Here is a 451027-nt window from a genome sequence, read left to right on the forward strand (position 1 = left end):
TGCCCGTGCGGCCTCCACCGAGGCATTGAGTGCCAGAAGGTTGGTCTGAAAGGCAATGTCGTCGATCAGCCCGATAATGCTCGATATCTTGGACGAAGACGTCTCGATCGCAGTCATGGCCACGGTCGCCTGCCCCATGACCGCCCCGCCATCACTGGCACTGCCCGACAATTGCCGCGCCCGGCCGCTTGCCGCCACCGCGCGCCTCGCGTTTTCGGCCACCGTTTCCGTCAATTGCTCAACAGCGGCCGACGTCTCTTCAATCGTTGCGGCCTGGCGCGTCGTACGTTCGGAAAGGTCATTGGCCCCGGCCAGGATTTCCCCCGTCGCCACGCGCAGTCCCTTGGCGGTGCGGCGCAGATTGTCGACGATGGTCTGCAACTGGCCCAGTGAGGCGTTGAACGCCTGCCTCAACTGCTCGTACTGGCCACTAAAGACAGTGTCGATATGACCGCCCAGGTCGCCATCGGCCATTCGCGCCAGGCTGGCCGTCAATTCGGAGAGGATGCGCTCGCCGCGCTTGCGTTCGCTGATGTCGGTGGCGAACTTGACCACCTTCACCGGCCGTCCGCCGGCATCGAAGATGGGGTTGTAGCTGGCCTGTATCCACACTTCCTTGCCGTTCTTGCCGAAGCGCTGAAACTCGGCTGCCACATATTCCCCGCGCCGCAACTGTGCCCAGAACTCTCTGTAGTCGGCGCTCTTGGCATAGGCGGGATCGCAGAACATGGAGTGGTGCCGGCCGGCAATATCGCCCAGCGCGTAGCCGACCGTAGCCAGAAAATTCTCGTTGGCCGTGATGATGGTGCCATCGAGGTTGAAAGAGATCACCGCCTGAGCCCGCTCGATAGCCGCGATCTGCGCCTGGTGGTCGGCGGCGCGCAGCGTTTCCGCCGTGATGTCGGAGGCCACCTTGATAACGCTGACCGGGCGCCCGGCCCGATCCAGAACTGCGGTATAGCTGGCCTGTATCCAGACCTCGCGACCGCCCTTGGCAAGGCGCTGGAAGATACCGGTATGAAACTTCCCCCGGCCAAGCTCGGCCCAGAACTGCTGGTACTCCGCCGTTTCCGCCCAGCCCGGCAAACAAAACATCGAATGATGCTGACCCACGACTTCGTCCGGCTCGTAGCCCATCGCATCGAGGAAATTCTTGTTGGCCGTCAGGATCCGGCCATCCAGTGTGAACTCGATCACGGCCTGGCTGCGCAGGATGGCCGCGTGCTTGGCCTCGATCGTGCCATACCGTCCAGACCGCCCCACCGCGAAGCTGTGCATCGCTTTGTTCCCGCTTCATTGCCCTAATGGCAAGGCTGCGCCGTCTGCGGTTAACAATGTGTTACCGTTTAAGTACATATGCCACGAACACAGCACACGTTGGCGCAAGGCAACTATGCGTTTCTGCGTACGCACTATAATAAAGTCATTCTCGGAAGTTATTGTTGATTTATTTCGTTCCGATCGCGAACAATTTCTTGAAACCGGTACCGGGGCAATAAAAAAGAGGGCGCATGCGCCCCCTTTTTGGACCCTGAGCTAAAGCTCGATCAGAATTCTGACCAGTCCGTCGCTACCGCCGCATTGCCCCGGCTGAGATAGGATCGCGCCGCTTGTTTGACCTTGTCCGCCGGACCCAGGCTCTCATTGCGTTTCGGCGCCGCTGGCTCGCGCCGCGCGGCTGGCATCTCTTCGGCCCCATCTATGGTGAAGATGGCGATCACGTCGTCCAGTTCGCTGGCCTGTGTCTCGGTCTGCTCGATGGCAGCGTTGGTTTCCTCCACCAGTGCCGCATTGTGTTGGGTCATTTCGTCCAGCGTGCGCACCGCGACATTGACCTCATCGATAGACGCGGCCTGCTGTTTGCTGGCCCGGGCAATGGCTTGCATCTGCTCGGCATTCTGGGTGATCGCACCCAGGATTTCCCGCAGTTGCGAGGCGGCGTCGGACACAAGACCCGACCCAGTCCGCACTTCTGCCGCGCTGGCGTCAATCAGGGCCTTCACCTCCGACGAGGCTTCCGCCGCGCTCTGGGCCAGCCGACGGACCTCCACCGCGACCACAGCAAAGCCCTTGCCTGCCTCCCCGGCCCGCGCCGCTTCCACCGAAGCATTGAGCGCCAGCAGATTGGTCTGGAAGGCAATATCGTCGATCAGGCCGATGATGTTGGAGATCTTGGCGGAGGACTGCGTGATCCTGTCCATCGCCTGATTGGCCGATTCCATCACGTCGCCGCTGCGCCCCGCTTCACTGGATACGCGCGCCGCGCTGGTATTGGCGCTATCGGCCATGCGGGCGTTCTCGGCGACCGTACTCGCCAATTGCTCCATGGCCGCAGAGGTTTCCTCGATCGTCGCGGCCTGCCGGGTGGTGCGCTCGGACAGATCATTGGCGCCGGAAAGGATTTCGCCGGTTGCAGTCTTGAGAGCACGAGAGGTGACCCGGAGCTTGCCGATCACTTCGCTCAGCTTGTCGGCCACCGCATTGGTGTCGGTCTTGAGCTTGCCGAACGCCCCGTGATACTCGCCCTGCATGCGCTGCGTCAGATCGGCCTGTGCAAGCGCCGACAGCACATCGCCGGTTTCGGAAATGCCTCGGTCGACCGTTTCCACCAGCCGGTTGACGCTGCCCGCCAGGCTGTTGAGTTCCGGATCGGGGAACTGGGCATGTACGCGCTTCGAGAAATCGCCGGCGATAGCCGCATCCACCACCTCGCCAAAGGCAGCCTGCAGCGCCACCATCATGTCGGTGCGTTCAACACGGCGGCGCTGTGATGCGGCCCGCTCTTCCTCGGTCATCTCAGCGACCTTGAGCCCATTCTCGCGGAACACTTCGACAGCCCTGGCCATTTCGCCGACCTCATTGGTCCGTTCCACATAGGGCACCTCGGTTTCAAACGCGCCCTGGGCGATGGATTTCATCGTGCCCGCCAGTTTCGGAACCGGCGACAACAAAAGCCGCGCAGCAATGAACCCGGCGCAACCCAGCACCAGCAGGGCGGCAGCACCGACCGCTACCAGCAGCAGCAGAATGGAGGTTACGACGCTCTCGACGGCCGCGCGGTCGACACCGACATAGAGCACGCCGACGGCTTTGCCGGTCTGATCGACAATGGCCTGGTAGGCGGTGAGATAGGGATGGCCCTGGATGACGGCATCACCAAAATAGGCCTGCCCCTGCATTACGGCTTCGAAGGCCGGTGATTGCTGACCCAGCGTCGTGCCAACGATGCGCTCACCCTGGGGATCGGTGATCGTCGTGGTCATGCGCACGAAGTCCTGCTGGGCCTCGTCCCATCCGAAAATGGTCGCCGATTCTCCGGTCAGCCGCACCACGGAGTCGACGATGTCATGGTTGAGAAACTGCCGGGGCATGGCCCAGGTGGAGATCGACTGCAATTCGCCCTGCTCTCCCCAGGTCACCTCGGCGCCGGGCAGATTGCTGGCCAGGATCGTAGCCGCGGTCTTGAGGTTGGCGACCTGTCGCGTCTCGGCCTGTTGGCGAAGTTGCGAGCTCAAATTGAAGTAGATCGCACCCGATACGAGGGCCACCGACAACAGAATCGCGGCAACTACCAGCATGACGATACCGGTTGTAACCTTCATGTTCGCAAACATGCGGGACGGTCGCCTGATCATCTTTCATTTCCCCACTCAGACGTCATGCACTTTTGGCGCGACGTTACTTCAGTAAATCCTACCATCGCCCGCTTAATCGATTGTTATCCGTACGGGCGTGCAAAGGCCCGCGCCGTTGCCGGACGCGGGCCTTGCCTCATGATAGCCGGCTATGGCTCAGAACTCGTCCCAGTCCGGAGCGAGGGCGGCATTGCCTCGGCTTTGCAGACTGGGTCCGGCGGCCCGCAGCTTTTCCTGCTGTGCCTGCACGCCCTGACCGGCCGGGGCCGCACTTGTCGCTTCCACCCGGAACACATCCACGATGCGGTCCAGTTCGATCGCCTGTGCCTCGGTCTGCTCGATGGCCGCATTGGTCTCTTCAACCAGCGCCGCATTGTGCTGGGTCATCTCGTCCATGGTCCGAACCGCCGCCGAGACCTCCTCGATCGCCGAGGCCTGCTCGCGGCTGTCATTGGCAATGGCTTCCATCGAGGCGGTATTTTCGCGGATCGAGGCCAGCATCGAGCCGAGCTTGCCGGCCGCTTCCCCAACCAGCTTGGAGCCGGAGGTCACTTCCCCGGCGCTCTGTTCGATCAGCGCCTTGACCTCGGAAGAGGCCTGCGCCGCCGACTGCGCCAGGCGCCGCACTTCCACCGCCACAACCGCAAAGCCCTTGCCCGCTTCCCCGGCGCGCGCCGCTTCCACCGACGCATTGAGCGCCAGAAGGTTGGTCTGGAAGGCGATGTCGTCGATCATGCCGATAATGTTGGAGATCTTGGACGAGGACGAGGTGATCCGCTCCATCGCCTGATTGGCCGCATCCATGACCTTGCCGCCATCCTCTGCGGTCCGGGTCACCTGGCTGGCATTGGCGCTGGCCTCGCGGGCCCGCTCCGCATTGCGCAGAACAGTGGATGCCAGCTGCTCCATGGCCGCAGACGTCTCCTCGATGGTCGCTGCCTGCCGCGTGGTGCGCTCGGACAGGTCATTGGCGCCCGACAGGATCTCGCCCGTCGCCACCTTGAGCGAACCAGAAGTGTGGCGCAGTTGCATGACCACTTCGCTCAGCTTGTCGGCCACCGCATTGGTATCGGCCTTGAGCTTGGCAAAGGCGCCTTCGTAGTCCCCGGTCATCCGTTGTGTCAGGTCGGTATTGGCCATGGCACCCAGCACCCCGCCAATCTCGTCGACACCGCGATTGAAGGTGGTGACAAGATTGTTGACGCCGCCGGCCAGGGCATTGAGTTCGGGATCGGGGAACTCGGCGGTGACCCGGCGGGAGAAGTCGCCGGCAACGGCGGCATCCACCACCTCGCCGAACGCACTCTGCAACTCGCTCATCATCCGCTTGCGGTTTTCCTGATCAGCCACGATCCGGGCCGCTTCCGCTTCCGTCATCTGGCTCACGCGCAGGCCGTTCTGCCGGAACACCTCCACCGCACGCGCCATGCCGCCAACTTCGTTGCCCAGCTCCGTATAGGGCACATCCGTCTCGTACTGACCCTCCGCAATCGCATCCATCGCACCTGCCAATTGTGGAATCGGACGGGTCAATAGGCGCGACACGACGAGGCCGATGGCCCCCATGACCAGCAGCAGCACGCCAGCCATGGCCGCAAGTCCAGGCAGAGCTTCGCGTGCGGCGGCATCGGCCAGCGACGCATCCTTGCCAACCCAGAAAGCACCCAGAAGCGTTCCATCCAGCTTGTATATCGGATGGGCGGCCGCGTTGAACGTCTTACCCTCAAGCGCCATCTCGCCGAAATAGGCCTGACCGGCATTGAGCGCCACCGCCGGCGCATCGGCCGGATCAAGCACGAAGTCGATCACCCGTTTGCCGTCGTCGGTTTCAAAACTCGTGGACTTGGCGATGAACCGGCCCTCGGCATCGAGGCTGAACACAATGGTTTCGCCGCCCGTAACCCGGGTTACCGAGTCGACCGCGCCGGTATCGTAGAAGTTCGGAATGGAATAGGTCGTGAAGCTGACAATGCTGCCATCGTCCTCGTTCCAGGTCAGAACCGATCCGGACAGGCGCTTTTCATAAACTGTAGCCGCCGTCTTGAGATCGGCGTCCTGCTGGGCGATGGCCTGACCCACGGCCTGTCCCCGCAGGCTGAAATAGGTGCTTACGCTATAGGCTATGACGGTTACGCCAATACTGGCCAGCATCAATACCGCAATGGCGGCCGTCAGCCGCACATGTCGCAAGCCTGCAAAGATAGTCATCATTCCCCCCAACTCCGGCCCTGTGGCTGCTCGATCCTCTGCCACGATATACCGGAGCGCTTAACGCAAGCTTGCTCTTGTATGGTAGTTGTCTGGGTACGAAAAAAGGGGCGCCGTCAGGCGCCCCATGTTTCTGCTCAGAACTCGTCCCAGTCCGGAGCGAGGGCGGCATTGCCTCGGCTTTGCAGACTGGGTCCGGCGGCCCGCAGCTTTTCCTGCTGTGCCTGCACGCCCTGACCGGCCGGGGCCGCACTTGTCGCTTCCACCCGGAACACATCCACGATGCGGTCCAGTTCGATCGCCTGTGCCTCGGTCTGCTCGATGGCCGCATTGGTCTCTTCAACCAGCGCCGCATTGTGCTGGGTCATCTCGTCCATGGTCCGAACCGCCGCCGAGACCTCCTCGATCGCCGAGGCCTGCTCGCGGCTGTCATTGGCAATGGCTTCCATCGAGGCGGTATTTTCGCGGATCGAGGCCAGCATCGAGCCGAGCTTGCCGGCCGCTTCCCCAACCAGCTTGGAGCCGGAGGTCACTTCCCCGGCGCTCTGTTCGATCAGCGCCTTGACCTCGGAAGAGGCCTGCGCCGCCGACTGCGCCAGGCGCCGCACTTCCACCGCCACAACCGCAAAGCCCTTGCCCGCTTCCCCGGCGCGCGCCGCTTCCACCGACGCATTGAGCGCCAGAAGGTTGGTCTGGAAGGCGATGTCGTCGATCATGCCGATAATGTTGGAGATCTTGGACGAGGACGAGGTGATCCGCTCCATCGCCTGATTGGCCGCATCCATGACCTTGCCGCCATCCTCTGCGGTCCGGGTCACCTGGCTGGCATTGGCGCTGGCCTCGCGGGCCCGCTCCGCATTGCGCAGAACAGTGGATGCCAGCTGCTCCATGGCCGCAGACGTCTCCTCGATGGTCGCTGCCTGCCGCGTGGTGCGCTCGGACAGGTCATTGGCGCCCGACAGGATCTCGCCCGTCGCCACCTTGAGCGAACCAGAAGTGTGGCGCAGTTGCATGACCACTTCGCTCAGCTTGTCGGCCACCGCATTGGTATCGGCCTTGAGCTTGGCAAAGGCGCCTTCGTAGTCCCCGGTCATCCGTTGTGTCAGGTCGGTATTGGCCATGGCACCCAGCACCCCGCCAATCTCGTCGACACCGCGATTGAAGGTGGTGACAAGATTGTTGACGCCGCCGGCCAGGGCATTGAGTTCGGGATCGGGGAACTCGGCGGTGACCCGGCGGGAGAAGTCGCCGGCAACGGCGGCATCCACCACCTCGCCGAACGCACTCTGCAACTCGCTCATCATCCGCTTGCGGTTTTCCTGATCAGCCACGATCCGGGCCGCTTCCGCTTCCGTCATCTGGCTCACGCGCAACCCGTTCTGCCGGAACACCTCCACCGCACGCGCCATGCCGCCAACTTCGTTGCCCAGCTCCGTATAGGGCACATCCGTCTCGTACTGACCCTCCGCAATCGCATCCATCGCACCTGCCAATTGTGGAATTGGACGGGTGATGACGCGAGAGGCGATGAAGCCGATAATGCCCATGGCGGCAGTGACAGCAAGTCCGGCAATGGCGATCAAGCCCAGCACGCTGTTGGCTGCAGCTTCGACCTGGCTCATCGGCGTCCCGACGAATATGGCGCCCATGATCTCGCCGCTCATCTTCTCGATGGGCTGCAGGGCGGCGTAGTAAGCAACACCCTTGATGTCGATGGGGCCCAGATAAGGTTCACCGGCCATGACGGTCTCGAAGGCCGCGCTGTCGGGCCCGAGGACCAGGTCGGACATCCGCGTGCCATCCTCGGCCAGAAGGCTGGTGGTCTTGACCAGCATGGTGCCGCTGGCGCTGTCGATCACATAGATCGATGCATCCTGCTTGGTCACGCGTGTAACGGAGTCGATGATCTCGGTGTCGTAGAAGGGCGGAATGGCCCAGCTCTGGAAGGCTTCGATGCTGCCGCCTTCGCCCCATTTGAGCACCGAACCGGAAATGCGGCGTTCCAGGATGGTGGCGGCAACGCCCACATTGGTCGCCTGTTGCGTATTGCTGTCGGCCATCGCCCGCGCGTGCAGGTTGAGATAGATCGTGGCGGACACGATCGCGATCGAGCCGATGATGGTGCCCAGCACCAGAACCAGAATAGTGGTGGTCATGCGGACATTGCCGAGCATGCGCGCCAGCGTCTTCATGGAAGTTCCCCCCGAACAGTCGGATGCGCCGGAGGAGCCCATCCTCTGGCCGATATGAGGGAAGACGCTAATGGTAAACCGGTTACTGAAAGTTGTACGGAAATCCACGCAATCGATTTCGGAAGCTCGAAATCTGATCACCTTCGCACTTTTTCGCGTCAAGCTGCCGGATTTTTGCGCATCGACGGCCTTGCCAACCCCAGGTCCGACGGACCCGTTGATCAATCGGCGCCGCCATTTTCAGGCGAAACAACAAGGGGCGCACAGTGGCGCCCCTGCCCCGAAATCGCGTGGATCAGAATTCGCTCCAGTCTGCATCCACCGCGGCATTGCCCCGCGACAGATAGGACTTGGCGGCGCTGGTCAGTTTCGATTGAAGTCCGCGCGCGCCGGCAGCCATCGTCTTGATCGGGCCGGCTGGTGCCTCCGGCGGCCGGGCGGCAGTGGCCTGGCCCGGTTCCAGGGCGAAGATATCGACGATGCGGTCGAGCTGGCTTGCCTGAGCCTCGGTCTGCTCGATGGCGGCATTCATCTCTTCGACCAGAGCGGCATTGTGCTGGGTCATCTCGTCCATGGTGCGGACGGCCGTGTTGACCTCTTCGATCGAGGCAGCCTGCTCGCGGCTTTCGCGGGCAATGCCATTCATCAGTTCGCTCGACGAGCGGGCCGAATCGAGGATTTCCTGCAACCGCGACGCGGCGTCGGCCACGAGGCGCGAGCCGCCCCGGACCTCGTCAGAGCTTTGCTCGATCAGAGCCTTGACGTCCGAAGATGCCTGCGCGGCAGATTGTGCCAGACGCCGCACTTCCACCGCGACCACGGCAAAACCCTTGCCCGCCTCGCCGGCGCGCGCCGCTTCCACCGAGGCATTGAGGGCCAGGAGATTGGTCTGGAAGGCAATGTCGTCGATCATGCCGATAATGTTGGAAATCTTGGACGAAGACGCCGTTATGCGCTCCATCGCTTCGGTCGCCTGGCCCATGACCTGTCCGCCGGTTTCGGCCGTCTGCGTCACGCCGGTTGCCACCGTGCTGGCTTCCCGCGCCCGGTCGGCATTCTGCAAAACCGTCGAGGCCAATTGCTCCATGGCGGCCGACGTTTCCTCGATGGTGGCGGCTTGCTTGGTGGTACGTTCGGACAGATCATTGGCGCCCGACAGGATCTCCCCGGTCGCTACCTTGAGCAGGCCGGAGGTTTCGCGCAACTGACCAACGATATCGGTCAGTTTGTCGGCCACCGCGTTGGTGTCGGCCTTGAGGCGGGCAAAGGCACCCTGATAGTCGCCCTGCATGCGATGGGTGAGGTCGGTCCGCGCCAGTGACGCCAGCACCGAACCGGTCTCCGAAATCCCGCGATCCACCGTTTCCACCAGACCATTGACCGAGCGGGCCAGGGTATTGAGTTCGTCGTCGGGGAATTCGGTATCCACGCGCCGCGAAAAGTCCCCGGCAATGGCGGCATCAACCACCTGCCCGAAGGCGCGTTGCAGGTCCTGCATCATGGCGGCGCGTTCGGCTTGCGTGGCGACAATTCGGGCCGCCTCGGCCTCTGTCATTTCCGCGACCTTGAGACCGTTCTCACGGAACACCTCGACCGCCCGGGCCATGGCGCCGATCTCATCATGGCGCCCCGCGCCCTTGACCTCGGCCGACAGGTCACCGCTTGCCAGCGTCTCCATAGTCTGGGTCAAACGGCCGATCGGGCGGCTGATCGATCGCGCGAAAATCAGGCTGACCACGGCGGCGATCGCCAGAAGGATGGCCCCCACCATGATCGTCATATTGCGCATGCTGACGACCGGGGCAAAGGCCTCCTCTTCCGGCTGCACTGCGGTGACAGCCCAGGTGACATCGCCGACGCTGACAGGCTGCGCCCGCACCACCATGGGAGCGCCGCGGTAATCGGTGGAAATGCCCTCGCCCGAAACACCCGAAAATGCCCCCGCAACCACCTCAGAGGTGAGAGTTGTCGTCAACACGTCAGCTTCTTCGGTCCGCGGGGATTCGCTGCGCAGTAAACCATCCTGGCCAACCACGACAACTTCCCCGCTCTGGCCCATGCCGGCCAGGCTGGACACGCGAGCACTCATGGCCTCCGGCGAAATCGCCAGCACCATGACGCCGGTCTTTTCGTCCTTGTCATAGACCGGCATGGCCATGAAGCTCTCCGGTATTCCGGACATGGCATAAAGACTGAAATCGATGAAGGCGGCAGAGCCGTCGGGCAGGTCCTTGGCGGCGGCAAAGGCCTGGCCCAGGCCGGATGCGGCCATGTCAGCATCGCTCACCACATTGGTCACGAAATCGGGGTTCTTGACCACCGAATAGACGACGTCGCCTGCGGCCGAAATCATCAGGACGTCTGAATAGCCGCGTTCGAGCTTGAGGGTCCGGAAACCGGGGTGGTAGCGCTTGTGTACCGGATCATAGCTCGCGCCCATGGCGCCGACGCTGTCGACCGCGGCGCGATCTTCCTTGTTGGGACTATCGGTGACATAGGCGGTCTGCAATTGCAGCGCGGCTCGTTCCTTGAGGCCCATGCGCAACTCGTCCAGGGCGCGCGTCAAATTCTTCATCGCCGTCACCGTGTCGGACCGCTGGACGAAGAGCCTGAGGTCAACCTCGGCGCTTGAAAAGTAATCGACGACTTGGGACGAGGCCGTGTTCAGCGATGCCTGCATCGACTGGTCACGCTGTTCCTGCACCGTATTGAGGCCAATGAAATAGCTGGCAATGCCGACGCCTGCGCTGACCACCAGGGCCGAGCCGACAAGCGCCAGTGGCAGCTTCTGGGCAATCTTGAGGTGCGGAAACAACTTCATGAACAGGTACCTTCCTCGACACCGCGCCCCATGCCGGAAATCAGCCGGTCCTCTGCGCGCGGGCTCCCCCCACTGACCATGACGGTCAAAGTTCCGGAAACGATACACTTGGCCGATTAACCAATCCCTACGGGATGATACCGAGGCGCTGGCAAGACGTTATCTGCAAACGAAAACACCCCCGCCGATGCGAGGGTGTTGCGAGTCTCGCGAACTGGAAATCAGGAAAGCGCGCCAATCACCGCCTCGATACGCTTCTTCATGGTGGAAGCGTCGAATGGCTTGATGATGTAATTGTTCACCCCGAAGGATATGGCTTCCTTGACCTGTTCCTTGTCGGAACGGCCGGTGGCCATGATGAATGGCATGTGCTGGGTGCGCGGGTGCTTGCGGATGACCTTGAGCAGCGTCAGCCCGTCGATGTCTTCCATGTTCCAGTCGGAAATGATGAGGTCGACATTGGATTTTTCGAGCTTGCCCAGGGCATCGCGGCCCGACTTGGCTTCAAGGATGTCCTTGAACCCGAGCTGGGTGAGGATGTACTTGCAGATGCCGCGCATGGACTGCTGGTCATCAACGACGAGAACGCTGACTGCGCTTGCTTTTGGCATGTTCGTTCTTACCCTTTACGCGCCGCCGCTGACTTGGCCCGCCTGAGCGAAATCTATCAGTCCAAGCGTTACAATTCTCTCAATCCGGCCATCGGCATCCGCACGATCGCTCATGCGGCCGACTTCAGTTTCACCAATGCGCTGGCGAGCCGCGCCGCCACCTGCTCGATGGCAGCCTGCTCGACCACGGCCCCTTCCTCGAAGGCCACGCGCGGCATGCCATAGACCAGCGCCGAAGCCTGGCTCTGTCCGATCGTATGGGCTCCCGCTTCGCGCATGAGCTTGAGGCCGCGTGCGCCATCGCGGCCCATGCCGGTCAGGATCGCACCGACCGCCAGCGGACCCACGGTGCGCGCCACGGACTCGAACAGCACATCGACGCTGGGCCTATGGCCGCTGGTCAACTCGTCCTGCTGCAGACGACACTTGAGTTGGCCCGAAGACCGCTCGACGCGCAGATGATAATCGCCACGCGCCACATAGGCGTGCCCCGGCTGCAACGGCATACGATCTTCGGCTTCCACGACCTTGATGGCACTGAGTTCATCCAGGCGCGCGGCAAAGCGCCCGGTGAAACCGGCCGGCATATGCTGGGCAATGACAATGGGCGGGCAATCGGTAGGAATGCTGGTCAGAACGGTCCGGATGGCTTCGACACCACCGGTGGAGGCACCGATGGCGATCAGGGCGCCATCGGGGGCGGCCGCGCTGCGCACCGGCACCTTGGGCTGTTCGACCCGGCTGGCCCTGGCGCGCACATCCGAGCGCGCCGCGGCGCGGATTTTTTCGCGCAGGCCGACGCCGAAGGCATCCAGCCCGCCCTCGAACTCGGCGCTCGGCTTGGCGACGAAGTCGACGGCGCCCAGTTCCAGCGCCAGGAGCGTTTCGCTGGCCCCCTTTTTGGTCAGGGTCGACACCATGACCACCGGCGTCGGCCGCAGCCGCATCAGCCGTTCGAGAAAGGCCAGCCCGTTCATGTTGGGCATTTCAATATCGAGCGTCACCACGTCCGGGTTCAGCGACTTGATCTTTTCGCGTGCATCGATCGGATCGGTCGCCGTGCCCACCACGCTGATATCGCCATCACGGGTGAGAATGCGCGCCAGGACTTCGCGGATGAGCGCCGAGTCATCGACGATCAGGACCTTGATGCTCATGCTGCAACTCGTTTGTTCGGTGTTTCGCGCATCTGGTAGATCGTCTTGCCGACGAGGCGGAAGGCATCACCCCCCGAACCCAGGTTTTCCGAATGGCCGATATAGAGGAAGCCTTCGGGCGCGACCATTTTGGCGAAGCGGCCAAAGACTTCGCCCTGTGTCTGCTTGTCGAAATAAATCGCCACGTTCCGACAGAAGATGGCGTCGAACGGGCCCTTCATCGGCCAGGGGCCAATAAGGTTGAGCGGCTTGAAGGCGACAATTTCGCGTGCTGCCGCCGGCACCCTTATGGTGCCATCGGCCTGACGTTCGAACGGCCTGGCACGATCGGCGCTCAACCCGCTGAGTTCGCTTTGCGGATATATGCCCTGGGCGGCACGCGCGATCACTGCCGTATCGATATCGGTGGCCAGAATTTTGAAATCCCAGCGCTTGAGTTCCGGGAAAGCGTCCAGGAGGTCAAGGGCGATTGTATAGGGTTCCTGGCCCGTCGAGCATCCGGCGGACCACAGGCGCAGCCGCGAACCTCGCGGCTTGCCGGCAATCAAGCTGGCCACATGGGTCCGCAGATGGTCGAAATGGTGATCCTCGCGATAGAAGCGGGTGAGATTGGTGGTCAGCGCATTGACGAAGTCCTGCCCGTCCTTGCTCGATCCCCCGCGTTCGAGAAAGTCGACATAGGCATCGAAGCTGGGCAGATTGAGCGCGCGCACGATCTTGCTCAGACGCGACACGACCAGGGTGCGTTTTGCATTGCTGAGTGAAATTCCGGCGACGTCGTAGACACGCGCCTTGATGCGCGTGAACTCCCGCTCGCTCAGGGTGTACTCCCCCTGTTCCATGCGACCTTCCCCTTCTGTGTCGGCCGATCAGCCGGCAGCTCGCCGCGCTGGCTGGTCCCCCTGCCGGCCGGGCCCGAACCCAGCCGCAACTTCAGAACGTTTCGCACCTTCTGGCGCGTGAAATCCCCCTGAACTCACCGGAATACTGGCAGCATCATTGCTTAGATTGCGTAAATTATGCTCAAGGGCGCCGATTAATTCTTGCAGTTGCGCGGCCTCCTCCATGCCGGTGCGCGCCTGGGCGCGTCCCTTGTCCACGATGACGCGGATATCCTTGGCGGATCGATTGGTAATCTGGGCGAGCTGGCGGACTTCGTCGGCTACGACTGCAAAGCCGGCACCCTTTTCTCCGGCACGCGCGGCCTCCACCGCCGCATTGAGCGCCAGGAGATTGGTCCGGAAGGAGACGTCCTCGATGGCGGCGGTGATGGTATCGACTTCGGCGGTCATGCGATCGATCTCGCCGACCAAGGCCTGGGTGCGCCGCGCAGCCAGTTCAGCATCTCCGGCCAGCTTTTCGGCGTCGCGACCCTGGCCACGGGCATGATGCAACTGCTTCTTGAGGTCTTCGACCTGCTGCATCCCGGCCCGCAATGCCTCCTGGCCGGTCGCGGCCCGGGCCTCCAGTTCGGCGGCCCGTTGCTCGAATTGCTCAAGCAGTTGCTTGACCGAAGCCAGCCGCATCTCAAGTGCCTGGCGGTCGAGGCCATGATCCCGCCGCGAGGCGGCCCCCTCGTCCAGAATTTGCCCGACGCGGCCGATTTCCTCGGCAAAGGCCGCCCCAATTGTCTTTTGGTCGATGACCCGCCCTTCGAGCACGTGACGCAGGGCCTGCCGGGCGGCGTCTAGACGCCCCAGCCCATCATTGAGCGCCGCAAGGGCCGGATTGTGCGCGGAGGCCTCGCTGGCAAAACGGAAGCCGGTCTGGCCCGCTGAAAGAGCACCAACCAGCGCATCGAGATCGTCGTCTTCGAGATATTGTCCGGCCGGCCGCAATTCCAGCAGGTAGCGCTCGGCGGGCAGCCCGTGCCGATGCACGGCAAGGCGTTGACCGCGCAGCGCAATCAACGCCTCCTCAGGAGCACCACCCCCGGCCTCGACATAGCCCTCGCCGAACAGGCGATCGAGGCTTTCTCCGTCCCTGGCCTCTGGCGCCCAGGTTTCCAGACCATGGCTGGCCACCAGGATCGTGCCATCCTTGTCGACAACCAGAGCCGGAGCATCCATCGCGGCAATGGCGGCGCGGAAATGATGGGCCCGATCAAGCCGCCTGCCGAGACGCTCGACAATGCCGCTCATGGTCAGCGATTCACCGGGCCGGTCCTGAAGGCCCACTGCATGGGCCATCGCCCCCAATGTCCGGGCAGCACGGCGATCAGCCAGATGGCCGATGACTGCCGAGCCTGCAAAGGCCAGTCCGGCAAGGCTCCCCAGCACCGCCAGCCAGCTTGGACCCGGCCCCATGGTGAGCAACAGCCCCCCGGCCAGTGCCAGGGCGCCAAACCACAACCCGGACACAACCAGAGTAAGGCGCAGCCCAGCCTCGGGCAGGCGCGAATCACCGATATTGATGGAGCGGTCGGGCATGATCTGACCCTATCCGCGCAATGGTTAATCAAACCTGTAGAACAGGCCTGCCCAGTAAGAGTTCGGAAAGACTATCTTTCCGAGTGCTAAAACAACTCGATATCGTCCACCGGCGCCGGCACAATGACTTTCTTGCGCGCCAGGGCCAGTTCTTCGCGCGCCACGCTGGCACCCAGGTCGCTATCCAGGCGCTTGACGAATGCCCGGCCCGTGTGGGGTTTGAACAGGACACGACGTGCATAGGTCCCACCCAGATCCTCGCTGGCCGCGACATAGCCTTCGACGCTCAGAAACTGCCGGACAAACTCGATATTCTTGGCACCGACATCATCCAGCGCCGAATTGATCTTGCCGCCTCCGAATATCTTGATCTCGAGATTGGCCTTGTTTCCCGTCCCCTGGGTCAGGACCTTGTTGATCAACTGTTCCATGGCAAAGGCGCCGTAGCGCGCCGAGGCGCCGTAGCGGTCCTTGGCCGAACCGGACTGCTCGGCCAACAGAAAGTGGTTCATGCCGCCAACGCTGGCGACACGATCACGCACGCAGGCGGAAATGCAGGAGCCCAATACGGTAGAGAAAGTGACATCGGCAGCATTGGATACGTGACAGTCGCCCTGATGGACCGTCGTTACCACCCCCCGGTCGAATTCGGGCGGCAGGGAAGAAATTTGGGGCATAGTTTCTTCATAGACCTCTACGGGCGATTTGTTCGGATCGTAGCGGAAAACTCGTTAGCCAATTGCTAACCACAACTTGTGACGGAGCCGGACCGGGCCAAAACGGCAAGGAGAGGTTTAGATTTTCCGCGATAGGGTGGCTAGAACGGGGGCTAGGGTTTTATCAATGTCACTACAGAAACTCGCACGGGAACTGGATGAGACGGCGCGGCAAACCGCGTCCATGCTCGAAGGCATATCCGAAGCCCTCGAGTTGCTGGCCGAGAAGCAGCTCAGCAAGGACCCCACGGTCCATGAGGCTGTGCAGTTGATCATCACCGCCCTGCAGGGACAGGACCGTATCGAGCAGCGTTGCCACAATATGGCGCTGGCGGTCCGTCAGTTTGCCCTCCTGCCGCCAACGGCCCCGGACAGTGTCTATGACGAGATCTGGGCCAGCCTTACGCTTGACGAATTGCGGGTGCCCTCGCTGTCGGGAATTGCTGCCCACCAGGTACACGGGGAAGCCGAGCTCTTCTGACGCTCATGGCGTAGTCGTTCAACCGGGGCGCTTCGGCGCCTTTTTCGTTATGGCTCGTCGTCACCGAGCAGAATATCGAAACTGTCCGGAAGCCGCGTCATGGCAAAGTAGTGGTCCTCGGCACGATGCCACTGCCGCTCCCATGGCCCGATTTCGCCTTCACGGGCCACCAGCCGTTCGATGCGCCGCGCCTCGCTCACGTGAACGAGCAGGCTGAGATCAACTAGGTCTGCCAGTTCCGGCCGTGCCGAATAGACACCCTCAACCAGGATCACCGGCGATGTCGCAAGCGTGGTCCAGTCGGACTGCAGCGATCCGTCGAACGCATCCCAGTCAAAAGCCTGGTATTGGGCCCGCCCTGTCGTCAGAAGGCTCTCGATCACGCGCCGCTGGCGGCGCCAATCGATGCAGGTGCCGGCTAGGTCCGCAGCCGTAGCCGTGCTGATGCCCGTGGTCCCAGCGAAGAAATCGTCGCCCGGCACCACGCATGCACCAATGCGCCGCGCGATGATGTTGGCAAGGGTCGATTTGCCTGCACCGCTCCGCCCGTCAATGGCAACGACCAATGGCGTATCGCGACCTTTCGACCGCGCTTCGATTGCCGCGACTACCGTTTCGATTGTGCTGCCCAAAATCCTGACCCGAAACAAAAAGGGCGCCACTGGCGCCCTTGACGTGTCCTCGACCTGTCCGGCCTCAGGCGTCCATCTTGGCGCCCATGACCACGGAGTGCAGATCGATCAGCCCGACCATGCGGCTCTCATGGGTGACGATGCCGTTGAGCAGTTCGGTGTCGATCGAATTGCCTTCCGGCACATTGTGAATTTCGTCGCGATTGACCGTCAGGATATCGCTGACCGCATCGACCAGGATCCCGACCCATTTGTCGCCGACGCTCATCACCACCACGACATGGTTCTTGGTGGGCGATGTCTGGCCGTCGCCGAAGCGCGCCCTGAGATCGAAGATTGGCACGATCGTGCCGCGCAGGTTGATGACACCGCGGACATAGGCGCGTGTGTTCGGCAGCGGGGTCGCACCGTTCCAGGCGCGAATCTCGCGCACAGTGGTGATTTCCACGCCATAGGTCTGTTCGCCGATGGAGAAGGCGATCAGCTGCAGGGTGTTCTGCCCCGCCAGTGCCGACTTGTCGCCGATATCGTCGCGCAGGCTCAACGCTTCCATGGTACTCGCCTTTCTGCCGCCCGTTCTGGGCCTACTCGCATCCTACCGCGTCAGATGACGCCAATTTCTTAACGCTGGTCCGCCAACTCAAGCGGCATTCTGATGGATATGGGTGGTGCGCAGACCCTGTACGTCCACGATCAGTGCCACATTGCCGTCGCCCAGAATGGTGCCGCCGGCAATGCCGTCGACCCGTTCGAAGTTTTCCTCGAGCGACTTGATGACCACCTGCTGCTGGCCAATGATGTCATCGACGACCAGAGCCACTTTCTGGCTGCCCTCGGCCTCACACAGGACCACGAACTGATCGTCCGGCGCATTGGCCGGGACCATGCCGAAGCGCTGGCCGAGGTCGATGACCTGCACATACTCGCCCCGCACCTGCAGCACGCGGCCACCGGACGGTACGCGCTCGAACGCGGCACGCGAGCATTGCATGGTCTCGACAATGGACGAGAGCGGCACCACATAGGGATTGTCGCCAACCTTGACCAGCATCACGTCGAGTACGGCCAGGGTCAGCGGCAGGCGCAAGGTCATGCGGCAGCCCTTGCCGGTCCAGGACCGGACATGGACCGAGCCACCGATCTTCTTGATATTGGACAGCACCACGTCCATGCCGACGCCGCGACCCGAAATGTCGCTGACTGCTTCGGCCGTCGAGAAGCCGGGGGCAAAGATCAACTGGTCGATCTGCTCGTCCGTCGGCGTGATATCGGGCGCCACGATGCCCTTGTCGCGCGCCAGCCGCAGCACCCGCTCGCGATTGATGCCGGCGCCGTCGTCTTCAACAACGATCAGAATATTGCCGCCCGCCTGCTCCGCCGAAAGGCGGATCGTGCCGGTTTCCGGCTTGCCGGCGGCCAGACGTTTGTCCGGTCCCTCGATGCCGTGATCGGCCGAATTGCGGATCATGTGGGTCAGGGGGTCGGACAATTGCTCGATGACCGTCTTGTCGATCTCGGTATTCTCGCCGATCGTTTCGAGCTTGATCTTCTTGGAGGTCTTGGTCGCCAGTTCCCGCACAAGTCGCGGCATGCGGCTGAAGACGGATTTGACCGGCTGGGCCCGGATGGCCATCACCGAATCCTGGAGTCCGCGCGTGGTCTGCGCGAGGACTTCGAGGCCACGTACCAGTTCGGTGTAGCGGGCCCGCAGGGTCTCGTCCATCTGCTGGGTCAGCATGGACTGGGTGATCACCAATTCACCCACCATGTTGACCACGCGGTCGACCTTGTCGAGATCGACCCGGATTGACTGTACACCGACCGAGCCGCGTCCGGCATCATCGCCTTCTGCGGGCGCTGCCGCTTTGGCCGGCGGCATGCTGGCCACCGGGCGCGCTGGCTCGGCAGCCTTGACCGGAGCGGGAGCCACAGTCGGCTTGATCTCGTCGGCGAGTGCCGCCAGGCTCATCCCAGGCGCATCCTCGAACTGGTCCTGTGCTCCGGCGGGTTCCGCCTCCGGCTCGGCCGCGAACTCCGCCGGCTGCGCCATCTCGTCCTCGGTCAGGGCAAGCAGGCTCGACAAGTCCATCTCGGCGTCGGCCGCAGCGGGCGCCTCGGCGGCTTCGCGCACCGGTGCCACAGCGCCGGCATCGCCCAAACGGGCAATGACGATGTCACAATCGCCATCGACGAATTCGAACACTTCCCGGATCGCCTCTTCCGTCAGCGTCGGCGAGATCAGGGTGATTTCCCAGGCGCAATAGACCGCAAAGGGCTCAAAGTCGGATAGCGGGGGCACTTCACCCAGGTGCGCGCGCACCTGCATCTGGCCCAGCGCGGCCAGTTCGCGGAACAGCAGCAGCGGATCATTGGCACGGGCATAGAGGGCGCGGTGCGGTGTGAAACGAACTTCCCACTGTTCGGGCACGCTGGCGACGGGGGAGGCCTCGAACACATCGTCCACAGGCGCTTCTCTACGCCCATGCTGATCGTCCAGGTTGACCATGACCGGGGTAAAGTCGATATCGAAATCCTCGACGATCTCCCCGCCTTCGTCGCCGCTATCCCCGGAATCGGCCGCTTCGGAATTGGTTTCGCCCCGCGCGATGGCATCGAACCGCGCCTTTTCCTCGGCGCCGTAATTGGCCGGCAGGTCTTCGCCCGACTGGGCGGCATTGACGTGATCGGCGACGATATCATTGGCGCGGATGCACAGGGTCACCACATCGTCGGTAAGCTCAACGCGGCCGTCGCGTACGAAATCGAGCAGGGTTTGATAGGCATGGGCAAAGCCCACCAGGGCCGAAAAGCCAAAGGCGCCGGCGCCACCCTTGATCGAGTGGATAGCCCGGAACACGGCGTTGAGCCGTTCCCGGTCGCGCTCGCCCGCCTCGATGGCCGCGAACTGCTCCTCGAGCTCGGTCAGCAATTCCGAGCATTCGTCGAAATAGGTGGCTTTGAAGTCGTCGAGGTCGCTCATTGCGGCGCACCCGCCCCCTGCATGTTGTCGGCTAGTGTACGACCCGGTGGATGACCGAGATGAGTTTTTCCGGATCGAAGGGCTTTACGATCCAGCCCGTACCGCCCGCGGCCTTGCCCTGATCGCGCTTGTCCTGGCTGGTCTCGGTGGTGAGGATCAGAATGGGGAGCGAATTGTGCTGCCCGCTGGCCCGCACATGCTTGATGAACTCGATGCCATCCATCACCGGCATGTTGATGTCGGTGATCACCACATCAACCTCCTGGGCCTTGAGGACATCCAGGCCCTGCTTGCCGTCTTCGGCCTGCAGCACCTCGAACCCGGCATTGGAAAGCGTGTGGTGCAGCATGGCCAGAATGGTTCGCGAGTCATCCACCGTGAGAACGCGCAGCGTCATTGTTTCATCATCCCCGAAAACTGGGCCGTCAGGCCCAGCCGCTCGATTGCGGCACCCATGGCCGCGCTCGGTGCTTCAATGGCAAAATCGAAATGGTGTCTCCGGGCCGTTTCGGCCGCGCTGATCAGCAGCATCAGGGCATTGGTGGACACACGTTCCACCCCAGACGCGTCCACGCTCACCGGCCCGCTTTCCAGCGCGTCGATCAACCTGTCCCGGATGCCGTCGATTGCATCGAGATCGATGACAGCTGGCAGGGCCACTGTCTCGTTGGTCTGCTTGGCCATGGTGTAGGCGAACCCCCGGAGTCTTCTCCTCGGGTCATATTCATCTTGAACGGTTTAAGAAGTGCTAACTATGACTTGTCCGTATCTTGACCCGGCGCTTCAGATGCTGGTGCCGGCGGCCATGCCTGGATGGTCGGAAACCCTTGCCCCCGTCTGCATGGGGGGGTAATCGCATGGCCGAGAACTGATTGGACCGCCCCATGCCCGCCAAGATCGCCCTTACCGGCATTGCCCGAGACCTTGCTGCCCGTGCTGAAGCGGGCAAGACCATCCGGGTCGGCGTCATCGGATCGGGTGAAATGGGAACTGACCTCGTCACCCAGATGAGCCTGATGCAGGGCATCGAAATGGCCGCGATCGCCACCCGGCGCCCGCATACCGCGCTCGATGCCATGACCATTGCCTATGGTGAAAATTCCATGGGCAAGGTGGTCGACAGCCCCAGCGCGGCAACTGCGGCCATCGAGCAGGGCAAGATCGCCATTACCTCGGCGGAAACGCTCGTCACCACGCCCGGAATTGACGTTGTCATCGACGCCACCGGCAAGCCGGGCGTTGCGGCCGACTATGACCTCATGGCCATGGAGCACGGCAAGCATCTGGTGATGATGAATGTCGAGGCCGACGTGACCATCGGGCCTTATTTGAAGGCTCAGGCCGACCGGCTGGGCGTGGTTTACTCGGTCGGGGCGGGGGACGAGCCCAGCTCCTGCATGGAACTGATCGAATTCGTCACTGCGCTCGGGCTCGATGTCGTCGCTGCCGGCAAGGGCAAGAACAATCCGCTGAAGCACGATGCCGTGCCCGATGACTATCGGGCCGAGGCCGAACGGCGCAACATGAACCCGCGCATGCTGGTGGAGTTCGTCGACGGCTCGAAAACGGCCGTGGAAATGACCGCCATTGCCAACGCGACCGGCCTTGTGCCCGACATTCCGGGCATGCACGGTCCGGCCACCAATCGCGACGACATGGCCAAGGTCCTCATCCCCAAGGCTGATGGCGGCATTCTCAACGGCTCAGGCGTCGTTGACTTCACCATCGGCAAGGGCGTCGCACCCGGCGTCTTCGTCATCGTCAAGGCCACCCATCCCCGCATCATCGAGCGCATGGATGATCTTCATATCGGCCATGGTCCCTATTATGCATTCTTCCGGCCCTATCATCTGACGAGCCTGGAAGTCCCGCTCACCTGTGCGCGCATCATGATGCAAGGGCGGCCCGACATGGTTCCCTTGCCCCGTCCCGTCGCCGAGGTTTGCGCGGTCGCAAAGCGCGATCTGAAACCCGGAGAGAGCCTCGATGCCATCGGGGAGACCTGCTATCGCTCCTTCGCCATGACCGTGGGGGACGCCCGCGCCGCCGGCGCGCTGCCGGTTGGCCTTCTCGAAGGCGGCACGGTCATCGCGTCGGTCAAGAAGGGCGAGTTGCTCACGACTGCCAATGCCCGTCCGGATGTTTCGACCCGGCTATATGCCCTGCGGCAGGAACAGGACAGGATGCTGGGCCTGCTCTAACGCCCCAGCGGACACGCCCTATTCCTTCTCGATTTCCTCTGCCAAGGGCAGGGGATAGCGCCGCCGTGGCGGCAGCCGGTGGACGAGTACGCCCAACGCGACCAAGAGAATACAGGCCGCCAGCAGCACCACGAACAGCGTCAGCGGATCCACCGGACCCGAATAGGTCAGGAGCGGAACGGCAGCCGCCGGCGGGTGGGTTACCCGCAGCACCAACATGGCGAGCATAGCCAGGCCCACGCACAGCGTTGCCAGCCAGAAGGGCTCCGGCACGACGCTCATGGCGAGCACCGCCATCACCGTACCGATGAGGTAGCCGGCAAAAATGTTGATTGGCTGTGCCCCGGCCGAATCCGGCTGTCCGAAGATCAGCAGCGTCGTCGGCCCCAGCGGCGCCAGCAGCAGAGGCAGGCCGGTCGTGACCGAAAGATAGCCGATCAACGTCACGCTCGCGGCCGTGGCACTTGCCGATTTGGCGTGCAGGCGCCAATCCCGACGCGGCTCGTGCCTGGCGATGAAGCGGGCGATCAGCGGGTGCATCGGCGGCCTCCTTGTTCACAAAGGGTCCTTCTTGCAGACCGGGCGATGGAAGCCCAGCCCCAACGGGAAAAACATCACGACCGCAACGCTTGCCTGACCAGACCACATGGCCTAATTGATGATCAGAAAAATCAGGATTAAGCCATGAACGACGTGATCGATCCGCGCGCGCCGCAGCGTGTTCGCCATGAAACCCGCATGCGTCTGCTGACCGCTACCGCTGTCACCGACATCACCCCGCTGATGCGCCGGATACGGTTCTCCGGCGACCTCGAGGGCTTCGCTTCTCCCGGACATGCCGATCACATCAAGGCGTTTTTCTTTCCGGCGGGTGTCGAGCCGCTGCTGCCCCCTATCGGCCCCAACGGCGCCGAGTTCCCGCCTGGCACGCGGCCGGAAATGCGCGATTACACGCCGCGATACTGGAGCCAGGAAGAGGGGTGGATCGATCTGGATTTCGTCCTGCACGGCGACGGCCCCGCCTCCGGCTGGGCCAGCCAGGCGGTGCCCGGCTCTACATTGGTCATCGGCGGCCCGCGCGGCTCGCTGGTCACGCCCATGACATTCGATTGGTACCTGCTGGCCGGGGACGAGACCGCCCTGCCCGCCATCGGCCGCCGCATTGAGGAGCTTCCGGCCGGCGCCAGGGTATTGGCCGTCATCGAGGTCGACAGCGCCTCCGAGGAGCAACGCTTCCAAACCCAGGCCGACCTGACAATGACCTATGTGCACCGCAACGGCGCCCCCGCCGGAACGACCGGCCTCGTGCTCGATGCGGTGAAGGCCACGGCTTTCCCGCAGGGCACCGCCTATGGCTATATTGCCGGCGAAGTCACCATGGCCAAGTCCGTACGGGAACACCTGACTGCCGAACGCGGCTTTCTGCCCGAATATGTCAAAGCCGCCGGCTATTGGCGTCTGGGTGTCGCCGACGCGCATGAGGATCACTAACGGGCGCATCCGCTTCATGAAAATTGGTAGCCGGGCGGCCTGATCTAGCCCGGCTGTCCGCCAAGCACCTGAACGGCCTTTGCGCCACTGACAATGCCGCTTTCAAGGCAGACATCTTGGGGTTCTCCGCGCATCAGGGCCGCAACAAAACCCGCAGCAAAGGCGTCGCCCGCTCCGGTCGTATCGGCCACATCTACGGTCGGTGCCGGCCGGTTGAGCGCAATGCCGCCCTTGCCGCCCAGGCTCGCGCCAAACCGGCCCCGCTTGATCACCACATAGGTGAATTGCTCGCCCAACCGGCGCATCTGTTGTTCGTGGTCGGCCTCGCCGCTGAGCATTTCTGCTTCGCTTTCGTTGGCGAACAGCCAGTCCGCCTCCCCGACCCAGGCGCGGAAGTTCCCGGGTCCGATCTCGGCCAGAAAGCCGACGGACGCCGGATCGATGGCAATCGCAACCTGGCGCAGACGCGCTTTTTCGAGCAGGGCCCGGACAGCGTGGCGGGGCGTCGGCGCAAAGAGGCTGTAGCCCGAAATCACCACCAGACCGATGCCGTCGAGGAGATCATCCGGCAGGTCGTCGGCGCAAAGGTTCAGATTGGCGCCACGATCGGTCAGAAAGCTGCGCTCGTTGGAGGGGTCAAGAATGGTCACCAGGACGCCCGAGGGCAGGTCCCGATCTGCAGCAAGCACCGGTATCACGCCCAGTCCGCGAAAATAGTTCTCGTAAAACCCCTTGTCTGCGGCGGCCACGCGGGCGGCAAAGGTGACCGCCACCCCCGCCCAGGCCAGCCAGACGGCCTGATTGGCCCCCGAGCCGCCGGGGCGGTTGCGGATCTCCGCCCGACGATCGGAGCCGGGCACGACCGGCCCTTCCGGCCGCACGATAATGTCGGTCATCACGTCGCCGACGACGAGTACGCCCTGCGCCATGGCTTAGGCGCGCGCCGCCAGGGCCACGGCAATGTCGCCGGCCACCTGCGCATTGTTCTTGACCAGCGCGATATTGGACACCAACGACCTGCCCTCGGTCAGCTCGAAAATGCGCTTGAGCAGGTAGGGCGTGGTGGCCTTGCCCGAAATGCCCTGGGCCTCGGCATCGGCGAGCGCTTGGTTGATATAGCGCTCGATAGCGCTGGGCTCCCAGGCGTGGCTTTCTGGGATCGGATTGGCAATCAAGACCCCGCCCATGTCGAGCCCGAACTGGATATTGAGCATCCCCGCGACAGCTGCGGCCGTATCGAACCGGTGATCGACGCCAAAGCCACTTTCACGCGCCCAGAAGGCCGGGAAGTCATCAGTGCCAAACCCCAGCACCGGCACGCCGTTGGTTTCGAGCACTTCCAGGGTCTTGGCGATGTCGAGAATCGACTTTGCCCCAGCGCAAACCACTGCGACCGGCGTGCGCCCCAGCTCCTCGAGATCGGCGGAGATGTCAAAGCTCGCTTCAGCACCCCGATGCACCCCGCCAATACCACCGGTAGCAAAAACCTTGATGCCCGCCATGGCAGCAATCTGCATGGTCGTCGCAACCGTCGTGCCGGCCACCGCCCTTCCTGCCAGAAGGGCCGCCACATCGCGCCGGCTCGCTTTGGCGGCAGCCAGACCGACCTCGGCGAGTTTCTCCAGGTCCGCATCGGTCAGCCCCACGCGCAGGACTCCGTCCATGATGGCAGTGGTCGCGGGCACTGCGCCGGTCTGGCGCACCACGTCCTCGACCTCGCGCGCCATGCTCAGGTTCTGCGGATAGGGCATGCCATGCGTGATGATCGTCGATTCCAACGCGACGACAGCTCGGCCGGCTGCCAGCGCCTCGGCGACTTCAGGCGAAAGAGATAGAACGTCATTTCGAGACATGCACGGCTCCACAATACGGGCGGCCGGTGCTTCACCCGGCCGATTTGATGCGCATTTGCGCTCTCGTTCCACCCGCGGTCAAGCCCGCTGCCCGCGTCCCCAACTATGGCTTGTCGACCCCGTCTTTTCTCGATAATTTGCCGGTACTTCGCCGAAGGAAAGGGCACTTCGCTGATTTCGCCAAGCATTGACGGCGCGCTCTTCGCGTCGCGATACACGCCCCGATCGGGGCCATTTGCAGCGAATGTCCGGACCGCCCCGTGGCGCGCCTTCGGGGCACGATTCCAAGTTTCAGTTTTTGTCATTCCGGGTTCTCAAAGATGAGCCCCCGGGGATGAGCCGCGGCTCTTTCCGCGGAAGAAGGCGCTTCTGCGTCAAACCGGCCGTCCTTCGGACGCCATTCGCCTCCACCACGGTCCCGATAGGAGCCAATCCCATGAACAAGTCGCTCGCCATTGCCCTGGGCGCCCTCCTGGTCGCAAGCCCAGCTTTCGCGCAGGAAGAAGCGGTCCTCAACGTCTATAACTGGTCCGACTACATTGCCGAGGACACCATCGCCAATTTCGAGGCGGAGACCGGCATCAAGGTCAATTACGACGTTTACGACAATAACGAGATCGTCGACGCCAAGCTCCTGGCCGGCAATTCCGGCTACGACATTGTCGTACCCTCCGGCAACTTCCTCGAACGCCAGATCAAGGCCGGTCTCATCCTGCCGCTCGACAAGTCCAAGCTGACCAATCTGGGCAATCTGGATCCTGCCGTCATGGCCACCGCCACCGCCCAGGATCCCGACAATGCCCATGCCGTGCCCTATATGATCAACACGATCGGCCTGGGCTACAATGTCGCCAAGGTCACCGAAGCATTGGGGCCGGATGCGGACCTCGAAAGCTGGGATCTGCTGTTCAAGCCCGAAGTGGTCGAAAAACTGGCCGGTTGCGGTGTTGCCGTGCTCGACAGCCCCTCTGAGGTCATGGGCATTGCCCTGCACTATCTCGGACTCGATCCCAATTCGGAAAGCGAGGAAGACCTGGCCAAGGCCGAGGAACTGATGACCTCCATCAAGCCCTCGCTGCGCTATTTCCACTCCTCGCAATATATCGATGACCTGGGCAATGGCGAAATCTGCCTGGCACTGGGCTATTCGGGTGATATCTTCATCGCCTCCGACAATGCCGCCGAAGGCGTTGAAGTGCAGTATCTGATCCCCAAGGAAGGGGCAGCGACGCTCTTCGACTTCCTGGCCATTCCCGCCGATGCCCCGCATCCGGAAAATGCCCATGCCTTCATCAATTACATCCTCGAGCCCGAGGTTGTGGCCGCGATCACCAACTACGTCTATTACGCCAACCCCAACCTGCCGGCTCTGGAGTTCGTGGACGAGGAAGTGAAGTCCAATCCGGGCATCTATCCGCCCGCCGAGACCATCGCCAAGGCCTTCGTGATGCAGGCGCATTCGCCGGACTATGAAGAAGTCTTGACCCGCACCTGGACCCGCATCAAAACCGGTCAGTAAACTGGTTTTCCAGGGGGCGGACACCGGGCCGCCCCCCACTTTCTGCTAGAGAGCGCACATGGCCAAAAAGCCCCAACTCGCCATCGACACCCGCCCCTGGCGCGACACGGCCAATCACAAGCCCTTTGTGCGCATCCGCAACGTCTCCAAGAAATTCGGCGATGTCTCGGCAGTGCACGAGGTATCGCTCGACATCTACCGCTCTGAACTGTTCTGCCTTTTGGGCGGCTCCGGATCGGGGAAATCCACACTTCTGCGGATGCTGGCCGGCTTTGAGCAGCCGACCTCGGGCACCATCGAAATCGATGGGCAGGACATGACCGACGTGCCGCCCTACAGCCGGCCGGTCAACATGATGTTCCAGTCCTATGCGCTGTTCCCGCATATGAGTGTGGAACAGAACATTGCCTATGGCCTCAAGCGCGACCACCTGCCGCGCGCCGAGATCGCCGCCCGCGTTGCCGAGCTCCTCTCCCTGGTCAAGCTCCAGGATTATGGCAAGCGCAAGCCCCACCAGTTGTCCGGCGGCCAGCGCCAGCGCGTGGCGCTCGCTCGTGCCCTGGCCAAACGCCCCAAGCTTCTGCTCCTCGATGAACCTCTGGGCGCGCTCGACAAGAAGCTGCGCGAGGAAACCCAGTTCGAACTGGTCAAGATCCAGGAGCAACTGGGTGTTACCTTCATCGTCGTGACCCACGACCAGGAGGAGGCGATGACCCTGGCGACCCGCATCGGTGTCATGAACCAGGGCGAGATCGCCATGATCGGCGAGCCCACCGATATCTATGAATTCCCCAATTCCCGCTTCGTCGCCGGCTTTATCGGCTCGGTCAACATGGTGGAGGGTGTCGTCACCGAAGACGAGCCCGACCATGTCCGGATTCGCTCGGCCGAACTGGGCTGCGACATCTATGTCGCCCACGGCGTCGACTGCGCCCCCGAACAGACCCTCTGGTGGGCCATCCGCCCCGAAAAGATGGCACTCAGCCGCGAAAAGCCGGCAGGCCGGAACGGCGCCAATGTCACCACCGGCACGGTGGAGGAAATCGCCTATCTGGGCGATATTTCCGTCTATCAGATCGCCCTTGAAAGCGGAAAGCGCATCCGCGTCAGCCAGACCAATTCGGTGCGCGGCAAGCCCGATGCGATCACCTGGGAGGAACAGGTCCATATCAGCTGGGATGACACCGCCGGCTCGGTGCTGACGGTATGACCGCCCGCGACCCCACCATTCCTCCGCCCCGGCGCCTCAAACCCTGGACCACGGTCGAGCGCGGCCTGGCCCGCGTCGGCATTACCGGCCGTATGCTGGTTCTGGCCGCGCCGGTGCTCTGGCTTCTGGTGTTCTTCCTCATCCCGCTTGCGGTCGTCTTCGGCATTTCGCTGGCCACCAAACAGTTCGGCCGCCCACCCTATTCGCCCTTGGTCACGACTGAGGACGGCATGGTGCAGCTCACCCTGCACCTGTCCAACTACCTGCGCCTGTTCACCGACAACCTCTATGTCGCGGCTTATCTCTCGTCCATCCGCATCGCCGCCATTGCGACGCTCATCACCCTTCTCGTGGGCTATCCAATGGCCTATGCCATTGCCCGCGCACCCGATCGCTGGCGCAATATCCTGCTGATGCTGGTGATCCTGCCCTTCTTCACCTCGTTCCTGCTGCGGGTCTATGCGCTCACCGGGTTCATGCGCGGCAACGGTGTCATCAACCAGTTTCTCGGTCTGTTCGGCATCGAACCGCTGGTGATGATGCAGACCGATTTCGCCGTCTATGTCGGCATCGTCTATACCTATCTGCCCTTCATGATCCTGCCGCTCTATACCACCCTGGTCAAACTAGACGTTTCCCTGTTCGAGGCCTCGGCAGACCTGGGTGCCCGGCCGATCCATACTTTCCTGTTCGTCACCCTGCCGCTTTCCCTGCCGGGCATCATTGCCGGGTCAATGCTGGTCTTCATCCCCGCCATCGGCGAGTTCGTCATTCCGTCCCTTCTGGGCGGCCCCGAAACGCTGATGATTGGCCGGGTGCTGTGGGACGAGTTCTTCACCAATACCAACTGGCCACGTGCCGCCGCCGTCGCCTGCGCCATGCTGGTCGTGGTGGTGGTCCCGATCATGCTCTTGCAACGCGCCCAGGGCGCGGTGGTGGAGAAGTAACATGCGCAAAGGCTGGTTCCTGCCCATCGCCGCCGCCCTCGGCTTCTCCTTCCTCTACGCCCCCATCGTTAGCCTCGTGATCTTTTCCTTCAACGAGAGCCGGCTGGTGACGGTCTGGCAGGGCTTCTCGTTCAAGTGGTATGGCGAGTTGTTCCGCGATCCACAGATGCTCTCGGCCGCCCTGCTGAGCCTGCAGATCGCCGCCCTTGCCGCCACCATCGCCCTGGTCCTGGGGACCCTGGCAGCCGTGGCTTTGGTTCGCTTCCGCCGTTTTCGGGGTCGCACGCTGTTTTCCGGCATGGTCTCGGCTCCCCTGGTCATGCCCGATGTCATCACCGGCCTGTCGCTGTTGCTGCTGTTCGTGGCCATGGAATCCATGCTTGGCTGGCCGCAGGGCCGCGGCATCCTCACCATTGTCATCGCCCATGCCACCTTCTGCACCGCCTATGTCGCCGTGGTTGTGCAGTCGCGCCTGTCCGATTTCGATCGCAGCCTTGAAGAGGCGGCCATGGACCTCGGCGCCAGCCCCGTCCGCACATTTTTCGACATCACGCTGCCCATCATCGCCCCGGCACTGATTTCGGGATGGCTGCTTGGCTTCACCTTGTCGCTCGACGACCTGGTTATTGCCAGCTTCGTTTCGGGGCCGGGCTCGTCGACCCTGCCGATGGTGATCTTCTCCAAGGTCCGCCTCGGCGTCTCCCCGGACGTCAATGCGCTGGCCACGATCATTATCGGCATCGTGGCATTGGGCGTTCTCGCCGCGACCATCATCCAGCTGCGCTCAAAACCCCGGAAAGCCCCTGCCTAGGGCCTTTCCCGACAGGCTCAGAACGTCTCACCGGTTTTGTGACTGGTCCATGACTTTACAGGTCTGCAAATCAGGCGCACACTCTGCCTCATGTTCAACAGCTGAAAGGAGGTGGTCCAGTGTCTTTTGAGGTTTTGGCTCTCGAGGAAGGTCTGGGTTTTCGTGTGATGGTTGGGAGTGATCTCGGCTAGAACGCACACGCCTCCCGGCCCTCGAGGCCGATAAGCTCAGGAAGGGCCGTCCGCAAGGGCGGCCCTTTTCTGTTTCTGCCGCCCGCCAATCGCACCGAGGCTTGACGGATGGCAATAAGCCATTGATACCGCTGGCCGACCAGTTTTCTTCTGGAGATACCAAGTGCCGGCCAACTTCGTCCTCACCCTGTCCTGTGCCGATCGCCCCGGGATCGTTGCCGCGATCACCACCGAGCTTGCCGCGCTTGAGGCCAATATTGCCGAGAGCAACCAGTTCTGGGATCGGGAGACGGGCCGCTTCTTCATGCGCCTGGCCTTTGCGGCGCCGGATGGATTGGGTCGCGAGGCCATCGAGAAGGCCCTCAAGGCACCAATCGAGCGCTTCGACATGAAGACCGCGCTATCGGAAGACGCGCACCGCAAGCGCATCGTTATCCTCGTTTCAAAGTTCGACCACACGCTCCTGCACCTGCTCTATCAGATCAGGGTTGGATGGCTTGATGCTGATGTGGCGGCCATCGTCTCGAACCATGAGGACGCCCGCAAGACTGCCGAGGATGCCGGCATCCCGTTCCACCATCTGCCGGTCACCCGCGACACCAAGCCCCAACAGGAAGCCCAGATATTCGATATCGTACGCCAGAGCGGCGCCGATCTCGTGGTCCTGGCGCGATACATGCAGGTTCTGTCCGACAATCTGTCGACCCGGCTGTTCGGGCAGGTGATCAATATCCATCACTCCTTCCTCCCCAGCTTCAAGGGCGCCAAGCCCTACCACCAGGCCCATGAGCGCGGCGTCAAGATCATCGGCGCAACGGCCCATTACGTGACCCCAGACCTGGATGAAGGCCCAATCATTGAGCAGGAAACGGCCCGCGTCACCCATGCCATGAGCCCGGAAGACCTGGTTGCGGCAGGGCGCGACATCGAAAGCCGGGTCCTGGCGCGCGCCGTCAAGCTGCACCTCGAAAGCCGCGTCATGCTCAATGGTAAGAAGACGGTGGTCTTCGGCTAAAGCAGGCTCAGACCGGCAGGTCATCGAGTTTGAGTGAAGCGGCCAGGCTGGTCTGGTCCAGAACCGCGCGGGTCGCCAGGGTGACCCGCTCGAACACATGGCGAATTTCGCAAGCGGCCTCGTCCTGGCAGTCGTCGCACCGGCGATAGGCAATCTTGGACAGGCAGGGAAGCGGCGCGATCGGCCCGTCGATCAACCGCAGCACTTCGCCATACATGATTTCCTCGGGCGCCTTGAGCAGGATATAGCCCCCCATGCGGCCGCGGCGGCTGGCGACGAAACCGGCCCGCTTGAGCTCGAGCAGGATCTGTTCGAGAAATTTTTTGGGGATGGCCTGCTCGCGGGAGATCTCGCCGATCATCCTGCTTTCGCCACGTCCCGCCCGAGCGAGGGACACGAGCGCCCGCAGGGCATACTTGGCTTTCTGCGAGATCATGTCCCCCCCTTCCTGGGTGCCGGCTAGCCTTTCGGTTCCGGCTCCACGGGCGGCACGGTCTCGTCCGCCTCCGGTTCCTCGTCGCCCCCAGAGCTCTCCTCGGCCGGTGACGGTTCTGTCTCCGCCTCCTGGCTCGCGTTCTCCGGCGATGCTGGGGCCTCTTCTGCCGGAACTGGGGCGATCTCGTCAATCTCCGCTGGTGGCTCGCCGATCGAAGGCGTGTCCGCATCCACGACGTCATCGGGAGCCGGTGACGCATCTGCGCCGTTCTCGACCACCTCAGCGGGCGCTTCGGCTACGGGAGCCTCGACCTCCTCGACGGGCTCCGAAACTGCGGCTTGTTCAGCAACGATGTCCGGCTCAGCCTCGGCCTGTGCGCCAGTCTCGCCGGTTTCAGTGTCTCCTTCCGGAGCCGGATTGAGGGCAGCCTCGGTCATCGCCGCGCCGACAACGGCCGTGGCGAGGATATTCTCCGCCGTCGGCAATTTGGGCTCCTCAGGCATCGTGACGCCCTTGGCATCGTCGCTGCGCAGATAGGTCAGGATGCCCTTGCCGATCTCGCGCTCGCCGCGAATGACGGTCGAGGCGCCGCATTCGCGCAGGAAGGTCTCTTCTTCCTCGGAATAGGCCCGGGCAATGATGGCGATATCCGCATTGAGCTTGCGTCCGCTTTCGCAGACGGAGCCGGCCTCGAACCCGTTGGAGATCGCCACGAGCAGACTGGTGGCCTCAGGCAGGTTGGCCAGACGCAGCGTGTCTTCGCTGGCCGCATTGCCAAAAATCACCTCGAAACCCTCGGCTCGCGCCGCCGCTACGTCGTGGTCACTGTCCTCGATGACCACGATGCCGCCGCCATCCGCTTTGATGCCGGCAGCGACGATGCGGCCGACCTGCCCATAGCCGACCAGCACCGTGTGGCCAGTCTGATGCGAGGGCTCGCCCGTATCGTCATCCGCTCCATGCTCGCCGCGATCGACGGCACTCTGGCTTGGGGCGTCGGTTACTGCCGGACCGGCGGCCGCCATGGTGGGCTCGACCGGTTCGCTGGGAACAGCTGCGGTCTCGGGCCGCCTGTGGCCATAACGCTGTTCGAGCCACGGCCGGGCCACTTCCACTGCCCAGAACACCACTGGGTTGAGCACGATCGAAATCAGCGCACCGGCCAGGATCAGGTCCTGGCCCTCAGGTGGCATGATGGCGAGCGCCACGCCCATGCTGGCCAGGATGAAGGAAAATTCACCAATCTGCGCCAGCGAGGCTGAGATGATCAGCGCCGTACTCATCGGGCGCTTGAACAGCAGCACGATGCCGAGCGCGGCAAGCGACTTGCCGATGACGATGATGAACACCGTTGCCAGCACCAATAGCGGCTGGGTCACGATGATCGAGGGGTCAAACAACATGCCCACCGACACGAAGAACAGCACCGCAAAAGCGTCGCGCAGCGGCAGCGTCTCATTGGCCGCACGATGCGACAGCTCGCTTTCCGAAAGGATCATGCCGGCAAAGAATGCGCCCAGCGCCAGCGACACCCCGAACAGCGCCGCAGAACCCATGGCCACGCCCAGAGCAATGGCCAGAACGGCCAGCCGGAACAGTTCGCGGCTGCCGGTATGGGCGGTGACATGCAGGGCCCAGGGGATAACCCGGCGCCCGACAACCAGCATGAAGCCGACAAAAGCGGCCACCTTGACCACGGTCAGGGCAAGAATGCCCCACAACCCGATCTCCATGCCGAGCATACGCGTGACGAAGGACACGAAGGGGTCGTGCAGGCCCTCGCCGCTGCCGTTGAGGCTGGCAATGGCAGGCACAAGCACCAGTGCCAGGACCATGGCCAGATCTTCCACGATCAACCAGCCAACGGCGATGCGGCCCTTTTCGCTTTCGATCAGGCGACGATCCTGAAGCGCTTTAAGAAGAACCACTGTAGAGGCGACCGACAGGGCCAGACCGAACAGGATGCTTCCGCCCAGGTCCCAACCCAGCAGCAGGCCGAGGCCCGCCCCCAATGCGGTCGCCACGCCCATCTGCGCCACGGCGCCCGGAATGGCGAGCGCCCGTACGCTCATCAGGTCCTTGAGCGAGAAATGCAGGCCCACGCCGAACATCAAAAGGATAACCCCGAGCTCGGCCAACTCGGCGCCGAGTTCCAGATCGGCCACGAAGCCGGGCGTATAGGGACCTGCAAGAATACCGGCAAACAGATACCCCACCAATGGAGGCATCTTGAACCGGTTGGCTATCATGCCGAAGATATAGGCCAGCACCAGACCCGCGACGATCGTTGAGATCAGGGGGGTGTCATGGTGCATTGGCGCCTCCGTAGCCGTTCGGGATCATGGAAAAGTCGATGAGCAGGATGGGGGAATCATCCGGTGCGCGCAAGCGCCCAAACCAGATGACATATCAGCCATTTGGCGCAGGTGATTGACGCTAAGCTCTATAAATCAGGTCAAGTTTGTCTGAACAATGGCCAAGTGCGACCCTGGCGCGGTTCAGTGCCCGCCAGAGGCGGCTAACACACGATCGTGATCCGTTCGGCGGCCCGGGTGATGCCGGTATAGAGCCAGCGCGCCCGCTCCTCGCGGAAAACGAAACTCTCGTCGAACAGGTAGACATTGTCCCATTGGCTGCCCTGCGCCTTATGGACCGTGAGGCAATAGCCAAAGGTGAATTCATCGAACTGCCGGCGTTCCGGCCAGCTCATGGTTTCCTCCTCGCCCGAGAAGAACGCCTTGTGTGTCAGGACGCGCGCTTCACCCTTGCCCTCATCGTCGGCCAGCAACAGGCTCCACTTGCCGTTGGTGCGCCGCGTCGCGTCCGTGACGATCCAGATCTGGCCGTTCAGCAGGCGCTTGCGCGGGTTGTTCCTGAGACAGACCATGCGGTCGCCGACCACTGGCTCGTGGAATGGCAGACCGCGCAATTCGCGCAGCCGGTCATTGTAGGTCAGCCGCGTCTTGTTGCGGCCCACCAGCACCTGATCGGCAACCATGACCGCATCGCGGTCGACGGTATCGCGGCCGATGACGACGCTGTCCCCATAGGTGCCGCGCTCGAGAAACCCGCCTTCGCGGACCGCCATGGACAATTGGATGATTGGATTGTCTGCCGCCTGGCGATGGATTTCGGTGAGCATGATGTCGGGGTCTTCGTTGATGAAGAACCCGGCTCCCTGCACGGGCGGCAGTTGGAACGGGTCGCCCAGCACCAGAACCTTGACGCCGAACGACAGCAAGTCGGCTCCCAGCGTCTCGTCGACCATCGAGACCTCGTCGATGACGATGAGATCGGCATCGGCAGCCGGGCTTTCCGGGTCGAGCACGAAACGCGGTTCGCCCTCCTTTTCGGAAACCAGCGTATAGATGAGACTATGGATGGTTTGCGCACCCTTGCAGCCGCGCTTGCGCATGACCATCGCCGCCTTGCCGGTGAAGGCGGCATATTTGACGTTGCGCACATCCTGCGCCAGGTGCACCGCCAGCGTGGATTTACCGGTCCCGGCCCAGCCGAACAGGCGGAAGACCTGCGGCCCATTGCGATCCTTGAGCCAGGCGCTGACCGCGACGAGTGCCGCATCCTGCTGTGTCGACCAGACCGGCGCCATCAGCTGATGGTCGTGGACACAGTGCCCACCCCGGCAATGACCCCTTCGAGCCTGTCGCCCCGCTGCACCGCCGCGACACCTGCCGGCGTACCCGTCATGATCAGGTCACCGGCCTTGAGCCGGACGTGGCGGCTGAGAAAGGCGATGGCTTCGGCCGGGCTCCAGATCTGATCGGCCAGGTCTCCGGTCTGGCGCAGTACGCCATTGACCGTCAGCGTGATGGTGCCAGCACTCGGATGGCCAATCTGCGCGGCCGGCGCGATGTCTCCCAACGGCGCCGAATGGTCGAATCCTTTGGCAAAGGTCCATGGCCTGCCGGCCTTCTTGGCCTCGGCCTGCAGATCCCTGCGGGTCATGTCGAGCCCTGCAGCATATCCGAAGACATGATCCAGCGCCTCGCCTTCGCCGATGTCTGCGCCATCACGGCCGATGGCGACCACCAGCTCGATTTCGTGGTGCAGGTCGTACGTCTGGGTCGGATAGGGCATGGCGGCACCACCGGTCAGAATCGCATCGGCGGGCTTGTCGAAGAAAAAGGGCGGCTCGCGGTCGTCATGGCCCATCTCGCGCGCATGCTCGGCATAGTTGCGGCCGACACAGTAGATGCGTCGCACCGGAAACACGCCGCCACCGCTGACGGGAACGAGGACTGGCAGAGGGGCCGGAAGAACCAGATCAGCCACGCTTGAAATCCTTCGCATAGGGCGCAATGAGGTCGAGATCCACGCCGCTCAACCGGTCCTGCGCTGTGAAGGACTGGTGCCAATAGGGATAGAGCAACGGCGGTTGGCTGACAGCGTCCAGTTGCGCCCGGTCGTCGGCACTCAGCTTGAAGTCTGCTGCCGCGATATTGTCGGAGAACTGGCGCTCATTGCGCCCGCCAATGATCGCTGAGGTCACCCCCGGGCGCCCCAGCAGCCAGGACAGCGCCACCTGAGCACCGGAAACTTTGCGGGCCTCGGCGATTGAAACGATGGTATCAATGATGTCGTAGAGCCTGTTCCAGTCATAGACCGGCGGCTCCCGGAAGCCCCCGACATGCCGGCCGCTGTCCGGATCGCCGCCGCGCCGATATTTTCCCGAAAGCAGCCCGCCAGCCAGCGGCGACCAGATGAGGACGCCAAGGCCCTGATCCTGCCCAATGGGGATCAGTTCATATTCTGCGTCCCGGCTGTGCAGTGAATAGTGGATTTGCTGCGAAATAAAGCGGGTACCGCCGCGCTCACCGGCCGCCATCAGCGCCTTGGCGATGTGCCAGCCCGAATAATTCGAGCAGCCGACATAGCGCACCTTGCCCTGGCGCACGAGATCGTCGAGAGCGGTCATGGTCTCCTCGATCGGCGTCATGCCGTCCCATTCATGCACCTGGTAGAGATCGATCACGTCGGTCTTGAGGCGCCGGAGGCTGGCCTCGGCCTGTTCCATGATGTGGTGACGGGACAGTCCGATTTCGTTTGGACCATTCCCCATCTTGAAGCGCACCTTGGTCGCCACGAGCGCATTTTGCCGCCGGCCGTTCTCGGCCAGGACCGCACCCAGCATCTCTTCGGACACGCCGGCATTATAGACATTGGCCGTATCGTAGAGGTTGATACCGGCCTCCAGGCACATGTCCACTTGCCGCGCCGCATCGACAAGGCCCGTATTGCCGATCTTCTCGCTACCGCCAAAGGTCATGGTGCCCATGGTCAGGACCGACACTTTCAGCCCCGATCGGCCGAGATAACGGTATTCCATGAGATTCCTCCTTTGTTCCGCGCTCAAGGGCTAAAGAATTCGGTGTTCGCGGTCAATCATGCTGACCGCCCGCAAGGAGCGGACGTCTATCCATGACGGCCGATGAACGGCCTGCTATGCCGTTCTGCACAGCAACAACGAGAGCCAATTGCGACAGCATCCCGTCATGATATCCGTCCTGCTGGTGACCCTGGGCATGGTCTTTACCCAGACCGGCGCCAGCTTTGCCAAGATGCTCTTCCCCATCGTTGGGGCCCAGGGCGCCACCGCTTTGCGTCTGACCCTTGCGGCGCTCGTCCTGGTCTTTGCCTTCCGGCCCTGGCGTTACAGGCTCGGCCGCAGCCAGTGGCGGGCCGTGCTGCTCTACGGTGCGGCCATGGGCGCGATGAACCTTTTCTTCTACGCCGCCCTCGAACACATTCCTCTCGGCATCGCCGTCGCTCTCGAATTCACCGGCCCGCTGGCGGTCGCCCTGTTCGGTGCACGCCGGCCCCTCGACGTCGTCTGGATCATCCTCGCCGTCACCGGCTTTGCGGCCCTTCTGCCCTGGGCCGCGAACGGCCAGGCCGACATCGCTCCCATCGGCGTTTTTCTCGCCCTTTGTGCCGGTGGCTGCTGGGCCGGCTACATCGTCTTCGGGCAACGCGCGGGCATGGGCGGAGGTCCACACATTGCGGCCCTCGGCGTCGCCACGGCCGCCGTCATCGCCCTGCCCTTCGGCGCCGCAACGGCCGGCGCTGCGCTGATTGATCCGGCTATTCTGCCTCTCGGCCTCGCGGTGGCCCTACTCTCCAGCGCCATCCCTTATGCCCTCGACATGGTAGCGCTGCCCCAGATTCCTGCGCGGCTGTTCGGCATTCTCATGTCCGGGCAGCCGGCGCTGGCGGCGGTTTCGGGCCTCGTCATTCTTGGTGAAACCATCGCCCCGCTTCAATTGCTGGGCATGGCTGCCATCATGCTGGCATCAATCGGTGCTACGCTGACCATTGCGCGGCAGAAGCCGCCACCTGTCGCCTGAACCTGCGCCGGATCGCGCGGGCTTGGCATCGCCAGGCGGGCTTGGCATAGTCGCTCTCAACCGCGTGAGGAGGAGCCCATGCTCTACGCAATTCTCTGCTATAATGAAGAAAATGTCGTGTCGACCTGGACCCCGCAGGAAGACCAGGCCTGCATGGAGCGCCTCATGGACGTCCAGTCCGGCATGAGCGCTCAGGGCAGGCTCGGCCCGGTGGTGCGCCTCTGGAACACGGACGAGGCCAAGACCCTGCGCAAGACTAGTGGCGATCCTGTTGTCTTCGACGGGCCGTTCGCCGAAACCAAGGAACAGTTTCTCGGCTTTTACGTCGCCGACTGTGCCAGCATGGACGAGGCCCTGAACTTTGCCCGCGATCTTGCCGCGGCAAACCCCGGCACCGGCTCTTATGAGATCCGACCGCTGCGCTATTTCGGCGACAACAAGCTCAGCAAGACGGAAATGCTAGGCGTCGCCGCCGAGTAACAGATTGTCGATGAGGCGCGTGGTCCCCAGATGGGCGGCCACCGCCAGAAGCGCGCCGCGCGCTCCAACGGTGGCAATGGCGCCCAGGCTCTCCGGGTCACGAACCTCCCAATATTGCGGCTTGATGCGCCCGGAGCGGGCCAGAACGTCCTGTCCGATAGCGGCCAGGGTCGCCGAATCGCGCTCTCCGGCACCAAAAGCCTTCTCGGCCGTCTTGAGGCTCTCAAAGATCAGCGGCGCTGCGGCCCGGTCTTCTGCCGACAGATAGATATTGCGCGAACTCAGGGCCAGTCCGTCGGCCTCGCGCACAATGGGTCCACGCTTGATTTCCACCGGCACGTCGAGATCGCGCACCATGCGTTCGATGACCGCGCATTGCTGCGCATCCTTCTGGCCGAAGACCGCCACATGCGGTTGCACCAGGTTGAACAGTTTTAGCACCACGGTAGTCACGCCGCGAAAATGACCGGGCCGCTCGGCGCCGCAGAGCGGCAGGGAGACCAGGTTCTCCTCGACCAGGGTCGACGCTCCTTGCGGATACATGTCCTCGACCGATGGCAGGAACAGCGCGTCCACGCCCGCCGCTTCTAGCCTAGCAATATCGGCCTCGATCGGCCGGGGATAGCGCGACAGGTCTTCGTTGGGACCAAATTGGAGCGGATTGACGAAAATCGAGGTGATGACCACGTCTGATGCGGCGCGCGCCTGCACCATCAGGCTCATATGCCCGTCATGCAGCGCGCCCATGGTCGGCACGAAGCCCAATCTTCGATCGGGCGGCAGCGCCGCGCGCCAGGATCGGAGGGCCGCCTTGTCCCGCAGGATATGCGTCATGCCACCAAATCCCAGATCTGGCGGGCGATGTCCGCCTTGCTGCCCAGGCTGAGTTCGTGGCGCTCGCCCCTGGCGCCCAGAAGCACCCCAGCATTGGTGCCAACGGCAAAGCCGGTCTGCCCTTCAGCCCCGAGCCTGCTGACTTCGTTGGCAAAGAGAAAGTCCAGCCCCTTGGCCTGCAGCTTGCCTGCGCCATGGCGCTCGACAACGTCGGTTTCGGCCGCAAAGCCAAGAAACCATTGTCCGTTTGCGGCCTGGCGCAAGGCACCCAGCACGTCAGTCGAGGGGACGAGATCAAGGGCAATGTCCGCCGAGGCGCGCTTGAGCTTGCTCACCGATGGGGTCGCAACCGAATAGTCCATCACCGCCGCCGTGGCGACGACTCCCGAAGCAGCCGGCAGCCGCTCGAGTGCCGCAGCGGCCATTTCCTCGGCCGTGCGCACCTCGACAAGGTGCAACCGGTTTTCGGAACCGCGTGGCGGTTGCGGCCGCACCACGCCCTTGTCGACACCCAGCACATAGTCCACCACCGCACCGCGCCGCAGCGCTTCCTCGGCCATGGCCGCGCCCATCCGCCCCGTCGAATGATTGGTGATATAGCGCACGGCATCGATCGCCGTGGTTGTCGGGCCAGCGGTGACCAGAATGCGCTGCCCGGCAAGGTCCTGCCGCGCCGGGAGCAAGGCGTTTTCGATGGCGAGAACGATGTCGCCAACAGCCGCCAGCTTGCCCATACCGACCTCGCCACAGGCCAGGATGCCCGAAGCCGGGGGGACCACCTGCGCGCCGCGCGCGACCAGACTGGACAGATGCTGCTGCACAATGGGCTTGTCCCACATCACCGTATTCATGGCCGGGGCAATCAGCAGCGGCGCCTCGCTGGCCAGGGCCACGGTCGATGGCAGGTCATCTGCCAGCCCCAGCGCCAGGCGCGCCAGCATATTGGCGCTGGCCGGTGCAAATACCAAGAGATCGGCCCACCGTGCCAGGTCGATATGCTCGGTTCCCGAGACGTCCGGTCCGAACAGGGCGCTGCGCGCCGGCCGGCCGCTCAGGGTTTCGAGGACCAGCGGGCTGACGAATTGCTCGGCGCTTTTCGTAAGAAGGCACTGCACCTGGTGCCCGGCCTTGCCCAGTTCGGACACCACATCGGCGATCTTGTAGGCCGAGATCGAGCCCGAAATCGCGATCAGCACATTGGCCATTACTCAGCCCGCCTCGGCAGCGGAATAGGGCCACGCTCTGCCTTGGTCTCGGCAACGTAGTCGCCAACGGCAGCACGCACCACGCTTGCGACATCGGCTCTTGGGCGGGCGAAACTGGGGGGCGGATTGACGCTGAGCCCGATGAGATCGTTGACCACCAGCACCTGGCCCGCACAATCCTTGCCCGAGCCGATGCCGATGGTGGGAATAGAAAGCATATGGGTGATCTCGCTGGCGAGCTCAGGCACGACGCATTCGAGGACGATGGCAAAGGCACCGGCCTTTTCGAGCGCCTGCGCCTCGCTGCGCAGCCGCTCGGCAGAAGCCTCGTCCTTGCCATGCATGTAATAGCCACCCATCTGGTGCACGGACTGCGGCATCAGCCCGATATGGGCGACCACAGCGATACCCTGCGCCACAAGGCGTTCCACCACCGGAACGGCGACAAGCCCGCCCTCGACCTTGACCGCCTCGACCCCGGTTTCCTTCATCACCCGCACGGCATTGGCGACTGCGACATCGGCATCGGTGACCGATCCGAACGGCATGTCGCAGACCAGCAGCGCCCGCTCCGACCCGCGCTTGACCGCGGCGGCATGGCGGATCATGTCGTCCAGCGTCACCGGCAGCGTGGTTTCGTGGCCCAGAACGACATTGCCGAGACTGTCCCCGACCAGGATCACATCGACGCCGGCCATCTCGACCAGGCGCGCCATGGTGGCATCATAGGCGGTGAGCATGGCAATCGCCTCGCCGCGCTGCCGCATTTTGGCAATGTCACGCGTTGTCAGGCGTCTAGCGGGGGTCTGGGCCGACATGGCTATTCCTCCAACCCGGCCGGATCTGCATCGATCCGGTACTCGCGCGGGAAATAGGCTATGGCGGGCCGCAATACCAGCCCTTCATTGGTGCTATGCAACAGGCGAGATGCTGGGAAGTCTAGCGCAGGGCCCGTCCACTGGCATCGAACAGGTGGAGTCCCGTCTCGGGCAGCCGAAGGTGGATGTCCTCGTGCAGATTGATGTCGGGCGCCCCGTCCAGCTTCACCGTCACCGTCGTGCCATCGGCCATTTCCACATAGGCCAGCGCATATTCGCCAAACTGCTCGATCACCGCCAGCTTGCCGCTGAGATGGGCATCCTGCGCTGTTCCCAACAAGAGATGCTCGGGCCGGACACCCAGGCTTACGGCCTCACTGATCCGCTCGTGCCGAACCGGGATGGCGCCGCCGCCCGTCAGGCGTGCCACGCCCCCCTTGACCTCGAGAGGCAGAAAATTCATCCGCTGGCTGGCAATGAAGCCGGCCACAAAGGTGTTGACCGGGTTGCGGTAGAGTTCGAGCGGGGTGCCCACCTGCTCGATATTGCCGGCATTGAGCACCACGATCCGATCGGCCAGCGTCATGGCTTCGACCTGATCATGGGTGACATAAATCATGGTCGCATCCAGCGTATCGTGCAGCTTGGCGATCTCGACGCGCGTCTGCGCCCGCAGTGCCGCATCCAGGTTCGAGAGGGGCTCGTCGAACAGGAACACCTTGGGATTGCGCACGATGGCCCGGCCAATCGCCACGCGTTGGCGCTGCCCACCGGAAAGAGCCTTGGGCATACGATCAAGATAAGGCTCGATCTGCAGGATTCTCGCCGCCTCCCGCACCCGCGCCTCCACCTCGGCCTTGGGCGTCTTGGCGAGTTTGAGGCCGAAGGCCATGTTCTCGTAGACGGTCATATGCGGATAGAGCGCATAGGACTGGAACACCATGGCGATGCCGCGCTCCGGGGAAGGCACATCGTTGACCACGCGTCCGCCGATACTGACCTCGCCGCCGCTGATCGGTTCGAGGCCGGCAATCATCCGCAATAGGGTGGATTTCCCGCACCCGGACGGGCCGACAAACACCACGAATTCACCGCTCTTGATGTCCAGATCGACCCCATGGACCACCTCGAGTGCGCCATAGGATTTGCGGACGGCCTTGAGGCTGACATCAGACATAGTGTTCTCCTCACACCTCGACCATAAGCGTCGCGATCTCGAACGGACGCAGCTTGAGGCTGATGCTGTTGTCCTTGACCGGCAATGGCTTGCCGGCGTGCTCTTCCATCAGATTGGCGACACGCACCGATTTCACCTTGAGCCCAAAGGATATGGTGGCATCGGCCCGGATATTGGCGTGTTCGAAAACCCGAAGAACCAGATGATCCGACTTTTCAGCCTTCTTGACGGTTTCGATCGTGACATTGTCCCGATCCACTGTTGCAAGGCTGAAGCGCGGGAAATCCGCCTCCGGCTTGTCCACTAGGTTGAACGCCCCAACCACCCCGATGGGATTGTTGAACCGCTCGGCCGCGCGGTGCACGCCGGCAAGGTCGGCGACGCCGTCGTGGACGAACAGAGCATAGCGAATGCGGTGCTCGCCAAGATCGGCTTCCGGGTGGGGATGGGTGGACCCGCGCACCAGGGTCAGGCGGACCGTCTGTTCGTGGCAGTCATAGGCATATTTGCTGTCATTGAGCAGGGCCACGCCGAAGTCGGCCTCGGACACATCGACCCAGCGATGCATGCTCGCCTCGAAGCGCGCCCGGTCCCATGTGGTATTGCGGTGCGTGGCGCGCGTGACATGGCCAAAAGCGATTTCCGAGCGGATTTCTGACGTATTGAGATCGAGCGGGAACAGCGCCTTTATGACCTGGGCGCGTTCCTGCCAGTCGATGAAAGTGTCAAACTCGACCTGCCGCGCGCCGGCCTCCAGCGAAATCACCTGGACGAAGCGCGACTTCTGGTAATTCCGCTCGACGCGTAGCGCCGCCCGGTGCGGGCCGGTCTCGACCACCGAAATTTCGGCCTTGCCATCGGCCAGCGGCCAGGACTGTTCCTCGAAGTAGCGGTCGATGTCCCAGGCGTCCCAGTTCATGGGTTTGTCTTCATAGGCGACCAGCTTGTTGGCCCGTGCACCCTCCGGCAGCACTTCCCGGTTTCTGGCCTTGTCGAGGATTGAGGTGATCTCGCCCTTCTTGTCGAAGCTGACGCGAACCAGGGCGTTCTCAAGGTGGGTGGTGGACACCGAAACCGCGCTCGCAGTCTTGGGCGCCTTGGCAACAAGCTGCGCGCCGGTCCAGCCCAGCGGCGCAAGTTCGGTGACCAGCGCGACACTGTCGGCCGAGCCATCCGCACGCACGATATCCTGAATCGGAACGATGCCGGTGCTTGTGGCAATGGCTTTGCCATTGGCGGCACGCTTGCCCAGATGCACGAGACCCGAACGGGCCTGGCTGGTGAAATTGATCAGCCGCAATTGATCGGCCCCGGGCTTGGTCGCGGCCTGCGCAGCGGCATGCCAGGGCCCGTTGCCCGAATCCAGGGTGGAAAAAATGCGGCCATATTCATTGTCGCTGTCGACATAGACTTCGGCAATGGAGGTACCCGGCAGGATGTCGTGGAACTGGTTGATCAACACCAGCTCCCAGAACTCGGCCAGTGTCTCGCTGGGATAGGCATGTCCCGCCGTGGCCAGCGCCAGCGCGCCGAGCATTTCGAGCTCGCGCAGGCGCCGCTCGGCATTGCGGTTATTGGCCTTGTTCTTGGCCACCGATGTCAGCGTGCCACGGTGATACTGCAGGTAGAGTTCACCATTCCAGGTCGGGAACCGCCCCGGCTCGGCATCCATGGCCTTGCCCAGCCGGTCGAGGAACGGGACGATGCCTTCCAGCTTCACCTTTGGCGCGCCGGGAATACCGCGTTCAAGGCGGGTGCCGCGCTCGATCATGGCGCGGGTGGGGCCGCCTCCGCCATCGCCATAGCCATAGGACATGACCACTTCGTCATAGGCCGCCTTGGGCTCATAGCGCTTCCAGGCACCCATGGTTTCCGAGACCGAGAGATCGCCATTATAGGTGGTGAAAATCTGCTCGCTGTCGTATTTCTGCGCGGTAATCAGTTGGGCCTTGGTCACCGTCCCGTCGATGCCGCGCCAGAAGAAGGTATCGTAAGGATGCCGGTCCGTGTCGTTCCAGCTCAGCTTGGACGTCACGAAGTATTTTAGCCCGGACTTGTCCATGATCTGCGGCAGATTGGCCGAATAGCCGAATGTGTCGGGCAGCCAGACCGTCTTGGGATCGACGCCGAAATGCTCGATGTGGAAGCGCCGGCCGCGCATGATCTGACGCACCAAGCTCTCACCTGAGGCGATGTTGACGTCCGGCTCCACCCACATGGCGCCTTCGATCTCAAACTGCCCGGATTTGATCTTCTTGAGCATGCGTTCCCAGATTTCGGGATAATCCTGCTTCAAAAAATCGAAGAGCACCGACTGATTGTACATGAAGACGAATTGCGGGTACTCCTCCATGAGGTTGAGCACCGTGGCAAAGCTGCGACCGGTCTTGTCGCGCGTATGCATGACGCGCCAGAGCCACCCGACATCCAGATGGGTTGAGCCAACCGCCGTGATCTGCGGCTGGGTTTCGGTATCGACCAGCTTGTAGATTTCCGCGGCGATTTTCTCCGCTACCGGCAGGCTGGCCGCGAACCCGGGCGTGTGGCCGTCGCGGCGGTCCAGCGCCCGCAAGGCTTGATCGACGCGCTTGAGAATGGCGTGGCGACGCGGATCGTTCTGGTAGAGCAGCACAGCGACTTCGAGCGGTGTCTGCAGATCATAGTAGAGCTTTTCCGCCCGCTCATTGCGAACGAAGAAATCGACCTCGAACCCCACCAGCGGACGGTCGAAAAAGGTGAAGGCGTTGACCATCAGCACGTGCTTGTTGCCCGGCTTGGCCTTGCGTTCGATCACAAGCTCTGTGTGATTGCCATCGAGTGCCTGGGCGATCTTGCCGTCGAGATAGGCGAGACATTGTGGATCGGTCGATCCGGGCCGCTCCTGCCATTGGCTGGTGAACCGGGCAACGAATACGCCACCCTTGGCCGCCTCGGGCACGGTGATTTCGGCCGCAAACCAGGTGTGTTCCTGATGCTTGGCCCAGACGGAATGGCGACCGAAGGTCTCCCATTTCCGCCAGTCAGCCTTGAGGGCCTCCGCCGCGGAAAACCCATCGGCGCGCTGCACATGCCATTGGAACGGCACGTCCCGGAGCGGCGTACGGATCTTCTTTTCCAGGTCCGCGCATAGGCGCAGCAGCTTGCCCTCGGTTTTCAGGTCGTCATCCAGCAAACCCAGCTTGGATGCGAGGGGATTGGAATAGGTCATCCTTTAACTCCGACACCGGCGAACCCTGTGTTCATGTTCCGCCGCAACAGAAAATAGACGCCGACCGCCGGCGCTGCGTAGATAATCGAGAAGGCGGTGAGGAAGCCGTAATTGATGGCTCCCTGCTCGCCGAATGCCGCATAGAGCCCGACCGACATCGGGAAGGCGTCCTGGACCCGGGCGAAGATCAGCGGCAGCAGGAACTCGTTCCAGGCCCCGGTGAAGCTGAAGAACCAGACCACGGCAATGCCGGCCCGCGACATCGGCAGCACGATGCGGGTGACGATCTGGAAGAGGCTTGCCCCCTCCACATAGGCGGCCTCTTCAAGCTCTATCGGCACGGTGTCGAAGAAGTTCTTGAGCAGCAGCAGCGTGAAGGGCAGGTTGAGCACCGTCAGCGCGATGATGACACCAAACTGGTTGAGCAGGCCCAGCCGCTGCGCGGAAAAATAGAGCGGCACGAGAACCCCGGCCGATGGCAGCATGCGCAGCAGCACCAGCGTCCACAGAAAGGTGTTTCGCCCGGGGATTTTCAGCCGCGACAACGGATAGGCAGCCGCGATCCCCACCACGACGCTCAGCGTCGCCGTGCCGGCGGCAATGAACATCGAATTGAGAAATTGCCGGCCGGCATTGCCGCTGATCGCCAGGCCGAAATTGTCGAGACCCACCGCCTTGGGCAGTTCGAGCTGGCCGGTGGAGAGCGGGTTGAAGGCATTGAGGATGAGCCAGGAAAACGGGCTGATCCAGATCACCGCCATGAAGGCCAGCGCAATGGCGGTCAGGCGGCTCGGTCCGGTTTCGTCCATCATTTCGGCTCCCGCAGCAGACGCAGATAAAACAGCGACAGGACACCTACGATCAACAGCATGGCGACGGAGATCGCCGAGCCAAAACCCAGATTGCCGCGTGAGAAACTCTGATTGTAGAGAAACACCGCCAGGGTTTCGGTCTGCCGGCCCGGTCCCCCACCCGTCATCGCGTAGATCAGCGGGAAATATGTAAAGGTCCAGATGGTGATGAACAGCATGTTGGTGGCGATATGCGGCCGGATGATCGGCAGTTGCACCAGCCAGATGCGCTGCATCGGCGTCGCGCCATCGACCTTTGCGGCCTCGACCACCTCACGGCTGACCGAGTCCAGTGCCGCCGAGAACAGCAGGTATGACCAGGCCGTGCCCTTCCAGATATTGGCGACCGTGACCACCGGCAGCGCATAGTCATTGATGAAATTGACCGGTGGCAGTCCCAGCGGCCGGATGATGAGCTGGTTGATGAGGCCCGTCTGGGCCGTGGTGGCAGACCACAGGAATGCCGCCACGATATCTGGCAGCAGCCAGCCCAGCATGATGCAGACTTCAACCACGCTGCGCAGGCCCGATCGCGTACCGCGCAACGCCGCCGCCAGGAGGAAACCCAGGACCGATTGCCCGACAATGGCGGAGAAGAAGACGAAGACAACGGTGGTCCACAAAGACTCGAGGAAGCCGCGCCGTGTGAACAGGCGCTCGAAATTCTCTAGCCCCACCCAGCTCCACTCAACGCTCTTGCGCCCGATCAGCGCCAGGTCGGTGAAGGAAAAGGCGAAGGCCCAGGCCGTGAAGTAGAGCAGCACGCCGATGAGCAGGATGGCGGGCAACATGCCAAGGCCCAGGACCCAGAGATTGCTGGTCAGCCACGGATTGACCTGGTTTTTCATGGGCGGCTTCTCACGGACGGGTAGCGGGCAACAATCTGGTCGATGTCATCCCGGCATGGGCCGGGACACACCGGTGATCAGAAAAATCCGGCGACGCCAGGAGGACATCAACGCCGCCGGAAGTTGGGTCGGGACTACTCGTAGGTGATGACGTTTTCCTCGCCGAACTCGTCGACGAGCGCGTCATGGTATTCCTCGACCACCTCTTCGGGAGTGGCGCCATCGAGGATGTCGGCCGTGGCCTGCTGGATCAGTGCCGAAACGGTCTGATAGCCCGGCACAGTGTCGCGCCCGGTCGTTTCAGCGGCGAGCTTTGTGGCTTCGGCAAGGAATGGATCGGACGTGTATTCGGGCGATTCCGAAATGTCTGTCCGGACCGCCATGCGATGATTGTCCAGCGTCCATTTCTTGAAATTGCCCTCGTCAAAGATCGATGTGATCAGCTTGAAGGCCATGTCCTTGTCGGCGGCATTGGCATTGATGCCGATGGTCCAGCCACCTGAGATATTGGTGGTGGCCTTGGCGCCTTCCACGCCCGAACCGGGCCATGGCGTCCAGGCCACGGTTGCATCGCGCTCCTCGCGGCTTGGCGGATTGTTGCAATCCCACAGGCACGCATCTTCCCAGGAGCCCGAGGCCAGGATACCCAGCTCGTCGGCGGCAAGTGCCGCCCGCACCGCAGCGCCAATGTCGGTCGCATAGTTCAATTCGGCCGTGTTGAGCTCGCGCTCCACATAGACCTGGTAGAAGAAATCGAAAGTGCGACGCAGGCCGGGGCTGTCACCGATCCACTGGTTGGTTTCACGGTTGAGCAGACGGTTGCGATCGCCTTCCGGCACGTCAGCGCCGAGCAGCGCCATATAGACGCCCTGCATGGTCGCAGCTTCGGCCTGCTTGGTCCCTGCGGGCAGCTGGAAGGGGTAGCGAACCCCCGCATCCTTGAGTTTCTGCGCCGCGTCGAGAACATCGTCCCAGGTCTTGGGCGCCCAGGGCGTGGCGATGCCGGCCTTCTCGAAATTACTCAGATCATACCAGAGCATGCGCACGTCCGTATCGGTGGGCAGCGCAAAGATGTCGCCCTGGTAAGATGCGACCTCGAGCAGGCCCGGCAGGTAGTACTGAAACTGTTCCCAGCCTTCGAGTTGCTCGTTGAGAGGGTGGAGATACCCCGCCGCAGCCAGCTCCGACACCATGAAACTGTCGACCAGATTGACGTCGGCAGCGGTACCGGCAGCAAGGTCGAGGGCGATGCGCCTGTCATAACCCTGGCCCGGAAGCTTGATGGCATTGACTGTTTCCCCGGTCTCGGCCTCGAAAGCCTCGATGCCCGGCTCGACCAGGGCGGCGATCCACTCCGCATACATGAACGACACTTCGGCCCGGGCCGGACTTGCGGCGGCCGTCATGGCCATCGCGGCCACGCCAGTCAGCAGGACTGATCTGAACATATTCTCCTCCCAGAATGATTGCTCTCGCCTAGCCGGCGACTGCGCATGGCTCCTCTCCAGCGCATGCCGCACCAAACCACACGTTATGCAACGTTGCAAACAAAAAGGATCGAGCGCCCAATTCGTTCGCTACGTGACATCTAACCAATTGATTTTTACAATTAAAAACAACTAATCTTGCCTGATTTGGGCCAGTTGTATCGATTGCATCGTTGCACCAAACTTGCATGTCCCGCCGCTTTTGCCTGTGCTAGAAGCAGGGTGTTGGGGAAATGAAAGCCGCATGACCAAGAACCGGACGGGGCCGGCGCGAGGACGCGTCACACTCAAGACCATTGCCGACGCGACCGGGCTGAGCCTGTCGACGGTTTCGCTGTCCCTGCGCGGCGGCACGACGCTCAAGCAGGAAACCCGGGATAAGGTCGCGGCGGCTGCCAAGTCCCTCGGCTATGTCCCCGACAGGGCCGGGGTGCGCCTGCGCACCGGCAAGACCAATGTCATTGCCCTGGTTCTCGAAAGCGCCGGCGATTCAATCGATTTTGCGCGCCACATGATCAAGGGCATAGGCCAGGCGATCAACGGCACGCGCTATCACCTGTCCATCGCCCCCGAATTTGACGACCCCGGCTCCGTCGAGACCATCCGTTATGTCCTCGACAACCGCACCGCGGACGGGTTGATCATCACCCATACTCGGCCTCGCGATCGCCGGGTTCAGCTTCTCATGGATGCCGACTTTCCCTTCGTCACCCATGGCCGGACCGAGTTCTTCACGCCACATCCCTATCACGACTTTCATGCCGAGGCCTTTCTCGAGGCCGCGGTACTGCGGCTGGCCAACAAGGGCTGCCGCAAACTTCTGCTGGTGGTGGGCGACGACAGCACCACCAATTACCACAACATTGTCACGGCCTACCGGCATGCCGCGCTGCGGCTGGGGCTGGACGGACGCGTCCTGCAATCCATGTCCTCGCGCGCCAGTCCCGCCGAGGTTCGCCGTATCGGCGAGGAGTTGGCGCATAGTCCCGACCGCCCGGACGGCATCATCAGCGATACCGAAATGCGCACCATCTCCCTTGTCGGGGGGCTGCAGGACGGCGGCGTTCGTATCGGGCAGGACCTCCACCTCATCTACAAGCAGACATCGGACATCGTACCCACCTTCTTCCCGCACCTGGACAGTGTGCAGGAGGATGTGTTCGCGGCCGGGGTGGAATTGACCAATCTGCTGCTGCGCCGGATCGGCGGGGAACCGGCCGAAAACCTGCAGACTCTGGCAGAGCCCGTGCTGCTCTGGCGCAATCCCTGATTTTATATAAACCGGATTGCATGATCCACATCAATGATTATGATGATTACGATGGCGTGCCTGGAGGAGGTGCGCCCAACCCATCATGAGCCATGACAGTTTCGAACCGCACCTGGACCGCCGACAACGGCGACGGCACCTTCACCAACCCCCTGTTCTACGAAGAGTTTTCTGACCCCGACATCATCCGGGTGGGCTCGGACTTCTATATGACCGGCACCACTATGCACACCATGCCTGGCCTGCCGGTCCTGCATTCTACCGATCTGGTGAACTGGTCGCTGCTCTGCTACGCCTTCGACACACTCGATCTGGGTCCGCAGTTTCGCCTCGAGGGCGGCGAAATCTATGGTCAGGGCATATGGGCGCCCTGCATTCGCTACAAGAACGGCACGTTCTACATCTTCTCCAACGTAAACGGCCAGAAGACACAGATTTTCACGGCCACCAACCCGGCCGGGCCCTGGACCCGCAGCGAAGCCGAATACAATTACCATGACCTCACGGTCTTCTTCGATGACGACGGGCGCTCCTATGTCGTGTGGGGCTATCGCAACCTCAAGATTGCCGAACTCGACGAGACGCTGCATCGCGTATTGCCTGGAACCCAGCGCGACCTCACGCCTGCTGATAGCCTGATGGGCGAGGGCGCCCACTTCTACAAGGTCGACGGCAAGTATCTGATCACCAGCGCCTGGTTCTCCGGCAAGATGCGCATGCCCTGCGCCCGCGCCGACCACATCGACGGGCCCTGGGAGATAAACCCCGCCATCTCCATCGATGAAGATTTCGGCATGATGGAAGGCTATAAGATCAAGGGGGCCGGCATTCCCTTCACGCTTGAGCCGCCCTTCGAGCTCGTGCCGCCCAATCCCGCCGCCAATGGCCGCCTCAATCTGCACCAGGGCGGCATTGTTGATACGGCCCAGGGCGAATGGTGGGCCTGGTCGATGATGGACTACAACTCCCTGGGCCGCCTCACCTGCCTCTCACCGGTAACCTGGCAGGACGGCTGGCCCTATTTCGGCCTGCCCGGCAATCTGGGCCGCACACCCCGGACCTGGACCAAGCCGAAGACCGACCGGCCCAGTCCGATCGCCCTGCCATGGCCCCATCGCAGCGATGACTTCGACAGTGCCGGGCTCAATCCGCTTTGGCAGTGGAACCACGTGCCCGTCGCCGGCAAATGGTCACTGACCGAGCGCGCCGGCCATCTGCGCCTGCATACGCTGCCGGCCGAGAATTTCTGGTGGGCCCGCAACAGCCTGACCCAGCGCGCCATTGGTCCGATTTCGATCGCCACGGCCAAACTGGATGCCTCAGGACTTGCTGAGGGCGACGTTGCGGGGCTCGCCCTGCTCGGCATGCCGTGGCGGTGGATCGGGTTGGCCCGCACCGCAAGCGGATTTGAACTGCGCATGGCCGACTACCAATCAGGCCAGACCCTTTCGATGCCGGCCAATAGCCCGCATGTCTGGCTCCGCGCAGACTGCAATTATCTGAGCGAAGTCACCCAGTTCTTGTGGTCCGCCGACGGCCAGACATTTGCGCCCTTGGGCGATGCGATGATCATGGTCTATCAACTCAAGACCTTCCAGGGCATTCGCTACGCGCTCTTCGCCTACAACGAACTCGGGAGCGCGGGCGGCTACGCAGACTTCGACAGCCTGGTTGTCGACGAGCCGCATCCGCGGGGCCTCATGCAGCCCATTCCCGATGGCCAGAATGGCACCCTGGTCCTGGCCAATATGCCCACAACCGGCTTCACTTCAGACCTGCGCACCGTTCATGCCGGTCCACCCATGGACTTGCGGGTCGAGGCCATCGATCACGGCCGGGTCGTGCTCCATCACGCCGACGGGCCCATGTCGGTCACCCAGGGCGGCGTGGTCACCGTCGGGGGCATTGCGGGCATGGCGACGCATTGGCAGTGGATCGAAACGCCCACCGGCGAGGTGGTGCTGATGTCGCTCGCAACCAATCGCTTCCTGCGCGTCCACCCGGACGGCTCGGTCCGCGCCGACAACCCTGGCCCCACTCCCGATGGTCTGGACGGAACCCGGTTCCGCTTCGTCGGCGCGGGAGCGTAGTTGTCCTAGACCCGCTCCAGCCCGATGGCGATGCCCTGGCCGACGCCGATGCACATGGTGGCCAGGGCCCGCCGCTTGCCGGTCAGGACCAGTTCCAGCGCCGCCGTACCAGTGATACGCGCTCCGCTCATGCCAAGCGGATGGCCCAAAGCGATGGCTCCGCCATTGGGGTTCACGCGTTCATCGTCCTCAGCAATGCCGAGGTCCCGCAGCACGGCAATGCCCTGGCTGGCAAAGGCCTCGTTGAGTTCGATCACGTCGAAGTCGTCCTGATCCAGACCCAGGCGCCCAAGCAGTTTCTTGGATGCCGGTGCCGGACCCATGCCCATGATGCGCGGAGCCACGCCGGCCGTTGCACCGCCAAGAATGCGCGCGATCGGCGTCAAGCCATGCCGGGCCGCCGCTGCTTCCGAGGCGATGATCAGGGCGGCCGCTCCGTCATTGACGCCTGAGGCATTGCCGGCCGTCACCGTGCCATTGGGGAACAGCGGCCGCAATCTGGCCAGCGACTCCATGCTGGTGCCGGCGCGCGGATGCTCGTCGGTATCGACGACAAGCGGATCGCCCTTTTTCTGCGGAATGGACACAGGGACGATCTCCCTTGCCAGTCGGCCACTCTTCTGGGCGGCGACGGCCCTGTCCTGGCTGCGCACGGCAAAGGCGTCCTGCGCCTCGCGCGACACGCCAAACTCCTGCGCCACGTTTTCGCCGGTCTCGGGCATGGAATCGACGCCATATTGCGCCTTCATCAGTGGATTGACGAAGCGCCAGCCGATCGTGGTGTCGTAGATTTCGGCATTGCGGGAAAAGGCCGTGTCTGCTTTGGGCAGCACGAAGGGCGCCCGCGACATGCTTTCCGTTCCGCCGGCGATGATCAGGTCGGCCTCGCCCGCCTTGATCGCGCGTGCAGCGGTGATCACGGCATCCATGCCCGACCCACAAAGCCGGTTCATCGTGGTGCCAGTGACACCCACCGGTAGCCCGGCCAGAAGGGCACTCATGCGCGCCACATTGCGGTTTTCTTCGCCGGCGCCATTGGCATTGCCGAAAATAACATCGTCCACGCCGTCCCAATCGATGCCGGTATGTTCGGCCATCAATGCGCGAAGCGGGATGGCGCCGAGGTCATCGGGCCGGACGGCGGACAGGGATCCGCCGAAACGGCCGATGGGCGTGCGCCTATAGGCGCAGATAAAGGCTTCGGTCATCTCACAGCTCCGGAGCGACTAGGTCGCCGATTTGGTTCGGTATCACGAGGTCAGCACCAGTCACGGCCCGCAGGTCATCAATGCTGAGGCCGGGCAGTTTCTCCCGCAGCACGAAGCGCTGGTCTTCGATGTCGATCACCGCCAGGCTCGTATAGACGCGCGTCACGCAGCCAACGCCGGTGAGCGGCAGGGTGCAGCGCTTGACGAGTTTCGGCTTGCCGTCCTTGGTGACGTGATCGGTGATAACGGCGACACGCTTGGCGCCATGCACGAGATCCATGGCGCCGCCCACTGCCGGCACCCCCTTCGGGCCGGTCGACCAATTGGCCAGGTCGCCATTCTCGGCAACTTCATAGGTTCCGAGGATCGCCACATCGAGATGCCCGCCACGCACCATGGCGAAACTGTCGGCGTGATGAAAAAAGGCTGCGCCGGGCCGAAGGGTAATGGCTTTCTTGCCGGCATTGATCAGGTCCCAGTCTTCCTCTCCTTCCGCTGGCGCTTCACCGAAATTGAGTACGCCGTTCTCGGTGTGGAATATCGCCTGCTTGCCCGGCGGCTGGAACTTGGCGACCATTTCCGGAAAGCCGATGCCGAGATTGACATAGGCTCCGTCCTCGATGTCCTGCGCCGCGCGCCAGGCGATCTGGGCATTGCTGAGCTTGGTATTCATGCGTAGGCCACTCCTTCGCGCATCAGGGCTTCTTCCTGGCGGGCATCGGCCACTTCGACCACGCGATTGACAAAAATCCCCGGGGTAATGACGGCTTCCGGATCGATGTCGCCCGGTGCGACCACCTTGCTCGCCTGCACAATGGTCAGGCGGGCCGCCGCTGCCATCAGGGGCGAGAAATTGCGCGCCGCCTTGCGATAGGTGAGATTGCCCAGCGTATCTGCCAGTTCCGCCTTGATCAGGGCCGCATCGGCCTTGAGCCAGCGCTCCTGCACATAATGCTTGCCGTCGAATTCAGCCACCGGCTTGCCCTTGGCCACGTCGGTGCCGTAACTGGCAGGCGTATAGAAAGCCGGAATGCCCGCCCCGCCGGCCCGGATGCGCTCGGCCAGCGTCCCCTGCGGCACGATTTCGAGGCCGATTTCCCCCGCCAGGTATTTCTCGGTGAAGGCGCGCGGGTCAGCCGAGCGCGGAAACGAACAGATCATCTTGGCAACCATGCCCGCATCGATCATGGCCGCCAGGCCAATGCGGCCGTTGCCGGCATTGTTGTTGATCAGCGTCAGGTTGCCGGGGCTGCCGGTCGCCTTGAACCGGTCGATCAGCGCGTGGATGAGTTCGATGGGCGCGCCCGAACCACCAAAGCCTCCGACCATCAGGCTCATGCCGTCTTCGATGCCGGCCACCGCACTGGCCAGATCGGACACCTGCTTATCCAACTTTCCGTCCTTTCGAAAACGTCCTCGGGTTTGGATTATCCAGTCGGGCACTTGGCCATCAATGCATTTTGTGCGATATGCATTATTTGTTGACATATCGCACAAATGGGATGCCATGCTGGACAGGGACATTATGGGGGGATTGGCCAAGGGCCTTTTGGCCATTGAGACCTTCACCGCCGAAAAACCGCGGCAATCCATTGCCGAAGTCTCGGCCGCCTCCGGACTGGACCGGGCCACGGCGCGCCGCTGCCTGTTGACGCTCTCCCATCTCGGCTATGCCGATTATGACGGCAAATATTTCACCCTCACGCCCCGCGTCCTGCGCCTGGGGACCGCGTGCCTTGCCACCATGCCGCTGCCGCAATTGGTGCAACCACTGCTGGATCGCCTGTCGGATCGCCTTGGGGAAAGTTCGTCCGTTTCCATCCTCGATGGCACCGACATCGTCTATGTCGCCCGGGCGGCGCAGCGAAAAGTCATGTCCATCGCCCTGATGCCCGGCTCACGCCTCCCCGCCTTTTGTACCTCAATGGGGCGGGTCCTGCTGGCCGCCCTGCCAAAGGACGAGGCTCGAATGCGGCTCGAGCGCAACACGCTGGTGCCGCGCACGGCCCACACCTGCATTGACGTTGAACGCCTGCTTGAACGTCTCGGCGCGGTGCGTCGGGATGGCTATGCCTTGATCGACCAGGAGGTCGAACTGGGCCTGCGCTCCATCGCCGTGCCCCTGGTCAATGTCCGCGGGGTCGTGGTAGCGGCGCTCAATGTCGGCGTCCCGGCAACCCAGCAATCAGTCGAGGCCCTCGTCCATGCCTATCGCCCGGCCATGCTGGACGTGCAGACCGAACTGCGCGGCCTGCTGCGATAGCGCGCGTGGCGTGCCACCTCATGCGAAATAGCGGGGGACACTTTCGCCCGGACCTGCCTTTGGCCAGTCGCACACTCCCGTGCGGGCAAAGCCGATGAGGGCCTCCGACATGGCTTGCGCGAGCGCACCTGCATGCGCATCCCCCTTGGCCAGGGGGATGTTTGAGAGATCACCGAAGACGAAAGGCTCATCGAAGCCGTGGGCTGCGCCTAGCCGCCCGCCTTCGAAGCCGGGCACCCAACCGAACTCATAGGTCCAGGCAGAGCCGCCTGCAGCGGCATGGGTCTGGGCGGTCCGTATGGCCGGTTCACGATAGATGGCGCGGGAGAGAAATATTTCTTCATACTGGGTCAGCGTCAGGCCGGGCTGCTCCTGCATCAGGCCATCGAGGGCCGCTTCCGCCGTGTCCGGCAGGAACCTTGCAATCGAGCCGACCAGGCTGGCGCGACTGGTGACCTCCGGCATCATCCCGAAGGCGTACCACATGCGGGCTTCGTCCCGCGCCCAGCCTGCCACCAGGCCATGCGCCTTGAAGCGGCCGGAGGCGAGACCGTCGATGGGGTGGCGTGCCAGGCTCACGCCATCGAGTACAATGCCGAAGGTCCGGCCGCCCGGCGCATTGCGTTCGCCCAGGTGGGTGGCAAGAACCTGATCTTGCACCGAGATTATGGTTTCGACCGGCAGCTGCTCGAGCGCTGCCCCGTCGCCGCGCCCCACCCCGCACCGATCAAGGAAGTCGTCCGCCAGCGCAGAAGCGGTGTCCTCGGAAATGATCCGGCTCGCCGGGCCGCTCATCAGCCACACCCGGCGATAGAGCTCGGCTACGCCATCGACGCCGAACAGGGCCGAGATCGTGAATGCGCCCGAGGACATGCCGGCCAGAGTGACATTGTCCGGATCGCCACCAAACGCCGCGATATTGTCCCGCACCCATTCCAGGGCGGCTATGAGGTCGAGCATGCCGCGATTGGCAGCCGAGCGTTCCTCGCCGAAGCGGTCACCAAGGCTTAAAAATCCAAGCGCGCCAACCCGCATATTGGGCCGCACCAGCACGACGCCGCTCCTGTGGGCGAACCCGGCCTCGTTGTGAAAACTGCCATGGGCCGAACCGCCCTGGAACCCACCACCAAAGGCATGGACGATCACCGGGCGGCGGGCGTCATCTGCGGCCGGCGTATAGAGATTGAGATTGAGGCAATCTTCGCCCGTCTCGAAGCCGGCGCCGCGCGGGGCCCAGTCGGGCATGGCACGCCGGGCCTGAGGCGGGGCCTTGCCGAAGGTCGTGGCATCGACAATGTCCTGATGGTCGATGGGCTCTGGCGGACGGAATCGAAGTGCGCCCACGGGCGGGCGGGCATATTGAATGCCCGTGAAGCGATCACCCGTTGCATCGCGCAGGCCGCGATAGCGTGCCCGACGGCTGGCAATCTCGATGACGAATGGGGCGCTCACGCCGCGATCGCCGTGTCGAGCAGATGGCAAGCCGCCTTCTGGGCGTTCCCGATATCGCGCATGACCGGCTTTTCGCTGGCGCAGCGCGCAAAGGCATGGGGGCAGCGGGTCCGAAAGGCGCAGCCGCTGGGCACCGCGTGGGCGCTGGGAATTTCGCCCTTGAGCCGCGCCCTTTGACCTGCCCCTTTGCCGGGCGCAGAAGCCAGGAGCGCCTGAGTATAGGGATGGGACGGCGCGCCATAGATCCGATCGCGCGGCCCCTGCTCGACAATTTCGCCCAGATACATGACGGCGATCTCGTCGCACATGAACTGCACGACACGCAGGTCATGAGAGATGAACAGCATGGTCGTGCCGTGCCGGTCCTGCAGGTCACGCATGAGGTTGAGCACCTGGGCCTGCACTGAAACGTCGAGGGCACTGACCGGCTCGTCGGCGACGATCAACTCAGGATTGGTCGACAGGGCCCGTGCAATGGCAATGCGCTGCCTCTGCCCGCCGGAAAACTCGTGCGGATAGCGATCGAGCGCGGCGCGCGGCAGGCTGACCTCACCCAGTAAGCGTTCAGCGGTCTTGAGCCGTTCTGCCGGGGAGCCGATATCGTGCACCAGTTGCGGCTCAACCAGCGCATCGCGCACGCTCATCCGCGGATTCAGTGATCCGAATGGATCTTGGAAAATCATCTGCATGTGCCGCCGCTCGGCGCGCAGGGCCTTTGCCGAAAGCGAAGCAAGATCGCGCCCGCGGAAATTGATGGTGCCGGCGGTTGGCTCCACGAGGCGCAGCACCAGCCGCGCGGTGGTCGATTTGCCCGATCCCGATTCCCCAACCAGTCCGAAGGTCTTGCCGCGCGGAATGGAAAAGCTGACATCGCGCACGGCCCTGACGGCGCGAAAGCTCTTCGACAGTCCGTCGACCGACAGCATGGGCTCGACACTCATTGGCTTGCCTCCAGTGGATGCCAGCATCGGACATCGGTTTCGCCATGGGGGGCGAGAGGTGGGTGGCTGGCGCATTTTTCCGTGGCGCGGTTGCAGCGCGGCGCAAACCGGCAACCCTCCGGCCACTGTCCGACCGGCGGAACAGTGCCCAGAATAGGCGTCAGGCGGGTCCGGCCATCGTCATGTGCCGGCACGGCATCGATGAGGCCGCGCGCATAGGGGTGCGCCGGTCGCCGCACTACATCCGCGCTCGAGCCGCGCTCCACCAGGTCTCCGGCATACATCACCACCGCCCGGTCACAGAAATCGCCGACGACTTCCAGATCATGGGTAATGAACAGCATGGCCAGGTTCAGCTCACGCCGCATGTCATCGAGCAGGTCGAGCACCTGCGCCTGGATCGTGACATCCAATGCCGTTGTCGGCTCGTCGGCGATGATCAACGAGGGCCCGCAGGAAATGGCGAGTGCGATCATCACCCGCTGGCGCATGCCGCCGGAAAGCTCATGGACATAGCCCTTGAGGATGTCGCGGGCCCGCGGAATCCCGACGCGGTCGAGCAGTTCGGCGGCGCGATCGGTCGCGGCGGCCTGGCTCAGGCCGAGATTGTGCTTGAGCGTATCGGTCATCTGCCGCCCGATGCTCAATGTGGGATGAAGCGCCGTCATCGGCTCCTGGAAGATAAAGCCCATGTGGCGGCCGCAGAGTTTTCGGCGATCCTTGGGGGCAAGGCCGGAGATGACACGGCCATTGAGCCTGATCGTTCCGCCGATTTCGGCATTGTCGGGGGCAATACCCATGATGGCGCTGGCGGTAATGGACTTGCCACAGCCGCTTTCCCCCACAAGGGCCACGGCTTCGCCGGCGCGGATGGCAAACGACACATCGGTGACGATCGGCAGGAGACCATCGGCATTGCGGAAGGAGAGGCTGAGGCCTTCGACCTCGAGCACGCTCGGCGCGCCCTGGATCGGAGCGGCCCGATCCGACAAAGCGGGGGCAAGGGGCAAAGTCATTGATAGCGTATCCGGGGATCAAGTAGGGCATAGATCAGGTCGATGGCCAGGTTGAGTACGGCCAGGACGAGCGAAATGGTCAGCACACCGCCTTCCACCAGTGGATAGTCCCTGCGGCCCACCGCTTCGACCAGCATGCGGCCAAGACCCGGCAAGGCGAAGATGATCTCGATCGCCACCGCCCCGCCGAGCATATAGCCGGCCGAAAGCCCGGCGACCGTCACCACCGGCATGGCGGCGGTGCGCATCGCATAGCGTCCGATCACCGTCTTTTCCGGCAGGCCCTGGGCCCGGGCCGTCGTTATATAGGGCTCGTTGAGCACATCGAGCATGGAGGATCGCATCATGCGCGTCATCAGTGCCGACTGCCGCACGCCCAGGGCCAGGGCCGGCAGAAAGATGGTGGCCCCAAAGGCGATCATCCCGGCCGATGGCGGATTGTAGCCGGCCACCGGGAACCAGCGCAGCGTCACCGAGAAGAGAAAGATCAGCAGCAGCGCGAACCAGAACTCGGGCAAGGAAATGCCCAGAACCGCCGTGGTCACCACGCCACGGTCGATGGGCTTGTTGCGGTTCATGGCCGAGATCAGCCCCATGGTCACGCCGATGGCGATGGCCAGGACCAGTGCAACCAGGGTCAGCAGGATCGTGACGCTGGCATAGCGCGGGATGATCTGCATCACCGGCTCGCGGAAGAAGATCGAATTGCCCAGGTCCAGCGTCACAATGCCTTTGAGCCAGATCAGGAATTGCGTCCAGATTGGCTGGTCGAGCCCCAATTGCGTGCGCAGGGCCGCAATCTGCTCGGCCGTTGCCTGGTCGCCCAGCATCATCCCGGCCGGATCGCCCGGCGACAGGCGCAAGAGAAGAAAGACCAGAATCAGCGGCACGAAAATCGTGGGCAGGATCAGCAGGAAGCGTTTGCCGAGATAGCGCAGCATGTTAGCGTCTCCGGGCCAGGCGCGGATCGAGAATGTCGCGCAGACTGTCGCCCAGAAGATTGAGGGCGAGAATGGTGAGCATGAGGGCGAGACCCGGGAACAGCACGATCCAGGGCGCCTGGGCGATATAGTTTCGCGCTTCCGTCAGCGCATTGCCCCAACTGAGTTCCTTGGGGCCGATTCCAACGCCGATGAAGCTGAGACCGGCTTCGCCCAGGACCGCGGCCGAAAAGATGAAGCTGGCTTGCACGAGGATCGGCGAGGAGACCGCCGGCAGAATGTAGCGCGTAAACATACGCATGGTCGGCACGCCGACAGCTCGCGCCGCTTCGATCATCTGCAACTCGCGCACCACCAGAACCTGCCCGCGAACGATGCGCAGCGAAGGCGCCACCAGGACGATGGAGAGCGAGGTGATGACCGTGGTCATGGATGGCCCCATGATTCCGGCGGCAGCCGTAGCCAGCACGATGCCCGGAAAGGCCATAAGCCCATCGACGAGACGCATCAACACCACATCGACCTGCCGGTAAAATCCGGATATCGCGCCCAGGATCACCGCGATCGACATGGAGATGAAGGTCACGACGAGCCCGACCAGAAGCGATGTGCGCCCGCCATGAAGCACCATATTGAACATGTCGCGGCCCAGATTATCGGTACCGAAGAAGTGCTCGGAACCTGGCGGAATGAACCGGTCGGCAGGGGCGACCCGCAATGGATTGCCCGGCGCCAGCAGTGGCGCCAGGATCGCACTGAGGGCAATCACCGAAAGAATGGCGAGGGACACCATCGCGGTGGGATTACCCAGGAGCCGCTGCCAGACCGACTTGTTGGTGGTGACGAAAACCTCTTCGTCACCACCGGTCAGGCGGTCGGGAGCTGTCGCCTGAATCATGGCCATGATCAGTTGGCCGGGGGCGGGGCGACATTATAGAAATCGCCGGCGCGAGAGGGGATGCGCGACGGGTTCCCGACGCCCTGGCGGATGCCGTACATGTTCGATTCCGTGCCGTACTTGATGAACGGGAACTGATCGTAGGCCAGCGCATGGATCTTCTCGAAGATGGCCTTGCGGGCGTCCGGGTCGATGGTCGTGGCAATATCCTGCATCAGCGCCAACTTTTCGGGATCTTCCCAGAAACCGGGATAGCTGGCGTTGAGATACGCAATCGAGGTTGGATCGACGTATGTCGGCAGGAAGCTCGAAAACGCATCCATCTGGGTAGCGTCGGCACGGGCCTGGATGTAATTGGCCATCGGCGATTCCACGATCTCGACATTGATGCCGAATTCTTCGAGCTGCTGGGCTGCGGTGATCGCGGTCAGGTAGTGCTTCTGGTACTGCTCGGACGCGACCAGCCAGCGGATCGGCTCGCCATTATAGTCCGAGGCCGCCAGATACTCCGCCACCTTGTCTGGATTGGGCGTTCCGAAACCCTCGGGAACTCCTGCCGTGGTGTACCAGAAGGAGTTCGGATCGGGGATCCAGCTCGGATCAAGCGTATAGAATTCCGGATTCCCGACCGATGCCAGCATGATCGGCTCCATCTCCAGCGCATAGTAGATGGCCCGGCGCAGATTGACGTCGGCGATAACCCCTTCCTTGGTGTTGAACACCACGGTCAGGGACTGGTTGTTGGGCACCACTACGGCCTCGGTGTTGGGGTCGTTCTGCAGCGCGTCGTAGAAATCGCTGGGCAGTTCGTTGGCGATGTCGATTTCGCCGGTGATCAGCGAGTCGCGACGGACCGAGGCTTCCGGCATCAGGCGGAAAATGATCTGGTCGGCATAGGCATGCTTCATGCCCGAAGCGCTCGAACTGGGTTCGCTGCGAGCGGCATAGTCGTCCCAGCGCGTCATGGTCACGCCCTGGTCCGGCTGGTACTCGGTGAGCGTATAGGGTCCGGTGCAGTCCAGGCCTCGGGTCGCTTCGGTCGGCGAGGCACCTTCAAGCGAAGCGCTCGACATGATCACCGCCTGCGTGCCGGCGAGCAGTCCCGGCACGATGGGGGAAGGCGAGGACATTTCAAACACGACCGTCTTGTCGTCCGGGGCGGAAATCGCGGCCACCGCGCCCTTGAAGGCGGCGCCGATACCGGCCGATTCACGGAACCGCTCCAGCGAAGCCACCACATCCGCCGCGGTCAATGCTGCACCCGAATGGAATTTGAGGCCATCGCGCAGGGTCACGGTCAGGGTCAGTCCGTCCTCGCTATAGGCGAAGTTGTCGGCCAGCATGGGTTGCGGCGTCCAGGCCTCGTCCAGCCCGAACAGGCCCTCGCAGACAACGCCGGCGGTGGCCCAGTTGACGCCGAACGTGGTGACCACCGGATCGGGCGACGGCGCCATTTGGGAAATGGCGATGCGCAGCGTTCCACCCCGCTGCAGGTCCTGCGCGAGGACCGGCTGCGCCGCCACCATCATGAGAGCCGCGCTGGACAACAGGGCCCCACGCAATACCTGTTTCTTTGTCATGTCTTCCTCCCTTTGCCCGTTAGCGGGCATTTTGCAGTGCGAGCGGCGGCAGCGCGCCGTCACCCATGTCGACGGGCACCTGAACATCCAGTCCAAGCACCAGATAGCTGAGACACTTGCCGTGGGTATCGACGCCCAGGCTCGAATTGACGCCGCCTTCCAGCGCGTCCTCGATGACGAAATTGAGCGCGGCCAGACCTGGCAGTTCGTAGCGGCGGACTTCGGTCACTCCGCGATGCGCGAACAGCGCCGCGACCCGTTCGGCCGTCACCTGCTCGACCAGCACCGGCCAGTGCCGGGAGTCGTAGGCGATGACGTTGACATTGAGCCGATTGCCCTTGTCGCCGGAACGCCCGTGGGCAATGGCATGCAACTTGGTCCGGCGCGGGGCGGCGGTCATGATTGTGTCCCCGCGAAATGGAAATCAGCTTCGACCAGGTGGCGCGGCACAAGGTGAGAGAGCGTACGCACGCGCGGGCGAACGCTCTGCCGCACACCGCCGCCACCGGCCGGGCCGCAGCAGTAGAGTGCATTGACCTCCTGCACCGCCCGCTCGACATCACGCTGCGATCCCGCGCCAAAGGCAAAACGCACGCGATAGTCGCCGGCATGACTGTCGGTCAGGTCGGCCAGCAGGTCGCCGTGGTCGGAGTCGAAGGCGCTGACCGTACCGATCACGTCGGCCCGATGCCGCACCGGCAATCCGCGCCGGATGATCCGATCATGTATCGTGGTGATGGCGAGCCGCGCACGCGCCAGCGCATTGGCACCGGCATAGGAGATTTCGGCCTCCCCCAGCCAGTCGCCATAATAGCTCACCGTTGCCTTGAGCGCTGGTGGAGCAGCATGCCCCTTCGCCCCCCGGACACGCACGCGATCCGGCCCCGCCTGTTCAAGACTGACCTGGGTAATGTCGAGCGTTACGTCCGGCGTGAGATAGGCGGCCGGGTCATGAATTTCGTAGAGCAGTTGTTCCTTGACGGTTCGCAGGTCGACAAGCCCGCCGGTTCCTGCGGCCTTGGTCAAGACGAAACTGCCATCGGCCTCGACCTCCGCGATCGGGAACCCGATATTGGCGATGTCGGGAACGTCCTTGTAGCCGGGATCGGCAAAAAAGCCCCCTGTGACCTGCGACCCACATTCGAGCAGGTGTCCGGCCAGAGTGCCGGCGGCAATGCGATCGAGATCGGCCCAGTCCCAGCCGAAATGGGCCACCAGCGGGCCGAGCACCAGCGCTGGATCGGCCACGCGCCCGGTGACCACGACCTGTGCGCCAGCCTTGATGGCGTCCGCAATGGGCCTGGCGCCGAGATAGGCATTGATGGCGATAATGTCCCCGTCCAGCTCCGGCAGCCGGCCGTCGCCATCCCACCGCTGGGTCGCGTTGAGATCGACACGTCCCAGCAGATCGTCACCGGTCACGATAGCGATGCGCAGCGGGCCCAGACCCAATCGGTCGGCAATGGCCTGTATCGCAGCAGCAGCTGCGGGTGGATTGGCCTGACCGAAATTTCCGACAACGGTGATCCCGGACGCGACGCATTGTGCGAGGATCGGCTCGATCAGGTCGTCCAGAAGCGGCTCATAACCCCTTGTGGAATCATGGCGCCGGGCAATCTGCCCAAGGGCCAATGTCCGTTCGCCGAGCGTCTCGAAGACCACGGCTCCGCCTTCTCCGGCGGCCGCGATGGCCGCCACCACCGATTGCGGTGCGTCGACGCGATCGCCTGAAAATCCAGCACCACTGCCAATGCGAAACACAACAATCCTCCCAGATCGCGATTATCATCGTTATCATTATCGATAATGTCAACGATGATTGTGTCTCTATGCGTTTTTCGCTATGGTCGATCCAACCACATCAATGGAGTCGACGCCCGCATGCGCGCCGCCAAGTCCTTGCAGGAACAATCAAAAAACTGGGACTCGGTTTACCGGGATTTGCAGCGCCAGATCATCGCCGGGCAGTTGCGACCCCGTGAGCGGCTCGTGGAAGACGAAATCATCGCCCGCACCGACGCCACCCGCCATGCCGTCCGCAAGGCCTTCGACGAGCTCGAACGCATGGGCCTGGTCATCCGGCAGCCCAACAAGGGCGTCCAGGTCCGTGATTATTCGATCAGCGAGATTGAAGAGCTCTACGAAATCCGCGACTGCCTGGAACGCCGTGCTGCATCGCGATTCTCCCAGCCCGCCGACAAGGCCCTGGTGGATCAGCTCACCGACATCGCCGCCCGCCACCGCGACGCTTCACGCGCCCAGCGTTACGCCGATGTTTTTTCGCTCAACAACAGTTTTCACGAGGTCCTCTATCGGGCCGCCGGTAACCAGCAGCTGGCCGATGCCATCCTGCAATATACCTTTGCGACCCATCCCATCCGGACCCGGGCTTTTCCCAGCGAGGAACTGCGCGAAATCGCAATCGCGGAACACTTCGAAATGATTGAGGCCATCGCGCGGGGCGAGGGGCGTCTGCTCGGCGACATCATCGGGCGCCATATCTCCGGGCCGAAGGATTTCTACCTGCGCGCTACCTATATCCAGGGCTCAATCTGACCCGGCCGGCTGCGACAGGAACCAGGCGACAAGCTCGGCCGCATTGGCCACCCCCGCCGATCGCGCCAGCCTCAGGCGATGGGCCTCGATGGTCCGCTGTGACAGATCAAGTTCTGCCGCAATGGCAGCATTGGTCTTGCCCTGCGCCACCAATGTCATGATCTGCCTCTGCCGCCCGGTCAGCCGGTACGTCGTGTCCGACACTGGCCGGCTCATCGGCTCAAAACAGTAGAGGGCCGCCGCGAAGGGATCGCTGGCATCGCGCGCCCGCCCGTTGACGCGGCACCAGAACCGCTTGCCCCCGGCCCCCGCCATGATGCGCTCATCGTGATAGACGGCCCCGCCCGGCAGGTGATGGCGCCACATGTCCCCGGTCCGCACAAAGTCGGCAATGGCCGGATAGAGCCGTGAAAAACTCGTGTCGACCACTTCCGCACGCTGGTAGCCGAACAGGGCGGCGAACTCGTCATTGCAATCACGGATGATGCGGTGCGTGGCAAAAACCATCGGCACCGGCATGTCCGCCAGGGTAAAGCCGGGCACTGTGCTCATGCCGTATAAATACGACTAACCAGCCAGACGCCGCAAGACTTAGCCTGATGGCAACGTCCGAAAATGGATGGGAGGAAATCATGCGGAAACTCCGCTCGACCGTCGCCGAGGCCCTTGAGGGCGTCCTGGCGGACGGCATGACCATCATGTCCGGAGGCTTTGGCCTGTGCGGCATTCCCGAGGCGCTGATCGAAGGCGTCGAGCGCTCGGGCGCCAGGGACCTCACGGTCATCTCCAACAATGCCGGTGTCGACGGCATCGGGCTCGGCCGCCTCCTGGCCACGCGCCAGATCCGCAAGATGATCTCGTCCTATGTGGGCGAAAACAAGCTCTTTGCCGAGCAATATCTCTCCGGTGATCTCGAACTCGAGTTCAACCCCCAGGGCACCCTGGCCGAGCGCATCCGCGCCGGTGGCGCGGGCATCCCGGCCTTCTTCACCAAGACCGGCGTTGGCACCATGATTGCCGAGGGCAAGGATGTCCGCAGCTTCAACGGCGAGGACTATGTCATGGAAACCGGCCTCGTCGCCGATGTCAGCCTGGTCCACGCCTTCAAGGGCGATGCCGAAGGCAACCTCGTCTATCGCATGACGGCACGCAACTTTAACCCGATGATGGCGACTGCCGGCCGCGTGACCATTGCCGAGGTCGAGCACCTTGTCCCCACCGGCACCCTCGATCCCGATCACATTCATACCCCCGGCATCTTTGTCGACAGGCTCGTCCATGTCCCTGCCCCGGCAAAGCATATCGAGCAACGTACCGTGCGTTCCCGTAGCGAGGAGATCGCCTGATGGCCTGGACCCGCGATCAGATGGCGGCCCGCGCCGCCCGTGAACTTGAGGATGGTTTCTACGTCAACCTGGGCATCGGCATTCCCACGCTGGTGGCCAATTACATTCCGTCCGGCATGGATGTGCGGCTGCAAAGCGAGAACGGCATGCTGGGCATGGGCCCCTTTCCCTTCGCGGGAGAGGAGGACGCCGACCTCATCAATGCTGGCAAGCAGACCATCACGGCCCTGCCCGAGACCAGCTTCTTCTCCAGCGCTGACAGTTTCGGCATGATCCGGGGCGGCCACATTGACCTGTCCATCCTCGGCGCCATGCAGGTGGCCGAGAATGGCGACTTGGCCAATTGGATGATCCCCGGAAAGATGGTCAAGGGCATGGGCGGGGCCATGGATCTGGTTGCCGGGGTCAAGCGCGTTGTGGTGGTCATGGAGCATGAAGCCAAGGGTCAGCCCAAATTGCTCAAGGCGTGCAACCTGCCCCTGACCGGCCAGCGCGTGGCCGATCTGGTCATCACCGATCTTGGTGTGTTCACCATTGCACGCCGCGGCGCGACAAATATGGAACTCATCGAACTCGCAGATGGCGTCAGCGTGGACGAAATAACTGCCAAGACCGAGGCGCATTTCACCGTCGCCCTTGGAAAGCACGCAGCATGAGCGACATCGTCATTGTCGGCGCCGCCCGCACCCCCATCGGCAGTTTCCTCGGCCCGCTCAGCGCGGTGCCAGCCCATGATCTTGGCGCCACGGCCATAACCGCCGCACTCACCCGCGCGGGCGTCGCGCCCGGTGACGTCAACGAGGTCATCCTCGGCCAGGTTCTGACGGCCGGCGCCGGCCAGAATCCCGCCCGCCAGGCCGCCATCAAGGCTGGCATTCCCGCCTCGGCCACGGCCTTCGGCATCAACCAGGTCTGTGGGTCCGGTCTGCGCGCCGTGGCCCTGGGCATGCAGCAGTTGCAAGGCGGCGACGCCGATATCGTGGTGGCGGGTGGCCAGGAATCCATGTCCCTGTCACCCCATTGCCAGGCCCTGCGCCTGGGCACCAAGATGGGCCCGGTCGGCCTGGTCGACACCATGGTCAATGATGGCCTCGTGGATGCCTTTGGCGGCTACCACATGGGCATTACGGCCGAAAACGTCGCCAAGAAGTTCGGTATTTCCCGCGACCAGCAGGATGCCTTTGCCCTGGCCAGTCAGCAAAAGGCGGCCAAGGCACAGGCGGACGGGCATTTCACCGCTGAGATCGCGCCGGTCAGCATCGAAACCCGCAAGGGTACGACCATTGTGGACGCAGACGATCACCTGCGCCCGGAAACCAGCGCGGAGGGCCTCGGCAAGCTCCGCCCCGCCTTCGACAAGGAGGGCTCGGTGACGGCGGGCAATGCCTCCGGCCTCAATGATGGCGCCGCGGCTCTGGTGCTGATGACCGAAGCCGAGGCTGTCCGACGCGGCCTCAATCCGCTGGCGCGCATTGCCGGCTGGGCCACGGCCGGCGTCGACCCATCGATCATGGGCACAGGTCCGATCCCGGCCTCGAAAAAGGCGCTGCTCAAGGCCGGCTGGTCGATCGCCGATCTCGACAGGATCGAGGCCAATGAGGCCTTTGCCGCCCAGGCCTGTGCCGTCAATGCCGGCATGGAATGGGACAGCGCCATCGTCAATGTCAATGGTGGCGCCATTGCCCTCGGTCACCCCATCGGTGCCTCGGGCGCCCGCATTCTGGTCACCCTGCTGCACGAACTGATCCGCTCTGGCGGCAAGCGCGGACTGGCCACCCTGTGCATCGGCGGCGGCATGGGCGTGGCACTCTGCATCGAGCGCGAATAGCCAGTATCGCGCCCCGCTAGAGTGCGGCCCCGGTTTGGGGATCGAAGAGGTGAACCCGCTCCGGCGCGATCTTGAGGCTCACCCGGTCCCCGGCCTTGAGCCCTGTGCGGTCGGACTGCACCAGCTGCACCGCGCCGTCGCGCGAGGTGAGGTAGGTCGCTGACCCCGTCGATTCCACCACGCCGATCTCGAGGTGGACGTCGCCAGCCGCATCAATGTCGAGATGCTCGGGCCGCAGGCCAACGACGATGTCGCGACCAGCCTCGAGCGTTCGGGACAGTTTCAACCGTCCCGCACCATCGGCCAGCACCACCTCCGCACCGTTCTCGGCCACGTGGCCAGCCATGAAATTCATGGCTGGCGAGCCGATAAACCCGGCCACGAAGCGATTGACTGGATGGTCGTAGAGGTCGAGCGGCCGGCCCTGCTGTTCGATGACCCCGTCTCGCATGACGACGACCCAATCGGCCATGGTCATGGCCTCGATCTGGTCATGGGTGACATAGACCGAGGTCGCGCCCAGCCGGTCGTGCAGCGCGCGGATCTCCTTGCGCATCTGCACGCGCAGGGCAGCGTCAAGGTTCGAGAGTGGTTCATCGAACAGGAATGCCTTGGGATTGCGGATGATTGCCCTGCCCATGGCCACGCGCTGCCGCTGCCCGCCGGAGAGTTGCCGCGGATAGCGCGACAAAAGATTTGCAAGGCCCGTCGTGGCGGCGACTTCGGCAGCCTTCTGGCGGGCCTCGGCCTTGCCGACACCGCGCAGCCGCAACGAGTAGGTCAGGTTCTCCTCCACCGTCATATGCGGATAAAGCGCGTATGACTGGAAGACCATGGCGATATCGCGGTGCCGCGGCGGCACGCCCGTCATGGTCTCGCCGGCAATCCGGAGCTCGCCCGACGTGATCGTTTCGAGCCCCGCAATCGATCGCAACAGGGTCGACTTGCCACATCCGGAGGGGCCGACCAGCGCCACGAAACTGCCCTTGTCGATCGTCAGAGACACATTCTTGAGCGCGTGGAAGGCGCCATAGTGCTTGTCGATGGCACTGAGTTCGATCTGCGGCTGTGCACTCATTTGAGGGCTCCCGAGGTAAGGCCGGAGACAATACGGCGTTGCAGGATGACGAAGGCGGCAAGGATCGGCGTCACATAGATGGCCGAATAGGCCATGATCGAACTCCAGTCGCTGGAATTGGGCCCCAGGAAACCTGAGAGGCCAACGCTGGCCGGCTGCAGACTGGGGCTCTGGATGATAGACTTGGAGTAGATGTACTCGCCAAAGGCGCTCATGAAGGTGAGGATGGCGCAGACGAGAATGCCGTTGCGGGCTAGCGGCAGGACAATGGAGAAGAAAGCTCCGACACGCGAATTGCCGTCCACCAGCGCCGCCTCTTCAAGTTCGCGCGGCACGCTCATGAAGGTCGCCCGGACCAGAACCACGAAAAACGGCATGGCCTTGGCCGCGGCGGCGAGCACCACCGCCGTGCGCGGATAGTTGAGCAGGCCCACCTGGTTGAAACCCACAAAGAGCGGCGTCACCATGACCGATGCCGGCAGAACCTGCAGCATCAGCACGCAGAACAGCCCCACATCAACCCAGACATTGCGGTAGCGCGCCAGCACATAGGCGCAGCCTGTGCCCAGCACCACGGTGATGGCAGTCACCCCGCTGGCGATGAGCACCGAGTTCCAGAGATAGACCGGCATGGTGCGGCGCGCCCAGACTTCGCCATAGACACCCGGATTGGGATCGCGCGGCCAGAAGGTGGGCGGGTTGGCGAACATTTCCGAGCCGCCCTTGAGGCTGGTGATATACATCCAGTAGAGCGGAAACAGGTAGATGGCGGCCAGGGCCAGCGCCACGGCCAGCAGAAACCACGGTGTATAGGTCCTGGTCATCCGCGCACCTCATGGCGCGTCGAGCGCACATAGACGACCGAGGCAAAAAGCACGAGCAGGAACATCATCACGGACACGGTCGCTCCCTTGGCGAAGTCGTAAAGTTGGAAGCTCAACTGCCAGGACCAGTAGCCGGCGACATTGGACGTGTTGGCCGGACCGCCTTCGGTCAGGGCAGGAAAGAGATCGAACTGCTGCAACGTTCCGATCAGGCCGAGCGAGAGCACGGCACCGATGGTCGAGCGCATCATCGGCAGGGTAATGGTCCAGAACCTCTGGAAGGCATTGGCGCCATCCAGTTCCGCTGCCTCGTAGAGGTCGCGGGGTATGGCGGCGAGGCCAACCGAAAGCAGCAGCATGTTGAAGGCCAGGCCCAGCCAGATATTGGCGATGATCACTGCCCAGATGGAAAAAGCGGGATCCGATTTCCAGAAGATATTGGCATCGATGATGCCAAGTGCCCTCAGGATCACATTGAGCACGCCGAAATCGCCGGCCAGGATCCAGCTCCAGATGGCCCCGACCACCAGGCCCGGCATGACCCAGGACACCAGAAACAGCCCGCGAATGGTGGCCGACCCTGGAAATTTCTGGGCGAAGAACAGGGCAAGCGCGAAACCGAGCACAAACTGCCCGGCCATCGATCCGAAGACGAAGATCAGCGTATTGCGCGTCACCAGCCAGAATTCGGGCTGCTGTACCACGGCGACATAGTTGTCAAAGCCGGCGAACGGGCGAATGAGCGAGCCGAGGGTGAACATATCCACCTGCTGAAAGCTCATCAGCACATTGTAGATCAGCGGGGCTCCGGCCAGGGCCATCAGAAAGACCAGGGCAGCGCCGACCAGCAGGATGTCAAATCCCACTCCGTCGCGCAGGGAACTGAGGGCCTTGAGCATCTGTGCCTCCATGCCTCATGTTGTAAAATGCCGGCCAGACACATGTCCGGCCGGCCAGGCGCTGGGAGGCGTTAGTTGACGATGCCGTCGATCGTGGCCTGAGCCTGGTTGAGGGCATCCATGGAGGACATCTGGCCGGTCAGGGCCTGTTGCATGGCATCGTAGATAGCCTTCGAAATCTTCTGCCATTCCGGATGCGGTCCGCGCGGCTGGGCGAACTGCAACTGCTCCTGGAACACCTTGAGGGCCGCGTCCTTCTTCTCGATGCCGGTCTCCGGCAGTTCGATATCGCCACGCGCCGGCAGATTGCCGAATTCAGGGAAGATACGATTGTCCTGGCTGGCGAAGAATTCGAGCAGGCGGAAGGCCTCGTCCGGGTGCTGCGTTGTGGACATGATGCCCCAGTCGAACCCACCCAGGGCCGACGAACGCTCGCCGCCTTCGGTGACTGTCGGCAGCAGCGCCACGCCCCAATCGAACTGGGCATCTTCGACCATGCGGTCGACTTCCCAGGGACCGGAAATGGCCATGGCGGCATTACCCGAGTTGAAGGTGCCGGTGGAGTCCCACTGGCCCAGGCTCAGCACGTCCTTGGAGGCCCAGCCATTGTCGATCATCTGCTTCCACAGGTCGAGCACATGGGCAGCGCCCTCGGTATTGACCTTGTCATAGCCCCCGCCCGACATCTGGATGATCGGCAGGAACTGGAACGTGCCCTCTTCGCCGGCACGCGCCGAGAAGGTCGCGCCATAAACGCCGGCGGCCGGATCGGTCAGCTTTTCGGCATATTCGACGACTTCATCCCAGGTCTTGGGCGGCTCGCTCAGACCCGCCTTGGCGAACAGGTCCTTGTTGTAGAAGATGCCGATCGTGTCGGTATATTTGGGCAGGCCGAAGATCTTGCCGTCCCAGGTCACCGAGTTCATCGGGCCCTCGAAATAGTCGGCCTGGCTCAGCACTTCTGAATTGGCGACGCGCTCGGTGATGTCGAGCATGGCACCGCGCGAGGAGAACAGGGCGAAGTCCGGATTGTCGAAGGACACGATATCGGGCGCATTGCCGGTCGCGAAGGCGCGCAGTGTTTCGTTGACCAGTTCGTCGAACGGCACGGCGCGGTATTCGACGACGATATCGTCATTGGCCTCGTCAAACTCCTTCGAATAGGTGTCGGCAATACCCGGGCGGTCATTGCCGTCGATCGACCAGACCTTGAGCGTCACCTGCGCATAGGCAGGTCCGGCCGCGACCAAAGCGCCCGCCGCCAGACCGGCGAATAGACCAAGTTTAAAAATCTGCATTATATCCTCCCTTGCGGCCCTCGGGCCGTTTGCGTGCCGCTCGGGTTCCTCTTCCCTTGCGGCTCTCCTCGCTGTCGTGGGCGGTGCAACGCCCGCGACAGCATCTCACTCTCCATGTGGTCCGGTTCCCCTCAGAACCTGGAACCACACGAACTGGTCATCTGTGGCGCAGGACCGCCACCGGGTGCGCCTCGCAGGCCCGACCCTCAGCCGGCGAGCGCCACATGGTCGCCGCCGCGCGCTGCCTTGAGATGGTTGAGCGCGTGAATTTGTCCGGTCATTTCCAGATCATCGCGATAGACCGGGTCGTGCCAGCCCTCGATATCGATCGAGCCGCTCCACCCAGCCAGCCGCAGTTCCGAAATGATGTCGGTCCAGTTGCTGTCGCCAAAGCCGGGCGTGCGCATGAACACGAATTTTTCCTTGCCGAAGATTCCGTGTTCGCGGATCACGTCCCAGCGGATGGTGGCGTCCTTGCCGTGGACGTGGAAGAACTTGTGCGCCCATTTGCGGATCTGCGGCAGCGGATCGATCAGATAGACCATCTGGTGGCAGGGCTCCCACTCGAGCCCGATATTGTCGTCCGGCGTCTCGTTGAACATCAGCTCCCACGCATCGGGATTGTGGGCGATGTTCCAGTCGCCGCTCTGCCAATTGCCATCCATGGCGCAGTTTTCAAAGGCAATCCTGACGCCCTTGTCGGCGGCGCGCTTGGCCAGTTCCGACCAGACTTGTCTATACCGCGGCAGGCTGTCGGTGAGCGGCTTGTTGCGGACGCGACCGGTAAAGCCCGCCACGCAGGTGGCGCCGAAATGATGGGCATTGTCGATGCAGTCCTTCCAGCCCTGCAGGGTCTGGCGGTCCATCTCCTGGTCTTCGAGCGGATTGCCGAACATGCCGATGGTCGAGATGGTGATGTCGCGATCCCCGATCGCGTCCTTGCAGCGCTTGCCCAGTTCGGCCAGGTCCTGGCCATTGGTCGTCTGCCAGAAGAATGGCTCGAAGCTCTCGAAACCGAGGCCCGCTATCTCGGCGATGCGCTCGGCCGCCTTGCCGGCGCTGGCGCTCACCATAGTGCCGATACGAATGGATTTTGCGGGGTCGCTCACGGGTTAACCTCAGGCTGAAATGGTGACGCGCTGGCCGGTCTTGGCGCTTTGGATGGCGGCAAAGACCATGGCCAGGCTTTTGATGTTGTCATTGCTCGCCGTCTCCGGCGGACGGCCGTTCTCGATGGCGGAGAGGAAATCGACGATGACGCTGGCATGGCCATGCGTCTGGTCAGGGTCGGTGGGTGCGGGAACATCGATATCGGCCAGATCGCGGAGGAAACCGGTCTCGCCATTGACCACGCGGGCCTGAAACTGCGCATCGCCGTCCCAGAGCAGCGTGCCCTTCGTGCCGATGATGCGCCAGGCGCTTTCCCAGCTCGTATTGGCCCCCTCGGCGGCCCAGGAACCGCGATAGTTGAAGACCACGTCGTCCTCGAACTCGAATATGGCATTGGCGGCGGCGCCGTGCCGGTACCAGGACCCTTTGGGATTGGTTTCAAGGCAGTACACGGCCCTTGGCGCCTTGCCGGCCATGAAACGGGCAGCGTCCAGGGTGTGGATGGCCATGTCGAGCAGGAGGACATTGTCCATGTCCTCACGAAAGCCACCGAAATGGGCGCCGATGAAGAAGTCGCAATTGAGACTGGTGATGTCGCCGAGCGCGCCGCTTTCGATCAGCCGGCGGATGCGGCGCACGCCGGAAATGAAGCGCCGGTTCTGGACGACGGCATGGACGCGCCCTGCGGCAGCGGCCTTGGCGACCAGGGCCCTGCCCTGTTCGATGGAAGTCGCCATGGGTTTTTCGCTCAAGACGTGACAGCCGTGGCGCAGCCCGGTCTCGACCACATTGCCGCGCGCGCCGGGCACCACCACGTCAAACAGCAGGTCGGGCTTTGTTTGTGCGAGAACCGAATCGAGATCGGAGCCAGTCAGGGCCTCTGTGAGGCCAAACTCGCCGGCACGCGCCTCGGCCATTGCCGGGTCGAGATCGACGAGCCCGACGATCCGGATGCGGCCAGCCAGTAGCGGATGCTCCGCAATGGTCGATAGCCAACCCTTGGACATGCCGCCGCAACCAGCCAGCACCGCCGTGTAAACCACGAGAGACCTCCCTCTGGACATTGCCGTGCCCTTGCCCTCTTCTGCGGCAATCGGTCAGCACGTCCCGTAAACGTTTACGACGTTAGCTTTGACAGGATTTCTCTGTCAATAGATTTCCGTAAACGTTTTTGGCGATGTTGGAGTTGTGAGCATGAGAGGGCGCATTTGATGACGGGAATCAGGCAGTTGGCGCAGCATCTCAACCTGTCCATCGGCACGGTTTCGCGCGCGCTCAACGGCAAGCCGGATGTCAACGATGAGACGCGCCGTCGGGTGCTCGACGCTGCCGCGGCCATTGGCTACGTGCCCAATCAGGCCGGCCGGTCCCTGCGCCAGGGCAATACCAATGCCATCGGGTTCATGATCGAATTGGGCGCCGATATCAACGGCAACAGTGACACCTTCTTCATGGGGGTCTTCGACGGCGTTCAATCCGTACTGGCCCGGCATCATCTCGATCTGGTGGCGCTGCCCTGCCCCACGGACGAGAACCCATCGGCCTATCTGCAGCGCATGATCGGGCGGCGGCTGGTCGACGGCCTCATCATCTCGGCCACGCATCGCAAGGATCCGCGCATCGACCTCTTGATGGGCGCCCGCATTCCCTTCGTTGCCCTTGGCCGCTCGGAAACCCCGGGCGATTATCCGTGGCTCGATCTTGATTTCGACGGCGTCGCCCGGCGCGCCATCGACCGCCTGGTGGCCGCCGGCCACAGCCGCATCGCCGCCGCCGTACCCAGTAACGATATCAATCTGGGCTTCGTCTTTCTCGATGGCTACAAGGCCGCGCTCAAGCGCCACGGCCTGCCCTTCGATCCGGGCCTGGTCATGCGCGTTCCGTCATCGGAACTGGGCGGCTATCAGCTAGGCCATGACATCCTGGCCATGGAGAATCGACCGTCGGCCATCGTGCTTCACTATGAGCTGCTGGCCCTCGGCCTATACCGGCAATTGGCCGAAGCCGGCCTCCAGCCCGGCCGCGACCTCGCCATCATCGGCTTCCGGGACAATCCGGTGTCCCGCTACATGTCGCCGCGACTGACCTGTTTCCGCTTGTCCCTGCGCGATCTCGGCATATCCCTGGCCGAGGCCCTGCTGGCCAACATGCCGGGCTATGCCGATCAATATCCCCTCGGCGTGGTGCGCCGCGTGGTACCCATGGACCTGGTCGACGGGCGGAGCGATGTGCCGCCCGCATGACCGGGTTGTCTCCAACCCCTGCTACCCCGCCGCTTCAGTTGCGGCGATTGCCGTCATGTTGACGATGCCGCGCGAGGTCACAGTGGGCGCCAGGATATGGGCGGGCTTGGCCGTGCCCATCAGGATCGGCCCGATATGCAGCCCATTATTGAGTTCCTTGAGCAGGGTCATCGAGAGATTCGCCGCTTCCAGATTGGGGAATATAAGAAGGTTCGCTTCGCCCTTCAGCACCGAATCTGGGATATAGCGTTCGCGCAGGCTTTCATTGACGGCCAGGTCGCCCTGCATCTCGCCCTCGACCACCAGGTCCGGCGCTTCGGCCTTGAGCCGCTCATAAACTGCCCGCATCTTCTGGCTGGTATCGCCATCGCGTGAGCCGAAGTTCGAATAGGAGAGCAGGGCCGCTCTGGCCTCGATATTGAAGCGCTTGAGATGGTCTCGCGCCTGCAGCGCGATGGAGACCAGTTCGTCCTCGGTCGGATCGATATTGGCATAGGTATCGGCGAGGAAAAACACGCCGCGATTGAGGATCAGCATGGAGAGCGCCGAGAGCTGCTGCGCGCCCGGCGCCACCCCGATCACCGAGTGAATGTCGCGGGCATGCTTGATGAAGCGGCCCTGGAGGCCGCAGATCAGCGCATCAGCCTCGCCGCGCCGCACCGCCAGCGCCCCGATGACCGTGGTATTGGTGCGCACGATGGTGCGGGCCGTGTCGGGGGTCACGCCCTTGCGGCCGACCAGGGCATGGAAATCGGCGACATAGTCGCGATAGCGCGGATCGTCCTCGGGGTTGATGACCTCGAAATCAGCGCCCGGACGGATGGTGAGGCCAAACCGCTCGAGCCGGGTCTCGATCACTGAAGGCCGCCCGATCAGGATGGGCTTGCCGATACCATCCTCAAGAATCACCTGGGCTGCGCGCAACACCCGCTCGTCCTCGCCATCGGCAAAGGCAATGCGCTTGCCCGAAGCCTGAGCCCGCTCGATCATCGGCTTCATCACCATGCCGGAGCGGAAGACGAAGCGCCGCAACTGGTCACGGTACGCGTCAAAATCGGCAATCGGGCGGGTCGCGACACCACTCTCCATCGCCGCCTTGGCGACAGCCGGCGCGATGCGCAGGATCAGCCGCTGATCGAACGGGTTGGGGATGAGATAGTCGGGCCCGAAAATGGCCGGCACCCCATGCGCCGTGGCTTCGAGGCCCGGCTCATGCGCCAGTTTGGCGATGGCATGGGCCGCGGCCGCCTTCATGTCTTCATTGATGATGGTGGCGCCGCAATCGAGCGCCCCGCGGAACAGGAAGGGGAAGCAGAGGACATTGTTGACCTGGTTGGGATAGTCGGACCGACCGGTGCAGACCAAAGCATCGGGGCGCGCTTCTTTCGCCAGTTCCGGCATGATCTCGGGGATGGGATTGGAGAGCGCCAGGATCAGCGGATTGGGCGCCATCTCCGTCATCATCTCCGGCTTGAGCGCTCCGGCCTTGGACAAACCGACATAGATGTCGGCCCCCGCCATCACCTCGGCCAGTTCGGTCTTGTCGGTGTCCTGGGCAAAGGCGCCGCGCCAGCGGTCCACGCTATTGTCCCGGCTTTTGGTCACGAGGCCCTTGCTGTCGGCGATCCAGATATTCTCGCGTTTCGCGCCCACCGCGATCAGCATGTTCATGCAGGCAATCGCCGCCGCGCCCGCGCCGGAGGTGACGATCTTGGCCTTGCCGATGTCTTTCTTCACCAGCCGCATGGCATTGATCACCGCAGCGGCCACGATGATGGCGGTGCCGTGCTGGTCGTCGTGAAAGACCGGGATATTCATCCGCTCGCGCAGCGCTTCCTCGATCTCGAAGCATTCGGGCGCCTTGATGTCCTCGAGATTGATGCCCCCAAAACTCGGCTCGAGTGGCGCAACGATGTCGATGAAGCGCTTGGGGTCCTGCTCGTTGACCTCGAGATCGATTGAGTCGATGCCGGCAAACTTCTTGAACAGCACCGCCTTGCCTTCCATCACCGGCTTGCTTGCCAGCGCTCCGATATTGCCCAGGCCCAGCACCGCCGTGCCATTGGAGATCACCGCCACCAGATTGCCCTTGGAAGTGTACCTATAGGCATCGAGCGGATTGGCCGCGATTTCCTCGCACGGAATGGCCACGCCGGGGGAGTAGGCCAGCGACAGGTCGCGCGTATTGGCCAGCGCCTTGGTCGGCGTGATTTCCAGCTTTCCCGGACGGGGAAACTCGTGGAAATGCAGTGCGGCCTCGCGCAGGCTGGCGGACTTGTCCTCGGTCATGGCTCTCTCCCTGATATCGACATGCAGCCGGGTCACCCGGCGCTGCCCAATCTGCTGGGAGGCTATGACACAATGGTGGCCGCACCCATCGCAAATCAGGGCCAGTGCCCGCTTGAAAGCCATACTTTCGTCGAACGCGGTGCGCCGGCTTGCGCTACCGCCTGAACAACACGCCGCCCAACCATCCGGTGGCCAGGGCGATAAGAACAGCGGCAAGGCCGTAGAGCGGGGGATTGAAGCGCGCCAGATCGGCCACATAGCGCTCGAACCCCTGCGTGCGCACCGTGAAGCGCGTCGTGGTTTCACCCAGCACCTGGCCTTTGCCGATCACATAGGCGCGGGCCAGATAGAGGCCGTTGGTGGCATTGGACTCGATCGGCACGCGCAGGGAAAACGCCGTATCGGACAACATGGTGACCCCCCGTTCCGCCTGAGAAAAACGTCCCTTCCCCTGCATCAGACGGACGAATTCGGCGTCGAAGTCACTGTTGGCGGTCAAATCGCGCAGCGAGGCCGCGAGCGCAGCAAGGTCGAACCGCGTATTTTCCGGTGCGGCGGGATCGAGCACCTGGCTCAAGGGGCTGGTGGAGAAAATGCCGTAATAGGCCGGCACCTGGTCATAGCGCGCCGAAGCCGCGTTGAGCACGAATCCGAACTGCCTCTGCTTCTCGCGCACCACCCAGTCCGTCGACGGACCCTGGACCACCACCACCACGGCATAGGGCGCATCGGCCGGCGGCGCCGGGGTAATGGAGCCAAACAGCGTCACCGCCTGGCCACGGAAGTTGGAATGCACCGCCACGACCGGGTCCGAATTGGTGAGGACGACTTCGACCTGCGCCATGGCGGCCGATGGCAGCAGGAACAGCAGGCAAATCCAGAGGATGCGATACCATTGGGCCATCATGCTTCACCAAAGCCAAGCTGGGTCAGCGTGAACGGATCGGCTGGCGCAATGACCAGCCCCAGCCCGAAGCGGATGGCGATCGCCAGGATCAACAGGGCCAGAAGCACGCGCAGCCTCTCCCCGGGCAGGTGCTGCCCCGCCGAGGCTCCGAACTGGGCACCGGCCACGCTGCCTACCATCAGGCAGAAGGCCAACAGCGTATCCACCGATTGCGTCTGCAGGGCGTGGAGGAAACAGGTGACCGCCATCACCGCCAGCAGGTGCAGCAGGGACGTCCCGACCACGACCTTGCCGGGCACGCGCAGGATATAAACCAGCGCCGGCACCAGCACGAACCCTCCGCCGATCCCCAATAGCGCACCGATGACGCCGATGCTGAAGCCGATCATCACCACGGGAATGATCGAAATATAGAGCTGTGACTTGCGGAAGCGTGTCCGCATCGGCAGGCGCTGCACCCAGGGCGCCTGTCCGGGCAGGCGGCGGCGCACTGCAGGTTTTTCCCGCCCGCTGCGCAGGATCGTGCGCACCGACTCGGCGAACATCAGCGCCCCGATCGAACCCAGCAGCACCAGGTAGCCCAGCGACAAGAACAGGTCGAGCTGACCAAGCGCGCTGAGAATGCCGAAAATCCAGACCCCGAGCGCCGACCCGAAGACCCCGCCCAGCACCAGATAGGCCCCCATCTTGATGTCCATGGCGCCGCGCCGGAAATAGGACAGCGCGCCGGACGTGGATGAGGCCACCACCTGTGCGGTGACCGAGGCGACCGCGACCGGCGCCGGCACGCCGGCAAACAGCAGCATCGGGGTCAGCAGGAAACCGCCGCCGACACCGAACAGGCCCGAAATGAACCCGATCGCCGCCCCGATCCCCAGAAGGAAGAACAGATCGACGGAGAGCTCGGCGATGGGCAGGTAGATCGGCATGGCGTGCCAGTACAATAGGGTTGCGCCCCGCCCCGAGGGACGCGGACCTGTTGCGGTCAGGACAGGTCGTGGCGCACGGCCAGCGGCCTGGAGCTTTTCTCGTTCTGATAGATTGAGAACGAGCGCTCCAAGTCCTTGGTTGGTCGCGTTTTCGAACCAGAAAAGTGGTGTCCGCTTTTCTTGAAAACGCTCTAAAGATCGTAGGCGACGCGGAACCCGACATTGCTTGCGGCACTGTCCGGCGACAGCGCCATGCGGGCGGCAATGCGATAGCGGTAGCAATAGGAAATATGGCAGAGAAACGAGCCCCCCTTGAGCACCTTCTCGGAGTGCTCTAGGGCCTGGGCATTGCGCAATCGCGCCTGTCGGGACAGCGACCGCACCTTGAATGCGTCTGCCGTCCATTCCCAGACATTGCCGGCCAGATTGTAAAAACCCAGAGCACTGGGCGCGAAGCTCCGCGCCGGCGCCGTGCGCTCATAGCCATCGGCAAGCGTGTTGCTGTACGGAAACTGACCCTGCCAGATATTGGCGTGAATGAGGGCATCATCGGGCTCGGCTTCACCCCAGGGAAACCGCCGGCGATCCGCGCCACCGCGCGCCGCGTGCTCCCATTCGGCCTCGGTCGGCAGGCGTCCGCCCACCCATTCGGCAAAGGCGCGGGCATCGGCCCACGACACCTGGGTGACCGGGTGATCCAACCGATCGTCCACCGTACTGCCCGGCCCCTCAGGCTGCCGCCAGTTGGCCTCGTCGATGCTGTGCCACCAGGGCAGCCGCGATCCGGCGGCCCGCGCCGCCGACAGATGCGGCTCGTCTCCAAAGAACACCGCCGTCCAGCCGAACCGCTCGGCCTCGGTCACATAGCCCGTGGCCGCAACGAAGGCCGCGAACCGGTCCACCGTCACGGTCTGGGCTTCGAGGCCGAAATCAGCCAGGGTGATGGCCCGCTCCGGCCCCTCGCCGTCCTGCGCAATTTCCGGACTATTGGTCCCTACGAACGAGCGCCCGCCGCGCACGCGGATCATCTCATGCGCCGCGCCACCCCGGCCGGCCGCTGGCGGGTTCGCTGGCGCCGGCACAGAGACGGCGGCGCGGGATGGTCCGCAGCAGCCACTCATGGCCGCATGACCAGCTTTTCGGGCAGGATGACGGTTTCGGTGCTGAGCATGGTTTCGGCATCGGTGCCGATCAACACCTGGTATGACCCTGCCTCCGCGACCCAGCACCCCGATGCCGTGTCGAAATAGGCGAAGGCGCGCGCGTCGAGTTCAAGCTCGACCTGACCGGTCTCTCCGGGCCCCAGAGCAAGCTTGCCGAAGGCCTTGAGCTCCTTCTTGGGGCGGCTGACCACCGCGGCGGCCGGAGCTACGTAGAACTGTACCACCGTTGCGCCGGCGCGGTCGCCGACATTGCGAACCTGGATCGTCGCGCGCAGGGCACCCGTGGCCAATCCGGATCGATCGAGCACCGGGGCGCCATGGTCAAAGCGGGTGTAGCTCAACCCGAAACCGAAAGGAAACAGGGGCTGGATGCCGTGCTGCTCATAGTGGCGATAGCCGACAAACACCCCTTCGCGATATTCCACTTCACCATCAAGTCCGGGATAGACCCGCTTGTCCTGGCTGAAGGCCGGATTGTCGGACCAGCGCTTGGGGAAGCTCTGCGCCAGGCGCCCGCCCGGTTCGGTTAGGCCGGTCAGCACATCGGCAATGGCGTTGCCCGTTTCCTGTCCCGCATACCAGGCCTGGACCACGGCCGAGACGCTGTCAAGCCAGGGCATTTCAACCGGCCCGCCGGTCTGCAGCACAACCACCGTGCGCGGATTGGCACGGGCCACCGCGCGGATCAGGTCGTCCTGGCGGCCCGGCAGGACGATGTTTTCGAGGTCACTGCCCTCGGTATCCCATTCGCCATTGCGGCCAACCAGCACCACGGCGACATCGGCCTGACCGGCCAACGTCGCAGCCTCGGCGATTTCCGCGTCGCCCATCGGCCGCCCGATACCCATGCGGAAGGCCGCCAGGCCCAGAACCCCATGCTCCTTGGCGGCAAATTCGATGGTGATCTCGACAGGCCTGCCGGCTTCAAGCTCCACCGCACCGACAACCTCGTCACATCCTTCCTCGAAGAAGGTGCGGCCCTTGGTCCAATGGGTCCAGGCGTCGGCGACCAGCTTGCCATTGACCAAAACTTTCGCCAGCCCGGCCGAGGCAATGCCCACATGGTGCAGGCCCGAGCGCTCCGGCGTATAGCGGCCGGAAATGCGGGCTGAGAAATCGGAAGTGGACAGTTTGCCGCCAGCGACCATGCCCAGCCAGAAGGTTTCGGCGGCATCGAGCGTCTCGGTGCCGATAACCGGACCGGACAGGGTCCGATTGGCAAAGAACTCGACCGTGAGCGGGCCCGCAAGGAGCGGCTGGAACCGGTCATTGCCACAGCCCGGCGCATAGGAAAGTGCGTCCACACCAAGAGCTGCTGTCAGCCCGTCCCATGGGCTGACCCGATAGTGCGGATTGATCTGGGACGAGCCGCCGCCCATGATCTGGGCAATCCTGGCGTTGGGCCCGATCACCGCCACCTTGGGGCCCTGCGCCAGCGGCAACAGGCCATCGTTCTTGAGCAGAACCATGCCTTCGGCGCCGGCCCGGCGGATCAGCGCCCGCGTTTCGGCGCGATCATCGGCGATTTCCTCGAATGGCCGCCTATCGGTCAGCGCGCCGGTCCATTCCATGACGGAAAGGATGGCACGCACGCGGGCCGCAATGGTTTCGCGCGACACCTCGCCGGCTTCGACCGCAGCAATCAGCTTGGCCCCGCGATCGCGGGGCGGCCCGGGCATTTCCATGTCCAGTCCGGCATTGACGGTGGGCGCCGTGGAATGAGAGCCGAACCAATCGGACATGACGAGGCCATCAAAGCCCCATTGGCCGCGCAACACGTCGGTGATGAGCCAGTTGTGCTCGGAGGCAAATGTGCCATTGACCTTGTTATAGGCGGTCATGACACCCTTGGTGCCGCCTTTCTTCACCGCCATTTCGAACGGAACGAGATAGACTTCGCGCAGGCTCCGCTCGTCGATCACCGAGCTCATGCTCGTGCGCTCGATTTCCGATTCATTGCCGGCAAAGTGCTTGACGGTCGCCGAAATGCCCTGGCTCTGCAGACCCTGGATATAGGCCGCACCCAATTCGCCGGTGAGGATCGGGTCTTCCGAAAAGCACTCGAAATTGCGGCCATTGGTGACCGAGCGCTGAATATTGACCGTGGGCGCGAGCAGCATGTGCGCGCCCTTCGACTTGGTCTCGTGGGCGAGCGCCACGCCAACCTCACGCAGCAGGTCCACATTCCAGCTCGAACCGAGACTGATGCCGACCGGAAATGCCGCCGCCTTGACGCCGCCCAGCAGCCCGCCGCCACCGCGCGCGCCATTGGGGCCATCCGAGACGCGCAACTTGGCAATGCCGAGGCGCTCGACGGCCGGCAGCGACCAGAAATCCTCGCCCGAGAGCAGGCTGACCTGCTCCTCAAGGGTCATGGCTGCGATCAGGTCTTCAATTCTCATCTTGGTCTCTCTTCGTCAGGCCGAAAGCCCGGCCAGAACCGCGGCGCTGTCGTGTTCGGGAACATCGCCAATCGCGGCCATTCTGCCATCCAGCTTGCCCAGCATATCGCGGAAAATGCCGGCATAGGCAGGGTCCGCCGCAATATTGGTTAGTTCGTGCGGGTCATTTTCACAATCGAACAGTTCCCATTCCGGCGCTGCCCCGTTTGGCCTGGCGCCCAACTGGCCCAGGTCGTCATTGTACCAGTAGATCAGCTTATAGCGCTGGTCGCGCACGCCATAATGGGCCCAGCACTCGTGGATCTCGTCATTGTGCATCCAGTAGCGGTGATAGGTGAGCTGGTCCCAGTCCCCGGGAGTCTTGCCCTCGAGCACCGGCCGCATGGAGCGGCCCTGCATGTAACTGGGGATCGGCAGGCCCGCATAGTCGAGGAAGGTCGGGGCGAAGTCGACATTGCAGGCGATATCGGCGCTGGTTGTGCCCGGCTTGATGGCGCGGGGAAAGCGCGCGAGGAACGGCATCTGCAGGCTTTCCTCATACATGAAGCGCTTGTCGAACCAGCCATGTTCACCCAGAAAGAAACCCTGGTCCGAGGTGTAGATGACGATTGTATTGTCCGTGAGGCCCTTCTCGTCGAGATAATCGAGCAGCCGTCCCACATTGTCGTCGATGGATTGAACCGTGCGCAGATAGCGCTTCATGTAGCGCTGATACTTGAACTCGGCGAAAGCCTGAGGGTCGGTGAAGGTGAAATTCTCGCCGGTTTCGGCGCAGATCACGGTGATGCTTTCCCCCTCGTGCAATTCGGGGACCTTGCGCATGAAGGGGATGAAATCGAGCATCAGCGACCCGGTTTTTTCTGCGGGACCAGAAGGGGTTACGAGACCAAGATCCTCGTAATTCATGTCCGAGCGAATGCGCATCTTCGCGGCTGCCGCGGCGGCAGCACGGTTGGAATAGTCGTCGTTGAAGGTCTCTGGCAGCGGAATATCTTCGTTTTCCCAGAGGTGATTGTATTTCGGATCGGGCTCGAAATTGCGGTGCGGGGCCTTGTGGTGGCACATCAGGAAGAAGGGCTGGTCACCCGATTTCTCGATGAAATCCAGGCTCATATCGGTAATGATATCAGTGGCATAGCCCGGAATGCGGCGGCGCGAATTGTCCGGAAAAATGAACTTGGGGTCCCAGTAGTCGCCCTGCCCCGGCACCACCGCCCAGTCATCGAAACCGGTGGGATTATGCGCTGGCCCCTCGCCCATATGCCACTTGCCGAACATGCCGGTGCGATAGCCGCCGGCCCGCAAGTGCTTGGCAACATTGGGCAAACGGTTGTCGATTTCGGTATAGAGCGTGGTGACGCAATTGACGTGATTGTAGGTGCCAGTGAGGATGGCGGCGCGGCTGGGGGTGCAGATCGAGTTGGTGACATAGGTCGCGTCGTGACGCAGGCCTTCCTTGGCCAGTCGATCCAGGTTCGGCGTTGCATTGAGCCCGGCGCCATAGGCCGAAATGGCCCGCGCCGCATGGTCGTCACTCATGATGAAAATGATATTCGGACGCATGGTAAAGTCCTGTAATATATAGCTATTCAGCGGGAACAATGGATTGCAGAGAGGCCTCGATCTGCTCGAGGCGCGTCCGGTCGAGATGCGGCACCATGCCGGCGATCTCGAGTACGGTCTTGTCATTGAAGATGGGCGGGACGGCCTTGCCGCCAAGCGCCGGCAGCGCGTCAACCAGGATTGACCGCGCATGTGAATTGGCTAGCAGACTGTTGACATCAACAGTCGCAATGACAGCATCGCGGGCAAAATCGTGCACAGTCGGTCCACGACGCTGGCCGAGCAGGACCTGCGCCCACTGTTTTTCGATCAGGAGGTGGTCCTGGGTGACCTCGCCCTCGACCGGCAGGCCCAGCCGTTCGAACTGGCTGGGCGGTGCATCATTGTCGCGCATGAGGCCGACCAGCTTCTGCGCCATGACCAGTTCGAGCGCCGCATCGCGCAGCGGCTGGGTCTGGCCTGGATCGGTCTTGAGATCATAGAGCAGCGTGCCGAACTCGGATGGGCCGCGCATGGTCCAGCCGGGCATGCGCATGACCGGAGCACCCTTGGTGAAGGAGAAGCCGGGCATCATCTCGGCCGCGGCAAATTCCTCCGGCGCAAAGCGGCTGCGCATATGCGTCGGCATCAGTGTGTGCTCAAGCAGCGGGCGGTTGGCCGGATCGGCAGAGGAACGCATATAGACATAGCGCCCGTCGGTGACGCTGACATGGCCGCCGAAAATTCCGAACAGGCCGGCTTCGCGCACCGGGCGGTCTTCCGCCACCGCATCGCCCAGGGGGCGCCCACCCATGTCCGGCGTCGGCTCCAGCCCGAAGAAGTCGAGCAGCGTCGGAGCGATGTCGATGGTCTGCACCAGGGATTGGCGCCGCGCCCCGGCCACGCCCGAGCGCGGGTCCCAGACGAAGAACGGGGTGTGAATGGTCTCGTCATACCAGGGCATGACCGACTTGCCCCACCAGCCCCGCTCGCCCAGCATATAGCCATGGTCGGTGCAGACGATGAGCATGGTGTCTGCCCACATGTCCTTTTCGTCCATGAGGTCCAGTACCCGGCCCAGATTGGCGTCGCACATCGAGAGCAGCGCCAGGTAGCGGTTCCTGGCCTGATCGACCTGGGCCCTGGCTTCGGTGACCCTCGCATAGGGCGGCCAGTCGAAATCGGCTTCATTGCCGGCCTCGCTCTCTGGATAGAGGCGATGATACTGCTCGTAGCTGAAGAAGGGCTCGTGCGGATCAAACGTCTCGAGCTGCAGCATCCAGTTGTCGGCATCCGCATTGGTGTCGATGAATTCGAGCCCCGCATCGAACGTCAGCGTCTGGGGATGATCGGCCTCGTCCTCGAGATAGCTGCGGTTGATCCCGTCCTGGTTCTGCATCCGGTAGAGGATGTCCTTGAGGCGGCCGGTATCGTTCCTGTTGACGACCCCCTTCCACAGATCGCCTTCCTGGCCGCGAAAGAACTCATAGCTCGAATAGCGGTTGTGATAGGTCGCCCCGCCATCTTCCCAATAGTGCTGATGATCGGTGATCAGATGCGTATAGACGCCATTCCTGCCCAGGATTTCCGGCATGGAATCGTCGAAGGGCTCGATGGGGCCCCAGGAGCGGTGGAGGAAATTGTAGCGCCCCGTATGCATTTCCCGGCGCGCCGGCATGCAGGGCATAGAGCCGGCATAGCAATTCTCGAACGTCGCCGTGCGCGCCGCCAGCCGCGCGAAATTGGGCGCATGGCTCTGCGTGTCGCCATAGGGCGGCAAGAGGCGGCGGTTGAGGCTGTCGAACATGACGATGATGGCGCGCATTTCAGGCTCCGGTGGTCTGGTCTTTTCCGGCGTCATCCCCGCCAGGGCGGGGACATCCGTTTTTGTGCAACAGGGGTTCCAGCTTTTGCGGGAGTGACCCGGAGGACATCAGCGCCCATCACGACACGCCGCCATTGAGGGCGCGCAGGGCGGCGCGGCGTTCGGCCTGGCGCACCGGGTCCGCGACGGGGGCCGCCAGCAGCAGGCGCCTGGTGTAGTCATGGCGGGGATCGGCGGTGACCTGGTCGCAGTCGCCGAACTCAACGATCTCGCCGCCGCGCATCACCGCGACCCGATGGGAAATGTGCCGCACCACCGACAGGTCGTGGCTGACGAAGAGATAGGCGACGCCGGTCCGCTCCTGGATTTCGACGAAGAGATCCAGCACGCGCTGCTGGGTCGATAGATCCAGCGCCGAGACCGGCTCATCGCAGACAATCAGATGCGGCGAGAGCGCCAGGGCCCGGGCAATGGCGATCCGCTGGCGCTGGCCGCCGGAAAATTCGCGCGGATAGCGATAGGCCGCGTCGCTGGGCAGGTTGACCTGCTCGAGCAGGGTACGCACCCGCGCCCGCGCCTCTTCGGCGCTGGCCTGGCGCCGGGCCACGATCGGCTCGACCAGGATGTCCTCGATGGTCATGGACGGATTGAGCGAGGTATAGGGGTCCTGGAACACGGCCTGGATCGAGGCCGCCTTGCCCTTGCGGTCGCGCGGGGCGACGCCGGCAATGTCCTGCCCCTCGAACAGGATACGGCCGGAACTGACCGGGCCGATGCCGAGGATGGCCCGCCCGAGCGTGGTCTTGCCCGAACCGCTCTCCCCCACCAGGCCCACCGTTTCACCCGCACGCACGGTCAGGTTGACGTTCTTGAGGACGTGGTGGGCACCGAACCTGGTGTTCACATCGATACATTCAACGATCAGATCGTCGCTCATGCCGAAACTTCCTTGAGCGTGCGGGGGCGGTAGGTGCGGGGGGTGACATCGTCGAGCACGGCGCCGAGCAGCATCTTGGTGTAGTCGTGCTGCGGGTCGGCAAAGAGCGCCTTGACCTCCGCGGTCTCGACCACCTTGCCGTCCTTCATCACCGAGACGCGGTGGCAGATATCGGCCACGACACCGAAATTGTGGGTGACGAGGATGACGGACATGCCCATTTCGGCCTGCAGGTCGCGCAGCAGCTCCAGCACTTCGGCCTGGACCGTCACGTCGAGTGCAGTGGTCGGCTCGTCGGCGATCAGCAGATCGGGATTGCAGGAAATGGACCGGGCGATCAGCACGCGTTGCGCCATGCCGCCGGAAATCTGGTGCGGATAGGCCTTGAAGGTGCGCATCGGGTCGGGCATGCCCACCTTGGCAAGCAGTTCCAGTGCCCTTGCCTCGGCCTGGGCCCGCGACAGGCCCAGCACCGTCATCATCGGTTCGGTCAACTGGAAGCCGATGCGGAAGGCCGGATCGAGATTGCTCATCGGCTCCTGCGGCACATAGGCGATATGCCGGCCGCGCAGCCTGCGCATCTCGTCTTCGGGCAGGTTGGCGATGTCCTTGCCATCGAACCAGATCGAGCCGGAGAGAATGCGCCCGCCGGTGGACAACAGCCCCAGGACCGCGAAGGCCGTCTGGGTCTTGCCCGAGCCGCTTTCACCCACGAGCCCCAGCACCTCGCCGCGCCGCAATTGCAGCGACACGCCCTTGACCACTTCGGTCCAGCCGGCCTTGCCGGGATAGCCAACCACGAGATCCCGCACGTCGAGCAGGATATCGGTATCGCTGGGGGCGGAACCGGCTGGACCGGCCGCCACAGCGGGCATTTTCGAGACCGCAGGAGCACGATCGCCCTGCTGCAGCCGGTCGCGGATGGCATTGGCCAGGAGCACGAAGGAGGCAACGGTGATGGAGATGGCCAGGCCCGGCCACAGAATGGCGGTGGGCACCACGAACATATTGGCAAAGGCATCCTGGAGCATGCCGCCCCAGGTGGGCACGGATGGATCGCCGAGGCCGAGGAATTCGAGGCCCGCCTGGATGACGATGGAAATACCGGCCACGATCGAGGTCTGGATGATCACCGGCGCCCGGATGACCAGCAGGATGTGCCGGGCGATGATCCTGAGGTCGGTGAGCCCGGACACGCGGGCGGCATCGACATAGAGCTCGTGCTTGACCCCGTTCACCAGGTTCCGCGTCAGCCGGTAGAAACCGGGCGACAGCATGATGCCGAAGATCACCATCGAGACCTGGATGGACGAACCGAGCGACTGGTAGAAGGCCAAGAGCACGATCAGGGCCGGCAGGGCCATCAGCCCGTCGGCGATCCAGCTCATCACCACTTCGCGCCGGCCGCCGAAATAGCCGGCGAACAGGCCCGCAGTGACACCGATGGCCGCCGCGACACTGAGTGCGATCAGGGCCCCGATCAGGGTATTGCGGGCGCCATAGACCAGGCGGCTGAAGATATCGCGGCCCGATCCGTCGCCGCCCAGGAGGTAGCCGTCGCCGGGCGGCGCATTGATCTTGAAGATCTGCAGGTCGCCGGGGGCAAAGGGGGCGATCAGCGGCGCGAACACCGCCGTCAGCACCACTACCAGCAGCAGCACAGCAGCGGTGAGGCCGAGGGGATTGGTGAGGACCGAGCGCAGGATGCTTTCGCGACCGGAGGCGGTCTGGGTCGGGCCGGAGCTTGCAGCGGACATCAGAGGCGCACCTTGGGATTGACCCAGGCATTGGCCAGGTCGATGAGGATGTTCACGATGACGACGAGGATGATCATGGTGACGACGACGCCCATGAGGATGGGGATGTCGCCGGACAGGGCCGCCTGCACCGTGATCGAGCCGAGGCCGGGAATGGCAAAGACGCGCTCGATGATGGCGGCACCGCCCAGGAGCCCGATGAACTGCAGCGAAAGGACGGTCAGGGCCGCCGGCATGGCATTGCGCAGCGCGTGGCGGAACAGCACCGAAGAGGGCTTGATGCCGCCGGCCCTGAGGGTGCGCACATAGTCCTGGCGCAGGGCATCGATCATGGCGCCGCGCACCTGCTGGGAGGCCGAGGCGATGCCCGACAGCACCAGCGCAGCCACCGGCAGGGTCAGGGAGGCCAGCCAGCCCACGGGCGAGGTGGAAAAATCGGTATAGCCGGTGGCCGGCAGCCAGCGCAGGTTGAGCGCAAAAACCACGACCAGGATCAGGCCGAGCCAGAAATTGGGCAGCGAGAACCCGACGACGCTGATCAGCTGGATCACCCGGTCGGCCCAGCCGCCGCGCACCGCCGCGGCAATGCCGAGCAGGGCCGAGATGATGCCGATGATCGAAACCGCCAGGATCACCATGGAGAGGGTCACCGGCAGGCGCCCGGAAAGGATTTTCGAGACACTCTCGCCCAGCGTCCAGGACTGGCCGAGATCGCCGCGCACCGCCTTGGACACCCAGTCGGCATATTGCACATAGAGCGGCCGGTCGATCCCCAGCTTCTGCTCGAGCGCCACGATCTGCTCGCTGGTGGCGTTGTCGCCCAGAATGTTCTGCGCCACATTGTCGGCCCCGCCGAACACCATGGCAAAGGTCAGCGTGGTGACCAGGGCCAGAAGAACCAGGCTCGAGGCCAGGCGCTTTGCGACATAGCTAAGCATGTAAGCGTTCCCCCGGGCGGGCTGCCGGAAAGGGGCCCGGCCGAACGGCCGCGCCACATTGGCAAGTTGCGATCATGATGGTCCTCCGCCGCCCGCATTGTTCCGGGCTGTGTCTAGGGGCAGATTTAGCAGTTGCAGCGATACGCCGATAATGCAAAAAAATCCCCGAGCGATAACCTGAGTGCATCAATATGCTGGACCAGATCACGCATCTTTTTCGCCTGCGCACCATTCTCGACGAAGGCAGTCTGCGGCGGGCCTCCGAGAAGCTCAATGTGACCCAGCCGGCCCTGTCGCGCTCGCTGGCGCAGCTCGAGCAGTATTTCGGCCAACCCCTGGTGACGCGCCATGCGCGCGGCGTCGTGGCCACCCCCTTCGGCCAGAGGGTGCTCTCGGTATCCAACCGCATCGAGCGCTATTGGGAAATCGCCGAGCACGAGTTGCGCAACGAGGCCATGCAGGAAAAGGCCGTCATGCGGGTGGGCGGCGGCCCGATCTGGCGTTCGGGCATCCTGTCGGGCGTGCTCAGCGAATTGCAGAAGCGCTATCCGCGCCTCGTCATCGAGTTCACCACCCTGGTCTATGGCAAGACCGTGCGCGATCTCGACGAGGGGCGGCTGGACGTCGCCTTTGGCGGGGTCTTCAACGACAGCGGATCAAGCCTGCGCATGGAACGGATCAGGCTGACGCAGGTGCACAACCATGTCATGGCCCGCGAGGACCATCCCCTGTTCACCACCGGGCAGGCGGGCAGCAAGCCCGATCTCAAACGGCTCGGCGACTATCCCTGGATCGTCTATTCCGAACTGCCGACCTATCGCGAAATGACCGAGCACGCCGTGACCGAGCATATTGGCAGCCGGCCGGAAATCCGCTTCGTGTGCCAGAACCTGCTTTCGGTGCTGACCATGCTGCAGCACAGCGATTGCCTCTGCGTCCTGCCGGACCTGTCGGTGGGTGCCTTCTCGGCGCCGCGCATCGTTCCCATTCCCGGCGCTTTCGGGCCCAGCACCGCCGAGGTCGGCATGATTTTCCGGACCGAGCTCAATGACTGGGCTCCGCTCAAGACCCTGGTCGCCCTCAGCCGGGAACGGTTCGGTATCAGCGAACCCGGCTGACCCTGCGCGGCGGCACCTCAACTCCGGACGTAGCGGTCGAGAAAGGCGAGAACCGGCGGCATGACCGCCCCCAGATCGCCGCCGACAAAGCAGTGATCGGCATGGGCGACAGGATGCCATTCGGCAACCGCCCCGGCATCGACAAGCGCCTGATAAAGCGTTTCCCCCTGCCCCGGCGGCACGACGGAATCGAGCAGTCCGTGCTGAATGAGGACCGGGACTGCCCCCGCGCTCACCCAGGAGATCGGGGACGCGGCCTCGGCCGCTGCCGGCCAGTCCGAAATCCTCCCGCCGATGAGACGCCCGGAGGCCGAGACCTCGCTGTCATGCACGAAACGCGCCGTGGGCAGCGCCTGGGCATCGAGGCGCTTGAGGTCGGTGACGCCATACCAGTCGACAACGGCGCGCAATCGCGGCGTGGGGCCGGCAATGCCCTCGCTCCCCTTGAAGTGATCCGGCGTCTCCAGCCCCAGAAGCAGGGCAAGGTGCCCGCCCGCGCTTTCGCCCAGGGCCGCCATCCGGTCCGGATCGATGCCGAACCGGTCGGCGTGATGGGCGAGATAGCGCAAAGCGGCGCTGCAATCCTGGATCTGGGTTGGAAACCGCCCCTCCCCGGACAGCCGGTAGGAAATCCGGGCCACCGCATAGCCGGCCACCAGAAGGTGATCGACGAAATTGATGCTGGCCAGATTGGGATGCATGGAGTGGGGGTGCCCCTGCATCCAGCCGCCGCCGTGAATATAGACCACGACCGGATGCGGCCCGGGACCGGCCGGCACGGCCAGCGACAGGGTCAGCGCGCGGAAACCGAAGGGCTGGGCATAGAACAATTCGCGCCAGACGCGCCCGCCGCCCGGCAGGCTGTCGACACGCTCGAGGCAGACATCGAGCTCCTTGCGCGCGGCGGCGCGGGCATCGTCGGACATGGCTTCCTCGATCAGTAGCGCGCGTCTTCGAGACCACAGAACGGGTCGACGGGCGAGTTGCCGGCAAAGGGTTTCAGGCCCATCATGCAATCCAGCGCCGCCGCCTGCATCTCGTCGGAGGTGCAATAGGCGTTGACATAGGCCGGCATGCGCGGCGCGTCATAGAGGTAATAGGGATAGCCGAACGACACCATGGCCGTCGGCACCTCGTGCCAGGGCCGCTTCATGGCCATGCGGAAATCGCCCATCAGGCGCAGCCAGTCGAGGAAGATGCGGCCCCGCGTGAGCAGGGTCTCCTCGCCCAGGGCGTAGAGGACGAGATCATAGCCCTCGGCAAAGCCCTTGTTGTCGGGGGCATGGACGTCGACCGCAAAGCCGCGCTGGCGCATCAACTCGGGCAGGACCATCGGTGTTGCGGCGCCGTGGAGCGGCGAGACCACGCCGGTGGTGACGAACAGCACCTTGCGGTGCCGCTCGGGGGACAGCGGAAAGACGCCCTGAACATCCTTGACCAGGGTTGGCGCGCGCTCGAAGGCGCTGGTCGCGGTGGCTGTGGCCTGCGGCTGGCGCAGGGTGGCAAGACGCTGGTCGAGAGGCGGACGCGCCTTCTCATGCAGGCCGAGCGCCGCTTTGAGGCCAAGCACCCGCCACAGCGCCTCATCAAGCCGCTCGCGGCTGAGGCGGCCGGCCGCCAGCGACGCCTTGATGCCCCCCAGGTCGCGGTCCATGTCACTGGAAAACAGGATCATGTCGCATCCGGCCCGCAGCATTTCGGCCTTGGCCTCACCGGGCGCCATGAAGGCGGTCACGCCCGCCATTTCCGACGCATCGGAGACGATGAGCCCGTTAAAACCAAGCCGGTTGCGCAGCAGTTCGGTGGTGAGCGGATGCGACAGCGAGGCCGGCCGGAAGGCCTCGAGGCCCGCCTCCGGATCGAGCCCGCGCACAAAACTGGGCAGGGCGATATGGGCGGACATGACCGACAGCACGTCCTGGGCAAATGCGTCGCGATAAAGCCGTCCGAACCGCTCCTCCCAGTCATCCATGGACAGGGGATTGACCGTGGTCAGCAGGTGCTGGTCGCGATCATCGAACCCTTCGCCGGGCCAGTGCTTGACGCAGGCGGCGACACCCGCCTCCTGAAAGGCGCGGGCCTGGGCCAGGGCATGGCGGCCGATGCGATCGACATCGGAGCCATAGCCGCGCGTGGCGACGATGGGAGAGCGGAAGGCGGCATTGATGTCGAGAACCGGCGTATAGGACCAGTTGACCCCGATGGCCCGGGCCTCCCCGGCCATGATGCCGGACACATCGGCGGTGAGCGCGACGTCGTCGACGGCGGCCAAAGCCAGGGGGTTGGGCAGGACGGTGCCGAAGGCCAGGCTCATGCGCGAGCCTTCGAGATCGGCGGACACCAGGAGCGGAATATCGGCTTCGTCCTGCAGGCGGTCGAGCAACCGGGCCTCGGCCGGACCGTCGGCGGAAAAGAACCGCATCACCCCGCCCGGCTGCAGGCGGCTGATCTGGTCGCCATCCCAGGCCGCGACCGGACCATGCATGCCGATGACGAAGAGCTGCAGGATGCGCGCATCGCCCTCGAGCCTGGCCGCCGTTTCGGACACCCAGGCCATGGCCGCGTCATCAAGGTGAAAGGGCGCGCTGCGCAGGAAGTCGGGGGCGGCTGGCTGAGACATGGAGTGGTCCAGTTCCGGATAGGGGTGCGAAAAAGGGCGGCCATTGCGGGCCGCCCTCGGGGTCGATCGTCTTGGGAGGACTATTCGGCCTTGGAGTAGTTCCGGATCGGGGGGACCACATTGGTGGTCTGCAGATCGACAGCCACTTCCTTGTTGGTCAGATAGATCGTGTCCCGGCGATACATGGGGGCGAAGAAGGCATTCTCCACCATGTAGCGATTGACGTCCTGGAACAAGGCCGTCTGGGCCTCGCCGGTGGCGTATTGCGCCTTGTCGAGCAGTTCGAGCAGGCCCTGATCGGCCACTTTGGACGGGTTCCACGGCGACTCGGGATAGCCGAACTTGCGGAACTCGGACCAGGTGCCCTGGTAGCCGAACTGGAACAGGAACGCGGGGTATTTGCCGGACCGCAATTCGGTGATGGTGGCGTTGGGCGCGACCTTTTCCCACTTCACGGTAATACCGATATCCTTGAGATATTTCTCGATGATCGGATAAAAGGCCGCAAAGCCATTGGTTTCGGGCATCAGGAGCTCGAAGCCGTCGGGATAGCCCGCCTCGGCCAGCAGCGCCTTGGCCCCCTCGGGATCGAACGGATAGCGGTCGTTGAGCTCGGCCACATAGCCTTCGCTGGTCTCGGGGAAAATCTGGTCCGACAGCTTGCCGAAACCGAGCTCGACGAATTCGAGAATGGACTTGCCGTCGAAGGCCATGTTGAGCGCCTGGCGGACACGCGGATCGGCCAGGGCCGGCGTGATCTTGCCTTCGCGATCGGCAATGGTGAGGCCGAACCAGTCGACATCAACGCGATTGACCACAAGGCCATTGGCTTCGGCATCGGCCACGGCGCGGGCCTCGCTCATGCCGGCATCGATCTGCCCCGATTTCAGCGCGTTGAGACGGGCCACCTGGTCGTTGATCGGGGTGATGGTAATGCGCTCGAAGTCGAAGGCCTCGGCATTCCAGTAGTCGGGATTGCGCACATAGACATATTGCTGGCCGATACGGGAATTGGCCGCATCATAGGTATAGGGGCCCGAACCGACGGGATTGCCCGCCGAACCCTCGACACCCAGGGTCGCCGGCGAGGCCATGGCGCCGCCAACCACGGCCAGGTTCTGCAGCAGCGCCGGATCGGGCTCACTGAGATGCAGCTTGACCTCGGTGGCCGAGACCACTTCGACCTCGGACACGGCCGCGACCATGAAGCTGTTCTGCCCGCCGCCATTCTTGAGATATTCGATATTGGCCTTGACCGCCTCGCCATCGACCGGCGTGCCGTCGGTAAAGTTGACGCCCTCGCGCAGGACCAGGGTCAGTACGCTGTTGTCGGCATTGTAGGTGAATTCGGTCGCCAGGTTCGGGTTGATATCGCCATTGGCTTCGCGCACCAGCAGGGTGTCGAAGACCGGCGACCAGAACTGCATGATATTGCCGATCTGCAGCTGCGCCCGGTCGAAACTGTTGTTGTCGATCACGGCTGCGAGCGCCAGGGTATCGGCATCATTGGCCACCTGCGCCATAGCGGAGGTGGACACGCCAAGCATGAATGCCGCTGCGAGCAACGGCGCAAAGACAGATTTGTGCAACTCTTCATCCTCCCGCCGCCGTCCGTTCATTCGGGTCAGGCGGCCAGCCCGCCTTGCCGGGGACCGTTGCGCATGATGTAGCAAACCAGCGATACGCCGAATAATGCAAAGAACCCCAGGAACGATAAGGCGATTTTATCGGTCCGCAGAAACGGGAACGGCTTTGCCCGGCGGCCCTGCGGTTCACCCCAATGGAGCCCCAACGGCCGGTCCACCCGGCACGAATGTGCCAAGACGCGACCAAAATTCGAAAAATTTATCCCCGGATGGAAGAAATCCCGGCTTGTGTCCGTATACATGGCGTGTGAAGTCACACGCCATGTATTTTGCAGTATTCGCGCAAATGGAATCGGCCCGGACCGGCGCGAAACCGGCTCATTTTCAGATAAACTCCGCCCTGTCTCCCAATTTGGACAGTTTCAAGGCCGGCGCGACAATTGCGCTCCTGACGAAACTGGGATTTGGTGTGCGCCAAGCCTTCCAAGACTACTCCGAGAAGGCGCTATTCAGGAATGGAGAGAACACTGATGCACACTTCACTGACCCGCATTGCCGCTGCGCTCGTCGCCTCGACAATGCTTGCCGGTGTGGCCAATGCCGAGACCATCCGCTGGGCGCGCTCGTCTGACGCCCTGACGCTGGATCCGCATTCGCAGAACCAGGGCGTCACCCATACTTTTGCGCACCACATCTATGAAACGCTGCTGGGCCGCGACAATGACGGCAATCTGACGCCGCGCCTGGCCACCGAATGGGCCCTCAAAGAGGGCGACGACACGGTCTGGGTGTTCAAGCTGCGCGAAGGCGTCAAGTTCCACGACGGCGCCGACTTCACCGCCGAAGACGTGGTCTTCTCGCTCGACCGCGCCCGCTCGGAAGGCTCGAACATGAAGCAGCTTCATGCCGAAGTGGCTTCCGTGACCGCCGTTGACGACCTGACCGTCGAAATCCAGATGGTGGGCCCGAGCCCCCTCTATCCGAACAACGTCACCAATACCTTCATCATGGACAAGACCTGGTCGGAAACCAACGACCTGCAGGACGTCCAGGATTTCGGTGCCGGCGAGACCAATTATGCGGTGCTCAACACCAATGGTACCGGCCCCTATTCGCTGACCTCGCGCGAAGTCGACGTGCAGTCGGTCCTTACCGCCTTTGACGGCTGGTGGGGCGAAGCGCCGGCCGTGACCGAAATCGTCTATCTGCCGATCGCCGACAACGCCACACGCGTTGCCGCCCTGCTCTCGGGCGACGTCGATATCGTTCAGGACGTCCCCGTCCAGGATATCGAGCGCCTGCAGAACACCGCCGGCTTCAAGGTCGAGACCGGCCCTGAAAACCGCATCATCTATTTCGGCTACAAGTTCGGCGAAGAGCCGCTGAAGTCCTCCAACATCACCGACAGCAACCCCATCAACAATCCGCTGGTGCGCGAGGCCATGGAACTGGCGCTCGATCGCGTCGCCATCCAGCAGGTGGTGATGCGCGGCAATTCCATCCCCGCCGGTGTTGCCACCCCGCCCTTCGTCAATGGCTGGACCGAAGAACTCGACGCCTTCCCGGCGCCCGATGTCGAAAAGGCCAAGGCGCTGCTGGCCGAAGCCGGCTATCCGGATGGCTTCTCGATCACCCTCGACACGCCGAACAACCGCTATGTCAATGACGAGGCGATTTCGACTGCCTTTGTCGGCATGCTCGGCCAGATCGGCATCCAGGTGACCCTGGCCTCCCGTCCGGTGGCCGAACACAGCCCGGTCATCCTCGCCAATGAGAGCGATTTCTACCTGCTCGGCTGGGGCGTCCCGACCTTCGACAGCGCCTATATCTTCAACGATCTGGTGCACTCCAAGACCGACACCCACGGCACCTACAATGTGGGCCTCTACTCGAACCCGGAACTGGACGAGAAGATCATCTCGCTGGGTACCGAGACCGATTTCGACAAGCGCAATGCGACCATTGCCGAAATCTGGGAAGTGGTGAAGGCCGATCGCGTGCTGCTGCCGGTGCACAACCAGGTGCTCGCCTACGCCATGCGTGACGGCATCACCCTGCCGGTGCAGCCCGAGAACCAGCCGAACATGACCACGGTCGTCTTCGAGTAAGCGTTACGCCAATCCCGAGCCGTCGCGCCCCCGGATATTCCGGACGGCGCGGCGGTTCTCAAATTCTGGGGGGATCGGCACTATGCTGGCCTTCATCGCGCGACGCCTCGGCCAATCGGTATTGGTCATGCTGGTCGTCGCCTTCATTGCCTTCATGGTCTTCCGCTATGTCGGCGACCCGGTCTCGTCCATGCTGGGCCAGGACTCCAACATGGCCGACCACGAGGCGCTTCGCGAGCGCCTGGGTCTCAACGAGCCATTCTACGTCCAGTTCTATCATTTCGTGGTCAATGCCCTGCAGGGCCAGTTCGGCATCTCCTATCGCCTGCAGCAGCCGGTGACCCAACTGATCATGGAGCGCCTGCCCGCCACGATCGAGCTGGCCGTGGCCTCCTCGCTGATCGCGGTGGTCGTCGGGGTCGTTCTGGGCATCTATACGGCCTTGCGGCCGCGCGCCATTTCCACCGCCGTCATCATGACGCTGTCCCTGGTCGGGGTGTCGCTGCCAACCTTCCTGATCGGCATCGGGCTGATCTATATCTTCGCCGTGGAGCTTCAGGTCCTGCCCTCTTTCGGACGCGGACAGGTGGTGAACCTGGGCTGGTGGCGCACGGGCCTGCTGACCGAATCCGGGCTGCGTTCGCTGATCCTGCCGGCCATTACCCTGTCGCTGTTCCAGCTGACGCTGATCATGCGCCTGGTGCGGGCGGAAATGCTCGAAGTGCTGCGCACCGACTATGTCCGCTTTGCCAGGGCGCGCGGGCTTTCCCAGCGGGCCATCAATTTCGGCCATGCCCTCAAGAACACCATGGTCCCGGTGATCACCATTACCGGCCTGCAGCTCGGCTCGGTCATCGCCTTCGCCATCATCACCGAAACCGTGTTCCAGTGGCCGGGCGTCGGCTCGCTCTTCGTCAATTCCGTCGCTGTCGTCGACGTGCCGGTCATGGCCGCCTACCTGGTGTTCGTGGCGCTGGTCTTCGTCGTGATCAATCTGATCGTGGACATCCTCTATTTCATCGTCGATCCGCGGCTGCGCGACGGCGCCAAGACCGGGAGGTAGCATCGTGACCGATCTGCCCCATTCCCCCGAGCAGCCCGTCGTGGCTGCCAAGACCTCGCGCTGGAAGACTTTCCTCAAGTCCGACATCGTCTGGTCCTACCGCCATTCGCCGGTGACCATCGTCGCCTCGATCATCGCGGCGCTGCTGGTGCTGATGGCTGTGTTCGCCCCCTGGATCGCGCCCTACAATCCGTTCAATCCGGCCACGCTCAACCTGATGGACGGCTTTACCGCCCCCAATTCGAGCTCCTTCTCGGGCAAGTACTTCCTGATGGGCACCGACAATCAGGGCCGCGACGTGCTGTCCTCGATCATGTACGGCTCCCGCGTCTCGCTGTTCGTGGGCCTTCTGGCGACGCTCTTCGCCATGGTCATGGGCGTCGGTCTGGGCCTGGTGGCTGGCTATGTCGGCGGGGTCGTCGATGCCATCATCATGCGCGTCGCCGATGTGCAGCTGAGCTTTCCGGCCATCCTCATTGCCCTGTTGATCTTCGGGGTGGCCCGCGGTCTCATTCCCCCCAACCAGCAGGAAGGCGCCGCCGTCTGGGTGCTGATCCTGGCCATTGGCCTCGCCAACTGGGCCCAGTTCGCCCGTACTGTGCGCGGCGCCACCATGGTTGAGCGGCAGAAGGACTATGTCGCTGCCGCCCGTATCCTTGGCGTCAATCCGATCATCGTCTTGCTGCGCCATGTTCTGCCCAATGTGCTGGGCCCGGTTCTGGTTATCGGCACCATCGGGCTGGCCCTGGCCATCATCGAGGAGGCGACCCTGTCCTATCTCGGTGTCGGCGTTCCCCCGACCCAGCCGTCGCTGGGCACGCTGATCCGCATCGGGCAGCAGTTCCTGTTCTCCGGTGAATGGTGGATCCTGTTGTTCCCCGCCGTCACCCTCGTCCTGCTCGCTCTGTCGGTCAACCTTCTGGGTGACTGGCTGCGCGATGCCCTCAATCCGAAGTTGCGCTGATGAGCGAACCTGTTCTGTCCATCAAGGACCTGGTCGTCGAGTTTCCGTTTCGCGACGACGTCTTCCGCGCCGTTGACGGGGTCAGTTTCGACATCATGCCCGGCGAAGTCGTCGGCGTGGTGGGTGAATCGGGCGCCGGCAAATCCATGACCGGTTCGGCCGTCATCGGCCTGATCGAGCGTCCCGGCCACATCGCCGGCGGCGAAATCCGGCTCAAGGGCGAACGCATCGATACCCTGCCCGAGGCGGCCAAGGCCAAGCTGCGCGGCAAGCGCATCGGCATGGTGTTCCAGGATCCGCTCACCAGCCTCAACCCGCTCTATACGGTGGGCGAACAACTGGTCGAGACCATCCGCACCCATCTGCCGCTCTCCGAAGCCGAGGCGCGCCAGAAGGCCATCGACCTCTTGTCCGAGGCCGGCATCCCCAAGGCCGCCGAGCGCATCGACAGCTATCCGCACCAGTTCTCGGGCGGCATGCGCCAACGCGTCGTCATTGCCCTTGCCATCGCTGCGGAACCGGAACTGATCATTGCCGACGAGCCCACCTCGGCGCTCGACGTCTCGGTCCAGGCCCAGATCATCAAGGTGCTGAAAAAGCTCTGCGCCAATCACGGCGCGGCCGTCATGCTGATCACCCACGATATGGGCGTCATCGCCCAGACCGCCGATCGCATGGTGGTGATGCATCGCGGCAAGGTGGTCGAGACCGGGACGGTCGGCGACATCATCCGCCGCCCGCGCGAGCCCTATACGATCAAGCTCATCGACTCGATCCCCACCATCCAGCGCCAGGGCGATGCGCCAGCGCCAGCCGAAGCCGCCAATGACGACAGCGCCTATGTGCAGGTCAAGGGCCTGGTGCGCGACTTCGAGATCGGCGGCGGCAGCTTCACCCGGCTCCTGCCCGGCAAGGTCGAGGTCTTCCGGGCCGTCAACGATGTCAGCTTCACCATTCCGCGGGGCGAAACCTTCGGCCTTGTGGGCGAGTCCGGATCGGGCAAATCCACCTGCGCCAAGATGATCGTGGGCCTCCTGTGGCCAACCGCCGGCACCATCAGTGTCGACGGCCACGATATCTGGGCCGGCGGCAAGGGCCACCAGGAACGCCGCAAGCGCGTGCAGATGATCTTCCAGGATCCCTATGCCAGCCTCAATCCGCGCTGGCGGGTCGCCGATATCATCGCCGAACCCATGCGCACCCTGGGCCTTGCCCGCAACCGCGGCGAAGTCGACGACCGGGTCGCCGAACTGCTGCGGCGCGTGCGGCTCGATCCTGCCGTCATGCGCAAGTTTCCGCATGAATTCTCCGGCGGGCAGCGCCAGCGCATCGCCATCGCGCGGGCACTGTCCAGCCAGCCCGAATTCATCGTCTGCGACGAGCCCACCTCGGCGCTCGACGTCTCGGTGCAGGCCCAGGTGCTGGAGCTGATGAGCGAATTGCAGTCCGAATTCGGGCTGACTTACCTGTTGATCAGCCACAACCTGGCCGTAGTGCGGCAGATGTCGACGGCAGTCGGCGTGCTGCACAATGGCGTCCTGGTGGAAAAGGGACCGACCGACGCGATCTTCGACAATCCGCAGGCCGATTACACAAGGATGCTGCTCGACGCGGTGCCCGATATTTCTCGGGTTGCCTGAACCGGAAAGGCGTTTGCACGATGACTGCCCTCGAAGACATACGGCGCCGGCACATCATCGATTGCACCATTGCCGTCCTGGTGCGCGATGGCGTGGCGGAAACCTCGCTGTCGCGCATTGCCACCGAGGCCAAGGTCGCCAAGGGGATCATCTGCTATTACTTCGGCAGCAAGGAAGGCCTTTACGATGCGGTCCTGGCCAGCGTCGGCGAGCGCATGATCGCGGCGCTGGTCGCCGACGCCAATGCCATCGACGATGAATGGCGCCGCATCTCGGCCTTTGTCGGCGGACACCTGAACTACGCCCGCAATCATCGCAGCGAATTGCTGGCTCTGCGCCATCTGTCCTCGACCCGTGCCGGCGGCTCGCACATGTCCGATCACCTGGCCATCTGGCGCGACCAGCGCGCCTGGCTGGTGGACACGCTGACCGCCGGGCAGCATCGCGGCACGTTCCAGGCCTTTGATCCCCTGGCCGTCGCCACCGCCATTTCCGGCGCGCTTGAGGGCGGGCTGCTGCAATGGGCCCATGACGAAACGCTCGATCTCGATCTCTATGCGGGCCAGTTGCTGGACCTGTTCGAGCGCGGCGTCTGCAGCCCGGCCCCGGCGCGCCAGGCGCTCCCGGCCTGACGCCGGACAACAGGGCTCTGGCAACGCGCCGCCATTGCTGGTGTATATAGGCCATGGTCCCGCGCAAGATCGGCAAGATCGACGTCATGAACGAGCTTCCGGCTCTGCGCCGCTATGCGCTGAGCCTGACGCGCCATCCGGTCGATGCCGAAGACCTCGTGCATGACGCGCTGGTGCGGGCCATGGAGCGCAGCGCCACCTACAATCCGGCGGGAAATCTCAGGGGCTGGCTCCTCTCCATCGTGCACAACCTGCACATCGACCGGCTCCGCTCTGGCAAGAGCGCCGCAGCCAGGGATCGTGACTTCGCGGCCCAGTCCCCGGACATGCTGGCGCCCACCCAGATGGACAGCGTGCGGCTTTCGCAGGTGCGGCAGGCCTTTGACCGGCTGCCCGACGAGCAGCGCGAGGCCATGCATCTGGTGGCGATCGAGGGGCTCAGCTACGAGGAGGCGGCCGCCATATTGGGCGTGCCGGCCGGCACCGTGATGTCGCGCATCTCGCGGGGGCGCGAAACCCTGAGGCGCTGGGAAAGCGCCCCGCCGCTCAGACTGATCAGGAAGGGCCAATGATGCATTCACGTGAATCGATCGATCCGCTGGAACTGGCGGCCTATGTCGACAACCAGCTCGATGCGGCGCGGCGCATCGAAATCGAGCGCTGGTTGTCCCAGCATCCCGACGTCGCCGCGCAGGTGATGACGGATCTGCAGTTCCGCGACGAGTTGCGCTTTTCGGCGGACAGCCTGCAGGTGGAGGCCCGGCAGCCAACCGAAGACCTGGCCCGGCGCCTCGATGGCCGGCTGCGTCGCAACCGGGTCCTGCGCCATCTCAGGCCCCTGGTGGCCGCCTCGCTCCTGGTGACCGCCGGCTGGGTCGCCCACGGCCAGATCGGCGGCGCCCTGCCCACGCAGGCCTCCACTGACCTGCCCGAATATGTTTCGGCCGCCGTCGATGCCCACCACATCACCGCGCTGCGGGCCGGCATGCACTCGCAGACGCGCGGCACCGAATATGACCCGGCCGAACTCCTGGCCGAGACGGCTATCCGCATGCCGGCGCTGCCGGCCGGCTGGACCATTACCGATGTGCAGATCTATCCGTCCGATTTCGGTCCCAGCGTGGAGCTGGCCTTCGACGCCGATGGACTGGGCGCTGTCTCGCTGTTTGCCGCCCGGCCCGGCCGCTCGCTCATCGAGCGCCCCTCCACCCGCCATGTTGAGGACACCACCACGGCCTATTGGCAGATCGGCGACATCGCCTATGCGCTGGTGGCCGGTGCCCCCACCATGGATGTGTCCCGCGCCGCCACCAGCCTGTTCGACTCGCTCGACTGACGGCAGCGCCCGGATTGACGCAGGCGGAGGCCCGGCTTAGGGTCCGGCCATGACGCATTGGCAGGACGGCATCATCGTAGGTGGGCGCATGGGCGTGGCAGCGTAGCTGCCGGCGAAAGCACCCATGCGCGGTAAACCAGCCCCGGATCGGGGCTCTTTTTTTGCCCAAAGCCCCCGCAAAGCCACTGGTGTCCGTCATGTCCGCGCCATTTCCCAAGCCGCGCCTCTTCACGCTGATCCTGTTGTCGGCCCTCGCCATCCTGCCCATCAATTTCTTCCTGCCATCGCTCCCCGGCATGGCTGCCGAATTCGGCGTGGACTATGGCGTCATGAGCCTGTCCCTGGCCGCCTATGCCGGTGTCTCGGCCTGTTTGCAGCTCGTCGTCGGCCCGCTCTCGGACCGGTTCGGCCGCCGGCCGGTGATCCTGTGGGCCGTCGCGATCTTCCTGGCCGCGACGCTGGGCTGCGCCCTGGCGCCGGATGCCGGGACTTTTCTTGGCTGCCGCATGCTCCAGGCCGCCATCGCGCCGACCTATGCCATCTCGCTCGCCACCATCCGCGACACCGCCAGCCGGGACGGCGCCGCCGGACAGTTCGGCACCCTGGCCATGGCCTGGGCCATCGCCCCCATGCTGGGCCCGGCGCTGGGCGGGCTGATAGACCAGGCGCTCGGCTGGCGGGCCTGTTTCTACGCCCTGGCCCTGATCGGCGGCGGCGTCTGGCTCCTGTGCTGGTTCGATTTTGGCGAAACCAACACCGCGCGCGCCAGCGGCCCGGGCAACCCCTATGGCGCCTTCGGGGCATTGCTCGGCTCGGCTCACTTCTGGGCCTATTGCCTGTGCAGCGCCTTTTCGGTGGGCGCCTTTTACGCCTTTCTCGCCGGAGCGCCGCTGGCCGCCGCGGCCTTTGAGCTGTCACCCGCCGTCCTTGGAATGGTCATGGGGTCGATCACCGGCGGCTTCATCCTGGGCAGTTTCCTGGCCGGACGGCTCGCGGGCCGGTGGCCCGGAACCACGATCATCCTCGCCGGCCGGACCCTGGCCTGCCTTGGCCTCTGCCTCGGCCTCGCGCTGCACGCGGCGGGCCTGACCCATATCCTGGCGCTGTTCGGCCCCTGCCTCTTCGTCGGCCTGTCGAACGGGCTGACCCAGCCGAGTGCCAGTGCCGGCGCCATCTCGGTGCTGCCGGCCCGGACCGGCAGCGCCGCGGGCCTTTCCGGCGCCATTTCCGTGGCCGGGGCTTCCCTGGTCTCGGCTCTGGCCGGCGCAGTCCTCACACCAGCCAATGCCCAGGCGGGACTGCTGCTGGTCATGCTGGCCTCGGCCACACTGGCCCTGCTCGCCGCCCTGACCCTCCGCCACCTCGAACGCCCGGCGCCGGAGGGGTGATTACCACGCCCCCAATTCCATGCGCAGGAGGCGTCAGGTGGCTATGGCGTTCATATAGTGAAGGTTGCGGCTGGCCAGGGCCAGGGGGCTTTGGGAGGCGTTTTCGGCGACGTCCTGTTCGACAACGACAGGCCCGGTAAAACGCCTTTCACGGAGCAGCTGCATCACCGCCTGGATGTCGACGGCTCCATCGGGCAGCGGACACATGACGCCGGCACCATAGGACGCGGCAACCGACAGTTCCCCCGCCAGCACCCGCGCGCGAACGGCCGGGTCCACATTTTTCAGGTGCATATAGGCGATGCGGGAATAGACCTTTTCCATATAGGCGACCGGATCCTGATCCCAGAAGGCGTGATGACCCGTGTCGAAGCACAAATCGACATCGGTCTCATCGAGGAAATGATCGATCTGCGCCTCTTTCTCGATGGCCGTTCCGATATGGGGATGAAAACTCAGCGCCAGCCCGTACTCGCCCTCGACCAGCGACTGCGCCTCGCTGACCATGGTGATCAGCGCCCGCCAACCGGCGGCATCGAGCACCCCCTCCCGGCCCGCGGGATAGGCATTGCTCTCATCCATGATGACGAGGTGCCGCGCGCCGAGCGACACGAAAAGGGCCGATAATTCCCGCAGGGTCGCCAGAAACCGGGGGCTGCTGGCGGGGTCGCTGAAGGCGTGGACATGGGTCGCCCCGATCAGGGTCAGACCACGATCTGCCAGTTCGCCGCGCAACAATCCCGGATCATTGGGGAGGAACCCGAAGGGCCCCAGTTCCGTGCCGCGATACCCGGCGGCCGCCACCTCATCGAGATATTGCTGCCAGGTCAGCGCATTGCCGGTTGGATAGGTGATGCCCCAGGAACAGGGTGCGTTGCCGATAAGCATGGTCAGGGCCCTATATAGATCGGATTGCTCAGTGCCCGTCGCAGCGGTTGCTCGGCGATGCGCGCACCCTTGAAATGCGCGGGCAATTGCACGCCCTCGAGCACGGACAGCAATTCGCCAATCAAACGCTCGCGGCTGGCCACGGCGATGATTTCGGCGCGCACGAAGGTCTGGGGATGGTCAAGGCTGATCTGCCCGGTCCAGTCATCGCGGTCGATCTCGACGTCAACCAGCGGGCCGGTGGCATCGATCAGCACCAGGCGGTCGCCGCCCGCACCCCGGACCGAGATATCGAGTTGCGATGCATCGGCCACGGTGCCGCCCATGACCGCATCGCCACACCGCAGTTCAAGATGCGGGCCCGCCGGGCTTTCGGTGATATAGCCGTGCCCCGACTTCATCGCCGCCAGCACCGCATCCTCACTCAATTCCGTCAGGAAGAGCACGGTTGTCGGGCGCGCGAGGACCAGCGGCCCTTCGGGACGCAGATCGGCCGGCTGGTGATAGTCGGAGCCGCCAATGGCGGAGAGTTTCATGCCCGAGGCCAGGCGCTGCTGATAGCGTTCGAGCGACACCCAGTTCCAGTCGAGCCAGGTCGATTGCCAGACTTCCTGACAATCGGCGGCCGGCAATTCATAGTCCCAGGGAATGACCGGCTTGTCGTGGTTGATCGAGAGCAGCCCGCCCGCCTCATGCACAAGGCGCTCCAGGACATGAGCATCGGATGGTCTGGTCATGCGGAAATCGATCCACTCATCGACACCGAAGACATTGGCGTGGCCCACTGCCGTGGTCACTTCCATGCCGCGCACGAAGACCAGGTCCGGCGAGGACTGGGGATGAAAGTAGCGCCGCTGGCTGATGGTGTTGTGATCGGCGATGGCGAGGAAATCGAGGCCCGCCTGCCGCGCGGCGGCGTGCAGCACCTCTGGCGAGCCCCTGGCATCGGAATGATAGGTGTGACAGTGCAGGTCACCCTTGTACCAGCCGGCGCCGGCGCGGACCGGAAAGGAACGCTCCGGCTGGGGCAACAGCGCCCGGGGGGCATCGTCGATCCCTATGGTGAGTGCGATATCGGCCCCGGATTCGGGAACCTTGTAGAGCCCCAGAATGACATGCCAGATGCCCGGCGGCATGTCCCCATGGATGTAACCCGGTGTCGCGTCATCCGTGGCGATGAAGAAACAGTCGCGGGCGCCGCCACTCCAGCCGCGAAAGCCCTCGCGTGCCGGATAACCGGTATCGCGCGGGTCGAATGCCCCCAGGTCAATGATGCAGTCTTCGGCCTTGGCATAGCGGATCGCCACATCGATCCGCGTCGTGCCTTCGGGGACGTCGAAGGGGATATAGTAATAGGGATTGGCGGCCTGATCGGCGCGGGTGACGTGTGCGGTGATGGTTTTCATGGGCAGGCGCCAGGGGTTTGGTATGCGTTGCGGGATGGCCCCAATCTGGGGATCACTCCCCCACCGCCGGGATGCGTTTTCCCGCTGCGTCGAACAGGTGCACATGCTCGGCGGAAAAGCCCAAAGTGACCTGGTCGGCAACGTCGAGGTGATCGTCGGTGAAAATCCGGGCCGTGACCCGGCCGGCCTCGCCGCGGTCGATGGTGACCAGGCTTTCCGGGCCCATATTCTCATTGGCAAAGAGCGGCGCGCTGATGGTGTTGGACGCTGCGGGGCCCGCCAGCGACAGGTGCTCGGGGCGCACGCCAAGCGTCAGTTTGCTGCTTGTCGAAAGGGCCCTGCCGATGGCGTCGGTCATGGGCAGCCCGGATACGGTCAGCCCGTTGCCCTTGAGCGCCAAGAGGCTATCGCTTTGCGTGCCCTCGACGTCCACCAGATTCATCGGCGGATTGCCGACGAAGTTGGCAACGAAGGTGGTGGCGGGACGGCGGTAGATCTCGATGGGCGAGGCATATTGGACGATGCGGCCCTGATCCATAACGGCGATGCGGGTCGCCAATGCCATGGCCTCGGCCTGGTCATGGGTCACATAGACCGCCGTCATCCCCATGTCGCGTTGCAGGTGATTGAGGAAGCCACGGGCCTCGAGCCGCAGCTTGGCGTCAAGGTTGGAGAGCGGCTCATCGAACAGATAGACCTGGGCCGGATAGACAAGGGCCCGGGCCAGCGAAGTGCGCTGTTGCTGGCCGCCCGAAATCTGGCTCGGCAGGCGGTCCATGAGATGACCGATCTTGAGCACGTCGGCCACCTCGCGGGCCCGGGCGTGCCGCTTGTCGACCGGTTCGCCCCGCACCTTGAGCGGATAGGCAATATTGTCGGCCAGGTTCATGTGCGGGTAAAGCGCATAGTCCTGAAACACCATGGCGATGTTGCGGTTCTTGGGGTGCAGGTGCGTCACCTCCTGCCCGCCGATCAGGATCTGGCCCGAGCTGGGGGTTTCAAGGCCGGCCATCATGCGCAACGACGTGGTCTTGCCGCAGCCGGAAGGCCCAAGCAGACAGACAAATTCACCGTCGCCGATCTCGAAATTGACGTCGGAGACAGCGGTGAAATCGCCGAATTTCTTGGTGACAGTCTTGAATTCAACAGATGCCATGGAAGATCAAGCCTTGATGCCGCCGAAGAACCGGAAGCCGAACTTCCAGCTGACGAAGAGATAGAGGGCCACGACGGGCAGTGAGTAGATGAGCGCATAGGCGGCCAGCAGGGTCACGATGGGCGTGCCCGCTTCCGAATAGAAGGAATAGATGGCGACCGATGCCGGCATGTTGTCCGAGCTGCGCAGGAGAATGAAGGGAATGAGGAAACTCCCCCAGATATTGACGAAGGCCCAGACGACCACGACCACGATGCCGGGCCGGATGACGGGCAAGGCGACGTCGAAAAACGCCTGAACCGGCGAGGCCCCCGCCACCATGGCGCTTTCCTCGTAGGACTTGGGAATGGAGTCGATGAAGTCCCGGAGGATGAACATGGCGGTGGGCAGCAGGCCCCCGGCAAAGGTCAGGATGACCGCGATATGGGTATCCATGATCCCGGCGGCCGAGATGATGAGAAAGATCGGCACCATGGCCGCAGATCCCGAGACCACCGAAGAGAACAGCAGCAGAATGTAGGTGACCGCACCCTTGCCCGGAACCGACGAGCGGCTGAGGGCATAGGCGGCAAGTGTTGCCGCCGCGCCGACGAGGATGACGCCCCCGGTCGCCTGGATGAAGCTGTTCCACAGGGCCTGCACCGCATAGGAATTGCCGAAAACGGTGACGAAGTTGGCAAGGGTCCAGGGGTCGGGCACGGCCAGGCCGAGCTCTGCCCTTGCATTGAAGGGCGCGAAGATGAACCAGATGAGGGGAAGGGCAAAGGCTGCCCCGATCAGCGCCGCCAGGGCAGAAAAGGCGATACGGCCCACAAATGCCGGAAGGGTCAGCTTCATGACTTGGGCACCTTCTTGCGGCCGAGCCTGAGATAGACCAGGGCAAAGGCCAGGTTGATCAGCATCATGATGACGCCCACCGCCGCGCCCTTGCCGAACTGGAAGTCCTGGAAGGCGACACGGTAGTTGTAGATCGACACCAGCTCGGTCCGGTAACTGGGGCCGCCATTGGTCAGAAGGAACGGGGTGAACGTGTTGAAGGTCCACATGGTGATGAGGATGAGGTCGGTCACGATATGGCCCCGGATCAGGGGCAGGCCGATATCGCGAAACTTCTGCCAGCTCGACGCGCCGGCGACGTCGGCCGCCTGGAAATAGCTGGGTGGGATCGATGAAAAGGCCGAATTGAACAGCATCATCGAGAAGGCCGCGCCACGCCAGGTATTGAAGACGACGATGACCCAGAATGGCTGCTGCAGCAGAAAGTCGCCCGGCGGCAGGCCGATGCTTTCGAGCAGCATGTTGAACGTCCCGTTGTCGTAGTCGAGGAAGGCAAACCAGGCGAAGCCGATCACCACTTCGGGCAGGATCCAGGCCGCGATGACAAAGGTTTCGGTGATGCGCTTGACCCAGGCCGGGACGGTCTGGATCAGCCAGGCGAGCAGCAGACCCAACAGCGCCTGCCCGATCAGGGCCGAGGCCAGAACGAACTGGGTGGTCAGGATCAGCGAAAAGCCGAATTGCCCGCGCTGGAAGAAGGTCGCCGGATCGAACAGCGCCAGGTAATTGCCCAGGCCGACGAATTGCGGGTTGAGCGCCGTCGGCCCGATCAGGGTGCGATTGGTGAAGGAGACAAAGATCACCCAGAAGAAGGGGATGATCACGAAGACGCTGACCAACAGGCCGGCCGGCAGCATGAAGGCTGCCCCCGCCCGGTTGGACAGCAAGGCGAAATTGCGCGCCTTGCGCTTGGGCGGGGTGGAGAGGGGTTCGGTGGTCATTGTCTCATCGGCCTTATCTGCGGCTTCGGCGTGGGCTGGCCCGTGCCACACCACCGCGCCGCCCTCGGGCTTGACCCGAGGGCCACTCAATGCACGTGCGGTGTGGACTGGTCCTCGGATCAAGTCCGAGGACAGAAATGTGGTTGTTGGCGTACCGGTGGCCTCCCGCAACACCCGGCGCGCAGATGCGCGCCGGGCCGGTCGGGAGGTGACTAGAGAAGGCTCACGGTGTTTTCTTCGCCGACGACGCCGATGACCGCAGCCTTGTACTGGGCCATGGCTTCTTCAGGAGACAGTTCCCCCGACACCACGGCTTCGGTCATCCGCTGGATTTCCTGTGACACCGCATTGTAATTGGGGTCGTTGGGGCGCGCGGTGGTCAGCGGCAGCAGGGTCTGGCTGGTTTCGGTCAGGAACGGATTGTCCGGAATGGCCACGTCCGACCGCGAGCGGATGCCCGGCTGAAACTCCTGGAAGGCCGTCATCTGCTCCTGGCTCATCATGAAGCTCAAAAGCTTCCAGGCCTCCATCGGCGTATCGGTGTTGGGGTTGATGACAAAGCCCGTGCCGCCGGAGATGGACACGAAATCCTGATCGCGGATGGCCGCGCCGGGTTCCTGAGCCGGCATCTTGGCCCAGCTCATGACATTGTCGCGGTCTTCCACGGCGAACTCGGCGCCCGGTGCCGTGACCGAGCGATAGAACCAGTCGCCCTCGACCAGCATGGCGGTCTTGCCGTCACGGAAATTGGCAAAGCTGCGATTGCGGCCATCGGCCAGCAATTGCGCGCGCTGGTCGCCGAGACCTTCGTCGACATAGACGGTCTTGTAGAGGTTGAGCACGTCCAGGATGCCCTGGCTCTCGACGATGAACTTGCCGTTCTCGTCGGTGACACCTTCGCCCGTGCCCAGCAGGGCCATCCAGTAACCCTGCATGGTTGTGGCTTCGCCCATTGCAACACCGGCATTGAGCTGCAGCGGGGCTTCGACCCCCGCCTCCTTGAGTTTGCGGGCGGCGTCGAGCACGTCGGCCCAGGAGGCCGGCTGCCAGTCGGCCGGCAGCCCGGCCTTTTCCATCAGGTCCTTGCGCAGGAAGATCATGCGCACATCGGTCCCCAGGCCAATGCCATAGGTCTGGCCGTCATAGGACATGATCGAGCGGATGCCGTCGGAAATGTGGTCCCAGCCTTCCCAGTTGGCGTATTCCTCGCCGATCAGCTCGTCGAGCGACTTGAGCTGGCCACCGGCGGCAAAGGCCGGGATGAGAAAGCCGTCGAAGGCGGAAATATCGGGGCCGGCGCCGGTCGAGAAATCGAGGGCCAGCTGCTGGGTGAGCTGGGCGTCTTCACCGCCGAACTGGTTCAAGGTGACATTGATATCGGGGTTGGCGGCCTCGAAGGCAGGAATGACCTTTTCTTCCAGCCATTGCGCGGTGGCGCTGTTGACGCCACCGATGACGCACCGACAGGTGATGTCGAGATCCACGGCAAAGGCCGGAACGGCCATTGCGGACGCACCCAAGAGACCGAGCGCAAGCGCACGCATGCGATTGTTCATCGTAGAAATCCTCCCAAATGGTGGCTCCGAATTCTCCGGTAGCCGATGTTGGCCGGATGGCTCCTCCGCATCCGACCCGTCAAGAATGAACACGTTTTCATTTTTCGTCAATGCGGAGAATTCGCGAACGAAGCGTGTTGGGCTATCGGAGCCAGCGCTTCATGGCAGCTTTTAGCGACATTCTGGTGACAATCGGGCAATCTGTTGCCGCGTGCGGCGCGTTACGCTAGCTTGACATTGGCGCGCAAAGACCAGAACAATTTGAACACGTTTTCAGTATTCGACACAGGCGGGAGGGTGCGGTGACCGAAACGAACGGAGCACCGCGAGGTCGGGCGACGGCCGAAATGGTGGCGACGCGCGCCAAGGTTTCGCGCGTGGCCGTGTCACGCGCCTTCAACCCGCACACCTCGCTCAAGCCTGAAAAGCGCGAGCTGATCCTCAAGATCGCCCAGGAGCTGAACTACACGCCCGACCGCGCGGCACGGGCCCTGGTCAGCGGCCGTACGCATCTGGTCGGCGTCATCGTGCCGGATGTGTGCAGCCACTGGGAAAGCCAGGAAATCGACGCCCTCACCACGGCGCTGCAGGCGGAAGGCTTTGCCACGCTCCTGTTCAAGACCCGCACGGACTATTCTATGGACGAGCAGCTGCTCGCCTATATGCGGGGGTTCAATCCGGATTCGGTCATCGCCTTCGTCGAGAATGTCAAACCACGGACGCTGACGAAATTTCTCGACCGCGCCGTGCCCATCTATGTCGACTATCCCCTTGCCGGGCAGGCCGAGCCCCAAGAGGAAGCTCCGCTCTTCGACCGGCTGAACATCCTGCAACATGACGGGATCGACCAGGCCGTGGCGCTTCTCAAGGGCTATGGCGTCAGCCGCATCGCCTATCTCGCCGGCCTCGACAAATCGCGCGCCAGCCATGCCCGCGAGACCACGCTGCGCCGGGTGATGGCCGATCGCGGCATGGAGCCGCCCATCCTCATCCAGGGCGATTTCGGCTATGACGCCGCCTATCAGGCCACGCTTGATCTCTTTCGCATTGCCGGGGGCGCCGACGCCATCTTTGCCGCCAATGACGTCAGCGCCTTCGGGGCGCTCGATGCCCTGCGCCACGAACTCAAATTGGGTGTGCCGCAGGACGTCAAGGTCGTCGGCTTTGACGACATCGCCCAGGCGCACTGGAAGAGCTACAACCTGACCACGGTCAAGTTCGACCTGGACGAGCGGGTGCGCGCGCTCGTGCGCCTCATGCTGCGGCGGCTCAACAATCCCCATGCCCCCGGGCTCGAGGAAACCCTCAACACCAGACTGGTCGTGCGCGGCACTGTCGGTTGACCCCTTTATGACCCAGAAAACCATCCACCTCGTCTTCAAGACGCATCTCGATATCGGCTTCACCGATCATGCCGCCAATGTGGTGCGGCAGTATCATGACCAGTTCATTCCCCAAGCCATCAGCACGGGTGAACACTTTTATGCCGAGAACGCACAAACGCCGGCCTTCATCTGGACGACCGGCGCCTGGCTCATCTGGGATCATCTCAACACGCAGCCTGCCGAAAAAGTGCGGCGGCTCGAACAGGCCATTGCGCGCGGGCTGATCGCCTGGCACGGCCTGCCCTATACGACCCATAGCGAACTGATGAGCGCCAGCCTCTTCCGCGCCGGCCTGTCCTATTCGGCCGAACTCGACCGCCGCTTCGGCAAGACAACCATTGCCGCCAAGATGACCGACGTTCCCGGGCATACGCTGGGCATGGTGCCGCTGATGGCCGAGGCCGGGCTGAAATTCCTGCATCTGGGGGTGAATACGGCCAGCCCGGTGCCCGATGTGCCGCCGATCTTCCGCTGGCAGGCGCCCGGCGGGGCGGAGATCGTGGTCATGTACCAGGCCTCCTATGGCGCGACGGACTTCCCGGCGGGCGACGATATCGGCCTCAGTTTCGCGCACACCAATGACAATATCGGCCCGCAAAGCGTTGGCCAGACGGTCGAGGCCCTGCGGCATCTGCATCGCGCCTATCCCGGCGCTGCGATCAAGGCCTCGACGCTGGACGCGTTTGGCGCCCAAATGTGGGCGCGGCGCGAAAGTTTTCCGGTCGTGACCGAGGAAATCGGCGACAGCTGGATCCACGGCACCGCCACGGACCCCAAAAAACTTGCGCAATACCGGGCCCTGGTCCGGCTTCAGGATGGGTGGGCGGCAACGCCGACACCCGAACGCCTTGCCTTTGCCCGCGACCTGGCCATGGTCGCCGAACACACCTGGGGCGTCGACATCAAGACCTATCTGCGCGACGAAAAGGCCTGGGACCGCATGGATTTCGACGCTGCCCGCCGGAACGACTATCGTTTTGCCTATGCCGAGCAATCCTGGGCCGAGCAGCGTGCCTATCTGGCCAGGGCCATGGACAATCTGGCCGGCCCTGACCGGGTCGACGCTGACAGCGCCCTTGCGGCTCTCGACACCCATATGACACCCGTCCCGGCGACGCCCTCGACCGGCACGCAGATCGGCGCCGATGGCTGGTCGGTCGACCTCGACCCCATCACCGGCGACATCCTGCGTCTCACCGCCCCGGATGCGCGCGCGGTGCAGGGGCAGGACACGGCCCTTTTTGCCTATCGGCATGAAAGCTATGACTGGCAGGCGTTGCAAAAGCACCTCGACAGCTACCTCCAGCACCGCGACGAATGGGCCATTCTCGACCACGACAAGCCCGGCCTGGACACCGCGAAGACGGCGCGCACGGCCAGCTTTGCGCCGCAGCACCTTGGCGTCGCCGAGAACAAGGCCTGGAGCCGGATGCCGGCGGACGCCAGCGCCGCGCTGGGCGCACCGGCCGGCGTGAGTTACGCCCTGCGCGCCCTGGATGCCCGGCGGCTGGAGGTCACGCTGACCCTGCAGAACAAGGCCGCCAACCGCATGCCGGAAGCCGGCTTCCTGAGCTTTACGCCCGCAGCGACGGGGCCCTGGGACCTCTGCAAAATGGGCCTCTGGCACGATAGCGGCGCCGTGGTCCGGCGCGGCGGCGGACAATTGCAGGCCATAGAAGGCGCGCGCATGGGCAGCCTGCGGATCGAACCACTCGACACCATGCTGGTCTCGCCCGAAGGAGCCCCGTTCATGCCCTTCCAGCCGGAGCGGCCCGATTTCAGCGCCGGACTGCGTTTCAATCTCTACAACAACAAATGGGGCACCAATTTCCCCATGTGGTGGGAAGGCAACGCCGCCTTCCGCTTTGTTGTCGAGCTTGATGCCGGCAGGTAATTGAGGTTTGGCTGAACATCCGTTGGGTGGGCATTGCAGAACCATTGCCGACGACGCGTCGCTGGTGGTTCTGGTGGACTAGAACGAGATGCTGCCCGACTGCTGCCGACCCCGTCGCTGCCATAGGGAGGCAACCAGCAAACCTCCAAAAGCCGCGCAGCAGGATAGTCGGTCAAAAAGTCACTTCCCCGTACCGCAAAAACTCCCTTGCGTGCGCGTTGTGATCGGTGTACACAAAAACTGTGAACAACGGTCACAGGATTGAGTCGATTGCAAACGACCGAAGATGATCTCGTCGGTATCAACGAGATCGCCGATATGGCTGGCGTATCGCGTCAAGCGGTGGCCAACTGGCGCGTGCGTTTCCCGGACTTTCCAAAGCCGATGATTGAACTCAAGGCAGGTCCGGTATTCCGAACTCGTCAAATTAGGGCCTGGCTCAGGCAAAGGAAGGTTCCCATGGCGCGCGTAGTCTCTCTGATCAACCTAAAGGGTGGTGTCGCAAAGACGACCACTACGGTAGCGTTGGCCGAAACGCTGTCTTCCCAGTTCAACAAGCGCATCCTTGTCATCGACCTTGATCCTCAGACCAACGCCACCACCATGTTGATAGGGGAAAAGCGCTGGAAAGAGATCAACGAGAAGGGTTGGACCCTTGCCACGCTGTTCCATGACGCCTTGGAGCCGAACAATAAGACTTTTGACCTTGAGAAGACCTTGCAAAAGAAGGTGTCAGATGTCCAGGGCGCCGAGAAGGTTGACCTTCTCCCTTCCAGCCTTGACCTCATTGATGTGCAGGACAAGTTGGCTAGTGCCCCCACCGGCCAGTTCTACTCGGTCACCCCAATCGACCTACTGCGGCTCGCTGTTAAGTCCATCCTGGACGACTACGACCTCGTACTTGTCGACTGCCCACCGAACTTGGGCATTATCACTCTGAATGGCCTCCGCATCTCCGAAGGCTATATCATCCCGACAGTACCCGACGTGTTGTCGACCTACGGCATCCCGCAGATCGTCAAGCGTGTCGGCAATTTCTCCAAGGAGATTGCCGAAGACATCCAGCCGCTTGGGATCGTGCTAACAAAATACCAGGAAATCTCTACCGTACACGTCAATGTGTCTCGCGACCTGCGCCGCAAGAATGACCCGCCAGTCTTCGATACCGTCATTCGCCAAGCCAATCAGATCGCTGCAGCAGCGGAACGCCAGAGCAGCCGCCGAACGTTAAAGCAGAAATACGGGTATGGCGACGACCTGGCCACGCGTTACATCGCGCTCGCCCAAGAACTGCTCGACAAGCTGGAGATAGAATGATGAACCTCAAGCGTATCCTGACCGGACTTGTGGGCGTCGTTGCGGACGAAGCGTCGCGGAACCCCGAGTTCCGCGAACGCCTGGAGCAAATCCTTGGCAATGGTACTTCTTCGTCCAAGGCCAAGGCGGCAAGAGACGAAAAGGGTGAGAAGCGTAAGGGCGGTCGCCGGGCGCCAGCGGTGCTGGACCCGGTCGAGTTAGTTCCTCAAGGTGAGCAGCAGCTCCGTTCGCGATTGGCAGAACTCGATCTCGAACGTTTGCTCGACATCGTTGCGCAATTCGGCATGGATCCCGGCAAGCTTGTCATGAAATGGAAAGACAAGGACAGGGTTATCGACCGAATCGTCGAAGTTTCGTCGGGTAGGGCCACGAAGGGAGACGCTTTTCGAAAGGACTAACCCTAGGAGCTCAGGACATAGCCTCCTGGCCCGTGGCCTGAAGCCGGCTAGGTGGCCGATTGCTCTCCGGCCTTCCTGCCTGCCTATTTCTCCTCCCACCCCTACTCAGCCGCCGATTTGCCCCTCGCCAGCGGCATCCTGCGCGTATTGCCGGGATCAACTCCTCAGCGCCGCGCAGGAGCCTCTTCAGCCGCCGTCGCTGTCACCTGCGCCAGGGTTCACTCGGCCAGGGCGGCGACCACGGCGACGCAGTCGCCGGATTGGACGAGGCCGGGGAAATGCCGCGACATCAATATGCCTGAGCGCTTTGCAGCATAGTCGACGGGCGCAAGCCCGGTACGGTCGGATGCCCAGACCCGTGCCACGACGTCGCCTTCTGTGACGGCCTCGCCCAGGTCCATGACCGGCTCGATCAGGCCCGAATGTTCCGAAAAGACGAAACAGTTGTGATCCGGCATGTCGAGGAAGATGGAAGGCTCGAGGGCCACCGAGCCCTTGAGTATGCCGAAATGCATCAGCACATTGCGGATCCCGCGCTTGGCGACTCTGGCGCTCGACGCCGTCGCCGTGCCGCCGCCGCCCAGTTCGGTGGTCACGAAGATCTTGCCCTGCTTTTCGACTTCGGTGTCGTACATGCCGACATTGTCGATTTCGAGCATCGTCATGGTGTAGGGCGCGTTGAAGGCCTTTACCGCCGCTATGCAGGCGGCCTGCTGGGCCTTGTTTTCAAGGACGTGGGAAGAGGCGAATGGCACGAAATCGAGAGTCTTGCCGCCGGAGTGGAAATCCAGCACGAAGTCGGCCATGGGCACGAGGACCGTCGTGAAGTAGTCGGCGATCTTTTCGGTCACCGTACCGTCCGGCCGGCCGGGAAAGCAGCGGTTGAGATTGCGCTGATCGATCGGGGAAACGCGCCGCGCCCCCGTGAAGGCCGGATAGTTCATGGCCGGGAGGATGATCACCCGCCCTCTGATGTCCTCGGGGGTCAGATAGAGAGCCAGATCCTGAAGCGCGATCGGCCCCTCATATTCGTCGCCATGATTGCCGCCGGTCAGGAGCGCCGTCGGCCCTTCGCCATTGCGCACCACGCAGATCGGCACCATGACCGATCCCCAGGCGGAGTCGTCCCGGCTATAGGGAAGCCGGAGAAAACCATGAAACTTGCCGTCCCGGTCGAAGGGAACGGTCGAAACGATCGGATTGGCGGTCACCGGCCCTACTCCTTCACGACCATGCGGCGCGGCACGTTGGCGAGGCATTCCGGCCCCTCGGAGCCGATCCGGATACTCTCGGTGATCTCAAAGCCCCAATCGTCCATCCACAGCCCGGTCATGAAATGGAAGGTCATGTTCTCCTCAAGGACCGTGGTGTCGCCCGGCCGCAGGGACATGGTCCTCTCGCCCCAGTCGGGCGGATAGGACACGCCGATGGCGTAACCCGTGCGGTTGTCCTTGACGATGCCGTAGCGGTTCAGCACCGCAAAGAAGGCCTTGGCGATGTCTTCGCAAAGGTTGCCGGCCCTGGCCGCTTCGAGACCCGCTTCCATCCCCTCCAGTACGGCCTTTTCGGCGTCGAGAAATGTATCGGTTGGCTTGCCCAGGAATACGGTCCGCGACAACGGGCAGTGGTAGCGCCTGTGCACGCCCGCAATTTCAAAGAAAGTGCCCTCTCCGCGCGCCATGGGCGCATCGTTCCAGGTCAGGTGCGGGGCAGAGGCGTCGACGCCGGAAGGCAGCAACGGCACCAGGGCCGGATAGTCGCCGCCGAAACCCAGGACCGGGTCAAAGCGGAGCGAGGCATCGTAGATTTCGGCCACGAGGTCACTCTTGCGCATGCCGGGCTCGATCTTGTCCACGATCCGCTGATGCATGCGCTCCACCAGCCGCGCCGCCCGGCGCATATAGACAAGTTCCTGCTCCGACTTGACCGCCCGCTGCCAGTTCACCAATGCGGTCGCATCGGAAAAGCGCGCATTGGGCAGGTATGTCCGCAGGGACGCCATGGCCTTCGCCGAGAACCAGTAATTGTCCATCTCGACGCCGATGCGGGCCTTGCCCCATCCCCGTTCCTCGATGCGCTCGGACAGATAATCCATGGGATGAATATGGGGCGACTGCACGTAGTGATCGGGATAGCCGATCATGTCCTGCTCCGACATGAAGCAGGTGCGCCTGGCGCCGTTGCGGTCCTGTCCGCGACCGAACCAGACCGGATCGCCGCTCATGCCCAGCACCACCGCCTGGTGGACATAGAACGACCAGCCGTCATAGCCGGTCAGCCAGTTCATGTTTGAAGGATCGGAGACGATCAGCAGGTCTATGCCCGCCTGTTCCATGGCCTTGCGCGTCTTGGCGATGCGGGCAGCATATTCCTCGCGCGTGAATGCAAGGTCGGGGCCGGTAGAACTCAATGCCATGGTCGTTTCTCACACATCAGAAATTTTGTCCGAAACCGGCCGCCCTGGCGCGCTCAAGCGCCATTGTGGCAATGGCCGTGTCCTGCACGCCGGTCCCGGTCAGGTCCGCGATCGTGATGTCGTCATCTCCACCGCGCCCTGTCGCAGCCCCGGTGACGATGTCGCCGAGTTCGGCAAAACGGCGTTCGGGGGACACCAGTCCGGCGGCAATGGCGCTGCGCAGTTCACCCAGATCCATAGCCTGCGACTGCCTGTCGGACACATAGCAGTCCGCCAGAACCAGGGCGGTCGGGTCGATCTCGTTCTTGCCGTGCTGATCCGAGCCCATGGCGGTGACGTGCTGGCCCGGCCGCAGCCAGTCGGCCATCAGGATCGGCTGTGTCGAGGGCGTCGTCGTCACGATGACATCGGCGCCGGCCACGGCCCGTTCCGCATCCACCTCGACGCGAACAGGCACGCCCGTCTCGCCGGCCAGCCATTCCGCCGCTGCCTGTGCCCTTGCCGGATCGCGCGCCCAGACCACCCCCCTGCGGATGGGACGGACAAGGCAAAGTGCCAGAAATTGCAGGCGCGCCTGCATGCCTGCACCCATGACGCAGACGGCCTCGGCGTTTGCCCGCGACAGATGCTTGGCCGCCACGGCACCGGCAGCCGCCGTACGCACATCGGTGAGATAGCCATTGTCGAGCAGCAGCGCCTGCAATTGTCCGGTACGGCTCGAGAACACCATCATCAACCCGGAGGTGCTGGGCAGGCCCAATTGGGGATTGTCGAAAAAGCCGGGAGACACCTTGATGGCAAAGCCATCCAGGCCCGGCACGTAGGCGGTTTTGACATCGACTTCGCCATTGTGGTCGGGAATGGCGAGGCTCAGCACCGGCGGCATCGAGACGGTGCCGCCCGCCAGTGCCCAAAACCCATTCTCGACGCAGGCGATGGCCGCGGCATCGAGCGGCATGCACTGGCGCAGTTCGGCTTCGGTGATGATCCTCACATGCGCCATCAGCCGGCCCTGCCACTGATGACATGATGGTGCTGGCCCATGTCGATATTGCCGCCGCTGAGGATCAGGCCAACAGCGCCCTCGCAGGCCAGCTTTCCGGCCAGAAGCGCGCCAATGCCCACCGCGGCGGCGCCTTCGACCACCTGCCGCTCCTGCCAATAGGCGTGGTGGATCCCCGCCGCGATCTCGGCTTCGGTGAGCAGGATGGTCTCGTCGACCAGAGCCTGCGTCATGGCAAAGGTGTAGCGATTGGCCAGCCCAATGCCGCCACCGAGGGAATCTGCGAGCGTCTCCAGTTCCTCGACCTGCAACGGCCGTCCGGCGTCCAGGCTCGCAGCCATGGCGGCCCCGCGCTCCATCGACACGCCGGTCACGCGGATCGAGGGATTGACCGCCTTGGCAGCAGCAGCCACCCCCGCGATCAGCCCGCCGCCCGACAGGGGCACCACGAGCTGCGCCAGATCAGGCACCTGCTCCAAGATTTCGAGCCCCAGCGTGCCCTGCCCGGCGATGACATCGGCATGGTCGAATGGCGGGATCATCGTCATTCCCGTCTCGACCAGCTTGTCGACTTCTTCCTGCGCATCGTCCTGCGAATGCCCGACGATCCTGACATCGGCGCCAAGCGCCCGGATGCCGTCGACCTTCACCTGCGGCACCAGGTCGGACATGCAGATGCAGCACCTGATCCCGGCGCGCCGCGCAGCATGGGCCAGGGCGCGGCCGTGATTGCCGGTCGACGCCGCCACCACTCCAGCGGCCTTTTCATCGGCGCCCAGCCGCGCCACGGCATTGGCGGCGCCGCGCAGTTTGAAGCTGCCGGTGACCTGGAGATGTTCGAGCTTGAGATGCACCGGAACCCCGGCGCGCTGCTGCAGGCTGGGAGACAGTTTGACCGGCGTGGTGCGGACCGTGGTGGCGATGCGCGACCGCGCCGCCCGAATGTCCTCGATCGGAACCAGCGCGCCGGCCGTCATGCCGCTCCTCCCGCAGGGATAGCAGGCAGGTCGAGGGAGAACAGGCGTCCCCACTTGCGCGGCCTGTAGGACGCCCGCCCCCCCAGCCTCATCATGGCCCAAAGACTGGCCTGATTGGACGTGATCACGGGCTTGCCGGTCAGCTTCTCGATTTCGGCTACGACACCGACGGCCGGGAGCGCCGTGCAGGACAGGAACAGCGCTTCGGCATCCGTCGAATCCAGCGCCAGGGCGCCCTCGACAATGGACCGGTGGCTCACCCGCGCCATCTCGCGGTCGTCCTCGAGGCCGAAGCAGCTGAGGCGCGATACGGACAGCCCCCGGGCTTCAAAATAGCCAGCCACCTGTTCGCTGGTCGATTTGATATAGGGCGTCAGAATGGCAATGCGGGCCACATTGAGGGCCGACATCGCCAGGAGGGCAGCGCCGGTCGGCGTCACCACCGGCACGCCCGGCCGGCCGCTCTGGATGGCGCCGGTGACCGTGTCGTCGCCGATCGTGGCCGAGGCCGAGGTGCAGGAAAAGCAGATGGCTCCAAGTGGCACGCCCGGCACCAGCAGGGCTGCGGCCTCGGTAAGGTGGGGGGCGATGCGCCTGAGATTTTCCGGCGTGGTGGGATTTTCGAACGGAATTCGCGACGTGTGGACGGCAGTCTTCGCCGGCATCATGCGGCGGAAGTCCCCCTCGGTGGTGAGGTCGGTGGCCAGCGCGATCAGGCCAAAGCGGGCGTGGTCACGTTCGCCGTCGAGCTGCGGCCTCGAAGTCTGGGTTATCTCGGTTCCCGATGTCATGCGCGGCCGCCCCTATCCATGCGCCACCGCTCAAACGACCAGGACGGGGCATTGCGCCAGACTGGTCACCTTGTGGGAAACGCTGCCGAGCAGGAACCCTTCCACCGAACCGGCTCCGCGACTGCCAACCACGATCAAATCCGCCTTCTTTTCCCGGGCGAAACTGACAATGGTGCGGGCCGGCTGGCCCGGCTTCACAAAGGCGCGGACGTCCGCGACGCCCGCCTCGCGCGCCCGGTTCTTTGCGTGGTCGGCAACGGTCTTGGCATGATCGCGCATGATGTCGTCCATGTTCTCCGGATCGGCCGGCCGCACCATCGAGAACGAGGCTTCAAGCATGGAATGGTGCCGGAATACCGTCAGCACCAGGAGTTGGGCATCGCCGTGCCGGGCGATTTCAATGGCCTTGTCGAGCCCGCCCTCTGCGCCCTTTGAGCCGTCAAACGGAACCAGAATGGTCTTGAACACGGTCGGCTCCTATTTGGCGAAGGCCAGGTCCCGCAGGAACAGGGCAATCTGCGGGAAGAAGATCAGCGCCACGGACACACCCAGCAGAATGATGATGAAGGGCGGCGTGCCGCGAATGACCTCGATATAGGGGCGCTTGAACACGGCTATCGCGGTGAAGATATCGCAGCCGAAGGGCGGCGTTGCCGAACCGATCGCCACCTGCAGGGTGATGATCGTGCCCACCAGGACCGGATCGAGCCCCACCGATTCCACCACAGGCGCGAAGATCGGCACAAGGACAAGGATGACAACGATGGGATCAACGAACATGCAGCCGATGAAGAAGGCGATCGAGATGACGAACAGCACGGCTGTCGGCCCCATCTGATCGATACCAATGCCGGCAAGGATTTCCTGCGGGATCTGCGCGAACGAAATCACCCAGGAGAAGGCGGCCCCTGCCGCAACCAGGATGAACACCACGGCGGTGATCAGGCCGGTGGACTTGGCGGTGTCGTAAACGCCTTTGAGGCTCAGCGTCCGGAAGACAACAACTTCGAGAATCAGGGCGTAGAGGACGCAGGCGGCCGCAGCCTCGGTCGGGCTGAATACGCCGCCGTAAATGCCGCCGATGATGATCAGCGGAAATCCCATCGGCCAGAGTGCCTTGCGCAGCGCCGTCAACCGCTCGCGCCAGCTGGCTCGCGGCTCGGTGGGCACATTGTGACGCACGGCGTAGAACCAGGAATAGATCGAAAACAGCAGCAGGATCAGCAGGCCAGGCCCGACGCCGGCGATGAAAAGTTCGGAAATCGAGGTACTCGATACCACCCCATAGATGATCATGCCGATCGAGGGGGGAATGAGAAAGGCAATGTCCGAAGCATTGACGATCAGCGCCAGGATGAAGCTGTCGTTGTAACCGGCCTTCTGCATCCGCGGCCGCAGCGGGCCGCCGATTGCGACAACTGTCGCCTGGGTCGATCCCGAAACCGCGCCGAACATGGTGCAGGCCGCCGCGGTCGATATGGCGAGGCCTCCGCGCAGGTGCCCCACGAATGACATGACCAGATCGATCAGCCGCCCCGCCGACTGGCCCCGGGTCATGATGTCAGCGGCAAAGATGAACATGGGAACCGCGATCAGCGACGCGGGGCGGATGCCGGCCATCATCTGCTGGACCATGGTTTCCATCTGGTCGAGGCCCCCGAACAGGGTCAGGAACCCGACCGCCGCCCCGACCAGCAGCGGAATCATCATCGGAAAGCCGAGAAGCAGCAATACGATCATGATGGAAAAGATCAAAATGGCCATGATACGTCCTCAGATCTCGACTTCCGACTCGTCATAGCCCTCGAGCACATTGGTCGAGAGATAGATGTCTTTTTCCCGAATGTTCTTTATGGCCGTCAGCAGATACTGCAGACCGGTCATGAAAAACCCGGCCGGTACCCAGAGAAATATTGTCCATACCGGTATCTGCAGCGCTGGCAGAACCCGCCCGCGGCCGAAGAGGGTGAGGATGTATTGCGTTGCATACCAGGCGAGCCCGAACATCAGCAGCGCCGTGATGAGCGACATGGCCACCATCAGCGCCTTGCGCAATCGCGAGGGCAATCCATCATAGATTGCCGACATCCGGATATGCCGGCCGTGACGCGCTGCGTAGCTGATGCCGGCGAAGGTGATGAGGATGATGAGGATGCGGTTCAGCTCTTCGGAAAAGAAGATGCTGTTCCGGAACACGAACCGCCCAAGCACATTTGCGATCGTATTGGCCGCCATGAGCAGGACGCCGGTCGCCAGCAGCACCGATTCGATCCGGCAGATGGCGACATCGATGATGCCGAGCACCCCGGGAAGCGTCGAGCGATAGCCGGAGAGGTCGCTCTGCTCGGTTACCGGGCCGGTCGGCGTGGCTGGCGGTGGTGCATCGGTCAAGGTCTGTCCCCGATCAGGTTGAACCGCAGAAGCGGGGCGCGGATGACCTCCGCGCCCCTTTTGGCTAGTTCGCCACGGCAGCCAGATCGGCCTTCATCTGGTCGAGAATGGCCTTGCCGCTGTCACCGGTCATGTCGATGAAGGCGGCCTCGACGGAGGCTGCGGAGTCCATGAAGGGCTGCCGCTGCTCGTCGGTCAGCACCGTGACGGTCATGTCGGGCTTGGCAGCCATGACCTTGTCGATCGATTCCTGGTGCAGGCCCTGCTGGTATTCGAGGATGTGATCGAAGGCCGCGTCGATCGCCGCCTGGATCATGGCCTGGTCTTCGGGCGAAAGGCCCGCGAAGAAGTCGCTATTGGCCATGACCGCCGTGGTGAAATTATTGTGGCCGGCGCAGGTGATGTAGTCCGTCACCTCATACATCTTGGTCGACTCGATGAAGAACATCGGGTTTTCCTGGCCCTGGATGATGTTGGTCTGCAGCCCGCCATAGACTTCGCCCCACGCAAGCGGCGTGGGCGTTGCACCAAATGCCTTGTAGCTTTCAACGAGCAGCGGATTGGTCATGACGCGGAACTTGACCTCGTTGAGGTCAGCCGGAGACGCGACCGGCCCCTTGGTGGTCATGCAGACCTCGCCTTCGGGGAACATGGTCAGCAGTTCGAGCCCCTGTTCGGCATAGAGTTCGGGGAACATCTCGTTGATGGCGACCGAATTGCGGAAGAAGGCGTTGAGGGCCTCCTGATCCTTGGGCAGCAGATAGGGGACAAAAAAGACCTGGGCCTCGGGGATCAGCGCGCCGGTGAAGCCCGGAGACTGGTCAACAAATTGCAGGATACCATCCTGGGTCTGCTCCATGATGTCGGCCGACTCGCCAAGCGTCCCATAGGGAAACAGCTGGATCTCATGGTCGGAATTGGCTTCAACCTCTTCCTTGAACTTCTGGGCAAACACGCCCTGCACTTCGTCGAGCGCCTCCTCGAATGCGTAGCGCCAGGTATCGGCCACCGCCGAGCTGGTCCCTGCCGCCATCAGCGCAATAGCGGCAACACCACCCGTCCAGTACTTCTTGGTCGTTGTCATGAGATCGCATCTCCCTTGTGTCTCAGCGTCCGGCGGCGCCTGCACGCGCCTGGCCGGTACAGCCAGCAATAAGCGTGAACTGCGCCTGGCGCGGCTCAACGGATCCATGCGGCAAGGCCGGTCAACGTGCGACCCCACCCCAAAGAGCCGGCGGGACAATCAGGTCCGTCGCCGACTGGCAGTCCTCGTCGAAACCAGCACAAATTGAACTGCTGGCCCCAGATTGTTCTGACTTGGACAGCGTGAAACAGGGATAATTGAGAGTCAATGCGATTATTAAATCATGACAATTTGCTTTGGCCATCGACTCGCAATCGACCGCACCACTCGCCCGCGCGCTTCAGATCGTCAGCAGAGCCGGCTCGGGGCGACTGCGCGCGAGGCGGGACAAGACTTTGAGGCCCAGTTCCAGTTCATCCACCGTGGCGGCGCCCAGGCAGATACGGACGCCCGCATGGGGAGAGCCGCGCTCGATGGCAAAGGACCCGCCCGGAGCCACCGCTACCCCGTGCAGACGCGCATGGGCAACAAAATCGTCTTCGCTCCAGGGGGCGGGAATGGGCATCCAGACATGCATGCCGCTCGGACTTGAACGAATTGGCATGTCCTGCAGCAACCGCCGCGCCCGGATGTTGCGGTCCTCCAGCGCGTCGCGCTGCCAGGCCACGAAGCGCTCGGCCGTGCCATCCATGATCCAGCGGGAACTGATCTCCGCCATGAGGGGCGTCACCGACCAATTGGTCACCAGATGACGGTTGGCGGCAGCCGACTCATAGGTTTCGGGCACGACCAGAAACCCCATGCGAATTCCCGGCATGAGGCACTTCGACAGGGAGGTGAAATAGAACGTGCGCTCGGGAGCCAGGGTCACGACCGGATCCGGACGGGCAGGATGGAGCGGTCCCCACGCATCGTTTTCGACGATGACCAGATTGTACCGGCGCGCAATGTCCACGATCTGCTCACGGCGCTGGCGGCTCATCACCAGGGCGCGCGGATTGAGCCCGGTGGGCATCAGATAGATGAGTTTCGGCGCCCAGAGCTGGCAGGCCCGCTCGAGTGCCTCGGGCACCATGCCCTGATCGTCCGCCTCGACCCCGCGGGCCCGCACCCCAAGATAGTCCGCCAGCGGCTTGAGGGTGTGGTGGGTCAGATCCTCGGTCAGCATCAGGTCGCCGTGGCTCATGCCGGTCATCAGCGCGATGGACATGGCCGAGGTGCTGCCATTGGTGAGCAGGACACCCTGATTGGCCACATCGACACCGCATGTGCTGAGCCACCTGAGCGCCGCCGGCCGGCAATTGTGCCAGGCCACCGAAGGCCGGAATGACGACACCACGCTGGCCGGGAGCTTCTCGCCCAGGTCCCGCAACATGCGCCGCATAGCCTGGTCGTGCAGGTCGTCAAAAACCGGCTTCAGCATCGAGCAATCGATGATGGCGCCATATTGCCGCTCGGGCAGATAGGGTGTCCGCGTTTCCTCCGGCACGGCGCGGACATAGGTGCCGCGCCCGACCTCGCCCGCGATGATCCCGCGCCGGATCAGATCCTCATAGGCGCGGCTCACCGTTTGCACGCTGACCCCGAGATCATATGCCAGTTGCCGGTGCGTCGGCAGCCGATCCCCGGACCGCAACTCTCCCGCCCGGACGGCGCTCACCACGCTGTCGGCGAGCGAACGATAGGTGGGGCGGCGCAGGTCCTGACGTTTGGGTGGCCAGATTGTCATGATCTAGTCATGGCAAGTCTCAATACAATTGACAAGTCCGCATCCCTGCCGCACAACGCCGCATGGCCATGCTGAAGCTCGATGATCGCGACATTCGCCTGCTATCCATCCTTGCTCAGGAAGGCCGCATCTCCAAGACCGAGCTGGCCCGGCGCGTCCACCTCAGCCCTACCCCATGCTGGGAGCGGCTGCAGCGGCTGGAAAAGGCCGGACTGATTAAGGGTTATCGCGCCGAAATCGCGCTGGCCGGCATTGCTCCGCACGTGACCGTCCTCGTGCTGGCCGAACTCGACAATCACCGCGCCGAGACCATGACCGCCTTTGAAAGAGCCATCGGGCTCTATGACGAAATCACCCAGTGCTGGGCCCTGGGTGGCGGGTTCGACTACCTCTTTCAGGTGATTACCACCGACATCGACGCCTATCAGCGGCTGATCGATGACCTGCTGAGCCGCAAGGCCGGGCTCAGCCGCTATTTCACCTATGTGGTGACCAAGCACATCAAAGGCACCGGCGTGCCTCCGCTCGAGCTGCTGCTCGGGGCCCGGGCGAGAGAGTGACTGCCAGCGCGGGCGCAAACAGAGAAATTCTCTGCCAGCCGCCGCCTGTTCAGAAACATTCTCTGCGCACCCGGCACTAGCCTGACACCATCCGCGGACCGAGGTGCAGGCATGAGCGTTCATTTGCAGAAATCGGCAGTGTGCCTGGATGATCCGGGCCTGCTCAAGAGTTTCGCCTATATCGGCGGCCGCTGGGTGGGCGCGGAAGCCGCCAGCACCATTGCCGTGACCAATCCTGCCGACGGCGCCCTTGTGGGCAATGTTGCAAGCCTGGTCGAACACGAGAGTGCCGCGGCCGTGGATGCCGCCGATCAGGCCTTTGGGCCCTGGGCCAGCAAACTCCCGCAGGAGCGGGCAGCCATCCTCTACCGCTGGTACGAACTGCTGCTCGCCAATCGCGAGGACCTGGCCCGCATAATGACCCTCGAGCAGGGCAAACCGATCTCCGAGGCGCGGGGCGAGATCAATTATGCAGCCTCGTTCATCCAGTTCTATTCCGAAGAGGCCAAGCGCCCCAATATCGAAAGCGTAACGTCCCACCTGCCCGATGCCGAGGTGGAAGTCTGGCGCGAGCCCCTGGGCGTTGCGGCACTGATCACGCCCTGGAACTTCCCCTCGGCGATGATCACGCGAAAGGCGGCGGCGGCCCTTGCTGCCGGCTGCACCGTGATTGTTCACCCCTCGGCGGAAACGCCGTTTTCGGCATTGGCCCTGGCCGAACTTGGCGAGCGCGCCGGATTGCCGGCAGGCGTTTTCAACGTCGTCACCGGGGAAGCCTCCAAAGTGGTGGAGCCCTGGCTCGGCGACGCACGGGTCCGCGCCCTGTCCTTCACCGGTTCAACCCAGGTCGGCAAGCTTCTCTACCGGCGGTCTGCCGAAACGGTGAAGCGCCTGGTCCTCGAACTGGGCGGCCATGCCCCGTTCATCCTGTTTGCCGACGCCGATTTCGATCAGGCCGTGGACGAGGCCATAAAGGCCAAGTTCGCCACCTCCGGGCAGGACTGCCTGGGCGCCAACCGGTTCTTTGTCGAGCGCCCGATATACGATGCCTTCTGTGCCGAATTCGCACGCCGGGCAGCCAGGCTCACGCTTGGCGCAGGCATGGACGACCCCGATATCGGCCCGCTGATGAACGAAAAGGCCGTGGCCAAGCAGCGCCAGCACGTCGACGACGCGGTACGTCGCGGCGCGCGCGTCCTCACCGGCGGCAAGATCGGCAAACAGGGTCCGCTCTTCTTCGAACCCACGGTCCTGGCAGACGTCGCGCCCGAGGCACTGATCATGAGCGAGGAAACCTTCGGCCCGGTTGCCGCAATCGTGCCCTTCGACAGCGAAGAAGAGGTTCTGGCAGCCGCAAATGCCACCGAATACGGGTTGGTGGCCTATCTCCATACGCAAAATCCCCGGCGCATCTATCGCGCCAGCCGCGCCCTCCAGTTCGGCATGGTGGCAGTCAACCGCACAAAGGTGACCGGGGCGCCGATCCCCTTTGGCGGCATGAAACAATCCGGAATTGAACGGGAAGGCTCCCGGCTGGGCATGGAGGCCTTCACCGAGGTCAAATATGTCTGCCGCGACTGGGCCTGACCAAGAACAGAAAGGCAAGGCAAATGCTTTCGAATGACCAGCTCTCCCAGTGGGACCGGGACTTTTTCTTCCATCCCTCCACCCATTTGGCGCAGCACGCCCGCGGCGAAACGCCCAACCGGATCATCACCGGCGGCTCCGGCGTCTATATCGAGGATCGTGACGGCAACCGGCTGCTGGATGCTTTTGCCGGCCTCTACTGCGTCAATGTCGGCTACGGGCGCAGCGAGATTGCCGAGGCCATTGCCGAACAGGCGCGCAAGCTGGCCTATTACCACGCCTATGTCGGGCACGGCACGGAGGCCTCGATCACCCTGGCCCGGATGATCCTCGAGCGCGCGCCGGCCAATATGTCCAAGGTGTATTTCGGACTTTCCGGGTCCGATGCCAACGAAACCAATATCAAGCTGGTCTGGTACTACAACAACGTGCTGGGGCGCCCGGAAAAGAAGAAGATCATCTCGCGCTGGCGCGGCTACCATGGCTCCGGCCTCATGACCGGTTCGCTGACTGGTCTGGGCCTCTTCCACAAGAAGTTCGACCTGCCCCTTGCGCAGGTCCTGCATACCGAGGCGCCCTACTATTTCCGTCGCGATGACCTGGCGCTGGGCGAGGCCGAATTCGTGGCCCATTGCGTCGCCGAGCTGGAAGCCTTGATCGCCGCCGAGGGTGCCGGCACCATTGCCGCGTTCATCGGCGAGCCGGCACTGGGAACCGGCGGGCTGGTTCCGCCGCCCGAGGGCTATTGGGCTGCCATCCAGGAGGTGCTGCAAAGGCACGATATCCTGTTGATCGCGGATGAAGTGGTCAGCGGCTTCGGCCGGCTCGGATCCATGTTCGGCTCGACCCATTACGGCATCGAACCCGATATCATCACCATCGCCAAGGGACTGACCTCGGCCTACGCGCCACTGTCGGGCTCGATCATTTCGAGCAAGGTCTGGTCGGTCCTGGAACAGGGCACCGACGAGTTCGGCCCGATCGGGCACGGCTGGACCTATTCCGCCCATCCTATCGGGGCGGCTGCGGGCATTGCCAATCTCGAACTGGTGGATTCGCTCGGCCTGGTCGCCAATGCCGCCAACACCGGCGCCTGGTTCCTTGCGGCGATGCGGGACGCGCTGGGCGATCATCCGCATGTCGGCGACATTCGCGGCGAGGGGCTGTTAGTGGCGGTGGAGTTCGTCGCCGACCGGGACACCCGCACGTTCTTCGATCCCGACCGAAAGGTGGGGCCGCAGATCGCGGCAGCGCTCGTCAAGCGCGGCGTCATTGCCCGCGCCATGCCGCAAGGCGACATCATCGGCTTTGCACCACCCCTCTGCATCACCCGCGAGGAAGCCGCCAAGGTGGTGGACGCCATGTCCGGGGCGGTCAAGGACGTGCTGGGCTAGGCCCTTCCAAAGCGCAGCCCGCCCCACGGGCGCCAACTGCCTGGATCACAGCCACTACGCGGGGCCGCACGGGCCCCGCAGCATCGACACGCCCAGCCCGGATGCCGGCCAGTCGCGCAAGCGCACGCATTGATGCGCATGGTTGCCATGGCGACGGCGTTTGCGCATTTGCATTCAGGAAATGACCGGAAGGACTGGCGGAGAGAGAGGGATTCGAACCCCCGATAGAGTTGCCCCTATGCCGCATTTCGAGTGCGGTGCATTCAACCGCTCTGCCATCTCTCCGCGAGATCGAAAGACAGCCGCAGGCCGCCCGTGGTTGATACGCGGCGGCTTATGACATAGCGGAAGCCAGCCCGCAACTCCCCCTAGAGCGTTTTCAGGAAAAGTGGACACCACTTTTCCGGTTCGAAAACGTGACAAATCAACAATCTAGAGCACTCGTTCTGATTCAATCAGAACGAGAAATGCTTTAGCCGGCGCAGCGTCGAAAATTTGGCCGCTCCCGGCCCGAGCTTTCCGCTCACGATCGCGTGCAGGGCCGATCCATTCTGCCCGCCATGCGTTGCACTCAGGTCGAAATCCATTTTCCACGGGGTAAACCTATGGTCACGCGTCGTACCATCATCACGGCCATGGCGGGCTTGCCCATTTCCGGGCTGGCCGTCAATCTGGGCCTATCCGCTGCAACCCGCGCACAGGACACCGTCATGGCCGACACAATCAGCACCAGCGCCGGCGATCTCGTCATCCACCCGGTCGATCATGCCAGCCTGGTCCTGGAATGGAATGGCGGAGCCATCTATGTCGACCCGGTCGGTGGCGCCGAACTCTATGCCGGTCTTCCCGCCCCCACGGCCATTCTCATCACCCATGGTCACGGCGATCATTTCGACCTGCCGACCCTGGAGGCCATTGCCGGCTCCGCGCCGCTCATCACCAACCAGGATGTGTTCGGCAAACTGCCCGAGACGCTCAAGGCCAATGCCACCGCGCTCGCCAATGGCGATGACGGCACCATCACCGATGTGCCCATTCGCGCCATTGCCGCCCACAACACCACCGAAGACCGCATGAATTATCATCCGGTCGGGGTGGGCAATGGCTATGTGCTCACCTTCGGGGACGCCCAGGTCTATATTGCCGGCGATACCGAACCGACCGAGGACATGCTGGGCCTCAGCGGCATCACCGTGGCCTTCCTGCCCATGAACCTGCCCTATACCATGACCCCCGAACAGGCGGTGGAGGCGATCAACACCTTCAAGCCGACGATCATCTATCCCTATCATTATGGCGACAGCGATCTGGCCCCGCTTGAAACCGATCTCGAAGAGGGGATCGAGCTGCGGCTGCGCAACTGGTATCCCAATGCCGGCTGATCGCCGGGCCGGTCCCCTACCTGGCGCAATCGCGGCTTGACTCTTGGCCCTTTTGCCCCGATAAGCCACGCCATCTGCGCACCGGTCCGTCCGGTGCGCTGGTTTTGTTTGAAAACGCTGCTCGAGGCTGCCGGCCGGAACTCATTCGGCCCCGACTTCTGAAAAGCCCGCGGAACTGGCACGAAAGCCGCGGCGCCACAGAGCGCGACAGATAGGGACCGGTCGGGAAAACCTGCCGGCATGAATATGACTTTCGCCGTTATCAAGACGGGCGGGAAGCAGTACAAGGTTGCTGCCAACGACGTCATCAAGATCGAAAAGCTCGAGGCCGAGGCCGGTGACGTGGTCACCTTTGACCAGGTTCTCATGGTTGGCGACACCATCGGCGCTCCGCTGGTGGAAGGCGCTCTGGTGGCCGGCGAGCTGGTCGAGACCAAGAAGAGCAAGACCGTCATCATCTTCAAGAAGCGTCGCCGCCACAATTCGCGCCGCCGCAACGGTCACCGTCAGCTGCTCTCCACCGTCCGCATCACCGAAATCCTGACCGGCGGCGCCAAGCCTGCCGCTAAGGCAGCCGCCAAGGCCGAAAAGGCCCCGGCCAAGAAGGCGGAAGCCAAGGCTGAAGCGAAGGCCGAACCCAAGGCCAAGGCCGCCAAGGCAGCGTCTGCTCCGGCAGCCGAGTTCAAGGACGACCTCAAGCTGATCGGTGGCGTCGGCCCGGCTCTCGAAAAGAAGCTGCACGACGCCGGTGTGACCAGCCTCAAGCAGATCGCCGACTGGACCGCCGAAGACGTGGCCAAGTTCGACGAAGTGCTGAACTTCAAGGGCCGTATCGAGCGTGAAGAATGGATCGCTCAGGCCAAGGATCTTGTCGCCGGCAAGGGTCCGCGCGCCAAGGCCGACAAGGAATAAGGAGCTTAGACCATGGCACATAAGAAAGCAGGCGGTTCATCCCGCAACGGTCGTGATACCGCTGGCCGTCGTCTCGGCGTCAAGAAGTTCGGTGGCGAAGCTGTCGTCGCCGGCAATATCATCATCCGTCAGCGCGGCACCAAGTGGGCCGTGGGCACCGGTGTTGGCCTGGGCAAGGACCACACCATCTATGCCCTGATCGACGGCAATGTCTCGTTCCGCACCCGTGCGAACAGCAAAGTGCACGTGTCTGTCGTCCCGGCAGAGGCCGCCGAATAATCCGGCAGGCCTGACCAACCCGCCGGTGACCTTGTTCCCCGGCGTGTTTGGCGACAACCAGCAGATGCAAAGGGGAACCGGGTCCACCGGTTCCCCTTTTCGTTTCTGGAAACACCATCATGACCAGCATCAAGCATTATCTGCCCGCAACCCTGCGCACCGAGCGGCTGGTCCTGTCCACCCCCACAATGGCCGATGCGCCCGCCATCGCGGCATTGTGCAACAATAAAAACGTCCACAAATGGATGGCGCGGCTGCCCTTCCCCTATACGGCCGAAGACGCCCGCTTCTTCATCGAACACATCGTGCCCAGCGACACCGAGGCCTGCTACGGCCTGCGTCGCGGCGATGACTTCATCGGCGTCGTCGGTCTCACCTTTTCGCCCGGCGCGGTGCCCGAGCTCGGCTATTGGCTGGGCGAACCTTATTGGGGCCATGGCTACGCCACCGAGGCCGCCCAGGCCCTCGTTGCCGCCGCCCGGGCGGCAGGGGCCGGGGCCCTGGGCTCGCGTGCCCTTCTCGACAATGCCGGCTCGAGGAAGGTTCTGGCCAAGACCGGCTTTGTCGAAACCGGCACGGCCATCGAGACCGCCAACAACCTCGCCGGCCGCACCATGGTCCTGTTCAGGCAGGAGCTCGACCCCAGATGACCGAGCTGCGCACATCCCGCCTCATCCTGCGTCCGGCCCGGCCCGATGATGCCCCCTCCTATGCCCTGGGCGTCGGCGACTACGACGTCGCCCGCTGGCTCAGCGCCCTGCCCTTTCCCTATAGCCTGCCCATGGCCAGCGACTGGCTGCGCCAGGTGCCCGAGCCCACCCCGGAGCGGGCGCTGTTCATCATCGAGCATCCCCGCCGGGGCCTCATCGGTTGCGTCACGCTTTTGGACGAGCTCGGCTTCTGGCTGGCGCGGCCGCATTGGGGACGCGGCTATGTCACCGAAGCGGCGGGCGCGTTGATCGACTGGCATTTCGCCGCCACCGCGGCCGATGCGATCGCCTGTTCGGCCCAGGCCGGTAACCTGGCCTCCCTGCGTGTCCAGGCCAAGCTCGGCTTTGTTGAAACCGGCCGGCAAATGCGGTTTTCTCAATGCCTGCAGCACAATATCGATCACGTGCTGACCAGCCTGTCCCGATCCGGCTGGCAATCGCGGAGGCCCTCGCTATGCGCCTGACAGAGCCGACGACGCCGGTGCTGCGGACCCGCCGGCTGGTCTTGCGCGCGCCGCGCATGGAGGACGCGCCCGACATTGCCCGGCATCTGAACAATTTCGAGGTATCGGGCAATCTGGCCCGCGTGCCCTTTCCCTATCATCTCAGCGATGCCCGCGCCTGGATTCGCAGCCGGCAGGGCCAGACCCAGCCCGGCGAAGCCAATTTCACCATCGAGGTCGATGGCATGGGCTATGTCGGCCATCTCGGCTTTCACATGCAGGGCGAGGAGCCCGGCGTGGGCTATTGGCTGGGCCGCCCCTTCTGGGGCAAGGGCATCATGTCCGAGGCGGTCGAGGCGGCCATAAACTGGCTGTTTTCCGCCAGCGATTTTGCCACCATCCGCTCCGGCGTTTTCTATTTCAACGCCGCTTCGCTCGCCATCCAGACCAAGCTCGGCTTCACCGAAACCGGCCGCTCGAGCCTGCTCTGCCTTGCACGCGGCGCCGAGGTGGAGCATATCGACACCCAATTGACGCGAGAGCGTTTCCAGCACATGCGACAGGCATCACGCTCATGAAGTTCCTCGACCAGGCCAAGGTCTATATCAAGTCCGGCTCCGGCGGCGGCGGCGCCGTCAGTTTCCACCGCGAGAAGTTCATCGAGTTCGGCGGCCCCGATGGTGGCAATGGCGGACGCGGCGGCGATGTCATCGCCGTCTGCACCGAAGGCCTCAATACCCTCATCGACTTCCGCTACCAGCAGCATTTCCGCGCCGGAACGGGCGTGCATGGCATGGGCAAGAACCGCACCGGCGCCGATGGCGAGGATATCGTGCTGCGCGTGCCCAAGGGCACGCAGATCTTCGAGGAAGACCAGGAAACCCTGATCGCCGACTTCACCGAGATCGGCCAGCGCGTGGTCCTGCTCAAGGGCGGCAATGGCGGCTTCGGCAATGCCTATTTCAAGACCAGCTCCAACCAGGCGCCGCGCCGGGCCAATCCCGGCCAGGAAGGCATCGAAAAGGGCATCTGGCTGCGCCTGAAGCTCATCGCCGATGCCGGTCTCGTCGGCCAGCCCAATGCGGGAAAATCCACCTTCCTCGCCGCCGTCTCGGCCGCCAAGCCCAAGATCGCCGACTATCCCTTCACCACCCTGCACCCGAACCTGGGCGTGGTGCGTGTCGGCGAGCGCGAATTCGTCCTCGCCGATATTCCCGGCCTCATCGAGGGGGCCAGCGAGGGCGTGGGGATCGGTGACCGGTTCCTGGGCCATATCGAGCGCTGCAATATTCTGATCCATCTCATCGATGGCACCAATGAAGACGTTGCCCATGTCTATAAGGCAGTGCGGCACGAACTGGCCGCCTATGCCGATGTCCTGGCCGACAAGGCCGAGATCGTCGTGCTCAACAAGGTCGACGCCCTCAGCGACGACGAGATCAAGGCCAAGGTCAAGGCGCTGAAAAAAGCCAGCAAGGCCGAGGTGCGCCTCGTGTCCGGCGTCAGTGGCGCCGGCGTCGAACAGGTGCTCTGGGACGTGCTCAATTTCCTCGACGCCGACAAGGCCGAAATCGCGGAACTGGAAAAGAAGGCCACCGAGGAAAAATGGACGCCGTGACCTTTTCCTCCCCGATCGTCAACAGCCGGGTCAAACAACGCGGTCATTCCCGCGAAAGCGGGAACCCCTGTTGCCTTTTGGCCCGATCGGGAACGGAGGTTCCCGCTTTCGCGGGAAGGACGCCGTGTTTTCTCGCGGAACAGAGTAGATGACCCCCCTCGCCCCCTATCGCCGCATCACCATCAAGATCGGCTCGGCCCTTCTGGTCGACAAAGCCGGCAAGCTGCGCGCCTCCTGGCTCGCCGGCCTCGCTGCGGACATCGCCGCGCTCAAGGCGGAAAGCCGCGAGATTGTCATCGTCTCCTCCGGTGCCATCGCGCTCGGCCGGGGCCTGCTTGGTCTTTCGGCCACGTCCCTGACGCTCGAGCAATCCCAGGCCGCCGCCAGCGCCGGCCAGATCGCCCTGAGCCAGGCCTGGGCCGAGGCCCTGGGCCGCCACGCCATCGTCACCGGGCAGATCCTCATCACCCCCAATATCACCGAAGAGCGGCGCTACTATCTCAATGCCCGCACCACCATCCAGACGTTGCTGGGGCTGGGCGCCATTCCCATCATCAACGAGAATGACAGCGTCGCCACCGCCGAAATCCGCTATGGCGACAATGACCGGCTCTCGGCCCGCGTCGCCACCATGATCGAGGCGGACCTGCTGGTCCTGCTCTCCGACATTGATGGCCTCTATACCGCCCCGCCGGCCCGCGACCCCTCGGCAACCCATATTCCCGTGGTCGAGCGCATCACCCCGGCCATCGAGGCCATGGCGGGCGGCGCGGCCAGCCACCTCTCGCGCGGCGGCATGACCACCAAGGTCGAGGCCGGCAAGATCGCCACCTTGGCCGGCACCGCCATGATCATCGCCAGGGGCACCGAGGCCCATCCGCTGCAAAAGCTCGCCGAGGGCGGCTTGCACACGCTCTTTCACGCCACCACCACGCGCGCCCAATCGCGCAAACGCTGGATCATGGGCACGCTGGCCGTCGCCGGCACGGTGCAGGTCGATGCCGGCGCCGCCGGTGCGCTCAAGAACGGCCGCTCGCTCCTCCCCGTCGGCGTCACCCGGATCACCGGCGACTTCGAGCGCGGCGACACCATTGCCGTCCTTGGCCCCGACGGCAGCGAAATCGCCCGTGGCCTTTCCGGCCTCGACAGCGCCGACGCCCGTCTGGTCATGGGCAAGAAAAGCGATGCCGTGGTTGAACTGCTCGGCGCCGGCAATCGCGCCGAAATGGTCCATCGCGACAATATGGTCCTGACGGGCAACAAGGAGGAACTGGCCTCATGAGCGCCATTCAAGCCACTGCAGATATTGCCCAGACCATGCGCGAGATCGGCCGCAATGCGCGCCTGGGCGCCAATGCGCTGAAGATCGCCACGTCCGAACAGAAGCGCACGGCGCTGATGACGGCGGCCGGCGCCATCAATGCCCACCGCAAGAAAATTCTCGCCGCCAACGAGATCGACATGGCCGCGGCCAGGGAGAAGGGCATTTCCGGCGCCTTCCTCGACCGGCTGCTTCTGACCGATGCGCGCATCGACGGCATCATCGAGGCGGTCAAGACCATAGCCGAACTGCCCGATCCGGTCGGTTCGGTCATTGCCGAATGGGACCGGCCCAATGGCCTCCATATCGAGCGCGTCCGTACCCCGCTCGGCGTCATCGGCGTGATCTTTGAATCGCGCCCCAATGTCACCGCCGACGCCGGAGCGCTCTGCATCAAGTCGGGCAATGCCGTCATCCTGCGCGGCGGCAGCGACAGCTTCCATTCCTCGACCGCCATTGTCGATTGCCTGCTCGATGGCCTGCATCTGGCTGGCCTGCCGGTCGAATGCGTGCAGCTGGTGCCCACCACCGACCGCGCCGCCGTTGGCGAGATGCTCAAGGGCCTCGACGGCAATATCGATGTCATCGTGCCGCGGGGCGGCAAGTCGCTGGTCGCCCGCGTCCAGTCCGAGGCGCGCGTGCCGGTCTTTGCCCATCTCGAGGGCCTCGTGCATGTCTATATCGACAAAAGCGCCGATCTCGACAAAGCCGTTTCCGTCACTCTCAATGCCAAGATGCGCCGCACCGGCATTTGCGGCGCCGCCGAGACCCTGCTGGTGCACAAGGATGTGGTGGCCACCCACCTCAAGCCCATCATCGCGGCGCTTGTTGCAAAAGGCTGCGAAATCCGTGGCGACGCCACCGTCCTGTCGATGATCCCCGACGCCGTGGAAGCCACCGAGCAGGATTGGCGCACCGAATACGAGGACGCGATCATCTCGGTAAAAATCGTCGACAACCTCGAGGCGGCCATCGCCCATATTGAGCACTATTCGTCCCACCACACCGAGGCGATCATCGCCGAGGATGCCGAGGCGGTCGAAAAGTTCTTCAACGGCATCGACTCGGCCATCCTGGTGCACAATGCCTCGACCCAGTTCGCCGATGGCGGCGAGTTCGGCTTCGGCGGCGAAATCGGCATCGCCACCGGCAAGATGCACGCCCGCGGCCCGGTCGGCGTCGAACAGCTCACCAGCTTCAAATACCGCGTCCGCGGCAACGGGCAGACAAGGCCTTGAGACTGGCTACGAACTCCGCACTTCCCCTCTCCCCTTGCGGGAGAGGGTGGATCGGCCAAGGGCCGAGACGGGTGAGGGGTTCTCTCCCCGTGCTCAACTCTACAGGTCAGATCGCAGGCCCCTCATCCGCCCCTGCGGGGCACCTTCTCCCACAAGGGGAGAAGGAAAGGCGGAAAACTCCATGACCCTGCGCGCACCCATCCGTATTCCGGGCATCACCACCATGCCGCCTTCCGCCCCGGGCATGCGCATTGGCCTTTTCGGCGGCTCGTTCAATCCCATCCATGAGGGCCATCTGCTCGTCATGGAGGAGACCCTGCGCCGGCTGGAGCTCGATGCACTCTGGGTGCTGGTCACCCCCGGAAACCCGCTCAAGAACAATGCCGCCCTGCCCCCGCTCGCCGATCGGGTGCTGGCCGCGCGCGCCCGCATCACCGATCCGCGCATCCGCGTCACCGGCTTCGAGGCCGAAAAGGGTTTCACCTATACTTGGCAGACGGTGCGCTTTCTCACCACGAGCCTGCCGGGGCGGCGCTTTGTCTGGATCATGGGCGCCGACAGCCTGGCCGATTTCCATCGCTGGGAACGCTGGCGCGATATTGCCGCCGCGATCCCCTTTGCCGTCTATGTGCGACCCGGTTCGGGCCGCCGGGCCCTGGCCTCGCGAGCCGCAGCCACGCTCGACCACGCCCAGCTCGACGAAAGTGACGGTCCGCTCCTGGCTTCGGCCGCGCCGCCCGCCTGGATCTATCTCCAGGGCCGGCAGTCGAGCCTCTCCTCGACCGCCATTCGCGCCGCGCGCGGCCCAAAGGCGGGGTGACCAGCGCCCGATCTTGCGAAAACGGCCGAGAAGGCGCATATTGGCCAAGTGTGATCATTGTCACCGGAACAGGAACAGACGGCTTGCCGTTCAGTCGACGCCGCAACATTCCGATCAACAACCAAGGATGCTCAACTTTCGCATGACCCATGCCCGCGCATGGGCGGAAGGCCGTTTCTGATGGCCGCGCTGCCCACCAACAACCGCCCCGCCGAAGCTGCGGCCCTGGCCGCCACCGGCAAGCCGCTGATCGATCTCATTCTCGACACGCTCGAGGATGCCAAGGCCGAAGAGACCGTTGCCGTCGACATTACCGGGAAGTCCTCGCTGGCCGACCACATGGTCGTGACCTCCGGACGCTCGCACCGTCACGTCGCCGCCGTCGCCGATCAGGTCATTACCGCCCTGCGCGACAATGGCCACGGCAAGCCGCGTGTCGAGGGCCTGCCGCATGCCGATTGGGTCCTGGTCGATGCCGGCGACGTCATCCTGCACATCTTCCGCCCCGAAGTGCGCGAGTTCTACAACATCGAAAAGATGTGGCAGGCCGATTTTTCGGCCGATCAGCACTGATCGGTTCACCCACCGGGTCATTCCGGCGAAGGCCGGAATCCATGTGCGGCTCTGCCCGCGGAAGCCGGCCCGACGGTAATCAGCCACGCTGGGACACATAAATGCGCATGTTCATCGCGGCCGTCGGCCGAATGAAGAACGGGCCAGAGCGCGAGCTTGTGGCCCGTTACCTCGACCGCGCCGCCGGCTCCGGCAAGCCCCTGGCACTGACCGGGTTCGACGTCACCGAACTCTCCGAATCCCGCGCCGGCTCCGCCGCTTCCCGCAAGGCTGAGGAGGCCAGGGCCATCCGCGCCGCCCTGCCCGATGGCATCGTGGTGGCGCTGGACGAGCGCGGCAAGGCGCTGACATCTGAAGCCCTCGCCTCCCAGATCGGCCGCTGGCGCGACGACGGCCGGCCGGCTGTCGGCTTTGTCATCGGCGGCGCCGACGGCATCGACCCGGACCTCGTGAAATCGGCTGACCTGGTCGTCAGTTTCTCGCCCATGGTCTGGCCGCATCAGCTGGTGCGCATCATGCTGGCCGAGCAGCTCTACCGCACAACCACCATATTGTCGGGACACCCCTATCACCGCGGCGATTAGCGGTCTCAAGCGCCAGCAGTGTGCTACCGCAAAGGTGATTATGGTTAAGCAATGTTAACCGGCTCTTTGCCCCCTGCTTGCTATTGTCCCAACCATTGATTCGGGCGCCCGAGGAGTGTTCATGGCCACGAGGCCAGCAAAAACCGTCAGCGTGACCCTGGCCGGCCTGTTGCTGTCCGGCGCCATGATCATGCCCTTGCTGGCGCAGACCGATCCCGCTCCGGCCCCAGCCGAAACGACGACGGCCGCCCCCGAAGCGGACGCGGTGCCGGCCACCCAGACGCCGGCAGAACCCCTGCCGGAGGGCGCAGAACCGGCGCCTGCAGAAGCCGTGACGAGCGATCCCGAACCGGCACAAAGCAATGCCTCCGACCTTGAGGAGGTGGAGGCCACATTGAGCCTCAGCCGCGAGCGGATCGAAGCGCTCAAGGCCGAAATCGCCGACATGGAAGGCGATCGCACCCAGCAGAACGCCGCGCTGATTGCGGCCGCGCAGCGGGTCAAACTGGCCGAAATCGAGATCACCGATATCGAAGAACGCCTCTCCGACCTCATCGTGCGCGAATTTGCCGTGCGCGGGCGTCTCGACGGCGCCGATGCCGAAATCGCCAATGTCCTGGCGGCTTTGGAACGCATTTCGCTCAACCCGCCACCGGCCCTGATCGTCGACCCCGACGATGCCCTGGGTTCGGCGCGCGGCGCCATGCTGATCGCCGCCATCGTGCCGCAACTGCGCGAAAAGGCCGATGCGGTGGCCGCCGACCTCAAGCAATTGACCGACATCAAGGCCGCAGCCCTCGAGGAAGAGGCCGTTCTCAAGGCCAATCACGACGTGCTGGAAGAAGAACAGTTGCGCATCGCCACCCTGATCGCGGCCCGCCGCCAGGGCATCACCCAGATGAGCGCGGCCCTCGCCGCCGAAGAGGATGAGGCCAGGGCCCTGGCCGAAAAGGCCGCGAGCCTGCGTGAACTGGTGGCGGCGCTCAGCGAGAAGGCCGCAGCCGGTGCGACGGCCGCCCCCGCCACCAGCACGCCCGGCGCCATGCCGGCCCTGTCGCCCGAGGCGATCCAGACTGCCTTTGCCAATGCCGCCCGCACCGAACCGGCCGTGCCGTTTCCGCTGGCGCGCGGCTATCTGGCGCCGCCCACCAATGGCGTGACCGTGGTCGAATTCGGCGCCAATGACGGGCTGGGCGGCATCGCCCATGGCCAGTCGGTCGTCACCCGCGCCGAGGCCCAGGTGGTGGCGCCCGCCGATGGCTGGGTGCTCTATACCGGGCCCTATCTCAATTATGGCCAGATTGTCATTCTCAATACCGGCGGTGGTTACACGGCCCTTCTGGCTGGGCTCGAGACCATTTCGGCCCAGACCGGCCAGTTCGTCCTCATGGGTGAACCGCTGGGCACGATGGGATCGCGCACAATCGGGCGATCAGTGACGACCAATGCTGGAAACGATCAGCCCACCCTCTATATTGAGCTGAGACAGAACAACGAGCCTTTCGACCCGGACGGGTGGTGGGCCACAAGTGAACAGACGGGATAGCCTCCATGCGTTTGCCGACCCTTCGCGTCGCCGCCCTTTGCGCGGCGCTGCTGGTGCCAGTCACGGTGCTCATCGCCCAGGACCAGGCGCCGCCGCCCGCGCCCGCAGAAGAAGCCCCCGCTGACGAATCCCCCATCGAGGATCCCAATCCGAGCGGTGAGGCGCCCGAGCCAACCGAGGCCGAAAAGGCCGCGGCCTCTCGTACGCCCGAGGAAATCTATTCGGACCTCAACCTTTTCGGCGAAATCTTCGACCGCATCCGCGCCGAATATGTCGATCCGCCCGACGAGCAGGAACTGATCCGCGCCGCCATCCAGGGCATGCTGAGCTCGCTCGATCCGCATTCGGGCTACCTGCCACCGGCCGATTATGACGAGATGCGCCAGGATACGTCCGGCCAGTTCGGCGGCCTGGGCGTCGAGATCATCATGGAAGACGGGATCATCCGGGTGGTTTCGCCCATTGACGAGACCCCCGCCGCCAAGGCCGGCATCCTGGCCAATGACCTGATCGTCGAGATCGACGGCGCCCAGGTCGATGGCATGACCCAGGACGAGGCGGTCGACCGCATGCGCGGCCCGGTGGGCACCAATGTGACCATCACCGTCATCCGCGAGGGCGTCAACGAACCCCTCGAATTCGAATTGACTCGCGACACCATTTCCATGCGCGCCGTGCGCTGGAGCATGGAAGGCGATGTTGCCGTCTTGCGTCTCGCCCGCTTCTCCGAGCAGGCCTATATCGGCATCGAGCGCGCCATTGCCGACATTTACGAGGAACGCGCCGATACGCCGCCCAAGGGCATCATCCTCGATCTGCGCAACAATCCGGGCGGCCTGGTCGACCAGTCGGTCTATGTCGCCGATGCCTTCCTCAATCGCGGTGCCGTGGTGCTGACCCGGGGCCGTAGCGATCGCGAAAGCGCCCGCTATGACGCCCAGGCGGACGATCTGGATGCCAAGCTGGCCGATATTCCCATGGTCGTGCTGATCAATGGCGGCTCTGCTTCCGCCTCCGAGATCGTTGCCGGGGCCCTGCAGGATCACAAGCGCGCCACCCTGGTGGGCACGCGCTCCTTCGGCAAGGGATCGGTGCAGTCGATCATCTCGCTGGGTCCGGATGGGGCTATGCGCATCACCACGGCGCGCTACTACACGCCGAACAACCGCTCCATCCAGGCCCTGGGCATCACCCCCGACATCGAGGTCCGCCAGGTGGTTCCAGAGGAATTCCAGGGGCGCGACGAGATCATCGGCGAGGCCGGGCTCGAGGGCCACATCACCATTGAGGGCCAGGAAGAATCCTCGGTGGGCTCGTCGGTCTATGTCCCGGTCGACAAGGCAGAGGATACCCAGCTCCAATATGCCATCCGCCTGATCAATGGCGAGGAGACCGATCCGGCCTTCCCGCCCACGGGCGACTGAGGCACCGCCATGCTAAACTGGGCGGATAACCGGCTGATTCGCGCCGGTTTCCGCCCGACCCCGCCGTGACAGGTGCCGCCCATGGCCAATGACCTCAGCACGCCGCTGACCGGACGCCGCGCCCGCAGGCGCGCCGGCCGGCGCTTTCATTTCCCGCTGGCGCGGCTCCTGTTCCTTCTGATCGGCCTCATCATCGGCGGCGTGGTGGTGCGAATGATCATGGTGGATGATCCCGATGGCGGCCGCCCCACCAGCGAGGTGGCCATCACCTCGACCCGCGACGGCAATGCCGTGGCCAATTCCGTTTCCAGCGGGCCGGCAACCATCACCGCCGATCCGGCGCAATATCCGGCGGGCAATACGCCTGCGGCCACCCCGGCTCCGCCGAGCGGCCAGATCCCGGACCGGTTCGGCGCCCTGCCCGACCTCGTCGAGGAAACCGCCGTCGGTGCCATCCCGCGCATTTCGGGGACCGGGCTCTCGCCCTTTGCGGCCTATCGCTACCCGTTCGACACCACGGCCATCGCTTCGACGCCCATGGTGGCCATTGTCGTCACTGGCCTTGGCATCAACGAGCAGGGATCCCTCGAGGCGGTTGACCAATTGCCGGCCGAGGTGACCCTCGCCTTTGCGCCCTATGGCCGCTCGCTCGAAACCACCGTGGCTGCCGCCCGCACCGCCGGCCACGAGGTCATGCTCGAGCTGCCGCTCGAACCCTTCGACTATCCGCAGAACGACCCCGGCCCTCATACGCTGCTGACCGGCGAGGCGCCGCGCGCCAATCTCGACAAGCTGTTCTGGCTGATGGCCCGCTTCGGCGGCTATTTCGGCGTCATCAACAATATGGGCGCCCGCTTCACCGCCTCGGCCGCGGACCTTGCGCCGGTCATGGAAGAGCTGGGCACGCGCGGCATCGGCTATCTCGACGACGGGTCATCCAACCGGTCGCTGACTGCGCAACTCTCGGGCGCCAACAAGGTGCCCTATGGCCGGGCAACCCAGGTGATTGACGCCAATCCGGCCCGCGCATCCATCCTCTCAGCGCTGGCCAGCCTTGAAAACCAGGCCCTGGAAACCGGCAGCGCCGTGGGTATCATCAGCGCGCTGCCCATTTCGGTGGCCACCGTGGCCGAATGGTCGCGGGAACTCGCCGCCAAGGGTATCGTGCTGGTTCCGGCCAGCGCGCTGATGAAGTAGAGACGCCATGCCAGCCCGCCCCGACCGAGACTCCCTGCCCTATCGTGACTGCGTGGGCATCGTGCTGTTCAACGCGAGCGGCAATGTGCTGATGGGCCGCCGCAGATCGGAAGGCGATCCGGACAAGTCCGCCGCCCTCGGTCACGCCTGGCAATTGCCGCAGGGCGGCATCGACGAGAACGAAGACCCCCTGCGTGCCGCCATGCGCGAACTGCACGAGGAAACCAGCGTCACCTCGGTAAGCCTGCTCGCCGAAGCGCCGGAATGGATCTATTACGATCTGCCCGATGAACTCATCGGCACCGCCTTCAAGGGCAAATATCGCGGCCAGCGCCAGCGCTGGTTTGCCTTTGCCTTTACCGGCCCCGAAAGCGAGATCAATGTCGAAACGCCCGGCGGCGGCAAGTTCAAGCCCGAATTCGATGCCTGGCGCTGGGAGCGATTGCATCAGGCGCCGGCGCTGATCGTGCCGTTCAAGCGCCCGGCCTATGAGGCGGTCGTCGCCGCCTTCAGCGACATTCCCCAGCGGTTCACAAAGACCTAGACGCATGAAGACCATTGGCCTTATCGGCGGCATGAGCTGGGAATCGAGCGCCCACTACTATGCGGCGATCAACCGGGAAACCGCCAGGCGACTGGGCGGGCTGCACTCGGCCCCCCTGATCATGCATTCCGTCGATTTCGCGCCCATCGCCGAATTGCAGTCGGCCGGCCAATGGGACGAGGCCGGCCGCCAGCTCAACGCGGTGGCGCTGGCCCTTGAGGCCGCCGGCGCCGAAGTCCTGGGCCTTGCCACCAATACCATGCATGTCGTTGCCGACACGCTATTGGCCGGGGTCAGCATCCCCTTCGTGCATATCGCCGACCCGACCGCCGAGGCCCTTCTGGCCGACGGCTATGACACGGTTGGCCTTCTGGGCACCCGCTTCACCATGGAGATGGACTTTTACAAGGACCGGCTTCGCGCCAGGGGCCTCAACCCGCTCATTCCCGAAGTCGGCCGCACCAATCTCAATGGCATCATCTATGAAGAACTGTGCCGCGGCGTGGTGCGCGAGCCGTCGCGCACCATCTATGTCGATGCCATCACCCAGTTGGCGGCGCGCGGCGCCCAGGCGGTAATCCTGGGCTGCACCGAAATTGGCATGCTGATCGACGACGCCAGCTCGCCGCTTCCCACCTATGACACCACCGACCTGCACGCCAGGGCGCTGGTTGCGGCAGCCCTGGGCTGATCTCAGGCCGCCCGGCGCGTCCGCTCGGTCCCTGCGGTCTCGCTGGTGATCCTGAACACATCGACGATGCGGTCGAGCGTGTGGGTCTGGCCCTCGGTCTGCTCGATCACCGCATTGGTCTGTTCCACCAGGGAGGCATTGTGCTGGGTCATCTGGTCGAGCGTGCGCACAGCCATGTTCACCTCTTCGATCGAGGAGGACTGTTCCCGGCTGGCACCGGCAATGGCGCGCACCAGGGCGCTGTTTTCCTGCGCCGCTTCCAGCATGGCGCGGAGTTTCCTGCCGGCTGCCTCGACGAGGTTGGCGCCATTGCGCACCTCGTTGCCGCTCTGCTCCACCAGCGCCTTGACGTCTGCCGAGGCCTGGGCCGCCGATTGGGCCAGGCGGCGCACTTCCACGGCCACCACCGCAAAGCCCTTGCCGGCCTCCCCGGCGCGGGCCGCTTCCACCGAAGCATTGAGGGCCAGGAGGTTCGTCTGGAAGGCGATGTCGTCGATCAGCCCGATAATGTTGGAAATCTTGGCCGAGGACTGGGTGATGCGCTCCATGGCGCCGGTGGCGTCCACCATGACCTGGCCGCTATCCTGCGCCGCCTGCGACACGGTCTCGGCCTTGTGCGCCGCTTCCTCTGCCATGCCGGCATTGCCGGCGACGGTACCGGCCAGGGCCTCCATTGCAGCCGAGGTTTCCTCGATCGTCGCCGCCTGCCGCGTGGTACGCTCGGAGAGGTCATTGGCCCCCGACAGCAATTCGCCAGAGGCCGTACGCAGCGAGCGCGTGGTGTCGCGCAACTGCCCGATGACCTCGGCAAACTGATCGACGGTACCATTGAGCGCCGTCCGCAGATCTTCGAATTCGGGCGGGAAGCGCTGCTCGATCCGGCTCGTCAGGTCGCCATCGGCAAGGCGCTTGAGACCGGCGCCAATGGCCGCCACCGATTGGCGGCGCGCGGTCACGTCGGTGGCAAACTGCACAACCTTGTAGGGCCTGCCCTCGGCATCGGAAATGGGCGTGAAGGTGCTCTGGATCCAAACTTCCCCGCCCGCCTGCGTCCGGCGGCGATATTCGCCGCTCTTGAACTCACCGGCCGCCAGTTCATCCCAGAACTGGCGATAGGTCGGGCCGCTCGGATCGGCGTCAAACAGAAAGAGCGCATTGGGCTGGCCGACGATATCGGCGCACCCATAGCCGAGCAGGGCCAGGAAATTGTCATTGGCATTGATGACCCGGCCGCTGAGATCGAACTCAACGACGATCTGGCTGCGCGAAATCGCCTCCAGTTGCCCGGTGTGATCGGCCGCCTCGGCCAGGTGCTGGCGGGCCTGCTGGTCCAGTGCGGCTTTTTCGGCGGCATTGGCGCGAAACACTTCGACGGCCCGGGCCATGGCGCCGATCTCGTTGCGGCGGGCAGTAAAGGGCACGTCGGTATCGAGTGCGCCATCGGCAACTGCGCTCATCACCTGCGACAGACGCGGTATGGGACGCATGAGCTTACGTGCCACCACCAGGGCGCCCAGGGCCACCAGCAGCGTGGTGACAAGTCCCACGGCCGAGAGCACCAGCATGGATTGGCTCAGCACGGCTTCGATCGGTCCGCGATCAACCCCGACCACGAGCGCGCCGATGACGGTGCCCTCAGCGGTGGCAATGGGCAGGTAGCGCAGAACCCGATGCACCCCATCCTGAACCGCATCGGCGTCGACCATCTGATTGGCCATCAGCGCCTGATGAATGGCGCTGTCGGCGACAATCGCGTCTGCCATGCGGCGCTCACCGGCCGGATCGAGCAGGCTGGTGCTGCCGACCACGAAATCCGGGCCCGTCTCCGGGTCGTAGACCAGCACCGATACGTCCTGGCCGGCGACGCGGGCAACGGCGTCGATAACATCGTGACTGCGGAACCGCGGCATGCTGCGCGCCGTCAGCGTCGCGACATTGCCGGCCTCATCCAGCCCGACCTCAAGGCTGGGCAGGTTGACCTGCAGGATCTGCGCCGCGATGCGGGTCGTGTCCACCACCGCCGCGTCCACGTCGCGCTCGACCGAGCCGGACAGGCTGACGAAGAGCCCGGCGAGAACTGCCGCGACCACCAGACCGATACTGGTCAGCGTCATGGCGGAAATGGCGAATGTCAGTCTGAGATTGCCCAGAATGGCGGTCATGATTGCGTCCCCAATCTCCGGCCTCCTGGCCGGTCACCCCAACTCTCCCCGCCAGCAGACTGTGCCACAGGGGTTAATTCGAGGTTGAAATTGGATTTTTCTTCGTGAAATCAGCTACTTGCACAATATCTGACCAGCCTGCCCACCAGACATGCAAAAAGGCCGCCTCCTGAAGGAGACGGCCTCAAGCAATCAGCTGCGATCAAGCCTAGTGGATATGGGCACCGTTGATCTGCTGGGCCTCGATGGTGAGGTTGAGCAGGCCAGAAACCACTTCCTGGGCATAGGACTTGTCTTCCGGCGATTCGGCGCGGGCGAGTTCTTCCTCGGCCGCCTTGATCTGGGTCTGCAGATCGTCGTGGTCGAAATCGGCGAAAGGCACCGACTGTTCGGCCAGAATGGTCAGGCCCGCGGGGGACACGTCCGCAAAGCCGCCCTTGACGAAATAGACATCGGCAGCCCCACCATCCTTGGTGACGGTGATGAAGCCGGGGCGCAGCGTCGTCATGAACGGCGCATGGTCGTTCATCACGGTGAAATAGCCCTCGGTGCCCGGAACGGTCACCGAATGCACCACTTCCGACAGCACCAGCCGCTCGGGCGACACGATCTCGATCTTGAGGCCTTCAGCCATTCTATTGGTCCTCTACAGCGCGGCCGGCCGAAGTGAATGCACTTCGCTTTTCGGCCACGCGGCCTTTGTATTCCAAGAAGGCCCGAACGCGCATTCGGGCCCCGTGTCGAGAGGACGGGCCACCAGGGGCGGCCCGATCCGGTTCAACTGCGCCTTAGGCGGCCTGTGCGGCCAGCTTCTGTGCCTTGGCGACGGCGTCCTCGATGGTGCCGACCATGTAGAAGGCGGCTTCCGGCAGGTGGTCGTAGTCACCCTTAACCAGACCGGCAAAGCCCTTGATGGTGTCTTCGAGCTTGACGAAGACGCCGGGCGAACCGGTGAACACTTCGGCCACGTCGAAGGGCTGGCTCATGAAGCGCTCGATCTTGCGGGCGCGGGCCACGGTCAGCTTATCTTCTTCGGAAAGCTCGTCCATGCCCAGGATGGCGATGATGTCCTGCAGGGCCTTGTACTTCTGCAGGATCGACTGCACCTGGCGGGCGGTGTCGTAGTGCTCCTGACCAACGACGTTCGCGTCGAGAATACGCGAGTTCGATGCCAGCGGATCCACGGCCGGATAGATGCCCTTTTCCGAAATGGCGCGGTTGAGCACGGTCGTCGCGTCAAGGTGCGCGAAGGTCGTTGCCGGCGCCGGGTCGGTCAGGTCGTCGGCGGGCACGTACACGGCCTGCACCGAGGTGATCGAGCCCTTGGTGGTGGTGGTGATGCGTTCCTGCATCGCGCCCATGTCGGTCGACAGCGTCGGCTGGTAGCCCACCGCGGACGGGATACGACCCAGAAGTGCCGACATTTCGGCACCGGCCTGGGTGAAGCGGAAGATGTTGTCCACGAAGAACAGCACGTCCTGGCCCTGGTCGCGGAAATGCTCGGCGACGGTGAGGCCGGTCAGGGCGACGCGGGCACGGGCACCGGGGGGCTCGTTCATCTGGCCGAAGACCAGCGCGCACTTGGAGCCGGCAGCCGAACCACCATGCTCGGCCGGGTCCTTGTTCACGCCCGATTCGATCATTTCGTGGTAGAGGTCGTTGCCCTCGCGGGTGCGCTCGCCGACGCCGGCGAACACCGAATAGCCGCCGTGAGCCTTGGCGACGTTGTTGATCAGTTCCTGGATCAGCACCGTCTTGCCCACGCCGGCGCCGCCGAACAGGCCGATCTTGCCGCCGCGTGCATAGGGAGCGATCAGGTCCACGACCTTGATGCCGGTCACCAGCACTTCTGCCTCAGGGGACTGTTCCACGAAAGCCGGAGCTTCCTGGTGAATTTCGCGCTTGGCGGCAGTGGTCACCGGGCCGGCTTCGTCGATCGGCTCGCCGATGACGTTCATGATGCGGCCCAGGGTCTCGTCGCCGACCGGCACCGAGATCGAAGCGCCGGTATCGGTCACTTCGGTGCCGCGGACCAGACCTTCGGTCGTGTCCATGGCGATGGTGCGCACGGCGTTTTCGCCGAGATGCTGGGCAACTTCCAGCACCAGGCGCTGACCATTATTGGTGGTTTCAAGCGCGTTCAGGATGGCGGGCAGGTGATCGTCGAACACCACGTCAACGACGGCGCCAATGACCTGCGAAACGCGACCGGCCTTCTTTTCTGCCATTTGTTCGTCCTCGCTGATGGGTTAGAGCGCTTCGGCGCCCGAGATGATTTCGATGAGTTCTTTGGTGATCTGGGCCTGCCGCTGGCGGTTGTAGCTCAGCTGCAGCTTGTTGATCATTTCGCCGGCATTACGGGTCGCATTGTCCATGGCGGACATCTGCGCTCCGTAGAACGAGGCATTGTTCTCGAACAGAGCCCGCAGCACCTGCACCGCAATATTGCGCGGCAACAGGTCCTCGACGATGGCCTCTTCGCTCGGCTCGTATTCGTAGGGCACGGCCGGGGCGCTGGCATCGCCTTCGACCTTTTCCAGCTTGGCCGGAATCAGCTGCTGGGCCGTCGGCACCTGGCTGATCACCGAGCCGAACTTGGCGAAGTAGAGCGTTGCCACGTCGAATTCGCCGGCCGCAAACATGGCCAGCACCTTCTCGGCCACAAGCTGGGCCTGGGTGAAGCCGACCTGCTTGATCTCGCGGAAGCTGTAGGTGTCCACGATCAGCTCCGGATATTGCCGGCGCAGGATATCGTGGCCCTTGCGGCCCACGGTCAGGATCTTGACGGTCTTGCCCTGGCTCAGGAGCTTGGCGGCATGATCGCGCGCCAGGCGCGCAATCGAGGAGTTGAAGCCGCCGGCCAGACCGCGTTCGCCGGTCGCCACGACCAGCAGGTGAACCTGGTCCTTGCCATTGCCGGCCAGCAGCGCCGGCGCATTTTCCTGGCCATCATAGACGGCACCGAGAGCGGCCAGAACCTTGCCCATGCGCTCGGCATAGGGGCGGGCCGCCACGGCAGCTTCCTGGGCGCGGCGGAGCTTGGCCGCCGCCACCATCTGCATGGCCTTGGTGATCTTCTGGGTCGATTTGACCGAGTCGATCCGGTTCTTGAGGTCCTTTAGCGACGGCATTGCCTGTCGTCTCCTTCAGGGCTTAAGCCGCGTAGGTCTTCTTGATCTCGTCCAGAGCCGACTTGAGCTTGGCACGGGTGTCGTCGCTCAGAGCCTTTTCAGAGGCAATGGTGTTGAGAATATCGGCATACTTGGAGCGCATATTGCTCAGAATGTGCTTCTCGAAGTCCTGGACCTTGGTCACCGGAATGGCGTCCAGATAGCCCTGGCCACCGGCAAAGATCACCGCGACCTGTTCTTCGGTCTTGAGCGGGGAGAACTGCGGCTGCTTGAGGAGTTCGGTGAGACGCGCGCCACGGTTGAGCAGACGCTGGGTAGCAGCGTCGAGGTCCGAACCGAACTGAGCGAAGGCGGCCATTTCGCGGTACTGCGACAGCTCACCCTTGAGCGAGCCGGCAACCTGCTTCATCGCCTTGATCTGGGCCGAGCCACCCACGCGGGACACCGACAGACCAACGTTCACGGCCGGGCGGATGCCCTGGAAGAACAGGTTGGTTTCAAGGAAGATCTGGCCGTCGGTGATCGAGATCACGTTGGTCGGAATATAGGCCGACACGTCGTTGGCCTGGGTTTCGATAACCGGCAGCGCGGTCAGCGAACCAAGACCGTGGTCTTCGTTCATCTTGGCGGCGCGCTCGAGCAGGCGGGAGTGCAGGTAGAACACGTCGCCCGGATAGGCTTCGCGGCCCGGCGGACGGCGCAGCAGCAGCGACATCTGGCGATAGGCGACGGCCTGCTTGGTCAGATCGTCATAGGCGATCACGGCATGCTTGGAATTGTCGCGGAACCATTCGCCGATGGCACAGCCGGTGAACGGCGCGATGTACTGCAGCGGCGCCGGATCGGAGGCGGTGGCGGCAATGACGATGGAGTAGGGCAGCGCGCCCGATTCTTCGAGCTGCTTGACGAACTGGGCAACGGTCGAGCGCTTCTGACCCACGGCGACGTAGATGCAGTAGAGCTTGTCGGTTTCGTTGCCAGCGTCATGCGCAGGCTTCTGGTTGAGGAAGGTGTCCAGAATGATGGCGGTCTTGCCGGTCTGGCGGTCACCGATCACCAGCTCGCGCTGGCCGCGGCCGATGGGGATCAGCGCATCGATGGCCTTGAGGCCGGTGGACATGGGCTCGTGCACGGACTTGCGCGGCAGGATGCCCGGCGCCTTGACGTCGACGCGGCGGCGTTCGGTGTGATCGATCGGGCCCTTGCCGTCGATCGGGTTGCCGAGGCCGTCGACCACGCGACCAAGCAGGCCCGGACCAACAGGGGTGTCCACGATGGCGCCGGTCCGCTTGACGACGTCGCCTTCCTTGATCGAACGGTCATTGCCGAAGATCACGACGCCGACATTGTCGGCTTCGAGGTTGAGGGCCATGCCCATCACGCCGCCCGGGAACTCGACGAGCTCACCGGCCTGCACATTGTCCAGGCCATAGACGCGGGCGATACCGTCACCGACGGAGAGCACCTGGCCGACTTCGGAAACCTGGGCTTCCTGGCCGAAATTCTTGATCTGGTCCTTGAGGATCGCAGAAATTTCCGCGGCTTTGATGTCCATTATCCGACCTCTTTCATGGCGATCTTCATCGCAGCGAGTTTTGTCTTGAGTGAGCTATCGATCATCTGGCTGCCGACCTTCACCTGAAGGCCGCCGATCAGCGAGGGATCGACAAATTGATTGAGCGTGACGGTCTTGCCCAGCTTGGTCTTGAGCGTTTCAGCCAGGGCCTTGACCTGCGCGTCGGTCAGCGGCGCCGCCGAGGTGACGTCGGCAGTCGCTTCGCCGCGATCGGCAGCGGCCAGCTCGCGGAAGCCCACGATGATCTGGTCCAGCGCGAACAGGCGGCCATTGCGGGCCACCAGGCGCAGGAAATTGCCGACCAGCGGATTAACCTTGGCCTTGGCCAGGATCGCGTCCAGCGCCGATGCCTTGACATCGCCGGGAATGACCGGCGAGCGCAGATAGCGCGAAAACTCTTCGCTTTCGCCGATCAGGCGGGAAATGTCGGAGAGCCCGGTTTCCACCTGGGCCAACTGGTTCTCGCCCTTGGCGAGATCAAAAAGCGCCGACGCATATGGCCGTGCGATCTGGGTAAGCACCGAATTCTGCGCTGCCAATGCCGCTTCACCCTCTTTCTGGCCAACCCTCTTGCCGGTTCCGTTGACCGGAACCCGGGTGGCTTATGAACGCTTGGACGTGCTCGGAAACGGGCCGCGAGCCGGACCCCTGAAATTCGCGCCCGCTCTAACACAGGCAAAGCCGGCCTTGCAAGGCATGGGGACGTGATTCAGACATGTCGAAAATGTCGCACTTCGAAGGCGGTCCGGAGGATGAAAGGCTCCGGTGGAGCCTTTCAAGCCGAGAAGGCCACAAAGCCTATGGCTGCGTGGCGGGGACCTGTGCCAAAGGCCAAATCGCTCCAGTGGAGCGATTTGAAGGGAGGAGGCCATGAGACTTCGATCCGTGCCGAAGGCAAAATCGTCCCGGTGGGACGATTTTAGGTGAGAAGGCCGCGAGAGCTATGCTCGAGTGGCAGCTCGAATGGCAGGATGCGCCCCAAAGGGGAGGTCGCTCCGGGGCAGCGATCTGTGGTGGGGTGGCCGCGAGAGCCAAGCTCAAGTGGCGGCTCGAAGGCCTACTCTGATGGTCACGCCACGCCCTTTCGCCCGCTACCAATTCTTGGTACAATCTCGTCTGGAGGTCCGACATGGCACGCAATACATCCGTTTCTCTCAGCGATCATTTCGCTCATTTCATTGACCAGCAGGTCGAAACGGGACGCTATGGCTCGGCCAGCGATGTCGTACGCGCGGGATTGCGGTTGCTGGAAGAGCACGAAGCCAAGGTCAAGGCGCTGCACGACGCCCTGCGCGCAGGAGAGGAGTCGGGGCCGCCAACGCCGTTCGACAGGGACGCATTCCTCGCCGAACTGCACGCGCGCCATGGCCAACAGGACAATTGAGATTGCGCCCCTGGCGCGCGAGGATTGGCGCGGCATTTGGGACTACAGCGTTGAAAACTGGTCCGCTGATACCGCCGCGGACTATTACAACCAGATTGCCGATCGCATGGAGGCCTTGGCCGCAGACCAGTTGACCGGCCTGCCGGTCTATGGCCGTCCCCGCACATACAAGAGCCTGATCGGCTCCCACGTCATCTACTTCCGACTAAATACAAATGCATTGATCGTGCTGCGTATCCTGCATCAGGCGATGGACGTGGGTAAGAACCTCTAGCTCACATGAAACTCATCGGATCGATGTCGATCTGCACCTTGAGATCACCCTTGGCCTTTTCGGCCGTACCCAGCCAGAACCGCATATAGCCGGACAGATCGAAATCCTTGCCGGATTGGGCCAATAGCCGCACCCTGTGGCGGCCGCGGATCATGGCAATGGGGGCATCGGCCGGGCCGAAGAGCCGCACGCCCTCGGCCATGGGCGCGACCGACAACAGATGACGCGCATAGACCATGGCGGTCTGCTGTTCATTGGCCGAGATGATGAGCGCCGCCAGACGGCCGAAGGGCGGCATGCCCCCGGCCTCGCGCGCCAGCAGTTCCTGGGCGTAGAAGGCTTCGCGGTCGCCGCTGACCATGGCCTTCATCACCGGGTGATCGGGATGGTAGGTCTGCAGAAACGCCTTGCCGTGCCGGGAGGCGCGGCCGGCCCGGCCAGCCACCTGAGTGAGGATCTGGAAGGTCTTTTCGGCGGCGCGCGGATCGCCATGCGCCAGGCCCAGATCGGCATCGAGCACCCCGACCACCGAGAGCTTTTCGAAGTGGTGCCCCTTGGACACCAGCTGTGTGCCGATGATGAGATCGTATTCGCCCCGCTCGATCTCCGCGAAACGCTCGCGCAACTGGGCGTGGCTGCCCATATCGGTGGAGAGCAGCACCCGCCGGGCATCGGGGAACCGGGCCGCCGCTTCCTCGGCCACCCGCTCCACGCCTGGCCCGACCGCGACCAGGCTTTCGGGCTCGCCGCATTCGCCGCACACTTTTGGTGTGCGCATCTCGTGTCCGCAATGGTGACACATGAGCACGCCACGAAACCGGTGCTCGACCATCCAGGCCGAACAATCCGGGCATTGATACTGATGCCCGCAGGAGCGGCACAGGGTCAGCGGCGCATAGCCGCGCCGGTTGAGAAACAGCAGCGCCTGCTCGCCCCGGTCGAGCGCCGCAAACACTTCCCGCGCTAGGCCGGGGGCGATCCAGGCGCCCTTTTCCGGTCCGTCCACCCGCATGTCGATGGCGGTGACATCCGGCATGGCGGCTTCCGCAAAGCGGCTCTCGAGCCGCACATGGCTGTAGCGGCCGACATTGGCATTGTTGCGCGATTCCACCGAGGGGGTGGCCGAGGACAGCACGACCCGCGCCTGGGACAGATTGGCCCGGACAATGGCCATGTCGCGGGCATGATAGGTGAACCCGTCCGATTGCTTGTAGGCGCCATCATGCTCCTCATCGAGCACCAGCAGGCCCAGTTCGCGGAACGGCAGGAACAGCGCCGAGCGCGCGCCGACCACGGCCCGCACCGTGCCATCCAGCACGCCGCGCCAGACCTTTGCCCGTTGCACCGGCGTCATGTCGGAATGCCATTCGGCGGGCCTCGCCCCGAACCGCTTGGTAAAGCGGTCGATGAAGGTATTGGTGAGGGCGATCTCGGGGAGCAGGATCAGGGCCTGCCGGCCGGCCCGCAAGGTGTCGGCCACTGCCTCGAAGAACACTTCCGTCTTGCCGCCGCCGGTGACCCCGTCGAGCAGGGCGACCCCGAAGGCCCGGGCATCGAGGGCCAGGATCTGATCCAGCGCCGCCTGCTGCTCGGGGTTGAGCCGGGCCGGACTGTCATCAGGATCGGGCGGCATCACTACTGGAGGCGCCGGCATCTCCAGCCGCTCGACCGCCCCGGCCCGCTCCAGCCCCTCGATCACCGAGGTGGAAACGCCGCTGGCGCCGATCAGGGCCGGCTTGGTCCAGGCCATGTCGTCCATCAACACATCGAGGACCCGCAACCGGGCCGGCGTCAGCTTTTCCGGCTCGTGTCCGGTGCGTCGGAAGGCAATGACGGGCTTGGGCGCGTCCAGCGCCTCGGGCGACCGCAGGACACCGCGCAGCACCTGTCCCGGCGCGGCCAGCGTGTAGCGGGCGACCCAATCCACCAGCGACAGCAATTCCTCAGAGAGCGGCGGCACGTCATAGGCCTGGGCGATATCGCGCAGCCGGTTATGGGCAATCATATCCTTGGGCGCCCCCCAGACGACACCCAGAATCAGCCGCGGCCCCAGCGGCACGGCAACGATCGAACCGCGCTCGACCACCATGCCCGGGGGCACGCGATAGCTATAGGGCCCCTCGACGGCGACCCCGACCATCACTGCAACGATGTCTGGACGATCCTGCATTGTCCCCGTTCTGCTCGCATCCATCACCGGCCAGTGCAAGCGATTCCCAAATGGCACTGCTGACACACACTGTCAGTCTGTTCATCTAATGTTCTCTACACCACTTGGGAAGGGAAGGGCCAGATGCGCAGTTTGTTTTCACGGTTTCGTCGGCGCGCGGCGCCTGGAGGCGCAGCCCAGGCCGGACAGGGGGCGCAGCGGATCAGCCCCATCCGCTCGCGGCCCCGCCCGGTGCCACCCCGCCTCTATGCCGATCTTGGCCTGTCGCCCGCCTCGGTCCGGGACAGTGACCCGCCCGGGCACCGCTTTGACCTCTATTAAAATCGTGCCTTGAGCCCGACATTGAGGCTCAATGTCCTGAGCGCCGCCCCGGCGATGTCGTCCTCGGCAATGGTGATGGTCTCGGTATTGGTGTCGATATATTCGGCCCGGCCGCGCATCATGAACTTGTGGTCGTAGCGGGCGCCGATGAAGAGTTCGGCCATCGGCCCCAGCGCGAAGCCGGCATCCAGCCCCGCCGTCAGGGTCGGCGCCACGCCAAAGCTGTCCTCGACCCTGAGGTCGCGCATCCAGTGATTGTCGGTCGAATTGCCGAGCACCGTCACGCCGCCGCGCAACAATCCGGCCAGCCGGAACGAGCCATAAGTTTCCTCGCCATCCACGCCGATGAACACCTCGGGCAGGCGCTGGCGATAGTCGATGGCGGGTTCGCCATCGGGGAAACTGCCGGTCTCGTCGCGAAAGCCGTTGACGCTATAGACATAGCGCCCGCCATAGGCCGCCCAGTGCACGTCGGTATAGCTGAAGCCGCCATGCATGCGCACATTGGCATTCTCGGTCCGCGACAGGTCATAGCCCAGGGCGATTTCGCCGCTGAAATAGTGATTGAGGTCGGTGTCGGGGTGCTGGGACCGGTGCGTCCAGTTGTCGAAATCGTCGGTCGGCAGAAACCAGTCATAGTCTTCCATATAGCTGGTGCCATAGCCGGCAACGCTCGATTCGGCGCTGACGCTGAAGCCATTGCCGACATTGAGGTCGATCCCGGCCCGCAGGACCGGCGCCTTGCTCTGCCAGATGAGATGGCTGAGCGTGCGATCGCCGTTGAACACATATTCGTCGCCCTCGATGAAGAGCGCCCCGATGCTGGCCCGCAAGCGCACGGTTTCGTTGGCGATGCTGACACTATCCGGGTCAGACAGGCCGGGCTGGTACGGGCTGGGCGGCAGGAACGGCGATGGGCCCCAGTCGGCGGCAATTGCCGGCGTGACGGCGACCGCCAGAAAAACCATCGTCCCCAGAGATTTGATTGCCATCGCGCCGCCCCCGTTTCGGCCACAATCGGCACTACGGGTTAATACGGGGTTTACCCTGTCCGTTGATCGGCCGTTTACCATGATCGAGCAGGATGACGACCATGACCGACAGCGCCTTTGCCACCGATGAATTCATCCGCGAGCGGCTCGCCGCCTGGCAGCGCGAGCTGGGTTCGGTACGCCGCCTGGCCCCCAAGACGCTCGAGGCCTATGACCGGGACCTCGGCCAGTTCATGGCTTTCCTCGCCGGTCACATGGGCGGGCCGGTGACCCTGTCGTCGCTGCAGCAATTGCGCGGCGCCGATATCCGCGCCTTCATGGCCCAGCGCCGCAATGAAAGCCTCGGCTCGCGCTCGCTGGCGCGGGTCCTCTCGGCGCTCAAGAGTTTTTTCGGCTTTCTCGAACGGCAGGGCACCCTCACCACCGAGGCCCTCAATGTGGTGCGCACGCCCAAGATTCCGCGGTCGCTGCCCAAGGCGCTGACCGTGGTTGAAGCCAAGCGCACCATCGAGACCACCAACGAGCTGGAAGACCGGCCCTGGATTGCGGCCCGCGACATGGCGGTGATCTCCCTGTGCTATGGCGCCGGCCTGCGCATATCCGAGGCGTTGTCGCTGACCCGGGCTGATCTCGACACCGATACGCTCCGGGTCACCGGCAAGGGCGGCAAGGTGCGCATGGTGCCCCTGATCGCGCCGGTGCGGCAGGCGATCGAGACCTATCTTGGTCTGGTTCCCTATAAGCTCTGGCCTGAAGATGGGTTGTTTCGCGGGGTGCGCGGCGGGGTGCTGTCGCCGCGTCTCATCCAGTTGCGCCTCGAGCAATTGCGCGGGGCGCTGGGCCTGCCGCCTTCGGCAACGCCGCACGCCCTGCGCCATTCCTTTGCCACGCACCTTCTGGGCAAGGGCGGAGACCTGCGCGCCATCCAGGAATTGCTGGGCCATGCCAGCCTGTCCTCGACGCAGATCTATACCGCCGTCGATACCGAGCGGCTGCTGGAAAGCTATGCCAAGGCCCATCCACGCGGCTGATTGAAAGGGGTGTGGACGCTTCGGCACGCATTGGCCTTGGCAGTTGCCCCCTTCCCGGCATAACCAGAAGCCCATGACCGCCCAACCGGATCCGATGCGCAGCGATGCCCTGGGCTATGGCCTCGCCATAGCCGGCGCCGTGCTGTTCTCCACCAAGGGCATCTTCATCAAGCTGGCCTTTGCCGAGGGCGTTTCGACCGAGGCGACCCTGGCTTTGCGCATGCTGGTGGCGCTGCCGGTCTATCTCGTCATCCTCCTCACCCTGCTGCGGCGCCAGCCGCAGTCGCGCGCCCTGCTCACCCCATCCCGCCTCATCGCCTGCATGGCAGTGGGCATTCTGGGCTATTATGTCTCGAGCTATCTCGACTTTGCCGGGCTGGCCTTCGTCTCGGCCCAGTACGAGCGCCTCGTGCTCTTCACCTATCCCTTCTTCGTCCTCCTGTTCGGGGTCTGGTTCTTCGGCGACCGCATGAACTGGGCGCTGGTGCCGGCCATGCTCATCACCTATGCCGGGCTCATGGTGATCTTCACCTGGAACCTCACCGTGCGGCCCGATGGGCTCCTGCTCGGCACCGCACTCGTCCTGGGCTCGGCACTGACCTTTGCCTTCTACCAACACCTGGCCCGGCGGCAGATGGTGGTGGTGGGCACGGCCCTGTTCACCTGCATCGGCATGTCGACGGCCGCGGTGCTGGCCATTGGCCAGAGCCTGGTCGTCGATGGGCCGGCAACCTATTTCGCCTTCAGTCCCTATGTCTGGATGCTGGGACTGATGCTGGGTGTCTTCGGCACCGTCCTGCCCTCATTCCTGCTCAATTCCGGCATTGCCCGCATCGGCGCCCGCGCCACGGCCTCGACCGCATCGCTCGGTCCGATCATGACCATCGTCCTGGCCGTGCTCATCCTGGGCGAGGAATTCACGCTGTTCCACGCCATCGGCACCGCCCTGGTGCTGCTCGGTTCGGCCCTGTTTGCCCGCAATGACCGGCGGGCCCGCGGCCCTTCGACATAATTTTCACGGGGGCTTCTGGCCGCCGCATTCACGCGATAATGTTCCCGCATATGGGATCGGGCATTTGAGGGAGGACAGTCATGCGCACAGTCAAATCGGGCCTTGGAGCCATGCTCTTCGCGCTGGCCCTGGGCACCAGCCTGGTCGCGCCGGCCATGGCTCAGGACATCGACTTCGGAGACGATAGCTCCGAATGGGCCAATGACGGCGAATGCGACGATCCGCGCTTTACCGGCACCGGCATGGCCAGCGAACTCGAAGATGCCGACATCCGCAAGGACGCGACGGACTGTAAGGCCCTGTTCGACGGGGGCTCGATCAGCCTGCTCGAGGACGCGGTCTCCGATTCTGCTGCAGAGGCTGGCGAAGCGGCCGATGCCGCCGCCGACGCAGCAGCAGATGCAGCTGGCGAGGCCGCACCCTGGATCGACTTTGGCGATGACAGCTCCGCATGGGCCAATGATGGCGAATGCGATGACCCCCGCTTTACCGGCGCAGCCATGGCCGCCGAACTCGAAGATGCCGATATCGGCAAGGATGCCACCGACTGCCGCTCTGCCTATACCGCAGGCGAGATCACCCTGGTTGAGGGCGCCGCTGCTGAAACCGCCACCGAAGCACCGGCCACCGGCGACGTGGATTTCGGCGACGACAGTTCCGAATGGGCCAGGGATGGCGAATGCGATGACATGCGCTTTACCGGCACCGGCATGGCCGAGGAACTGGTGGACGAGGATGTCGGCCACGACGCCACCGATTGCCGCACCCTGTTCGAAGCCGGCGACATCACCCTTGCTGGCGACGCCGGAGACGCCACCGAAGCGCCCCCCGCTGCCGCGACCGATGTGGATTTTGGCGACGATAGTTCCGAATGGGCAAATGACGGCGAATGCGACGACCCGCGCTTTGCCGGCACCGGCATGGCCGAAGAAACCGTGGATGAGGATATCCGGCGCGACGCCACCGATTGCCGCACCCTGTTTGAGGCCGGGGACATTAGCCTTGCCGGCGACGGCGGCGATGCCGCGATCGACTTTGGCGATGACACCTCCGAATGGGCCAATGACCAGGAATGCGATGATCCGCGTTTTGCAGGTTCCGGCATGGCGAGCGAGTTGACGGACGACAATATCGGCCGCGACGCCACCGATTGCCGCAATGCCTATGAAGACGGCTCCATCACCCTGGCCGATGGCGACAGCGATCCGGCGCCCCGGCCAACAGCCGACATGGCGGCGCGCATCGACTTCGGCGATGATTCGGGCAGCTGGCCCAATGACGGGGAATGCGACGATCCGGATTTCTTCGGCCCGGGCGTGGCCGAGTGGACAACCGCGGACAACCGGCTGGCCGATGCCACCGACTGCCGCGCCGCCTTCCTGGCCGGCACCGCCTCGCTGGGCAGCGCCAATGCCGCGGCTCCGGCCGGTTTCGACTATGGCGATGACAGCTCGCAATGGTCCAATGACGGCCAGTGCGACGATCTGCGCTTTACCGGCGACGGCATGGCCAAGAAGCTGGGCACCGACGATATCGCGCGCGACGCCAGCGATTGCCGCAGCCTCGAAGAGCAGGGCAGCGTCTCCATCAAGCCGGTCTATACGCCCGAATACGCTGCCAACGGCCCCTATGACAGTTCTGATGTCGAGTTTGGCGACGACAGCTCCAGCTATGCCAATGACGGCCAGTGCGACGATCCGCGCTTCGAAGGTCCGGGCGTCGCCAGCACCGTGTTCGACAGCGACATCGAGGCCGATGCCACCGACTGCCGGGCCGCCTTCGAAGCGGGCACGGCAACGCTGATCTAAGGCGCACCCCGGCTGGACGGATCCAACCGCTCCATCGCCCCCTCGCCCCTTAGGGCAGAGGGGGAGAGGGGTGAAGGCCTCCGGCTAGCTCACTTCACGATAGGACTGAAACGACGGAGCCTTTCCCTTCTCCCCTGAGGGGAGAAGGTGGCGCGAAGCGCCGGATGAGGGGTTCACATTTGCGTTCTTGCCGAGAGGCTTTCACCCCTCACCCCATCCCTCTCCCCTGAGGGGAGAGGGGGCGATGAAGACGATAGTTCAGCTCGCGAGTGAAACGCTCTAAAGCGCGAGTCTGACCGTCTATCGGCCCTCTGCACAACGGTTGACCAAAACGAAAGCGGCGGGCCAAGGCCCGCCGCTTTTCTTTCACCCTGCCGGTCTGCGCCTAAGCAACCTTGCGCTCGACCATCATCTTCTTGATCTGGGCAATGGCCTTGGCCGGGTTGAGGCCCTTGGGGCAGACCTGGGCGCAGTTCATGATCGTGTGGCAGCGGTAGAGCTTGAAGGGGTCCTGCAGATTATCCAGGCGCTCATTGGTGGTCTGGTCGCGGCTGTCGATCAGCCAGCGATAGGCCTGCAGCAGCGCCGCCGGGCCCAGATACTTTTCGCCATTCCACCAATAGGACGGGCAGGACGTCGAGCAACAGGCGCACAAGATACATTCGTAGAGCCCGTCGAGCTTGGCGCGGTTTTCGACCGACTGCGTCCATTCCTTTTCGGGCGTGGGCGAGGTGGTCTTGAGCCAGGGCTCAATGGCGCGATGCTGCGCATAGAAATTGGACAGATCCGGAACCAGATCCTTGACCACCGGCATATGCGGCAGGGGGTAGATTTTCACCGGTCCGGTGCTGTCATCCATCCCCTTGGTACAGGCCAGGGTGTTGAGCCCATTGATGTTCATCGAGCACGACCCGCAAATACCCTCGCGGCAGGACCGGCGCAGCGTCAGGGTCGGATCGGTCTTGTTCTTGATATAGAGCAGCGCGTCCAGCACCATCGGGCCGCAGTCGTCCAGGTCGACGAAATAGACGTCGATCCGCGGATTGTCGGTCTTGTCTGGGTCATAGCGGTAAATGTGGAACTCGCGCAGGCGCGTCGCACCCTCCGGCTTTGGCCAGGTCTTGCCCTTTTGCGGCTGATCGGCCTTGCGAAGCGTCAGTTCGGCCATTTTCTCGCTCTTTCCTTCTCAACAAGCCGGGGCCGGCTCAGGAATTTCGTCTTGTCTCAGGGTCATTCCCGCCTGCGCGGAATTGGCTCCGATTGTCATCACGCCGCCTAGTAGTTCGGCTTACAAATCTGGTTCGACCGCGCCACATAGCTGTTATAGGCCTGAAAATCGGCGGCGGCGGGCGCGCCGCCCTTCATCGAGGCGATCACCACGCCCATGAAGCGCTCGTCGATCAGGGTCATGGCCGCATCGGCCTTGCAGCCGCACAATTCGGCATTCTGCGAAATGCCCATGCAGACATCGTAGAATTCCTGCTTTTGTGCCGCGCTGGGCGCTGCCAGGGCCGGACCGGCCAGCAGCACCATGGCTGTCAGGGCAGCCGCCAGGCTACGGGCGTTTTTCATCGGCACCATCCGCGGGCTTGCGTTCACTGGGCTTGCCACGACGATCCGGAGCGGGGGCTGCTGGCTTGCCGTCATAGCTGCGCTCTTCACAGAGATGGCACATGTCCGGCTCCTTAATAGACGCGCGCCTTGGGGGCGATCTTCTTGAGGTCGATGCCGCCCTGGTCCTGCGGTGTCAGCGGCTCGGTGATCACCGGGCGGTAGTCGAGCTTGACCGCGCCACTGCTGACATCGACATGGGCAAGGGTGTGCTTGCGCCAGTTTTCGTCGTCGCGATTGGGGAAATCCTCATGCGCATGGGCGCCACGGCTTTCGTGGCGGGCCTCGGCCGATACCACCGTGGCGATGGCGCAGCTCATCAGGTTTTCGAGCTCCAGGGTTTCCACCAGGTCCGAATTCCACACCAGCGAACGGTCGCTGACCTTCACATCGCCCAGCCGGCCATAGATCTCGGTCATGCGCGCCACGCCCTGCTTGAGCGATTCGGAAGTGCGGAACACGGCAGCGTCGGCCTGCATGGTGCGCTGCATCTCGTCGCGCAGCTTGGCCGTCGGCTGGCTGCCATTGGCGTTGCGCAGCCGGTCGAAGCGGGCGAGGATTTTTTCGTCCTGTGCCGCATTGATGCCCGGGATCGGCGCCGCCTTGTCGATCACCTGCCCGGCCCGGATGGCGGCGGCACGGCCGAAGACCACGAGGTCGGTCAGCGAATTCGAGCCCAGCCGGTTGGCGCCGTGCACCGAGGCGCAGGCCGCTTCACCCACCGCCATCAGGCCGGGCACCACCCGGTTCGGATCGGCCGGCGTCGGGTTGAGCACTTCGCCATGATAGTTCGCGGGAATGCCGCCCATGTTGTAGTGCACGGTCGGCAGCACCGGGATCGGCTCGCGGGTGAGATCGACCCCGGCAAATATCTTGGCACTCTCGGTAATACCCGGCAGGCGCTCATGCAGCACCTTGGGGTCGAGATGATCGAGGTGGAGGAAGATGTGGTCCTTGTTGGGACCCACGCCCCGGCCCTCGCGGATTTCCAGCGTCATGCAGCGGCTGACCACGTCGCGGCTGGCCAGGTCCTTGGCATTGGGGGCATAGCGCTCCATGAAGCGCTCGCCTTCCGAATTGGTCAGATACCCGCCCTCGCCGCGCGCGCCTTCGGTGATCAGCACGCCGGCACCATAGATGCCGGTCGGATGGAACTGCACGAATTCCATGTCCTGCAGCGGCAGGCCGGCGCGGGCCACCATGCCATTGCCGTCGCCGGTGCAGGTATGGGCCGAGGTCGCCGAGAAGTAGGAGCGGCCATAGCCGCCGGTTGCCAGCACGACGAGCTTGGCGCGGAAGCGATGCAGGGTGCCGTCATCGAGCTTCCAGGCGATCACACCCTGGCAGGAGCCGTCATCGCCCATGATCAGGTCGAGGGCGAAATATTCGATATAGAACTGCGCATCATTGCGCACCGACTGGCCGTAGAGCGTGTGCAGGATCGCGTGGCCGGTGCGGTCGGCGGCGGCACAGGTGCGCTGCACCGGCGGGCCATCGCCGAACTCGGTCATGTGGCCGCCGAACGGGCGCTGGTAGATCTTGCCTTCCTGCGTGCGGCTGAAGGGCACGCCATAATGCTCGAGCTCATAGATCGCCGCCGGGGCCTCGCGCGCCAGATATTCCATGGCGTCGTTGTCGCCCAGCCAGTCCGACCCCTTGACGGTGTCGTACATGTGCCACTGCCAGCTGTCGGGACCCATGTTCTGCAGCGAAGCGGCAATGCCGCCCTGCGCCGCCACGGTGTGCGATCGGGTCGGAAACACCTTGGTGATGCAGGCGGTATTGAAACCCTGCTCGGCCATGCCGAGCGTGGCGCGCAGGCCTGCGCCGCCGGCGCCAACCACCACCACGTCGAATTCGTGGTCGATCAGTTCATAAGCGGCCATGCGACTAACCCCAGAAGACAATCTTGAGCACCGCGCCGATGCCGGCCAGCGCCACGGTGAGACAGAACAAAGTGTTGAGCAGCATGGCCAGGCGATACATGCGGCCGTGGACATAATCCTCGAGCGTGTCGCGCATGCCATTGCGCATATGCACGGCGACGATGCCGATCAGCACCGCCAGCGGCAGCCCGATCCAGCCATTGCCGATGGTGCCAACAAGGTCGGCCCGATCCTGCCCGCCCAGCTTGACCACCAGGAACAGCAAGAGGCCGAGAAAGGCGATATTGATCGCCCCGGTCAGGCGCTGGGTGATGAAGTGGCGCGTCGAGGCCGGCGCATTGCCATAATGGCTCTTGGGATCGGCGATGGTTTCAAGCGTGGTCATGTGTTCGCGCATGGTTCAGCCCACCCACACAAAGATTGTCCAGATCAGGAGGGTGATCACCACCGAGGCGATGATCGTCGCCCAGGCGATGGCCTCGCGCTGGCCCGGTTCCATCAGGACAGCAAAGTCCCAGATGAAGTGGCGGATGCCGCCCAGCATGTGATGCACCAGGCTCCAGGTGAAGCCGAACAGCACCAATTGGCCGAACCAGCTGCCGTAAAGGACATTGACCGCCATCAGCGCGTCCTGGCCCAGCGCCGCCGCGACCAGCCAGATCACGAACAGCGCCATGCCGGCATAATTGGCAATACCGGTGGCGCGATGGATGATCGACATGGCCATGGTGATGGTCCAGCGGTAGATCTGCAAATGCGGGGAGGTGGGTCGGGCTCTGACAGACATGTTCATTCCGGGGGCCTGTGGACGCCGGCAGGCGGTGTCCAGTTTGGAATTGTTCGAGGTTTCTACCCACCAATGGTTACGAAATCAAAGCCCCAATCTGGCCCCAGCCTGCTACTTTCGGCGCAAACCGCACTTTGTTCGCTTTACGCACAAACTGTTCGGGTTGCGGACGGCCCGGCGCCCTCGAAGGCCCATTGCCCCCTCCATTGTCCGTTCAGGTTCGGCGCGTGAGCCGAAAATTAACCACGAGCGGGTCATGATCGACCCCAAATCGGATCGGCCGCCAGAACCCTCACGGGCCGCCGGCCGGTCTCCAGAAGGAAAGAATTCATGCGTCTCCTCCACAGCGTCAAAGCCCGTATCCTTGCAGCCTTCAGCGCCATGGCCCTGATCGTGCTGCTCGTGGGTGGTTCGGCCATTACCCTGATGATGAGCGCCGAGCAGATGTTCTCGGCCTATCGCTCGCAGGCCCAGCAGACGCTGGAAATCATCGACTATGTCCGCGACGTCAACACGATGCGCATTTCCTTCGTCGACTATATTCGCACCCCCACAAGGGCCGCCGAGGATTTCACCCGCGAGATGATCCTCGACGTCGCCACCACCGACGCCGATGGCCTGGCCTTCTTTGCCGGTGATGATACGGCCCTGGCCGAGATCGCCGAAGTCACCCGCCTGGCCGGGGAGTACGAAACCGCCTTCAACGAGGTCACCACCGGCATTGGCGATGGCAAGCTGGCCGACAATATTCCGGCCACCGCCACGGCGACCGGCCTGGGGCTGCAGATCGCCGCCATCTATGACGGCATGTATCAGCGCACAAGGGACTTCCAGAACCAGCTCGGACCCCAGATTGCCGGCCAGCAGCGCCTGCAGGTGGTGATCACCGCCGCCGTCAGCCTGCTCGGCCTCATCGCCGGCATCGTGCTGGCCGTGGTGACATCCCGCTGGCTGACCGGCACTTTTGCGCGCCTTACCGGCACCATGAACGGCCTCGCTGGCGGCGATTACGACATGACCATTGCCGGCACCGAAGCCAGAAATGAACTGGGCGACATGGCCAGGGCCCTCGAAACCTTCCGCATCAATGGCCAGCAGGTCGCGCTCTCGGAGCAGGAGCGCGAGCAGCGCGCCCGCGAGACGGCGGAACGCGCCGAAACCATGGCCCGTTTCCAGGCCGCCTTCGATGGCGTCATCGAACAGGCCATTGCCGGCGATTTCTCCGGCCGCATCACGGACCGCTATGGCGATCCCGAGATCGACCGGATTTCGGACAATCTCAACGGCATGATGGGCTCGGTCGAGGCCGCCCTGTCGGAAGCCGATACGGTTCTCGAATCGCTCTCCCGCGCCGATCTGCGCGAACGCATGGTGGGCAGCTATAGCGGCGCCTTCGAGCGCCTCAAGACCTCGACCAACCAGGTTGCCGACAAGCTCGCGGAAATGGTAATTGACCTGCGCACCACCTCCCAGGCGCTCAAGCTCGCTACCGGGGAAATCCTGGCCGGCGCCAATGACCTGTCCGAGCGCACCACCCGCCAGGCCGCCACCATCGAAGAGACCTCGGCGACCATGGAGCGCATGGCCTCGACCGTCACCGACAATGCCGAGCGCGCCCACGAGGCCAGTGCCAATGTGGTCAAGATGTCTGGCGTGGTCGAAGCCAGCTCGACCGTGATGAACGATGCGACCAATGCCATGGACCGCATCTCCACCTCATCGTCGAAAATTTCCAACATCATCGGGCTGATCGACGACATTGCCTTCCAGACCAACCTTCTGGCCCTCAACGCTTCGGTCGAAGCGGCTCGTGCCGGTGAAGCCGGCAAGGGCTTTGCCGTGGTGGCCGTGGAAGTGCGGCGCCTGGCGCAGTCGGCAGCTCAGGCCTCGTCCGAGGTCAAGGTGCTGATCGAACAGTCGGCAGCCGAGGTCAAGAACGGCACGCGCCTCGTCGCCGATGTCGCCGGCCGCCTGACCGAGATCGTCGAAGGCGTGCGCGGCACCGCAACGCTCATGGAAAGCATTGCCCGCGACAGCCAGGAACAGGCCTCGGGCATTTCCGAAATTAATGTCGCCGTGCGGCAGATGGATGAGATGACCCAGCACAATGCGGCGCTGGTGGAAGAAATGAATGCCTCGATCGAACAGACCGAGGGCCAGGCCGGAAAACTCGATGGCCTTGTGGCCACCTTCACCCTTGACCAGCAGGCGAAGGCCACCGCGCCCGCAAGGCCGGCCCGCACCGCCGAAGAGCCGACTGGCGCCCGCGGCCTGCTGGGCAAGGTGCGATCCGCAGCCAAGACCTATTTCGGCGGCGCCGCCGCAGAGGACTGGAACGAGTTCTGACGCCTATCCGACCCGCCCCATTTCGGCCCCGGACCCCGCGCCCGGGGCCGTTTGCCGTCGTCCCTCCGAGACTATCGAGATCAGCATGACCGACCGTGTAAAGATTGTCGCCACCGAGGAACTGGCCCGCAACTGGGGCACGCTCAGCAAGACCACCATCGACTACCGGCGCCGCGACGGTCAGGTGCAGCGCTTCGACCGGGAGGTCTATGACCACGGTAATGCCGCTGCCATGCTGCTGCACGATCCAGGCCGCGACACGGTGTTGATGGTGCGTCAGTTCCGTTACCCGGCCATGCGCAATGGCGACGATGCCGACATGCTGGAGGCCTGCGCCGGGCTGCTCGACGGCGATGCCCCCGAAATCGCTGCGGCGCGCGAAGCGCTGGAAGAAACCGGCCACGCGCCACGCGACATCCGCCATGTCTGCGATATCTATGCCAGCCCAGGATCGCTGACCGAAAAGGTCAGCCTCTATATCGGCACCTATGATGCCACCACCCGCCGCCATGCCGGCGGCGGCATCGAAGCGGAAGGCGAAGAGATCGAAGTGGTCGAGATCGGATTTGCCGCCGCGCTCGCCATGGTCAGCTCCGGCGCCATCACCGATGCCAAGACAGTGGTGCTGATCCAGCATCTTGCCCTGCTGCAGGCAGGCCTCGTGCCTGGCTAGATCGTTTCATCTGTGAACTGGACCATCGCCTTCATCGCCCCCTCTCCCCTCAGGGGAGAGGGATGGGGTGAGGGGTGAAAGCTTCTCGGCAAGAACGCGAAAGTGAACCCCTCATCCGGCGCCTCGCGCCACCTTCTCCCCTCAGGGGAGAAGGGAAGGGCACCGACGTGTCAGTCCAAACGTGACGAGAACTAGTAGTCGACCAGCTTCTTGTCCGGGTCATAAGGCTGGTCCTTGGCCACCCGGGTCACTGCCTGGCCGCAGCGCATTTTCTTGCTCACCGCATCATAGGCGTAGCTCGGGCTGCCGTGCAGTTGCCAACCCTCGGAAAGGGCCTTGGTGACCTTGTGACAAAACGAAGAGTCGTCTTCCCCGGTCAGAAAGCGGTAGATAAGCATGCACATCCCCCATTGTCCGGATTCTGGTCCGGCAATTGATCCGCAAGCCTCTTAACGCTAATCGGGACGCCATGCACAGTTTTCCTCAGCACCTTCTCGACGGCCATGCCAATTTCATGTCCGGGCGCTATGCCCGCGAGCGCGACCGCTATCGCGATCTCGCCGATGCCGGGCAGAAGCCGACCACCTTGATGATCGCCTGTTGCGACAGCCGCGCGGCGCCCGAACTGATCTTCGATGCCGGGCCGGGCGAGTTGTTCGTCCTGCGCAATGTCGCCAATCTCGTGCCGACCTACCAGCCCGATGGCGGCCAGCACGGCACCTCGGCGGCCATCGAGTTCGCAGTCAAGGCGCTGGCCATCTCCAATGTGGTGATCATGGGCCACGGCCGCTGCGGTGGCATCAAGGCGGCGCTCGATCCCAACCTCAAGCCGCTCGATTCGGGCGACTTCATCGGCAAGTGGATGAGCATGCTGGGCGAGCTGCCCGGCCAGCTCGGGCAGAACAGCCTGCTCACCGATACCGAGCGGCAAACGGCCATGGAGCGCATTTCCATCCGCAATTCCATCCGCAACCTGCGCACCTTTCCCTATGTCGCGGCGCTCGAAAAAGAAGGCAAGCTGGCGGTACACGGCGCCTGGTTCGACATTTCCTCGGGCGAGTTGTGGGTCATGGACAATAATGGAGACTTCATCCGCCCCGTGATCTGAGCCCACTCCGATATCTCCTGTCACGGCCGTCCCTCGGGGCGGCCGTTTTCATTTGCGCGCCGCAAGCTGCCACGCCGCTGCCGCAAAGCTGCACTTGCCCCGCCCCAATTGGTGGCCCCGGCACTGGCAAAGAACTGGCACGACCCAAAAAGTTCGGCCCGGCGGCAACTTGCAACACCTGTTCCGCAAGGCGTTTCCACCTGCCCGAAAAAAGCCCCGACAAAAGTCCGATCACGCCAAAGTGAAGACGAGCAGCAGCCACATTGGGCCGCGATTGTCTGTCCCACGGGCCGCCGGAGAGCGACCCGTCGGTTGCGGAACAATCCGCTGCCGTCTCCTCCCAAAGTCAACATGGAGTATGAACCCATGCGTAAGATCGTCCTGACCTCCCTCTTCGCTCTCGGCCTTTCGACTGCGGCCATGGCCCAGGCTGCCACCGATTTCGCTTCGGTGGACACCGACCTCAATGGCAGCATCTCGCTGGCTGAAGCGCAGGTGGCCTGGCCTGATCTGACCGAAGAGGCGTTCACCGCTGCCGACACCGACGGCAATGGCGAGCTCTCGGCTGAAGAATATGATGCCCTCGTGGCCGCTTCTGCCGCACCGGCCCAGTAAGGCCGTACCTGTCACCTGACGGCGACAGACCAGCCGGCCACCCCGAACGTCCCCGGGGTGGCCGCGGCTTTTTCCGATGCCGCGCGACGGCATTTTGCGAGGGGTGAAGACACCCCGCCCCGGAGACTCCCATGAAGAAAATCGCTTTGAGCTTGGCCGTCCTGGCCATTGCCGGCTCGGCCGCCCTCGCCCAGACGCCCCTCACCTTTGCCCAGGTGGATACCGACGGCAATGGCGAGTTGAGCTATGAGGAATTGCGCGCCGTCTGGCCGGATCTCACCGAAGACGAATTCAACGCCGCCGACCTCAATATGAGCGGTGGTCTCGATGCCAACGAACTCGACGCGCTGCAACCCAGCACGGTCCCGGCGCCCGCCGCCGAATAGGTCTGCCTAGTCGAGCCGGATCGCCGGCTCGACCCGTTTGGCCCGTCGCAGGGTCACGATCAACCCGGCAATGACCAGCAGCGCGCCGCCGATCTCGATCGGGGTTACTGTTTCCCCCAGCACCAGATAGCCCGAGGCCAGCCCGGTGATGGGCACCAGCAGGGTGAACGGCGCCACCACCGATGCGGGGTGCCGGCCCAGGAGCCAGCTCCAGATGGCGCCACCCAGCAGGGTTGCCGGATAGGCCAGGAAGGCGATGAGGCCCGCATCGCTCCACGAAAAGCCGATAAGGGCCGCGCTGATCGCCGGCCAGCCTTCGGTCAAAAGCGACAGGCCCAAGAGCGGCAAGGGCGCTGCCAGCGATCCCCAGACCGTAAACGAGAGCGCATTGACCTTGCCGGCCTTCTTGGTCAGCACATTGGCGAGGCCCCAGCTGATCGCCGCCAGCAGAGTCAGCGACAGGGGCAGAAGCCCCGCATTGCCCACCCGCTCGCTGGCAATGACGCCGATGCCGCCAAAGGCAATGGCTGCCCCCAGCATCTGGAACCGGCTCGGCCGCTCTCCCAGAAGCAGAAAGGCCATCATCATGGTGAAAAAGGCCTGGGTCTGCAGCACGATGGAGCTGAGCCCGGCGGGCATGCCCCATGAAATCGACAGGTTGAGAAAGGCGTAGAGCGCAAAGCCGAAACTCAGCCCGAAACCGATGACGGTCCAGGCCGGCGCCTTGGGTGGCCGCACGAACAGGATCAGCGGAAAGGCTGCTGCGGCAAAGCGCAGGGCCGCCGCCAGCACCGGCGGTAGCGCCTCGACGCTCAGCTTGATGACGACGAAATTGAAGCCCCAGATGGAGACGACGAGCAGGGCCAGAAGCACATGGCGGATCGGCATCAGGCGCCCCTGGTCCGGATGGACAGGCGTGGCCCGAAAACATTGACCATCAGCCCGGCAAAGACCAGGGCGCTGCCCCAGATTTCAAGGCCGGTAACGGTTTCGCCCAGCAGCAGGCCGGCGCTGATCATGCCCGCCACCGGTACCAGCAGCGAGAAGGGCGCAATGGTGCTGGCCGGATAGCGGCTGAGTAGGACGCTCCACAGACCGAAGCCGATCAGGGTGGCGGCATAGCCGTTGAATGCGATGGAAGCCAGCCCCAGCCCGCTGATCCGGGTGAGCCCGTCGATGACCGGCCCGGGCCCCTCGACCAGCATGGAGAGGGCAAAGAGCGGCACAGGCGGCACCAGGCTCGACCACACAACGAAGCTGAACATGTCCACCCGCCCGGTTTTCTTGATGATGATGTTGGAGAGGCCCCAGAAGAATGCCGAGGCCACGCACATCAGGAGCGGCAGCAGCACATGGAGTTCGAGCCGTTCCAGCGCGATCACCGCAATGCCGGCAAAGGCGATACTGGCACCGATGGACTGGAACCGGTTGATGCGCTCGCCCAGGAAGACGAAGGCCAGGGCAAAGGTGAAAAAGGCCTGCAACTGCATGATGAGCGAGGCGAGGCCCGATGGCATCCCCAGGCTGATGGCCATGAACAGCAGCCCGAACTGGGCCACGCCGATGGCAAGCCCGTAACCCACAAGGGTGGCAAGCGGCACATCGGGCCGGCGCACGAAGAACACCGCCGGCAGCGCCGCCGCCAGATAGCGCAGCCCGGTCATGAACAGGGGCGGCACATCCTCGACACCCCAGCGGATGAAGACAAAGTTCACGCCCCAGATGGACACGACGAGCAGGACTAGGAGGAGATCGCGCAAGGGCATGGAGTAACGTCCGGTACGGTAGTGCTTCTACGCCTGCCCTGTCCGCGGCTCAAGACCGCAATTGGGCAAACCGTCCTGCCTAAAGCAGACGGCCTCCCCGAAGGGAGGCCGTTTCACAGGTCATCCGGGCCGGTCATGTCTTACTTTTCCCCTCCCCCTCGGGGAGAAGGTGAACTTCAGGCCGCCAGCCGGCTGGCAAAGCCCTTTTCGATCAGCGTCTCGGCGATCTGGATGGTGTTGAGCGCCGCGCCCTTGCGCAGATTGTCCGAAACCACCCACAGCGCGAGGCCATTTTCGACCGTCACGTCCTCGCGAATGCGGCTGACATAGGTGTCGTATTCGCCCACGGTTTCCACCGGGGTCGCGTAGCCACCGGCCTCGCGCTTGTCGAGCACGGAAATGCCCGGTGCTTCGCGCAGGATATCGCGGGCTTCATCGGCCGTGATCGGCTTGGCAAATTCAAGGTTCACCGCTTCGGAATGGCCCACAAAAACCGGCACGCGCACGGCGGTGCAGGTTACCTTGATCTTGGGATCGAGGATCTTCTTAGTTTCGGCCAGCACCTTCCACTCTTCCTTGGTGTAGCCGTCTTCCATGAACACATCGATATGCGGGATGACGTTGAAGGCGATCTGCTTGGGAAACTTCTGCGGGCTCGGGCTGTCATTGACGAAAATGCCCTTGGTCTGGTTCCACAGCTCATCCACGCCTTCCTTGCCGGCGCCGGAAACCGACTGATAGGTCGAGACCACGGCGCGGGTGATGGTGGCCGCGTCGTGCAGGGGCTTCAGGGCCACGACCAATTGCGCCGTCGAGCAGTTCGGATTGGCAATGATATTGGTGCGCTTGGGGTCGTTGAGCCAACGATCGAGCACATGCCCGTTCACTTCCGGCACGATCAGCGGCACGTCCGAGTGATAGCGCCAATAGGAGGAGTTATCGATAACGATGGCACCGGCAGCCGCGATCCGCGGCGCCCATTCCTTGGAAATCGATCCGCCCGCCGACATGATCGCGAAATCCACGGTCGAGAAGTCGAAATGCTGCAGATCCTTGGCCTTGAGGATCTTGTCGCCAAAGGACAATTCCCGGCCGATCGAGCGCGAGGAGGCCAGTGCAAAAACCTCGTCGGCCGGAAACTTGCGTTCGGCCAGAATGTTGAGAACTTCGCGGCCCACATTGCCCGTGGCCCCGACGACAGCGACGCGATAACCCATTTTTGGAACTCCGGTCCCTTACCATTTCCGCCCCCGCGCACCAGATGATGCGGCTTGTGATTGGCGCCTCTCCCCGGCGGGAGACGGCCCGGGGACAAGCGTCAGGCGGTTTTGGTGGTTTTGGTGGTCTCGGTCATGGCGAGCGTGCCCCCGGCCTGGGGCCGGGCGGTGGCAAGAGCGGCAAAAAAGCTGCGGCTGCGCATGACGAACACTGCTTCCTATGAAAAGCAGGACTTCTCATACTCCCAAATAGGAAAGAGTCAATGAACTTGATGGCCGTCCGGGCCTCTGCTCTATTCCCACCGGGTTTGGAGACACCAACATGCGCATTTCACTGGCTCTGGCGGCCTGGTCCCTGCTGGCCACCGCCGCTGCCGCCCAGCCGGCCGCGGACCGGGTCACGGTCCTCTACTGTTATGGTGGCAATGGCTGCCAGGCCTATCTCACGCCCTTTTCCTATGAGGACATGGATCGCCTGCTTGACAAGATGGGCACGCTGTCCGGCGAGGGACGCGGCAAGCCGGTAGTGTTTCTGGAGAACAATGCCGGGGAACAGGTCGACTATGTCGACATGCAGCGTACTCCGGAAGAGATCAATGTCCTGTTTGGCGGCACCGGCGCGCCCCATGTGATCACCACCTATCCCGATCTGGGCGGCCTGCAGCCCCGCGACGGCGCCTGGTCCGTCACCATGGGCACGGCCGGGGCCGAAAACTGCCCGCCGGGCGTCGAAAACGCCATGTCCGGCCTCAAGCTCGCCGAAGCCGGCAGCATCCGTTTTGCCACGCCCTTTGATCCCGGCCAGGCCCTGCCGGATCAATCGGTCGACTGGATCAAGATCGCGCCGAACCGCTATCGGGCGGCCCTGCCCGGTTCGGACGCCATGTTCGCCACCTATGATCTGGTCGTCGATGGCACCGAAAGCCTGTCCGGCGCATTGCGCGCGGTAACACTTGTGCCCGGCCAGAAGGCCTGCACCATCACCCTGCCGGTCACTTATCAGCGTCTCGGGGACTGACGGCGCGGCCCTTGCCAATCCGGCCATGGGCCAATAGAGCCTTGGTCGCCAAGGCGGCTATGCAAGGACCTGGAGCGCGCGGCCGGGCTGTCCCGGGGCACGACAGGCTCCCGACCGGCAGTTGCGCCCGTGGTGATGCCGGACCCAGGAGAAGACCATGCCCGATTTTGACGTGATCGTTCTGGGGGCCGGAGCCGCCGGCATGATGGCCGGCATCGAAGCCGCCCGGCGCGGACGGCGGGTGCTGGTCGTCGATCACGCCCGCGATCCGGGCGAAAAGATCCGCATTTCCGGCGGTGGCCGCTGCAACTTCACCAATATCAACGCCACCCATACCACTGGCCGCGACCGGTTCCTGGGCAGCAATCCGCGCTTTGCCCTCTCGGCCCTGTCCCGCTTTACCCCCGACATGTTCATCGAGCGGGTGCGCAAACAGGGGATCGCCTTTCACGAAAAGACCCTGGGCCAGTTGTTCTGCGATGGCCCGGCGACCCAGATCGTTTCCATGCTGACCAATGACCTCCGCCAGGCCGGCGCCGCCATCTGGACCGGCCGGAGCGTGGGCAGCATCGAGAGCACGGCGGAAGGGTTCGATGTGATGGTCGGCGACGGGCGGGTCACCACCCAGAGCCTGGTGGTGGCGACGGGCGGCAAATCCATTCCCAAGATGGGCGCCACCGGCCTCGCCTATGACATTGCCCGCCAGTTCGGCCTCGGCGTCACCGAGACCCGCCCGGCTCTGGTGCCGCTGATGTTCGAGCCCGGCGCCCTCGAAAAGCTGAAGCCCCTGGCAGGGCTCTCCACCAATGCGGTGGTCCGCCATGGCAAGACGGGCTTCGAGGAGGCGCTGCTCTTCACCCATCGCGGCCTCTCCGGTCCCGCAATCCTGCAGATTTCATCCTATTGGCGCGACGGCGACGCCATCGCCGTCGACCTGCTGCCCGGCCGCGACGCGCTGGCCCTGTTGCGCGAAGCACGCAAGGCGACGCCCAAGCAACACATCCAGACCGTCCTCAGCGAGCACCTGCCCAAGCGGCTGGCACAATTGATGGGCGAGATCATCGACCAGCCCGGCATGATCGGGGATCTTTCCGACAAGAAACTCGCCGCCGCCGCCGACCTTGTGTCCAACTGGCGCCTCAAGCCCGTCGGCTCGGAGGGCTATCGCACCGCCGAGGTGACGCTGGGCGGCATCGACACCAAGGGTCTCGACGCCAGGACCATGATGGCCCGTACCGTGCCGGGGCTCTATTTCGTCGGCGAAGCGGTCGATGTCACCGGCTGGCTCGGCGGCTATAATTTCCAATGGGCCTGGGCCTCCGGTTGGGCCGCCGGGCAGGACGCCTAAAAGCGAATACCCAACCGCACCGAAACATCGGTGCGGCCATTGTCCGGCACCCCGCACAGTCCGAAATCGCTGACATGGGACACGGTGCCGATCAGCGACACCCCCGGCAGGACATTAACGCCGACGCTGCCCGCCCCGCGCGCCAGGGTGGCGCAACCGAAGCGCGTCGGCGTGCCCGCCGGCTCCAGCGCCCCACTCTGCAGCGCTCCACCCAGGCTCGCTTCGGCAAAGACCGGGAGCAGCGGCGCGCTTACCGTCCAGCTCATGCCGGCATAGAGCAGGTGCTCCTGGCCGGTGAAGCTGACCGTGGCGCCCAGATGTGGCCGCAACTCGCCCAGAAGCGCCATGTCGCCGAAGTTCGGCAGCGCATAAAGCAGTTCCACATTGGCATTGCGCAACCGCGTCGGATCGAACAGGTCGGCGCCCGGATCAGTCACGCCGGAGGCAACGACGCCACCGCGCACCTCGAATGGCAGGAACTGCGCCCAGGCGGCCGGGGCCATAAGGAGCACTCCGGCAACAACCATGGCGCGGACAAAACTGGACTTCATGGCGCTCTCCTTGGGACAGCGCCATTGGGCGCCCCCGCGCCCGGATCGGCAAGTTTTGATGAAAATTGTCTTTAATCGCGCGTTAACGCAAAGCCGCCTCGAGAGCGGTCTATCAGTACTGAACAGTTTCATCGGGGACTGACCAATCGTTTCGACCCCCTTCACCTCCCCCTTGATGGGGGAGGTAGCGCCGCTCGGGCCCGCAGGGCCCTAGCAGAGCTAGGTGGGGGTGTTTTCCAGCCTCGGCTCGGCACAGATCCGTCCGCCCGCGTTCCGCTCCTGCCACAAGAGCAGAAGGCCAGGCGCCGGTCGCAAGATGAGTTCGGTCGTAGAAAGTCCTAGAACTTCCAGCCCAGCCTGAGGCCGAAATTGGACAATCCGTCATTGGCCGAGCACCAGCCATTGTTGGAGGTGTGCTCATAAGTCAGCGTCGCCGTGGCCTGGTCGCTGAGATGCATGCCGACGCCGAAGCGCTCGTAGAAATTGACACGGCAGCCGAAATTCTTGCGCCCGGCCGGCGCCCCGGTCAGGTAGCCGTCATGGATGGCTGCGCCCAGCGTGCCTTCGAGATAGACCGGGGTATCGAACAGCGGCAACTGCCAGGTGAGGCCCGCATGGGCGATGCTGTCCTGGCCATCGAAATTGATGGTGGCGCCCACTTCCGGGCGCGGCGCGCCGATCCAGCGGAAGGCATCGATATCGGGCGAAACGAACAGCACATCGAAGCTGATGTCTTCGATCTGGTTGAGTTTCCAATTGCCGAAATTGAAGGGCACGAGCGTGGTGTCCACGTCATGGGCATTGAGGCCGATGCGCAGTTCATCGACGAAACTGGCCGACGGGCGCGGATCGAACATGTCCTGCGCCTGGACCGGCAGGGCCAGGGCAGCAAGGGCAAGGATCGGGAGCAGGTTACGCACGCGCGGCATCTTCCAGTCTGAGGAACCGCGCTCATAAGGCGCAGCAAGACCTTAACAAGTCAATTCCTCACGCCCCGCCTCCTGCCCCCGCCACACAAAAACGGGCCCGCTGTTGCGGGCCCGCATCGCTGCCACTAGCTGGAGGGACTTACTTGGGCAGCAGCACCTTGTTGACGACGTGGATCACGCCGTTGGACTGGTTGACGTCGGAAATGGTGATCCGGGCGGCATTGCCGTTCTCGTCCACCACATAGAGCACGCCACCCAGCTTGGTGAATTGCAGGTTGTCGCCGGAAACGGTCTTGATGAGGAAGCCGCCGGGATTCTCATCGGCGCGCATCATCAGGTCTTCGGCCGTGTATTTTCCCGGCAGCACATGTGCGGTCAGGATCTTGACCAGCTGCGCCTTGTTTTCCGGCATGAGCAGCGTATCGACCGTACCCGCCGGCAGGGCCGCAAAGGCACGGTTGACCGGGGCGAACACCGTGAACGGGCCCGCGCTCTGCAGCGTATCGACCAGCCCGGCAGCGGTAACGGCCGCGACCAGCGTCGTGTGATCCTTGGAATTGACCGCGTTCTCGACAATGTTCTTGTCGGCGAACATGGCGGCCCCACCCACCATGGGGTTCGACTGGGCATAGGCGGCACCCGAAAGGGTGAGGCTGGCGGCAAGGGCGACGGCCCCGAGCAGTTTTGTAAGCATGATTATTCCTCCCTTGAGACGATCTGTTCGTCGGTAGGAGCTACGGCGGCGAGGAGAGAAAAGTTTCGCCCGCCCTTGACGCGACGGCTCATCATCGTGATCTACCGATAAAACAAAGACCGAAAGTTGAGCCATGTCCGTCCCTTTCCGCCTGTCGCTTCAGGATCTCGCACCCATTGCCCAGGGGACGTCCACGCAAGAGGCAATGGCGGAAACCGTGCGCCTGGCCCAGGCAGCGGATCGGCTGGGCTATGAGCGGCTCTGGTATGCCGAGCATCACGGCATGCCCTCGATTGCCTCATCCGTGCCCGAAATCCTGATCGGCAGCGCCGCTTCCGCCACCAGCGGCATACGCATCGGCTCGGGCGGGGTGATGCTGCTCAACCACGCGCCTTTGCGCATTGCCGAGGCCTATCGCACCCTCGAAGCGCTTCATCCCGGCCGCATAGATCTGGGGCTCGGTCGCGCCCCGGGCGGCGACGGCTATGCCATGCGCGCCTTGCGCAGCGGTAGTGGTGAGGAATTTTCGGCCTATCTGGCCGAGCTCATGGCTTTTGACGAAGAGAGTTTTCCGGCCGACCATCCCTATGCGCGCGTGCCGGTCTCGCCGGGCGGCATCACCCTGCCCCCCAAATGGCTCTTGGGTTCGTCCGGCGCCAGTGCCCAGGCCGCCGGGCAACTGGGCTTTGGCTATGCCTTTGCCGCCCATTTCAGCCACACACCGGCCGCGCCGGCTTTCGTTGCCTATCGCGAGGCGTTCCAGCCGACGGCCGATTTTGCCGAACCGCGCACCATCCTCTGCCTGTCGGTCATCTGTGCGCCCACCACCGAAGAAGCGAAATTTCTCGCCACCTCGCAGGCGGTGAGCTGGGCCTTGTTCGTCACCGGCGAACAGCGTCAACTCATGCCGCCCGAAGAGGCCGCGCGGCGGCAATTGTCGCCCCAGCAACAGCAGGTCATCGACCACCAGTCCAGTCTCTGGCTTGTCGGCAATCCCCAGGACATGGCCGAAACCATCCGCGCCAAGGCCAGCGAAGCCGGCGCCGACGAGGTGATGATCACCACCACCATCCATTCCTACGACCTGCGCCGCCGCTCCTATGCCCTGCTCGCCGAAGCCCTCGGCATCACCCCACGCGCCTGAACGGCGTCGGCACACCGCGCACCTGAATTGCATCGGCACACAGCGCGGATACCACCGCCTCGACCGGGGTGCCGGCTCCATCGCCCCCTCGCCCCTTTGGGGAGAGGGCCGGGTGAGGGGTTTGGCCGCCACCTCGAACTGCGAGCACCAGCACTCGAGCCAAGCAGATCTGTGCGCTTCACCGGGCCATCACAACACAGTGTCATCCCCGCGAAAGCGGGGACCTCCGTTTACCCTCAATCCCGCTTCGCCTAGTTCAGCGTCGAGCGCGACACCAGGTCGAAGCGGCCGGCCGGATCGACCCTGAGCGCCAGGTTCTGCCGGTCCAGTTCGGCGAGCCAGGCATTCCACGAGCACGGGCTCATGCCGCAATCGAGCTCGCCATCCCGCTGCCGGTCGAAATGCAGCTTGAGCTGCGCCCGCTCCTGGCCGAGCTGATTGCGCACCCGCGCAATGGCCGGCTTGCCGTGCCGGTCATTGACCCAGTTCTGGATATCCCGATGCCGGGTCAACATATGTGTCTGTTGCATGGCCTCTCCTCCATATAGCGGCTAACGGGGCCGTCCTCCGGCGGTTCCCGTTCGGCCGATCAATTCTCCAGCCAGTCGGTGACGAGGTCGTATGCCTCCATCTCCTCGGGGCTGAGATAGTAGAGCCGGTCCGGCGGCGTCTCGAGCGCGTGCAGCCACAGGGCCGGATCGACACCACTCTCGCTCAAATGCCGGGTGATCTCTGCCGTCACCCTTTGCGCATCTGCCATGGCGACGCCCGCCACGCTCAAAGCCTCCACCGCATCGCCGGAAAGCGCCGCCGCATAGACCTGGTGCACGCCGATCGCCGCGTCCCGGCCGGCAAAGCGCTCGGCTCCCGAAGCGAAAATCAGCGGGCAGGACGATGCGCAGAGCTTGCCGTCCGCCACTTCGGTCGACAGCTCCTGTTCCCGAATCAGCCGGCCGATCATGAGGGCATCGTCGACCGATCCTCCGGGCGAATCCAGCAGCACTCTTGACACATATTCGCCGCGCGCCGCGATCTCGGCGGCAAAGCGCTCTGCCGATCCCGGGTCGATCGTGCCCGTCAGGGAGAGCAGGCCGCCGCTGCCCAGCGCGATGTCCAGCGGCTCGTCCAGAACCTCGGGCGCGCTGGTGATCGGCGGCCTTGGCCGGCCATTTTCATCCGGCGCGCTGGCCGGCGGCAGGATGGGCTGCGGCACCGCCGTCAGCGAGGCCGGGGCATTGGCATTGAGTTCACGGAAGTCGACATAGAGCACGCCCAGCGTTCCGGCCAGCAGCGCGAAGAAGGCAAAGCGCAGGATGGCGCCATCCTCGATCCGGGCGAGCGAGGCGATCACGTGCCGGTAGAAGGGGCCCTCGTCGCTGCGGGCGCGCGCATTGGCTGCCGTCTTCATGCCGGGCGCGGTCCGTCACCACGCTTGCGCTGGGCGGCGTCGATCGGCGTCACCGTGGTGTCGGCCGGCTCCGCCGGGTCGGGCTTTTCCGCCACCACCTTTTCGTCCGCCGGATCGGCGGGTGGCGTAGCCTGATATTCCTCGATCTTTGGGGTCAGCGCCGCTGCCGCCTCGGCCGCGCCCTCTGCCTCCATGCGCTTGTAAAGCGACATGGCCCGGAGCATTTCTGCCGCGGTGATGGTCTCGGCTTCCTTGAGCGTCTCGGCCTCCCGGCGCATGGCGTCATTGACCACCATCAGCACCAGCACCAGCACCACCGGCAACAGGTCGATGGAGATCGCACCGGCCCAGGAGGGCACGAAATCCTGCCAGTAGCGGATCACCGCTTCGGCCGAAGACAGGGGCACGAAACGGCGCTGCTCCACCGCCGGCTGCGCCAGGATTTCATCGGCTGCCGCCGTCAGCGCCGCCGATTGCGCCGCCACCGAAGCCCGTACGGTTTCCATCACCTGGTCCTGCCGGTTGGCGAGGTCCGCCGATCCGCCATTGGCCACCGGCGCAATGAACCCGGCCGAGAGGTCCGTCGCCGCCCGCTGCACCGAGGCAGCCACATCGGTCTGCTGCAGGGCCGCGATCACAGCCGACAGTTGCACCGCCTCGGCCTGGAAAGCGTCCGAACGCGGCTCGATGGCGCCTGGCGTCGATACCAGTTCGCGCATGCTGGCCAGCCGCGCCGACCCCTGTTCGAAAAGCTCGGACACCTCGTCGCGCGAGCCGGTAATGGTCGCGGCCAGCTGGGTCATCTGCGTGCTCATCTGGGTGAGCAATTGCACGACGCTGCCCGAGCCCTGCGTGCCGGTCAGTGCGCCGCTGTCGCGCTCGTCCTGCGCCAGGGCAGCAAAGCGGGCCGAGGCGCGCTCGACGTCGGGCAAGAGGCTCTGGGTCGCGAGCGCCTTGGCATGGGCATCGTCGAGATCGGCGGCATAGCCCTGCAGCGTCACCGCCATATGCTGTTCCAGCGCCGCCGAACCGGCCAGCGCCGCCGCATTCAGCCACGAACTCATGGCGATGATCATGGCGCAGCCAATGGCCATGGTGATGAACAGGCCGACCCGCTGCACGCCGCTGATCACCAGCGGCACGAAGCGCATCATATAGGTCCAGAAGGCATAGATGGCGACTGACACCGCCGCCGAATAGATGATGGCGGCGAAGAACACGAAGGTCGCCGAACCATCGAGCAGGCCGCGCACACCGAGATAGGTATAGACACCCGAGGCCAGCGACAGCACCGCCAGCGCGAAGCGCGTCATGGTTTCCACGCCTCTGGCGGTTTCATGCAGGCGGAAGGCATTTGGCTTGAGCTGCATCAGGTCCCCGCAACGCTCTGGCCCGCCACCGGGCCTTAACCTCAGGTTAACACAGCCAAAGCAGGCAGAAGCGAGGCGAACGGCCCAAGGTTAATGCCGGGGCGATGACAAGTCGGTGAAATCCTCCGCCCCTTGCGGCAGCCGGCCCCGCACTTTAGGCAGGAGCCATCGCATGGAGGCCAAGATGACGCAAAAGATCCGCTGGGGCATTCTGTCCACCGCCAATATCGGCATGCAGAAGGTCATTCCGGCCATTCAGCAGGCCCCGAGCTGCGAGGTCGTCGCCATTGCCTCGCGTGATCTGGGCAAGGCCGAAGCCGCGGCCGCCAGGCTCGGCATTGCCAGGGCCCACGGCTCCTATGAGGCACTGTTCGCCGATCCGGACATCGACGCCATCTACAACCCCCTGCCCAATCACCTGCATGTGCCCATGACCCTGGCCGCGGCGCGCGCCGGCAAGCACGTGCTGTGCGAAAAGCCCATTGCGCTTTCGGCCGAAGAGGCCGGCCAGCTCCGCGACATTCCCGGCAATATCGTCTTTCTCGAAGCCTTCATGGTGCGCTTCCATCCTCAATGGGCCCGCATCCGCGACATCATCCGCTCGGGCGAATTGGGCGAAATCCGCAGCATCAATGCCATCTTCGCCTATCACAATGTCGATCCGGCCAATGTCCGCAACCAGGCCGATATCGGCGGCGGCGGCATCATGGATATCGGCTGCTATCCGATCACCGCGGCGCGCTATTTCTTCGAGGCCGAGCCGCTTAGGCTGGTTTCACTGGTCGAGCGCGATCCCGCCTTTGGCACCGATCGGCTGGCCAGCGTCATCGCCGATTTCGGCAATGGCCGCCAGCTCAGCTTCACCTGCTCCACCCAGGCGGCCCCGCATCAGCGCGTCCTGATCCTGGGTACCAGGGCCAAGGCCGAGATCATCATTCCCTTCAACGCCCCGGCCAATGAGCGCACCGCCATCACCGTCGATATCGGCGCGCCCTTTGATGGCGCCCTGGCCCGCCGCGAAATCCTGCCCGCCTGCGATCAATATACCGAACAGGCCGAAGCCTTTGCCCAGGCCGTGCTGGGCAAGAAACCCCTGCCCTGGGGCGTCGACGACGCCATCGCCTCCATGCGCGTCATCGATGCCATCTTCGAAAGCGAAAAGACCGGCGCCTGGGCCCGGGTCGGCCCGTAACGCGCGGCCAACGACCAGAGCCTTATATTTGAGCACTGACCCACCGGCTCCATCGCCCCCTCGCCCGTATGGGGAGAGGCCCGGGGTGAGGGGTGAACGTCCCCTGACTAAGCCATTTGAACCCCTCATCCGCAAAAGGGCCGCCAGTCCGTCCAATGGTAGATGCGCAAGGGTCCCTACCCGCCTGCCGCGATATCAGGCCCCAGCAATCGCGCGGTCAGCATCATCAGGTCGTCGCCCAGGCGCTCGGACGTGATGCCGCTTTCCGCCACGCCCTTGGCGGCGGCCAGCAGAAGGCCGGCAAGCTGATCGGGCCGGGCAAGGCCCGCCTCCGCCAGCGCGCCCCCCAGCGCCTGGGCGATGAAGCGGTTGGAACGGGCGAAGAGGTCAGCCCCCTCGGCATGGGCCGCAAACAGTTCATCGGCATGGGCCGAGCCCGCCAGGAGCTCGGAAATCACCGCAAACTTGGCCACCAGCGCTCGCCCCACCCGCTCGCTGATGGTGCCCTCGGCAGACAGCGCCCGCAAAAAGGCCTCATGCTTGGCCGCGATCAGCTGCTCGAGCAGCGCCCCGAACACGGCATGCTTGTCGGCAAACTGGGTGTAAAGCGTCGGCTTGGCGATCTGGGCTTCGCGCGCAATGGCCTCCATGGTGGTCGCCCGCAGGCCCTGGCGCAGGAAGAGCCGGCGCGCCGCAACGAGGATGCGCTCGCGCTTTTCCGCCGCCCGATCCCCGCTTGCCTTCACCATCTTTGGCTCCAACTCTTGAACTAATTGAACGATATACGTATGTTTCGTTCAAATCAAGGAGTGACCCATGACAGAGGCCCACAAAGAGACTGTTCTTTTGACCGGTATTTCCGGCTTTCTGGGCGGCCATGTCGCCCTTGCTTTGCTGAAAGCCGGGTTTCCCGTGCGCGGCAGCGTCCGGTCCCTCGCCAAGGCCGACAAGGTGCGCGACACCCTGGCCAGGGCCGGGGCCGACACCAAAGGGCTGAGCTTTGTCGAACTGAACCTGACCCGGGACGCAGGCTGGGATGCCGCCATGGACGGCGTGAGCTTTTTGCAGCACACCGCCTCTCCCTTCGTGCTCAACATGCCCGATGACCGCAACGAGTTGATCCGCCCGGCCGTCGAGGGCACCGAGCGCGCCATCGGCGCCGCCCTGCGGGCCGGGGTGAAGCGCATCGTGCTGACCTCTTCCATGGCCGCGATTGCCTATGGCCACGACAAGACCGGGGCGCCCTGCTTTTCTGCCGCCGACTGGACCCGGCTCGATGGCCGCCCCATCAACGCCTATGTCGAATCCAAGACCCGCGCCGAGCGCCGCGCCTGGCAGATGATGGACGACGCGGGCCGCCGCGCCGACCTCGCCACCATCAATCCCGGCGCCATTTTCGGCCCCCTGCTCGATGAGGATCCGGGCACCTCGGCCCTCCTCGTCCGCCGCCTGCTCGATGGCTCCGTGCCGGCGGCCCCGCGCATTCCCATCACCCCGGTCGATGTACGCGACGTCGCGGCGGCCCATCTGGCGGCCATGACCACGCCCGAGGCAGGCGGCCAGCGCTTCCCGCTGGCGGTCGCGCCGCAATATTTCATCGATGTCGCCCGAACCCTGCGCCAGCGCTACCCCGACCGGCGGATTCCCCGCTTGCAGATGCCCGATCTTGCCGTGCGTCTCTATGCGCTCTTTGATCGCGACGTGCGCGATAATCTGGGCGAATTGGGCTATGCCAAGCGCCTCGACGCCGCCCCCTCCATCGCCCTTCTCGGCCAGCCGCTCATCCCGGCCGAAACCGCCGTACTCGCCACCGCCGAAAGCCTGATCCAGCACGGCCTCGTCTGACCGAACAAAGGGGGGCGCGGCGCATCACATCCACCGCCGCACCCCTTGCCCTGCCCCGCGATTTTGTCCATATACCGCCTTGGTGAGGGGCTGTAGCTCAGTTGGGAGAGCGCGTCGTTCGCAATGACGAGGTCAGCGGTTCGATCCCGCTCAGCTCCACCAATCCCCATCGCCATTTCCACCACCGTGATCCGCGCCAATCAGGCGCATCCAGACGGTTCGTGCCGGTCAGGCGGATTGGCGACGGATGATCTCAAAGCCGATGTCGTGCACCATGGCCGGCTCGGGACTGGCGGCGAAGCGGCTGAGCAGGGCATTGGCGGCGGTCTGTCCGAGCACCTGCCGGTCGATGCGCACGCTGGTCAGCGCCGGGGCGGTGCTGGCGGCAAATTCCTGGTCGCCGAACCCGATCACGGCGACATCCCCGGGTATTGACAGCCCCCGCGCCGAGGCCTCCACCAAAGCGCCCTGGGCGAACTGGTCCGAGCTGCAAAAGATAACCGAGCCGGGCGGCAGCTGCCGCTCGAGCAGCTGCCCCAGAGCCTCGCGCCCGAGCCCCAGCGTCGCGGGAGCCGAGAAATCCACCGGCAAGACCCTGGTGCCGGTCAATTGCTCGAACCGGCCGGCAAATGCATTGCGCCGGCGCACGGCGCGCTCGTCCCCGGCGGTGATGGTGGCGGCATGGGCATAGCCGGCGCCAAAGGCGAAATCGGCCGCCGCGCGCCCCGCCTCAAGGTGTGAAAAGCCCACGCAGCAATCCACCGGCGTGTCCGAAACATCCCAGATTTCCACCACCGGAATGCCGGCATTGTGCAACATGCGCCGGGCCGCCGGTGAATGGCGCACCCCGGTCAGTAGGATCGCGTCGGGCCGGCGCGACAGGTGCGTGGCGATGGCCTTTTCCTCACGCTCGAGCTCGAATCCGGTCTCGGACAGCATGATCTGATAGCCCCGGTCCCACATGATCTCCGAAAAGGCATGCAGCACGCTCGAATAGACAATATTGGTCACCGAGGGGACGAGCGCCGCGATCAGGTTGGACTTGTTGGAAGCCAGCGCCCCGGCCACGGCATTGGGCACATAGCCGGTGCGGGCAATGGCGTCCTGGATGCGCTCCAGCGTCTCGCGCGACACTTTTCCGGGCGAAGACAGCGCCCGCGACACCGTCACCTGCGACACCCCGGCCAGGCGCCCGACTTCGGCCATGGTGACGCCGCCACCGCGCTTTAATTGACCGTGATCTCGGGTTTTGTTTGCCATGGCATGCTCTTAGAGCGTTTTCAAGAAAAGTGGATACCACTTTTCTGGTTCGAAAACGTGACCATTCAACAACTTAGAGCCCTTGTTCTGATCTAGTCAGAACGAGGGCTCTAGCGGATGCCCCCAATCACGCCAAGGGTGGCTCTCCGGCCGCTTGCTGCCGGGAGCGCCGCGCCATGAGGACCGAGATGGCGACCGAGCCGATGATCAGGACCCAGAGCACGACCGCGATCGGGCTCTTGGTGAAGAAGATGGTCAAATCGCCGAAGGATTCCAGGCTCTTGACGAAATAGATCTCGGCCGAGGGCCCCAGGATGAAACCGATGATGAAGGGCGCGATTTCGAGTTTCAGCTTGGTGGCGAGCCAGCCGAAGACGCCGAAGATCAGCAGGGTCCAGACATCGAACATGATGCCGTAATTGATGGTATAGGCGCCGATGACGCACATCATCAGGATGATCGGGTAGAGGATGTGCTTGGGCACCGCTACCACCATGGCGAACCAGCGGATGGCAAAATACATCATCACGAACATGGCCAGGTTCGCCACGATCATCGCCACGATCATGGCGTTCCAGGTATCCCCGTTATTGCCGATGAACAGCGGGCCGACCTGTATCCCCTGCAGGGCAAAGGCACCGATCAGCAGCGCCGTGGTGCTGTCGCCGGGAATGCCCAGCGATAGCAGCGGCACCAGCGCACCCCCGGTCAGCCCGTTATTGCCGGCCTCCGAGGCCATGATGCCGCCCGGCTCACCCTTGCCGAAGCGTTCGGGATGCTTGGACGTGGTCTTGGCCGCGGTATAGGAGAGGATGGAAGCGGCCGAGCCGCCGACGCCGGGCAGGATGCCGACAAAGGTGCCGATGCCCGAGGACCGCACCAGGTTCAGCACCTGTCCCTTGAACACCGAGAACGAAAAGCGCGAATGGGCGCCGACCTTGATCTGGTCGAGCGACATGCCCTTGGGCATGCCCTTTTCGGCCTCATCGAGAATGGCCGTCAGCCCGAAGAGGCCGATCAGGACCGGCAGCAGTGAAAAGCCGCCGTCGAGCCAGTAATCGGTGCCCGGCGGAATGAGCCGGAAATGCCCGTTGCCGCCATCGGTGACGTCATAGACCCCGATCAGGCTGACAAAGATGCCGAGAAACCCCGAAAAGATGCCGAGCAGCATATTGCTCGACAGTGCCGCCATGACGGTCAGCGCGAACAGGATGATGAGAAATTTCTCGACATAGGAAAAGCGGATGGCGAAGTCGGCCAGCGCCGGCGCGAAGAAATAGAGCGCTGCCAGCGAAATCAGGCCGCCCACCAGCGAGGCGATAATGCCGATGCGCAGCGCCTTCTCGCCCTCGCCGCGCTGGGCCATGGGATAGCCGTCAAAACAGGTGGTGATCGAGGAGGGTGTTCCGGGAATGCCGAGCAGGATCGCCGGCACCAGACCGCCGGAAATGCCGCCGACATAAAGACCGAGCAGCAAAGCGAGGCCGTTTTCGAGCCCCAGCGAATAGGTCAGCGGCAGGCAGATCGCCACCGCCATGGTCGCGGTCATGCCGGGAATGGCGCCGAAGATGATGCCGACCAGCGTGCCGCCGATGGCCAGCATCACAAAGAGCGGGGAGATGAGCGAGAGGAAGTCCATGGTCTGATCCTCTCCGGCTCAGGGCAGGGTGAGATAGAAGATATCGCTGAACAGCCACCACACCAGCAGCGGGCCGGCGACGGCAATGATCAGCACGGGAATGATGTTGCCCAGGGTCCGGCTGTGCATGAACAGGATGCCGGTCAGCGCGACGAAGGGGATGGAACAGAGCAGAAAGCCCATGCCGGTATTGGGCCAGATGTCGCCCACCGGCACCATGAGCAGGAAATAGAGCACGGTCAGGCCCAGCCCACCCAGAAAGCGCGCCTTGTCCATGCGCGCAAAGGTCTCGCGCCACATGGCACCCGATCCCAGCACTGCGCGGCGCTGCGTGATCAGGATTGCCGCCCCCAGCACGATCAGCACGATGCCAATCAGTGTCGGGAAGATGAGATGCGAAGTCGCGAAATCGACCTTCACACGGGTCCATTCACCCATGACCAATATCCCTGCTTGTCATTGGAAAGAGCCCGGCGGAATAACCGCCGGGCCCGGAGACATGCGGCCTATTCGGCCTTGAGGTCTTCGATGATGCCCCCGATCCGCTCGCTCTTGGCGCTCAGGTGCTCCAGGGCCTCGGCGCGCGGCAGATAGTTGGGGATGAAGAAGGCCTCGGCCTGGCGCTTCTGGATCTCGCCGGCGGCATAGACTTCCTCGAGCGCGGTGTCGATGGCGTCCATCAGGGCCGGGTCCATGTCCTTGTTGAACAGCAGGAAGAATTCCTTGTCGAACACGAAGTCTTCGCTGCCGTCCAGGGTGACGCTGGTGGCCGGGCTTGCAAACTGCATGAAGTCGGCCCGCGTCGTTGCGCCCATGCCCGCTTCAGGCGCCTGTTCCAGCGTTGCCGGACGGGCGGTGATCCACACGAAGCGCATGGCCTTGGGATCGTCGGCCGGCAATTGGGTGAACTGCTCATTGGCCTGGATCGAGCCGTTGATCACATCGGCCAGGTCATCCCACATGGCCTGGTTCTTGTCGGCCTGCGAGCCGGTATTGACCGCCACGATATTCTCTTCCGAGCCGGGCGCGCGCACCTTTGCCGCATTGCGCATGGCGGTGAAGCCAATCTCGGACACGCCGCCGGGCTGGATGGCGACGCGGATCTGCGTGCCCTCGGCTGCCGCAGTCAGGATGTCATCCATGCTCTGATAGGGCGAGTCGGCCGGCACGAGGAAGCTGTCGCCGGGATTGATGGCGACGGTCGGACCCACGACGTAGTTGGCAAACGGATCGTCATTGCCCGGCACGCCATAGAGATAGGACAGGTAGATCTGGTCGTGATGCAGCATGATCGTGGTGCCGCGGCTGTCGCGGTCGAGCGCCTTGAGGCCCTCGCTGGTGCCCACCGGGTCGACCTTGATATTGATGCCCAGATGCGCGGCCAGCGCTTCGGCGACGATGGCCGAGTTCTGGTAGGTGTCGCCACCGGTCGAGGTCGAGCCAATCACCATGCGGATATTGCCGGGCAGGTTCTGGGCCTGTGCGGCAAGCGGCGTGGATACGAGTAGCGCTGCGCCAAAGGCAGCAAGAAGCGTACGACGGTTCATCGTTTCTGATCCTCCCTAGCCGCGACAAGGCGGCAATCGAACTGAACGGCGGATCGTCCTCGCGATCCGGCCGTTGCGATTACGCAATGTATGCGCATACACATATGTCGCGCAACTTGCTTGCCGCTGTCAAGACGCCACAAAATCCAAGCCTGTCATAAAGGCGTGCCAGTTGACAGGGCTTGATGTATACGCATACACAATGACCGCAAATGGAGGAGCCAATGGACCCGAAAGTCCGCAAGAAAGCCGCCGAATTGCGGTCAGCCCGGTGGTTTGCGCCCGATGACCTGCGCAGCTTCGGTCATCGCTCCCGCATGATGCAGCTGGGCTATTCCGAGGACGACTTCATGGGCAAGCCCGTGATCGGCATTCTCAATACCTGGTCCGAGCTCAATTCCTGCCACAGCCATTTCCCCGAGCGGGTCGCGGCGGTCAAACGCGGTGTCCTCGCGGCCGGCGGCTTCCCGGTGGAACTGCCGACCCTGTCGGTGGACGAGAGCTTCACCAAGCCGACTTCCATGCTCTATCGCAACCTTCTGGCCATGGAAGCGGAGGAAATGATCCGCTCCCACCCGCTCGACGGCGTGGTGCTGATGGGCGGCTGCGACAAGACCACGCCGGGCCTCGTCATGGGCGGGATAACCGCCGGCGTGCCCATGATCTACCTGCCCGCCGGCCCCATGCTGCGGGGCAATTATGCCGGCAAATCGCTGGGCTCGGGCTCCGACGCCTGGAAATACTGGGACGAGCGGCGCGCCGGCAATGTCTCGGATGACCAGTGGCGTGGCCTGCAGGGCGGCATTGCCCGCTCGGCGGGTGTCTGCATGACCATGGGCACCGCCTCCACCATGACGGCCATCACCGATGCCATGGGCCTGACCCTGCCGGGCGCCTCGTCCATTCCGGCCGTGGATTCCGCCCATAGCCGCATGTCGGCCGATTGCGGCCGCCGCGTGGTCGACATGGTCTGGGAAGACCTGACCCCGAACCGCATCGTCACCGCCGCCTCGGTGCGCAATGCCGCCATTGTCGCCATGGCCACCGGCTGCTCGACCAATGCGGTGGTGCATCTGATCGCCATGGCCCGCCGCGCCGGTGTCGACATGTCGCTCGACGATCTCGACGCCCTGGGCCGCGACACCCCGCTGCTCGCCAATGTCCGCCCCTCGGGCAAGGAGTATCTGATGGAGGATTTCTACTTCGCCGGCGGGTTGCTGGCCCTCGAAAAACAGATCGCCGATCGTCTCGATACCTCAGCCATCACCGCCAATGGCAAGACGCTCGGCGACAATATCGCCGAGGCGGTCGTCTATAACGACGATGTCATCCGCCCACTTTCGAACCCGGTTTATCACGAGGGCTCGCTGGCGGTTTTGCGTGGCAATCTCTGCCCGGATGGCGCCATCATCAAGCCAGCCGCCTGCGATCCGAAATACTATGTCCATGAAGGACCGGCGCTGGTCTTTGACTCCTATCCGGAGATGAAGAAGGCCATCGACGATGAAAATCTCGACGTGACGCCCGATCATGTCCTGGTCCTGCGCAATGCCGGGCCCCAGGGCGGTCCGGGCATGCCCGAATGGGGCATGCTGCCCATACCCAAGGCGCTGATCAAGCAGGGCCATCGCGACATGCTGCGCATTTCCGATGCGCGCATGTCCGGCACCTCCTATGGCGCCTGCGTGCTGCATGTCGCCCCCGAAAGCTTTGTGGGCGGCCCCCTGGCACTGCTCAAGACCGGCGACATTGTCCGCCTCGACCTGCCCAACCGGCGGCTCGACATGCTGGTGGCCGAGGCCGAAATCGATCGGCGCCGGGCCGCCTGGCAGCCCCCCGCCCCGCGCTTCGAGCGCGGCTGGGGCTGGATGTATTCCAAGCACGTCACCCAGGCCGACAAGGGCTGTGACTTCGATTTTCTCGAACGCAATTTCGGCCAGGCCGCCGGCGAACCCGACATTTTCTAGGAAACACTCATGATGGCCCTCACCCTCGAACAGGCCCTGACCGGCATTTCCGGCATCCTGGTCACGCCCTATGACGAAAAAGGCGATGTCGCCCCGCAAAAGCTTGCTCCCATTCTCGATCGGGCGCTTGGGGCGGGCCTGCACATGCCGGTGGTCAATGGCAATACCGGCGAATTTTATGCCCTGACCACCGAGGAAGCCGCGATCATGGTGCGCGACGTGGTCCGGCTGGTCGACGGACGGGCCCCGGTCCTGGCCGGTATCGGCCGGGGCGTGCGCGATGCCACCGCGCTCGCCAGAATTTCGGCCGAGGCAGGCGCCACCGCGCTCATGGTGCACCAGCCGCCCGATCCCTTCGTCTCGCCGCGCGGCATTCTCGACTACCTGAAGGCTGTTGCCGACGCCTCGGGCGGCCTGCCGATGATGCTCTATCTGCGCAATGACGCCATCGGCACCAAAGCCATTGCCGATCTCTGCGCCCTGCCCCAGGTCAAGGGCATTAAATGGGCCACGCCCAATCCGCTAAAACTTGCCGAAGCCAGGGCGGCCTGCGACCCGGATCTGGTCTGGGTCGGCGGCCTGGCCGAAATCTGGGCCCCCGCATTCTACGCGGTTGGCGCGCGCGGCTTCACCTCGGGCCTCATCAATGTCTGGCCCGAACGCTCATTGGCCATCCATGCGGCGCTCGAAGCGGGCAATTATGCCGAAGCCAATGCGCTCATCGCCGGCATGAAGGCGTTCGAGGAAATCCGCGCCGAGGAAATGAACGGCACCAATGTCACCGGCGTCAAGGCCGCGCTCCTGGCGCTGGGCCGCGATTGCGGGCCGACGCGCCCACCCTCGGCCTGGCCCCTGACCGGCGCCCAGCAGGCCAAGCTCGACGCCTTCATCGCCCAGAACAAGCTGACTTAAGGACCTTTCCGATGGACACCGCGCTGCGCGACAAGCTTCTCACCGTTTCGGTAGCCACCCTGGCCACGGCCCTGTTCAAGCGCGGCCTGCGCAATCAGGTCATCCAGGGCGTGCATCCGGTGCGGGCCAAGGGCGTCAACATGGTCGGCCCGGCCTATACCCTGCGCTACATCCCCGCCCGCGAGGATCGCAACCAGCTGGCCGAATTCCGCAATCCCGAGCATCCCCAGCGCGTCGCCGTGGAATCCTGTCCTGCCGGGCATATCCTGGTCATGGATAGCCGCAAGGACCCCCGCGCCGCTTCGGCCGGCGATATTCTGGTGACCCGCCTCATGGTGCGCGGCGTGGCCGGCGTGGTCACCGATGGCGGCTTCCGCGATGCGGCGACCATTGGCGGGCTCGATATTCCCGCCTATCACAGCCGCCCGTCCAGCCCCACCAATCTCACCCTGCACGAAGCGCTCGACCTCAATGTGCCCATCGGCTGCGGCGACGTCGCGGTTTTCCCCGGCGACATCCTCGTCGGTGACGAAGATTGCGTCATCGTCATCCCAGCGGCCATCGCCGCGGAGGTGGCCGACGAGGCCGTGGAAATGACCGCCTATGAGGATTTCGTGGTCGAAAAGGTCAAATCCGGCACCCCCGTCATCGGCCTTTATCCGAAAACCAAAGACGAATTCACCGGCGAATTCGAGGCCTGGCGCAAACAGAACGGGCGCTGATCTGCCACCCAAGAGCGTCTCACCTGTGAACTGATCTCGTCTCCAGGCACCCCACCTCCCCCTTGATGGGGGAGGTAGCGGCGCTCGGCCCGCAGGGCCGTAGCAAAGCTGGGTGGGGGTGTTTCCGGCCCCGCCTCTACAATCCCGCTTCTGCCGCAGAGCAGAAGGCAAAAGCGCCTCTCGCAAGGTCAGTTCTGCGGTGACTTGCTCTTGAGCAAGCCCGTGATCAGCCCGGCTTGCCCATGCGCCCGGCTGCGCGGTCAAAACCCTGTGCAATGGCATCGCGCATGGCGGCGCGGGCCCCGGCGGGGTCGCGATCGCGGATGGCCTCGGCAATGCGCCGGTGCACGCCGACGGTTTCGATCAGCGCTTCGGGCTCGTTGACCGGCGAGGAAATGGTGAAGGCAGCGGTCAGCGCCATTTCGACCAGGGCGCTGATCGAGGCCATGAACGGATTGCCCGAGGCTTCGGCCACCACCTTGTGGAAGTCGAGATCGAAGCGGGCAAAATCCGCCGGGCTTTCGGCCCCGGCCATGCGCTCGACCGCCGCGATCAGCCGCTCGGCCTCTTCGTCGCTGCGCCGTTCGGCCGCCAGCGCCGCGGCCTCGATCTCGATGCCGATCCGCACCTCGGCAAGGCTGCGCAGGAACCGCACATCCGGGCCGAGTTCGAAATGCCAGGCCAGGACGTCGGCATCGAAGAGGTTCCAGCGGTTGCGCGGCAGCACCCGCGTGCCGATGCGGGCCCGGGCCTCGATCAGCCCCTTGGCCGCCAGGGTCTTGAGCGCCTCGCGCAACACCGTGCGGGACACCCCGAAGCGGTCGAGCAATTCGCTGTCCGAGGGCAGGATGGCGCCCTCCGCATACTGGCCCGAGACGATGGCGAAACCCATTTCCCACAGCACGTCGGAATGCAGGTTGCGCGCCGGATTGCGCCCGGACAGCGCGGCGATGAGATCGCCGGAGTGACGTGTGCGTATGCCGGATTTGTCCATGCCGTTCCCCCCGGGCCGCCGGATAGGGCGACCAAATCACAGGTCCATTAGTATGACAATAACGCGCCAGCACAAGGCTGGACAGCCGGGCATCGGCCGCGCCATGTTCCCCTCAATTGAGGATTCGGATCAAAGGACCATGCCACCATGACCAGCACCCAGACCATCGATACCGTGCTTGCCGCCGTGGACAAGGGTCTGGACCAAAGCCTCGACCGGCTGTTTCACCTTCTCCGCATAAAGTCAATTTCCACCGATCCGGCCTATGCCGCAGAATGCCGGAAGGCCGCCGACTGGATCGCCGCCGAACTGAACAGCCTGGGCTTTGCCGCCTCCGCCCGCCCCACGCCGGGCCACCCTGTCGTGGTCGCGCATGGTCCCGAACAGGCGGGCCCCCATGTCCTGTTCTATGCCCATTATGACGTCCAGCCCGTCGATCCGCTCAATCTCTGGCACTCCGATCCTTTCGAGCCGCAGATCGTCGAAAAGGCCGGCCGCAAGGTCATCGTGGCGCGCGGCGCCTCCGACGACAAAGGCCAGATGCTGACCTTCATCGAGGCCTGCCGCGCCTGGAAGGAGGCCACCGGCGCGCTCCCCGTCCGCGTCTCGCTGATGCTGGAAGGCGAGGAGGAAAGCGGCGGCAAGAACCTGCCGCCCTTCATGAAGGCCAATGCCGAAGAGCTCAAGGCCGATATCGCGCTGGTCTGCGACACCGACATGTGGGACCGCCAGACGCCCTCGATCACCACCATGCTGCGGGGCCTTGTCGCCGAGGAGATCGAGATCATCGCCGCCGACAAGGACCTGCATTCCGGCATGTTCGGCAATGCCGCGCGCAATCCCAACCAGCTCCTGGCCGAGATCATCGCCAGCCTCCGCGCTGCCGATGGCTCGGTCACCCTCAAGGGTTTCTACGACGACGTCGCCGAAATCTCCCCCGAACTGCGCGCCCAGTGGCAGGGGCTCGGCTTCGACGAAAAGGCGTTCCTGGGCGATGTCGACCTGTCGGTTCCCGCCGGCGAACAGGGCCGCTCCGTGCTCGAGCAGCTCTGGGCCCGCCCCACCTGCGAGATCAACGGCATGAGCGGCGGCTATACCGGCGACGGTTTCAAGACCGTCATTCCCGCCCGGGCCAGCGCCAAGATTTCCTTCCGCCTCGTCTCGGGCCAGGACCCCGAAAAGATCCGCGCCGCCTTCCGTGCCCATGTCGAGGCCATGCTGCCCGCCGACGTGACGGTAAAGTTCACCCCCCATGGCGGCTCCCCGGCCATCACCGTGCCCGCCGATGGCGCGCTCCTGCGCCAGGCGCTCGATGGCCTCACCCATGAATGGGGCAAGCAGGCGGTGATCACCGGCGCCGGCGGCTCCATTCCCGTGGTCGGCGATTTCAAGCGCATCCTGGGGCTCGACACCCTGCTCATCGGCTTCGCCCATGTCGACGACCAGATTCACTCGCCCAACGAGAAATACGACCTCGAAAGCTACCACCGCGGCATCCGCAGCTGGGTACGCGTCCTCGGCGCTTTGGCACAAGGCTGAAGGGCGCAACGTTGCCCTCGCTTGCACAATGCTGCCCTCGGGCGTGACCCGAGGGCCACGTCCCGCAAATCCAATCATAGTGGCCCTCGGATCAAGTCCGAGGGCAGCGCCGGATTCCGACTAAACCAGCCACACCGCGATGATTGCGATCACCGCCGGCACCGTCTGGATGAAGAGGATTTTCCGGCTCGACGTCACGGCGCCAAAAATCCCGGCCACCGCCACGCAGGCGAGGAAGAACAGCTGGATCTGCCAGGCCACGGCCGGATCGGGATGCACCAGCCCCCAGACGAGGCCCGCCGCCAGAAAGCCGTTATAGACCCCCTGATTGGCCGCCAGCACCTTGGTGGCGCGGGCAAAATCGGGGCTCAGCCCAAAGGCCTTGTGCCCGCGCGGGCTGTCCCACCAAAGCACTTCGAGCAGCATGATATAGACATGCAGCAGGGCCACCAGCCCCACCAGGATCATGGCAATGATGGCCATCTCAACCTCTGATCTTGTATTTGTCGACGCGGCCGCCCATCTCGACCAGCCGGTCGATCAGCGGCAGAATTTTCGGCCCCTCGACGGCGCAGAAGGATGGATCATCATCGATCGCGTCGAAGGCCGGCTTGTAATAGTCGTCGTCATAGGCGCCAGTATCGAGCCCCAGATGCTCGGCCAGCTGGTCGGCGGCATCGACCACGAAGCGCCATTCCGAGTCGGTGCTCATGTGATCGGGGCAATTGACCCCCGCGACATTGGCCCAGACCAATTCGTGCAGCAGCCCATCCTGTTCCGCCGCGCTGAGGCCGGACATGTCGGGCGGCGCCGCCGCTGCCGGCATCACCAGCAGGGCCGCGAGCATCAGGGTCAGCATGGATCGCATCATCGTTCCTCCTCGCCCACATTGGCACGCGCCGGGCAGGCCCGCCAGCCGCGTCAGGCCTCCACCGCCACGTCCAGCGCCAATTCGACCATGTCCTTGAGCGAGGTCTGGCGGGCCTCCGCATCGATCTCCTCATGGGTGACGAGGCAATCGGTCATGGTGCAGATGGTCAGCGCCCTGACCCCGAACCGCGCCGCCAGCGTGTAGAGCGCCGCCGCTTCCATTTCCACCGCAATCACCCCGTGATCGGGCAGCTTGTCGTAACCGGCAAAGCCATCGGCATGATAGAAAATGTCCGAACTCAGCATATTGCCGGCATGGAATTTCAGCCCCTTGGCATCGGCCTTGTCGGCGGCCGACCGCAACAGCCCGAAATCGGCGATCGGGGCGAAATTATAGGGCCCGAACCGGCCCTTGACGATGGAGCTGTCCGTGGTCGCCCCCTGCGCCAGCACCACGTCGCGCACCTTGACCTTGGCATTGAGCCCGCCACAGGTGCCGACGCGGATCAGCGATTTCACCCCGAACGTGTTGATCAGCTCATGCACATAGATCGACAGCGACGGCTGGCCCATGCCCGAGGCCTGTACCGAAACCGGCCTGCCCTTCCAGGTGCCGGTATAGCCAAGGCAATTGCGCACCGAATTGACCAGGCGCGGCGCCTCGAAAAACGTTTCGGCGATCCATTTGGCGCGCAGCGGGTCGCCCGGCAGCAGCACGGCCTCGGCATAGTCTCCGGGCTTGGCGTGATTGTGCGGCGTGGTCATGTCCCTCTCCGTTTTTGTCCATTTGGTCAAATCATTGCCACTCCCACCCTGTCCTGACAATCCCGGCCTGGGAACCCTTTGCCCCGATCATGCACTATGGTCTTGACGCAAATCCCCCTGGGCCCCATTTACGGCCCGCCGCAAGCAGGAGGCAGGAACACCATGGTCGCGAAGATTTTCATCGATGGCGAAGCCGGAACCACGGGCCTGCAGATCCGCGAGCGTCTGGCCGGCCGGCGTGATCTCGAGGTCATCTCCATCGCCCAGGACAAGCGCAAGGATCAGGACGAGCGCAAGCGCCTGCTCAATGCCGCCGATGTGGCCATCCTGTGCCTGCCCGACGACGCGGCAAAGGAAAGCGTGCGGCTGATCGAGAATGACACGACCCGCGTCATCGATGCCTCCACCGCCCATCGCGTGGCCGATGGCTGGGCCTATGGCTTTGCCGAAATGGATGCCGAACAGACCGCCGAGATCGCCAAGGCGCGCTATGTCGCCAATCCCGGCTGCTGGCCGCAGGGCCTGATCGCCGCCGCAAGGCCGCTGGTCGAGGCGCGGCTTTTGCCGGGCGATTACCCGCTCTCCTATCACGGCATTTCCGGCTATTCCGGCGGCGGCCGCCAGATGATCGAGGATTATGTGGCCGAGGGCGACAAGGCCAGCCAGTTCATGCCCTATGGCCTCACGTTCAAGCACAAGCACCTGCCGGAAATGGCCCATTACGCAAAACTCGGCCGCGCCCCGCTGTTCGAGCCGGTGGTCGGCAATTTCGCCCAGGGCATGACCACGAGCCTGCCCATTCACACCGACATGTCCGCCGAAATCCCCACCGGCAAGGACCTGCACGCGGCCCTGAGCGATTTTTACGCCGCCATACCCGACAGTTTTGTCCGCGTCGCCCCCTACGACGAGACCCTGGCCAAAACCCCGGCGCTCGACCCGCAGGCCCATAACGGCACCAATACGCTGACCCTGCATGTCTTTGCCAATGACGCCGCCAACCAGGCCGTCATCTGCGCCGTCTACGACAATCTGGGCAAAGGCGCCTCCGGCGCCGCCGTGCAGAACCTCAACATCATGCTCGGCGTCAACCCCCGCGAAAGCCTCGAGGGGTAACGGCAGCGGTTTTGAAGAAAAGTGGACACCACTTTTCTCCCCTTGCGTCCCCCCGGCGATCGAAACCGCAACCCATCAAAGACTGAGCGCGCCCGCTCCCCGCGCGCGCCTCACCACTCTTCGACCTACTCGCACCCTCGCCCTTCCCCGCCTACACCCTCCCCCTTGAGGGGAGGGTAGTGCACTAGGCCTTCAGGCCTTAGCGAAACTAGGGAGGGGGTGACTCCACCGGATGACCAGGCCCACCTTGGACTTGTCACCTCCCCCGGATCCGGTACCGGCCGATATGGGGTGGGGAGCGGACGGTCTGGTGCTGGCGGAGTTAAGTAAAAAGCTGACATAGGTCGCTTGCCATATTCGAGGCTGGTAGCAGACCAGGAGGTCTCAGGATCTGAAGGAAGAAAAGCCACCGGGACCTTCTCGCCAATGGCTGCCTGCTGTACCACCGTCAACATGGTGACCCGCTCCGCCCACTTAAGGGAAGGTGATCAGGGTTTCCGGCTGCAGAGGGCGCTTTCTTGTTCCGGTAATGCGCTGCCAGTCCACTCGCTCCTCGAAATCAAAGGCCGCTTCCGGCGGACTATCGGGAATGAAGTAATGTACGTACACAAATTCCAATGGCTTGCCCCTTGGATCAAAGCGTTTCAGGCTCTTGAGTATCCGCTCTATCCTTGCTGCTTCAGAAGCGTCTCCCTCGACCGCTTCTAGTCCCACATGAATGATCCCAGGCCTGTCCTTGGGAAGCTGGTCCAGAGCCTGAGAGAGTTTTGCGACGACGTCTTTTGCCTTGGCGTTCACCGATGCTTCCGCCGAGCATTTCCATCGCAGGATCAATGCCTGATCGCATTTGCTCATATAGCGGGGCGAACCGTCGACGCTAAACTTGATGGCTTGCAGGTGACTTTCGTGTCGACGGTAGCGGCCGGTTAGAAGCTTTATGACCAAGGTTCCAGCAGCAAGGATTTCATTATCTTCAAGCGCTGTTTGCAGGGGCTCTAAGTCAAGATCGCCGATCACACCGACTGCCATTTCGTCCTGCCAAAGAAGGGAGGGATTGCTCGAATCGAGCCAGTCACGAGCCTTATCGATGAGGTAGCGGTCGGGAACGTCAGACAGTGGAACCTTGAAGTCGACGTTGCCGAAAACGCTTCGTCCCAAACTGGCCATTAGGTCCGATGCAGGATACCATAAATGACGCATCCGCATGCGCTCGGCCTCGCCGTATTCGCTCGTTTCCATCCGCTTGCATTCTATTGCGTAAGTCACACCTTCCAGAGTGACGTCCAAGTCATGCGCCTTTTCCCCTCGAGGCTCTTCCTTGAAGGCCACGGCTGCACCGCGCCGTCGGTATGCTGCGGCAACTAACAATTCGAACATCCCGCCGTTGGGTTGCTTTCGCTCAGGACCGACAAGTCGTCTGACGCGACTTTCTAAGCCGGGCACATCAAGGAGCAGGGGCAAAGATCGGCCAATTTCGCGCAGGACGGGAACAATGCGTGAAGCATACATGGGTTCGGAGTTCCATAAGTGGTCAAGCACTGCCTCTGCTTGGAAAAGATACCATCCGAACATATCCGTAGGGTCGAAGAACCGTCCTTTCTCGTCACCGCTATTGTCCCCGATGGCCGAAGCGTGAAGCCGGACAAATGCAGCGATGCGGCGACGTTCCCAATCGTCGCCAATATAGCTCTTCAACCAGTCGACTGCCCGTCGCAGATCCCTGTCGTCCTGCCAAAGCCTAGGCTCGGGCGAGCGAAAGAGTTCCGGTGGCAGCGGCACCGGCTCTCCACGTGCAAGCCTTCTCAGGTCGTCGGTTGTTAAAGGCACGGGTTTGTCCTGGTCGAGCAGCGGTCGCAGAGATAGCAAGTCCCATCAGGCGGATAACTTGCACTGACGGCCCATCCAGGCCGGTTAGAATCCAAGAACGAGCAAACGATCGTCGTCGACGGCAGCTTCTGTGAAATTACAAAGCTTTGTCAAATGACCGCAATAGGGCCGGCACCCGCCATGGAGCTGTGCCCGCTTACCATAGGGCGCCCCTTGGCGTTTCGACTGTGCTCAACAATGCCCTGCGGGGATCAACGGCGGGGCAAACGGGCATTCATGTGCCGGTGCAGAGCCGAACTGCGTCTTCCCCCTCATGGCTTGCTACAGAGCCGATTCACTCCCTTAAAAGCAAAGGGTGGCAGCTAAGTCATTCAAATCATTGCGTCTGGGTGGGACACAACCCTTCGAAGGTCAGGGCACATCATCAGTCGTGCGTGTAACGTTTGGATCCCAGGTTTCCGGGGGCTTTTCGATGGCGACTTGCTACGCATCGTGTGATCTTAGACGAAGAATTTTGCGATGGTCTGCGGATGTTGCGCTCTTGTTTGGAAGACCGAGAACGCGGCCTCAGGCCGGACCGATTTTTCCAACAAGGCGAATTCATGCGTAAAAGCGTGACCTATGATCAGCCCGGAAGCGTGAACGCCTTCCTGGCAGGCTGGCCAGGTTCCGGGTGCAACCAAACCTCGATTGGAGCGATATCTGGCATTTCGGCAGCGATGGCTTTGATTAAAGTTTCGGGCAGCCCACCGTAGAACAGGTAGATGGCCCGTTCGTAATCGACCCGCTTGAGAAACACATCGAGCGTGCGGAGATCTTTCGCGATTCCGCCGTGTTGCGCATCGGCGTGTTTGACCTCGATGATGGCATGATTGCCATCCCAGTTGCCCGGGATATGCACCAGCAGGTCAGGAATAGTGTTGTCGGCCTCGAGTGCCTGCAGGGTTTCATGACCGCGCTTATCGACCTCGCCATTGAGGGTATAGGCACACGGGTTCGGCCAGCGGCTACGCATCTGGTGATATAGCTCGTAGCAGTAGACCCGCTCCCGATATTTTGGTGAGCTCTTGTAGATCGGCAATTGCATGAAGCGAGCTTCGATCGCGGCAGTCGCCTTCTCCATGATTTCAGTCAACTGGTCCATGCCTTCATACTAACTGCTGCGAGTGAGGGTGTCACTGGAACCGCGCCATCTGGCCCGGCCGAAAAGGCGCATTCTAACAACTCTCAGGTTTCGCGATGGCGGCTGCCTACGCGGCTGCTTTGGGGAGCGTGCGCAGGACGTCAATCTGGCTGAAATGGGGTCGCTTCCGGCCAGTCGGCTTTCTCACCGCCAAAAATCTTATCCCCGCTTCCCCAACTCCCCTTATCCTGTGCTCATCACCCCCGCGCGGACGGACTGCAGCGAACTTTGCGGGGGGAGCCGGACGCGGGGAGGTCGCTCTCCTTGCGCGTTCGCGAGACATCTTGCCCCGGCGACGAGCGTTCAATGGGGGGTGACTCGGGCCCGAAAAACCGGCGTTCCGGGGCGGCGACGTCTCCACTTCCTTCCCTTCGAGACGCACGCGCCTCGGGACACGTCCATCCATGCCGGTTGCCCCCAGGGCCCCCGGGGCTTTCCCATGGGCTTTTGCCCCTTCCGGTGCCCGGCATGCCGCAACCGTACGCTTCGGTACGGTTTGGCCTTGCCAAAATCCCGCTTTCGGGCGATGACGCTTGCAACAGCGCGCTTTGGCCAAAATGGTCCCGGCCCGGAAGCGCCAAATGCCCTCGTGAGGTCCAGAGCCCCAATGGAAAAATTCACCACCCTGACCGGTGTCGCGGCGCCCCTGCCGATCATCAATATCGACACCGATATGATCATCCCCAAGCAATACCTGAAGACCATCAAGCGCACCGGCCTCGGCACCGCGCTGTTTTCGGAAATGCGCTACAATGAGGATGGCTCGGAAAACCCCGATTTCGTGCTCAACAAGCCCGCCTATCGCGGCGCGCAGATCGTCATTGCCGGCGACAATTTCGGCTGTGGCTCGAGCCGCGAGCACGCGCCCTGGGCCCTGCTCGATTTCGGCATCCGCTGCGTGATCTCCACCAGCTTTGCCGACATTTTCTACAATAACTGCTTCAAAAACGGCATCCTGCCGCTGGTCGTCACCCCCGAACAGCTCAAACTCCTGCTCGATGATGCCGAGCGCGGCTCCAATGCCACGCTCACCATTGATCTCGAGGCCCAGACCATCAAGGGTCCGGATGGCGGGACACTGCATTTCGACATCGACCCGGCCCGCAAGCATATCCTGCTCGAAGGGCTCGACGACATTGCCGGCACTCTCAAATCCGATCCGTCCATCTCCGCCTTCGAGGGCAAGATGGCATCCGAGCGCCCCTGGCTCTAACCTTCACCAGCAGTGAGACACAATTGGTTCAGCGCGTTTCCACCGGCTCCCCCTTCGAGGCTACCTTCGGCTATTCCCGCGCCGTCCGGCACGAGGACACCGTCTATGTCTCCGGCACCACCGGCTATGATTATGCGTCCATGACCATGCCGGACAGCGTCGGCGAGCAGGCCAGAAATGCCCTCGCCACCATCGACAAGGCGCTCAAAGAAGCGGGTTCCTCGATCAAGGACACCGTCCGCGTCGTCTATTATGTCGGCGATCGCGCCCTGGTGGACGAGGTCGTCGCCGCCGTCGGCCCGGTGTTCAAGGATATCCGCCCCGCCGCCTCCATGCTGATCGTCCAGATGATCGAAGCGGGCATGAAGATCGAGATCGAAGTCACCGCCCGCATCGGCGCCGCCACCAGCCACGCCTGACCCGGGGACTTCATGGTGACGGACCTCATGGTGACAGACCTCATGCGGATAGACCTCATGGTGAGCCTGTCGAACCACGAGGTCGCAGTCACCGCGCCATCGGCCGCGCCTCTTGGCGGGCTCAAGGTGCGGGCTTTGCGAAAGTCCTGGCCGTGACGGGAAAACAGGTTGCCCTTATCATGCACGCAGCGCTCCTCATCGGGGCGCTGTTTTTCCTCGTGCCCGCGCTCACCGCCTGGGACCTGCGGGCGGGCTACCTCTTCACGCTCACCTTCTATTGGCTGTTCTTCTGCCTGCCGGTCATCGGCTGGCATGCCCTATCCGGCAATGACGGACGGCTGTTTTCCGAAAAGCTGCCCTGGCGCGATTGGTGGATCATTCCCCTGCTGCTCCTCCAGGTGAGCGTCGTCGCCGTGGTCAATTTCGCGCCCAATACCGCCATGCTCAGCCACGGCGGCATGTACCTGGCGCTGCTCATTGCCCTGATCAACGGCCCGCTCGAGGAAATCGCCTGGCGCGGCGGCTTTCTCGCCACCTTCCGCGACCGCCCCCGCCTGGGCTTCTGGCTGGGTCTGGGCCTGTTCACCCTCTGGCATGTGCCCCTGGCCCTGGCCGCCGGCCTTGTCTATGACGGCGGTGCCGCAGCCCTGATCGGCGGCGCGGCAGTGCTGGGTCTGTTCTGGGCCTGGATCACCTGGCGCACCGGCTCGGTTTTCTATACCGCCATCGCCCATGCCCTGACCAATATCTTCGCCTTCTGGGTGCTGTTTGACAGGAACGGATTCGTCTGAAGTCGCCTTGCGCAAAGGACCAAAATCCCGCTATGTGCGCCCAAGTGTACCCACCAGTACGGCAAGGAGCTCCCGACCATGGCCACCCATTCCCTTTTCCTTCTGCCCGGCGACGGCATCGGCACCGAGATCATGGTCGAGGTGGAAAAGCTCATCGCCTGGACCAACCAGGAAGGTCTCACCGACTTTTCTACCGATAGTGGCCTGGCCGGGGGCGCGGCCTATGACAAGCATGGCGTCGCCATCACCGACGAAGACGTCGCGAAGGCCAAGGCCGCCGATGCGGTGATCTTCGGCGCCGTTGGCGGTCCCAAATGGGACAATGTCCCCTATGAGCACCGGCCCGAGGCTGCCCTGCTGCGTCTGCGCAAGGAACTGGCCGTCTTCGCCAATCTCAGGCCCGCCATCTGCTACCCGGCCCTTGCCGAAGCCTCTTCGCTCAAGAAGGAGCTGGTCGAAGGTCTCGATATCCTCATCGTCCGCGAATTGACCGGCGGCGTCTATTTCGGCGAGCCCAAGACCATCACCGATCTCGGCGACGGGCAGAAGCGCGCCATCGATACCCAGGTCTATGAGACTTACGAAATCGACCGCATCGCCCGCGTCGCCTTCGATCTGGCCCGCACCCGCGGCTCAAAGGTCCACTCGGCCGACAAGAAGAACGTCATGAAGTCCGGCGTGCTCTGGGACGAAGTCGTCAAGGGCGTTGCCAAGGATTATCCCGATGTGGAGCTGCATCACATCCTGGCCGACAACGCCGCCATGCAACTGGTCCGCACACCCAAGCAGTTCGACGTCATGGTCACCGATAACCTCTTCGGCGACATTCTTTCGGACGTCGCTGCAATGCTGACCGGCTCGCTGGGCATGTTGCCCTCCGCCTCGCTCGGCGCACCCGACCCCGTCACCGGCAAGCGCAAGGCCTTCTACGAGCCCGTCCATGGCTCGGCCCCCGACATTGCCGGCAAGGGCATCGCCAACCCCATCGCCATGATTGCCAGCTTCGCCATGGCCCTGCGCTATTCGTTCAACATGATCGAACTGGCTGACCGGGTCGAAGGCGCCATCGCCGCCGTGCTCGGCGACGGGTTGCGGACCGGCGATATTGCCCAGGACAACCGCAAGACTGTCGGCACCGAGGAAATGGGCGCTGCGATTCTGGCGAAGCTGAAGGCTTAACTTCGGTTTTCCAGCATCAGCGCAAAAAATATCCCCGGTCACCAGACCGGGGATATTGTGTTTCTGACCAAAGGCCGCCGAACTTACTCGGCAGTGGCTTCTTCGGCCGGAGCATTGGCGGCAGCTTCGCGGGCAGCCTTTTCTTCAGCGCGTTCCTTGGCCTTTTCGCCGGGCACGCCCTTGTTCGGGTTGTTGCGGGCTTCGCGCTTGAGAAGGCCGGCAGCGTCGAGGAAGCGGGCGACGCGGTCGGTGGCCTGGGCGCCATGCGACAACCAGTGCTTGGCGCGTTCGGCGTCGAGCACGACGCGGTTTTCAGCGTCCTTGGCCAGCAGCGGGTTGAAGGTGCCCAGCTTCTCGATGAAGCGGCCGTCGCGCGGCGAGCGGGCGTCGGCGATGACGATGTGGTAGAAGGGGCGCTTCTTGGTGCCGGCGCGGGCAAGGCGGATCTTGAGAGCCATTTGTAAGTCCTGTCAGTAAAGTCGGTTGAAGTCGGTTGGGTTCGGTTATTTCTTCTTGCCCAGGCCGGGAAGGCCAGGGAAACGGGGAGCACCACCGAGGCCGGGCAGAGCCGGTCCGCCGGAGGATTTCAAAAGCGCGTTGACGTCGGTGGGCAGGGCCTTTTGCGCCGGCGGCAGGTCGGCCGAGGGCAGGCCCTTGAGCTGGGCCGGATCGATCCCAGCCTGGCGGGCCATCTGTTCGAGCTGCTTGGGGTCCATCTTGGACAGATCCGGCATGCCGCCGAGCATCCCGCCCATCTTGCCGCCGAACATGCCGCCAAGAGCACCCATGCCGCCCTTGCCGACCTTCTTCATCATGTCGGCCATCTGGCGGTGCTGCTTGGCGAGCTTGTTGATCTCGGACACTTCAACACCCGCGCCGGCGGCGATGCGCTTGCGGCGGCTGGCATTGAGCAGGTCCGGATTGGCCCGCTCCTTGCGGGTCATCGAATTGATGATGGCAACCTGCCGGTCGAACACCTTCTCGTCGATATTGGCCCCGGCCATGGCCTTCTTGATCTGGCCGGCACCCGGAAGCAGGCCCATCAGCCCGCCCATGCCGCCCATCTTCTTCATCTGGATGAGCTGGGCGCGCAGGTCCTCGAAGTCGAAGGAGCCTTTCTTCAGCTTCTTGGCCATCTTGGCCGCGTCTTCGGCCGAGACGTGTTCCGCAGCCTTTTCCACGAGGCTGACAATGTCGCCCATGCCCAGGATGCGGTCGGCAATGCGCGCGGGATGGAAATCCTCGAGCGCATCCATCTTTTCGCCGACACCGATCAGCTTGATCGGCTTGCCGGTAGCCGCGCGCATGGAGAGGGCGGCGCCACCGCGGCCGTCGCCATCGACGCGGGTCATGACGATGCCGGTCACGTCCAGCCGTCCGTCGAAGGAGCGGGCGACATTGATCGCGTCCTGTCCGGTCAGCGCATCGACCACGAGCAGGATTTCGTGTGGGCGGGCGATGTCCTTGATGCTGACGGTTTCGGCCATCAGCTCTTCATCGATATGGGTGCGACCGGCCGTATCGAGGATCAGCACGTCATAGCCGCCCAGCCGCCCCTCGCGCTCGGCGCGGCGGGCGATCTCGACCGGGGTCTCGGTGGTGACGATGGGGAGTGTATCGACGCCCACCTGTTCGCCCAGTACCCGCAACTGCTCCATGGCCGCCGGGCGGCGGGTATCGAGCGAGGCGAGCAGGACCTTCTTCTTCTGCCGGTCCTTCAGGCGCTTGGCGATCTTGGCCGTGGTCGTGGTCTTGCCCGACCCCTGCAGACCCACCATCAGCAGCGTCACCGGCGAAGGGGCATTGAGGTCGATGGTGACGGCGTCGGACCCGAGCACCTGGACCAGCTCGTCATTGACGATCTTGACCACCTGCTGGCCCGGGGTCACCGAACGGGTAACCTCGGCACCCACGGCACGCTCGCGCACCTGTTCGACAAAGGCGCGAACGACTTCGAGCGAGACGTCGGCCTCGATCAGGGCGCGGCGGATTTCACGCATGGCCGCGTCGACATCGGCAGCGTTGAGCGCGCCGCGTCCGCGAAGACCATCGAAAATTTTGCCAAGCCGGTCTGAGAGGCTCTCGAACATATTCTATCCTTTCGCTCACGGGCCGTGCCGCTGCGCCGCCGACGCGCTAAAACCGCGCTGGCGGCTTCGCTGGCCCTCCGCGGGGCGGCGAACTATCGCCGTGGTCCTCGCTTCGCTCGTCCAGTGAGCCATATGGTATCCACCGGGCCAAATGCAAAACCCACCCGCGGGCGCAACGCGCTGGCGGATGTTGGCCTCCGGGATCGTGAAACCCTTTTTGGGGTCCCGGTCGGCTGGTCAGGAGCAAAGGCCTGATGAACGGGCTGGCTTTAGGTCAAAGCGGCCGGGGAGTCAAGGAAGGCCGGCAATATCCCGCGCCATAACGGGTGCCTGCTCGTCGATGCACAAAAGACCACCCGGCCCAAGCACCGCCCTGATGTGCGCCATTGCCTGCGTCTCCAGCTCCGGATGCCGGCCGTCCAGCGCCCCGACCCGCATCGCCAAGACCAGATCGAACGGCCCTTCGCCGGGCAAGGCGACAAATTGCTCGATCGCACATTGCCGGAAGGCCAGCCGCCCTGTGGCCAGTTCTGTGGCCGATCCGGCTCTGGCCTGGGCAATGGCCTTGGCCGAGCGATCGATGGCGAGGATGCGCCCACTGGTCAGCAATCGCGCCACTGCCCTTGCGGCCACGCCCGGACCACAGCCGATCTCGAGCACGACCATGTCCGGGCGCAAGGGCAGCGCTGCGATGGCCCTGGCTATGCGTGGTGAAACCGTATCGTTCATGCCCGCACCATCGCGCGCCCTGCTGTCAGCCCCTGGCAGCAAGATTTGCGCAATCGTCAGACCTTGAAGGCCACCCGGACTCCACCCCAGTGGCGGCCCCTGACCACGATGGGCGCCGAGCAGTCCTTCATCAGGGCGAATTGCCCGCCGCCCATGTCGCGGCGATAGGTCTGCAGCAGAAACGGTTGCGTCGAGCGCCCCGCGGCCAGCCCGGTGCGATCGTTGAACATGCGCCGGTTGCGGCAATTGGCGGCGTTCCACACCGGGTCGCTGCCCTGTTTCTGGGAATAGACCTTGTTGTGGGTCGGCAGATAGCCGTTGCGATCCACCGCCGCGCAGAAGGCAATGCGGCTGTCAAAGCCCAGCACCGGCTCCTGGATGGCCGGCAGAACCCGATCGGTGAAGGCGGTGAACCGGGTGACAACCTGCTTGGGATCGCTGCCCGGCACGTCGCAATAAGCCTCGTCGAACAGGTCCGAAAGGGTGATTTCGCCACGACCAAGCGCCGCCTCGAACGCGTCTGCGATTTCATCGGCCTTGGCGCGTGCCAGCTTGATGAAGGGCGCGTCGGCAGTCTCTACGCCGGCCTCCACCAGATAGAGCATGAACTCTTCGGAAATCGACAGAATGGACTGGGTGCGCTGTTCGGCCCGGCCCAGATGTCCCCGGCCGGTTTCGACCCCCTCGGCCAGAGCCGAAAGTTCGGCCTGCATGGATTCAAATCCGGCGATCGACTGCTCCACCGGCTGCACCATGGTGTCGATATCGCCCATCAGCCGGCCCACCGAATCGACGAGGTTCTCGAGCGTGGCGGTGGCCTGTTCGGCGGCGCTGGCTTCGGCCATGGCCAGTTGTGCCGCTTCGGCATTGCCCTGTGCCTTCTGCCGCAACTGCCCCAGCGCCTCGGTCAGGTCGCCGAGATGGGCCACGGTCTGCCCGGAAAAATCCTGGATCTGATCGGCCAGGCTCTTGACCGCATTGGCGATGATGGCAAAGCCCCGGCCCGCGTCTCCCGCGCGCGCCGCTTCCACCGAGGCATTGAGCGCCAGTAGCTTGGTTTCGCGGGCAATCTGGGCGATGGCGGCACTGGCGCGCTCGACCCCGGCCACGGTGCCCGAAACATTGCCCAGTGTCGCCTCGACCGTCATCGCTCCTTCCGAAAGCGCGGCCATGGTGCGCGTGGTGCGGGTCACCACGTCCGAGATCGTGGTGGCGCTCTGGTCGAGAACGACCCGCACGTCGCCCGCCGCCTGGCGTGCCTCTCCCATGGAGCGGCCCAGCCGCGACGTCGTGGCGTTGAGCGCCGCTGCCGCCTCGAGGGCTGCATCGGCCTGCAGGGCCTGCTGCTGGCTGATCGCCGACAGGTCGGTGACGAGGCCCGCAATATCGGCGATTTCGACGCCAAGACGGCCGGCCCGATCCCCGATTCCGGTTTCGCCTTGCCGGCGCCTCTCGCCCTCGGCGCGCAGATTTTCGGCCGGCATGATCCCCTCCATCGTGTCAGCTCCGACACGATACGGGGCGATGTGGTAAGAAAGGATTAACCTTGATTGCGACGAGGCGGCTCAGTGCCCGTGGTGAACGAGCCCCATCAGCCGCGTGCGCAGGCCGGGCGGCAACCGCATGGCGACCGACTTGAGCAGGGGCCGCAGCCGTACGTCCCAGAGGCCCACCAGCAGGCGCCCCCTCAGGGTCAGGGGCAGGACATGGTCCCGCACCGGCACTGTCAGTGTCGCCCAGGTCAACTTGTAGGGCATGGCGGGCACGCCAAGGTCACAGCCTTGCACGCCCCGTTCCTGCACCGCTGCGATCACCTCGCCCAGATGCAGCTTGCCCGGGCTTTCCTCGGCAATGGCAAAGTCGCGGCTGGCGACATAGGCATAGTACTGGCCGCCATGCACGAACCCCCATTGCTCGGCGATCGGCTGATCGCCATGGGTGAGGCTGAAGGCCAAAAGGCTCAATCCCTCCCGGCCCGGCAGGCTGGCGCAGAAATCGGCAAAGCCGCCGTCGCGAAAGGCGCGCGAGGTCAGACCCTGTTGCTTGAGCCGCCCGGCCCGCCCGGCCAGCGTCCGGCCGATTATCGCGCCTTGGTCCGCTGCCGTCTCCGCCACCAGATGATGCACCGCGCCATCGCGTTCCAGCCGGTTTCGGGCATTGCGCATGTTCTTGCGCGTCTTGGCCTTGATGGTATGAAAATACGCCGCGAAATCGGCAAAGCCGGAGAGATCGACAAAGGGCGCGCCCTGTTCCTCGCCGGTCACGACGCGTTCGGGCGGCAGTGCCACCGAGAGGCTCGATCCGTCCCGCACTTTGAAAAAGCTCAGCGTGTCGGCCGGCACTGCGGCCGAAAGCGCCGCCACCATCTGCTCAAGCACCAGTGGGCCATCCGTACCGGGGCGGATCAGAAGGTCCGAATATTGGGCAAAGGCATGGCCCAGTGGCACCAGCACGCGCCGCATGCCGGTACTAACCCGTTCGAGCGGCAGCAGCGCCACGAGGTCGGTGCCCTGCCAGGCGGTGGCGATGACCGGGTCGAAATTGGTATTGCCGCGGCCGGCCTCGAAATCGAAAATCGCCGAGGCCCAGCCGGGAGACTGGAACAGGCCCGCCTGCCCATCGGCGGCTTCCAAATCCTGCCACTGGGGCAGCAGCGCCGCCATGTCGCCCCTCTCGCGCACCAGACGAACGCTGCCTGCCTCCACGGCACGGGGCCGGGAGGGGTTCAACACGCCGCCAGCAAGCGTCAGGGCATCAGCCATGCCTATTTCTCGAACGTGGTCGCCGCTATGTCCCGCACGCCTTCGGGCGCAGCCGGATCGACCTCGAAGTCGACCGTGTAGAGCTTTTTCTTTTGCGGGTTGAGCGGGCTGAATTTGACGGCGCCGGCAATGGCCAGCTTGCTGAGATAGCTGAGACCGCTCACCTGCTGGCTGAGCTTTTTCATGCCCAGCTTGGAGCGCAGGATGCCATTGGCGTAGTTGACCGCATAATGCTTGCGCAATTCGTCCGTCCAATGCTCGGTGGTGAAGCTGACATTGAGCATGCCGTGATTGACCACGCGATGCGGGCCATTGAGCGGCCAGTGCAGCATCTGCCCGGCTTCGAGGTCATAGACCTGGGCGAAATCATCGAACCATGGCTCGAAGGGCATGTCGGTTTCGCGCAACTGGCCCAGGATCAGCTTTTCCAGCGCCGGCTGGGAAATGAACGGCGCCTGCGCCGGATAGACATAGACCTTCTTGGTGCCGCGCACCTGCCAGAGGCTCTGCCCTGGTACGTCGGAATGGTATTTCACCGAGACATTGGGCGACGAGATCAGGATGGTGAGGTTGCGCTTGTAGCTGGCAAAGCCGGGCACACGCTCTTCGAATTCGGCATAGAGACTGTCGAGCAGCTGGCCATAGGCCGGATTGGTCTTGGCCGGGGCCGTCAGGTTGACCCAGATATTGCCATTGCGCACTACATCGATGACGTCGCGGCCGGACAGGCCGCGGATCTGGCCCTCACGGCGCTTCGGCGGATTGCCCGGCGTCTTCTGGGAGTAATTGACGTGATAGGCCTCGCGCGGCGAGCGGTCGATCAGGTCGGCAAGGGCTTCATCCGAGAAGAGCTCGGAACTGGCCAGGGCGTGGTGGAGGCGCAAGGACTGATTGCCCCAGAGCTTGGGGTAATGTTCCTGCCAGTCGGTGATGATCTGGTCGGTAACGAACGGCATGTTCATGGTGCAGACTCCCGATGCCACGCTGGATGCTGGTTTCTCAATTTCAACCCTAGACCAATCCTGTCCAGGTGCACGCGAAAGCTCGGCGACTGGTTAAGCGCCGATGCAGTTCAACTAGTTAAGGCCAAAAGAAAATCCGACCGACTTTGCAGACTGGCCGCGCCCGGCCGGGGCGCATGGGCTGGCAATTGCGGCCCATATCCGCCATATAGGACATAGACCCTGCAGCGGGCAGGTCCTCGCTTGGAACTTGCGCATTGAGCGACATCCCCTTTTACAAGATGAACGGGCTGGGCAACCAGATCATCGTTGCCGACATGCGCGGCTCCAAGGCGCATGTCACCCCGGCCGCCGCCGTCGCCATCAATGCGCGGCCCGAAACCCGTTTCGACCAGATCATGGCGATCCACGATCCCCGCACGCCCGGCACCGCCAACTATATCGAGATCATCAATTCCGACGGCTCGCTCGCCCAGGCCTGCGGCAATGGCATGCGCTGCGTGGTGCAATGGCTGTCGGGTGAACAGGGCCGTCAGCGCTTCACCTTCGAAACCCTGGCCGGCATCCTGTTCGGCGAGGAGGCCGCGGACGGCCAGATTACGGTCGATATGGGCACGCCCAAATTCGCCTGGTACGATATTCCCCTTAATGAGGAATTTGCCGATACCCGCCAGGTGGAATTGCAGATCGGGCCCATCGATGCGCCGGTCCTGCATTCCCCCTCGGTCATGTCCATGGGCAATCCGCAGGCCACATTCTGGGTCAGGGACGATGTCTGGTCCTATGCGCTCGACCGCTTCGGCCCGCTGCTCGAAAACCATCCGCTGTTTCCCGAGCGCGCCAATATCTCCATCGCCGAGGTGATCAAGCCCGACCACATCATCCTGCGCACCTGGGAACGCGGCGCCGGCCTTACCCAGGCCTGCGGCACCGCCGCCTGCGCCGCCCTGGTCAATGGCGCCCGCACCCGCCGCACCGCCCGCAAGGCCACCGTCACCGTGCCCGGTGGGGACCTCGTGGTGGAATGGCTCGACAACGACCATGTGACCCTCACCGGCCCGGCCGAATTCGAATGGCGCGGCAGGCTCGACCCGATGACCGGTGCCTGGACGCGCAGCGAGGCCGCCTGATGGCCGTCGAGACGCTGACGTTCGGCTGCCGCCTCAATGCCTATGAGGGCGCGGTGATGAAGGCCGAGGCCGAGAAGGCCGGGCTCGAACATGCGATCATCATCAATACCTGCGCGGTGACGGCCGAAGCGGTGCGCCAGGCCCGGCAGGCCGTGCGCAAGGCCCGCCGCGACAATCCGGCGGCGCGCATCATCGTCACCGGCTGCGCGGCCCAGACCGAAGCGCGATCCTTCGGCGACATGGACGAGGTCGACCTGGTCATCGGCAATGCCGACAAGCTCAAGGCCGAGAGCTACCGGCCGATGGCCTTCGGCATGCCGCTCAACGACAAGGTGCAGGTCAACGATATCATGAGCGTGCGGGAAACCGCCGGCCATCTGATCGAGGGCATGGATGGACACACCCGCGCCTTCGTGCAGGTGCAGAATGGGTGCGATCATCGCTGCACCTTCTGCATCATTCCCTTCGGCCGTGGCCCCTCGCGTTCTGTGCCCATGGGCCTGGTCGTCGACCAGATCAAAAAGCTCGTCGCCAATGGCCATTCCGAAATCGTGCTGACCGGCGTCGACATCACCTCCTATGGCCCCGATCTGCCCGGCGCCCCCACCCTGGGCATGCTGACCCAGTCCATCCTCAAACACGTGCCCGACCTGCCCCGGCTGCGCATTTCGTCCATCGATTCAATCGAGGCCGACCCTGCGCTCTACGATGCCGTCGCCGACCCCCGGCTGATGCCGCACCTGCACCTGTCGCTGCAATCGGGTGACGATCTGATCCTCAAGCGCATGAAACGACGTCACCTGCGCGCCGATGCCCTTGCCGTGGTCGAAAAACTGCGGTCGCAGCGCCCGGACATGGTCTTTGGCGCCGACATCATTGCCGGCTTTCCCACCGAAACCGAGGCAATGTTCGAAAATTCGCGCAGCTTCATTGCCGAGGCTGGCCTCACCTACATTCATGCCTTCCCCTATTCGCCCCGCCCCGGCACGCCCGCGGCGCGCATGCCGCAGGTGAACACTGGCGTGGCCCGCCAGCGCGCCGCAGCGCTGCGCAAGGCCGGTGAGGAGCAGTTCGCCAGCCTTTGCCGATCGCGCCTTGGCCGCACCGAAAGCGTGCTGATGGAGCGCAATGGCGTGGGCCGCACTGAACACTTCGTTCCCGTCCGCCTGCCTGGCAGGGCTGCGGGCGAACTGCTCGACGTGCGCATCAGTGGCACCGATCAGCGGGGTCTGGTGGGCGATGTGCTGCGCAAGGCGGCGTAAAGCGAAAGACAAACGATGACCGAAAAGAAACCCGGCTTTTTCCAGCGCCTCTTCGGCACGCCCACGCCCGACCCGGCGCCAGCACCTGCTCCGCCTGAAACCCTGCCCGAAACACAAGTCGAGCCCCGGCCGGTCGAACCAGAGCCGATCGAACCCATGCCAGTGGTCCCGGAAACCGTTCCGCCAGAGCCGGAGCCGGTGCCAGAACCCACGGCTCCGGAGCCCGAGGTCGAGCCGCAACCACAAGACCTGCCGCCGCCCGGTCCACCGGAAACGACCCCCGACTATATCGAGGAGGTCGAGGACAGCCTCGTTCGAGGCCCGGAGGCCACCGCCGCCCCGGCAGCGCCGCGCCAGAGCTGGTTCCAGCGCCTCTCCTCCGGGCTCAAGCGGTCATCGGACAATCTGACGAGTTCGATCACCTCAGTCTTCACCAAGCGCAAGCTCGATGCCGCAACCCTTGACGAGCTTGAGGATGTGCTCATTCAGGCCGATCTGGGTATCGACACGGCCATGGCCATTACCGAAACGCTGCGCCGCGACCGCTTCGAGCGGGACGTCTCGGACGCGGACGTGCGCGCCGTGCTGGCCGCCGAAGTGGCCAGTGTGCTGGCGCCCGTGGCCCGCCCGCTGGATATCGATGCGGGCAAGAAGCCCTTCGTGATCCTCATGATCGGAGTCAACGGCTCCGGCAAGACCACCACCATCGGCAAGCTGGCGCAAAAACTGGCCCGCGAAGGCCGCTCGGTCATGCTCGCCGCCGGCGACACCTTTCGCGCCGCCGCCATCGAACAATTGCAGGTCTGGGGCCAGCGCACCGGTGCGCCTGTGATCGCCCGACCCGCTGGCGCCGACGCGTCCGGCCTGGCTTTCGACGCCGTCACCCAAGCCAGGGCCGAGGGTCGCGATGTGCTCATCATTGATACGGCCGGGCGGTTGCAGAACCGCGATGAGTTGATGAACGAACTCGAAAAGGTCATCCGCGTTATCAAGAAGGTCGACCCCGAGGCGCCGCACGCGACCCTTCTGACCCTCGACGCCACAACCGGGCAGAATGCCATGAAGCAGGTCGAGATCTTCGGCCAGCGCGCCGGGGTCACGGGCCTCGTCATGACCAAGCTCGACGGTACGGCCCGCGGCGGCATTCTCGTCGCCATTGCCAGAAAGTTCGGCCTGCCCGTCCACTTCATCGGCGTCGGCGAGGGCGTGGACGATCTCGAACCCTTTGCCGCTACCGATTTTGCCCGGGCCATTGCCGGCGAGGACTAAAGGCAGCTGCCACCGGCCGCACCATGCCCGCCCTCCAGCCGACAAAATCTAACCATTCTTGACCGCTATCGGGTTGCAACAGGGGCCCGCTGCAGCCACATTGGCCGCAACGCCATGGAAAAACCGATGACCGACAAGACTGCCGAACCCGAAGTCAATTGGGACGAACTGCGCCCCCAGATCATCAAGCTGGCGCTGGAACTGGGGCCATTGGTGGTCTTCTTCGTCATGAACGGGCGTGCCGATATCTTCGCCGCGACCGCCTGGTTCATGGCCGCCATGGTCATCTCGCTCGCCCTGTCCTGGCTGATCCTCAAGAAGATCGCCGTCATGCCCCTGGTGACCGGCGTCGTCGTGCTGGTCTTTGGCGGGCTGACGCTCTGGCTGCAGGACGACACGTTCATCAAGATGAAGCCGACCATCACCAATGTGATGTTCGCCTCCGTGCTTTTGGGCGGGCTGGTATTCGGCCAGTCGCTGCTGAAATATGTCTTTGGCGATGTCTATAAGCTGCGGCCCGAAGGCTGGTGGAAGCTGACCCTCAACTGGGGCCTGTTCTTCGTGGTGCTGGCCGTGCTCAACGAGGTTGTCTGGCGCAATTTTTCGACCGACTTCTGGGTGGCCTTCAAGGTCTGGGGCATCATGCCGCTGACCGTGGTCTTTTCGATGACGCAGGTGCCCCTGCTCAACAAATACGCGCCCATCCCCGATCCGGTCGAGGCACCGCCGGCGGCCACCTGACCGCCGGCGCCGGTTTTTTAACCGAACAAGCCGACCACCAGACCATCGATCAGGCAGACGACCAGCAGATAGCCGCCATTGATCAATGTCAGGTTCCAGCTGCGCCCCTCATAGCGATGATTGAGGATCATCGAGGTGAGGATGAAGCCGAGCCACATATGGGCGCCGAGCAGCAGGCCATTGGCCACATTGGTTTCCCCCATCACCGCCGGCGTCAGCAGGGCGATGAAATAGGCGATGACGAACAGGACGATTGCCGACCAGATGAAGGGCGTAACGTCCTTGCTGTCGATTTCGTCCTTGCTCTTGCCGATGGCGGCCAGCCACGGATTGGCCAGCACCATGTACCACACGGCGCCGAAGGCAAAGCTGCCGACAGTGGCCAGGATCACAGCCAGCCAGTTCACGGCAAAATGAGTCATGATTGTCTCCCCCAAGCGCTGATTTGCGCCCGGCCAGTCTAGCCCCGCAGGCGCCATTCTACCAGCCGCCAGGACGGCCGGGACCGGGTTCCCCGGCTGTCGAGCTGCCGAGCTCTAGTCTAGAGACCGCCCATCTTGCAGAGCAGTTTCCATTCGGCGTCAGACACTTTCGACACCGAGAGCCGGGACAACTTGACCAGTTCAAGCTCTGACAATTCCGGCGTCGCCTTGATCTCGGCCAGGCTTACCGGCCGGGGAAAGGGTTTGACCGACTGTACATCGACGCATTCCCAGACCACTTCGCCCTTGGCATTGAGCTCGGCGGTACTGTCGGGATGGGCCGGGGCCACGATGGTCATGATCCCCACAATGTCCTTGCCGATATTGGAATGATAGAAGAAGGCCTGGTCGCCGACCTCCATGGCCTTCATATTGTTGCGGGCCGCATAGTTGCGCACGCCATGCCATTCCTCGACCTCGCCCTTGCCGGTCTTTTTCACCAGGTCGTCGAAGGAAAACACGTCCGGCTCCGATTTCATCAGCCAATAGGCCATGTTCAGAGCTCCGCGCCTGAATTGTTGATTGCCATCCGCCAGCGCCTGACTTCATAGCTGGCAAAAACCCCGGCTGGCACGAACGGATCGGCAGCCGCCATGGCCTCGGCCTCGGCCAGCGTCTCGGCCTCGAACACAACGATCGAGCCCTCGGGCTTGTCCTCGGCATCGAGCAGGGCACCGGCAAAGACCAGTTTCTTGCCCAGGCTGTTGAGATGCTCCAGATGCACCGGACGGGTATCGAGCCGGGCCTGCAGGGCGCCGGGCGCATCCTTGGCAATCATGGCGAAAAGCATGGTCAGTGTTCCCTCTTGAGCGGGCGGGTCATCAGGCCCGCAACGATGGTGGCGATATCGGCCTTGCCGGCGACGACCGCGTCGATGGCATCGATCAGGGGGGCGTCTATGCCCAGGCTCCGGGCGAGCTCGCTCGCCACCGGCACCGTCATGACGCCTTCGGCCAGCTTGGCACCGGAGGCCAGGATATCCTCTGTCCGGCGACCAGCACCCAGGGCCATGCCGAACTGGTAATTGCGCGATTGCACCGAGGTGCAGGTCAAGGTCAGGTCACCCAGGCCCGCCAGCCCGGTCAGGGTATGGGCCGAACCGCCCATGGCCGTCACCAGCCGCGCCATTTCCGCATAGCCGCGGGCGATCAGCGCCGAGCGGGCGGAGGCCCCCAGACCCGCCCCATCCACCGCACCGCAGGCCAGCGCATAGACATTCTTGATGGCACCGGCGATTTCCACCCCGATCCGGTCATCGGCGGCATAGGGCCGGAAGCTGGGTCCGGCCAGGGCGGCCGCGAGATCCGAGGTCTGGGTGGCATCGTCACCCGCCAGTGTCACTGCGGTCGGCCGGCCGGCGGCCACGTCGGCGGCAAAACTGGGTCCGGAGAGCACATAGGGCACGGCCTCGGGGGCCATGTCGGCCAGTATTTCGCTTTGCCGGGCCAGCGTGCCGGTCTCCAGCCCCTTGGCCGACAGGATTACCGGCAGGCCGGCCAATAGCCCCGGCTCAAGTCCGGACAGGAGCGTCCGGCTCGCCTGCGCCGGCACGGCCAGAATGACGATGTCACAACGCTGAAAACGGGTGGTCGCAACAACCGTTTCCTCGAGCACCTGCCCCGGCAGGGCCGGCGCATTGATCCGGGTCGTATTGATGGCGTCGGCCTGGGCAGCATCGCGCACCACCAGGCACACGCGCCGGCCGGCCTTGGCCGCTGCCTGGGCCAGGGCCGTGCCCCAGGCACCGCCGCCGATCACCGCCAGAGTGTCAAACGCCATGCTGATTTACCCCCATGTCCGGGTCATCGAGCGGCCAGCGCGGGCGAGCCGCCACACTGAGCGAACTCATGTCGCCCAGCGCCAGCCGTTCGGCACCCGCCCAGGCCACCATGGCGCCATTGTCGGTACAGAGCGCAATAGGCGGCACAACCAGCGGCGCGCCCATGTCCTGGGCGACCCTATCCAGGGCCGCAGCGATGGCCCGATTGGCCGCGACACCGCCGGCGACCACCAATTGCGGCTGCACACCGGGCAAGACCTGCCCGAACCGCTCCAGGGCCTGGCGCGATCGGGTGGCGACAATTTCGGTGACCGCGGCCTGAAAGCCTGCCGCGATGTCGGCGACGTCCTGATCCGACAAAGGCGCCAAGGCCTCTGCCTGCAAGCGCACCGCCGTCTTGAGGCCCGAAAAGGAGAAGTCGAGCCTTGCCTCGCGCAGCAGCGGCCGGGGAAAACGAAAGCGCCGCGGATCGCCGTCCCGCGCCACCCGCTCGACGGCCGGTCCACCGGGATGGCCGAGGCTGAGCAGCTTGGCAACCTTGTCAAAGGCCTCGCCCAGCGCATCGTCGATCGTTCCGCCCCAGCGCTCATATTGCCCCACTCCGCGCACCAGTACGAACTGGCTGTGCCCACCCGATACCAGCAGCATGAGATAAGGAAATTCCACCCCATCGGTGAGCCGGGCCGTCAGGGCATGGCCTTCGAGGTGATTGACGGCGATCAGCGGTTTACCCAGCGAGGCCGCCAAGGCCTTGGCGGTGGTAAGGCCCACCAGCACCCCGCCAATCAGACCCGGCCCGGCCGTGGCCGCCACCGCATCGACATCGGCAAGGTCCATACCCGCCTCGTCGGTGGCCTGGGCAATGATGTGATCGAGCCATTCGACATGCGACCGGGCCGCCAGCTCCGGAACGACGCCACCAAATGCCGCATGTTCATCCAGCTGCGAACGCACCACGTTGGAACGAATGGCCCCGCGACCGGATTCATCCCTGGTGACCAGCGCTGCGGCGGTCTCGTCGCAGCTGGTCTCGATGCCCAGAATGATGGCTTGTGCTTGCCCGGTCACGACGATCTGGTCTACTCCCATCACAAAGACTATCGCCTACACCAGGACCGCCCGGACATGCAATCGCCCACACCATTCGCCCGGATCGGAACACGCGGCAGCCCCCTGGCTCTCGCCCAGGCCAAGCTGGTGCGCACCCTTCTGGCCCAGTCCAATGGCGTTGCCGAAGACAACATTGCCATCGAGGTGTTTTCCACCGGTGGCGACCGCAGTCAGGCCGCCAATACCAGCCTGTCCGAAATCGGCGGCAAGGGCGTGTTCACCAAGGAGATCGATGCCGCCCTGCTCGCCGGCAGCATCGATATTGGGGTCCATTCCAGCAAGGATGTGGCCACCGGCCTGCCGCAGGGCATGGTCCTTGCCGCCTTTCTCGAGCGCGAGGACGTTCGCGACGCCTTCCTGTCGGTCACGGTCAAGGGCATGGACAACCTGCCCGATGGCGCCCGCTTCGGCACCTCGTCCATCCGCCGCGCCGCGCAGGCCCGCCGCCTGCGGCCCGACCTGCGCATCTTGCCCTTTCGCGGCAATGTGCACACAAGGCTGCAAAAGCTCATGGATGGCGTCGCCGATGCGACCCTATTGGCACTGGCCGGTCTCAACCGTCTGGGCGAAGCGCATCGGGCGACCGCCATTCTCGACGTCGACACTTTCATGCCCGCTCCGGCCCAGGGTGCCATTGGCCTCGCAATCCGCGAGGGCGACACGCGGTTCGCGGAATGCGTTGCTCCACTCGACCATGCCGAAACGCATGCCGCCATCGTCGCCGAACGGGCCATGCTGGCCGTGCTCGATGGCTCGTGCCGCACGCCGGTCGGGGCCTTTACGACGCGGAACGGCGACATATTGACCCTCAAAAGCGAAATTCTGAGCCCCGACGGGCAGACGACATTCCGCGCCCAGTCGACCGGCGCCGACCCCCAGGCTCTGGGTGCTGCAGTCGGCCGCGACCTGCTCGAGCAGGCCGGGCCGGAGTGGATGGCGCAATGGGTCCGGTGATGCGCATGATCGTCACGCGGCCCGAGCCGGACGCGCAAGCCAGCGCCGAGCGGCTGGCGGCGCTGGGTATCGAGCCGATCCTCGCTCCGCTGCTGACACGGCAAAACCTCTCCGCCCGGCTGCCACCGGCCGAGGGTTTTGCGGCACTCGCCGTCACCAGCGCCAATGCCTTGCGCAGCCTTGCCGAACGCCCCGACTTCACCGGCCTGCTCGGCATTCCGCTTTTTGCCGTCGGCGACCGCACGGCCCACGAGGCCCGGCAACTGGGCTTTTCCGAGGTCCATGCGGCCCAGGGCACCCTCGATGACCTGGCAACGCTGATCGCGCTGGCCCGGCCGGACGGCGCCGTGCTCTATCCTTGCGGCAAGCATCTGAGCGGCGACCTGGCCCATGCCCTGGCGCCACAGGGCCTGATGGTCGTGACCGTGCCGGTCTATGAAATGGTGGCCGAAACCCAACTCCCCGAACCGCTGGCCCGCGCCCTGAGCGAACGGACATGCGGTGCGGTCCTGCATTATTCCGCGCGGACGGCACAGATCTTCAGTGCCCTTGTAGCGCCGCACCTTCCCGAGCCGGAGCGGCGGCACCTGGCCATGCTGTGCCTGTCGGAAAATGTTGCGGCGCCACTGATCGAAACCCATTTCAATCGTGTCATGCTGGCCGACCATCCGAGCGAAGAAGCCATGATGGCTCTGGCCCTGGCTTTTACCCGCGAGCAAACTGGTCCATGATTCGGAACAAGAAGAGGACGTCTCATGGCTGACACGACCGGCAAGGACAAATCCACGAGCGATCCGAAGAGTGCTTCGGGGGCCGTACGGCCGCCGGTGCTGGATGGCACGGCGCGCCCTGCCGGCGCCTCGGCCACGACATCATCCGCCGGCAGCGCCAAACCGGGCGCAGACGCGGCTACGAGCGCCGAAAAACCTGCACCCACCCCGCGGACCCCGCCCCCAACGCCCGAAGCCGCCTCCGGTGGTGGCGCGCCCTGGCTGGCCGGCCTCCTGGGCGGTGCCATCGGCCTTGGCGCCGCCTATGGGCTTGCCGTTCTGGGCTATTGGCCGGCGGTGCCCCAGGCCGAAGTGCCGGCCGACCCGCGTATCGCCCAGGTCGCCAGCGCCGTGCCGGAACTGCAGACCGTGACCAATACCGTTCAGGACGAGCTGTCGCGCCTGAGCGCCCGGGTCGCGACCATTGAGGCAGGGGTGGACGAACTGGCCACCCAGGCGCCGGAGGCCGGGACCGGTCCGTCTGCCGAAGCCCTGTCGGCATTCGCCGATCGCCTCGATGCGCTTGAGGCGACAGCCGCCGCCCCCATGGATGGCGCCGGAACCGACGCCATGGCCGCAGACCTTGCCGCCCTGCGCCAAAGTTTGGAGACGCTGACCCAACAGGCCGCTGGCCAGGCCAGTCAGATCGACACCGTCCAGAGCCAGCTCGATGCCCTCACCACGAGCGCCGCCGAGGCCACTGCCAGCGACCAGGACCAGGCCCGCCTGCCGCTGATCTTCTCCGGCCTCGAAAGCGCCTTTGCGTCCGGGCGACCCTATGAAACCGAGCTTGCAGCCCTGATCGCCGCCCAGCCGGGCGCGGCTATACCCGAGCCGGTGACTTTGCGCGCGGCCGACGGCCTGCCGCGCCCGGCGGACATGGCGCGGCGCCTTGCCGAAGTCCTGCCCGCCATGCTGGCGGGACGGCCGGTCAGCGCCGACGCCTCCTGGCAGGACAATGCCGCTGACTGGTTCCGCGGCGTCATTGCCATGCGCCCGGCGGGCGAGGTGGAAGGCACGAGCCCCGATGCCGTCGTTGCGCGCCTGGAGGCCGCAATCGCCCGTCAGGATTTTGCCGCCGCGCAGGCCGAACTGACATCCCTTCCCGAACCAATGCAGCTCGCTGCCGGCCCCGTCGCCGCCGACATCGGCCTGCTGGCTGAAGCCGGGCAGTTCCTGTCGCAGCTGCGCAGCGACGCCCTAGCCACGGGAGGCGCTCAATGATCAGACTGGCCTCCTGGATCATCGGAAGTCTTGTCGTCGCCGGCATTGCGGCCTGGATCATCGCCCTGCCGGGCACATTGACCCTGGAAGTTGGCGGCCAGCGCATGCAGCCGGGCCTGGGCACCGCCGTGGTCATCCTGCTGGTGGCGGCAGCCCTGGTCATCGCCATCTGGGCCATTGTGCGGCGCATCATCGGCGCCCCCAAGGCCATGGCCCGCCGCCGGGCCGCCAAGCGCCGCGAGCAGGGCATAGAAGCCCTCTCGGACGCCGTCATTGCCCTGCAATCGGGCGACCCGGCCCGTGCCCGCATCATGGCGCGCGAGGCGCAGGCCCGGCTGCCCGGCAGCAATGCGGCCAAGCTGCTCGAGGCGCGCTCCGACCTCGCCCTGGGCGACATGTCGGCAGCCCGCGAGCACTATCGCGCCCTTATCGCCAGCGAGAAAACCGCCGTTGCCGCCCTGACCGGCCTGTTCGATCAGGCCCGGACACAGAACCGGTCCGATGCCGCCCTGACCTTTGCCCGCAAGGCGCTGGCACTGTCCCCCGATGCCCAATGGGCGTCTCAGGCGGTGTTCGAGGACCTGACGCGACGCGGCCAATGGGCCGATGCCGTGGCCATGGTCAATAACGAGGTGGCCACCAGCCGCGAAGAGAAGGCCCACAAGCGTCGGCGCCAGGCCGTCATCGAAACAGCGCGGGCCCGGGAAAGTGAAATCGGCCAGCCCAATGCGGCGCTCGATCACGCCCTGACCGCGCTCAAGCTCCTGCCCGATTTCGTGCCCGCCGCACTCATCGCCGCCCGTATCTATTCGAGCCGCGGCGAGATCCGCCGCGCCCAGAGCGTGCTGCGCCGCATCTGGCGGTCCACCGGGCATGCCGATATCGCCGCGCTCTACACCCATGCCCAGCCCGGCGCCTCGGCCGTCGACCGGTTGAAGCGGGCCCAGGAGATCATCGAATTGCCACCGCCCCATAGGGCTGCCGGCATGGCCCTGGCCCGTGCGGCGATCGACGCCTATGACTGGCCTCTGGCGCGCCAGGCGCTTGCCCCCTTTGCCGGCGACGACGCAACGCAGGGCGTGTGCGGCCTCATGGCTGAAATCGAAGAGGGCCAGAACGGCGATCAGGGCAAGGCACGGGAATGGCTGGCCAGGGCCGTGCGGGCCCCGCGCGATCCGGCCTGGACGGCGGATGGCATGATCAGCGACGAGTGGGAGCCCATCTCGCCGGTCACCGGCAGGCTCGACGCCTTTGAATGGAAGGTGCCCGTGACCTTGCCGGCGCGCATCGCCCCGCCCGGTGGTTCCGAACCTGTCGCGCAATTGCCCGCAGAGGCACCCTTGCCTCTTGCACCGGCCCAAAACCCGACGTAAAAGGCCAGCCGTTGCCGCTTTAGCTCAGTTGGTAGAGCACATCATTCGTAATGATGGGGTCGCGTGTTCGAGTCACGCAAGCGGCACCACTTCTCAGCCCACTTCCGACAGCATGTCCAAGCGCTGCACCTGGCGTGCCGATGGTCGCACGCGGGTGGTCTGCAGGCCGGGCTCGGTGAACAGGGCCGCGCGCTCCTCCGGAGTCGACAGGAAAAACGGGAAGCGCCGCATGACCCGGTCGTAGATGACTTCGACCCGTGCGCCGAAGAGGCAGACCGGGAAGGTCAATTCGCCCCAGAACCCCTCGCCGGCCAGTTGCTCGAGCGCAAAGATGCGCCGGTAGAAGGCGCCGTGCTCGGGGCGGACCGAGGAGATGCAATGGGTGGTCTGGTAATATTCGCAGGCCATTACCGCAAGGCGCAGGGTCAGGTATGGCAGGGCGGGAAAGGCGAGCGAGGCCTCATGGTCCGCCGTGAACCGGCTGGGGTCGATGTAGCTCTCGCCACGCTCGAGCATGCCGCCCAGCACGTCGGGCCAGATCGTGCGGCTCGGCGATGTCGGCTCGCCGGCGGTCACCACATGCAGGCGAATGGAGCTGACCAGCTGGTTGTCGATATAGACGCCAAAGCACCGGCAGTTGGGCGCATCGTCATAAGCGTCGCGGGTCATGCCCACATCGTTGACGGGCACGAAATTCTCGCGCCGGTACGCCTCGTAGCGCAAGCGATAGACCGGATCCTCGCGATGCACCGGCGACACGCGCCGATACTCCACCCGGTCCAGAATATCCATCAGCGTGGTTGCGAAACGGGAAGCCGTTCCGGTCGAAGGGTGTGCCGCCATACCCATCCAAAGTGCCCTCAATTGCCCGGGCGGACCTTAACCATTTGTTAGGTATTCCCGCATTGGGAAAATTCCCATGGTGAGACGGGCGCGGATGACCCGGACGGGCAAAACGCAAATCAGGACAATGGTTTATAGTGGATTAACTATGACTGTACTTTCTCGCCAGGCGCTGGCGCGGAAGCGGAGCATTGAGCCTGGCGATCAACTCGGCAATGTCGCGGGCCGGCAGCGGACGGCTGAACAGGTAGCCCTGGACCTGCTGGACATGGGTGTGTTCGAGCATGACCTGGAGCTGTTCCTCGGTTTCGACACCCTCAGCCACCACGGTCAGATCGAGATCGCGGCCCAGCCGGGCGACGCTGGCGAGCAGGCGCAGGGCCTTGGCCTGGCTGCCGACATCGATGACGAAGGAGCGATCGATCTTGAGCTTGTTGAACGGCAGGTCATTGAGATAGCTCAGTGAGGAATAGCCGGTGCCGAAATCGTCCAGGGCAATGGAAATACCCTGATGGTTCAGCCCGCCCAGCACGCGCTTGGCCAGTTGCGGCTCTTCGATGACGGCCGTTTCGGTCACTTCGATTTCCAGCCGTTGCGGGGGCAGATCGAACTCATCCAGCGCCGCATTGATCAGGCGCGACAGGTCGAGCCCGCGGAAGTCACGGGCCGATACATTGATGCCGACGCCGACGTCGCCCGTCCATTGACTGCATTCGCGCACCGCATTGCGGACCACCCAGGCCGTGATGTCGGACACCATGCCCATTTCTTCGGCCAGCGGAATGAAGGTCGCCGGCGAGATCGGTCCGAGATCGGGATGCGTCCAGCGTGCCAGAGCCTCGCAGCTCACCACCTTGCGGGTGCGGATGTCCACGAGCGGCTGGAAGGCCAGGCTGATCTGCCCCTGGGCCACGGCGTCGGTCAGGTCGGCCTTGAGCCGCTGGCGATAGTGGTAGTCGATGTCCATCTGGGCATGGAAGACCTCGTTGCGGGCCTTGCCGTCGCCCTTGGCGGCATAGAGCGCCAGGTCGGCCTTGGTCATCAGGTCTTCGAGCGTATCGGTTGTCAGGGCCGACACGACAATGCCGGTGCTGACCCGGACCGGCAGCGTGATGCCCTTGAGCAGGAACGGGTCGGCAAAGGCGGCCTGCACCATATCGGCGCTGGCCATGAAGGTATCGGCTTCCTGCCCCTGGCCGATCAGGGCCACGAATTCGTCGCCACCCAGGCGGGCCAGCACGGCATTGGCCGGCAGGGCGTTTTGCAGGCGCGTCGCCACCTGGCGCAGCAATTCGTCGCCGACGACATGCCCATAGCTGTCGTTGACGTGCTTGAACTCGTCGATATCGATGATCATCAGCAGCGAGGGCTGCGCCCGGCTGGCGCGCTCGGCCAGCTCGTCCAGCGCCAGCTCACCAAAATAGTTGCGGTTGGGCAGACCGGTCAGCGTGTCGTGCCGGGCCATGAAGCTGATCCGCTCCTCGGCCTTTACGCGCTCGCTGATATCTTCGAACAAGAGAACGATGCGGGTGCCGCGGGCGCTGACCGTGACCTCGTAATAGAGGCCTGGGCCAAGGGCGAGGAGCACCTTGCCGGACTGGTTTTCGCCAACCATGGTGCCCAGCCGGTCGATGGCAGTCTGGGGGATGCGCCCGGTGGCAGCCAGATCGCTCAGCACGGCGTCGAACGGTTTGCCGATCAGGGCGTGAATATTGATCAGCGCCATGGTCCGAACGGCGCGCTCATTGGCCAGGGTCACGGTACCGTTTTCGTCGAGCATGCACAGCCCGTGCTCGAGCGTGGTAATGGCCAGGTCGAGTTCGGCGGCCAGGCGCGAGGCCTCCACCCGTCCATGCACGGCGCTGAGCAGGATGGACCTGATATCACCCGCGAGCTTGCGGAAACTGGCCAGCATGACAAGCAGCAGGACGGCCAGCACGGCATGGTAGGGATCGCCGCTGAGGAAGAAACCGAGCCCCATGGGCACGATCACCCCCAGCATCTGCAGCGTCACCAGCCGGTCAAGCCCGAAATTGCGGGCACAGATGCCCACCATGACCGCGATGGAAAGAGAAATGCTGGCCAGTTCGGCAAAGGGATCGTCCACCAGGGTCATGGCGAACAGGCACCACAGGCCATAGGCCAGGGCCAGCGCCGAACCCGTCCAGACAGCCCGGTCTTCCCAGTTGCGCGCGGTATGGGCATCGGTCTGGCCGATGCCTGCCCGCCAGAAGGCGCGCATGTTGAAATAGCGGATGATGCCGAGGACGACAAAGGCCACGGCGATGGCATAAAGCGCCAGCGATTGCGACCGGTAGGCCGTCAGCGCCGCCGAAAGCGCGCTGGCAAAGGCGCCAGCCAGCATCGCCCGCCGGTCACCATAGACGGAGCGGATGATGGACACATAGTCCAGGGCGGGCATGGTTTTCTTGGCCGAGGTCAGCACGGCGTGGTTCCTGTTGCGGCACCATTCCGCCCGAAGGCTCTTAATAAGGCCTTGCCGATAACGTTTTCATCGCGGCTTTCCGCGCGATCAATGAATCCGAGGTTAATTCCTGCCGCCCGGGAAGAAAATGTGATCGGGCTGTGTATCCTTGCGGGTATTGATGCGTTGTGCTGGGGACGGCACAGGAGAATGAAAATGGTCGAAAAACTATCGGCATCGGCGCGCGAGGCAGCTCTGGCATCGCTGCCGGCCTGGTCCTATCAGCCGGACAAAGACGCCATTGTCCGCAAGTTCGGCTTTGCGGATTTCTCGCATGCCTTTGCCTTCATGACCCGCGTGGCGCTTCTGGCGGAAAAGACCGGCCACCATCCGGAATGGTCCAATGTCTATGACAAGGTGACCATCACGCTTTCTACCCACGATGTCGGCGGGTTGAGCGAGAAGGATATCGCCATGGCCGGCAAGATCGACGCCCTGGCCGGCTGACGCTCAATGGAAATTCCGCCCGCCGGGCAGCGCCGCATAGGCGCGGCGACGGGCCATTTCGATTTCACGAACCGCGTCGCGATTGCGGCTATCGCTATGCGGCGGCCCCGACTTGCCCTCATCGGCCCGCGCCAGCAGGTGATCGCCGATATCCTTGCCATGCGACAGGTCGAGCAGGTGCGGGGTCAGATCCTCCATATCCTGGGCGATGACATGGATGACCCCCTGCCCCGACTGCACCTTGCCCCGCACCGCCAGCATGCGGCTGGACAGCAGGATTTTGCGCAGGCGGTCATCGCCATCGAAGAGGCTGGGCCAGACCACCAGGTTCGCAACCCCCGTTTCGTCTTCGAGCGTTACGAAGATCACCCCGCTGGCGGTGCCGGGGCGCTGCCGGACCAGGACCAGGCCGGCCACCTCCACGATGACATCCTGGGGCACGGTCACGAGATTTTCCGCCCGCGTCGTGCCGCGCGCCATCAACATGGGCCTGAGAAATTCCACTGGATGGCCCTTGAGCGACAGCGAGAGCGTCGAATAGTCGTGGATGACCTCCTCGCCCGGCCCCATCAGCGGCAGACCGGCGGGGCTCTCGGGATGCGTATCGGCCTCAGGGGAACGCGCCGCAAACAATGGCAGGGTTTCCGCGCCGTGGGTGCCCACCAGTCCCTTGACTGCCCAAAGCGCCTCCCGGCGATTGAGGCCCATGGAAGCAAAGGCATCGGCCCGCGCCAGTTTTTCGAGGCTGGCAATGGGAACGCCGGTGCGCAGCCAGAGATCGCGAACCGACCGATAGCCTGAACCGCGCCGGGCCACGATGCGGTTGATATCGGCCTCGGCCAGGCCTTCGACAAAGCTGAGGCCCAGCCGGATAGCCCGGTTCGAGAGAATGTCACCCGCCATTTCGGCATGGCGCGGCCAGATATGATCGGCAACCCGGCGCCCCGCATCAGCCTCGAGCACGCATTCGAGATCGGAGCGGTTGACGTCCGCTTCCAGCACCAGGACCCCGTGTTCGCGCGCATCGCGCACGATCTGGCTGGGAGCGTAGAACCCCATGGGCTGGGAATTGAGCAGGGCGCAGGCAAACACATCCGGATAGTGGCACTTGAACCAGCAGGACACATAGACCAGCAGCGCGAAGCTGGCCGCATGACTTTCCGGAAAGCCATATTCGGCAAAGCCCTGGATCTGGGCGAAACTCTGCTTGGCGAAATCGAGCGTATAGCCATTGCCGATCATGCCGGCGATGAACTCGTCGCCGAACTGGGCGATCCTGCCGGTACGCCGCCAGGCGGCCATGGCCCGGCGCAACTGGTCCGCCTTGCCCGGCGAAAACCCGGCCCCGACAATGGCGATCTGCATGGCCTGTTCCTGAAACAGCGGCACGCCCAAGGTGCGTTCCAGCACATCCCTCAGGGCCGGGCTGGGATAGTCCACCTTTTCCAGTCCCTGCCGGCGGCGCAGATAGGGATGGACCATATTGCCCTGGATCGGGCCGGGCCGCACGATGGCCACTTCCACGATGAGGTCGTAGAATTCCCTGGGTTTCAGCCGCGGCAGCATGGTCATCTGCGCCCGGCTTTCGATCTGGAACACGCCCAGCGTATCGGCCCGCTGGATCATGGCATAGACCCGTCCCTTGTCCATCGGACCCTGCCCCACCTCTTCGGCAAGCAGGTCGGTCAGGGTGTGGCGCCGGTCATAATGGACATGCAGCAGGTCGAAGGCGCGGCGCAGGCAGGTCAGCATGCCCAGGGCCAGGATATCGACCTTGAGGATGCCCAGGGCGTCGATATCGTCCTTGTTCCACTCGATGATGGCCCGGCTGTCCATGGCCGATTGGCCGATGGGAACCAGGCTTTCGAGCGAATCCCGGGTGATGACGAAGCCGCCGACATGCTGGCTGAGATGGCGCGGAAAGCCGCGCAGCACCTTGACCACCTCGAACATCTGCGCCAGCACCGGATCATCCGGATTGAGCCCGATACCCTTGAGGTCAGCCAGGTCGATCCGGCTGCCCCAGCCCCAGTGCAACTGATTGAAGGCGGCGACGATATCATCCGATACGCCAAAGGCCTTGGCCGTTTCCCTTATCGCGCCCTTGGAGCGGTAGGTGACGACATTGGCGGTCAGCCCGGTCCGGCGCCCGCCATATTTGCGATAGACATATTGCATCACCTCCTCGCGCCGCTCATGCTCGAAGTCGACGTCGATATCGGGTGGCTCGTCGCGCTCGGTGGAAATGAACCGGCCGAAGACCAGCCGGGCCTGCGCCGGATTGACCTCGGTGATCCCGAGGCAAAAACAGACCGCTGAATTGGCGGCCGAGCCGCGCCCCTGACACAGGATCTTGCGGTCTTCCCTGGCATAGACGACGATATCGTGCACGGTCAGGAAATAGGCGGCATAGCCCTTGTAGGCGATGAGGCAAAGCTCGGTCCACAGGCTGCGCTTGACGGCATCGCTGACCCCTTGGGGATAGCGCCGCGCCGCACCCTGCCAGGTCAGCCGTTCCAGGGTCTGCTGCGCGGTTTCGCCATTGCCCACGGTTTCCTCGGGATAATTGTAGCGCAACTGGTCGAGCGAAAACCCGATCCGGCTGATCAACACCTGCGTCTGGGCAATGGCCTCGGGGTGATCGGCAAAAAGCCGGCTCATTTCCCCCGGCGTCTTGAGACCGCGTTCGGCATTGGCGGCAAGCCGGAACCCGGCACCGTCCAGCGTCACGTGTTCGCGAATGCAGGTGACCACGTCGAGCACGATGCTGCGGTCGGCCCGATGGTAGCGGGTATCATTGCTGGCGATCATGGCGGCGCCATGCCGGCGGGCCAGCGCGGCAATGCGGTTGAGCCGGGCCCGGTCGCCGCCATCGAAATGCGGCACGCCGGCCACCCAGACGCGCCCGGGCGCCTGCCGGCCGAGACGGTCCAGCGTCCCTTCCGTCAGGCCCCAATCCTGTTCGTCCGGCATGAGGATGAAGAGCTGGCCTTGCGAAAAGTCTTCGATCGGCCCCTGCTCCTCGGCTGAAACCGGCGCGCTGGTGCCGAAGAGATCGCTGAAGAACAGTCTCGGATTGCCCTTTTCGCCGCGGGTGTTGCCGATGGTCAGGAGCTTGCAGAGCCGGCCATAGGCGACCCGGTCGGATGGATAGGCCACGATATCGGGCGTGCCATCGGCAAAGCACAGCCGGACCCCGACAAGGTAGCGGAAATCGGGATGGTCATCCCGATGGTCCCGCGCCGTGACATAGCCCCGGACCACGCCGGCAAAGGAGTTGCGGTCGCATACGCCCAGCCCGGTCATGCCCATGGCCATGGCATGGGCAACCAGTTCCTCGGGATGCGAGCCGCCGCGCAGGAAGGAAAAATTCGTGGTGGTGACAAGTTCGGCATAGGGCGGCGCCCCCGTTGAGCCGGCACCAGCCGCGATCGGGCCCGTGGTCATGGGAAAAACCCGTGCAGATACCAGGCCGGACGCGTCGGGCCGGTGTAAAAGCCCTGCCGGAACACCCAGAAGCGCCGCCCGTCCTGATCTTCCACCACATAATAGTCCCGGGTTGCAGCATCCGGCTCGAAGAGGGGCAGGTCCGGCACATGGGGCGGCGGTTTGGGCGTTTCGCCGGGTGCCGGTTCTTTCGGCGCGGGAGGCTCGACCAACTTCAGCCGTTGCCCGGTGCGCCACCATTCCGCGCCCAGACGTTCGGGGCCCTCGCCCCTGACGAGACGATAGGTCTGTTGCCGCCAGAGCATCGAGGCCGGCAGGCCATCGGGCACTTCGGCCATGACCGCGATCGGTTCGGGAACGGGCAGGAGACGCAGCGGGCGCCGCAGCAGCGGCGCCTGAACCGGCGCGATCGCGGCGCCCAGCACCGGCACCAGCCGCACCGCCCGCTCGGGCAGGCGGGAAGCGACCATTTCGCTTTTGAGCACCGCGGCCACCCCGAGGCGGCTCGACAGCCGGTCATTGAGCCGATCAACGTCTTCCAGCCCGCTTTCGGCGGCAAAGGCCCCGGCCTGCACCGCATCGAGCCGTTCGGTGCCGGAGGCCATGAGCCGCACCATGTCGATGCCGAAACCGGCATCATAGTCGCCCTCGAGACGCTGGGCGCGATGCCGGAACAGATCGGTGATATGGCGCGCATCGCGCGTTAGCCGCGCGGCATTGAGCGACAGCGTCATCACCTTGTGGTCGACCCGGTAGAGAAAGAGGTGAAAGGCCTGCGCGCCCAGGCCCTCCCCCTCGAGCAGCGCCGACAGGTCATCGGCGAGATTGGCGGTCAGCCCCAGAACATCGTCCAGACGCGCGATCGGCTCGGCCAGCCGCCGCTCCACCCCATGCTCGCCCACCGGCAGGCGCGGCACCAGTCTTTCGGCAACCAGGCCGAATGCCTGGTCCAGCCGGGTCAGGAGCAGGGCGCCGAACCGGGCCTGCAACGGCTTGCGGGGCCGCAATCGCACCTGGCCGATCTGCGCCAGGCCCATCTGGCCGAGATCGGCTGCCTGTTTTTCCGTCAGTCTCAGCCCATGCACCGGCAGGGCGTCCAGCACCTGTTCCAGGTTTTCGGCAGTGACGACCTGGCTGCGGGCATAATGGCTGACGGCCCAGGCGGCCCCGATGGTGGGCGCTATGGCCCCGCGGACCCGATAGCCCAGCCTGCGCAGGCGGGTGAGCAGATGCCCCAGCATGGCCGCCTCCCCGCCGAACAGATGATCCACCCCGGTAATGTCGAGCACCAGATCGCCGAACGGGCTCACCTCACGCAGGACCGAAACCAGCGGGCTGGCATTGGAGTGCCAGTCGGCAAAGGCGTCGAACGCCGCGCTCAGGAGGGGGCGGTCCAGTTCCTTGGCCACCATGTCCGGCCGGATGGCCCGCGCATCGGCCAGGTTCTGCCCCAGGCGCAGCCCATCCCGGGTCAGTTCAGGATCGAGCGCGGCCATCCGCAGCCCGCCCTTGACGGGCCCGAAAAGCCCCAGCGGCTTGTCCCGAAGCGCCGGATCAACCCGCTTGAGATAGTCTGTGGCCCAGAATGGCAGGGACAGCACCAGGAAGCGGCGCGCCGGCGTGCTGGCGGCGAGAAGGCGCGGACTGGGGGATGACTGCAAAACCATTTTTCGTCCATTCCAAGACCCATTCGGTGCGATTTCCGGCAATGCGTCCCTTTTCGAGATGCAGGCGCCAGCGCGCCGCCCCCGGCGCCCGCTCGTCGTAGGGAGCGCGCCCGCTGCGTTCCGGCCGCACATGCCAGCGCAGATGCCCGGCACTGCTGACGCGGCCATGCCCGTAGCGCAGCAGGAACAGCGACACATCGCTGCTGGCGGCCCGCAGGCTCAGGCGGCGGCTGGCGGTGAAATTGAGCAGCCTGGGCTCCCCGCGCACATCGGCGACCAGCCCCGCCACGGCCCGGCAGGACAGCACCTCCTCCGCCGCCCAGAGAAATTCCGTCATGTCGGCAACGCGGATGATGACCAATTGGGCCGGATCGACCCCGAACCAGGACAGGCCCGGGCCATAGGGCATGGCGAGCTTTTGCGCCTCCTCGCCCAGCTGCAGATAAAAGATCGCCGGCCGGCGCGCCGCCACCAGGCTCCGGGCCTGGGCCAGGGCAAACCCGAGGCTCGCCCCGCCGTCGCGCGGATCATCGGCAAACACTTCCTGGACCAGCCCGCCGCCCAGAACCGGAAAGTCATTATCCCCGGCAGTCACCCGCGCACGCGCCTCGGCCAGCGCCGGCTTGCGCTCGATATCGGCAATGACAGTGCGCAGCGCGGCAAGGCGCTGGGGGTGATCCGGGGTCTGCATGGGACGACCGATATGTGAACAAAACAGGAACACATTGACTCCGAATCCAACCGGAGTCGAGTCCCTTTTGCGCATTTGCTGTGGCGCGAGCGCATCAGAGCCGAACAAGACCGCGCGATCGGCCCGAACCGCCATTGAGCCGCGCGCCCAGATGGCTAAGGGTGGACCGCCTGCTCCCGGGCACCACACACTTCACCCTCTACCCATTCAAGGCAGACCTGATGTTCGAGGCCCTGACCCGCCTGTTCGGCAAAACCGAAACGCCGGCCGACCTGTCCGACCCCAAACTGGCCGTGGCGGCGCTGCTGGTGCATCTGGCCGCAGTAGATGGATCCATGGGCGAAGACGAACGTCGCGCCATTCGCGGCGCGCTGATGGATCATTATGACCTAGACGAGCCGGCCGTGGACAAACTCATCCGCGATGCCGCCCAGCAGGATGCCGACGCGGTCGATTTCTACAAATTTACCAGTGGCTTGACCCGGCTGGAGATGGATGACCGGGTCGAGATCATCCGCATGATGTGGACCGTGGTCTTTGCCGATCGCAAGAATCACGAGCTCGAGGACAACATGGTCTGGCGCATCGCCGAGCTCATTGGGGTGTCCAGCCGCGATCGCACCATCCTGCGCAACCAGGTCCGCGGCAAGGCCGCCGAGGCCGAGGATCAATAGGCCTCAAAGGCCCCCACGATCTCGACCTCGTCGCTCAGGCAGTCAAAATCTCCAGCCTTATCAGCGGCTTGCTGGGCCAGCTCATTGGCGTTGCGATTGGCCCGGGCATCGATATAGGCGATGTGGCAGCTATTGCCATCGGCGATCTGGCTCACCACCAGCACCTGCCCCTTGTCCTCCCCGGTTTCCGGATCGGCCGTGTAATAGCGCACGATGGTGGCAATCGGCAGCCAGCGCCCCGAGGCGTTGGACAGGCGCCATTCGAGTTTCTCGCCCAGCCGATTGAACGGCGGAAGTGTTTGAAATCCCGCGCTGTTTTTGTCGACATTGAAGCCGTAACTCAATGAAAAGCGCAAATCGCCTTCCTGCACCATGAGGGGATAACCCTTGTAGCCCGGACAGGCCCAGCTGGCCCCGAAATCATCGGCATCGAGCACCAGGCAGTCATTGAGATTGAGATCGGTATAGGCGCTGGTAAAGCCCGACTGGCCCAGCGCCACGCCAGAGCCGGCAAACAGCATCAGGGTCGTTGCGGTTAGCAGACTGTTCACCTTTCGCATCGCATTGGCCGGCATCGGGGTCTCCTTTTCTCCACACCTGCATCTGGACATGCCAAAACGGGCAAAACAAGTCATTGCCCCCCCCAGGTTGCACCACCTGTCGGTTTTGCCGCTTGCCATCAAAGGCCAAACTGGGCAGAAGCTGACCCCGTTCCGTCCCTCCCCCGCGAACGGCTGCTAAAGGCTAGACATGAACATCGACGCAATCCCCACCGGCAAGAATCCGCCCGACGAGCTCAACGTCATCATCGAAGTGCCCCTGGGTGGCGAGCCGATCAAGTACGAGATCGACAAGGAGAGCGGCGCGCTCTTCGTTGACCGCTTCCTCTATACGCCCATGCGCTATCCGGGCAATTACGGCTTCGTGCCCCATACCCTGTGCGGCGACGGCGATCCGCTCGACGTCATCGTGATGAATTCGCGCCCCCTGGTGCCCGGCGCCGTGGTGCGCAGCCGGCCGGTCGGCGTCCTGTTCATGGAAGATGATGGCGGCCAGGACGAAAAGATCATCGCCGTGCCGGTCAGCAAGCTCACCCGCATGTATGACGGCATCCAGGATATCGGCGACCTGCCGGAAATCCAGCTCGAGCGCGTCAAGCACTTCTTCACCCACTACAAGGATCTCGAGCCCGGCAAATGGGCCAAGATCGACCGCATCGGCGACCTGGCCGATGCGCGCAAGGTCATCCTCGAATCCATCGAAATGGCCAAGTCTGCCAAATAGGCTGCGACCGATCCCGGTCTCCGGCATTGTACCTTTTGGACTATGCCGGAGATCTGCCCAATGAAAACGCTTGCCGCCCTCGCCTTTTCCGCCCTCAGTGTGATGCCAGCCCTGGCGCAGGAGGCGGCCATGCCCAACACGACCGACATCACCCAGATCCTGGCCGACCGCATCGACCGCGACAAGGCCAATATCGGCATTGCCGTGGCCGTGATCGAAAATGGCGAAGTACGCTATGCCGCCCATGGTCAATGGGGCCGGGACGATGCGCGCCGGGTCGATGAACATACCCTGTTCGAGGCCGGCTCGATCAGCAAGGTCTTCACCAACCTGCTTCTGGCCCAATTGGTCGAGGAGGGGCTGATCGACCTCGACGCGCCGATCACCGACTATTTGCCCCAAGGCACCAGCGTGCCCGGCGATGCCGAGCGCCCGATCACCGCCTTTGACCTAGCCACCCATTCGGCCGGCCTGCCGCCCATTCCCCCCGACATGGGCAGTGCCGGGCTCGACAATCCCTATTCCGGCTATGGCCGCGAGGCGCTGATGGCGGCCATGGCGGATATCGACCTCATCGGCCCGGTGGGCGAAAACTTTGCCTATTCCAACCTGGGAACGGCGCTGCTGGCCCAGGCAATCGAACATGTGAGCGGCGCCGACTATCCGAGCCTATTGCAGGACCGCATCCTGACGCCGCTCGACATGACCGAAACCCATCTGGCCCTGACCGGCACCACCCTTCCCGACATGGCCACCGGGCATGACGGGGCGGGCGAGGCAGTGCCGCATTGGGATTTTGACGCCTTTGCCGCGGTGGGGGGCCTCGTCACCACCACCAGCGACATGGCAAAATTCATTGCCGCCGCCAGCGGCGCCAGTGAGAGTGATTTGTCGGGCGCCTTCGACATCATGCTGGCCCGCACCCGACCGGCCGGCGGCGAGGCGACCATCGGGCTTGGCTGGTTCGTCACCCAGACCGGCGCCGGCGAGATCGTCTGGCACAATGGCATCACCGCCGGCTTCCGCAGCTTTGCCGGCTTCGAGCGCAATAGCGGCAAGGGCGTGGTGGTACTGTCCAATATGGTGACCCCATCGGGCATCGAGGATATCGGCACACACTTGCTCGACCCGGCTTTGCCGCTGGCCGACCAGCCCCAACCGCGTGACGCCGTCGAGATCGACACGTCGGTGCTGCCGGGCCTCGCCGGGGACTATCTGGTGGCGCCGGGTTTGGTGCTGACCATCAGCACCGAGGACGGCCGGCTCTTTGCCCAGATGACCGGCCAGGAGCGCTTTGAGATCTTTGCCGAGAGCGAAACCAAATTCTTCTACCGGGTGGTCAATGCCCAGATTACTTTTACCGTGGAAGACGGCAAGGCCAGCGCCCTGACGCTGCACCAGAACGGACGCGACACTCCGGCCCTGCGGGTCGAATAGGTCTATTCGCCGCCCTTCTGCTCGCGCCGCAGGGCGGTGACCTCGGCGCGCAGGGCCCGCAATTCGCTGATTATGGTGGCGCTGTCCTCATGCAGGGCCTGACGATCGGCGACCGCCGTCGCCTCGGTCTCTTCCTGCATGGCCGAGACGATGACACCGATGAAGAGGTTCAGCACCGCATAGGTCGAGAGCAGGATGAAGGGCACGAAGAAGGCCCAGGCCAGTGGATAGGCCTCCATGACCGGGCGCACGATGCCCATGGACCAGCTTTCCAGCGTCATCACCTGGAAGAGCGTATAGAGCGAGGCCCCGAGCGAGCCGAACCAGTCCGGAAAACTGGTGCCGAACAGATTTGTGGCCATGACCGCCGCCACATAGAACAGCATGGCCATGAGCACGACGATCGAGCTCATGCCCGGCAGCGCGGCGATCAGTCCGCCGACCACGCGGCGCAGCGAGGGCAGCACCGAAACCAGCCGCAGGGCCCTCAGGATACGGAGCGCCCGCAGGACCTGGAACGGACCGCTGGCCGGCACCAGGGCGATGGTCACCACGGCAAAATCGAACAGGCTCCACGGGTCGCGGAAGAAGGCCGGACCGAAGGCATAGATGCGCAGGGCGATCTCGATGACGAAGATGGCGAGGATCACCGCATCGAGCGCGTGCAGCACCGGGCCCCAGGCCGCCATGATGCCGGCATCGGTTTCGAGCCCCAGAATGATGGAATTGACCACGATGATGGCAACGATTGCCTGTTCCCAGGTCTTCGAGGTCAAAGGCTCTTTCAGTCTCTGGCGCATGGCCCGAACGCTCCCTTCGCGGATGAATGAGGCAGAAGCCATCCCCGCAGCATAGTCAAGACCGCCCTTGCCAAACCGGCCCGGCCGCGCCTCTATGCCGCTGGCGGTCTGCACTGAAGCGCGTTGTTTTCGCGCATGTCTTCATCCCGAAACCGGTGCCCACTTTCGGGAGACATGCTCTGGGCAGCGCCAAAGAGGATGGAAACCCTGCCGATCCTGCCGGAAAATCGCACCATGCTGCCCACCCCCTATGATGGCTCCGCTCCCCTGTTTCGCATCGGCACGAGGCCTCTCGACCCGGCGGACTGGCTCGAGCCCGACCAGGCCATGGCCGACCAGCTGCGCGAAAAGCACCGCCTGTTCCGGGACCAGGAGCGGGCGGTCTTTGCGCAATTGCCCGGCAGCAGTGCCGCTCAGGCCGAACTGCTCGCCCTGCTGGCCGGCTACCTGCCGGCCCGCTTTCCCGAACGCTGGCAGCGCCAGGGCCCGGCGATGCATGTGGTGCCAACCGGCGCGACCGTGGCGCTGGACGACGGGGCAAGCCCGCTCGCCATAGCGGCACGGCTGGTGCAGGACGATCTCATGTTGCTGCAGCGGCAGGACCAGGGCTGGCACCTGGTGGCCGCGAGCCTCTGCTTTCCCTCGTCCTGGCGGCTCGCGGACAAGATCGGCCAGAGGCTCGACGCCATCCACACCCCCGTGCCCGGCTTCGGCCCCGGCACGCGGCAGGCCGAAATCATGGCCCGCATGTTCGACGCCATGCGCCCCGAAACGCCGATGATCCGCTGGAATTTTTCGCTCTATGGCGACGACCGGCTGTTTCACCCCGACAGCGCCGGGCCGGACGCGCCACGATTCGGCAGCGGCCAACGGGCCGACCCGGTCTTTCTGCGGGTCGAGCGGCAGACCCTGCGCAAACTGCCGGAAACCGGGGCCATCGCCTTCACCATCCGCATTTCCATCGACCCGATCGAGAAGCTGGAGGCCCATGCCGACGGGGCGAAAATTGCGGCATCGCTGATGGACCAGATCGCGGCGCTGACACCCGAACAGCTCGACTACAAGGGGCTAAGCCAGGAAAAGGCGCGCCTGCTTACGCGGCTGGGGGAGATGGCCGGAGCCCCCAACTCCCCCACCTAACCTTCCCTTGAAACAAGGGGAGGGACCTATCCGGTGTGCTCAAAGACAGCGAAGAACGCGAAGCGGCTCCTCCCCTCCTTCAGGGGAGGCCGGGTGGGGGTTTGCCTGCGCGACACCCCACCCCTCACCGGGTCATTCCCGCGGAAGCGGGAACCTCTGGTTTCGTGCCGCAACAGAGGCCCCCGATTTCGCGGGGGTGACATGGCGGCTTGGGGAGGCCGGGTGGGGGTGCCCCTACTCCGCCTTCTTGGCGTAAACCTGCACAACATTGCCCTTGGGCGTCACATCGCAGCGGATGAGGTCGAGCCGCGTCCTGGCGTCGCCCGGCTCGAACAGGTGACGGCCTTCGCCCGCAACCACCGGATGGGTGATGAGCGAGAGCTCGTCCATGAGCCCGGCAAACAGCAATTGGCGCACCAGCGAGATGCCGCCCATGGCGGCGATTTCGCCACCCTTCTGCGCCTTGAGCGCCCGCACATAGTCGATCAGATCGCCCTCGATCAGGGTGGAATTGGACCAGTTTGCCATATCGGCGGACGTGAGCGTGTTCGACGCGACATGCTTGGGGACGCCATTGATGAAGCCGGCAAAATCGAGGTCCTGCTGGGCATTGGGCCAGTACCCCGCCCATTCCGACCAGCCGACCCGGCCCATAAGCACGGTATCGACGCGCTCTTCGACACCGGTGAGCAATTCCCCCAGCTTGTCGTCGAAACTGTCGAACTGAAACTGATCCGGCGCCTCGACCACGCCATCGACCGAATGAAAAAGACCGGCAGTAACTTTCCGCATTTGCTTATTTCCCCCTGGTTCCGGGCGGCACCTTACCGCCCGTTTCGCTGAGGCGACGAGGGAGGCGTTTGGGGTTCGACATTTTTCTTTTGTGGGGCAAAAAAGGCCCGGAGCATTCGCCCCGGGCCACTTCAAAATGCAGTTGAGGCGAATGCCTCACATCCCCAGGTTGGCCAGCACCGCAAGCAGCAGCAGGGCGACGATATTGGTGATCTTGATCATCGGATTGACGGCGGGGCCCGCCGTGTCCTTGTAGGGGTCGCCGACGGTGTCGCCGGTAACCGAGGCCTTGTGGGCGTCGGAACCCTTGAGGTGCTTCACGCCATGGCTGTCGGTAAAGCCGTCCTCAAAGCTCTTCTTGGCATTGTCCCAGGCGCCGCCGCCCGCCGTCATCGAGATGGCGACGAAAAGACCGGTGACGATGACGCCCATGAGCATGGCGCCCAGGGCCGAGAAGGCATTGGCCTGGCCCGCAATCCAAAGGATAGCGAAATAGACCACGATGGGGCTGAGCACGGGCAGCAAGGACGGAACGATCATTTCCTTGATCGCCGAGCGGGTCAGCATGTCGACGGCCCGGCCGTAATCGGGCTTGTCGGTGCCGGCCATGATGCCCGGCTTTTCCTTGAACTGGCGGCGGACTTCCACCACCACCGACTGGGCGGCGCGGCCCACCGCGGTCATGCTCATGCCGCCGAAGAGGAAGGGCAATAGACCACCGAACAACAGGCCAACCACGACATAGGGATTGGCGAGGTCGAAATTGACCGTGAGATCGGTGAAATAGTGCTTCAGATCCTCGGTATAGGCCGCGAACAGCACCAGCGCGCCGAGGCCCGCCGAACCGATGGCATAGCCCTTGGTGACGGCCTTGGTGGTATTGCCCACGGCATCGAGTGCGTCGGTATTCTGGCGCACTTCCTTGTCGAGCCCGGCCATTTCAGCGATACCGCCAGCGTTATCCGTGACCGGGCCGAAGGCATCGAGCGCCACGATGATGCCGGCCAGGGCCAGCATGGTGGCCACCGCCACGGCGATGCCGAACAGGCCCGCCAGCGAATAGGTGACGATGATGCCGGCAATGATGGTCAGCGCCGGCAGCGCCGTCGATTCCAGCGACACGGCAAGGCCCTGGATGACATTGGTGCCGTGGCCGGTGACCGAAGCCTCGGCGATGGAATTGACCGGGCGCCGGTCGGTGCCGGTGTAATATTCGGTGATGACGATGATGAGCCCGGTGATCACCAGACCCACGACCCCGCACCAGAAGAGGCTCCAGGGCGTGAAGGTCTTGGCGGCGGTTTCGATGGCCACGTTCATGTCGCCGAACATCAGCCACAGCACCGGAAGCAGCGCCACCAGCGACAGCACGCCCGAGGCGATGACGCCCTTATAGAGCGCGCCCATGATGTTGTTGTCGGACCCGAGCTTGACGAAATAGGTGCCGATGATCGAGGTCACGACGCAGGCCCCGCCAATGGCCAGGGGCAGCACCATGCCGACGAGCTTGTAGGCATCGGGCAGGATGATGGCCGCCAGCACCATGGTGGCGACGATGGTCACCACATAGGTTTCGAACAGGTCCGCCGCCATGCCGGCGCAGTCGCCGACATTGTCGCCCACATTGTCGGCAATGGTGGCCGGATTGCGCGGATCGTCCTCGGGAATGCCGGCTTCGACTTTGCCCACCATGTCGCCGCCAACGTCGGCACCCTTGGTGAAGATGCCGCCGCCCAGACGCGCGAAGATGGAAATCAGCGAAGCGCCGAAGCTCAGCGCCACCAGCGCGTCGATGACGGTGCGGCTCGTGGCCTCAAAGCCCATGCCGGTCAGGATCATGAAATAGAGCGTCACGCCCAACAGGCCCAGCCCCGCCACCAGCATGCCGGTGACCGCGCCGGACTTGAACGCCAGGTCCAGGCCCCGGGCCAGCGAGCCGACGGCCGCCTGCGCCACGCGCACATTGGCCCGTACCGACACATTCATGCCGATGAAGCCGGCGGCACCCGAAAGCACCGCGCCGATCAGAAAGCCGATGGCGGCATAGGGCCCGAGCAGCAGCCAGGCCGCGATCAGGATGACGACGCCGACAATGGCGATGGTGGTATATTGCCGCTTGAGATAGGCCGATGCGCCTTCGCGCACCGCCGCCGAAATCTCCTGCATGCGGGCCGAACCCGCATCGGCCTTGAGCAGGCCCTGAGTGGTCACCACGCCATAAACGATAGACAGGCCGCCGCACGCAACGATCAGCCAAAGTGCCAGATCCATTGAAAGTCCCTCGAACGTTTTCCTCCGAGGGCCCGCGCCGGCACCGGCCGGGTCTTGCGCCCGGTCCAATTCCCGCCCTCCATCGGGCCCCCTCCAGGCGGAGAGATTAACGGGATTAATGGCTTAAGCAATGGCCATTGCGATGAAATGTCGCGCCTTGGTTGGGCGCGGCAGGACCTGTCCGGGAGGCGGGGTCGAGGGGCCCGGCCGCTAGATGCCGGCGCGCACGACAGCCGGGTAGATATAATAGCCGATGATCGACTGGATGAAGAAGATCAGGAGGAACGCGATCAGCGGCGACAGGTCGAGCCCGGAGAAATTGGGCATGAACCGCCGGATCGGATTGAGGACCGGCTCGGTCAGCTGGTTGATGACGCGCCAGACAGCGGCAACGAACTGGTTGCGCGTATTGATGACATTGAACGAGATCAGCCAGCTCATGATGATCATGATGAGCAGGACCCACCAATAGAGCTGCAGCAGGATCAGGATGATGTCGAGAACGGCGCGCATGTGCGTCTCCGGATGAATGGGTCCGATTTATCTAGTGGCAATGGGGGTGTCGGGCAAGGGCAGCCCCAAAGGTCGCGGGGCCCTGCATCAGATTACGCGATACAGGGCCCCACATGACTGACTGCCCGGTACGCGAAACTCTTCATCCGGGCAGCAGACTGATTGCACAAAGCGTGCCAATTACCCCCACCCGGAAAACCGGGGGCAAAGATGAAGTGCTTATGAACATTTGCAGATTGCGGCACCACCCCGCCATGCAGAATGCAACACCCTTGCAGAATGCGAGGGACTATTGCGGGCGCTCGGCCGGTTTCCAGGTGACGACGCGGAAGAGATAGACCAGCACCACCAGCGCCAGGACGGCATAGCTCAGCGGATCGAGCACCACCTCGATCATCTCGTAATGCTCGTGCAGGATATAGCCGGCCAGGGTCAGAAACGTGTTCCAGATCAGCGCCCCGGCGGTGGAGGCGAGGAGGAACAGCGGCAGCGGCATCCGGGCGAGGCCGGCCGGGATCGAGATCAGGGTGCGGATGATCGGCATGAGCCGCCCGAACAGCACGATGAGCGGGCCAAAACGCCGGAAGAAGCCCACCGCCACATCGATCTCGTCGGCATTCATGGTGAGCAGGCGCCCGTAGCGGTCGGCCAGCCACTTGACCCGCCCGAGCCCGAACAGCCGCCCGGCAAAATACCAGGGCAACATGCCCACCACCGCCCCGAAGGTCGCGGTGGCCAAGACGCCGAACAGGTTGAGATCGCCATTGGCGGCGGCAAAGCCGGCAAAGGGAATGATGAGTTCGGACGGGATGGGCGGAAAGATCGATTCCGCCAGCATGACGAGGAAGATGCCGACATAGCCGAGATCGGAAATGGTCTGGATGATCCAGTCGGTCATGGGGGGTGGCCTCCTCGAGATCGGGGCTCCCGTCACCCCCTCCTAGCCTCCCCCTTCAAGGGGGAGGTACCGTTCGGTGAATTTGGCTCGGTTGTGCCCCTGAGTGGAGCGACACCTCCCCCTTGAAGGGGGAGGTTGGGAGGGGGTGGGGCGACATCCACCAAACCTCCGCAGAGACCTCAGGCCGACTTGGCGGCGCGGCTCATGCGCTTGCGGTCATTGGGGTCGAGCCAGATCTTGCGCAGGCGGATCGACTTGGGGGTCACCTCGACATATTCGTCTTCGGCGATATAGCCCAGGGACTGTTCCAGGGTCAGCTTCTTGGGCGTGGTCAGGCGCACCGCTTCGTCCTTGGAGGTGGTGCGGATATTGGTGAGCTGCTTGCCCTTGAGGGCGTTGACCTCGAGATCGTTCTCCCGATTGTGCTCGCCAATGATCATGCCTTCATAGATGTCGACGCCGGCATCGATCAGCATGGCGCCGCGATCTTCGAGGTTCCACAGCGCATAAGCCACAGACTGGCCGGTGCCGTTGGAGATCAGGACCCCGGTGCGGCGGCCGGGCAGATCGCCCTTATAGGGCACGAAGGAGTGGAACAGGCGGTTGAAGATGGCGGTGCCGCGGGTGTCGCTCAGCAATTCCGGCTGGTAGCCGATCAGCGCGCGGGTGGGCACCAAAAGCTTGATGCGGGTGCGGCCGACGCCGGAGGGGCGCATATCGGTCAACTCGCCTTTGCGCTCGGTCAGCTTCTGCACCACAGTGCCGGTAAATTCGTCGTCGACGTCGATGATGACCTCTTCGACCGGCTCCATGCGGGTGCCGTTCTCTTCCTTGAACAGCACCTTGGGGCGGCCGATGGTCAATTCGAACCCTTCGCGGCGCATGTTCTCGATGAGGACGGCCAGCTGCAATTCACCGCGGCCGGCAACGTCGAAACTGTCATTGTCCTCGCCCGGGGTGACGCGGATGGCGACATTGCCCTCGGCTTCGCGCATCAGCCGGTCGCGGATGACGCGGGACTGCACCTTGTCGCCTTCGCGGCCGGCCAGCGGGCCGTCATTGATGCGGAAGGTGACCGACAGGGTCGGCGGGTCGATCGGCTTGGCGGTGATCGGGGTGGTGACGGCCGTGGCGCAGATCGTATCGGCCACGGTCGAGGTTTCGAGCCCGGCAATAGCGACGATGTCACCGGCTTCGCCCACTTCGATCGGCGCACGCTCGAGACCGCGGAAGGCCAGGACCTTGGAGACACGGCCCTTTTCGACTTCCTTGCCACCCCGGTTGAGGGTGTGGATCGGATCGCCGGCCTTGACGGTGCCGGAGGCAATGCGGCCGGTCAGGATGCGGCCCAGGAACGGATTGCGCTCGATGGTGGTGACCAGCATGCGGAAGGCGCCTTCTTCCACTTCCGGTTCGGGCACGTGCTCGACGACCTTGTCGAGCAGCGGCGCCAGCGTTTCCTTGGGGCCGGACGGATCTTCGGCCATCCAGCCCTGCTTGGCCGAACCGTAGAGCACCGGGAAATCGAGCTGTTCGGAGGTGGCGTCGAGAGCCACGAACAGGTCGAACACTTCGTCCAGCACTTCCAGGTGCCGCTCGTCGGACTTGTCGATCTTGTTGATGGCAACGATCGGCCGGAGGCCCTGGGCCAGCGCCTTGCCGAGCACGAACTTGGTCTGCGGCATCGGGCCTTCGGCGGCGTCCACCAGGATCACCACGCCATCGACCATGGACAGGATACGCTCGACTTCACCGCCGAAATCGGCGTGGCCGGGCGTGTCCACGATATTGATGCGGGTATCCTTCCACATCAGCGAGGTCACCTTGGCGAGAATGGTGATGCCGCGCTCGCGCTCGATATCATTGCTGTCCATGGCGCGTTCTTCGACGCGCTCGTTTTCGCGGAAGGAGCCGGACTGCTTGAGCAGCACGTCGATCAGGGTGGTCTTGCCATGGTCAACGTGGGCGATGATGGCGATATTGCGCAGGGACATTGAGCGGAGCCTTGTTGGCATGATCCGCCAAACCTGCCCACGGGAGTGCTCTCGTTGGGCGGCCAGATACGGACCATATGGTATGGATATGCCAGCGCCATAACGGGGAGCGGTCCGGCAGTTTGCCCGGCTCATATAGCAAGGGGGCCGGTTTCACAAGGGTGGCCAGCGCAGGACAGGGATGCAGACGCCATGCAAAACCCGCCGCGCTCGGGCTGAGCGCGACGGGTCTTGGCAAGGTTCGGGTCCGGTCAGGCCAGGAAGGGCTGAGCCGCGGCCAGGACCTCTTCCTTGCTCATGGGCTCGTCATAGGCGCCATCCCATGGCTTCTTGCCACCGATCTTGCGGACCACGGCAGCATGACGCGCCTCGACCGAATGGATCTGCAGCGCCGTCTGGAGCAGGTCGTCATTGCCGATCAGGTTGCCGGCCTGGCCCTTATAGGCGGCGACACCCAGGTCCTCGAAGGTCTGGCTGAGGGTGAGATAGGTGTCGAAATTGGTGAGCACGTCCGCATATTGGCCACCGGCGGTGGCATCGATCTGCGGCCGGGCCACGGCATCGGCACCCAGGACACTTTCGAGCAGGGCGACATGCTGGGCTTCATGCAGGCCGATATGCTTGAAGATGGCTTCGTATTCATGCGGAATGAGACCATCGGCCTCAAGGCCCGAACGATAGAAGAAATCCTCGATATGCTCGAGGGTCAGGGCGTAATTGAGCACGTCCTTGATCTCGGCCGGCAGGGATTGCCCGAAGGCCTGCTGGGCGGTGACGGCCAGGACCATGGGGGCGCTGGCCAGGGCGCCGAGCGTGGCGACGCTGCGCTTGAAAAAGGCGCGGCGGTCGACGGACATGCGTTCGGTCAGCTCCGGATCGAGGCCGGAGAGCAGATTGGTCTGATTAGGGTTGGTCATGGATCTTCTCCTCAAACCAGCGAATTGGCGGTGACGTCGGAGGTGATGAACGGATCGGCCGCGGCCAGAACCTCGGCAGGATCGCGGGCCACATCGAGCCCGTTGCCGTCGACCACGTCGGGACCGGCAAAGGCCACCGAATTCATCTGCAAGAGATCGCGGATGGCAGCGGCGTGACGGGCTTCGACCGAGACGATACGGCCCGCTTCGGCCAGGTAATCGACGTTCTCGATCAGCTTGCCGGCGCCGTTATAGGCCGACACGCCCAGATCTTCGAAGGTCTTGGCCGTGTTCAGCACGCTGTCGCGGCTGGTGAAATCGACGGCCGAGAAATCGACCTCGAGCGCGGGGATGGCGCCTTCGCCCAGGGCTTCCTTGAGGAAGTCGCGGTGATCGACCTCGTGATCACGAATATCGGTCAGAAGCGCGGTTTCCTCATCGCTCATGCCCGCATAGGGCGTGTCGATGACCTGGGTGTAGAAAGCGGCCTCGAGCTGTTCGAGCGCATAGGCATAGTTGAGCACGCCGATATCGCCTTCGCCCAGATCGGCGGCGAGGGCGGCGGTGATGCCGAAATTGGGCAGGACGGCGCCAGAAACGACGAGGGTGGCACCCGCTCCGCCCCATTTCAGGAGGCGGCGGCGGGAAGGATCGTGTTGAGTGGTCATGAATAAAACTCCGCTATGCAGCGCGAAGGCTGCGGGGTTTCGGAACTGACGCTTGCCATCAGCTACGGCCCCGGGCGCGGAGAGTTTCGGTTTTTGACCGGATCAAAATCCGGTGTGCGGTGGGAACTTATCACCGGCAGGGCCGTATGCGCGCGGCGCGCGCAGGAGCGATGTTGGCTATTCTGCGGCCCGGCAGAGCAGCCTGCACAAACGAAAAGGGCGGCATCCGGTGAAGGATACCGCCCCCTGGAGGACCGGGCATCAGTTTGACTACGGTTGCCTGGTCACCCCGCGTTGACGAGCGTCACAGAGTGGTGAGTGCCCCCAGCTCCCGACTCCCGCAACAAAGTCGCAGATCAGAAGTGGTAGCTGATGCCCACGGTGGCCTTGACGCCATCGAAGAAGTCCGGGTCGTTGTAGAAGCCGACGCCGACGAGCTGGCCACGGACCGACACGGAATCGGTCACGGCGAACTCAACGCCACCACCGAGCTGGTAGGTGCCGAAGGTGGTGCCGACGCTGTTGACTTCAACACCGGTACCGGCCAGGCCGTAGATCAGCACGCTGTCGGTCACCACGGCGCCGAGACGGGCATTGACGAAGAACTCGCCGAAATTGCCGCCCGAACCGAAGATGTATTCAGCGGTGCCTTCGACGCCGAGCAGGATCGGGTCGGCAACGATGAAGTTGATACCGGCATGCACGCCAACCAGGCCGTAGGTCAGGCCCGGGTAGAACTGGCCGCCGAACTGGCCACCGGCATAGAAGCCGTCCCAGGAGAAACCGGCCGATTCATAGATCGGCTGCGGCGTGGTCGGGATGATGAGGTCGGCGGCGAAAGCCGAGGTGGTCGAGAGCAGCGCAACCGAGGTGGCGCCCAGCACAAGAGAACGAATAGTCATGAATAGCCCCAAAACATAAATGACGATGCCCGGACATTGGCCGATTTGCGGCCCCGGCACAATGCCGCCACAAAGTCTTTTTGGGCTCAAGGCAACAATATTTACAAATACTGTATGTGCGTGGCGATCCTGCAACAATAGTCCCGGAGACGATGTTGAACCGTCTCCAGGCCAATCCACTCCACGACGGGGCCCTATTTCAGCGATCGCGGCAGGCTTTCCGATTGCCACAGGCCGAGGCCAAAGCCATCCGGGTCCAGAAAATCGGCGCTCCAGCCGCCCGGCGCCTCCGAGACCGGGGTGACGATGGTGACCCCTTTGGCGGCGAGATCGGCGACGATGTCGTCAATGCCGCCCTCGTCCACCTCGAAGATCACCGCCGGCGTCGTGCCGCGCACCCCATCCATCTCGAAAAAGATGAGGTCGAGTCCGCTGTCGAGGTGCGCCTGCAGCCAATAGGGCTCGGCTCCCTCCATGCGCTCGAGTGCGAGCCCCATCGTATCGCGATAGAAGGCCTCGGTACGGGCGATGTCGGCGACGTAATAGACAATGCTGGCGGTTTTGGCTTTGAAGCTCATCGAGCCCTCCATGATACTGACATAGGCCTATTGCCGCGGTTCCGGCTTTTGTGAGCGGCGGACAACAAAAAGATGGCCATCGGGGTCATGGCTGGCGAACAGGCCCTCATGCCGCATCAGCGCCGGCAACAGCGCATCGCGGATACGGCCATATGCCAGGTCGAGATTGAGCCCGACAAGATCCTCGGGCGCCGCCATGCCCCTGGCGACGAAGTGCCGCTTGAGCGCGGCAATGCGCTGGCGCAGGGCGGTGTCGGGCAGGTTGAGAAGATAGGCGATCTCGGCCCGGCTATGCCCGGTCAGCACCAGCGCCGCCAGGGCCTTGAGAGCCGGCGACAATCCATCGAGCACGGTATTGATCGGCGTGTCGCTGTACATGGCCCCCGGAGCTGTTCCGCCCTCTGCGCTGTGCCAGCGCCCCTCGCGCGCCTGCCGCCGCCGGGCCGAGCGCCGGACCATGCGGGCCCGGTTGCGCACCACACCCCGGAGCCAGGCCATGGTCTCCGGCGCGCCCAGATCAAACCGGCCGGCCTCGACGGCAATGATCAGGGCGTCCTGCACCACGTCCTCGGCCTGGGCAGAGCCGGCCTCGCGACGGGCAATTGCGACCAATTGGGCATAGGACGGATTGCGCATGGCCCGAGCTTGTCAGGCCGGTGCGTGCGCGGCAAGAGCCTGAAACAGAGGCTTCCTCAGGAGGCCTTCTTGCGCACCTGGGCCCTGGCGGCGCCGGAATGCAGCAAGCCGCCGATGGACCCCGGCGGCAGGGGCGGCGAGAACAGGAACCCCTGTACTTCCGAAACGCCCTCGGCGCGCACCATGGCCAATTGCTCTTCGGTTTCGACGCCTTCGGCCGTGGTCATCATGCCCAGGGACTGCCCCAGCCCGATTACCGCGCGGATGATGGCCTGGCTGTCAGCGCGGGCCGTCAGGTCGCGCATGAAGCTGCGGTCGATCTTGATCTTGTCGAAGGGGAAGCTGCGCAGATAGCTGAGTGAAGAATAGCCGGTGCCGAAATCATCCATGGAGATGCGCACGCCCATGGCCCGCAGATCATGCAGGGCCCGGATGGTGGCCTCGCTATCGGTGAGCAACAGGCTTTCGGTGATTTCAAGTTCGAGCCGTTTGGGATCGAGACGCGCATCGGAGAGGGCCGCCCGCACCTGGGCCACGAGGTCCTTGCTGCGGAACTGCACCGGCGACAGGTTGACCGCGATGCGCACATCCTCGGGCCAGCCGGCAGCGACGCGGCAGGCCTCGTGCAGCACCCATTCGCCGATGGGCACGATGAGCCCGGTCTCCTCGGCGACCGGAATGAACTCGACCGGGGAAATGGTGCGGTCGTCATGATCCCAGCGCAGCAGCGCCTCTACGCAGGTGACCCGGTTTTCCTTGAGCCCCAGCAACGGCTGATACATGAGGCGCAATTCGTTGCGCTGCATGGCCAGGCGCAGGCCGGCCTCGATGGAGCGGCGTTGCTGCAAGTCAGCATCCATGCCGGCTTCGAAGAAATGATAATTGGACCGGCCTTCGCTCTTGGCCTTGTAGAGCGCCAGATCGGCATTCTTGACCAATTGGTCTGTGGTGATGCCATCGCCCGGGCCCACGGCAATGCCGACTGACGCGCCGATCTCGACCTGCTGGCCACCGATATTCATCGGCGCCCGCATGGCCCGGACAATGCGGTCGGCGACCCGCGCCGCCGCATCGACGCTGTCGATCGGGCGCAGCAGCAGGGCAAACTCGTCGCCGCCCAGGCGCGCCAGAAGATCGGTTTCGCGCGTCGTGCCCCAGAGCCGCACCGCGGCCTGCTTGATCACCTCGTCGCCCACCGCATGGCCCAGCGTGTCGTTGACCGCCTTGAAGTGGTCGAGGTCGATATAGAGCACCGCCGCCATTTCGCCGCGCTGGAACGCCGCCTCGGTCTTGGCCATGGTCTCGAGAAACTCGATGCGGTTGGGCAGATCGGTCAGGGCATCATGGCGCGCCAGATGCTGGATGCGCGCTTCGGCCTGGCGCTGCTCGGTAATGTCCTCATGGGTCGAGACCCAGCCGCCATCCTTCATCGGATGGTGCTGCATCATGATGGTGCGGCCATTGAGCTCGTGGACATTCTTGCCATATTCGCGCCGCGCGATCAGCTCGCGCCGCCAGGTGATATACTCTTCCCTGGTGCCGCCGCCGCTCATGCCCATGTCGAACAGATGCGCGAGAATGTCCTCGAGCTGGGTGCCGGGCTTGAGCAGGGCCATGGGCAGGTTGTAGATGCGGGCATAGGGCTCGTTGCAGATGACCAGGCGCCCCATGGCATCCATCATGCACAGGCCAATCGAGATATTGTTGACCGCCGCATCGAGCCGGATGTTCTGCCGTTCGAGCTCGAGCTTGCGCTTCTGCTGGCTTTCGGACCGCGCGATCTCGTCGGTAATGTCCTCATGGGTCACGACCCAGCCCAATTGCGGGGAATAGACATGCGCGGTCTCGATGATGCGCCCGCCCGACACAATTTCCTGGCTCTTGGCGCGCGCGCCGCTGCGATTGGACAAGAGCTCGCTCGAATAGTGTTCGTAAAAGGCATCGGCGCGCTGGCCCGGATGGTTGCCCAGCCGGTGCGAGAGATGCACGACGTCTTCAAGCGTCATGCCGCGATGGATGGCATCGCGCGAAAAGCCATAGAAATCGCGGTAGTTCTTGTTCCACATCAACAGGCGGAACTGCGGGGACCACACGCAGAAACCGTAGGGAATGTTCTCGAGTGCCGCATCCAGCAGCAATGTCTCGGCGACCTGTCCTAGATCGCCCGCGTCTTTCGACTGCATCGAACCCCCAGCTGGCTTGCTCATTTCGCGACGCTGGCGGGAGGTTAAGGATGCCCGCTTAACGCCCGATTAAATGGAAGCACCGAGATGCGCCGGTTCCCCCATCCGGGCGGCGATTTTTGCGGCCCCGGCGGAGGGTGTCAGGTGGCCCATGTCGAGGCGGAGATCGTAGGGGCGGTTGTCATGCACGGCGCTCTGCCACAACAGCACCGGCGGCGGGGCCTCGTCGCCCTTGGCATAAATGCTCCCCGGATCGGCATTGCGCCGCGCCATGATGGTGTCGAGATCGCAGTCGACGCCCACGCGCAGGACTGTCAGACCCCCGATCGCGTCGTCCAGAAGCGCGCCCGGATCGAAGGGGGAAGCATAGTGACGATGAAGGCCCAGATCAGCCACCACGTCGAAACCGGCCGCAGCGAGCGCCACCAGCGTTGACGCATAGACTGCGAAGAGGCTTTTGACCGTCGGCTCGAGATCGGGCCGCTCCCCGCCAGGGCGGAGGCCAATGCCGGGAAACAGGGTTTCCGGCAGTGTGGCGTTGAAGGCATCGACACCCCAATTGACCCAGCGCCCCGGCACTTCGGCCTGCACGGCCTTGGCCAGGCTCGATTTTCCCGAGCGCGGGGCGCCGTTGAGGATGACGATGCGGCCAGCCATGCCCTGCCTCCGGTGAGTTGGCACAAGAAAAGGGGAATGGGGTGGTTCTCACCCCATTCCCCCATCAACGCAAGAGACGGCCGGCACTGATTGGTTAGGAAGCCGACTTGGAATTGCGCGCCGCCCAGGTCTTGAGGCGGAGGCCATTGAGGCGGATGAAGCCTTCGGCATCGTGATGGTCATAGGCCACGGCGCCTTCCTCGAAGGTCACGAGGTCCATCGAATAGAGGCTATGGGGCGAGGTGCGGGCGATGACATTGGCCGAACCCTTGTAGAGCTTTACCGTCACTTCGCCGGTGACATAGGTCTGCGACTTGTCGATCAGCGCCTGCAGCATTTCCCGCTCGGGCGAATACCAGAAGCCGTTATAGATCAGCTCGGCATATTTGGGCATGATCTCATCCTTGAGATGGGCCTCGCCGCGATCGAGCGTGATCGATTCGATGCCGCGATGGGCTGCGAGCAGGATGGTGCCGCCCGGCGTCTCGTAGAGCCCGCGCGATTTCATGCCGACAAACCGGTTCTCGACCAGGTCCAGCCGGCCCACGCCGTGCTTGCCCCCCAATTCGTTGAGCCGGGTCAGCAGCGCCGCCGGGCTCAGCTTTTCGCCATTGATGGCCACCGCATCGCCCTTCTCGAAGGCGATGGTGATGATTTCGGGGCTGTCGGGGGCCTTTTCCGGATCGACGGTGCGCTGGGGCACGTAATCGGGGAAGGGCACGGCCGGGTCTTCAAGCACCATGCCTTCAGAGGAGGTATGCAGCAGATTGGCATCGACCGAGAACGGCGCTTCGCCGCGCTTGTCCTTGGCGATCGGGATCTGGTTCTTTTCGGCATAGGAAAGCAGCGCCGTGCGGCTGCGCAGGTCCCATTCGCGCCAGGGAGCGATGACCTTGAGGCCGGGCATCAGGGCATTGGCGGTCAATTCGAACCGCACCTGGTCATTGCCCTTGCCGGTAGCGCCATGGGCGATGGCATCGGCGCCGGTTTCGCGGGCGATCTCGACCAGATGCTTGGAAATCACCGGCCGGGCGATGGAGGTGCCGAGCAGGTACTGACCTTCATAAAGGGCATTGGCGCGGAACATCGGAAACACGAAATCGCGCACGAATTCCTCGCGCAGATCGACAATGCGGATGTCCTTGATGCCGAACATCTCGGCCTTCTTGCGGGCCGGTTCGAGCTCCTCGCCCTGCCCCAGATCGGCGGTGAAGGTGACGATCTCAGCCTGGTAGTGCTCCTGCAGCCATTTCAGCATGATGGAGGTGTCCAGACCCCCCGAATAGGCCAGCACGATTTTCTTGATGTCGTTTGCCATGGTGATATCCCAATGATGATGGCGCCAGGATAGGCCAGAGATCACGCAATAAACTTGCAATCATCGCATGAAATGGAGATATTTTGGCAGATTGTGCCAAAAATGAATTCGTTCGTGACGCAAGATGCCAGAAATACTCGACGCCATCGACCGCCGTATCCTCAGAGCATTGCAGCGCAATGCCCGCATGTCCAATGTCGAGCTCGCCAATGCGGTGGGCCTGTCGCCCTCGCCCTGCCTGCGCCGGGTCAAGCTGCTCGAGGAAAAAGGCATCATCGATCAATATGCGGCCGTCCTCAACGGACCGCTTCTGGGGCTGGGTCTGACGGTCTTTGCGCGCATCTGGTTCAAGACCCAGCACGCCGAGACCACCAACCAGTTTGCCGAAACCATGCGCAAATATCCCGAGGTGGTCGAATGTTACCTCACCACCGGGGAATGCGACGCGCTGCTGCGCATCGTCACCACCGACCTGCACGCCTATTGGCGCTTCCAGTCCGACCACCTCATGCGCATCCCATCGGTGCAGTCCGTCAAGACCGACGTGCCCATGGAGACCATCAAGCGCAGTTTTGAACTGCCATTGCCATGAGCCAGGACCCGATGCAGCAGCCCCGAGCCGGCGGATGCCTCTGCGGCAGGGTCCGCTTCGTCACCCACGGCGCGCCCTATCGCGTCGGCATCTGTCATTGCCTCGATTGCCGCAAGCATCACGGCGCCCTGTTTCACGCCTCGGCCATCTTTCCCGAGGCGGCGGTGACCATTTCGGGCACAACCAAGAACTATGAGGGGCGCTGCTTCTGCCCCCATTGCGGCAGCTCAGTCTTTTCGCGCTCCGATGACGAGATCGAGGTCAATCTGGGCAGTTTCGACGCGCCGGATACGTTCAGGCCAACCTACGAACTCTGGACCGAACGGCGCGAGGCCTTTCTGCCCGAATTTGCCGGCACACGCCGCTACGACCGCAACCGCCCAGGCGGCACCCGTCACGAGAGCTAGCACGACAGGCGCGGGCGCGTTATGACCGGAACACTATCTCCGGAGCCAAGCCATGCCCGCCTTCATCCCCGATCTGCCCGTCATTGCTGGTTTCGCGCTGGCCGCTTTCGTGCTTGCGATCACACCGGGGCCGGATATGGCCCTGTTCATTTCGCGCACCATGAACTGGGGGCGCAGCCATGGCTTTGCCACTGTGCTCGGCGCCATTACCGGCATTGCTGTGCACACGACGCTGGTGGCTTTCGGCATTTCGGTGCTGATCGTCACGGCCCCCGCCGCCTTCTGGGCGCTCAAGATCGTGGGCGCGCTCTATCTGGTCTGGCTCGCCATCCAGGCCATCCGCGATGGCGGCGGCATCCTCATCACCCGCGCCGCCGGCCGGCAGCCGAGCTGGCGCCAGTCCTATCTGTCCGGGCTCGGCATCAATCTCACCAATCCCAAGGTCGCCCTCTTCTTCGTGACCTTTCTGCCCCAGTTCGTCTCTGCATCCGATCCGGCTGCCGCCGGCAAGCTGATGTTCCTCGGCTTCGAATTCGTCCTGGTGTCGCTGCCTATCGTCGTCGCCATCGTGCTCTTTGCCGAATGGCTGACGCGCACGCTCAAAGAGAATGTCTGGGTCGGCAAGGCGCTGAACTGGAGCTTTGCCGCCGTGTTCATGGCCTTCGCGGCGACCATCCTGCTCGCCGAGGGAAGGAAGTAAGCTCATGGCCCTTCGCATGGCTCAGGGCGTTCATCGCTCAAATAGCGCCACAGGCGCGATTGGCCCCGGCGGGTCGCGATGAACTATCGCCACACCTTCCATGCCGGCAATTTTGCCGATGTGGTCAAGCACGTCATCCTCACCCGCATCCTCGCCTATCTCATGCGCAAGCAGGCAGCCTTCAGGGTCATCGACACCCATGCGGGGCTCGGCCTCTATGACCTTTTCGGCGACCAGGCGGAGAGGACCGGCGAATGGCAGGACGGTATCGGAAGGCTGATTCACGTAAAACTTCCGGGCGTTGCGGAAGATCTGTTCGCCCCCTACCGCGACGCGGTTCTGGCGCAGAATCCGGACGGTGCCCTGCGCTACTATCCCGGCTCGCCCTTCATCACCCGGCATATGCTGCGCAGCCAGGACCGGCTGATGGGGTTTGAGCTGCATCCCATGGATGCGGACCGTCTCAAGGAGAACTTTGCCGGCGATTTCCAGACCCGCATCACCGCGCTCGATGCCTGGAAGATTTTCGGCACCCACCTGCCACCCAAGGAAAAGCGCGGACTTGTCCTCATCGATCCGCCCTTCGAGGAAAAGGGCGAGTTCGATCGCATGGTCAAAAGCCTGGTGCAGGGCCACCAGCGCTGGCCCGGCGGCATCTATGCCTATTGGTATCCGATCAAGGAGCCGGACGAAGTGGGCCGCTTCCTCAAGGCGCTCAAGGCCACGGGCATTCCCAAAATCCTGCGGATCGAGATGACCATTCGCGCGCCCTCGACACCACCGCGCCTGCATGGCACCGGCATGATCGTGGTCAATCCGCCCTTTGTGCTGGAAGAGGAAATGCGGGTCCTGCTGCCGGTGCTGGCGGAGCTGCTGGCCGAAGAGGGGCGCGGGAAATGGAGCGTGGACTGGGTGGCCGGGGAGTAGTTACCAGACGCGGCCGGGCCTAAAGCTTGAACTCGTAATACATGATCTTGTCGTCATCCCCGCCAAGCGCGCGGTAGAAATCATTGGCCGCCGCATTGTCCAGTTCCGTGCCCAGCCAGGCATCGACGCAACCGATCTCGCGCCCCCAGGCGAAGAGTTCCGCCATCATCGCGCGGCCGATCCCCTGGCGCAAATGACTGGTCGCCGTCCCCACCTCGTCGACATAGAGCTCATCGGGCTTGTCCGGGTGGCGATGCACGACGCCGGCGCATTGGCCGACGACCAGGTCGCCATCGAGCGCCACCACCATGAGATGGCCGGGCTCGGCCAGGTAGGCGGCAACACGCTGCGGATGGATAGGTTCGTCGAAGACGTCTTCGGCGACATTGCCCAGGATGGCGGCATCTTCAGGGCCAAGGCGCTTGCAGACGATGGTCATCACAGCGCCAACAGCGCGTCCCGGTCCTTCTTGGCCAGGCGTTCGCTTTCGCTCTTGAGCTGCCCGCAGGCGGCAAAGATATCGCGGCCGCGCGGGGTGCGGACGGGGGAGGCATAGCCGGCGCGGTTGACGATATCGGCAAAGCGCTCGATGCGGGCAGAAGGCGAGGTGCCGTAATTGGCGCCCGGCCAGGGATTGAACGGGATGAGGTTGATCTTGGCGGGAATGCCGGCGAGCAACCGCACCAGTTCGCGCGCCTCGGCATCGCTGTCATTGATGCCATCGAGCATCACATATTCGAAGGTGATGCGGCGGGCATTGGAGAGGCCGGGATAATTGCGGCAGGCCTCGAGCAGGTCCTTGAGCGGCCACTTCTTGTTGATCGGCACCAGGACGTCGCGCAGGTCGTCGCGCACTGCATGCAGCGAAATGGCCAGCATGACGTCGATCTCGCGGCCGGTCGGCTCGATATAGGGCACGACACCGGAGGTCGAGAGCGTGATGCGGCGCTTGGAAATCGACATGCCGTCGCCGGCCGAAGCGATGAGCAGGGCCTGCTTGACGTTCTCGTAATTGTAGAGCGGCTCGCCCATGCCCATCATCACGATATTGGTGATGGCGCGGGTTTCCCCGCCGGGCACCAGACCCCCGTCATCGGGGCGCGAACCGCCCGGAAAATCACCCAGACGCTCGCGGGCCATCAGGATCTGGCCCAGGATTTCACCGGCGGTGAGATTGCGCACCAGCTTCTGCGTGCCGGTATGGCAGAACGAGCAGGTCAGCGTGCAGCCCACCTGCGAGGAGACACACAGCGTGCCGCGATCGCTTTCGGGAATATAGACGGTTTCCACCTCGACCGGCGGCAGGTTGGGGTTCTGCGGATCGCGGAAGCGGAACAGCCACTTGCGCGTGCCATCGACCGACACCTGTTCGGTGACGATTTCCGGCCGGTCGAGATTGAAGGTTTCGCTGAGCTTCTGGCGGACGGGCTTGGCCACATTGGTCATACGGTCGAAATCGGTGACGCCGTTGACATAGAGCCAGTTCCACAACTGGCTGGCCCGCATCCGGCCTTCCTTCTCCGCCACCACCTCATGGCCCACCAGCGCCTCGGCAAGGCCGGCCTTGGACAGACCGATCAGCGAGGGACGCGAAGCGACCGCCGGACGGATGGCAGTCGAATGGTCGAGGTTCAGCGCGTGGCTCATGGCAGGCACACCGGGGGCGTTGGGAATGCAGGAAGTTGCGCGCCTTTAGCATGACGCGGCGCAAAACTCAAAGTCACGCGCGCGGGAGGCCGGGTTGCGAGGGGCGCAGGGACGGCGCAAAACACCGCGCCCTACCCTTCTCCAGGTCATTCCCGCGAAGACACCATGTTTAGGGACGGCTTAGAGGAAAATCAGCATTCGGCGCCGGTGGCCTGCTGGGCGGCGGTGGCGCCGGACAGCGAAAAGCTCTGGACCACGGTGGTGCCATCGGCAGCAGTGCCGGAAATGGTCAGGGTCGAGCCGGCGCGAATGGCCGAGGCGAGGCCAGCCGCCTGCGCCGCATCGTCGAGCCAGGCCGCATCGCCCTGGGTGAACAGCGCAAAGGTCTGCCCGCCGATATTGACCGTGGCCATCGAGCCGGTCTGGAACGTGTAGCCGGAAACGAGGTTGAACTCGTTGATGACGTCTTCGCCCGGACGGTTGGTGACATAGAGATAGGCATCGCCCAGCCCGGCCGGGGTCGGCTCGGTGCTCTTGGGGCGGCTCATGGCAAAGCAGATCGTGCCCGAACCGTCATCGGCGGCGTAACTCGACCAATCGCGAAAATCCCCCAGGACCCGGGCCGACTGGGCCAGGGCCGGCAGTCCGGCCGCGGTGGCCAGAACCAGAGCAAGAGCGAAACGGGCAGTGGTACGAACGGTCATCAGGTCGGCTCTTCAAAAGGACAAAGGGCGACGGGCAGCGGGCCCGGCGCCCAGTTATGGCCTTTCGGCCTTGGGGGGCAAGCCTTTACTGGCAGGCCGCATCGATGGCGTTCATCGCCGCCGTGGCGCCGGACAGCGAATAGGTATCCACCGTATTGGTGCCGCGCTGGCTGGTACCGCGCACCACCATCTGGCTGCCGGCCTTGAGCGCGGTGACGAAACCGGGCTCATCGGCGGTCGAGGCAAGCCAGGCGGTCGAGCCCTGGGCGGCCATGGTATAGGCCTTGCCATCGATGGTGGCGCTGGCCTTGGCGTCGGTGCTGTTGAACGGATAACCGATATGGGTCTGGGCCTCGTTCTTGCTGCCCAGGCCCTTGCGATGCACGATCAGGAACTTGATCGGATCGCGATTGGCCCCGGCCGGCTCGCTTTTCTGCGGCTCGGAGATAATGAAGCAGATCTCCCCGCTCTGGTCGCTGGCCTGGTAGGCCGACCAGGCATTGAAAGTTCCCAGCTCCGTCGCCTGCTGGGCCTGTGCGGCCGGCGCCAGAGCCATGATCGAGGCGACCGCGAGCCCAATTGCCAGGCTGCCGGTTTTCATCGTCATCGCCAATTCATCCTCTTGTCTTGCTGCCGTTCGAGAAACTCGCTGCCCGTCCAGTTTGCCTCGAACATGGTTACCAAGGTGTCAAACTCACCCCCGAATGTGAGTATTTGCCTCAAATGAAAGCCAATCGCGGCGGCAATGCGGCATTGGCCTGCATCGGAGGCCCCGATTGTCATCGAAGGGTTATGTGCGGGTTAACAATGGTGTGAGGCTAGGCCGCCAGCGGATAGCTCTGTTCGACCACATAGGGGCCGCCGCCCACCGAATCCCGGCTGGAAAACAGAACGAAACGGGCCGGCACGAAGTCGAGCGGCTCGAACCGCCCGGCCTCGGCAATGAAGCGGGCGACATCGGCGGCCGGTGCCCCGCGCAGCCGGGCCAGCGTGACATGGGGCACGAACTTGCGGCCTTCCGGCGGCAGGCCCGCACGCTGCAGCACCCGTTCATGGGCCGATTGCAACCGGCTCAGCGCCTCGGACGGCTCGACCCCGGCAAACAGGGCCCGCGGCTTGTCGCCGCCAAAGGTGCCAAGATGGGTGAGCCGGATGGCAAAGCGCAGCGAATTGGAGAGCCGGTCGAGACTGTCGGCCACCTCATCGGCGGTCTGCCCGTCGACATCGCCGATGAAGCGCAGGGTGATGTGATAATTGTCCGGATCGATCCAGCGAGCCCCCATCAGCCCGCCGCGCTTGAGCGAGAGAGAAAATGCTGTAGCGGCCGGTATTTCGAGGCCGGTAAAGAGCCTGGGCATGGATGAGCCTCCCTGGCGATCGGCGATTCGGCACCCACGGTAAACACAAACGGGTCATCCGGCCAGTCCGCGGTGTCGCACCGGTCCGATTGTCCTTGTCAATCAAGGGTTCCATCCCCATATTCGTCGCCAAGTGGCAAAGCCAATTGCCCCCGGCGGTTCATGACCGCACGCTTCTAGTTGGGAAAGGAAACCTAGAATGGCTGAATATGACCGTCAGACCCTCAATGCGCGGGCCGGCTCGGCCTTGGCCATCGATGAGGGCCTGCGCAGCTACATGCTGCGTGTTTACAACTATATGGGCCTCGGCCTGGTCGTGACGGGCCTGGTGGCCTGGTTCACCAGCCAGTGGGCCATGTCGAGCCAGGCCAATGCCGAACTGCTCTATGGCAGCCCGCTCGCCTTTGTCATCATGCTGTCGCCGCTGGCCTTCGTGCTGGTGCTGAGCTTCGGCATCGGTAAGCTCTCCGTACCCGCCGCACAGGCCGTGTTCTGGGCCTTTGCCGCCGTCATGGGCCTGTCGCTGAGCTCGATCTTTCTGGTCTATACCGGCGCCTCGATCGCCAAGGTGTTCTTCATCACCGCCGCCACCTTCGGCGCGATGAGCCTTTACGGCTACACCACCAAGCGTGACCTGACCGGCATGGGCAACTTCCTGATGATGGGCCTCATCGGCATCATCATCGCCTCGATCGTGAACATCTTCATGGCCTCGTCCATGCTGGACTTCGCCATCTCGGTCCTCGGCGTGCTGATCTTCACCGGTCTCACCGCCTATGACACCCAGAAGATCAAGGAAAGCTATTCGGAAAGCTATGGCGCCGATGTCCTGGCCAAGAACGCCATCATGGGCGCGCTCAGCCTCTACCTCGACTTCATCAACCTGTTCATGATGCTCCTGCGCCTGTTCGGCAATCGCGAGTAGTCAACGAAAGGCTTGATGATCCGATCAAGCATTTTGGTTGGACGCAAACAAAGGCCGCAGCCTAAAAGGGTTGCGGTCTTTTTCTTTGCGCCCGAGCCATGTCCGATACCCTGCTCCGCCCCTTTGCCTGGTCCGACGTTCCCGCCATCACCGCCATCTACCGGCACTATGTCGAGAACACCGCCATCACCTTCGATACCGAGCCTCCGGGCGAGGAAGCCATTGCCGAAAAATATGCGGGCCTTAGGAAGCTCGGGCACCCGCTGATCGTCGCCGAACGGGACGGTAAGGTCGCGGGCTATGCCTATGCCAGCTTCTATCGTCCGCGCGCCGCCTACCGGTTCACGGCAGAGGACTCGATCTATCTCGACCCCACCGAAACCGGGCGTGGCCTGGGGCGGCTTTTGCTCACCGAGCTTCTGGCGCAATCGAAGGCCTTCGGCTTCAAGCAGATGCTGGCAGTGATCACCGCCGACACCGCCAATTCGATCGCCATTCACGAAAAGTTCGGCTTCAGCCGCGTCGGCTACTATTCGGCGGTCGGCTACAAGTTCGACCGCTGGCACGATATCGTGCACCTGCAAAAAGCGCTCTGAGGTGGCCCTGCTCACCCTCATGGTCGGCCTGCCCGGCTCGGGCAAGACGACGAGGGCCAGGGCCCTGGCCGCAGCGAGCGGCGCCCTGCGCCTCACCCCAGATGAGTGGCAGACGCGCCTGTTCGACGATGACATGCATCATCCCGACCATGATCGCCGCCACAATGAGGTCGAGGCGATCATGTGGGAGATTGCGGCCCATATGCTGGCCCATGGCCAGGATGTCATCCTCGATTTCGGCTTCTGGTCGCGGCAGGAGCGTGCCGGCTTTGCCGCGCGCGCCAAGGCACTGGGTGCGCAATGCCGGATCGACTATGACCCGGTGCCTCTGGACGAGCTGGAGCGGCGGGTTATCGCGCGCAATGCGCTGGATGGGCAGCACTTTGCCATTCCTGTCGCCAATCTGCGGCAATGGGCAGCCCTGTTCGAGGCGCCCGATGCCGGTGAACTGGCCGGCCGCTTCGGCCCCGAGGCCTCCGGCCAGCACTGACCGCCCGGATTGCGCCACCGGTGGCAGGGTCAGCCGATGGCCGCCTGCAAGCGGGCAATGATCTGCCCCATCCGGCCCGAAGCCAGAAGGCCCGGCCCAAGCGGTCCGGAGCGGTCCTGCCCGATCGGCGGCAGGGTGCGCAGCGCGGCGCGCGCCGCGGGCGTCAGCTGCGCGACCTGCCAGGCGATCTCGGTCTCTTCCCGGTCGGGCGCATCGGGGGCCGCAAGGCCGGCGGCCTTTACCGCATAGGCGGCGGCGCCCAACGCATGGGCGCCCATATGACAGACGGCAGAGGCCTGGCCGGCGGACCGGGCGGCCGCCAGCGCGGCGGGCGAGGCGTCGCGCCTGGTGCTGCCGCCACCAAAACGCCGCCGGATTTCCCCGGCGGTGTCGAGCTCGCCTTTTGCATAGGCACGGGCGCGGGCAATCGCCTGGCGCGGACGATCATCGCCGGGCTTTTCGGCCTCGAACAGGCCCAGCACGCGCTCGGCACAGCTGGCGGCCCAGTCGGCAACCTTGCGACGCTCGTCTTCGGGAAGTGTCTGGATGGATAAAGCCAAAGTCCCAACTCCGGTAGCCACGATCGCCCCGCCCCAATTCGGGCGCGGACTATGCCAGCCGACGGACATCTGTGCCAGTGCGTGCTCTAGTTGAGCCGCTTGCGCATGGGAAAACCATTGACCTTGCGGCCCACGGCCTGCGGGCCATCGGCGATCCAGCCGTGATCGGCATAGAATTGCCGCGCCGTCGCGGTCGATTCGAGGCGCGCCTCGCCAAGGCCCAGCCCCGCAAGTTCGGATTCCAGCTGCGCCAGAAGCGCCTTGCTGACGCCGGTAAACCGGGCCCGGGGTGCCACATAGTTGAGTGCGATATCGCCCGACCTCGTGGCCGCGCCCACGGCAACCACCGACCCGGCCCGCTCCGCCACCAGCATGATGAGATCGGTATTGGCCAGCATGGCGGCAACGCCCTCCATGCTCTTGTTGCGGGTCCAGGCGGCCAGCTTTTCGGGATCACTGCCATGATCGGCGGCGCACAACTCGGTTATGGCGGCGATGAGGACGGCACTCATGGCCGGGACATCGGCGGGCTCCGCCCGGCGAATGAGAAGGCTCACCCCACCACCATCAGGTCCGGATCGAGCACGCGCAGCACCTGGGCCAGGTCGTGCCCGCGCTTGAGCACCCGCCCCTGCTGGTTGGTCACCATGAACTGGCCCTGGCGGTTGCGCAGCTTGGGGTTTTTCTCGACCACGAAGAGCGGGCGTTCCGAGACGCGGGCATAGATGGAGAACAGCGCCCTATCCTTGAGGAAGTCCATGGCATAGTCGCGCCACTCGCCCTGGCCGACCTTGCGGCCATAGACGGACAGGATCTGCATGAGCTCGCGACGATCGAAGGCCACAACCGGCTGCACGGGTCCTTTGGGCTGCGCAGCGGGTTCGCCCACATGCACCAGCGACAGGTTAGCCCGGTTGTCATCCGACGGCCCTGGCACGCGGCCCTCAACTCCTCGTCATTTCGCTGTCATGATCGGCGCATTTGCCGGGGATGGCAAGGGGCGAGAAAAACCCAAATTCGGCCACGATTTGTCCCTCACAGCGCCCCATTGACCCGGCACTGTTCAACCATTGCCTCCAGTGGCCGGCTCCGGACTGACCGAGCCCCCAAACCACGATGTCCGGGCCGGCCGCCCCCAATACTGAGTTGACATAGTCAGTCAGCCCGCTCCTCCCCCCAGGAGCGGGCTTTTTCTTTGTCCACGCGTTCAGGGTTCGTAGGCGGCGGCGCCGATAATGGTGCCCGGAAGGTTCTGGCGGTCCTGCTGCACGAGAATGGCGAGCCCCGACCCGGGCTGCGACAGCACCTGCTGCAGCGGCAGCTTGAAACTGGCCCCCTCTTCGGCCTCCCAGGCGCCCAGCAACTGCCGCCCGGTCACCACATGGGTATAGACCATGGTCTTGCCGGCATTCTCGCCGCGCTCGATGGCGACATGGGCCTGGTCGATATAGGTCACGAGCCACACCGTGGCATTGCCCTGGCCCTCAAGGCCCGGCACGGCGACGGTGAGCACATCGTCCTTGCGCGTCACCGCCACGGCGACGGGCAGATGCGCATTGGCGACTTCCGACTGCACCAGGTTGCGCTTGGAGCCGACAACGCCCTTGGCGCCGTTGATGACCATTTGCGGGGTGAAGATGCGCGAGGAGCCCCAGCTCTTGGCATAGTCGCGCTGGCGGTCCGAAAAGCCCTTGGCGCCAAACGTGTCTTCCCAGCCGATATAGTCCCAATAGTCCACGTGATAGGCGAGCGCCACCACGTCGCTCCGCTCGGCCAGGTCGGTCAGCAGCGCATCGGCGGGCGGACAGGACGAGCATCCCTGGCTGGTAAAGAGTTCGACCACCGCCCTGGTGCCGCCAGCCGAATCCTGGGCCCCCGCACTTGCGGCAAGGCAGGCGGTCAACAGGCAGGTGGCAACAAGGCGTGAAAGGGCGGGTCTGAGCATGGGCAAGGTTGTAGTCCGGGCGCGATTGCCATGCCTAGTCAAAAGAGGGTGAAACCGGGCGAACGGCCTGCCCCGCGTCCGATCTGCAACAGGCCGGGCAGCGTTCCAATGAAAATGGCGGCCCCGAAGGACCGCCATTGCCTGTTCTTTGCAGTTGGGGCGCTTACGCGGCCACCAGGCTCCGCAGCACATAGTGCAGGATGCCGCCATTCTTGAAATAGTCGAGCTCGTTGGCCGTATCGATGCGGCAGCGGGTTTCGACATTGAGCACATCGCCATTGGCGCGGGTGATCTTGACCGTGACATTGGCGCGCGGTTCGATGCTCTCGACCCCGGCGATGTCGACGGTTTCGGTGCCATCGAGGCCCAGGCTCTGCCAGCTCTCGCCGTCCTTGAACTGCAGCGGAATGACGCCCATGCCGACCAGGTTGGAGCGGTGGATACGCTCGAAGCTCTGGGCGATCACGGCCTTGATGCCGAGCAGGTTCGTGCCCTTGGCGGCCCAGTCTCGGGAAGAGCCGGTGCCGTATTCCTTGCCGGCGAAGATCACCAGCGGCGTGCCCTTCTGCTGATAGGCCATGGCCGCATCATAGATCGGCATCTGCTCGCCCGACGGACCCTTGGTGAAGCCGCCTTCGACGCCATCGAGCATCATGTTCTTGATGCGGATATTGGCGAAGGTGCCGCGCATCATCACCTCGTGATTGCCGCGGCGGGCGCCGTAGGAGTTGAAATCCTTGGGGGCCACCTGGCGTTCGGTGAGATACTTGCCGGCGGGCGTGGTCGGCTTGAACGAACCGGCCGGGGAAATGTGGTCGGTGGTGATCGAGTCGAGGAACAGCGCAAGCACCCGGGCCGAAACCACATCGGTCACCGGCTTGGGTTCCATGGTGAGGTCTTCGAAATAGGGCGGGTTCTGGACATAGGTCGAGGACCCGTTCCAGCCATAGGTTTCTCCGCCTTCCACAGCAATGGACTGCCAGTGCTTGTCGCCCTTGAACACGTCCGAATAGCGCGAGCGGAACATCTCGGCGGTGACGTGCTTGCGCACGATCTCGGCGACTTCGTGATTGGTCGGCCAGATGTCCTTGAGATAGACCGGCTTGCCATCCTTGCCCGTGCCGATGGGCTGGGTGGTGATATCGACATTGAGCGTGCCGAGCAGCGCATAGGCGACGACCAGCGGCGGGGACGCGAGATAGTTCGCCCGCACATCCGGGTTCACGCGGCCTTCAAAATTGCGGTTGCCCGACAGCACCGAAGCGGCGACCAGCTTGTTCTCGTTGATGCAATCGGAAATGGCCTGCGGCAGCGGGCCGGAATTGCCGATACAGGTGGTGCAGCCATAGCCGACGAGATTGAAGCCGATGGCATCGAGATCGTCCTGCAGGCCTGCGGCGGTGAGATAGTCGGTGACCACCTGCGAGCCGGGGGCCAGCGAGGTCTTGACCCAGGGCTTGGAGTCAAGGCCGAGCGCACGCGCCTTGCGGGCGACGAGACCGGCCGCGACCAGCACTGAAGGGTTGGACGTATTGGTGCAGGAGGTGATCGCCGCGATCACCACCGAGCCGTCATTGATACCGTAGTCGGCACCCTTGACCGGGAAAGCGGCTTCTTCAGGAATGTCGTCGACACCGGTGGCGCCTTCATCGACAAAGCGGCTTTCGCCCTTGCTGTCGGGGTTGGCGGCACGCTCGATGCGGCCACCGGACAATTCCGGCAGGGCGGCGGCAAAGGCCGAAGTGACATCCTTGAGCGCCACGCGATCCTGCGGGCGCTTGGGACCGGAAAGCGACGGCACCACGGTCGAGAGATCAAGTTCGAGGCTCGAGGTGAACACCGGATCGGGCGTGTCCGAGGTGCGGAACATGCCCTGGGCCTTGGAATAGGCTTCCACCAGCGCCACGCGGTCGGCATCGCGGCCGGTGGTGGCGAGGAATTTCAGCGTATCGGCATCGACCGGGAAATAGCCACAGGTGGCGCCGTATTCGGGTGCCATATTGGCGATGGTCGCCTGGTCTTCGAGGCTGAGGTAATCCAGGCCCGGTCCGTAGAACTCGACGAACTTGCCGACCACGCCCTTCTTGCGCAGCATTTCGGTGACGGTCAGCACGAGGTCGGTGGCGGTGATGCCTTCATTGATCTTGCCGGTGAGCTTGAAGCCCACGACTTCCGGGATCAGCATGGAAATCGGCTGGCCGAGCATGGCGGCCTCGGCCTCGATGCCGCCCACGCCCCAGCCAAGCACGGCCATGCCATTGACCATGGTGGTGTGCGAGTCGGTGCCCACCAGCGTATCGGGATAGGCGACGGTTTCCCCGTTCTCGGTCTTGGTCCAGACGGTCTGGGCCAGATATTCGAGGTTCACCTGGTGGCAGATGCCGGTGCCGGGGGGCACGACGCGGAAATTGTCGAAGGCCGACTGGCCCCAGCGCAGGAATTCGTAGCGCTCGACATTGCGCTCATATTCGAGTTCGACATTCTGCTCGAAGGCCAGAGGCGTGCCGAAGCTGTCGACCATCACCGAGTGATCGATGACGAGGTCAACCGGCACCAGCGGGTTGATCTTCTGCGGATTGGCGCCGAGCTTGGCGGTGGCATCGCGCATGGCGGCCAGGTCAACCACGGCCGGAACGCCGGTAAAGTCCTGCATGAGGACGCGGGCCGGGCGGTACTGGATTTCGTATTCGGAGGTGCGGCTGACCAGCCAGTCGGCAATCGCCTGGATGTCTTCCTTCTTGACCGTCCGGTTGTCTTCAAAGCGCAGCAGGTTTTCCAGCACCACTTTCATCGAACTGGGCAGTTTGGAAACGCCCGTCAGACCGTTCTTTTCGGCCTCGACGATGGAATAATAGGTGTAGGTCTTGCCACCGACACTGAGCGTGGACTTGGATTTGAAACTGTCGATCTGTGTCACGATGCTCCGCCCTTTGCTGCTATACGACGCGTCCAGGCACTATAGGGGGCCGCCGGAAACGCCGCGTTTTCTGGAATGACTCCAATTCACTTGGGCTTATAGTCAATCGGATAGGCCCTTGCCAGTACGACCATGGGTTCAATACGAGATGGGGCCATGACGCACCGGCAAGTCTATCCGCCAATTCGCCTGAAAACCCATGGCCTTGCCTGTGGCCGGGGCGAAACCGTGCTGGCAGGCGATATCGATCTCGATCTGGCGGGGGGAACGGGCCTGGTGCTGCGCGGCGCCAACGGGGTGGGCAAATCCACCCTGCTCCTGACCCTTGCCGGCCTGCTGGCCCCGCTGGCCGGGCATATCGAACTCATCGGGCATGATGCCGAGGACGGCCCGGCCCTGCACCATTGCGGCCACCGCAATGCGGTGCGTCCGCGCCTCAGCGTCAAGGACACGCTCACCTTCTGGGCCGCGATCAATGGCGCCCATGGCCTTGCCATCGACGCAGCGCTCGACCGGGTCGGGCTCGGCATGGCGGCAAAGCTCGATGCCGGCTATCTCTCGGCCGGACAGGGACGGCGGCTGGCGCTGGCGCGCCTCCTGGTCTCCCCCCGGCCCCTCTGGCTGCTCGACGAACCCGGTGCCGCCCTCGACACGCAAGGCCAGGCGCTGCTGGCAGACCTTCTGGCATCCCATCTCCAGCAGGGGGGCCTTGCCATCCTGGCCAGCCACGACCCGGTTGAGGTTGCCGGCTTTTCCGTATTGACGCTGGGAGAGCGGCCATGACCGGCTTTACCGGCACCATAAGGCGCGACCTGCGTCTGGCGCTCGCCGGGGGCGGGGAGATCATGACCCTTCTCCTCTTCTTCATCATCGTCGGTGCCATCACCCCCTTTGCGGTCGGCCCGGACCAGGGCCTTCTCGCCCGCATCGCCCCGGGCGTCGTGTGGATCGCAGCCTTTCTCGCCATGCTGCTGGGCCTCGACCGCCTGCTGCGCCCCGATCGCGAGGACGGCACGCTGGCGCTCTATCGGCTCGCCGATACGCCGCTCTCGGCCATCATTGCCGCAAAAGTGATCGTCTATTGGCTGACCAGCGCCCTGCCCCTCGTCCTTGCCTCGCCCTTCCTGGCGCTCATATTCGGCATGGACATGGAGACCTTCGGGCGCACAGTTTCGTCCCTGCTGCTCGGCACGCCGGCCCTTGCGGCTTTCGGCACCTTCGGCGCGGCGGTTACCGTGGCGGTGCGGCGCGGCGGGCTCTTGGCGCCGATCCTGATCGCCCCGCTCTGCGTGCCGGTGCTGATCTTCGGGGTCGGGGCCATCGCCCCCATGGGCGGGCCGGACCAGGCCCAGGCCGCCATGCTGCTGCTTGCGGCACTCAGTCTCATGGCCTGCGCCCTCTCTCCCTTTGCCGCCGCGCTTGCGATAGACTGGGGGGAAGAGTAGAGCCCTAGGACGTGCATCAGGTCATTCCCGCGCAAGCGGGAACCCCTGTTTGACCAAGACAAAACGAAGGTCCCCGCGTGCGCGGGGATGACGCTGTGAGAGCCACCGTGGATCGCGCCCCATGACCACCGACAGCACCCCAAAAATGAGCTGGTGGAACCGGCTGGCCCATCCCGGTGAATTCGTGCGCTGGACGCGGCCGCTGGTCTGGCCGCTGGCCGGGCTGACGGCGCTGCTGTTTGCCGTTGGGCTCTGGTACGCCTTCTTCAATTCCCCCGCCGACTACCAGATGGGTGACACGGTGCGCATCATGTATGTGCATGTGCCCACCGCCTGGCTCAGCCAGTTCGTCTATGCGACCATGGCCGTCTCGGCGCTGGGCACGCTGATCTGGCGCCATCCCATGGCCGATGTGTCGATGAAGGCCGCCGCCCCGCTGGGCGCCGCCTTTACCGCCATGGCCCTGTTCACCGGCTCCATGTGGGGCCGCCCGACCTGGGGCACGTTCTGGGAATGGGACGGGCGCATGACCTCGACCCTGATCCTGCTCTTCATCTATCTCGGCATTGTCGCGCTCTGGCGCGCCTTCGACGACCAGTTGCGCGCCGCCCGCGTCGTCGCCGTCTTTACGCTCGTCGGGGCGATCAATGTGCCGATCATCAAATTCTCGGTCGACTGGTGGAGCACCCTGCACCAGCCCGCCAGCGTCTTCCGAGCCGATGGCCCCACCATGCCCGGCTCGCTCCTCACCCCGCTGTTTCTGATGTTCTTCGCCTTCACTTTCTTGTTCATCACCCTGCAGCTTGTGGCCATGCACACCGAGGTGCGCCGCCGAAGGGTGATGACGCTCGAGCGCAAGGCCGCGCGCGAGGTGCCCGCATGATCGGACTGGGCGAACATGCCGGCTTCATCATCGCCGCCTATGCCGGCGTCTTTGCCGGCCTCGGCGGGCTGATTGCCTGGACCGTGCTGGCCAGCCGCCGGGTCAATGCGCGCCTCAGCGAACTCGGGGACAAGCGCAGCTGATGCGATATGCAGTCTTTGCCCTGCCGCTGATCGCGCTGGTGGCGCTGGTGGCCGTCTTTGCCTTTTCCATGGATCGCGACGCGAGCCTGGTGCGCTCGGTGCTGATTGACCGCCCTGCCCCCCAATTCGCCCTGGCGCCGGTCGAGGGCCTCGGCGTACCCGGTTTCGACACGGCAACGCTTGAGGGCACCCCGACCCTGGTCAATGTCTTTGCTTCCTGGTGCATCCCCTGCCGTGACGAGCATCCGCTGCTCGAAAGCCTCAAGGCCGAGACCGGCATCCGCATGTTCGGCATCAATCACTCCGACGCGCCGGAAAACGCCCGCGCCTTCCTCGACGAACTGGGCAATCCCTATGACGCGGTGGGCGCCGATCGTGACCGCCGGGTCTCGATCGACTGGGGCGTCTATGGCGTGCCCGAGACGTTTCTCGTCAATGCCGCGGGCGTGATCGTCTATAAGCATGTCGGCCCGCTCAGCCCCGAGGCCATCGAATCCGAACTCAAGCCGGCGATTTCAGGTCTGGAAGGCTGACTTATTCACACCGCGTTCAGACTTGCTCTGGCAATGTGCGGGCACATCGCGTACCAAGTTGGATGATGTTGGATTTGCTGCGGAAATTTCTGAACGACGAGGCGGGCATCAGCCTTGTCGAATATGGCCTGATCGCGGCGATCATCACCGTGGTGACGACTTTTGCCGTCTCCGCCGCCGGCTATAATATCGTCGACATCCTCAGCTGACCGGGCACGGCATTGGAGCGTTTTCAAGAAAAGTGGTATCCACTTTTCTGGTTCGAAAACGTGACCATTCAACAACTTAGAGCTCTCGTTCTGATTCAATCAGAACGAGAAAGTCTCTAGAAGTCGCTGGTCAAACCCTTGATTTCCCAATCTCCGTAACGCCCCGGCTCCAGTCCGCCGCGCCCGCCCTTTTCCTTGGGCGCCATGGCTGTTTCGGCGTCGATGGCGGCGCGCCGCGCTTCGGCTTCCGCCAGTGCCCGCTGGGCCTGGGGGCTCAAGACCTTGGGGGCCTCTGGCATCACCGCTTCGCTGTCATCTGGCATGGTCTTGGCACTTCCCTGCTTGCGCGGAACCCTTGGACACCCAACATAGTTGGTCGAGACATCCAACCCAAGGGGTTAGACATCATGTTCAATGCCTTCCGCACCTTTGTCCTGCTCGCGGGCATGACCGCGCTCTTCATGGTGGTGGGCTATTTCATCGGCGGCACCGGCGGCATGCTTCTGGCGCTGGGCTTTGCAGCCGTCACCAACCTGTTCGCCTACTGGAACTCGGACAAGATGGTGCTGCGCATGCAGAACGCCGTCCCGGTGGAGCGCTCCCGCGCGCCCGAACTCTACGACATGGTCGATACCCTGTCCCAGCGCGCCGGCATTCCGACCCCCGCTGTCTATGTCATCGAGACCGACCAGCCCAATGCCTTCGCCACCGGCCGCGATCCGTCCAATGCCGCCGTGGCAGTGTCCTCGGGCCTCTTGCGCCAGCTCGATACACGCGAAGTCGCCGGCGTCGTGGCGCACGAGCTTGCCCATATCAAGAACCGCGACACCCTGACCATGACCATTACGGCTACTCTCGCCGGTGCGATTTCGGCGCTGGCGCAGTTCGGGCTGTTCTTCGGCGGCGGCAATAATCGCGACAATCCCTTGGGCGGCATCGGCGCATTACTCATGGTGTTCCTGGCCCCCGTCGCCGCCATGATCGTGCAGATGGCGGTGAGCCGGACGCGCGAATACGAAGCCGACAAGGATGGCGCCATGATCGCAGGCGATCCGCTCGCCCTGGCCTCGGCGCTCAACAAGATCGCCACGCTCGCCGGCCGCCAGGTCAATGTCGCGGCCGAGCGCAATCCGGCCATGGCGCATATGTATATCGTCAATCCGCTCTCCGGGCAGCGCATGGACAACCTGTTCTCGACCCATCCCGATACCGGCAACCGCATTGCCGCCCTGCAAAGGCTTGCCGCCGAGATGCGTGTGGACGATAAGGGGCGCCGTCCCGAACCCCGCCCGCGCCCCGTTTCCTCCGGCCGCGACAATGGCGGTGGCTGGCGGGTACCGACCGTGGGGCGCACCGAAGACGATGGCGGAGCGCGCGGTCCCTGGGGTTAGAACCGAGCGTGACCAAGAAAACCGATCCGGCGGGGCTCAAGCTCCGCCTTGCCGCCGCCCAGCGCCTGAAATCCGTTCTGGGCGGCGATCATTTTGCCCCCCTGTCGGCCCACGACATGCCCGACGGGCGGGACCGGGCATTGGCCAACCGGCTGGTGACCACCGCCCTGCGCCGCCAGGGCCAGATCAATGCCATGATCGCCGAACTGCTCGAAAAGGGCCTGCCGCCGCGCTCGGGCAGCTTTGAGGCCGTGCTGCGCCTCAGCCTGGCGCAACTGGTTTTCCTGCCCGACCTGGGTGCCCACAGCGCCCTGTTCCTCGCCGTCGAAGCCATCCGCCGCGATCCCAAGGCCCGGCATCTGACCGGGCTGATGAATGCGGTTCTGCGCAAGGCGCAGTCCAATTCGGCCCGCTATGGCCTCATGGATGAAAGCCTCCTGCTGCCCGCCGAAGTCGCCCAGGCCTGGCAGGACCAATATGGCGCGGACGCCATCGCCGCCTTCGAGCAGGCCCTGATTTCCGGCGCGCCGCTCGACCTCACCCTGCGCGACAATGACCCCGACCTGATCGAAGCCCTTGGCGCGACGCCGCTGATCGCCGATTCGGTGCGGCTCGAAAGCCGCGACCGGCCGGTGGAGGCGCTGCCGGGCTACGATGCCGGCCGCTTCTGGGTGCAGGATGCGGCCTCGGCCCTGCCGGCGCGCCTCCTCAACCTCTCCAAGGGTGCCGAGGTGCTCGACCTCTGTGCCGCTCCGGGCGGCAAGACGGCGCAATTGCTCAAGGCCGGCTATGTGGTGACGGCGCTGGACGCCGACGCCGCCCGGCTTGAGCGGCTGCGCGCCAACATGGACCGCCTCGGCTATCAGCCAACCGTCATCGAGGCCGACGCCGCCACATTCGGCCCCACAAAGCCCTTTGACGGGGTATTGCTCGACGCCCCCTGCTCGGCCACCGGCACCTTTCGCCGCCACCCTGAAGTGCTCTGGCAGCGCTCGGCCCGCGGCATCGCCGAACGGGTGCGCCTGCAACAGGCGCTTCTGGCCAATGCCTATCGCTGTCTGGCGCCCGGCGGCACCCTCATCTATGCCGTCTGCTCGCTGGAGCCCGACGAGGGCGAGCACATGGCCGAATGGGCCCTCGGCGCCCTGCCCGAATTGGCCCTCATGCCGATTGTGGCCGACGAGCTGCCTGGCCTTGAGGCCGCCATAACCCCGGCCGGCACGCTGCGCTGCCATCCCGGCCTCGCGCCCCATGGCATTGACGGTGGAATGGACGGCTTCTTCGTGGCGCGTTTCCAGCGAACGCGGTAAAGGCTTCGTGAAGACGATGCGGGGAAGGCATCGTCAAAAAGGATTGATCTGGTGAAGGTGACCGCTCGCGCCCCCGGCGCAACAGCGACAGACCGGGAGGCCGTCTCATGAGCGGCCGGCTGCTTGGCGCCGGGCGGACGCTGGCCCTCGGTCTCGCCGATGGCCTCGTCACCATGCCGCTCCTGCGCTGGACCTGGCGCGGCCAGTCGGACCACGTCTTTGCCGGCGACCTGCCCGATTTCCGCCCCGCCGACCGCGAAGCGGTGCGCGAGATGATGACCGGCCGGTACCTCCTGGCCTCAAAGCTGTTCGAAACCGGCGGCACCTCGCCCTTCGCGCTCGATGTCGATCACCCCGACTGGTGGAACAACCTGCAGTCCTTCTCCTGGCTGCGCCATTTCCGCGACGTCCGCGACTCCGGCGAAAAGCTCTTTGCCCGCACCCTGGTGCTGGACTGGATCGGCCGCGAAGGTCAGTTCGAACATGACAGCTGGACCCTGACCCTCACCGCCCAGCGCGTCCTCAACTGGTTGCGCCACCTGACCCTGGTGCTCGATGGCGCCACCCAGGACCAGGCCCGGACCATCCAGCGCAGCATCGGTGCCCAGGTGCAGAGCCTGAGGGTGCGCGGCCCCCTGGCCGCCGAGCCCGCCGAAGAGCTCTTTGCCGCAATGGGCCTGTTGGGCGCCGAATTGTGCAATGTCGCCGACGTGCCCAATCCCGATCCGCTGATCGAGCGGCTCGATGCCATCCTCGCCCGCCAGCTCGACAGCGACGGGCTGCACCTGTCGCGCAATCCGCGCCTGCAACTGGCGCTGCTGACCGAACTGGCCAGCCTGCGCCGCGCCACCGGCCGGCATGGCAGCGCCGCCCTGTCGCAGCTGACCAACCGCATCGACCGCATGCACGAGGCGCTCGATGCCCTGACCCTGTCGAGCGGCGAGCCGGTCTATTTCAATGGCTGCGGCCAGGTGCCCCATGATGTGCTGGTGGCCGTGCAGGCCAATGGCCCATCGGCGCCCCGCCGGTCGCAGCTCATGGGCGGCTACGGCATCCTGCGCTCCGGCGAGACGGTGGTCATTGCCGATGGCGGCCAGCGCCCGCCACCCGGCTTCGACACCGAAGCCCATGCCGGCGGCCTCGGCTTCGAATTTGCCCATGGGCGCGAGCTGATAGTGGGCTCCTGCGGACCGGCGCCGTCCGACCTGCCGGAAAGCCGGGCTCTGTTCCGCCAGGGCATCGCCCATTCATCGCCCACGCTCGATGCCGAGGACCCGGACCCTGCGCGCCTGCGCCGCCGGCCGGAACCTGCCATGACGCTCGACCCTGCTGAGCACATGCTGGCCCTGACTACCCACGGCTATGCCGGCAAATATGGCGCCGAGATCGAACGGCGGCTGACTCTTCTGTCCGAAGGCCAGACCCTGGTCGGGCAGGACCGCATCCTGGCCCAGGGCGAGCCCAATGGGCACTTGGCCATCCGCTTTCACCTGGCGCCGGGCGTCAAGATCCGCCGCACCAGCGGCGAGAGCATTGCCCGGCTCTTCGTGCCCGATGGCACGGTGTGGAGTTTTCTCTGGGAGGGCGCCGGTTTCCGCGAGGACGACAGTGTCCGCCAGTCGGCTTATCTGGGGTTCCACCGCTCCCGCCAGCTGGTGCTGGAAGCCGATATCGGCGCCACCACCGAAGTCGCCTGGATTTTCACGCGCGAACAATAGCCGCGTGTCGCAATCGGCCCTTCGGCGCCGCTTTGCACCCGTTTCTGCCTGCCATGTCCGCAAAGCGATTGGCCTTTGGCGCGCATCGTGCTAGCGAGCCGGTCAAATTCCTCCATTGACGGCGAGACACATACCCATGGGCAAGACGGTACAGGTCGGGCGGGCACTGCTTTCGGTTTTCGACAAATCCGGCATGGCCGATTTTGCCAGGGGCCTGTCCGAGGCCGGGGTGGAGCTGGTATCCACCGGCGGCACGCACCGGCTGATCCGCGAGACTGGCCTCACCGTGCGGGACATTTCCGATCTCACCGGCTTTCCCGAAATGATGGATGGCCGCGTCAAGACGCTGCATCCCAAGGTCCATGGCGGACTGTTGTCCGTGCGCGACAATCCCGAACACCAGGCGTCGATGGACACCCACGAGATCGGCCCCATCGATCTCGTCGCCGTCAATCTCTACCCGTTCGAAAAGACCGTCGCCTCCGGCGCCAGCTATGACGAGATCATCGAGAATATCGATATCGGCGGTCCGGCCATGGTGCGCTCGGCGGCCAAGAACCATGCTTTCGTGACCGTCGTCGTCGATCCTGCCGATTATCCTTCCATTCTTGAGGCCATCAGGGCCGGCGGTATCCCGTTTGAGATGCGCCAGCGCCTTGCCGCCAAGGCCTATGCCCGCACCGCCGCCTATGACAGCGCCATCTCGAGCTGGTTCGCGCGCGAAATCGACTTTGCCGATGTCAACTACCGCAGCTTTGCCGGCACCTTGAGCGAAGTCATGCGCTATGGCGAAAACCCGCATCAATGGGCCGGCTTCTACAAGACCGGCGAAGATCGCCCCGGCGTTGCCACCGCCACCCAGGTTCAGGGCAAGACGCTCTCCTACAACAATATCAACGACACCGACGCCGCCTTCGAGCTGGTGAGCGAATTCGATCCGGCCGAAACCGCCGCTGTTGCCATCATCAAGCACGCCAATCCCTGCGGCGTCGCCGTGGCCGGTGATCTCAGGACCGCCTATTTGAAGGCGCTGCGCACCGATCCGGTCTCGGCCTTTGGCGGCATCGTCGCCACCAATCGCGAGATCGACGCCGCAACGGCGACCGAAATCGTCAAGGTGTTCACCGAAGTGATCGTCGCCCCCTCGGCCACGCCGGAGGCCCAGGACATCATTGCGGCCAAGAAGAACCTGCGCTTACTGCTGACCGGCGGCGTCGCCGACCCCAAGGCCGATGGCCTCATGGTCAAATCCGTCGCCGGGGGCCTGCTGGTGCAGGGCCGCGACAACCGCAATGTCGATGATTGCGACCTCAAGGTGGTGAGCAAGCGCCAGCCGACCGAACAGGAACTGGTCGACCTCAAACTGGCGGCGAAGGTGGCAAAGCACGTCAAGTCCAACGCCATCATCTATGTCAAGGATGGCGCCACTGCCGGCATCGGCGCCGGGCAGATGAGCCGCGTGGATTCGGCCCGCGTCGCCCATCGCAAGTCCATAGACGCCGCCCAGGCGGCCGGGATCGAAGGCGCGTTGACCGAAGGCTCGGTCGTCGCCTCGGACGCCTTCTTCCCCTTCGCAGATGGTCTTGAAGCCCTGGTCGCAGCCGGCGCCACCGCCGTCATCCAGCCGGGCGGCTCCATGCGCGACGACGAGGTCATCGCCGCCGCCGACAAGGCCGGCATCGCCATGGTCATGACCGGAATGCGCCATTTCCGTCATTGATGCGTCTTGGCAGGGGCCACTCGCGGTCCGGGGCGCCAAGATTACCGAAATGTAATTGTTTCGGGATGTGCAAGTAAGGGCTTCTTGAGAGAGGTCGTGCCATGATGAGGATGCCGCGATGCGTCGCGCGGTGTTTGAGGCATGGCCATGCGCCTGACTGTTCCGACCGATCTCAGCAGCCTGCTGCAGAAGGGGCTTGCCCGCTCCGTGGCTTCGCTGGGCATCAAGATTGCCACGGCCGGGCTGACCTATCTCACCTATGTGGTGCTGTCGCGGACCCAGACGGCCGACGAATATGGCCATTTCGCCTTCGGGCTGGCGCTCGCAACCGTGCTCGCCATTCTCGCCGCCCTCGGGCAGCCCATGGCCGTCCTGCGCCTCTGGGCGCAGTTCCGCGGCGCCGGCAATCCGCAAGGCGCCAATGACAGCATCAGGGCCGGTTCGGCCCTGACCATCATGGGCGGGCTGGCCACGACAGCGCTCCTCTGCCTCGGCGCCGTCATGGCCCTGCCCTTCCTGCCCGCTGACCAGACCGTCAACCACCTGTTCGGCGCCGCCTTCCTGATCCTGCCCATGGCGCTGGCCGAGTACAATTCCTCGGCCCTGCGGGCCCAGGGCTCGCTCTGGACCGCGCTCCTGCCGCGCGACATCTTCTGGCGACTGGCCCTGCCGCTCATCGCCCTCGCCCTGGCCGGGCTGGGCGTCGCCCTCAGCGGTCCAGATGCGCTTGTCCTCTCGGCCGCGCTGCTCATGGGCATGCTGATCCTGCAGATGCGGGTGGCGGACCGGCACGGCTATGTCATTCAGCCATCGCTGGCCCCGGTGCCCGGGCACCGCAAGGCGTGGGGCAATCTCAGCCGCTGGCTGCTGATCGGCGCGCTGATAGAAACCGCCACCCTCAATGCCGACGTCATCCTGGTCGGCCTCATGCTCGACCTCGAAAGCTCGGGCCTTTATTTCAACGCCTTCCGCACCGCCGGGCTGATGACGCTGTTCACCTTCGCCATCGAACTGGTGATCGCGCCCATGGTGGCCGAACACTATCACGCCGGACAATTGCGCCTGGCCCAGGCGGTCACGGCGCTCTGCGCCTGGGCCGGCTTCATCTTCTCGCTGGCCATCTTTGCCGGCTTCGCGCTGTTCGGGGAAACGGTGCTGTCCCTGTTCGGCCCCTACTATGCCGAGGGCTGGCTGGTGCTGGTGCTGCTGGCCTTTGGCCTATTGTTCGACGCGGCCACCGGCCCTTCCAAGATCGTGATGATGATGACCGGGCATGAGCGCGCCTATGCGGGCCTCTTCGGCTCGATCATGCTGGTCGGCTTCCTCGTCCAGATCGTCGTGATCCCCGTCTGGGGCGTGGTCGGCGCCGCCCTGGTCAATATGAGCGCCCGCATCCTGGCGCAGATCGTGATCGCGCTCTGGTGCCGGTTCCGCATCGGCCTCGACACCAGCCTCTTCGGTGCCCTGGCCATCCCCCGCTCCAGCCCGGCCTGACCGGGGCCGGCAAACCGTACCCGCGAGTACGGTTCCGCTTGACCCCCGGCCCGGCTTGGGCTTAGAACCAGTCCAAACTTCATTCCAGCCGGAAATATGGAAATGACCAAGGCCCGCACGCTCTACGACAAGATCTGGGACGACCATCTGGTCCAGAACAACGAGGACGGCACGAGCCTGCTCTATATCGACCGGCACCTGGTGCACGAAGTGACCAGCCCCCAGGCCTTCGAAGGGCTGCGCATGAACGGCCGCAAGGTCCGTCATCCCGAACGGACCCTGGCCGTGGTCGACCACAATGTGCCCACCACCGACCGCTCCCTGCCCAATCCCGATCCCGACAGCGCCATCCAGATCGAAACGTTGGCCGAAAACACCCGCGATTTCGGCATCGAATATTATGACCCGTTCGACCGTCGTCAGGGCATCGTCCATATCGTGGGTCCCGAACAGGGCTTTACCCTGCCCGGCATGACCATCGTCTGCGGCGACAGCCACACCTCGACCCACGGCGCGTTCGGCGCGCTGGCCCATGGCATCGGCACCTCCGAGGTCGAACACGTTCTGGCCACCCAGACGCTGATCCAGCAGAAGGCCAAGAACATGCTGGTGCGCGTCGACGGGCAACTGCCCGAAGGCGTCACCGCCAAGGACATCATCCTTGCCATCATCGGCGAAATCGGCACGGCCGGCGGCACCGGCCACGTCATCGAATTTGCCGGCGAAGCCATCCGCTCGCTTTCCATGGAAGGCCGCATGACGGTCTGCAACATGACCATCGAAGGCGGCGCCCGCGCCGGCCTCATCGCCCCGGACGACAAGACTTTTGCCTATGTCCAGGATCGGCCGCGCGCCCCCAAGGGCCAGGCCTGGGACATGGCGCTCGACAATTGGAAGACCCTCTATACCGACGAGGGCGCCCATTACGACAAGGTCGTCATCCTCGATGCCGCCAAACTGCCGCCGATCGTCTCCTGGGGCTCCTCGCCCGAAGACGTGATCTCGGTGCAGGGCGTTGTGCCCAATCCGGCCGACATTGCCGACGAGACCAAGCGCGCCAGCAAGCAGCGTGCGCTCGACTATATGGGGCTCAAGCCCGGCACCCCGATCACCGACATCAAGCTCGACAAGGTGTTCATCGGCTCCTGCACCAATGGCCGTATCGAAGACCTGCGAGCCGCCGCCGCCGTGATCGGCGACCGCAAGGTCGCCGCCCATGTCTCGGCCATGGTCGTGCCGGGCTCGGGCCTGGTCAAGGAACAGGCCGAAGCCGAGGGGCTCGACAAGGTGTTCATCAATGCCGGCTTCGAATGGCGCGAGCCGGGCTGCTCGATGTGCCTGGCCATGAACCCGGACAAGCTCAAGCCTGAAGAGCGCTGCGCCTCGACCAGCAATCGCAATTTCGAAGGCCGCCAGGGGTTCAAGGGCCGCACCCACCTCGTGTCCCCCGCCATGGCCGCAGCCGCTGCCATTGCCGGCCACTTCGTCGATATCCGCGAGTGGCGCTGACAAGCCCGGTCCTCACAGGCGCCGATGCTGACCACTCGACACGGTAGAGACCTCATGGTGAGCCTGTCGAACCACGAGGTCGTGGCATGACGGACTGGTCAAAAGCCTTTGCACCCACCCTCGACGACATCGAGGCATTGGCCACTCAGGCGCTCAAGGACCTGCCCGAGCCCTTCAAGGGGCTCGCGGCCGACGTCACCTGTTCGGTGGCCGAATACGCCGAAGACGATGTGCTCGAAGGCTTCGGCATGGAGAGCCCGTTCGAGCTCATGGGCCTGTTTCACGGCATCGGCCTCACCGAAGACGGGGCCGTGCCCCAGACCGGGCAATTGCCCAACACGGTATTCCTCTATCGCCGCGCCATTCTCGACTACTGGGCCGAGCACGACGACAACACGCTGGGCGAAATCGTCACCCATGTGCTGATCCACGAACTCGGCCACCACTTCGGCTTTTCCGACGAGGACATGGAGGCGCTCGAAGCCGCCGCCGATGCCGAGGAAAACGGCTGAACCGCCCTCTTTGCGATGGCGCGACGCCTACTCGCGCTCGACGAAATTGTATTCCGCTTCATTGCCGCCCGCCGGATCGTCGGAGACCAGCAGCGCCAGATTGCCCTCTTCGAGGGCGGTGAACCACTCGTCCCAGCCCACGAGCTGAAACCCGCCCAGCCGATCCGGCCCCTGATTGGCGTCGGCATTGAGGATTTCCTGCCCGAAGGACAATTGCAGCACGGTGCGGGATGTCGTGCCGCCGGGCACCTCCATCAGCACCGGATTGCCGCCCCGGGCGATCACCCATTCGCGGATGGCATCGCGGTCGGTCAGTGTCTTGGACATGTGGGCCTCCTCTGTCATGTCCTTGAGAAAGCCATGGGCGCGTGCAAGGTTCCTCGGGCAAACAGGATCAGGAGGCCCGGCATGCAGTTTCAGTCCCGTCCCATCGTGGCCATGGCCCTGGCCGGGCTTCTGGCCAGCCAGCCGGTGTCCGCCATCGCCTGCCAGCCGCCCGAAACAGCCGAGATCTCTGCCCCCGACAGCGCCCGCATGAGCGATTTTCTGGTGTCGCGCAGCCGTGGCCTGTCCGCCGCCCTGTTGTCACCGGCCGAAATCGACCGCAGGGCCGTCTCGACGCTGTTTTCCAACGGGGACGGGGCGATCGAGGCCATACCCGATGGGGCCTATCGCTGCCGCACCATCAAGATGGGCGGCATCCTGCCGCTCACCGTCTATGGCTTTTTTGCATGCTCAGTGTCCGAAGGCGGCACCCGCATCGACAAGACCACTGGCAGCCAGCGCTTTTCCGGCACGCTCTATCCCCTCGAAGGGGCAGTGTTTTATCGCGGCGCCCTGCACTACGGCAATGAAGGGCCCATGGCCTACAATGCCGATGCCGAGCGCAATCAGGTCGGCTGCATCTACCGTGCGCCCGGCGACGAAATCACCAGCTATCGGCTCGAACTGCCCGCGCCGCTGTTCGAATCCGTCCACGACGTCATCGAACTGGTTCCGGCAGACTGACTTGGAGCCTGGGCGCACGCCTGCTAGAGCGTTTTCAGGAGAAGTGGACACCACTTTTCTCCTCGGGCTCCGACCCAAGGATCGAAAACGTGACAAATCAATAATCTAGAGCACTCGTTCTGATTCAATCAGAACGAGAAATGCTCTAGAGCAGGAATGGCGAAGAGGCATATTAGGGCGCGCGCATGGCCGAGACCACAAAGACCATTCTCCTGGGCACGATCGGGGCCGCCCATGGTATCAAGGGCGAGGTGCGCATCACCTCGCACACCCAGGATCCCGAGGCCATTGCCGATTATGGCCCGCTGGCCACCGACCGGCCGGGCCTCACCATCACCATCCAATCCGCCCGCCTCAACAAGAACGTGCTCATCGCCCGCCTCAAGGGCATCGGCGATCGCAATGCCGCCGAGGCGCTCAATGGCGTATCGCTGTTCGTTAGCCGCGACAGCCTGCCGGAGCATGAGGATGACGAGGATTTCTACCACGCCGATCTCATCGGCCTCGATGCAAGGCTCGAAAACGGCGTCAGCATCGGCGCCGTCCATGCCCTGCACAATTATGGCGCCGGCGACCTCATCGAAGTGCGCGATCCGCGCTCCGGCGACACCTTCCTTTATCCCTTCACCAAGGCCGTCGTGCCCACCATTCGCATTGCCGATGGCTATCTGGTGATCGCCCCGCCGCTCGATGCCGATCCCGGCGAGGAAGAACCCGATTGAGTTTTTCGGCCCATATCATCACCCTCTTCCCCGAACTGTTTCCGGGGCCGCTGGGCGCCTCGGTCCTGGGCCGCGGCCTTGCCGACAGGCTGTGGTCGCTTGAGGCCACCCAATTGCGCGATTTTGCCAAGGACCGGCATCGCACCGTCGACGACACACCTTCAGGCGGCGGCGCCGGCATGGTGCTCAAGCCCGATATCCTGGCCAAAGCCATCGACACCGTGGCCCCTAAGGACGATCCGCGCCCGCGCATCCTGATGTCGCCGCGCGGCAGGCCCCTGACCCAGGCCCGCGCCCATGCCCTGGCCACCGGCCCCGGCGCCGTCATTGTCTGCGGACGTTTCGAGGGCGTCGACCAGCGCGTCATCGATGCCCGCAATCTCGAGGAGATCTCCATCGGCGACTATGTGCTGGCGGGCGGGGAAGTCGCGGCCATGGTGCTCTTGGAAGCCGTGGTGCGGCTCATTCCCGGCGTGCTCGGCGCGCTCGACAGCCGCGACGAGGAGAGCTTTGAAAATGGCCTGCTCGAATATCCGCACTATACGCGGCCGCAAAGTTTCGAGGGCACGGAGATTCCCGCGGTGCTCACCTCGGGCGACCACGGCAGGATCGCCAAATGGCGGCACCAACAATCGGTTGCGCTTACCAGGGCGAGGCGACCGGACCTGTTGAAATAGGTGATCAGCACGAAGAGCGTCTTGAGACCTCATGGTGAGCCTGTCGAACCACGAGGTCGGGCGCACCTCACCACGACCTCGCCCTTCGACAAGCTCAGGGTGAGGTCTCTGCCGCGCGCCGGCCCAAAACCCCTAGACTCCCGGCCAATTTTCCCCTATGAGCCGCCCATCGCTGCGTGGGCGTTTCGGACCCGGCGCGCAAAAAACCAAGAAGACTGCCCTTCCGTTACCAACCAAGACCGGGCGACGGGGTCGAAAAACCCCGAGAATCGCTCCTATGAAAAGATCGAACGGATCGAACATGAACATTATCGAACAGCTCAATGCCGAGCACGTTGCCGAGCTCGCCGCCAAGCGCGACCTCCCCGAATTCACCCATGGCGATACCGTCAAGGTCTGGGTCAAGATTCGCGAAGGCGACAAGGAACGCCTGCAGGCCTATGAAGGCGTCGTGATTGCCCGCTCCGGCGGCGGCATCATGGAAAGCTTCACGGTCCGCAAGATTTCCTATGGCGAAGGCGTGGAACGCGTCTTCCCGATCTACTCGCCCAATATCGCTTCGGTGGAAGTGATCAAGCGCGGTAAGGTCCGTCGCGCCAAGCTCTACTACCTGCGCGATCGTCGCGGTAAGTCGGCCCGTATTTTCGAATCGACCAATTCGCGTACCAAGAAGATCCAGGACGCCGAGCGCACTGCCGCCCAGGCCGCCCGCGAAGCCCGTGAAGCTGAGAAGGTCGCCGCTGCCGAGGCCTTTGCCGCCGAGCAGGCCGCCAAGGACGCGGAAGCCGCAGCCGCTGCTGCCGCCGCTGAACAGGCCGCTGCCGCCGAAGGCGAAGCCAAGAGCGAATAAGAGCCCAGCTCATCGCATCGAAAAGCCCGGCCATCGCGCCGGGCTTTTTTGTTTGCCGGTGGATTCACGTGAAACTTCACCCCTTCCCTTATCCCCTGAGGGGAGAGGGGGCGATGAAGGCGATAGACCAGCTCGTTGGTGAACCGCTCTACGCTCGAATGGCACGAAGCATCGGCCCCGTTCCCGGCATCGCCAGACCCGTCACACGCTCGACCCATCAACGCGGCCCCTGCCACTTCCCGTCAGCATCCTGACCGCGAGCGCCATTTCCGGCTTTACCCCCGCGCCGGGCTTGGCGATAAGAAAGCCCTGCCTGCCTCAACGCAATCCCGGACACCCAAATGACCCATTCCATCGTCACCTGGAACATCAATTCGGTCCGGTTGCGCCTGCCCATGGTGCTGGATTTCCTGGCCCAGTATCAGCCCGACGTGCTGATGCTGCAGGAGATCAAGTGCACCAATGACCAGTTTCCCCGCAATGCCTTCATCGAGGCGGGCTATCCGCACATGGCCGTCCACGGCCAGAAGGGCTATCACGGCGTCGCCATCGTCTCGAAATTCCCGCTGACCGAGGTCGCGAGCCGGGTGTTCTGCGAAATCCCCGAATCGCGCCATGTCTCGGCGCTGGTCGACCTGGGCCACGGGCCCTTCACGCTGCACAATTTCTACATTCCCGCCGGCGGCGACGAGCCGGACCCCGAACTCAACCCGAAGTTCAAACACAAGCTGGGCTTTCTCGACGAGCTCAAGACCTGGTTCTCCGAACCGGTATTCCAGCGCGGCCACCTGATCGCCGGCGATTTCAACATCGCGCCGCACGAAAACGATGTGTGGAGCCACAAGCAATTGCTCAAGATCGTCAGCCATACGCCTCAGGAAACCGAGCGTCTCAACGCCCTGTTGACCGGCGGGCATGGCTGGACGGACCTGGTGCGCAAGCATGTGCCCCATGACATCAAACTCTATTCCTGGTGGAGCTATCGCAGCGCCAATTGGGACCTTGCCGACAAGGGCCGGCGCCTCGACCATATCTGGTCCACCGCCGATGTCGCCGAACGCTCGGTCGGCGCCGAAATAATCCGCCCCGCCCGCGGCTGGACCGACAAGCCATCCGACCACGTGCCGGTCATAGCCCGGTTTGCCCGGGCCTAGGGCGCCACAATCCGTTCCGTTCCTTCCGGGACGTTACCCCGCCTTTTCCCCACGCAGTCATTCCCGCGAAAGCGGGAACCCCTGTTTTGATGTTTCGGGGACCATAGATTCCCGCTTTCGCGGGAATGACATAGGGGAAGCGCGCTCTATCCGAAACTGCCCGGCCCATGGTGCTGCCCCCGGACCTGATCCGATGGCCAAGTCCCGCCAGATCCAAAACCCGCAGACCCGAAAAACACGCCCCTCAGGCGCCCTTCATCCGGCCTCGGAGCGGCTCCAGGGCATGCATATAGGTGCCAAGGTCCTGCTGGATGCGCTGGGCGGCCCGTGCCGCCAGTTCCGGGCTCTGGCGCGCCAATTTGAGAAAGGCGTGGCGCGGCACGAACAGCAATTCGCAATCGGTGACGGCGCTGAACGTCACCGGGCGCGGCTTGTCGATGATGAGGGCTGTGGGGGAGATGACGCTGCCCGGCTCGCTCAGGGCATAGGGCTTGCCGGCCTCGGCGCCCTCGTGCCGCGCCTTGACCGTGCCCTCGATCAGAACGAAGGCGCCCGTGGGTGTGTCCCCGGCCTTGTAAATGATCGCATCGGCCGCGAAATGCTGGCGGTCCCCGGCAAAACCCAGCATGCGGAGCTGTTCATCGTCACAGATGTCGAAAAAGTCGGCCTGGGCCAATACCCCGGCCGCGTCATCCATTCTCATGCGCGCCTGACCCATCTGTGCCGCTGCCGCCCGCGCAGTCCGGGCGGCTCGGCACAGCTATAAGTCACAACGGGCAGGAATTGAAAGACCTTGTCCCGTTTATGGCACGAGGCGGTAGCCACCATCCTCGGTGACCAAGAGGCGCGCATTGGAGGGATCGCGCTCGATCTTCTGGCGGAGCCGATAGATATGGGTTTCGAGCGTATGCGTCGTCACCCGGTTATTGTAGCCCCAGACTTCCTTGAGCAGCACGTCGCGCGTGATGGTCTTGGGACCCTGGCGATAGAGATATTTGAGGATCGAGGTTTCCTTGTCGGTCAGGCGAACCTTGTTGCCGTCATTGGTTTCCAGCGTCTTGGCGGCCGGCTGGAAGCTGTACTGGCCGATGGTGAAGACGGCGTCCTCGCTTTGGTCGCGCTGGCGCAGCGCGGCATTGATGCGGGCCAGCAGCACCGGAAAGCGGAAGGGTTTGGTCAGATAGTCATTGGCGCCGGCCTCGAGACCCATGATCTCGTCGGCATCGGTATCGTGCCCGGTCAGCATCAGCACCGGGCTCTTGTAGCCCTCCTGGCGCATGAGTTTGACGGCCTCGCGGCCATCCATGTCCGGCAGGCCCACATCCATGATGGTGAGTTCGACATTGTTCTCGCGCACGGCCTTGAGCGCGTCATTGGCGGTACCGGCTTCCACAACGCTGAAATCCGGGTCGCTCCGAAGCTGGTCCACCAGAACCTGGCGCAGATCCGAATCGTCATCCACGACCAGGATGTGTCGCTTGTTCATTGTTTTCTCCGGTTTTTTTCGTCGTGGCCGACCATGGTCACAGGATTGCGACCGGTTTGGGAGTCCGCCAATCACAACGGTGTTATTCAACCGCAAGCAACGCGAAAAACAGTTGGAAAGTTGCACCCAAGGCCAAGATCAGGTTGCCGGCCGGCGTCCGAACAGGGCCGAACCGACCCGCACCTGGGTCGCGCCCATGGCAATGGCGGTCTCGTAGTCGCCGCTCATGCCCATGGACAAACGCGTGAGACCCGCCTGCCTGGCCAGGCCCGCCAATTGCGCGAAGTAAGGCCCCGGCGGCACGCCGTCGGGCGGAATGCACATCAGCCCCACCACGTCGAGCCCATGCACCTCCCGGCACCGCTGGACGAAGCCAACGGCGTCTTCCGGCGCAATCCCCGCCTTCTGGGCCTCGCCGCCGATATTGACCTGGATGAAGCAGGGCAGCGATTTTCCGGCCCGCGCCATTTCCTCGGCAAGGATCCCCGCCAGCTTGTCGCGATCGAGCGTCTCGATGACATCGAACAGTGCCACCGCCTCGCGCGCCTTGTTGGTCTGCAGCGGACCAATGAGGTGAAGGCGCAGGCCGGGAAAGCGCTCGCGTAGCGCTGGCCACTTCTGCTTGGCCTCCTGCACCCGGTTCTCCCCGAAGACGCGCTGCCCGGCCAAAAGGAACGGCGCAATGTCCTCGGCTGAAAAGGTCTTGGACACCGCGACCAGCTCCACCTGCTCGGGTGGCGGCCCGAAGCGGCGGCGCGCCGTCTCGATGCGGGAGCGGATATATTCGAGCGCGGTTTGCGCGCCAGCGGCACCTTCGGCCATGACCCGGCCCCGTTTCTGTTGACCTGATAGGGGTTTTCTGATGATGGTCCGGTAGCCAAAATCCCTCGAAAACGCAAGCCGCGCCGCCCTTTGCGCCGGACTTGCAAAATCTCTCTAAGGACGAATCCAGTGAGCGGCGAACGCTACAATCCGCGCGAAAGCGAACCGAAATGGCAAAAGGTCTGGGACGACGCCAAGAGCTTCGTCACCGCCAATGACGATCCGCGCGAGCCTTACTACGTCCTCGAGATGTTCCCCTATCCCTCCGGCCGCATCCATATGGGCCATGTGCGCAACTATTCCATGGGCGATGTGGTGGCCCGCTATCACCGCGCCCGCGGCAAGAATGTGCTGCACCCCATGGGCTGGGATGCCTTCGGCCTGCCGGCCGAGAACGCCGCCATCGAGCGCAAGACCCATCCCGGCGCCTGGACCTATCAGAACATCGAGGCGATGAAGGCCCAGCTCAAGTCCATGGGTCTGTCCATCGACTGGACGCGCGAAATCGCCACCTGTTCGCCCGAATATTACCAGCACCAGCAGGCCATGTTCCTCGACATGCTGGAAGCGGGCCTCGTCACCCGCAAGAGTTCCAAGGTCAATTGGGACCCTGTGGACATGACGGTCCTCGCTAATGAGCAGGTCATCGACGGCAAGGGCTGGCGCTCGGGCGCCCCGGTCGAACAGCGCGAGCTGGTGCAGTGGTTCTTTAAGATTTCCGACGTCGCCGAAGACCTGCTGGACGCGCTGGATGGCCTCACCGGCTGGCCCGAAAAGGTGCGCACCATGCAGCGCAACTGGATCGGCCGCTCCGAAGGCCTGCGCCTTCTGTTCGAGATGGTGCCGGACGCCCGCACCGCCGCCGCGAGCATTGAGGTCTTCACCACCCGCCCCGACACCATTTTCGGCGCCTCATTCATCGGCCTGTCGCCCGATCATCCGCTGACCAGCGAACTGGCCGCCGGCAATCCGGCCCTGGCCGAATTCGTTGCCGAGTGCCACCGTCACGGCACCGCCACCGAGACGCTCGAAAAAGCCGAAAAACAGGGCTTTGACACCGGCTTGCGGGTAAAGCACCCCGTTCTCGACGGCCAGACCCTGCCCGTCTATGTCGCCAATTTCATCCTCATGGATTACGGCACCGGCGCCATTTTCGGCTGCCCGGCCCATGACCAGCGTGACCTCGATCTCGCCCGCAAATATGGCCTGTCCGTCACCCCGGTCGTGCTGCCGCCCGGCGCCGATCCGCAAAACTTCAGCATCGGCACAGAAGCCTATGTTGACACTGGTCACATCTACAATTCCGGCTTTCTCGATGGCCTCTCCATCGACGACGCCAAGACCAGGATTGCCGAACACTTTGCCGCCCGCCAGGTCGATGGCAAGCCGCAGGGCAAGGTCGAGGTCAATTATCGCCTGCGCGACTGGGGCATTTCGCGCCAGCGCTATTGGGGCTGCCCGATACCGGTCATTCACTGCGAGGTCTGCGGCACCGTACCCGTGCCCAAGAAGGACCTGCCGGTGCGCCTGCCCGAGGACGTCACCTTTGACAAGCCCGGCAATGCCCTTGACCACCATCCGAGCTGGAAACACGTCCATTGCCCGCAATGCGGTGCCGCCGCGCGGCGCGAAACCGACACCATGGACACCTTCGTCGATAGCTCCTGGTATTTCGTACGCTTTACCGCGCCGCAGGCCGATACGCCGACCATCCCCGATGTCGCCAATCGCTGGCTGCCGGTGGACCAGTATATCGGCGGCATCGAGCATGCCATTCTGCACCTGCTCTATTCGCGCTATTTCACCCGCGCCATGAAGGCGACCGGTCATGTGGGGCTCGACGAGCCGTTCAAGGGCCTGTTCACCCAGGGCATGGTGACGCACGAGACTTACAAGTCGGAAAAAGGCGAATGGGTGCCGCCCACCGAAGTGGTCATTGACGCCAATGGCGACGACCGCAGCGCCCGCCATGCCACGACCGGCGCGCCGATCACCATCGGCTCCGTCGAAAAGATGAGCAAATCCAAGAAGAACGTGGTCGATCCCGACGAGATCGTCGCCGGCTACGGCGCCGACACGGCCCGCTGGTTCATGCTCTCCGATTCTCCGCCGGAACGCGATGTGCAGTGGACCGAAGCCGGCGTCGAAGGCGCCAGCCGGTTCCAACAGCGCGTCTGGCGGCTGGTGCATGATGCAGTCGAATTGAATGAACAGTCTCCAGAGACTGGATCGCAGGGCAAGACCAATCCACTGGCCTTGCGCAAGACCATTCATCGCGCCGTTCACGGCGTGGCGCAGGACATCGAGGCCCTGGGCTTCAACCGCGCCGTCGCCCGCATCTATGAGCTGACCAATGCCCTGGCCAAGGCCAGGGAAGGCTCTGCGTCGCCGGAAATGCGTGCTGTGCTGCTGGAAGGCGTTGAAAAGCTTGTGCTTTTGATCAACCCGATGATGCCGCACCTGGCCGAAAGTTGCTGGGAAGTCCTCGGCAAGACCGGTCTTGCCGCAGACGCGGCCTGGCCCGATGTCGATCCGGCCATGCTGGTCGATGACGAGGTCACCATGCCGGTGCAGATCAACGGCAAGCGTCGCGCCGAGATCACCGTGGCCAAGGGCCTGCCCGCATCGGAGGTGGAAGCCAAAGTCCTCGCGCTTGAAGACGTTCAGCGCGCGCTCGACGGCAAGACCCCGAAGAAGATCGTCGTGGTGCCCGATCGCATCGTCAATATCGTCGTCTAACCGATGGCGGCCCTGAAAGCGCACGAGGTTGCCCGATTTCTCAACCGCCCGGACCTGGACGAGGGTATTTTCCTCGCCTATGGCCCGGATGGCGGCCTGGTGCGGGAAACGGCCCAGCGCCTGATCAGGCATTTTGGCGCCGGCGACGCGGCCGCCGACGTCACCATTTTCGACGGGCCTGAACTGGCCGCCGATCCCTCGCTGCTCGTGCTCGAAGCCCGGTCGGTCTCGCTGTTTGGCGGCAAACGCATCATCCGGGTGCGCAACGCCACCAAGGCGCTGGTCATGCCGCTGACCGAGCTGCGCGATGACCCGGGCGGCGCCGTCATCGTGCTCGAGGCCGACAACCTGCCGCCGCGCGACGCCCTGCGTGCCCTGGTCGAGGCCGCCAAGCTCGGCCGTGCCCTGCCCTGCTATCCCGATACCGACGAAACCCTGGCCAGCCTGATGCGCGACAGCTTCAACCAGGCCGGTATCCGCATCGATGGCGACGTCATTCCCACCCTGCGCGATATTCTCGGCAATGACCGCGAGGTCACGCGGCGGGAGATCGAGAAGCTCTCGCTTTATGCGGCCGCCAGCAAGGAATTGACGCGCGAGGACGTGCTGCTGCTCTGCGCCGATAACGGCGCCCTGGCGATCGACGCCATCCTCGACGCCACCGGCTCAGGCCAGGCAGAACGGCTAGAGCTGGCGCTGAACCGGGCCCTGTCGGCCAATGTCAATCCGCAGCAATTGCTGGCCATGCTCAACACTCATTTCGCCAATCTGCGCCGCTGGCGGGTCGAGGTCGATGCCGGCAAGGGTGCGCGGGCGGTGCTGGATGGCCAGCGCCCAAAACCGCATTTCTCCCGCATCGGCGCGCTCGAACAGCAATTGCGGCTCTGGTCCGACGCCGCCCTAGCGGTCGCCACCGAACGCCTCCTGCAGGCCGTGTCCGATTCACGCCGCAAGCCGGCCCTTGCCGAAACCGTGCTCCGCCGCACCACCCTCGCCCTCTGCATGATGGCCGCAACGCATTAGGGCGTTTGCCGGGAACAGCGACCTCGGCTCCATCGCCCCCTCGCTCCTCTGGGGAGATGGCCGCAAGCCCTCAGCTTTTTGCATATTCAACCCGCGCCATCGCGCGCAAATCGCGCACGTTTCACGTGGAACAGCAGCGCTTACAAAGGCTTAGTTCGGCCGACCGGTCAGCCGCTGGCACAGATCATCCAGCTGTTCGAGGGTCTTGTAGCGGATTTCGAGCTTGCCGCCGCGGTCGCCATAGTTGAGCGACACGGTGAGGCCCAGGGCGTCGGCAAGCCGCCGCTCCAGCGCCAGTGTATCGGCATCCCGGCTTGCCGGTTCGGAAGCCGGGCGGCGCTTCGGCACGTCGCGCTGCTGGCTCAGGGCCTCGGCTTCGCGCACCGAAAGGCCGCGATCGACAATCTGCCGCGCCAGACCCGCAGGGTCCTCGACGGTAATCAGGGTGCGGGCATGGCCGGCGGTCAGGGTACCGCTAGCTACCATGCCGCGCACGTCTTCCGGCAGTTTCAACAGGCGCAAGGTATTGGCGACATGCGAACGGCTCTTGCCGATGACCTGCGCCAGGTCCTGCTGGGTATAATCGAACTGCTCGATCAGCTGACCATAGCCAAGCGCCTCTTCGAGCGGATTGAGATCGGCGCGCTGCACGTTCTCGATAATCGCGAGCTCGAGCGCTTCCTTGTCATCGACATCGCGCACGATGACCGGCACATCATGCAGGCCCGCCTTCTGCGCAGCCCGCCAGCGCCGCTCTCCGGCGATAAGCTCGAAGATATTGGGGTCGTCAGTCGGCCGCACCAACAGCGGCGACATGACGCCCTTTTCGCGGATCGAATTGGTCAGCTCTTCGAGCTGGTCGGCATCAAAGGTCCGGCGCGGGTTGGCCCGGTTGGCGATGATGAAATCGACCGGCAGCCGCTTGCCGCTGGCCCCCGATTCGGTGACGCGAGCGCCCTCCATGGCCGCCATGTCGCCGATCAGCGCCGCAAGGCCCCGTCCCAATCGCGTTGGTTTGTCGGTCATCATCGGCTCCTAGGCTGCGTTCAGCCGCCGCTCGCGGCGAATCACTTCGGTCGCCAGCCGCAGATAGGCCTGGCTGCCGGCACATTTGAGATCATAAAGCAGAGCCGGCTTGCCGTAGGACGGCGCCTCGCTCAGCCGCACATTGCGGGGAATGACCGTATCATAGACCAGGTCCCCCATTTCGCTGCGCACGTCGTTAAGGACCTGCTCGCTGAGATTGTTGCGCTTGTCGAACATGGTCATCACCACGCCCTGGATGGAAAGGCGCGGATTGAGCGTCGAGCGGATCTGCTCGATCGTCTGCAACAGCTGGCTGAGCCCTTCCAGCGCGAAGAATTCGCATTGCAGCGGCACGAGCACGGCGTCGGCAGCGACAAGCGAATTGATCGTCAGCAGGTTCAATGAGGGCGGGCAGTCGATGAGAATATAGCTGACCGGCTGCTCATTGATGCGCAGCCCATGTAAGTCTTTGAAGGCATTGCGCAATTTAAAGGCACGATCGGCCTGGTCGGCAATGGTGAGCTCGACGCCGAGCAGGTCCATTGTCGAGGGCACGATGGCGACATTGGGCACGCTGGTCATGATTGCCGCTTGCGGCACGCTCGCCTCGCCCACCAGCACATCATAGGCGGAGACGGCGCGGTCGGTGCGCGAAATGCCAAGGCCCGTCGAGGCATTGCCCTGCGGATCGAGGTCAACGATCAGCACCCGCTCGCCGATTGCCGCAAGCGCCGTTGCCAGGTTGATCGCCGTCGTGGTCTTGCCGACGCCGCCCTTCTGATTGGCCAAAGTCAGTATCCGGGGTGCCAAACTGGCCTCCGTGTGCCGCTAACGTGTTGATTTTCCTTGCAGGTTCCTGATGGTCAGGATAACGCCGCCCGGATCGGTATCGCTAGACTTTGTTAACACATCGTGGTGCCAGTGCGCACCCGATTCCGTCAGCTCTTCAACATGTTCCCGCCCCTTGTGCAGGATGGCGCGGGTTTGCGGGCCAAAAAACGGCGCCATCCAGGTACACAATTGACTCATCGAGGCTAAAGCGCGCGAGGTGATGACGTCCGGCACACCTGTTTCACGTGAATCAATTTGCTCGCTCCGCCGCCCGATGACGGTGACATCGAGGTCGAGTTCACGCGCCACTGTCCGCAAAAAGCTGACCTTGCGCGCCACCGGCTCAACCAGCACGAACCGCCGCGCCCTGCCCTTGCTGGCAATGGCCAGCGGCAGCGCCGGAAATCCGCCGCCACTCCCCAGATCCAGGAACAGCGCATCTTCCGGCGTCAGCTCCGGCAGAACCTGGAGGCTGTCGGCAAAGTGGCGGGTCCAGATCTGGCCCAGTGTTTCACGTGAAACCAGATTCTGCACCGCCTGCCATTTGGTCAGCAGTTTGGCATAGGATTCCAGATCATGGAGGACCGCATCCTGCGGCCGGACAAAATGCGCCGCATAGCGCGCCGCCGCATCCCGCTCTTCCATCAACCGGCCTTGCGCAGATTGCCGCGACGCAAAACCGCCAGCAGCAGGGTGATGGCGGCCGGCGTCATGCCGTCAATGGCCTGGGCCTGGGCAATGGTCTGCGGCCGCAACTGCGCCAGCTTCTGGCGCAGTTCCTTGGAGAGGCCAGCAATGCCATCGAAATCGAGATCGTCGGGAATCGCCCTCTGTTCATCGCGCCGCATAGCCTCGATGTCGGCCTTCTGCCGATCGAGATAAACGGCATATTGCGCGTCGATCCCGACTTGTTCGAGCACGGCGGCATCCATCGCGGCAATTTCGGGCCAAAGGCGCGCGAGGTTCGCGGGCTCCATATCGGGATAGGACAGAAGCTCGAAGGCCGACCGCCGCTTGCCGTCTTCATTGACCGCCAACCCAACTTTGCGCGCCTCGCTGGGCGATGCGGTCAAGCCATCCAGCAGTTTGCGCCCCGATGACAGCGCCGCAATCCGCTGCTCGAAAACCGCGGCGCGCTCGGGCCTGACCAGCCCACGCGCCATACCCAGCGGTGTCAGGCGCTGATCAGCATTGTCGGCGCGCAGATGCAGGCGGAACTCGGCGCGCGAGGTAAACATACGGTAGGGTTCGCTGACGCCGCGCGTCACGAGGTCATCCACCATCACGCCGAGATAGCTCTCGGTGCGCGAGAGGATGAGGGGCGCTTCACCCCTTGTCGCCAGCGCCGCATTGGCACCGGCAAGCAGGCCCTGCGCCCCGGCCTCTTCATAGCCGGTCGTGCCATTGATCTGGCCGGCCAGGTAAAGCCCGGGTTGGCGCTTCACCTCCAGAGTCGGCCGCAACTCGCGCGGATCGACATAATCATATTCAATAGCATAGCCGGGCCTGATGATCTCGACGCGCTCAAGCCCGGGCATTGAGCGCAGGAACGCCTCCTGCACCTCTGCCGGCAAAGATGTCGAAAGCCCATTGGGATAGACCGTGTGGTCATCAAGTCCCTCTGGTTCCAGAAAAATCTGGTGACTATCACGATCGGCAAAGCGCACGATCTTGTCTTCGATGGACGGGCAATAGCGTGGGCCGCGCGACTTGATACGGCCCGAATACATGGCGGATCGATGCAGGTTTTCCGCAATGATGCGGTGCGTATCGGCCGTGGTACGGGTGATGAAACAGGATATCTGTGGCGTGGTGATGGCGCTGGTCAGCGCCGAAAAAGCCTCGGGTGGATCATCGCCGCGCTGCTCTTCGAGCACCGTATAGTCGATGGTCCGGCCATCGAGACGGGCAGGCGTGCCGGTCTTGAGGCGGCCCAATTGCAGGCCGAGCCCTTCGAGACGATCCGATAGGCCCAGAACCGGCTTTTCGCCCAGCCGGCCAGCCGGTGTCGTTTCTTCGCCGCGATGGATCAGCCCGCGCAGGAAAGTACCGGTGGTGAGGACTACGGCGCGTGTCGACAATCGGCGGCCGTCCAGCAGCACCACGCCGGAAACCTTGCCATCGGTCACGACAAGATCGTCGACTTCGCCCTCGATCACATCGAGATTGGGCTGCGCCGAAATAGCCGCCTGCATGGCCTGACGATAGAGCTTGCGATCGGCCTGGGCCCGGGGGCCACGCACCGCAGGCCCTTTGCGCCGGTTGAGCAAGCGGAACTGGATTCCCGCCTGGTCGGCGACACGGCCCATCAACCCGTCCAGTGCATCGATCTCGCGGACCAGGTGGCCCTTGCCGAGGCCGCCGATTGCCGGATTGCAACTCATCTCGCCAATAGTGGCGAAGCGGTGCGTCACCAGAGCCGTCGGCACGCCGAGACGAGCCGCTGCGGCTGCAGCTTCCGTACCGGCATGACCGCCGCCAACAATGATGACTGCGTAGTCGCTCATGGTTTGATCTCCAGGGCGCCTGACATAGGCCAATGTTTCACGTGAATCAATTGCCGTGCGCTGAACGCGCTGGGCCCACATGTTTCACGTGAATCATTTTCCGATGCAGAAACTCGAAAACAGCCTGTCCAGTACCTGCTCGGCATCCAGCGAACCAATCATGCGTTCGAGCGCTGCCGACGCAGACCGCAGTGCCTCTGCTGCCAGCTCCCAGTCGTTCCAATGCCGGGTGGCATCCTCGAGGGCATCAATGGCTGCCGAGAGCGCGTTCCGGTCGCGCGCATGACTGACGAGGCTCGGTTCCTGCCCGGTCAGTTGCTCGCCCAATTCCTGCAGCTTTTCGAGCAGACTTGGCAATCCCGCGCCGGTTTCTGACGATACGGCTGTTGCGCCCGCCGCGGCCGATTTGAGATCGGTCTTGGTATGGACCGTCAGGACCTGGCCCGTCATTTCGGGCTTCGGCACGTCTGCCTGGTCCGGCGCCACCAGCCACAGAACGATATCGGCGGTCTCAATGGCATTGGCGGCGCGGCGCACGCCCTCCGCTTCCGCCTTGCTTTCGGTTTCGCGCAGGCCGGCCAGATCGAGCAGCAGGAACAATTGCCCACCGATATCGAGTGGCACTTCGCGGACATCGCGGGTTGTGCCCGCTTCGTCCGAGACAATCGCCACATCTGAGCGCGACAGGGCGTTGATTAGGCTGGATTTGCCGGCATTGGGCGCACCGGCCACGGCGACCCTTATGCCTTCACGCACCACGCGGCCGGAATCGACAGAGGAAAGAGCCTTGGCAATGCTGGCTTTCAAGGCACCGAGAGTGTCGTGCCATTCTGCCGGCAGGCCTTCGGAGACATCGCCTTCATCGGAGAAATCGAGTCGCGCTTCGATTTCGGCGCGCAGGTCGAGCAGGGTGTCGCGCCAGGCCATGACTGCCCGGGTCAGCGCTCCGTCATACCGGGCCAGTGCCTGCTGCCGCTGCTTTTCAGTGTCGGCATTGATGAGGTCGCCAAGCCCCTCAACCTCGAGCATGTCGAGCTTGCCGTTTTCGAAGGCGCGGCGGGTAAATTCGCCAGCTTCAGCCAGGCGAACGTCCAGGCTTGCCAGCACCGCCAGGATGGCCCGAACCCCGGCATTGGAACCATGGACATGCAATTCGGCGCAGTCTTCGCCGGTAAAGCTGCCCGGCGCCGGGAAATGGACGACCAGGCCTTGATCAAGTGACCTGCCGTCATGCCGGATCTGGCGCAGGGCCATGGTGCGGGCGGGCGGCACGGGCGCAGCCAGGGTTTCGAGAACCGCCCTCACCCGAGGCCCGGAAAGCCGGATCACCGCGACACCGGCCGGCAGGGCGCCGGACGACAGCGCCATGATCGTATCGCCCGTGCGCATCCATGATGCTCCGGATTGGCCTTAAGTATTCATGGAATCGAAGAAGTCCGAATTGGTCTTGGTCTGGCGGACCTTGTCCATGAGGAATTCCATGGCGTCGATCGTCCCCATCGGGTTGAGGATGCGGCGCAGGACATACATCTTCTTGAGGATATCGGGCTCGATGAGCAACTCTTCCTTACGCGTACCGGATTTGGTGATGTCCAGCGCCGGGAAGATGCGCTTGTCGGCGACCTTGCGGTCAAGGATGATTTCGGCATTGCCGGTACCCTTGAATTCTTCAAAGATCACTTCATCCATGCGCGAGCCGGTATCGATCAGCGCTGTGGAAATAATGGTCAGCGAGCCGCCGTCTTCGATATTGCGGGCGGCGCCGAAGAAGCGCTTGGGGCGCTGCAGGGCATTGGCGTCCACACCGCCGGTCAGCACCTTGCCCGAGCTCGGAACCACGGTGTTATAGGCGCGGCCCAGGCGGGTAATGGAATCGAGCAGGATGACGACGTCGCGCTTGTGTTCAACCAGGCGCTTGGCCTTTTCGATGACCATTTCGGTGACCTGGACGTGGCGGCTGGCCGGCTCGTCAAAGGTCGAGGAAATCACCTCGCCGCGCACCGAGCGCTGCATGTCGGTCACTTCTTCGGGGCGCTCATCGATCAGGAGCACGATGAGATAACATTCGGGATGATTGGTCGCGATTGATTGTGCAATATTCTGCAACAATACAGTCTTACCAGTACGTGGAGGCGCAACAATCAGAGCACGCTGCCCCTTGCCCAGAGGCGCCACCAGATCCAGCATCCGCGCCGAACGATCCTTTATCGTGGGATCGGGCAGTTCCATGCGCAGCCGCTCATCGGGATAGAGCGGGGTCAGGTTGTCGAAATTGACCTTGTGGCGCACCGCCTCGGGGTCTTCGAAATTGATGGTATTGACCTTGAGCAGCGCGAAATAGCGCTCGCCTTCCTTGGGAGAGCGGATTTCGCCCTCGACCGTGTCCCCGGTCCGAAGACCAAAACGGCGGATCTGCGAGGGGCTCACATAGATGTCGTCGGGGCCCGGAAGGTAGTTGGCGTCTGGGGAGCGCAGGAAACCGAAGCCATCGGGGAGCACTTCTACCACGCCTTCACCGACAATGGTGATGTCCTGGGCGGCCAGTTCCTTGAGGATGGCAAACATCAATTCCTGTTTGCGCATGGTGGAGGCGTTCTCCACCTCCAGTTCCTCGGCAAACGCCAAGAGTTCAGCCGGAGATTTGGCCTTGAGCTCGCTGAGCTTGATATTCTGCATGTATGCGACGGACCCTTGAGGGATATCGGTAATCTAAAGACGCGTAACGGGGGGAAATTCGGCATCGCGCAGCAACCGGGCGGTCGCGCAGACAAGGGGATGCCTTGCTTCCATGTAGCGTGATCCGGTTGTGGTTTCAAGGCCGAAACCGGCGGCCCTCACGGATTCACGTGAAACCGCGGCACCTGCCGGTCACGCCCTTGCCCGGTTGCCGCCACCCCCTTCACCTCCCCCTTGATGGGGGAGGTAGCGACGCTTGGCCCAAAGGGCCATAGCAAAGCTGGGTGGGGGTGGTTCAGGCCCGCTCGTACTTCGCTTCCATCACAAGGGCAGAATTCAAAATCGCCACTTGCGAAGCCGGTTCAAAGGCGAACCTCTAAAACGGCCTGACGATCACCATGATAACGATGACGATCATCAGCACCGTTGGCACTTCATTGAGCATGCGGAAATATTTCTGCGGCTTGTCATTGCGATCCTGAGCAAAAGCCCGCAGATGCCGGCCATAGAGCCCATGCACGCCCGACAGCGCCAGAACGAAACCAGCCTTGACCCACGGCCAGATCGACCCCCAGTCGACAATGCCGTGACCCACCATGGCCAGACCGAACACCCAGGTGGCGATCATGGCCGGGGTGGTGATCGCCCGGAACAGGCGCCGTTCCATGACCTTGAACGTTTCCGACTGCACCGAACCGATCTCGGCGACGCTGTGATAGACGAAAAGCCGCGGCAGATAGAGCATGCCCGCCATCCAGGCGATCACCGAAATCACATGCAATGCCTTGAACCATTCGATCATGGCTGTGCTCCTAACGGCCCTTGACCAGCTCGATCAGCCTCTCGACATGGGCGATCGGCGTTTCGGGCACGATACCATGCCCCAGATTGAAAATATGCGGGCGGTCGGACCAGGCTTCGAGTATGGCGCGCACCTGGCTTTCCATCGCTTCGCCACCGACAACCAGCCGTAGCGGATCGAGATTGCCCTGCACCGGCAGGTCTGGCGGCAGCTGCGTGCGGATGAATTCGAGCGGCGTCGCATAGTCGACGCCCAGCGCATTGATGCCGGTGTCTTCAGCAAAGCGCCGGAGGTTGCCAGCCGCGCCGCGTGGAAAGCCGATCACCGGCGCTCCCGGAACCCGATGGCGCAGGCCCTCGACAATGCGGCGGTTGGGTTCGAGCACCTGGCGGGCAAAGGCGGCATCGTCGAGATTGAGCGCCCAGCTTTCAAAGATCTGCACCACATCGGCACCGGCCGCCAGCTGCGCCGCCAGATAGTCCACACTGGTCTCGACCAGGATATCGATGAGCCTTTCGAAAGCCGCCGGATGCTGCAGCGCAAACCGCCGGGCAATGGCCTGGTCGGGTGAGCCCCGGCCACCCAGCATATAGGTCGCTACCGTCCAGGGCGCGCCGCAGAAGCCGATCAGGGTCTTTTCGGGCGGCAGGCTGGCACGGAGGCGTCGAACCGTCTCCAGCACCGGTTCCAGATGGCTTAGGGCCCCGCTCCGGTCCAGCCGGTCTATACCCTTCTCGTCCAAAGCCTCCAGCACCGGCCCTTCCCCGGTCTCGAAGCGCACGGATTGGCCCAGGGCATCGGGAATGACCAGGATGTCGGAGAAGAGGATTGCCGCATCAAGGTCGAACCGCCGCAGTGGCTGCAGCGTCACCTCGACGGCGAGATCGGGCGTATAGCAGAGCTCGAGGAAATTGCCTGCCGATTTGCGCGTCTCGCGGTACTCGGGCAGATAGCGGCCGGCCTGGCGCATGATCCAGAGCGGCGGACGCTCCTGGCGCTGGCCCAGCACGGTTGCCAGAAGAGGTTTATGGGGCACGCTAACCACCGATGACGTCCCTTCCAGACCCTAAAAGAGTCTTTCTTAGCTTCGCTTCTTTATTTGTATGCTGGTGTTTATCCGCAATTCCCGCCCATCCACAATCGCCATGTCCGGTGACACTTGCGCGCAGCACCAGCGTTAACACTCTGTTAACACCACGCGGCGAGGCGTCAGGCACACGCGCTGCCAATTCGTTAATGAAAGGTTAATCCGGCCTTTGCCGAGTCAACGATTCTTATTGGCCTGTGGATGGCTGCTGGATATCGCCTCACCCCGCTTTTCCGGTTATCCCCAGAGCTGTCCATAGGCCCCATTACGGCCCCCTCGGGGCGAGCCTGTTAATCTTTCGTTAGCCAAGTCGAACAAGTCTGCGCCGCGCCCGAACTTGTTCCCTTCCACGCACAAATCGGTCTTGAGCTGGGGATGACAGTGTGGAAAAACTGGGCCCATGCTCATCCTTGCGTCAAACAGCGTGACCCGTAAGTCCTTGCTGGAAAAGGCCGGTTTGGATTTCGCCGTCAGTCCGGCCGCCATTGACGAGCGCGGGATAGAAACGGAAGCCACGAGCGCCGGCGCCGACAGCCGCGACCTGGCTTTGCTCCTGTCGCAGCGCAAGGCGGAAGCGGTTTCAGCAAACCATCCCGGCGCAATCGTGATCGGCGCCGACCAGGTCCTTTCGCTCGGCCTCGAGGTTTTGCACAAGCCCGAAACCCTCGACGACGCCCGCACCCAGCTTGGCCGCCTCGCCGGCCGGACCCATCGCCTGCACGCGGCGGTGAGCCTGGTGCGGGACAACCAGCTGCTCTGGTCGCATCTCGAAACCGCCGAACTCACCATGCGCGCGTTCAGCGCCAGTGAGCGTGACCAAGTCCTGGCCCAGGAGGGTGATGCCGTCCTCGGATCGGTGGGTGCCTATCGCCTCGAGGGGCCCTCGATCCGGCTGTTCGAGACCGTCAGCGGCGACTATTTCACCATTCTGGGCCTGCCGCTGCTTCCCTTGCTTGCCGCATTGCGCGATATGGCACCCGAACTCCTGTCGCCCAAGGGCTGATGCCATGACCACCAAAGCCTTCGTCATCGGGCACCCCATTGCCCATTCCCGCTCGCCGCTGATCCATGGCACCTGGCTGGCCGAACACGGCATTGACGGATCCTATGAGGCCATCGACGTCGCGCCCGCTGACCTGCCCGGCTTCTTCGCGCGCCTGCGGAACGGCGAATTTGCCGGCGGCAATGTCACCATTCCCCACAAGGAAGCCGTCTTTGCCCTTTGCGATGAGGTCGACCCGCTCGCCACCATGATCGGCGCGGTCAATACTCTGGTGGTCCGCGACGGCAAGATACATGGCACCAATACCGATTATCTCGGCTTTCTCGGCAATCTCGATGCGGCTGCCCCGGGCTGGTCGGACGGGCCCAATGACGCCATGATCATCGGCGCCGGCGGCGCGGCGCGGGCCGTCCTGGTGGCGCTGCGGCGGCGCGATGGCGGTCAGGTGCATGTGCTCAATCGCACCAGGGCCAATGCCGAACGCCTGGTCGCCGAGATCGATGGCCCCTTCCAGGCGCACGGCTTTGAGGATTTTGCTGAACTGGCGCCGCGCATCGGACTGGTGGTCAATACCAGCTCCATCGGCATGCATGGCAGCCGCTTCGACTGGCTGGACATGGGGCGTCTCGCCAAATCGACCCTCGTCACCGATATCGTCTATACGCCGCTCGAAACCCCGCTTCTGGCCGAGGCCAAGGCGCAAAACCTGCGCACCGTCGATGGCCTGGGCATGCTGCTGCATCAGGCCGTGCCCGGCTTTGCCGCCTGGTTCGGCGTGACCCCCGAGGTGACCCCGCAATTGCGCGCTCGGGTCGAAGCGACACTGGACCAGTAAAGCCATGTGGACCGTCGGCATTACCGGTTCCATCGCCACCGGCAAGTCCACCCTGCTCGAGGCCTTTGCCAAGGTCGGCGTGCCGGTGTTTTCGGCCGATGCGGCGGTTGCCGAACTTTATGCGCATGAGGCCGTTGCCGCTGTTGACCAGCTGTTCCCCGGTGTCGCCAGGGACGGGTCCGTTGATCGGCAGGAACTGGGGCGGCGTCTTGCCGATGATCCCAGCGGCTTTGCCCGGCTCGAGGCGCTGGTTCATCCCCTGGTCCGGCAGAAGATCGCCCGCTTTGTTGCTGACATGGCCCAAAAGGGCCATGCCGTGGCGGCGATCGAAGTGCCGTTGCTGTTCGAGAGCGGGTTCGATTATGGCTTTGACGCCATTGCCGTCACCCATGTCGACGATGCCACCCAGCGCCAGCGCATCCTGGCTCGGCCGGGCATGAGTGTGGAAAAGATGGAAAGCCTGGTTGCCCGGCAGATGCCCCAGGCCGAAAAGAAGAAGCGCGCCACCTATCTTTTCGATACGTCGCGGCCCAGGGCTGAGATCGACCACATGGTCGCCGAACTGGTCGAGGGCATCAAGGCGCATGGGGAGCGGCCATGATCAGGGAAATCGTCCTCGACACCGAAACCACCGGCCTCGCCGCGACCGACGGCGACCGGCTTGTGGAGATCGGTTGCGTGGAACTGATCAACCACATTCCGACCGGCAAGCATCACCACGTCTATATCAATCCCCAGCGGTCCATGCCCGAAGAGGCTTTTCGGATCCACGGACTGGGCGATGATTTTCTCGCCGACAAGCCGCTTTTCGAGGCCGTGGCCGATGGCTTTCTCAATTTTATCGGCGATGCGACCCTGGTTATTCACAACGCGCCCTTCGACATGGGTTTTCTCAATGCCGAATTGGAGCGTGGCGGACGGCCGCGCCTCACCAATGCGGTGATCGATACCGTCATGGTCGCCCGCAAGAAGCATCCGGGCGCCCGCGTCAGTCTTGATGCCCTGTGCAAGCACTATGGCATCGACAATTCCCGCCGCACCCTGCACGGGGCCCTGCTCGACAGCGAAATCCTGGCCGAAGTCTATCTAGAGCTGATCGGCGGCAAGCAGGTGAGCCTGGCGCTGATGGCCGAGGCGGAGGCCGGCAGCGGCGCCATTGCCCTCGAACGCGTTCCCGTGCGGCCCCGACCTACGCCCCTGCCGCAGCGGCTGACCGCCGAGGAGGCCGCCGCGCATGACGCCTTTGTCGCCAAGATGGGCGAGACGGCGCTCTGGGCCCAATATTCCGACCGCGCCCAATAAAAAACCCCGGCCTGGACCGGGGTTTTTCGCGTCAAACGGATGACGATTAGTTTGGCTTGGCGGCTTCGCCATTGCCGGCCGGGGCGGCATTGCCCTGCTGGGCCGCCAGCTTGGCCAGGTTCTGCCGGTAGATGGCCGCGAAGTCGACGGGCTCCATCATCAGCGGCGGGAAGCCCCCCTGCTGGGTGACGGTGGCCAGCACCTGACGCGCGAAGGGGAAGATCAGGCGCGGGCATTCGACCATCACCAGCGGGGAAATCTGCGCGTCGGGCACGTTCTTGATGCGGAAAATGCCGCCATAGACCAGTTCGACATTGAACAGCACGGTCTCTTCGCGATTGGCCTTGGCGTTGAGCGTCAATTCGACCGCATAGACTTCATCGCTCTGCTTCTTGACGCCCACCGAGATGGAAACGTTGAAGGCCGGGTTGGCGCCCGTGGCCATCAGGGTGGCCGGAGCGCCCGGATTTTCAAAGCTCAGGTCGCGGATATACTGACCCATCAGGTTCATGCTGGGCGCGTTGGCGGGCTGCGGCGCCGCTGCGCCAGTCGTTTCGTCGGCCATTACTTGGTCCTTCGTCGTTCGGAAAATTTGGCAATTCTGGCCGGCTGGCTAGCACTTTTGGCCCCGCCGAACAAGCCGAGCCGCCTAGGGCTGGCCGTCCCGCCAGTCCTTGTCGTCGAGCTCGATGGCCTTGGGGGCGCTGTTGGGCGCGCCTTCGGCATCGCCATGGCGGCGATAGGTGGTGGTGGTTTCAACCACCCGGACCCGGCTGGCGAGAGCCTTGAAGATCGCCTCGCGCACCGGCGGCACCAGCAGCGTCAGCGCCGCGATGTCGCTGAGGAATCCCGGCAGAACCAGGAGAATGGCGGCCAGCCCGATCAGCATGGCATCAAAGACCTGCCGGCCCGGAATCGTTCCAGCGCTGACATTGGTGCGCATGCGGTTGATGACACCCAGTCCCTGGGCGCGCAGCAGAATGCCGCCCAGCAGGGCCGCCGCCAGCACCAGACCCAGCGTGGGCAACACGCCGATGGCCCGGCCGACCACGATGAACAGGGCGATTTCCACCAGCGGCAGGATCAGAAAGGACAGAGCGAACAGGCGGGCCAAGCGCGACATTCCTTGTAAGAGTGCTGGCGAGGCGCGGCAAAGTGCATCTCGCCCCAACGTGAACTGGTTTTGGGCTAAAGCTTTCCCTATATATAGGCATAGCTCCGGCGCAGAACGAGCGCCGCCCCATTTTTTTCGACGCCCATTGCGCAAGGTAGCTGCTTCATGGACGATTTTCTCGATCTGCCGACCCTCATCGCCATCGTCGTGGCCGTATTTGTGCTGTTTCGCCTGCGCGGGGTGCTCGGCACCCGCACCGGCAACGAGCGTCCGCCCGTGGACCGTTCGCGCTCGACCCCGGCCAAGGACCAGGCCAATGACGATACGGTCGTCCCGATGCGGCCCCGGCCGGCGCAGCCCGATCTCGATGACGAGCGCCGGGCCCGCAAGCTCGATGCGGAGATCGAGCAGGCCGCCGCCGGCAATGCTGACCTCGCCGCCGGCCTCAGGGCCGTGGCCGAAGCCGATCCCACCTTCACGCCCAAGAGCTTCCTCGATGGCGCCAAGCAGGCCTATGAGATGATCGTCACCGCCTTTGCCGAAGGTGACCGCCAGACCCTGCGCAATCTGCTCGAAAAGGACATTTTCGACAGCTTCCAGCGCGCCATTGCCGAGCGTGAAGCCGCCGGCCAGAAGGTCGATTTCACCTTTGTCGGCCTGCCGCGCATCGCCATCGTCGATGCCGAATACGACAAGAAGAACATCAATGTGACCGTCGATTTCCACGCCGAAGTGGTTTCGGCGACGCGCGACAAGGATGGCAATCTGGTCGAGGGCAATGCCGATGCCGTCCAGACCATTGCAGATGAATGGACCTTCTCCCGCAATCCCAAATCGCGCGACCCGAACTGGAAGGTGATCGCCACCAGCCAGCTCGATTGACCCTTTGCGGCAGGCCCATCCATGTCCAAGCGCGACCACAAGCGCCTGCCGCATGATTTTCACCTCTGGACCCATGTGGCCGAGACGGTGGAGCCGCTGCGCCGCAAGGGCCTGTTGCGGCTGAACCAGGCAGCTCTGCCGGTGCCAGAGGTCGAGCCGACGCCGGTGATCAAGCGGGGGCCCAAACCGCTGGGCCGGGGCAAGCCTTTTCTGCCCGCCTTCCAGGCGCCCGGTCTTCCCGGCGCCGCCGCCGATCGGGCCGTCGATCCCGCCATCCACAAGAAGGTGCGGCGCGGCCGCATCGACATCGATGGCACCATCGACCTTCATGGCATGACCCAGACCCAGGCCCGCGAGGCCCTGCGCCGCTATGTTGGCGCCCGGGCGGCTCGGGGTGACCGCACCATTCTCGTCATCACCGGCAAGGGCCTCAAGACCGACAATGACTATGTGGCGGCCATGACCGAGCGCGGGATCCTGCGCACCATGCTGCCGATCTGGCTGAGCGAGCCCGGCCTGTCGCATCTGATTTCCGGCTGGAGCGTGGCGGCCCGTGGCCATGGCGGGGAGGGCGCATGGTATGTGCGCCTGCGCCGCCAATGACCCCGCTCGGCGCCAGGCTGCGGGCCCTGCGCGAGGCGCGCGGCATTTCGCTCAAGGACATGGCCGCGGCCCTCAACGTCTCGAGTGCCTATCTTTCGGCGCTCGAACACGGCCGGCGCGGCCAGCCCACCAGCTTTCTCCTCCACCGCATCATCGCGTTCTTCAACGTCATCTGGGACGAGGCCGAGGAATTGCAGCGCCTGGCCGAAATATCCGATCCCAAGGTGACCATCGACACCGGCGGCCTCGCCCCCGAGGCCACCGAACTCACCAACCGCCTGCGCGACGACATCACCCGGCTTGAGCCTGAAGACCTGAAATTCCTGCGCGACGAACTGGTGAAGCGGGCCGGGAAGAAGCGCTGAATCCTCTTCCTTCTCCCCTTGAGGGAGAAGGTGGATCGCGCGGCGCGCGAGACGGATGAGGGGTCCCGGACCCTTCGCGCGCACTTGAGGCGGTTGAAAGATCAATACCCCTCATCCGCCCCTGTGGGGCACCTTCTCCCTCAAGGGGAGAAGGGGAGAGCGGCCATCGCCGCCGCTACAGGACGAACTTGCTGAGATCGGTATCCCCGGCCAGAACGCCGACCTTTTCGCGCACGAAAGCGGCGTCGATCTTTACGGTCTGGCCGGCCCGGTCCGGCGCGTCGAAGGAAATTTCCTCGACCAGCCGCTCCATCACCGTCTGCAAGCGGCGGGCACCAATGTTCTCGACACTGGAGTTTACCTTCACCGCGGCATCGGCGATCGCCTCGATGGCGTCGGCCGTCACCTCCAGCGTCAGGCCCTCGGTGCCCATCAGCGCCACATATTGCTTGATGAGGCTGGCTTCGGTGTCATTGAGGATGCCGATGAAATCGTCCCGCGTCAGGGCCTTGAGCTCCACCCGGATCGGCAGGCGACCCTGCAGTTCGGGCAACAGGTCGCTGGGCTTGGACACATGGAAGGCGCCCGAGGCGATGAACAGGATATGGTCGGTCTTGACCGGGCCGTACTTGGTCGAAACCGTCGTGCCCTCGATCAGCGGCAACAGGTCGCGCTGCACGCCCTCGCGTGACGGACCGCCCTGTACCCCGCCTTCGCGGGCTGCGACCTTGTCGATCTCGTCGATGAAGACGATGCCGTGATTTTCCACCAGTTCGATGGCCTCGGCCTTGAGCTGGTCCTGGTCGAGCAGCTTGTCGGCTTCCTCGGCGATCAGCGGTTCATAGGCGTCCTTGACCTTGATCTTGCGCTTGACGCCGCGCCCGCCCATGGCCTGCTTGAACATGTCGGAAATGTTGATCATGCCGATGCCGCCGCCCTGCATGCCCGGGAAATCGAATCCCTGCGGCGTCGCCGGCGTCATCTCGATCTCGATTTCCTTGTCGTCGAGCTCGTTGTTGCGCAGCTTGTTGCGAAAACTGTCGCGGGTCGAGGGCGTGGCCGAGGTGCCGACCAAGGCGTCGAGCACGCGCTCTTCGGCATTGTGATGGGCCTGCGCCTGCACGTCGCGGCGGCGCTTGTCGCGCAGCACCGTGATCCCGGCCTCCACGAGGTCGCGAACGATCTGCTCGACATCGCGGCCGACATAGCCGACCTCGGTGAACTTGGTGGCTTCCACCTTGACGAAGGGGGCCTGGGCGAGACGGGCAAGGCGCCGCGAAATCTCGGTCTTGCCGACGCCCGTCGGCCCGATCATCAGGATGTTCTTGGGGCTGACCTCGCGGCGCAGCTCGGGGCTGAGCTGCTGCCGGCGCCAGCGATTGCGCAGGGCCACGGCCACGGCGCGCTTGGCATCGGCCTGGCCGACAATGTGGCGGTCGAGCTCGGAAACGATCTCGCGCGGGGAAAAATTGGTTTCACTCATGACTTATGCTCCTGGTGCCTTGTCGAGGAAGCGCACCATCAGGTGTTCGTCGATATATCGACCGTTCACAAAGAGGTAGCGGGGCTCGGTCCCATAGGTCTCAAAGCCCAGCTTCTGGTAAAGGCGTATGGCCGGCTCGTTCTCCGACCACACACCCAGATGCAGCTGGATGACGTGTTGGCTGGCATGATTGACCAGGTGCTCGACCAGCGCCCGAGAGAGGCCGGTGCCGCGATGGTTGGGCCGCGTATAGACCTGGATCATCCAGCCGCGATGGTTTTCCTTGGCGCCGTCATTGCGCATGAAGGCGTTGATCCCGGCGAGCGAGCCGTCAGCCAGCACTGCGCCGAAAACCGTCAGGGCTTCGAGCGAGCGGCGGATATCGTCATCCGAGCGCTGCGCAAAGGCCTCGGCGGTGGAGACGAAGGCCTCCGGATGATTGGCCAGGGCCTCGTGCCGGATGGCGCGATAGGCCGCTAGGTCATCGGGCCCGAGGCGGCGGATCGTGTAGCTCACGCGGAAAGCTCGATGGTTTCGACCGTCACATTGCCATTGGTATAGACGCAGATTTCCTCGGCGATCTTCATGGCGCGGCGGGCAACGTCCTCGGCATCGAGCTCGGTCGCCTGGTGCAGGGCCAAGGCCGCCGAATGGGCATAATTGCCGCCCGAGCCGATAGCGATGACCCCATGGTCGGGGGTCAAAACGTCGCCATTGCCGGTCAGCACCAGCGTATCGGTCTTGTCGGCCACGATCATCATGGCTTCGAGTTTGCGCAGGTATTTGTCGCCACGCCAGTCCTTGGCCAGCTCGACGGCGGCGCGCATCAACTGATCGGGATATTGCTCGAGCTTGGCTTCCAGCCGCTCGAACAGGGTAAAGGCGTCGGCGGTCGAGCCGGCAAAGCCGCCGATCACCTTGCCACCGGCCAGCCGGCGCACCTTCTTGGCGCCATGCTTCATCACGGTCTGGCCCATCGACACCTGGCCATCGCCAGCCACCACAACCTTGTTGCCCTTGCGGACGGAAACGATCGTCGTCCCGTGCCAGCCGGGAAAATCACTGTCACTCATTTGGGGAAACACTCCGAACTGTTGGATGATATTTAGGGCGGCCCGAGGCGATTGCAACCGGGGCGACCCTGCCCGACGGCAACCACACACGCGATCGTCACCCTCGGGCTCGACCCGAGGGCACTACACTTGATGGTGTTGGTGATGTGCAACACCCTCGGGTCAAGCCCGAGGGTGACGTCTGGTGAATGGTTGTCTTCAACGCAATCTTTATGCGTTTGCGCATAAGTGCTAGTGACCCGCCGAACGCCGGAGAGCCGAGATGCGCACAGCCAAAATCGCCCGCAAGACCAACGAGACCGAGATTTCCGTCTCGATCAATCTCGATGGCACCGGCAAGCACACGATGAAATCGGGCGTCGGCTTTTTCGATCACATGCTTGATCAGCTCAGCCGCCACTCGCTCATCGACATGGAGGTGAGCTGCAAGGGGGACCTGCATATCGATAGCCACCACACCGTGGAGGATGTCGGCATCGCCCTGGGCCAGGCGATCAAGCAGGCGCTGGGCGACAAGAAGGGCATCCGCCGCTATGCCAGCGCCGACCTGCCCATGGATGGCACCCTGACCCGCGCCGCGCTGGACGTGTCCGGCCGCGCCTTTCTTGTGTTCAAGGCGGAGTTTTCGCAGGGCAAGATCGGCGAGATCGACACCGAGCTTTTCCGCGAATTCTTCCAGGCGCTGGCCATCAATGCCGGCATCACCCTGCATATCGAAAACTTCTATTTCGACAATAACCACCACCTGGCCGAATCCATGTTCAAGGCCGTGGCCCGCGCCCTGCGCGAGGCGGTGGACATCGACCCGCGCATGAGCGACGCCGTTCCCAGCACCAAGGGCACGCTGTAAGCCTCGGCGGCCACGAGCCGATCTGTCCCAGACCTCATCCTGAGCTTGTCGAAGGATGGGGTCGCAGCCACTGGGCCCGACCTTGCCGTTGGTCACGCTCGCCACACGGTCTGCGTGAGCCATGCCCTTCCCCCCTCAAGCATTTTGCACTAAGTCAGCCACCGATACGGGTGTCACCGGGATTTTGGAGACGATTGTGACTCTCTTCGCGCTCTTTCGATCCGTGGATGATCCGGCCGGGCTGCCGCAGGCCGTCGCCGACAAATTCTCGTGGTTCGCAGCGCTGCTGCCGCCGGTTCACGCGCTGGCCCATCGCCTCTGGGGACAGTTCGGGCTTTTCATCCTCGGGCTTGGCGCCATCCTCGCCGCGAGCGTCTTCATTGGCGCCGAGGCGGCAGCAGGTCTCTACGTCCTACTGGCGCTTGCTTGTGGCTTTGCCGCTGCCGGGGCCCGAAGCCGGGCCTATCGGCGGCGTGGCCTTGCCCCGGCAGGTCATCGGCTGGCCGCCGATGCCGATCTGGCGCGGCTCGCTGTTCTGGAGGCCCGTCCATGAGTTTGGTCGCCATCATCGATTACGGCGCCGGCAATCTGCGCTCTGCCGCCAAGGCCTTTGAACGCGTCGCCGCCGAACGGGGCCAGGGCGATGAGATTGTCGTCACGGCCGATCCCGATCTGGTGCGCCGCGCCGATCGCATCATGCTGCCCGGCGTCGGCGCCTTTGCCGATTGCATGGCGGGGCTCGAAGCCGTGCCTGGCATGATCGCGGTGCTGGACGAAAAGGTCGTCAGGGGCGGCACGCCCTTTCTCGGCGTCTGTGTCGGCATGCAGCTCCTGGCCAGCGAAGGCCGCGAAAAGGTCGTGACCAAGGGCCTCGGCTGGATTCCCGGCGCGGTCGAAAAGATCGCACCATCCGATCCGGCCCTCAAGATTCCCCATATGGGCTGGAACACCATTTCTTCCGCCCGCCCGCATCCGCTGCTAGAGGGCATCGCCACTGGTCCGGCGGGTCTGCACGCCTATTTCGTGCATTCCTACCACCTGCGCAGCACCGATCCCGCGCACACCATCGCCACCACCGATTACGGCGGGCCACTGACCGCCTGTGTCGGCCGCGACAACATTTTCGGCACCCAGTTCCACCCCGAAAAAAGCCAGGCCCTGGGGCTGAAACTGATCGAGAATTTTCTGGGATGGGCGCCGTGAGTGCGGCAGTGGAGATACCCCCTTCTCCCCTTGCGGGAGAAGAGCCTGCCCCCGGCTCGAACGGGGGTGCCCCGAAGGGGCGGATGAGGGGTCTCTTGCAGCAGTCACGGTTCTTGTCGGAAAAACCCCTCACCCGTCTCGCGCTGCGCGCGATCCACCCTCTCCCGCAAGGGGAGAGGGGAAACACGGAGTACATCCAGTGATCCTCTTCCCCGCCATCGACCTCAAGGATGGCCAGTGCGTGCGCCTGAAACTTGGCGACATGGACCAGGCCACCGTCTTCAACGATGACCCGGCGGCCCAGGCCAGGGCGTTCGAGGAAGAGGGGTTCGACTATCTCCATGTGGTCGATCTCAACGGCGCCTTTGCCGGCGAAAGCGTCAATGGCGCCGCCGTCGAAGCCATCCTGAAAACCGTGAAATTCCCGGTGCAGCTGGGCGGCGGTATCCGCACCCTCGACCATATCGAGAGCTGGCTCGACAAGGGCCTGGCACGCGTCATCCTCGGCACCGTGGCCGTGCGCAATCCCGACCTCGTCAAGGAAGCCGCGAAGAAGTGGCCCGGCCAGGTGGCCGTCGGCACCGACGCCAAGCAGGGCATGGTGGCGGTCGAAGGCTGGGCGGAAACCTCCGAACTCTCGGTGATCGAGCTGGCCAAGCGCTTCGAGGGCGCCGGCGTCGCGGCCATCATCTATACCGATATCGACCGCGATGGCGTGCTGGCCGGCATCAATTGGGACTCAACGCTCGATCTGGCCCGCTCGACCTCGATTCCCGTGATCGCCTCGGGCGGTCTTGCATCGATGGACGATATCGAGCGCATGACCCGGCCGGACTATCAGGTCCTTGAAGGCGCCATTTCCGGACGCGCGCTCTATGACGGGCGCATTGATTCACGTGAAGCACTGGCAAAACTGCGGGCGGCCGGATGATGGGTGCCCGGCCCAAGCGCTTTCCCTGGCTCGGCTACGCCATTGCCTTCTGCCTCATCGGCGCCTTCACCATGTCGCCCGCCATCTGGCTTGCCGTCGTCAATGCCCAAGAGCCCGGCCCTCCGATTGGCCTCACCGATCTCATGGCCAGCTGGGGTCTGTTTGGCTGGCTGATCATCACGCCCTTTTCACTGGGTCCGTTCCTGATCATGGCCTGGGCGCTGGTCCTGGCCATGCACCATTGGGCCTTTCGGCGCCGCCGGCGCAAGGAGGGCGGCCAATGACGCCCAGACGCTTTCCCTGGCTGGTCTATGCCATTATTTTGGGCGCCATCCTGCTGTTCGCGGCAGCGCCGCTCCTGTCGGTCTATTTCACCTATCTCGTTGCCGATGCCCATGGCTGCACCGTCAACGAGGCAAGTGTTCACCCCTGCATGGTGCTTGGTTCGGACTGGGGTGGCCTGCTCTACTTTACCGGGGTCATGGGCTGGTTCGGCCTGGCAACGCTCCCCCTGGGGGGTGGAGCGGTCATCGTCTGGCTGGTGGTCGTCATCATCCACTATATTGCCTGGCGGCGCGCACAAAACACGGAGTCAGAATGACCCTCAAGACCCGCATCATACCCTGTCTCGACGTAGCCGGCGGCCGTGTGGTCAAAGGGGTGAACTTTGTCGATCTGATCGATGCAGGCGATCCGGTGGAGGCGGCCATGGCCTATGATGCGGCCGGGGCCGACGAATTGACCTTCCTCGATATCACCGCCAGCCATGAGGGCCGCGACACGATTTTCGACGTCGTGGCGCGCACCGCCGAACATTGTTTCATGCCGGTCACCGTGGGCGGTGGCGTGCGCAGCATCGAGGATATCCGCAAGCTCCTGCTGGCCGGCGCCGACAAGGTGGCGATCAATTCGGCCGCCGTCAGCGACCCCGATTTCATCGCCCGCGCCGCCGACAAGTTCGGCAATCAGTGCATTGTGGTATCCGTCGACGCCAAGCAGCGATTGGGCCAGCGCGTGGGTGGCGACAATCGCCAGGCCGTCCGCCGCGAGGACAGACAAAGTCAATGGGAAATCCATACCCATGGCGGCCGCAAGCCCACCGGCATCGACGCCGTGGAATTTGCCGCCCGCATGGTCGAGCGCGGTGCCGGCGAACTGCTGGTGACCTCCATGGACCGCGATGGCACCAAGTCCGGCTTTGATCTCGAATTGACCCGCGCCATTGCCGACAGCGTCGAAGTCCCGGTCATCGCTTCGGGCGGGGTCGGCACGCTCCAGCATCTCGTTGATGGGGTGAAGGAAGGTCATGCCAGCGCCGTCCTCGCTGCCTCCATCTTCCATTTCGGCACCTTCACCATTCCGGAGGCCAAGGCCTATATGGCCAGGGCCGGCATCGCCATGCGCATGGATGCAGTCGCCGGCAGGGCGGCTTAGGTAGGGATTGCCGGATGGACCGTTCCATCACAAGGTCATTCCCGCGAAAGCGGGAACCCCTGTTTACCGCCCTGACATAGAAACGGAGGTTCCCGCTTTCGCGGGAATGACGCCGCGATCGGTTCGATCCTTTCCGGCGAGGAGACCAAGAATGACCCTTGAAGACCTCGAAGCGCGTATCGCCCAGCGCGCCGCCGCCTCTCCTGAGGACAGCTACACGGCCAAGCTGATTGCCCGCGGCATCGAAAAGACCGCCCAGAAGCTGGGCGAAGAAGCCACCGAAGCTGTCATCGCGGCGGTAACGCACAATCGTGCCGAACTCATCAAGGAAAGCGCCGACGTGCTGTTCCACCTCCTGGTCGTGCTGAAAGCCGCCGATGTGCCGCTGGCCGAAGTCATGGCCGAGCTCGATGCCCGCACGGCGCAGTCGGGCCTCGCCGAAAAAGCCTCGCGCAAGGAATAATGCTGATGGCCAGACGCTCTCCCGCGCACGATCCCTATCTCTCCTTCACCAAGCAGCAGTGGAGCGATCTGCGCAACGGCCAGCCAATGACGCTGACCGAGGCCGATATCCAGCGCCTGCGCGCCCTGACCGATCCGATTTCGCTGGCCGAGGCCGAAGAGGTCTATCTGCCGCTCTCGCGCCTGCTGGCTTACTATGTGGAGGCCATCCAGGGCCTGCACAGGGTTTCGACCCGCTTTCTAAATACGGCGGGCGACAAGGTGCCGTTCATCATCGGTGTCGCCGGTTCGGTGGCCGTGGGCAAGTCGACCACCTCGCGTATCCTGCGCGCCCTGCTCAGCCGCTGGCCGTCGAGCCCCAAGGTCGATCTCGTCACCACCGATGGCTTCCTGCACCCCAACAAGGTGCTCGAGGAGCGCGGCATCATGCAGCGCAAGGGTTTCCCCGAAAGCTATGACCGCGCCCGCTTCGTCAATTTCCTCGGTGACATCAAGTCGGGCAAGGGCGGGGTCGAAGTGCCGGTCTATTCGCACCTGGTCTATGACGTGGTGCCCGGCGAAAAGGTCGTCATCGACCGGCCGGACATTCTCATCGTCGAGGGTCTCAATATCCTGCAGCCCGGCGACCTGCCGCGCGACGGCATGCCGATCCTCTTCGCCTCCGATTTCATCGATTTCTCGATCTATATCGACGCCGATGTCGAGGACCTGCGCGACTGGTACATCACCCGCTTCTTCCGCCTGCGCGAAACCGCCTTCCGCGATCCCACCTCCTTCTTCCGGAAGTTCTCGGAAATGAGCGAAGAGGAAGCCGGGGTCTTCGGCCGCAATGTCTGGGAAACGATCAACCTGCCCAATCTGGTCGAAAACGTCCTGCCCACCCGCGGCCGCGCCGATCTGATCCTCAAGAAAGGCGCCGATCACCGCATCGAAGAGGTCAAGCTGCGGCGGCTATAGGACTGTCGCGGTCCTGACCTGGACCTTATCCCAGGGCTGTCGAAGACCTCATCCCCCACCGCCGCGGGGGCAGGCTCCGAACCTCTCCAAGACCTCATCCTGAGCCTGTCGAAGGACGAGGTCGGGCCCCGCTGTCAGACCGCGTGGCTCGACACGCCCACCACGAGGCCATTGCAGTATCGGACCAGAGCGTTTCACTCGCGAGCTGACCTATCGTCTTCATCGCCCCCTCTCCCCTCAGCGGAGAGGGATGGGGTGAGGGGTGAAAGCCTCTCGGCAAGAACGCAAATGTGAACCCCTCATCCGGCGCTTCGCGCCACCCCGGATCAAGTCCGGGGCAGGCTCTTCTCCCCTCAGGGGAGAAGGGAAAGGCTGCGTCGTTTCAATCCAATCGTCACGAGGACTAATATGTCCCCGGCTGCGGCTGGCTGAGGATGATGAGATTGCCGTCCGGATCGCGCAGTTTCGCGGTCTTGAAGAAATCCCCGAATGCCTTGGCCACCGGCTTGATGCCGTGCATTTCCAGCCGCGCCAGTTCCTCGGCGATATCGTCGACGATCAGCATGGTGACGCTGGCGCCGGCCCGGTCCTCGTCACTCATCACATGCACCCAGCCGCCACCGGGCAGCTTCCATTCGGCGACGTCGGCCATGGTGCGGGCATCGGCGGGGCGGCCGAACAGATATTCATACCAGACGAGGGAATTGCCCAAATCCTCAACGGCGATGCCGGCCAGCACATTGGTGAGGGTCATGTAAGGTCCGCTTCTTGGTCTTGATGCGAATCGTAGCACAACCACCCCCCTGTCGGCACCATGGTTGGCGGCGCGGCGCGGCGCTGCTATAGGCGAGACGGAACGCGAGGAGCGAGTGGCATGAGCAAGCTGCGCATTATCGTTGCCGGGGCCGGCGGGCGCATGGGCCTGGCCAATATCCGCGCCATTGCCGGCCATGAAGAGGTTGCGCTGGCCGGGGCCTTCGACCGGCCCGGCGCGGCCTCTATCGGCCAGGATGCCGGCACCCTTGCCGGTCTGGGGGCGCTGGGCGTATCAGTGGCCGAAAGCCCCGACGCGCTGTTCGCCAAGGCCGACGTGATCATCGATTTTACCGCGCCCGCCGCCAGCGTCGCCCTCGCCCGGCGCGCCGCCGAGCACGGCCTCGTCCATGTCATCGGCACCACCGGTTGCCTCGAGGCGGAGGATGCGGCCATTGCCCAGGCCGGCCGCGACGGCGCCCGCATCGTTAAGTCGGGCAATTTCTCTCCCGGTGTCGTGACCCTTGCGGTCCTCGTCGAGCGCGCCGCGCGGGCCCTGTCCGACTACGATGTCGAAGTGCTCGAAATGCACCACAACCAAAAGGTCGATGCGCCCTCCGGCACGGCGCTGATGCTGGGTGAGGCGGCCGCGCGTGGCCGCGATATCGCCCTCAAGGATCACGCCGTGCGGGTTCGCGACGGTCATACCGGCCCCCGTGAATTCGGCTCCATCGGCTTTGCCACCCTGCGCGGCGGCAATGTCATCGGCGATCATTCCGTGATCCTGGCCGGCCCGTCCGAACGCATTGAGCTTTCTCACCGCGCCCAGGACCGCACCATTTTTGCCAATGGCGCCGTCCGGGCCGCCATCTGGGCCGCCCGGCAAAAGGCCGGGCTCTATACCATGGCCGACGTGCTTGGCCTCAACGACTGAACGAAGGGACTGAACACATGAGCGGTACGCTGATCCTGGTGCGTCATGGCCAGAGCGAATGGAACCTCAAGAACCTGTTTACCGGCTGGCGCAATCCGAACCTGACCGAGCAGGGCATCGGGGAGGCGCGCGCCACCGGCAAGGCCCTCAAGGCCGCCGGGATCGTGCCCGATCTCTACTACACCTCCGCCCTGCGCCGCGCCCAGCACACGCTGGACCTGATGCTCGAGGAGATGGGCATCGAGAACGTCACCATCACCCGCAATATTGCGCTCAACGAGCGGGACTATGGCGACCTGTCTGGCCTCAACAAGGATGATGCCCGGGAGAAATGGGGCGAGGAGCAGGTCCATATCTGGCGCCGGTCCTTCGACGTGCCCCCGCCGGGTGGTGAAAGCCTCAAGGACACCGCCGCCCGCACCCTGCCCTATTACGAAGCCGAAATCCTGCCCCAACTCAAGGCCGGCAAGACCGTACTGGTCGCCGCCCATGGCAATTCCCTGCGGGCCCTGGTCATGTCCATCGAGGGGCTGACACCAGACGAAATCCTCGCCCGCGAGATCGGCACGGGCGAACCCACCACCTACAAGATCGGCAGCGACGGCAAGCTGGAAAATCGGATTACGCTCTGACGCGCCTCAGACTTCACCCGATCCTGAGAAAGACCTCATCCTGAGCTTGTCGAAGGACGAGGTCGTGGCCACGATGTGCCCGCCCTCGTGGTTCGACGGGCTCACCATGAGGGCTCCGATTCTCCTGAGCAGGGGAACCTATTCCTCTCCCCCTCGGGGAGAGGTGGTACGGCAAAACCCTGCTCGTTACTGCGCCTGGCAAATCTGTTTGGACCCCCCCGGATACCGTCAAAGACCTCATCCTGAGCTTGTCGAAGGACGAAGTCGTGGCCACAGCGTAGCCGCCCCCTCACCTCCCCCTTGACGGGGGAGGTGGCGTCGCTAGGCCCAAAGGGCCGTAGCAGAGCCAGGTGGGGGTGATCCTGGCACTTTGCGCGAATGGGAGCCCCGAGCCCATCGCTCCCCCGGCCCGATTCGAGGGCAGATCCAACGATTCACGTGGAACACGTGTGACTGGCTATGAGCGTCCCGCCGAAATCACCCCCGCCTCCCAGCCGAGGATCGCCCGCTTGCGCGGCACGCCCCAGTGATAGCCGGTCAGCGCTCCCGAGCTGCCGACCACCCTATGGCAGGGCACGACGAAGCTGATCGGGTTCTTGCCCACGGCGGCGCCGACGGCGCGCGAGGCTTTGGGCCTGCCGATACGGTTGGCGACACTGGCATAGGTCGTGGCGGCGCCCACCGGTATCGTCAGCAGCGTCTCCCAGACCTTGACCTCGAAATCGGTGCCGATCAGCACCACCCGGACCGGCCGGTCGGCCGCCCAGCGGTCCGGCTCGAATATCGGTGATACGAGTGGGGCCACCCGTGCATCGTCGCGGCTGAACCTTGCATTGGGCCAGCGCTCGGCCAGATCGGTGAACGCATCCTCGATCGAGGTTTCCGCATCGGCAAAGCCGAGCCCTGAAATGCCATATTCGGTCGCCGTCACCACGGCCGTGCCGAAGGGTGAGGGGGCAACGCCCCAGATCATGTCGATACCGGCGCCCCCGGCCCGGAAGACCCCCGGCGGCATGGCCTCATAGGTCACGAACAGGTCGTGCAACCGGCTGGTCGAGCTCAGGCCCACCTCATAGGTGGTGTCGAGCACGCTGGCCTTTTCGCGCAACAGGCCCTTGGCATGGTTGAGCGCCACCGCCTGCGCGAAGCTTTTGGGGCTGAGCCCGCACCAGCGGCGGAACAGCTCGGTCAATTGCCGCTCGCTCAGCCCCAGGGCACGGGCAAAGCGCGGCATGTTCAATTCATCGGCGCCGGTTTCGCTGAGATAGCGAATGGCGGCGCGGATGGTGTCATAGTCGCTTTCCGGCGACAGGGCGGAAACTTGGTTCATGGCCGGGATCCGGTTGACTGCTTTTTTCCAGCTTTAGTCCGGTCCGCGACCGGCCGCGACCCGGATTTGACGGGGCTAAGCCGCGCGCCGTGCCTTGCGCAGGGCCGCCCCGAAAGCGCGGGCAAAGCTGGATTTGTCCTCGATCGACAAAAAAGTGCCGAGCTCGATTTCGTCCGTGCCCTGACGCAGGAAGATGGCCGTGGTCCGTTCATTATCGTTGCGCACCAGCCGCAGCCGGGTCTGGTTCGGGTCGAGCCGGCGCAGCTGCCGCTCCTGTCCGGGGCCCTGGGTGACGATCTCGAGCTGGTCGGGCCAGAGCGTGATGGCCTGTGCCAGCCGGTCGCGGCGCGCCAGCCTGACGCTGAACACGCTCATGGCCCCGATGGCCAGGCTATAGGCGAGAAGTCCGGGCAGGACAAATTCGGGAATGGCCACCAGGAACGGCGCGCCCACCAAGCCCGCTATCCCCAGACCGATCCAGCCGCCGGCGGCCCGCAGCGAGCGGTCCGGCCGCAGCGTGGCGGCAAACAGGGGCGAGGTGGTGGTGACTTGCATCGGCATGGCTCTTGCCCGAAATAGTGACAGATATTGGCGCGCGAGAGAATGCCGGGTGTTAAAAAAGTGAAAAGATTGTCCAAAGCCGACGCCGAGGCGATCTTTGCCCGCTTTGCCGAAATCGAGCCCGAACCCAAGGGCGAGCTCGACTATGTCAACGCCTTTACGCTCCTTGTCGCCGTGGTGCTCTCGGCGCAGGCCACCGATTCGGGGGTGAACAAGGCCACCAAACGCCTGTTCGAGATGGCGCCCAGCCCCCCTGCCATGGTGGCGCTCGGTGTTGCCGGCATCGAGCACGAGATCAGGACCATCGGGCTGTTTCGTGGCAAGGCGAAGAATGTCTTCGCCTTGAGCCAGATTCTCATCGACAAGCATGGTGGCGAAGTGCCGGAGGATCGTGAGGCGCTCGAAGCCCTGCCCGGCGTCGGCCGCAAGACGGCCAATGTGGTGCTCAATATCTGGTTCAAGCAGCCCACCATCGCGGTCGATACCCATCTCTTCCGCGTCGGCAATCGCACCGGCCTGGCGCCGGGAAAGACGCCGCTGGCGGTGGAAAAAGCCCTGACCCGCATGGTGCCCAGGCGCTTCATGCTCCATGCCCATCACTGGCTGATCCTGCATGGCCGCTATATCTGCAAGGCGCGCAAGCCCGAATGCTGGCGCTGCCCCATTGCCCAGTGGTGCCGCTTCGAGCCCAAATCGCCCCTGCCCAGGGGACGCTGACTATCCGCCATAGCCCCGCGCCATGGCGGCGGCAAAGATCGGGATCAGCAAAAGACCCAGTGCCTGCAGGTGCAGGAAGCGTCTATTGGCAGCAAGCTCGGCTGCGGGCGGCGCATAATCGGCCGAGTTCCGGCTGGCGGCCGCCCAGCGCCGTATCGCCAGCGTCGGCGGAATGGTCAGCAGGCCCACCCCGGCAAAGAGGATCATCTTGCCCCAGAAGGCATGGTTGCCCAGGTAATATTGCCAGCCCACGGCGCCAAAGATGACGCGCAGCACGCCAATGACGATCACTGCCCCGGCAATCGCCCCATAGGCCGCATCGATCCGCGCCAATTGCCCGATGCGCGGGCCGGAAAGGCCGGGTCGCAGCAAGGCAAATTCGGCGGCGTATATGGCCACCAGGGTAAACACGGCCAGGTGGTGCGCCGAAGCTAGAATCAGATCCCAGTCCATGATCCATCCTCATGTTGACAGTGCTTACATATTTGGGCATGATGTAAACAATGTCAACATCCTCTGAAAACAGCCCCTATCATCACGGCAATCTGCGCCAGGCACTGCTGGAAGCGGCGCTGGTCATTCTGGAACAGCGGGGCGAGGCCGGGCTCGGCCTGCGCGACCTGGCCCGCGCCGTCGGTGTTTCGGCTGCCGCCCCCTACCGGCATTTCGACAGCCGCATGGCCCTGCTCGAAGCTCTGGCCGTCACCGGATTCCAGCGCTTCAGCGCCCGCATGGAGGCGGTGGCGGCGGGCCATCCCGCCGAGCCCATGGCCGCCATGGGCAAGACCTATGTGCTGTTCGCGCTCGAACAGCCCAATCTCTTCCGCCTGATGTTTTCCCCGCAACTCAAGAAAGATGGCCGCCCCGGCCTGCGCATGGCCGCCGACACTGCCTTCGACACGCTCCGCCATGTCGTGGGCGGCGATGTCTCGGCCGGCCGCATCAAGGCGCTGTCCGCCTGGGCCAAGGTGCATGGCCTGGCCGTGCTGCTGCTCGACGGGCAGATTGCCATCCGCGCCGGCGAGGATACCGAGGTCCTGATTGCCGAGATCATTGGCGGGCTCTAGCCGAGCCCTGGGCCGGGCCGAAAACATTGCCCCGCCTGCTCTCTTGCTCTAAACCGGCTTACGGCTTCCTCTCCAACGCCGGATCCCCCGCATGACCCAGACCCGCTTCGACGTGCTGACCATCGGCAACGCCATCGTCGACATCATCGCGCCTGTTGAACCCGGTTTCATCGCGCGCGAGGGCATGAGCGAGGGGATCATGCATCTGATCGATACCGATCGGGCCGAAGACCTTTATGCCAAGATGCCGGCGCAGCGGCAGCAGATTTCCGGGGGCTCGGCCGCCAATACCGCGGCCGGGGTTGCTTCGCTTGGAGGCCGCGCCGCCTTTGTCGGCAAGGTCGCCGACGATGCGCTCGGCGATGATTTCGCCCGCGATCTCGAGGCAATCGGGGTCCATTACGACACCACCCGTCTCAAGGGGGGCGCCCTCACGGCGCGGTCGATGATCTTCCTCTCCGAGGATGGCGAGCGCACCATGAATACCTATCTCGGCGCCTGCCACGAACTGACCGAGCGCGATATCGATGCCGACAGGATCGGCAGTGCCGCCATCACCTATATGGAAGGTTTCCTCTGGGATCCGGTCGAGGCCAAAAAGGCCTTCGTACTCGCCGCCCACTATGCCCACAAGCACGAGCGCGCCGCCGCCTTTACCCTGTCCGACCCGTTCTGCGTCGATCGCTATCGCGCCGAGTTCCTCGATCTCATCCGCTCCAAGACCGTGGACTACGTCTTTGCCAATGTGAATGAGGTCAAGTCGCTCTACCAGACCGATGATCTGGGCACCGCCATTCGCGAGATCGCCAAGGATGCCGAGGTCGCCGCCATTACCATGGGTGCCGACGGCGCCATGGCGGTCTGCAATGGCGAGGTGATTTCCGTGCCGGCCTTCCCGGTCGACAAGGTCGTGGACGCCACCGGCGCCGGCGACCTCTTCGCCTCAGGCTTCCTGCTCGCCCTGGCCCGCGGCCAGAGCCTCGACCAGGCCCTGCGCACCGGCTGCCTGGCGGCCTCCGAGATCATCAGTCATATCGGGGCCAGGCCCCAGCTCGATCTCGCAGACCTGTCCCGGCAACACGGGCTGACCGGCCAGGCGGTTTCACCACTGAACTGATCTCCCGCCTCCTTCGCCCCTTCACCTCCCCCTCGAAGGGGGAGGTACCGGCGCTCGGCCCGAAGGGCCGTAGCAAAGGTGGGAGGGGGTGTCTCCGGCTCCGCTTCCGCTACAAGGGGTTAGGGCAAAGGCGCCTTTCGCAGGGTCAGTTCAACCGTCAGCAGATTTAAGCCACGCTGATCCGCTTGCCATCCATTTCTGCCAGGATGGCCTTAGCGGCAGCTGCCGGGTCGGGGGCAGCGATGATCGGCCGCGCCACCACCAGGTGGCTGGCGCCGGCGGTCAATGCATCGGCCGGGGTCATGGCGCGCTTCTGGTCTCCCAGTGCCGCTCCGGCGGGGCGAATGCCCGGGGTCACCAGCGCCATCTTGCCCCCGATAATGCTGCGCACCATTTCCGCTTCCCGCGCCGAGGATACGATGCCGCCGATCCCGGCCTCGCGGGCCTGCCGGGCGCGCTGGGCCACGAGGCCTGCGGCGTCGCGGGCATAGCCGGCATCCTTGACATCGTCATCGTCCATCGAGGTCAGCACCGTGACCCCGAGAATGGTCAATCCCGATCCCTCTGCCGCCTTCTGCGCCGCGCGCATGGCCTTGGGATAGGCGTGGACGGTGAGCATGGTGGCGCCGGTTTCGGCAATGGCCGCCACGCCTTTTTCGACGGTGTTGTCGATGTCGAGCAGTTTGAGATCGAAGAACACTCTCTTGCCGGCCGCCAGCAGCGCCTTGCCCAGCGCCAGCCCGTCGGCGCCATAGAAGCACTGGTAGCCGATCTTGTAGAAATCCACCTTGTCCCCGAGGAGCGAAACAATTTCCTCGGCGCGCGCCCGCGACGAAACGTCCAGCCCCACGATCAACTGGCCTGCCATGATGGTTCTCCCCGCGATGTAAAATGATGCTCTGGCCCTAGAGCAAAACCGCTGGCTCCGCAAGCTTTGGGCTCTCGTGCCAGTTCGGGCCGATCTCTTCCATCGGCGTCCAGTCGGTCAGCAATTGCCGCCGGGCCAGGTCAAAGACGAAGCCATTGCCGCCGCCGACCGCGCCGATGCAGCTCTGGTCTTCCTCGCGCGATATCCGCCGGCCGCCGATATGGCATTTGAGCAGCGTGCCCACCGCGCCATGGCCGCAAAACACCGTCACCGCCCCCTCGGGCACGCTGGCGAGAGCCGTGGTCACCGCCGACACGATGCGCCGCTGCGCATCCACCGCCCGTTCCCAGCCGGCCGCGCTGATATCGGGCTGGGCGAAGAAGCGATCGGCCATGTCCTCGAACAGCGCCGGCGGCAGAAAGCCGGTGGCGCTGCGGTCATTCTCGCCCATGGCATGATCGGCCAGGGTCAGCGTGTCCGCCGAGGCCGCGATCAGCTCCGCCAGTTCCTGCGCCTTGGTCTCGCGGCTCGAAAAGATCATGCTGCCCTTGGGCACCACACCCCGCCGGGCAAAACGCTCGGCGCGCGCCCGGCCTTCCGGCGACAGTCCCCACAGCGGCACCGGAACGGCGGCGTCGAGCTTGACCTGCGGATGGGTGAGGTAAAGGGCCTGCATGGCTATCCTCGGCTGAAATGGGTCAGTTCATCTATCAGTTGATCAACTTTTCGAGAGATGGCTGGTTCCACCGGATCGCCATTATCATCGAACGCCGCCTCGGCCGGACCAATGCCCAGAAGCGTCGGAACCACCAGCGTGCCCACCTTTGTCAGCGATTCCCGCAGGTGGCTGAGACCCCAGATCGTGCCGTATTTTCCCGAGCTGACGCCACCGATGCCGAAGACGGCATGACGGAAGGGACTGGGCTTCTGCCGGCTGAGCCAGGTGATGGTGTTGACGATCAGCGGACTGGCCCCGCCATTATATTCGGGGCTGGCGATGAAGACGATATCGTGGCTGCGCCACATCCCGGCCAGCCGCACGGCGGCTTCGGGCACATTGTCGGGTTCGAGGTCCTCGTTGAAGATGGGCATGTCGAAATCGCCGAGATCGATCGCGGTGACTGCCACTCCCGCCGCCTCCAGCCGCCGCCCCACATGGTGCTGCAGCTTCACATTATACGATCCCTTGCGAATGGACCCCGAAAGGGTAAGCGCCGTCGTCATCCTGTCTCCGATCTGGTCTGCCACCCCACCGCAAGAAACCGATTTTTGGTTGCGACGGAGGTTTGGGCGTGTCGAAACTGGCGCGGTTGGTGCGTCGAAGGCAAGAGGGTAGCATTGCCCCAACAGACGCACGGTCCAATCTCAGGAGAATTCAGATGGCCCCGATGATCTTCGTCAACGTGCCGGTCCGCGATCTTGCCGCCTCCATGGCCTATTACAAGGCCCTGGGTTTTGACCACAATCCCCAGTTCACCGACGAGACCGCCGCCTGCATCGTCATTTCCGAGGCCATCTATGTCATGGTCCTCACCCACGAGAAATTCCTCGGCTTCTCGCCCAATCCCATTCCCGATCCGAAGACGCAGACCCAGGCGCTCTATGCCCTGTCCCGCGACAGCCGCGAGGCGGTGGACGCCATCGCCGAAGCCGGTCTCAAGGCCGGCGGCCGCGAAACCCGCGAGGTCACCGACTACGGCTTCATGTATTCGCGCGCCATCGCCGACGTCGACGGCCACATCTGGGAATATGTCTGGATGGACATGAGCCAGATGCCCTGAGAGCCGTCCCGTAAGGCAAATCGCCCCAGTGGGGCGATTTGAGGCGATCAGGCCATGAGAGCTATGCTCGAATGGCACGGCGCAACCGCACGCACCGGCCAGTTATCTCTCAAGAAGTGAGGCCATCGCCTCTGAGCCGGGTAGAGACTTCCCCACGCACCGGCCTGCACCTCCCCCTTGAAGGGGGAGGTAGCGACGCTAGGCCCAATGGCCGTAGCAAAGCTAGGCGGGGGTGACGAAAGCCCCAATTTTCGGGCTCCCACCCCCACCCTTGATCCCTCCCCACAAGGGGGAGGGAGACGACTGGCACATCACGGCAAGGCCAAGTTGGTCATTCGCGATAGCCCGGCTTTGGGTCACCAAAACCACCCCCCACCCACGATGTCATCCCGGCGCAGGCCGGGATCCATCTCCCGATTTTTGGGTCAGGCTGAGTCCGGGGTAGAGCGAGCACAAGCCACTCCGGCGCCGGCTGACTTGGGTCAATACGAGTGCCGCTGCGTCTGCCGCACCCGCGTGCCATTCGAGCGCAGCTCTCATGGCCTTGAGGCGGGAAATCGCTCCACCGGAGCGATTTCGTTTCCGCCTCAAGCCTCAAACATCTTCTTGAGCTTGTCGAAGAAGCCACCCGAATTGGGGCTGGTTTCCTCGGTTTCGAGCCGGGAAAATTCCTCCAGCAGCTCGCGCTGGCGCTTGGACAGGTTCTGCGGCGTTTCAATGTCGAGCTGCACATAGAGATCGCCGACATCCTTCGAACGCAGCACCGGCATGCCCTTGGACTTGAGCCGGACGCGCTGGCCCGGCTGGGTGCCGGCCGGCACCTTGACCTTGGCGCGGCCCTGGTCGAGCGTCGGCACCTCGAACTCGCCGCCCAGCGCCGCCGTGGTCATGGCGATCGGCACGCGCGCGAAGAGGTCAGCTCCGTCGCGCTGGAACAGCTGGTGCGGCCGGATCGAGACGAAAATATAGAGATCGCCCGGCGGGCCGCCGCGCAATCCGGCCTCGCCTTCATTGGCAAGGCGGATACGGGTGCCGTCCTCGATCCCCTGGGGGATATCGACCGAGAGTTTCCGGCTCTGCTGCCGCCGCCCCTGCCCGCCGCAATCGCTGCAGGGCTGGTCCATCATCTGGCCGCGCCCCTGGCAGACCGGGCAGGTCCGCTCGATGGTGAAAAAGCCCTGGGCCGCCCGTACCTTGCCATGGCCGTTGCACTGCCGGCAGGTATGGGTGCCGGTGCCGGGCTTGGCCCCGGAGCCTTCGCAGGTCTCGCAGCTGGCCAGGGTCGGCACGTCGATCTCGACCGTGCTGCCCTCAAAACTCTCCTCGAGATCGATCTCGAGATTATAGCGCAGGTCGCTGCCCCGGGTCCGGGCCGCGCCGCCGCCACCACCGCGCCTTCCGCCCCCCATGAAGTCCCCGAAAATGTCCTCGAAGATATCGGACATGGAGGAGGAAAATTCCGGCCCGAACCCGCCGGGTCCGCGGCCGCCGCCATTTTCGAAGGCCGCATGGCCGAACCGGTCATAGGCCGCCCGCTTCTGGGCGTCCTTGAGCGTGTCATAGGCTTCGTTGATTTCCTTGAACTTGTGCTCGGCCTCGGCATTGCCCGGATTGCGATCGGGGTGGAACTGCATGGCAAGCTTGCGGTACGCGCTTTTCAGGGCGGCCTCGTCGGCGCCCTTCTGGCAGCCGAGCACCTCGTAGAAATCGCGTTTGGCCAAGAAACGTCTCCTTGCCCCTGCCCGTTTCGGCGCAGGGGACATCCGGCAATATCAATCTGGCGCCTGGGGGCCACGCGCCGCATCCTTGTCGCCTAGATGGCGACGCTGCCGCGCGAGTGCAAGGGGCGGCAGAACCGGCCGGCCAGCGGGGCGGGACCGCTCATAGCAAGCCTCAACCGCCCTTTCAACCAAGCCACACCCCCTCATTCGGGGATGATGGCGGCGCTCCGGCCCGCTATGGTTGGGCCAAACGGGGGAGATGACGATGGAAATGACCGATTACGGCTTCTGGCTGGGACTGGTCATGACGATGATGGGCCAGGGCGATGCGCCCCCCACCTTTTCCGAAATGGCGGTGCCCGGCGCCATGGAACAGGCCGCCCACGACCTCGTCTGGGCCGTCGAAAACGGCGATACGGCAACACTGACCTATGCCCTGGTCGAGGCCTACAAAGCCGCCGGCGCCTCCCCCAATGATGGCCTCGCCTGGCAGCTCCAGTCCTATGACGGCATCGTCAACTGGTACAATGACATCACCGAGGTCATAAACCTCTCCGAACTGGCGGCCGACGACGAGGTGACCCCCTATTGGGACAACTGGTCCAAGGTGCTGACCGGGGGCCGCTGGGACTGGGAAGCCTTCTTTTCGAGCGACGACGAGGCCCGCGACATGGCCCGCTTCAACCAATTGGTGCTGGGCGCCCATGAATTCGGCCATGCCCTCACCTATCGCTATGATCCCGATCACGTTTCCCGCGAGGACGAGGCGGTCAATTGCCGCGAACTGGCCGCCGACCGGCTGACGGCGGGGCTGCTCGAGGAGCTGGCGGACCTCAACCCCGCAATCGCCGGCTGGCGCCTGCGCTATGGCGAGCTTGCCGCCGCCATCAATGCCGAAATCGCTCCGACCGATCGCTACGAGGCCGTGGCCTATGCCGATCTCGATGCGGACTGCCACCTGATGCACGTCGCCCAGCCCGACGAAACCAGTATGACGCCCTATGCCTCGGCCTATTTCGCCCGCTGGCAGGGCCTGCTCGCCGCCGACCTGCCGCCCCTGGCCGAGCTCTACCAAACCCATCTCTTTCCCCATTGGCAGGCGCGCCTCGTGCCCGCGGCGCCCTTGGCGGCAGAGGTTCAGACGGTCCAGTGGCTGGAAGAGCCGGTTACCGGCACCTTCGAGCGCGGGGACGAGACCGGCTGGCATCTGCCTGCTTTCGCGCCCGATGGCCGGCTCTTTGTCATGGACTATGTGGTGCGTAGCACCGACGAGAAGATCGGCCTTTTCATCGCCTATGGCCCGGCCGGCAACAAGAAGAAGGTGGTGCTCGACACCCAGACCCTCGCGGCCGAGATCATTGATCCGATGTTCTTTGATCTCCAGGCCTTCCTGCCGCTGGGCTCGGAGCGCTTTCTCGTCGCCTCGGCCGATATCTGGGGCGATGAAACCAGCCTCGTGCTCCTCGATTTCGAGCGCACGCAACAGGGCTGGCGCCACCGGCTGGTACAGCCCCTGCCCGATCAGCAGCATGTCGAGACGCGCTTGCGCCAGGACGAGACCGGCGGCATCTGGCTCGATGTCTATGAGATGGGCTCGTATTCCGAAGGCTCCGAGCGCCAGTCGGGCTGGCTGAGTTTCCCGCTCGATCTGCAGACCCTGACCCTGGGCGCGGCCGTATCCGGGCCGGATGGGCGTTATGAGTGGTTCAGCACCATGGCCGATGGCCGGGCGGTCCTGCTCGATCACCACAATCCCGCCCTGCTCCTCGATACCGAAGATGGCGTCGTCCGCATCGCCGGCAATGGCCTCGAGGGTTACAAGGAAGCCGCCGATCCCCTCGCGGTCGAATTCTTCAGCCCCCTCGCCGCCATCGGCCTCGGCGACACCATCAGGGTGCTCGATATCGACCCCTATTACGACCAGGCCACCATCCGCGACGTGCGCCTGCGGCAATGATTCACGTGGAACGGTAGAGCGTTTTCAAGAAAAGTGGACGCCACTTTTCTGGTTCGAAATCGCTACCCATCAATGAGTGAGAGCATCCGTTCTGATTCTATCAGAACGGATGCTCTAGGGCGCTGCGCCTTGGCAATTGGCCGGGGCAGCGCAAAAAAAGAGCCCCGGTGTTTCCACCGGGGCTTTGTCATTCGGTCAGGTCAGGCTTAGGCCGACTTCTTGTCGTCGTCGCCGTCCTTGACCTCTTCGAAGTCGGCGTCGACCACATCGTCTTCGCTGTCATCGGCGGTACCATTGGCCTTGGCTTCGGCTTCCGCCTGGCTGGCCTTGTACATGGCTTCGCCCAGCTTCATAGAGGCTTCCGCCAGGGTCGCGGTCTTTTCCTTGATGGCGTCGGCATCGTCGCCGTCCAGCACCGCCTTGAGGTCGGCAATGGCGGTCTCGATGGCGGCCTTGTCCTCGGCCGAAACCTTGTCGCCATAGTCCTTGAGCGACTTTTCGGTCGAGTGTACCAGCGATTCGCCCTGGTTGCGGGCTTCCACCGCTTCGCGCTTCTTCTTGTCGACCTCGGCATTGGCCTCGGCGTCCTTGACCATCTTTTCGATGTCGGCGTCGGAGAGACCACCGGACGCCTGGATGCGGATCTGCTGCTCCTTGCCGGTGCCCTTGTCCTTGGCCGAAACATTGACGATGCCATTGGCGTCGATGTCGAAGGTCACCTCGATCTGCGGCACGCCACGCGGTGCGGGCGGAATACCGGCCAGGTCGAAATTGCCCAGCAGCTTGTTGTCCGCCGCCATTTCGCGCTCACCCTGGAAGACCCGGATGGTCACGGCGCTCTGGTTGTCCTCGGCGGTCGAGAAGGTCTGGCTCTTCTTGGTCGGGATCGTGGTGTTGCGGTCGATCAGGCGGGTGAAGACGCCACCCAGCGTTTCGATGCCCAGGCTAAGCGGGGTCACGTCGAGCAGCAGCACGTCCTTGACGTCGCCCTGCAGCACGCCGCCCTGAATGGCCGCGCCCAGCGCCACCACTTCGTCGGGGTTGACGCCCTTGTGCGGCTCCTTGCCGAACAACTGCTTGACCGCTTCCTGCACCTTGGGCATGCGGCTCATGCCGCCGACCAGGACGACTTCATCGATCTGGCTGGCCGAAACGCCGGCATCCTTCATGGCCTGCTTGCAGGGCTCGATGGTGCGCGCGATGAGGTCATCGACGAGGCTTTCGAGCTTGGAGCGGCTCAGCTTCAGCGTCAGGTGCTTGGGGCCAGACGCGTCGGCAGTGATGAAGGGCAGGTTGATTTCGGTCTGGGTCGAACTCGACAGTTCGATCTTGGCCTTTTCCGCAGCTTCCTTGAGGCGCTGCAGGGCGAGCTTGTCGCTGCGCAGGTCGATGCCCTGCTCCTTCTTGAACTCGTCGGCGAGATAATCGACGAGACGCATGTCGAAGTCTTCACCACCGAGGAAGGTGTCGCCATTGGTCGACTTCACCTCGAAGACGCCGTCGCCGATCTCGAGGATCGACACGTCGAAGGTACCGCCGCCAAGGTCATAGACCGCGATGGTGCCAGAATTCTTCTTGTCGAGGCCATAGGCCAGGGCAGCCGCGGTCGGCTCGTTGATGATGCGCAGCACATCGAGGCCCGCAATCTTGCCTGCATCCTTGGTGGCCTGGCGCTGGCTGTCGTTGAAATAGGCCGGAACCGTGATCACCGCCTGGGTGACCGTCTCGCCGAGATAGGCCTCGGCGGTTTCCTTCATCTTCTGCAGCACCATGGCCGAAACCTGGCTGGGCGAATACTTGTCGCCCGAGGCTTCCACCCAGGCGTCGCCATTGTCGGCGGCCACGATCTTGAACGGCACGAGGCCCTTGTCCTTGGCCACGACCTTGTCGTCGTAGCGGCGGCCGATCAGGCGCTTGACGGCAAACAGGGTATTTTCGGGGTTGGTCACCGCCTGGCGCTTGGCCGGCTGGCCGACGAGGCGCTCGCCGTCCTTGGAAAAGGCAACCATGGAGGGCGTGGTGCGCGCGCCTTCCGCATTTTCGATGACCTTGGGATTGCTGCCGTCCATCACGGCGACGCAGCTATTGGTGGTACCGAGGTCAATACCGATAACTTTAGCCATTACTCTAGCCTCTCTCTCAGCGAACCCATTGCGATGCCCTCTCTGGCGAAAGCGGCCTCATGGCCTTGCGGGCCGGGTCCCTTCTAGGATTATTCAGACACTGCCCGTTTGGGCTTCGAGGCGTATATAGGGGGGTGTCCGACAGGCTTCAAGCGCGCTTGCGTGCAGATTTTGGCTTGACTGGCTCTGGTGGCTGCCGCCTCCGGCGGAGGCGGCGGGCCGGTTCAGTCGTTGATCGTGTAGCTGGCGAGCTGGCAGATATCGACCTCGGGTTCGATCAGTTCGGCACCATTGTCCATCACGAACTTGAAGTCATAGAGGCACTGGTCCGAACCGTCCCCGATCGTCGCCGTGGCCTGGTATCCGGCCTCGAGGATTCCCTCGTCGCCCAACAGGTCCTCGCCCCAGTAATCCTCGTTGCTGGGCGTGGTGTAGAAGTAGTGCAGGTCATAGGAGCTATTGTTGATCACCGTGAATTCCACGGTCTGTGCCGCGGCCGGCGAGAGGCCGGCCACGAGCATCAGGGCGGCAAGGCCGCCCAAAAGATGCAGTTTCATGATTGAAGTCCCCCAGGCCGGGCAGATGAGCTGGCCGGCACAGCTATTTGCCACCGGGCCATGAGCGCCCGCAATAGGATTCGCGCAGCCCGGTCGCCCTGTCGCGGTCACAAACGCACCCGATCCACCCTTTTCAGAAACCGCGCCCGGCCCTAGAGAAGGCCCATGGTTTCCCCCGGCACAGTCCTGCTGCACGACAATCTCACCCCAAAGGGGCAGAACCTGCTCTTTGCCCGTCCGCGCGAACTCATCGTCGCCCATGACGCGGCAGGGGCGCGCAAGGGTCTGGCGCGGCTCGAAGCGGCTGGCCGCGAGGGTCTTTGGGCCGCCGGATACCTTGCCTATGAGCTGGGTTTTCTGTTCGAGGAGCGCCTGGCCCACCGCCTGCAGCAGCCCAGCCAAACGCCGCTGATCTGGTTCGGCCTCTTTGACGCGCCCCAACAGCTGGACGCCGCCGCCCTTGCTTCCCTGTTCGACGCCGCTGGCGAGGGCGGGGCCGAGCACGTCCGGCCCCTGACCGATCCGGCGGCCTATGGCGCCGCTTTCGAGAGGGTCAAGGATCTCATTGCCGCCGGTGACACCTATCAGGTCAATCTGACCCTCAAGGCCGCGTTCCGCCTTGCCGGCGATCCCCTGGGTCTCTATCGGCGCCTCGCCCAGAGCCAGCCTGTCGCCTATGGCGCCTATATCCATGCCGGCGACCACCATGTCCTCAGCCGCTCCCCCGAGCTCTTCGTGTCCGCCTCCGGCGACAGGCTCACCGCCCGGCCGATGAAGGGGACGCTCAAACGCGGCCGCAGCACCGCCGAGGATGAGGCGGGCCGGCTGGCCCTCGCCGCCGACGCCAAGAACCGCGCCGAAAACCTGATGATCGTCGATCTGTTGCGCAATGACCTGGGGCGCATTGCCGAGACCGGCTCGGTCAAGGTCACAGACCTCTTCACCGTCGAAACCTATCGGAGCCTGCACACCATGACCTCGGGTATCGAGGCCCGGAAGCGCCCCGATGTCGGTCTGGTCGAGATGCTTGAAAACCTCTTCCCCTGCGGCTCGGTGACAGGGGCGCCAAAACTGCGCGCCATGGAAATCATCAACGCCGTCGAGGCCAATCCGCGCGGCCTTTATACCGGCTCCATCGGCTATATCGCCCCCGGCGGCGATTTCGCCTTCAATGTCGCCATCCGCACCGCCGTCATCGACGATAAGGGCTGGGGCGAAATTGGCATTGGCGGTGGCATTGTCGCCGATAGCCGTGTCGGTGACGAATATGCCGAGGCCTTGCTCAAGCTCAATTTCCTGGCCGATCCGGCCCCGCCCGTCACCCTGATCGAAACCTTCAAATGGACGCCCGAAGCCGGCTATGCGCTGCGCGACCGCCATCTTGACCGCCTCCTCGATTCGGCCCGCTATTTCGCCCTGCCCACAGACCGCGCGGCGATTTCGGCCTTCTTGTCCGGCAGGGCAAAGGACTGGACCGGGCCGATGCGGGTGCGCCTCACACTTGCCGAAGCCGGTCTCGATCTTTCCGCCGTACCGCTGCCGCCCAGTCCCGATCGCTTCCGTTTCGCGCTGGCGGAAAAACCGCTGGATTCGGCGTCGATCTGGCTGGCCCACAAGACCACGAATCGCAGTTTCTACGACCAGCCGCGCCAGGCTGCGCACGCGGCCCTGGGCGTTGATGAGGTGGTCTTTGTCAATGAACGCGGCGAATTGACCGAGGGCTCGATCACCAATCTTTTCATCGCCCGCGATGGACAGTTGCTGACCCCGCCACTGGCCTCCGGGCTTTTGCCGGGCACGCTGCGCGCCGAGCTTATCGCCACCGGCAAGGCTATCGAAGAGGTTCTGACCCTTGCCGACCTCTCCAGTGCCGATACAGTCTATCTCGGCAATTCCGTGCGCGGCCTCCTCCGCGCCGACTGGGTAAGGACCGACCATGATCACAATTGAACCCGATGACGTGCTTGTCGTCGTTGACGTCCAATATGACTTCCTGCCCGGCGGGAGCCTGGCGGTGGCCGGCGGCAACGAGATCGTGCCGCTGATCAACCAGCTGGCCAGGAAGTTCACCCATGTCGTCCTCACCCAGGACTGGCATCCGGCCGATCACATCTCCTTTGCCAGCCAGCATCCCGGCAAGGCCCCCTTCGACACCATCGAGCTCGATTATGGTCCGCAGGTGCTCTGGCCCGATCACTGCGTCTGGGACAGCCACGGCGCCGAAATCGCCGGCACGCTCGATATTCCCCATGCGCAACTGATCATCCGCAAGGGCTATACGCGGGGCGTCGATTCCTATTCCGGCTTTCAGGAGGCTGACCGGCAGACCCTGACGGGGCTCGGCGGCTATCTCAACGAGCGCGATGCCGGCCGGCTTTACGTCGTCGGCCTCGCCACCGATTTCTGCGTCGCCTGGACCGCCCTCGACGCCGCCGCCGGCGGCTTCGACGTCAGCGTCATCGAAGACGCCACCCGCGCCATCGACGCCAACGGCTCCCTCGAAAAGGCCTGGGCCGACATGGAAGCGGCTGGCGTCGATCGGGTGAAGAGCGGAGAAATTCTCGGTTAGGCCAGGCCCGCACATATACCAGGCGCTGCCCTCGGGCCTGACCCGAGGGCCACTTCATTATTCACGGTTCCCCCGGCTCCATCGCCACCCTCCCCCTTGTGGGGAGGGTAGTGAAGCTAGGCCCCAAGGCCGTAGCGGAACTAGGGTGGGGGAATGGCCCGCTCGGACCCCGCTCCATTGCCCCGACAAAACAAAAAAGGGCGCCCACCGGCGCCCTTCCCACGTCATGTCCAATCGGCTCACGCGCTCTTGTCGACGCCCTCGCCGGCATCCGGGGCCGCCGCCGCGCCGCCCTTGGCGACACCGACCATGGCCGGACGCAGCACGCGCTCGCCGATGGCAAAGCCTTCCTGCACCACCTGCACCACCGTGCCCTCGGGCACATTGGGATTGGGCACTTCGAACATGGCCTGATGCTTGTGCGGGTCGAATTTCTGTCCCGCCGCCTCGATCGGCTTGACGCCATGCTTGGCGAGCAGCCGCTGCATTTCGCGCTCGGCCAGTTCAAGGCCCTCGATCAGGCTTTTGAGCGTGCCCTCAGCGGTGGTCCGGGTTTCTTCCGGAATGACCAGCAGCGCCCGGCTCAGCGCATCGGTGGCGCTCAGCATGTCGCGGGCAAACCCGGCAATGGCATAGGAGCGGGTGTCACTGACATCGCGCTCGGTCCGCTTGCGCAGGTTTTCCATTTCGGCAGCCGTGCGCAGCACGCGGTCCTTGAGCTCGGCATTCTCCGCCAATAGCGCCTCGACCGGGTCGACCTCCGGCGTCTCGGTGACCGGCACTTCGGTTTCCGGCGTCTCGCCCTGGGCGGCGTTCTCGTCGCTCATCTGGTCTATTCCATGCATAGTGTTGTCAAATCTGCCCCGCATATCGGCCAAGCGGGACCTTATTTCAAGCGTATCGCCACCCCGAAGGCAAAATTGGCGCCACGGTGCCAGCCCGCGTCCGGCGGGCGGTCACCCCCTTTTGCGCGCCATCATCGCGCTCAGCACATGGGCGGTATAATCCACCACCGGCACGATGCGCGCATAGTTGAGCCGCGTCGGTCCGATGACGCCCAATACGCCCACGACCCGTTCATTGGCATCGCGATAAGGGCTGAGAATCACCGACGAACCCGAGAGCGAAAACAGCTTGTTTTCCGAGCCGATGAAGATGCGCACGCCCTCCCCGCGCTCGGCATCCCCCAAGAGGTCGAGAAGGCCTTCCTTGCTTTCCAGTTCGTCGAACAATTGCCGCATCCGCATCAGCTCATCGCTGGCCATGGCGTCGTTGATGAGATTGGCGCGCCCCCGCACGATCACGGTCGGGGCGCCATTGTCCCGCGGGTTGGCGAGCGTGGCGATGCCGGCATCGACGAGCTTTTGCGTCAATTCATCGAGTTCGGCCCGCTGCTCGTCGCGCCGCTCATGCAGCACCCGCCGGGCTTCCGACAAGGTCCGCCCCACGACATAATTGGCGAGATAATTGCCTGCCTGCTGCAGGGCGCTCACCGTATAGCCGGGCGGCAGTTCGAGAATGCGGTTTTCCACCTGCCCGTCATCGCCCACCAGGATCGCCATGGCCCGGGCGGCATCGAGCCGCACGAATTCGATATGCTTGAGCACCATGTCGGCCTTGGCCGCGATCACCAGCCCCGCGCCCTGGCTGAGCCCGGACAATAGCGTCGAGGCCTCGGTCAGCAGGTCCTCCACCTGGCCATGGCCGGCCGTGCCTTCGATCTGGCGGGAAATCTTCTGCCGCTCGGTCTCCTCCATGGCGCCCACTTCGAGCATGGAATCGACGAAGAAGCGCAGCCCCTGCTGCGTCGGCGCGCGGCCGGCCGAGGTATGGGGCGCCGCGATCAGGCCCAGGTCTTCGAGATCGGCCATGACATTGCGCACCGAGGCGGGCGACAGCTCCACCTGCAACAGGCGGCTGAGATCGCGCGAACCCACCGGCACGCCGGTGGCGAGGTACCGCTCCACCAGCCGGCGGAATATGTCCTGGCTGCGGGCATTGAGCACACTCAGGAAGTCTTCGGCGGGCCTGGTCATGGTGGTTTGAATAAACTCTTCAGCTTTAACCCTGGTACCTCATTTAAGCGTATAGCGCCCATCCGCCAAGCGCCCGGCGCTTGTGAGCCGGGCCGAGGAAGGTTAAGAGGCGGTTAAAGCCAATAACTGACGGATTGAGTGACCATGCGGCCTTCCGGGCGTGAACCGAACCAGATGCGGTCTGTGACCCTCGAGCGCAATGTGGCCATGAAGGCCGAGGGCTCCTGCCTTATCGCCTTTGGCAATACCCGCGTCCTGTGCACCGCCTCGGTCGAGACCAGCGTACCCGGCTGGCTGCGCGGCAAGGGCCAGGGCTGGGTCACCGCCGAATATGGCATGCTGCCCCGCGCCACCGGCTCGCGCACCCGCCGCGAGGCCACCGCCGGCAAGCAGTCGGGCCGCACCCAGGAAATCCAGCGCCTGATCGGCCGTTCGCTGCGCGCCGTCGTCGATCTCGAAGCCTTGGGCGAAGTCCAGGTGACGCTCGATTGCGACGTGCTCGAAGCCGATGGCGGCACCCGCACCGCTTCGATCACCGGCGCCTATGTGGCCCTGGTCGACGCCATAGCCTGGATGGACGAGCGCAAGCTGACCAAGGGCCAGGTGCTCAAGGACAGCGTCGGCGCCGTCTCCTGCGGCATCTATCGCGGCACCCCGGTGCTCGATCTCGACTATCTCGAAGATGTCGAGGCCGAAACCGATGCCAATTTTGTCATGACCGGCTCGGGCAAATTCGTCGAGATCCAGGGCACCGCCGAGGGCGCACCCTTTTCCCGCGCCGAGCTCGAAAGCCTCATGGGTCTGGCCGAAAAAGGCATTGGCGAACTGACCCTGCTGCAAAAGGCGGCGCTGGGCGCATGATGTTCTTGAGAAAGTCCCCCTCATCCGCCCTTCGGGCACCTTCTCCCACGAGGGGAGAAGGCGATGGAGCCGCAGCCGCGATGCCTTCCTTCTCCCCTCGTGGGAGAAGGTGGCTCGGCGCAGCCGAGACGGATGAGGGGGGCTTTTCACCTCAGAACTGCCCCATATGGAACGACATTGCGCGCACTTTGGAGGGACGGGCCAAATGACCGCCATCCCCCGCCTCCGTCCCGGCGCGCGCCTCTGCATCGCCACCCACAATGCCGGCAAGCTCACCGAGTTTCGCGAGCTGTTCGCGCCCTTTGGCCTCGATCTGGTCTCTGCGGGCGAACTGGGCCTGCCCGAGCCGGAAGAGACCGGCACCAGCTTCGCCGAAAATGCCCGCATCAAGGCCCATGCCGCTGCCAAAGCCGCCAATATGCTGGCGCTGTCGGACGATAGCGGCATCTGCGTTGATGCCCTCAACGGCGAGCCCGGCGTTTATACCGCCGACTGGGCCGGGGTGCCGCGCGATTTCGGCCGGGCCATGAAGCGGGTGGAAGATGCCCTGCAGGCCGCCGGCGCCATCTCGCCTGGCCAGCGCCGCGCCGCCTTCAACGCCACGCTCTGCCTTGCCCACCCCGATGGGCGCGACGTGCTCTATGTCGGCACCTGCGAGGGCACCCTGGTCTGGCCGCCGCGCGGCGATATGGGCCATGGCTATGACCCCATGTTCATGCCCGATGGCCATGACATCACCTTTGGCGAAATGGCGCCCGAAACCAAGCATTCCTGGCAGCCCGGCGAACGCGGCCTGTCCCACCGCGCCCGCTCCTTTGCGCAATTCGTCGAAAACCAGATCGATCATGCTTAGCGCCCGGTCGACATCGTCGATGAAAGGCTCCGGTGGAGCCTTTCAAGCAGCTAAGGCCATGAGAGCTATGCTCGAATGGCGGCCAATTTTGGCAAAGATAACAACCCCCACCCCACCCCTCCCCCTAAAGAAGGGGGAGGGTGCCGGGCCGGTGCTCGTCCACAGAGCTCGCCCGAGCGCCTCTTCTCCTCCCCCTTTTCCAGGGGGAGGCCGGGTGGGGGCATTCTTTGATTCGCAGGGATGTTGCCTATGACCAATCCCAACGATCTCTTCGGCGTTTATGTCCACTGGCCATTCTGCGCGGCCAAGTGCCCCTATTGCGATTTCAATTCCCACGTGCATCGCGGCCCCTTCGATGAAGACGCCTTTGTCGAGGGCTATCGCCGGGAAATCGCCCATATGGCGGCCCTGGCACCCGACCGGCTGGTCCAGTCGATCTTCTTTGGCGGCGGCACCCCCTCGCTGATGTCGCCCAAGGCGGTGGGTGCGATCCTCGATTCCATCGCCGCCGAGTGGCCGATCGATCGCAATGCCGAGATTACGCTCGAGGCCAATCCGACCTCGGTCGAGGTGGATCGCTTCAAGGGCTTTCGAGCTGCCGGGATCAATCGGGTTTCGCTCGGCGTCCAATCGCTGCGCCCCGGTCCACTGGCCGAGCTGGGCCGCCGTCACACGGTCGAAGAAGCTGTCGCCGCCGTGCGCATTGCCCAGTCTGTCTTCGAGCGCTCGAGCTTCGACCTCATCTATGCCCGCCCCAAACAGACGCTTGAGGATTGGGAAGATGAGCTCAAGGAAGCCCTGTGGCTGGCCCGCGGGCATCTCAGCCTCTACCAGCTCACCATCGAGCAGGGCACGCGCTATTTCGACCTGCACCAGGCCGGCAAGCTCAAGATGCCCGACGAGGATCTGGCGGCCGACTTCTATGAGCTGACCCAGGATCTGACCGGCGAGGCCGGTATGCCGGCCTATGAAATTTCCAATCACGCCGTGCCCGGCCAGGAAAGCCGGCACAACATGCTCTACTGGCGCTATGGCGAATATGCCGGCATCGGCCCGGGCGCCCATGGGCGTCTCATGGTCAATCACCAGCGCCACGCCACCGCCACCGAAAAGCTGCCCTTCGACTGGCTCAAGCTGGTCAATGAATTCGGCCACGGCATGACCACCGATGACGTGCTGACCTGGGAAGAACAGGGCGACGAATTTCTCGTCATGGGTCTGAGGCTCAAGGAGGGCATTTCCCCGTCCCGCTTCATGGCCCTGTCCGGCCGCGGCATTGCCGAAAAGCAGATCGAGGCGCTCAAAGGCTACGGCTTCCTCGAAACCCTGCCCAACGGCAATCTGCGCGTCACCGACAAAGGCTTCCCCGTCCTCGACGCCGTCGTCGCCGACCTCGCGGCGTGAGAGAGATTGACTTGAATGCTACTCAGTAGCACATTGGCGCCAGAGCGTTTTCAAGAAAAGTGGACACCACTTTTCTCCTCGGGCTCCGACCCGAGGATCGAAAACGTGACCATTCAAAAACTTAGAGCTTTCGTTCTGATTCAGTCAGAACGAGATATACTCTAGGGAGCCACTGTCATGAGCGTGAAGTCGTCAATCTCTTTGACAGATCAGCAGGACGCATTTGTGCGTGCACAGGTGCAAAGTGGGCGCTACGCCAGCGCCAGCGCGGTCCTGCAGCAGGGTCTTGAAATGTTGCGCCTCAAGACCGAAGCGGAGAGCGCCGAGATCGAAGCCCTGCGCGAACTGCTGAGCCGGCGTATGAGCGGACCATTTGTTTCCAGCGAAGAAATGGATGCGCGAGTGCAGGCCATGATCGAGCGCAAGCGGCGCGCACTCGATGTGGAGACTTGATTATTCCGAGGCCGCCCTCCGCGACTTTGAGCTCATCTTCGACCATTTGTTCGAGGCCTATTGCCATTTGGGGGACCCTCCGCCAGTTGCAGTAGAGCGCGCCGCTGAAAGACTTCGCGTCCTGCGCAGTGAAATCGGCCGTCTCGTGCAAACACCAGCCATCGGCACCCTGCGCATCGAACTCCACCCCAACTTGCGGTTTGTTCGGCGGGCCAATGCAGCCGTATGGTTCGTTTCCGATCCCGAACATCAAACGATGACCGTCATCGCCGTCTTCTACGGTGCACAGGACCATATTCGCCACATGATTACCCGCCTGTTGGAGGAGGAGTAAGTCTGGCCAGACCACCGCTGGACTTGGCCACCGGCCCTCTGGCTCCATCGCCCTCTCGCCCATCACGGGAGAGGGATGGAGTGAGGGGTGCAATCCTCCCGGCAACTGCGATTCTGAGCCTCTCATCCGCCGGTAGCAAGGTCAGCTCAACGTTGGGAAAACTAAAGCTTTACGCCCTCGACGGTACTGACGGCGCCGCCCGCGCCGATCTTGCGGATCGTGAGGCCATATTCGCTGCGGCCATTGCTGAGGAAGCGGAACAGCCCGTCCCGCCCGTTGAAGCCGGAGGGATTGGTCAGAAGGCTGGCATCATAGGGCACCGGTGCCAGCGACAATGTGTTCACATTGGCAAGGATCGTCGCCGTATAGGCCATGGTGGCCATCTGCGGCGGCGGGCTGCCGAACCGGGCCTGGTAATCGGCTCTTATGGCCTCGAGCCCGCTGGCATCCACCGCCGGATAGATGGCACCGGCAAGACCCGGCTGGCTCGCCAGGCTCGCGTCATTGCTCCAGTCGGCCGAGCCCACCACCTGCATGAGTTCGCTGATCGCGCCGGCCTGCTGCAGGGCGCCGGCAAAGACCGGGGCGCTGGCGCGGTCGGGCATGAACAGCGCATCGATCGTGCCCATGTCGATCATCGGCTTGGCCTGCGCCACGATCTGACCCGCTTCGCTCACATCGCTGAAGGTATAGACGGCGCTGGGGGAAAACCCGATGGCCACGGCCTGTTGCCGGAAGGCGGTGGCCAGGGCCTCGCCATAGGGCGTGGCCGGAAACACGCCAGCGGGCGCGCGAAAACCCTGTTCGCGGATATAGGTCAGGGCCCGCTTCATCTCCGCTTCGGGCAGGACATTGAGGACATAGACGCCAGGCCCGGCCGCATTGCCATTATTGGCAAAGCCGATGAGCGGCACATTGGCTGCCCGCGCCACCGCGCCGGCCGCGCTCACCTGCTCGGCCATCAGCGGCCCCAGGATCAGCTTGGCGCCCTCGGCCACGGAAGCCTGCGCCGCACTCGTCGCCCCGGCCGCCGTCGTGCCGGTATCGCGCAGCGATATGGTGATGTTCTCGCCAATATTGGGATTGGCTTCGATGAAGGCCACGGCAAGGCGGCTGGCATTGGCCAGCGCGGTCCCCAGCTGCATGACGGCAGGCTCGCCGCTCAACGGCAGGATCAGCGCCACATTGACCGGCCCCCGCCCGAACCGCTCGGCCGGTGTCGTCGGCAGCGGCATGGGGGCAGGACCGGTAGCATCACTTCCCGCAGGCGCGTCCCAAGGCCAGGTCCGCGAACCCAGTTGCAGACCCGGCGCACACCCGGCCATCAGCCCGGCCAGCCCCAAAAGCACCGAACGGCGCGGCAGGGGTGCCATTTTCTTCACCAGTGTCACGGTATGCGGTCCCAAACGCTCACTGTGTGTTAACAAAATCCCCCCATTTCGTTAAGCAAGCATTGAGACTGAAAAGGGCCGGCATGAGCGAACAGCAGCGCGACTATTTCATTGCCGGCACGCCCTTTGCCGCCCCGCCGCTGCCGGCCGGCCTCTATGTCGTGGCCACCCCGATCGGCAATTTGCGCGATATCACCTTGCGCGCGCTGGAAGTTCTGGCGGCCGCCGAACTGGTCCTCTGTGAGGACACCCGCACGTCCGCCAAACTGCTCGATCACTATGGCATCAAGGCAAAACGTCAGGCTTTTCATGATCATAACGAGCGCGAGCGCGCCGACGACATTGCCGCTCGCATCGCCGCCGGCGCCGCGATTGCCCTGATTTCCGATGCCGGAACGCCGCTCTTGTCCGATCCGGGCTTTCCCCTGATCCGGGTCCTGGCAGAACAGGATCTGCCGGTCTTTCCCATCCCGGGCGCCTCGGCGCTTCTGTCCGCGCTGGTGGTCGCGGGCCTGCCCACCGATGCGTTCGCCTTTCACGGCTTCCTGCCGCCCAAGGCCGGCGCCAGGGTCAATGCCTTGAAAAAGCACATGGATTCACGTGAAACACTGGTGTTCTACGAATCCCCCCGCCGCCTGGCCGATACGCTTCAGGCCATGGCCGAAACCTTCGGGGATCGCCCGGCCGCCGTGGCCCTGGAGTTGACCAAGCGGTTCGAGCGGACGCATCGCGGCCTGTTGTCGGAGCTGGCCAGCCAGTTCGCCCAGGGCGAGACCAAGGGCGAGGCGGTCATCGTGGTTTCTGGCGCCACCCAGGCATCCACGCCGGATGCCGCCGATTGGCAGGCGGAATTATCCGAGGCCATGAAGGACCAGCCCGTCCGCGCCGCCGTCGATGAAATTGCCGCCCGCTACGGCCTCAGGCGCAAGGATGTCTATGATGCAGCGCTCGCGCTCAAAGACGCCCGATAGCGCCCGCCGCGCGGCCGAACGCAGGGGCCATCGCGCCGAACGCCTGGCGGAAATCTATCTCCTGGCCAAGTTCTACCGCATCCGCGACCGGCGCTTCAAAACGCCGGTCGGGGAAATCGATCTTGTCGTCGAAAAGGCCGGTGCCATTGTCTTTGTCGAGGTAAAAGCGCGTATGCGCGGCACCGAGGAAGCCGCCGCCATGGCCGGGGTCAACCGGTCTCGGATCACCCGCGCCGCGCAATATTGGCTGGCCCGCAACCCCTCCCTTTCCAATCGCGATATGCGGTTCGATGTGATTTTCCTTGCGCCCGGCCGCTGGCCACGCCATCTCATCAATGCCTTTTCCGCAGCCTGAGCAGTTCAATGACCCTCAAAGTCGCAGTCCAGATGGACCATGTCGCCACCATCAATCCCACGGGCGATTCGACCTTCGCCATGATGCTGGAGGCCCAGGCCCGCGGGCATGAACTGGTCCACTACACGCCCGATACGCTCTCCATGCGCGATAACAGCGTCAGCGCGCTGGTCCAACCGATCACGGTGACCGACGCGGAAAAGGGCCGCCATTTTTCCCTTGGCGAGGCCGCGCGCGTGGATCTGGCGAGCCAGGATGTGGTGCTGATGCGCCAGGACCCGCCCTTCGACATGAATTACATCACGCTGACGCACCTGCTCGAGCGCATCCATCCCAGGACCCTGGTGGTCAATCCGCCCGCCGCCGTGCGCAATGCGCCCGAAAAGATCCTCGTCACCGAATTTCCGGAGCTGATGCCGCCGACCCTGGTCACGCGCGACCGGGCCGAGATCCATGCTTTCCGCAAGGAGCACGGCAATATCATCGTCAAGCCGCTCTACGGCAATGGCGGGGCCGGCGTGTTCTTCATCCAGGAAGGCGACCATAACCTGGCCAGCCTGCTCGAACTGTTCGAGGCCAATTATCGCGAGCCGTTCATGATCCAGCGCTACCTGCCGGACGTGCGCAAGGGCGACAAGCGCATCATCATCGTGGATGGCGAGCCGGTCATGGGCCTCAACCGCATCCCCGCCGACGGCGAGGCGCGCTCCAACATGCATGTGGGTGGGCGCCCCGAGCTTTCCCCGCTGACCGAGCGCGAACTGGAAATCTGCGCGACGATCGCCCCCGCGCTCAAGGAGCGGGACATGATCTTTGTCGGCATCGATGTCATCGGCGGCTATCTGACCGAAATCAACGTCACCTCGCCCACCGGCATCCGCGAAATCAAACGCTTCGGCGGCCCCGACATCGCCGCCCTGATCTGGAACGCCATCGAAAAACGTCGGGCATAGCGTGCGATGCCGCCGCTCGGGAATATCGTCGAGGGCAGTGTTGCGTCGGCAATCGAGCAGGGGATCCCATCGTCAATTGCTGTCCATTTCGGTGGCGAATTCTATTCACATGTGCACGGCTTCTGGCCTTCGGGCCGGGCCGTCGAACCTTCTGACCCCTTCTATGCCGCCAGCCTTGCCAAGCAGATCACGGGGGCAGCCGTCGCTTGTCTGGTGCGCGATGGTCGTCTCGCGGCCGGTGCACGCGCATCCGACATCCTGACCGAAGACCGCGCCTGGCTTGGCGCCATTACCATTGGACACCTCCTGCATCACACCGGCGGGCTGCCTGCCGCCGGGGTTTTGGAAGCCATGTGTTCGGCAACGCGTTGGACAGATGAGCTTGTTTTTGAGCGTCTCAGGCAAATGCCGCGGCTCATTGATCCTGGCCTTGAGCACAACTACTCAAATGCGGGCTACGTCGTGTTGGCGCGCGTGGTCGAGCGCATTTCCGGGCTCCTGTTTGCCGAATTTGTTCGCCAAGCGATTCTTGACCCACTGGGATTGGGCGAGATGTGCGTTTCGGCGCGTTCTGGTCACCCGCAGAGCGAACAATGGGGCTTGTTGGGCCCAGTCCTGCCTCTCTCCCGAGGGGATGGAGGGATTTGGACCACCGCGCGTGCTTTTGTAACGTGGTTGCAGTCGCAGAACAGCAATGAACTCGGTCTGGAAAGTTTGGTCACAACGGACACAACCCTGAGGGACGGTTCGCCCGTGGGTTATGGTTGGGGCCTGGGCCTGCGAACATTCGCTGGTACCAGGGCCTACATTCACGGGGGAGGCTGGCCCGGAGCGAGTGCGAAGATCATCCGCTCCCCGAGCCTGGATCTGGCCCTTGTCGGGCTTGCGGCTGGCCCTCAGGCGCAGTCGATCCAGGCCGTTGTTGATGCGCTTTACGCGCGGCTAGCCGGTGACGCCGCGCCCCACGGGGTTGGCGGCATGGCCCAAATGTCCTAGTGCTGGGGCGTCACGCCGGGGGCCGCCATGAATACCTTTCTTGTTGCTTTTGCCACGCTGTTCGCCACAGTCGGCGTGGCCGATATCGCCTTCATCTTTGCGGCCCTGACCAAGGACAATACCCCGGCCCAGCGGCGAGCCTTTGCCATCCGCGGCACCCTTGTGGCGCTGGCGATCCTTTTGTTCTTCGGCCTTTTGGGCAATGCCATCCTCGATGTGTTCGGCATTACCATCCCGGCGTTGCGCACGGCCGGCGGCGTCCTGCTCCTGCTCATCGCCATCGACATGGTCTTTGCCCGCCATTCCGGCGGTACCGGCACGACCGACGAGGAAGAGGACGAAGCCAAGCACTCTCCCGATATTTCCATCTTTCCCCTGGCCATGCCGCTGATGGCCGGCCCCGGCGCCATCAGCGCGGTGATCCTTTTGACCACCAGTGCCAAGTCCGACCTCGAATTCTGGTTGGTCCTGCTGGCTGTTGTCGCGACCCTGCTTCTCGCTTTCCTCACCCTGCTGATCGCCATACCCATCCAGCGCCTGCTGGGTCTGACCGGGCTATCGGTGGTATCGCGTGTGGTGGGCATCCTGCTGGCGGCTCTGGCCGTGCAGTTCGTGTTCGACGGCATCCGCACCAGCGGGCTTCTGGGCGCTGCTGCCTGATCGCCTCAATTTGACGAAAATTGCATTGTTAATCAAAACTTAACGCTGTATTTGACCCCGGCCGATGCCGCGCGCAGAGATGATCAAGCGTCCAATTCAGGATGGGTTGATCCATGCGCCTTGCCGTTGCCGTGACCCTGCTGATATTTGCCATTCTCGCCACCAGCGCCGCCAGTTCGGGTGCCGCCTGGTCCGAAATGCTCACACCGCCCGATGTAAGTTTCGCGAGCTATTGAGCCGCGGCCGGGTCGTCGTCCACCTGCTCGGGGTCGACTCCGAGACCAAAGGCATCGACGCGCCCCACCGGCGCTTCCATGAGTTGCTCAAGTGAAAACGTCGTGCCGGTTGCCGTTTCCGCCCCCGTCGCCAGGAGCAGATCGGTGGCGCGTTGTGGCGCCCGGCTGAGCGGCAGAACCGCCCCGGCGACCTCGAGCAGCCTTGTCTGGCCGAGACCCTGATAGGGCGGCCGCAACATGGCGGCGGCATCGGTGCCCGACAGGGGGTCGGCAATGGCGACGGACAGGCCGCCACCGCGATAGAAGGTGCGCATTGACTGGCTGATGTAAAATGCCAGCTTGTCTGACCCGGCGGCCGAGAAATGGATGCCGTCGTCCTTGCGCATGCGGGCATTCTGGCCGCTGACATCGGGCCCGTAGGCGGAATATTTGCCGTCTTCTCCCAGGAACCGGTCATAGATATCGATGAATTCGGCACCGCCCGAAAACGCCGCCAGCTTCTGCAGATTGCTGATCTGGCTGATGGCGGTCGAATATTCGCTGCGCGACATGGGCGGCAGGCCGATCCAGATCACCGGCTTGCGGGCCGTGCGCAGCGCGCCCAGAAAATTGCCGAGCCGCGCCCGGTAGGCAGCGGTCCACTGATCGGTCAGCGGCGCCAGACTCGTGCCGTCGCTGCGCAGTTCCTGCCGGTCATTGATGCCGATAATGACCACGGCCAGATCAAAACTGTCAGCAGCGATCTGCTCGGTGATGGCCTTGTTCCAGTCGAAATAATCGTCGCGGACGAAACCGGATGAGCCAACGCCCTGGCCGATCACGACCAGATTGGGGTCCTCGGCATAGAAGCGCTCGAGAGCCTTGGCGAGATCAACCGCCAGGGAATCGCCGAACACGGCCAGCCGCGTGGCGCCGGGCGCCTTTTCAACCAGGGGCTTGGGCGGCGGTAGCGCCGCCGGGGCCGGCGCCACCTGGCGGGGCTGGGTCTGGCGCTGTTGTTGCTGAACGGGGGGTGGCGCCTGTTTCTGTTCGTCCCCGAACAGGAGATCGAACAGCGTCCGCGGGCGGCGTTGTTCCTGCTGCGCCACCTCGAAACGATCGCCAAGGCCAGTCTGGGCCTGAACCGGCACTGCGCCGGTCCAGGCAACAAGGACAAACAGTACCAGCGCAACTATTCGGGCCATGGGCGCCATCGCTTGGGAAAGACTTTTGGATTTTAGCATCTGCCCCGCGCCTTGGCCACGGCGCTCAAGGTGGGTTTACTGGCCCGCCGCCATCAGGCTTTCATAGGCCTGCCGGGTGACGAAACCATCGGCAACCTGGCCCATCTGCGCCTGGAAGCGCGCATAGGCGGCCTGGGTGACCGGTCCGATGCGGCCGTCAACGGCACCGGCATAAAAGCCGAGCTGCCCCAGCTTTTCCTGAATGGCCTTGCGCTGCGCCAGATTGGGGAAACTGGTACTGCGTGGCCAGGGGGTGACAAAGGCGCCCCCGCCCTTGAGCCGGTCGGTGAGATGGGCCACCGCCATGGCGTAGCTGTCGGAGAAATTGTAGCCCTTGAAGACAAGGTAGTTGCCGGTCATCAGGAATTTCGGGCCATCCTTGCCGGCCGGAACATAGAGAAAAACCGGGATATCGAGCGATCCGAACGGACGTCCGGCAACGCGGGTAATGCCGCGCTCGGCAAAGAAACTGATCGGCCGCATCTGTTCGCGATCGGCCAGCAGATAGTCGAACCCGACGGGAACATCCACCTCGAAACCCCAGTCGAGTCCAGGCTGATAACCCAGCCGGCGCAGGTAGGTGGCGCTGGTGGCAAGGGCATCGGGCAACGAATTGTGCAGATCGACGCGATTGTCGCCATCGCCGTCGGTACCGTGGGCGATCACATTGGATGGATTGACCTGAAGATGGCCGATGGCGCCGGCCCATGAGCCCACCGGTGACACGCCGCCATTGGCTTCCGTCAGGCGCAGCGCCGCGACGAGATCAGCCTTGTCCTCGACGAAGCGGCTGCGCTGTTGCCAGGCGACCGTTGCCAGCGAGCGCACGATGGGCCGGATCAGGCCGTCATTGGACAGGACAGCGCCATAGTCTGTCTCCATGCCCCAGATGGCGCCCAGCACATAGGGGTCGACGCCGTAAGTCTGGCCCACGGCAGAAAACAGGTCGCTATTGCGGCTCAGCGCGGTCCGGCCCCGCTCGATGCGCCCGGCGGTGACGCGGGCGTCCAGATAGTCCCACATCGGCGTCGTGAATTCGGGCTGGGTCTCGACCAGGTTCGGCACGCGCGGATCGGGTGTGAGGCCGCTCATGGCCCGATCATAGGCCGCGGCGCTGACGCCGCCGGCCAGGGCCTCGGCTCTGAATTGCGCAACGAAAGCGTCAAAGCTGCCCGCCGGCTGTGCCGACGCGGCCGGGGCAATGAGCATGGTGAGGGCGATCCAGAGCGCGCGCATGCCGGGCTACCGGTTTCGGGTCATCAGATGACGTTCCCAGGCATAGGCGGTTTCCACGATTTCCTTGAGATCGTCGTGCTTCGGCTGCCAGCCGAGAAGCGTGCGCACCTTCTCACCGGTGGCGGTAATCGAGGCCGGGTCGCCGGCACGCCGCGGACCCTCATCGGCCCGCAGCATGACGCCTGACACCTCGCGCACCGTGTCGACGACTTCGCGCACCGAATAGCCCTGCCCATAGGCACAATTGAGCGTCGTGCTTTCCCCGCCCTTGCGCAAATGGCCAAGCAGCAGCGCATGAGCGGCGATGAGATCGGTGACGTGGATATAGTCGCGCACGCCGGTGCCGTCCGGTGTCTCGTAGTCCGTGCCGAAAATGTCCATCTTTTCGCGCTGCCCCAGCGCCACCTGGCACGCCACCTTGATGAGATGGGTCGCTGCGGGGGTCGACTGGCCCGAGCGCTTGCCAGGATCGGCACCGGCGACGTTGAAATAGCGCAGCACGCCATAGGTGATGTCATGGGCTGCAGCCACATCGGCCAGCATCCATTCGGTCATCAGTTTCGACCGGCCATAGGGTGACATGGGGTTGAGCGGGGTGGTCTCGACGACGGGCGCGAGGCCGGTCATGCCATAGACCGCCGCCGTCGAAGAAAAGATGAAGTGCTTGACCCCGCCACGGACGGCGGCCTCGATCAGGTTGCGCGAGGTGGCGGTATTGTTCGCATAATATTTGAGCGGATTGGACACTGATTCGGGCACCACGATCGAGCCGGCGAAATGCACGATCTCGGTGATGCCGTATTGCTTGATAAGGCCGGTGACGCGGTCGATATCACCGGCATTGCCCGCTTCGAAGCGGGCGCGGCCATCGATGGCCCAGTCGAATCCGGTGACAAGATTGTCCAGCACAACAACATCTTCACCACTATCGGCCAGGTTCAGAACCATATGACTGCCGATATATCCGGCACCGCCAGTGACCAACACGGCCATGTCTTTGCTCCTTGGGTGAAAACGCTTTGGGTGCGAAACCTAGTGTGGCAGATATTGATTTAGCTTTACGACCGACTTTCGACCAATCGAGTATCAGGAGACTTTTCGCGTGTCCAAGCGAGTTCGTACCGCCGTTTTCCCCGTTGCAGGCCTCGGCACCCGCTTTCTGCCAGCCACCAAGGCCATGCCCAAGGAAATGCTGACGGTGGTGGACCGGCCACTGATTCAATATGCGGTGGATGAGGCGCGCGAAGCCGGTATCGAGCATTTCGTCTTCGTCACCGGCCGCAACAAGGGCGTCATCGAGGATCATTTCGATCGTCAGTTCGAACTTGAAGCGACCCTGGAAAGCCGCGGCAAGACAGCCGCGCTCAGCGAACTGCAGAAGGACCTGCCCTCGGCCGGCCGCACCAGCTTCACCCGGCAGCAGGAGCCGATGGGGCTCGGCCACGCCGTCTGGTGCGCCCGCGACATCGTCGGCGAGCAGCCCTTTGCCCTGCTCCTGCCCGACATGATTTTCCGCGCCAAGCCCGGCGTGCTCAAGCAGATGATGGACGCCTATGAGGAGCGCTCAGGCAATATCATCGGTGTCGAGGAATGTGCCTGGGAAGACGTATCGTCCTATGGCGTGGTGGTGCGCGGCGATGGCGACGACAAGGGCTTTGCCATCAACGGCATGGTCGAAAAGCCCAAGCGCGAGGACGCACCGTCCAATCTCTTCATTTCGGGCCGCTACATCCTCCAGCCGGAAATCTTCTCGCTTCTGGCAGAACAGACGCGGGGCGCCGGTGGGGAAATCCAGCTCACCGATGCCATGCAGACCCTGATGAAGACGCAGCGCTTCACCGGCGTCAAATATGACGGCAAGGTCTTTGACTGCGGCTCTAAATTGGGCTTTCTCACGGCCAATGTGGTGTTCGCGCTCGATCGCGATGACATTCGCCCCGGTTTCCTCGACGAACTGCGCAAGCTGGATCTTGACGAGAAACTCTAGGCTAGGCTGCGCTAGCGCCGCAGCAATACGCCAAGGCTGAAGCGATGGATGTCATCCTGGCCGGTCGTTGAATTGTCGCGATGGCGGAAGCTGTAATCGGCGCTGACAGCGGTCTTGGAATTGACGGCGTAGTCAGCGCCGGATGAGAGACTGTAGCCCGTTTCGGTTTCGGTGCTCCCGGTCAATTCGGCCATTGACCAGCCCGCCCCGGCGCGCAGGCGCAGCCAGGAGTTGACGACGTAGGCTGCGGTGGCCTCGGCTGTGTACTCGACCTTGGCCGTGCCCGATGTGCCGACTTCGGGCGGGGTTATGCCGGTGGCCAGCCGTGCGGTCAGTTCCGTCGTGCGGTCGGGGCGGAAGGTGACACTGGCGTCGTAGAGGTGGCTGGCGACGTCGGCAATGCCGGATGCGTCGAAGTCGCGATAGCCAACGCCATAGGACGCGCTGGCCGAGAGAAGACTGTTCCATTCCCCGCTGATGCCGGCCCGCAGGGCATAGTCATTGGCATCCATGCGCTCGCCGCTGGCACTCGAGGCCAGATCGAACATATCGCGCCCGGCCGAGCCTTCCGCGAAGGCCTCGAAAATGGGGGTTGCCTGCAGGCCCAGGCGCAGCGTGGTTCCTGCGGACCAGTAATTGTTCTCGCTATTGTCAGTCCAGCCGGTGCCGGCATTGAGACTGGAGCCATGGGCTACGCGCCCGAGATCTGCCGATGCTGCCACCGAGAACAGTCCGAACTGGCGGGTAAGGCCTGCCCCGAGCGACCCGGTGACGATCTGCGGGGCCTCGAGAACCGAGGGGTCAAGATCAGGCGAATTGACCAGATCCTGAGTGAGCTCGAACCCGCCGCTGGCCGAGATCGTGGTCACGCTGTCGAGGGCAGTCACCGCCGATGCGCCGAGGCGCAGTCCGCTGAGGACGGGATTGCCGTTCCAGGGATGGGCGATGTCGGCCGCGCCGTCCAATGTGAGGTCAGTGGAACGGCCGTCATAGCTCGCCGAGGCCTGCGGGGTCAGCACGGTGGTGAAGCTCTCCCCGGCGCTTGACCGGGTCAGGGTTCCGCGCAGGCCGGTGGACCAGTCGATTTCCATCGGTGGGTGGCCCGGTTCGACCGGCACGGAAAAGGCTTCGGGAATCGGCGCGGCGGGATAGAGGCCGGGCTGCAGGCGATCATCGCGCAATTGGGGATCGACTGGGTCCACCGGCTGCGCCAGGACGCTGCCCGGCGCCATGGCCAGGACCAGCAGCACTGGAATTCGTCGCCGTCCGGCCAAGGTCGCGTCCCCGCAATAGAGGCGCATCAGGCAAAGCCTCACGCCCTGCGGAACCGAGCGCCCCGCGGGGCGATCCTTTCAGCTTATGGTTAATGAATTCTTTCCGGCCGCTTCAGTCGGCCGATACCACCGTCAGGACCGCGCCGTCGCTGCCGGTGATGCGGATGCGGCGGCCGGCAGGCAGGTCCGGCCCGGTAATGCGCCAGGTCGTGTCGCCAAGGGCCAGGCGCCCCGATCCATCCACGATCGGCCGGTCCAGGACCGCTTCCTGACCAACGAAACGGTCGGCGCGCCGGTTGAGAAACGGCCGGTCGCTGCTGTCCTGGCGCTTGCGGCCCAGGCGCACCCATACGAGGATGGAGACCAGCGACAGAACACCGAAAATGAACCACTGCAGCGCCCAGGCCATGGGCTGGAACAGGGTGATCAATCCGGTGAGGATGCCGGCAATACCCATCCACAACAGGAATCCGCCGGGGACGACCAGTTCCAGCGCCAAAAGCACCAGTCCGGCGATGATCCAGCTCCAGGGGCCGTTTTCGGCCAGATAGGCAATCAATTGCATGGTGGCCTACCTCCTCAGAGCGGACCACTATTGGGGCCGCTGCTCGGCGGTCGGCTTGTCGGGCGCGGCTGGGACGGCTTTTCGTCGCCAAAGGTTTCGCGCGCGATCTCGGCAATGCCGCCGATGGCGCCGATGACGCTGGAGGCCTCGACCGGCAGCATCAGAAGCTTCTGGTTGGGCGAGGTTGCGACCTTTTCCAGCGCCTTGATATAGTTGTTGGCCACGAAATAGTTGATGGCCTGCACATTGCCCGAGGCAATGGCGTCGGACACCAATTGCGTTGCCTTGGCCTCGGCCTCGGCCGCGCGTTCGCGGGCCTCGGCGTCGCGGAAGGCGGCTTCGCGCCGGCCTTCGGCTTCCAGAACCTGGGCCTGCTTTTCGCCTTCGGCCTTGAGAATGGCGGCCTGCCGCCGGCCTTCGGCCTCGAGGATGGTGGCGCGCTTCTCGCGTTCCGCCTTCATCTGCCGGCCCATGGAATCCACCAGGTCCTTGGGCGGGTCGATATCCTTGATCTCGATGCGGGTGATCTTGACGCCCCAGGGCGAAACGGCCGTATCCACGACGCGCAGCACCCGGTCGTTGATCTCGTCGCGATGGCTCAGCAGTTCATCGAGATCCATCGACCCCATGACCGAGCGGATATTGGTCATGGTGAGGTTGAGGATGGCATTTTCGAGATTGGTCACCTCATAGGCGGCCGAGGCCGCATCCAGAATCTGGTAGAAGGTCACGCCATTGGCGGTCACCGTCGCATTGTCGCGGGTGATGACCTCCTGGTGCGGCACGTCGAGCACCTGCTCCATCACGTTCATCTTCTTGCCGATGGTGTCGATGAACGGAATGATCAGGTTAAGGCCCGGCTTGAGCGTGCGGGTATATTTGCCGAACCGTTCGATGGTGAAATTATAGCCCTGTGGCACGGTCTTCGCCCCGGCGAACAGCACGAGGACGAACAGGATGCCAAGCCCGATTAGCGTGGCGCTCAGCCCGTCCAGGCCAAAATCGTTGAGGATGCCCATGCCTTGATTCTCCCTGTTCGGCGCAGGGCGGCACAGTACTGCAGGTCGTCAGAGGCTGGCTACCCGCATTTGCGGGCGCCCGTTGTCCGTATCGGCTATTTGGCGAACTGGCAGCGGCCCGTGGCCTGCAGGGCCGAGATGGCGCGCGGGTCGCATCCGGTGGATAGGAACATCAGCCAGTCATTGGTGCTGCCATAGAACACGTTGCGATCCACTTCGCCGCGCACACCGGGGACGACGCCGGTCTGGGTATATTGCCAGAACGTCCACGGGCGATTGCTGTAGCGTTCATGCGGCTCGGCCGCGGTCGAACGCAGCCAGAACGTGTTCGGCAAATAGACGCCTTCGAGAATGTCGCGGTGGAAGTTCATGTCGGTATAGATGATGGGCAGCTTGCCGGTGTGGCGCTCCATGGCCGTCAGCATCACCTGGATTTTCTCGAGGGCATCGGCCTTGCTCGGCTTGACCTTGCAACTCGAGTGATTGTTCCACTCGAGATCGAGAACCGGTGGCAATGCGCTCGGGTCGGCCGGCACGTTCTGCATGAACCAGGCCGCCTGTTCGGCCGCAGTCGAGCACCAGGTCATGAAGTGATAGGCCCCGCGCGGCATGCCGGCATCGCGCGCCCGGTCCCAGTTCACCCGGAAATTGGGGTCGATGTAATCCTTGCCCTCGGTGGCCTTCATGAACACGAAATGGGTCCCCGCCGACCGGGCGCGGGCAAAATCGACATTCTCCTGGTAGCGGGCCACATCGATCCCCTGGATCGGCATGGACCGGGCACGGTCGACGCCGGAATGGGGGCGGTTATCCCCGGGGATGGATCCATAGAGCCCGCCGCCGCTGGCGCAGGCCGCCAGCGCCACCACGGCAAGGCTCATCACCGCACCGCGAAAAACAGCACTGGCGGAACGGGCAAAGGTCGGGACCATGGCGGACAACACTCGATACGCAGGACAGGACGATATGCCTTTGATTCAACATGGGCCGGTTAACACAGCTTTAGGGTAACCAGTGTGGCAGCGGGCATGGTTAACAAGCCATCATTCGTTCTTCTAATGTTCTTGCCAGATCTGCCGCTTATTGCTTAACTGCCATGGCTTTACGGGGGGACGGGCAATGGTGACCAGGATTTCCACTGTCGCCTTTCAGGGCATAGATGCGGTTCCGGTCGACGTGCAGGTCCAGATTGCCCCAGGCCTGCCGGCCTTCGTGCTGGTCGGGCTGCCGGACAAGGCAGTGCGCGAAAGCGGCGAACGGGTGCGTGCGGCCCTCACCGCATCCGGTCTCGGCCTGCCGCCAAAGCGCATCACCATCAATCTTGCCCCGGCCGACTTGCCCAAGGAGGGCAGCCATTATGACCTGCCGATCGCGCTGGGCCTGATGGCGGCCCTGGGGGCCATTCCCCAGGATGCGCTGGATGGCTATCTGGCCCTGGGCGAATTGGGCCTCGACGGGCGGCTGGCCCATGTCGGCGGCGTGCTCCCTGCCGCCATGGCCGCAGCGGCGCGCGGGCTCGGGATCATCTGCCCGGCGCGGTCCGGTCCCGAAGCGGCCTGGGCCGGCGACGACCTCGATATCGTGGCCGGCGATAGCCTGCTGGCGCTGGTCAATCATCTGACCGGTCATCAATTGCAGGCCCGGCCCCGCCCCGGCCAGGCCCCGCAGGGCGCCGTCGATCTGCCCGATCTGGCCGATATACGCGGACAGGCCGTGGCCCGCCGGGCTCTGGAAGTGGCCGCCGCAGGAGGGCACAACCTGCTTATGATCGGGCCTCCCGGCGCCGGTAAGTCCATGCTGGCGCAGCGCCTGCCGTCTATTCTGCCGCCGCTCAGCGCCCGTGAACTGCTCGATGTGTCGATGATCCAGTCCATCGCCGGCGAATTGGCCAACGGGGTTCTGTCTGATCGTCGGCCATTCCGGGCGCCGCATCATTCCGCATCCATGGCCGCTTTGGTGGGTGGCGGGCTCAAGGTGCGACCCGGCGAAGTCAGCCTTGCCCATAACGGCGTGCTGTTTCTCGACGAATTGCCCGAATTTTCTCCCGGCGTGCTGGACAGTCTGCGCCAGCCGCTGGAATCGGGGGAGACGGCCATTGCGCGCGCCAATGCCCGCGTATCTTATCCCAGTCGGGTGCAGCTTGTCGCCGCCATGAACCCGTGCAAATGCGGCTTGGCCGGGACGCCCGGTCACACCTGCCGGCGCGGCGCAGCCTGTGCCGGCGATTACCAGGCGCGCGTGTCGGGCCCGTTCCTCGATCGCATCGATATCCGCATCGACGTCCCTGTTGTTTCGGCAGCCGACATGATTGCGCCGGGCGGCGCCGCTGAACCCTCGGCGCGGGTCGCCGAGCGGGTCGCCGCGGCGCGGGAGCGTCAACGCCATCGCTATGCCAGGGCCGGACATCCCGGAGTCCTGACCAATGCGGCCGCCTCTTCAAGCCTGATCGAGACGCTGGTCGCGCCTGATCGGGACAGCCAGGCTTTGCTGCTGCAGGCCGCTGAGCGGTTCAACCTGTCGGCTCGGGCCTATCACCGTGTGCTGAAGGTGGCGCGGACGCTGGCTGACCTGGCCGGTGCCGATGCGGTGGGTCGGCCGCATATTGCCGAGGCCCTGAGCTATCGGCTCAATTTCGGCGCAGCCTGAGGCGCCATTCGGGCCGGGTGTCTCCATCGTCACCGGTGGATTACTCTGTTGACCCGTGTTTCACGTGAATCCGCGCCGGGACCCCTGCCCCGGCGCGGTTCTTGTCAGTGGAACTGCGCCGTTTCGGTGGATTCCGCCATGGCAGTCGTGGCGCTCTGGCCTTCGGTGACGGTCATGGAGACCGCATCGAAATAGCTGGTGCCCACTTCCCGCTGGTGGCGCACGGCCGAAAAGCCGTGTTCCTCGGCGGCAAACTCGGCCTGTTGCAACTTGGAATAGCCAGCCATGCCCTGTTCCTTGTAGCGGCGGGCCAGTTCAAAGGTCGAGAGGCTGAGATTGTGGAACCCGGCCAGGGTGATGAACTGATATTTGTAGCCCATGGCTCCCAATTCGCGCTGGAACCGGGCCATGGCGGCTTCGTCCATGTGCTTGGCCCAATTGAAGCTGGGTGAGCAGTTATAGGCCAGCATCTGCTCTGGATACTGCTTGCGGATGGCCTCGGCGAACTTGCGGGCCTCGGCCAGGTCCGGCGTCGAGGTCTCGCACCAGATGAGATCGGCATAGGGCGCATAGGCCAGGCCCCGCGCGATGGCGCAATCGATGCCCCCTTTGAGCCGGTAAAAGCCCTCGCTGGTGCGTTCGCCGGTGATGAAGGGCCGGTCATATTCATCGATGTCTGACGTGATCAGCCGGGCTGCCTCGGCGTCGGTACGCGCCATGATCAGCGTCGGCACGCCCATGACGTCGGCCGCCAGCCGCGCTGCATTCAGCGTCCGCACGAACTGGGCTGTCGGCACCAGCACCTTGCCGCCCAGATGCCCGCACTTCTTTTCCGAAGCCAGTTGATCCTCGAAATGGACAGCCGCCGCACCGGCCTCGATCATGGCCTTCATCAGCTCGAACACGTTGAGCGCGCCCCCGAACCCGGCCTCCGCATCGGCGATGATCGGCACGAAGAAGTCGAGATCGGTTGTAGCGACGCCGTCCGCGCGTTCCATGGTCTGGATCTGGTCGGCGCGCTGCAGGGATTTGTTGATGCGCTTGACCACCGCAGGAACGCTGTCGACCGGATAAAGTGACTGGTCGGGATACATATTGCCCGAGGAATTGGCATCGGCCGCAACCTGCCAGCCGGACAGATAGATGGCCTTGAGCCCGGCCTTGACCTGCTGCACCGCCTGATTGCCGGTAAATGTGCCCAGTGTCGGCACGAAATCCTCAGAATGCAGCAACTGCCAAAGTTTTTTCGCGCCATTCTCGGCAAGCGAATGGCGGATCGGCAGTGATCCGGCGAGGCGCCGCACATCGGCAGGCCCATAGGTCCGCGCTACGGTCTTCCAGCGATCAGGCGCGTAGTCGGGCGTCGGGAAGGCCTCGGGCTTGTTGGGTTTGTCGAGCATGTCAATTCTCCTCATCTGGACATGGCTTCGCCGGTCCGCAGCGGCGCGGCGGCAAAAAGGTGATTCACGTGAAACTGCGAGCCGGCGGCCAACGGCCGAAAATTTGCTCCAGTGGAGCAAGTTTAGGCGAGCAGGCCTTGAGAGCTACGCTTGAAAGGCAAGGGCGACTTTGGGCCGTTCGGCGTTAGCCCCAACCTTCCGCGCCCCTGCCCTAGGGGCTTAGCCCGCAACGCGCCTGCAAAAGGTCGCCGCGATCATGCCGGCGCCGGAAAACAATTCCTGGGTATCCTCGCCACCCACCAGGGTGAACTGGTGGCGTCCGATGCGGCCGGCAATGGCATAGCCCAGAACGTCCAGGCCGCGGGCCTTGAACTGTGCCATGGCCTCATTGGCAGTGGGGGCAATGATGGTGATGTACTCGTCGCGCTGTTCACTTGTCGGTGCCATTTGCGATATCTCCTCGCTGATTGATGTAAAGATTTGACAATTGTGCGAGACATGCAAGAAATAACGGCATTACGCGCTGTAAAGCTGTAAATCATCGGTCAATCGAGCCGGCGTTTTTTGTAAATTCTGTCAATCGGAGGCGGCAAATGGTGGAGGCGGCAGAAAGCCAGATCGGCGGGCGCATCAAGCGTCTGCGGCGTCAGCGGCGCCTCAATCAGGCCGATCTGGCGCAGGCCCTTGGCATTTCGCCCAGCTACCTCAACCTGATCGAACACAACCGGCGCAAGGTGACGGTGCCCTTGCTGTTCTCCATTGCTGGTTATTTCGGGATCGAGCCCGGCGAACTTGTCGACAGCGATGAGGGCCGGCTGGTCGGAGACCTGATGGAGGCGTTTGGTGATGACCTGTTTGTCGACAGCGACATCACCAATCTCGAAATTCGCGACCTGGCTCACGCCAATCCGGCGGCGGCGCGCGCTGTGCTCAGGCTCTATGACCGCTATCGCCTGCTCGCCGGCGGCAATGCCCCGGCGGCTGCAGCCAGCGGCAATGAGCCGTTTCACCTGGCAACCGACGCGATCTCCGACTTCCTGCAGGCCAATTCCAATCACTTTCCGGCCCTGGAGGAGACGGCTGAACGCATCCGGGCCGACATCGACACGTCCGGCGACAGTTTCGAATCGGGTTTGAGGACCTATCTGTTCAATGTTTTCGGGATCGAGGTGCGGCTGGCCTCCCTGCCCAACGGGGTTGCCCGTCAGTTCGACAAGGGCCGCCAGCAGGTGCTGGTCTCCGATCTCCTGCCGGCCGAAACCGCAAATTTTCTGCTGGCGCAGCATCTGGCGCTGCAAGCGGCCGAGGCCGATATCGCCGGCATCATCGCCGAGGCCGACCTGCCGGATGGTGATGCGCCGCAGTTGGCCCGCAATGTGCTTTCGGCCTACTTCGCCGCCGCCCTGCTGATGCCCTATGCGCCGTTTCTCAAGGCCTGCCGCGATCATCGCTATGATATCGACCGCATCGGCCGACGCTTCGGCGCCAGCTTCGAGCAGGTCTGCCATCGCATGACCACGCTGCAGCGCAAGGGCGCCTCGGGCATCCCCCTGCACCTGGTGCGGACCGACATTGCCGGCAATATTTCAAAACGCTTTTCGCTCTCGGGTATTCACATTCCGCGCCATTCCGGCGCCTGCCCGCGCTGGAACATCTACGCGGCCTTCATGGCCCCTGAGCGGATCAATGTGCAACTGAGCCAAATGCCGGACGGACAGCGCTATTTCTGCATCGCGCGCACCATCACCAAGGGCGATTACCGCTACAATGCGCCGCGCCGGCACCTGTCGATCGGCCTGGGCTGCGCCATCCATCACGCCCGCGACATGATCTATTCGGACGGCATCGACCTCGGCAGCGAGCAGCAAGTGGTGCCCATCGGGGTGGGTTGCCGGATTTGTCCGCGCATGGAATGCGGGCAGCGGGCCCATCCGCCTGCCGACCACCGCTTCCGGCTCGACGACGACATGAGACCGGAAAGCCTATACGCCAGAATGGCTTAGTTTTCCCGGTCGGCCATGGTCTGGTGGTCGTGATGGCGGCGGTCGTGCACCCAGCTCTCGCGCCATTCGCGTTCCAGCGCGGCGCGGCGCTTGCCGTAGCGATCCTCGGTCAGCACCAGGTTGACGATGCGGTCGGTGCGGAAGTTGCGAAAGTCCTGCCGCAACAGGCACCAGGCCGCAATGGTTTGTTTCCCTTCGTAAAACGCCAGTCCGACCGGCCAGATGGTGCGGCTTGTGGGGCGGCCCTGCTCGTCTTCGTAGTCGATGGTGACGGCGCGTTCCTGACGCATGGCGAGGCGGATATCGCCCAGCACCGGGACGGGCCGGCGCTGGCCCCAGATCGCCACCGGCCAAAGCGCGGTGTCGCTGATTCGGTCGCGCAGGTCCTCGGGCGAAGCGGTGGCGATCTTGGCCAGGGCATTGCGCGCGGCGGCGCCCAGGCCATCGTCCGGCTGGGCCTCGACCCAGCGCGCGCCCAGCACCAGGGCTTCCAGCTCCTCCGGGCTAAACATCAGTGGCGGCAGGAAAAAACCGGGCTTGAGCATATAGCCGATGCCGGCCTCGCCATCGATCGGGGCGCCAAGTCCGATCAGGGTCTGGATGTCCCGATAGAGCGTGCGAACCGAAACGCCCTGCTCTTCGGCCAGTGCCGCGGCGGTCACCGGACGGCGATGCCGGCGCAGCGCGTCCATGATGGAAAACAGCCGTTCGGTCTTGTCCATGATGCCGTCTCCGTCTGGCGCGGTGCTGCGTGAGGGAGGAATATTTGGCGCCTCGCCGCGTCATTTCGCGTCAGCAGGCCTGTCGCTCTTGCATGCCTTAACGCTAGCGCATTGCTAGCACTTGCGTCACGCGATCTCGAACTCACACCAGTGGCTATAGGGGCGATCCGGCGCATAGATGACATTGGGGAAATGCGGATTGTGAACCGCGTCGGCCAGCGCCTGATCTTCGAGGCAGAAGCCGGAATTCTTCCCATAGGTCTTGCCATTGAGGCCGGGTACCGGAATGTCGGTCCACACGCCATTATAGACCTGCAGCCCCGGCCGGTCGCTCCACAGCTTGAGCGTCAGATCGCCATCGGGCGCAACGACGCTGGCAATCGCGTCGCCGGTGCGCCGGCCGCTGTCGAGGACCATGCCGATATCGTATTGAACCGAAGCCCCATTGGCGTCCCGCATGGTGCGCGGCTGGCGCAGGTCATAGATGGTGCCGGCCGAAGGCAGGATGGCGCCGGTGGGGGCCAGATCCTCGCCCAGTTCGGTATAGGCGCTGGAATTGACCTGAATGGTGTGGTCGAGAACCGTGTCACTGGTGCCCAGGTTGAAATACTGGTGCTGCACCAGGCTGATGGGCGTCGGCTGGTCGGTCGTGGCGCTCAACTCGAGCCGCAGGCGATTGCCGGTGAGCGTATAGGTCGCGGCGAAATTGACATTGCCGGGATAGCCCATGGCGCCGTCGGGGGAAAAATGGGTGAACCGCACCGCATTATTGGCGCTGTCAACCTGGCCCTGCCAGACCTGGCGGCCAAGGCCTTGTTCGCCGCCGTGCAATTGCAGATCGCCGGCATTGGCGGGGAGCTTGTAGGTCACCCCATCGAGATCGAAGGACGCGCCCTTGATGCGATTGGCCACGCGCCCGGCCAGAGACCCCAGATGCGGGCTATGGGCGGGATAGGCATCGAAAGTGTCGAAGCCCAGCACCACCGAGCGTTCGCCACCGGCGACGGGCACCTTCCAGTCACGCACCACCACGCCATAGCCGATGATATCGACGGTGACGCCGGTTTCGCTGACGAGGCGGAACTGGTCGACCCGGTTACCCTCGAATTCACCGAAGCTGGATACGGAAATGGCCACGACATGCTCCCTGGTGCTGCGGGCTCATGCCCGATTTGGGCGGATGGTCTAGCCCTATTGGCCTCTGCCTGCAACGGCGCACTTGACGTTTGCGTCACGGGAAACAAGTGTGCGCCGAAGTCAAAGAGATCGCGAGGGGGGCGGCTTGAGCGAAGACAATGTGAAGCGCCGGGCCACTGTCCACGACGTGGCGCGCGCCGCCGGCGTATCCCTGGCCACGGTCGACCGGGTCCTGAACGGCAGGCCCGGCGTGCGTGCCGCGACCTCCGAAAAGGTCGAGGCGGCAATCGCCCAATTGGGCTTTTCGCGCGATCTCAATGCTTCGCTGATGGCCCGGGCCCGTGACCTCAGCCTGGTCTTTCTCATCCCCGATGGCAGCAACGAATTCATGGACGGGCTGGCCGCCTCGGTCGCCGGTCGCACCGGCACCGCCCTCGCCGACCGCATCGATCTCAAGACCCGCCGGGTCCGGGCGCTCGATCCGGCCGACCTTGCCCGCCATCTCAATGACCTCGATCCGCGCCTGTGCGACTGCGCCGCGATCGTGGCCACCGAAGACCCCGGCGTGACCGCGGCCGTCGATGCCGCCAACCGGCGCGGCATCGTCATCATGACGCTGGTTTCAGACCTGCCCGGCTCGGCGCGGCGGCATTTCATCGGCATCGACAATGTCGCGGCCGGGCGCACCGCCGCCTCCCTGCTCGGCCGTTTTCTGCCCCAGGGCGGCAAGGTGGCGCTGGTGGCCGGGTCCCTGCACCTGCGCGACCACGCCGACCGCCTGGCTGGGTTCGAGGCCACGCTGGCGCGGGAATTTCCGGCCATTTCGCTCATCGGCCCGCTCGAGGGCCATGACGAGCGAACCGAGACGGCGGCGCTTGTGAGCGCCATCCTGGCGGACCACCCGGACCTCGCCGGTCTCTACAATCTGGGCGCCGGCAATACCGGGCTGGTCTCGGCCCTGGAGCGATCGGGCCGCGCGGGGAGCCTGCGGGTCATTGCCCATGAACTGACCGAGCCGACCCGGGCTGGGCTCAAAAGCGGCGCCATCGACGTGGTGCTCGATCAAAACCCCGACGGGGAAATCCGCGAGGCGATTTCCGCGGCCCGCGCCTTGGCGCTGGGGACATCCGGCAGTGCCGTGACCAATCCCATCGAGATCGGAATTTTTCTGCGGGACAATTTGCGGTAGGGCGCCTCGCCTTTTGAGCCCCGAAACGAACCCCACGCCGGCGTGCCCCCAATTGTGCAGGACCCACGGCTCTATAGCACCCTCCCCCATTGTGGGGAGGGTAGCAGAGCTTGGGTCCGGCAGGGCCCTAGCGGCGCTTGGGAGGGGGTGGGAGGCCCCCAAGAAATCATGCAGTCGCCTGGTACAGATACCCCCTCCTTCGCTACGCTAAGCCTGCGGCTAAGCTTCGCTTGCCCTCCCCTCAGGGGGGAGGGTGGGACAGAGCCGACGAACCTTTTTTACAGAGTTCCCCGCAAAAAGCGGGGATCTCCGTTGGGGAATCCGCTGCGAAACAGAGGTTCCCGCTTTCGCGGGAATGACATTGTGGGTAGCTGAGGTCACCAGGGTGAACACTGCCCTGCCATTGAGCGGGGCTGCTGTACGCCGCGGGGTGGGGCGTGCGGCAATCCAACAGCAGCGGCAAGCGGTTCAACGCCGGCCATCACATCACCGGTCCAGCGTCACCGGGAGGATTTGATCCCGCCGATGCGATCGGGCGTTGAAATTGGGATTTTCCTGCGCGACAATCTGCGCTAGAAAGCGCGCCATCCAAACAGTGGCGGTGCCCGAAAAGTGGGCGAGGGAGGACGACCAGGTGTTTTTGCCAAATCATTTTGAGGTACGTGCCTCATGACCTTTCTGGGCATCGATATCGGCACGTCCGGTGTCAAGGCGCTGCTGATCGACGCGGACGGAAAGGCGCTGGGCGAGGCTTCGGCGCCGGCCGTCGAACCGGTGCGCCCGCAACCGGGCTGGTCGGAGCAGAACCCGGCCGACTGGTGGGCGGCAACGCTCGGCGCCGTGGACAAGCTCAAGCAGAGCCATCCGCGCGAACTGGCGGCGGTCAAGGGCATCGGGCTTTCGGGGCATATGCATGGGGCAACCCTGCTCGGCGAGAACGACACCGTGTTGCGCCCCTGCATTCTCTGGAATGATGGCCGCTCGGCCAAGGAATGCGCGGAGATGGAAGCCGCCCTTCCCGCCCTGCGCGAGCTGGCGGGCAATATCGCCATGCCCGGCTTCACGGCGCCCAAGATCGCCTGGGTGCGCAAAAACGAGCCCGAGATTTTCCGGCAGATCAGAAAAGTCCTTTTGCCCAAGGCCTATGTGCGGCTGCTGCTGACCGGCGAGCATGTCGAGGACATGTCCGATGGTGCCGGAACGCTGTGGATGGATGTGGCGCGGCGCGACTGGTCGGACGCGCTGCTCGGCGTCACCGGGCTTGGCCGCGAGCACATGCCGCGGCTTGTCGAGGGCTCGGCCGTTTCGGCTGAACTCAAGGCTGAGTACGCGGCGCGCTGGGGCATGACCGGCCCGGTCGTGGTGGCTGGCGGTGCCGGTGACAATGCCGCCGCCGCCTGCGGCATCGGCGCCATCCGGCCCGGTGAAGGCTTTGTATCGCTGGGCACTTCGGGCGTGCTCTTCGTCTCCAATGAAAGTTTCAGCCCCAATACCGAGGGCGCCGTCCATGCCTTCTGCCATGCGGTGCCCGACACCTGGCACCAGATGGGCGTCATCCTGTCGGCCACCGATTCGCTGAACTGGCTGTCCCGCATCACCGGCAGGAAGCAGGCCGAACTGTCGGGCGAAGCCGAATCCCAGTTCAAGGGGCCGGGCGAGACCATTTTCTTGCCCTATCTCTCGGGTGAGCGCACCCCGCACAACAACGCCAATGCCCGTGGATCGTTTACCGGCCTCAGCCAGTCCAGCGATCCGGCACAATTGGCCCAGGCCGTCATGGAGGGCGTGAGCTTTGCCATGCGCGACTGCCAGCGCGTGCTGAACGATGCCGGTACGCGCATCGACCGCCTGCTGGCGGTGGGTGGGGGCAGCAAGTCCGCCCTGTGGCTGAAGCTGCTCGCCACCAATCTCGACATGGAAATCGCGCTGCCCGAGGACGGCGATTTCGGCGGTGCCCTGGGTGCGGCCCGGCTCGGCCTCTGCGCCGCCACCGGCGCCAGACCGGCGGATGTCATGACCATGCCGCCGATTCTGAGGACGATTGCGCCCGACCAGAGCCTGTCGGCCGCCTATTCCGACCACTATGCGCGCTACCGCGCACTCTATTCCGCCATCGAGGAGGCACGTTCGTGAGTGATTTTTTCAAAGGCCTGAGCCAGGTCAGGTATGAGGGCCCCCAGAGCAAGAATGCGCTGGCCTATCGCCACTACAACAAGGACGAAGTGATCGCCGGCAAAAGGATGGAAGACCATATCCGTCCCGCCATCGCCTACTGGCATACCTTTGCCCAGGAAGGCGGCGACCCCTTTGGCGGCCGCACCTTCGACCGACCCTGGTTCGACAAGGGCCTTGAAGGCGCCAAGCTCAAGGCCGAAGTGGCCTTTGAATTCTTCGACCTGATCGACGTGCCCTACTTTGCCTTCCACGACGTGGACGTGGCGCCCGAGGGCGCGACGCTGGAGGAGAGCAACAAGAACCTGCGCGTTATCGGCGACATCATCGCCAGCAACATGCAAAAGAGCGGCAAGAAGCTGTTGTGGGGCACGGCCAACCTGTTCTCGAACCGCCGCTACATGGCCGGCGCTGCGACCAATCCCGATCCGGAAGTCTTCGCCTATGCGGCCGGACAGGTGAAGGCGGTGCTGGAGCTGACCCACGAACTGGGCGGCGAGAACTACGTGCTCTGGGGCGGCCGCGAAGGCTATGAAACCCTGCTCAACACCAAGATCGGCCAGGAATCCGATCAGATGGCCCGCTTCCTGACCCTGGTCATCGAGCATGCAGAAAAGATCGGCTTTACCGGCCAGATCCTGATCGAGCCCAAGCCGCAGGAGCCAAGCAAGCACCAGTACGACTACGACGTCGCCACCGTTTACGGGTTCCTGCAGCGCTATGGCCTCGAAAAGAAGGTGAAGTGCAATATCGAAGTCGGCCATGCCTTCCTCGCCGGTCACTCCTTCGAGCACGAACTGGCCGTGGCGAGCTCGCTGGGCATGCTCGGCTCGGTCGATGCAAACCGCAATGACCTGCAATCGGGCTGGGACACCGACCATTTCCCCAACAATGCCGGGGAAATGGCGCTGGCCTTCTACTACATCCTCAAGCAAGGTGGCCTGGGCAAGGGCGGCTTCAACTTCGACGCCAAGGTGCGCCGCCAGTCGCTCGACCCGGCCGACCTGCTGCACGGCCATATCCTGGGCCTCGATACCCTGGCGCGCGGTCTCAAGGGCGCCGTGGCCCTGATCGAGGACGGCGAATACGACAAATTGCTGGATGGCCGGTATGCTGGCTGGAATGCGGGCCTCGGCAAGGAAATCCTCGGCGGCAAGCTGAGCCTGTCCGACATCGCTGCCCGGGTGCAGGCGGAGACGATCAACCCGCAGCCGAAATCGGGCCGCCAGGAATATCTCGAAAACCTGGTGAACCGGTTCGTCTAAGCAACAGCCGAGCCCCTCCCCTCTCCCCTTGTGGGAGAGGGTGCCCGAAGGGCGGGTGAGGGGTATGTCTCAATCATCGCGACCCCTCATCCGGCGCTGCGCGCCACCTTCTCCCACAGGGGGAGAAGGGAAGACGGTGGCGGGGAGGAGGAAACATGTCCCAGATCACCAATCCCATTCTTCCCGGTTTCAACCCGGACCCTTCCATTCTGAGGGTCGGGGACGATTATTACATCGCCACCTCGACCTTTGAGTGGTTTCCCGGGGTGCAGATCCATCATTCCAAGGATCTGGCGAACTGGGAGCTGGTCACGAGGCCCCTCACGCGCAAGAGCCAGCTCGACATGCGCGGCGATCCCGATAGCTGCGGGGTCTGGGCGCCGTGCCTCACCCATGACGGGGAAAAATTCTGGCTGGTCTATACCGACGTCAAGCGCAAGGACGGCTCGTTCAAGGACGCGCATAATTACATCGTCTGGGCCGACAGCATCGAGGGGCCGTGGTCCGACCCGGTCTATGTCAATTCATCGGGCTTCGACCCCAGCCTCTTCCATGACGATGACGGCAGGAAGTGGTTCGTCAACATGCTCTGGGACCACCGCACGCGGCCGCTGAAATTTGCCGGCATCGCGCTGCAGGAATTCGACCCCAAGGCCGGAAAACTCGTGGGGCCGGTCAAGAACATCTACAAGGGCACCGATCTCAAGCTGGTCGAGGGCCCCCATCTCTATAAGCGCAATGGGTGGTACTACCTGCTGACGGCCGAAGGCGGCACGGCCTATGATCATGCCTGCACCTTTGCCCGCTCGCGCAATCTGGACGGGCCCTACGAGACCCATCCACAAAAGCACATCCTGACCAGCAAGGATGCACCGCTCGCCGCCCTGCAGCGGGCCGGTCATGGCGATATCGTCGAGACGCCCGAGGGCAAGACCTATCTCGTGCACCTGACCGGCCGCCCGACCACCCAGGAACGCCGCTGCGTGCTGGGCCGCGAGACGGCGATCCAGGAGGCCTATTGGGGCGAGGACGACTGGCTCTATGTCAAGAACGGGCCGGTGCCATCGCTGCATGTCGAGGTGCCGGGCACGCGCGACGAGGCCAAATACTGGGCCGAGCAGCGCTATACGTTCGAGAACGGCCTGCCTATGGACTTCCAGTGGCTGCGCACGCCCGAACCCGAGCGGATTTTTTCGACCGGGAAAGGCAAGCTGACCCTGTTCGGCCGCGAGAGCATCGGCTCCTGGTTCGAACAGGCCTTGGTGGCCCGCCGTCAGCAGCATTTCTCCTATGATGCCGAGACCGTGGTGGATTTCCCCGCCACCGACGAACGCACCATGGCGGGGCTGACGGCCTATTACAGCCGCTACAACTTCTTCTATCTCGCCGTCACCGCCCATTCCGATGGCCAGCGCGAACTGCTGATCATGAATTCGGAAGTGTCCTGGCCTGACGGCAATCTGAGCTTTCCGGCGGCGCCGGTGCAGATACCAAACGAGGGCAAGGTCAGGCTGGCGCTGACCATTCGCGGGCGCAGGCTGCAGTTCTTCTACGCACTCGAGGGGCAGGACCTGCAGCCGATCGGGCCGGTCTTTGATGCCTCGATCCTCTCGGACGAATGCGGCGGCCACCAGGCCCATGGCAGCTTTACCGGCGCCTTTGTCGGCGTGGCCGCGCACGATCTCAACGGCACGGCAAGCCCGGCGGTGTTCGACTATTTCACCTATCGCCCCCAGCATGACGCCAGCGATCGCTACGAGATCGAGAGCCTGAGCTAGACCGGCCCGCATCACATTTTTCTCAATCGGGGGCGACAGCCTCCGGTTTGAGGTTTAATCTCCTCGCCATAGCGGTCGCGATCTGTTGCGTCTCGCGCCAGCCATGCGCCACGCAATGCGATTGCGGCCTCCTGTGCGAGGAGAGGTGACCATGGCCAGAATGCATGTCATGGCCGGCATCGGCGACAAGTTCGACAAGCCGGCAATCCGAACCATTACCGTGTCCGATCTGGGCGACGTGCTGCGCCAGGGCATGGCCGACTTCTGGGCCCGGCCCAGCCATTACATCGTTTTGATGCTGATCTATCCGATCATCGGCATCGTGTTGGCCGTCTGGATGAATGGCTGGCACAGCTGGACCCTGCTCTATCCACTGGTCGGCGGCTTCGCGCTGGTGGGGCCGGTGGCCGCGCTGCCGCTCTACGAAATATCCCGCAGGCGGGAAATGGGCGAAAACCCGGGCTGGCGCGAAGCGATGAGCGTCATCCGCTCGCCGGCCATCGGCAGCATCATGGCGGTGGCCGCGCTGCTCTTCATCTTCTTCACGCTCTGGCTCACCAGCGCCCAGGCCCTCTATGAGAGCCTGTTCGGGGCCTCGCCGCCGCGGACATTGACCGGCCTTCTCGACCAGGTGCTGACCCAGCCCGGCGGCCGCACGCTGCTCGCGGTGGGCACGGGGCTTGGCGCGCTGTTTGCGCTGGCGGTGCTGTGCACCAGCGTCATCGCCTTCCCGCTGCTGCTCGACCGCGATGTCGGGGCCTATGTGGCGGTCGAGACCTCCATGCGGGCCGTGCTCTACAACCGCGTGCCCCTGTTTGTCTGGGGCGTGATCGTGGGGGCGGGCCTGTTCCTGGCCTCGATACCGCTCTTTGTCGGCCTCGCGCTGGTCCTGCCGATATTCGGGCACGCGACCTGGCATCTCTACCGCAAGCTGGTGGAGCCGGTTTCGATGATCCGCGGTCAGTAGCGGCTCTGGGCCCACCCCGTCCCATCGCGGACGGGGCCGCGCCGGCCAGCGCTGCGCGAAGCTGGGCAAAGTGGACGCCCGGCGGTTGGATTCCGCGGGCGAAACGCCTAAGGTCCGGCATCATTTTCGTGCCCGAACCGCCCGCGCCAATGGATCACACTCCCCTCGAGGCCGATAAAGCCGGCCCCGCCGCCGTGGGTCTGACGCCCATGATGGCGCAGTATTTCGAGATCAAGTCGGTCAATCCCGGCTATCTGTTGTTTTACCGCATGGGCGATTTCTACGAATTGTTCTTCGAGGACGCCGAAATCGCCTCGGCCGCCTTGGGCATCGTCCTCACGAAACGCGGAAAACATCTGGGCGAGGATATCGGGATGTGCGGCGTGCCCATCCATGCCGCCAATGACTATCTCAACAAGCTGATCAAGCTGGGCCACCGCGTCGCCATCTGCGAACAGATGGAAGACCCTGCCGAAGCCAAGAAGCGCGGCAGCAAGTCCGTGGTGCGGCGCGACGTTGTGCGGCTGGTGACGCCCGGCACCCTGACCGAGGACGATCACCTCGACGCCCGCAGTGCCAACTACCTGGCGTGCCTGGCCATGCTGCGCCATGGCGACACCGATTTCGCCCTGGCCTGGGCCGATATCTCGACCGGGGAGACCTTTGTCTCCGACCTGCGCGCCGACCAGGTGCAGGACGAAATGGCGCGCATCGATCCGGCCGAACTGCTGCTGACAGATGCCGTACGCGCCGCCCTGACCGAAAGACACCTGTTTGCGCCGGGATGGGCGCAGATTGCCGTCTCCATCCCCGTCGCCGACAGCGAAGCGGCGCTGCCCGCTTTGCGCGAAACCTTCTCCAGCGACAGTTTCGACCCCACCGCGCTCAGCCGCGTCGGGCGGGCGGCGCTGGGCGCCCTGGCCCAATATGTCGCCGAGAGCCAGAAGGGCCGCCATCCGCCCTTGCGGCCGCCCCAGGCCAATGCCGGCGATTTGACCATGAGCATCGATGCGGCAACGCGCGCTTCGCTCGAAATTCTCCAGACCCAGCGGGGACAGGTCAAAGGCTCCCTCCGCCAGGCGGTGGACCTGACGGTGACCGCGCCCGGCGCGCGTCTGCTTGCGGCGCGGCTGGCGGCGCCCCTGCGCCAGGCTCAGCCGATCAATGCCCGGCTCGATGCGGTGGCGCTTTTGGTGGACGACACCATGCTGCGCGCCCGGCTGCGCCAGGACCTCAAAGCGGTACCGGACCTGGCCCGCGCCCTCTCCCGGCTCAGCCTCGAGCGCGGCGGTCCGCGTGATCTGGCCGCCATCGGCAAGGCGGTCAGCGCGGCGATTGCGCTGTCGGGTCACCTCGCTGCCGTCGCCGAGCCGCCGCAGGTGCTGGCTGAACTGGGCACGATCCTGGCCTCGGCGCCCCGGCCGCTGGCTTCCGAACTGGCGCTGGCGCTGGATGACGACCTGCCGCTATTGAGCCGCGACGGTGGCTTCGTGCGCGCCGCCTATGACGGCCGGCTCGATGAAGAGCGCGCGCTGGGACAGGAAACCCGTGCCGTGGTTGCGGCGCTGCAGGCCCGGCTGGTCGAAGAAACCGGATTGCGCACCCTGCGCATCAAGCACAATGGGGTATTGGGCTATTTCGTCGAAGTGCCCTCGGCCCAGGGCGGCAAGCTTCTGGAGCCGCCCCTGCGCGACACCTTCATTCATCGCCAGACCCTGGCCAATGCCATGCGGTTCACCACGACGGAACTGGCGGAGCTCGAAGGCCGGATCGCCAAGGCGCAGGACGCCGCGCTCGCCATCGAAACCGCCATCTTTACGCGGCTGCGCGAGGCGGTGCTGGCCCGCACCGCCGATCTGCAGGCCCTGGCAGACCGCCTTGCCGAACTCGATGTGTTCGCCGCTCTCGCCGAAGTGTCCGCCACGCGGCACTATTGCCGCCCGATCGTCGACGACAGCCTTGCTTTCGCCATTTCCGGCGGGCGCCATCCGGTCGTGGAAATCATGGTGCAGCAAGCCGGCCAGAGTTTCGTGGCCAATGACGCGGACCTTTCGGGCAGCGATGCCGCGGGCGGCGGTGCCCTGTGGCTGGTGACCGGCCCCAATATGGGCGGTAAATCCACCTTTTTGCGCCAGAATGCCCTCATCGCCATCCTGGCGCAGATGGGCTGCTTCGTGCCCGCCGACAGCGCCCATATCGGGGTTGTCGACCGCCTGTTTTCGCGGGTCGGGGCCAGCGATGACATCGCTCATGGCCGCTCGACCTTCATGGTCGAAATGGTCGAAACGGCAGCTATTCTCAATCGCGCGACGCGGCAAAGCCTGGTGGTGCTCGACGAGATCGGGCGCGGTACGGCGACGTTTGACGGGCTATCCATTGCCTGGGCTTCGGTGGAGGCTCTGCACGAAACCACCGGCTGCCGGGCCCTGTTCGCCACCCATTTCCACGAGCTGACGAGCCTTGCCAAGACTCTTGGCCGGGTTGCCAATGTCACCATGAAGGTGCGCGAATGGGAGGGCGAAGTGGTCTTCCTGCACGAAGTGGGGCCGGGCGCTGCCGACCGCTCCTATGGTATCCAGGTGGCGCGCCTGGCCGGCCTGCCTGAAACCGTGCTGACCCGGGCCCGACAGGTGCTCGACCTGCTCGAGCAGCGCGCCGCCGGCACCGGCTCTTCCAGCAGCAAGGCCGGCGTGCTAGACGACTTGCCGCTCTTTGCCCATCGGCCGCCCGCCCCGGCGCCCAAGGGCAAGGATCCCGTTCACGATGCGCTCGATGCCCTCCGTCCCGATGAAATGACGCCGCGGGAGGCAATCGAGATGCTCTACCAGTTGAAGAATATTCGCGATGACGCTCGCCGAAGCTGAGGCCAAGCCCAAAAAGGCACTCTTCGCGCTCAAGAGTGCCGAGACGATCCTGGCTGAGCTCGACGCGGCCGTGGGCGCCGAGCCGCCCAAGACCCCGGCCGCCCGCGCCCTGGTGCTGGCCCATATCCGCCAGACCCTTGCCGAAGCGCGCAAGAGCGCCGAAGCTGAACTCTTGGCCAATGGGCGGGGCACCCGCTGCGCCCAGAATATCTGCGATGCCCAGGATGAAATCATCCGCGCGGTGCATCGCTATGCGGTGAGCCGGGTCTATCCGGTGGACAATCCTTCCGGCGCCGAGGCCGTCGCCCTGGCCGCGGTGGGCGGCTATGGCCGCGGCACGCTGGCGCCGGGCAGCGATATCGACCTGTTGTTCATCCTGCCCTACAAGCAGACGCCCTGGGGCGAGCAGGTCACCGAATATATCCTCTACATGCTCTGGGACCTCGGCCAGAAGGTCGGGCACGCGGTGCGCTCGGTCGACGAATGCATCCGCATGGCCCGGGCCGACATGACGGTGCGCACCGCCACGCTCGAAGCGCGGTTCCTCACCGGCGACAAGGCACTTTACGAGCAATTGGTGCATCGGTTCGAAACCGAAATCATGCCCAAGACCGGGCCCGAATTCATCGCCGCGAAAATGGCCGAGCGCGATGAGCGGCACAAGCAGATGGGCAATACCCGCTATGTGGTCGAGCCCAATATCAAGGACGGCAAGGGGGGCCTGCGCGACCTCAACACCCTGTTCTGGATCGGAAAGTACTTTTACCAGGTCAAGACCAGCACCGAGCTGGTGCGCAAGGGCGTTCTGAGTGCCGCCGAGAACCGGCTGTTTTCCCGCGCCGAGGATTTTCTGTGGGCGGTGCGCTGTCACCTGCATTTTCTCACCGGCCGCGCCGACGAGAAGCTGACCTTCGACGTGCAGCCAGACCTGGCCCGGCGCATGGGCTATGCCGAGCGGCTCGGCATGCTGGGTGTCGAGCGCTTCATGAAGCGCTATTTCCTCGTCGCCAAGGATGTGGGCGACCTCACCCGCATCATCTGCGCCAGCCTCGAATTCCACCATGCCAAGGACATGGACCTGGTCGGGCGCGTGCTGGCCCCGTTCCGCGCGGGCAAGAGCAAGATCAAGGGCGAAACCGATTTCATCGTCGATACCGGCCGGCTCAACATCACCAATCCCGATGTGTTCGAAAAGGACCCGGTCAACCTCATCCGCATGTTCATGGTGGCCGGCCGCGAGGAACTGCTGTTCCACCCCGACGCCATCAAGCGACTGCGCGGCAGCCTCCGGCTCATCGACAACAAGCTGCGGACCGACAGCAAGGCCAATGGCCATTTCCTGACCATCCTGACCAGCCCGCTTTATGTCGAGCGCATCCTGCGAGCGATGAACGAGAGCGGGGTGCTGGGCAAGTTCGTGCCCGATTTCGGCAAGATCGTCGCCCTGATGCAGTTCAACATGTATCACCACTATACGGTGGACGAGCACCTGATCCGCGCCGTCGGGGTGATGGCCGAGATTGCCAATGGCGGGCTGCGCAAGGAATTGCCGCTGACCCATGAGCTCCTGCCGCAGCTCAACGATACGCGCCTGCTCTATGTGGCGCTGTTCCTGCACGACATCGCCAAGGGGCGTCCGGAGGACCATTCGACCGCCGGCGCCCGGATTGCCAAGAAACTCTGCCCGCGCTTCGGCCTGACCCCGGCCGAGACCGATACGGTTTCCTGGCTGATCGAATATCACCTGCTGATGAGCGAAATCGCCCAGGCGCGCGATATCCAGGACCCCGAAACCGCCAAGGCCTTTGCCGATGTGGTGCAATCGCCCCAACGTCTGGCACTTTTGATGATCCTCACCGCCTGCGATATCCGCGCCGTGGGGCCGGGCACCTGGACGGGCTGGAAGGGGAGCCTGTTGCGGGCGCTTTACTATGCCACCGAGCCGCTGCTCTCGGGCGGGCACAGCCAGGTGAGCCATACCGATCGCATCGAGCAGGCGCGCACCGCCTTGGCCAAGGCGCTGGACTCCTGGCCGCCGGCCGAAATCGAGGCCTATTCGGCCCGCCATTACGATCACTACTGGCTGCGGGCCGAGCCGGAACTGCAGATCGAGCACGCGCGCATGATCCGCCAGGCCGACCAGTCGGGCCAGCCCTTTGCCGGCTCGATTCGCATCAAGGCCTTCGAGGGCATTACCGAAGTTTCGTTCTATACCCCCGACCATCCGCGCCTGCTGTCGCTGATCGCCGGCGCCTGCACCATGCAGGATGCCTCGATCATCGGGGCGCAGATCTTTTCGACGCGCGACGGCCGCGCCATCGATACGTTCCGCCTGCGCCGCAGCTTTACCAGCGATGAGGACGAAAAGGTCCGGGCGACGCGCATCATCGACACGGTCAAGCAATTGCTGCAGGGGCAGCGCCAGGTGCTGATCGACCTGGGCAAGGAAAGCCGGCACAACCGGCGCCTGAAACCCTTTGCGCTGCCGGCGCAGGTCTCGGTTTCCAACGCCATCTCGGAAAAGTTCACGGTCATCGAAGTCTCCGGCCTCGACCGGATCGGGCTGCTCTATGCGCTGACCCGCGAGATTTCCGACCTCAATCTCACCATCGGCTCGGCCCATATCGGCACCTACGGCGAAAAGGCGGTGGACGTCTTCTACGTCACCGACCTCACCGGCCAGAAGATCCACGTCAAATCGCGCCAGAAGAAAATCCACGGCGCGCTGATGGGCGTGTTCGAGCGACCCGAGGACAAGCGGGTGGCCAATGGGTAGGGGCGCAACTGGCGCCCTTATTTCTCACCCCGAGGGAGAGAAGGACGCGTGAGCCTCTTCCGCAATTTTGTTTCGGTCGGCGCCCTGACCCTGGTGTCCCGCCTCGCCGGCTTCGTGCGCGATGCGCTTATGGCCGCGGTGCTGGGCACGGGGCCGGCGGCGGACGCGTTCTTTGCGGCCTTCCGCTTTCCCAACCTGTTCCGGCGCCTGTTTGCCGAGGGCGCCTTCAACACCGCCTTCGTGCCGATGTTCTCCGGCGCCCTGGAACGGGACGGCGAGGACGGCGCACGGCTCCTGGCGGCGCGGATCATGAGCTGGCTGGTGGCCATGCTGGTGGTGGTGACCATCCTGGTCGAAATCTTCATGCCGCAGATCATGGTCGCCTTCGTGCCCGGCTTCGTTGACGACAGGGAAAAGTTCGAGCTGACCGTGCTGTTGACGCGGATCATGTTTCCTTATCTCGCCTGCATGTCGCTGATGGCGGCCTATGGCGCCATTCTCAACACGTTGGGCCGGTTTTTCGCCGCCGCCTTTGCGCCGGTACTGCTCAATATCGTCAACATCGCCATGCTCGTGCCGCTGGCAACGTTCTGGGTGCAGGCGCCCGAAGAGGCCACCATCTGGGTCGCGATGGCGACCATGGGTGGCGGCGTGGCGCAATTGGTGCTGGTCTGGGTGGCCATCCAGCGGGCCGGTTTCCGCCCCCGCCTGCAATGGCCGCGGCTTGATCCGGAGGTGCGCCGCTTCTGGGTGCTGGCGGTGCCGGCCATCCTGGCGGGGGGCATTACCCAGATCAATATCTTTGTCGGCACGATCATCGCCTCGGGCGCCGACAATGCGATTTCCGTGCTGTCCTATGCCGACCGGCTCTACCAGCTGCCGCTGGGCATTATCGGCATTGCCATCGGCACCGTGCTGCTGCCCGAACTCAGCCGGCACCTCAAGGGCGGTCGCGCCACCGAGGCGCGCCAGAGCCAGGACCAGGCGCTGTTCGTCTCCATGCTGCTGACCATGCCGGCCGCCTTCGCGCTGATGGCCCTGGCCGAACCCATCGTGCGGGTGCTGTTCGAACGCGGGGCCTTCGACGTCCTGGCCACCACCCAGACCGCCGAGGCCCTGGTGGCCTTTGCGGCGGGCCTGCCGGCCTTCGTGTTGATCCGCGTGCTGCAGCCGGGCTTTTTTGCCCGCGAGGACACGATCACGCCCACCCTGTTCGCGGGCATCAGCGTCGTGGTCAATATCGCCATATCGCTCTGGCTGTTTCCGAGCCTCGTCCATGTCGGCATTGCCATCGCCACTTCGGTCTCGGCCTGGATCAATGTGATCATGCTGGCCGTGGTGCTGGCGCTACGCGGCCATTTCCGGCTCGATCTGGCCCAGTGGCGCGGGCAGGGGGCGATCCTTGTCATTACCCTCGTCATGGGTGGCGCGCTGTGGCTATTGGCGGAACGCGGCGCGCACCTTCTGGCCCCGGGCAATCCGCTCTGGCTGCAGGCGGGCGTCCTAGCCTGCCTGATCGGCTTCGGGATCGCCACCTATTTCACCCTGATCCATATTTCCGGCACGCAGCGGCTGGGCCAGCTGCTGCGACGGTTGCGGCGCGGTGGGTAGGCTCCAACACGGGGTCATTCCGGCCTGCGCCGGGATGACATCGGAGGTGATCGGGGATAAGTGTTCCAGACTTCAGTCGATCAGGCCTCTTCCATGACGTTCAGCCCCCGCGTTTTCTCCGGTATCCAGCCTTCGGGCGACCTGCATCTGGGCAATTATCTGGGCGCCATCCGGCGCTTCGTGCCGCTTCAGGACACCCATGAGACCATCTATTGCGTGGTCGACATGCACGCCATCACCGTCTGGCAGGAGCCCGATGCCCTCAGGCGCGCGACACGCGAAGTCGCCGCCGCCTTCATTGCGGCGGGCGTCGATCCCAAGCGCTCCATCGTCTTCAACCAGAGCCAGGTCGTCCAGCATGCCGAACTGGCCTGGGTGTTCAACTGCGTGGCGCGCATGGGCTGGATGAGCCGCATGACCCAGTTCAAGGACAAAGCCGGCAAGAACAGCGAGAATGTCTCGCTGGGCCTGTTCGTCTATCCTTCGCTGATGGCGGCAGACATTCTTCTGTACAAGGCGACGCATGTGCCGGTCGGCGACGACCAGAAGCAGCACCTTGAACTGACCCGCGATATCGCGGCCAAGTTCAACAATGACTATGCCGCCTCGATCGAGGCGCAAGGCTCTGCGACCCAGGATGGCCAGTTCTTCCCCATTACCGAGCCCCTGATCGCGGGACCTGCAACCCGCATCATGAGCCTGCGCGACGGCACCAAGAAGATGAGCAAGTCGGACCCGTCCGACCAGTCGCGCATTTCCCTGCTCGACAATGCCGATGCCATCGCCAAGAAGATCAAGAAAGCCACCACCGACCCGGCCGAACTGCCGCTCGAGGTGGAGGATCTCAAGGCGCGGCCCGAGGCTGACAATCTCGTGGGCATCTATGCGGCGCTGTCGGACAAGACAAAGGCTGAGGTGCTGGCCGAGTTCGGTGGCCAGGGCTGGGGCAAGTTCAAGCCGGCGCTGGCCGACCTGGCTGTTTCCGTGCTCGCGCCCATGGCCGGGGAGATGCAACGCCTCCTGGCCGACCCCGAAACCATCGACGCGGTGCTGCGGGATGGCGGCGAGCGCGCCAGTGTCATTGCCGAAGAGACAATGAAGCAGGTCCGCTCTATCATCGGCTTCATCCGCTAGAGCGTTTTCAAGGATAGTGGTCACGACATTTCGGGTTCGAAGACGTGACCATTCAAGGGCTTAGGGCCCTCGTTCCGACCCAGTCCGGACGAGAAAGGTCCAAGAGCAGAACCGGAGGCCAAATTTGGTTTCGCAAGTCGAATACAAGCGCAAGTTCCTCGTGGTCATCGACGAGACCGAGGAATGCGACCGGGCCCTGACCTTTGCCGCCTGGCGGGTCAAGCGCACCGGCGGCACCGTGGTGCTGATGAGCGTCGTGCCAAAGCCCGAATTCATCGGGCTGGGGGTCGAGGAAGTGTTGCGCGCCGAGGCGGTCGAGGAGGCCGAGCGGTTTCTGGACCAGCGCCTGGCCCGCATCAAGGAGATTGGCGACGTCCGGGCCGAATCGGTGATTCGCGAGGGCAATGCCGAAGAGCAGATCGAAAAGGTGATCGGCACCGATCACGACATCGCCATTCTGGTGCTGGCGGCCTCCAAGTCGGCCGAGGGTCCGGGCCCGCTGGTGACTCACTTTGCCGCCCGCGCCAATGCCCTGCCCATTCCCCTCACCATCGTGCCCGGCCACATGGCCGAAGACGAAATCATCGCGATCTGCTAGCCGTAAAAATCGCTCCGGTGGAGCGATTTTAGGCTAGCAGGCCACGACACCTATGGTGGCGTGGCGGCCAGATGCCCGAGGGTCATGAGACTGAAGCGGGCCCCGGCAGTACTGGTGGCGCCGAGGGGATTCCAACCGCCATTCGAGCGCAGCTCTCATGGCCTTTGACCCTAAAATTGATCCACCGGATCAATTTTGCCTGTCGGCACAGTTCAAAGCTTGCATCGGGCGTCCAAAAGTCTATTTTAGAAGCGTTCTAATCGTAAACGCGCGAAAGCTGACATGTTCATTCAGACCGAAGCCACGCCCAATCCGGCGACGCTGAAATTCCTTCCTGGCCGCGACGTGCTGGCCGGTGAGCCGCGCGATTTCCGCTCCCTTGAAACCGCCGCGGCATCGCCGCTGGCGACGGGCCTGTTTGCCATTTCCGGGGTGACCGGGGTGTTTCTGGGCTCCGATTTCATCTCGGTGACCAAGGACGACACCAACTGGGCCCATATCAAGCCGGCCATTCTCGGCGTGATCATGGACCATTTCCTCTCCGGCAAGCCGGTGATCGCCGAGGGCGAAACCGGGGCCGAAGCGCTCGTCGAGGGCGAAGAGTTCTTCGAGGAGGAAGACAAGGAAATGGTCGAGGTCATCAAGGAGCTGCTGGCCACCCGCGTGCGCCCGGCCGTGGCCATGGATGGCGGCGACATCATCTTCCGCGGCTACAAGGAAGGCACCGTGTTCCTGCACATGCAGGGCGCCTGTTCGGGCTGCCCGTCCTCGACCGCGACCCTCAAGAACGGCATCGAAAACCTGCTCCGGCATTTTGTGCCCGGCGTCGAGGCCGTTCAGCAGGTCTGATCCCGGACCAACAGTTAAGCAGCAAGCCGGAAGCCCGATGAGCAATCATCGGGCTTTCGTCTGTCTGGAGGTCAGTACCGCGCCTGGTCGCTGCCGCAGAACGCATCCACGGGGCTGGTGCCGGCAAAGGGCGCGCGGCCGAGCAGGGCTTCGACCACGGCGGCCTGCATGGCTTCGTTGGAGCCATAGGCGTTGACATAGGTGGGCACGCGCGGCGCGTCGTGGAGGTAATAGGGAAAGCCCAGCGAGACCATCAGCGTCGGGACATCGTGCCAATAGCGCTTCATCGCCCCGAAGACGCTGCCGGTGAGCTGCGCCCAGTTGAGGAAGATGCGGCCGCGCGTCAAGAGCGTTTCCTCGGCCAAAAGGTAAAGGATGAGGTCATAGTCCTTGGGATTGACCGAAAGCTCGGGCGTGAAGAGGGTGACCTCGAAGCCTTCGGCGCGCAGCGCATCGGGGAGGCTGAGCGGCAATGGATGGGGCGCGAACGGCTGCACGGCGCCGCTGGAAAACACCAGAACCCGCCGGTGCTTGCTGGGCGAGAGCGGCAGCAGACCGGGCACGTCCTTGACCAGGGTCGGCACCCGCGCGGTGACGGCGCGCGCCGTGATGGCGCTATCGGCCCGGCCCAGCACCTGGCGGGCGGCGTCGAGGCTGGGTTCGGCCCGGTCTGGCTTGCCTAGGCCCAGGGCGGCCTTGAGGGCGAGCACGCGGGTGACCGCCTCGTCGACGCGCTCCTGGCTCAGCCGGCCATCGGCGACCGCCGCCACCAGGCGCATCAGGTCGGCATTGGGATCGTCGGAAAACAGGATCACGTCGCAACCGGCAATGACGCATTGCGGTATGGTCTCTTCGCGCGGGCCCCAGTCGCCGAAACCCGCCATGGGCGTGGCGTCGGACACGATGAGGCCGTTAAAGCCCAGTTTCTCGCGCAACAGGGTCTGGTTGAGGACCGGGCTCAGCGTCGCCGGGCGGAAGGCCTCGGCTTCGGCTTTGGGATCGAGTTCACGCACGAAGGCAGGAAAGGCGATATGGGCCGACATGACGCTCATCACCCCGGCGGCGATGGCGGCGCGATAGAGCTTGCCGAAGCTCTGTTCCCATTCGCTCAGCGTCAGCGGATTGACAGTGGTGTTGAGGTGCTGGTCGCGGTCGTCGTAGCCTTCGCCGGGCCAGTGCTTGACCGTGGCGGCGACGCCATTGGCCTGGAAGGCGGCGATCTGGGCCAGGGCATGCCGCTCGATACGGGCGACATCGCTGCCATAGGAGCGGGTGCCGACAATGGCGCTGCGCCAGGCCTGGTTGATGTCGATGACCGGGGTAAAGCTCCAGTTGAGGCCCACCGCATGGGCCTCTTCCGCCATGATCGTGGATATGGCCGTCGTCGCCTCGACATCGTCCACCGCCGACAGGCCGAGCGGATTGGGAACCTCGGTGCCGAAGGGCAGGCTCATGCGGCTGCCCTCGAGATCGGCGCTGACCAGCATGGGCACCGGGCCGGCCGTGTCGATCTGGCGCATGAGGCCGATTTCCGCCTCAAGGTCGCCCGAATAGATGCGCGTGATCCCGCCCGGCTTGAAGGTGCGCAGGGCGTCCATGGCCGTTTCCGGCGCCTCGCGGGACAAAAGCACGAAGAGCTGGGCCAGCTTGTCGCGGGGGGAGAGGGCGTCGCGGGTTTCGTTGACCCAGACGATGGCGGCCTCGTCGAGATGAAACGGGGCGGCGGTAAGATCGATGCCGGCCAAGGCGGGCTCCTCGGATATTGTCTGTTGCCCCATGATTAGCAGTGCCACCGGACAAAACAAAGGCACCGCCGGAATGCCCCGGCGGTGCCCTCAAAATCTCGCAATAGCGGTGCGATCAGGCCGCGTGGCCCTCGAGCCATTTGGTCAGGCCCGCCTTGGGCGTACCGGCACCGATCTTCATGTCGGCCGCTTCGCCGCCCTTGAACAGGATCATGGTGGGAATCGAGCGCACGCCATACTGGGCCGCCAGGCCCGGGTTCTCGTCGACATTGAGCTTGACGATCTTCACCTTGCCCGAGAGCTCCGAGCTCAGCTCTTCAAGGACGGGGGCGATCGCCCGGCAGGGCCCGCACCACTCAGCCCAGAAGTCCACGAGGACGGGTTCGCTGGAATTGAGGACTTCCTGGCCAAAAGTGGCTTCGGAAACGGTCTTGGTCATGTTCGTGCCTTTTGACTATTGCACATGGGGAGGCGAAATGCCTGCCGCACGCATGTGCCGCTAAAGTGACGACCCGCCTCGGCGCCGATGCACCGTCGCGGAAGCGGGGGCCTGTTTGCTCCCAAAGCTGGTAAGAGTCCAGCCTGGGATCAAGGGGAAGTCACCGCATGGTGAAGCCGGACCGGGCCGAATCCAGGAGCTCGATCGGCAAATTCATCAACGATTCCAGTTCAGTCCATAGAATCGCCGCCCGTACATTCTGGCCGGGGAAGAGCTGACCTGCAACCAGTGCATAAAGTGCCAATTGGGTCAGATAGTTCCCCTTGACCGCCGCCGCTTCCATTGGAGGGGCGGCGTCGGACTTGAAATCGACGACCAGCACGCCCTCCGCGTCGACCACGACCCGGTCCATGCGCCCCGAAAGCACCATGGGTTGGCCCTCGCGCAGCACCGTGACGCGAAACGGCACTTCCGCGCGGCTGGACGGGCCGAAAAGGGCCGCGTGTTCGGGCCTGGTGAGAATGGAAATGGCGCGGCGGGCCACCGGCTGATGGCGGTCCGGCGCCTCCGGCAGAAGGGTTTCGAGCGCCCGTGGCGCCACATTGGTCCAAAGATCGGGATCGACCTTGCCCAGATGTTCGAGCAGCGCATGAACGGCCAACCCCTCGCGCCGGGCGAGGTCAGCATCGCGGGTCCGCTCGGCCAGGGTCTCAAGGCCATTGGTGCCTGGCACCGGCCGGTGGATGCTCGAGGGCGACATGACAGGCACGCTGGGCCGCTCTGGGACGGGAGCGGGCGGCGCCTCGTCCGCGACTGGCGCCTCTGGCACGGGGCGCCCCGCGACCGTGGCCGTGCCCGGCAGGGGCGGGCAGCATCGGGCGCGAATGGCGCCTGTCTGGTCCTCGATGTCGACGAGATCGGGTTCGAGCGCCATTTCCACGGCTTCGTACCAACTGCCCTCGATCTTGCCGGAACTGCCCAGAATGCCGGTGACATAGAGTTCGTCTTCCGCCCGCGTCATGCCGACATAGAGGCGCCGCCAATATTCCTGGGCCAGGATGGCATCGGCGGCCTGCTTGTGGGCGAGGGTCGCGGGCACATGCTGGCTGCGTGCCCCGGCATGGATGAGCAGGGGACCCGGATCATCGCCAACTATATAGACCGGCTTTTCGGTCTGCTTGCTCACAGGTTTGCTGGCCGCATCGGCGAGAATGACGATCGGGGCTTCGAGACCCTTGGCGCCGTGGACAGTCATCACCCGCACGCCGCCGCCGCTTTCGGCCAGTTCGCGCTTGATATGGATGGAGCGACGGCGCATGTCGACGGCAAAACCCTGCAGCGAGGGCTGTTCGCCCTGTTCATGGGCCAGAGCCAGTTCCAGGAGCTCGGAGAGCACTTCGTCGATCTCCTGGCCCAGCCGCGCGTGGAAACGGCGCAATCCGCCATCGGCATAGAGCACGCCGGACAAAAATTCATAGGGCCGTTCGCTGTCGAGGCGCCGGCGCCAGGCGTCGAGCTGGGCGCTGGCGGCCATGGCGCCGGGCAGGCCAGAGGCGTGAAGGGTGCTCCAGAGGCTCTTGCGGCTGCGGCCATTGGCCAGCGTGAAGAGGTCGTCCTCGCTGACATCAAAGAGCGGCGAGCGCAGCAGGGCCGCCAATTGCAGGTCATCGGCCGGATTGAGCAGCACGTCGACGAGGGCCAGAAGGTCGAGCACGGCGATGTGGCCGGTGACCGCCAGCCGGTCCGCCCCCGGGGTCGGCAGGCCATTCTGGCGCAGTGCCCGGATGATTTCCTGGAAGTAGACGCCGCGCTTCTGCACCAGGATCAGCACGTCGTCGGCGTGCACGGCACGATTGCGGCCAGCCAGCACCCGTCCGGTGCCGATCCAGCCTTTGATTTCTTCTGCAATCCGCGTGGCGAGTTGCCGGGCCGCGCTCTGGCCGGTTTCGACCGGCTCAAGTGGCCAGCGGGCGATGTCGCGCTCGGTTTTTTCCTCCTGGATCGGCGGCCAGAGAATCACGCTGCCGCCCGGCTGGCTGCGTGCGGCCGCGTGGAGGACCTTTTCGCCGGCGAGCAGGGCGGCCTGGATATCGGGGCGCTCCATGACCCGGTCGACAGCGCCCAGAATGCCCGGCAGGGTGCGAAAACTGGTATGCAGCCTGACCGACTTGAACGCTTTGTCGGCCTGTCCGGCCCGGCGCCCCATCTCGCGCCCCGTTTCCCCGAACAGGGCCGGCTGGGCGCCCTGGAAGGAATAGATTGACTGCTTCTGGTCACCCACCGCGAAAATGGAGCGGGGCCGCTCGACCGCGCCCTCGCCGGTGAAGAACTCGTCGGCCAGGGCATTCACCACCCGCCACTGCTGTGCATTGGTATCCTGGCTCTCGTCGACCAGGACATGGTCGATGCCGGCGTCGAGCTTGTAGCGCACCCAGGGTCCGAGATCCTTGTCGGCGAACAGGTCGCCCAGTTTCTCGATCAGGTCATCGAAATCGAGCAATGAGTGACGCCGCTTTTCGGCCTCGTAGCGGGTGCGGATCGCCGCGATCACATCGAGCAAGGCTTCGCTGCGCTCTGCAAGCAACGCCGCCTTGATTTCAAGGTCGAGCAGAACTAGTCGCTGCTGCTCGTCACTCAGGATTTGTTCGATTTCCGGCGCAAGGTCGCGCTCTGCCTTGGTCATGAGGCGAGCGCGCGGTTCGCCCTTTTGCGTGAAGAAGGCTGTGCGGAGGGTGTCCGCGTCGGGAGCATGGGGATCAATGCCAGCGAGAACATCGAGGCATCCAGTCTTGCCGCTGGGCGGGCCAAATTTGGTGCGGATCGCGACTAGGAGGTCGGGAGTGAGCAGGGAGTGGGAAACCACGCGGGCAAAGAGGTCCCCGGACTTGACCGCTGCCAGGCCGACCAGGCGCCGCAGCCGTGCCTTGGCGCCGTCTATATCGGCCAGAACCGGCTTGAGACGCGGGCCTTCTCCGAGTGCGGCGGCAATCGCTTCGCCAATGGCATGATCGCTGAGCAGGCCGAAGAGGGTTTCCACCGCCCCGACATTGGCGGTGCCGCGCAGACCCTCGGCCAGGACCGATTCACGGGCCGTCTGCATCAATTGCGCCTGGCGGTCGTCCTCGATGACGGCAAAATCGAAGGGCACGCCTGCTTCGATGGGAAAGCGGTGGAGCACCGCTTCGCAGAAGGCATGAATGGTCAGAATGCGCAGGCCGCCGGGGGTTTCGAGCGCCCGCGCAAACAGCGTCCGGGCATCGCGCAGCATTTTCGGCGTCGGCAAGCTATCGGTGAGCCCGGCGATCGCTTCGACCAGCTCGGCCTCCGGCGCCAGCGCCCATTCGGCCAGCCTGGCGCCGACGCGCTTGCGCATCTCGGCCGCTGCCGCCTTGGTATAGGTGAGGCAAAGGATCGACTGCGGCGTGACCCCGGCCAAGAGCAGGCGCAGCACCCGATTGGTGAGCACGAACGTCTTGCCCGAGCCGGCATTGGCCTCCACCCAGACCGAGTTGAGCGGATCGCTTGCCAGCGCCTGATTGCGCGACGTGTCGGAGGGAACGGTCAGCGGGCCGCGTTCCGCGCTCATGGCTCGTCCTCCCCGTCGATAGCGGTCCACTCGGCCAGCCGCGACAGGTGGTCATAGGGCCCGGCGAAGCGCTGGCTCTTGAGCGGCATCAGGCGGGGATACATCAGCGTGTCGCGGAACAGGAAATGCTCGATATGGCCCTGCATCCGGTTGCCGACCTCTTCGGCCGCATCCATGACCGACATGTCGTCGGGGGTCTTGAACGGCTTGGGCACGAAGGCGTCGGGCCCCAGCCCGATCTTGATATAGGTGAGGGCGCTGGACCTGGCGGCCGCCACATCTGCGATGGCGCCAACCTCGGCCATCAGGGCCTCGACCAGCAATTGCGGGGCCTCGAACCCCTTCATGGCGCCCGGATCGGGCGGGGAACCGGTCTTGAAATCGATGATTTCGAGCGTCCCATCTTGGAGCTCGTCCACCCGGTCGGCCCGCCCGGTAATGGTGAAGCCGCCGCCCAGCGGCAGCAGCCATTCGCCGCGTTTTTCGGCATGGCGCTGCGCGATGAACGGCGCCCTCGTCCGCTCGTAGTCGAGGAACTGGCTGGCCGTGGTGGAAAACCGCTTGAGCCAGATGTCGCGCCGCTCGCCGATGGCATCGAGCCCGGAAAAACCCAGGCGCGCCAGATCCATCAGCACGTCATGGGCTTGCGGCGCCAGGGGATCGTGACCGTCTTCGATGAAGCGCCCCAGGATGTCATGAATGATATTGCCGCGCTCGCGCGCATCCGGATCGGTGCCAAGAGCATCGAGGGGCTTCAGGCCCAGGACATGCTTGGCATAGATGTCATAAGGCGAACGCATCAGCGTCTCGATCTCGGTGACGGAGAGTTTGCGCGGCCGTTTGTCGACCGGCGGGCTCTGCGCCGGCCTTGTCGCCGGTTTCACCTCTGCGACCGCGTCGAGGCGCCGGGCCTGTTCGAGGAAGTGGCGGCCGCGACGGCGCAGGTCAGTGGCGGCGTCGGTGCCGATAAAGGCGTCGAGGCGCTGCACCAGCCGCGAAGGCAGGGCCGGACTGGCCCCGACCCGGTCGGCATAGCTGACAATGACGTCGGCATTGCCCATGCCCTGGGCGAAATCGTGTGCGGCCAGGCCCTGCATCCGCTCGGGCGGCTCGAGCCCGGCCTTGATGCGCATGCCCCGGCTGAGCCAGGGCCCCGGATCAGCCGGTCCGGGCCATTTGTCCTCGTTGAGGCCGGCGAGGATCACCAGGGCCGGGCTCATCAGCCGGGCCTCGATCTGGCCCCAGATGGCAATATCCTGCCGCCGAGCCTCGCGATTGCGCACATCGACGCCATCCATCAGTGCGAACAGCACGGCATCAAGACCGTGGGGCGCAAAGGCGTGGCCGGTATGGGCCAGCGCGCCCATCTGTTCGGCCCAGGCCATGAGCTCCTCGCGGCCCATGAGGGGCCCGGCTGGCGTCAGCGCGGCCGTGGTCTCCGCCAGAGCCAGGGCGAAAAGGCCGGCATCAATGCGATCCGTATCGAGGAGTGCCGCCAGCGGCGCCATTGTGTGTTCGAGGCGATCGAAAAGGCTTGTGATGGCGGCCGCCTCTTCGGTGTCGAGGCGAAGGGCCGGATAGACCAGCGAGCCATCCAGATTGCCGGCCAGCAGCGCGCGCAGGCCGGCGAGGCCGGGTGCCGGGCGCTGTCCGCGCAGGAGGCCGAGGTCGATCTTTTCGGCCAGGGTCGACAGTGCCGTGCGGTCCTGGTCGAGCACCACGGCACGGTTGCGCAACAGGGCCATGAGATCGACGGGCCGGTATTGCCCGCTGACCAGCGCCAGGACCTGCCGCGCCAGTCGCCCGGCGGGACTGTGGAACAGTGGCGCCCCGGCGGCGTCATCGACTACGATGTCGAACCGGCGAAGCTCGGCGGCGATACGGCGCGCCAGGTTGCGGTCCGGGGTGATGATGCCGACGCTGTTTTCGGCCTCCAGCGCTGCGCGGCTGGCCAGGGCAACGGCGCGGGCCTCCTCGTCCTCGTTGCGCGCGGCGATGACGTTGACACCGGCAAGGGCCGTCGCAAGCGTGGCCGCATCCAGCCGTTGCCCAGACCACAACCCGGTTTCTTCGGTGAGCGCCAGGGCGCGATTGACGAGGCCCGTGCGCGGCGACGGGTTAGCGCACAATTCGATGACCTGGGCGGGACCGGCGCCGAGATGGCGCAACAGGTGGGCGAGCCCATATTGCGGATGGCCGTGGGGATTGTCGTCCCCGCCGAGCAGGGCCTCGTGGGTGGCCGGGGTCATGTCGAGATCGAGCCCGGGCAGGACCACGGCGCCGCGCGGCAGGTCGGCAATGGCCTTGAGCAGGCGCGCCGTGGCGGGAATGGAGCCGGTGGACCCGGCAGCGATCACCGGCCGCTCGCCATAGAGATGGCGGGTCGCCATGGCCTGCCGGTCAAGCCGCAACCGCCGTTGCATGGCCGGATCGGCGAGGCCAAGGATCTTGAGATGAGCGGGCCAGGCGGCCAGGGCAATGTTCAGGAAATCGAGGGTCTGCAGCCAGTAATCCCCGAGGTCCGGACCCAGTTCGGCACCAATGGCGGCGATGTCCTCGGGGCGCTGCTCCTCGATGATCAGGTCGTCGATCAACCGGCCGAGGGAAGCGGACATCGAAAAGATTTCGGCCGCGCCCGGCGGGCTGGAAAAGGCCTGCCGGCCCCGTTCGCTCCGGGCCCAGCCGGCCACCAGATGCGACAGCGTCAGCCGGCGGCGGAAATCGCTGGCGGCGGGCGGCAGGGGCGCCGTGTCGAACGGAGGCAGAAAAGGCTCTTCATCGCCGGCCTCGCCGCCAAAGGTTCGGATATCGGGGAGCAGACCCAAGAAATCGGGGTGGTCGGCAAAGCTGGCGGCCAGCGCCTGGCGGGCACGCTGGGTCGGCACGATCACGGTGACATCGCTGAGCCAGAACGGGCCCGAACGCGGCCAGTCACCCAGGAGCCGCCCATCCATGATGGCCGCGACCAGACAGGGCAGGAAAGGCGTGCTGGGGGCGATGGAAAAAAGGCTCATCCGGCAAGCGCCCGTTCTGCCTGCTCATGCGCTTCCCGGTCGATCAGGTTGAACCAGTCCGCATCGATCACCACGCCGGAGAGGCTTTCATCCTCGATTGCCCTGTCGAACAGGGCATCGAGCCGGAACGGCCCTTCGGGAGCGTCGGCAAATGCGGCGCGGGTCATCAAGGCGAGGCCGGCGAACAGCACCGGGGCGCCATAGTCGCGCGAGATGCGGCCGGCGGGGTCGAGGCAGAAATCATGGCTGCGCGCGACACCATGGGCTCGGTGCGGATGCACGCAGAGCAGCACCGTGCCACCACGCTCGGCGTGCCGCTCGATCATGCGGGAAAACACCGGGCCGCCATCGGTCCACAGGGTGTTGCTGTCCATGACGAAAAAGGGGTCCGAGACCAGCATGGGCAGGGCGTCGCGCACGCTGCCGCCGCTGCCTAGCGCCAGCGTTTCTGCATTGACCTTGAGGGCGCCCCCGAAATGGGCCAGCACGGTTTCCGGCTGGTCGGCAAGGCCCAGGGTGAAGCGCCGGGCGCCTGCCGCGCGGGCCATTGCCATGACGCGCTCGATGCGCGGTTCGTCGCATAGGGGCAGTAGGGGAACCGGCAGACCGCCCTGAGCGGGCGGTGCGTCGGTCACCAGCATGACGTCCGGGAATCGCGATGGTCTGTCCATGCCCGGATAGAACAGGCGCCGGGCGGCGCTGTCCAGTACGAGGAGGGCCGGCAGGGATGGTTCGCCGCGCTATTCGGCGTGAGCGGCGGCGGCCGGCGGATCGAGGTCGTCGTCACCCTCGGCGGCCACGGCCGCATCGCGCAGGCTCGCCTGGGCGGCAATAGCCTTGGAGCTGCCGGCGGTAATGGCCTCATTGGGCGGCGCATTGGTGAGGATGGCGGCCAGCGAGCCGATGGTGGAGCGCAGGTTGTGGCGATGCACCACCATGTCCACCATGCCGTGGCTGTAGAGATATTCGGAGCGCTGGAAGCCCTTGGGCAGCTTTTCGCGGATGGTCTGCTCGATGACGCGCTGGCCGGCAAAGCCGATCAGGGCACCGGGCTCTGCCAGATGCACGTCGCCGAGCATGGCATAGGAGGCGGTGACGCCGCCGGTGGTGGGATTGGTCATGACCACGAAGAACGGCAGGCCCGCCTCGCGCAGCCGGGCCACGGCGACGGTGGTGCGCGGCATCTGCATGAGGCCGAGCACGCCTTCCTGCATGCGCGCGCCACCCGAGGCGACAAAGAGAATGAACGGGGTCTTGAGCCGCACTGCGGTTTCAAGGCCGGTGATGATGCCCTGGCCTGCGGCCATGCCCAGAGAGCCGGCAAGGAAATCGAAGTCCTGGACCGCGACGGTCACCTGGCGGGTAAAGAGCTTGCCCACGGCCACCAGCACGGCATCGTCGTAGCCAGTCTTGGCGCGGTTTTCCCGCAGCTGGTCGACATAGCGCTTCTGGGCGCGGAATTTCAGCGGATCGTGGGCCGCAGAGGGCACCGGGATGGTTTCGTATTTGCCCTCGTCGAGGAAGGTTGCCAGCCGGTCGACCGGCTTGATCTTCATGTGATAGCCCGAATTGGGCACCACCCACTGATTGGCCTCGAGATCGCGATAGAACACCATCTCGCCCGATTCCGGATCCTTCACCCACAGGTTTTCCGGGGTGTCCCGCTTGGGATTGAGTATCGAGCGGATTTTGGGGCGGACGAAATTGTCGATCCAGTTCATGGCACGGCCTCTCGCGATCCAGAGGGGATCACCTAAGTCTTCAATTGTGGCAATTCTTATCAGGGGATGGCGAGGAGGGCAAAGCCGGCACGCACAATCCCCGCTTTCCCCGGCGAAGAGTACCGTCGCTAGGTCCGCGACCGCCTGAGGCCGCCGGCAAGGTCAGCCACCAGATCGCGCACCGCGGCGACGGTCTTGTCGGTGGCCCGGCCATTGTCGAGCGAATTGGCAACGGCATTGACCAGCACCGTACCCACGGCGATGCCATCGGCATGGCGGCCGATTTCAGCGGCGTCGTCGGCCGTCTTGATGCCGAAGCCGACAATGACCGGCAGGTCGGTATGGGCCTTGATGCGGGTGACCGCATCGCCCACGGCGCCGCGCGACTTGATGGCGCCCCCGGTAATGCCGTTCATCGAGACATAATAGACAAAGCCCGAAGTGTTCTCGAGCACGGTGGGCAGACGCGCATCGTCGGTCGTGGGCGTGGTGAGGCGGATGAAGTTGATCCCGGCCTTGAGCGCGGGAATGCAGAGCTCGTCATCCTCTTCGGCCGGCAGATCGACGATGATCAGCCCGTCAACGCCCGCCTGGCTGGCATCGGCGATGAACCGCTCGACGCCATGGATATAGATGGGGTTGTAATAGCCCATCAGCACGATGGGCGTGGTGTCGTCCTTGCGGCGGAATTCTTCGACCATGCCGAGCACGCCGGTCAGCGTCTGGCCTGAGGCCAGCGCCCGCTGCCCGCCCAGCTGGATGGCGACGCCATCGGCCATGGGATCGGAAAAGGGCAGGCCCAGTTCGATAATGTCGGCACCCGCCTGCGGCAGCGCATTGACGATGGCCTGGCTGGTGGCCAGGTCCGGATCACCGCCCATGACATAGGCGGCCAGGGCCGGCCTGTTGGCCGCCTTGAGTTCAGCGAAACGCTTTTCGATACGCGACGTCATGGTCAGAGCAGCCCCAGATGTTTGCCGACGCTTTCCACGTCTTTGTCGCCGCGCCCGGACAGGCACAGCACGATGGCCTGATCCTGGCCCATGGTCGGCGCGACTTTCATCACCTGCGCGAGGCCGTGGGCGCTTTCAAGGGCCGGAATGATGCCTTCGAGCCGGGTGAGCAGCTGGAAGGCTTCGAGCGCCTCGTCATCGGTGATCGGCGCATAGGTGACGCGCTTGGTGTCGTGCAGGAATGCGTGTTCGGGACCAACGCCGGGATAATCAAGGCCCGCCGAAATCGAATGGCCTTCGAGGATCTGTCCGACACTGTCCTGCAACAGATAGGTGCGGTTGCCATGCAGCACGCCGGGGCGGCCGCCGGTCATGGATGCGGCATGGCCGTTTTCGACATCGATGCCGTGTCCACCCGCTTCGGCGCCATAAAGGGCGACGTCGGCATCGTCGAGGAAGGCATGAAAGGTGCCGATGGCATTGGAGCCGCCGCCCACGCAGGCGACCACGGCATCGGGCAGCCTGCCCTCGGCCTCCTGGAACTGCTCCTTGAGCTCGGTGCCGATGACCGACTGGAAGTCGCGCACCATCTCCGGATAGGGGTGCGGGCCGGCCGCGGTGCCGATCAGGTAATAGGTACTCTCGACATTGGTGACCCAGTCGCGCAGCGCCTCGTTCATGGCGTCCTTGAGCGTGCCGGCGCCGGCGGTGACCGGCCGCACCTCGGCGCCCAGCATCTTCATGCGCAGCACATTGGGCTTTTGCCGCTCGACGTCGGTGGCGCCCATGAAAATGGTGCAGGGCAGGTCGAACTTGGCGCAGACCGTGGCCGTCGCAACGCCATGCTGTCCGGCGCCGGTCTCGGCGATGACGCGGGTCTTGCCCATGCGCTTGGCCAACAGAATCTGGCCCAGGCAATTGTTGATCTTGTGGCTGCCGGTGTGGTTGAGCTCTTCGCGCTTGAGGAACACCCGGGCGCCGCCCAGATGCTCTGTGAGGCGGCGCGCGAAATAGAGCGGGCTGGGCCGGCCGGTATAGTGTACGGCCAGGTCCCGCAGCTCGGCCTGATAGGCGGGATCGGTCTTGGCGGCGCGATATTCCTTCTCGAGATCGAGAATGAGCGGCATCAGCGTCTCGGCGACGAAGCGCCCGCCATAGATGCCGAAACGGCCATGCTCGTCGGGGCCGTTGCGCAGGGAATTGATGCCGTCCATATCGGTTCCTCTCGGCGCCGCCGAGATGTTCCCGGCCTTGCCCTCTATTCGGCCGCCCGTGCGTTGCGGATGAACGCCTCGATCAGCTTTGCATTTTTCACGCCCGGCGCGATTTCAACCCCGGAGGAGACATCCACGCCAAATGGCTTCACCGCGCGGATGGCGCCGGCCACGTTGTCGGGCGTCAGGCCTCCCGAAAGCATGAAGGGCACGGACGGGTCAAGCGCTTCGAGCAGGGTCCAGTCAAAGCTGTCGCCGAGACCCCCCGGCCGGTCGGCACCCTTTGGCGGCTTGGCATCGAGCAGGATGCGGTCGGCGACCTCGGTGAACTGGGCGACATTGGCCACATCCTCGGCGGTGCCGATGGGCAGGGCCTTGATGATCTCGACCCCGGCTTCGGCGCGGATGGCCTCCACGCGATGCGGGGTTTCCGGACCATGCAGCTGGATCCAGTCGGGCCCCAGGGCGGCGACTTCCGCCACGCAGGAATTGTCCGGATTGACCAGCACCACGCAGCTTTCGATGCGGCCGCGGGCGGCTGAGATCAGCCCCGCCAGGTCCTCGATGGACACGTGGCGCGGCGAGCGCTGGAAATGCATGAAGCCAACCATGTCGGCACCGGCCGAGATGGTGGTTTCGAGCAGGTCATAGGTCTTGATGCCGCAGATTTTGACGATCAAGGGATCGGCCATGTGGGAAAAAGTCTCAGCAGGACGGGGATGAAGCCGGGAACTGTGCTGCGCCGTCCATCAACGCAGCTCCAGCAGATCGTCGACCTCGCCGGTCGGGCTGACCGGCCCGCGCCCGGTCTGGCGGCGAAGGGTTTCGAGCTCGTCGCCCAACTGACGGGCTTCGCGACGCCAGTGCTTTTCACTGCGCCGGTGCGCGCCCTGCGCGAACCAGCTGGCAATGCCACCCAGCAGCACACCCAGCAACAGCACGGCATAGAGCACGACGAAGAGCGGAATGCCGTATCCGGAAAGACCAGCCTCGGCCGGCGCTGTGAACGGATTGATATTGACGCTGACGAGATGACGATTGGCCAGGGCAAAGGCGATCAGCAGCCCGCACAGGGGCACCAGGATCAGCCAGCCGACGATTTTGTTGACCATCAAGTCTTCCTCCGGGGCGTGCGGCCCCGGTCACTGGTGCGGCGCCGGTCAGGACCGGTTCAGCCGCTCGCGGATTTCCTTGCCCGCCTTGAATTGCGGGACATATTTCTCGCCCACATCCACCTGTTCGCCGGTGCGCGGATTGCGTCCGACCCGGGCCGGCCGGTTCTTGACCGAAAAGGCGCCGAAGCCGCGCAATTCAACCCGGTCCCCCCGGGCCATCGCGTCGCCGATTTCATCGAGGATCGAATTGACGATATTCTCGATGTCTCGTTGGAACAGGTGCGGATTCTCCGCTGCGAGCTTCTCGACAAGTTCCGACTTGATCATCCCAGGCTCCGATGTTCACCCAGCCCCGGTTCAGGGGGTCGGGTCAACCTGCCAAAGGGAAACCAAGCCGTCAAGCATCAGCGGCCCCTGCTCGGGCAGCCCGAGGGCGCCGCGGGCGCCATTGCCGATGAGATTGCCCAAAAGCGACCAGTTGTCGTCCGGCTTGGGCCAGACCCCGACAATGTCGAGCTCGGGATCGATTTCACGGGTCTCGGCCAGCCAGGCCAGGGCCTCGGTTTCGCCGCCTATGGCGTCGATCAGCCCGGTGTCGACGCCGATACGCCCGGTCATGATGCGGCCATCGGCCAAGGCCAGGACTTGCGCGCGCGTGAGGTCGCGCCGCTCGGCCACCACATCCACGAACCAGTCAAAACTGTCCTCGACCAGATCGGTAATCGAGGCACGCACCTCGTCGGTCATGGGCTCGTTGTAATCCGGCTCGGCCTTGAGGGGGCCGGACGCCACCTTGTCGAGGTCGACCCCGATGGTATCGAGCAGCTTGCCGGCATTGATATGCTGGTAAAGAACCCCGATGGAACCGACGATCGAGAGGCGCCGCGCCAGGATCTGGTCGCTGGCAATGGCGGTCATATAGGCGGCAGAGGCGCCCAGTTCGCCAATAGTCGAGACCACGGGCTTGGCTGCCCCGAGGCGCCGCAGATCCTCGTAGAGTTCCTCGCCGCCGGCCGTGGTGCCACCGGGCGAATTGATGGCGACGATCACGGCCTTGACCGCATCATCCTCGATCAGCGCGTCGATGGTGCGGCTGCGCGCGGCATCGGTGGTGATGGTCCCCGAAATGGTGATGCGGGCGATCCTGTCGCCGACGGGCGGGTTGAACCAGGCAAAGCGTCCGACCAGCGCCAGCACGGCGACGACGGCGGCGACAAGGGCGATGATGCGCCAGAGCCCGCGCGAGCGGCGGAAGCGGTCCGCAGCGATGGCGTCATGGGCGGAAGGGGTGGCGGAATGAGGTTCTGTCAATTGGGATGTCTCATGCGTGTTCGGTCAGCATACACATCCGCGGGCTACTGGCCAAAGGGTGGGCGGGCTCAGGTCAGCGATTTGACCATGTACTGCGCCGCGGCCTCATAGGCGGCGAGCTTGTCGCGCAAGTTCGGGCGGTTGGCGATGGAAAATCCGTGGCGCTCCCAGAAGCGCTGTGAGCCATTTACCGCCACCAGGCTCATGCTGGCATAGCCCATGGCCACGGCATGCTTGGTAAGCGCAGCGACGATTTCGCCGGCCGCGCCGACACCGCGCGCCATCGGCAGGAGGGCGAGGTCATGGATGTAATAGGTGTCTGCGTCTGCGGGCAGGGCGCCCAGGAGCGTGTCGAGCGCCGGCAGGGTGTCTGAAAGCCAGGGATGGCTCAGCACATAGCCGGCCGGTTTCTCGGCAATTTCGAAGAGATAGCAGCCGTTGCGGTAGAGTTCGAATTTTTCGGCCAGCACCGCCTCGGCTTCGAAGAAACCGGGATGCACTTTATTGGCGATGGCAAAGACCGCAGCGAAATCATAGCCGCTCATGGCCCGCCAGGCCACGTCGCGAAACTGGATCATGGGCCTCTTTCATGAAACGACCCGCGCTTTTGGCGCGGGTCGAAAGCGTGCTGGGTCAGACGAGATTTACTTCTCGTCGCGGCCCTTGAGGGCGGCGCCCAGGATGTCGCCGAGCGAGGCACCCGAATCGGACGAACCGAAATTGGCCACGGCTTCGCGTTCTTCGGCGATTTCGAGCGCCTTGATCGAGAGCTGGATGCGGCCGGTCTTGCGGTCGTACTGGGTGACGCGGGCATCGACCTTGTCGCCCTTGGCGAAGCGCTCGGGGCGCTGGTCATTGCGGTCGCGGCTGAGGTCGGCGCGGCGGATGAAGGCGGTCACGTCGCTGTCGGCGATGCGCACTTCGATGCCGCCATCGTTGACGTCCACGACTTCGGTGGTGACAACGGCGTTCTTGCGCAGGCCCGAACCATCGGACGAACCGGTATCGGCCAGATCATCGGCAGCAAGCTGCTTGATGCCCAGGCTGATGCGTTCCTTCTCGACATCGACGTCGAGCACCTTGGCCTTGACCATGTCGCCACGGTTGTAGTCCTCGAGTGCGATTTCGCCGGACTTCTGCCAGTCGAGATCGGACAGGTGAACCATGCCGTCGACATCGCCTTCGAGGCCAATGAACAGGCCGAATTCGGTCTTGTTCTTGACTTCGCCTTCGATGGTGGAACCGATCGGATGGGTCTCGGCGAAGGCTTCCCACGGATTCTGCAGGGTCTGCTTGAGACCGAGCGAAATGCGGCGCTTGTCGCTGTCGACTTCGAGCACGACCACGTCGACTTCCTGGGAGGTCGAGACGATCTTGCCGGGGTGGACGTTCTTCTTGGTCCAGCTCATTTCCGAAACGTGGATCAGGCCTTCGATGCCCGGCTCCAGTTCGACGAATGCGCCGTAGTCGGTGATGTTGGTCACGCGGCCAGAGAACTTGGCACCGATCGGGTACTTGGCTTCGATGCCTTCCCAGGGATCAGCCTGGAGCTGCTTCATGCCGAGCGAGATACGGTGGCTCTCGTGGTTGATGCGAACGATCTGGACCTTGATGGTCTCGCCGATCGTGAGCACTTCGGACGGGTGATTGACGCGGCGCCATGCGATGTCGGTGACATGCAGCAGGCCATCGATACCGCCCAGGTCAACGAACGCACCGTAATCGGTGATGTTCTTGACCACGCCATCGACCACCTGGCCCTCTTCGAGCTGCTGGACGATTTCCGAACGCTGTTCGGCGCGCGATTCTTCGAGAATGGCGCGGCGCGAGACGACGATATTGCCGCGACGCTTGTCCATCTTGAGGATCTGGAAGGGCTGCGGCACATTCATGAGCGGCGCGATATCGCGGATCGGACGAATGTCGACCTGCGAACGCGGCAGGAAGGCCACGGCACCTTCGAGGTCGACGGTGAAACCACCCTTGACCTGGTTGAAGATGGTGCCTTCAACGCGCTCATTGGCGTTGTACTTCTCTTCGAGCTTGACCCAGCTCTCTTCGCGGCGGGCCTTTTCGCGGCTGAGGACGGCTTCGCCCATGGCGTTCTCGACGCGGTCGACATAGACCTCGACATCGGAACCCACGGTGATGGTGCCGTCGCGGCCGGCCTGGCCGAATTCCTTCAGCGGGACGCGGCCTTCGGTCTTGAGACCGACGTCAACGATGGCCAGGTCCTTTTCGATGGCGACCACCTTGCCCTTGACCACGGTGCCTTCGGCGGCATCGTTGTCGACAAAGCTGTCGAGCAGCATCGATTCAAAGTCTTCTTTCGTCACAGTCTGCTGTGCCAAATCTTTTCTCCGGAGCGCCGGTGGTTGGGGTTACAATTCCTGGCCGGACCGGGTCCGCCTCGGCGCAAATGCCGAAGCCGGCGCACGGAGCACCGCTTCCTGGTTCAGGATGATTGGTCTATGGATCCGGGCCAGAGCGCGGGTGATTGCCGGAAACCGGGGCCCAAGGAGGAAATTAGGAGGGCTTCTGCCCCCCTGCCTTGAGCGCCATGGCCTTGTCGACAATCGCAATGGCAGCGCGGAGTGCGGCCTCTATATCGAGATGTGTCGTGTCAAGCAAGTGCGCGTCGTCGGCCTTGTAGAACCCGCCATGCGGATTGGCCATGTCGCGGGCATCGCGTTCTTCGATCTGGTGGAAGAGTTCGTAGCGGTTGACGGCGACGCCGCGCGCTTCCAGCTGGCGGGCCCGCCGCTCCATCCGCGCCTTGCTGTCGGCCTGGATGAAGAGTTTCACATCGGCTTCCGGGCAGATCTTGGTGCCGATGTCGCGGCCATCGAGCACCGCGCCGCCGGCCTGGGTGGCAAAGTTGCGCTGAAAGGCGAAAAGCGCCGCGCGCACCTCGCCGATCACCGCCACCTTTGACGCCAGAACACCGGTTTCGGCGGCGGTAAGGGCCGAAATATTGGTCAGCTCGTCCGGGGTCAGGGACTTGGCAGCCGCGATGGCAACCGCTTCGAAATCGGGGCGGTCGACCGCCGCGGCCGCCGCCAGGCCCACAGCGCGGTAGAGCAGGCCGGTATCCAGATGCGGCAGCTGGTAGTGCCGGGCGAGCCCGGTGGCGAGGGTGCCCTTGCCGGAGGCTGCGGGTCCGTCGACGGCGATGATCATGGACAGCTCCGTGGTGTCATATGCCATGGCGATAGCCGCCCGGGACGGCCCGGACAAGCCCTGCCCGGACCCGATCCGGCATTTTGCGTTTGACAGAGCCCGGCTTTGCCCATAACCGGACTGACCGAATTTGGCGCGGCTTTTGCCGACGGCGCCCGGCATTTCCATCCCAAGAGGCACGCTCATGGCCACAAGCGAACGCGGAACCAAGCGCACCGATCCCGATACCGGCAAGAAGTTCTACGACCTCAACCAGGATCCGATCGTTTCCCCCTATACGGGTAAGTCCTTCCCCCGCTCCTTCTTCGACCAGCAGGCCGGCAAGGCCAGCCCCGCAACGGCCCGCAAGGTCGATGACGAGGACGAGACTGAGGAAGAAGAAGAGACCGAACAGAACACCGGTCCCGAAATCGTCAGCCTCGAAGATGCCGATGCCGAGGAATCCGGCGACGACATTCCCGATGTCGAGGATGTCGAGGTCGAGGAGGATATCGGCGACGATGACGAGGACGTGTTCCTCGAGGAAGACGAAGACGAGGACGATGGCCTCGGCTTTGAAGTCGGCGACGACGAAGACCGCTGATTTTCCTCATGTTTTTCCGCCGGGCAGGCGATGTGCCCGGCGGATGAAAAAAGTGTCATTTAGGCACTTGCGTGTGGCGGGATGATCCAATAGGTTCCGCCTCGCTTCGGACGGCCCAGGCCGCCGAACCCACCAGAACTACCGCAAGGGCGTTCGCGCAGAGCCGGATTTGAGGCTTTCGCACCCTGATCGGATGGGGCCATAGCTCAGCTGGGAGAGCGCTTGCATGGCATGCAAGAGGTCAGCGGTTCGATCCCGCTTGGCTCCACCAAGTCCTTCCTGACCAGTGTTCCGAATCGCCGCCTGCTTGCCGAGCGCAGTGCAATCTGCAAGCATTCCGGCATTGCTCTGGGAGGATTGCATGGACAATTACGAAGATTCCGGTCTCGACTTCATGGGCGGTTTCGCCCTGCTCAGCCTCGTGATCTGGGTGGGTGGCGCCGCGCTGCTGATCCTGACCGTGCTGCTGGGGCAGGGGCGGGTCTGACCGGAACCGGAGCGGACTGCAATTGCCAGCCCGGGTGAAGCCATTATAGTGGCCCGAACCACTTTCCGGCCCGGGCCTTGCACAGTTTGACCCTTCCATCGCCAGTGGCCGTGCGCCGCTGGTTCGGCCGCCGGCTCGACAGTATCTCCACCGGCGGCTGGCTGGTGGGCCTGCTGTTTTTTGCCCTGTCCCTCACGCCATCGCTGATCCCGCGGCACTTTGTCGTCCAGGGCATTCTGTGCGGTTGTACCTTCGCCGTCGGCTATGGGATCGGCGTGTTTTTCGAATGGCTGTGGAACTGGCTGGGCCTGGCCTGGTCCAATCCGCGCCTGGCCCGCTGGGTCGGGCGCATCTGCGCCGGAGCCTGCCTGGTGCTGGCGATCACCTTCCTGTGGTTTTCGACCGGCTGGCAGAATTCCATCCGTGCCGCCATGGACATCGCCCCGGTCGAATCGCGCCAGCCTATTCTTGTCGCCATGATCGCTGTGGTGCCCGCGGCGCTGCTCATTGGCCTGGGCACCCTGATCGTGCATGGCGTGCGCGCCACCTCGGTCCGGTTGGCGCGCCACATTCCCCGGCGCGTTGCCCTCCTGGGGGCCATGCTGCTGGTGGGCCTGCTTACCGCGGCATTCGGGGATGGCGTGGTGGCCCGCGGCCTGCTGTTCGCGGCCGATCGCTTCTACGGCAATCTCGATCATCTGGCCGGAGCCTATGCGGAAGCGCCGTCCGATCCGCAACGCTCGGGCAGCGACCAATCGCTGGTGCCCTGGGACACGATCGGGCTCGATGCCCGAATCTATGTGCAGTCCGGTCCCAGCGCCGAGGAGATTACGGCTTTGACCGGAAAGCCGGCCGAAACGCCCCTGCGGGTCTATGTCGGCCTGCGCTCGGCCGAAACGCCGGAGGACCGCGCCAATCTGGCGCTGGCCGAGATGGATCGCGTCGGCGCCTTCGAGCGGTCGGTGCTGGTTCTGATCATGCCGGTTGGCACCGGCTGGGTGGAGCCGGCCGCCGTGGACACGCTGGAGCTGCTGCATCGCGGCGATGTCGCCAGTGTTGCGGTGCAATATTCCTATCTCACCTCCTGGCTGTCGCTGGTTTCGGAACCCGATGTCGGGGTGGAAACCGCCCGCACCCTGTTCAAGGCAGTCTATGACCGCTGGACGGCGATGCCCAAGGACACAAGGCCCCGGCTCTATCTGCACGGGCTGAGCCTGGGCGCCTATTCATCGGCAGCCTCGACCTCACTCTACGACGTGCTCAGCGATCCCTTCGACGGGGCCTTCTGGGTGGGCACGCCCTTTGCCAGCAGCGCCTGGCGCAATGTCTCGCTCAACCGCAGCACGGGTTCGCCCGTATGGAAACCGGTCCTGGGCGACAGTTCTGCCGTGCGTTTCGCCAATCGGGGCAGCGATGTGCTCTCGGGCGCGCCATGGGGGCCTCTGCGCATCGTCTATCTGCAATATCCCACCGACCCCATCGTCTTTTTCGAGCCAACCATGCTCTATCGGGAGCCGGCCTGGCTCTCGGGCCCGCGCGCGCCATCCATTTCACCCCTGCTCAACTGGTATCCGGTGGTGACGTTTCTCCAGGTCGCGCTCGACATGGCCCTGGCCCAGACCGCGCCGGTCGGGTTCGGGCATTTCTACTCTCCGCAGGACTATTTCGATGGCTGGCTGGCGGTGACCGACCCGCCAGGCTGGACCACGGCCGAAATCGACGCGCTTCGCATCAAGATCAGCCGGCACGGCGATATCGGTCCGCTGACCGGCGGCTGGTTCCGCACGGCGCCCGAGGGCTGACAAATTCGGGTTTGACCCGCAGCTCCGTTCTGGCAATGTTCTGCAATCACCATCGCCGGGGATTCGGCTCTTGCCCAGACGCATTGTCACACTGTCGTCCGAAAAAGCCCGGGCCATCTGGCTGCGGGCCCAGCGTCTCGATGAGGCATCGCCTTTCGGTTCCGGCCCGGCGGCCGCGCAGCAGGCCGTGGCGCATCTGGGCTATGTGCAGATCGACACGATCAACGTCATCGAGCGCTGCCACCACCATATCCTGTTCAGCCGCATCCCGGATTATTCCCGCGCCGATCTTGACCAGCTGCAGGCACAGGACAAGTCCATCTTCGAATATTGGACGCATGCGCTGAGCTATGTGCCCACCGCCGACCTGCCCTATTTCGTCCCGGCCATGAAGGCCTATCGCGACAATCCGAACGCCTGGTTCGGCTCGGTCAGCAAGGCCGAAGTCAGCGCCATGACGAAACGGCTCAAGCGGGAGGGGCCGCTCTCCATCCGCGACATCGACGATGACGAACTGGTGGACAAGACCCATCCCTGGGCCAGCCGCAAGCCGTCGAAACGGGTCTTGCAGCTGATGTTCTATCAGGGCCTGGTCGCGATTTCGGCGCGACAGGGCATGGTCAAGACCTATGATCTGACGCATCGCCATTTCGGTTGGGACAAGGCCCCGCGCCCGGCAACAGAACGGCAGGTCACCGCCTATCTCCTCGACCGCGCGCTGCGCAGCCAGGGGGTGGTGAGCCTTGATTCGATCTGCCATCTCAATGCGCCGGCCAAGAAGGCGGTGCGCGACTTGATCGAAGCCCGGGTCAAGGCCCGCAAGCTGGTGCCGGTCGATATTGCCGGCTCCGGCAAGGCCGACCACTGGGCGCCCCGGGAGGCGTTGGAGCACGATGTTCCGGCTGCAGCGGGCCGCGTGCATATCCTCTCGCCCTTCGACCCCCTGATCATCCAGCGCAAGCGCCTCAAGCGCTTTTTCGGCTACGACCACATCTTTGAAGCCTATGTCCCGGCGGCCAAGCGGCGCTACGGCTATTTTGCCCTGCCCGTGCTGGTCGACGACCAGGTCGTCGCCGCCATCGACCTCAAGACCGACCGCAGTCAAGGCAAGCTGCTGGTGCAGAAATGGAGCTGGCTTGCCGATATTGGCGCCGAGGCGCGGGCGGCAGTCGATGCCGAACTGACCCGCTTCGAGCGGTTTCAGCTGGGGGCCGAAGCCTAGGCAATCTGCGGTCCTTGAAAGGCCTGATGGCGCCCGGCAATGGCGCGGCTTTCCTTTCCGCGCCCGGGCGCGCTAAAAGGCCAACGTTACGTGGGGACTATCATGGCCACTTATACCGACATCGCCCGCCGGGTTTACAATCATACCTTCAAGCTCGATCCGATCATTCGCAGCCTGCTCGACACCGATTTCTACAAGCTGTTGATGCTGCAGATGATCTGGGGCCTTTACCCCAAGGTGGAGGCCACGTTCAGCCTGATCAACCGGACCAAGTCGGTGCGGCTGGCCGAGGAAATCGACATCGAGGAGTTGCGGGCCCAGCTCGATCACTGCCGGACCCTGCGGCTCTCCAAGAAGGAGATGATCTGGCTGGCGGGTAACACCTTTTATGGCAGCAAGCAGATCTTTCAGCCCGGCTTCCTGCGCTGGCTGGAGAATTTCCAGCTGCCCGAATACCGGCTCGAAAAGCGCGACGGCCAGTTCGTGCTCGAATTTCCTGGCCTGTGGGTTGAGACCACCATGTGGGAAATTCCGGCCCTGGCCATCATCAACGAATTGCGCTCCCGCGCCGCCATGAAGCATTACGGCCCCTTCACGCTCGACGTGCTCTATGCCCGCGCCAAGGCCAAGATGTGGGAAAAGGTCGAGCGGCTGCAGAAGCTGCCGGACCTGCGCATTTCCGATTTCGGCACGCGGCGGCGGCATTCCTTCCTCTGGCAGCGCTGGTGCGTCGAGGCGCTCAAGGAAGGGATCGGCGAGAACATGACCGGCACCTCCAATGTCAAGCTGGCCATGGACAATGACCTCGAGGCCCTGGGCACCAATGCCCATGAACTTCCCATGGTGCTGGCGGCGCTGGCCCGCTCGGACGAGGAACTGCTCGAGGCGCCCTATCGGGTGCTGCAGGACTGGAAGAGCTACTACGGAGGCAACCTGCTGATCGTCCTGCCCGATGCCTTCGGCACTGATGCATTTCTACGAGATGCGCCCGATTGGGTCGCGGACTGGACCGGCTTCCGCCCGGACAGCGCCCCGGCCATCGAGGGGGGCGAAAAGATCATCGACTTCTGGAAGGCGCGCGGCCGCGACCCGAGGGATAAGCTATTGATCTTCTCGGATGGTCTCGATGTCGAGATGATCGAGGGCGCGTATCTGCATTTCGATGGCAAGGTGCGCATGGCCTTCGGCTGGGGCACCAATCTCACCAATGATTTCGAGGACTGTGCTCCTGAGCCCAATCCGGGCCTCAAGCCCATCTCCATTGTCGCCAAGGTGAGCCAGGCCAACGGCCGCCCGGCGGTTAAGCTGTCCGACAATCCCGCCAAGGCCACGGGTGCGCCCGAAGAAATCGCGCGTTATATCCGCGTCTTCGGCGACAAGGGGCGGGTCGAGCACGCCGTCAAGGTCTGAGGCCTTTCGGCAACATTTCACGGTTTCGTGTGCTTGTGGAGAACTTCTGCCACATTGACCGCGTTAACACCGGATGAACCAACGCCGGGCACTGTTCCGGCGGGGGCTCTCCGGAGCCAGATATGACTATTGAACTGATCGACATCACCCTGGCCGAGCGTCAGCCCCATCCCAGGCTGGCCGCCCGCCTCACCGGACGGGTGCGGGCCGTGCTGATGGAAACCATCGACGAGCGCCAGTATCAGCACGAATTGATGGTCCCGGTCTGGGTCGATCAACAGGCCGGCATGGACGACAGCGACGTGGAAATGGCCATGCTGGTCAAGGCCGCCGGCATTGTCGGAAGGCTCAAGGCCAATCTGGCCCGGCCCGCCGGCTCAGCGCTTCCGGCCGTCGCGAGCCAGCAAGAAACCGAATTGCCGCCGAAAACCGGGGCCGACTGATCAGTCGCGGGCCAGCGCTGCAAGGAAGCGGGCCCGGTCCTGATGGGCGGGCCTGGCGGGCTTTGGTGCGGCAAGAGCGGGCAATGGCACGGCAACAGCGGACGCGGAAGTCATGGCTGCCGGCGCTGCCATGATGCGTTCGATCCGCTGCAACTGCCGCGATCGGTTCAGGCGCATCTCGTCGCGCAGAAACCACACGGTAACCGAACCGACAATGACCCACATGGCCAGCAACTGCCAGAGCATGACTGCCTCCTGTTGAGGGCCCTGTCATAGCTAATGAGCGGTTAATGCGGAAACGGCTTCGCCCGTTAGGCTTAATGGCTAAACTTGCGCCAACTGCCCCGGCAGCGGGCCGCCGCGATTGAGCGCTACCAGCATGGCGCGGACCTGAAGTTCGGCCGCCTTGGTCACGGCCTTGCGGTTGTCGGTCTCGCGCAGGGGCAGGGGCTCGGCAAAGGCGATGGTGACATCCTTGAGCGGCCCGGCCAGGATATCGCGGATATTCTGGCCGACCGACTTGGACTTGATCCAGGCAATGAGCGAGCGCTCGTTGCGGCTGACCGGCAGGCCCTGCAACCGCGTATAGGCCACGGTGACCGGCTGGATCACCACATCGCGGGCCCCGGCCTCGATCATGGCATGCTGTGCGGCGCCGACCAGGGCCGAGCGGAACGGCAGCACATGGGTGCCGATATCGGACTGACCCTCGGCGAACAGCAGCACGGCATTGCCGCTGGCCATATGCTGGCCCATGGCCTGTGCGGTGCGTCCGGTCTCGGACCGGCGCGTGCGGTCGGCATAGATGGTGCGCTGCAGATTGGCCATCATGCCGACGAAGAACCAGTCGCGCACCTCGCGCTTGGCCACGAAGGTGACATTGGCCACCGAGCCCAGTGCGACGATATCGGTCCAGGAAATATGGTTGGAGACCATCAGGGTCGGGCGGCCGGTCGAGGGGGTGCCGATCACATGGACGCGCATGCCCAGGAACAGGCAGCCCAGGCGATGGAACGCGCGTGGCAGGACCTGCCAGAATGGCAGGCGCAGAGCCACGATCAGCGCCTGGAGCGGAATGACCACGATCAGAAACGGCACGAAAATGAAGATGAAGAACAGCGTGCGGAACAGCATGAGATAGACTCAGGATGCCTTGTCGTCTTGGATCGGCACGGCATAGAGCTCGAGCCGGTGATCGACAAGGCGATAGCCCAGGCGCTTGGCGATGACCTCCTGGATGGCCTCGATTTCCTCATTGCGGAACTCGATCACCTTGCCGGTGCGCACGTCGATCAGGTGATCGTGGTGCTCGTCGGGGATAAGCTCGAAGCGGGCCCGCCCATCCTTGAAATCATGCTTGGTGATGAGGCCGGCTTCCTCGAACAGGTTGACGGTCCGATAGACGGTGGACAGGGAAATGCGCGGATCGACCTGGGAGGCGCGGCGGTAGAGCTCCTCGACATCGGGATGGTCCTTGGACTCTTCGATGACGCGGGCCACCACGCGGCGCTGTTCGGTCATGCGCATGCCGCGCGCAACGCAATTGTCTTCCAGCGTCGGGTCGGGAGATTTCGTGTTCAAGCCAGACACTCCTGCACTCGCCTGATCATGGGGTTAACCAAGATCGCGCGCCATGACAAGCGCGGTGGCCGCCGAGCCATCGGGCCGCGGATAATAGCCCTTGCGGGTCGAAATGGCTTCAAATCCGAGCCGCTTGTAGAGGCGGATGGCGGCCAGGTTCTGCTCATCGACCTCGAGGAACATGCGCCGGGCCGGCGACAGCATGAGATCGGCAAAGCCGGCCTCCATCAGCGCCCGGCCCAGCCCCTTGCCGCGCCATTTGGGATCGACCGCGATGGTCAGGAGTTCCGCCTCGTCGGCCGCCAGACGGATCAGGGCAAAGCCGGCAATGCGGCGCCGCGAATCGCAGGCGATATAGGCCGGGCTTGCCGCATCGCCCAGGAAAGCGGCGAAATCGCCGGTCGGCCAGCCACGAAAGAAGCTCTGGCCGTGAATGCGGGCGAGATCCTTGGCGTCGCGCGTCTCGGCCGGCTCGATATGCAGCCCCCCGGGGGCCATCCAGAACTTCATCATGGGCGCCGCCTCGGAATCCGGGCCGCATCCTGCGGCTTGGCATCGGCATCCCGGATATAGGTCGCATGGGGTGGGAAGGCCAGGGGATCGGCTTTGGCCGCGAACAGGGCCACGGCGCCGATGGCCGCGAACGGCTCGGTGATGACCGCCATGCCGGCGGCGATGGCGTCTTTGGCGGACTCCATGGGCAGGAGCCGGGCCGGCGTCAGCGGCTGCCCGGGCGCCGAGAATGTCTGGACATAGGCTTCCTCGCGCCGGGCATCGATCAGGACGGCCAGCGGGCCGGCTTCTGCGCCCAGGGAGACCGCCAGCAGGCTCGGAATGCCCAGGACCGGCAGGCGTCGTGCCACGCCCAGGCCGCGCGCCGCCGAGAGCCCGATGCGCAGGCCGGTAAAGGAGCCCGGCCCGGTGGTGACCGCGATGCGCTCGATCCTGGCATGGTCGACGCCATTGCGCCCGAGGAGGGTCTCGATGCGATCAAAGAGGATCTCGGCATGGCCCTTGGCAATGTCCTCGATCAACATGTCGACAGCCCCGTCCGGTGTCGCCAGTGCCAGTTGCAGGCGCGGCGCGGCGGTGTCGATGGCAAGGGTCAGGGGCTGGGTCATGAGGTCTGAACCTCTAGCTCCGCCACTGTCCCAAGTCCACCGCCTTGACGGCCCGAAGCGGCACGACCACCTTGCCGTCATGCCCAGTGATTCGCTTCCGCTTCATTCATGACCTGGCTGGCCGAAACTGCCATGTTGAGCCAGGGCTGGCGCCGCTTTCTGCTGCTCGTCCTGGCTGGCGCCGTGGCGGGCCTGTCGGTGCCGCCGCTCTTCATCCTGCCGGCCCTGTTCCTGGCCATGCCCATCTGGGTCTGGGCGCTCGATGGCGCCGAGCGCGGTCGCGGCTGGCGGCGCCTGTTCGGCCCCGCCTTCGCCATCGGCTTTGCCTTTGGCTGGGGCTATTTTCTCGTGGCCTTTCACTGGCTGGGGGCGGCATTTTTCGTTGATGGCGGCTGGGTGCTCTGGGCCATGCCCTTCGCCATTGCCGCACTGGCGGCGCTCATTGCCCTGTTCTGGGGCCTGGCCAGCGCGCTGGCGCACCTGTCCTGGAGCCATGGCTGGGTGCGCATTCTCACCCTAGCGGCATGGCTGGCCCTGGCTGAGTTCGCCCGCGGACACCTGTTCACCGGCTTCCCCTTCGACCTTTTGGGCTATGCGCTGACCGGCAGCGACGAGATGATGCAACTGGCCTCGGTGATCGGGGTCTATGGCCTGACCTTCCTCGCGCCGCTCCTGGCCATGACCCCGGCCCTGGTCTGGCCCGGGGACGACCGGAGCTGGTCGCACCGGCTGGCGCCGCTGTTCCTGGCGCTCTTCGTGATCGCAGCGCAGCTCGGCTATGGCTGGAACCGGTTGACCGGAATCAGCGCCACCGAGCGCACCGATGTGACGCTGCGCCTGGTACAGCCGCTGGTCTATGAACATGCCGATTTCGGCAATGTCGACCCTGTGGCGCTGGTCGACCGGCTGATCATGCTGTCCGACATGCGCATGGACCCGACCGATCAGGGCCTGGCCGATATCACCCAGCTGGTCTGGCCCGAATCGAGCCTGCCCTTCTTCCTCGAAACCTATCCCGAGGCGCTGGCGCGCATTGCCCGCATGCTGCCCGAACAGGCGAGCCTTTTGGCCGGGGTGCCGCGGCGCCCGCTGGCGCTGGCCGAAACCGGCTCCACCCAGCCGCCGTTCAACTCGGTCGTGGCCATCGACACCGAGGGCGAGATCATTGCCTCCTATGACAAGGCGCATCTGGTGCCGTTCGGCGAATATCTGCCTTTTGCGGATTTCTTTTCGCAATTGGGGATCACCCAGTTCGTGCCTGGCGCCGATGGCTGGTCCGCCGGCGATGTGCGGCGGCGGCTGATGAGCCTGCCCGGCGCTCCTGCGCCGCTGGTCCTTGTCTGTTACGAGATCATCTTCTCCGGCGACCTGGGCGAGACCGAAGGCGCTCAATATCTGCTCAATGTCACCAATGACGCCTGGTTCGACCGCTCGATCGGCCCGGCCCAGCATGCCCATCATGCGCGCCTGCGCGCCGTGGAGGAGGGCATGAGCTTGGTGCGGGCGGCCAATACCGGTCTGACCTTCGCCACCGATCCCCTGGGTCGGATTACGGCGCAACTGGTTCCCGGCCAGATGGCCGCGCTGGATGTTCGTCCGCATCAGAAGCTGGACGGAACGGCCTTTTCCCGCCTGCGCCACTGGCCCTTCCTCATTGCCGTGATCGCCGGCATCCTCTGCGGCTTTGTCGCGGCGCGCGGCCGCCCCCGGCGCCAGCGCGGCCAGCTCTGAACGATTGCAGCGGCCGCGTCGAACCGCGGGCGGTTCAATCGTCATGTCCATGCCGATGGGCGGCAAGCGCAACCTGGGAGACGATCATGGCGGACATGCAATGGGCCCTCGATGGGCAGGGGACCGAGCTTTTCGCCGGCATACCGGTCAGCGACTTCGATCGCGCCCTCGACTGGTACCGGCGCTTTTTCGGCTGCGAGCCGGCCTTTTTCCCCAATGATTTCGAGGCGGTGTGGGCGATCGGCCCCCAGCGCTGGTTCTATATCATCGTCGATGCAGGACGCGCCGGTGGCGCCGTGCAGACCCTGATCTGCCAGGACCTCGAGCCGCTGATCGCGACCCTGTCGGCAAGGGGAATAGATTATGTGGCTGAAGAATTGCCCGCCGAGGGCGTCCGCAAAGTCATGTATGGCGATCCCGATGGCAATGAGATCGGGCTGGGGCGCGTTCCGGCTGTCTGACCGCCCAAAAGCACAAAGGCCGCGCATCGGGGATGCGCGGCCTTTGCTCAAAATTGGTGCCCAGAAAAGGACTCGAACCTTCACGCCTTGCGGCACACGGACCTGAACCGTGCGCGTCTACCAATTCCGCCATCTGGGCGACGGGCGTGTAACTAGGGTGCCCTCGGCGCATTGTCAATGCGCTTTGATGGGCTTTCAGAAGTTTGCCCCGTCCCAGTGCTTTATCGCGGCACGATCAATGCCCGGCGGGACATCGAGACAGTTCACATTGACCATGACCATCTCGTTCCCCTTGCCGTCCGAGCCGCGCGCAAACGATTCGATGCCGCAGGTCTTGCAGAACAGGTGATCGATCTTTTCGGTGTTGAAATGATAGAGCGTCAGGTTGTCCGCGCCGTCCAGAAGCGTGAACTGATCGGCCGGCGCCGACTGCATGACCCAGCCCAGACGCCGGCAGCGCGAGCAATTGCAATCGCCCAGTCCCGAGAGATCCGTATGGATGGTGAAGCGGACAGCGCCGCAATGGCATGAGCCGTGATGGTCCTGAGCTTGGGGCATGTTGAACTCCTTTTGTGAGAACAAATAAAGAACATGCAAGGCGGAGAGTCAATCGCTCCGCCTATGAATTGCCGGTGCACCAAGGCTCGACAGGGGCAAGGCCCATGCGATAGAAGCGGTCAATTGCCGCCTCACCCGGAGCCCCGCCATGGACCGCACAGAACCCAAGCTCGTCACCGTTTTCGGTGGATCGGGATTTGTCGGCACCCATCTCGTGCAGTTGCTGGCGCGTCAGGGCCACCGCATTCGCGTGGCGGTGCGCCGCCCCGATCTTGCCGGTGAAACCCGCATGTTCGGCAGCGTCGGCCAGGTCGTGCCGGTACAGGCCAATATCCGCAACCTGGCCTCGGTGGAACGCGCCGTGGCCGGCGCCGATATCGTCGTCAACCTTGTGGGCATCGGCTTCTCGCGCGGCGCCCAGTCCTTTGAGGCTGTCCATGTCGAGGGCGCGGCCAATGTGGCGCGCGCGGCGGCCCAGGCCGGTGTCCGGACCCTGGTCCACATGTCGGCGCTCGGGGTCGAAAAGGCCGCCGAAGTCAGTGCCTATGCCGACAGCAAGCTGCGCGGCGAAGCAGCCGTTGCGGCAGCCTTCCCTGGCGCGATCATCCTGCGGCCCTCGCTGATGTTCGGCAAGGGTGACGGCTTTTTCAACCTCATGGGCACCCTGGCCCGCCTGTTCCCGGTCATGCCGCTGGTTTCGGGCGAGACGCTGTTCCAGCCGGTCTATGTCGGCGACGTCGCCGAGGCCCTGGCCAAGTCCACGAAGGGCGAGGTCAAGCCGGGTCGCATTTATGAACTGGGCGGCCCGCTCGTGGAGAGCCACAAGCTGCTGATGCAGCGCATTCTGCGCGAAGCCGGCCGCAACCGGCCCCTGCTGCCGGTTCCTGCCGGGCTGATGAAGTTCAAGGCGGCCTGCCTCTCCATCCTGCCGTTCCGGCCGCTGATCACCGCCGATCAGGTCGATCTGCTGGGCGTCGACAATGTCGTTTCCGACGCGGCCAAGAAGGACAAGCGCACCCTGTCTGCCTTCGGCATTGCCCCTACGGGCATGGATGAGGTTCTGCCCACCTATATGTGGCGCTTCCGCCGCCATGGCGAATTCGACCGCGAGGACACCAGCGGCGACAAGGGCGTCGCCGCCTGACCTGGCTGAACCAGACCAAGCTTTGAACCCCGGTGCCGGCACCGGGGTTTTTGTTTTGCGCGCATACATCCAAAATAGTCGTAAGATATATCTTGAAAGCGCCGCCTCGCGTGCCAATCTCCTGGCCATGGGTCTTTGAAACATATCTGGAGATACATCATGAACGATTGGAAAGACACAGACATGAACTGGCGCCGCTTCGAGCGCATGGCGCGGCGCGGCTGGGGTCGCATGCAGAACCTGGCCGGCGAGGAATTCGGCAATTGGGGCGGCAATATGCGCGTCGGGCGGATGCTGGCATCGGGCGATCTGCGTCTCGTTGCCCTCTACCTCATCGAGCAGCAGCCGCGTCACGGTTATGATCTGATCAAGGCGGTGGAGGAGCGGTCCAACGGCGTCTATTCGCCCAGCCCCGGCATCGTCTATCCGGCCCTGACCTATCTGGAAGAAGCCGGCTATGTCACCTCGGCGGCCGATGGCAACAAGAAGCTCTATACCATCACCGATGACGGTAAGGCGCATCTCGAGGAAAATCGCGAGGCGGTCTCCTCGACGCTGGATTTCCTCGGCCGCACCGGCGAGCAGATGAACCGCTTCCGTGAATTCGTGAAGGCCGATTGGCCTTTCGGCGGCGAGGGGCGCCCCGAAGATGGCAATGTGCCGCCCCATTGGGGCGAGCGGCGGAGCCATGCGGACCACGACCGCCCCATGCAGGATGCCATTCCCGAACTGGAGGCGGCCCGCAAGGCGCTCAAGCAGGCGCTGAAGAAGGCCCGCCGGGGCAGCGAGGAGCAGCAGCGCCGCGCCGCTGACATCCTCCGCCGCGCTGCGGCCGAAGTGGATAGCTTGGGCGATGACGAGGTGGATATTTAGTCGTCACTCTGAATAAGGAAGCGGGCCTTTTGGGGCCCGCTTCCTCGTTATTTCAATGGCAGGAAGACGTCGACCACCACTTCATAAGCCTCCATCCCTGGGACCGTTTTGAGTTGGCGCCGGCAGTAAACCGGAAAATCGCGGAGTTCTTCGCCGCTCTGGGGCAGCCATTCGCGATAGAGATACAGCGCAGCGGGTTCTAGATTGGTGCTGTTGCCGGGAAAGCGCAGCACCGCGCATCGACCGGCGGGGATTTCCCCCGGTTTCACCTGCCATGGATTGGGTGTGACCAGCTCTTCAGTCTCCACGCACAGGTCCATGCTGTAGCCGGCCGGATCGTCTGGCTCGCGCTCGGATCGAAAAACCATGTAGGACGCGCTTGTTTCGGGTCGGCGCCCATTGGCTGCGCGCCAGGCCATGAACTTCTCTCGGGTCTGAGGGATCGTCGATCGATCACCGCGATGTTCGATCATGGCGACCGCGACGGCAGGACAATCACAGATGGTGACGTCCCCGGGTTCGAAATTGATATGCATGAGTCTGCTCCTGGCAGTATCGAGGGGACCGAAGGCGGAAAGCCACTCAACCCAGTCGGGAGCATTTCGAAATGCGGACGGCGATTGACCCAGCCGCTGCCGGAAGGCCCGGGCAAATGCATCGGGCGCCTCATATCCCGCATCCATGGCAATTTCGGTGATGCTGGTCTCGGCCATGCCGAGTTGCCCGGACGCGTGTCTGAGACGCGTGAGCTGGACATATCGGTTCAGCGAAATCCCAAACAGCGCCGAAAACTGCCGATGGAAGTGAAACGGGGAAAAGGCCGCGACGGCGCTGAGTGTAGCGAGATCGAGCCTCTCGTCGAGATGCCCGTCGATGTGATCGAGAACTCGCTGCATCCGAGCCTGGTAGTGGTGAATTGCGGTCATGGTCCGTCCTGAGTGACGGGCATATTTAGCCGCGCCGCGCCTTGCCCCGCTCGACCGATCTTGCTCTTCGTGCCGCTAAACGCCCGGCTTGGTCTTCAGAAAATCGAGCACCATCTGCACGGCATGGGCCTCGCGCTCCTGCACCATGTTGACGCTGGTCAGGTCGCGTTCGAAAATGACCGACAGCGTGGCAGTGTTGGAGACGTAAAAGAATCCCAGCGCCGCCACCGAAATATAGAGTTGCACCGGGTCGACATCGCGCCGGAAGGCGCCCGAGGCGGCGCCGCGCTCGATAATGGCGGCGATCTGGCCGACCAGCGGGGAATGCAACGCCTTGATATCGGGCAGCGTCCGCAAGAACCGCGCATTCTCGATGTTTTCCGTGCCCAACAGGCGCGGGAACCAGGGATTGGCCAGAAAGTGCCGGAAGGTGAAACGCACCAGCCGGTCCATGGCCTGGACCGGATCGTACTGATCAAGGCTCAGGGCCCGCTCGCCCCGCCTGATCTCCTGATAGGCATCGAGCAGCACCGCCCGGTAGAGGTCTTCCTTGTTGCCGAAATAGTGGTAGAGCAGGCGCTTGTTGGCGCCCGCCCGCTCGGCGATCGCATCCACCCGCGCCCCTTCAAATCCACGATCTGCGAACTCCACCCGCGCGGCAGCGAGAATGGAGGCCTTGGTCTTGGCCGAGTTTCGCGGACGTCGGGTCGTCTCAGCCTTTGGCTTGGACGCCTCCGCGATTGCGGGTGAAGAGGGCACGGACACGTCGGTTTACCGCCGGGATGGACATGAGGATGGTGACAACGATGACGAGGCAGATAACAGCAGAGATCGGGCGGGTAAAGAACGGGCTCGGATCGCCATTGGTCAGCATGAGCCCGCGCCGGAGATTGAGGTCGAGCAGGTCGCCCAGGATAATGCCCAGCACCAGCGGGGCCATGGGATATTTCATCTCCCGCAGGATGAAGCCGACAATGCCGAACCCGATCATCACATAGACATCGAACATGCGCTGGGTAATGGCGAAGGACCCCACCACGCACAGCACATAGACGACCGCCATCAGCCGCTCGCGCGGGACGGACAGGACCGTCAGGAGCGGCTTGGTCAGCGTCAGCCCGAAGACCAGGATGCCAATGGTGGAGAAAAACAGGATCGCCACCACCTGGTACAGAAATTCCGGATTTTCCGTCATCAGCAGCGGCCCGGGCCGGATGCCGTGAATGAACATGGCGGCGATGAGGACCGCGGCCGCCGCCGAGCCGGGCAGGGCCAGGGTCAGGGTCGGAATCATGGCGCCGGGAACCACGGCCGAATTGCCGGTTTCGGCGGCGATCAGCCCTTCCTGGCTGCCCTTGCCGAACAGGTGCTTTTCCTTGCTGGTGCGCTTGGCCGCCGCATAGGAGGCCCAGGCCCCCACATCTTCGCCGACGCCCGGCACGATGCCCACGAAGGTGCCGATAATGCCCGAGCGCAATGTGGTCCACTTGTAGCGGAAGACATCGGCGAAACGCGGAATGACCCGGTCGCCCGTCGAGACGATCCGTGCCTGGGCATGGCGTTTCATCACGCCGAGGATTTCGGCAAAGCCGAAGGCGCCGACCATGGCGGGGATGAGATCGACGCCGCCGCCAAGGGCCGGAATGCCGAAGGTGAAGCGCTGATGGGCATGCAGGGTCTCCATGCCGACCATAGCGACAAGCAGGCCCAGAATGCCGGCGATATAGCCCTTGAGCGGATCGTCGATGGCCGTCAGTTGGCCCGAAATGATGACGCCGAACAGGGCCAGCCAGAAGAATTCATAGGTGCCGAACTTGAGGGCGGCCTCGGCGAGGAGCGGCGCGATCATCGCCAGGGCGACAATGCCCACCAGCGTGCCGAGGGCCGAGGAGGTGGTGGCCAGGCCCATGGCCGTCCCGGCCTTGCCCTGCAGGGCCAGCGGGTGACCATCCAGCGTCGTCGCGGCACTGGCCGGGGTGCCGGGAATGGAGAGCAGGATGGCGGTGCGGCTGCCGCCGTAAATGGCCCCGGAATAGAGGCACATGAGGCAGAGGATCGCCTGGTCCGGCGCCATCTTGTAGGTCAGCGTGACCAGGAGCGCCACGCCCATAGTGGCCGTCAGCCCCGGCAGCGCGCCAATGACGATGCCGAGCAGGGTTGCCCAGGCGATGTTGAACAGTGACAGCGGGGTCAGGAAGTGCGCCAGGCCATTGCCCAGCATGACGAGACCGTCGAGCATGGGTCTTCCTTCTAGGGCAGGCGCACGAGAAAGGCGCGTTCAAAGACAAGGGTGACGATGCCGGACGTGGCAATGGCCAGGCCGAGCGCCCAGAGGCCGGATGTGAGCAGCGGCCGCCGCGGCTCGGCCAGCCAGCATTCGAACACCAGGATGAAGGCAAAAACGAACAGGCCCGTGGCCGCCCAGAAGGGCATATTGCCGATCAGGACCAGCGTATAGAGCAGGGCAAGGCCCATCACCACCAGGGCGCGTCCGGCGGCGCCGGACAGCAGGGCGCCCTGCAATTGCTGCCAGCCGCTTTCGGCTTTCTGGCGCAGGGAGCGAACCGAAAGTATGACACCGCACAGGGTCAGGCTGAGGCTCAGCATGCCCGGCACCAGGCCCGGAATGGTCATGGGATGAATGCGCCGCACTTCCAGCCTGTCCATGGTCCAGGAGGCGTAGAAAATGGCAACACCGAGGATGATGAAGACCAGGCCCGTCAGCAGGTCCGCCTTGATCATGCCGGGCGCGGGCGCCTCGTCGTCCGGGGTCGGAATTTCGGTTGTCATCTGTGTTGAGCCTTGTGGCCGTCGGACTGTACCAATCCGCTGCGGTCATCGTTTGGGTTGATCGGGCGGATCAGCGGCCCGGGCAGGATATGGACCACCGGGCCCCGGCTGGTGCCGGAGCCCGGTGACATTGAGCGGTAGACCCTGCCCTTACATGCCCACTTCGGTGCGGGTTTCGCAGTCGATGCCGATCGTGGACGGATCGTTGACCGCTTCGCCGCGTTCGACGGCATCGCAGGCTTCCAGGATTACGACCGGCATGGCCTTGGCCCGGGCCTCGGCGCCGTAGGAGGGTGCAAACACCGCGCCGAAAGTCTCGGCATAGGTCTTGATCTCCTCGGCATTCATGACCTTTTCGGCCCAGATCTTGTCGAGCGTGGCCACGACCTCATCCGGTACGCCCGCCGGCACGAAGATGCCGAAATAGTCGGGCGCCAGTGCCATGTCGGGGATCCAGTCGGTGATCGGGGGGATCGGGTCGACGCCCTCGAGTTCCAGGGGCTGGTCGGACAGCACGGCCAGGGCCTTGAGACGGCCGCCGCGGATAAGCTCGGTCTGTTCCACGGCCAGCTGGGTGGTGACCATGGCTTCGCCCGAGGCGGTGGCGATGGCGGCCGGTCCGCCGCCGTCATAGGTGATCATGTTGTAGGGGAAGCTTTCGGCCGCGCCGGAGAGGGCCGCAATGGCGGTGCCGCCCGACGAGGTAATGCCGGCCGTGGCCACGGTGATCTCGTTGCCGCGGGTCTTGAAGGCTTCCAGCAATTGGCCGAAATCCTCGAACTCGCTATCGGCCGGAACCGAGACGACCGGGACATTGGCGACCGACAGATAGATGTGCCAGTCGTCGATATTGGTGTTTTCGACCAGGCCCGACACCGAATAGGTGGCGTTATTGGCAATGGCATTGGCCGTCCAGGTGTAGCCGTCCTTGGGGGCGTTGAGCACTTCCTGGGTACCGATGGCACCCGATGCGCCGGGCTGGTTGACCACGACAACCTCGACGCCCAGGGCTTCCGCCAGGATCGGCGCGGTGACGCGGGTCACCTGATCGGTGGACCCGCCGGCACCCCATGGCACGATCAGGTTGATCGGGCGGTCCGGTTTCCACTCCTGGGCAAAGGCGGCGGTGCCGGCCAGAGAAGCCAGGGCCGTGGCCGAAACCAGGACAAGTCGCAGGGACTTCTGCATCGTCTGATATCCTCCCAATATTGCGAGGCCCGTTCTTGTGGCCTTCGGTGCAAGACTTGCGCCGAACCGGTACCCTGTCAAGCACGAAGTAACCATGTGGTGACCTCAGGTCGTGCGCCCAACGGCCGGTAAACTGTTGTCGGCACGCATAGAAAGGTTCTATATCGAGACCTGCCTGCCCCGACCGAACTGGTCCGTGAACGTTTTCGGAGAGTGACATGGATTTTGATCCTGCCCGCTTGGCGATCATGGCCCTGGCGCTGGCGGCGGGCGCCATCGTCAAGGGCGCGACCGGCATGGGCCTGCCGCTCGTTGCCCTGCCGGTGCTGACCACCGTGTTCGGATTGCAGCATGCGGTCGGCATCATGGCCATTACCCAGGTCCTGACCAATTGCATGCAGATCTGGCAGTTTCGCAGCGAGGCGCGGTCCGAGGGGCTGGGCTTCCTGCCCTGGTTTCTGGTCGCCGCGGGTGCCGGCGTGGTCCTGGGGACCTGGCTCCTGTCCAGCCTGCCGGAACGGGCGCTCATCATCTCGCTCGGGCTGCTGCTCTTGGGCTATTTCCTGTTCAAGATCACGCGGCCGCACCTCACGGTGGGCCCGGAACTGGCACGGCGTGCCGGGCCCTTTGCCGGTTTCGGCAGCGGTGTGCTGCAGGGCGCAACCGGCATTTCGGCGCCAATCGGGGTGACCTTCATCCATGCCATGGGTCTCGAGCGCCGGACACATGTCTATGCTGTTTCGGCCATGTTCCTCACGCTGGGGCTGGTGCAGCTGCCGGCCCTGGTCATCTCCGGCATCATGCAGGCGCAATGGGTTCTCGAGGCGCTGCTCGCCATGATCCCCATCCTGATCTTCATGCCTGTCGGTCAGGCCCTGGCAAAGCGTCTGAGCCGCCGGGCCTTCGACCTGATGATCCTCATCTTTCTCGGTCTGATGGGTCTCAAGATGGTGCTCGGACTCTGATTTTCATGCGAAGCCGCGCGCTTGCCCGCTTGACGGAGCCGCTCGCTCTCATATAGGTAAGTAACTAATCAGTTACACCAAAAAGCTGCGGCTTGGGAGGAATGAATTGGCGGAACAACGCATTGGCATCATCATGCACGGCGTCACCGGGCGCATGGGCTATAACCAGCATCTGGTGCGCTCGATCCTGGCGATCCGCGACCAGGGCGGTATCACGCTGGCGAATGGCGACCGCCTCGTCGTTGACCCGATCATCGTCGGCCGCAATGCCGACAAGATGGCGGCACTGGCCAGAAAGCATAACATCGCCCGCTGGAGCGACGATCTCGACGCGGCCCTCGCCAACAAGGACGACGCGATCTTCTTTGACGCCGGCACCACGCTGATGCGCGCCGGTCTTCTCGAAAAGGCCCTCGCCGCCGGCAAGCACGTCTATTGCGAGAAGCCCACCTCCGACGATCTCGACATCGCCGTGAACCTGGCCAAGACCGCTCGCGCCTCCGGCCTCAAGCACGGCGTAGTCCAGGACAAACTGTTCCTGCCGGGCCTGATGAAGATCAAGATGCTGCGCGACAGCGGCTTTTTCGGCAAGATCCTGTCGGTGCGCGGCGAGTTTGGCTACTGGGTCTTTGAAGGCGACTGGCAGAAGGCCCAGCGCCCCTCCTGGAACTATCGCAAGAATGACGGCGGCGGCATCATCCTCGATATGCTCTGCCACTGGCGCTATGTGATGGACAATCTCTTCGGCGAAGTGCAGGCGGTCTCGTGCCTGGGCGCCACCCATATTCCCCAGCGCGTCGACGAGCAGGGCAAGACCTTCGACTGCGACACCGACGATGCGGCCTATGCCACGTTCGAACTCGAAGGCGGCATTATCGCCCAGATCAATTCGAGCTGGACCACCCGTGTGCGCCGCGACGATCTCGTCACCTTCCATGTCGATGGCACCCATGGCTCGGCCGTTGCAGGCCTTCACAAGTGCTGGACCCAGCATCGCGTCAACACGCCCAAGCCGGTGTGGAACCCCGATCAGCCCCAGACCATGAATTTCTTCGAGGACTGGGAAGAAGTGCCGGACAACTGGCCGGCCGACAATGGTTTCAAGGCGCAGTGGGAAATGTTCCTGCGCCACGTCGCCGAGGACGCGCCATGGCCCTATGGGCTCGAAGCCGGCGCCAAGGGTGTGCAGCTGGCCGAACTTGGTCTCAAGAGCTGGGAAGAGCGCCGCTGGCTGGACGTGCCCAAGCTGGAATTCTAGTCACAGCCCTCCCGCCCCACGATGTCATTCCGGCGCAGGCCGGAATCCAGGCTGAAGACCAGCAGCGGCATCAGGGGTTGGGAGGGGACACAGCATGGACCCCGGCCTGCGCCGGGGTGACATCGCGTTTGTTGAGGCCTTGAGAGACATGACCAGCATCAACCTGCCCAATCCCGACCGCTCCATTTCGCCCTATACGCTGACTGGCGATCCCATTCCCTTCGTCAAGTTCAAGGCCACCGATTTTCCGCGTATTGCCTATTCGGCGGCGCATGTCGTGGCCGATCCGCTGGCCAGCAATGATCCCTGGCTGACCCCGGCCATCGACTGGGACACGACGCTGAAATTCCGCCATCGCATGTGGGATCTTGGCCTTGGCGTGGCCGAAGCCATGGACACGGCCCAGCGCGGCATGGGCCTGACCTGGACCGAAGCCAAGGAGCTCATCCGGCGCGCGCAGGCCGAGGCGCGCACGCGCAGCGATAGCCTCATCGCCTATGGCGCGGGTACCGATCACCTGGCGCCCGGCCCCGATGTCACCATCGACGACATCATCAAGGCCTATGATGAGCAGGTCGGCCTTGTGGAAGGCGAAGGCGGGCGGGTCATCCTCATGGCGAGCCGTGCCCTCGCCGCCGCCGCCAAGTCGCCCGACGACTATGCACGCGTCTATGGGCACGTCCTGAGCCAGGTCAAGCAGCCGGTCATCCTGCACTGGCTGGGCGAAATGTTCGATCCGGCCCTGCAGGGCTATTGGGGCGACATCGACCACGACCGGGCCATGGACGTCTGCCTCGACGTCATCGCGGCCAATGCCGACAAGGTCGACGGCATCAAGATTTCGCTTCTGTCCGCCGACAAGGAAATCGCCATGCGGCGGCGCCTGCCGGCCAATGTGAAGATGTATACGGGCGACGACTTCAACTATGCCGAACTGATTGCCGGCGACGATCAAGGCTATTCCCACGCCTTGCTGGGCATTTTCGATGCCATCGCCCCGGCGGCCTCGGCGGGTCTCGCGGCGCTCGGTCGCGGCAATACCAATGAATTCTTCGACATTCTCGAACCGACCGTGCCGCTCAGCCGCCATATCTTTGCGGCTCCGACACGGTTCTACAAGACCGGCGTCGTGTTTCTGGCCTATCTCAATGGCCTGCAGGATCATTTCACCATGATCGGCGGCCAGCAATCGACCCGTTCGCTGCAGCATCTCGCCGAACTCTTCCGGCTGGCCGACAAGGCCCGCGTCCTCGCCGATCCGGACCTGGCGGCAGCGCGCATGCGGCAGGTTCTCGCCGTCCATGGAGTGGCATCATGACCGAGCGCGGAATTTCCCTCAATCTCGCCACCACCCGCCAGCAATGGGGCTTTGCCGAAGCGGTGGACGGTTGCCTGCGGGCCGGCATCACCGCCATCTCGCCCTGGCGCGACCAGATCGCCGCCATCGGCCTCGACGAGGCTGCCCGCATCGTCAAGCAGAACAAGCTGCAGGTTACCGGGGTCTGCCGCGGCGGCATGTTCCCCGGCGTCGATGCCGCCGACCGGCAGAAGCGGATCGATGACAATCTCAAGGCCATCGACGAAGCCGCGGCCCTCAATGCCGATTGCCTGGTTCTGGTCGTCGGCGGGCTGCCCGAGGGGAGCCGTGATCTCGCCGGCGCCCGCCAGATGGTCAGCGACGGCATTGCCGCCATGCTGCCCCATGCGCGCGCCTCCGGCGTCAAGATCGCCATCGAGCCGCTGCACCCCATGTATGCGGCCGACCGCGCCTGCGTGAACACCATCGATCAGGCCCTCGATATCTGCGAGGACCTTGGCGAAACCGTCGGTGTCGCCATCGACGTCTATCATGTGTGGTGGGATCCCAACCTCGCCAATGCCATTGCCCGGGCGGGGCGCATGAAGCGCATATTCGCCCATCACATCTGCGACTGGCTGGTGCCGACCAATGACATGCTGCTCGATCGCGGCATGATGGGCGATGGCGTCATCGACCTGCCCGGTATCCGCAAGATGATTGAAGACGCCGGCTTTTTCGGGCCACAGGAGGTCGAAATCTTCAGCCAGGACAATTGGTGGAAGCGCCCCGGCGACGAGGTGCTGGCGACCATCAAGGAGCGGGTCGCCACCGTCTGCTGATCCTGAACAAGAAAAAGGCCCCGGATCACTCCGGGGCCTTTTGGCTGAGGCTCGCTACGAGACCTTCTGATAGTCGATGCTGTTGCAGAAAATGCCCTGGCAACCCGTGATCTTGAGCGTCTCGGGGCCGGTCAGTTCCACAATGGCTTTGGCATTGCCGCCATTGAGAGCGATATTGCCTTCCCACTTGGCGGGACCGGTCTTGGTGCCGCGCACCACTTCCTGATCCACGAAAGCCAGGTTTTCTTCGGTCCGGCTGTCGCCCTGAATATCGTTCAGCGTGCCGCAGAGCTGGGTGCCGTCACCGCACAGTTCGAAGGTAAAGGTGGTGCCCCAGCGGTCCTGCCAGACCCCATCGGGGGAAGCGGCCTGCTGGGCAAAGCCCGGAGCGGCGAGGGCAAGGACGGCGGCGGAAGCAATGAAAAGGGTCTTCAACATGGTCATCTCCAGAATCTAGATAGTGAAAGGACTGTCCGGCCAGGGGGCAAAGCCGGATCGTCCAGGGGCAAAAATCGGCTTGTTAGCTCGCCTTGTAGAACGTGATGGTCTGGCACAGGATGCCCATCTGGCAGCCGGTGATATCCATGGCGCCATCGGCCACCATGGTCACTGTGGCGCCAGCATCCTGGCCGCCATAGGTGAAGGTGCCTTCCCACTGGCCGGGCGCGGTCTGCTCGGCCTGGACCACTTCCTGGTTCACATAGGCCAGGTTTTCCGGGGTCCGCGCGCTGCCCTGGATATCGTTGAGCACGCCGCAAAGGGCCGTGCCATCTCCACACAGGGTGACGGTGAGGGTGGTGCCTTCCTTGTCGATCCACGTGCCTTCGGGGCTGGCTGCCGGTCCGGCCAGGGAGGGGGCGGACAGGGCCAGGACCGAAAAGATCGTGGCAGCAAATGCCTTGAACATGACTGTTCTCCGCAATAGTTCGGGCCCGGATCTTGCCGGGCCAAAGTTCGGGTTTAGGGCTTATCTGTTACAAACGCGGCCGTTGTTCGACGGGTTCACCGGGTGCGACAATTTGTGATTGCCGGCCGGTTCACCGAACAGGGCCAATCAGCGCCGAAAGGTCGCAGCCATTTCGACATGACTGGACCAGGCGAACTGATCCACGACCAATAATTGGTCCAGCATGAACCCAGCCTGAACGAGTTGAGCCGCATCGCGGGCGAAGCTGCGCGGGTCGCAGGCAACCATGACCACGTGGCTAAGCCTCGAGGCGGCAATCTCGCGCACCTGCGCCTCGGCACCAGCGCGCGGCGGATCGAGCACAACGGCGTCGAAGTCGAGCTCGAACCGGGTCAGGGGATCCCGGAAAAGGTCACGGGCCTTGGCCGTGATGGCCTTGAGCCCGCGAGCATGGCGGGCCGCCTTGTCGAGTGCGGCGATACCGGCCCGGTCGCTATCGGCGGCCAGAACCGTGGCGTTTGCAGCCAGGCGCAGGGCAAACGGGCCAATGCCGCAGAAGAGGTCGGCCACCTTCCTGGCTTTGCCGACCGCAGTCAGCACATAATCGCCGAGGACCGTTTCGGCCTCGGCCGTGGCCTGCAGGAAACTGCCGATGGGCAGTTCCACCTGGGCCGGACCCATCTTCACCATGGGCGCCTGGGCCTGGAACAGCATCTCCCCATTGTAGGCCAGCCGCGCCACCCCGAACCGGTTGCCGAGGGGAATAAGACCGGCTTCCTTCACGCGCCGCTGACTGCTGCGGACGGTCACATCCATGCCGGTCATCGTGGCGGTGAAGCCGATATCGCAGGGGCCGATCGCAGCGCCGATGGCGCGGGCCAGGTCGGGCGCGCGCCCCAGCGCCGGCACCAGGATCGGGCAGGCATCGAGGTCCAGCAGATCGTGGCTGCGCAATTGCATATAGCCGGCCTGGTCGCGCCGGGCGTGCAGCGTGGCCCGCCGCCGCCCCTCGCCATGGGCGATGACAAAGCGCTCGATCGGAGCCTCTATCCCGGCCTGCCGCAAGGGTTGCTCCACGAGACGGCGCTTGAAGGCGACATAGCTCTCCCGGTCGAGATGCTGCAACTGGCACCCGCCGCATGTGCCGAAATGCCGGCAGATCGGCTCGATACGCTGCGGGGACGGCTCGAGGATCGAGAGCAGGCGGGCGCGCTCACCCTCGATCTCAATCGTGACCAGTTCCCCGGGCAGCACGAAGGGCACGAAGATGCGCTTGCCATCGACGATGGCAACGCCTTCGCCCTTGTGGCCGAGGCTTTCAATCCTGACTGTGGTCGACATGGTCTGTCCGGGGCTTGCTGGGGCCGAGGTACAGCTTTTGTTAGCGCCCGGCAACCGCCAAGCCGGTGCTAGACTGGTTGGGTGCCATTGCGGGCCAGTACATCGCCAGCGAGATAGAGTGACCCACAGATGAGGATACGCGCATCCTGATATTCCGCCGCGGCCTTGAGCGCTGCGGTCAGCGATCGCGCGGCGCGAGCCGGGAAGCCGGCGGCACGGCCGCGGGCGGCAATGTCCTCGGCTGGGTGCGCATTGGCTTCCCCGGGAATGGTCAGCGTCAGGACGGCCGCCGGATGCAGGTCGCGGAACACGGCGAGGAAATCCTCAGGTGCCCGGGTGTTCATCATGCCCATGATCAGCACCAGCGGCTTTTCCGGCATGGCGGCGACAGTACGCGCCAGGGCCGCCGCGCCATGCACATTGTGCCCGCCATCGAGCCAGAGCTCATGGCCCGGCTGCAGCAAGGCGCGCAACTTGCCCTCACGGATCGGCTGCATGCGGGCCGGCCAGGTGACGGTGCGCAGGCCCTGTGCCAGCGCGCGATCATCGACCGGCAGATCGAAATGGCGGCAGGCGGCAATGGCGAGCGCTGCATTGTCGAACTGGTGTGGGCCGGGCAGGGCGGGCGGCGGCAGATCGACCAGACCCGCCTCATCGGAAAAGACCAGGCGCCCGTCCTGCTCGTTGCCGTGGAAATCCTCACCCTGCCAGACCGGCCGGATGTCGAGGCGATGGGCGGCACGCTCCAGCACCTTGCGTGCCTCGTCCTGCTGCAGGCCCATTACCGCCCTGGCGCCACGCTTGAGAATGCCCGCCTTGTTGCCGGCAATTTCGCCCAGCGTATTGCCCAGAAAACCCTGGTGATCATAGTCGATGGGCGTGATGATGGTGCCGAGCGGGTGCTTGACCACATTAGTCGTGTCATAGGTGCCGCCCATGCCGGTTTCGAGCAGCAGGAAATCGGCTTTCGTTTCCGCGAACAGCTGAAACGCGGTCACGGTTGTCACCTCGAAAAAGGTGATCGGCTCGCCATTGTTTCTGGCCTCAACCGCCTCCAGCGCCGCATTGAGCCTGCGCGTGCCGACATATTTTCCCGCCAGCCGGATGCGCTCGTTGAAGCGCACGAGATGGGGGGAGTTATAGACATGAACGCTCTTGCCCGCGGCTTCGAGAAAGGCGCGGAGATAGGCAATGGTCGAGCCCTTGGCGTTGGTGCCGGCCACATGGATCACGGGCGGCAGGTGGTCCTGCGGATTGCCCAGCTTTTCGAGCAGCGGCAGCATGCGATCGAGGCTGAGATCGATCAGCTTGGGATGGAGGCGCGAGAGGCGAGCGAGAATGGCGTCAGTGCGGGACATGTTGGTCTCCAAAGCGTCGCGGCCTGGTTGTGCTCGGCTGATTGCCAGACGCACCAAGCTTCCCTCGGGCCTGACCCGAGGGCCGGCCTGGGAGCCACTGCCGTCGGAGAGCGGCCCTCGGGTCAGGCCCGAGGGCAGGTCGGTGATCGTTTGGGTCTAAAGCGTAGTTTCTACTTCCGCAATTCCCCGCCGGTGGTCTTGGTGACGGCCGCCACCACTGCCGCCGAAACCTTGTCGATTTCCTCGTCGGTGAGCGTCCGGTCCCTGGGCTGCAGGGTCACCTCGATGCCCACGGACTTCTTGCCCTCGCCGACATGGCTGCCCTCGAAGACATCGAAGATGCCGACATCAGCGATCAGCGCCTTGTCGGCGCCGCGGGCGGCCTTGAGCACGGCGGCAGCGGTAACGCTGCGGTCCATGACAAAGGCAAAGTCGCGGCTGACCGGCTGGAACGGGCTGAGGGCCAGGGCCGGCTTGGTGCGCGTGGCCTTCTTGCGTCCTTCGGGCAGGGCGTCGAGGTCGATTTCAAAGGCGCAGACCGGGCCGTCGAGGTCTAGATCCGCCACCAGGGCAGGGTGCAGTTCGCCGAACCATCCCAGGGTCACTTTGGGGCCGAGGACCACGCGGCCACCCCGCCCCGGATGGCTCCAGGAGGCAGCTTCGGGCAGGACCTGGACCTTTTCGATGTCGACGCCAAGTGCGTCGAGAACCGCGGCCAGATCGGCCTTTGCGTCCCAGACGCCAACCGGCGCCGCCTTGCCGGACCAGTGCCGCCCAGCCCCGTCCGGTCCCGCCGTGCCCGTGCGGATGCCGGACGCATAGGTGTGCTGGCCTTCGGGCCTGTCCGAAAGGAATACCTGGCCGACTTCGAACAGGGCCACATCGGCATAGCCGCGATTGCCATTGCGCCGGGCGCCGGCCAACAGGCCCGGCAGCAGCGAGGGCCGCATGTCGGTCATGTCCGAGGCAATGGCATTGGCCAGCTGCCGGTCTTCGGTGCCGCCACCAAAACGGGTGGCCTCTTCGTGGCTGATGAAGCTCCAGGTCACCGCCTCATCCATGCCCCGCGCTGCGAGGGCCCGGCGCGACAGACGGCGGCGGTTCTGGATGGTGGTGAGCATGCGCGGCGCCACGTGGTTGAGGCGGGTCAGCGGCTCGACGGGCACATTGTCGACCCCCACCATGCGCATCACTTCCTCGACGAGATCGGCCTTCATCGTCACGTCCGGACGCCAGCTTGGCACCTTGACGCTGCGCACATCGCCGCTGCCGTCCACGACAAAGCCGAGGCGGGAGAGGATCGCCTCGATCTCGTCTGAGCCGATATCCAGCCCCGTCAGCCGGCGCACTTCCGCCAGCGGGAAGTCCACAATGGTGCCGGGAAAAACGTCGTCGCCGGAAACAGCCGGCTCCATCGCCTCGCCGCCGCACAGCTCCAACACCAGGCGCGTTGCCAGTTCCATGCCCGGCTCGGTCAGCGCCGGATCGACAGAGCGTTCGAGGCGATAACGGGCATCGGAGACGATGCCGGTCTTGCGGCCGGACTGGGCGATGAGATCGGGATCCCAGCTGGCGCATTCCATGAAGACATTGGTGGTGTCCTCGGTCACACCCGAACGAATGCCGCCCATGATACCGCCGAGGCACAGCGGACCCCTGTCATCGGCGATGACGGTCATGGTCTCGTCGAGCGTATAGACCTTGTTATCGAGCGCATCGAACGCCTCGCCGCGCGCATTGCGCAGCACCATCTGCCCCTCGACCTTGTCGGCGTCATAGGCATGGAGCGGGCGGCCCCAGCCCAGGGACACCAGATTGGTGATGTCAACGACCGTATTGATGGGCCGCAGGCCTACGGCCCGCAGCCGCTGCTGCAGCCAATCCGGCGAGGGGCCATTCTTCACATTGGCGATATAGCGGCCGGCAAACTTGCGGATCGCCTTGGGCTCGCCAGCGCTGAACTGGTGCGGCAGGGGCGCAATCGGGCTTGGGCCTTTGGAGGGAACGGCCGACATGTCCGTCGCCTTGAGCGCGCCCAGGCCAAAGGCGGCGAGATCGCGCGCCACGCCATAGACGCCGGTCGCATCGCCCCGATTGGGGGTGATGGAAATGTCGAAGACCACGCCATTGATCCCGGCATAGTCGACGTATTTTTCACCGATCGGCGCATCCGCCGGCAGTTCGATAATGCCGTCATGGTCGTTGGAGAGCTCAAGCTCGGCGGCCGAGCACAACATGCCATTGGACGGGGCGCCGCGAATGACGACGCCCGCCTTGAGTTCGAAATCCTTGCCCGGAATATAGGTGCCGGGGGCCGCAAACACGCTCTTGAGCCCGGTCCGGCAATTTGGCGCGCCGCAGACCACGTCGATCAAGGCGCCGGTGCCCGCATCGACCTTGCAGATATTGAGATGGTCGGAATTGGGATGCGGCTTGGCTTCCACCACATGGGCGACGACGAACTTGTCGAGACGTGCGCCCTGGCTGGCAATGTCTTCGACCTCAAGGCCGATCATGGTCAGCGCCTTGCCGATCTCGTCAACCGAGGCGGTCGTGTCCAGGTGTTCCTTGAGCCAGTCGAGCGTGAATTTCATGGGTTTGGCACCTTAACGATAGTCGCTTTTGCTGCCGGTAATGGTCGGCAGCGCGGCAGAGAGTTTGAACAGTTCGACAAGCGTATTGGCAAAGCCGCGCGCGTCGTCGATGGCCTTGTGAGTGTGCGGGATATGGCCGAAGAACTCGGCCGGCAGCTTGCTCATGCCCCAATCCATATAGGGCGCGCCGCGCAGGGTTCCGGCCATGGTGTAAAGGCAGATGCCGCCGCCGCGAAAAATCTGCCGGCCGCCGAACGGGCCGGACAGGGCCCGCGTATTGGCGAACTCGTCCAGATAGTGGTCCATCCACAAGCCGTCGAAAATCATCGGCGCGGCGACAAAGACTTTTGGCCCCGGCAGGCTCTCCACCCAATCGGCAAAGCGGGGCATGACCACGCCGGGGTCCTCGGCGCCCTCATTGGCGGCGCGCCAGGCTTCGGGCTGGGTCTGCCACCAGGCCATGGTCATGGGATGCTGGCTGCGACCGGCCTTGGGCTTCAACACCGCCTCGAACTCGCCGTGGCGCGTGCCATTGGCCTCGATGGCCACCGAGGCAAAGCTCAGCATGGAATGGTGCAGCGGCGTCGGGCCATCGGCCTCGATATCGGTGACGATGAATATGGGGCGGCTGACTTTTGCATAAAGGTCGCGGCCGGCCGGTAGCACGGTCACGAGCCGAAAGGTTTCGCAGACCACGTCCATGTCCAACGAAAAACCGCCATTGCGGGCGAAATAGGCTTCATGGCCCGCCCGCCACTCGGCATAGGGCCCTTCGCCTTCGCGATCGGTGAAGCCGGGCTCGATCTGGTCAAATCGCTTTGTCTCAACAGACAGCGTCTCGATCACACAGGCTTCCTCGCCCGCGCCATTGAGCACCACGTCACGGCGGCCAACCCTGGGCATGGGCTCCCCACCGGCTTCATAATCGCGCAAGGCCCCGCAGGTCGCCGTCTTGTCGCCCGCCAGCACCAGCGCGAGCAGACGATCGGCCAGCTCCGGGGAATCCCCGAAGCTGAAGCGGATCTGATCCTTGCTGTCCCGACCTGACGACACTTTGAAACGTCCTGGATGTCATCCCCGCGAAAGCGAGGACCTCTGTTAAATGACCTGCATCGGAAACGGGCTTCCCGCTTTCGCGGGAATGACCCGGCTGGTGAAGAACCTTAGGAGGAGAGCCCCCCGAACAGCGTCGGCAGATCCAGCGGCCGGAACCCGTAATGGTCGAGCCAGCGCTGGTCGGCGTCGAAAAAGGCGCGCAGGTCCGGCATGCCGTATTTCAGCATGGCGATGCGGTCGATGCCCATGCCCCAGGCGAAGCCCTGATAGACATCCGGATCGAGCCCGGCATTGGCGATGACATTGGGATGGACCATGCCGCAGCCAAGGATTTCGAGCCAGTCGCTGCCCTCGCCGATCTTGACCTCGCTGCCCGAGCGATCGCATTGCACATCGACTTCCATCGAGGGCTCGGTGAAGGGGAAGAAGCTGGGGCGGAAGCGCAGCGTGACAGTGTCGACTTCGAAGAAGGCCTTGAGGAATTCCTCAAGCACCCAGCGGAGCTGGCCGATATGGCTCGACTTGTCGATGACGAGCCCCTCGACCTGATGAAACATCGGCGTGTGGGTCTGATCGCTGTCATTGCGATAGGTGCGGCCGGGCATGACCACCCGGATGGGCGGGTCCATCGCGGGCGTCAGATAGGACGCGGCCGGCTTTTCATTGGTCTTCTGCATGACGCGCATCTGCACCGGCGAGGTATGGGTGCGCAGAACCTTCTTCACCCCGTCTGCGCCGGTCTTCATGAAGAAGGTGTCGTGCATTTCGCGCGCCGGATGTCCCTCGGGGAAATTGAGCGCGGTGAAATTGTAATAGTCGGTCTCGATATCGGGCCCTTCGGCGATGGAGAACCCCATGTCGGAAAAGATCGCGGTGATTTCGTCGATGGTCTGGCTGATCGGGTGAATGCGGCCGCGCGCGGTCGGAGCAGGCCGCAGAGGCAGGGTGACATCGACTGTCTCGGCCTTGAGCCGGGCATCGAGAGCGTCGGCCTTGAGCGCAGCACTGCGGGCCTCGATCAGGGCGGCAATTTCGCTCTTGAGGCCGTTGATGGCGGGACCGGCTGACTTGCGGTCTTCGGGGGCCATCGAGCCCAGCGTCGCCAGAAGCGCCGAGACCGAACCCTTCTTGCCCAGGGCGGCAACCCGAACGGCATCGAGCGCGGCTTCGGTGTCGGCAGCGGCGATCGCAGCGCTCAGTTCGGCGCGCAGGGTTTCAATCTGGGTTTCCAAGGACATGTTTCTCTCAACTCGGATGGGCTGCGGTCGGTGTTAGAGCATTTTGGGCCTTTTAAGTCAGGCCCAAAAAAATCGATAAGGTCTGCTTTTGGTCTGCCGCAGGCCCGCCATTCGAGCAAAGCTCTCATGGCCTTCTTGCCTGAAATCGCTTCACTGGAGCGATTTCGCCTTCGGCCGGCGCGAAGCCAAAACAAAACGCCCCGCGCCAGCCCTTTCGGGCGGCGCAAGGCGCGATTTCGACCTCAGCGGACTGGGGTGCTTAAGCGGTGACGCGGGCGTGGGTGGTGGTGTCCACGCCTTCCAGATACGCCAGCGCTGCCTTGGCCTTGGCGACCAGGGCGGCGAACGCTTCGGGCTGGGTGATCGCGAGATCGCTCAGCACCTTGCGGTCGACGGCAACCTCAGCCTTGCTGAGGCCGTCGATAAATCGGTTATAGGTCAGGCCGTGGTCGCGGACGGCAGCGTTGATGCGCTGGATCCACAGAGCGCGGAAATTGCGCTTCTTGACGCGACGATCGCGGTACGCGTACTGGCCGGCCTTTTCGACGGCCTGCTTGGCGATACGGATCGTGGATTTACGACGGCCATAATAGCCCTCGGCGGCCTTCAAGACCTTCTTGTGACGAGCGTGGGCGGTTACGCCACGTTTTACGCGTGCCATTGTTCAGTGTCCTTCCAGCTTAGCGGTTGTACGGCATGTACCACTTCACCAGACCCTCATCACCCTTGGAGAGGATCTTGGTGCCGCGGTTGGTGCGGATGTACTTGGCGTTGTGGCTGATCAGGCGGTGGCGCTTGCCGGCAACGCCGGCCTTCACCTTGCCGGTGGCGGTGAAGCTGAAACGCTTCTTGGCGCCGGACTTGGTCTTCATCTTGGGCATTTTGCGGGTCCTTATTGGTCTTGAACAGGCTTTGGGCCTATCGCTTTCAAAGACCGCCACGGCATGCCTTTTGGCCGGGCGGTCCGGAAGATGCGGCTCTATAGGGGTAAACCGGGCCAATGGCAAGCCCGTCGGGCCTAGCGGCGCGTCGGTTCATAGACCAGGTTGAGGCCCTGGCCCGATCGGCTCGAATGCACCAGCCTCAGATGCACTGGCGGCTCCCCGGTATCGGCGAATATCTTGACGCCGGCGCCGATCATCACCGGGGCCACCTGTAGAAAGACCTGGTCGACCAGCCCAGCCCGCAACAAGGCCGAGCCCAAGGTCGGCCCGAGGATGACGACCATTCTACCCTCTGCCTTGGCCTTGGCCTGTGCCACCGCGCCCGGCAGATCGTGGCCATCGGCCCAGAAATATCTGTCATCGTCTGGGAAGGGCCTGCGCGTGACGACATATTCGGGAATGTCGTCAAGACCATAGGCCTTGGGCAGATCATCCCAGTCTTGCGAAATATCGTAGCCGCGCCGCCCGCCCAGGGTGCAGCCGACATTGGCCATGACGACATCCACCAGCGGATTGTCGGCGTCTTCGCCGTCTTCCATCATGAAGCCGAGGCTGTCATCCACATCGGCGGCAAAGCCATCGAGGCTGATGGCCGTGTGCCAGATGACGCCGTCCCGTTTCAATATGTCCATCTTCCGTCCTCCTTGTGGCGATGAAAACCAGACGAACGGGGGAGGTCTGGATCGACACGCTGACGCTTTTCAGGCCCGCGCCGCCGCAAGCATCGGCTCGATATGATCCTCGAACAGCAGCCCCGGCTCGGCGGCCAGCGCCGCACCATAGGCGGCTTCGGCCGCGAGGGATATGCGCAGGAATCCGGCAAGCCCGTCCACGTCTTCGGGGCTGAGGCCGTAATGTCCCGTCTCCAGCCGGCGCAGGATTTCGGTCTTGCTGGCGATCATCCCGGCGGCGACATCCTTGCCATTGCTCATCGAACCATCGCGCTTGATGTAGTCGTGCAGGGGCGTGCCCAGGTGCTGGCTGGTGGGGATCGTTGAATAGAGCTGCAACAGGAATTCGAGGTCGGTCATGTTGCTCATGGCCGGTTCATAGCGCCCGTCGCCCCGTCGCCGGTCCCAGGCGATCATCGAATCCATAGAGAGATTGACCCACTTGTGCGCGCCGGGACGCAGGGCCTGGTCTGGCCCGGTGCCGACAAAGCGCAGATGGGTGAAATCGGCGGTCATCACGTCAAGCGCCGTGGTGACGATGCCGTGATGGCCGAGGGCCGCCACGCAATGCTCGAGCTTTTGCGGCTTGAGGCGGTCATCGGCATCAAGGATTGCCGCATAGGGTGCCGTCAATTGCGCAAGGGCAACATTGCGCGCGTTCGAAGCGCCCCGGCCCACCCCGCCGCTTGAGCAGAACACCTGCCTTGGATCGTTCAGGCCCTGTTCAGCCAGGAACCCGGCATAATCGAAGCCATCGTCGGCAATGATCCAGTGTTGCCAGTTGGCATGGGTCTGTTCCAGCACGCTGCGCACGGTTGCCGACAGAGTATCCTGCGATTTGAAGGCGGGAGTGATGACAGCGATGACGGACGGCACGGGTCTCTCCACTGGTCTTGAAGCGGGAACGCTTTGGTCCCATATCTGGCTCACGCAATCGGTGCCAGTACCGGGCCGGAGGCGCAAGACGTTGCTTGACGATCAAGGACGCCAGATCATGTCGCGTATTTCGGTGTTTTCCGCACCCTTTCTCCTCGGCTTCGACAGCTTCGAGGAGCGCATCGACCGCCTCGCCCGCTCGGCGGATGGCTATCCGCCTTACAATATCGAGCGCATGCCCGGTGAGGACGGCGCCGAGCTTTTCCAGATCTCCATCGCGGTGGCCGGTTTTTCGTTAACCGAGCTGGAAGTGATGGTGGAGGATAATCAGCTGATGGTGCGGGGCCGGCAGAAAGACGATCCCGGTCGGGACTACCTGCATCGCGGCATTGCAGCCCGGCAGTTTCAACGCAGTTTTCTCCTGGCGGACGGCATGGAGATCAAGGGTGCAACTTTAGGGCATGGAATGCTCGTTGTTACTCTTGAGCGCCCCCGCGCAACCAAGATCGCCCGCAGAATAGACATTCGCTCATTGTGAGGAATTAACCAAGGAAAGGGCCGAAACATGATGGACAGACGCAATTCGGACGCCCTCGTCGACGCCGCCAATCCCCTCAAATCCCTGACGCGCGCCCAGTTCGCAGCGCTGGGGGGCGATGCAGTCGCCTATATCAAGTCGGTGTCGGGTGAAGTGCTGGGGCAGTTCATCAGCGATGCCGAGTTCGACGCCACGTTTCAGTACCAGCTGGTCATGTCCGCCGATGGCACGCCGCTCATGGTGGCCGACACGGCCGACGCCGTGAACGAGTGGCTCGGTGATCGCAATATCGGGCTGGCGACCCTGCATTGAGGCGTTGGCGCCGCTGGACAAAAAACAAAAAACCCCCGGTTCTGCCGGGGGTTTTTCTTTGCGTTCTGTTTGGCTTTACGCCGCGTATGTGGTTTCCACCGGCGCAGTCAGCACCTCGTGCAGGCGCATTGCATCGGTTTCGGCGCGCAATTGCTCGGTGATGGCCTCGGTGCGCAGCAGCCGCGCGACGCGCGACAGGGCCTTGAGGTGGTCGGCCCCGGCCCCCACGGGCGCCAGCAGCATGACCACGAGGTCAACCGGCTGGTCGTCCACTGCGTCGAAATCGATGGGCTGGTCCAGCCGTGCGAACACGGCCGTGACCCCCTTGAGGCCCGTCAGCTTGCCATGCGGAATGGCGATGCCGTTGCCCAGGCCGGTCGAGCCAAGTTCTTCGCGGCTGGTCAGCGCATCCAGGATTTGAGCCGACGTGAAGTCGGTCAGTCCTGACGCGGTGTCCGCGAGACGTTCGAAGAGCTGGCGCTTATTGGTCACGCCCGTGCAGGACAGCACGGCACGTGGCGCCAGTATGTCGGCTAATTCCATTATTTCGCCTTCGGAATCGACTTGGCTTGGCGCGGCACGGGCGGGTCAGTTGCTGCCCAGGGCAGGATCGATCCAGCCAATATTGCCATCGGCGCGGCGATAGACCACATTCAGCCCGCCATGTCCAGCGTGGCGGAACATCACAACCTGTTGTCCACTGAGGTCGAGTTCCATGACCGCTTCCTCAACGCTCATGGCGCGCAGGCTCTTGGTCGTCTCTGCCACCACCGGAGGCGCATAGTCAGCGTCGAGCTCGTCCAGCCCGTCGCTGGCCCCCAGAACGGTATATTGGGCCGTCACGTCGTCGCTGCCATTGGCGCCGCGGCGGTGCTGCTTGAGCTTGCGATTATAGCGCCGCAGGCGCTTTTCGATATTGAGCGCCATGACTTCATAGGCACTGGTGGCATCGCCACCCTGCGCGCTGGCCTGCAGCATGGCCCCCGAATCGAGGTGCACCACGCAATCGGCGCGAAATCCGATGCCGTCCGGGGTCAGGGTGAGATGGCCATCATAGCCCCCGTCGAAATACTTTCCGACGACGGCAGCGAAGTGTTCCTCCGCCTTGCCCCTGAGGGCATCGCCAACATCCATGTTCTTTCCCGAAACGCGTAGGGTCATGGCTTTTTTCCTTTCGGTCGTATGGCTCGACGCGAGAGTCCCAAAGCCGCTTCCCGGCTCGACGGGATCTGCGTCTGTCGACACCACCGATATGGGATGCCGACACCTGCGATGCTAGACCCGGTCCGGGTCGCTGTCCATTCGCATCGGCAGAGACTTACCGCCTATTCAGGGGGTGACAGCCCAATTGGCGACACATAGCCTTCGCGCAGCTGATTTGGGGGTGAGCATGGAGTTTCCGGCCCTGGCCACGGGCGGTGTGACGCCGACCCTGCCCATCTTGCTGGTTGTCTTTGTCGTGCTGGCCCTGGCCGGCGCAATGCTGCTGCTGCTGGCCCTGTTGCGTCGCAACCTGCTGCTGGTGGGCAAAAGGCGCCTCAATCCATTTTCGCCGGCCGATGTTCAGCGCGCCGCCGATCCAGGCCTGTCGACCCGCCGGGCGGGTCAGGTACCCTTCTGGCAGACGCTCTATGCCCGCCTGGCGCTGATGCTTCTCGTCACCGGGCTCAGCGGGGTGATCGTGATGACCCTGGTTCAGCTGTTCTCGTCCTGATCACGATCAGGCGATGGAGGCCAGTTCCTTCTTCTGGCGCCGCCGGATGACCGATGAGGGGATATTCATGCCCTCGCGATATTTGGCCACGGTGCGCCGCGCCACGTCGATCCCCTGCTCCTTGCGCAGCACCTCGGCAATGGTGTCGTCGGAGAGGATGTCATTGGCCGGTTCGGCATCGATCAGCTGGCGGATGCGATGGCGGACCGCTTCGGCCGAATGATCGGCACTGCCATCGGCCGAGGCGATGGCGGTGGTGAAGAAGTACTTCATCTCATAGAGGCCGCGCGGGGTCGCCATATACTTGCTGGCCGTTACCCGCGAGACCGTCGATTCGTGCATGTCGATGGCTTCCGCCACCATTTTCAGGGTCATCGGCTTGAGGTGGGAAATCCCGTGCACCAGGAACCCGTCCTGCTGGCGCACGATCTCGGCGGCGACCTTGGTGATGGTCTGGGCCCGCTGGTCGAGGCTCTTGGTGAGCCAGTTCGCCGTGGCCAGGCAATCCGACAGGAAGGTCTTTTCGGCGGCATCGCGGGTCTTTTTGGTGACCGTGGCATAATAACTGCGATTGACCAGCACCCGGGGCAGGACATCGCTGTTGAGCTCCACCACCCAGCCTCCATCCGGTCCGGGCCGTACGAAGACATCGGGCACCACCGCATCGATCGGGCTTGAATCGAAGGCAAGGCCCGGCTTGGGGTCGAGCAGGCGCAATTCGCCCAGCATGTCCGCCAGGTCTTCGCGATCACAGCCCACGGCCTTGAGCAGGCCGGCCATATTGTGCTCGGCCAATAGGCCCAGATTGTCGATCAGCCGCGCCATCATCGGGTCGAGGCGGTCGCGCTCGCGCAATTGTATGGAGAGGCACTCGCCAACCGAGCGGGCAAAAATGCCGGCCGGCTCGCAGCCCTGCAGCACCTCCAGCACCGCCTCGACATCGGCCAGTTCCGCGCCGAGCAGGTCAGCGACAGAATCCAGCTCGATGGTCAGGTACCCGGCTTCGTTGAGGCCATCGATCAGGTGCTGGGCGATCAGCCGATCGGCCGGCACCCGCAGCAGCATATTGGCCTGGGCTTCGAGGTGTTCGGACAGGAGCGGGCGCGCCGCGACGAACTGGTCGAGATCAGGGGCCTCTCCGCTTTCAAAGCTGCCATTGCGGTCCGGCCCACGATGCACTCCGAGTTCACCAGGTCCCGAATCGGGAAACACATTGTCGACCGAGGTGTCATAGCCATCGGCGATCTGGTCGGCATCCTTGATCCGCTCACCCTGGGCGACGGTGTCTTCATAGGCACTGAGCTCGACCCCGCGCTCGACGGGTTCGGCCGGCTCGACCTCGTCCGGACCGCCCTCCTCGCGCTCGAGTAGCGGATTGCGCAGCAATTCGGCATCGACGAAGGCGCTGAGTTCAAGATGGCTCAACTGCAGCAGCCGGATGGATTGCATCAGCTGCGGCGTCAATGTCAGGGTCTGTGACTGACGAAATTCGAGCCGTGGCGAAAGCGCCATGCTTTTCAGCCTCTTGAGCGTGCAAAAATACCGGCCCTGGGGCCCTTCCCGGCGGCACCATGACTCAAATCAGGCGTCTCGGCAAGTTTCGTGCCAAATCGGCAGATGCGCTCCGGCTAGATCGAGAATGTGTCGCCCAGATAGACCCGGCGGGCTTCCGGATCGGCGGTAATGGTCTCGGGCTTGCCCTGGATCATCACCTTGCCGCCGTGGATGAGATAGGCGCGGTCGACCAGCCCCAGCGTTTCACGCACCGCGTGGTCGGTGATGAGCACGCCGATGCCGCGTTGGGTCAATTGCCGCACCAGTCCCTTGACCTCGGCCACGGCGATCGGATCGACACCCGCAAAGGGCTCATCGAGCAGCATGAACACCGGGTCGGCGGCCAGCGCCCGGGCGATCTCGACGCGCCGCCGCTCGCCGCCCGAAAGCGCCAGGGCGTTGGATTTGGCGAGATGAGCGATCGAAAATTCGTCCAGCAGCGCCTCGAGCCGCAGTTTGCGTTCGGCCCGTCCGCGCACGTGGTTCTCAAGCACCGCCATGATGTTGCCGGCAACGCTGAGGCCACGAAAGATGGATGGCTCCTGCGGCAGGTAGCCGATGCCCAACTGCCCGCGCTGGAACAGCGGCAGGTGGGTGATGGCCGCGCCATCGAGCAGGATCTTTCCCGTGTCGGGTTTGACCAGCCCCATGATCATGGTGAAGACAGTGGTCTTGCCGGCGCCATTGGGCCCCAGCAGACCGACGGCCTCGCCCCGGCGTACCGCCAGGGACACATCGTGCACCACCGAACGCCTGCCAAAGCTCTTGGCAAGGCCATGGGCCACCAGCCAGCCCGTCTGGTCGATGCGGGTGCGGGGTGAAGATGCGTCACTCATTGCGATGTGAACACCCCGGTCACCCGGCCGCCGCCACCTCCGGTGAACGTCGACACATCGGTTTCAAGGTTCACTACGAGTTCGGTGGCGTTCACCGTGCCACTGGAATTGGTGACCTTCACATTGCCGGTGAGGCGCAGCAGCTGGTCCGAGGGGGTGAAGACGGCATTTTCACCGGTGGCGTCCTGGTCCTTGGTCTTGAGGCGTACACCGCCGCTGGCGGTAAAGCTCTCGATATCGGACGTGCCGCCTTCCCCGTAGATGGCGACGACCCGCGGCGCCCAGACCGTCACGGTTGGATGAACGACCTTCACATTGCCGGTAAACACCGCCTCGCTGCGGGTTTCCTCGACCGTGAGCTGGTCGGCACTGATTTCGACCTGCGTCTGGGACAGCGCCGGGCCGGCCAGGAGGGCGAGCAGCAGGGGAACGAGAAGGGCGGTGCGGATCACGGAAGTTTCTCCCCGGGCGTCGAGGCCAATGTGACCACGGCATTGGTAAAGGTCCAGCGAACGGCTTCCGAATCATAGACGAGGCCCTGGGCGCGCACCGTCGTGCCATCGGCATAGTCGACAGTGACGGCGCCGCGCGAGGTCAGGGTCTGTGTTTCCATCTCGATGATCGAATCGGTCAATTGACCCTTGGTGCCGCTGGAATAGGAAAAGTCCGCCAGGCCCGGGACGGTGACGATGTCATTGGCCGTGTCCAATTGCGCATAGGCGGCTTCGGCCTGAAGCGTCGTGCCGTCGGTCCGCGACACCAGGATGCCGGCCTGGTCGAGGTCCAGGACGTCGGTCCGGGTCAGCGGCGCCGCCGCCGACGCGGCCCAGACCCGGTAGGTGGAGCCATCGGCCATCATGCCGGAATATTCGGGTGTCGCCAGGCTAATGGAATCGGGGGAGACCGCGACCTGGCTGATGCCGTAGCGGCTGCCGATATTGGCGAGGACAATCTGGACCACGAGGCCCACCAGAAGCAGGCAACCGCCCGCCGGCACCGCAATGCGCAAGACCCGGACGACATTGTTCCGCCGGCTGAGACGGGCAAAGGCCTGCCTGCGCGTGTCGGCGGACAGAGCGGTCATGGTGCCGGTTCTCCTAGCTATGGGCGAAGATGTCGGTCTCTTCCCAGCCCAGAAGGTCGAGCGCGCACCGCGTCTTGAGGAAGTCGAAGCATTCGCGGGCCAATTCAGTGCGGCCTTCGCGGGCCAGCATGCGGTCGAGGTGGCGCTTGAGGTCGTGCAGGTACAAGACGTCCGAAGCGGCATAATCGAGCTGAGCGTCGGAAAGCTTGTCCCCACCCCAGTCCGAGCTTTGCTGCTGCTTGGAGAGATCGACATTCAGCAGTTCACGCACGATGTCCTTGAGCCCGTGCCGGTCGGTATAGGTGCGCACCAGCTTGGACGCGATCTTGGTGCAATAGACCGGACCCGTCACCACCCCGAACCGGTGCTGGAGCACAGCAACATCGAAGCGGGCATAGTGGAAGATCTTGGTGACACCGGGATCGGCCAGAAGTTTGGTCAGGTTTGGCGCCTCGGTGGCGTCCTGGGGAATCTGCACGACGTCCGCACTGCCATCGCCGGGAGAAAGCTGAACCACGCAGAGCCGGTCGCGATGGGGGTGAAGGCCCATGGTCTCGGTGTCGATGGCGACTTCGCGGCCGTAGTTGGAAAGATTGGGCAGGTCGCCGCGATGTACTCTGATTGCCATGGTTTGGTCCCGGTTTTTGTCGGTTTTCTCTTCGCATAGAGCGATGGCCAATAAAAGGCATGAGCGCGGGGGTGAAAAAATTTGCCGTGAACGGGCGGGTCAGACACATAAAGCTTTCTTTATGTGGTCGTTGCTTTCAGACGGTGGACCTGCGAAAAGCGAGGCTGAAAGTGTGAGGACTGCCTCACACGCGCACTCCCGCGTGCGCCCTCGCCACCAGCTAAGAGGTTTAACGTGGCCCGTTCGTCTTATCTGTTCACCTCGGAATCGGTTTCCGAGGGCCATCCCGACAAGGTCTGCGACCGCATCTCCGACGAAATCGTCGACATGGTCTTCCGTGAGGCCAAGAAGGCCGGCATGGATCCCGCCCAGGTGCGCATTGCCTGCGAAACCCTGGCGACGACCAACCGCGTTGTGATTGCCGGGGAGGTGCGCGTTCCGCCATCCCTCCTCAAGAAGGGTAAGGATGGCGCGGTCGAACACGATGCCGCCGGCCACCCCAAGGTCAATCCGGCCAAGTTCAAGTCTGCGGCCCGAAAGGCCATCCGGGCCATTGGCTACGAACAGGACGGCTTCCACTGGAAGACCTGCAAGATCGATGTGCTGCTACACGGCCAGTCGGCCGACATTGCGCGCGGCGTCGATGAAAACGGCAACAAGGATGTCGGTGCCGGCGACCAGGGCATCATGTTCGGCTATGCGGCGCGCGAAACGCCTGAACTGCTGCCCGCACCCATTTACTACGCCCACCGCATCCTCTCCACCATTACCGACGCCCGCAAGGCCAATCATGGCCCTGCCGGCCAGCTTGGCCCCGACGCCAAGAGCCAGGTGACGGTGCGCTACGAAAACGGCCAGCCGGTTGGCGTTACCCAGATCGTGCTCTCCACCCAGCACCTGGACGAAAGCCTGTCCTCCGAGGACGTGCGGGCCATTGTCGAGCCCTATATCCGTTCGGCCCTGCCCGAAGGCTGGATTGACGATGCGACCGTCTGGCACGTCAATCCGACGGGAAAATTCGTGGTCGGCGGACCCGATGGCGATGCCGGCCTGACTGGCCGCAAGATCATTGTCGATACCTATGGCGGCGCTGCGCCCCATGGCGGCGGTGCCTTTTCGGGCAAGGATCCGACCAAGGTCGACCGTTCCGCCGCCTACGCCGCCCGCTACCTCGCAAAGAACGTGGTCGCGGCGGGGCTTGCCGATCGGGCCACCATCCAGCTCAGCTATGCCATCGGCGTCGCCCGGCCGCTGTCGATCTATGTCGACCTGCACGGCACTGGAAAGGTTGATGAGGCCGATCTCGAACGGGCGCTGGCCAAGGTGATGGACCTGACGCCGCGCGGCATTCGCACCCATCTCGATCTCAACAAGCCCATTTATGCCAAGACCTCTGCCTATGGCCATTTCGGCCGCAAGCCGGGACGGGACGGCAGCTTCTCCTGGGAGAAGACCGACCTGGTCAAGGCATTGAAGGCGGCGGTTGCCTAAGATGGCCCGTGATTGATTGAACGTTTACCCCGGGGGGCTCCCGCGATACCATGTGGCCGCCGATGGGAGCCGAAAAATGTCCGAAGAAGCTCGCGAACCCATTATTGTTTCCACGCCGGGCGTGGTCGGTGGACGCCCGCGCCTGCAAGGTACGCGTATCACCGTCCAGGACGTACTGGGGGCACTCGCTGCAGGTGATACGATAGACGAACTTCTCGTAGATTTTCCCTATCTGATGCGCGAAGACATTTCGGCCGTTCTGCGTTATGCCGCCGATCACGTCGGGCATCAGGGCATCGCGGCGGAGTGAAGTTTCTCCTCGACGCAAATATGCCGGCTCGGCTGGCCGATGTGTTCATTGCCGAAGGGCATGAATGCGTACACATGGAGATGCTCTTGCCGCGCTACGCGCAGGACACGGACATTGCCGCGATCGCCAATGAGATGGGCGCGGTCATTGTCAGCCGCGATGCCGACTTCGTTCATTTTTCACGTGCCGGCCTGCTCGAAGGTCCGCTTGTTTGGGTGCGTCTCGGCAATCTGCGGCGTGCAGCTATTGCCGCCACGTTGCGGACGCGCCTCCCAGCCATAGTCCGGGCAGTCCATGCCGGCGAAACTATCATAGTCTTGCGATGACCGACCACCAACTTCCCAAAACCCGCTCCGGCGAGCCGCGTGCCTTTTTCGGACGGCGCTCAGGCAAGAAACTCCATGGCGGGCAGAAGGCGCAGGTGGCAGACCTGCTGCCCCAGGTTGAACTGCATCTTGGGGACGGGCTCGATCCGCGGCAGATTTTTCCCGATGCGAAACGCATCGTGATCGAAATCGGTTATGGCGGCGGCGAACACCTGGCGCGCAAGGCAGCCGAGGAACCCGGTACCGGTTTCATCGGCTGCGAAGTGTTTACCGGCGGCATCGGCAAGATGGTGCAGGCCATCGAGGCGCGGGCGCTCACCAATGTGCGGCTCTATACCGACGATGCGCTCAAGCTGCTCATGGCTCTGCCGCCGGCCAGTGTCGATGCGGTCTATCTCCTCTACCCCGATCCCTGGCCCAAGACGCGTCACCACAAGCGGCGATTTGTCTCTCCGGTGACCCTGGATGAACTGGCGCGCGTCATCCGGCCGGGTGGCACGTTCTTTTTCGCCACCGATATCGAAGACTACGCCAATTGGACGCTTGCCCATGTCCTGCGGACCGAGGATTTCGTCTTTTCGCCGCCGGCCCCGGCCAGCTGGCACCAGCCCTATCCGGGCTGGCAGCCGACCCGCTACGAGCAGAAGGCGCGGCGCGAGGGGCGCATGATCAGTTTCTATTTTTCTTTCGCCCGCAGCTAGGGGCTGGTGCGCCGCGCACAGGCGTATGGCGCGGCACCTTGTCAAAGTTTAATCCGGCCGGGCTCTGGACCTTGGCGGCTGACGACCCATATCGGGGAGGCGTCATCCCGGAGCCAGACATGTCCATTTCCGCGCCAGAGGGCACGTCCAGTCACCATATGCTTGCAGTCCGTCCAAGCAAATGGACCCTTGTTGTGGTGGTTCAACTGGGGGAGGGGCCACGCCGCTTCGGCGAGTTGCGCCGCGATCTGGGCGGTGTTTCGCAAAAGACGCTCACCGCCGTTTTGCGGGAACTGGAGCGCGATGGTTTCGTATCGCGCGAGGCCTTTGCGACGATCCCGCCGCGCGTCGACTATGATCTCACCGAGCTCGGGCGGGAACTACTCGAGCTGGCACATGGCTGGCGCCATTTCGCCATGCGCAATCGCCAGCGCGTTGAACAGGCGCGGCAAATGTTCGATGCGGCCGAGCGGCTCTAGCCGGGGCCGGGATACAGGCGCCGCCGCGAACGGCGGCGCCGGTCTTGATCAGAACGTCACCTGCTGGAGGGTGTCGGGGTCGAAATACTGGAAGACCTGGCTGCCCGAACCGGTATCCACCGAGGCGCGAAGCAGCGTGCCCCATTCCTGCACGTCCACCGCGTTGACGCCGCGGGCGTGCAGCTGGTTGACGATCGAGTAGGTTTCGAAATCCGAAAGGCTGTCGGAGGCCATGGCGGGAGCGGCGACGCCAGCGAGGGCGGCAGCGGTTGCCAGGGCGATGATCGAGTTCTTCAACATGGGTATTCTCCTTTTCTTCGAACGGCCTATCCGCTCGAACAGCTAGGAGATGCGCAGCCGCCGCTTTGCCAACAAGCGGTCCAAATCCACTTTTTCGCTCTTGAATCCGCGCGAATGATGCCGAGAGTTTTATCAAGGAAATCAAGGCTCTCCCGAGGAACAAGGTTTCCTCGGGGAAACTATTGGGCCTTCTTTCGGCAACCGGGCGGCCACCACTCCGGTTGAAGAGAAAAGGAGAGGCGCCATGCAGACCAGCGTTGGCATCATCGATGTTGAAAGGCTCACCCACAATGTGCGCCGCTACCGGCTGGAACGGCCCAAGGGTTATCGTTTCGCACCCGGGCAGGCGACCGAAGTCAGCCTGGATCGCGACGGCTGGCAGCAGGCAAAGCGCCCCTTCACCTTCACCTGCCTGCCAGAGGACGACGCGCTGGAGCTGACCATCAAGAGCTATTTCGATCGTGGCGGCGTCACCAACCAGTTGTGGTCGATGGGCGCGGGCGATCGCCTCATCCTGCGCGATGCCTGGGGCACCATTCAGTTCAAGGGGCCGGGCACCTTCATTGCCGGCGGCGCCGGTGTCACCCCCTTCATCGCCATCCTGCGCGATCTCAACGCCAGGGGAAAAATCGCCGGCAACCGCCTGATCGTCTCCAACCAGACGGAAAAGGACTTTATCCTGCGCGATGAATTCGAGGCCATGGACGGTCTGGAGGTGATCTGGACCGTGACCGGCGACCCGAAATCCGACCTGTTGCAGGAGCGGATCGATGCCGATTTCATAGGGCGGCACGTCACCGATTTCGGGCAGAGTTTCTACCTCTGCGGTCCGGACTCCATGGTCAAGGGGCTTCGCGACCTGCTGCAGGATGCCGGCGCCGATGTCGGCAACGTCACTTGGGAAAAATAGAGCAACCCATGCAGAGAATTGCGCGCTACAGTGCCTCAGATGGCCAGAAACGTCTCGACTTGTTTGAACGCCAGGATGGATATTTCCAGTTTGTGGAAGACACCCTTAGATCCGACGATCATCCCATTGAGCCGAGCATGGTCTGGATACCTTCCATTGAAAGTGGCTTGTATGCCAGTCGTGACGAGGCGGAGGCCGACGCACGCGCAACCGTCAGTTGGCTGAAGGGGTGAAGTGCTTGCCTTTCCCGTTCTCGGGGTCTATATCAGCGCCAACATCGTTGCTCTCATTCGAGAGTGGGTGCCCTGACCGGCCCCCGCTCTTTTTGTTTATCGGCGGGGTGCGCCCTAAGCGCAGCCGCCCAACCTGAATGACCTGAATGCCTTTCGACCTCGCCGAAAAGCGCTATATCAAGGAAACCGGGCTTGAAGCCCGCATCGCTCGCATTGTCGAGCCGGTGGCCAATGATCTTGGCTTTGCGCTGGTGCGCGTCAAGGTGACGCCGGAAAACGGCTGTACCCTGCAGATCATGGCCGAAGATGAACACGGCCGGTTCAACATTACCGATTGCGAGAACCTGTCGAAGGACCTCTCGCCGGTCCTCGACGTGGAAGACCCGATCGACCGCGAATATCACCTGGAGGTTTCCTCCCCCGGCATCGACCGTCCGCTGGTGCGCAAGCGCGACTATGAGCGGTTCATCGGCCACGAAGCCAAGGTCGAGCTGCTGGACATGGTCAATGGCCGCAAGCGCTTCCGCGGCGACATCTTTGCCGTGGACGACGAGGGCGTGACCATCCGGCTGCCCGACGCGCCGGGCGGCACCGACCCGGACCACAAGCTGGTTTTTGGAACCATTGCCGAGGCCAAGCTGGTCATGACCGACAAGCTCATGGATATGGCCCGCGCCGACCAGGAACTGCATCCCATCGACGACGACGAGACCGAAACGGTCGAATATGCCGACGCCGACAACGACGATCTAGCCGACGACCCGGAGACCGGAACGGTCGAGGACACGGCGGCAAACGACGACAATCTCTCTGAGGAGAAAAACTAAATGGCCGTTAGTGCGAACCGCCTTGAGCTGCTGCAGATTGCTGACGCTGTCGCGCGCGAAAAGAACATCGACCGCATGGTGGTGATCGAGGCGATGCAGGATGCCATGGAAAAGGCCGCCAAGGGCCGCTATGGCGCCGAGACCGAAATCAAGGTCGAGATCAATCCGCGCTCCGGCGAAACCCGCATGTGGCGCCTGCTCGAGATCGTCGAGGAGGTCGAGGAGCCGTCCCGCCAGGTCAATCTCAAGCTGGCCCAGGTCAAGAACCCGACGGCAAAGATCGGCGATTTCCTGACCGAGCCGCTGCCGCCCATGGAATTCGGCCGCATCGCCGCCCAGTCGGCCAAGCAGGTCATTGTCCAGAAGGTGCGTGACGCCGAACGCGACAAGATGTTCGAGGAATATTCCGGCCGCGTCGGCGAGATCGTCAATGGCTCGGTCAAGCGCGTCGAATATGGCAATGTCATCGTCGATCTGGGCCGTGGCGAAGCCATTATCCGCCGCGACGAACTGATCCCGCGCGAAATGTTCCGCTATGGCGATCGTGTCCGCGCCTATATCTACGACGTGCGCCGCGAACAGCGCGGCCCGCAGATTTTCCTCTCGCGCACGCATCCGCAGTTCATGGCCAAGCTGTTCATGCAGGAAGTGCCGGAAATCTACGATGGTGTCATCACCATCCGCTCGATTGCCCGCGATCCAGGCTCGCGCGCCAAGATCGCCGTCACCTCCAATGATTCTTCGATCGATCCGGTCGGCGCCTGCGTGGGTATGCGTGGTAGCCGCGTTCAGGCAGTGGTTGCCGAACTCCAGGGCGAAAAGATCGACATCATTCCCTGGACCGACAACATCGCCGACCTCGTCGTGTCCGCCCTGCAGCCGGCCGATGTCGCCAAGGTGGTGCTGGACGAACAGGCCGAGCGCATCGAAGTCGTGGTGCCTGATGAACAGCTTTCGCTCGCCATCGGCCGTCGCGGCCAGAATGTGCGCCTGGCGAGCCAGCTCATCGGCTGGGATATCGATATCCTGACCGAGCAGGAAGAAAGCGAACGCCGCCAGAAGGAATTCACCGAGCGCTCCACCCTGTTCATGGAAGCCCTCGACGTCGACGAGATGGTTGCCCAGCTCCTGGCCTCGGAAGGCTTCTCCTCGGTTGAGGAACTGGCCTATATCGAGCCGGGCGAAATCGCCTCCATCGATGGTTTCGACGAAGAAACCGCCGGCGAAATCCAGAACCGTGCCGCCGAATACCTGGCCGAGATCGAGCGCAAGTTCGACGAGGACCGCACCAAGCTGGGTGTCGAGGACGACCTCTACGAGATTGCTGGCCTCAATGCCGCCATGCTGGTGGCGCTGGGCAAGGACGATATCAAGTCGGTCGAGGACTTCGCCGGCTGTGCCGCCGACGATCTGGTCGGCTGGACCGAACGCAAGGATGGCGAAACCAAGCGCTACGAAGGCACTTTCAAGGACTTCCCGGTCAGCCGCGAAGAAGCCGAGGATATGATCATGCAGGCCCGTATCAAGGCCGGCTGGATCAGCGCCGAAGACCTGCCCCAGCCCGAAGACGGCGAAGGCTATGCCGAGGAGGAGGCGGTCTAAGGACCGCCTTCTGGGAGCACCCGGCTTGGCCCGGCGCGCGGACATGACAAGGACCTGTGCCTTGACCCGGGTTGAAAAACCGGTCGAGGCATTGGTGCGTTTTGTCGTCGGTCCCGACGACGTGCTCGTGCCCGATGTGGATGCGCGGGCCGAAGGGCGGGGCGTGTGGATCACGCTGAGCCATGCGGCGGTTGCCGAGGCGGTACGCAAGAAGGCCTTTGCCCGCAGCCTCAAGGCGCCGGTGCAGGTGAGCGAAGACCTCGCCGAATTGACGCGGCTACGCCTCGAACAGCGGCTGACCTCGGCTCTGGGCATGGCCCGCAAGGCCGGGCAGTTCCTGACCGGGGCCACCAAGGTCAAGAGCGCGCTCGAAAGCGGCGACGCCATCGCCCTCATCACCGCAACCGATGCGGCGGCCGACGGGCGCAACAAGATGCTGGGCACGCTCAGGGCCCTTAACCATGCGCGGCGCGAGGCTGGTTTGACCGGCCCGGACGTGCCGCATTTCGAATCGCTCTCAAGTGCGCAAATGGGTTTGGCACTTGGGCTCGAAAATGTGATACATGCTGCCCTAACGACCGGGGCGGCAGCCCAATCGGCGGTGGAAAAGGCCACGAGACTGGCCCGATACAACGCCCAATCGATGGAAGAGCACACCGACCGCAATGCGGCGTCCGGTGTGCTTTTGCCCGCGGAACAGGACGAAAGACGATAGGTAGTATGGCTGATAACGACGACAAGCGGACCGACGACACTGGCGCCAAGAAGACACTGACCCTCAAGGGCGGCGCCGGGCTGGGCAATCGCCCCGGCGGTATGTCGCGTGGACCTTCGCGCTCGACCGTGGTCGTGGAGAAGCGGACCCGTGTCGTACCGAAACCAAATGTGCCCGGCATGGGCGGCGCTGGCTCGGGCCGGCCCGGCGGAGCCCCTGGTGGCCGTCCGCAGGGACGTCCCATGCAGCAGCAGAATCGCGCACCGCTCGGCCTGAGCGCTGCCGAAGCCGAGGCGCGCCGCCAGGCGCTGGCCCAGGCCGGCGCCCGCCAGGCCGAGGATCGCGCCCGCTTCGAGGCCGAAGAGGCACGCCGGATCGAGGAAGACAATCGCCGCCGTCAGGTGCGCGAGGAAGCTGCCCGTCAGGAAGAAGAGCGTCGTCAGGCCGACGAAGCGCGTCGGGCCGAGGAAGCCAGTGCCCGCTCTGCCGCGCCGGAGTCGGATGCCGCGCCTGAACCGCAGCGCGAGGCCTTTGTACCCGCCAGCCAGCGCAATCCAGGCCCCTCCAGTGTCCGCACGGTTTCCGGCCGTCCTGGCCAGTCCGCGCGTCCGCAGCGTGCCGAGCGTCCCACCGGACGTCCCGGTGAGGGCGATCGCGCCGGTGCCTCGACACGCCCGCAGGGCGAGCGTCGTCCTGCCGGTACCGGTGCCCGTCCGCAGGGCGATCGCCGTCCGGGTTCGGGCATGGCGCCGATCGGCAATGTGCCCCCGGCACCGCCCAGCGAGGCCGATGGCCGCCGTACCCGTACCGGCGCGCCCCAGCACCGTCCGACCACCGAGGCGGAACTGGAAAACGCCCGTCGCGCCAGCCGTGCCCAGCCCGAGCGTCCCTCGCGCCGCGGCACCAATGATGGCTCTTCGCGCGGCCGCCTGACCGTTGCCAGCGCCACCACGGAAAACGATCGCGATCGTGGTCCGTCCCTGGCCGCCATGCGCCGCCGTCGCGACAAGAAGATGGGCCGCAACCAGCAGGATGCGCCCAAGCTCAGCCGCGAAGTGACCATCCCGGAAGTGATCACGGTGGGCGAACTCGCCAACCGCATGGCCGAACGGTCCGTCACCGTCATCAAGATGCTGATGCAGCAGGGCGAAATGGCCAAGATCACCGACGTGATCGACGCCGATACCGCCGAGCTCATCGCCACCGAGCTGGGCCACACGGTCAACCGCGTCTCCGAATCCGACGTGGAAGCCGGTCTTTATGACCTGCCCTCCGACGACAAGGCCGAGGATCTGGCCAATCGTGCGCCGGTCGTGACCATCATGGGTCACGTCGACCACGGCAAGACCAGCCTGCTCGACGCCATCCGCGAGGCCAATGTGGTGTCCGGTGAAGCCGGCGGCATCACCCAGCATATCGGCGCCTATCAGGTCGAGAAGAACGGCAGCAAGGTCACCTTCCTCGATACCCCGGGCCACGAGGCGTTCACCGCCATGCGTGCCCGTGGTGCCCAGGCGACCGACATTGCCGTATTGGTCGTGGCTGCCGATGACGGCGTCATGCCGCAGACCATCGAATCCATCAAGCACGCCAAGGCGGCCGGGGTTCCGATCATCGTGGCCATCAACAAGATGGACAAGCCCGAAGCCAATCCGCAGCGGGTGCGCACCGAACTGCTTCAGCACGAGGTGTTCGTCGAATCCATGGGCGGCGACGTGCTCGACGTGGAAGTCTCCGCCAAGACCCAGGCTGGCCTCGACAAGCTGCTCGAGACCATCCTGCTGCAGGCCGAAGTGCTCGAACTCAAGGCGCCCCATGATGGTCGCGCCGAGGGTCTGGTCATCGAGGCCAAGCTCGACAAGGGCCGCGGCGCCGTGGCCACCGTCCTCGTCCAGCGCGGTACGCTCAAGGTCGGCGACATCGTCGTGGCCGGTACCGAAATGGCCCGCGTTCGTGCGCTGATCAACGATCAGGGCGAACAGGCCAAGGAAGCCGGTCCGTCCGTGCCGGTCGAGGTTCTCGGCTTCAACGGCGTGCCCAGCGCCGGCGACCGCTTCTCGGTCGTCGAAAGCGAGGCCCGTGCCCGCGAGATCACCGAATACCGCCAGCGCGCCATTCGCGAGAAGACGGCCGGCGGCGGTGCGACCAGCCTCGAGCAGATGATGAACCAGCTCAAGGCCTCGGGCATTTCCAAGTTCCCGCTGGTCATCAAGGGTGACGTGCAGGGTTCGGTGGAAGCCATCGTTGCCAGCCTCAACAAGCTCTCGACCGATGAAGTCTCAGCCCAGATCCTGTTCTCGGGCGTGGGCGGCATCACCGAGTCCGATGTCACCCTGGCCTCGGCCTCCAATGCCATCATCATCGGCTTCAACGTCCGTGCCAACAAGCAGGCCCAGGATCTGGCCACCCGCGACGGCATCGAGATCCGCTACTACAACATCATCTATGACCTGGTTGATGACGTGAAGAGCGCCATGTCCGGCCTTCTGGCTCCGGAACGCCGCGAAACCTTCATCGGCTACGCCAAGATCCTGGAAGTCTTCCAGATCACCAAGGTCGGCAAGGTCGCAGGCTGTCAGGTCACCGAGGGCATCGTCGAGCGCGGTGCCGGTGTACGCCTGCTGCGCGACGACGTGGTCATCCATGAAGGCAAGCTCAAGACGCTCAAGCGCTTCAAGGACGAAGTCAAGGAAGTGGCCGTCGGCCAGGAATGCGGCATGGCCTTCGAGAATTACGAAGACATCCGCGCCGGCGACGTCATCGAATGCTTCCGCGTCGAGACCGTGCAGCGCACGCTGTAAGCGGGACGTGCACAAGAGTTTAGAAAGGGCGCGGAGCAATCCGCGCCCTTTTTGCATCGAGGCTTGAATGGCAAGTGTGATCTTCATCCGCCATAGTATTCCCCAAATCGACCCCGCCTTGCCGGCGCGAGAGTGGAGCCTTTCTCCCGCCGGGCACGACGCGGCACAACGGCTGTCGGCACGCCTTGCCGGCCGCAATGTGGGCGCGGTCATCTCTAGCGATGAAATCAAGGCTCGGCAGACGGCGGCCGCTCTCGCCGCGCCGCGTGGCTTGACGGTTGAGGTCGATAACGGCCTCCGAGAGCATGAGCGGCAGTCAGTAGGATTTCTGGGGCGCGAAAGGTTTGAAGCCGGGATTGCCGCGGTCTTTGCTCATCCCGGAACCCGTGCCTTCGGCGAAGAATCCGCCGATGACGTGTTTGATCGCTTCTCTGCGGCCGTGCAACATGCCGCCATGCGCCGTGGCGAGAGCGACGGCGACATCGCCGTAATTACCCATGGCACGGCACTTTGCATCTTTCTCTCGCGACATGCCGGCATTGACCCGCTGCCATTCTGGAAGTCTATGACCCTGCCCATGGCCGTCCTGCTCGAGGACCACGCGGTGACCATTCTGTAGTCAGGGCTGCAGGCTGGTGATCAGCGCCCGAACCTGAGCCACGATTGCTTCGGCCGATCCGCTCGCATCCACCTTTTCCCCAAAGGCCGGATCGACATGGGCCGCGACGCATTCCGCCGACCGCCTGAGCTCGAACGCATTCATCTCTCGGCCCTCCCGCGCCACCCGGCCTGCCAGTCGCTGGCGCACCACGTCCAGCGGCGCGACGAGGCAAATGCGTCTGACTGGTGCAGTCTGCGCCAGGGCCGCCGAAAAGGCGTCGAGATAGGCCAGGTTCGTAAAGGCCATGGGCACGATCACCATTTTGGACCGCAAATGCACCAGCCGCGCCTGATGCACGATCAGCGAGCGCCACAGCGCCATGTCCTGATAGTCATCCGGCTGCCGCCTGTGGCCGATCAGCCATGCCGGCAGGCGCCTCAGCACAAAGCCGACCTGCTCGGGATCGGAGATGGCGGCGTGCGCAAGGTTCTTGGCAAGCAGCTCTGACACCGTCGTCTTGCCGATCCCAAAGGACCCGTTGAGCAGCACGAACATCTGGTTCCCCCTTGACCCAAGCCCGGCAATTTCTGCGATCAAAGCGGCAAACAAAAGACCCGCCTCTTGCGAAGCGGGTCTTGGATGCGGCAGGCGGGTGACTACGGATGGACCGCCTGCTGCAATCTGGAATGGGTGATCAGGCGTTGATCACCGTCACGCGCGCGCCGGTCGGCACGCGGGCGTAAAGATCGATGATGTCCTGGTTCATCAGGCGGATACAGCCGGACGACACATTGGTGCCGATCGTATAGGGCTCGGTGGTGCCGTGAATGCGGAACAGCGTGTCGCGGCCGCCCTTGTAGAGATAGAGCGCACGCGGGCCGAGCGGATTCTCGGGGCCGGGGCCCATGCCGCCGGCATAGGGGCCGTAGCGTTCGGGCTCGCGGGCAATCATGGACTGGGTCGGCGTCCAGCGCGGCCATTCGGCCTTGCGCCCGATCGTGGCTTCGCCACGGAAGACCAGCGCCTCGTCCTTGCCCACGCCAATGCCGTAGCGCAGGGCCCGGCCATTTTCCATCACGAGGTAGAGGTAGTGCGCGGGGGTGTCGACAACCAGCGTGCCGGGGCGTTCGGTGGTGTAGTAAGCCACCTCCTGGCGCCACCAGCGCGGATCGACGCGGCGCAGGTCCATCGCCGCGACCGGATAGGGTTCATTGACCGCGGGTCCGTACATGCGCAGGTAATAGGGATCGATCTGCGGTTCCTGCATCACCGGCTGGCGCGTCGAGGAACAGGCAGACAGGGCGGTGGCAGAAATGCCAAGCAGAAACAGGCGGCGGGAAATCAATACGGAACCTCAGGAGCAGGCATTTCAGGGAAGGCGGCGAGGGGACGCTGCCTTCAGCTTTACGCATGTTACCCTTAACGTGGCACGAATGCGGCGGTTCCTCGCCACAATTTGATCTCATTGCGGGGTGTGGCCAACAAGACACACTTGCCTATGCCCCTCGGGCCGGAACGCGAACGCGAGGTTGCCGGAACAGAAAAGGCCGGGACGAGCCCGGCCTTTTCACGGTTGGTTTGACGCGCAGAGATTACTCGGCAGCGGTTTCGGCCTCGGCGGCCTTTTCCTTGCCGGTCGCCTGATCGAGGACCTTCATCGACAGGCGCACCTTGCCGCGCTCGTCGAAGCCCAGGAGCTTGACCCAGACCTTGTCGCCTTCCTTGACCACGTCGGTGGTCTTGGCCACGCGCTGGTCGGCGAGCTGCGAAATATGCACCAGGCCGTCCTTGGCACCGAAGAAGTTCACGAAGGCGCCGAAATCGGCAGTCTTGACCACGGTGCCCTGGTAGATGGCGCCCACTTCCGGTTCGTCGGTGATCGAGCGGATCCACTTGATGGCGGCATCGATCTGGCTGCCGTCGGAAGAGGAAACCTTCACCGTGCCATCGTCTTCGATATTGATCTTGGCGCCAGTCTTCTCGACGATTTCGCGGATGACCTTGCCGCCGGTGCCGATCACTTCGCGGATCTTGTCGGTCGGGATCTTGAGGGTCTCGATGCGCGGGGCAAATTCGCCCACTTCGCCGCGGCTCTCCGACAGTGCCTTGGACATTTCGCCCAGGATATGGGCGCGACCGTCCTTGGCCTGGGCCAGGGCGACCTGCATGATCTCTTCGGTGATACCGGCGATCTTGATGTCCATCTGCAGGCTGGTGACGCCATCGCTGGTGCCGGCCACCTTGAAGTCCATGTCGCCCAGGTGATCTTCGTCACCCAGGATGTCGGACAGGACGGCGAAGCGCTCGCCTTCCAGGATCAGGCCCATGGCGATACCCGCCACCGGCTTCTTCATCGGCACGCCGGCATCCATCAGCGCCAGCGACGTGCCGCAGACGGTGGCCATGGAGGACGAACCGTTGGATTCGGTGATCTCGGAGACCACGCGGATCGTGTAGGGGAATTCCTCGAGTGAGGGACGGATCGGGTTGATGGCGCGCCAGGCGAGCTTGCCATGGCCGATCTCGCGGCGGCCGGGCGACCCCATGCGGCCAGCTTCACCGACCGAGTAGGGCGGGAAGTTGTAGTGCAGCAGGAAGTTCTGCTTGTAGGTGCCTTCGAGCGAGTCGATGAACTGCTCGTCATCGGCGGTGCCGAGGGTGGCAACGACCAGGGCCTGGGTTTCCCCGCGGGTGAAGATGGCCGAGCCGTGGGTCCGGGGCAGAACGCCCACTTCCGCCAGGATCGGACGCACCGTCTTGGTGTCACGGCCGTCGATACGGCTGCCGGTGTCCAGGATGTTCCAGCGCACGATCTTGGCCTGGAGGTTGTGCACCACCTCGCCCAGGTCTTCCTTGGAGACTTCGCCGGCTTCGATCTTGGCGGCGAACGCCTCCTTGACCTTGGCATTGGCGGCATCGACCGCAGCATAGCGGGCCTGCTTGTCGGTCAGCTTGTAGGCGGCGCGCAGGTCGGCTTCGGCCAGGCCCAGCACTTCGCTTTCCAGTGCCGAGAAGTCCGGCGGGGTGAAGTCGCGCGGTTCCTTGGCGGCCAGTTCGGCCAGCTGGATGATCGCGTCGATCACCTTCTTGCCTTCGGCATGGCCGAACATGACGGCGCCCAGCATCACCTCTTCGGAGAGCTCCTGGGCTTCCGATTCCACCATCAGCACGGCATCGGCGGTGCCGGCCATGACAAGGTCGAGCTTGCTGTCGCCGCGACGGTCGATGGAGGGATTGAGGACATATTCGCCGTCGATATAGCCGACGCGTGCGGCGCCGATCGGGCCCATGAAGGGCACGCCGGAAATGGTCAGCGCAGCGGAGGCCGCGACCATGGCCAAGACGTCCGGATTGTTTTCCATGTCATGCTGGAGGACGGTGATGATGACCTGGGTCTCGTTCTTGTAGCCATCGGGGAACAGCGGACGGATCGGACGGTCGATCAGGCGGCTGGTCAGCGTTTCGGCTTCCGTCGGGCGGCCTTCGCGCTTGAAATAGCCACCCGGGATCTTGCCGGCGGCAAAGTACTTTTCCTGGTAGTTGACGGTCAGCGGGAAGAAGTCCTGGCCCGGCTTGGGCGACTTGGCGCTGACAACGGTGGCGAGCACGACGGTTTCGCCGAGGCTGGCGAGCACGGCGCCATCGGCCTGGCGGGCAACCTTGCCGGTTTCCAGCGTCAGGGGCTGGCCGCCCCAGTTGAGCTCGACCTTGTGATGATCAAAATTGATCGGCATGTTCTGTCTTTCCTTTCTGCCGGGAGCGCGGGAACGCGGGACAAGGCAAAGCCCCACGAACGCCCTCGGTGTGCCCGCACCGGCGCCGCACCCATTGTGCGCGCCAGCTCGAAATCAGGCACGGTTGCGATCTGGCAGGTCAGAACATGGACAAGACAATGAGCCACTCCACAGCGGAAGGGGCCGATAATCCTGCCATGCTCCGGCGCCGCCGGCCTTGGCCGGCGCGACATGCGCCAGCTTGTGCCCAAAAAGGGCAACCGGCGCGGAAGGCTACCCCCGCGCCGGAAACGTCTCGTCTTAGCGACGCAGGCCGAGCTTTTCGATCAGCGTCTTGTAGCGGGCATCGTCCACCTTCTTGAGGTAGTCGAGCAGCCGGCGACGGGTCGAAACCAGCTTCAACAGGCCACGACGGGAATGGTTATCCTTATTGTGGTCCTTGAAGTGCTCGGTGAGATTGGCAATGCGCTCGGAAAGAATGGCGACCTGCACCTCCGGCGAACCGGTATCGGTGGCAGTGGTGGCGTATTCCTTGATGAGCTGGGTCTTGCGCTCTGCAGTAATCGACATCGGGCATATCCTTTCGAAAAGAGGATGTTGGTCGCCCCAGCCGGGATGTCGTCCAGGTGGGGTCGGGTCTTGCGGGTGCCAGACCGTTGAAGGTCGGGCCGTCCGGCTGGCGCTGCTATAGTGCAAAGCGGCCCGCAATGCCAGAATTTATTGGGATCGGTGCTTTTCGTCGGGGCGCGCGGCGGCAAAGGCTGGGTCGAGCGCGGACAGGGGAATGTCGAAGCGCCATTCAAGTCCGTCATCATGGGCGATCCGTTCGACACCGGCGCCGAGCGATCCGCCCACCATATGGCGCAAGACCGTCG

The 451027-nt window shown here is 63.9% G+C and carries 439 protein-coding genes, 5 tRNA genes and 1 pseudogene (2 of these 445 only partly in view); 198 read left to right on the forward strand and 247 right to left on the reverse strand.

Annotated features, from left to right (window positions below):
* The 10 genes from KIT02_RS11165 to KIT02_RS11210 form a co-directional block, all read right to left on the reverse strand.
* A protein-coding gene (locus tag KIT02_RS11165) for a methyl-accepting chemotaxis protein (RefSeq protein ID WP_297577751.1) crosses the window boundary here: on the reverse strand, window positions 1–1278 show its 5' portion. It extends 441 nt beyond the left edge of the window; the window shows 1278 of its 1719 coding nt (coding positions 1–1278); the start codon lies at window positions 1276–1278; its stop codon lies off the left edge, out of view.
* Window positions 1279–1547: 269 nt separating this feature from the next.
* On the reverse strand, window positions 1548–3602 hold the full coding sequence (locus tag KIT02_RS11170) for a methyl-accepting chemotaxis protein (protein ID WP_297577752.1): 2055 nt from the start codon (window positions 3600–3602) through the stop codon (window positions 1548–1550).
* Window positions 3603–3791: 189 nt separating this feature from the next.
* The gene (locus tag KIT02_RS11175; protein ID WP_297577753.1) at window positions 3792–5843 is read right to left on the reverse strand and encodes a methyl-accepting chemotaxis protein; all 2052 of its coding nucleotides are present in this window, start codon (window positions 5841–5843) and stop codon (window positions 3792–3794) included.
* 137 nt (window positions 5844–5980) lie between these two features.
* Window positions 5981–8035, reverse strand: coding sequence for a methyl-accepting chemotaxis protein (locus KIT02_RS11180; protein WP_297577754.1), 2055 nt, complete (start codon window positions 8033–8035; stop codon window positions 5981–5983).
* Between the two features lie 295 nt (window positions 8036–8330).
* Window positions 8331–10856, reverse strand: coding sequence for a methyl-accepting chemotaxis protein (locus KIT02_RS11185; RefSeq protein ID WP_297577755.1), 2526 nt, complete (start codon window positions 10854–10856; stop codon window positions 8331–8333).
* 221 nt (window positions 10857–11077) lie between these two features.
* Window positions 11078–11467 (reverse strand): response regulator, encoded by a 390-nt coding sequence (locus KIT02_RS11190; RefSeq protein WP_297577756.1) that lies wholly within the window; start codon window positions 11465–11467, stop codon window positions 11078–11080.
* Between the two features lie 110 nt (window positions 11468–11577).
* Window positions 11578–12624, reverse strand: coding sequence for a chemotaxis response regulator protein-glutamate methylesterase (locus KIT02_RS11195; RefSeq protein WP_297577757.1), 1047 nt, complete (start codon window positions 12622–12624; stop codon window positions 11578–11580).
* Complete coding sequence (locus KIT02_RS11200; RefSeq protein WP_297577758.1) at window positions 12621–13466, reverse strand: protein-glutamate O-methyltransferase CheR; 846 nt, start codon at window positions 13464–13466, stop codon at window positions 12621–12623. The genes KIT02_RS11195 and KIT02_RS11200 overlap by 4 nt, the downstream gene beginning before the upstream one ends.
* Window positions 13467–13493: 27 nt before the next feature.
* A complete protein-coding gene (locus tag KIT02_RS11205) occupies window positions 13494–15053 on the reverse strand; it encodes a methyl-accepting chemotaxis protein (protein ID WP_297577759.1) in 1560 nt (519 codons plus the stop codon).
* A gap of 86 nt (window positions 15054–15139) precedes the next feature.
* Window positions 15140–15730: a hypothetical protein gene (locus KIT02_RS11210; protein ID WP_297577760.1), complete on the reverse strand. Its 591-nt coding sequence runs from the start codon at window positions 15728–15730 to the stop codon at window positions 15140–15142.
* A 166-nt stretch (window positions 15731–15896) separates the two neighbouring features.
* Here KIT02_RS11210 and KIT02_RS11215 point away from each other — a divergent pair, with 166 nt between their 5' ends.
* Complete coding sequence (locus tag KIT02_RS11215) at window positions 15897–16250, forward strand: hypothetical protein (RefSeq protein ID WP_297577761.1); 354 nt, start codon at window positions 15897–15899, stop codon at window positions 16248–16250.
* Between the two features lie 47 nt (window positions 16251–16297).
* On the opposite strand, the gene KIT02_RS11220 is transcribed toward KIT02_RS11215, so the two are convergent.
* The 5 genes from KIT02_RS11220 to KIT02_RS11240 form a co-directional block, all read right to left on the reverse strand.
* Window positions 16298–16882, reverse strand: coding sequence for a shikimate kinase (locus KIT02_RS11220; protein ID WP_297577762.1), 585 nt, complete (start codon window positions 16880–16882; stop codon window positions 16298–16300).
* 64 nt (window positions 16883–16946) lie between these two features.
* Entirely contained in the window at window positions 16947–17435 is a 489-nt protein-coding gene (locus KIT02_RS11225) for a chemotaxis protein CheW (RefSeq protein WP_297577763.1), read from the reverse strand.
* Between the two features lie 87 nt (window positions 17436–17522).
* Complete coding sequence (locus KIT02_RS11230) at window positions 17523–19862, reverse strand: chemotaxis protein CheA (protein ID WP_297577764.1); 2340 nt, start codon at window positions 19860–19862, stop codon at window positions 17523–17525.
* 31 nt (window positions 19863–19893) lie between these two features.
* Complete coding sequence (locus tag KIT02_RS11235) at window positions 19894–20259, reverse strand: response regulator (protein ID WP_297577765.1); 366 nt, start codon at window positions 20257–20259, stop codon at window positions 19894–19896.
* On the reverse strand, window positions 20256–20546 hold the full coding sequence (locus tag KIT02_RS11240) for an STAS domain-containing protein (RefSeq protein ID WP_297577766.1): 291 nt from the start codon (window positions 20544–20546) through the stop codon (window positions 20256–20258). Before KIT02_RS11240 ends, KIT02_RS11235 begins: the two co-directional genes overlap by 4 nt.
* Before the next feature lie 200 nt (window positions 20547–20746).
* On the opposite strand from KIT02_RS11240, the gene KIT02_RS11245 reads away from it, so the two are divergent.
* Window positions 20747–22063: an NAD(P)H-dependent oxidoreductase gene (locus KIT02_RS11245; protein WP_297577767.1), complete on the forward strand. Its 1317-nt coding sequence runs from the start codon at window positions 20747–20749 to the stop codon at window positions 22061–22063.
* 18 nt (window positions 22064–22081) lie between these two features.
* On the opposite strand, the gene KIT02_RS11250 is transcribed toward KIT02_RS11245, so the two are convergent.
* Window positions 22082–22603, reverse strand: a complete 522-nt coding sequence (locus KIT02_RS11250) for an HPP family protein (protein WP_297577768.1) — start codon at window positions 22601–22603, stop codon at window positions 22082–22084.
* A 144-nt stretch (window positions 22604–22747) separates the two neighbouring features.
* Here KIT02_RS11250 and KIT02_RS11255 point away from each other — a divergent pair, with 144 nt between their 5' ends.
* Window positions 22748–23554, forward strand: a complete 807-nt coding sequence (locus KIT02_RS11255; protein WP_297577769.1) for a siderophore-interacting protein — start codon at window positions 22748–22750, stop codon at window positions 23552–23554.
* Window positions 23555–23598: 44 nt separating this feature from the next.
* Here KIT02_RS11255 and KIT02_RS11260 read toward each other — a convergent pair whose 3' ends face one another.
* Both KIT02_RS11260 and KIT02_RS11265 read right to left on the reverse strand, forming a co-directional pair.
* On the reverse strand, window positions 23599–24483 hold the full coding sequence (locus tag KIT02_RS11260) for a PfkB family carbohydrate kinase (protein ID WP_297577770.1): 885 nt from the start codon (window positions 24481–24483) through the stop codon (window positions 23599–23601).
* A 3-nt stretch (window positions 24484–24486) separates the two neighbouring features.
* On the reverse strand, window positions 24487–25407 hold the full coding sequence (locus tag KIT02_RS11265) for a pseudouridine-5'-phosphate glycosidase (RefSeq protein WP_297577771.1): 921 nt from the start codon (window positions 25405–25407) through the stop codon (window positions 24487–24489).
* Window positions 25408–25843: 436 nt separating this feature from the next.
* Between KIT02_RS11265 and KIT02_RS11270 the strand changes: the two genes are divergently transcribed.
* From KIT02_RS11270 to purU, 5 genes are all read left to right on the forward strand, one after another.
* Window positions 25844–26926: a polyamine ABC transporter substrate-binding protein gene (locus KIT02_RS11270; protein WP_297577772.1), complete on the forward strand. Its 1083-nt coding sequence runs from the start codon at window positions 25844–25846 to the stop codon at window positions 26924–26926.
* 58 nt (window positions 26927–26984) lie between these two features.
* Complete coding sequence (potA, locus tag KIT02_RS11275) at window positions 26985–28136, forward strand: polyamine ABC transporter ATP-binding protein (RefSeq protein WP_297577773.1); 1152 nt, start codon at window positions 26985–26987, stop codon at window positions 28134–28136.
* Window positions 28133–29083, forward strand: coding sequence for an ABC transporter permease subunit (locus KIT02_RS11280; RefSeq protein WP_297577774.1), 951 nt, complete (start codon window positions 28133–28135; stop codon window positions 29081–29083). Before potA ends, KIT02_RS11280 begins: the two co-directional genes overlap by 4 nt.
* A 1-nt stretch (window position 29084) precedes the next feature.
* On the forward strand, window positions 29085–29894 hold the full coding sequence (locus tag KIT02_RS11285) for an ABC transporter permease subunit (protein WP_297577775.1): 810 nt from the start codon (window positions 29085–29087) through the stop codon (window positions 29892–29894).
* 354 nt (window positions 29895–30248) lie between these two features.
* Window positions 30249–31100 carry a formyltetrahydrofolate deformylase gene (gene purU, locus KIT02_RS11290; RefSeq protein WP_297577776.1) on the forward strand — a complete coding sequence of 284 codons (852 nt, stop codon included), beginning with the start codon at window positions 30249–30251 and terminating at the stop codon, window positions 31098–31100.
* Between the two features lie 7 nt (window positions 31101–31107).
* On the opposite strand, the gene KIT02_RS11295 is transcribed toward purU, so the two are convergent.
* From KIT02_RS11295 to KIT02_RS11315, 5 genes and pseudogenes are all read right to left on the reverse strand, one after another.
* Entirely contained in the window at window positions 31108–31536 is a 429-nt protein-coding gene (locus KIT02_RS11295) for an Rrf2 family transcriptional regulator (RefSeq protein ID WP_297577777.1), read from the reverse strand.
* A 554-nt stretch (window positions 31537–32090) separates the two neighbouring features.
* Window positions 32091–33851: pseudogene (locus KIT02_RS11300) on the reverse strand (cation:proton antiporter); the annotation flags it as partial.
* A 203-nt stretch (window positions 33852–34054) separates the two neighbouring features.
* Complete coding sequence (locus KIT02_RS11305; RefSeq protein WP_297577778.1) at window positions 34055–35146, reverse strand: AAA family ATPase; 1092 nt, start codon at window positions 35144–35146, stop codon at window positions 34055–34057.
* Window positions 35146–35820 (reverse strand): fumarylacetoacetate hydrolase family protein, encoded by a 675-nt coding sequence (locus KIT02_RS11310; protein ID WP_297585248.1) that lies wholly within the window; start codon window positions 35818–35820, stop codon window positions 35146–35148. Before KIT02_RS11310 ends, KIT02_RS11305 begins: the two co-directional genes overlap by 1 nt.
* 1 nt (window position 35821) lies before the next feature.
* Window positions 35822–36883 (reverse strand): aldo/keto reductase, encoded by a 1062-nt coding sequence (locus KIT02_RS11315; RefSeq protein ID WP_297577779.1) that lies wholly within the window; start codon window positions 36881–36883, stop codon window positions 35822–35824.
* 148 nt (window positions 36884–37031) lie between these two features.
* On the opposite strand from KIT02_RS11315, the gene KIT02_RS11320 reads away from it, so the two are divergent.
* Both KIT02_RS11320 and KIT02_RS11325 read left to right on the forward strand, forming a co-directional pair.
* Window positions 37032–37901: an EamA family transporter gene (locus tag KIT02_RS11320; protein ID WP_297577780.1), complete on the forward strand. Its 870-nt coding sequence runs from the start codon at window positions 37032–37034 to the stop codon at window positions 37899–37901.
* 78 nt (window positions 37902–37979) lie between these two features.
* Window positions 37980–38381 (forward strand): YciI family protein, encoded by a 402-nt coding sequence (locus tag KIT02_RS11325; RefSeq protein WP_297577781.1) that lies wholly within the window; start codon window positions 37980–37982, stop codon window positions 38379–38381.
* On the opposite strand, the gene panC is transcribed toward KIT02_RS11325, so the two are convergent.
* From panC to KIT02_RS11365, 8 genes are all read right to left on the reverse strand, one after another.
* A complete protein-coding gene (panC, locus tag KIT02_RS11330; protein WP_297577782.1) occupies window positions 38361–39215 on the reverse strand; it encodes a pantoate--beta-alanine ligase in 855 nt (284 codons plus the stop codon). The two genes, KIT02_RS11325 and panC, sit on opposite strands and share 21 nt — an antisense overlap.
* On the reverse strand, window positions 39212–40420 hold the full coding sequence (gene coaBC, locus KIT02_RS11335) for a bifunctional phosphopantothenoylcysteine decarboxylase/phosphopantothenate--cysteine ligase CoaBC (RefSeq protein WP_297577783.1): 1209 nt from the start codon (window positions 40418–40420) through the stop codon (window positions 39212–39214). The genes panC and coaBC overlap by 4 nt, the downstream gene beginning before the upstream one ends.
* Window positions 40420–41238, reverse strand: coding sequence for a 3-methyl-2-oxobutanoate hydroxymethyltransferase (panB, locus tag KIT02_RS11340; RefSeq protein WP_297577784.1), 819 nt, complete (start codon window positions 41236–41238; stop codon window positions 40420–40422). The genes coaBC and panB overlap by 1 nt, the downstream gene beginning before the upstream one ends.
* Before the next feature lie 121 nt (window positions 41239–41359).
* On the reverse strand, window positions 41360–42415 hold the full coding sequence (ugpC, locus tag KIT02_RS11345) for a sn-glycerol-3-phosphate ABC transporter ATP-binding protein UgpC (protein WP_297577785.1): 1056 nt from the start codon (window positions 42413–42415) through the stop codon (window positions 41360–41362).
* A gap of 10 nt (window positions 42416–42425) precedes the next feature.
* Window positions 42426–45623, reverse strand: coding sequence for a glycoside hydrolase family 38 C-terminal domain-containing protein (locus tag KIT02_RS11350; RefSeq protein WP_297577786.1), 3198 nt, complete (start codon window positions 45621–45623; stop codon window positions 42426–42428).
* Window positions 45620–46435: a carbohydrate ABC transporter permease gene (locus tag KIT02_RS11355; RefSeq protein ID WP_297577787.1), complete on the reverse strand. Its 816-nt coding sequence runs from the start codon at window positions 46433–46435 to the stop codon at window positions 45620–45622. Before KIT02_RS11355 ends, KIT02_RS11350 begins: the two co-directional genes overlap by 4 nt.
* The gene (locus KIT02_RS11360) at window positions 46432–47322 is read right to left on the reverse strand and encodes a sugar ABC transporter permease (protein WP_297577788.1); all 891 of its coding nucleotides are present in this window, start codon (window positions 47320–47322) and stop codon (window positions 46432–46434) included. Before KIT02_RS11360 ends, KIT02_RS11355 begins: the two co-directional genes overlap by 4 nt.
* A 134-nt stretch (window positions 47323–47456) precedes the next feature.
* The gene (locus KIT02_RS11365; RefSeq protein ID WP_297577789.1) at window positions 47457–48770 is read right to left on the reverse strand and encodes an extracellular solute-binding protein; all 1314 of its coding nucleotides are present in this window, start codon (window positions 48768–48770) and stop codon (window positions 47457–47459) included.
* A gap of 283 nt (window positions 48771–49053) precedes the next feature.
* Between KIT02_RS11365 and KIT02_RS11370 the strand changes: the two genes are divergently transcribed.
* Entirely contained in the window at window positions 49054–50079 is a 1026-nt protein-coding gene (locus KIT02_RS11370) for a LacI family transcriptional regulator (protein WP_297577790.1), read from the forward strand.
* Window positions 50080–50171: 92 nt separating this feature from the next.
* The gene (locus tag KIT02_RS11375; protein ID WP_297577791.1) at window positions 50172–52169 is read left to right on the forward strand and encodes a glycoside hydrolase 43 family protein; all 1998 of its coding nucleotides are present in this window, start codon (window positions 50172–50174) and stop codon (window positions 52167–52169) included.
* A 5-nt stretch (window positions 52170–52174) separates the two neighbouring features.
* Here the strand turns inward: KIT02_RS11375 and pcaF are convergent, their stop codons facing one another.
* Genes pcaF through KIT02_RS11390 form a run of 3 tightly spaced genes read right to left on the reverse strand, consistent with a single transcriptional unit; the run spans window position 52175 to window position 54715 of the window.
* Entirely contained in the window at window positions 52175–53377 is a 1203-nt protein-coding gene (gene pcaF / locus KIT02_RS11380) for a 3-oxoadipyl-CoA thiolase (protein WP_297577792.1), read from the reverse strand.
* A gap of 1 nt (window position 53378) precedes the next feature.
* Window positions 53379–54050, reverse strand: coding sequence for a 3-oxoacid CoA-transferase subunit B (locus KIT02_RS11385; RefSeq protein WP_297577793.1), 672 nt, complete (start codon window positions 54048–54050; stop codon window positions 53379–53381).
* Entirely contained in the window at window positions 54047–54715 is a 669-nt protein-coding gene (locus tag KIT02_RS11390; RefSeq protein ID WP_297585251.1) for a 3-oxoacid CoA-transferase subunit A, read from the reverse strand. The genes KIT02_RS11385 and KIT02_RS11390 overlap by 4 nt, the downstream gene beginning before the upstream one ends.
* A 169-nt stretch (window positions 54716–54884) precedes the next feature.
* Between KIT02_RS11390 and KIT02_RS11395 the strand changes: the two genes are divergently transcribed.
* Window positions 54885–55640 (forward strand): IclR family transcriptional regulator C-terminal domain-containing protein, encoded by a 756-nt coding sequence (locus tag KIT02_RS11395; protein ID WP_297577794.1) that lies wholly within the window; start codon window positions 54885–54887, stop codon window positions 55638–55640.
* Window positions 55641–55658: 18 nt separating this feature from the next.
* Here the strand turns inward: KIT02_RS11395 and KIT02_RS11400 are convergent, their stop codons facing one another.
* From KIT02_RS11400 to KIT02_RS11435, 8 genes are read right to left on the reverse strand one after another with little or no spacing between them, the layout of a single operon-like run.
* A complete protein-coding gene (locus tag KIT02_RS11400; protein ID WP_297577795.1) occupies window positions 55659–57092 on the reverse strand; it encodes a carboxylesterase family protein in 1434 nt (477 codons plus the stop codon).
* Complete coding sequence (locus KIT02_RS11405) at window positions 57089–58033, reverse strand: ABC transporter ATP-binding protein (RefSeq protein WP_297577796.1); 945 nt, start codon at window positions 58031–58033, stop codon at window positions 57089–57091. Before KIT02_RS11405 ends, KIT02_RS11400 begins: the two co-directional genes overlap by 4 nt.
* Entirely contained in the window at window positions 58030–59049 is a 1020-nt protein-coding gene (locus KIT02_RS11410) for an ABC transporter ATP-binding protein (protein WP_297577797.1), read from the reverse strand. The genes KIT02_RS11405 and KIT02_RS11410 overlap by 4 nt, the downstream gene beginning before the upstream one ends.
* Window positions 59046–59990, reverse strand: coding sequence for an ABC transporter permease (locus tag KIT02_RS11415; RefSeq protein ID WP_297577798.1), 945 nt, complete (start codon window positions 59988–59990; stop codon window positions 59046–59048). The genes KIT02_RS11410 and KIT02_RS11415 overlap by 4 nt, the downstream gene beginning before the upstream one ends.
* Before the next feature lies 1 nt (window position 59991).
* Window positions 59992–60894 carry an ABC transporter permease gene (locus tag KIT02_RS11420; protein WP_297577799.1) on the reverse strand — a complete coding sequence of 301 codons (903 nt, stop codon included), beginning with the start codon at window positions 60892–60894 and terminating at the stop codon, window positions 59992–59994.
* Window positions 60895–60896: 2 nt separating this feature from the next.
* The gene (locus KIT02_RS11425) at window positions 60897–62468 is read right to left on the reverse strand and encodes an ABC transporter substrate-binding protein (protein ID WP_297577800.1); all 1572 of its coding nucleotides are present in this window, start codon (window positions 62466–62468) and stop codon (window positions 60897–60899) included.
* A gap of 19 nt (window positions 62469–62487) precedes the next feature.
* Entirely contained in the window at window positions 62488–62868 is a 381-nt protein-coding gene (locus tag KIT02_RS11430) for a hypothetical protein (RefSeq protein ID WP_297577801.1), read from the reverse strand.
* On the reverse strand, window positions 62865–64229 hold the full coding sequence (locus KIT02_RS11435) for an acyclic terpene utilization AtuA family protein (protein WP_297577802.1): 1365 nt from the start codon (window positions 64227–64229) through the stop codon (window positions 62865–62867). Before KIT02_RS11435 ends, KIT02_RS11430 begins: the two co-directional genes overlap by 4 nt.
* A 120-nt stretch (window positions 64230–64349) precedes the next feature.
* Between KIT02_RS11435 and KIT02_RS11440 the strand changes: the two genes are divergently transcribed.
* A complete protein-coding gene (locus KIT02_RS11440) occupies window positions 64350–65024 on the forward strand; it encodes a GntR family transcriptional regulator (RefSeq protein ID WP_297577803.1) in 675 nt (224 codons plus the stop codon).
* On the opposite strand, the gene KIT02_RS11445 is transcribed toward KIT02_RS11440, so the two are convergent.
* On the reverse strand, window positions 65016–65576 hold the full coding sequence (locus tag KIT02_RS11445) for a PAS and helix-turn-helix domain-containing protein (RefSeq protein ID WP_297577804.1): 561 nt from the start codon (window positions 65574–65576) through the stop codon (window positions 65016–65018). The two genes, KIT02_RS11440 and KIT02_RS11445, sit on opposite strands and share 9 nt — an antisense overlap.
* Window positions 65577–65656: 80 nt before the next feature.
* Between KIT02_RS11445 and KIT02_RS11450 the strand changes: the two genes are divergently transcribed.
* From KIT02_RS11450 to KIT02_RS11460, 3 genes are read left to right on the forward strand one after another with little or no spacing between them, the layout of a single operon-like run.
* Complete coding sequence (locus KIT02_RS11450; RefSeq protein ID WP_297577805.1) at window positions 65657–66370, forward strand: CoA transferase subunit A; 714 nt, start codon at window positions 65657–65659, stop codon at window positions 66368–66370.
* A complete protein-coding gene (locus KIT02_RS11455; RefSeq protein WP_297577806.1) occupies window positions 66370–67026 on the forward strand; it encodes a 3-oxoacid CoA-transferase subunit B in 657 nt (218 codons plus the stop codon). The genes KIT02_RS11450 and KIT02_RS11455 overlap by 1 nt, the downstream gene beginning before the upstream one ends.
* On the forward strand, window positions 67023–68198 hold the full coding sequence (locus KIT02_RS11460) for an acetyl-CoA C-acetyltransferase (RefSeq protein ID WP_297577807.1): 1176 nt from the start codon (window positions 67023–67025) through the stop codon (window positions 68196–68198). The genes KIT02_RS11455 and KIT02_RS11460 overlap by 4 nt, the downstream gene beginning before the upstream one ends.
* A gap of 16 nt (window positions 68199–68214) precedes the next feature.
* Here the strand turns inward: KIT02_RS11460 and KIT02_RS11465 are convergent, their stop codons facing one another.
* The 6 genes from KIT02_RS11465 to KIT02_RS11490 form a co-directional block, all read right to left on the reverse strand.
* Window positions 68215–69276, reverse strand: a complete 1062-nt coding sequence (locus KIT02_RS11465) for an ABC transporter ATP-binding protein (RefSeq protein ID WP_297577808.1) — start codon at window positions 69274–69276, stop codon at window positions 68215–68217.
* Window positions 69273–70100 carry a carbohydrate ABC transporter permease gene (locus tag KIT02_RS11470; protein ID WP_297577809.1) on the reverse strand — a complete coding sequence of 276 codons (828 nt, stop codon included), beginning with the start codon at window positions 70098–70100 and terminating at the stop codon, window positions 69273–69275. Before KIT02_RS11470 ends, KIT02_RS11465 begins: the two co-directional genes overlap by 4 nt.
* A complete protein-coding gene (locus KIT02_RS11475; protein ID WP_297577810.1) occupies window positions 70097–70999 on the reverse strand; it encodes a sugar ABC transporter permease in 903 nt (300 codons plus the stop codon). Before KIT02_RS11475 ends, KIT02_RS11470 begins: the two co-directional genes overlap by 4 nt.
* A gap of 71 nt (window positions 71000–71070) precedes the next feature.
* Window positions 71071–72297, reverse strand: coding sequence for a sugar ABC transporter substrate-binding protein (locus KIT02_RS11480; RefSeq protein ID WP_297577811.1), 1227 nt, complete (start codon window positions 72295–72297; stop codon window positions 71071–71073).
* A 206-nt stretch (window positions 72298–72503) separates the two neighbouring features.
* Window positions 72504–73406, reverse strand: coding sequence for a sugar phosphate isomerase/epimerase (locus KIT02_RS11485; RefSeq protein WP_297577812.1), 903 nt, complete (start codon window positions 73404–73406; stop codon window positions 72504–72506).
* A gap of 9 nt (window positions 73407–73415) precedes the next feature.
* Window positions 73416–74450 (reverse strand): Gfo/Idh/MocA family oxidoreductase, encoded by a 1035-nt coding sequence (locus KIT02_RS11490; protein WP_297577813.1) that lies wholly within the window; start codon window positions 74448–74450, stop codon window positions 73416–73418.
* Window positions 74451–74618: 168 nt separating this feature from the next.
* Between KIT02_RS11490 and KIT02_RS11495 the strand changes: the two genes are divergently transcribed.
* Window positions 74619–75650, forward strand: coding sequence for a LacI family DNA-binding transcriptional regulator (locus KIT02_RS11495; protein WP_297577814.1), 1032 nt, complete (start codon window positions 74619–74621; stop codon window positions 75648–75650).
* A 21-nt stretch (window positions 75651–75671) separates the two neighbouring features.
* On the opposite strand, the gene KIT02_RS11500 is transcribed toward KIT02_RS11495, so the two are convergent.
* From KIT02_RS11500 to KIT02_RS11545, 10 genes are all read right to left on the reverse strand, one after another.
* Window positions 75672–77939: an NADP-dependent malic enzyme gene (locus KIT02_RS11500; protein WP_297577815.1), complete on the reverse strand. Its 2268-nt coding sequence runs from the start codon at window positions 77937–77939 to the stop codon at window positions 75672–75674.
* Between the two features lie 154 nt (window positions 77940–78093).
* Window positions 78094–78843, reverse strand: coding sequence for a TIGR02186 family protein (locus KIT02_RS11505; protein ID WP_297577816.1), 750 nt, complete (start codon window positions 78841–78843; stop codon window positions 78094–78096).
* Window positions 78843–79775 carry a sulfite exporter TauE/SafE family protein gene (locus KIT02_RS11510; protein ID WP_297577817.1) on the reverse strand — a complete coding sequence of 311 codons (933 nt, stop codon included), beginning with the start codon at window positions 79773–79775 and terminating at the stop codon, window positions 78843–78845. Before KIT02_RS11510 ends, KIT02_RS11505 begins: the two co-directional genes overlap by 1 nt.
* Window positions 79776–79966: 191 nt before the next feature.
* On the reverse strand, window positions 79967–80803 hold the full coding sequence (locus tag KIT02_RS11515) for a formylglycine-generating enzyme family protein (protein ID WP_297577818.1): 837 nt from the start codon (window positions 80801–80803) through the stop codon (window positions 79967–79969).
* 89 nt (window positions 80804–80892) lie between these two features.
* Window positions 80893–83340, reverse strand: a complete 2448-nt coding sequence (locus KIT02_RS11520; RefSeq protein WP_297577819.1) for a glycoside hydrolase family 3 C-terminal domain-containing protein — start codon at window positions 83338–83340, stop codon at window positions 80893–80895.
* A 15-nt stretch (window positions 83341–83355) separates the two neighbouring features.
* Window positions 83356–84903 (reverse strand): sulfatase, encoded by a 1548-nt coding sequence (locus KIT02_RS11525; protein WP_297577820.1) that lies wholly within the window; start codon window positions 84901–84903, stop codon window positions 83356–83358.
* 22 nt (window positions 84904–84925) lie between these two features.
* Window positions 84926–86707 (reverse strand): sulfatase, encoded by a 1782-nt coding sequence (locus tag KIT02_RS11530; protein ID WP_297577821.1) that lies wholly within the window; start codon window positions 86705–86707, stop codon window positions 84926–84928.
* Between the two features lie 118 nt (window positions 86708–86825).
* The gene (locus tag KIT02_RS11535) at window positions 86826–87644 is read right to left on the reverse strand and encodes an ABC transporter ATP-binding protein (protein ID WP_297577822.1); all 819 of its coding nucleotides are present in this window, start codon (window positions 87642–87644) and stop codon (window positions 86826–86828) included.
* Entirely contained in the window at window positions 87641–89401 is a 1761-nt protein-coding gene (locus KIT02_RS11540; protein ID WP_297577823.1) for a dipeptide/oligopeptide/nickel ABC transporter permease/ATP-binding protein, read from the reverse strand. Before KIT02_RS11540 ends, KIT02_RS11535 begins: the two co-directional genes overlap by 4 nt.
* Window positions 89401–90339 carry an ABC transporter permease gene (locus KIT02_RS11545; RefSeq protein ID WP_297577824.1) on the reverse strand — a complete coding sequence of 313 codons (939 nt, stop codon included), beginning with the start codon at window positions 90337–90339 and terminating at the stop codon, window positions 89401–89403. Before KIT02_RS11545 ends, KIT02_RS11540 begins: the two co-directional genes overlap by 1 nt.
* A 191-nt stretch (window positions 90340–90530) precedes the next feature.
* Here KIT02_RS11545 and KIT02_RS11550 point away from each other — a divergent pair, with 191 nt between their 5' ends.
* Entirely contained in the window at window positions 90531–91457 is a 927-nt protein-coding gene (locus KIT02_RS11550) for a LysR family transcriptional regulator (protein WP_297577825.1), read from the forward strand.
* A gap of 17 nt (window positions 91458–91474) precedes the next feature.
* Here the strand turns inward: KIT02_RS11550 and KIT02_RS11555 are convergent, their stop codons facing one another.
* The 3 genes from KIT02_RS11555 to KIT02_RS11565 all read right to left on the reverse strand — a co-directional run bounded on the left by KIT02_RS11555 (window position 91475) and on the right by KIT02_RS11565 (window position 95666).
* On the reverse strand, window positions 91475–92383 hold the full coding sequence (locus tag KIT02_RS11555) for an alpha/beta hydrolase (RefSeq protein WP_297577826.1): 909 nt from the start codon (window positions 92381–92383) through the stop codon (window positions 91475–91477).
* Between the two features lie 11 nt (window positions 92384–92394).
* Window positions 92395–94077 (reverse strand): glycoside hydrolase family 3 N-terminal domain-containing protein, encoded by a 1683-nt coding sequence (locus KIT02_RS11560; protein WP_297577827.1) that lies wholly within the window; start codon window positions 94075–94077, stop codon window positions 92395–92397.
* Between the two features lie 80 nt (window positions 94078–94157).
* Window positions 94158–95666, reverse strand: a complete 1509-nt coding sequence (locus tag KIT02_RS11565; protein ID WP_297577828.1) for an ABC transporter substrate-binding protein — start codon at window positions 95664–95666, stop codon at window positions 94158–94160.
* Window positions 95667–96193: 527 nt separating this feature from the next.
* Here KIT02_RS11565 and KIT02_RS11570 point away from each other — a divergent pair.
* The 8 genes from KIT02_RS11570 to KIT02_RS11605 all read left to right on the forward strand — a co-directional run bounded on the left by KIT02_RS11570 (window position 96194) and on the right by KIT02_RS11605 (window position 104794).
* Window positions 96194–97771: an ABC transporter substrate-binding protein gene (locus KIT02_RS11570; RefSeq protein ID WP_297577829.1), complete on the forward strand. Its 1578-nt coding sequence runs from the start codon at window positions 96194–96196 to the stop codon at window positions 97769–97771.
* Between the two features lie 82 nt (window positions 97772–97853).
* Window positions 97854–98834 carry an ABC transporter permease gene (locus KIT02_RS11575; protein WP_297577830.1) on the forward strand — a complete coding sequence of 327 codons (981 nt, stop codon included), beginning with the start codon at window positions 97854–97856 and terminating at the stop codon, window positions 98832–98834.
* Between the two features lie 40 nt (window positions 98835–98874).
* Complete coding sequence (locus KIT02_RS11580) at window positions 98875–99798, forward strand: ABC transporter permease (RefSeq protein ID WP_297585254.1); 924 nt, start codon at window positions 98875–98877, stop codon at window positions 99796–99798.
* Complete coding sequence (locus tag KIT02_RS11585) at window positions 99798–101438, forward strand: ABC transporter ATP-binding protein (RefSeq protein WP_297577831.1); 1641 nt, start codon at window positions 99798–99800, stop codon at window positions 101436–101438. The genes KIT02_RS11580 and KIT02_RS11585 overlap by 1 nt, the downstream gene beginning before the upstream one ends.
* Window positions 101439–101458: 20 nt before the next feature.
* Window positions 101459–102070 (forward strand): TetR/AcrR family transcriptional regulator, encoded by a 612-nt coding sequence (locus tag KIT02_RS11590; protein WP_297577832.1) that lies wholly within the window; start codon window positions 101459–101461, stop codon window positions 102068–102070.
* 53 nt (window positions 102071–102123) lie between these two features.
* Window positions 102124–102642, forward strand: a complete 519-nt coding sequence (locus KIT02_RS11595) for a sigma-70 family RNA polymerase sigma factor (RefSeq protein ID WP_297577833.1) — start codon at window positions 102124–102126, stop codon at window positions 102640–102642.
* The gene (locus KIT02_RS11600; protein WP_297577834.1) at window positions 102639–103406 is read left to right on the forward strand and encodes an anti-sigma factor; all 768 of its coding nucleotides are present in this window, start codon (window positions 102639–102641) and stop codon (window positions 103404–103406) included. The genes KIT02_RS11595 and KIT02_RS11600 overlap by 4 nt, the downstream gene beginning before the upstream one ends.
* Before the next feature lie 197 nt (window positions 103407–103603).
* On the forward strand, window positions 103604–104794 hold the full coding sequence (locus KIT02_RS11605; RefSeq protein ID WP_297577835.1) for a Bcr/CflA family efflux MFS transporter: 1191 nt from the start codon (window positions 103604–103606) through the stop codon (window positions 104792–104794).
* A gap of 33 nt (window positions 104795–104827) precedes the next feature.
* Here the strand turns inward: KIT02_RS11605 and KIT02_RS11610 are convergent, their stop codons facing one another.
* The 6 genes from KIT02_RS11610 to KIT02_RS11635 form a co-directional block, all read right to left on the reverse strand.
* Window positions 104828–105682 (reverse strand): sugar phosphate isomerase/epimerase, encoded by an 855-nt coding sequence (locus KIT02_RS11610; protein ID WP_297577836.1) that lies wholly within the window; start codon window positions 105680–105682, stop codon window positions 104828–104830.
* Window positions 105683–105684: 2 nt separating this feature from the next.
* The gene (locus KIT02_RS11615; protein ID WP_297577837.1) at window positions 105685–107088 is read right to left on the reverse strand and encodes a CehA/McbA family metallohydrolase; all 1404 of its coding nucleotides are present in this window, start codon (window positions 107086–107088) and stop codon (window positions 105685–105687) included.
* Window positions 107089–107140: 52 nt separating this feature from the next.
* The gene (locus KIT02_RS11620; RefSeq protein WP_297577838.1) at window positions 107141–108244 is read right to left on the reverse strand and encodes an ABC transporter ATP-binding protein; all 1104 of its coding nucleotides are present in this window, start codon (window positions 108242–108244) and stop codon (window positions 107141–107143) included.
* A 6-nt stretch (window positions 108245–108250) separates the two neighbouring features.
* Window positions 108251–109081, reverse strand: coding sequence for a carbohydrate ABC transporter permease (locus KIT02_RS11625; protein ID WP_297577839.1), 831 nt, complete (start codon window positions 109079–109081; stop codon window positions 108251–108253).
* Window positions 109078–110022 (reverse strand): sugar ABC transporter permease, encoded by a 945-nt coding sequence (locus KIT02_RS11630; protein ID WP_297577840.1) that lies wholly within the window; start codon window positions 110020–110022, stop codon window positions 109078–109080. The genes KIT02_RS11625 and KIT02_RS11630 overlap by 4 nt, the downstream gene beginning before the upstream one ends.
* Before the next feature lie 212 nt (window positions 110023–110234).
* Window positions 110235–111578, reverse strand: coding sequence for an extracellular solute-binding protein (locus tag KIT02_RS11635; RefSeq protein ID WP_297577841.1), 1344 nt, complete (start codon window positions 111576–111578; stop codon window positions 110235–110237).
* Window positions 111579–111880: 302 nt separating this feature from the next.
* On the opposite strand from KIT02_RS11635, the gene KIT02_RS11640 reads away from it, so the two are divergent.
* From KIT02_RS11640 to KIT02_RS11655, 4 genes are all read left to right on the forward strand, one after another.
* A complete protein-coding gene (locus tag KIT02_RS11640; RefSeq protein WP_297577843.1) occupies window positions 111881–112921 on the forward strand; it encodes a LacI family DNA-binding transcriptional regulator in 1041 nt (346 codons plus the stop codon).
* A gap of 7 nt (window positions 112922–112928) precedes the next feature.
* Window positions 112929–114857, forward strand: a complete 1929-nt coding sequence (locus tag KIT02_RS11645) for a DUF5054 domain-containing protein (RefSeq protein WP_297577845.1) — start codon at window positions 112929–112931, stop codon at window positions 114855–114857.
* A 270-nt stretch (window positions 114858–115127) separates the two neighbouring features.
* Complete coding sequence (locus KIT02_RS11650; RefSeq protein ID WP_297577847.1) at window positions 115128–116174, forward strand: ParA family protein; 1047 nt, start codon at window positions 115128–115130, stop codon at window positions 116172–116174.
* Window positions 116171–116572, forward strand: coding sequence for a hypothetical protein (locus KIT02_RS11655; RefSeq protein ID WP_297577849.1), 402 nt, complete (start codon window positions 116171–116173; stop codon window positions 116570–116572). Before KIT02_RS11650 ends, KIT02_RS11655 begins: the two co-directional genes overlap by 4 nt.
* 218 nt (window positions 116573–116790) lie before the next feature.
* Here the strand turns inward: KIT02_RS11655 and doeB are convergent, their stop codons facing one another.
* The 10 genes from doeB to KIT02_RS11705 all read right to left on the reverse strand — a co-directional run bounded on the left by doeB (window position 116791) and on the right by KIT02_RS11705 (window position 126963).
* The gene (gene doeB, locus KIT02_RS11660; RefSeq protein WP_297577850.1) at window positions 116791–117831 is read right to left on the reverse strand and encodes a N(2)-acetyl-L-2,4-diaminobutanoate deacetylase DoeB; all 1041 of its coding nucleotides are present in this window, start codon (window positions 117829–117831) and stop codon (window positions 116791–116793) included.
* A complete protein-coding gene (gene doeA, locus KIT02_RS11665) occupies window positions 117789–118988 on the reverse strand; it encodes an ectoine hydrolase DoeA (protein ID WP_297577852.1) in 1200 nt (399 codons plus the stop codon). Before doeA ends, doeB begins: the two co-directional genes overlap by 43 nt.
* 16 nt (window positions 118989–119004) lie before the next feature.
* On the reverse strand, window positions 119005–119991 hold the full coding sequence (gene eutC / locus KIT02_RS11670; protein ID WP_297577855.1) for an ectoine utilization protein EutC: 987 nt from the start codon (window positions 119989–119991) through the stop codon (window positions 119005–119007).
* Window positions 119991–120968, reverse strand: a complete 978-nt coding sequence (gene eutB / locus KIT02_RS11675) for a hydroxyectoine utilization dehydratase EutB (RefSeq protein WP_297577857.1) — start codon at window positions 120966–120968, stop codon at window positions 119991–119993. Before eutB ends, eutC begins: the two co-directional genes overlap by 1 nt.
* Window positions 120965–121759, reverse strand: a complete 795-nt coding sequence (locus tag KIT02_RS11680; protein WP_297577863.1) for an ectoine utilization protein EutA — start codon at window positions 121757–121759, stop codon at window positions 120965–120967. The genes eutB and KIT02_RS11680 overlap by 4 nt, the downstream gene beginning before the upstream one ends.
* Before the next feature lie 30 nt (window positions 121760–121789).
* Complete coding sequence (locus KIT02_RS11685; RefSeq protein WP_297577865.1) at window positions 121790–122227, reverse strand: universal stress protein; 438 nt, start codon at window positions 122225–122227, stop codon at window positions 121790–121792.
* 9 nt (window positions 122228–122236) lie between these two features.
* Complete coding sequence (locus KIT02_RS11690) at window positions 122237–123523, reverse strand: TRAP transporter large permease (protein ID WP_297577868.1); 1287 nt, start codon at window positions 123521–123523, stop codon at window positions 122237–122239.
* 9 nt (window positions 123524–123532) lie between these two features.
* Complete coding sequence (locus tag KIT02_RS11695; protein ID WP_297577870.1) at window positions 123533–124150, reverse strand: TRAP transporter small permease; 618 nt, start codon at window positions 124148–124150, stop codon at window positions 123533–123535.
* 64 nt (window positions 124151–124214) lie between these two features.
* The gene (gene dctP, locus KIT02_RS11700) at window positions 124215–125234 is read right to left on the reverse strand and encodes a TRAP transporter substrate-binding protein DctP (protein WP_297577872.1); all 1020 of its coding nucleotides are present in this window, start codon (window positions 125232–125234) and stop codon (window positions 124215–124217) included.
* A gap of 340 nt (window positions 125235–125574) precedes the next feature.
* The gene (locus KIT02_RS11705; RefSeq protein WP_297577874.1) at window positions 125575–126963 is read right to left on the reverse strand and encodes a PLP-dependent aminotransferase family protein; all 1389 of its coding nucleotides are present in this window, start codon (window positions 126961–126963) and stop codon (window positions 125575–125577) included.
* A 68-nt stretch (window positions 126964–127031) separates the two neighbouring features.
* On the opposite strand from KIT02_RS11705, the gene KIT02_RS11710 reads away from it, so the two are divergent.
* From KIT02_RS11710 to KIT02_RS11720, 3 genes are all read left to right on the forward strand, one after another.
* The gene (locus KIT02_RS11710) at window positions 127032–127523 is read left to right on the forward strand and encodes an Lrp/AsnC family transcriptional regulator (protein WP_297585256.1); all 492 of its coding nucleotides are present in this window, start codon (window positions 127032–127034) and stop codon (window positions 127521–127523) included.
* A gap of 111 nt (window positions 127524–127634) precedes the next feature.
* Entirely contained in the window at window positions 127635–129110 is a 1476-nt protein-coding gene (locus tag KIT02_RS11715; RefSeq protein WP_297577876.1) for an NAD-dependent succinate-semialdehyde dehydrogenase, read from the forward strand.
* A gap of 23 nt (window positions 129111–129133) precedes the next feature.
* Window positions 129134–130504, forward strand: a complete 1371-nt coding sequence (locus tag KIT02_RS11720) for an aspartate aminotransferase family protein (RefSeq protein WP_297577878.1) — start codon at window positions 129134–129136, stop codon at window positions 130502–130504.
* Between the two features lie 195 nt (window positions 130505–130699).
* Here KIT02_RS11720 and KIT02_RS11725 read toward each other — a convergent pair.
* Window positions 130700–130789 (reverse strand) — tRNA-Ser (locus KIT02_RS11725).
* 320 nt (window positions 130790–131109) lie between these two features.
* Between KIT02_RS11725 and KIT02_RS11730 the strand changes: the two genes are divergently transcribed.
* From KIT02_RS11730 to KIT02_RS11810, 17 genes are all read left to right on the forward strand, one after another.
* Window positions 131110–131886: an MBL fold metallo-hydrolase gene (locus KIT02_RS11730; protein WP_297577880.1), complete on the forward strand. Its 777-nt coding sequence runs from the start codon at window positions 131110–131112 to the stop codon at window positions 131884–131886.
* Window positions 131887–132126: 240 nt separating this feature from the next.
* On the forward strand, window positions 132127–132798 hold the full coding sequence (locus KIT02_RS11735; protein ID WP_297577882.1) for a 50S ribosomal protein L21: 672 nt from the start codon (window positions 132127–132129) through the stop codon (window positions 132796–132798).
* Between the two features lie 12 nt (window positions 132799–132810).
* A complete protein-coding gene (rpmA, locus tag KIT02_RS11740) occupies window positions 132811–133077 on the forward strand; it encodes a 50S ribosomal protein L27 (RefSeq protein ID WP_297577884.1) in 267 nt (88 codons plus the stop codon).
* A 119-nt stretch (window positions 133078–133196) separates the two neighbouring features.
* On the forward strand, window positions 133197–133727 hold the full coding sequence (locus KIT02_RS11745) for a GNAT family N-acetyltransferase (RefSeq protein WP_297577887.1): 531 nt from the start codon (window positions 133197–133199) through the stop codon (window positions 133725–133727).
* Complete coding sequence (locus tag KIT02_RS11750; protein ID WP_297577889.1) at window positions 133724–134251, forward strand: GNAT family N-acetyltransferase; 528 nt, start codon at window positions 133724–133726, stop codon at window positions 134249–134251. Before KIT02_RS11745 ends, KIT02_RS11750 begins: the two co-directional genes overlap by 4 nt.
* Entirely contained in the window at window positions 134242–134808 is a 567-nt protein-coding gene (locus KIT02_RS11755; protein WP_297577891.1) for a GNAT family N-acetyltransferase, read from the forward strand. The genes KIT02_RS11750 and KIT02_RS11755 overlap by 10 nt, the downstream gene beginning before the upstream one ends.
* Window positions 134805–135848, forward strand: a complete 1044-nt coding sequence (gene obgE, locus KIT02_RS11760; RefSeq protein WP_297577893.1) for a GTPase ObgE — start codon at window positions 134805–134807, stop codon at window positions 135846–135848. Before KIT02_RS11755 ends, obgE begins: the two co-directional genes overlap by 4 nt.
* A 148-nt stretch (window positions 135849–135996) precedes the next feature.
* Window positions 135997–137130, forward strand: a complete 1134-nt coding sequence (gene proB / locus KIT02_RS11765) for a glutamate 5-kinase (RefSeq protein WP_297577895.1) — start codon at window positions 135997–135999, stop codon at window positions 137128–137130.
* Window positions 137127–138407, forward strand: coding sequence for a glutamate-5-semialdehyde dehydrogenase (locus KIT02_RS11770; protein ID WP_297577900.1), 1281 nt, complete (start codon window positions 137127–137129; stop codon window positions 138405–138407). Before proB ends, KIT02_RS11770 begins: the two co-directional genes overlap by 4 nt.
* Window positions 138408–138588: 181 nt before the next feature.
* Complete coding sequence (locus KIT02_RS11775; protein ID WP_297577902.1) at window positions 138589–139227, forward strand: nicotinate-nucleotide adenylyltransferase; 639 nt, start codon at window positions 138589–138591, stop codon at window positions 139225–139227.
* A 180-nt stretch (window positions 139228–139407) separates the two neighbouring features.
* Entirely contained in the window at window positions 139408–139800 is a 393-nt protein-coding gene (rsfS, locus tag KIT02_RS11780; RefSeq protein WP_297577903.1) for a ribosome silencing factor, read from the forward strand.
* 101 nt (window positions 139801–139901) lie between these two features.
* Window positions 139902–140384 carry a 23S rRNA (pseudouridine(1915)-N(3))-methyltransferase RlmH gene (gene rlmH / locus KIT02_RS11785; RefSeq protein WP_297577905.1) on the forward strand — a complete coding sequence of 161 codons (483 nt, stop codon included), beginning with the start codon at window positions 139902–139904 and terminating at the stop codon, window positions 140382–140384.
* 121 nt (window positions 140385–140505) lie between these two features.
* Complete coding sequence (locus KIT02_RS11790) at window positions 140506–141930, forward strand: peptidoglycan DD-metalloendopeptidase family protein (RefSeq protein ID WP_297577906.1); 1425 nt, start codon at window positions 140506–140508, stop codon at window positions 141928–141930.
* A gap of 5 nt (window positions 141931–141935) precedes the next feature.
* Entirely contained in the window at window positions 141936–143354 is a 1419-nt protein-coding gene (locus tag KIT02_RS11795) for a S41 family peptidase (protein ID WP_297577907.1), read from the forward strand.
* Between the two features lie 81 nt (window positions 143355–143435).
* The gene (locus KIT02_RS11800; RefSeq protein WP_297577909.1) at window positions 143436–144551 is read left to right on the forward strand and encodes a divergent polysaccharide deacetylase family protein; all 1116 of its coding nucleotides are present in this window, start codon (window positions 143436–143438) and stop codon (window positions 144549–144551) included.
* A gap of 7 nt (window positions 144552–144558) precedes the next feature.
* Entirely contained in the window at window positions 144559–145095 is a 537-nt protein-coding gene (locus KIT02_RS11805) for an RNA pyrophosphohydrolase (protein ID WP_297577911.1), read from the forward strand.
* A 4-nt stretch (window positions 145096–145099) separates the two neighbouring features.
* Complete coding sequence (locus KIT02_RS11810) at window positions 145100–145786, forward strand: aspartate/glutamate racemase family protein (RefSeq protein WP_297577913.1); 687 nt, start codon at window positions 145100–145102, stop codon at window positions 145784–145786.
* A 2-nt stretch (window positions 145787–145788) separates the two neighbouring features.
* On the opposite strand, the gene KIT02_RS11815 is transcribed toward KIT02_RS11810, so the two are convergent.
* The 6 genes from KIT02_RS11815 to KIT02_RS11840 form a co-directional block, all read right to left on the reverse strand.
* On the reverse strand, window positions 145789–147948 hold the full coding sequence (locus KIT02_RS11815; RefSeq protein WP_297577915.1) for a methyl-accepting chemotaxis protein: 2160 nt from the start codon (window positions 147946–147948) through the stop codon (window positions 145789–145791).
* Between the two features lie 208 nt (window positions 147949–148156).
* Window positions 148157–148582 carry a F0F1 ATP synthase subunit epsilon gene (locus KIT02_RS11820; RefSeq protein ID WP_297577917.1) on the reverse strand — a complete coding sequence of 142 codons (426 nt, stop codon included), beginning with the start codon at window positions 148580–148582 and terminating at the stop codon, window positions 148157–148159.
* 154 nt (window positions 148583–148736) lie between these two features.
* Window positions 148737–150176, reverse strand: a complete 1440-nt coding sequence (atpD, locus tag KIT02_RS11825) for a F0F1 ATP synthase subunit beta (RefSeq protein ID WP_297577919.1) — start codon at window positions 150174–150176, stop codon at window positions 148737–148739.
* Between the two features lie 21 nt (window positions 150177–150197).
* Window positions 150198–151079, reverse strand: a complete 882-nt coding sequence (locus KIT02_RS11830) for a F0F1 ATP synthase subunit gamma (protein WP_297577921.1) — start codon at window positions 151077–151079, stop codon at window positions 150198–150200.
* A gap of 22 nt (window positions 151080–151101) precedes the next feature.
* Window positions 151102–152634, reverse strand: a complete 1533-nt coding sequence (gene atpA / locus KIT02_RS11835) for a F0F1 ATP synthase subunit alpha (RefSeq protein ID WP_297577924.1) — start codon at window positions 152632–152634, stop codon at window positions 151102–151104.
* Window positions 152634–153194 (reverse strand): F0F1 ATP synthase subunit delta, encoded by a 561-nt coding sequence (locus KIT02_RS11840; protein WP_297577926.1) that lies wholly within the window; start codon window positions 153192–153194, stop codon window positions 152634–152636. Before KIT02_RS11840 ends, atpA begins: the two co-directional genes overlap by 1 nt.
* Window positions 153195–153784: 590 nt before the next feature.
* Between KIT02_RS11840 and KIT02_RS11845 the strand changes: the two genes are divergently transcribed.
* Window positions 153785–154039 carry a type II toxin-antitoxin system ParD family antitoxin gene (locus KIT02_RS11845; protein WP_297577928.1) on the forward strand — a complete coding sequence of 85 codons (255 nt, stop codon included), beginning with the start codon at window positions 153785–153787 and terminating at the stop codon, window positions 154037–154039.
* Window positions 154020–154313 carry a type II toxin-antitoxin system RelE/ParE family toxin gene (locus KIT02_RS11850; protein ID WP_297577930.1) on the forward strand — a complete coding sequence of 98 codons (294 nt, stop codon included), beginning with the start codon at window positions 154020–154022 and terminating at the stop codon, window positions 154311–154313. The genes KIT02_RS11845 and KIT02_RS11850 overlap by 20 nt, the downstream gene beginning before the upstream one ends.
* A 1-nt stretch (window position 154314) precedes the next feature.
* Here KIT02_RS11850 and KIT02_RS11855 read toward each other — a convergent pair whose 3' ends face one another.
* A complete protein-coding gene (locus tag KIT02_RS11855) occupies window positions 154315–156483 on the reverse strand; it encodes a primosomal protein N' (protein WP_297577932.1) in 2169 nt (722 codons plus the stop codon).
* 317 nt (window positions 156484–156800) lie between these two features.
* A complete protein-coding gene (locus tag KIT02_RS11860) occupies window positions 156801–157796 on the reverse strand; it encodes an omptin family outer membrane protease (protein ID WP_297577934.1) in 996 nt (331 codons plus the stop codon).
* 101 nt (window positions 157797–157897) lie between these two features.
* On the opposite strand from KIT02_RS11860, the gene KIT02_RS11865 reads away from it, so the two are divergent.
* The 3 genes from KIT02_RS11865 to KIT02_RS11875 all read left to right on the forward strand — a co-directional run bounded on the left by KIT02_RS11865 (window position 157898) and on the right by KIT02_RS11875 (window position 161647).
* The gene (locus KIT02_RS11865; protein WP_297577936.1) at window positions 157898–158827 is read left to right on the forward strand and encodes a tyrosine recombinase XerC; all 930 of its coding nucleotides are present in this window, start codon (window positions 157898–157900) and stop codon (window positions 158825–158827) included.
* Between the two features lie 73 nt (window positions 158828–158900).
* Window positions 158901–159839 (forward strand): DMT family transporter, encoded by a 939-nt coding sequence (locus KIT02_RS11870; protein ID WP_297577938.1) that lies wholly within the window; start codon window positions 158901–158903, stop codon window positions 159837–159839.
* Between the two features lie 80 nt (window positions 159840–159919).
* Window positions 159920–161647: a hypothetical protein gene (locus tag KIT02_RS11875; protein WP_297577939.1), complete on the forward strand. Its 1728-nt coding sequence runs from the start codon at window positions 159920–159922 to the stop codon at window positions 161645–161647.
* A gap of 385 nt (window positions 161648–162032) precedes the next feature.
* Here the strand turns inward: KIT02_RS11875 and KIT02_RS11880 are convergent, their stop codons facing one another.
* The 5 genes from KIT02_RS11880 to sdhC all read right to left on the reverse strand — a co-directional run bounded on the left by KIT02_RS11880 (window position 162033) and on the right by sdhC (window position 165931).
* Complete coding sequence (locus tag KIT02_RS11880; protein ID WP_297577941.1) at window positions 162033–162815, reverse strand: succinate dehydrogenase iron-sulfur subunit; 783 nt, start codon at window positions 162813–162815, stop codon at window positions 162033–162035.
* A 107-nt stretch (window positions 162816–162922) separates the two neighbouring features.
* Window positions 162923–163219 (reverse strand): hypothetical protein, encoded by a 297-nt coding sequence (locus KIT02_RS11885; RefSeq protein ID WP_297577943.1) that lies wholly within the window; start codon window positions 163217–163219, stop codon window positions 162923–162925.
* A 113-nt stretch (window positions 163220–163332) separates the two neighbouring features.
* Window positions 163333–165144 (reverse strand): succinate dehydrogenase flavoprotein subunit, encoded by a 1812-nt coding sequence (sdhA, locus tag KIT02_RS11890; RefSeq protein ID WP_297577945.1) that lies wholly within the window; start codon window positions 165142–165144, stop codon window positions 163333–163335.
* 4 nt (window positions 165145–165148) lie between these two features.
* Window positions 165149–165541, reverse strand: a complete 393-nt coding sequence (gene sdhD / locus KIT02_RS11895; protein ID WP_297577960.1) for a succinate dehydrogenase, hydrophobic membrane anchor protein — start codon at window positions 165539–165541, stop codon at window positions 165149–165151.
* Between the two features lie 3 nt (window positions 165542–165544).
* Entirely contained in the window at window positions 165545–165931 is a 387-nt protein-coding gene (gene sdhC / locus KIT02_RS11900; protein WP_297577962.1) for a succinate dehydrogenase, cytochrome b556 subunit, read from the reverse strand.
* Window positions 165932–166261: 330 nt separating this feature from the next.
* On the opposite strand from sdhC, the gene KIT02_RS11905 reads away from it, so the two are divergent.
* Together KIT02_RS11905 and KIT02_RS11910 are read left to right on the forward strand one after the other, a co-directional pair.
* Window positions 166262–168277, forward strand: coding sequence for a methyl-accepting chemotaxis protein (locus KIT02_RS11905; RefSeq protein ID WP_297577964.1), 2016 nt, complete (start codon window positions 166262–166264; stop codon window positions 168275–168277).
* A gap of 85 nt (window positions 168278–168362) precedes the next feature.
* A complete protein-coding gene (locus KIT02_RS11910) occupies window positions 168363–168950 on the forward strand; it encodes an NUDIX domain-containing protein (protein ID WP_297577966.1) in 588 nt (195 codons plus the stop codon).
* 191 nt (window positions 168951–169141) lie between these two features.
* Here the strand turns inward: KIT02_RS11910 and KIT02_RS11915 are convergent, their stop codons facing one another.
* A complete protein-coding gene (locus KIT02_RS11915) occupies window positions 169142–169348 on the reverse strand; it encodes a DUF1737 domain-containing protein (RefSeq protein ID WP_297577968.1) in 207 nt (68 codons plus the stop codon).
* A 71-nt stretch (window positions 169349–169419) separates the two neighbouring features.
* Between KIT02_RS11915 and KIT02_RS11920 the strand changes: the two genes are divergently transcribed.
* The 3 genes from KIT02_RS11920 (at window position 169420) to KIT02_RS11930 (ending at window position 171059) form a co-directional block, all read left to right on the forward strand.
* On the forward strand, window positions 169420–170058 hold the full coding sequence (locus KIT02_RS11920; RefSeq protein WP_297577970.1) for a carbonic anhydrase: 639 nt from the start codon (window positions 169420–169422) through the stop codon (window positions 170056–170058).
* Between the two features lie 366 nt (window positions 170059–170424).
* Window positions 170425–170673, forward strand: coding sequence for a hypothetical protein (locus KIT02_RS11925; protein WP_297577972.1), 249 nt, complete (start codon window positions 170425–170427; stop codon window positions 170671–170673).
* Window positions 170674–170804: 131 nt separating this feature from the next.
* Window positions 170805–171059: a hypothetical protein gene (locus KIT02_RS11930; RefSeq protein WP_297577974.1), complete on the forward strand. Its 255-nt coding sequence runs from the start codon at window positions 170805–170807 to the stop codon at window positions 171057–171059.
* 6 nt (window positions 171060–171065) lie between these two features.
* On the opposite strand, the gene KIT02_RS11935 is transcribed toward KIT02_RS11930, so the two are convergent.
* The 3 genes from KIT02_RS11935 to KIT02_RS11945 form a co-directional block, all read right to left on the reverse strand.
* Window positions 171066–171947 (reverse strand): EamA family transporter, encoded by an 882-nt coding sequence (locus KIT02_RS11935; RefSeq protein WP_297577976.1) that lies wholly within the window; start codon window positions 171945–171947, stop codon window positions 171066–171068.
* Window positions 171947–172825, reverse strand: coding sequence for an EamA family transporter (locus tag KIT02_RS11940; RefSeq protein WP_297577978.1), 879 nt, complete (start codon window positions 172823–172825; stop codon window positions 171947–171949). Before KIT02_RS11940 ends, KIT02_RS11935 begins: the two co-directional genes overlap by 1 nt.
* Window positions 172826–173001: 176 nt before the next feature.
* Window positions 173002–174042, reverse strand: a complete 1041-nt coding sequence (locus KIT02_RS11945) for an aspartate-semialdehyde dehydrogenase (protein ID WP_297577980.1) — start codon at window positions 174040–174042, stop codon at window positions 173002–173004.
* A gap of 322 nt (window positions 174043–174364) precedes the next feature.
* On the opposite strand from KIT02_RS11945, the gene KIT02_RS11950 reads away from it, so the two are divergent.
* Both KIT02_RS11950 and KIT02_RS11955 read left to right on the forward strand, forming a co-directional pair.
* Window positions 174365–175060, forward strand: a complete 696-nt coding sequence (locus KIT02_RS11950) for a hypothetical protein (protein ID WP_297577985.1) — start codon at window positions 174365–174367, stop codon at window positions 175058–175060.
* Window positions 175061–175217: 157 nt separating this feature from the next.
* Window positions 175218–176408 (forward strand): NAD(P)/FAD-dependent oxidoreductase, encoded by a 1191-nt coding sequence (locus tag KIT02_RS11955; protein ID WP_297577986.1) that lies wholly within the window; start codon window positions 175218–175220, stop codon window positions 176406–176408.
* Here KIT02_RS11955 and KIT02_RS11960 read toward each other — a convergent pair.
* From KIT02_RS11960 to KIT02_RS11970, 3 genes are all read right to left on the reverse strand, one after another.
* Window positions 176405–176959 (reverse strand): hypothetical protein, encoded by a 555-nt coding sequence (locus KIT02_RS11960; protein ID WP_297577988.1) that lies wholly within the window; start codon window positions 176957–176959, stop codon window positions 176405–176407. The two genes, KIT02_RS11955 and KIT02_RS11960, sit on opposite strands and share 4 nt — an antisense overlap.
* 338 nt (window positions 176960–177297) lie before the next feature.
* Window positions 177298–177879, reverse strand: a complete 582-nt coding sequence (locus tag KIT02_RS11965; RefSeq protein ID WP_297577990.1) for an acyloxyacyl hydrolase — start codon at window positions 177877–177879, stop codon at window positions 177298–177300.
* A 148-nt stretch (window positions 177880–178027) separates the two neighbouring features.
* Window positions 178028–178582 (reverse strand): fasciclin domain-containing protein, encoded by a 555-nt coding sequence (locus tag KIT02_RS11970; protein ID WP_297577991.1) that lies wholly within the window; start codon window positions 178580–178582, stop codon window positions 178028–178030.
* Between the two features lie 133 nt (window positions 178583–178715).
* Between KIT02_RS11970 and KIT02_RS11975 the strand changes: the two genes are divergently transcribed.
* Complete coding sequence (locus tag KIT02_RS11975) at window positions 178716–179726, forward strand: LLM class flavin-dependent oxidoreductase (protein ID WP_297577993.1); 1011 nt, start codon at window positions 178716–178718, stop codon at window positions 179724–179726.
* Between the two features lie 251 nt (window positions 179727–179977).
* Here KIT02_RS11975 and KIT02_RS11980 read toward each other — a convergent pair whose 3' ends face one another.
* From KIT02_RS11980 to KIT02_RS11990, 3 genes are read right to left on the reverse strand one after another with little or no spacing between them, the layout of a single operon-like run.
* Window positions 179978–180256: a hypothetical protein gene (locus KIT02_RS11980; protein ID WP_297577995.1), complete on the reverse strand. Its 279-nt coding sequence runs from the start codon at window positions 180254–180256 to the stop codon at window positions 179978–179980.
* 59 nt (window positions 180257–180315) lie between these two features.
* Window positions 180316–181134: a hypothetical protein gene (locus KIT02_RS11985; protein WP_297577997.1), complete on the reverse strand. Its 819-nt coding sequence runs from the start codon at window positions 181132–181134 to the stop codon at window positions 180316–180318.
* Window positions 181131–182504 carry a hypothetical protein gene (locus KIT02_RS11990; RefSeq protein ID WP_297577999.1) on the reverse strand — a complete coding sequence of 458 codons (1374 nt, stop codon included), beginning with the start codon at window positions 182502–182504 and terminating at the stop codon, window positions 181131–181133. Before KIT02_RS11990 ends, KIT02_RS11985 begins: the two co-directional genes overlap by 4 nt.
* A 184-nt stretch (window positions 182505–182688) precedes the next feature.
* Here KIT02_RS11990 and KIT02_RS11995 point away from each other — a divergent pair, with 184 nt between their 5' ends.
* Window positions 182689–183696, forward strand: a complete 1008-nt coding sequence (locus tag KIT02_RS11995; RefSeq protein WP_297578001.1) for a Gfo/Idh/MocA family oxidoreductase — start codon at window positions 182689–182691, stop codon at window positions 183694–183696.
* Window positions 183697–183872: 176 nt separating this feature from the next.
* On the opposite strand, the gene KIT02_RS12000 is transcribed toward KIT02_RS11995, so the two are convergent.
* Window positions 183873–184445 (reverse strand): TetR/AcrR family transcriptional regulator, encoded by a 573-nt coding sequence (locus tag KIT02_RS12000; protein ID WP_297578002.1) that lies wholly within the window; start codon window positions 184443–184445, stop codon window positions 183873–183875.
* Between the two features lie 67 nt (window positions 184446–184512).
* Here KIT02_RS12000 and KIT02_RS12005 point away from each other — a divergent pair, with 67 nt between their 5' ends.
* The gene (locus KIT02_RS12005) at window positions 184513–185541 is read left to right on the forward strand and encodes an NAD-dependent epimerase/dehydratase family protein (protein ID WP_297578004.1); all 1029 of its coding nucleotides are present in this window, start codon (window positions 184513–184515) and stop codon (window positions 185539–185541) included.
* A gap of 86 nt (window positions 185542–185627) precedes the next feature.
* Window positions 185628–185703: transfer RNA gene (locus tag KIT02_RS12010), tRNA-Ala, on the forward strand.
* 66 nt (window positions 185704–185769) lie between these two features.
* Here the strand turns inward: KIT02_RS12010 and KIT02_RS12015 are convergent.
* The 4 genes from KIT02_RS12015 to KIT02_RS12030 form a co-directional block, all read right to left on the reverse strand.
* The gene (locus tag KIT02_RS12015; RefSeq protein ID WP_297578006.1) at window positions 185770–186801 is read right to left on the reverse strand and encodes a LacI family DNA-binding transcriptional regulator; all 1032 of its coding nucleotides are present in this window, start codon (window positions 186799–186801) and stop codon (window positions 185770–185772) included.
* A 127-nt stretch (window positions 186802–186928) separates the two neighbouring features.
* Complete coding sequence (locus KIT02_RS12020; RefSeq protein WP_297578008.1) at window positions 186929–188440, reverse strand: tripartite tricarboxylate transporter permease; 1512 nt, start codon at window positions 188438–188440, stop codon at window positions 186929–186931.
* Between the two features lie 18 nt (window positions 188441–188458).
* Entirely contained in the window at window positions 188459–188878 is a 420-nt protein-coding gene (locus KIT02_RS12025; protein WP_297578010.1) for a tripartite tricarboxylate transporter TctB family protein, read from the reverse strand.
* A 68-nt stretch (window positions 188879–188946) separates the two neighbouring features.
* Window positions 188947–189987 (reverse strand): ABC transporter substrate-binding protein, encoded by a 1041-nt coding sequence (locus tag KIT02_RS12030; RefSeq protein ID WP_297578012.1) that lies wholly within the window; start codon window positions 189985–189987, stop codon window positions 188947–188949.
* Between the two features lie 224 nt (window positions 189988–190211).
* Between KIT02_RS12030 and araD the strand changes: the two genes are divergently transcribed.
* The 3 genes from araD to KIT02_RS12045 are packed head-to-tail and all read left to right on the forward strand — an operon-like array spanning window position 190212 to window position 193588.
* Complete coding sequence (araD, locus tag KIT02_RS12035) at window positions 190212–191954, forward strand: L-arabinonate dehydratase (protein ID WP_297578014.1); 1743 nt, start codon at window positions 190212–190214, stop codon at window positions 191952–191954.
* A gap of 12 nt (window positions 191955–191966) precedes the next feature.
* A complete protein-coding gene (locus KIT02_RS12040) occupies window positions 191967–192866 on the forward strand; it encodes a dihydrodipicolinate synthase family protein (RefSeq protein ID WP_297585259.1) in 900 nt (299 codons plus the stop codon).
* An 11-nt stretch (window positions 192867–192877) separates the two neighbouring features.
* The gene (locus tag KIT02_RS12045) at window positions 192878–193588 is read left to right on the forward strand and encodes a ribonuclease activity regulator RraA (RefSeq protein WP_297578016.1); all 711 of its coding nucleotides are present in this window, start codon (window positions 192878–192880) and stop codon (window positions 193586–193588) included.
* Window positions 193589–193814: 226 nt separating this feature from the next.
* Here KIT02_RS12045 and KIT02_RS12050 read toward each other — a convergent pair whose 3' ends face one another.
* Complete coding sequence (locus tag KIT02_RS12050) at window positions 193815–194582, reverse strand: FadR/GntR family transcriptional regulator (protein ID WP_297578018.1); 768 nt, start codon at window positions 194580–194582, stop codon at window positions 193815–193817.
* 147 nt (window positions 194583–194729) lie between these two features.
* On the opposite strand from KIT02_RS12050, the gene KIT02_RS12055 reads away from it, so the two are divergent.
* Window positions 194730–196121: a M20/M25/M40 family metallo-hydrolase gene (locus KIT02_RS12055; RefSeq protein WP_297578020.1), complete on the forward strand. Its 1392-nt coding sequence runs from the start codon at window positions 194730–194732 to the stop codon at window positions 196119–196121.
* Window positions 196122–196241: 120 nt separating this feature from the next.
* Here KIT02_RS12055 and KIT02_RS12060 read toward each other — a convergent pair whose 3' ends face one another.
* The 3 genes from KIT02_RS12060 to deoD are packed head-to-tail and all read right to left on the reverse strand — an operon-like array spanning window position 196242 to window position 197756.
* Window positions 196242–196598, reverse strand: coding sequence for a DUF1304 domain-containing protein (locus KIT02_RS12060; protein ID WP_297585261.1), 357 nt, complete (start codon window positions 196596–196598; stop codon window positions 196242–196244).
* A 7-nt stretch (window positions 196599–196605) separates the two neighbouring features.
* Complete coding sequence (locus KIT02_RS12065) at window positions 196606–196992, reverse strand: hypothetical protein (RefSeq protein ID WP_297578021.1); 387 nt, start codon at window positions 196990–196992, stop codon at window positions 196606–196608.
* Between the two features lie 50 nt (window positions 196993–197042).
* A complete protein-coding gene (gene deoD / locus KIT02_RS12070) occupies window positions 197043–197756 on the reverse strand; it encodes a purine-nucleoside phosphorylase (protein WP_297578023.1) in 714 nt (237 codons plus the stop codon).
* Between the two features lie 162 nt (window positions 197757–197918).
* Here deoD and argC point away from each other — a divergent pair, with 162 nt between their 5' ends.
* Window positions 197919–198872, forward strand: a complete 954-nt coding sequence (gene argC, locus KIT02_RS12075) for an N-acetyl-gamma-glutamyl-phosphate reductase (RefSeq protein ID WP_297578025.1) — start codon at window positions 197919–197921, stop codon at window positions 198870–198872.
* A gap of 474 nt (window positions 198873–199346) precedes the next feature.
* Here argC and KIT02_RS12080 read toward each other — a convergent pair whose 3' ends face one another.
* Window positions 199347–200651 carry a transposase gene (locus tag KIT02_RS12080; protein ID WP_297578027.1) on the reverse strand — a complete coding sequence of 435 codons (1305 nt, stop codon included), beginning with the start codon at window positions 200649–200651 and terminating at the stop codon, window positions 199347–199349.
* A gap of 673 nt (window positions 200652–201324) precedes the next feature.
* Window positions 201325–201843, reverse strand: a complete 519-nt coding sequence (locus KIT02_RS12085; protein WP_297578029.1) for a methionyl-tRNA formyltransferase-like protein — start codon at window positions 201841–201843, stop codon at window positions 201325–201327.
* A 646-nt stretch (window positions 201844–202489) separates the two neighbouring features.
* On the opposite strand from KIT02_RS12085, the gene leuD reads away from it, so the two are divergent.
* The 5 genes from leuD to leuB all read left to right on the forward strand — a co-directional run bounded on the left by leuD (window position 202490) and on the right by leuB (window position 205484).
* Complete coding sequence (gene leuD, locus KIT02_RS12090; RefSeq protein ID WP_297578031.1) at window positions 202490–203095, forward strand: 3-isopropylmalate dehydratase small subunit; 606 nt, start codon at window positions 202490–202492, stop codon at window positions 203093–203095.
* A 23-nt stretch (window positions 203096–203118) separates the two neighbouring features.
* Window positions 203119–203514 (forward strand): RidA family protein, encoded by a 396-nt coding sequence (locus tag KIT02_RS12095; RefSeq protein WP_297578032.1) that lies wholly within the window; start codon window positions 203119–203121, stop codon window positions 203512–203514.
* 12 nt (window positions 203515–203526) lie between these two features.
* On the forward strand, window positions 203527–203670 hold the full coding sequence (locus KIT02_RS12100) for a hypothetical protein (protein WP_297578037.1): 144 nt from the start codon (window positions 203527–203529) through the stop codon (window positions 203668–203670).
* Between the two features lie 23 nt (window positions 203671–203693).
* Window positions 203694–204305, forward strand: a complete 612-nt coding sequence (locus tag KIT02_RS12105) for a CPBP family intramembrane glutamic endopeptidase (protein ID WP_297578038.1) — start codon at window positions 203694–203696, stop codon at window positions 204303–204305.
* 78 nt (window positions 204306–204383) lie between these two features.
* Window positions 204384–205484, forward strand: coding sequence for a 3-isopropylmalate dehydrogenase (leuB, locus tag KIT02_RS12110; RefSeq protein ID WP_297578040.1), 1101 nt, complete (start codon window positions 204384–204386; stop codon window positions 205482–205484).
* A gap of 83 nt (window positions 205485–205567) precedes the next feature.
* Here the strand turns inward: leuB and rpsP are convergent, their stop codons facing one another.
* From rpsP to KIT02_RS12140, 6 genes are all read right to left on the reverse strand, one after another.
* Window positions 205568–205942 (reverse strand): 30S ribosomal protein S16, encoded by a 375-nt coding sequence (gene rpsP / locus KIT02_RS12115; protein WP_297578042.1) that lies wholly within the window; start codon window positions 205940–205942, stop codon window positions 205568–205570.
* Window positions 205943–205987: 45 nt separating this feature from the next.
* On the reverse strand, window positions 205988–207574 hold the full coding sequence (ffh, locus tag KIT02_RS12120; RefSeq protein WP_297578044.1) for a signal recognition particle protein: 1587 nt from the start codon (window positions 207572–207574) through the stop codon (window positions 205988–205990).
* 291 nt (window positions 207575–207865) lie between these two features.
* Window positions 207866–208303 (reverse strand): class I SAM-dependent methyltransferase, encoded by a 438-nt coding sequence (locus KIT02_RS12125; protein ID WP_297578046.1) that lies wholly within the window; start codon window positions 208301–208303, stop codon window positions 207866–207868.
* Between the two features lie 56 nt (window positions 208304–208359).
* A complete protein-coding gene (locus KIT02_RS12130; protein WP_297578048.1) occupies window positions 208360–209787 on the reverse strand; it encodes a methyl-accepting chemotaxis protein in 1428 nt (475 codons plus the stop codon).
* Between the two features lie 81 nt (window positions 209788–209868).
* A complete protein-coding gene (locus KIT02_RS12135) occupies window positions 209869–211065 on the reverse strand; it encodes a GNAT family N-acetyltransferase (RefSeq protein WP_297578049.1) in 1197 nt (398 codons plus the stop codon).
* Between the two features lie 2 nt (window positions 211066–211067).
* Entirely contained in the window at window positions 211068–212027 is a 960-nt protein-coding gene (locus tag KIT02_RS12140; RefSeq protein WP_297578051.1) for a hypothetical protein, read from the reverse strand.
* Between the two features lie 281 nt (window positions 212028–212308).
* On the opposite strand from KIT02_RS12140, the gene dapF reads away from it, so the two are divergent.
* The 4 genes from dapF to KIT02_RS12160 all read left to right on the forward strand — a co-directional run bounded on the left by dapF (window position 212309) and on the right by KIT02_RS12160 (window position 216429).
* Window positions 212309–213157, forward strand: a complete 849-nt coding sequence (gene dapF, locus KIT02_RS12145; protein ID WP_297585264.1) for a diaminopimelate epimerase — start codon at window positions 212309–212311, stop codon at window positions 213155–213157.
* Window positions 213157–214419, forward strand: a complete 1263-nt coding sequence (gene mtaB, locus KIT02_RS12150) for a tRNA (N(6)-L-threonylcarbamoyladenosine(37)-C(2))-methylthiotransferase MtaB (RefSeq protein ID WP_297578052.1) — start codon at window positions 213157–213159, stop codon at window positions 214417–214419. Before dapF ends, mtaB begins: the two co-directional genes overlap by 1 nt.
* Before the next feature lie 15 nt (window positions 214420–214434).
* Window positions 214435–215688: a signal recognition particle-docking protein FtsY gene (gene ftsY, locus KIT02_RS12155; protein WP_297578054.1), complete on the forward strand. Its 1254-nt coding sequence runs from the start codon at window positions 214435–214437 to the stop codon at window positions 215686–215688.
* A gap of 114 nt (window positions 215689–215802) precedes the next feature.
* Window positions 215803–216429 carry a septation protein A gene (locus tag KIT02_RS12160; RefSeq protein WP_297578056.1) on the forward strand — a complete coding sequence of 209 codons (627 nt, stop codon included), beginning with the start codon at window positions 215803–215805 and terminating at the stop codon, window positions 216427–216429.
* 17 nt (window positions 216430–216446) lie between these two features.
* On the opposite strand, the gene KIT02_RS12165 is transcribed toward KIT02_RS12160, so the two are convergent.
* The 5 genes from KIT02_RS12165 to tsaD all read right to left on the reverse strand — a co-directional run bounded on the left by KIT02_RS12165 (window position 216447) and on the right by tsaD (window position 219780).
* Window positions 216447–216851 (reverse strand): DUF1761 domain-containing protein, encoded by a 405-nt coding sequence (locus KIT02_RS12165; RefSeq protein ID WP_297578058.1) that lies wholly within the window; start codon window positions 216849–216851, stop codon window positions 216447–216449.
* Between the two features lie 119 nt (window positions 216852–216970).
* Entirely contained in the window at window positions 216971–217405 is a 435-nt protein-coding gene (locus tag KIT02_RS12170; protein WP_297578060.1) for an EVE domain-containing protein, read from the reverse strand.
* Between the two features lie 2 nt (window positions 217406–217407).
* Window positions 217408–217701, reverse strand: coding sequence for a YciI family protein (locus KIT02_RS12175; protein WP_297578062.1), 294 nt, complete (start codon window positions 217699–217701; stop codon window positions 217408–217410).
* A 2-nt stretch (window positions 217702–217703) separates the two neighbouring features.
* On the reverse strand, window positions 217704–218690 hold the full coding sequence (locus KIT02_RS12180; RefSeq protein ID WP_297578064.1) for an NAD(P)H-dependent glycerol-3-phosphate dehydrogenase: 987 nt from the start codon (window positions 218688–218690) through the stop codon (window positions 217704–217706).
* On the reverse strand, window positions 218680–219780 hold the full coding sequence (gene tsaD, locus KIT02_RS12185; protein ID WP_297585267.1) for a tRNA (adenosine(37)-N6)-threonylcarbamoyltransferase complex transferase subunit TsaD: 1101 nt from the start codon (window positions 219778–219780) through the stop codon (window positions 218680–218682). Before tsaD ends, KIT02_RS12180 begins: the two co-directional genes overlap by 11 nt.
* A gap of 36 nt (window positions 219781–219816) precedes the next feature.
* Between tsaD and hemC the strand changes: the two genes are divergently transcribed.
* The 5 genes from hemC (at window position 219817) to KIT02_RS12210 (ending at window position 224211) form a co-directional block, all read left to right on the forward strand.
* Window positions 219817–220755, forward strand: a complete 939-nt coding sequence (gene hemC / locus KIT02_RS12190) for a hydroxymethylbilane synthase (RefSeq protein ID WP_297578065.1) — start codon at window positions 219817–219819, stop codon at window positions 220753–220755.
* A complete protein-coding gene (locus tag KIT02_RS12195) occupies window positions 220743–221486 on the forward strand; it encodes a uroporphyrinogen-III synthase (protein WP_297578067.1) in 744 nt (247 codons plus the stop codon). Before hemC ends, KIT02_RS12195 begins: the two co-directional genes overlap by 13 nt.
* A 24-nt stretch (window positions 221487–221510) precedes the next feature.
* The gene (locus KIT02_RS12200; RefSeq protein WP_297578069.1) at window positions 221511–222749 is read left to right on the forward strand and encodes a hypothetical protein; all 1239 of its coding nucleotides are present in this window, start codon (window positions 221511–221513) and stop codon (window positions 222747–222749) included.
* Window positions 222746–224122, forward strand: a complete 1377-nt coding sequence (locus KIT02_RS12205; RefSeq protein ID WP_297578071.1) for a heme biosynthesis HemY N-terminal domain-containing protein — start codon at window positions 222746–222748, stop codon at window positions 224120–224122. The genes KIT02_RS12200 and KIT02_RS12205 overlap by 4 nt, the downstream gene beginning before the upstream one ends.
* A gap of 13 nt (window positions 224123–224135) precedes the next feature.
* A tRNA-Thr gene (locus KIT02_RS12210) sits at window positions 224136–224211 on the forward strand.
* A gap of 4 nt (window positions 224212–224215) precedes the next feature.
* Here the strand turns inward: KIT02_RS12210 and KIT02_RS12215 are convergent.
* Window positions 224216–224914: an acyl-homoserine-lactone synthase gene (locus tag KIT02_RS12215; RefSeq protein WP_297578073.1), complete on the reverse strand. Its 699-nt coding sequence runs from the start codon at window positions 224912–224914 to the stop codon at window positions 224216–224218.
* Window positions 224915–225107: 193 nt separating this feature from the next.
* Window positions 225108–227411: an EAL domain-containing protein gene (locus KIT02_RS12220; protein WP_297578075.1), complete on the reverse strand. Its 2304-nt coding sequence runs from the start codon at window positions 227409–227411 to the stop codon at window positions 225108–225110.
* Between the two features lie 195 nt (window positions 227412–227606).
* On the opposite strand from KIT02_RS12220, the gene KIT02_RS12225 reads away from it, so the two are divergent.
* The gene (locus KIT02_RS12225) at window positions 227607–227897 is read left to right on the forward strand and encodes a 4a-hydroxytetrahydrobiopterin dehydratase (protein WP_297578076.1); all 291 of its coding nucleotides are present in this window, start codon (window positions 227607–227609) and stop codon (window positions 227895–227897) included.
* A 3-nt stretch (window positions 227898–227900) separates the two neighbouring features.
* Here the strand turns inward: KIT02_RS12225 and KIT02_RS12230 are convergent, their stop codons facing one another.
* From KIT02_RS12230 to KIT02_RS12240, 3 genes are read right to left on the reverse strand one after another with little or no spacing between them, the layout of a single operon-like run.
* Window positions 227901–231344 (reverse strand): error-prone DNA polymerase, encoded by a 3444-nt coding sequence (locus KIT02_RS12230; RefSeq protein WP_297578078.1) that lies wholly within the window; start codon window positions 231342–231344, stop codon window positions 227901–227903.
* Complete coding sequence (locus tag KIT02_RS12235; protein WP_297578080.1) at window positions 231341–233011, reverse strand: DNA polymerase Y family protein; 1671 nt, start codon at window positions 233009–233011, stop codon at window positions 231341–231343. Before KIT02_RS12235 ends, KIT02_RS12230 begins: the two co-directional genes overlap by 4 nt.
* Window positions 232899–233702, reverse strand: coding sequence for a hypothetical protein (locus tag KIT02_RS12240; protein WP_297578081.1), 804 nt, complete (start codon window positions 233700–233702; stop codon window positions 232899–232901). The genes KIT02_RS12235 and KIT02_RS12240 overlap by 113 nt, the downstream gene beginning before the upstream one ends.
* A gap of 161 nt (window positions 233703–233863) precedes the next feature.
* On the opposite strand from KIT02_RS12240, the gene KIT02_RS12245 reads away from it, so the two are divergent.
* A complete protein-coding gene (locus KIT02_RS12245) occupies window positions 233864–234376 on the forward strand; it encodes a TerB family tellurite resistance protein (RefSeq protein WP_297578083.1) in 513 nt (170 codons plus the stop codon).
* Here the strand turns inward: KIT02_RS12245 and KIT02_RS12250 are convergent.
* On the reverse strand, window positions 234370–234951 hold the full coding sequence (locus KIT02_RS12250) for a hypothetical protein (protein WP_297578085.1): 582 nt from the start codon (window positions 234949–234951) through the stop codon (window positions 234370–234372). The genes KIT02_RS12245 and KIT02_RS12250 overlap by 7 nt on opposite strands.
* Before the next feature lie 175 nt (window positions 234952–235126).
* Here KIT02_RS12250 and ppa point away from each other — a divergent pair, with 175 nt between their 5' ends.
* Entirely contained in the window at window positions 235127–235660 is a 534-nt protein-coding gene (gene ppa, locus KIT02_RS12255; protein ID WP_297578086.1) for an inorganic diphosphatase, read from the forward strand.
* 60 nt (window positions 235661–235720) lie between these two features.
* Entirely contained in the window at window positions 235721–237097 is a 1377-nt protein-coding gene (locus KIT02_RS12260; RefSeq protein ID WP_297578088.1) for a serine hydrolase, read from the forward strand.
* A gap of 2 nt (window positions 237098–237099) precedes the next feature.
* Here the strand turns inward: KIT02_RS12260 and KIT02_RS12265 are convergent, their stop codons facing one another.
* Window positions 237100–237897 (reverse strand): ion transporter, encoded by a 798-nt coding sequence (locus KIT02_RS12265; protein ID WP_297578090.1) that lies wholly within the window; start codon window positions 237895–237897, stop codon window positions 237100–237102.
* 198 nt (window positions 237898–238095) lie between these two features.
* Here KIT02_RS12265 and KIT02_RS12270 point away from each other — a divergent pair, with 198 nt between their 5' ends.
* Window positions 238096–239037: a DUF3445 domain-containing protein gene (locus KIT02_RS12270; RefSeq protein ID WP_297578092.1), complete on the forward strand. Its 942-nt coding sequence runs from the start codon at window positions 238096–238098 to the stop codon at window positions 239035–239037.
* A 234-nt stretch (window positions 239038–239271) separates the two neighbouring features.
* On the opposite strand, the gene KIT02_RS12275 is transcribed toward KIT02_RS12270, so the two are convergent.
* The 13 genes from KIT02_RS12275 to KIT02_RS12335 form a co-directional block, all read right to left on the reverse strand.
* Window positions 239272–239829 (reverse strand): dihydrofolate reductase family protein, encoded by a 558-nt coding sequence (locus KIT02_RS12275; RefSeq protein ID WP_297578093.1) that lies wholly within the window; start codon window positions 239827–239829, stop codon window positions 239272–239274.
* A gap of 156 nt (window positions 239830–239985) precedes the next feature.
* The gene (locus KIT02_RS12280) at window positions 239986–242100 is read right to left on the reverse strand and encodes a sodium-translocating pyrophosphatase (protein WP_297578095.1); all 2115 of its coding nucleotides are present in this window, start codon (window positions 242098–242100) and stop codon (window positions 239986–239988) included.
* Window positions 242101–242310: 210 nt separating this feature from the next.
* On the reverse strand, window positions 242311–242613 hold the full coding sequence (locus tag KIT02_RS12285) for a YggT family protein (protein ID WP_297578097.1): 303 nt from the start codon (window positions 242611–242613) through the stop codon (window positions 242311–242313).
* Window positions 242614–242902: 289 nt separating this feature from the next.
* Window positions 242903–243511: a DedA family protein gene (locus KIT02_RS12290; RefSeq protein ID WP_297578099.1), complete on the reverse strand. Its 609-nt coding sequence runs from the start codon at window positions 243509–243511 to the stop codon at window positions 242903–242905.
* 179 nt (window positions 243512–243690) lie between these two features.
* A complete protein-coding gene (typA, locus tag KIT02_RS12295; RefSeq protein ID WP_297578101.1) occupies window positions 243691–245505 on the reverse strand; it encodes a translational GTPase TypA in 1815 nt (604 codons plus the stop codon).
* Between the two features lie 251 nt (window positions 245506–245756).
* Window positions 245757–246422 (reverse strand): ferritin-like domain-containing protein, encoded by a 666-nt coding sequence (locus KIT02_RS12300; protein WP_297578103.1) that lies wholly within the window; start codon window positions 246420–246422, stop codon window positions 245757–245759.
* 11 nt (window positions 246423–246433) lie between these two features.
* Window positions 246434–247090, reverse strand: a complete 657-nt coding sequence (locus KIT02_RS12305) for a ferritin-like domain-containing protein (protein WP_297578105.1) — start codon at window positions 247088–247090, stop codon at window positions 246434–246436.
* 356 nt (window positions 247091–247446) lie between these two features.
* Window positions 247447–247992, reverse strand: a complete 546-nt coding sequence (locus KIT02_RS12310) for a hypothetical protein (protein ID WP_297578107.1) — start codon at window positions 247990–247992, stop codon at window positions 247447–247449.
* Window positions 247993–248186: 194 nt separating this feature from the next.
* The gene (locus KIT02_RS12315; RefSeq protein WP_297578108.1) at window positions 248187–248570 is read right to left on the reverse strand and encodes a VOC family protein; all 384 of its coding nucleotides are present in this window, start codon (window positions 248568–248570) and stop codon (window positions 248187–248189) included.
* Between the two features lie 27 nt (window positions 248571–248597).
* A complete protein-coding gene (locus KIT02_RS12320; RefSeq protein ID WP_297578110.1) occupies window positions 248598–249206 on the reverse strand; it encodes a sigma factor in 609 nt (202 codons plus the stop codon).
* A gap of 56 nt (window positions 249207–249262) precedes the next feature.
* Window positions 249263–251389 (reverse strand): EAL domain-containing protein, encoded by a 2127-nt coding sequence (locus tag KIT02_RS12325; RefSeq protein ID WP_297578112.1) that lies wholly within the window; start codon window positions 251387–251389, stop codon window positions 249263–249265.
* A 69-nt stretch (window positions 251390–251458) separates the two neighbouring features.
* Window positions 251459–252046 (reverse strand): chloramphenicol phosphotransferase, encoded by a 588-nt coding sequence (locus tag KIT02_RS12330; protein ID WP_297578114.1) that lies wholly within the window; start codon window positions 252044–252046, stop codon window positions 251459–251461.
* A 94-nt stretch (window positions 252047–252140) separates the two neighbouring features.
* A complete protein-coding gene (locus tag KIT02_RS12335) occupies window positions 252141–253364 on the reverse strand; it encodes an argininosuccinate synthase (RefSeq protein WP_297578116.1) in 1224 nt (407 codons plus the stop codon).
* Between the two features lie 124 nt (window positions 253365–253488).
* Between KIT02_RS12335 and KIT02_RS12340 the strand changes: the two genes are divergently transcribed.
* From KIT02_RS12340 to KIT02_RS12355, 4 genes are all read left to right on the forward strand, one after another.
* Window positions 253489–253956, forward strand: coding sequence for an Lrp/AsnC family transcriptional regulator (locus KIT02_RS12340; RefSeq protein ID WP_297578118.1), 468 nt, complete (start codon window positions 253489–253491; stop codon window positions 253954–253956).
* An 11-nt stretch (window positions 253957–253967) separates the two neighbouring features.
* The gene (locus tag KIT02_RS12345; protein WP_297578119.1) at window positions 253968–254363 is read left to right on the forward strand and encodes a GFA family protein; all 396 of its coding nucleotides are present in this window, start codon (window positions 253968–253970) and stop codon (window positions 254361–254363) included.
* A 52-nt stretch (window positions 254364–254415) separates the two neighbouring features.
* Window positions 254416–255063, forward strand: a complete 648-nt coding sequence (locus KIT02_RS12350; RefSeq protein ID WP_297578121.1) for a LysE family translocator — start codon at window positions 254416–254418, stop codon at window positions 255061–255063.
* Between the two features lie 78 nt (window positions 255064–255141).
* Window positions 255142–255990, forward strand: coding sequence for a 23S rRNA (adenine(2030)-N(6))-methyltransferase RlmJ (locus KIT02_RS12355; protein ID WP_297578122.1), 849 nt, complete (start codon window positions 255142–255144; stop codon window positions 255988–255990).
* 19 nt (window positions 255991–256009) lie between these two features.
* Here the strand turns inward: KIT02_RS12355 and KIT02_RS12360 are convergent, their stop codons facing one another.
* The 5 genes from KIT02_RS12360 to thpR form a co-directional block, all read right to left on the reverse strand.
* Window positions 256010–256429 (reverse strand): GNAT family N-acetyltransferase, encoded by a 420-nt coding sequence (locus KIT02_RS12360; protein WP_297578124.1) that lies wholly within the window; start codon window positions 256427–256429, stop codon window positions 256010–256012.
* A complete protein-coding gene (rlmN, locus tag KIT02_RS12365; protein WP_297578126.1) occupies window positions 256429–257637 on the reverse strand; it encodes a 23S rRNA (adenine(2503)-C(2))-methyltransferase RlmN in 1209 nt (402 codons plus the stop codon). The genes KIT02_RS12360 and rlmN overlap by 1 nt, the downstream gene beginning before the upstream one ends.
* Before the next feature lie 191 nt (window positions 257638–257828).
* The gene (locus KIT02_RS12370; protein ID WP_297578128.1) at window positions 257829–258341 is read right to left on the reverse strand and encodes an invasion associated locus B family protein; all 513 of its coding nucleotides are present in this window, start codon (window positions 258339–258341) and stop codon (window positions 257829–257831) included.
* Between the two features lie 85 nt (window positions 258342–258426).
* Window positions 258427–258948 carry an invasion associated locus B family protein gene (locus tag KIT02_RS12375; RefSeq protein ID WP_297578130.1) on the reverse strand — a complete coding sequence of 174 codons (522 nt, stop codon included), beginning with the start codon at window positions 258946–258948 and terminating at the stop codon, window positions 258427–258429.
* A gap of 211 nt (window positions 258949–259159) precedes the next feature.
* Complete coding sequence (gene thpR / locus KIT02_RS12380) at window positions 259160–259699, reverse strand: RNA 2',3'-cyclic phosphodiesterase (protein WP_297578132.1); 540 nt, start codon at window positions 259697–259699, stop codon at window positions 259160–259162.
* 199 nt (window positions 259700–259898) lie between these two features.
* Here thpR and KIT02_RS12385 point away from each other — a divergent pair, with 199 nt between their 5' ends.
* The 3 genes from KIT02_RS12385 to KIT02_RS12395 all read left to right on the forward strand — a co-directional run bounded on the left by KIT02_RS12385 (window position 259899) and on the right by KIT02_RS12395 (window position 261710).
* Window positions 259899–260624 carry a Bax inhibitor-1/YccA family protein gene (locus KIT02_RS12385; RefSeq protein ID WP_297578134.1) on the forward strand — a complete coding sequence of 242 codons (726 nt, stop codon included), beginning with the start codon at window positions 259899–259901 and terminating at the stop codon, window positions 260622–260624.
* 98 nt (window positions 260625–260722) lie between these two features.
* Window positions 260723–261220: a GNAT family N-acetyltransferase gene (locus KIT02_RS12390; protein WP_297578136.1), complete on the forward strand. Its 498-nt coding sequence runs from the start codon at window positions 260723–260725 to the stop codon at window positions 261218–261220.
* A gap of 1 nt (window position 261221) precedes the next feature.
* Window positions 261222–261710 (forward strand): ATP-binding protein, encoded by a 489-nt coding sequence (locus KIT02_RS12395; protein WP_297578137.1) that lies wholly within the window; start codon window positions 261222–261224, stop codon window positions 261708–261710.
* A gap of 29 nt (window positions 261711–261739) precedes the next feature.
* Here the strand turns inward: KIT02_RS12395 and KIT02_RS12400 are convergent, their stop codons facing one another.
* From KIT02_RS12400 to acnA, 5 genes are all read right to left on the reverse strand, one after another.
* On the reverse strand, window positions 261740–262270 hold the full coding sequence (locus tag KIT02_RS12400; RefSeq protein ID WP_297578139.1) for a putative immunity protein: 531 nt from the start codon (window positions 262268–262270) through the stop codon (window positions 261740–261742).
* A gap of 86 nt (window positions 262271–262356) precedes the next feature.
* A complete protein-coding gene (locus KIT02_RS12405; RefSeq protein ID WP_297578141.1) occupies window positions 262357–262827 on the reverse strand; it encodes a GNAT family N-acetyltransferase in 471 nt (156 codons plus the stop codon).
* Window positions 262824–263174 (reverse strand): DUF2794 domain-containing protein, encoded by a 351-nt coding sequence (locus KIT02_RS12410; protein ID WP_297585270.1) that lies wholly within the window; start codon window positions 263172–263174, stop codon window positions 262824–262826. Before KIT02_RS12410 ends, KIT02_RS12405 begins: the two co-directional genes overlap by 4 nt.
* 303 nt (window positions 263175–263477) lie before the next feature.
* Window positions 263478–264215 carry a thioredoxin family protein gene (locus KIT02_RS12415; RefSeq protein WP_297578143.1) on the reverse strand — a complete coding sequence of 246 codons (738 nt, stop codon included), beginning with the start codon at window positions 264213–264215 and terminating at the stop codon, window positions 263478–263480.
* Between the two features lie 163 nt (window positions 264216–264378).
* Window positions 264379–267135, reverse strand: a complete 2757-nt coding sequence (gene acnA, locus KIT02_RS12420; protein ID WP_297585273.1) for an aconitate hydratase AcnA — start codon at window positions 267133–267135, stop codon at window positions 264379–264381.
* A 153-nt stretch (window positions 267136–267288) separates the two neighbouring features.
* On the opposite strand from acnA, the gene ccmA reads away from it, so the two are divergent.
* From ccmA to KIT02_RS12450, 6 genes are all read left to right on the forward strand, one after another.
* The gene (gene ccmA, locus KIT02_RS12425; RefSeq protein ID WP_297578145.1) at window positions 267289–267915 is read left to right on the forward strand and encodes a heme ABC exporter ATP-binding protein CcmA; all 627 of its coding nucleotides are present in this window, start codon (window positions 267289–267291) and stop codon (window positions 267913–267915) included.
* Complete coding sequence (gene ccmB, locus KIT02_RS12430) at window positions 267912–268577, forward strand: heme exporter protein CcmB (protein WP_297578147.1); 666 nt, start codon at window positions 267912–267914, stop codon at window positions 268575–268577. The genes ccmA and ccmB overlap by 4 nt, the downstream gene beginning before the upstream one ends.
* A gap of 121 nt (window positions 268578–268698) precedes the next feature.
* Entirely contained in the window at window positions 268699–269460 is a 762-nt protein-coding gene (locus KIT02_RS12435) for a heme ABC transporter permease (RefSeq protein ID WP_297578148.1), read from the forward strand.
* Window positions 269457–269603, forward strand: coding sequence for a heme exporter protein CcmD (gene ccmD / locus KIT02_RS12440; RefSeq protein ID WP_297578150.1), 147 nt, complete (start codon window positions 269457–269459; stop codon window positions 269601–269603). Before KIT02_RS12435 ends, ccmD begins: the two co-directional genes overlap by 4 nt.
* Window positions 269603–270136, forward strand: a complete 534-nt coding sequence (locus KIT02_RS12445; RefSeq protein ID WP_297578152.1) for a DsbE family thiol:disulfide interchange protein — start codon at window positions 269603–269605, stop codon at window positions 270134–270136. The genes ccmD and KIT02_RS12445 overlap by 1 nt, the downstream gene beginning before the upstream one ends.
* 74 nt (window positions 270137–270210) lie before the next feature.
* Window positions 270211–270345 (forward strand): Flp family type IVb pilin, encoded by a 135-nt coding sequence (locus KIT02_RS12450; protein WP_297578154.1) that lies wholly within the window; start codon window positions 270211–270213, stop codon window positions 270343–270345.
* A 116-nt stretch (window positions 270346–270461) separates the two neighbouring features.
* On the opposite strand, the gene KIT02_RS12455 is transcribed toward KIT02_RS12450, so the two are convergent.
* Window positions 270462–270668 (reverse strand): DUF1674 domain-containing protein, encoded by a 207-nt coding sequence (locus KIT02_RS12455; protein ID WP_297578156.1) that lies wholly within the window; start codon window positions 270666–270668, stop codon window positions 270462–270464.
* Window positions 270669–270752: 84 nt separating this feature from the next.
* Between KIT02_RS12455 and htpX the strand changes: the two genes are divergently transcribed.
* The 7 genes from htpX (at window position 270753) to KIT02_RS12490 (ending at window position 279999) form a co-directional block, all read left to right on the forward strand.
* Window positions 270753–271736: a zinc metalloprotease HtpX gene (gene htpX / locus KIT02_RS12460; RefSeq protein ID WP_297578157.1), complete on the forward strand. Its 984-nt coding sequence runs from the start codon at window positions 270753–270755 to the stop codon at window positions 271734–271736.
* An 8-nt stretch (window positions 271737–271744) separates the two neighbouring features.
* Complete coding sequence (locus KIT02_RS12465; RefSeq protein ID WP_297578159.1) at window positions 271745–273046, forward strand: RsmB/NOP family class I SAM-dependent RNA methyltransferase; 1302 nt, start codon at window positions 271745–271747, stop codon at window positions 273044–273046.
* 107 nt (window positions 273047–273153) lie between these two features.
* The gene (locus KIT02_RS12470) at window positions 273154–274764 is read left to right on the forward strand and encodes a heparinase II/III family protein (protein ID WP_297578161.1); all 1611 of its coding nucleotides are present in this window, start codon (window positions 273154–273156) and stop codon (window positions 274762–274764) included.
* 136 nt (window positions 274765–274900) lie between these two features.
* Complete coding sequence (gene purH, locus KIT02_RS12475) at window positions 274901–276484, forward strand: bifunctional phosphoribosylaminoimidazolecarboxamide formyltransferase/IMP cyclohydrolase (RefSeq protein WP_297578163.1); 1584 nt, start codon at window positions 274901–274903, stop codon at window positions 276482–276484.
* Between the two features lie 147 nt (window positions 276485–276631).
* Window positions 276632–277978 (forward strand): oligosaccharide flippase family protein, encoded by a 1347-nt coding sequence (locus tag KIT02_RS12480; protein ID WP_297578165.1) that lies wholly within the window; start codon window positions 276632–276634, stop codon window positions 277976–277978.
* Window positions 277979–278080: 102 nt separating this feature from the next.
* Window positions 278081–279487 carry a 3-isopropylmalate dehydratase large subunit gene (leuC, locus tag KIT02_RS12485; RefSeq protein WP_297578167.1) on the forward strand — a complete coding sequence of 469 codons (1407 nt, stop codon included), beginning with the start codon at window positions 278081–278083 and terminating at the stop codon, window positions 279485–279487.
* Window positions 279488–279573: 86 nt separating this feature from the next.
* Window positions 279574–279999 carry a metallopeptidase family protein gene (locus KIT02_RS12490; RefSeq protein WP_297578169.1) on the forward strand — a complete coding sequence of 142 codons (426 nt, stop codon included), beginning with the start codon at window positions 279574–279576 and terminating at the stop codon, window positions 279997–279999.
* A 27-nt stretch (window positions 280000–280026) separates the two neighbouring features.
* On the opposite strand, the gene KIT02_RS12495 is transcribed toward KIT02_RS12490, so the two are convergent.
* The gene (locus KIT02_RS12495; RefSeq protein ID WP_297578171.1) at window positions 280027–280326 is read right to left on the reverse strand and encodes a hypothetical protein; all 300 of its coding nucleotides are present in this window, start codon (window positions 280324–280326) and stop codon (window positions 280027–280029) included.
* Between the two features lie 81 nt (window positions 280327–280407).
* On the opposite strand from KIT02_RS12495, the gene KIT02_RS12500 reads away from it, so the two are divergent.
* The 5 genes from KIT02_RS12500 to KIT02_RS12520 all read left to right on the forward strand — a co-directional run bounded on the left by KIT02_RS12500 (window position 280408) and on the right by KIT02_RS12520 (window position 284410).
* Entirely contained in the window at window positions 280408–281007 is a 600-nt protein-coding gene (locus KIT02_RS12500) for a DUF4893 domain-containing protein (RefSeq protein WP_297578173.1), read from the forward strand.
* Window positions 281008–281192: 185 nt separating this feature from the next.
* The gene (gene rimM / locus KIT02_RS12505) at window positions 281193–281729 is read left to right on the forward strand and encodes a ribosome maturation factor RimM (protein ID WP_297578174.1); all 537 of its coding nucleotides are present in this window, start codon (window positions 281193–281195) and stop codon (window positions 281727–281729) included.
* Window positions 281726–282406, forward strand: a complete 681-nt coding sequence (gene trmD, locus KIT02_RS12510) for a tRNA (guanosine(37)-N1)-methyltransferase TrmD (RefSeq protein WP_297578176.1) — start codon at window positions 281726–281728, stop codon at window positions 282404–282406. Before rimM ends, trmD begins: the two co-directional genes overlap by 4 nt.
* Window positions 282407–282707: 301 nt before the next feature.
* A complete protein-coding gene (gene rplS / locus KIT02_RS12515; protein ID WP_297578177.1) occupies window positions 282708–283256 on the forward strand; it encodes a 50S ribosomal protein L19 in 549 nt (182 codons plus the stop codon).
* 341 nt (window positions 283257–283597) lie between these two features.
* Complete coding sequence (locus KIT02_RS12520; protein WP_297578179.1) at window positions 283598–284410, forward strand: exodeoxyribonuclease III; 813 nt, start codon at window positions 283598–283600, stop codon at window positions 284408–284410.
* 244 nt (window positions 284411–284654) lie between these two features.
* Here KIT02_RS12520 and KIT02_RS12525 read toward each other — a convergent pair whose 3' ends face one another.
* The 3 genes from KIT02_RS12525 to KIT02_RS12535 form a co-directional block, all read right to left on the reverse strand.
* The gene (locus KIT02_RS12525) at window positions 284655–285113 is read right to left on the reverse strand and encodes a cyclic nucleotide-binding domain-containing protein (protein ID WP_297578181.1); all 459 of its coding nucleotides are present in this window, start codon (window positions 285111–285113) and stop codon (window positions 284655–284657) included.
* A 99-nt stretch (window positions 285114–285212) separates the two neighbouring features.
* Complete coding sequence (locus tag KIT02_RS12530) at window positions 285213–285896, reverse strand: response regulator transcription factor (RefSeq protein ID WP_297578182.1); 684 nt, start codon at window positions 285894–285896, stop codon at window positions 285213–285215.
* Window positions 285897–286034: 138 nt separating this feature from the next.
* Window positions 286035–286718 (reverse strand): YggS family pyridoxal phosphate-dependent enzyme, encoded by a 684-nt coding sequence (locus KIT02_RS12535; RefSeq protein WP_297578184.1) that lies wholly within the window; start codon window positions 286716–286718, stop codon window positions 286035–286037.
* Between the two features lie 129 nt (window positions 286719–286847).
* Here KIT02_RS12535 and leuS point away from each other — a divergent pair, with 129 nt between their 5' ends.
* Window positions 286848–289457 carry a leucine--tRNA ligase gene (leuS, locus tag KIT02_RS12540; RefSeq protein WP_297578186.1) on the forward strand — a complete coding sequence of 870 codons (2610 nt, stop codon included), beginning with the start codon at window positions 286848–286850 and terminating at the stop codon, window positions 289455–289457.
* Window positions 289458–289460: 3 nt separating this feature from the next.
* Window positions 289461–290480: a DNA polymerase III subunit delta gene (holA, locus tag KIT02_RS12545; protein ID WP_297578188.1), complete on the forward strand. Its 1020-nt coding sequence runs from the start codon at window positions 289461–289463 to the stop codon at window positions 290478–290480.
* A gap of 150 nt (window positions 290481–290630) precedes the next feature.
* Here holA and KIT02_RS12550 read toward each other — a convergent pair whose 3' ends face one another.
* The 8 genes from KIT02_RS12550 to hemE all read right to left on the reverse strand — a co-directional run bounded on the left by KIT02_RS12550 (window position 290631) and on the right by hemE (window position 299358).
* Window positions 290631–291506, reverse strand: a complete 876-nt coding sequence (locus KIT02_RS12550; protein ID WP_297578190.1) for a ParB/RepB/Spo0J family partition protein — start codon at window positions 291504–291506, stop codon at window positions 290631–290633.
* Between the two features lie 9 nt (window positions 291507–291515).
* A complete protein-coding gene (locus tag KIT02_RS12555; RefSeq protein WP_297578192.1) occupies window positions 291516–292316 on the reverse strand; it encodes a ParA family protein in 801 nt (266 codons plus the stop codon).
* 18 nt (window positions 292317–292334) lie between these two features.
* Window positions 292335–292982 carry a 16S rRNA (guanine(527)-N(7))-methyltransferase RsmG gene (rsmG, locus tag KIT02_RS12560; RefSeq protein ID WP_297578194.1) on the reverse strand — a complete coding sequence of 216 codons (648 nt, stop codon included), beginning with the start codon at window positions 292980–292982 and terminating at the stop codon, window positions 292335–292337.
* Window positions 292982–294844, reverse strand: coding sequence for a tRNA uridine-5-carboxymethylaminomethyl(34) synthesis enzyme MnmG (gene mnmG, locus KIT02_RS12565; protein WP_297578196.1), 1863 nt, complete (start codon window positions 294842–294844; stop codon window positions 292982–292984). The genes rsmG and mnmG overlap by 1 nt, the downstream gene beginning before the upstream one ends.
* Before the next feature lie 93 nt (window positions 294845–294937).
* Window positions 294938–296233: a tRNA uridine-5-carboxymethylaminomethyl(34) synthesis GTPase MnmE gene (gene mnmE / locus KIT02_RS12570; RefSeq protein WP_297578198.1), complete on the reverse strand. Its 1296-nt coding sequence runs from the start codon at window positions 296231–296233 to the stop codon at window positions 294938–294940.
* Between the two features lie 21 nt (window positions 296234–296254).
* Window positions 296255–297520, reverse strand: coding sequence for a transcription termination factor Rho (gene rho, locus KIT02_RS12575; protein WP_297578200.1), 1266 nt, complete (start codon window positions 297518–297520; stop codon window positions 296255–296257).
* Between the two features lie 376 nt (window positions 297521–297896).
* Complete coding sequence (hemJ, locus tag KIT02_RS12580) at window positions 297897–298322, reverse strand: protoporphyrinogen oxidase HemJ (RefSeq protein ID WP_297578201.1); 426 nt, start codon at window positions 298320–298322, stop codon at window positions 297897–297899.
* 10 nt (window positions 298323–298332) lie between these two features.
* Window positions 298333–299358, reverse strand: a complete 1026-nt coding sequence (hemE, locus tag KIT02_RS12585; RefSeq protein WP_297578203.1) for a uroporphyrinogen decarboxylase — start codon at window positions 299356–299358, stop codon at window positions 298333–298335.
* 451 nt (window positions 299359–299809) lie between these two features.
* Between hemE and KIT02_RS12590 the strand changes: the two genes are divergently transcribed.
* Genes KIT02_RS12590 through dnaQ form a run of 4 tightly spaced genes read left to right on the forward strand, consistent with a single transcriptional unit; the run spans window position 299810 to window position 302549 of the window.
* Window positions 299810–300412 (forward strand): Maf family protein, encoded by a 603-nt coding sequence (locus tag KIT02_RS12590; protein WP_297578205.1) that lies wholly within the window; start codon window positions 299810–299812, stop codon window positions 300410–300412.
* Window positions 300413–300416: 4 nt separating this feature from the next.
* A complete protein-coding gene (locus tag KIT02_RS12595; protein ID WP_297578206.1) occupies window positions 300417–301247 on the forward strand; it encodes a shikimate dehydrogenase in 831 nt (276 codons plus the stop codon).
* Between the two features lie 4 nt (window positions 301248–301251).
* The gene (gene coaE, locus KIT02_RS12600) at window positions 301252–301848 is read left to right on the forward strand and encodes a dephospho-CoA kinase (RefSeq protein WP_297578208.1); all 597 of its coding nucleotides are present in this window, start codon (window positions 301252–301254) and stop codon (window positions 301846–301848) included.
* Window positions 301848–302549 carry a DNA polymerase III subunit epsilon gene (gene dnaQ, locus KIT02_RS12605; RefSeq protein WP_297585275.1) on the forward strand — a complete coding sequence of 234 codons (702 nt, stop codon included), beginning with the start codon at window positions 301848–301850 and terminating at the stop codon, window positions 302547–302549. The genes coaE and dnaQ overlap by 1 nt, the downstream gene beginning before the upstream one ends.
* 46 nt (window positions 302550–302595) lie before the next feature.
* Here dnaQ and secB read toward each other — a convergent pair whose 3' ends face one another.
* Together secB and KIT02_RS12615 are read right to left on the reverse strand one after the other, a co-directional pair.
* Window positions 302596–303114 (reverse strand): protein-export chaperone SecB, encoded by a 519-nt coding sequence (gene secB / locus KIT02_RS12610; protein WP_297578210.1) that lies wholly within the window; start codon window positions 303112–303114, stop codon window positions 302596–302598.
* An 84-nt stretch (window positions 303115–303198) separates the two neighbouring features.
* Complete coding sequence (locus KIT02_RS12615; RefSeq protein WP_297578211.1) at window positions 303199–303663, reverse strand: FxsA family protein; 465 nt, start codon at window positions 303661–303663, stop codon at window positions 303199–303201.
* A 165-nt stretch (window positions 303664–303828) separates the two neighbouring features.
* On the opposite strand from KIT02_RS12615, the gene KIT02_RS12620 reads away from it, so the two are divergent.
* The 3 genes from KIT02_RS12620 to KIT02_RS12630 are packed head-to-tail and all read left to right on the forward strand — an operon-like array spanning window position 303829 to window position 305513.
* The gene (locus KIT02_RS12620; RefSeq protein WP_297578213.1) at window positions 303829–304545 is read left to right on the forward strand and encodes a Tim44/TimA family putative adaptor protein; all 717 of its coding nucleotides are present in this window, start codon (window positions 303829–303831) and stop codon (window positions 304543–304545) included.
* Window positions 304546–304566: 21 nt separating this feature from the next.
* Entirely contained in the window at window positions 304567–305148 is a 582-nt protein-coding gene (locus KIT02_RS12625; protein WP_297578215.1) for a Smr/MutS family protein, read from the forward strand.
* The gene (locus KIT02_RS12630; protein ID WP_297578217.1) at window positions 305145–305513 is read left to right on the forward strand and encodes a helix-turn-helix transcriptional regulator; all 369 of its coding nucleotides are present in this window, start codon (window positions 305145–305147) and stop codon (window positions 305511–305513) included. The genes KIT02_RS12625 and KIT02_RS12630 overlap by 4 nt, the downstream gene beginning before the upstream one ends.
* 175 nt (window positions 305514–305688) lie before the next feature.
* On the opposite strand, the gene hslU is transcribed toward KIT02_RS12630, so the two are convergent.
* From hslU to hslV, 3 genes are read right to left on the reverse strand one after another with little or no spacing between them, the layout of a single operon-like run.
* Window positions 305689–306996, reverse strand: coding sequence for an ATP-dependent protease ATPase subunit HslU (hslU, locus tag KIT02_RS12635; protein WP_297578219.1), 1308 nt, complete (start codon window positions 306994–306996; stop codon window positions 305689–305691).
* A 3-nt stretch (window positions 306997–306999) separates the two neighbouring features.
* Window positions 307000–307512: an N-acetyltransferase gene (locus KIT02_RS12640; protein ID WP_297578220.1), complete on the reverse strand. Its 513-nt coding sequence runs from the start codon at window positions 307510–307512 to the stop codon at window positions 307000–307002.
* Entirely contained in the window at window positions 307509–308069 is a 561-nt protein-coding gene (gene hslV, locus KIT02_RS12645) for an ATP-dependent protease subunit HslV (protein ID WP_297578221.1), read from the reverse strand. Before hslV ends, KIT02_RS12640 begins: the two co-directional genes overlap by 4 nt.
* Before the next feature lie 262 nt (window positions 308070–308331).
* Between hslV and hisB the strand changes: the two genes are divergently transcribed.
* From hisB to coaA, 9 genes are all read left to right on the forward strand, one after another.
* Window positions 308332–308919 (forward strand): imidazoleglycerol-phosphate dehydratase HisB, encoded by a 588-nt coding sequence (gene hisB / locus KIT02_RS12650; RefSeq protein WP_297578223.1) that lies wholly within the window; start codon window positions 308332–308334, stop codon window positions 308917–308919.
* Window positions 308920–309115: 196 nt separating this feature from the next.
* Window positions 309116–309472, forward strand: coding sequence for a DUF2628 domain-containing protein (locus tag KIT02_RS12655; RefSeq protein ID WP_297578224.1), 357 nt, complete (start codon window positions 309116–309118; stop codon window positions 309470–309472).
* Complete coding sequence (gene hisH / locus KIT02_RS12660) at window positions 309469–310122, forward strand: imidazole glycerol phosphate synthase subunit HisH (RefSeq protein ID WP_297578225.1); 654 nt, start codon at window positions 309469–309471, stop codon at window positions 310120–310122. The genes KIT02_RS12655 and hisH overlap by 4 nt, the downstream gene beginning before the upstream one ends.
* Window positions 310123–310321: 199 nt before the next feature.
* Window positions 310322–311053 (forward strand): 1-(5-phosphoribosyl)-5-[(5-phosphoribosylamino)methylideneamino]imidazole-4-carboxamide isomerase, encoded by a 732-nt coding sequence (gene hisA / locus KIT02_RS12665; protein ID WP_297578227.1) that lies wholly within the window; start codon window positions 310322–310324, stop codon window positions 311051–311053.
* Entirely contained in the window at window positions 311050–311337 is a 288-nt protein-coding gene (locus tag KIT02_RS12670; RefSeq protein WP_297578229.1) for a hypothetical protein, read from the forward strand. The genes hisA and KIT02_RS12670 overlap by 4 nt, the downstream gene beginning before the upstream one ends.
* Window positions 311334–311654 (forward strand): hypothetical protein, encoded by a 321-nt coding sequence (locus KIT02_RS12675; protein WP_297578231.1) that lies wholly within the window; start codon window positions 311334–311336, stop codon window positions 311652–311654. The genes KIT02_RS12670 and KIT02_RS12675 overlap by 4 nt, the downstream gene beginning before the upstream one ends.
* Window positions 311651–312487 carry an imidazole glycerol phosphate synthase subunit HisF gene (gene hisF, locus KIT02_RS12680; RefSeq protein WP_297578233.1) on the forward strand — a complete coding sequence of 279 codons (837 nt, stop codon included), beginning with the start codon at window positions 311651–311653 and terminating at the stop codon, window positions 312485–312487. Before KIT02_RS12675 ends, hisF begins: the two co-directional genes overlap by 4 nt.
* A 151-nt stretch (window positions 312488–312638) precedes the next feature.
* Window positions 312639–312950, forward strand: a complete 312-nt coding sequence (locus KIT02_RS12685) for a phosphoribosyl-ATP diphosphatase (RefSeq protein ID WP_297578234.1) — start codon at window positions 312639–312641, stop codon at window positions 312948–312950.
* Between the two features lie 5 nt (window positions 312951–312955).
* Window positions 312956–313906, forward strand: a complete 951-nt coding sequence (gene coaA / locus KIT02_RS12690) for a type I pantothenate kinase (RefSeq protein WP_297578235.1) — start codon at window positions 312956–312958, stop codon at window positions 313904–313906.
* 403 nt (window positions 313907–314309) lie between these two features.
* On the opposite strand, the gene KIT02_RS12695 is transcribed toward coaA, so the two are convergent.
* Window positions 314310–314660 (reverse strand): VOC family protein, encoded by a 351-nt coding sequence (locus tag KIT02_RS12695; protein ID WP_297578236.1) that lies wholly within the window; start codon window positions 314658–314660, stop codon window positions 314310–314312.
* Window positions 314661–314780: 120 nt separating this feature from the next.
* On the opposite strand from KIT02_RS12695, the gene dapB reads away from it, so the two are divergent.
* Window positions 314781–315593: a 4-hydroxy-tetrahydrodipicolinate reductase gene (gene dapB / locus KIT02_RS12700; RefSeq protein ID WP_297578237.1), complete on the forward strand. Its 813-nt coding sequence runs from the start codon at window positions 314781–314783 to the stop codon at window positions 315591–315593.
* Window positions 315594–315610: 17 nt separating this feature from the next.
* Entirely contained in the window at window positions 315611–316225 is a 615-nt protein-coding gene (locus KIT02_RS12705; protein WP_297578238.1) for a 2,3-bisphosphoglycerate-dependent phosphoglycerate mutase, read from the forward strand.
* A gap of 457 nt (window positions 316226–316682) precedes the next feature.
* Here the strand turns inward: KIT02_RS12705 and KIT02_RS12710 are convergent, their stop codons facing one another.
* Together KIT02_RS12710 and KIT02_RS12715 are read right to left on the reverse strand one after the other, a co-directional pair.
* Entirely contained in the window at window positions 316683–317555 is an 873-nt protein-coding gene (locus tag KIT02_RS12710) for a bifunctional helix-turn-helix domain-containing protein/methylated-DNA--[protein]-cysteine S-methyltransferase (protein ID WP_297578239.1), read from the reverse strand.
* A gap of 75 nt (window positions 317556–317630) precedes the next feature.
* A complete protein-coding gene (locus tag KIT02_RS12715) occupies window positions 317631–318116 on the reverse strand; it encodes a DUF2244 domain-containing protein (protein WP_297578240.1) in 486 nt (161 codons plus the stop codon).
* A 42-nt stretch (window positions 318117–318158) separates the two neighbouring features.
* Between KIT02_RS12715 and nth the strand changes: the two genes are divergently transcribed.
* On the forward strand, window positions 318159–318833 hold the full coding sequence (gene nth / locus KIT02_RS12720) for an endonuclease III (protein WP_297578241.1): 675 nt from the start codon (window positions 318159–318161) through the stop codon (window positions 318831–318833).
* Here the strand turns inward: nth and KIT02_RS12725 are convergent, their stop codons facing one another.
* Entirely contained in the window at window positions 318834–319286 is a 453-nt protein-coding gene (locus tag KIT02_RS12725) for a DUF2214 family protein (protein WP_297578242.1), read from the reverse strand. It abuts the gene before it with no gap.
* 50 nt (window positions 319287–319336) lie between these two features.
* Between KIT02_RS12725 and KIT02_RS12730 the strand changes: the two genes are divergently transcribed.
* Complete coding sequence (locus KIT02_RS12730) at window positions 319337–319900, forward strand: TetR/AcrR family transcriptional regulator (protein WP_297578243.1); 564 nt, start codon at window positions 319337–319339, stop codon at window positions 319898–319900.
* A gap of 91 nt (window positions 319901–319991) precedes the next feature.
* The gene (locus tag KIT02_RS12735) at window positions 319992–321017 is read left to right on the forward strand and encodes an adenosine kinase (protein ID WP_297578244.1); all 1026 of its coding nucleotides are present in this window, start codon (window positions 319992–319994) and stop codon (window positions 321015–321017) included.
* A 166-nt stretch (window positions 321018–321183) separates the two neighbouring features.
* On the opposite strand, the gene pyrF is transcribed toward KIT02_RS12735, so the two are convergent.
* The 3 genes from pyrF to KIT02_RS12750 are packed head-to-tail and all read right to left on the reverse strand — an operon-like array spanning window position 321184 to window position 323109.
* Window positions 321184–321885, reverse strand: coding sequence for an orotidine-5'-phosphate decarboxylase (gene pyrF / locus KIT02_RS12740; protein ID WP_297578245.1), 702 nt, complete (start codon window positions 321883–321885; stop codon window positions 321184–321186).
* Window positions 321886–321922: 37 nt separating this feature from the next.
* Complete coding sequence (locus tag KIT02_RS12745) at window positions 321923–322561, reverse strand: histidine phosphatase family protein (protein WP_297578246.1); 639 nt, start codon at window positions 322559–322561, stop codon at window positions 321923–321925.
* A 2-nt stretch (window positions 322562–322563) separates the two neighbouring features.
* Window positions 322564–323109, reverse strand: a complete 546-nt coding sequence (locus tag KIT02_RS12750; protein ID WP_297578247.1) for an NADPH-dependent FMN reductase — start codon at window positions 323107–323109, stop codon at window positions 322564–322566.
* A gap of 155 nt (window positions 323110–323264) precedes the next feature.
* Here KIT02_RS12750 and KIT02_RS12755 point away from each other — a divergent pair, with 155 nt between their 5' ends.
* Window positions 323265–323666, forward strand: a complete 402-nt coding sequence (locus tag KIT02_RS12755) for a VOC family protein (RefSeq protein ID WP_297578248.1) — start codon at window positions 323265–323267, stop codon at window positions 323664–323666.
* Window positions 323667–324253: 587 nt separating this feature from the next.
* Here the strand turns inward: KIT02_RS12755 and dnaJ are convergent.
* The gene (gene dnaJ / locus KIT02_RS12760) at window positions 324254–325387 is read right to left on the reverse strand and encodes a molecular chaperone DnaJ (RefSeq protein WP_297578249.1); all 1134 of its coding nucleotides are present in this window, start codon (window positions 325385–325387) and stop codon (window positions 324254–324256) included.
* A gap of 265 nt (window positions 325388–325652) precedes the next feature.
* Between dnaJ and KIT02_RS12765 the strand changes: the two genes are divergently transcribed.
* The gene (locus KIT02_RS12765) at window positions 325653–327344 is read left to right on the forward strand and encodes a hypothetical protein (protein WP_297578250.1); all 1692 of its coding nucleotides are present in this window, start codon (window positions 325653–325655) and stop codon (window positions 327342–327344) included.
* 206 nt (window positions 327345–327550) lie between these two features.
* Here the strand turns inward: KIT02_RS12765 and dnaK are convergent, their stop codons facing one another.
* Window positions 327551–329467 carry a molecular chaperone DnaK gene (dnaK, locus tag KIT02_RS12770; protein ID WP_297578251.1) on the reverse strand — a complete coding sequence of 639 codons (1917 nt, stop codon included), beginning with the start codon at window positions 329465–329467 and terminating at the stop codon, window positions 327551–327553.
* 224 nt (window positions 329468–329691) lie between these two features.
* Complete coding sequence (locus KIT02_RS12775; RefSeq protein ID WP_297578252.1) at window positions 329692–330024, reverse strand: hypothetical protein; 333 nt, start codon at window positions 330022–330024, stop codon at window positions 329692–329694.
* 165 nt (window positions 330025–330189) lie between these two features.
* Between KIT02_RS12775 and pabB the strand changes: the two genes are divergently transcribed.
* Both pabB and pncA read left to right on the forward strand, forming a co-directional pair.
* The gene (gene pabB, locus KIT02_RS12780; protein WP_297578253.1) at window positions 330190–331974 is read left to right on the forward strand and encodes an aminodeoxychorismate synthase component I; all 1785 of its coding nucleotides are present in this window, start codon (window positions 330190–330192) and stop codon (window positions 331972–331974) included.
* Window positions 331961–332593 carry a bifunctional nicotinamidase/pyrazinamidase gene (gene pncA / locus KIT02_RS12785; protein WP_297578254.1) on the forward strand — a complete coding sequence of 211 codons (633 nt, stop codon included), beginning with the start codon at window positions 331961–331963 and terminating at the stop codon, window positions 332591–332593. Before pabB ends, pncA begins: the two co-directional genes overlap by 14 nt.
* Window positions 332594–332832: 239 nt before the next feature.
* Here the strand turns inward: pncA and grpE are convergent, their stop codons facing one another.
* Entirely contained in the window at window positions 332833–333420 is a 588-nt protein-coding gene (gene grpE / locus KIT02_RS12790; RefSeq protein WP_297578255.1) for a nucleotide exchange factor GrpE, read from the reverse strand.
* A gap of 129 nt (window positions 333421–333549) precedes the next feature.
* Complete coding sequence (gene hrcA, locus KIT02_RS12795) at window positions 333550–334629, reverse strand: heat-inducible transcriptional repressor HrcA (protein ID WP_297578256.1); 1080 nt, start codon at window positions 334627–334629, stop codon at window positions 333550–333552.
* A 144-nt stretch (window positions 334630–334773) separates the two neighbouring features.
* On the opposite strand from hrcA, the gene rph reads away from it, so the two are divergent.
* The 5 genes from rph (at window position 334774) to KIT02_RS12820 (ending at window position 338534) form a co-directional block, all read left to right on the forward strand.
* Entirely contained in the window at window positions 334774–335490 is a 717-nt protein-coding gene (gene rph / locus KIT02_RS12800; RefSeq protein WP_297585278.1) for a ribonuclease PH, read from the forward strand.
* A gap of 205 nt (window positions 335491–335695) precedes the next feature.
* Window positions 335696–336343: a non-canonical purine NTP pyrophosphatase gene (locus KIT02_RS12805; protein WP_297578258.1), complete on the forward strand. Its 648-nt coding sequence runs from the start codon at window positions 335696–335698 to the stop codon at window positions 336341–336343.
* 249 nt (window positions 336344–336592) lie between these two features.
* Entirely contained in the window at window positions 336593–337747 is a 1155-nt protein-coding gene (hemW, locus tag KIT02_RS12810) for a radical SAM family heme chaperone HemW (RefSeq protein ID WP_297578262.1), read from the forward strand.
* Between the two features lie 177 nt (window positions 337748–337924).
* The gene (locus KIT02_RS12815) at window positions 337925–338200 is read left to right on the forward strand and encodes a type II toxin-antitoxin system ParD family antitoxin (RefSeq protein ID WP_297578264.1); all 276 of its coding nucleotides are present in this window, start codon (window positions 337925–337927) and stop codon (window positions 338198–338200) included.
* Entirely contained in the window at window positions 338187–338534 is a 348-nt protein-coding gene (locus tag KIT02_RS12820; RefSeq protein WP_297578266.1) for a type II toxin-antitoxin system RelE/ParE family toxin, read from the forward strand. Before KIT02_RS12815 ends, KIT02_RS12820 begins: the two co-directional genes overlap by 14 nt.
* A 161-nt stretch (window positions 338535–338695) precedes the next feature.
* On the opposite strand, the gene KIT02_RS12825 is transcribed toward KIT02_RS12820, so the two are convergent.
* Complete coding sequence (locus tag KIT02_RS12825; RefSeq protein ID WP_297578268.1) at window positions 338696–339907, reverse strand: penicillin-binding protein activator; 1212 nt, start codon at window positions 339905–339907, stop codon at window positions 338696–338698.
* 101 nt (window positions 339908–340008) lie between these two features.
* Here KIT02_RS12825 and rsmI point away from each other — a divergent pair, with 101 nt between their 5' ends.
* The 6 genes from rsmI to KIT02_RS12855 all read left to right on the forward strand — a co-directional run bounded on the left by rsmI (window position 340009) and on the right by KIT02_RS12855 (window position 344096).
* Window positions 340009–340896, forward strand: coding sequence for a 16S rRNA (cytidine(1402)-2'-O)-methyltransferase (gene rsmI / locus KIT02_RS12830; protein ID WP_297578269.1), 888 nt, complete (start codon window positions 340009–340011; stop codon window positions 340894–340896).
* A complete protein-coding gene (locus KIT02_RS12835) occupies window positions 340865–341251 on the forward strand; it encodes a YraN family protein (protein ID WP_297578271.1) in 387 nt (128 codons plus the stop codon). Before rsmI ends, KIT02_RS12835 begins: the two co-directional genes overlap by 32 nt.
* 8 nt (window positions 341252–341259) lie before the next feature.
* Window positions 341260–342204, forward strand: coding sequence for a glutathione synthase (gene gshB, locus KIT02_RS12840; RefSeq protein WP_297578273.1), 945 nt, complete (start codon window positions 341260–341262; stop codon window positions 342202–342204).
* A 6-nt stretch (window positions 342205–342210) separates the two neighbouring features.
* Complete coding sequence (locus KIT02_RS12845; protein WP_297578275.1) at window positions 342211–343200, forward strand: serine hydrolase domain-containing protein; 990 nt, start codon at window positions 342211–342213, stop codon at window positions 343198–343200.
* A gap of 27 nt (window positions 343201–343227) precedes the next feature.
* A complete protein-coding gene (locus tag KIT02_RS12850; protein ID WP_297578277.1) occupies window positions 343228–343860 on the forward strand; it encodes a MarC family protein in 633 nt (210 codons plus the stop codon).
* Window positions 343861–343973: 113 nt separating this feature from the next.
* Window positions 343974–344096, forward strand: coding sequence for a hypothetical protein (locus KIT02_RS12855; RefSeq protein WP_297578279.1), 123 nt, complete (start codon window positions 343974–343976; stop codon window positions 344094–344096).
* Here KIT02_RS12855 and KIT02_RS12860 read toward each other — a convergent pair.
* The 3 genes from KIT02_RS12860 to galE form a co-directional block, all read right to left on the reverse strand.
* Window positions 344090–345280 (reverse strand): DUF459 domain-containing protein, encoded by a 1191-nt coding sequence (locus tag KIT02_RS12860; protein ID WP_297578282.1) that lies wholly within the window; start codon window positions 345278–345280, stop codon window positions 344090–344092. The genes KIT02_RS12855 and KIT02_RS12860 overlap by 7 nt on opposite strands.
* Before the next feature lie 75 nt (window positions 345281–345355).
* Window positions 345356–346555, reverse strand: a complete 1200-nt coding sequence (locus tag KIT02_RS12865; protein ID WP_297578283.1) for a lytic murein transglycosylase — start codon at window positions 346553–346555, stop codon at window positions 345356–345358.
* A 6-nt stretch (window positions 346556–346561) separates the two neighbouring features.
* Window positions 346562–347548: a UDP-glucose 4-epimerase GalE gene (galE, locus tag KIT02_RS12870; RefSeq protein WP_297578285.1), complete on the reverse strand. Its 987-nt coding sequence runs from the start codon at window positions 347546–347548 to the stop codon at window positions 346562–346564.
* Between the two features lie 109 nt (window positions 347549–347657).
* On the opposite strand from galE, the gene galU reads away from it, so the two are divergent.
* Window positions 347658–348542, forward strand: a complete 885-nt coding sequence (galU, locus tag KIT02_RS12875) for a UTP--glucose-1-phosphate uridylyltransferase GalU (protein ID WP_297578287.1) — start codon at window positions 347658–347660, stop codon at window positions 348540–348542.
* 11 nt (window positions 348543–348553) lie between these two features.
* Here the strand turns inward: galU and KIT02_RS12880 are convergent, their stop codons facing one another.
* The 4 genes from KIT02_RS12880 to KIT02_RS12895 all read right to left on the reverse strand — a co-directional run bounded on the left by KIT02_RS12880 (window position 348554) and on the right by KIT02_RS12895 (window position 352332).
* A complete protein-coding gene (locus KIT02_RS12880; protein ID WP_297578289.1) occupies window positions 348554–349843 on the reverse strand; it encodes an outer membrane beta-barrel protein in 1290 nt (429 codons plus the stop codon).
* Window positions 349844–349928: 85 nt separating this feature from the next.
* Window positions 349929–350381: an NfeD family protein gene (locus KIT02_RS12885; protein ID WP_297578291.1), complete on the reverse strand. Its 453-nt coding sequence runs from the start codon at window positions 350379–350381 to the stop codon at window positions 349929–349931.
* Window positions 350382–350395: 14 nt separating this feature from the next.
* The gene (locus tag KIT02_RS12890; RefSeq protein WP_297578293.1) at window positions 350396–351400 is read right to left on the reverse strand and encodes an SPFH domain-containing protein; all 1005 of its coding nucleotides are present in this window, start codon (window positions 351398–351400) and stop codon (window positions 350396–350398) included.
* Window positions 351401–351495: 95 nt separating this feature from the next.
* Window positions 351496–352332 (reverse strand): GH25 family lysozyme, encoded by an 837-nt coding sequence (locus KIT02_RS12895; protein ID WP_297578294.1) that lies wholly within the window; start codon window positions 352330–352332, stop codon window positions 351496–351498.
* A gap of 187 nt (window positions 352333–352519) precedes the next feature.
* Between KIT02_RS12895 and KIT02_RS12900 the strand changes: the two genes are divergently transcribed.
* A complete protein-coding gene (locus KIT02_RS12900) occupies window positions 352520–354046 on the forward strand; it encodes a YifB family Mg chelatase-like AAA ATPase (protein ID WP_297578296.1) in 1527 nt (508 codons plus the stop codon).
* A 104-nt stretch (window positions 354047–354150) separates the two neighbouring features.
* Here KIT02_RS12900 and aceA read toward each other — a convergent pair whose 3' ends face one another.
* Entirely contained in the window at window positions 354151–355446 is a 1296-nt protein-coding gene (gene aceA / locus KIT02_RS12905; protein WP_297578298.1) for an isocitrate lyase, read from the reverse strand.
* A 219-nt stretch (window positions 355447–355665) separates the two neighbouring features.
* Window positions 355666–355893, reverse strand: a complete 228-nt coding sequence (locus KIT02_RS12910) for a hypothetical protein (RefSeq protein WP_297578300.1) — start codon at window positions 355891–355893, stop codon at window positions 355666–355668.
* A gap of 146 nt (window positions 355894–356039) precedes the next feature.
* Here KIT02_RS12910 and KIT02_RS12915 point away from each other — a divergent pair, with 146 nt between their 5' ends.
* On the forward strand, window positions 356040–357449 hold the full coding sequence (locus KIT02_RS12915; RefSeq protein ID WP_297578302.1) for an XRE family transcriptional regulator: 1410 nt from the start codon (window positions 356040–356042) through the stop codon (window positions 357447–357449).
* On the opposite strand, the gene KIT02_RS12920 is transcribed toward KIT02_RS12915, so the two are convergent.
* Together KIT02_RS12920 and KIT02_RS12925 are read right to left on the reverse strand one after the other, a co-directional pair.
* Entirely contained in the window at window positions 357446–358171 is a 726-nt protein-coding gene (locus KIT02_RS12920; RefSeq protein ID WP_297578304.1) for a YafY family protein, read from the reverse strand. The two genes, KIT02_RS12915 and KIT02_RS12920, sit on opposite strands and share 4 nt — an antisense overlap.
* A 126-nt stretch (window positions 358172–358297) precedes the next feature.
* Window positions 358298–359308 carry an aldose epimerase family protein gene (locus tag KIT02_RS12925; protein ID WP_297578306.1) on the reverse strand — a complete coding sequence of 337 codons (1011 nt, stop codon included), beginning with the start codon at window positions 359306–359308 and terminating at the stop codon, window positions 358298–358300.
* A 145-nt stretch (window positions 359309–359453) separates the two neighbouring features.
* Here KIT02_RS12925 and KIT02_RS12930 point away from each other — a divergent pair, with 145 nt between their 5' ends.
* The 11 genes from KIT02_RS12930 (at window position 359454) to KIT02_RS12980 (ending at window position 376511) form a co-directional block, all read left to right on the forward strand.
* A complete protein-coding gene (locus KIT02_RS12930; protein WP_297578308.1) occupies window positions 359454–360497 on the forward strand; it encodes a LacI family DNA-binding transcriptional regulator in 1044 nt (347 codons plus the stop codon).
* A gap of 669 nt (window positions 360498–361166) precedes the next feature.
* Window positions 361167–362630 (forward strand): xylulokinase, encoded by a 1464-nt coding sequence (gene xylB, locus KIT02_RS12935; protein ID WP_297578310.1) that lies wholly within the window; start codon window positions 361167–361169, stop codon window positions 362628–362630.
* Window positions 362627–363934: a xylose isomerase gene (xylA, locus tag KIT02_RS12940; protein WP_297578312.1), complete on the forward strand. Its 1308-nt coding sequence runs from the start codon at window positions 362627–362629 to the stop codon at window positions 363932–363934. Before xylB ends, xylA begins: the two co-directional genes overlap by 4 nt.
* Before the next feature lie 155 nt (window positions 363935–364089).
* Complete coding sequence (locus KIT02_RS12945) at window positions 364090–365712, forward strand: glycoside hydrolase family 43 protein (RefSeq protein ID WP_297578314.1); 1623 nt, start codon at window positions 364090–364092, stop codon at window positions 365710–365712.
* A gap of 151 nt (window positions 365713–365863) precedes the next feature.
* On the forward strand, window positions 365864–366679 hold the full coding sequence (locus KIT02_RS12950; RefSeq protein WP_297578316.1) for a DUF2189 domain-containing protein: 816 nt from the start codon (window positions 365864–365866) through the stop codon (window positions 366677–366679).
* A 149-nt stretch (window positions 366680–366828) separates the two neighbouring features.
* The gene (mutS, locus tag KIT02_RS12955; RefSeq protein ID WP_297578318.1) at window positions 366829–369543 is read left to right on the forward strand and encodes a DNA mismatch repair protein MutS; all 2715 of its coding nucleotides are present in this window, start codon (window positions 366829–366831) and stop codon (window positions 369541–369543) included.
* Window positions 369524–372319 (forward strand): [protein-PII] uridylyltransferase, encoded by a 2796-nt coding sequence (locus KIT02_RS12960; protein WP_297578319.1) that lies wholly within the window; start codon window positions 369524–369526, stop codon window positions 372317–372319. Before mutS ends, KIT02_RS12960 begins: the two co-directional genes overlap by 20 nt.
* A 48-nt stretch (window positions 372320–372367) precedes the next feature.
* Window positions 372368–373930, forward strand: a complete 1563-nt coding sequence (murJ, locus tag KIT02_RS12965; RefSeq protein ID WP_297578321.1) for a murein biosynthesis integral membrane protein MurJ — start codon at window positions 372368–372370, stop codon at window positions 373928–373930.
* A 93-nt stretch (window positions 373931–374023) separates the two neighbouring features.
* Window positions 374024–375064, forward strand: coding sequence for a tryptophan--tRNA ligase (gene trpS / locus KIT02_RS12970; protein WP_297578323.1), 1041 nt, complete (start codon window positions 374024–374026; stop codon window positions 375062–375064).
* Window positions 375065–375188: 124 nt separating this feature from the next.
* Window positions 375189–375662 carry a universal stress protein gene (locus tag KIT02_RS12975; RefSeq protein WP_297578324.1) on the forward strand — a complete coding sequence of 158 codons (474 nt, stop codon included), beginning with the start codon at window positions 375189–375191 and terminating at the stop codon, window positions 375660–375662.
* 282 nt (window positions 375663–375944) lie between these two features.
* Window positions 375945–376511, forward strand: a complete 567-nt coding sequence (locus KIT02_RS12980; RefSeq protein ID WP_297578326.1) for a NifU family protein — start codon at window positions 375945–375947, stop codon at window positions 376509–376511.
* A 71-nt stretch (window positions 376512–376582) separates the two neighbouring features.
* On the opposite strand, the gene KIT02_RS12985 is transcribed toward KIT02_RS12980, so the two are convergent.
* The 15 genes from KIT02_RS12985 to cmk form a co-directional block, all read right to left on the reverse strand.
* Complete coding sequence (locus KIT02_RS12985) at window positions 376583–378256, reverse strand: glycoside hydrolase family 3 N-terminal domain-containing protein (protein WP_297578328.1); 1674 nt, start codon at window positions 378254–378256, stop codon at window positions 376583–376585.
* 115 nt (window positions 378257–378371) lie between these two features.
* Window positions 378372–378695: a thioredoxin gene (gene trxA / locus KIT02_RS12990; RefSeq protein ID WP_297578330.1), complete on the reverse strand. Its 324-nt coding sequence runs from the start codon at window positions 378693–378695 to the stop codon at window positions 378372–378374.
* A 160-nt stretch (window positions 378696–378855) separates the two neighbouring features.
* Window positions 378856–382281: a double-strand break repair helicase AddA gene (addA, locus tag KIT02_RS12995; RefSeq protein WP_297578332.1), complete on the reverse strand. Its 3426-nt coding sequence runs from the start codon at window positions 382279–382281 to the stop codon at window positions 378856–378858.
* On the reverse strand, window positions 382278–385295 hold the full coding sequence (gene addB, locus KIT02_RS13000) for a double-strand break repair protein AddB (RefSeq protein ID WP_297578334.1): 3018 nt from the start codon (window positions 385293–385295) through the stop codon (window positions 382278–382280). The genes addA and addB overlap by 4 nt, the downstream gene beginning before the upstream one ends.
* Complete coding sequence (locus KIT02_RS13005; protein ID WP_297578336.1) at window positions 385292–385930, reverse strand: hypothetical protein; 639 nt, start codon at window positions 385928–385930, stop codon at window positions 385292–385294. The genes addB and KIT02_RS13005 overlap by 4 nt, the downstream gene beginning before the upstream one ends.
* 105 nt (window positions 385931–386035) lie before the next feature.
* On the reverse strand, window positions 386036–387016 hold the full coding sequence (locus KIT02_RS13010) for an acetyl-CoA carboxylase carboxyltransferase subunit beta (protein WP_297578338.1): 981 nt from the start codon (window positions 387014–387016) through the stop codon (window positions 386036–386038).
* 128 nt (window positions 387017–387144) lie between these two features.
* Complete coding sequence (gene trpA, locus KIT02_RS13015; protein ID WP_297578340.1) at window positions 387145–387969, reverse strand: tryptophan synthase subunit alpha; 825 nt, start codon at window positions 387967–387969, stop codon at window positions 387145–387147.
* 2 nt (window positions 387970–387971) lie between these two features.
* On the reverse strand, window positions 387972–389183 hold the full coding sequence (gene trpB / locus KIT02_RS13020; protein WP_297578342.1) for a tryptophan synthase subunit beta: 1212 nt from the start codon (window positions 389181–389183) through the stop codon (window positions 387972–387974).
* Between the two features lie 44 nt (window positions 389184–389227).
* Window positions 389228–389875 carry a phosphoribosylanthranilate isomerase gene (locus KIT02_RS13025; protein WP_297578344.1) on the reverse strand — a complete coding sequence of 216 codons (648 nt, stop codon included), beginning with the start codon at window positions 389873–389875 and terminating at the stop codon, window positions 389228–389230.
* Window positions 389876–389932: 57 nt separating this feature from the next.
* Window positions 389933–390295, reverse strand: a complete 363-nt coding sequence (locus KIT02_RS13030) for a lipopolysaccharide assembly protein LapA domain-containing protein (protein ID WP_297578346.1) — start codon at window positions 390293–390295, stop codon at window positions 389933–389935.
* A gap of 48 nt (window positions 390296–390343) precedes the next feature.
* Window positions 390344–390625, reverse strand: coding sequence for an integration host factor subunit beta (locus KIT02_RS13035; RefSeq protein ID WP_297578348.1), 282 nt, complete (start codon window positions 390623–390625; stop codon window positions 390344–390346).
* A gap of 30 nt (window positions 390626–390655) precedes the next feature.
* Window positions 390656–391609 carry a signal peptide peptidase SppA gene (sppA, locus tag KIT02_RS13040; RefSeq protein WP_297578350.1) on the reverse strand — a complete coding sequence of 318 codons (954 nt, stop codon included), beginning with the start codon at window positions 391607–391609 and terminating at the stop codon, window positions 390656–390658.
* A 68-nt stretch (window positions 391610–391677) separates the two neighbouring features.
* Window positions 391678–392187 (reverse strand): GNAT family N-acetyltransferase, encoded by a 510-nt coding sequence (locus tag KIT02_RS13045; protein ID WP_297578352.1) that lies wholly within the window; start codon window positions 392185–392187, stop codon window positions 391678–391680.
* A 66-nt stretch (window positions 392188–392253) separates the two neighbouring features.
* Complete coding sequence (gene rpsA / locus KIT02_RS13050; RefSeq protein WP_297578354.1) at window positions 392254–393960, reverse strand: 30S ribosomal protein S1; 1707 nt, start codon at window positions 393958–393960, stop codon at window positions 392254–392256.
* Between the two features lie 175 nt (window positions 393961–394135).
* Window positions 394136–394816 (reverse strand): (d)CMP kinase, encoded by a 681-nt coding sequence (gene cmk / locus KIT02_RS13055; protein WP_366520543.1) that lies wholly within the window; start codon window positions 394814–394816, stop codon window positions 394136–394138.
* Between the two features lie 157 nt (window positions 394817–394973).
* On the opposite strand from cmk, the gene KIT02_RS13060 reads away from it, so the two are divergent.
* The 7 genes from KIT02_RS13060 to KIT02_RS13090 all read left to right on the forward strand — a co-directional run bounded on the left by KIT02_RS13060 (window position 394974) and on the right by KIT02_RS13090 (window position 400736).
* The gene (locus KIT02_RS13060; RefSeq protein ID WP_297578356.1) at window positions 394974–395372 is read left to right on the forward strand and encodes a TIGR02300 family protein; all 399 of its coding nucleotides are present in this window, start codon (window positions 394974–394976) and stop codon (window positions 395370–395372) included.
* A gap of 195 nt (window positions 395373–395567) precedes the next feature.
* Window positions 395568–395643 (forward strand) — tRNA-Ala (locus KIT02_RS13065).
* Window positions 395644–395733: 90 nt separating this feature from the next.
* Window positions 395734–395859, forward strand: coding sequence for a hypothetical protein (locus KIT02_RS13070; protein WP_297578358.1), 126 nt, complete (start codon window positions 395734–395736; stop codon window positions 395857–395859).
* Window positions 395860–395945: 86 nt separating this feature from the next.
* Window positions 395946–397661 (forward strand): alpha/beta-hydrolase family protein, encoded by a 1716-nt coding sequence (locus tag KIT02_RS13075; RefSeq protein WP_297578359.1) that lies wholly within the window; start codon window positions 395946–395948, stop codon window positions 397659–397661.
* A gap of 70 nt (window positions 397662–397731) precedes the next feature.
* A complete protein-coding gene (locus KIT02_RS13080; RefSeq protein WP_297578361.1) occupies window positions 397732–398883 on the forward strand; it encodes a crosslink repair DNA glycosylase YcaQ family protein in 1152 nt (383 codons plus the stop codon).
* Between the two features lie 102 nt (window positions 398884–398985).
* Window positions 398986–400293, forward strand: a complete 1308-nt coding sequence (pncB, locus tag KIT02_RS13085; protein WP_297578365.1) for a nicotinate phosphoribosyltransferase — start codon at window positions 398986–398988, stop codon at window positions 400291–400293.
* A 122-nt stretch (window positions 400294–400415) separates the two neighbouring features.
* Window positions 400416–400736, forward strand: coding sequence for a hypothetical protein (locus tag KIT02_RS13090; RefSeq protein WP_297578370.1), 321 nt, complete (start codon window positions 400416–400418; stop codon window positions 400734–400736).
* Here KIT02_RS13090 and KIT02_RS13095 read toward each other — a convergent pair whose 3' ends face one another.
* The 5 genes from KIT02_RS13095 to tsaB all read right to left on the reverse strand — a co-directional run bounded on the left by KIT02_RS13095 (window position 400737) and on the right by tsaB (window position 403438).
* Window positions 400737–400982 (reverse strand): hypothetical protein, encoded by a 246-nt coding sequence (locus KIT02_RS13095; protein WP_297578376.1) that lies wholly within the window; start codon window positions 400980–400982, stop codon window positions 400737–400739.
* Window positions 400983–401060: 78 nt separating this feature from the next.
* Window positions 401061–401870, reverse strand: a complete 810-nt coding sequence (locus tag KIT02_RS13100; RefSeq protein WP_297578382.1) for a lysophospholipid acyltransferase family protein — start codon at window positions 401868–401870, stop codon at window positions 401061–401063.
* Between the two features lie 9 nt (window positions 401871–401879).
* Window positions 401880–402263 (reverse strand): Fur family transcriptional regulator, encoded by a 384-nt coding sequence (locus tag KIT02_RS13105; RefSeq protein WP_297585283.1) that lies wholly within the window; start codon window positions 402261–402263, stop codon window positions 401880–401882.
* An 87-nt stretch (window positions 402264–402350) separates the two neighbouring features.
* Window positions 402351–402830, reverse strand: a complete 480-nt coding sequence (gene rimI, locus KIT02_RS13110; protein WP_297578383.1) for a ribosomal protein S18-alanine N-acetyltransferase — start codon at window positions 402828–402830, stop codon at window positions 402351–402353.
* Window positions 402827–403438 (reverse strand): tRNA (adenosine(37)-N6)-threonylcarbamoyltransferase complex dimerization subunit type 1 TsaB, encoded by a 612-nt coding sequence (tsaB, locus tag KIT02_RS13115; protein ID WP_297578385.1) that lies wholly within the window; start codon window positions 403436–403438, stop codon window positions 402827–402829. Before tsaB ends, rimI begins: the two co-directional genes overlap by 4 nt.
* Before the next feature lie 108 nt (window positions 403439–403546).
* On the opposite strand from tsaB, the gene lnt reads away from it, so the two are divergent.
* Window positions 403547–405169, forward strand: a complete 1623-nt coding sequence (gene lnt, locus KIT02_RS13120) for an apolipoprotein N-acyltransferase (protein WP_297578387.1) — start codon at window positions 403547–403549, stop codon at window positions 405167–405169.
* Window positions 405170–405255: 86 nt separating this feature from the next.
* Window positions 405256–405630, forward strand: a complete 375-nt coding sequence (locus tag KIT02_RS13125; RefSeq protein ID WP_297578389.1) for a hypothetical protein — start codon at window positions 405256–405258, stop codon at window positions 405628–405630.
* A gap of 54 nt (window positions 405631–405684) precedes the next feature.
* Here KIT02_RS13125 and KIT02_RS13130 read toward each other — a convergent pair.
* Window positions 405685–405769, reverse strand: a tRNA-Leu gene (locus KIT02_RS13130).
* A gap of 56 nt (window positions 405770–405825) precedes the next feature.
* A complete protein-coding gene (locus tag KIT02_RS13135) occupies window positions 405826–406188 on the reverse strand; it encodes a GFA family protein (protein ID WP_297578390.1) in 363 nt (120 codons plus the stop codon).
* A 148-nt stretch (window positions 406189–406336) separates the two neighbouring features.
* Between KIT02_RS13135 and KIT02_RS13140 the strand changes: the two genes are divergently transcribed.
* On the forward strand, window positions 406337–407332 hold the full coding sequence (locus KIT02_RS13140) for a complex I NDUFA9 subunit family protein (protein ID WP_297578392.1): 996 nt from the start codon (window positions 406337–406339) through the stop codon (window positions 407330–407332).
* Between the two features lie 159 nt (window positions 407333–407491).
* Complete coding sequence (locus tag KIT02_RS13145; protein ID WP_297578394.1) at window positions 407492–408205, forward strand: PadR family transcriptional regulator; 714 nt, start codon at window positions 407492–407494, stop codon at window positions 408203–408205.
* Window positions 408206–408252: 47 nt separating this feature from the next.
* Here KIT02_RS13145 and KIT02_RS13150 read toward each other — a convergent pair whose 3' ends face one another.
* The 5 genes from KIT02_RS13150 to KIT02_RS13170 all read right to left on the reverse strand — a co-directional run bounded on the left by KIT02_RS13150 (window position 408253) and on the right by KIT02_RS13170 (window position 413109).
* Window positions 408253–409131, reverse strand: coding sequence for an AraC family transcriptional regulator (locus tag KIT02_RS13150; RefSeq protein WP_297578396.1), 879 nt, complete (start codon window positions 409129–409131; stop codon window positions 408253–408255).
* Window positions 409132–409206: 75 nt separating this feature from the next.
* A complete protein-coding gene (locus tag KIT02_RS13155) occupies window positions 409207–409890 on the reverse strand; it encodes a TetR/AcrR family transcriptional regulator (protein ID WP_297578397.1) in 684 nt (227 codons plus the stop codon).
* Window positions 409844–411370 carry a tripartite tricarboxylate transporter permease gene (locus KIT02_RS13160; RefSeq protein WP_297578399.1) on the reverse strand — a complete coding sequence of 509 codons (1527 nt, stop codon included), beginning with the start codon at window positions 411368–411370 and terminating at the stop codon, window positions 409844–409846. Before KIT02_RS13160 ends, KIT02_RS13155 begins: the two co-directional genes overlap by 47 nt.
* A gap of 11 nt (window positions 411371–411381) precedes the next feature.
* The gene (locus KIT02_RS13165; RefSeq protein ID WP_297578401.1) at window positions 411382–411921 is read right to left on the reverse strand and encodes a tripartite tricarboxylate transporter TctB family protein; all 540 of its coding nucleotides are present in this window, start codon (window positions 411919–411921) and stop codon (window positions 411382–411384) included.
* A 150-nt stretch (window positions 411922–412071) separates the two neighbouring features.
* The gene (locus KIT02_RS13170; protein WP_297578403.1) at window positions 412072–413109 is read right to left on the reverse strand and encodes a tripartite tricarboxylate transporter substrate binding protein; all 1038 of its coding nucleotides are present in this window, start codon (window positions 413107–413109) and stop codon (window positions 412072–412074) included.
* 218 nt (window positions 413110–413327) lie between these two features.
* Here KIT02_RS13170 and KIT02_RS13175 point away from each other — a divergent pair, with 218 nt between their 5' ends.
* The 4 genes from KIT02_RS13175 to KIT02_RS13190 all read left to right on the forward strand — a co-directional run bounded on the left by KIT02_RS13175 (window position 413328) and on the right by KIT02_RS13190 (window position 417471).
* A complete protein-coding gene (locus KIT02_RS13175; protein WP_297578405.1) occupies window positions 413328–414074 on the forward strand; it encodes a sulfite exporter TauE/SafE family protein in 747 nt (248 codons plus the stop codon).
* A gap of 133 nt (window positions 414075–414207) precedes the next feature.
* Entirely contained in the window at window positions 414208–415332 is a 1125-nt protein-coding gene (locus KIT02_RS13180) for a Gfo/Idh/MocA family oxidoreductase (RefSeq protein ID WP_297585284.1), read from the forward strand.
* 148 nt (window positions 415333–415480) lie between these two features.
* Window positions 415481–416650, forward strand: coding sequence for a dihydrodipicolinate synthase family protein (locus KIT02_RS13185; RefSeq protein WP_297578407.1), 1170 nt, complete (start codon window positions 415481–415483; stop codon window positions 416648–416650).
* Window positions 416647–417471: a sugar phosphate isomerase/epimerase family protein gene (locus tag KIT02_RS13190; protein WP_297578409.1), complete on the forward strand. Its 825-nt coding sequence runs from the start codon at window positions 416647–416649 to the stop codon at window positions 417469–417471. The genes KIT02_RS13185 and KIT02_RS13190 overlap by 4 nt, the downstream gene beginning before the upstream one ends.
* 54 nt (window positions 417472–417525) lie before the next feature.
* On the opposite strand, the gene KIT02_RS13195 is transcribed toward KIT02_RS13190, so the two are convergent.
* The 11 genes from KIT02_RS13195 to KIT02_RS13245 form a co-directional block, all read right to left on the reverse strand.
* Window positions 417526–417909: a hypothetical protein gene (locus tag KIT02_RS13195; RefSeq protein ID WP_297578410.1), complete on the reverse strand. Its 384-nt coding sequence runs from the start codon at window positions 417907–417909 to the stop codon at window positions 417526–417528.
* A gap of 82 nt (window positions 417910–417991) precedes the next feature.
* Window positions 417992–418378 carry a hypothetical protein gene (locus tag KIT02_RS13200; RefSeq protein WP_297578412.1) on the reverse strand — a complete coding sequence of 129 codons (387 nt, stop codon included), beginning with the start codon at window positions 418376–418378 and terminating at the stop codon, window positions 417992–417994.
* A 147-nt stretch (window positions 418379–418525) separates the two neighbouring features.
* Complete coding sequence (locus KIT02_RS13205; RefSeq protein ID WP_297578414.1) at window positions 418526–419719, reverse strand: TRAM domain-containing protein; 1194 nt, start codon at window positions 419717–419719, stop codon at window positions 418526–418528.
* Between the two features lie 68 nt (window positions 419720–419787).
* Complete coding sequence (locus KIT02_RS13210) at window positions 419788–421077, reverse strand: folylpolyglutamate synthase/dihydrofolate synthase family protein (RefSeq protein WP_297578416.1); 1290 nt, start codon at window positions 421075–421077, stop codon at window positions 419788–419790.
* A gap of 170 nt (window positions 421078–421247) precedes the next feature.
* Window positions 421248–423671, reverse strand: a complete 2424-nt coding sequence (pheT, locus tag KIT02_RS13215; protein WP_297578418.1) for a phenylalanine--tRNA ligase subunit beta — start codon at window positions 423669–423671, stop codon at window positions 421248–421250.
* Between the two features lie 12 nt (window positions 423672–423683).
* Entirely contained in the window at window positions 423684–424724 is a 1041-nt protein-coding gene (locus KIT02_RS17595; RefSeq protein ID WP_366520544.1) for an ASCH domain-containing protein, read from the reverse strand.
* 110 nt (window positions 424725–424834) lie between these two features.
* The gene (pheS, locus tag KIT02_RS13225) at window positions 424835–425965 is read right to left on the reverse strand and encodes a phenylalanine--tRNA ligase subunit alpha (RefSeq protein WP_297578419.1); all 1131 of its coding nucleotides are present in this window, start codon (window positions 425963–425965) and stop codon (window positions 424835–424837) included.
* Between the two features lie 259 nt (window positions 425966–426224).
* Entirely contained in the window at window positions 426225–426626 is a 402-nt protein-coding gene (gene rplT, locus KIT02_RS13230; RefSeq protein WP_297578421.1) for a 50S ribosomal protein L20, read from the reverse strand.
* 19 nt (window positions 426627–426645) lie between these two features.
* Window positions 426646–426846 (reverse strand): 50S ribosomal protein L35, encoded by a 201-nt coding sequence (gene rpmI / locus KIT02_RS13235; RefSeq protein ID WP_046105910.1) that lies wholly within the window; start codon window positions 426844–426846, stop codon window positions 426646–426648.
* A gap of 137 nt (window positions 426847–426983) precedes the next feature.
* On the reverse strand, window positions 426984–427541 hold the full coding sequence (locus KIT02_RS13240) for a dihydrofolate reductase family protein (RefSeq protein ID WP_297578424.1): 558 nt from the start codon (window positions 427539–427541) through the stop codon (window positions 426984–426986).
* Between the two features lie 69 nt (window positions 427542–427610).
* The gene (locus tag KIT02_RS13245) at window positions 427611–428456 is read right to left on the reverse strand and encodes a glycosyltransferase family A protein (protein ID WP_297578426.1); all 846 of its coding nucleotides are present in this window, start codon (window positions 428454–428456) and stop codon (window positions 427611–427613) included.
* A 118-nt stretch (window positions 428457–428574) separates the two neighbouring features.
* Between KIT02_RS13245 and KIT02_RS13250 the strand changes: the two genes are divergently transcribed.
* Window positions 428575–428994, forward strand: coding sequence for an Hsp20 family protein (locus KIT02_RS13250; protein WP_297585287.1), 420 nt, complete (start codon window positions 428575–428577; stop codon window positions 428992–428994).
* 27 nt (window positions 428995–429021) lie between these two features.
* On the forward strand, window positions 429022–429306 hold the full coding sequence (locus tag KIT02_RS13255; RefSeq protein WP_297578428.1) for a DUF1150 family protein: 285 nt from the start codon (window positions 429022–429024) through the stop codon (window positions 429304–429306).
* A 75-nt stretch (window positions 429307–429381) separates the two neighbouring features.
* Here KIT02_RS13255 and KIT02_RS13260 read toward each other — a convergent pair whose 3' ends face one another.
* The gene (locus KIT02_RS13260) at window positions 429382–429849 is read right to left on the reverse strand and encodes a PTS sugar transporter subunit IIA (RefSeq protein WP_297578430.1); all 468 of its coding nucleotides are present in this window, start codon (window positions 429847–429849) and stop codon (window positions 429382–429384) included.
* Window positions 429850–429894: 45 nt separating this feature from the next.
* Window positions 429895–430467, reverse strand: coding sequence for a ribosome-associated translation inhibitor RaiA (gene raiA, locus KIT02_RS13265; RefSeq protein WP_297578436.1), 573 nt, complete (start codon window positions 430465–430467; stop codon window positions 429895–429897).
* A gap of 229 nt (window positions 430468–430696) precedes the next feature.
* Between raiA and KIT02_RS13270 the strand changes: the two genes are divergently transcribed.
* The gene (locus KIT02_RS13270) at window positions 430697–431020 is read left to right on the forward strand and encodes a hypothetical protein (protein ID WP_297578438.1); all 324 of its coding nucleotides are present in this window, start codon (window positions 430697–430699) and stop codon (window positions 431018–431020) included.
* 6 nt (window positions 431021–431026) lie between these two features.
* On the opposite strand, the gene rpoN is transcribed toward KIT02_RS13270, so the two are convergent.
* The 5 genes from rpoN to KIT02_RS13295 all read right to left on the reverse strand — a co-directional run bounded on the left by rpoN (window position 431027) and on the right by KIT02_RS13295 (window position 435122).
* Window positions 431027–432532 (reverse strand): RNA polymerase factor sigma-54, encoded by a 1506-nt coding sequence (gene rpoN / locus KIT02_RS13275; RefSeq protein ID WP_297578440.1) that lies wholly within the window; start codon window positions 432530–432532, stop codon window positions 431027–431029.
* 116 nt (window positions 432533–432648) lie between these two features.
* Window positions 432649–433410, reverse strand: coding sequence for an LPS export ABC transporter ATP-binding protein (gene lptB / locus KIT02_RS13280; protein WP_297578442.1), 762 nt, complete (start codon window positions 433408–433410; stop codon window positions 432649–432651).
* A complete protein-coding gene (locus tag KIT02_RS13285; protein ID WP_297578444.1) occupies window positions 433407–433862 on the reverse strand; it encodes an LptA/OstA family protein in 456 nt (151 codons plus the stop codon). The genes lptB and KIT02_RS13285 overlap by 4 nt, the downstream gene beginning before the upstream one ends.
* Window positions 433859–434494: a hypothetical protein gene (locus tag KIT02_RS13290; protein ID WP_297578446.1), complete on the reverse strand. Its 636-nt coding sequence runs from the start codon at window positions 434492–434494 to the stop codon at window positions 433859–433861. The genes KIT02_RS13285 and KIT02_RS13290 overlap by 4 nt, the downstream gene beginning before the upstream one ends.
* Window positions 434495–434507: 13 nt before the next feature.
* Window positions 434508–435122: a ribonuclease D gene (locus tag KIT02_RS13295; protein WP_297578448.1), complete on the reverse strand. Its 615-nt coding sequence runs from the start codon at window positions 435120–435122 to the stop codon at window positions 434508–434510.
* A gap of 234 nt (window positions 435123–435356) precedes the next feature.
* Here KIT02_RS13295 and metK point away from each other — a divergent pair, with 234 nt between their 5' ends.
* From metK to KIT02_RS13320, 5 genes are all read left to right on the forward strand, one after another.
* Window positions 435357–436613, forward strand: coding sequence for a methionine adenosyltransferase (gene metK / locus KIT02_RS13300; protein ID WP_297578450.1), 1257 nt, complete (start codon window positions 435357–435359; stop codon window positions 436611–436613).
* A gap of 76 nt (window positions 436614–436689) precedes the next feature.
* On the forward strand, window positions 436690–436923 hold the full coding sequence (locus tag KIT02_RS13305) for a DUF433 domain-containing protein (protein WP_297578452.1): 234 nt from the start codon (window positions 436690–436692) through the stop codon (window positions 436921–436923).
* Window positions 436920–437249 (forward strand): DUF5615 family PIN-like protein, encoded by a 330-nt coding sequence (locus KIT02_RS13310; RefSeq protein WP_297578454.1) that lies wholly within the window; start codon window positions 436920–436922, stop codon window positions 437247–437249. Before KIT02_RS13305 ends, KIT02_RS13310 begins: the two co-directional genes overlap by 4 nt.
* Window positions 437246–437950, forward strand: a complete 705-nt coding sequence (gene trmB / locus KIT02_RS13315; protein ID WP_297578456.1) for a tRNA (guanosine(46)-N7)-methyltransferase TrmB — start codon at window positions 437246–437248, stop codon at window positions 437948–437950. The genes KIT02_RS13310 and trmB overlap by 4 nt, the downstream gene beginning before the upstream one ends.
* A gap of 119 nt (window positions 437951–438069) precedes the next feature.
* A complete protein-coding gene (locus KIT02_RS13320; RefSeq protein WP_297578457.1) occupies window positions 438070–438429 on the forward strand; it encodes a helix-turn-helix domain-containing protein in 360 nt (119 codons plus the stop codon).
* 48 nt (window positions 438430–438477) lie between these two features.
* Here the strand turns inward: KIT02_RS13320 and KIT02_RS13325 are convergent, their stop codons facing one another.
* Complete coding sequence (locus KIT02_RS13325) at window positions 438478–438729, reverse strand: hypothetical protein (RefSeq protein WP_297578459.1); 252 nt, start codon at window positions 438727–438729, stop codon at window positions 438478–438480.
* 244 nt (window positions 438730–438973) lie between these two features.
* Between KIT02_RS13325 and KIT02_RS13330 the strand changes: the two genes are divergently transcribed.
* The 7 genes from KIT02_RS13330 (at window position 438974) to KIT02_RS13360 (ending at window position 446436) form a co-directional block, all read left to right on the forward strand.
* Window positions 438974–439639 carry an FAD-binding oxidoreductase gene (locus KIT02_RS13330; RefSeq protein WP_297578461.1) on the forward strand — a complete coding sequence of 222 codons (666 nt, stop codon included), beginning with the start codon at window positions 438974–438976 and terminating at the stop codon, window positions 439637–439639.
* Between the two features lie 8 nt (window positions 439640–439647).
* Complete coding sequence (locus KIT02_RS13335) at window positions 439648–439872, forward strand: hypothetical protein (RefSeq protein WP_297578462.1); 225 nt, start codon at window positions 439648–439650, stop codon at window positions 439870–439872.
* A gap of 146 nt (window positions 439873–440018) precedes the next feature.
* Window positions 440019–440699: a ribosome maturation factor RimP gene (gene rimP / locus KIT02_RS13340; protein ID WP_297578464.1), complete on the forward strand. Its 681-nt coding sequence runs from the start codon at window positions 440019–440021 to the stop codon at window positions 440697–440699.
* The gene (nusA, locus tag KIT02_RS13345; protein ID WP_297578466.1) at window positions 440700–442301 is read left to right on the forward strand and encodes a transcription termination factor NusA; all 1602 of its coding nucleotides are present in this window, start codon (window positions 440700–440702) and stop codon (window positions 442299–442301) included.
* A 43-nt stretch (window positions 442302–442344) separates the two neighbouring features.
* On the forward strand, window positions 442345–443016 hold the full coding sequence (locus tag KIT02_RS13350) for an RNA-binding protein (RefSeq protein ID WP_297578468.1): 672 nt from the start codon (window positions 442345–442347) through the stop codon (window positions 443014–443016).
* A 5-nt stretch (window positions 443017–443021) separates the two neighbouring features.
* Complete coding sequence (infB, locus tag KIT02_RS13355) at window positions 443022–445817, forward strand: translation initiation factor IF-2 (RefSeq protein ID WP_297578471.1); 2796 nt, start codon at window positions 443022–443024, stop codon at window positions 445815–445817.
* Window positions 445818–445884: 67 nt separating this feature from the next.
* On the forward strand, window positions 445885–446436 hold the full coding sequence (locus KIT02_RS13360) for a histidine phosphatase family protein (protein ID WP_297578473.1): 552 nt from the start codon (window positions 445885–445887) through the stop codon (window positions 446434–446436).
* On the opposite strand, the gene KIT02_RS13365 is transcribed toward KIT02_RS13360, so the two are convergent.
* The 5 genes from KIT02_RS13365 to KIT02_RS13385 all read right to left on the reverse strand — a co-directional run.
* On the reverse strand, window positions 446437–446973 hold the full coding sequence (locus KIT02_RS13365; protein WP_297578475.1) for an AAA family ATPase: 537 nt from the start codon (window positions 446971–446973) through the stop codon (window positions 446437–446439).
* Window positions 446974–447112: 139 nt separating this feature from the next.
* On the reverse strand, window positions 447113–447763 hold the full coding sequence (locus KIT02_RS13370; protein WP_297578477.1) for a L,D-transpeptidase: 651 nt from the start codon (window positions 447761–447763) through the stop codon (window positions 447113–447115).
* Between the two features lie 247 nt (window positions 447764–448010).
* Entirely contained in the window at window positions 448011–450152 is a 2142-nt protein-coding gene (gene pnp, locus KIT02_RS13375) for a polyribonucleotide nucleotidyltransferase (RefSeq protein ID WP_297578479.1), read from the reverse strand.
* Window positions 450153–450452: 300 nt separating this feature from the next.
* Window positions 450453–450722 carry a 30S ribosomal protein S15 gene (gene rpsO / locus KIT02_RS13380; protein ID WP_297578481.1) on the reverse strand — a complete coding sequence of 90 codons (270 nt, stop codon included), beginning with the start codon at window positions 450720–450722 and terminating at the stop codon, window positions 450453–450455.
* A gap of 147 nt (window positions 450723–450869) precedes the next feature.
* Window positions 450870–451027, reverse strand: the end of a protein-coding gene (locus tag KIT02_RS13385; RefSeq protein WP_297578483.1) for a sensor histidine kinase. 1558 nt of this gene lie beyond the right edge of the window; only the last 158 of its 1716 coding nucleotides appear in the window; its start codon lies off the right edge, out of view — the gene reads right to left on this strand; its stop codon occupies window positions 450870–450872.

The sequence above is a fragment of the Devosia sp. genome, from assembly GCF_025809055.1.
Classification (GTDB): Bacteria; Pseudomonadota; Alphaproteobacteria; order Rhizobiales; family Devosiaceae; genus Devosia.

Bases quoted from the DNA above. Each gene is read 5' to 3' on its own strand.
- KIT02_RS11170 (WP_297577752.1), bottom strand. From the start codon at position 3,602: ATGAAGGTTACAACCGGTATCGTCATGCTGGTAGTTGCCGCGATTCTG.
- KIT02_RS11175 (WP_297577753.1), bottom strand. From the start codon at position 5,843: ATGACTATCTTTGCAGGCTTGCGACATGTGCGGCTGACGGCCGCCATT.
- KIT02_RS11180 (WP_297577754.1), bottom strand. From the start codon at position 8,035: ATGAAGACGCTGGCGCGCATGCTCGGCAATGTCCGCATGACCACCACT.
- KIT02_RS11185 (WP_297577755.1), bottom strand. From the start codon at position 10,856: ATGAAGTTGTTTCCGCACCTCAAGATTGCCCAGAAGCTGCCACTGGCG.
- KIT02_RS11190 (WP_297577756.1), bottom strand. From the start codon at position 11,467: ATGCCAAAAGCAAGCGCAGTCAGCGTTCTCGTCGTTGATGACCAGCAG.
- KIT02_RS11195 (WP_297577757.1), bottom strand. From the start codon at position 12,624: ATGAGCATCAAGGTCCTGATCGTCGATGACTCGGCGCTCATCCGCGAA.
- KIT02_RS11200 (WP_297577758.1), bottom strand. From the start codon at position 13,466: ATGGAACAGGGGGAGTACACCCTGAGCGAGCGGGAGTTCACGCGCATC.
- KIT02_RS11205 (WP_297577759.1), bottom strand. From the start codon at position 15,053: ATGCCCGACCGCTCCATCAATATCGGTGATTCGCGCCTGCCCGAGGCT.
- KIT02_RS11210 (WP_297577760.1), bottom strand. From the start codon at position 15,730: ATGCCCCAAATTTCTTCCCTGCCGCCCGAATTCGACCGGGGGGTGGTA.
- KIT02_RS11215 (WP_297577761.1), top strand. From the start codon at position 15,897: ATGTCACTACAGAAACTCGCACGGGAACTGGATGAGACGGCGCGGCAA.
- KIT02_RS11225 (WP_297577763.1), bottom strand. From the start codon at position 17,435: ATGGAAGCGTTGAGCCTGCGCGACGATATCGGCGACAAGTCGGCACTG.
- KIT02_RS11230 (WP_297577764.1), bottom strand. From the start codon at position 19,862: ATGAGCGACCTCGACGACTTCAAAGCCACCTATTTCGACGAATGCTCG.
- KIT02_RS11235 (WP_297577765.1), bottom strand. From the start codon at position 20,259: ATGACGCTGCGCGTTCTCACGGTGGATGACTCGCGAACCATTCTGGCC.
- KIT02_RS11240 (WP_297577766.1), bottom strand. From the start codon at position 20,546: ATGGCCAAGCAGACCAACGAGACAGTGGCCCTGCCAGCTGTCATCGAT.
- KIT02_RS11245 (WP_297577767.1), top strand. From the start codon at position 20,747: ATGCCCGCCAAGATCGCCCTTACCGGCATTGCCCGAGACCTTGCTGCC.
- KIT02_RS11250 (WP_297577768.1), bottom strand. From the start codon at position 22,603: ATGCACCCGCTGATCGCCCGCTTCATCGCCAGGCACGAGCCGCGTCGG.
- KIT02_RS11255 (WP_297577769.1), top strand. From the start codon at position 22,748: ATGAACGACGTGATCGATCCGCGCGCGCCGCAGCGTGTTCGCCATGAA.
- KIT02_RS11260 (WP_297577770.1), bottom strand. From the start codon at position 24,483: ATGGCGCAGGGCGTACTCGTCGTCGGCGACGTGATGACCGACATTATC.
- KIT02_RS11265 (WP_297577771.1), bottom strand. From the start codon at position 25,407: ATGTCTCGAAATGACGTTCTATCTCTTTCGCCTGAAGTCGCCGAGGCG.
- KIT02_RS11270 (WP_297577772.1), top strand. From the start codon at position 25,844: ATGAACAAGTCGCTCGCCATTGCCCTGGGCGCCCTCCTGGTCGCAAGC.
- potA (WP_297577773.1), top strand. From the start codon at position 26,985: ATGGCCAAAAAGCCCCAACTCGCCATCGACACCCGCCCCTGGCGCGAC.
- KIT02_RS11280 (WP_297577774.1), top strand. From the start codon at position 28,133: ATGACCGCCCGCGACCCCACCATTCCTCCGCCCCGGCGCCTCAAACCC.
- KIT02_RS11285 (WP_297577775.1), top strand. From the start codon at position 29,085: ATGCGCAAAGGCTGGTTCCTGCCCATCGCCGCCGCCCTCGGCTTCTCC.
- KIT02_RS11295 (WP_297577777.1), bottom strand. From the start codon at position 31,536: ATGATCTCGCAGAAAGCCAAGTATGCCCTGCGGGCGCTCGTGTCCCTC.
- KIT02_RS11305 (WP_297577778.1), bottom strand. From the start codon at position 35,146: ATGGCGCCGGTCTGGTCGACACAGCAGGATGCGGCACTCGTCGCGGTC.
- KIT02_RS11315 (WP_297577779.1), bottom strand. From the start codon at position 36,883: ATGGAATACCGTTATCTCGGCCGATCGGGGCTGAAAGTGTCGGTCCTG.
- KIT02_RS11325 (WP_297577781.1), top strand. From the start codon at position 37,980: ATGCTCTACGCAATTCTCTGCTATAATGAAGAAAATGTCGTGTCGACC.
- panC (WP_297577782.1), bottom strand. From the start codon at position 39,215: ATGACGCATATCCTGCGGGACAAGGCGGCCCTCCGATCCTGGCGCGCG.
- coaBC (WP_297577783.1), bottom strand. From the start codon at position 40,420: ATGGCCAATGTGCTGATCGCGATTTCGGGCTCGATCTCGGCCTACAAG.
- panB (WP_297577784.1), bottom strand. From the start codon at position 41,238: ATGTCGGCCCAGACCCCCGCTAGACGCCTGACAACGCGTGACATTGCC.
- ugpC (WP_297577785.1), bottom strand. From the start codon at position 42,415: ATGTCTGATGTCAGCCTCAAGGCCGTCCGCAAATCCTATGGCGCACTC.
- KIT02_RS11350 (WP_297577786.1), bottom strand. From the start codon at position 45,623: ATGACCTATTCCAATCCCCTCGCATCCAAGCTGGGTTTGCTGGATGAC.
- KIT02_RS11355 (WP_297577787.1), bottom strand. From the start codon at position 46,435: ATGATGGACGAAACCGGACCGAGCCGCCTGACCGCCATTGCGCTGGCC.
- KIT02_RS11360 (WP_297577788.1), bottom strand. From the start codon at position 47,322: ATGAAAAACCAGGTCAATCCGTGGCTGACCAGCAATCTCTGGGTCCTG.
- KIT02_RS11365 (WP_297577789.1), bottom strand. From the start codon at position 48,770: ATGTTCAGATCAGTCCTGCTGACTGGCGTGGCCGCGATGGCCATGACG.
- KIT02_RS11370 (WP_297577790.1), top strand. From the start codon at position 49,054: ATGACCAAGAACCGGACGGGGCCGGCGCGAGGACGCGTCACACTCAAG.
- KIT02_RS11375 (WP_297577791.1), top strand. From the start codon at position 50,172: ATGACAGTTTCGAACCGCACCTGGACCGCCGACAACGGCGACGGCACC.
- pcaF (WP_297577792.1), bottom strand. From the start codon at position 53,377: ATGACCGAAGCCTTTATCTGCGCCTATAGGCGCACGCCCATCGGCCGT.
- KIT02_RS11385 (WP_297577793.1), bottom strand. From the start codon at position 54,050: ATGAATACCAAGCTCAGCAATGCCCAGATCGCCTGGCGCGCGGCGCAG.
- KIT02_RS11390 (WP_297585251.1), bottom strand. From the start codon at position 54,715: ATGAGCCTGATGGTCGGAGGCTTTGGTGGTTCGGGCGCGCCCATCGAA.
- KIT02_RS11395 (WP_297577794.1), top strand. From the start codon at position 54,885: ATGCTGGACAGGGACATTATGGGGGGATTGGCCAAGGGCCTTTTGGCC.
- KIT02_RS11405 (WP_297577796.1), bottom strand. From the start codon at position 58,033: ATGAGTGTCGAGCCCATGCTGTCGGTCGACGGACTGTCGAAGAGCTTT.
- KIT02_RS11410 (WP_297577797.1), bottom strand. From the start codon at position 59,049: ATGACTTTGCCCCTTGCCCCCGCTTTGTCGGATCGGGCCGCTCCGATC.
- KIT02_RS11415 (WP_297577798.1), bottom strand. From the start codon at position 59,990: ATGCTGCGCTATCTCGGCAAACGCTTCCTGCTGATCCTGCCCACGATT.
- KIT02_RS11420 (WP_297577799.1), bottom strand. From the start codon at position 60,894: ATGGCCATGATTCAGGCGACAGCTCCCGACCGCCTGACCGGTGGTGAC.
- KIT02_RS11425 (WP_297577800.1), bottom strand. From the start codon at position 62,468: ATGACAAAGAAACAGGTATTGCGTGGGGCCCTGTTGTCCAGCGCGGCT.
- KIT02_RS11430 (WP_297577801.1), bottom strand. From the start codon at position 62,868: ATGACCGCCGCCCCGCGCCGGACCAAGTTGCATGCCATTGCCCACGGG.
- KIT02_RS11440 (WP_297577803.1), top strand. From the start codon at position 64,350: ATGCGCGCCGCCAAGTCCTTGCAGGAACAATCAAAAAACTGGGACTCG.
- KIT02_RS11445 (WP_297577804.1), bottom strand. From the start codon at position 65,576: ATGAGCACAGTGCCCGGCTTTACCCTGGCGGACATGCCGGTGCCGATG.
- KIT02_RS11450 (WP_297577805.1), top strand. From the start codon at position 65,657: ATGCGGAAACTCCGCTCGACCGTCGCCGAGGCCCTTGAGGGCGTCCTG.
- KIT02_RS11455 (WP_297577806.1), top strand. From the start codon at position 66,370: ATGGCCTGGACCCGCGATCAGATGGCGGCCCGCGCCGCCCGTGAACTT.
- KIT02_RS11460 (WP_297577807.1), top strand. From the start codon at position 67,023: ATGAGCGACATCGTCATTGTCGGCGCCGCCCGCACCCCCATCGGCAGT.
- KIT02_RS11465 (WP_297577808.1), bottom strand. From the start codon at position 69,276: ATGAGTGCACAGCCGCAGATCGAACTCAGTGCCATCGACAAGCACTAT.
- KIT02_RS11470 (WP_297577809.1), bottom strand. From the start codon at position 70,100: ATGACCAGGACCTATACACCGTGGTTTCTGCTGGCCGTGGCGCTGGCC.
- KIT02_RS11475 (WP_297577810.1), bottom strand. From the start codon at position 70,999: ATGCTCAAGGCCCTCAGTTCCCTGCGCGACGGAGTGGGATTTGACATC.
- KIT02_RS11480 (WP_297577811.1), bottom strand. From the start codon at position 72,297: ATGCAGATTTTTAAACTTGGTCTATTCGCCGGTCTGGCGGCGGGCGCT.
- KIT02_RS11495 (WP_297577814.1), top strand. From the start codon at position 74,619: ATGACGGGAATCAGGCAGTTGGCGCAGCATCTCAACCTGTCCATCGGC.
- KIT02_RS11500 (WP_297577815.1), bottom strand. From the start codon at position 77,939: ATGACCGAGGACAAGTCCGCCAGCCTGCGCGAGGCCGCACTGCATTTC.
- KIT02_RS11505 (WP_297577816.1), bottom strand. From the start codon at position 78,843: ATGGCCCAATGGTATCGCATCCTCTGGATTTGCCTGCTGTTCCTGCTG.
- KIT02_RS11510 (WP_297577817.1), bottom strand. From the start codon at position 79,775: ATGCCGATCTACCTGCCCATCGCCGAGCTCTCCGTCGATCTGTTCTTC.
- KIT02_RS11515 (WP_297577818.1), bottom strand. From the start codon at position 80,803: ATGATCCGCGTGCGCGGCGGGCGCTCGTTCGTAGGGACCAATAGTCCG.
- KIT02_RS11520 (WP_297577819.1), bottom strand. From the start codon at position 83,340: ATGAGAATTGAAGACCTGATCGCAGCCATGACCCTTGAGGAGCAGGTC.
- KIT02_RS11525 (WP_297577820.1), bottom strand. From the start codon at position 84,903: ATGCGTCCGAATATCATTTTCATCATGAGTGACGACCATGCGGCGCGG.
- KIT02_RS11530 (WP_297577821.1), bottom strand. From the start codon at position 86,707: ATGCGCGCCATCATCGTCATGTTCGACAGCCTCAACCGCCGCCTCTTG.
- KIT02_RS11535 (WP_297577822.1), bottom strand. From the start codon at position 87,644: ATGAGCGACGATCTGATCGTTGAATGTATCGATGTGAACACCAGGTTC.
- KIT02_RS11540 (WP_297577823.1), bottom strand. From the start codon at position 89,401: ATGTCCGCTGCAAGCTCCGGCCCGACCCAGACCGCCTCCGGTCGCGAA.
- KIT02_RS11545 (WP_297577824.1), bottom strand. From the start codon at position 90,339: ATGCTTAGCTATGTCGCAAAGCGCCTGGCCTCGAGCCTGGTTCTTCTG.
- KIT02_RS11550 (WP_297577825.1), top strand. From the start codon at position 90,531: ATGCTGGACCAGATCACGCATCTTTTTCGCCTGCGCACCATTCTCGAC.
- KIT02_RS11555 (WP_297577826.1), bottom strand. From the start codon at position 92,383: ATGTCCGACGATGCCCGCGCCGCCGCGCGCAAGGAGCTCGATGTCTGC.
- KIT02_RS11560 (WP_297577827.1), bottom strand. From the start codon at position 94,077: ATGTCTCAGCCAGCCGCCCCCGACTTCCTGCGCAGCGCGCCCTTTCAC.
- KIT02_RS11570 (WP_297577829.1), top strand. From the start codon at position 96,194: ATGCACACTTCACTGACCCGCATTGCCGCTGCGCTCGTCGCCTCGACA.
- KIT02_RS11575 (WP_297577830.1), top strand. From the start codon at position 97,854: ATGCTGGCCTTCATCGCGCGACGCCTCGGCCAATCGGTATTGGTCATG.
- KIT02_RS11585 (WP_297577831.1), top strand. From the start codon at position 99,798: ATGAGCGAACCTGTTCTGTCCATCAAGGACCTGGTCGTCGAGTTTCCG.
- KIT02_RS11590 (WP_297577832.1), top strand. From the start codon at position 101,459: ATGACTGCCCTCGAAGACATACGGCGCCGGCACATCATCGATTGCACC.
- KIT02_RS11595 (WP_297577833.1), top strand. From the start codon at position 102,124: ATGGTCCCGCGCAAGATCGGCAAGATCGACGTCATGAACGAGCTTCCG.
- KIT02_RS11600 (WP_297577834.1), top strand. From the start codon at position 102,639: ATGATGCATTCACGTGAATCGATCGATCCGCTGGAACTGGCGGCCTAT.
- KIT02_RS11605 (WP_297577835.1), top strand. From the start codon at position 103,604: ATGTCCGCGCCATTTCCCAAGCCGCGCCTCTTCACGCTGATCCTGTTG.
- KIT02_RS11610 (WP_297577836.1), bottom strand. From the start codon at position 105,682: ATGCTTATCGGCAACGCACCCTGTTCCTGGGGCATCACCTATCCAACC.
- KIT02_RS11615 (WP_297577837.1), bottom strand. From the start codon at position 107,088: ATGAAAACCATCACCGCACACGTCACCCGCGCCGATCAGGCCGCCAAT.
- KIT02_RS11620 (WP_297577838.1), bottom strand. From the start codon at position 108,244: ATGGCATCTGTTGAATTCAAGACTGTCACCAAGAAATTCGGCGATTTC.
- KIT02_RS11625 (WP_297577839.1), bottom strand. From the start codon at position 109,081: ATGAAGCTGACCCTTCCGGCATTTGTGGGCCGTATCGCCTTTTCTGCC.
- KIT02_RS11630 (WP_297577840.1), bottom strand. From the start codon at position 110,022: ATGACCACCGAACCCCTCTCCACCCCGCCCAAGCGCAAGGCGCGCAAT.
- KIT02_RS11635 (WP_297577841.1), bottom strand. From the start codon at position 111,578: ATGAACAATCGCATGCGTGCGCTTGCGCTCGGTCTCTTGGGTGCGTCC.
- KIT02_RS11645 (WP_297577845.1), top strand. From the start codon at position 112,929: ATGACCCAGAAAACCATCCACCTCGTCTTCAAGACGCATCTCGATATC.
- KIT02_RS11655 (WP_297577849.1), top strand. From the start codon at position 116,171: ATGATGAACCTCAAGCGTATCCTGACCGGACTTGTGGGCGTCGTTGCG.
- doeB (WP_297577850.1), bottom strand. From the start codon at position 117,831: ATGCCTCGCCAACGTGCCGCGCCGCATGGTCGTGAAGGAGTAGGGCCG.
- doeA (WP_297577852.1), bottom strand. From the start codon at position 118,988: ATGGCATTGAGTTCTACCGGCCCCGACCTTGCATTCACGCGCGAGGAA.
- eutC (WP_297577855.1), bottom strand. From the start codon at position 119,991: ATGGCGCATGTGAGGATCATCACCGAAGCCGAACTGCGCCAGTGCATG.
- eutB (WP_297577857.1), bottom strand. From the start codon at position 120,968: ATGACGGCCGGCGCGCTGGTTCCGATCGAGGACATTCGGGCGGCGCGG.
- KIT02_RS11680 (WP_297577863.1), bottom strand. From the start codon at position 121,759: ATGACATCGGGAACCGAGATAACCCAGACTTCGAGGCCGCAGCTCGAC.
- KIT02_RS11690 (WP_297577868.1), bottom strand. From the start codon at position 123,523: ATGGCCATTTTGATCTTTTCCATCATGATCGTATTGCTGCTTCTCGGC.
- dctP (WP_297577872.1), bottom strand. From the start codon at position 125,234: ATGACAACGACCAAGAAGTACTGGACGGGTGGTGTTGCCGCTATTGCG.
- KIT02_RS11705 (WP_297577874.1), bottom strand. From the start codon at position 126,963: ATGACAATCTGGCCACCCAAACGTCAGGACCTGCGCCGCCCCACCTAT.
- KIT02_RS11710 (WP_297585256.1), top strand. From the start codon at position 127,032: ATGCTGAAGCTCGATGATCGCGACATTCGCCTGCTATCCATCCTTGCT.
- KIT02_RS11715 (WP_297577876.1), top strand. From the start codon at position 127,635: ATGAGCGTTCATTTGCAGAAATCGGCAGTGTGCCTGGATGATCCGGGC.
- KIT02_RS11720 (WP_297577878.1), top strand. From the start codon at position 129,134: ATGCTTTCGAATGACCAGCTCTCCCAGTGGGACCGGGACTTTTTCTTC.
- KIT02_RS11730 (WP_297577880.1), top strand. From the start codon at position 131,110: ATGGTCACGCGTCGTACCATCATCACGGCCATGGCGGGCTTGCCCATT.
- KIT02_RS11735 (WP_297577882.1), top strand. From the start codon at position 132,127: ATGAATATGACTTTCGCCGTTATCAAGACGGGCGGGAAGCAGTACAAG.
- rpmA (WP_297577884.1), top strand. From the start codon at position 132,811: ATGGCACATAAGAAAGCAGGCGGTTCATCCCGCAACGGTCGTGATACC.
- KIT02_RS11745 (WP_297577887.1), top strand. From the start codon at position 133,197: ATGACCAGCATCAAGCATTATCTGCCCGCAACCCTGCGCACCGAGCGG.
- KIT02_RS11750 (WP_297577889.1), top strand. From the start codon at position 133,724: ATGACCGAGCTGCGCACATCCCGCCTCATCCTGCGTCCGGCCCGGCCC.
- KIT02_RS11755 (WP_297577891.1), top strand. From the start codon at position 134,242: ATGCGCCTGACAGAGCCGACGACGCCGGTGCTGCGGACCCGCCGGCTG.
- obgE (WP_297577893.1), top strand. From the start codon at position 134,805: ATGAAGTTCCTCGACCAGGCCAAGGTCTATATCAAGTCCGGCTCCGGC.
- proB (WP_297577895.1), top strand. From the start codon at position 135,997: ATGACCCCCCTCGCCCCCTATCGCCGCATCACCATCAAGATCGGCTCG.
- KIT02_RS11770 (WP_297577900.1), top strand. From the start codon at position 137,127: ATGAGCGCCATTCAAGCCACTGCAGATATTGCCCAGACCATGCGCGAG.
- KIT02_RS11775 (WP_297577902.1), top strand. From the start codon at position 138,589: ATGACCCTGCGCGCACCCATCCGTATTCCGGGCATCACCACCATGCCG.
- rsfS (WP_297577903.1), top strand. From the start codon at position 139,408: ATGGCCGCGCTGCCCACCAACAACCGCCCCGCCGAAGCTGCGGCCCTG.
- rlmH (WP_297577905.1), top strand. From the start codon at position 139,902: ATGCGCATGTTCATCGCGGCCGTCGGCCGAATGAAGAACGGGCCAGAG.
- KIT02_RS11790 (WP_297577906.1), top strand. From the start codon at position 140,506: ATGGCCACGAGGCCAGCAAAAACCGTCAGCGTGACCCTGGCCGGCCTG.
- KIT02_RS11795 (WP_297577907.1), top strand. From the start codon at position 141,936: ATGCGTTTGCCGACCCTTCGCGTCGCCGCCCTTTGCGCGGCGCTGCTG.
- KIT02_RS11800 (WP_297577909.1), top strand. From the start codon at position 143,436: ATGGCCAATGACCTCAGCACGCCGCTGACCGGACGCCGCGCCCGCAGG.
- KIT02_RS11805 (WP_297577911.1), top strand. From the start codon at position 144,559: ATGCCAGCCCGCCCCGACCGAGACTCCCTGCCCTATCGTGACTGCGTG.
- KIT02_RS11810 (WP_297577913.1), top strand. From the start codon at position 145,100: ATGAAGACCATTGGCCTTATCGGCGGCATGAGCTGGGAATCGAGCGCC.
- KIT02_RS11815 (WP_297577915.1), bottom strand. From the start codon at position 147,948: ATGACCGCCATTCTGGGCAATCTCAGACTGACATTCGCCATTTCCGCC.
- KIT02_RS11820 (WP_297577917.1), bottom strand. From the start codon at position 148,582: ATGGCTGAAGGCCTCAAGATCGAGATCGTGTCGCCCGAGCGGCTGGTG.
- atpD (WP_297577919.1), bottom strand. From the start codon at position 150,176: ATGGCAGAAAAGAAGGCCGGTCGCGTTTCGCAGGTCATTGGCGCCGTC.
- KIT02_RS11830 (WP_297577921.1), bottom strand. From the start codon at position 151,079: ATGCCGTCGCTAAAGGACCTCAAGAACCGGATCGACTCGGTCAAATCG.
- atpA (WP_297577924.1), bottom strand. From the start codon at position 152,634: ATGGACATCAAAGCCGCGGAAATTTCTGCGATCCTCAAGGACCAGATC.
- KIT02_RS11845 (WP_297577928.1), top strand. From the start codon at position 153,785: ATGGCACGCAATACATCCGTTTCTCTCAGCGATCATTTCGCTCATTTC.
- KIT02_RS11850 (WP_297577930.1), top strand. From the start codon at position 154,020: ATGGCCAACAGGACAATTGAGATTGCGCCCCTGGCGCGCGAGGATTGG.
- KIT02_RS11855 (WP_297577932.1), bottom strand. From the start codon at position 156,483: ATGCAGGATCGTCCAGACATCGTTGCAGTGATGGTCGGGGTCGCCGTC.
- KIT02_RS11860 (WP_297577934.1), bottom strand. From the start codon at position 157,796: ATGGCAATCAAATCTCTGGGGACGATGGTTTTTCTGGCGGTCGCCGTC.
- KIT02_RS11865 (WP_297577936.1), top strand. From the start codon at position 157,898: ATGACCGACAGCGCCTTTGCCACCGATGAATTCATCCGCGAGCGGCTC.
- KIT02_RS11870 (WP_297577938.1), top strand. From the start codon at position 158,901: ATGACCGCCCAACCGGATCCGATGCGCAGCGATGCCCTGGGCTATGGC.
- KIT02_RS11875 (WP_297577939.1), top strand. From the start codon at position 159,920: ATGCGCACAGTCAAATCGGGCCTTGGAGCCATGCTCTTCGCGCTGGCC.
- KIT02_RS11880 (WP_297577941.1), bottom strand. From the start codon at position 162,815: ATGGCCGAACTGACGCTTCGCAAGGCCGATCAGCCGCAAAAGGGCAAG.
- KIT02_RS11885 (WP_297577943.1), bottom strand. From the start codon at position 163,219: ATGAAAAACGCCCGTAGCCTGGCGGCTGCCCTGACAGCCATGGTGCTG.
- sdhA (WP_297577945.1), bottom strand. From the start codon at position 165,144: ATGGCCGCTTATGAACTGATCGACCACGAATTCGACGTGGTGGTGGTT.
- sdhD (WP_297577960.1), bottom strand. From the start codon at position 165,541: ATGCGCGAACACATGACCACGCTTGAAACCATCGCCGATCCCAAGAGC.
- sdhC (WP_297577962.1), bottom strand. From the start codon at position 165,931: ATGTCTGTCAGAGCCCGACCCACCTCCCCGCATTTGCAGATCTACCGC.
- KIT02_RS11905 (WP_297577964.1), top strand. From the start codon at position 166,262: ATGCGTCTCCTCCACAGCGTCAAAGCCCGTATCCTTGCAGCCTTCAGC.
- KIT02_RS11910 (WP_297577966.1), top strand. From the start codon at position 168,363: ATGACCGACCGTGTAAAGATTGTCGCCACCGAGGAACTGGCCCGCAAC.
- KIT02_RS11915 (WP_297577968.1), bottom strand. From the start codon at position 169,348: ATGCTTATCTACCGCTTTCTGACCGGGGAAGACGACTCTTCGTTTTGT.
- KIT02_RS11920 (WP_297577970.1), top strand. From the start codon at position 169,420: ATGCACAGTTTTCCTCAGCACCTTCTCGACGGCCATGCCAATTTCATG.
- KIT02_RS11925 (WP_297577972.1), top strand. From the start codon at position 170,425: ATGCGTAAGATCGTCCTGACCTCCCTCTTCGCTCTCGGCCTTTCGACT.
- KIT02_RS11930 (WP_297577974.1), top strand. From the start codon at position 170,805: ATGAAGAAAATCGCTTTGAGCTTGGCCGTCCTGGCCATTGCCGGCTCG.
- KIT02_RS11935 (WP_297577976.1), bottom strand. From the start codon at position 171,947: ATGCCGATCCGCCATGTGCTTCTGGCCCTGCTCGTCGTCTCCATCTGG.
- KIT02_RS11940 (WP_297577978.1), bottom strand. From the start codon at position 172,825: ATGCCCTTGCGCGATCTCCTCCTAGTCCTGCTCGTCGTGTCCATCTGG.
- KIT02_RS11945 (WP_297577980.1), bottom strand. From the start codon at position 174,042: ATGGGTTATCGCGTCGCTGTCGTCGGGGCCACGGGCAATGTGGGCCGC.
- KIT02_RS11950 (WP_297577985.1), top strand. From the start codon at position 174,365: ATGCGCATTTCACTGGCTCTGGCGGCCTGGTCCCTGCTGGCCACCGCC.
- KIT02_RS11955 (WP_297577986.1), top strand. From the start codon at position 175,218: ATGCCCGATTTTGACGTGATCGTTCTGGGGGCCGGAGCCGCCGGCATG.
- KIT02_RS11960 (WP_297577988.1), bottom strand. From the start codon at position 176,959: ATGAAGTCCAGTTTTGTCCGCGCCATGGTTGTTGCCGGAGTGCTCCTT.
- KIT02_RS11970 (WP_297577991.1), bottom strand. From the start codon at position 178,582: ATGCTTACAAAACTGCTCGGGGCCGTCGCCCTTGCCGCCAGCCTCACC.
- KIT02_RS11975 (WP_297577993.1), top strand. From the start codon at position 178,716: ATGTCCGTCCCTTTCCGCCTGTCGCTTCAGGATCTCGCACCCATTGCC.
- KIT02_RS11980 (WP_297577995.1), bottom strand. From the start codon at position 180,256: ATGCAACAGACACATATGTTGACCCGGCATCGGGATATCCAGAACTGG.
- KIT02_RS11985 (WP_297577997.1), bottom strand. From the start codon at position 181,134: ATGAAGACGGCAGCCAATGCGCGCGCCCGCAGCGACGAGGGCCCCTTC.
- KIT02_RS11990 (WP_297577999.1), bottom strand. From the start codon at position 182,504: ATGCAGCTCAAGCCAAATGCCTTCCGCCTGCATGAAACCGCCAGAGGC.
- KIT02_RS11995 (WP_297578001.1), top strand. From the start codon at position 182,689: ATGACGCAAAAGATCCGCTGGGGCATTCTGTCCACCGCCAATATCGGC.
- KIT02_RS12000 (WP_297578002.1), bottom strand. From the start codon at position 184,445: ATGGTGAAGGCAAGCGGGGATCGGGCGGCGGAAAAGCGCGAGCGCATC.
- KIT02_RS12005 (WP_297578004.1), top strand. From the start codon at position 184,513: ATGACAGAGGCCCACAAAGAGACTGTTCTTTTGACCGGTATTTCCGGC.
- KIT02_RS12015 (WP_297578006.1), bottom strand. From the start codon at position 186,801: ATGGCAAACAAAACCCGAGATCACGGTCAATTAAAGCGCGGTGGCGGC.
- KIT02_RS12020 (WP_297578008.1), bottom strand. From the start codon at position 188,440: ATGGACTTCCTCTCGCTCATCTCCCCGCTCTTTGTGATGCTGGCCATC.
- KIT02_RS12025 (WP_297578010.1), bottom strand. From the start codon at position 188,878: ATGGGTGAATGGACCCGTGTGAAGGTCGATTTCGCGACTTCGCATCTC.
- KIT02_RS12030 (WP_297578012.1), bottom strand. From the start codon at position 189,987: ATGAACCGTCGTACGCTTCTTGCTGCCTTTGGCGCAGCGCTACTCGTA.
- araD (WP_297578014.1), top strand. From the start codon at position 190,212: ATGGACCCGAAAGTCCGCAAGAAAGCCGCCGAATTGCGGTCAGCCCGG.
- KIT02_RS12040 (WP_297585259.1), top strand. From the start codon at position 191,967: ATGGCCCTCACCCTCGAACAGGCCCTGACCGGCATTTCCGGCATCCTG.
- KIT02_RS12045 (WP_297578016.1), top strand. From the start codon at position 192,878: ATGGACACCGCGCTGCGCGACAAGCTTCTCACCGTTTCGGTAGCCACC.
- KIT02_RS12050 (WP_297578018.1), bottom strand. From the start codon at position 194,582: ATGGACAAATCCGGCATACGCACACGTCACTCCGGCGATCTCATCGCC.
- KIT02_RS12055 (WP_297578020.1), top strand. From the start codon at position 194,730: ATGACCAGCACCCAGACCATCGATACCGTGCTTGCCGCCGTGGACAAG.
- KIT02_RS12065 (WP_297578021.1), bottom strand. From the start codon at position 196,992: ATGATGCGATCCATGCTGACCCTGATGCTCGCGGCCCTGCTGGTGATG.
- deoD (WP_297578023.1), bottom strand. From the start codon at position 197,756: ATGACCACGCCGCACAATCACGCCAAGCCCGGAGACTATGCCGAGGCC.
- argC (WP_297578025.1), top strand. From the start codon at position 197,919: ATGGTCGCGAAGATTTTCATCGATGGCGAAGCCGGAACCACGGGCCTG.
- KIT02_RS12085 (WP_297578029.1), bottom strand. From the start codon at position 201,843: ATGGACCAGTTGACTGAAATCATGGAGAAGGCGACTGCCGCGATCGAA.
- leuD (WP_297578031.1), top strand. From the start codon at position 202,490: ATGGAAAAATTCACCACCCTGACCGGTGTCGCGGCGCCCCTGCCGATC.
- KIT02_RS12100 (WP_297578037.1), top strand. From the start codon at position 203,527: ATGGTGACGGACCTCATGGTGACAGACCTCATGCGGATAGACCTCATG.
- KIT02_RS12105 (WP_297578038.1), top strand. From the start codon at position 203,694: ATGCACGCAGCGCTCCTCATCGGGGCGCTGTTTTTCCTCGTGCCCGCG.
- leuB (WP_297578040.1), top strand. From the start codon at position 204,384: ATGGCCACCCATTCCCTTTTCCTTCTGCCCGGCGACGGCATCGGCACC.
- rpsP (WP_297578042.1), bottom strand. From the start codon at position 205,942: ATGGCTCTCAAGATCCGCCTTGCCCGCGCCGGCACCAAGAAGCGCCCC.
- ffh (WP_297578044.1), bottom strand. From the start codon at position 207,574: ATGTTCGAGAGCCTCTCAGACCGGCTTGGCAAAATTTTCGATGGTCTT.
- KIT02_RS12125 (WP_297578046.1), bottom strand. From the start codon at position 208,303: ATGAACGATACGGTTTCACCACGCATAGCCAGGGCCATCGCAGCGCTG.
- KIT02_RS12130 (WP_297578048.1), bottom strand. From the start codon at position 209,787: ATGCCGGCCGAAAATCTGCGCGCCGAGGGCGAGAGGCGCCGGCAAGGC.
- KIT02_RS12135 (WP_297578049.1), bottom strand. From the start codon at position 211,065: ATGGCTGATGCCCTGACGCTTGCTGGCGGCGTGTTGAACCCCTCCCGG.
- KIT02_RS12140 (WP_297578051.1), bottom strand. From the start codon at position 212,027: ATGAACATGCCGTTCGTTACCGACCAGATCATCACCGACTGGCAGGAA.
- dapF (WP_297585264.1), top strand. From the start codon at position 212,309: ATGAACGGGCTGGGCAACCAGATCATCGTTGCCGACATGCGCGGCTCC.
- mtaB (WP_297578052.1), top strand. From the start codon at position 213,157: ATGGCCGTCGAGACGCTGACGTTCGGCTGCCGCCTCAATGCCTATGAG.
- ftsY (WP_297578054.1), top strand. From the start codon at position 214,435: ATGACCGAAAAGAAACCCGGCTTTTTCCAGCGCCTCTTCGGCACGCCC.
- KIT02_RS12160 (WP_297578056.1), top strand. From the start codon at position 215,803: ATGGAAAAACCGATGACCGACAAGACTGCCGAACCCGAAGTCAATTGG.
- KIT02_RS12165 (WP_297578058.1), bottom strand. From the start codon at position 216,851: ATGACTCATTTTGCCGTGAACTGGCTGGCTGTGATCCTGGCCACTGTC.
- KIT02_RS12170 (WP_297578060.1), bottom strand. From the start codon at position 217,405: ATGGCCTATTGGCTGATGAAATCGGAGCCGGACGTGTTTTCCTTCGAC.
- KIT02_RS12175 (WP_297578062.1), bottom strand. From the start codon at position 217,701: ATGCTTTTCGCCATGATTGCCAAGGATGCGCCCGGCGCCCTGCAGGCC.
- KIT02_RS12180 (WP_297578064.1), bottom strand. From the start codon at position 218,690: ATGGCGTTTGACACTCTGGCGGTGATCGGCGGCGGTGCCTGGGGCACG.
- tsaD (WP_297585267.1), bottom strand. From the start codon at position 219,780: ATGGGAGTAGACCAGATCGTCGTGACCGGGCAAGCACAAGCCATCATT.
- hemC (WP_297578065.1), top strand. From the start codon at position 219,817: ATGCAATCGCCCACACCATTCGCCCGGATCGGAACACGCGGCAGCCCC.
- KIT02_RS12195 (WP_297578067.1), top strand. From the start codon at position 220,743: ATGGGTCCGGTGATGCGCATGATCGTCACGCGGCCCGAGCCGGACGCG.
- KIT02_RS12200 (WP_297578069.1), top strand. From the start codon at position 221,511: ATGGCTGACACGACCGGCAAGGACAAATCCACGAGCGATCCGAAGAGT.
- KIT02_RS12205 (WP_297578071.1), top strand. From the start codon at position 222,746: ATGATCAGACTGGCCTCCTGGATCATCGGAAGTCTTGTCGTCGCCGGC.
- KIT02_RS12215 (WP_297578073.1), bottom strand. From the start codon at position 224,914: ATGGATATTCTGGACCGGGTGGAGTATCGGCGCGTGTCGCCGGTGCAT.
- KIT02_RS12225 (WP_297578076.1), top strand. From the start codon at position 227,607: ATGGTCGAAAAACTATCGGCATCGGCGCGCGAGGCAGCTCTGGCATCG.
- KIT02_RS12230 (WP_297578078.1), bottom strand. From the start codon at position 231,344: ATGACCACGGGCCCGATCGCGGCTGGTGCCGGCTCAACGGGGGCGCCG.
- KIT02_RS12235 (WP_297578080.1), bottom strand. From the start codon at position 233,011: ATGGTTTTGCAGTCATCCCCCAGTCCGCGCCTTCTCGCCGCCAGCACG.
- KIT02_RS12240 (WP_297578081.1), bottom strand. From the start codon at position 233,702: ATGCAGACCCCGGATCACCCCCAGCGCCTTGCCGCGCTGCGCACTGTC.
- KIT02_RS12250 (WP_297578085.1), bottom strand. From the start codon at position 234,951: ATGCCGGCCAATGCGATGCGAAAGGTGAACAGTCTGCTAACCGCAACG.
- ppa (WP_297578086.1), top strand. From the start codon at position 235,127: ATGAACATCGACGCAATCCCCACCGGCAAGAATCCGCCCGACGAGCTC.
- KIT02_RS12260 (WP_297578088.1), top strand. From the start codon at position 235,721: ATGAAAACGCTTGCCGCCCTCGCCTTTTCCGCCCTCAGTGTGATGCCA.
- KIT02_RS12265 (WP_297578090.1), bottom strand. From the start codon at position 237,897: ATGCGCCAGAGACTGAAAGAGCCTTTGACCTCGAAGACCTGGGAACAG.
- KIT02_RS12270 (WP_297578092.1), top strand. From the start codon at position 238,096: ATGGAAACCCTGCCGATCCTGCCGGAAAATCGCACCATGCTGCCCACC.
- KIT02_RS12275 (WP_297578093.1), bottom strand. From the start codon at position 239,829: ATGCGGAAAGTTACTGCCGGTCTTTTTCATTCGGTCGATGGCGTGGTC.
- KIT02_RS12280 (WP_297578095.1), bottom strand. From the start codon at position 242,100: ATGGATCTGGCACTTTGGCTGATCGTTGCGTGCGGCGGCCTGTCTATC.
- KIT02_RS12285 (WP_297578097.1), bottom strand. From the start codon at position 242,613: ATGCGCGCCGTTCTCGACATCATCCTGATCCTGCTGCAGCTCTATTGG.
- KIT02_RS12290 (WP_297578099.1), bottom strand. From the start codon at position 243,511: ATGACCGACTGGATCATCCAGACCATTTCCGATCTCGGCTATGTCGGC.
- typA (WP_297578101.1), bottom strand. From the start codon at position 245,505: ATGTCCCTGCGCAATATCGCCATCATCGCCCACGTTGACCATGGCAAG.
- KIT02_RS12300 (WP_297578103.1), bottom strand. From the start codon at position 246,422: ATGACCAACCCTAATCAGACCAATCTGCTCTCCGGCCTCGATCCGGAG.
- KIT02_RS12305 (WP_297578105.1), bottom strand. From the start codon at position 247,090: ATGACCACTCAACACGATCCTTCCCGCCGCCGCCTCCTGAAATGGGGC.
- KIT02_RS12310 (WP_297578107.1), bottom strand. From the start codon at position 247,992: ATGACTATTCGTTCTCTTGTGCTGGGCGCCACCTCGGTTGCGCTGCTC.
- KIT02_RS12315 (WP_297578108.1), bottom strand. From the start codon at position 248,570: ATGAGCTTCAAAGCCAAAACCGCCAGCATTGTCTATTACGTCGCCGAC.
- KIT02_RS12320 (WP_297578110.1), bottom strand. From the start codon at position 249,206: ATGCGCAATCCGTCCTATGCCCAATTGGTCGCAATTGCCCGTCGCGAG.
- KIT02_RS12325 (WP_297578112.1), bottom strand. From the start codon at position 251,389: ATGCAGTCGAAAGACGCGGGCGATCTAGGACAGGTCGCCGAGACATTG.
- KIT02_RS12330 (WP_297578114.1), bottom strand. From the start codon at position 252,046: ATGGCTGGCCGCATCGTCATCCTCAACGGCGCCCCGCGCTCGGGAAAA.
- KIT02_RS12335 (WP_297578116.1), bottom strand. From the start codon at position 253,364: ATGGCAAACGACATCAAGAAAATCGTGCTGGCCTATTCGGGGGGTCTG.
- KIT02_RS12340 (WP_297578118.1), top strand. From the start codon at position 253,489: ATGCCAGAAATACTCGACGCCATCGACCGCCGTATCCTCAGAGCATTG.
- KIT02_RS12345 (WP_297578119.1), top strand. From the start codon at position 253,968: ATGCAGCAGCCCCGAGCCGGCGGATGCCTCTGCGGCAGGGTCCGCTTC.
- KIT02_RS12350 (WP_297578121.1), top strand. From the start codon at position 254,416: ATGCCCGCCTTCATCCCCGATCTGCCCGTCATTGCTGGTTTCGCGCTG.
- KIT02_RS12355 (WP_297578122.1), top strand. From the start codon at position 255,142: ATGAACTATCGCCACACCTTCCATGCCGGCAATTTTGCCGATGTGGTC.
- KIT02_RS12360 (WP_297578124.1), bottom strand. From the start codon at position 256,429: ATGACCATCGTCTGCAAGCGCCTTGGCCCTGAAGATGCCGCCATCCTG.
- rlmN (WP_297578126.1), bottom strand. From the start codon at position 257,637: ATGAGCCACGCGCTGAACCTCGACCATTCGACTGCCATCCGTCCGGCG.
- KIT02_RS12370 (WP_297578128.1), bottom strand. From the start codon at position 258,341: ATGACCGTTCGTACCACTGCCCGTTTCGCTCTTGCTCTGGTTCTGGCC.
- KIT02_RS12375 (WP_297578130.1), bottom strand. From the start codon at position 258,948: ATGACGATGAAAACCGGCAGCCTGGCAATTGGGCTCGCGGTCGCCTCG.
- thpR (WP_297578132.1), bottom strand. From the start codon at position 259,699: ATGCCCAGGCTCTTTACCGGCCTCGAAATACCGGCCGCTACAGCATTT.
- KIT02_RS12385 (WP_297578134.1), top strand. From the start codon at position 259,899: ATGGCTGAATATGACCGTCAGACCCTCAATGCGCGGGCCGGCTCGGCC.
- KIT02_RS12390 (WP_297578136.1), top strand. From the start codon at position 260,723: ATGTCCGATACCCTGCTCCGCCCCTTTGCCTGGTCCGACGTTCCCGCC.
- KIT02_RS12415 (WP_297578143.1), bottom strand. From the start codon at position 264,215: ATGCTCAGACCCGCCCTTTCACGCCTTGTTGCCACCTGCCTGTTGACC.
- ccmA (WP_297578145.1), top strand. From the start codon at position 267,289: ATGACGCACCGGCAAGTCTATCCGCCAATTCGCCTGAAAACCCATGGC.
- ccmB (WP_297578147.1), top strand. From the start codon at position 267,912: ATGACCGGCTTTACCGGCACCATAAGGCGCGACCTGCGTCTGGCGCTC.
- KIT02_RS12435 (WP_297578148.1), top strand. From the start codon at position 268,699: ATGACCACCGACAGCACCCCAAAAATGAGCTGGTGGAACCGGCTGGCC.
- ccmD (WP_297578150.1), top strand. From the start codon at position 269,457: ATGATCGGACTGGGCGAACATGCCGGCTTCATCATCGCCGCCTATGCC.
- KIT02_RS12445 (WP_297578152.1), top strand. From the start codon at position 269,603: ATGCGATATGCAGTCTTTGCCCTGCCGCTGATCGCGCTGGTGGCGCTG.
- KIT02_RS12455 (WP_297578156.1), bottom strand. From the start codon at position 270,668: ATGCCAGATGACAGCGAAGCGGTGATGCCAGAGGCCCCCAAGGTCTTG.
- htpX (WP_297578157.1), top strand. From the start codon at position 270,753: ATGTTCAATGCCTTCCGCACCTTTGTCCTGCTCGCGGGCATGACCGCG.
- KIT02_RS12470 (WP_297578161.1), top strand. From the start codon at position 273,154: ATGAGCGGCCGGCTGCTTGGCGCCGGGCGGACGCTGGCCCTCGGTCTC.
- purH (WP_297578163.1), top strand. From the start codon at position 274,901: ATGGGCAAGACGGTACAGGTCGGGCGGGCACTGCTTTCGGTTTTCGAC.
- KIT02_RS12480 (WP_297578165.1), top strand. From the start codon at position 276,632: ATGCGCCTGACTGTTCCGACCGATCTCAGCAGCCTGCTGCAGAAGGGG.
- leuC (WP_297578167.1), top strand. From the start codon at position 278,081: ATGACCAAGGCCCGCACGCTCTACGACAAGATCTGGGACGACCATCTG.
- KIT02_RS12490 (WP_297578169.1), top strand. From the start codon at position 279,574: ATGACGGACTGGTCAAAAGCCTTTGCACCCACCCTCGACGACATCGAG.
- KIT02_RS12495 (WP_297578171.1), bottom strand. From the start codon at position 280,326: ATGTCCAAGACACTGACCGACCGCGATGCCATCCGCGAATGGGTGATC.
- KIT02_RS12500 (WP_297578173.1), top strand. From the start codon at position 280,408: ATGCAGTTTCAGTCCCGTCCCATCGTGGCCATGGCCCTGGCCGGGCTT.
- rimM (WP_297578174.1), top strand. From the start codon at position 281,193: ATGGCCGAGACCACAAAGACCATTCTCCTGGGCACGATCGGGGCCGCC.
- rplS (WP_297578177.1), top strand. From the start codon at position 282,708: ATGAACATTATCGAACAGCTCAATGCCGAGCACGTTGCCGAGCTCGCC.
- KIT02_RS12520 (WP_297578179.1), top strand. From the start codon at position 283,598: ATGACCCATTCCATCGTCACCTGGAACATCAATTCGGTCCGGTTGCGC.
- KIT02_RS12525 (WP_297578181.1), bottom strand. From the start codon at position 285,113: ATGAGAATGGATGACGCGGCCGGGGTATTGGCCCAGGCCGACTTTTTC.
- KIT02_RS12530 (WP_297578182.1), bottom strand. From the start codon at position 285,896: ATGAACAAGCGACACATCCTGGTCGTGGATGACGATTCGGATCTGCGC.
- KIT02_RS12535 (WP_297578184.1), bottom strand. From the start codon at position 286,718: ATGGCCGAAGGTGCCGCTGGCGCGCAAACCGCGCTCGAATATATCCGC.
- holA (WP_297578188.1), top strand. From the start codon at position 289,461: ATGGCGGCCCTGAAAGCGCACGAGGTTGCCCGATTTCTCAACCGCCCG.
- KIT02_RS12550 (WP_297578190.1), bottom strand. From the start codon at position 291,506: ATGACCGACAAACCAACGCGATTGGGACGGGGCCTTGCGGCGCTGATC.
- rsmG (WP_297578194.1), bottom strand. From the start codon at position 292,982: ATGGAAGAGCGGGATGCGGCGGCGCGCTATGCGGCGCATTTTGTCCGG.
- mnmG (WP_297578196.1), bottom strand. From the start codon at position 294,844: ATGAGCGACTACGCAGTCATCATTGTTGGCGGCGGTCATGCCGGTACG.
- mnmE (WP_297578198.1), bottom strand. From the start codon at position 296,233: ATGCGCACGGGCGATACGATCATGGCGCTGTCGTCCGGCGCCCTGCCG.
- rho (WP_297578200.1), bottom strand. From the start codon at position 297,520: ATGCAGAATATCAAGCTCAGCGAGCTCAAGGCCAAATCTCCGGCTGAA.
- hemJ (WP_297578201.1), bottom strand. From the start codon at position 298,322: ATGATCGAATGGTTCAAGGCATTGCATGTGATTTCGGTGATCGCCTGG.
- KIT02_RS12590 (WP_297578205.1), top strand. From the start codon at position 299,810: ATGCTCATCCTTGCGTCAAACAGCGTGACCCGTAAGTCCTTGCTGGAA.
- KIT02_RS12595 (WP_297578206.1), top strand. From the start codon at position 300,417: ATGACCACCAAAGCCTTCGTCATCGGGCACCCCATTGCCCATTCCCGC.
- coaE (WP_297578208.1), top strand. From the start codon at position 301,252: ATGTGGACCGTCGGCATTACCGGTTCCATCGCCACCGGCAAGTCCACC.
- secB (WP_297578210.1), bottom strand. From the start codon at position 303,114: ATGGCCGACGAAACGACTGGCGCAGCGGCGCCGCAGCCCGCCAACGCG.
- KIT02_RS12620 (WP_297578213.1), top strand. From the start codon at position 303,829: ATGGACGATTTTCTCGATCTGCCGACCCTCATCGCCATCGTCGTGGCC.
- KIT02_RS12625 (WP_297578215.1), top strand. From the start codon at position 304,567: ATGTCCAAGCGCGACCACAAGCGCCTGCCGCATGATTTTCACCTCTGG.
- KIT02_RS12630 (WP_297578217.1), top strand. From the start codon at position 305,145: ATGACCCCGCTCGGCGCCAGGCTGCGGGCCCTGCGCGAGGCGCGCGGC.
- hslU (WP_297578219.1), bottom strand. From the start codon at position 306,996: ATGAGTGAAACCAATTTTTCCCCGCGCGAGATCGTTTCCGAGCTCGAC.
- hslV (WP_297578221.1), bottom strand. From the start codon at position 308,069: ATGAGTGACAGTGATTTTCCCGGCTGGCACGGGACGACGATCGTTTCC.
- hisB (WP_297578223.1), top strand. From the start codon at position 308,332: ATGCGCACAGCCAAAATCGCCCGCAAGACCAACGAGACCGAGATTTCC.
- hisH (WP_297578225.1), top strand. From the start codon at position 309,469: ATGAGTTTGGTCGCCATCATCGATTACGGCGCCGGCAATCTGCGCTCT.
- KIT02_RS12670 (WP_297578229.1), top strand. From the start codon at position 311,050: ATGATGGGTGCCCGGCCCAAGCGCTTTCCCTGGCTCGGCTACGCCATT.
- KIT02_RS12675 (WP_297578231.1), top strand. From the start codon at position 311,334: ATGACGCCCAGACGCTTTCCCTGGCTGGTCTATGCCATTATTTTGGGC.
- hisF (WP_297578233.1), top strand. From the start codon at position 311,651: ATGACCCTCAAGACCCGCATCATACCCTGTCTCGACGTAGCCGGCGGC.
- KIT02_RS12685 (WP_297578234.1), top strand. From the start codon at position 312,639: ATGACCCTTGAAGACCTCGAAGCGCGTATCGCCCAGCGCGCCGCCGCC.
- coaA (WP_297578235.1), top strand. From the start codon at position 312,956: ATGGCCAGACGCTCTCCCGCGCACGATCCCTATCTCTCCTTCACCAAG.
- KIT02_RS12695 (WP_297578236.1), bottom strand. From the start codon at position 314,660: ATGACCCTCACCAATGTGCTGGCCGGCATCGCCGTTGAGGATTTGGGC.
- dapB (WP_297578237.1), top strand. From the start codon at position 314,781: ATGAGCAAGCTGCGCATTATCGTTGCCGGGGCCGGCGGGCGCATGGGC.
- KIT02_RS12705 (WP_297578238.1), top strand. From the start codon at position 315,611: ATGAGCGGTACGCTGATCCTGGTGCGTCATGGCCAGAGCGAATGGAAC.
- KIT02_RS12710 (WP_297578239.1), bottom strand. From the start codon at position 317,555: ATGAACCAAGTTTCCGCCCTGTCGCCGGAAAGCGACTATGACACCATC.
- KIT02_RS12715 (WP_297578240.1), bottom strand. From the start codon at position 318,116: ATGCCGATGCAAGTCACCACCACCTCGCCCCTGTTTGCCGCCACGCTG.
- nth (WP_297578241.1), top strand. From the start codon at position 318,159: ATGCCGGGTGTTAAAAAAGTGAAAAGATTGTCCAAAGCCGACGCCGAG.
- KIT02_RS12725 (WP_297578242.1), bottom strand. From the start codon at position 319,286: ATGGACTGGGATCTGATTCTAGCTTCGGCGCACCACCTGGCCGTGTTT.
- KIT02_RS12730 (WP_297578243.1), top strand. From the start codon at position 319,337: ATGTCAACATCCTCTGAAAACAGCCCCTATCATCACGGCAATCTGCGC.
- KIT02_RS12735 (WP_297578244.1), top strand. From the start codon at position 319,992: ATGACCCAGACCCGCTTCGACGTGCTGACCATCGGCAACGCCATCGTC.
- pyrF (WP_297578245.1), bottom strand. From the start codon at position 321,885: ATGGCAGGCCAGTTGATCGTGGGGCTGGACGTTTCGTCGCGGGCGCGC.
- KIT02_RS12745 (WP_297578246.1), bottom strand. From the start codon at position 322,561: ATGCAGGCCCTTTACCTCACCCATCCGCAGGTCAAGCTCGACGCCGCC.
- KIT02_RS12750 (WP_297578247.1), bottom strand. From the start codon at position 323,109: ATGACGACGGCGCTTACCCTTTCGGGGTCCATTCGCAAGGGATCGTAT.
- KIT02_RS12755 (WP_297578248.1), top strand. From the start codon at position 323,265: ATGGCCCCGATGATCTTCGTCAACGTGCCGGTCCGCGATCTTGCCGCC.
- KIT02_RS12765 (WP_297578250.1), top strand. From the start codon at position 325,653: ATGGAAATGACCGATTACGGCTTCTGGCTGGGACTGGTCATGACGATG.
- dnaK (WP_297578251.1), bottom strand. From the start codon at position 329,467: ATGGCTAAAGTTATCGGTATTGACCTCGGTACCACCAATAGCTGCGTC.
- KIT02_RS12775 (WP_297578252.1), bottom strand. From the start codon at position 330,024: ATGAAACTGCATCTTTTGGGCGGCCTTGCCGCCCTGATGCTCGTGGCC.
- pabB (WP_297578253.1), top strand. From the start codon at position 330,190: ATGGTTTCCCCCGGCACAGTCCTGCTGCACGACAATCTCACCCCAAAG.
- pncA (WP_297578254.1), top strand. From the start codon at position 331,961: ATGATCACAATTGAACCCGATGACGTGCTTGTCGTCGTTGACGTCCAA.
- grpE (WP_297578255.1), bottom strand. From the start codon at position 333,420: ATGAGCGACGAGAACGCCGCCCAGGGCGAGACGCCGGAAACCGAAGTG.
- hrcA (WP_297578256.1), bottom strand. From the start codon at position 334,629: ATGACCAGGCCCGCCGAAGACTTCCTGAGTGTGCTCAATGCCCGCAGC.
- rph (WP_297585278.1), top strand. From the start codon at position 334,774: ATGCGGCCTTCCGGGCGTGAACCGAACCAGATGCGGTCTGTGACCCTC.
- KIT02_RS12805 (WP_297578258.1), top strand. From the start codon at position 335,696: ATGACCGCCATCCCCCGCCTCCGTCCCGGCGCGCGCCTCTGCATCGCC.
- hemW (WP_297578262.1), top strand. From the start codon at position 336,593: ATGACCAATCCCAACGATCTCTTCGGCGTTTATGTCCACTGGCCATTC.
- KIT02_RS12815 (WP_297578264.1), top strand. From the start codon at position 337,925: ATGAGCGTGAAGTCGTCAATCTCTTTGACAGATCAGCAGGACGCATTT.
- KIT02_RS12820 (WP_297578266.1), top strand. From the start codon at position 338,187: ATGTGGAGACTTGATTATTCCGAGGCCGCCCTCCGCGACTTTGAGCTC.
- KIT02_RS12825 (WP_297578268.1), bottom strand. From the start codon at position 339,907: ATGGCACCCCTGCCGCGCCGTTCGGTGCTTTTGGGGCTGGCCGGGCTG.
- rsmI (WP_297578269.1), top strand. From the start codon at position 340,009: ATGAGCGAACAGCAGCGCGACTATTTCATTGCCGGCACGCCCTTTGCC.
- KIT02_RS12835 (WP_297578271.1), top strand. From the start codon at position 340,865: ATGCAGCGCTCGCGCTCAAAGACGCCCGATAGCGCCCGCCGCGCGGCC.
- gshB (WP_297578273.1), top strand. From the start codon at position 341,260: ATGACCCTCAAAGTCGCAGTCCAGATGGACCATGTCGCCACCATCAAT.
- KIT02_RS12845 (WP_297578275.1), top strand. From the start codon at position 342,211: ATGCCGCCGCTCGGGAATATCGTCGAGGGCAGTGTTGCGTCGGCAATC.
- KIT02_RS12850 (WP_297578277.1), top strand. From the start codon at position 343,228: ATGAATACCTTTCTTGTTGCTTTTGCCACGCTGTTCGCCACAGTCGGC.
- KIT02_RS12855 (WP_297578279.1), top strand. From the start codon at position 343,974: ATGCGCCTTGCCGTTGCCGTGACCCTGCTGATATTTGCCATTCTCGCC.
- KIT02_RS12860 (WP_297578282.1), bottom strand. From the start codon at position 345,280: ATGGCCCGAATAGTTGCGCTGGTACTGTTTGTCCTTGTTGCCTGGACC.
- KIT02_RS12865 (WP_297578283.1), bottom strand. From the start codon at position 346,555: ATGCGCGCGCTCTGGATCGCCCTCACCATGCTCATTGCCCCGGCCGCG.
- galE (WP_297578285.1), bottom strand. From the start codon at position 347,548: ATGGCCGTGTTGGTCACTGGCGGTGCCGGATATATCGGCAGTCATATG.
- KIT02_RS12880 (WP_297578289.1), bottom strand. From the start codon at position 349,843: ATGCGCCTCTATTGCGGGGACGCGACCTTGGCCGGACGGCGACGAATT.
- KIT02_RS12885 (WP_297578291.1), bottom strand. From the start codon at position 350,381: ATGCAATTGATTGCCTATCTGGCCGAAAACGGCCCCTGGAGCTGGATC.
- KIT02_RS12890 (WP_297578293.1), bottom strand. From the start codon at position 351,400: ATGGGCATCCTCAACGATTTTGGCCTGGACGGGCTGAGCGCCACGCTA.
- KIT02_RS12895 (WP_297578294.1), bottom strand. From the start codon at position 352,332: ATGGTCCCGACCTTTGCCCGTTCCGCCAGTGCTGTTTTTCGCGGTGCG.
- KIT02_RS12900 (WP_297578296.1), top strand. From the start codon at position 352,520: ATGGTGACCAGGATTTCCACTGTCGCCTTTCAGGGCATAGATGCGGTT.
- aceA (WP_297578298.1), bottom strand. From the start codon at position 355,446: ATGCTCGACAAACCCAACAAGCCCGAGGCCTTCCCGACGCCCGACTAC.
- KIT02_RS12910 (WP_297578300.1), bottom strand. From the start codon at position 355,893: ATGGCACCGACAAGTGAACAGCGCGACGAGTACATCACCATCATTGCC.
- KIT02_RS12915 (WP_297578302.1), top strand. From the start codon at position 356,040: ATGGTGGAGGCGGCAGAAAGCCAGATCGGCGGGCGCATCAAGCGTCTG.
- KIT02_RS12920 (WP_297578304.1), bottom strand. From the start codon at position 358,171: ATGGACAAGACCGAACGGCTGTTTTCCATCATGGACGCGCTGCGCCGG.
- xylB (WP_297578310.1), top strand. From the start codon at position 361,167: ATGACCTTTCTGGGCATCGATATCGGCACGTCCGGTGTCAAGGCGCTG.
- KIT02_RS12945 (WP_297578314.1), top strand. From the start codon at position 364,090: ATGTCCCAGATCACCAATCCCATTCTTCCCGGTTTCAACCCGGACCCT.
- KIT02_RS12950 (WP_297578316.1), top strand. From the start codon at position 365,864: ATGGCCAGAATGCATGTCATGGCCGGCATCGGCGACAAGTTCGACAAG.
- mutS (WP_297578318.1), top strand. From the start codon at position 366,829: ATGGATCACACTCCCCTCGAGGCCGATAAAGCCGGCCCCGCCGCCGTG.
- KIT02_RS12960 (WP_297578319.1), top strand. From the start codon at position 369,524: ATGACGCTCGCCGAAGCTGAGGCCAAGCCCAAAAAGGCACTCTTCGCG.
- trpS (WP_297578323.1), top strand. From the start codon at position 374,024: ATGACGTTCAGCCCCCGCGTTTTCTCCGGTATCCAGCCTTCGGGCGAC.
- KIT02_RS12980 (WP_297578326.1), top strand. From the start codon at position 375,945: ATGTTCATTCAGACCGAAGCCACGCCCAATCCGGCGACGCTGAAATTC.
- trxA (WP_297578330.1), bottom strand. From the start codon at position 378,695: ATGACCAAGACCGTTTCCGAAGCCACTTTTGGCCAGGAAGTCCTCAAT.
- addA (WP_297578332.1), bottom strand. From the start codon at position 382,281: ATGAGCGCGGAACGCGGCCCGCTGACCGTTCCCTCCGACACGTCGCGC.
- addB (WP_297578334.1), bottom strand. From the start codon at position 385,295: ATGAGCCTTTTTTCCATCGCCCCCAGCACGCCTTTCCTGCCCTGTCTG.
- KIT02_RS13010 (WP_297578338.1), bottom strand. From the start codon at position 387,016: ATGAACTGGATCGACAATTTCGTCCGCCCCAAAATCCGCTCGATACTC.
- trpA (WP_297578340.1), bottom strand. From the start codon at position 387,969: ATGACGTCGCGTATCGAAAAGCGTTTCGCTGAACTCAAGGCGGCCAAC.
- trpB (WP_297578342.1), bottom strand. From the start codon at position 389,183: ATGGACGGCATCAATTCCCTGCGCAACGGCCCCGACGAGCATGGCCGT.
- KIT02_RS13025 (WP_297578344.1), bottom strand. From the start codon at position 389,875: ATGGCCGATCCCTTGATCGTCAAAATCTGCGGCATCAAGACCTATGAC.
- KIT02_RS13030 (WP_297578346.1), bottom strand. From the start codon at position 390,295: ATGGTCAACAAAATCGTCGGCTGGCTGATCCTGGTGCCCCTGTGCGGG.
- KIT02_RS13035 (WP_297578348.1), bottom strand. From the start codon at position 390,625: ATGATCAAGTCGGAACTTGTCGAGAAGCTCGCAGCGGAGAATCCGCAC.
- KIT02_RS13045 (WP_297578352.1), bottom strand. From the start codon at position 392,187: ATGATCCAGTTTCGCGACGTGGCCTGGCGGGCCATGAGCGGCTATGAT.
- cmk (WP_366520543.1), bottom strand. From the start codon at position 394,816: ATGGCATATGACACCACGGAGCTGTCCATGATCATCGCCGTCGACGGA.
- KIT02_RS13060 (WP_297578356.1), top strand. From the start codon at position 394,974: ATGGCCACAAGCGAACGCGGAACCAAGCGCACCGATCCCGATACCGGC.
- KIT02_RS13070 (WP_297578358.1), top strand. From the start codon at position 395,734: ATGGACAATTACGAAGATTCCGGTCTCGACTTCATGGGCGGTTTCGCC.
- pncB (WP_297578365.1), top strand. From the start codon at position 398,986: ATGGCCACTTATACCGACATCGCCCGCCGGGTTTACAATCATACCTTC.
- KIT02_RS13090 (WP_297578370.1), top strand. From the start codon at position 400,416: ATGACTATTGAACTGATCGACATCACCCTGGCCGAGCGTCAGCCCCAT.
- KIT02_RS13095 (WP_297578376.1), bottom strand. From the start codon at position 400,982: ATGCTCTGGCAGTTGCTGGCCATGTGGGTCATTGTCGGTTCGGTTACC.
- KIT02_RS13100 (WP_297578382.1), bottom strand. From the start codon at position 401,870: ATGCTGTTCCGCACGCTGTTCTTCATCTTCATTTTCGTGCCGTTTCTG.
- KIT02_RS13105 (WP_297585283.1), bottom strand. From the start codon at position 402,263: ATGCGCATGACCGAACAGCGCCGCGTGGTGGCCCGCGTCATCGAAGAG.
- rimI (WP_297578383.1), bottom strand. From the start codon at position 402,830: ATGATGAAGTTCTGGATGGCCCCCGGGGGGCTGCATATCGAGCCGGCC.
- tsaB (WP_297578385.1), bottom strand. From the start codon at position 403,438: ATGACCCAGCCCCTGACCCTTGCCATCGACACCGCCGCGCCGCGCCTG.
- lnt (WP_297578387.1), top strand. From the start codon at position 403,547: ATGACCTGGCTGGCCGAAACTGCCATGTTGAGCCAGGGCTGGCGCCGC.
- KIT02_RS13125 (WP_297578389.1), top strand. From the start codon at position 405,256: ATGGCGGACATGCAATGGGCCCTCGATGGGCAGGGGACCGAGCTTTTC.
- KIT02_RS13135 (WP_297578390.1), bottom strand. From the start codon at position 406,188: ATGCCCCAAGCTCAGGACCATCACGGCTCATGCCATTGCGGCGCTGTC.
- KIT02_RS13140 (WP_297578392.1), top strand. From the start codon at position 406,337: ATGGACCGCACAGAACCCAAGCTCGTCACCGTTTTCGGTGGATCGGGA.
- KIT02_RS13145 (WP_297578394.1), top strand. From the start codon at position 407,492: ATGAACGATTGGAAAGACACAGACATGAACTGGCGCCGCTTCGAGCGC.
- KIT02_RS13150 (WP_297578396.1), bottom strand. From the start codon at position 409,131: ATGACCGCAATTCACCACTACCAGGCTCGGATGCAGCGAGTTCTCGAT.
- KIT02_RS13160 (WP_297578399.1), bottom strand. From the start codon at position 411,370: ATGCTCGACGGTCTCGTCATGCTGGGCAATGGCCTGGCGCACTTCCTG.
- KIT02_RS13165 (WP_297578401.1), bottom strand. From the start codon at position 411,921: ATGACAACCGAAATTCCGACCCCGGACGACGAGGCGCCCGCGCCCGGC.
- KIT02_RS13170 (WP_297578403.1), bottom strand. From the start codon at position 413,109: ATGCAGAAGTCCCTGCGACTTGTCCTGGTTTCGGCCACGGCCCTGGCT.
- KIT02_RS13175 (WP_297578405.1), top strand. From the start codon at position 413,328: ATGGATTTTGATCCTGCCCGCTTGGCGATCATGGCCCTGGCGCTGGCG.
- KIT02_RS13180 (WP_297585284.1), top strand. From the start codon at position 414,208: ATGCACGGCGTCACCGGGCGCATGGGCTATAACCAGCATCTGGTGCGC.
- KIT02_RS13185 (WP_297578407.1), top strand. From the start codon at position 415,481: ATGACCAGCATCAACCTGCCCAATCCCGACCGCTCCATTTCGCCCTAT.
- KIT02_RS13190 (WP_297578409.1), top strand. From the start codon at position 416,647: ATGACCGAGCGCGGAATTTCCCTCAATCTCGCCACCACCCGCCAGCAA.
- KIT02_RS13195 (WP_297578410.1), bottom strand. From the start codon at position 417,909: ATGTTGAAGACCCTTTTCATTGCTTCCGCCGCCGTCCTTGCCCTCGCC.
- KIT02_RS13200 (WP_297578412.1), bottom strand. From the start codon at position 418,378: ATGTTCAAGGCATTTGCTGCCACGATCTTTTCGGTCCTGGCCCTGTCC.
- KIT02_RS13205 (WP_297578414.1), bottom strand. From the start codon at position 419,719: ATGTCGACCACAGTCAGGATTGAAAGCCTCGGCCACAAGGGCGAAGGC.
- KIT02_RS13210 (WP_297578416.1), bottom strand. From the start codon at position 421,077: ATGTCCCGCACTGACGCCATTCTCGCTCGCCTCTCGCGCCTCCATCCC.
- pheT (WP_297578418.1), bottom strand. From the start codon at position 423,671: ATGAAATTCACGCTCGACTGGCTCAAGGAACACCTGGACACGACCGCC.
- pheS (WP_297578419.1), bottom strand. From the start codon at position 425,965: ATGTCCTTGGAAACCCAGATTGAAACCCTGCGCGCCGAACTGAGCGCT.
- rplT (WP_297578421.1), bottom strand. From the start codon at position 426,626: ATGGCACGCGTAAAACGTGGCGTAACCGCCCACGCTCGTCACAAGAAG.
- rpmI (WP_046105910.1), bottom strand. From the start codon at position 426,846: ATGCCCAAGATGAAGACCAAGTCCGGCGCCAAGAAGCGTTTCAGCTTC.
- KIT02_RS13240 (WP_297578424.1), bottom strand. From the start codon at position 427,541: ATGGACATATTGAAACGGGACGGCGTCATCTGGCACACGGCCATCAGC.
- KIT02_RS13250 (WP_297585287.1), top strand. From the start codon at position 428,575: ATGTCGCGTATTTCGGTGTTTTCCGCACCCTTTCTCCTCGGCTTCGAC.
- KIT02_RS13255 (WP_297578428.1), top strand. From the start codon at position 429,022: ATGATGGACAGACGCAATTCGGACGCCCTCGTCGACGCCGCCAATCCC.
- KIT02_RS13260 (WP_297578430.1), bottom strand. From the start codon at position 429,849: ATGGAATTAGCCGACATACTGGCGCCACGTGCCGTGCTGTCCTGCACG.
- raiA (WP_297578436.1), bottom strand. From the start codon at position 430,467: ATGACCCTACGCGTTTCGGGAAAGAACATGGATGTTGGCGATGCCCTC.
- KIT02_RS13270 (WP_297578438.1), top strand. From the start codon at position 430,697: ATGGAGTTTCCGGCCCTGGCCACGGGCGGTGTGACGCCGACCCTGCCC.
- rpoN (WP_297578440.1), bottom strand. From the start codon at position 432,532: ATGGCGCTTTCGCCACGGCTCGAATTTCGTCAGTCACAGACCCTGACA.
- lptB (WP_297578442.1), bottom strand. From the start codon at position 433,410: ATGAGTGACGCATCTTCACCCCGCACCCGCATCGACCAGACGGGCTGG.
- KIT02_RS13290 (WP_297578446.1), bottom strand. From the start codon at position 434,494: ATGACCGCTCTGTCCGCCGACACGCGCAGGCAGGCCTTTGCCCGTCTC.
- KIT02_RS13295 (WP_297578448.1), bottom strand. From the start codon at position 435,122: ATGGCAATCAGAGTACATCGCGGCGACCTGCCCAATCTTTCCAACTAC.
- KIT02_RS13305 (WP_297578452.1), top strand. From the start codon at position 436,690: ATGTCCGAAGAAGCTCGCGAACCCATTATTGTTTCCACGCCGGGCGTG.
- trmB (WP_297578456.1), top strand. From the start codon at position 437,246: ATGACCGACCACCAACTTCCCAAAACCCGCTCCGGCGAGCCGCGTGCC.
- KIT02_RS13320 (WP_297578457.1), top strand. From the start codon at position 438,070: ATGTCCATTTCCGCGCCAGAGGGCACGTCCAGTCACCATATGCTTGCA.
- KIT02_RS13325 (WP_297578459.1), bottom strand. From the start codon at position 438,729: ATGTTGAAGAACTCGATCATCGCCCTGGCAACCGCTGCCGCCCTCGCT.
- KIT02_RS13330 (WP_297578461.1), top strand. From the start codon at position 438,974: ATGCAGACCAGCGTTGGCATCATCGATGTTGAAAGGCTCACCCACAAT.
- KIT02_RS13335 (WP_297578462.1), top strand. From the start codon at position 439,648: ATGCAGAGAATTGCGCGCTACAGTGCCTCAGATGGCCAGAAACGTCTC.
- rimP (WP_297578464.1), top strand. From the start codon at position 440,019: ATGCCTTTCGACCTCGCCGAAAAGCGCTATATCAAGGAAACCGGGCTT.
- nusA (WP_297578466.1), top strand. From the start codon at position 440,700: ATGGCCGTTAGTGCGAACCGCCTTGAGCTGCTGCAGATTGCTGACGCT.
- KIT02_RS13350 (WP_297578468.1), top strand. From the start codon at position 442,345: ATGACAAGGACCTGTGCCTTGACCCGGGTTGAAAAACCGGTCGAGGCA.
- infB (WP_297578471.1), top strand. From the start codon at position 443,022: ATGGCTGATAACGACGACAAGCGGACCGACGACACTGGCGCCAAGAAG.
- KIT02_RS13360 (WP_297578473.1), top strand. From the start codon at position 445,885: ATGGCAAGTGTGATCTTCATCCGCCATAGTATTCCCCAAATCGACCCC.
- KIT02_RS13365 (WP_297578475.1), bottom strand. From the start codon at position 446,973: ATGTTCGTGCTGCTCAACGGGTCCTTTGGGATCGGCAAGACGACGGTG.
- pnp (WP_297578479.1), bottom strand. From the start codon at position 450,152: ATGCCGATCAATTTTGATCATCACAAGGTCGAGCTCAACTGGGGCGGC.
- rpsO (WP_297578481.1), bottom strand. From the start codon at position 450,722: ATGTCGATTACTGCAGAGCGCAAGACCCAGCTCATCAAGGAATACGCC.